At 68.6% G+C, this 459,648-nt stretch carries 437 protein-coding genes, 3 tRNA genes and 7 pseudogenes (2 of these 447 only partly in view); 236 read left to right on the top strand and 211 right to left on the bottom strand.

All coding sequences use genetic code 11. The annotated features are described in order from the left end of the window. From O6P37_RS03030 to O6P37_RS03005, 6 genes are all read right to left on the bottom strand, one after another. Nucleotides 1–836: the 5' portion of an NAD(P)H-dependent amine dehydrogenase family protein gene (locus O6P37_RS03030; protein WP_269892663.1), read on the bottom strand. The gene continues 235 nt to the left of window position 1, outside the view; 836 of the gene's 1,071 nt are visible here — the first part of the coding sequence; it begins with the start codon at nt 834–836; its stop codon lies off the left edge, out of view. A gap of 10 nt (nt 837–846) precedes the next feature. Continuing rightward, complete coding sequence (locus tag O6P37_RS03025; RefSeq protein ID WP_269892662.1) at nt 847–1,638, bottom strand: SDR family oxidoreductase; 792 nt, start codon at nt 1,636–1,638, stop codon at nt 847–849. Between the two features lie 187 nt (nt 1,639–1,825). Then, nucleotides 1,826–2,761: a non-homologous end joining protein Ku gene (ku, locus tag O6P37_RS03020; protein ID WP_269892661.1), complete on the bottom strand. Its 936-nt coding sequence runs from the start codon at nt 2,759–2,761 to the stop codon at nt 1,826–1,828. 87 nt (nt 2,762–2,848) lie between these two features. Continuing rightward, a complete protein-coding gene (locus O6P37_RS03015) occupies nt 2,849–3,784 on the bottom strand; it encodes a carbohydrate kinase family protein (protein ID WP_269892660.1) in 936 nt (311 codons plus the stop codon). Then, nucleotides 3,781–5,193, bottom strand: coding sequence for a mannitol dehydrogenase family protein (locus O6P37_RS03010; RefSeq protein ID WP_269892659.1), 1,413 nt, complete (start codon nt 5,191–5,193; stop codon nt 3,781–3,783). Before O6P37_RS03010 ends, O6P37_RS03015 begins: the two co-directional genes overlap by 4 nt. Then, complete coding sequence (locus O6P37_RS03005) at nt 5,190–6,191, bottom strand: NAD(P)-dependent alcohol dehydrogenase (RefSeq protein ID WP_264010819.1); 1,002 nt, start codon at nt 6,189–6,191, stop codon at nt 5,190–5,192. Before O6P37_RS03005 ends, O6P37_RS03010 begins: the two co-directional genes overlap by 4 nt. Nucleotides 6,192–6,306: 115 nt before the next feature. On the opposite strand from O6P37_RS03005, the gene O6P37_RS03000 reads away from it, so the two are divergent. Genes O6P37_RS03000 through O6P37_RS02975 form a run of 6 tightly spaced genes read left to right on the top strand, consistent with a single transcriptional unit; the run spans nt 6,307 to nt 12,952 of the window. Further along, the gene (locus tag O6P37_RS03000; protein WP_269892658.1) at nt 6,307–7,311 is read left to right on the top strand and encodes a sugar-binding transcriptional regulator; all 1,005 of its coding nucleotides are present in this window, start codon (nt 6,307–6,309) and stop codon (nt 7,309–7,311) included. A gap of 24 nt (nt 7,312–7,335) precedes the next feature. After that, the gene (locus O6P37_RS02995) at nt 7,336–8,706 is read left to right on the top strand and encodes an ABC transporter substrate-binding protein (RefSeq protein WP_269892657.1); all 1,371 of its coding nucleotides are present in this window, start codon (nt 7,336–7,338) and stop codon (nt 8,704–8,706) included. Beyond that, a complete protein-coding gene (locus O6P37_RS02990) occupies nt 8,706–9,689 on the top strand; it encodes a carbohydrate ABC transporter permease (RefSeq protein WP_269892656.1) in 984 nt (327 codons plus the stop codon). Before O6P37_RS02995 ends, O6P37_RS02990 begins: the two co-directional genes overlap by 1 nt. Before the next feature lie 2 nt (nt 9,690–9,691). Next, on the top strand, nt 9,692–10,564 hold the full coding sequence (locus tag O6P37_RS02985) for a carbohydrate ABC transporter permease (RefSeq protein WP_269892655.1): 873 nt from the start codon (nt 9,692–9,694) through the stop codon (nt 10,562–10,564). Nucleotides 10,565–10,593: 29 nt separating this feature from the next. Continuing rightward, nucleotides 10,594–11,676, top strand: coding sequence for an ABC transporter ATP-binding protein (locus O6P37_RS02980; RefSeq protein ID WP_269892654.1), 1,083 nt, complete (start codon nt 10,594–10,596; stop codon nt 11,674–11,676). Between the two features lie 4 nt (nt 11,677–11,680). Then, nucleotides 11,681–12,952, top strand: coding sequence for a DUF4032 domain-containing protein (locus O6P37_RS02975; protein ID WP_269892653.1), 1,272 nt, complete (start codon nt 11,681–11,683; stop codon nt 12,950–12,952). An 89-nt stretch (nt 12,953–13,041) separates the two neighbouring features. On the opposite strand, the gene O6P37_RS02970 is transcribed toward O6P37_RS02975, so the two are convergent. Then, nucleotides 13,042–13,266, bottom strand: coding sequence for a hypothetical protein (locus tag O6P37_RS02970; protein WP_269892652.1), 225 nt, complete (start codon nt 13,264–13,266; stop codon nt 13,042–13,044). A 32-nt stretch (nt 13,267–13,298) separates the two neighbouring features. Here O6P37_RS02970 and O6P37_RS02965 point away from each other — a divergent pair, with 32 nt between their 5' ends. Further along, a complete protein-coding gene (locus O6P37_RS02965) occupies nt 13,299–15,566 on the top strand; it encodes an ATP-dependent DNA ligase (RefSeq protein ID WP_269892651.1) in 2,268 nt (755 codons plus the stop codon). 6 nt (nt 15,567–15,572) lie between these two features. Here the strand turns inward: O6P37_RS02965 and O6P37_RS02960 are convergent, their stop codons facing one another. Both O6P37_RS02960 and O6P37_RS02955 read right to left on the bottom strand, forming a co-directional pair. Beyond that, nucleotides 15,573–16,406: a bestrophin-like domain gene (locus tag O6P37_RS02960; RefSeq protein ID WP_269892650.1), complete on the bottom strand. Its 834-nt coding sequence runs from the start codon at nt 16,404–16,406 to the stop codon at nt 15,573–15,575. Between the two features lie 126 nt (nt 16,407–16,532). Beyond that, a complete protein-coding gene (locus O6P37_RS02955; RefSeq protein ID WP_269892649.1) occupies nt 16,533–17,378 on the bottom strand; it encodes a helix-turn-helix transcriptional regulator in 846 nt (281 codons plus the stop codon). A gap of 101 nt (nt 17,379–17,479) precedes the next feature. Between O6P37_RS02955 and O6P37_RS02950 the strand changes: the two genes are divergently transcribed. After that, nucleotides 17,480–18,478: an aldo/keto reductase gene (locus O6P37_RS02950; RefSeq protein ID WP_269892648.1), complete on the top strand. Its 999-nt coding sequence runs from the start codon at nt 17,480–17,482 to the stop codon at nt 18,476–18,478. Here O6P37_RS02950 and rnhA read toward each other — a convergent pair. After that, a complete protein-coding gene (rnhA, locus tag O6P37_RS02945) occupies nt 18,471–18,935 on the bottom strand; it encodes a ribonuclease HI (RefSeq protein ID WP_269892647.1) in 465 nt (154 codons plus the stop codon). The genes O6P37_RS02950 and rnhA overlap by 8 nt on opposite strands. A 35-nt stretch (nt 18,936–18,970) precedes the next feature. Then, the gene (locus O6P37_RS02940; RefSeq protein ID WP_269892646.1) at nt 18,971–19,603 is read right to left on the bottom strand and encodes a glyoxalase; all 633 of its coding nucleotides are present in this window, start codon (nt 19,601–19,603) and stop codon (nt 18,971–18,973) included. Nucleotides 19,604–19,657: 54 nt separating this feature from the next. Here O6P37_RS02940 and O6P37_RS02935 point away from each other — a divergent pair, with 54 nt between their 5' ends. Next, nucleotides 19,658–20,278, top strand: coding sequence for a hypothetical protein (locus O6P37_RS02935; RefSeq protein ID WP_269892645.1), 621 nt, complete (start codon nt 19,658–19,660; stop codon nt 20,276–20,278). On the opposite strand, the gene O6P37_RS02930 is transcribed toward O6P37_RS02935, so the two are convergent. Beyond that, nucleotides 20,279–21,667 (bottom strand): NAD(P)-binding protein, encoded by a 1,389-nt coding sequence (locus O6P37_RS02930; protein WP_269892644.1) that lies wholly within the window; start codon nt 21,665–21,667, stop codon nt 20,279–20,281. A gap of 62 nt (nt 21,668–21,729) precedes the next feature. On the opposite strand from O6P37_RS02930, the gene O6P37_RS02925 reads away from it, so the two are divergent. After that, nucleotides 21,730–22,488: an acyl-[acyl-carrier-protein] thioesterase gene (locus tag O6P37_RS02925; protein WP_269892643.1), complete on the top strand. Its 759-nt coding sequence runs from the start codon at nt 21,730–21,732 to the stop codon at nt 22,486–22,488. A gap of 107 nt (nt 22,489–22,595) precedes the next feature. Then, the gene (locus tag O6P37_RS02920; protein WP_269892642.1) at nt 22,596–25,583 is read left to right on the top strand and encodes a Kelch repeat-containing protein; all 2,988 of its coding nucleotides are present in this window, start codon (nt 22,596–22,598) and stop codon (nt 25,581–25,583) included. Here O6P37_RS02920 and O6P37_RS02915 read toward each other — a convergent pair. The 3 genes from O6P37_RS02915 to O6P37_RS02905 form a co-directional block, all read right to left on the bottom strand. After that, nucleotides 25,576–26,184, bottom strand: coding sequence for an FHA domain-containing protein (locus O6P37_RS02915; protein ID WP_269892641.1), 609 nt, complete (start codon nt 26,182–26,184; stop codon nt 25,576–25,578). The genes O6P37_RS02920 and O6P37_RS02915 overlap by 8 nt on opposite strands. 127 nt (nt 26,185–26,311) lie before the next feature. Further along, nucleotides 26,312–27,286: a hypothetical protein gene (locus O6P37_RS02910; RefSeq protein ID WP_269892640.1), complete on the bottom strand. Its 975-nt coding sequence runs from the start codon at nt 27,284–27,286 to the stop codon at nt 26,312–26,314. A gap of 153 nt (nt 27,287–27,439) precedes the next feature. Then, nucleotides 27,440–27,835 carry a hypothetical protein gene (locus O6P37_RS02905; RefSeq protein WP_269892639.1) on the bottom strand — a complete coding sequence of 132 codons (396 nt, stop codon included), beginning with the start codon at nt 27,833–27,835 and terminating at the stop codon, nt 27,440–27,442. Between the two features lie 92 nt (nt 27,836–27,927). Here O6P37_RS02905 and O6P37_RS02900 point away from each other — a divergent pair, with 92 nt between their 5' ends. Together O6P37_RS02900 and O6P37_RS02895 are read left to right on the top strand one after the other, a co-directional pair. Continuing rightward, the gene (locus O6P37_RS02900; RefSeq protein ID WP_269892638.1) at nt 27,928–28,698 is read left to right on the top strand and encodes a response regulator transcription factor; all 771 of its coding nucleotides are present in this window, start codon (nt 27,928–27,930) and stop codon (nt 28,696–28,698) included. Then, nucleotides 28,695–30,203: a sensor histidine kinase gene (locus O6P37_RS02895; RefSeq protein ID WP_269892637.1), complete on the top strand. Its 1,509-nt coding sequence runs from the start codon at nt 28,695–28,697 to the stop codon at nt 30,201–30,203. The genes O6P37_RS02900 and O6P37_RS02895 overlap by 4 nt, the downstream gene beginning before the upstream one ends. A gap of 66 nt (nt 30,204–30,269) precedes the next feature. Here the strand turns inward: O6P37_RS02895 and O6P37_RS02890 are convergent, their stop codons facing one another. The 3 genes from O6P37_RS02890 to O6P37_RS02880 form a co-directional block, all read right to left on the bottom strand. Then, on the bottom strand, nt 30,270–30,563 hold the full coding sequence (locus O6P37_RS02890; RefSeq protein ID WP_269892636.1) for a hypothetical protein: 294 nt from the start codon (nt 30,561–30,563) through the stop codon (nt 30,270–30,272). A gap of 117 nt (nt 30,564–30,680) precedes the next feature. Continuing rightward, on the bottom strand, nt 30,681–31,442 hold the full coding sequence (locus O6P37_RS02885; RefSeq protein WP_269892635.1) for an SDR family NAD(P)-dependent oxidoreductase: 762 nt from the start codon (nt 31,440–31,442) through the stop codon (nt 30,681–30,683). A 5-nt stretch (nt 31,443–31,447) separates the two neighbouring features. Beyond that, nucleotides 31,448–32,653 carry an MFS transporter gene (locus tag O6P37_RS02880; RefSeq protein ID WP_269892634.1) on the bottom strand — a complete coding sequence of 402 codons (1,206 nt, stop codon included), beginning with the start codon at nt 32,651–32,653 and terminating at the stop codon, nt 31,448–31,450. An 85-nt stretch (nt 32,654–32,738) separates the two neighbouring features. On the opposite strand from O6P37_RS02880, the gene O6P37_RS02875 reads away from it, so the two are divergent. From O6P37_RS02875 to O6P37_RS02865, 3 genes are all read left to right on the top strand, one after another. After that, complete coding sequence (locus O6P37_RS02875; RefSeq protein ID WP_269892633.1) at nt 32,739–33,923, top strand: ROK family transcriptional regulator; 1,185 nt, start codon at nt 32,739–32,741, stop codon at nt 33,921–33,923. 139 nt (nt 33,924–34,062) lie between these two features. Then, nucleotides 34,063–35,058: a helix-turn-helix transcriptional regulator gene (locus O6P37_RS02870; RefSeq protein ID WP_269892632.1), complete on the top strand. Its 996-nt coding sequence runs from the start codon at nt 34,063–34,065 to the stop codon at nt 35,056–35,058. Between the two features lie 124 nt (nt 35,059–35,182). Beyond that, nucleotides 35,183–35,572 carry a hypothetical protein gene (locus O6P37_RS02865; RefSeq protein ID WP_269892631.1) on the top strand — a complete coding sequence of 130 codons (390 nt, stop codon included), beginning with the start codon at nt 35,183–35,185 and terminating at the stop codon, nt 35,570–35,572. Nucleotides 35,573–35,582: 10 nt separating this feature from the next. On the opposite strand, the gene O6P37_RS02860 is transcribed toward O6P37_RS02865, so the two are convergent. Genes O6P37_RS02860 through O6P37_RS02845 form a run of 4 tightly spaced genes read right to left on the bottom strand, consistent with a single transcriptional unit; the run spans nt 35,583 to nt 40,157 of the window. Next, nucleotides 35,583–37,460: a CheR family methyltransferase gene (locus O6P37_RS02860; protein ID WP_269892630.1), complete on the bottom strand. Its 1,878-nt coding sequence runs from the start codon at nt 37,458–37,460 to the stop codon at nt 35,583–35,585. A gap of 24 nt (nt 37,461–37,484) precedes the next feature. Next, nucleotides 37,485–38,240, bottom strand: a complete 756-nt coding sequence (locus O6P37_RS02855; protein WP_269892629.1) for an STAS domain-containing protein — start codon at nt 38,238–38,240, stop codon at nt 37,485–37,487. Further along, nucleotides 38,230–39,252: a chemotaxis protein CheB gene (locus O6P37_RS02850; protein WP_269892628.1), complete on the bottom strand. Its 1,023-nt coding sequence runs from the start codon at nt 39,250–39,252 to the stop codon at nt 38,230–38,232. Before O6P37_RS02850 ends, O6P37_RS02855 begins: the two co-directional genes overlap by 11 nt. 38 nt (nt 39,253–39,290) lie before the next feature. Next, nucleotides 39,291–40,157 (bottom strand): TIGR03619 family F420-dependent LLM class oxidoreductase, encoded by an 867-nt coding sequence (locus O6P37_RS02845; RefSeq protein WP_269892627.1) that lies wholly within the window; start codon nt 40,155–40,157, stop codon nt 39,291–39,293. A gap of 89 nt (nt 40,158–40,246) precedes the next feature. Between O6P37_RS02845 and O6P37_RS02840 the strand changes: the two genes are divergently transcribed. Then, nucleotides 40,247–40,516 carry a DUF4235 domain-containing protein gene (locus O6P37_RS02840; RefSeq protein ID WP_264010719.1) on the top strand — a complete coding sequence of 90 codons (270 nt, stop codon included), beginning with the start codon at nt 40,247–40,249 and terminating at the stop codon, nt 40,514–40,516. 32 nt (nt 40,517–40,548) lie between these two features. Beyond that, the gene (locus O6P37_RS02835) at nt 40,549–42,336 is read left to right on the top strand and encodes a thiamine pyrophosphate-requiring protein (RefSeq protein WP_269892626.1); all 1,788 of its coding nucleotides are present in this window, start codon (nt 40,549–40,551) and stop codon (nt 42,334–42,336) included. A 9-nt stretch (nt 42,337–42,345) separates the two neighbouring features. Here the strand turns inward: O6P37_RS02835 and O6P37_RS02830 are convergent, their stop codons facing one another. Next, complete coding sequence (locus O6P37_RS02830; RefSeq protein ID WP_269892625.1) at nt 42,346–43,110, bottom strand: DUF4873 domain-containing protein; 765 nt, start codon at nt 43,108–43,110, stop codon at nt 42,346–42,348. Beyond that, complete coding sequence (locus O6P37_RS02825) at nt 43,107–44,015, bottom strand: AurF N-oxygenase family protein (RefSeq protein WP_269892624.1); 909 nt, start codon at nt 44,013–44,015, stop codon at nt 43,107–43,109. The genes O6P37_RS02830 and O6P37_RS02825 overlap by 4 nt, the downstream gene beginning before the upstream one ends. 127 nt (nt 44,016–44,142) lie before the next feature. Between O6P37_RS02825 and O6P37_RS02820 the strand changes: the two genes are divergently transcribed. The 9 genes and pseudogenes from O6P37_RS02820 to O6P37_RS02780 all read left to right on the top strand — a co-directional run bounded on the left by O6P37_RS02820 (nt 44,143) and on the right by O6P37_RS02780 (nt 51,489). Further along, a complete protein-coding gene (locus O6P37_RS02820) occupies nt 44,143–45,195 on the top strand; it encodes a YihY/virulence factor BrkB family protein (RefSeq protein ID WP_269892623.1) in 1,053 nt (350 codons plus the stop codon). A 183-nt stretch (nt 45,196–45,378) separates the two neighbouring features. Continuing rightward, nucleotides 45,379–46,200 (top strand): SigB/SigF/SigG family RNA polymerase sigma factor, encoded by an 822-nt coding sequence (locus O6P37_RS02815; RefSeq protein ID WP_269892622.1) that lies wholly within the window; start codon nt 45,379–45,381, stop codon nt 46,198–46,200. A 203-nt stretch (nt 46,201–46,403) separates the two neighbouring features. Then, nucleotides 46,404–47,141: a precorrin-6A synthase (deacetylating) gene (gene cobF / locus O6P37_RS02810; RefSeq protein WP_269892621.1), complete on the top strand. Its 738-nt coding sequence runs from the start codon at nt 46,404–46,406 to the stop codon at nt 47,139–47,141. A 30-nt stretch (nt 47,142–47,171) separates the two neighbouring features. Next, entirely contained in the window at nt 47,172–47,564 is a 393-nt protein-coding gene (locus tag O6P37_RS02805; RefSeq protein ID WP_269892620.1) for a phage holin family protein, read from the top strand. A gap of 16 nt (nt 47,565–47,580) precedes the next feature. Continuing rightward, nucleotides 47,581–47,823, top strand: a pseudogene (locus O6P37_RS02800) (DNA-formamidopyrimidine glycosylase family protein); the annotation flags it as partial. A gap of 153 nt (nt 47,824–47,976) precedes the next feature. Further along, the gene (locus O6P37_RS02795; protein WP_269893153.1) at nt 47,977–48,444 is read left to right on the top strand and encodes a zinc finger domain-containing protein; all 468 of its coding nucleotides are present in this window, start codon (nt 47,977–47,979) and stop codon (nt 48,442–48,444) included. 55 nt (nt 48,445–48,499) lie between these two features. After that, nucleotides 48,500–50,068 (top strand): succinic semialdehyde dehydrogenase, encoded by a 1,569-nt coding sequence (locus O6P37_RS02790; protein ID WP_269892619.1) that lies wholly within the window; start codon nt 48,500–48,502, stop codon nt 50,066–50,068. A 29-nt stretch (nt 50,069–50,097) separates the two neighbouring features. Next, the gene (locus O6P37_RS02785; protein ID WP_269892618.1) at nt 50,098–50,847 is read left to right on the top strand and encodes an SDR family oxidoreductase; all 750 of its coding nucleotides are present in this window, start codon (nt 50,098–50,100) and stop codon (nt 50,845–50,847) included. Nucleotides 50,848–51,210: 363 nt separating this feature from the next. Further along, nucleotides 51,211–51,489 (top strand): hypothetical protein, encoded by a 279-nt coding sequence (locus tag O6P37_RS02780; RefSeq protein ID WP_269892617.1) that lies wholly within the window; start codon nt 51,211–51,213, stop codon nt 51,487–51,489. A 94-nt stretch (nt 51,490–51,583) separates the two neighbouring features. Here the strand turns inward: O6P37_RS02780 and pgi are convergent, their stop codons facing one another. After that, nucleotides 51,584–53,248: a glucose-6-phosphate isomerase gene (gene pgi / locus O6P37_RS02775; protein WP_269892616.1), complete on the bottom strand. Its 1,665-nt coding sequence runs from the start codon at nt 53,246–53,248 to the stop codon at nt 51,584–51,586. A 50-nt stretch (nt 53,249–53,298) separates the two neighbouring features. Here pgi and O6P37_RS02770 point away from each other — a divergent pair, with 50 nt between their 5' ends. Together O6P37_RS02770 and O6P37_RS02765 are read left to right on the top strand one after the other, a co-directional pair. Next, nucleotides 53,299–54,747, top strand: coding sequence for an NAD-dependent succinate-semialdehyde dehydrogenase (locus tag O6P37_RS02770; protein ID WP_269892615.1), 1,449 nt, complete (start codon nt 53,299–53,301; stop codon nt 54,745–54,747). Between the two features lie 137 nt (nt 54,748–54,884). After that, nucleotides 54,885–56,915 (top strand): acyltransferase family protein, encoded by a 2,031-nt coding sequence (locus tag O6P37_RS02765; RefSeq protein WP_269892614.1) that lies wholly within the window; start codon nt 54,885–54,887, stop codon nt 56,913–56,915. A 39-nt stretch (nt 56,916–56,954) separates the two neighbouring features. Here the strand turns inward: O6P37_RS02765 and O6P37_RS02760 are convergent, their stop codons facing one another. Next, the gene (locus O6P37_RS02760; RefSeq protein ID WP_264012671.1) at nt 56,955–57,254 is read right to left on the bottom strand and encodes a chorismate mutase; all 300 of its coding nucleotides are present in this window, start codon (nt 57,252–57,254) and stop codon (nt 56,955–56,957) included. A gap of 200 nt (nt 57,255–57,454) precedes the next feature. Here O6P37_RS02760 and pcrA point away from each other — a divergent pair, with 200 nt between their 5' ends. Further along, complete coding sequence (pcrA, locus tag O6P37_RS02755) at nt 57,455–59,785, top strand: DNA helicase PcrA (protein WP_269892613.1); 2,331 nt, start codon at nt 57,455–57,457, stop codon at nt 59,783–59,785. On the opposite strand, the gene O6P37_RS02750 is transcribed toward pcrA, so the two are convergent. From O6P37_RS02750 to O6P37_RS02740, 3 genes are all read right to left on the bottom strand, one after another. Further along, a complete protein-coding gene (locus tag O6P37_RS02750; protein WP_269892612.1) occupies nt 59,786–60,295 on the bottom strand; it encodes a hypothetical protein in 510 nt (169 codons plus the stop codon). Nucleotides 60,296–60,381: 86 nt separating this feature from the next. Then, nucleotides 60,382–61,041, bottom strand: coding sequence for a hypothetical protein (locus O6P37_RS02745; RefSeq protein WP_408633092.1), 660 nt, complete (start codon nt 61,039–61,041; stop codon nt 60,382–60,384). Continuing rightward, nucleotides 61,042–62,142, bottom strand: coding sequence for a M23 family metallopeptidase (locus O6P37_RS02740; protein ID WP_264012674.1), 1,101 nt, complete (start codon nt 62,140–62,142; stop codon nt 61,042–61,044). It abuts the gene before it with no gap. 250 nt (nt 62,143–62,392) lie between these two features. Here O6P37_RS02740 and sucC point away from each other — a divergent pair, with 250 nt between their 5' ends. From sucC to O6P37_RS02725, 3 genes are all read left to right on the top strand, one after another. Further along, nucleotides 62,393–63,556: an ADP-forming succinate--CoA ligase subunit beta gene (gene sucC / locus O6P37_RS02735; RefSeq protein WP_269892611.1), complete on the top strand. Its 1,164-nt coding sequence runs from the start codon at nt 62,393–62,395 to the stop codon at nt 63,554–63,556. A 12-nt stretch (nt 63,557–63,568) separates the two neighbouring features. Continuing rightward, entirely contained in the window at nt 63,569–64,471 is a 903-nt protein-coding gene (gene sucD, locus O6P37_RS02730; protein WP_269892610.1) for a succinate--CoA ligase subunit alpha, read from the top strand. Between the two features lie 142 nt (nt 64,472–64,613). After that, nucleotides 64,614–66,146 (top strand): acetyl-CoA acetyltransferase, encoded by a 1,533-nt coding sequence (locus O6P37_RS02725; RefSeq protein ID WP_269892609.1) that lies wholly within the window; start codon nt 64,614–64,616, stop codon nt 66,144–66,146. 79 nt (nt 66,147–66,225) lie between these two features. Here the strand turns inward: O6P37_RS02725 and O6P37_RS02720 are convergent, their stop codons facing one another. Continuing rightward, nucleotides 66,226–67,074, bottom strand: coding sequence for an LLM class F420-dependent oxidoreductase (locus O6P37_RS02720; protein ID WP_269892608.1), 849 nt, complete (start codon nt 67,072–67,074; stop codon nt 66,226–66,228). 231 nt (nt 67,075–67,305) lie between these two features. Between O6P37_RS02720 and sfnG the strand changes: the two genes are divergently transcribed. The 5 genes from sfnG (at nt 67,306) to purH (ending at nt 73,137) form a co-directional block, all read left to right on the top strand. Then, on the top strand, nt 67,306–68,436 hold the full coding sequence (gene sfnG, locus O6P37_RS02715) for a dimethylsulfone monooxygenase SfnG (RefSeq protein ID WP_269892607.1): 1,131 nt from the start codon (nt 67,306–67,308) through the stop codon (nt 68,434–68,436). 159 nt (nt 68,437–68,595) lie between these two features. Continuing rightward, on the top strand, nt 68,596–69,462 hold the full coding sequence (locus O6P37_RS02710) for a DUF5336 domain-containing protein (RefSeq protein ID WP_269892606.1): 867 nt from the start codon (nt 68,596–68,598) through the stop codon (nt 69,460–69,462). 60 nt (nt 69,463–69,522) lie between these two features. Then, entirely contained in the window at nt 69,523–70,935 is a 1,413-nt protein-coding gene (locus O6P37_RS02705; RefSeq protein ID WP_269892605.1) for a cell division protein PerM, read from the top strand. A gap of 10 nt (nt 70,936–70,945) precedes the next feature. Beyond that, nucleotides 70,946–71,575 (top strand): phosphoribosylglycinamide formyltransferase, encoded by a 630-nt coding sequence (gene purN, locus O6P37_RS02700; RefSeq protein WP_269892604.1) that lies wholly within the window; start codon nt 70,946–70,948, stop codon nt 71,573–71,575. Then, entirely contained in the window at nt 71,572–73,137 is a 1,566-nt protein-coding gene (gene purH / locus O6P37_RS02695) for a bifunctional phosphoribosylaminoimidazolecarboxamide formyltransferase/IMP cyclohydrolase (protein WP_269892603.1), read from the top strand. The genes purN and purH overlap by 4 nt, the downstream gene beginning before the upstream one ends. A gap of 11 nt (nt 73,138–73,148) precedes the next feature. On the opposite strand, the gene O6P37_RS02690 is transcribed toward purH, so the two are convergent. Beyond that, complete coding sequence (locus O6P37_RS02690) at nt 73,149–75,038, bottom strand: LpqN/LpqT family lipoprotein (protein WP_269892602.1); 1,890 nt, start codon at nt 75,036–75,038, stop codon at nt 73,149–73,151. A 152-nt stretch (nt 75,039–75,190) separates the two neighbouring features. Here O6P37_RS02690 and O6P37_RS02685 point away from each other — a divergent pair, with 152 nt between their 5' ends. From O6P37_RS02685 to O6P37_RS02670, 4 genes are all read left to right on the top strand, one after another. After that, nucleotides 75,191–76,576, top strand: a complete 1,386-nt coding sequence (locus O6P37_RS02685) for an ATP-binding protein (protein WP_269892601.1) — start codon at nt 75,191–75,193, stop codon at nt 76,574–76,576. Then, nucleotides 76,569–78,548 (top strand): vWA domain-containing protein, encoded by a 1,980-nt coding sequence (locus tag O6P37_RS02680; RefSeq protein WP_269892600.1) that lies wholly within the window; start codon nt 76,569–76,571, stop codon nt 78,546–78,548. The genes O6P37_RS02685 and O6P37_RS02680 overlap by 8 nt, the downstream gene beginning before the upstream one ends. Before the next feature lie 94 nt (nt 78,549–78,642). Continuing rightward, nucleotides 78,643–80,010, top strand: a complete 1,368-nt coding sequence (locus tag O6P37_RS02675) for an HNH endonuclease signature motif containing protein (RefSeq protein ID WP_269892599.1) — start codon at nt 78,643–78,645, stop codon at nt 80,008–80,010. 42 nt (nt 80,011–80,052) lie between these two features. After that, nucleotides 80,053–80,376 (top strand): hypothetical protein, encoded by a 324-nt coding sequence (locus O6P37_RS02670; RefSeq protein WP_269892598.1) that lies wholly within the window; start codon nt 80,053–80,055, stop codon nt 80,374–80,376. 15 nt (nt 80,377–80,391) lie between these two features. On the opposite strand, the gene O6P37_RS02665 is transcribed toward O6P37_RS02670, so the two are convergent. The 8 genes from O6P37_RS02665 to O6P37_RS02630 form a co-directional block, all read right to left on the bottom strand. Then, nucleotides 80,392–80,850, bottom strand: coding sequence for a thiol-disulfide oxidoreductase DCC family protein (locus tag O6P37_RS02665; protein WP_269892597.1), 459 nt, complete (start codon nt 80,848–80,850; stop codon nt 80,392–80,394). Nucleotides 80,851–80,959: 109 nt separating this feature from the next. Continuing rightward, entirely contained in the window at nt 80,960–81,541 is a 582-nt protein-coding gene (locus tag O6P37_RS02660; protein ID WP_264013241.1) for a DUF1707 SHOCT-like domain-containing protein, read from the bottom strand. A gap of 246 nt (nt 81,542–81,787) precedes the next feature. Continuing rightward, the gene (locus O6P37_RS02655) at nt 81,788–82,558 is read right to left on the bottom strand and encodes an enoyl-CoA hydratase family protein (RefSeq protein WP_269892596.1); all 771 of its coding nucleotides are present in this window, start codon (nt 82,556–82,558) and stop codon (nt 81,788–81,790) included. Further along, the gene (locus tag O6P37_RS02650; protein WP_264013239.1) at nt 82,558–83,718 is read right to left on the bottom strand and encodes an acyl-CoA dehydrogenase family protein; all 1,161 of its coding nucleotides are present in this window, start codon (nt 83,716–83,718) and stop codon (nt 82,558–82,560) included. Before O6P37_RS02650 ends, O6P37_RS02655 begins: the two co-directional genes overlap by 1 nt. Further along, complete coding sequence (locus O6P37_RS02645) at nt 83,715–85,694, bottom strand: ATP-binding protein (protein WP_269892595.1); 1,980 nt, start codon at nt 85,692–85,694, stop codon at nt 83,715–83,717. Before O6P37_RS02645 ends, O6P37_RS02650 begins: the two co-directional genes overlap by 4 nt. Before the next feature lie 96 nt (nt 85,695–85,790). Then, nucleotides 85,791–87,386, bottom strand: a complete 1,596-nt coding sequence (locus O6P37_RS02640) for an acyl-CoA carboxylase subunit beta (RefSeq protein ID WP_269892594.1) — start codon at nt 87,384–87,386, stop codon at nt 85,791–85,793. Beyond that, complete coding sequence (locus tag O6P37_RS02635; protein WP_269892593.1) at nt 87,383–88,531, bottom strand: acyl-CoA dehydrogenase family protein; 1,149 nt, start codon at nt 88,529–88,531, stop codon at nt 87,383–87,385. Before O6P37_RS02635 ends, O6P37_RS02640 begins: the two co-directional genes overlap by 4 nt. Beyond that, the gene (locus O6P37_RS02630; RefSeq protein ID WP_269893151.1) at nt 88,528–90,207 is read right to left on the bottom strand and encodes an acyclic terpene utilization AtuA family protein; all 1,680 of its coding nucleotides are present in this window, start codon (nt 90,205–90,207) and stop codon (nt 88,528–88,530) included. Before O6P37_RS02630 ends, O6P37_RS02635 begins: the two co-directional genes overlap by 4 nt. A gap of 162 nt (nt 90,208–90,369) precedes the next feature. Between O6P37_RS02630 and O6P37_RS02625 the strand changes: the two genes are divergently transcribed. The 8 genes from O6P37_RS02625 (at nt 90,370) to O6P37_RS02590 (ending at nt 98,092) form a co-directional block, all read left to right on the top strand. Continuing rightward, nucleotides 90,370–90,780, top strand: a complete 411-nt coding sequence (locus tag O6P37_RS02625; protein WP_269892592.1) for a hypothetical protein — start codon at nt 90,370–90,372, stop codon at nt 90,778–90,780. A 105-nt stretch (nt 90,781–90,885) separates the two neighbouring features. After that, a complete protein-coding gene (gene rpmF / locus O6P37_RS02620; RefSeq protein WP_264013234.1) occupies nt 90,886–91,059 on the top strand; it encodes a 50S ribosomal protein L32 in 174 nt (57 codons plus the stop codon). Nucleotides 91,060–91,128: 69 nt separating this feature from the next. Beyond that, nucleotides 91,129–91,815, top strand: coding sequence for a response regulator transcription factor (locus O6P37_RS02615; RefSeq protein ID WP_264013233.1), 687 nt, complete (start codon nt 91,129–91,131; stop codon nt 91,813–91,815). Then, nucleotides 91,815–93,314, top strand: a complete 1,500-nt coding sequence (locus O6P37_RS02610) for a HAMP domain-containing sensor histidine kinase (protein ID WP_269892591.1) — start codon at nt 91,815–91,817, stop codon at nt 93,312–93,314. The genes O6P37_RS02615 and O6P37_RS02610 overlap by 1 nt, the downstream gene beginning before the upstream one ends. A 142-nt stretch (nt 93,315–93,456) precedes the next feature. Further along, the gene (locus O6P37_RS02605) at nt 93,457–94,830 is read left to right on the top strand and encodes a S1C family serine protease (protein ID WP_269892590.1); all 1,374 of its coding nucleotides are present in this window, start codon (nt 93,457–93,459) and stop codon (nt 94,828–94,830) included. Nucleotides 94,831–94,853: 23 nt separating this feature from the next. Further along, nucleotides 94,854–95,396: a MogA/MoaB family molybdenum cofactor biosynthesis protein gene (locus O6P37_RS02600; RefSeq protein WP_264013248.1), complete on the top strand. Its 543-nt coding sequence runs from the start codon at nt 94,854–94,856 to the stop codon at nt 95,394–95,396. Nucleotides 95,397–95,950: 554 nt separating this feature from the next. Next, complete coding sequence (locus tag O6P37_RS02595; protein ID WP_269893150.1) at nt 95,951–96,604, top strand: MspA family porin; 654 nt, start codon at nt 95,951–95,953, stop codon at nt 96,602–96,604. Between the two features lie 855 nt (nt 96,605–97,459). Then, nucleotides 97,460–98,092 carry an MspA family porin gene (locus tag O6P37_RS02590; protein ID WP_269892589.1) on the top strand — a complete coding sequence of 211 codons (633 nt, stop codon included), beginning with the start codon at nt 97,460–97,462 and terminating at the stop codon, nt 98,090–98,092. A 66-nt stretch (nt 98,093–98,158) separates the two neighbouring features. On the opposite strand, the gene mscL is transcribed toward O6P37_RS02590, so the two are convergent. Further along, nucleotides 98,159–98,599 carry a large-conductance mechanosensitive channel protein MscL gene (gene mscL, locus O6P37_RS02585; protein WP_269893149.1) on the bottom strand — a complete coding sequence of 147 codons (441 nt, stop codon included), beginning with the start codon at nt 98,597–98,599 and terminating at the stop codon, nt 98,159–98,161. Between the two features lie 262 nt (nt 98,600–98,861). Between mscL and O6P37_RS02580 the strand changes: the two genes are divergently transcribed. Together O6P37_RS02580 and O6P37_RS02575 are read left to right on the top strand one after the other, a co-directional pair. After that, nucleotides 98,862–99,269 carry a hypothetical protein gene (locus O6P37_RS02580; RefSeq protein ID WP_269892588.1) on the top strand — a complete coding sequence of 136 codons (408 nt, stop codon included), beginning with the start codon at nt 98,862–98,864 and terminating at the stop codon, nt 99,267–99,269. 428 nt (nt 99,270–99,697) lie between these two features. Further along, on the top strand, nt 99,698–100,105 hold the full coding sequence (locus tag O6P37_RS02575) for a hypothetical protein (protein ID WP_269892587.1): 408 nt from the start codon (nt 99,698–99,700) through the stop codon (nt 100,103–100,105). A 117-nt stretch (nt 100,106–100,222) separates the two neighbouring features. On the opposite strand, the gene O6P37_RS02570 is transcribed toward O6P37_RS02575, so the two are convergent. The 4 genes from O6P37_RS02570 to O6P37_RS02555 all read right to left on the bottom strand — a co-directional run bounded on the left by O6P37_RS02570 (nt 100,223) and on the right by O6P37_RS02555 (nt 103,448). Then, the gene (locus O6P37_RS02570; RefSeq protein WP_269892586.1) at nt 100,223–100,837 is read right to left on the bottom strand and encodes an SAF domain-containing protein; all 615 of its coding nucleotides are present in this window, start codon (nt 100,835–100,837) and stop codon (nt 100,223–100,225) included. A 64-nt stretch (nt 100,838–100,901) separates the two neighbouring features. Next, nucleotides 100,902–101,261, bottom strand: a complete 360-nt coding sequence (locus O6P37_RS02565; protein WP_264012529.1) for an FmdB family zinc ribbon protein — start codon at nt 101,259–101,261, stop codon at nt 100,902–100,904. An 86-nt stretch (nt 101,262–101,347) separates the two neighbouring features. Beyond that, nucleotides 101,348–102,142, bottom strand: coding sequence for an SDR family NAD(P)-dependent oxidoreductase (locus tag O6P37_RS02560; RefSeq protein WP_269892585.1), 795 nt, complete (start codon nt 102,140–102,142; stop codon nt 101,348–101,350). A gap of 61 nt (nt 102,143–102,203) precedes the next feature. Continuing rightward, nucleotides 102,204–103,448 (bottom strand): MFS transporter, encoded by a 1,245-nt coding sequence (locus tag O6P37_RS02555; protein ID WP_269892584.1) that lies wholly within the window; start codon nt 103,446–103,448, stop codon nt 102,204–102,206. A gap of 79 nt (nt 103,449–103,527) precedes the next feature. Here O6P37_RS02555 and O6P37_RS02550 point away from each other — a divergent pair, with 79 nt between their 5' ends. After that, nucleotides 103,528–103,902: an ArsR/SmtB family transcription factor gene (locus tag O6P37_RS02550; RefSeq protein ID WP_269892583.1), complete on the top strand. Its 375-nt coding sequence runs from the start codon at nt 103,528–103,530 to the stop codon at nt 103,900–103,902. Here the strand turns inward: O6P37_RS02550 and O6P37_RS02545 are convergent. Beyond that, nucleotides 103,899–104,483 carry a 5-formyltetrahydrofolate cyclo-ligase gene (locus O6P37_RS02545; protein ID WP_269892582.1) on the bottom strand — a complete coding sequence of 195 codons (585 nt, stop codon included), beginning with the start codon at nt 104,481–104,483 and terminating at the stop codon, nt 103,899–103,901. The two genes, O6P37_RS02550 and O6P37_RS02545, sit on opposite strands and share 4 nt — an antisense overlap. A 68-nt stretch (nt 104,484–104,551) precedes the next feature. Between O6P37_RS02545 and O6P37_RS02540 the strand changes: the two genes are divergently transcribed. The 6 genes from O6P37_RS02540 (at nt 104,552) to O6P37_RS02515 (ending at nt 109,311) form a co-directional block, all read left to right on the top strand. Continuing rightward, entirely contained in the window at nt 104,552–105,463 is a 912-nt protein-coding gene (locus O6P37_RS02540) for a UTP--glucose-1-phosphate uridylyltransferase (RefSeq protein WP_269892581.1), read from the top strand. A 48-nt stretch (nt 105,464–105,511) separates the two neighbouring features. Further along, the gene (gene glp, locus O6P37_RS02535; protein ID WP_269892580.1) at nt 105,512–106,783 is read left to right on the top strand and encodes a molybdotransferase-like divisome protein Glp; all 1,272 of its coding nucleotides are present in this window, start codon (nt 105,512–105,514) and stop codon (nt 106,781–106,783) included. A 10-nt stretch (nt 106,784–106,793) separates the two neighbouring features. Then, nucleotides 106,794–107,447 carry a GNAT family N-acetyltransferase gene (locus tag O6P37_RS02530; protein WP_269892579.1) on the top strand — a complete coding sequence of 218 codons (654 nt, stop codon included), beginning with the start codon at nt 106,794–106,796 and terminating at the stop codon, nt 107,445–107,447. A 211-nt stretch (nt 107,448–107,658) separates the two neighbouring features. Further along, entirely contained in the window at nt 107,659–108,768 is a 1,110-nt protein-coding gene (gene sepX / locus O6P37_RS02525) for a divisome protein SepX/GlpR (protein WP_269892578.1), read from the top strand. 47 nt (nt 108,769–108,815) lie between these two features. After that, nucleotides 108,816–108,888: transfer RNA gene (locus O6P37_RS02520), tRNA-Ala, on the top strand. A 99-nt stretch (nt 108,889–108,987) separates the two neighbouring features. Further along, nucleotides 108,988–109,311 (top strand): bestrophin-like domain, encoded by a 324-nt coding sequence (locus O6P37_RS02515; RefSeq protein ID WP_269892577.1) that lies wholly within the window; start codon nt 108,988–108,990, stop codon nt 109,309–109,311. Nucleotides 109,312–109,331: 20 nt separating this feature from the next. Here O6P37_RS02515 and O6P37_RS02510 read toward each other — a convergent pair whose 3' ends face one another. Beyond that, a complete protein-coding gene (locus O6P37_RS02510; protein ID WP_269892576.1) occupies nt 109,332–110,000 on the bottom strand; it encodes a TetR/AcrR family transcriptional regulator in 669 nt (222 codons plus the stop codon). A gap of 118 nt (nt 110,001–110,118) precedes the next feature. On the opposite strand from O6P37_RS02510, the gene O6P37_RS02505 reads away from it, so the two are divergent. The 9 genes from O6P37_RS02505 (at nt 110,119) to O6P37_RS02465 (ending at nt 121,897) form a co-directional block, all read left to right on the top strand. After that, on the top strand, nt 110,119–110,811 hold the full coding sequence (locus O6P37_RS02505; protein WP_269892575.1) for a hypothetical protein: 693 nt from the start codon (nt 110,119–110,121) through the stop codon (nt 110,809–110,811). Then, the gene (locus tag O6P37_RS02500; protein WP_269892574.1) at nt 110,808–111,617 is read left to right on the top strand and encodes an SDR family oxidoreductase; all 810 of its coding nucleotides are present in this window, start codon (nt 110,808–110,810) and stop codon (nt 111,615–111,617) included. The genes O6P37_RS02505 and O6P37_RS02500 overlap by 4 nt, the downstream gene beginning before the upstream one ends. Continuing rightward, nucleotides 111,614–113,038: a cytochrome P450 gene (locus O6P37_RS02495; RefSeq protein WP_269892573.1), complete on the top strand. Its 1,425-nt coding sequence runs from the start codon at nt 111,614–111,616 to the stop codon at nt 113,036–113,038. The genes O6P37_RS02500 and O6P37_RS02495 overlap by 4 nt, the downstream gene beginning before the upstream one ends. 468 nt (nt 113,039–113,506) lie before the next feature. Further along, nucleotides 113,507–114,874: a cytochrome P450 gene (locus O6P37_RS02490; RefSeq protein WP_269892572.1), complete on the top strand. Its 1,368-nt coding sequence runs from the start codon at nt 113,507–113,509 to the stop codon at nt 114,872–114,874. Nucleotides 114,875–115,358: 484 nt separating this feature from the next. Then, nucleotides 115,359–117,191, top strand: coding sequence for a putative bifunctional diguanylate cyclase/phosphodiesterase (locus O6P37_RS02485; protein ID WP_269892571.1), 1,833 nt, complete (start codon nt 115,359–115,361; stop codon nt 117,189–117,191). A 304-nt stretch (nt 117,192–117,495) separates the two neighbouring features. After that, a complete protein-coding gene (locus O6P37_RS02480) occupies nt 117,496–117,714 on the top strand; it encodes a hypothetical protein (RefSeq protein WP_269892570.1) in 219 nt (72 codons plus the stop codon). Then, complete coding sequence (locus O6P37_RS02475) at nt 117,711–119,846, top strand: Rv1355c family protein (RefSeq protein ID WP_408633091.1); 2,136 nt, start codon at nt 117,711–117,713, stop codon at nt 119,844–119,846. The genes O6P37_RS02480 and O6P37_RS02475 overlap by 4 nt, the downstream gene beginning before the upstream one ends. Before the next feature lie 210 nt (nt 119,847–120,056). Further along, the gene (locus O6P37_RS02470; protein ID WP_269892569.1) at nt 120,057–121,055 is read left to right on the top strand and encodes a GNAT family N-acetyltransferase; all 999 of its coding nucleotides are present in this window, start codon (nt 120,057–120,059) and stop codon (nt 121,053–121,055) included. After that, nucleotides 121,052–121,897, top strand: a complete 846-nt coding sequence (locus O6P37_RS02465; protein WP_269892568.1) for a shikimate 5-dehydrogenase — start codon at nt 121,052–121,054, stop codon at nt 121,895–121,897. Before O6P37_RS02470 ends, O6P37_RS02465 begins: the two co-directional genes overlap by 4 nt. 3 nt (nt 121,898–121,900) lie before the next feature. On the opposite strand, the gene O6P37_RS02460 is transcribed toward O6P37_RS02465, so the two are convergent. Next, nucleotides 121,901–122,605: an LpqN/LpqT family lipoprotein gene (locus tag O6P37_RS02460; protein WP_269892567.1), complete on the bottom strand. Its 705-nt coding sequence runs from the start codon at nt 122,603–122,605 to the stop codon at nt 121,901–121,903. A gap of 382 nt (nt 122,606–122,987) precedes the next feature. On the opposite strand from O6P37_RS02460, the gene O6P37_RS02455 reads away from it, so the two are divergent. Continuing rightward, entirely contained in the window at nt 122,988–124,616 is a 1,629-nt protein-coding gene (locus O6P37_RS02455) for a PE-PPE domain-containing protein (protein ID WP_269892566.1), read from the top strand. Nucleotide 124,617: 1 nt separating this feature from the next. Here O6P37_RS02455 and O6P37_RS02450 read toward each other — a convergent pair whose 3' ends face one another. Next, nucleotides 124,618–124,899 (bottom strand): hypothetical protein, encoded by a 282-nt coding sequence (locus O6P37_RS02450; protein WP_269892565.1) that lies wholly within the window; start codon nt 124,897–124,899, stop codon nt 124,618–124,620. A 123-nt stretch (nt 124,900–125,022) separates the two neighbouring features. On the opposite strand from O6P37_RS02450, the gene O6P37_RS02445 reads away from it, so the two are divergent. Continuing rightward, nucleotides 125,023–125,682, top strand: a complete 660-nt coding sequence (locus O6P37_RS02445; protein ID WP_269892564.1) for a DUF5642 family protein — start codon at nt 125,023–125,025, stop codon at nt 125,680–125,682. A gap of 28 nt (nt 125,683–125,710) precedes the next feature. Next, complete coding sequence (locus tag O6P37_RS02440) at nt 125,711–126,361, top strand: DUF5642 family protein (protein ID WP_269892563.1); 651 nt, start codon at nt 125,711–125,713, stop codon at nt 126,359–126,361. 4 nt (nt 126,362–126,365) lie between these two features. Here the strand turns inward: O6P37_RS02440 and O6P37_RS02435 are convergent, their stop codons facing one another. Both O6P37_RS02435 and soxR read right to left on the bottom strand, forming a co-directional pair. Further along, complete coding sequence (locus tag O6P37_RS02435) at nt 126,366–126,962, bottom strand: alpha-ketoglutarate-dependent dioxygenase AlkB (RefSeq protein ID WP_269892562.1); 597 nt, start codon at nt 126,960–126,962, stop codon at nt 126,366–126,368. A 33-nt stretch (nt 126,963–126,995) separates the two neighbouring features. Next, nucleotides 126,996–127,427 (bottom strand): redox-sensitive transcriptional activator SoxR, encoded by a 432-nt coding sequence (soxR, locus tag O6P37_RS02430; protein WP_269892561.1) that lies wholly within the window; start codon nt 127,425–127,427, stop codon nt 126,996–126,998. A gap of 45 nt (nt 127,428–127,472) precedes the next feature. Between soxR and arcA the strand changes: the two genes are divergently transcribed. Further along, the gene (arcA, locus tag O6P37_RS02425; protein ID WP_308214600.1) at nt 127,473–128,681 is read left to right on the top strand and encodes an arginine deiminase; all 1,209 of its coding nucleotides are present in this window, start codon (nt 127,473–127,475) and stop codon (nt 128,679–128,681) included. A gap of 40 nt (nt 128,682–128,721) precedes the next feature. Here arcA and O6P37_RS02420 read toward each other — a convergent pair whose 3' ends face one another. Both O6P37_RS02420 and O6P37_RS02415 read right to left on the bottom strand, forming a co-directional pair. Continuing rightward, the gene (locus tag O6P37_RS02420) at nt 128,722–129,591 is read right to left on the bottom strand and encodes a hypothetical protein (protein ID WP_269892560.1); all 870 of its coding nucleotides are present in this window, start codon (nt 129,589–129,591) and stop codon (nt 128,722–128,724) included. A 110-nt stretch (nt 129,592–129,701) separates the two neighbouring features. Continuing rightward, nucleotides 129,702–131,243, bottom strand: coding sequence for a dolichyl-phosphate-mannose--protein mannosyltransferase (locus tag O6P37_RS02415; protein WP_269892559.1), 1,542 nt, complete (start codon nt 131,241–131,243; stop codon nt 129,702–129,704). Nucleotides 131,244–131,267: 24 nt separating this feature from the next. On the opposite strand from O6P37_RS02415, the gene rsmI reads away from it, so the two are divergent. Further along, the gene (gene rsmI, locus O6P37_RS02410; RefSeq protein ID WP_269892558.1) at nt 131,268–132,107 is read left to right on the top strand and encodes a 16S rRNA (cytidine(1402)-2'-O)-methyltransferase; all 840 of its coding nucleotides are present in this window, start codon (nt 131,268–131,270) and stop codon (nt 132,105–132,107) included. On the opposite strand, the gene O6P37_RS02405 is transcribed toward rsmI, so the two are convergent. The 5 genes from O6P37_RS02405 to metG all read right to left on the bottom strand — a co-directional run bounded on the left by O6P37_RS02405 (nt 132,077) and on the right by metG (nt 138,413). Beyond that, nucleotides 132,077–133,315, bottom strand: a complete 1,239-nt coding sequence (locus O6P37_RS02405; protein ID WP_269892557.1) for an aminodeoxychorismate synthase component I — start codon at nt 133,313–133,315, stop codon at nt 132,077–132,079. The two genes, rsmI and O6P37_RS02405, sit on opposite strands and share 31 nt — an antisense overlap. A gap of 19 nt (nt 133,316–133,334) precedes the next feature. Beyond that, complete coding sequence (locus tag O6P37_RS02400) at nt 133,335–134,237, bottom strand: RNA polymerase sigma-70 factor (RefSeq protein ID WP_269892556.1); 903 nt, start codon at nt 134,235–134,237, stop codon at nt 133,335–133,337. Next, the gene (locus tag O6P37_RS02395) at nt 134,234–135,406 is read right to left on the bottom strand and encodes an NAD(P)/FAD-dependent oxidoreductase (protein WP_269892555.1); all 1,173 of its coding nucleotides are present in this window, start codon (nt 135,404–135,406) and stop codon (nt 134,234–134,236) included. Before O6P37_RS02395 ends, O6P37_RS02400 begins: the two co-directional genes overlap by 4 nt. Nucleotides 135,407–135,513: 107 nt before the next feature. After that, entirely contained in the window at nt 135,514–136,875 is a 1,362-nt protein-coding gene (gdhA, locus tag O6P37_RS02390) for an NADP-specific glutamate dehydrogenase (protein ID WP_269892554.1), read from the bottom strand. After that, on the bottom strand, nt 136,872–138,413 hold the full coding sequence (gene metG / locus O6P37_RS02385; protein ID WP_269892553.1) for a methionine--tRNA ligase: 1,542 nt from the start codon (nt 138,411–138,413) through the stop codon (nt 136,872–136,874). Before metG ends, gdhA begins: the two co-directional genes overlap by 4 nt. Here metG and O6P37_RS02380 point away from each other — a divergent pair. From O6P37_RS02380 to rsmA, 3 genes are all read left to right on the top strand, one after another. Beyond that, nucleotides 138,406–139,281 (top strand): TatD family hydrolase, encoded by an 876-nt coding sequence (locus O6P37_RS02380; protein WP_408633090.1) that lies wholly within the window; start codon nt 138,406–138,408, stop codon nt 139,279–139,281. The two genes, metG and O6P37_RS02380, sit on opposite strands and share 8 nt — an antisense overlap. An 89-nt stretch (nt 139,282–139,370) precedes the next feature. Next, nucleotides 139,371–140,498: a transglycosylase family protein gene (locus O6P37_RS02375; protein WP_269892551.1), complete on the top strand. Its 1,128-nt coding sequence runs from the start codon at nt 139,371–139,373 to the stop codon at nt 140,496–140,498. Beyond that, entirely contained in the window at nt 140,495–141,379 is an 885-nt protein-coding gene (gene rsmA, locus O6P37_RS02370; protein ID WP_408633109.1) for a 16S rRNA (adenine(1518)-N(6)/adenine(1519)-N(6))-dimethyltransferase RsmA, read from the top strand. The genes O6P37_RS02375 and rsmA overlap by 4 nt, the downstream gene beginning before the upstream one ends. A gap of 8 nt (nt 141,380–141,387) precedes the next feature. On the opposite strand, the gene O6P37_RS02365 is transcribed toward rsmA, so the two are convergent. Both O6P37_RS02365 and O6P37_RS02360 read right to left on the bottom strand, forming a co-directional pair. Continuing rightward, nucleotides 141,388–142,890 (bottom strand): amino acid permease, encoded by a 1,503-nt coding sequence (locus tag O6P37_RS02365; protein WP_264012390.1) that lies wholly within the window; start codon nt 142,888–142,890, stop codon nt 141,388–141,390. A gap of 80 nt (nt 142,891–142,970) precedes the next feature. After that, entirely contained in the window at nt 142,971–143,762 is a 792-nt protein-coding gene (locus O6P37_RS02360) for a serine/threonine-protein kinase (RefSeq protein ID WP_269892550.1), read from the bottom strand. A 50-nt stretch (nt 143,763–143,812) separates the two neighbouring features. Between O6P37_RS02360 and O6P37_RS02355 the strand changes: the two genes are divergently transcribed. From O6P37_RS02355 to O6P37_RS02335, 5 genes are all read left to right on the top strand, one after another. Then, a complete protein-coding gene (locus tag O6P37_RS02355; protein WP_269892549.1) occupies nt 143,813–144,781 on the top strand; it encodes a 4-(cytidine 5'-diphospho)-2-C-methyl-D-erythritol kinase in 969 nt (322 codons plus the stop codon). Between the two features lie 359 nt (nt 144,782–145,140). Then, a complete protein-coding gene (locus O6P37_RS02350) occupies nt 145,141–146,775 on the top strand; it encodes a fatty acyl-AMP ligase (protein WP_269892548.1) in 1,635 nt (544 codons plus the stop codon). Nucleotides 146,776–146,839: 64 nt separating this feature from the next. Beyond that, entirely contained in the window at nt 146,840–147,802 is a 963-nt protein-coding gene (locus O6P37_RS02345) for an ATP-binding cassette domain-containing protein (RefSeq protein ID WP_269892547.1), read from the top strand. A gap of 76 nt (nt 147,803–147,878) precedes the next feature. Next, complete coding sequence (locus O6P37_RS02340; RefSeq protein ID WP_269892546.1) at nt 147,879–148,727, top strand: ABC transporter permease; 849 nt, start codon at nt 147,879–147,881, stop codon at nt 148,725–148,727. Nucleotides 148,728–148,770: 43 nt separating this feature from the next. After that, nucleotides 148,771–149,799 (top strand): epoxyqueuosine reductase, encoded by a 1,029-nt coding sequence (locus tag O6P37_RS02335; protein WP_269892545.1) that lies wholly within the window; start codon nt 148,771–148,773, stop codon nt 149,797–149,799. Nucleotides 149,800–149,809: 10 nt separating this feature from the next. Here O6P37_RS02335 and pth read toward each other — a convergent pair whose 3' ends face one another. The 8 genes from pth to O6P37_RS02295 form a co-directional block, all read right to left on the bottom strand. Further along, nucleotides 149,810–150,385, bottom strand: a complete 576-nt coding sequence (pth, locus tag O6P37_RS02330) for an aminoacyl-tRNA hydrolase (protein ID WP_269892544.1) — start codon at nt 150,383–150,385, stop codon at nt 149,810–149,812. A gap of 18 nt (nt 150,386–150,403) precedes the next feature. Next, on the bottom strand, nt 150,404–151,093 hold the full coding sequence (locus tag O6P37_RS02325; protein ID WP_269892543.1) for a 50S ribosomal protein L25/general stress protein Ctc: 690 nt from the start codon (nt 151,091–151,093) through the stop codon (nt 150,404–150,406). A 154-nt stretch (nt 151,094–151,247) separates the two neighbouring features. Beyond that, nucleotides 151,248–152,114 (bottom strand): oxidoreductase, encoded by an 867-nt coding sequence (locus O6P37_RS02320; RefSeq protein ID WP_269892542.1) that lies wholly within the window; start codon nt 152,112–152,114, stop codon nt 151,248–151,250. Nucleotides 152,115–152,151: 37 nt separating this feature from the next. Further along, nucleotides 152,152–152,823 carry an LpqN/LpqT family lipoprotein gene (locus O6P37_RS02315; RefSeq protein ID WP_269892541.1) on the bottom strand — a complete coding sequence of 224 codons (672 nt, stop codon included), beginning with the start codon at nt 152,821–152,823 and terminating at the stop codon, nt 152,152–152,154. After that, the gene (gene arsC / locus O6P37_RS02310) at nt 152,820–153,167 is read right to left on the bottom strand and encodes an arsenate reductase (glutaredoxin) (RefSeq protein WP_269892540.1); all 348 of its coding nucleotides are present in this window, start codon (nt 153,165–153,167) and stop codon (nt 152,820–152,822) included. The genes O6P37_RS02315 and arsC overlap by 4 nt, the downstream gene beginning before the upstream one ends. After that, the gene (locus tag O6P37_RS02305) at nt 153,168–154,148 is read right to left on the bottom strand and encodes a ribose-phosphate diphosphokinase (RefSeq protein WP_264012379.1); all 981 of its coding nucleotides are present in this window, start codon (nt 154,146–154,148) and stop codon (nt 153,168–153,170) included. Between the two features lie 102 nt (nt 154,149–154,250). Further along, the gene (gene glmU / locus O6P37_RS02300; RefSeq protein WP_269892539.1) at nt 154,251–155,729 is read right to left on the bottom strand and encodes a bifunctional UDP-N-acetylglucosamine diphosphorylase/glucosamine-1-phosphate N-acetyltransferase GlmU; all 1,479 of its coding nucleotides are present in this window, start codon (nt 155,727–155,729) and stop codon (nt 154,251–154,253) included. Between the two features lie 89 nt (nt 155,730–155,818). Further along, a tRNA-Gln gene (locus tag O6P37_RS02295) sits at nt 155,819–155,890 on the bottom strand. 94 nt (nt 155,891–155,984) lie between these two features. Here O6P37_RS02295 and O6P37_RS02290 point away from each other — a divergent pair. The 3 genes and pseudogenes from O6P37_RS02290 to O6P37_RS02280 all read left to right on the top strand — a co-directional run. Then, nucleotides 155,985–156,584: a TetR/AcrR family transcriptional regulator gene (locus tag O6P37_RS02290; protein WP_264012410.1), complete on the top strand. Its 600-nt coding sequence runs from the start codon at nt 155,985–155,987 to the stop codon at nt 156,582–156,584. Between the two features lie 84 nt (nt 156,585–156,668). Continuing rightward, the gene (mfd, locus tag O6P37_RS02285) at nt 156,669–160,325 is read left to right on the top strand and encodes a transcription-repair coupling factor (protein WP_269892538.1); all 3,657 of its coding nucleotides are present in this window, start codon (nt 156,669–156,671) and stop codon (nt 160,323–160,325) included. Further along, nucleotides 160,322–161,257 (top strand): annotated as a pseudogene (locus tag O6P37_RS02280) (nucleoside triphosphate pyrophosphohydrolase); the annotation flags it as partial. The gene mfd and the pseudogene O6P37_RS02280, both read left to right, overlap by 4 nt. 398 nt (nt 161,258–161,655) lie before the next feature. On the opposite strand, the gene efeB reads toward O6P37_RS02280, so the two are convergent. From efeB to efeU, 3 genes are read right to left on the bottom strand one after another with little or no spacing between them, the layout of a single operon-like run. Next, the gene (gene efeB / locus O6P37_RS02275) at nt 161,656–162,978 is read right to left on the bottom strand and encodes an iron uptake transporter deferrochelatase/peroxidase subunit (RefSeq protein WP_269892536.1); all 1,323 of its coding nucleotides are present in this window, start codon (nt 162,976–162,978) and stop codon (nt 161,656–161,658) included. After that, nucleotides 162,959–164,095 carry an iron uptake system protein EfeO gene (gene efeO, locus O6P37_RS02270; protein WP_269893147.1) on the bottom strand — a complete coding sequence of 379 codons (1,137 nt, stop codon included), beginning with the start codon at nt 164,093–164,095 and terminating at the stop codon, nt 162,959–162,961. Before efeO ends, efeB begins: the two co-directional genes overlap by 20 nt. Nucleotides 164,096–164,121: 26 nt before the next feature. Next, nucleotides 164,122–165,057, bottom strand: coding sequence for an iron uptake transporter permease EfeU (gene efeU, locus O6P37_RS02265; RefSeq protein WP_269892535.1), 936 nt, complete (start codon nt 165,055–165,057; stop codon nt 164,122–164,124). A 187-nt stretch (nt 165,058–165,244) separates the two neighbouring features. Here efeU and O6P37_RS02260 point away from each other — a divergent pair, with 187 nt between their 5' ends. From O6P37_RS02260 to O6P37_RS02240, 5 genes are all read left to right on the top strand, one after another. Further along, a complete protein-coding gene (locus tag O6P37_RS02260; RefSeq protein ID WP_264012374.1) occupies nt 165,245–165,976 on the top strand; it encodes a lytic transglycosylase domain-containing protein in 732 nt (243 codons plus the stop codon). A gap of 84 nt (nt 165,977–166,060) precedes the next feature. Next, the gene (gene eno, locus O6P37_RS02255) at nt 166,061–167,356 is read left to right on the top strand and encodes a phosphopyruvate hydratase (protein ID WP_269892534.1); all 1,296 of its coding nucleotides are present in this window, start codon (nt 166,061–166,063) and stop codon (nt 167,354–167,356) included. A gap of 7 nt (nt 167,357–167,363) precedes the next feature. Next, a complete protein-coding gene (locus O6P37_RS02250) occupies nt 167,364–168,050 on the top strand; it encodes an FtsB family cell division protein (RefSeq protein ID WP_269892533.1) in 687 nt (228 codons plus the stop codon). Next, nucleotides 168,043–168,534: a DUF501 domain-containing protein gene (locus O6P37_RS02245; RefSeq protein WP_269892532.1), complete on the top strand. Its 492-nt coding sequence runs from the start codon at nt 168,043–168,045 to the stop codon at nt 168,532–168,534. Before O6P37_RS02250 ends, O6P37_RS02245 begins: the two co-directional genes overlap by 8 nt. Beyond that, nucleotides 168,531–169,469 (top strand): Ppx/GppA phosphatase family protein, encoded by a 939-nt coding sequence (locus tag O6P37_RS02240; RefSeq protein WP_269892531.1) that lies wholly within the window; start codon nt 168,531–168,533, stop codon nt 169,467–169,469. The genes O6P37_RS02245 and O6P37_RS02240 overlap by 4 nt, the downstream gene beginning before the upstream one ends. Before the next feature lie 58 nt (nt 169,470–169,527). Here O6P37_RS02240 and O6P37_RS02235 read toward each other — a convergent pair whose 3' ends face one another. The 8 genes from O6P37_RS02235 to O6P37_RS02200 form a co-directional block, all read right to left on the bottom strand. Next, on the bottom strand, nt 169,528–170,637 hold the full coding sequence (locus O6P37_RS02235; RefSeq protein ID WP_269893146.1) for a diguanylate cyclase domain-containing protein: 1,110 nt from the start codon (nt 170,635–170,637) through the stop codon (nt 169,528–169,530). Between the two features lie 468 nt (nt 170,638–171,105). After that, nucleotides 171,106–172,650 (bottom strand): radical SAM protein, encoded by a 1,545-nt coding sequence (locus tag O6P37_RS02230; protein ID WP_269893145.1) that lies wholly within the window; start codon nt 172,648–172,650, stop codon nt 171,106–171,108. 8 nt (nt 172,651–172,658) lie between these two features. Next, nucleotides 172,659–173,123, bottom strand: coding sequence for a hypothetical protein (locus O6P37_RS02225; protein ID WP_269892530.1), 465 nt, complete (start codon nt 173,121–173,123; stop codon nt 172,659–172,661). After that, complete coding sequence (locus tag O6P37_RS02220; RefSeq protein ID WP_269892529.1) at nt 173,120–173,905, bottom strand: prolipoprotein diacylglyceryl transferase; 786 nt, start codon at nt 173,903–173,905, stop codon at nt 173,120–173,122. The genes O6P37_RS02225 and O6P37_RS02220 overlap by 4 nt, the downstream gene beginning before the upstream one ends. Nucleotides 173,906–173,953: 48 nt before the next feature. Next, a complete protein-coding gene (locus tag O6P37_RS02215) occupies nt 173,954–174,658 on the bottom strand; it encodes a ZIP family metal transporter (protein ID WP_269892528.1) in 705 nt (234 codons plus the stop codon). Between the two features lie 10 nt (nt 174,659–174,668). Continuing rightward, nucleotides 174,669–175,133, bottom strand: coding sequence for a DUF4383 domain-containing protein (locus O6P37_RS02210; RefSeq protein ID WP_269892527.1), 465 nt, complete (start codon nt 175,131–175,133; stop codon nt 174,669–174,671). 75 nt (nt 175,134–175,208) lie between these two features. Further along, entirely contained in the window at nt 175,209–175,685 is a 477-nt protein-coding gene (locus tag O6P37_RS02205; protein ID WP_269892526.1) for a DUF4383 domain-containing protein, read from the bottom strand. Between the two features lie 70 nt (nt 175,686–175,755). Continuing rightward, the gene (locus O6P37_RS02200; protein WP_269892525.1) at nt 175,756–177,627 is read right to left on the bottom strand and encodes a propionyl-CoA synthetase; all 1,872 of its coding nucleotides are present in this window, start codon (nt 177,625–177,627) and stop codon (nt 175,756–175,758) included. A gap of 73 nt (nt 177,628–177,700) precedes the next feature. Here O6P37_RS02200 and O6P37_RS02195 point away from each other — a divergent pair, with 73 nt between their 5' ends. Then, on the top strand, nt 177,701–178,501 hold the full coding sequence (locus O6P37_RS02195) for an SDR family NAD(P)-dependent oxidoreductase (RefSeq protein ID WP_269892524.1): 801 nt from the start codon (nt 177,701–177,703) through the stop codon (nt 178,499–178,501). Further along, on the top strand, nt 178,498–180,087 hold the full coding sequence (locus O6P37_RS02190) for a phytoene desaturase family protein (RefSeq protein WP_269892523.1): 1,590 nt from the start codon (nt 178,498–178,500) through the stop codon (nt 180,085–180,087). Before O6P37_RS02195 ends, O6P37_RS02190 begins: the two co-directional genes overlap by 4 nt. A gap of 2 nt (nt 180,088–180,089) precedes the next feature. Here the strand turns inward: O6P37_RS02190 and O6P37_RS02185 are convergent, their stop codons facing one another. Further along, the gene (locus O6P37_RS02185; protein ID WP_269892522.1) at nt 180,090–180,797 is read right to left on the bottom strand and encodes a TetR/AcrR family transcriptional regulator C-terminal domain-containing protein; all 708 of its coding nucleotides are present in this window, start codon (nt 180,795–180,797) and stop codon (nt 180,090–180,092) included. Nucleotides 180,798–180,948: 151 nt separating this feature from the next. On the opposite strand from O6P37_RS02185, the gene O6P37_RS02180 reads away from it, so the two are divergent. Beyond that, on the top strand, nt 180,949–181,212 hold the full coding sequence (locus O6P37_RS02180) for a hypothetical protein (RefSeq protein WP_269892521.1): 264 nt from the start codon (nt 180,949–180,951) through the stop codon (nt 181,210–181,212). 99 nt (nt 181,213–181,311) lie between these two features. On the opposite strand, the gene O6P37_RS02175 is transcribed toward O6P37_RS02180, so the two are convergent. The 6 genes from O6P37_RS02175 to kdpF are packed head-to-tail and all read right to left on the bottom strand — an operon-like array spanning nt 181,312 to nt 189,282. Continuing rightward, nucleotides 181,312–181,995, bottom strand: coding sequence for a response regulator (locus tag O6P37_RS02175; RefSeq protein WP_269892520.1), 684 nt, complete (start codon nt 181,993–181,995; stop codon nt 181,312–181,314). After that, nucleotides 181,992–184,517: a DUF4118 domain-containing protein gene (locus tag O6P37_RS02170; RefSeq protein ID WP_408633089.1), complete on the bottom strand. Its 2,526-nt coding sequence runs from the start codon at nt 184,515–184,517 to the stop codon at nt 181,992–181,994. The genes O6P37_RS02175 and O6P37_RS02170 overlap by 4 nt, the downstream gene beginning before the upstream one ends. After that, nucleotides 184,510–185,376, bottom strand: coding sequence for a potassium-transporting ATPase subunit C (locus O6P37_RS02165; protein ID WP_269892519.1), 867 nt, complete (start codon nt 185,374–185,376; stop codon nt 184,510–184,512). Before O6P37_RS02165 ends, O6P37_RS02170 begins: the two co-directional genes overlap by 8 nt. A gap of 2 nt (nt 185,377–185,378) precedes the next feature. Further along, nucleotides 185,379–187,508 (bottom strand): potassium-transporting ATPase subunit KdpB, encoded by a 2,130-nt coding sequence (gene kdpB, locus O6P37_RS02160; protein WP_269892518.1) that lies wholly within the window; start codon nt 187,506–187,508, stop codon nt 185,379–185,381. Nucleotides 187,509–187,510: 2 nt separating this feature from the next. Then, nucleotides 187,511–189,181: a potassium-transporting ATPase subunit KdpA gene (gene kdpA, locus O6P37_RS02155; protein WP_269892517.1), complete on the bottom strand. Its 1,671-nt coding sequence runs from the start codon at nt 189,179–189,181 to the stop codon at nt 187,511–187,513. Continuing rightward, complete coding sequence (kdpF, locus tag O6P37_RS02150) at nt 189,181–189,282, bottom strand: K(+)-transporting ATPase subunit F (RefSeq protein WP_264012861.1); 102 nt, start codon at nt 189,280–189,282, stop codon at nt 189,181–189,183. The genes kdpA and kdpF overlap by 1 nt, the downstream gene beginning before the upstream one ends. A gap of 321 nt (nt 189,283–189,603) precedes the next feature. On the opposite strand from kdpF, the gene O6P37_RS02145 reads away from it, so the two are divergent. The 3 genes from O6P37_RS02145 (at nt 189,604) to O6P37_RS02135 (ending at nt 192,046) form a co-directional block, all read left to right on the top strand. Beyond that, nucleotides 189,604–190,287, top strand: coding sequence for a type III PLP-dependent enzyme domain-containing protein (locus O6P37_RS02145; protein WP_269892516.1), 684 nt, complete (start codon nt 189,604–189,606; stop codon nt 190,285–190,287). A gap of 54 nt (nt 190,288–190,341) precedes the next feature. Beyond that, on the top strand, nt 190,342–190,995 hold the full coding sequence (locus tag O6P37_RS02140; RefSeq protein WP_269892515.1) for a DUF4396 domain-containing protein: 654 nt from the start codon (nt 190,342–190,344) through the stop codon (nt 190,993–190,995). Between the two features lie 103 nt (nt 190,996–191,098). Further along, complete coding sequence (locus O6P37_RS02135) at nt 191,099–192,046, top strand: GlxA family transcriptional regulator (protein WP_269892514.1); 948 nt, start codon at nt 191,099–191,101, stop codon at nt 192,044–192,046. Nucleotides 192,047–192,049: 3 nt separating this feature from the next. On the opposite strand, the gene O6P37_RS02130 is transcribed toward O6P37_RS02135, so the two are convergent. Then, complete coding sequence (locus O6P37_RS02130; RefSeq protein ID WP_269892513.1) at nt 192,050–193,057, bottom strand: zinc-dependent alcohol dehydrogenase family protein; 1,008 nt, start codon at nt 193,055–193,057, stop codon at nt 192,050–192,052. A gap of 203 nt (nt 193,058–193,260) precedes the next feature. Between O6P37_RS02130 and O6P37_RS02125 the strand changes: the two genes are divergently transcribed. From O6P37_RS02125 to O6P37_RS02110, 4 genes are all read left to right on the top strand, one after another. Next, nucleotides 193,261–193,334: transfer RNA gene (locus O6P37_RS02125), tRNA-Leu, on the top strand. 272 nt (nt 193,335–193,606) lie between these two features. Continuing rightward, nucleotides 193,607–194,695, top strand: coding sequence for a tyrosine-type recombinase/integrase (locus O6P37_RS02120; RefSeq protein ID WP_269892512.1), 1,089 nt, complete (start codon nt 193,607–193,609; stop codon nt 194,693–194,695). Between the two features lie 181 nt (nt 194,696–194,876). Next, nucleotides 194,877–195,077: a helix-turn-helix transcriptional regulator gene (locus O6P37_RS02115; protein ID WP_269892511.1), complete on the top strand. Its 201-nt coding sequence runs from the start codon at nt 194,877–194,879 to the stop codon at nt 195,075–195,077. Nucleotides 195,078–195,468: 391 nt separating this feature from the next. Continuing rightward, entirely contained in the window at nt 195,469–196,947 is a 1,479-nt protein-coding gene (locus O6P37_RS02110) for an AAA family ATPase (RefSeq protein WP_269892510.1), read from the top strand. 285 nt (nt 196,948–197,232) lie between these two features. On the opposite strand, the gene O6P37_RS02105 is transcribed toward O6P37_RS02110, so the two are convergent. Further along, the gene (locus tag O6P37_RS02105) at nt 197,233–197,511 is read right to left on the bottom strand and encodes a hypothetical protein (protein ID WP_269892509.1); all 279 of its coding nucleotides are present in this window, start codon (nt 197,509–197,511) and stop codon (nt 197,233–197,235) included. 703 nt (nt 197,512–198,214) lie between these two features. Between O6P37_RS02105 and O6P37_RS02100 the strand changes: the two genes are divergently transcribed. The 4 genes from O6P37_RS02100 to O6P37_RS02085 all read left to right on the top strand — a co-directional run bounded on the left by O6P37_RS02100 (nt 198,215) and on the right by O6P37_RS02085 (nt 206,813). Further along, a complete protein-coding gene (locus O6P37_RS02100) occupies nt 198,215–198,364 on the top strand; it encodes a helix-turn-helix domain-containing protein (protein WP_269892508.1) in 150 nt (49 codons plus the stop codon). A gap of 102 nt (nt 198,365–198,466) precedes the next feature. Next, entirely contained in the window at nt 198,467–201,292 is a 2,826-nt protein-coding gene (locus O6P37_RS02095; RefSeq protein WP_269892507.1) for an MrcB family domain-containing protein, read from the top strand. Nucleotides 201,293–201,336: 44 nt separating this feature from the next. Next, nucleotides 201,337–202,506: an McrC family protein gene (locus tag O6P37_RS02090; RefSeq protein ID WP_269892506.1), complete on the top strand. Its 1,170-nt coding sequence runs from the start codon at nt 201,337–201,339 to the stop codon at nt 202,504–202,506. 227 nt (nt 202,507–202,733) lie between these two features. Further along, nucleotides 202,734–206,813 (top strand): helix-turn-helix domain-containing protein, encoded by a 4,080-nt coding sequence (locus O6P37_RS02085; protein WP_332909773.1) that lies wholly within the window; start codon nt 202,734–202,736, stop codon nt 206,811–206,813. 495 nt (nt 206,814–207,308) lie between these two features. On the opposite strand, the gene O6P37_RS02080 is transcribed toward O6P37_RS02085, so the two are convergent. Next, entirely contained in the window at nt 207,309–210,413 is a 3,105-nt protein-coding gene (locus tag O6P37_RS02080; RefSeq protein WP_269892505.1) for an NACHT domain-containing protein, read from the bottom strand. A 491-nt stretch (nt 210,414–210,904) separates the two neighbouring features. Here O6P37_RS02080 and O6P37_RS02075 point away from each other — a divergent pair, with 491 nt between their 5' ends. Together O6P37_RS02075 and O6P37_RS02070 are read left to right on the top strand one after the other, a co-directional pair. Further along, nucleotides 210,905–211,489, top strand: coding sequence for a type IV toxin-antitoxin system AbiEi family antitoxin domain-containing protein (locus O6P37_RS02075; RefSeq protein ID WP_269892504.1), 585 nt, complete (start codon nt 210,905–210,907; stop codon nt 211,487–211,489). Beyond that, a complete protein-coding gene (locus O6P37_RS02070; protein WP_269892503.1) occupies nt 211,486–212,367 on the top strand; it encodes a nucleotidyl transferase AbiEii/AbiGii toxin family protein in 882 nt (293 codons plus the stop codon). The genes O6P37_RS02075 and O6P37_RS02070 overlap by 4 nt, the downstream gene beginning before the upstream one ends. 749 nt (nt 212,368–213,116) lie before the next feature. On the opposite strand, the gene O6P37_RS02065 is transcribed toward O6P37_RS02070, so the two are convergent. After that, a complete protein-coding gene (locus tag O6P37_RS02065; RefSeq protein WP_269892502.1) occupies nt 213,117–214,004 on the bottom strand; it encodes an oxygenase MpaB family protein in 888 nt (295 codons plus the stop codon). Nucleotides 214,005–214,020: 16 nt separating this feature from the next. Then, entirely contained in the window at nt 214,021–214,800 is a 780-nt protein-coding gene (locus O6P37_RS02060; RefSeq protein ID WP_269892501.1) for a YwaF family protein, read from the bottom strand. 189 nt (nt 214,801–214,989) lie between these two features. Here O6P37_RS02060 and O6P37_RS02055 point away from each other — a divergent pair, with 189 nt between their 5' ends. Beyond that, nucleotides 214,990–215,676, top strand: coding sequence for a hypothetical protein (locus O6P37_RS02055; protein ID WP_269892500.1), 687 nt, complete (start codon nt 214,990–214,992; stop codon nt 215,674–215,676). After that, complete coding sequence (locus O6P37_RS02050; RefSeq protein ID WP_269892499.1) at nt 215,673–216,047, top strand: hypothetical protein; 375 nt, start codon at nt 215,673–215,675, stop codon at nt 216,045–216,047. Before O6P37_RS02055 ends, O6P37_RS02050 begins: the two co-directional genes overlap by 4 nt. Nucleotides 216,048–216,077: 30 nt before the next feature. Here the strand turns inward: O6P37_RS02050 and O6P37_RS02045 are convergent, their stop codons facing one another. Continuing rightward, nucleotides 216,078–217,433 (bottom strand): acetamidase/formamidase family protein, encoded by a 1,356-nt coding sequence (locus O6P37_RS02045; RefSeq protein WP_269892498.1) that lies wholly within the window; start codon nt 217,431–217,433, stop codon nt 216,078–216,080. 140 nt (nt 217,434–217,573) lie between these two features. After that, a complete protein-coding gene (locus O6P37_RS02040; protein ID WP_269892497.1) occupies nt 217,574–217,837 on the bottom strand; it encodes a hypothetical protein in 264 nt (87 codons plus the stop codon). A gap of 99 nt (nt 217,838–217,936) precedes the next feature. Here O6P37_RS02040 and O6P37_RS02035 point away from each other — a divergent pair. Beyond that, a pseudogene (locus O6P37_RS02035) lies at nt 217,937–218,971 on the top strand (YbfB/YjiJ family MFS transporter); the annotation flags it as partial. 104 nt (nt 218,972–219,075) lie between these two features. Here O6P37_RS02035 and O6P37_RS02030 read toward each other — a convergent pair. Continuing rightward, on the bottom strand, nt 219,076–220,128 hold the full coding sequence (locus tag O6P37_RS02030) for a class I SAM-dependent methyltransferase (RefSeq protein ID WP_269892496.1): 1,053 nt from the start codon (nt 220,126–220,128) through the stop codon (nt 219,076–219,078). A gap of 303 nt (nt 220,129–220,431) precedes the next feature. Here O6P37_RS02030 and O6P37_RS02025 point away from each other — a divergent pair, with 303 nt between their 5' ends. Both O6P37_RS02025 and O6P37_RS02020 read left to right on the top strand, forming a co-directional pair. After that, complete coding sequence (locus tag O6P37_RS02025; RefSeq protein ID WP_269892495.1) at nt 220,432–222,066, top strand: long-chain fatty acid--CoA ligase; 1,635 nt, start codon at nt 220,432–220,434, stop codon at nt 222,064–222,066. Between the two features lie 52 nt (nt 222,067–222,118). Beyond that, on the top strand, nt 222,119–222,667 hold the full coding sequence (locus O6P37_RS02020; protein WP_269892494.1) for a DUF1697 domain-containing protein: 549 nt from the start codon (nt 222,119–222,121) through the stop codon (nt 222,665–222,667). A gap of 20 nt (nt 222,668–222,687) precedes the next feature. Here O6P37_RS02020 and O6P37_RS02015 read toward each other — a convergent pair whose 3' ends face one another. Beyond that, nucleotides 222,688–222,984, bottom strand: coding sequence for a hypothetical protein (locus tag O6P37_RS02015; RefSeq protein WP_269892493.1), 297 nt, complete (start codon nt 222,982–222,984; stop codon nt 222,688–222,690). A gap of 105 nt (nt 222,985–223,089) precedes the next feature. Between O6P37_RS02015 and O6P37_RS02010 the strand changes: the two are divergent. The 5 genes and pseudogenes from O6P37_RS02010 to O6P37_RS01990 all read left to right on the top strand — a co-directional run. Continuing rightward, nucleotides 223,090–223,332 (top strand): annotated as a pseudogene (locus tag O6P37_RS02010) (BatC protein); the annotation flags it as partial. A gap of 150 nt (nt 223,333–223,482) precedes the next feature. After that, nucleotides 223,483–224,694: a cupin domain-containing protein gene (locus tag O6P37_RS02005; RefSeq protein WP_269892492.1), complete on the top strand. Its 1,212-nt coding sequence runs from the start codon at nt 223,483–223,485 to the stop codon at nt 224,692–224,694. Then, nucleotides 224,691–225,578, top strand: coding sequence for a sucrase ferredoxin (locus tag O6P37_RS02000; RefSeq protein ID WP_269892491.1), 888 nt, complete (start codon nt 224,691–224,693; stop codon nt 225,576–225,578). Before O6P37_RS02005 ends, O6P37_RS02000 begins: the two co-directional genes overlap by 4 nt. 102 nt (nt 225,579–225,680) lie before the next feature. Next, nucleotides 225,681–226,409, top strand: coding sequence for a DUF899 family protein (locus O6P37_RS01995; protein ID WP_269892490.1), 729 nt, complete (start codon nt 225,681–225,683; stop codon nt 226,407–226,409). A 54-nt stretch (nt 226,410–226,463) separates the two neighbouring features. Further along, the gene (locus O6P37_RS01990) at nt 226,464–226,949 is read left to right on the top strand and encodes a MarR family winged helix-turn-helix transcriptional regulator (RefSeq protein ID WP_269892489.1); all 486 of its coding nucleotides are present in this window, start codon (nt 226,464–226,466) and stop codon (nt 226,947–226,949) included. On the opposite strand, the gene O6P37_RS01985 is transcribed toward O6P37_RS01990, so the two are convergent. The 3 genes from O6P37_RS01985 to fucP all read right to left on the bottom strand — a co-directional run bounded on the left by O6P37_RS01985 (nt 226,946) and on the right by fucP (nt 230,380). After that, complete coding sequence (locus tag O6P37_RS01985; RefSeq protein ID WP_269892488.1) at nt 226,946–227,692, bottom strand: SDR family oxidoreductase; 747 nt, start codon at nt 227,690–227,692, stop codon at nt 226,946–226,948. The genes O6P37_RS01990 and O6P37_RS01985 overlap by 4 nt on opposite strands. Before the next feature lie 91 nt (nt 227,693–227,783). After that, nucleotides 227,784–229,052 (bottom strand): ABC transporter substrate-binding protein, encoded by a 1,269-nt coding sequence (locus O6P37_RS01980; protein WP_269892487.1) that lies wholly within the window; start codon nt 229,050–229,052, stop codon nt 227,784–227,786. After that, nucleotides 229,049–230,380: an L-fucose:H+ symporter permease gene (fucP, locus tag O6P37_RS01975; RefSeq protein ID WP_269892486.1), complete on the bottom strand. Its 1,332-nt coding sequence runs from the start codon at nt 230,378–230,380 to the stop codon at nt 229,049–229,051. Before fucP ends, O6P37_RS01980 begins: the two co-directional genes overlap by 4 nt. Nucleotides 230,381–230,532: 152 nt before the next feature. Here fucP and O6P37_RS01970 point away from each other — a divergent pair, with 152 nt between their 5' ends. Further along, nucleotides 230,533–230,808, top strand: a complete 276-nt coding sequence (locus O6P37_RS01970; RefSeq protein ID WP_269892485.1) for a hypothetical protein — start codon at nt 230,533–230,535, stop codon at nt 230,806–230,808. A 9-nt stretch (nt 230,809–230,817) separates the two neighbouring features. Here the strand turns inward: O6P37_RS01970 and O6P37_RS01965 are convergent, their stop codons facing one another. Beyond that, a complete protein-coding gene (locus O6P37_RS01965; protein WP_269892484.1) occupies nt 230,818–231,618 on the bottom strand; it encodes a M15 family metallopeptidase in 801 nt (266 codons plus the stop codon). A 210-nt stretch (nt 231,619–231,828) separates the two neighbouring features. Between O6P37_RS01965 and O6P37_RS01960 the strand changes: the two genes are divergently transcribed. From O6P37_RS01960 to O6P37_RS01940, 5 genes are all read left to right on the top strand, one after another. Further along, nucleotides 231,829–232,659: a formate/nitrite transporter family protein gene (locus O6P37_RS01960; RefSeq protein ID WP_269892483.1), complete on the top strand. Its 831-nt coding sequence runs from the start codon at nt 231,829–231,831 to the stop codon at nt 232,657–232,659. 8 nt (nt 232,660–232,667) lie between these two features. Continuing rightward, the gene (gene cynS, locus O6P37_RS01955; RefSeq protein WP_269893143.1) at nt 232,668–233,105 is read left to right on the top strand and encodes a cyanase; all 438 of its coding nucleotides are present in this window, start codon (nt 232,668–232,670) and stop codon (nt 233,103–233,105) included. A 202-nt stretch (nt 233,106–233,307) separates the two neighbouring features. Continuing rightward, entirely contained in the window at nt 233,308–234,633 is a 1,326-nt protein-coding gene (locus O6P37_RS01950; RefSeq protein ID WP_269893142.1) for an MFS transporter, read from the top strand. A 141-nt stretch (nt 234,634–234,774) separates the two neighbouring features. Further along, nucleotides 234,775–235,413 (top strand): cutinase family protein, encoded by a 639-nt coding sequence (locus O6P37_RS01945; RefSeq protein ID WP_269892482.1) that lies wholly within the window; start codon nt 234,775–234,777, stop codon nt 235,411–235,413. Between the two features lie 121 nt (nt 235,414–235,534). Further along, the gene (locus tag O6P37_RS01940) at nt 235,535–235,990 is read left to right on the top strand and encodes a cupin domain-containing protein (RefSeq protein WP_269892481.1); all 456 of its coding nucleotides are present in this window, start codon (nt 235,535–235,537) and stop codon (nt 235,988–235,990) included. Here O6P37_RS01940 and O6P37_RS01935 read toward each other — a convergent pair. Then, on the bottom strand, nt 235,967–236,650 hold the full coding sequence (locus O6P37_RS01935) for a DedA family protein (protein WP_269892480.1): 684 nt from the start codon (nt 236,648–236,650) through the stop codon (nt 235,967–235,969). The two genes, O6P37_RS01940 and O6P37_RS01935, sit on opposite strands and share 24 nt — an antisense overlap. 157 nt (nt 236,651–236,807) lie before the next feature. Here O6P37_RS01935 and O6P37_RS01930 point away from each other — a divergent pair, with 157 nt between their 5' ends. The 3 genes from O6P37_RS01930 (at nt 236,808) to O6P37_RS01920 (ending at nt 239,555) form a co-directional block, all read left to right on the top strand. Beyond that, complete coding sequence (locus O6P37_RS01930; protein ID WP_269892479.1) at nt 236,808–237,107, top strand: hypothetical protein; 300 nt, start codon at nt 236,808–236,810, stop codon at nt 237,105–237,107. A gap of 63 nt (nt 237,108–237,170) precedes the next feature. After that, on the top strand, nt 237,171–238,055 hold the full coding sequence (locus tag O6P37_RS01925; RefSeq protein ID WP_269892478.1) for a peptidoglycan recognition protein family protein: 885 nt from the start codon (nt 237,171–237,173) through the stop codon (nt 238,053–238,055). Between the two features lie 447 nt (nt 238,056–238,502). Next, on the top strand, nt 238,503–239,555 hold the full coding sequence (locus tag O6P37_RS01920; protein ID WP_269892477.1) for a YncE family protein: 1,053 nt from the start codon (nt 238,503–238,505) through the stop codon (nt 239,553–239,555). A 6-nt stretch (nt 239,556–239,561) separates the two neighbouring features. Here the strand turns inward: O6P37_RS01920 and O6P37_RS01915 are convergent, their stop codons facing one another. Genes O6P37_RS01915 through O6P37_RS01905 form a run of 3 tightly spaced genes read right to left on the bottom strand, consistent with a single transcriptional unit; the run spans nt 239,562 to nt 242,721 of the window. Beyond that, entirely contained in the window at nt 239,562–240,251 is a 690-nt protein-coding gene (locus tag O6P37_RS01915) for a response regulator (protein ID WP_269892476.1), read from the bottom strand. Then, nucleotides 240,248–241,759 carry a sensor histidine kinase gene (locus O6P37_RS01910; protein ID WP_269893141.1) on the bottom strand — a complete coding sequence of 504 codons (1,512 nt, stop codon included), beginning with the start codon at nt 241,757–241,759 and terminating at the stop codon, nt 240,248–240,250. Before O6P37_RS01910 ends, O6P37_RS01915 begins: the two co-directional genes overlap by 4 nt. A 59-nt stretch (nt 241,760–241,818) precedes the next feature. Then, nucleotides 241,819–242,721, bottom strand: a complete 903-nt coding sequence (locus tag O6P37_RS01905) for an alpha/beta fold hydrolase (protein ID WP_332909772.1) — start codon at nt 242,719–242,721, stop codon at nt 241,819–241,821. Between the two features lie 104 nt (nt 242,722–242,825). Here O6P37_RS01905 and O6P37_RS01900 point away from each other — a divergent pair, with 104 nt between their 5' ends. Both O6P37_RS01900 and O6P37_RS01895 read left to right on the top strand, forming a co-directional pair. Next, the gene (locus tag O6P37_RS01900) at nt 242,826–244,202 is read left to right on the top strand and encodes a cation:dicarboxylate symporter family transporter (protein WP_269892475.1); all 1,377 of its coding nucleotides are present in this window, start codon (nt 242,826–242,828) and stop codon (nt 244,200–244,202) included. Between the two features lie 118 nt (nt 244,203–244,320). After that, on the top strand, nt 244,321–244,626 hold the full coding sequence (locus O6P37_RS01895; protein WP_269892474.1) for a hypothetical protein: 306 nt from the start codon (nt 244,321–244,323) through the stop codon (nt 244,624–244,626). A gap of 12 nt (nt 244,627–244,638) precedes the next feature. Here the strand turns inward: O6P37_RS01895 and O6P37_RS01890 are convergent, their stop codons facing one another. Next, nucleotides 244,639–244,962: a hypothetical protein gene (locus O6P37_RS01890; protein WP_269892473.1), complete on the bottom strand. Its 324-nt coding sequence runs from the start codon at nt 244,960–244,962 to the stop codon at nt 244,639–244,641. Between the two features lie 153 nt (nt 244,963–245,115). On the opposite strand from O6P37_RS01890, the gene O6P37_RS01885 reads away from it, so the two are divergent. Further along, nucleotides 245,116–246,747 carry a long-chain fatty acid--CoA ligase gene (locus O6P37_RS01885; RefSeq protein ID WP_269892472.1) on the top strand — a complete coding sequence of 544 codons (1,632 nt, stop codon included), beginning with the start codon at nt 245,116–245,118 and terminating at the stop codon, nt 246,745–246,747. An 83-nt stretch (nt 246,748–246,830) separates the two neighbouring features. On the opposite strand, the gene O6P37_RS01880 is transcribed toward O6P37_RS01885, so the two are convergent. Next, the gene (locus O6P37_RS01880) at nt 246,831–248,021 is read right to left on the bottom strand and encodes a lipid-transfer protein (RefSeq protein WP_269892471.1); all 1,191 of its coding nucleotides are present in this window, start codon (nt 248,019–248,021) and stop codon (nt 246,831–246,833) included. Nucleotides 248,022–248,101: 80 nt separating this feature from the next. On the opposite strand from O6P37_RS01880, the gene O6P37_RS01875 reads away from it, so the two are divergent. Next, on the top strand, nt 248,102–249,157 hold the full coding sequence (locus O6P37_RS01875) for an NAD(P)H-dependent amine dehydrogenase family protein (protein WP_269892470.1): 1,056 nt from the start codon (nt 248,102–248,104) through the stop codon (nt 249,155–249,157). Nucleotides 249,158–249,166: 9 nt separating this feature from the next. Here the strand turns inward: O6P37_RS01875 and O6P37_RS01870 are convergent, their stop codons facing one another. Further along, complete coding sequence (locus tag O6P37_RS01870; protein WP_269892469.1) at nt 249,167–250,207, bottom strand: zinc-binding dehydrogenase; 1,041 nt, start codon at nt 250,205–250,207, stop codon at nt 249,167–249,169. Between the two features lie 39 nt (nt 250,208–250,246). On the opposite strand from O6P37_RS01870, the gene O6P37_RS01865 reads away from it, so the two are divergent. Further along, entirely contained in the window at nt 250,247–251,101 is an 855-nt protein-coding gene (locus O6P37_RS01865; protein ID WP_269892468.1) for a patatin-like phospholipase family protein, read from the top strand. Here the strand turns inward: O6P37_RS01865 and O6P37_RS01860 are convergent. The 3 genes from O6P37_RS01860 to O6P37_RS01850 are packed head-to-tail and all read right to left on the bottom strand — an operon-like array spanning nt 251,098 to nt 252,905. Further along, on the bottom strand, nt 251,098–252,129 hold the full coding sequence (locus O6P37_RS01860) for a patatin-like phospholipase family protein (protein WP_269892467.1): 1,032 nt from the start codon (nt 252,127–252,129) through the stop codon (nt 251,098–251,100). The genes O6P37_RS01865 and O6P37_RS01860 overlap by 4 nt on opposite strands. A gap of 33 nt (nt 252,130–252,162) precedes the next feature. Beyond that, nucleotides 252,163–252,594, bottom strand: a complete 432-nt coding sequence (gene lpqV, locus O6P37_RS01855; RefSeq protein WP_269892466.1) for a lipoprotein LpqV — start codon at nt 252,592–252,594, stop codon at nt 252,163–252,165. A 47-nt stretch (nt 252,595–252,641) separates the two neighbouring features. Beyond that, entirely contained in the window at nt 252,642–252,905 is a 264-nt protein-coding gene (locus tag O6P37_RS01850; RefSeq protein WP_269892465.1) for a hypothetical protein, read from the bottom strand. A gap of 288 nt (nt 252,906–253,193) precedes the next feature. On the opposite strand from O6P37_RS01850, the gene O6P37_RS01845 reads away from it, so the two are divergent. Together O6P37_RS01845 and O6P37_RS01840 are read left to right on the top strand one after the other, a co-directional pair. After that, nucleotides 253,194–253,748, top strand: coding sequence for a cysteine dioxygenase (locus O6P37_RS01845; protein WP_269892464.1), 555 nt, complete (start codon nt 253,194–253,196; stop codon nt 253,746–253,748). Between the two features lie 2 nt (nt 253,749–253,750). Then, nucleotides 253,751–254,125, top strand: a complete 375-nt coding sequence (locus O6P37_RS01840; RefSeq protein ID WP_269892463.1) for a rhodanese-like domain-containing protein — start codon at nt 253,751–253,753, stop codon at nt 254,123–254,125. Here O6P37_RS01840 and O6P37_RS01835 read toward each other — a convergent pair. The 3 genes from O6P37_RS01835 to O6P37_RS01825 are packed head-to-tail and all read right to left on the bottom strand — an operon-like array spanning nt 254,122 to nt 257,654. Continuing rightward, nucleotides 254,122–255,822: an alpha/beta hydrolase gene (locus tag O6P37_RS01835; protein ID WP_269892462.1), complete on the bottom strand. Its 1,701-nt coding sequence runs from the start codon at nt 255,820–255,822 to the stop codon at nt 254,122–254,124. The two genes, O6P37_RS01840 and O6P37_RS01835, sit on opposite strands and share 4 nt — an antisense overlap. Nucleotides 255,823–255,831: 9 nt before the next feature. Continuing rightward, nucleotides 255,832–256,608 (bottom strand): enoyl-CoA hydratase, encoded by a 777-nt coding sequence (locus tag O6P37_RS01830; protein WP_269892461.1) that lies wholly within the window; start codon nt 256,606–256,608, stop codon nt 255,832–255,834. Next, on the bottom strand, nt 256,605–257,654 hold the full coding sequence (locus O6P37_RS01825; RefSeq protein ID WP_269892460.1) for an enoyl-CoA hydratase/isomerase family protein: 1,050 nt from the start codon (nt 257,652–257,654) through the stop codon (nt 256,605–256,607). Before O6P37_RS01825 ends, O6P37_RS01830 begins: the two co-directional genes overlap by 4 nt. Nucleotides 257,655–257,826: 172 nt before the next feature. On the opposite strand from O6P37_RS01825, the gene O6P37_RS01820 reads away from it, so the two are divergent. Together O6P37_RS01820 and O6P37_RS01815 are read left to right on the top strand one after the other, a co-directional pair. After that, nucleotides 257,827–258,666 carry a Bax inhibitor-1/YccA family protein gene (locus O6P37_RS01820; RefSeq protein WP_264012804.1) on the top strand — a complete coding sequence of 280 codons (840 nt, stop codon included), beginning with the start codon at nt 257,827–257,829 and terminating at the stop codon, nt 258,664–258,666. Between the two features lie 163 nt (nt 258,667–258,829). Further along, nucleotides 258,830–259,675 carry a DUF559 domain-containing protein gene (locus tag O6P37_RS01815; RefSeq protein WP_269892459.1) on the top strand — a complete coding sequence of 282 codons (846 nt, stop codon included), beginning with the start codon at nt 258,830–258,832 and terminating at the stop codon, nt 259,673–259,675. Between the two features lie 66 nt (nt 259,676–259,741). Here the strand turns inward: O6P37_RS01815 and O6P37_RS01810 are convergent, their stop codons facing one another. Both O6P37_RS01810 and O6P37_RS01805 read right to left on the bottom strand, forming a co-directional pair. After that, nucleotides 259,742–260,959 (bottom strand): acetyl-CoA C-acetyltransferase, encoded by a 1,218-nt coding sequence (locus O6P37_RS01810; protein ID WP_269892458.1) that lies wholly within the window; start codon nt 260,957–260,959, stop codon nt 259,742–259,744. A gap of 33 nt (nt 260,960–260,992) precedes the next feature. Then, the gene (locus O6P37_RS01805) at nt 260,993–261,955 is read right to left on the bottom strand and encodes an SGNH/GDSL hydrolase family protein (RefSeq protein WP_269892457.1); all 963 of its coding nucleotides are present in this window, start codon (nt 261,953–261,955) and stop codon (nt 260,993–260,995) included. 193 nt (nt 261,956–262,148) lie between these two features. On the opposite strand from O6P37_RS01805, the gene O6P37_RS01800 reads away from it, so the two are divergent. From O6P37_RS01800 to O6P37_RS01785, 4 genes are all read left to right on the top strand, one after another. After that, nucleotides 262,149–263,201, top strand: coding sequence for an alpha/beta hydrolase (locus O6P37_RS01800; RefSeq protein WP_264012801.1), 1,053 nt, complete (start codon nt 262,149–262,151; stop codon nt 263,199–263,201). 29 nt (nt 263,202–263,230) lie between these two features. Continuing rightward, the gene (locus O6P37_RS01795) at nt 263,231–264,625 is read left to right on the top strand and encodes a cystathionine beta-synthase (RefSeq protein ID WP_264012800.1); all 1,395 of its coding nucleotides are present in this window, start codon (nt 263,231–263,233) and stop codon (nt 264,623–264,625) included. 157 nt (nt 264,626–264,782) lie between these two features. Beyond that, nucleotides 264,783–265,424, top strand: coding sequence for an RDD family protein (locus O6P37_RS01790; RefSeq protein WP_269892456.1), 642 nt, complete (start codon nt 264,783–264,785; stop codon nt 265,422–265,424). Between the two features lie 13 nt (nt 265,425–265,437). Then, nucleotides 265,438–266,247 (top strand): RDD family protein, encoded by an 810-nt coding sequence (locus O6P37_RS01785; protein WP_269892455.1) that lies wholly within the window; start codon nt 265,438–265,440, stop codon nt 266,245–266,247. A 10-nt stretch (nt 266,248–266,257) separates the two neighbouring features. Here the strand turns inward: O6P37_RS01785 and O6P37_RS01780 are convergent, their stop codons facing one another. Then, a complete protein-coding gene (locus tag O6P37_RS01780; protein WP_269892454.1) occupies nt 266,258–267,424 on the bottom strand; it encodes an acyl-CoA dehydrogenase family protein in 1,167 nt (388 codons plus the stop codon). 56 nt (nt 267,425–267,480) lie between these two features. On the opposite strand from O6P37_RS01780, the gene O6P37_RS01775 reads away from it, so the two are divergent. After that, nucleotides 267,481–268,632 (top strand): cystathionine gamma-synthase, encoded by a 1,152-nt coding sequence (locus tag O6P37_RS01775; protein ID WP_269892453.1) that lies wholly within the window; start codon nt 267,481–267,483, stop codon nt 268,630–268,632. Here O6P37_RS01775 and O6P37_RS01770 read toward each other — a convergent pair. From O6P37_RS01770 to O6P37_RS01760, 3 genes are all read right to left on the bottom strand, one after another. Continuing rightward, a complete protein-coding gene (locus tag O6P37_RS01770) occupies nt 268,624–269,286 on the bottom strand; it encodes a GOLPH3/VPS74 family protein (protein WP_269892452.1) in 663 nt (220 codons plus the stop codon). The genes O6P37_RS01775 and O6P37_RS01770 overlap by 9 nt on opposite strands. Nucleotides 269,287–269,346: 60 nt before the next feature. After that, nucleotides 269,347–269,841: a transcription elongation factor GreA gene (gene greA / locus O6P37_RS01765; RefSeq protein WP_264012794.1), complete on the bottom strand. Its 495-nt coding sequence runs from the start codon at nt 269,839–269,841 to the stop codon at nt 269,347–269,349. A gap of 235 nt (nt 269,842–270,076) precedes the next feature. Next, nucleotides 270,077–270,499, bottom strand: coding sequence for a DUF4307 domain-containing protein (locus O6P37_RS01760; RefSeq protein WP_269892451.1), 423 nt, complete (start codon nt 270,497–270,499; stop codon nt 270,077–270,079). Between the two features lie 114 nt (nt 270,500–270,613). Here O6P37_RS01760 and mca point away from each other — a divergent pair, with 114 nt between their 5' ends. Both mca and O6P37_RS01750 read left to right on the top strand, forming a co-directional pair. Further along, the gene (gene mca / locus O6P37_RS01755) at nt 270,614–271,486 is read left to right on the top strand and encodes a mycothiol conjugate amidase Mca (protein ID WP_264012792.1); all 873 of its coding nucleotides are present in this window, start codon (nt 270,614–270,616) and stop codon (nt 271,484–271,486) included. Beyond that, a complete protein-coding gene (locus O6P37_RS01750) occupies nt 271,483–271,767 on the top strand; it encodes a hypothetical protein (protein ID WP_269892450.1) in 285 nt (94 codons plus the stop codon). Before mca ends, O6P37_RS01750 begins: the two co-directional genes overlap by 4 nt. On the opposite strand, the gene O6P37_RS01745 is transcribed toward O6P37_RS01750, so the two are convergent. Further along, on the bottom strand, nt 271,764–272,273 hold the full coding sequence (locus tag O6P37_RS01745; protein WP_269892449.1) for a hypothetical protein: 510 nt from the start codon (nt 272,271–272,273) through the stop codon (nt 271,764–271,766). The genes O6P37_RS01750 and O6P37_RS01745 overlap by 4 nt on opposite strands. Before the next feature lie 53 nt (nt 272,274–272,326). On the opposite strand from O6P37_RS01745, the gene O6P37_RS01740 reads away from it, so the two are divergent. The 6 genes from O6P37_RS01740 (at nt 272,327) to O6P37_RS01715 (ending at nt 280,623) form a co-directional block, all read left to right on the top strand. Next, nucleotides 272,327–274,309 (top strand): thioredoxin domain-containing protein, encoded by a 1,983-nt coding sequence (locus O6P37_RS01740; protein WP_269892448.1) that lies wholly within the window; start codon nt 272,327–272,329, stop codon nt 274,307–274,309. A 10-nt stretch (nt 274,310–274,319) separates the two neighbouring features. Further along, a complete protein-coding gene (locus O6P37_RS01735; RefSeq protein ID WP_269892447.1) occupies nt 274,320–274,691 on the top strand; it encodes a nuclear transport factor 2 family protein in 372 nt (123 codons plus the stop codon). A 224-nt stretch (nt 274,692–274,915) separates the two neighbouring features. After that, nucleotides 274,916–275,713 (top strand): WXG100 family type VII secretion target, encoded by a 798-nt coding sequence (locus O6P37_RS01730; RefSeq protein ID WP_269892446.1) that lies wholly within the window; start codon nt 274,916–274,918, stop codon nt 275,711–275,713. A gap of 280 nt (nt 275,714–275,993) precedes the next feature. Continuing rightward, a complete protein-coding gene (locus O6P37_RS01725) occupies nt 275,994–276,938 on the top strand; it encodes a hypothetical protein (protein ID WP_269892445.1) in 945 nt (314 codons plus the stop codon). Nucleotides 276,939–278,368: 1,430 nt separating this feature from the next. Beyond that, a complete protein-coding gene (locus O6P37_RS01720) occupies nt 278,369–279,217 on the top strand; it encodes a secretion protein EccK (protein WP_269892444.1) in 849 nt (282 codons plus the stop codon). 455 nt (nt 279,218–279,672) lie between these two features. After that, complete coding sequence (locus tag O6P37_RS01715) at nt 279,673–280,623, top strand: hypothetical protein (RefSeq protein WP_269892443.1); 951 nt, start codon at nt 279,673–279,675, stop codon at nt 280,621–280,623. Nucleotides 280,624–281,016: 393 nt separating this feature from the next. On the opposite strand, the gene trhA is transcribed toward O6P37_RS01715, so the two are convergent. Continuing rightward, entirely contained in the window at nt 281,017–281,754 is a 738-nt protein-coding gene (trhA, locus tag O6P37_RS01710; protein ID WP_269892442.1) for a PAQR family membrane homeostasis protein TrhA, read from the bottom strand. A gap of 55 nt (nt 281,755–281,809) precedes the next feature. Between trhA and O6P37_RS01705 the strand changes: the two genes are divergently transcribed. The 4 genes from O6P37_RS01705 (at nt 281,810) to O6P37_RS01690 (ending at nt 285,022) form a co-directional block, all read left to right on the top strand. Beyond that, nucleotides 281,810–282,601: a (2Z,6E)-farnesyl diphosphate synthase gene (locus O6P37_RS01705; RefSeq protein ID WP_269892441.1), complete on the top strand. Its 792-nt coding sequence runs from the start codon at nt 281,810–281,812 to the stop codon at nt 282,599–282,601. Nucleotides 282,602–282,653: 52 nt separating this feature from the next. Continuing rightward, nucleotides 282,654–284,009, top strand: a complete 1,356-nt coding sequence (locus O6P37_RS01700) for a hypothetical protein (RefSeq protein ID WP_269892440.1) — start codon at nt 282,654–282,656, stop codon at nt 284,007–284,009. Nucleotides 284,010–284,123: 114 nt separating this feature from the next. Beyond that, nucleotides 284,124–284,531, top strand: coding sequence for a hypothetical protein (locus tag O6P37_RS01695; RefSeq protein WP_269892439.1), 408 nt, complete (start codon nt 284,124–284,126; stop codon nt 284,529–284,531). Between the two features lie 92 nt (nt 284,532–284,623). Next, nucleotides 284,624–285,022 carry a hypothetical protein gene (locus O6P37_RS01690; protein WP_269892438.1) on the top strand — a complete coding sequence of 133 codons (399 nt, stop codon included), beginning with the start codon at nt 284,624–284,626 and terminating at the stop codon, nt 285,020–285,022. Between the two features lie 64 nt (nt 285,023–285,086). Here the strand turns inward: O6P37_RS01690 and coaA are convergent, their stop codons facing one another. Beyond that, complete coding sequence (gene coaA / locus O6P37_RS01685) at nt 285,087–286,025, bottom strand: type I pantothenate kinase (RefSeq protein ID WP_264012781.1); 939 nt, start codon at nt 286,023–286,025, stop codon at nt 285,087–285,089. 57 nt (nt 286,026–286,082) lie between these two features. On the opposite strand from coaA, the gene O6P37_RS01680 reads away from it, so the two are divergent. Together O6P37_RS01680 and O6P37_RS01675 are read left to right on the top strand one after the other, a co-directional pair. Continuing rightward, complete coding sequence (locus tag O6P37_RS01680; RefSeq protein WP_269892437.1) at nt 286,083–287,285, top strand: DUF885 domain-containing protein; 1,203 nt, start codon at nt 286,083–286,085, stop codon at nt 287,283–287,285. Nucleotides 287,286–287,414: 129 nt separating this feature from the next. Next, on the top strand, nt 287,415–288,887 hold the full coding sequence (locus O6P37_RS01675; RefSeq protein ID WP_269892436.1) for a glycine hydroxymethyltransferase: 1,473 nt from the start codon (nt 287,415–287,417) through the stop codon (nt 288,885–288,887). Here O6P37_RS01675 and O6P37_RS01670 read toward each other — a convergent pair. After that, nucleotides 288,884–289,753, bottom strand: coding sequence for a hypothetical protein (locus tag O6P37_RS01670; protein ID WP_269892435.1), 870 nt, complete (start codon nt 289,751–289,753; stop codon nt 288,884–288,886). The genes O6P37_RS01675 and O6P37_RS01670 overlap by 4 nt on opposite strands. A gap of 140 nt (nt 289,754–289,893) precedes the next feature. Between O6P37_RS01670 and O6P37_RS01665 the strand changes: the two genes are divergently transcribed. The 5 genes from O6P37_RS01665 (at nt 289,894) to O6P37_RS01645 (ending at nt 294,976) form a co-directional block, all read left to right on the top strand. Then, nucleotides 289,894–290,721, top strand: a complete 828-nt coding sequence (locus tag O6P37_RS01665; RefSeq protein WP_269892434.1) for an acyl-ACP desaturase — start codon at nt 289,894–289,896, stop codon at nt 290,719–290,721. Between the two features lie 189 nt (nt 290,722–290,910). After that, nucleotides 290,911–292,224 carry a PhoH family protein gene (locus O6P37_RS01660; protein ID WP_269892433.1) on the top strand — a complete coding sequence of 438 codons (1,314 nt, stop codon included), beginning with the start codon at nt 290,911–290,913 and terminating at the stop codon, nt 292,222–292,224. Nucleotides 292,225–292,299: 75 nt separating this feature from the next. Continuing rightward, a complete protein-coding gene (locus tag O6P37_RS01655) occupies nt 292,300–293,262 on the top strand; it encodes an oxygenase MpaB family protein (protein ID WP_269892432.1) in 963 nt (320 codons plus the stop codon). A gap of 13 nt (nt 293,263–293,275) precedes the next feature. Continuing rightward, nucleotides 293,276–293,863: a TetR/AcrR family transcriptional regulator gene (locus tag O6P37_RS01650; protein ID WP_269892431.1), complete on the top strand. Its 588-nt coding sequence runs from the start codon at nt 293,276–293,278 to the stop codon at nt 293,861–293,863. 36 nt (nt 293,864–293,899) lie between these two features. Next, nucleotides 293,900–294,976 (top strand): NAD-dependent epimerase/dehydratase family protein, encoded by a 1,077-nt coding sequence (locus tag O6P37_RS01645; RefSeq protein WP_269892430.1) that lies wholly within the window; start codon nt 293,900–293,902, stop codon nt 294,974–294,976. A gap of 63 nt (nt 294,977–295,039) precedes the next feature. Here the strand turns inward: O6P37_RS01645 and O6P37_RS01640 are convergent, their stop codons facing one another. Both O6P37_RS01640 and glpX read right to left on the bottom strand, forming a co-directional pair. Then, nucleotides 295,040–296,446 (bottom strand): class II fumarate hydratase, encoded by a 1,407-nt coding sequence (locus tag O6P37_RS01640; RefSeq protein WP_269892429.1) that lies wholly within the window; start codon nt 296,444–296,446, stop codon nt 295,040–295,042. 32 nt (nt 296,447–296,478) lie between these two features. Next, complete coding sequence (gene glpX / locus O6P37_RS01635) at nt 296,479–297,507, bottom strand: class II fructose-bisphosphatase (protein ID WP_269892428.1); 1,029 nt, start codon at nt 297,505–297,507, stop codon at nt 296,479–296,481. A 54-nt stretch (nt 297,508–297,561) separates the two neighbouring features. On the opposite strand from glpX, the gene O6P37_RS01630 reads away from it, so the two are divergent. Together O6P37_RS01630 and O6P37_RS01625 are read left to right on the top strand one after the other, a co-directional pair. After that, nucleotides 297,562–298,194, top strand: coding sequence for a DUF4245 domain-containing protein (locus tag O6P37_RS01630; RefSeq protein WP_269892427.1), 633 nt, complete (start codon nt 297,562–297,564; stop codon nt 298,192–298,194). A gap of 14 nt (nt 298,195–298,208) precedes the next feature. Further along, nucleotides 298,209–299,042: a dienelactone hydrolase family protein gene (locus tag O6P37_RS01625; protein ID WP_269892426.1), complete on the top strand. Its 834-nt coding sequence runs from the start codon at nt 298,209–298,211 to the stop codon at nt 299,040–299,042. Here the strand turns inward: O6P37_RS01625 and O6P37_RS01620 are convergent. The 3 genes from O6P37_RS01620 to O6P37_RS01610 are packed head-to-tail and all read right to left on the bottom strand — an operon-like array spanning nt 299,039 to nt 301,553. After that, nucleotides 299,039–299,533: a TspO/MBR family protein gene (locus tag O6P37_RS01620; RefSeq protein WP_269892425.1), complete on the bottom strand. Its 495-nt coding sequence runs from the start codon at nt 299,531–299,533 to the stop codon at nt 299,039–299,041. The two genes, O6P37_RS01625 and O6P37_RS01620, sit on opposite strands and share 4 nt — an antisense overlap. 11 nt (nt 299,534–299,544) lie before the next feature. Then, a complete protein-coding gene (locus O6P37_RS01615; protein ID WP_269892424.1) occupies nt 299,545–300,786 on the bottom strand; it encodes an AI-2E family transporter in 1,242 nt (413 codons plus the stop codon). Then, entirely contained in the window at nt 300,786–301,553 is a 768-nt protein-coding gene (locus O6P37_RS01610) for an SDR family NAD(P)-dependent oxidoreductase (RefSeq protein ID WP_269892423.1), read from the bottom strand. The genes O6P37_RS01615 and O6P37_RS01610 overlap by 1 nt, the downstream gene beginning before the upstream one ends. A 388-nt stretch (nt 301,554–301,941) precedes the next feature. Here O6P37_RS01610 and O6P37_RS01605 point away from each other — a divergent pair, with 388 nt between their 5' ends. Then, on the top strand, nt 301,942–302,211 hold the full coding sequence (locus O6P37_RS01605; RefSeq protein ID WP_269892422.1) for a hypothetical protein: 270 nt from the start codon (nt 301,942–301,944) through the stop codon (nt 302,209–302,211). Here O6P37_RS01605 and O6P37_RS01600 read toward each other — a convergent pair whose 3' ends face one another. From O6P37_RS01600 to O6P37_RS01570, 7 genes are all read right to left on the bottom strand, one after another. Continuing rightward, the gene (locus O6P37_RS01600) at nt 302,212–303,090 is read right to left on the bottom strand and encodes a formylglycine-generating enzyme family protein (RefSeq protein ID WP_269892421.1); all 879 of its coding nucleotides are present in this window, start codon (nt 303,088–303,090) and stop codon (nt 302,212–302,214) included. Next, entirely contained in the window at nt 303,083–304,027 is a 945-nt protein-coding gene (locus tag O6P37_RS01595) for an HAD family hydrolase (protein WP_269892420.1), read from the bottom strand. The genes O6P37_RS01600 and O6P37_RS01595 overlap by 8 nt, the downstream gene beginning before the upstream one ends. After that, complete coding sequence (locus tag O6P37_RS01590) at nt 304,027–305,580, bottom strand: arylsulfatase (protein ID WP_269892419.1); 1,554 nt, start codon at nt 305,578–305,580, stop codon at nt 304,027–304,029. The genes O6P37_RS01595 and O6P37_RS01590 overlap by 1 nt, the downstream gene beginning before the upstream one ends. 207 nt (nt 305,581–305,787) lie before the next feature. Then, a complete protein-coding gene (locus O6P37_RS01585) occupies nt 305,788–306,873 on the bottom strand; it encodes a 3-beta-hydroxysteroid dehydrogenase (protein ID WP_269892418.1) in 1,086 nt (361 codons plus the stop codon). A 61-nt stretch (nt 306,874–306,934) separates the two neighbouring features. Continuing rightward, on the bottom strand, nt 306,935–307,147 hold the full coding sequence (locus O6P37_RS01580) for an exodeoxyribonuclease VII small subunit (RefSeq protein ID WP_264012761.1): 213 nt from the start codon (nt 307,145–307,147) through the stop codon (nt 306,935–306,937). A 2-nt stretch (nt 307,148–307,149) separates the two neighbouring features. After that, a complete protein-coding gene (gene xseA / locus O6P37_RS01575) occupies nt 307,150–308,370 on the bottom strand; it encodes an exodeoxyribonuclease VII large subunit (RefSeq protein WP_269892417.1) in 1,221 nt (406 codons plus the stop codon). Beyond that, nucleotides 308,367–308,924, bottom strand: a complete 558-nt coding sequence (locus O6P37_RS01570; protein ID WP_269892416.1) for a lipid droplet-associated protein — start codon at nt 308,922–308,924, stop codon at nt 308,367–308,369. Before O6P37_RS01570 ends, xseA begins: the two co-directional genes overlap by 4 nt. A gap of 65 nt (nt 308,925–308,989) precedes the next feature. Between O6P37_RS01570 and O6P37_RS01565 the strand changes: the two genes are divergently transcribed. Continuing rightward, the gene (locus O6P37_RS01565) at nt 308,990–309,991 is read left to right on the top strand and encodes a 4-hydroxy-3-methylbut-2-enyl diphosphate reductase (RefSeq protein ID WP_269892415.1); all 1,002 of its coding nucleotides are present in this window, start codon (nt 308,990–308,992) and stop codon (nt 309,989–309,991) included. 2 nt (nt 309,992–309,993) lie between these two features. On the opposite strand, the gene O6P37_RS01560 is transcribed toward O6P37_RS01565, so the two are convergent. After that, nucleotides 309,994–311,112, bottom strand: a complete 1,119-nt coding sequence (locus O6P37_RS01560) for a DUF6542 domain-containing protein (RefSeq protein WP_269892414.1) — start codon at nt 311,110–311,112, stop codon at nt 309,994–309,996. Between the two features lie 84 nt (nt 311,113–311,196). Here O6P37_RS01560 and ychF point away from each other — a divergent pair, with 84 nt between their 5' ends. Then, the gene (gene ychF / locus O6P37_RS01555; RefSeq protein WP_269892413.1) at nt 311,197–312,270 is read left to right on the top strand and encodes a redox-regulated ATPase YchF; all 1,074 of its coding nucleotides are present in this window, start codon (nt 311,197–311,199) and stop codon (nt 312,268–312,270) included. Nucleotides 312,271–312,309: 39 nt separating this feature from the next. Here the strand turns inward: ychF and O6P37_RS01550 are convergent, their stop codons facing one another. After that, nucleotides 312,310–312,912 carry a class I SAM-dependent DNA methyltransferase gene (locus O6P37_RS01550; protein WP_269892412.1) on the bottom strand — a complete coding sequence of 201 codons (603 nt, stop codon included), beginning with the start codon at nt 312,910–312,912 and terminating at the stop codon, nt 312,310–312,312. A 33-nt stretch (nt 312,913–312,945) separates the two neighbouring features. Between O6P37_RS01550 and O6P37_RS01545 the strand changes: the two genes are divergently transcribed. Continuing rightward, complete coding sequence (locus O6P37_RS01545) at nt 312,946–313,311, top strand: hypothetical protein (protein WP_269892411.1); 366 nt, start codon at nt 312,946–312,948, stop codon at nt 313,309–313,311. Between the two features lie 76 nt (nt 313,312–313,387). Here O6P37_RS01545 and O6P37_RS01540 read toward each other — a convergent pair whose 3' ends face one another. From O6P37_RS01540 to O6P37_RS01530, 3 genes are read right to left on the bottom strand one after another with little or no spacing between them, the layout of a single operon-like run. After that, nucleotides 313,388–313,705: an SH3-like domain-containing protein gene (locus tag O6P37_RS01540; RefSeq protein ID WP_269892410.1), complete on the bottom strand. Its 318-nt coding sequence runs from the start codon at nt 313,703–313,705 to the stop codon at nt 313,388–313,390. Further along, a complete protein-coding gene (gene nthA / locus O6P37_RS01535; RefSeq protein WP_269892409.1) occupies nt 313,692–314,288 on the bottom strand; it encodes a nitrile hydratase subunit alpha in 597 nt (198 codons plus the stop codon). The genes O6P37_RS01540 and nthA overlap by 14 nt, the downstream gene beginning before the upstream one ends. Further along, on the bottom strand, nt 314,285–314,956 hold the full coding sequence (locus O6P37_RS01530) for an SH3-like domain-containing protein (protein WP_269892408.1): 672 nt from the start codon (nt 314,954–314,956) through the stop codon (nt 314,285–314,287). The genes nthA and O6P37_RS01530 overlap by 4 nt, the downstream gene beginning before the upstream one ends. 301 nt (nt 314,957–315,257) lie before the next feature. Between O6P37_RS01530 and O6P37_RS01525 the strand changes: the two genes are divergently transcribed. Further along, on the top strand, nt 315,258–316,019 hold the full coding sequence (locus tag O6P37_RS01525; RefSeq protein ID WP_269892407.1) for a bestrophin-like domain: 762 nt from the start codon (nt 315,258–315,260) through the stop codon (nt 316,017–316,019). 28 nt (nt 316,020–316,047) lie between these two features. Beyond that, on the top strand, nt 316,048–316,449 hold the full coding sequence (locus O6P37_RS01520; protein ID WP_269892406.1) for an ester cyclase: 402 nt from the start codon (nt 316,048–316,050) through the stop codon (nt 316,447–316,449). Between the two features lie 36 nt (nt 316,450–316,485). Here O6P37_RS01520 and O6P37_RS01515 read toward each other — a convergent pair whose 3' ends face one another. Beyond that, nucleotides 316,486–317,343, bottom strand: a complete 858-nt coding sequence (locus tag O6P37_RS01515; protein WP_269892405.1) for a hypothetical protein — start codon at nt 317,341–317,343, stop codon at nt 316,486–316,488. A gap of 183 nt (nt 317,344–317,526) precedes the next feature. Continuing rightward, the gene (locus O6P37_RS01510) at nt 317,527–317,901 is read right to left on the bottom strand and encodes an HNH endonuclease (protein ID WP_269892404.1); all 375 of its coding nucleotides are present in this window, start codon (nt 317,899–317,901) and stop codon (nt 317,527–317,529) included. 156 nt (nt 317,902–318,057) lie between these two features. Here O6P37_RS01510 and O6P37_RS01505 point away from each other — a divergent pair, with 156 nt between their 5' ends. Beyond that, nucleotides 318,058–319,335, top strand: a complete 1,278-nt coding sequence (locus O6P37_RS01505) for a serine hydrolase domain-containing protein (protein ID WP_269892403.1) — start codon at nt 318,058–318,060, stop codon at nt 319,333–319,335. 58 nt (nt 319,336–319,393) lie between these two features. Beyond that, on the top strand, nt 319,394–320,467 hold the full coding sequence (locus O6P37_RS01500; protein ID WP_269892402.1) for an LmeA family phospholipid-binding protein: 1,074 nt from the start codon (nt 319,394–319,396) through the stop codon (nt 320,465–320,467). A gap of 7 nt (nt 320,468–320,474) precedes the next feature. On the opposite strand, the gene O6P37_RS01495 is transcribed toward O6P37_RS01500, so the two are convergent. Continuing rightward, nucleotides 320,475–321,152 carry a cutinase family protein gene (locus tag O6P37_RS01495; RefSeq protein ID WP_264011338.1) on the bottom strand — a complete coding sequence of 226 codons (678 nt, stop codon included), beginning with the start codon at nt 321,150–321,152 and terminating at the stop codon, nt 320,475–320,477. 248 nt (nt 321,153–321,400) lie between these two features. On the opposite strand from O6P37_RS01495, the gene O6P37_RS01490 reads away from it, so the two are divergent. After that, a complete protein-coding gene (locus O6P37_RS01490) occupies nt 321,401–321,574 on the top strand; it encodes a CsbD family protein (protein ID WP_264011331.1) in 174 nt (57 codons plus the stop codon). A 98-nt stretch (nt 321,575–321,672) separates the two neighbouring features. On the opposite strand, the gene O6P37_RS01485 is transcribed toward O6P37_RS01490, so the two are convergent. After that, complete coding sequence (locus tag O6P37_RS01485; RefSeq protein WP_269893139.1) at nt 321,673–322,356, bottom strand: guanylate cyclase; 684 nt, start codon at nt 322,354–322,356, stop codon at nt 321,673–321,675. Nucleotides 322,357–322,398: 42 nt separating this feature from the next. Here O6P37_RS01485 and O6P37_RS01480 point away from each other — a divergent pair, with 42 nt between their 5' ends. After that, nucleotides 322,399–322,557: a hypothetical protein gene (locus O6P37_RS01480; RefSeq protein ID WP_269892401.1), complete on the top strand. Its 159-nt coding sequence runs from the start codon at nt 322,399–322,401 to the stop codon at nt 322,555–322,557. Here O6P37_RS01480 and O6P37_RS01475 read toward each other — a convergent pair. From O6P37_RS01475 to O6P37_RS01465, 3 genes are read right to left on the bottom strand one after another with little or no spacing between them, the layout of a single operon-like run. Then, entirely contained in the window at nt 322,554–323,345 is a 792-nt protein-coding gene (locus O6P37_RS01475) for an adenylate/guanylate cyclase domain-containing protein (RefSeq protein WP_269892400.1), read from the bottom strand. The genes O6P37_RS01480 and O6P37_RS01475 overlap by 4 nt on opposite strands. A gap of 10 nt (nt 323,346–323,355) precedes the next feature. Continuing rightward, nucleotides 323,356–323,730 (bottom strand): limonene-1,2-epoxide hydrolase family protein, encoded by a 375-nt coding sequence (locus tag O6P37_RS01470; RefSeq protein WP_269892399.1) that lies wholly within the window; start codon nt 323,728–323,730, stop codon nt 323,356–323,358. A gap of 39 nt (nt 323,731–323,769) precedes the next feature. Then, the gene (locus tag O6P37_RS01465; protein ID WP_269892398.1) at nt 323,770–324,201 is read right to left on the bottom strand and encodes a hypothetical protein; all 432 of its coding nucleotides are present in this window, start codon (nt 324,199–324,201) and stop codon (nt 323,770–323,772) included. A gap of 127 nt (nt 324,202–324,328) precedes the next feature. On the opposite strand from O6P37_RS01465, the gene O6P37_RS01460 reads away from it, so the two are divergent. After that, nucleotides 324,329–325,975 (top strand): HNH endonuclease signature motif containing protein, encoded by a 1,647-nt coding sequence (locus O6P37_RS01460; protein ID WP_269892397.1) that lies wholly within the window; start codon nt 324,329–324,331, stop codon nt 325,973–325,975. 9 nt (nt 325,976–325,984) lie between these two features. Here the strand turns inward: O6P37_RS01460 and O6P37_RS01455 are convergent, their stop codons facing one another. Both O6P37_RS01455 and O6P37_RS01450 read right to left on the bottom strand, forming a co-directional pair. Continuing rightward, nucleotides 325,985–328,927, bottom strand: coding sequence for an aminotransferase (locus O6P37_RS01455; RefSeq protein ID WP_269892396.1), 2,943 nt, complete (start codon nt 328,925–328,927; stop codon nt 325,985–325,987). Beyond that, on the bottom strand, nt 328,924–329,796 hold the full coding sequence (locus O6P37_RS01450) for an alpha/beta fold hydrolase (RefSeq protein ID WP_269892395.1): 873 nt from the start codon (nt 329,794–329,796) through the stop codon (nt 328,924–328,926). Before O6P37_RS01450 ends, O6P37_RS01455 begins: the two co-directional genes overlap by 4 nt. Before the next feature lie 85 nt (nt 329,797–329,881). On the opposite strand from O6P37_RS01450, the gene O6P37_RS01445 reads away from it, so the two are divergent. From O6P37_RS01445 to O6P37_RS01425, 5 genes are all read left to right on the top strand, one after another. Then, on the top strand, nt 329,882–330,355 hold the full coding sequence (locus O6P37_RS01445) for a VOC family protein (RefSeq protein ID WP_269892394.1): 474 nt from the start codon (nt 329,882–329,884) through the stop codon (nt 330,353–330,355). An 82-nt stretch (nt 330,356–330,437) separates the two neighbouring features. Beyond that, on the top strand, nt 330,438–331,064 hold the full coding sequence (locus O6P37_RS01440) for an Mce protein (protein WP_269892393.1): 627 nt from the start codon (nt 330,438–330,440) through the stop codon (nt 331,062–331,064). After that, nucleotides 331,061–331,732 carry a hypothetical protein gene (locus O6P37_RS01435; RefSeq protein WP_269892392.1) on the top strand — a complete coding sequence of 224 codons (672 nt, stop codon included), beginning with the start codon at nt 331,061–331,063 and terminating at the stop codon, nt 331,730–331,732. The genes O6P37_RS01440 and O6P37_RS01435 overlap by 4 nt, the downstream gene beginning before the upstream one ends. 4 nt (nt 331,733–331,736) lie before the next feature. Then, nucleotides 331,737–332,642 carry an alpha/beta fold hydrolase gene (locus tag O6P37_RS01430; protein ID WP_269892391.1) on the top strand — a complete coding sequence of 302 codons (906 nt, stop codon included), beginning with the start codon at nt 331,737–331,739 and terminating at the stop codon, nt 332,640–332,642. Between the two features lie 2 nt (nt 332,643–332,644). Further along, entirely contained in the window at nt 332,645–333,898 is a 1,254-nt protein-coding gene (locus tag O6P37_RS01425; RefSeq protein ID WP_269892390.1) for a WS/DGAT/MGAT family O-acyltransferase, read from the top strand. Here the strand turns inward: O6P37_RS01425 and O6P37_RS01420 are convergent. After that, nucleotides 333,865–334,494 (bottom strand): TetR/AcrR family transcriptional regulator, encoded by a 630-nt coding sequence (locus tag O6P37_RS01420; RefSeq protein ID WP_269893138.1) that lies wholly within the window; start codon nt 334,492–334,494, stop codon nt 333,865–333,867. The two genes, O6P37_RS01425 and O6P37_RS01420, sit on opposite strands and share 34 nt — an antisense overlap. A 24-nt stretch (nt 334,495–334,518) precedes the next feature. Between O6P37_RS01420 and O6P37_RS01415 the strand changes: the two genes are divergently transcribed. The 3 genes from O6P37_RS01415 (at nt 334,519) to O6P37_RS01405 (ending at nt 337,654) form a co-directional block, all read left to right on the top strand. Next, entirely contained in the window at nt 334,519–335,283 is a 765-nt protein-coding gene (locus tag O6P37_RS01415) for an SDR family NAD(P)-dependent oxidoreductase (protein WP_269892389.1), read from the top strand. Between the two features lie 22 nt (nt 335,284–335,305). After that, a complete protein-coding gene (locus O6P37_RS01410; RefSeq protein WP_269892388.1) occupies nt 335,306–335,827 on the top strand; it encodes a DoxX family protein in 522 nt (173 codons plus the stop codon). Between the two features lie 84 nt (nt 335,828–335,911). After that, nucleotides 335,912–337,654 (top strand): DUF3556 domain-containing protein, encoded by a 1,743-nt coding sequence (locus tag O6P37_RS01405; protein ID WP_269892387.1) that lies wholly within the window; start codon nt 335,912–335,914, stop codon nt 337,652–337,654. A 38-nt stretch (nt 337,655–337,692) separates the two neighbouring features. Here O6P37_RS01405 and O6P37_RS01400 read toward each other — a convergent pair whose 3' ends face one another. Beyond that, nucleotides 337,693–338,484 carry a FadR/GntR family transcriptional regulator gene (locus O6P37_RS01400; RefSeq protein ID WP_264011314.1) on the bottom strand — a complete coding sequence of 264 codons (792 nt, stop codon included), beginning with the start codon at nt 338,482–338,484 and terminating at the stop codon, nt 337,693–337,695. Between the two features lie 201 nt (nt 338,485–338,685). Here O6P37_RS01400 and O6P37_RS01395 point away from each other — a divergent pair, with 201 nt between their 5' ends. The 3 genes from O6P37_RS01395 to O6P37_RS01385 are packed head-to-tail and all read left to right on the top strand — an operon-like array spanning nt 338,686 to nt 341,787. Beyond that, nucleotides 338,686–339,831: a thiolase family protein gene (locus tag O6P37_RS01395; RefSeq protein WP_269892386.1), complete on the top strand. Its 1,146-nt coding sequence runs from the start codon at nt 338,686–338,688 to the stop codon at nt 339,829–339,831. Then, nucleotides 339,828–340,634, top strand: coding sequence for a crotonase/enoyl-CoA hydratase family protein (locus O6P37_RS01390; protein ID WP_269892385.1), 807 nt, complete (start codon nt 339,828–339,830; stop codon nt 340,632–340,634). The genes O6P37_RS01395 and O6P37_RS01390 overlap by 4 nt, the downstream gene beginning before the upstream one ends. A gap of 10 nt (nt 340,635–340,644) precedes the next feature. Then, nucleotides 340,645–341,787 (top strand): acyl-CoA dehydrogenase family protein, encoded by a 1,143-nt coding sequence (locus O6P37_RS01385; RefSeq protein ID WP_269892384.1) that lies wholly within the window; start codon nt 340,645–340,647, stop codon nt 341,785–341,787. A 63-nt stretch (nt 341,788–341,850) separates the two neighbouring features. On the opposite strand, the gene O6P37_RS01380 is transcribed toward O6P37_RS01385, so the two are convergent. Continuing rightward, nucleotides 341,851–342,573: a fasciclin domain-containing protein gene (locus tag O6P37_RS01380; protein ID WP_264011310.1), complete on the bottom strand. Its 723-nt coding sequence runs from the start codon at nt 342,571–342,573 to the stop codon at nt 341,851–341,853. 175 nt (nt 342,574–342,748) lie between these two features. Then, nucleotides 342,749–344,017, bottom strand: a complete 1,269-nt coding sequence (locus O6P37_RS01375) for an MFS transporter (RefSeq protein WP_269892383.1) — start codon at nt 344,015–344,017, stop codon at nt 342,749–342,751. A gap of 81 nt (nt 344,018–344,098) precedes the next feature. On the opposite strand from O6P37_RS01375, the pseudogene O6P37_RS01370 reads away from it, so the two are divergent. The 4 genes and pseudogenes from O6P37_RS01370 to O6P37_RS01355 all read left to right on the top strand — a co-directional run. Next, nucleotides 344,099–345,055 (top strand): annotated as a pseudogene (locus O6P37_RS01370) (GlxA family transcriptional regulator); the annotation flags it as partial. A gap of 34 nt (nt 345,056–345,089) precedes the next feature. Then, entirely contained in the window at nt 345,090–345,641 is a 552-nt protein-coding gene (locus O6P37_RS01365) for a gamma carbonic anhydrase family protein (protein WP_269892382.1), read from the top strand. A 117-nt stretch (nt 345,642–345,758) separates the two neighbouring features. Beyond that, complete coding sequence (locus O6P37_RS01360; protein ID WP_269892381.1) at nt 345,759–346,904, top strand: SDR family NAD(P)-dependent oxidoreductase; 1,146 nt, start codon at nt 345,759–345,761, stop codon at nt 346,902–346,904. After that, the gene (locus tag O6P37_RS01355) at nt 346,904–347,650 is read left to right on the top strand and encodes a CPBP family intramembrane glutamic endopeptidase (RefSeq protein ID WP_264011305.1); all 747 of its coding nucleotides are present in this window, start codon (nt 346,904–346,906) and stop codon (nt 347,648–347,650) included. Before O6P37_RS01360 ends, O6P37_RS01355 begins: the two co-directional genes overlap by 1 nt. On the opposite strand, the gene tet(V) is transcribed toward O6P37_RS01355, so the two are convergent. After that, complete coding sequence (gene tet(V), locus O6P37_RS01350; RefSeq protein ID WP_269892380.1) at nt 347,647–348,927, bottom strand: tetracycline efflux MFS transporter Tet(V); 1,281 nt, start codon at nt 348,925–348,927, stop codon at nt 347,647–347,649. The genes O6P37_RS01355 and tet(V) overlap by 4 nt on opposite strands. A gap of 60 nt (nt 348,928–348,987) precedes the next feature. Next, complete coding sequence (locus O6P37_RS01345; protein WP_269892379.1) at nt 348,988–349,791, bottom strand: enoyl-CoA hydratase; 804 nt, start codon at nt 349,789–349,791, stop codon at nt 348,988–348,990. A gap of 111 nt (nt 349,792–349,902) precedes the next feature. On the opposite strand from O6P37_RS01345, the gene O6P37_RS01340 reads away from it, so the two are divergent. From O6P37_RS01340 to O6P37_RS01330, 3 genes are read left to right on the top strand one after another with little or no spacing between them, the layout of a single operon-like run. Beyond that, nucleotides 349,903–350,994: a CaiB/BaiF CoA transferase family protein gene (locus O6P37_RS01340; protein ID WP_269892378.1), complete on the top strand. Its 1,092-nt coding sequence runs from the start codon at nt 349,903–349,905 to the stop codon at nt 350,992–350,994. Between the two features lie 55 nt (nt 350,995–351,049). Continuing rightward, a complete protein-coding gene (locus O6P37_RS01335) occupies nt 351,050–351,814 on the top strand; it encodes a 3-hydroxyacyl-CoA dehydrogenase (RefSeq protein ID WP_269892377.1) in 765 nt (254 codons plus the stop codon). A gap of 4 nt (nt 351,815–351,818) precedes the next feature. Beyond that, complete coding sequence (locus O6P37_RS01330) at nt 351,819–352,820, top strand: NAD(P)H-dependent flavin oxidoreductase (protein ID WP_269892376.1); 1,002 nt, start codon at nt 351,819–351,821, stop codon at nt 352,818–352,820. A gap of 90 nt (nt 352,821–352,910) precedes the next feature. On the opposite strand, the gene O6P37_RS01325 is transcribed toward O6P37_RS01330, so the two are convergent. From O6P37_RS01325 to O6P37_RS01310, 4 genes are all read right to left on the bottom strand, one after another. Beyond that, on the bottom strand, nt 352,911–353,033 hold the full coding sequence (locus O6P37_RS01325; protein ID WP_264011340.1) for a hypothetical protein: 123 nt from the start codon (nt 353,031–353,033) through the stop codon (nt 352,911–352,913). Between the two features lie 83 nt (nt 353,034–353,116). Continuing rightward, nucleotides 353,117–353,671 (bottom strand): DoxX family protein, encoded by a 555-nt coding sequence (locus O6P37_RS01320; protein ID WP_269892375.1) that lies wholly within the window; start codon nt 353,669–353,671, stop codon nt 353,117–353,119. A 44-nt stretch (nt 353,672–353,715) separates the two neighbouring features. Next, nucleotides 353,716–354,009: a hypothetical protein gene (locus tag O6P37_RS01315; RefSeq protein WP_269892374.1), complete on the bottom strand. Its 294-nt coding sequence runs from the start codon at nt 354,007–354,009 to the stop codon at nt 353,716–353,718. Nucleotides 354,010–354,056: 47 nt separating this feature from the next. Next, the gene (locus O6P37_RS01310; protein ID WP_269892373.1) at nt 354,057–356,855 is read right to left on the bottom strand and encodes a helix-turn-helix transcriptional regulator; all 2,799 of its coding nucleotides are present in this window, start codon (nt 356,853–356,855) and stop codon (nt 354,057–354,059) included. Between the two features lie 193 nt (nt 356,856–357,048). Between O6P37_RS01310 and O6P37_RS01305 the strand changes: the two genes are divergently transcribed. The 4 genes from O6P37_RS01305 to O6P37_RS01290 are packed head-to-tail and all read left to right on the top strand — an operon-like array spanning nt 357,049 to nt 361,099. Next, a complete protein-coding gene (locus O6P37_RS01305) occupies nt 357,049–359,325 on the top strand; it encodes an MMPL family transporter (protein ID WP_269892372.1) in 2,277 nt (758 codons plus the stop codon). Then, a complete protein-coding gene (locus tag O6P37_RS01300; RefSeq protein ID WP_408633088.1) occupies nt 359,288–360,022 on the top strand; it encodes a TetR/AcrR family transcriptional regulator in 735 nt (244 codons plus the stop codon). Before O6P37_RS01305 ends, O6P37_RS01300 begins: the two co-directional genes overlap by 38 nt. Continuing rightward, nucleotides 360,006–360,635, top strand: coding sequence for a class I SAM-dependent methyltransferase (locus O6P37_RS01295; protein ID WP_269892370.1), 630 nt, complete (start codon nt 360,006–360,008; stop codon nt 360,633–360,635). The genes O6P37_RS01300 and O6P37_RS01295 overlap by 17 nt, the downstream gene beginning before the upstream one ends. A gap of 47 nt (nt 360,636–360,682) precedes the next feature. Then, nucleotides 360,683–361,099 (top strand): SRPBCC family protein, encoded by a 417-nt coding sequence (locus O6P37_RS01290; protein ID WP_269892369.1) that lies wholly within the window; start codon nt 360,683–360,685, stop codon nt 361,097–361,099. On the opposite strand, the gene O6P37_RS01285 is transcribed toward O6P37_RS01290, so the two are convergent. Beyond that, on the bottom strand, nt 361,096–361,809 hold the full coding sequence (locus O6P37_RS01285) for an NAD-dependent deacylase (protein WP_269892368.1): 714 nt from the start codon (nt 361,807–361,809) through the stop codon (nt 361,096–361,098). The two genes, O6P37_RS01290 and O6P37_RS01285, sit on opposite strands and share 4 nt — an antisense overlap. A 36-nt stretch (nt 361,810–361,845) precedes the next feature. On the opposite strand from O6P37_RS01285, the gene O6P37_RS01280 reads away from it, so the two are divergent. Then, on the top strand, nt 361,846–362,211 hold the full coding sequence (locus O6P37_RS01280) for a GntR family transcriptional regulator (protein WP_269892367.1): 366 nt from the start codon (nt 361,846–361,848) through the stop codon (nt 362,209–362,211). 2 nt (nt 362,212–362,213) lie between these two features. Here O6P37_RS01280 and O6P37_RS01275 read toward each other — a convergent pair whose 3' ends face one another. Both O6P37_RS01275 and O6P37_RS01270 read right to left on the bottom strand, forming a co-directional pair. Then, on the bottom strand, nt 362,214–363,053 hold the full coding sequence (locus O6P37_RS01275) for a class I SAM-dependent methyltransferase (protein WP_269892366.1): 840 nt from the start codon (nt 363,051–363,053) through the stop codon (nt 362,214–362,216). A 49-nt stretch (nt 363,054–363,102) separates the two neighbouring features. Then, nucleotides 363,103–363,927, bottom strand: coding sequence for a class I SAM-dependent methyltransferase (locus O6P37_RS01270; RefSeq protein ID WP_269892365.1), 825 nt, complete (start codon nt 363,925–363,927; stop codon nt 363,103–363,105). Nucleotides 363,928–363,958: 31 nt separating this feature from the next. On the opposite strand from O6P37_RS01270, the gene O6P37_RS01265 reads away from it, so the two are divergent. Genes O6P37_RS01265 through O6P37_RS01255 form a run of 3 tightly spaced genes read left to right on the top strand, consistent with a single transcriptional unit; the run spans nt 363,959 to nt 365,266 of the window. Beyond that, complete coding sequence (locus tag O6P37_RS01265; RefSeq protein WP_264011289.1) at nt 363,959–364,402, top strand: PPOX class F420-dependent oxidoreductase; 444 nt, start codon at nt 363,959–363,961, stop codon at nt 364,400–364,402. 40 nt (nt 364,403–364,442) lie between these two features. Next, nucleotides 364,443–364,652 carry a DUF5302 domain-containing protein gene (locus tag O6P37_RS01260; RefSeq protein ID WP_264011288.1) on the top strand — a complete coding sequence of 70 codons (210 nt, stop codon included), beginning with the start codon at nt 364,443–364,445 and terminating at the stop codon, nt 364,650–364,652. Nucleotides 364,653–364,657: 5 nt separating this feature from the next. Continuing rightward, the gene (locus tag O6P37_RS01255; RefSeq protein WP_269892364.1) at nt 364,658–365,266 is read left to right on the top strand and encodes a LysE family translocator; all 609 of its coding nucleotides are present in this window, start codon (nt 364,658–364,660) and stop codon (nt 365,264–365,266) included. A gap of 40 nt (nt 365,267–365,306) precedes the next feature. Here O6P37_RS01255 and O6P37_RS01250 read toward each other — a convergent pair whose 3' ends face one another. The 3 genes from O6P37_RS01250 to O6P37_RS01240 are packed head-to-tail and all read right to left on the bottom strand — an operon-like array spanning nt 365,307 to nt 368,397. Further along, a complete protein-coding gene (locus O6P37_RS01250) occupies nt 365,307–366,677 on the bottom strand; it encodes an acyltransferase family protein (protein ID WP_269892363.1) in 1,371 nt (456 codons plus the stop codon). 38 nt (nt 366,678–366,715) lie between these two features. Continuing rightward, a complete protein-coding gene (locus O6P37_RS01245) occupies nt 366,716–367,825 on the bottom strand; it encodes a DUF1214 domain-containing protein (RefSeq protein ID WP_269892362.1) in 1,110 nt (369 codons plus the stop codon). Continuing rightward, nucleotides 367,822–368,397, bottom strand: a complete 576-nt coding sequence (locus O6P37_RS01240) for a TetR/AcrR family transcriptional regulator (protein WP_269892361.1) — start codon at nt 368,395–368,397, stop codon at nt 367,822–367,824. Before O6P37_RS01240 ends, O6P37_RS01245 begins: the two co-directional genes overlap by 4 nt. A 112-nt stretch (nt 368,398–368,509) precedes the next feature. On the opposite strand from O6P37_RS01240, the gene O6P37_RS01235 reads away from it, so the two are divergent. After that, entirely contained in the window at nt 368,510–369,673 is a 1,164-nt protein-coding gene (locus O6P37_RS01235; protein WP_408633108.1) for a sulfotransferase family protein, read from the top strand. A gap of 3 nt (nt 369,674–369,676) precedes the next feature. On the opposite strand, the gene O6P37_RS01230 is transcribed toward O6P37_RS01235, so the two are convergent. Beyond that, nucleotides 369,677–370,183 (bottom strand): TetR/AcrR family transcriptional regulator, encoded by a 507-nt coding sequence (locus O6P37_RS01230; RefSeq protein WP_269892359.1) that lies wholly within the window; start codon nt 370,181–370,183, stop codon nt 369,677–369,679. A 241-nt stretch (nt 370,184–370,424) separates the two neighbouring features. Between O6P37_RS01230 and O6P37_RS01225 the strand changes: the two genes are divergently transcribed. Next, nucleotides 370,425–371,981: an LVIVD repeat-containing protein gene (locus O6P37_RS01225; protein WP_269892358.1), complete on the top strand. Its 1,557-nt coding sequence runs from the start codon at nt 370,425–370,427 to the stop codon at nt 371,979–371,981. Beyond that, complete coding sequence (locus tag O6P37_RS01220; RefSeq protein ID WP_269892357.1) at nt 371,978–372,598, top strand: DUF305 domain-containing protein; 621 nt, start codon at nt 371,978–371,980, stop codon at nt 372,596–372,598. The genes O6P37_RS01225 and O6P37_RS01220 overlap by 4 nt, the downstream gene beginning before the upstream one ends. A 7-nt stretch (nt 372,599–372,605) precedes the next feature. Here O6P37_RS01220 and O6P37_RS01215 read toward each other — a convergent pair whose 3' ends face one another. The 7 genes from O6P37_RS01215 to O6P37_RS01185 form a co-directional block, all read right to left on the bottom strand. After that, nucleotides 372,606–373,841, bottom strand: coding sequence for an MFS transporter (locus tag O6P37_RS01215; protein WP_269892356.1), 1,236 nt, complete (start codon nt 373,839–373,841; stop codon nt 372,606–372,608). A 57-nt stretch (nt 373,842–373,898) separates the two neighbouring features. Next, nucleotides 373,899–375,524, bottom strand: coding sequence for a solute symporter family protein (locus O6P37_RS01210; protein WP_269892355.1), 1,626 nt, complete (start codon nt 375,522–375,524; stop codon nt 373,899–373,901). Next, nucleotides 375,521–375,859 (bottom strand): DUF485 domain-containing protein, encoded by a 339-nt coding sequence (locus O6P37_RS01205; RefSeq protein WP_269893137.1) that lies wholly within the window; start codon nt 375,857–375,859, stop codon nt 375,521–375,523. The genes O6P37_RS01210 and O6P37_RS01205 overlap by 4 nt, the downstream gene beginning before the upstream one ends. 157 nt (nt 375,860–376,016) lie before the next feature. Continuing rightward, on the bottom strand, nt 376,017–377,753 hold the full coding sequence (locus O6P37_RS01200; protein ID WP_269892354.1) for a sodium/solute symporter: 1,737 nt from the start codon (nt 377,751–377,753) through the stop codon (nt 376,017–376,019). Further along, nucleotides 377,750–378,133: a hypothetical protein gene (locus O6P37_RS01195; protein WP_269893136.1), complete on the bottom strand. Its 384-nt coding sequence runs from the start codon at nt 378,131–378,133 to the stop codon at nt 377,750–377,752. Before O6P37_RS01195 ends, O6P37_RS01200 begins: the two co-directional genes overlap by 4 nt. Beyond that, a complete protein-coding gene (locus O6P37_RS01190; RefSeq protein WP_269892353.1) occupies nt 378,126–378,911 on the bottom strand; it encodes a LytR/AlgR family response regulator transcription factor in 786 nt (261 codons plus the stop codon). Before O6P37_RS01190 ends, O6P37_RS01195 begins: the two co-directional genes overlap by 8 nt. Nucleotides 378,912–378,918: 7 nt before the next feature. After that, nucleotides 378,919–380,121 (bottom strand): sensor histidine kinase, encoded by a 1,203-nt coding sequence (locus O6P37_RS01185; RefSeq protein ID WP_269892352.1) that lies wholly within the window; start codon nt 380,119–380,121, stop codon nt 378,919–378,921. 38 nt (nt 380,122–380,159) lie between these two features. On the opposite strand from O6P37_RS01185, the gene O6P37_RS01180 reads away from it, so the two are divergent. Together O6P37_RS01180 and O6P37_RS01175 are read left to right on the top strand one after the other, a co-directional pair. Beyond that, nucleotides 380,160–380,738, top strand: coding sequence for an HhH-GPD-type base excision DNA repair protein (locus O6P37_RS01180; RefSeq protein ID WP_269892351.1), 579 nt, complete (start codon nt 380,160–380,162; stop codon nt 380,736–380,738). Nucleotides 380,739–380,852: 114 nt separating this feature from the next. Further along, nucleotides 380,853–380,999 (top strand): DUF1059 domain-containing protein, encoded by a 147-nt coding sequence (locus tag O6P37_RS01175; RefSeq protein WP_264011275.1) that lies wholly within the window; start codon nt 380,853–380,855, stop codon nt 380,997–380,999. 70 nt (nt 381,000–381,069) lie between these two features. On the opposite strand, the gene O6P37_RS01170 is transcribed toward O6P37_RS01175, so the two are convergent. Together O6P37_RS01170 and O6P37_RS01165 are read right to left on the bottom strand one after the other, a co-directional pair. Continuing rightward, nucleotides 381,070–382,086, bottom strand: coding sequence for an Rv1157c family protein (locus O6P37_RS01170; RefSeq protein WP_269892350.1), 1,017 nt, complete (start codon nt 382,084–382,086; stop codon nt 381,070–381,072). A gap of 30 nt (nt 382,087–382,116) precedes the next feature. Continuing rightward, nucleotides 382,117–382,779 (bottom strand): hypothetical protein, encoded by a 663-nt coding sequence (locus O6P37_RS01165; RefSeq protein WP_269892349.1) that lies wholly within the window; start codon nt 382,777–382,779, stop codon nt 382,117–382,119. A 140-nt stretch (nt 382,780–382,919) separates the two neighbouring features. Here O6P37_RS01165 and O6P37_RS01160 point away from each other — a divergent pair, with 140 nt between their 5' ends. After that, on the top strand, nt 382,920–384,185 hold the full coding sequence (locus O6P37_RS01160; protein ID WP_269892348.1) for a mannosyltransferase: 1,266 nt from the start codon (nt 382,920–382,922) through the stop codon (nt 384,183–384,185). Here O6P37_RS01160 and O6P37_RS01155 read toward each other — a convergent pair. Further along, complete coding sequence (locus O6P37_RS01155; protein ID WP_264014645.1) at nt 384,127–384,414, bottom strand: 4a-hydroxytetrahydrobiopterin dehydratase; 288 nt, start codon at nt 384,412–384,414, stop codon at nt 384,127–384,129. The two genes, O6P37_RS01160 and O6P37_RS01155, sit on opposite strands and share 59 nt — an antisense overlap. Before the next feature lie 27 nt (nt 384,415–384,441). Here O6P37_RS01155 and O6P37_RS01150 point away from each other — a divergent pair, with 27 nt between their 5' ends. Beyond that, the gene (locus tag O6P37_RS01150) at nt 384,442–384,834 is read left to right on the top strand and encodes a (deoxy)nucleoside triphosphate pyrophosphohydrolase (protein WP_269892347.1); all 393 of its coding nucleotides are present in this window, start codon (nt 384,442–384,444) and stop codon (nt 384,832–384,834) included. A 185-nt stretch (nt 384,835–385,019) separates the two neighbouring features. On the opposite strand, the gene O6P37_RS01145 is transcribed toward O6P37_RS01150, so the two are convergent. Both O6P37_RS01145 and O6P37_RS01140 read right to left on the bottom strand, forming a co-directional pair. Further along, on the bottom strand, nt 385,020–385,292 hold the full coding sequence (locus O6P37_RS01145; protein ID WP_264014648.1) for a hypothetical protein: 273 nt from the start codon (nt 385,290–385,292) through the stop codon (nt 385,020–385,022). A 61-nt stretch (nt 385,293–385,353) separates the two neighbouring features. After that, nucleotides 385,354–385,521, bottom strand: a complete 168-nt coding sequence (locus O6P37_RS01140; RefSeq protein ID WP_264014649.1) for a hypothetical protein — start codon at nt 385,519–385,521, stop codon at nt 385,354–385,356. Between the two features lie 131 nt (nt 385,522–385,652). Between O6P37_RS01140 and typA the strand changes: the two genes are divergently transcribed. Together typA and O6P37_RS01130 are read left to right on the top strand one after the other, a co-directional pair. Beyond that, nucleotides 385,653–387,542 (top strand): translational GTPase TypA, encoded by a 1,890-nt coding sequence (gene typA / locus O6P37_RS01135; RefSeq protein ID WP_269892346.1) that lies wholly within the window; start codon nt 385,653–385,655, stop codon nt 387,540–387,542. 75 nt (nt 387,543–387,617) lie between these two features. Continuing rightward, nucleotides 387,618–389,558, top strand: coding sequence for an ABC transporter family substrate-binding protein (locus tag O6P37_RS01130; RefSeq protein ID WP_269892345.1), 1,941 nt, complete (start codon nt 387,618–387,620; stop codon nt 389,556–389,558). On the opposite strand, the gene O6P37_RS01125 is transcribed toward O6P37_RS01130, so the two are convergent. Further along, entirely contained in the window at nt 389,491–390,789 is a 1,299-nt protein-coding gene (locus O6P37_RS01125; protein ID WP_269892344.1) for a chloride channel protein, read from the bottom strand. The genes O6P37_RS01130 and O6P37_RS01125 overlap by 68 nt on opposite strands. A 91-nt stretch (nt 390,790–390,880) precedes the next feature. Between O6P37_RS01125 and mshB the strand changes: the two are divergent. Together mshB and O6P37_RS01115 are read left to right on the top strand one after the other, a co-directional pair. Further along, nucleotides 390,881–391,723, top strand: a pseudogene (gene mshB / locus O6P37_RS01120) (N-acetyl-1-D-myo-inositol-2-amino-2-deoxy-alpha-D-glucopyranoside deacetylase); the annotation flags it as partial. Nucleotides 391,724–391,843: 120 nt separating this feature from the next. Continuing rightward, nucleotides 391,844–392,305, top strand: coding sequence for a hypothetical protein (locus O6P37_RS01115; protein ID WP_408633087.1), 462 nt, complete (start codon nt 391,844–391,846; stop codon nt 392,303–392,305). A gap of 7 nt (nt 392,306–392,312) precedes the next feature. Here O6P37_RS01115 and O6P37_RS01110 read toward each other — a convergent pair whose 3' ends face one another. Then, nucleotides 392,313–393,464, bottom strand: a complete 1,152-nt coding sequence (locus tag O6P37_RS01110; RefSeq protein WP_269892343.1) for a hypothetical protein — start codon at nt 393,462–393,464, stop codon at nt 392,313–392,315. Between the two features lie 180 nt (nt 393,465–393,644). Here O6P37_RS01110 and O6P37_RS01105 point away from each other — a divergent pair, with 180 nt between their 5' ends. The 6 genes from O6P37_RS01105 to O6P37_RS01080 all read left to right on the top strand — a co-directional run bounded on the left by O6P37_RS01105 (nt 393,645) and on the right by O6P37_RS01080 (nt 400,838). Continuing rightward, nucleotides 393,645–396,224 (top strand): bifunctional FO biosynthesis protein CofGH, encoded by a 2,580-nt coding sequence (locus tag O6P37_RS01105; RefSeq protein WP_269892342.1) that lies wholly within the window; start codon nt 393,645–393,647, stop codon nt 396,222–396,224. Between the two features lie 206 nt (nt 396,225–396,430). Beyond that, the gene (locus O6P37_RS01100; protein ID WP_269892341.1) at nt 396,431–396,976 is read left to right on the top strand and encodes a YceI family protein; all 546 of its coding nucleotides are present in this window, start codon (nt 396,431–396,433) and stop codon (nt 396,974–396,976) included. Nucleotides 396,977–397,104: 128 nt separating this feature from the next. Continuing rightward, nucleotides 397,105–397,773, top strand: coding sequence for a TetR family transcriptional regulator (locus O6P37_RS01095; protein ID WP_269892340.1), 669 nt, complete (start codon nt 397,105–397,107; stop codon nt 397,771–397,773). Next, nucleotides 397,770–398,996, top strand: a complete 1,227-nt coding sequence (locus tag O6P37_RS01090) for a cytochrome P450 (protein WP_269892339.1) — start codon at nt 397,770–397,772, stop codon at nt 398,994–398,996. The genes O6P37_RS01095 and O6P37_RS01090 overlap by 4 nt, the downstream gene beginning before the upstream one ends. Next, nucleotides 398,990–399,937 (top strand): SDR family oxidoreductase, encoded by a 948-nt coding sequence (locus tag O6P37_RS01085; RefSeq protein ID WP_269893134.1) that lies wholly within the window; start codon nt 398,990–398,992, stop codon nt 399,935–399,937. Before O6P37_RS01090 ends, O6P37_RS01085 begins: the two co-directional genes overlap by 7 nt. Further along, nucleotides 399,927–400,838 carry a DUF7065 domain-containing protein gene (locus O6P37_RS01080; RefSeq protein WP_269892338.1) on the top strand — a complete coding sequence of 304 codons (912 nt, stop codon included), beginning with the start codon at nt 399,927–399,929 and terminating at the stop codon, nt 400,836–400,838. The genes O6P37_RS01085 and O6P37_RS01080 overlap by 11 nt, the downstream gene beginning before the upstream one ends. Nucleotides 400,839–400,846: 8 nt before the next feature. On the opposite strand, the gene O6P37_RS01075 is transcribed toward O6P37_RS01080, so the two are convergent. The 8 genes from O6P37_RS01075 to O6P37_RS01040 all read right to left on the bottom strand — a co-directional run bounded on the left by O6P37_RS01075 (nt 400,847) and on the right by O6P37_RS01040 (nt 410,987). Next, nucleotides 400,847–402,121, bottom strand: a complete 1,275-nt coding sequence (locus O6P37_RS01075; RefSeq protein WP_269892337.1) for a hypothetical protein — start codon at nt 402,119–402,121, stop codon at nt 400,847–400,849. Beyond that, on the bottom strand, nt 402,118–402,882 hold the full coding sequence (locus tag O6P37_RS01070) for an SDR family NAD(P)-dependent oxidoreductase (RefSeq protein WP_269892336.1): 765 nt from the start codon (nt 402,880–402,882) through the stop codon (nt 402,118–402,120). Before O6P37_RS01070 ends, O6P37_RS01075 begins: the two co-directional genes overlap by 4 nt. After that, a complete protein-coding gene (locus tag O6P37_RS01065; protein WP_269893133.1) occupies nt 402,879–405,203 on the bottom strand; it encodes a CaiB/BaiF CoA transferase family protein in 2,325 nt (774 codons plus the stop codon). The genes O6P37_RS01070 and O6P37_RS01065 overlap by 4 nt, the downstream gene beginning before the upstream one ends. Nucleotides 405,204–405,208: 5 nt before the next feature. Next, nucleotides 405,209–406,180 (bottom strand): enoyl-CoA hydratase/isomerase family protein, encoded by a 972-nt coding sequence (locus O6P37_RS01060; protein WP_264013222.1) that lies wholly within the window; start codon nt 406,178–406,180, stop codon nt 405,209–405,211. 32 nt (nt 406,181–406,212) lie between these two features. Next, on the bottom strand, nt 406,213–407,049 hold the full coding sequence (locus O6P37_RS01055; protein ID WP_269893132.1) for a mycofactocin-coupled SDR family oxidoreductase: 837 nt from the start codon (nt 407,047–407,049) through the stop codon (nt 406,213–406,215). Further along, entirely contained in the window at nt 407,046–408,275 is a 1,230-nt protein-coding gene (locus O6P37_RS01050) for a cytochrome P450 (RefSeq protein ID WP_269892335.1), read from the bottom strand. The genes O6P37_RS01055 and O6P37_RS01050 overlap by 4 nt, the downstream gene beginning before the upstream one ends. A gap of 130 nt (nt 408,276–408,405) precedes the next feature. Further along, entirely contained in the window at nt 408,406–410,421 is a 2,016-nt protein-coding gene (locus tag O6P37_RS01045; protein WP_269892334.1) for an oxidoreductase, read from the bottom strand. Beyond that, nucleotides 410,418–410,987, bottom strand: a complete 570-nt coding sequence (locus tag O6P37_RS01040; RefSeq protein WP_269892333.1) for a PadR family transcriptional regulator — start codon at nt 410,985–410,987, stop codon at nt 410,418–410,420. The genes O6P37_RS01045 and O6P37_RS01040 overlap by 4 nt, the downstream gene beginning before the upstream one ends. 271 nt (nt 410,988–411,258) lie before the next feature. On the opposite strand from O6P37_RS01040, the gene O6P37_RS01035 reads away from it, so the two are divergent. The 3 genes from O6P37_RS01035 (at nt 411,259) to dapC (ending at nt 414,330) form a co-directional block, all read left to right on the top strand. After that, nucleotides 411,259–412,617 carry a nucleotide sugar dehydrogenase gene (locus O6P37_RS01035; protein ID WP_269892332.1) on the top strand — a complete coding sequence of 453 codons (1,359 nt, stop codon included), beginning with the start codon at nt 411,259–411,261 and terminating at the stop codon, nt 412,615–412,617. A 262-nt stretch (nt 412,618–412,879) separates the two neighbouring features. Next, the gene (fdxA, locus tag O6P37_RS01030; protein ID WP_264013218.1) at nt 412,880–413,203 is read left to right on the top strand and encodes a ferredoxin; all 324 of its coding nucleotides are present in this window, start codon (nt 412,880–412,882) and stop codon (nt 413,201–413,203) included. Between the two features lie 41 nt (nt 413,204–413,244). After that, entirely contained in the window at nt 413,245–414,330 is a 1,086-nt protein-coding gene (dapC, locus tag O6P37_RS01025; protein ID WP_269892331.1) for a succinyldiaminopimelate transaminase, read from the top strand. Between the two features lie 4 nt (nt 414,331–414,334). Here dapC and O6P37_RS01020 read toward each other — a convergent pair whose 3' ends face one another. Continuing rightward, nucleotides 414,335–414,787 carry a MarR family winged helix-turn-helix transcriptional regulator gene (locus O6P37_RS01020; protein ID WP_269892330.1) on the bottom strand — a complete coding sequence of 151 codons (453 nt, stop codon included), beginning with the start codon at nt 414,785–414,787 and terminating at the stop codon, nt 414,335–414,337. Nucleotides 414,788–414,844: 57 nt separating this feature from the next. On the opposite strand from O6P37_RS01020, the gene O6P37_RS01015 reads away from it, so the two are divergent. Together O6P37_RS01015 and O6P37_RS01010 are read left to right on the top strand one after the other, a co-directional pair. Then, complete coding sequence (locus O6P37_RS01015) at nt 414,845–416,071, top strand: multidrug effflux MFS transporter (protein ID WP_269892329.1); 1,227 nt, start codon at nt 414,845–414,847, stop codon at nt 416,069–416,071. 40 nt (nt 416,072–416,111) lie between these two features. Further along, nucleotides 416,112–417,884 carry an acyl-CoA dehydrogenase family protein gene (locus O6P37_RS01010; RefSeq protein WP_269892328.1) on the top strand — a complete coding sequence of 591 codons (1,773 nt, stop codon included), beginning with the start codon at nt 416,112–416,114 and terminating at the stop codon, nt 417,882–417,884. 83 nt (nt 417,885–417,967) lie between these two features. On the opposite strand, the gene O6P37_RS01005 is transcribed toward O6P37_RS01010, so the two are convergent. Further along, a complete protein-coding gene (locus O6P37_RS01005) occupies nt 417,968–419,545 on the bottom strand; it encodes a PucR family transcriptional regulator (protein WP_269892327.1) in 1,578 nt (525 codons plus the stop codon). 83 nt (nt 419,546–419,628) lie between these two features. Here O6P37_RS01005 and pruA point away from each other — a divergent pair, with 83 nt between their 5' ends. After that, nucleotides 419,629–421,257 (top strand): L-glutamate gamma-semialdehyde dehydrogenase, encoded by a 1,629-nt coding sequence (gene pruA, locus O6P37_RS01000; protein ID WP_269892326.1) that lies wholly within the window; start codon nt 419,629–419,631, stop codon nt 421,255–421,257. Nucleotide 421,258: 1 nt separating this feature from the next. After that, entirely contained in the window at nt 421,259–422,218 is a 960-nt protein-coding gene (locus tag O6P37_RS00995; RefSeq protein WP_269892325.1) for a proline dehydrogenase family protein, read from the top strand. A gap of 87 nt (nt 422,219–422,305) precedes the next feature. Here O6P37_RS00995 and O6P37_RS00990 read toward each other — a convergent pair whose 3' ends face one another. The 4 genes from O6P37_RS00990 to O6P37_RS00975 all read right to left on the bottom strand — a co-directional run bounded on the left by O6P37_RS00990 (nt 422,306) and on the right by O6P37_RS00975 (nt 425,575). Further along, entirely contained in the window at nt 422,306–422,806 is a 501-nt protein-coding gene (locus tag O6P37_RS00990; RefSeq protein ID WP_269892324.1) for an Rv2253 family sensor-like surface protein, read from the bottom strand. A gap of 50 nt (nt 422,807–422,856) precedes the next feature. Continuing rightward, nucleotides 422,857–424,512 carry a nucleobase:cation symporter-2 family protein gene (locus tag O6P37_RS00985; protein ID WP_269892323.1) on the bottom strand — a complete coding sequence of 552 codons (1,656 nt, stop codon included), beginning with the start codon at nt 424,510–424,512 and terminating at the stop codon, nt 422,857–422,859. A gap of 68 nt (nt 424,513–424,580) precedes the next feature. After that, nucleotides 424,581–424,979 carry a YybH family protein gene (locus tag O6P37_RS00980; RefSeq protein ID WP_269892322.1) on the bottom strand — a complete coding sequence of 133 codons (399 nt, stop codon included), beginning with the start codon at nt 424,977–424,979 and terminating at the stop codon, nt 424,581–424,583. A 56-nt stretch (nt 424,980–425,035) separates the two neighbouring features. Beyond that, nucleotides 425,036–425,575: an NUDIX domain-containing protein gene (locus tag O6P37_RS00975; RefSeq protein WP_269892321.1), complete on the bottom strand. Its 540-nt coding sequence runs from the start codon at nt 425,573–425,575 to the stop codon at nt 425,036–425,038. A 41-nt stretch (nt 425,576–425,616) separates the two neighbouring features. Here O6P37_RS00975 and O6P37_RS00970 point away from each other — a divergent pair, with 41 nt between their 5' ends. After that, nucleotides 425,617–427,023: an acyl-CoA synthetase gene (locus O6P37_RS00970; protein ID WP_269892320.1), complete on the top strand. Its 1,407-nt coding sequence runs from the start codon at nt 425,617–425,619 to the stop codon at nt 427,021–427,023. Next, nucleotides 427,014–427,361 carry a VOC family protein gene (locus O6P37_RS00965; RefSeq protein ID WP_269892319.1) on the top strand — a complete coding sequence of 116 codons (348 nt, stop codon included), beginning with the start codon at nt 427,014–427,016 and terminating at the stop codon, nt 427,359–427,361. Before O6P37_RS00970 ends, O6P37_RS00965 begins: the two co-directional genes overlap by 10 nt. Before the next feature lie 12 nt (nt 427,362–427,373). Here O6P37_RS00965 and dapD read toward each other — a convergent pair whose 3' ends face one another. Further along, nucleotides 427,374–428,339: a 2,3,4,5-tetrahydropyridine-2,6-dicarboxylate N-succinyltransferase gene (gene dapD, locus O6P37_RS00960; protein WP_269893131.1), complete on the bottom strand. Its 966-nt coding sequence runs from the start codon at nt 428,337–428,339 to the stop codon at nt 427,374–427,376. A 13-nt stretch (nt 428,340–428,352) separates the two neighbouring features. Between dapD and dapE the strand changes: the two genes are divergently transcribed. Both dapE and O6P37_RS00950 read left to right on the top strand, forming a co-directional pair. Further along, the gene (gene dapE / locus O6P37_RS00955) at nt 428,353–429,420 is read left to right on the top strand and encodes a succinyl-diaminopimelate desuccinylase (RefSeq protein WP_269892318.1); all 1,068 of its coding nucleotides are present in this window, start codon (nt 428,353–428,355) and stop codon (nt 429,418–429,420) included. Between the two features lie 159 nt (nt 429,421–429,579). Further along, complete coding sequence (locus tag O6P37_RS00950) at nt 429,580–431,193, top strand: ABC-F family ATP-binding cassette domain-containing protein (protein ID WP_269892317.1); 1,614 nt, start codon at nt 429,580–429,582, stop codon at nt 431,191–431,193. Here the strand turns inward: O6P37_RS00950 and O6P37_RS00945 are convergent. The 3 genes from O6P37_RS00945 to O6P37_RS00935 all read right to left on the bottom strand — a co-directional run bounded on the left by O6P37_RS00945 (nt 431,186) and on the right by O6P37_RS00935 (nt 434,554). After that, nucleotides 431,186–431,917, bottom strand: coding sequence for a type VII secretion target (locus O6P37_RS00945; RefSeq protein ID WP_269892316.1), 732 nt, complete (start codon nt 431,915–431,917; stop codon nt 431,186–431,188). The two genes, O6P37_RS00950 and O6P37_RS00945, sit on opposite strands and share 8 nt — an antisense overlap. Before the next feature lie 79 nt (nt 431,918–431,996). Next, the gene (locus O6P37_RS00940; protein ID WP_269892315.1) at nt 431,997–432,398 is read right to left on the bottom strand and encodes an ESX-1 secretion-associated protein; all 402 of its coding nucleotides are present in this window, start codon (nt 432,396–432,398) and stop codon (nt 431,997–431,999) included. 86 nt (nt 432,399–432,484) lie between these two features. Beyond that, nucleotides 432,485–434,554, bottom strand: a complete 2,070-nt coding sequence (locus O6P37_RS00935) for an AAA family ATPase (RefSeq protein WP_269892314.1) — start codon at nt 434,552–434,554, stop codon at nt 432,485–432,487. A gap of 129 nt (nt 434,555–434,683) precedes the next feature. Between O6P37_RS00935 and O6P37_RS00930 the strand changes: the two genes are divergently transcribed. The 7 genes from O6P37_RS00930 (at nt 434,684) to O6P37_RS00900 (ending at nt 440,425) form a co-directional block, all read left to right on the top strand. Further along, nucleotides 434,684–435,256 (top strand): LOG family protein, encoded by a 573-nt coding sequence (locus O6P37_RS00930; RefSeq protein ID WP_269892313.1) that lies wholly within the window; start codon nt 434,684–434,686, stop codon nt 435,254–435,256. Between the two features lie 61 nt (nt 435,257–435,317). Next, complete coding sequence (fadD6, locus tag O6P37_RS00925) at nt 435,318–437,126, top strand: long-chain-acyl-CoA synthetase FadD6 (RefSeq protein WP_269892312.1); 1,809 nt, start codon at nt 435,318–435,320, stop codon at nt 437,124–437,126. A 130-nt stretch (nt 437,127–437,256) separates the two neighbouring features. Beyond that, nucleotides 437,257–438,081: a dihydropteroate synthase gene (gene folP, locus O6P37_RS00920; protein WP_269893130.1), complete on the top strand. Its 825-nt coding sequence runs from the start codon at nt 437,257–437,259 to the stop codon at nt 438,079–438,081. Continuing rightward, a complete protein-coding gene (locus O6P37_RS00915; protein WP_269892311.1) occupies nt 438,078–439,040 on the top strand; it encodes a glucosyl-3-phosphoglycerate synthase in 963 nt (320 codons plus the stop codon). The genes folP and O6P37_RS00915 overlap by 4 nt, the downstream gene beginning before the upstream one ends. Before the next feature lie 42 nt (nt 439,041–439,082). Further along, a complete protein-coding gene (locus O6P37_RS00910) occupies nt 439,083–439,457 on the top strand; it encodes a DivIVA domain-containing protein (RefSeq protein WP_264014289.1) in 375 nt (124 codons plus the stop codon). Further along, nucleotides 439,454–440,080, top strand: coding sequence for a DNA-3-methyladenine glycosylase I (locus O6P37_RS00905; RefSeq protein WP_408633086.1), 627 nt, complete (start codon nt 439,454–439,456; stop codon nt 440,078–440,080). The genes O6P37_RS00910 and O6P37_RS00905 overlap by 4 nt, the downstream gene beginning before the upstream one ends. A 177-nt stretch (nt 440,081–440,257) precedes the next feature. Further along, nucleotides 440,258–440,425, top strand: coding sequence for a DUF3117 domain-containing protein (locus O6P37_RS00900; protein WP_003406247.1), 168 nt, complete (start codon nt 440,258–440,260; stop codon nt 440,423–440,425). Nucleotides 440,426–440,447: 22 nt separating this feature from the next. Here the strand turns inward: O6P37_RS00900 and glgA are convergent, their stop codons facing one another. Beyond that, nucleotides 440,448–441,611 carry a glycogen synthase gene (gene glgA, locus O6P37_RS00895; RefSeq protein ID WP_269892310.1) on the bottom strand — a complete coding sequence of 388 codons (1,164 nt, stop codon included), beginning with the start codon at nt 441,609–441,611 and terminating at the stop codon, nt 440,448–440,450. A gap of 161 nt (nt 441,612–441,772) precedes the next feature. On the opposite strand from glgA, the gene glgC reads away from it, so the two are divergent. Continuing rightward, nucleotides 441,773–442,987, top strand: a complete 1,215-nt coding sequence (gene glgC / locus O6P37_RS00890; protein WP_264014291.1) for a glucose-1-phosphate adenylyltransferase — start codon at nt 441,773–441,775, stop codon at nt 442,985–442,987. Nucleotides 442,988–443,014: 27 nt separating this feature from the next. Here the strand turns inward: glgC and O6P37_RS00885 are convergent, their stop codons facing one another. The 11 genes from O6P37_RS00885 to O6P37_RS00835 form a co-directional block, all read right to left on the bottom strand. Next, on the bottom strand, nt 443,015–443,794 hold the full coding sequence (locus O6P37_RS00885) for an MHYT domain-containing protein (RefSeq protein WP_269892309.1): 780 nt from the start codon (nt 443,792–443,794) through the stop codon (nt 443,015–443,017). Between the two features lie 36 nt (nt 443,795–443,830). Next, nucleotides 443,831–444,415 (bottom strand): GTP-binding protein, encoded by a 585-nt coding sequence (locus O6P37_RS00880; protein ID WP_269892308.1) that lies wholly within the window; start codon nt 444,413–444,415, stop codon nt 443,831–443,833. Next, on the bottom strand, nt 444,396–444,761 hold the full coding sequence (locus O6P37_RS00875) for a DUF742 domain-containing protein (RefSeq protein WP_269892307.1): 366 nt from the start codon (nt 444,759–444,761) through the stop codon (nt 444,396–444,398). Before O6P37_RS00875 ends, O6P37_RS00880 begins: the two co-directional genes overlap by 20 nt. A gap of 8 nt (nt 444,762–444,769) precedes the next feature. Beyond that, nucleotides 444,770–445,204: a roadblock/LC7 domain-containing protein gene (locus tag O6P37_RS00870; protein WP_269893128.1), complete on the bottom strand. Its 435-nt coding sequence runs from the start codon at nt 445,202–445,204 to the stop codon at nt 444,770–444,772. An 8-nt stretch (nt 445,205–445,212) separates the two neighbouring features. Then, nucleotides 445,213–447,702 carry a sensor histidine kinase gene (locus O6P37_RS00865; protein ID WP_269892306.1) on the bottom strand — a complete coding sequence of 830 codons (2,490 nt, stop codon included), beginning with the start codon at nt 447,700–447,702 and terminating at the stop codon, nt 445,213–445,215. 157 nt (nt 447,703–447,859) lie between these two features. Next, nucleotides 447,860–448,474: a DUF4126 domain-containing protein gene (locus tag O6P37_RS00860; protein ID WP_269892305.1), complete on the bottom strand. Its 615-nt coding sequence runs from the start codon at nt 448,472–448,474 to the stop codon at nt 447,860–447,862. Nucleotides 448,475–448,492: 18 nt separating this feature from the next. Continuing rightward, nucleotides 448,493–449,167 carry a methyltransferase family protein gene (locus tag O6P37_RS00855; RefSeq protein WP_269892304.1) on the bottom strand — a complete coding sequence of 225 codons (675 nt, stop codon included), beginning with the start codon at nt 449,165–449,167 and terminating at the stop codon, nt 448,493–448,495. Nucleotides 449,168–449,175: 8 nt separating this feature from the next. Continuing rightward, entirely contained in the window at nt 449,176–450,825 is a 1,650-nt protein-coding gene (locus O6P37_RS00850) for an ABC transporter permease (protein ID WP_269892303.1), read from the bottom strand. After that, the gene (locus O6P37_RS00845) at nt 450,822–451,766 is read right to left on the bottom strand and encodes an ABC transporter ATP-binding protein (protein WP_269892302.1); all 945 of its coding nucleotides are present in this window, start codon (nt 451,764–451,766) and stop codon (nt 450,822–450,824) included. Before O6P37_RS00845 ends, O6P37_RS00850 begins: the two co-directional genes overlap by 4 nt. Continuing rightward, the gene (locus O6P37_RS00840; RefSeq protein WP_269892301.1) at nt 451,766–452,422 is read right to left on the bottom strand and encodes a TetR/AcrR family transcriptional regulator; all 657 of its coding nucleotides are present in this window, start codon (nt 452,420–452,422) and stop codon (nt 451,766–451,768) included. Before O6P37_RS00840 ends, O6P37_RS00845 begins: the two co-directional genes overlap by 1 nt. A gap of 119 nt (nt 452,423–452,541) precedes the next feature. Continuing rightward, entirely contained in the window at nt 452,542–453,204 is a 663-nt protein-coding gene (locus O6P37_RS00835) for an O-methyltransferase (protein ID WP_264014301.1), read from the bottom strand. Nucleotides 453,205–453,480: 276 nt separating this feature from the next. Here O6P37_RS00835 and sigE point away from each other — a divergent pair. The 4 genes and pseudogenes from sigE to tatB all read left to right on the top strand — a co-directional run. Continuing rightward, nucleotides 453,481–454,205 (top strand): annotated as a pseudogene (sigE, locus tag O6P37_RS00830) (RNA polymerase sigma factor SigE); the annotation flags it as partial. A gap of 18 nt (nt 454,206–454,223) precedes the next feature. Continuing rightward, nucleotides 454,224–454,622 carry an anti-sigma E factor RseA gene (gene rseA, locus O6P37_RS00825; protein WP_269892299.1) on the top strand — a complete coding sequence of 133 codons (399 nt, stop codon included), beginning with the start codon at nt 454,224–454,226 and terminating at the stop codon, nt 454,620–454,622. 68 nt (nt 454,623–454,690) lie between these two features. Beyond that, nucleotides 454,691–456,184, top strand: a complete 1,494-nt coding sequence (htrA, locus tag O6P37_RS00820; RefSeq protein WP_264014304.1) for a serine protease HtrA — start codon at nt 454,691–454,693, stop codon at nt 456,182–456,184. Between the two features lie 2 nt (nt 456,185–456,186). Further along, on the top strand, nt 456,187–456,609 hold the full coding sequence (gene tatB / locus O6P37_RS00815) for a Sec-independent protein translocase protein TatB (RefSeq protein WP_269892298.1): 423 nt from the start codon (nt 456,187–456,189) through the stop codon (nt 456,607–456,609). Nucleotides 456,610–456,635: 26 nt separating this feature from the next. Here tatB and O6P37_RS00810 read toward each other — a convergent pair whose 3' ends face one another. The 3 genes from O6P37_RS00810 to O6P37_RS00800 form a co-directional block, all read right to left on the bottom strand. After that, nucleotides 456,636–457,277, bottom strand: coding sequence for a glycoside hydrolase (locus tag O6P37_RS00810; RefSeq protein ID WP_264014306.1), 642 nt, complete (start codon nt 457,275–457,277; stop codon nt 456,636–456,638). 71 nt (nt 457,278–457,348) lie between these two features. Then, the gene (locus O6P37_RS00805) at nt 457,349–458,491 is read right to left on the bottom strand and encodes an Mrp/NBP35 family ATP-binding protein (RefSeq protein WP_269892297.1); all 1,143 of its coding nucleotides are present in this window, start codon (nt 458,489–458,491) and stop codon (nt 457,349–457,351) included. A gap of 48 nt (nt 458,492–458,539) precedes the next feature. After that, nucleotides 458,540–459,648 carry the 3' portion of a lytic transglycosylase domain-containing protein gene (locus tag O6P37_RS00800; RefSeq protein WP_269892296.1) on the bottom strand. It continues 277 nt past the right edge of the window, so the window shows 1,109 of its 1,386 coding nt (coding positions 278–1,386); its start codon lies off the right edge, out of view; its stop codon occupies nt 458,540–458,542.

Below are 459,648 nucleotides of genomic sequence, written 5' to 3'. Positions count from 1 at the left end.
GGGCAGAGGTCGTCGCGCAGCCGGGTGACGTGCTCGAGCACGACGGCCACCTCACCGTTCTTGATGCCCCGCACCTCGAACCGCAACGCCGCGGCGGTGCCCTTCGCGATGTGGCCGGAGGCGATGTCGAAATCATCCGGCGCGGGCACCCGCTCATAGGTCTCGTTGACCTCGTCGAGTTCGATGCCGAGACCCGCAGCGAGCTGCCGGACGACCGACCCCCATGCCAGGCTGAGCACCCCGGGCTGCAGCAGCATCGGGAGATCGTCGAGCGCCTTCCCGAAGCCCATCACGTCGAACATCACCGTGGCGCTGTCGTAGGTGTCGTAGTTGATGATCTCCATGCAGCGCACCTGCTCGACGTGCTGGCACGTGCCGGCCAGCGCGAGGGGGAGCAGGTCGTTGGCGAATCCGGGGTCGATGCCGTTGACGAACAGACTCGAGCCGCCCTCGCGGGTGGCCGTCTCGATCGGGTCGACGAGTTCGGGCGGCAGCACCTGCCACGGGTATTGGAGGAACACCGGGCCGCTGCCGACGACGTTCACGCCGGCGGACAGGATGCGCCGGTAGTCCTCGAGCGCCTCGGGAAGCCGGTTGTCGGCCATCGCCGTGTAGACCGCGCAATCCGGCTTGGCGGCGAGGATCTCGTCGAGGTCGTTCGTGCTGAGCACCCCGGTGGCGTCGGCCAGCCCGACCAGTTCGGCGGCGTCCTTGCCCGCCTTGGCCTCCGACGACACCCACACGCCGACCAGCTCGAACCGCGGGTCGGTGATCAGCTGGGTGAGCGCATGGCCGCCGACGTTGCCGGTGCCGATCTGCGCGACTCTGATGGTCATGGATGTGTCCTCACAGATCGGGGATGGGCAGGTCGAGATTCGGGAAGGTGAGGCCGCCGTCGACCTCGAGCGTCGTGCCGGTCAGGTAGCTGCCCGCCGGCGATGCGAGATACACCGCGGCCGCGGCGATGTCCTGCGGGTCGCCGAGTCTGCGCATCGGGGTGGCCTTCTCCATCGGCTGACGCAGGTCGTCGTTCGAGGCGACGATGTCGAGCGCGGAGGTGAGGATGGAACCGGGCGCGATCGCGTTGACGCGTATGCGCGGGCACAGGTCCAGCGCGCTCAGGCGGGTGTAGTGCGCGAGTGCAGCTTTGGCGGTGCCGTACGCGGCGAAGCCACGGCCGGCCAGCCGGCTCATCGTCGAGGTGATGTTGATGATGCTGCCGCCGCCGGAGTGTTCGAGCATCAGCGGGGCGGCGGCCGTGGTGAGCGCGTGGGCGGTGGCGACGTTGAACGTGAACGCGTCACGCAGGTCCTTGGTGGAGGTGCTCAGCAGCGCGTTCGGCATGGTGCCGCCGACGTTGTTGACGACGATGTCTAGTTTGCCGAAGGCCTCGACAGCCGCCTGTGCGAGTTCGGCCGTGGACTCGGGGCGGGCGAGGTCGGCGACGACGACGTGGGCGCGCCGGCCGGTCGCGGCGATCTGCTCCGCCACCTCCTCGAGTTGAGACTGCGTGCGGGCCGCGATCACCACGTCCGCACCGGCTTCCGCGAATGCCACCGCCATCGCGGCGCCCAGCCCGCGACCGGCTCCGGTCACCACCGCCACCTGGTCGTCGAGCCGGAATCTGTCAAGGATCACGTCGTCTCCACTTCTGTCGCCGGGCGACACCGTAACAAGGCCGCGGACGCTTGGTGGGCGATTTCTGGAACACGTTCTAGTACGACGGCGCGGTTACAGCCTTCGTCGTGGGTGACCCTCGCGAGTGTGAAACGTGGGCGGAGAATCGGCCCGAATTCCGCCCACGTTTCACACTCGCGGGCGGGGACTACTTCTTGGCCGCGGCCTTCTTCGCCGGAGCCTTCTTCGCGGCCTTCTTGGCGGGTGCCTTCTTCGCCGCCGCTTTCTTCGCGGGGGCCTTCTTGGCCGGCTTGTCGCCGTCGCCGTCGTCGTCGGCTTTCCCGCCGGAACCGCCGCGACGCGCCTTCACGCTCGCCTCCAGCCTGGCCAACAGGTCGGACACGTCCTCGGTCTCGTCGAGCTCGGTCGGCTGCTCCTCGACCGCGAACGCCTCGCCGCCCTCGAGCTTGGCCTGCACCAGTTCGCGCAGCTGCTCCTGGTAGTCGTCGTGGTAGCGGTCGGGATTGAAGTCGTCGGTCATCGACTCGACCACCTGGCCGGCCATCTTCAACTCGGCCGGCTTGATGTCGACCTCCTTGTCGAGCACCGGGAAGTCGGGGTCACGGATCTCGTCGGGCCACAGCAGCGTGTGGATCACCATCACGTCGCGCTTGCTGAAGTCCTTGACGCGCAGGGCGGCAAGGCGCGTCTTGTTGCGCAATGCGAAGTGCACGATGGCGACGCGATCGGTCTCGGCGAGTGTCTTCGCCAGCAGCACATAGGATTTCGACGACTTGCCCTCGGGCTCCAGGAAGTAGCTGCGGTCGTACATCAGCGGATCGAGGTCGGCGGCAGGCACGAATTCGAGCACCTCGATCTCGCGGCTGCGCTCCTCGGGCATGGTCGCGATGTCCTCGTCGGTGATGATGACCATCTGGCCGTCGTCGGATTCGAAGGCCTTGGCGATGTCGCGGAACTCCACCACCTCACCGCAGACCTCGCAGACCCGCTTGTAGCGGATGCGGCCGTTGTCTTTCTCGTGGACCTGGTGGAACTTGATGTCGTGGTCTTCGGTCGCGCTGTAGACCTTGACCGGCACGTTCACCAGGCCGAAGGCGATCGATCCCTTCCAGATGGAACGCATGTTGCCAGTATGGCGGCAAACAGCACGGAAAGGCGATGAGCCTGGCTCAAGGTGCGTTCGTGGCGGCTCAGATCCGCGCCGGGGAGTTCACTGCCAGGGCGAGTCGAGGGCCGCGTCGCGGGTTGCGCGGTCCGGTAGGTCGGCGCCGGCCTTGGCGACGGTCAACGCCGAGGACAGCGCCGCCGTCTGCAACATGGTGTGCAGCGCGTCGAGGCTGATGCGGCGCAAGTCGTGACGCCGGTCCGCGCCGAGCAGGTCCTGCGTCCAGAGCGCGTCGATCATGCCGGCCATGAATGCATCGCCGGCGCCCACGGTGTCGATCACCTGCACCGGCCGCGCGGCCACGCGCGCCGTACCCGCCTCGCACATCGCGAAGGCCCCTCGGCCACCCATCGTCACCGCCACCACCGACGGGCCGAGGCCCAGCCAGGTCCGGGCGATCTGTTTGGGCGTGCGACCCGGGTCGAGCCACTGCAGGTCCTCGTCGCTGACCTTGACGACGTCGCAGCGCTCCACCAGTCGCTCGATGCGAGTCCGGGCGGTGGCGTCGTCGTCGATCAACGAGGGCCGCACGTTCGGGTCGAAGGTGAGCGTCGCCGAGAGGTGGTAGGCGTCCAGCAGCGCCACGGCTGCGCGACACCCCGGTTCCAGCACCGTGGCGATCGACCCGGTGTGCGCGACGAGCGGCGGCGCCACCTCCGGTGTGCCCGACAGCTGCCAGTCGATGTCGAACTCGTACTTCGCCTGGCCGTCGGCGTCCAGGGTGGCCAGCGCGGTGGGGGTGTGCGACGCGGTCATGCTCCCCGCGACCATGGACACTCCCGAGCGTTCGACGTGCTCGACGATGCGGCGGCCGCGGTCGTCATCGGCGATGTGGGTGAGGAAGTCGACGTCGCGGCCCAGCAGCGCCAGGCCGACGGCCACGTTGAGGGGACTGCCGCCGACGTGTTCGCCCTCGACGGCGCCGTCGCGTTCGACGATGTCGATCAGCGCCTCACCGATCACAAGCGCGCGTTCGGTCATGACGAGCTCACCAGCCTCTCCAGCGTGACCCGCGCCCCGTCGCGGTGCAGCGACTCGAGCGCCCACGTGTAGGCCTCGGCGAAGCGTGACTGCTCGGCGAGGTCACCGAACAGGTCGGTGTATTCGAGGAACGCCAGCGGGTTGTCGTACTGCGCCTTGGCCAGCGGTATCAACGTCTCGGCGCGCTGATCCTGGACGTCGATCGGTTCGCCCTGTTCGTCGACGCCCTCGGCGTAGCGGGCCCAACTCGCCACCACCGCCGCGGAGAGTCGCACCGGCGCACCGCTTTTCAGGTTCTCCCGGATCACCGGCAGCAACCACTGCGGGATACGGTCCGACGACCCGAAGCACAGCCGGGCGACGGTGTCGCGAACGCCGGGGTTGGCGAAGCGTTCGATCAGGGTCCGTTTGTAGTCGGGCAGGTCGATCCCCGGCACCGGCTTCAGCGTCGGGGTTCCCTCGGAATCCATGTACTGACGCAGGAACTCGGCGATCAGCGGATCGCCCGCGGCGTCGTGCACCAGCCGGTAGCCGGACAGGTAGGCGAAGTAGCACAGCGCCTGGTGGCCGGCGTTGAGCAGCCGCAGCTTCATCAGTTCGTAGGGCGTCACGTCGTCGACCAGCAGCACGCCGGCGTCCTCGAACGGCGGCCTGCCGTCGGAGAACGAGTCCTCCAGCACCCAGGACGTGAACGGCTCGGCGACCACCGGCCATTCGTCGTCGACGCCGAATTCGTCTGCAACGGTGGCGATCACCTCCGGTGTGGTGACGGGGGTGATGCGGTCGACCATCGAGTTGGGGAAGCGGGTGTGTTCGGTGATCCACTCGGACAGCCCGGGATGCACGCGGTCGGCGTACCCGGTGAACGCCGCGCGGGCGACGTCGCCGTTGCCCTCGATGTTGTCGCACGACACGATGGTGGGCGACGCCACGCCCCGGTCGCGTCGCCGCGCCAGCGCCTCGGCGACGAGGCCGAACACGTTGACCTCAGGCAGCGAGTCGAGGTGGTAGCCGCCCTCGGTGATGGTCAGCGAGATGATGCGCGTGGTAGGTGCGGCGAGCAGTTCGACGACGCCCTCCGGGTCGTCGGGCGCGAAGCGGTAGTCGACGATCGAGCCGATCACTCGGGCCTCGCGGGTGCCGTCGGGCTTCTCGAGCAGCAGCGTGTAGAGGCCGTCCTGGGCGGCCATCACGTCGGCCATCTTGCGATCCCCGGGCAGGATGCCGACTCCGCAGATCGCCCACTCGGAGGCGGCGCCCTCGCCGAGCAGGCGGTCGACGTACATCGCCTGGTGCGCCCGGTGGAATCCGCCGACGCCGAAGTGCACGATGCCGACAGTCGTTGCCGCGCGGTCGTACTCGGGCTTGGGGATCTCGAGCTGCGCCAGTGTCGACGCATTGAGCTTCATGACACGGTCACCACTGCCTTGACGCTACCCGGCGTGCGGTCGGCATCCAGTGCCTCGGCGGCCCGTTCCAGCGGGAACCGGGCGGTCACCATCGCATCGAGGTCGACGCGCTTGGACTCGATCAGCGCGATCGCGGTCGGCCAAGTGTTGGCGTAGCGGAACACCCCGGTCAGCATCAGCTCGCGGTTCTGGATCACCTGGGTGGGCAGCTCCATCGTCTCGGCGCCTGATCCGACGAGCACGACGGTGCCTGCCGGCCGCACCGCACGGATACCGGCCGTCACCGCCGACGGCGCGCCGGAGGCGTCGATGAACGCGTCGACACCGAGGTCGCCGATCGGCCCGGCCGTCGGGTCGAGCGCCGCGGTCGCGCCGAAGCCCAGCACCTGCCGCCGCCGTGCCTCGTCGGGATCGCTCACCACGATCTCGGTGGCGCCATAGGCGCTGCAGATCTGGGAGATGACGACGCCGATCGGGCCTGCGCCGGCGATGAGCACCCGGGAACCACCGGTCACCTCGGCCTTGCGAACCGCGGCGATGCCGACCGACAGCGGCTCGCACAACGCCGCGGCGTCGTCGGACACGGTGTCGGGCACCGCGTGCGCGAAGGCGGCGCCGATGGTGACGTAGTCGCAGAACGCGCCGTCGATGGGCGGCGTCGCATAGAACTGCATGTGCGGGCACAGGTTGTAGTGGCCGCTGCGGGTCTCCACGGTGTCGGGGTCGGGGCGTTGCGGCTCGATCGACACGCGCTGACCGATTCGCGCCGGGTCCACCCCGTCGCCGACGCCTACGATCGTGCCCGACGCCTCGTGGCCCAGCACCAGCGGCGATTCGACGACGAACGAACCGACCCGTCCGTGCCGGTAGTAGTGCGTGTCCGAACCGCAGACCCCGACTGATGCGACCCTGACCAGCACGTCACCGGCCTGCGGTGTGGGCACCGGCCGCTCCTGCATCGCGATCGTCCCGGGTTCGACCAGCACGGCGGCCCGCATCCGCTGGTCCGGAGAAAGTGTTGTCTGCGTCACACCCATCATGTTAACGTGATGAGCATCTACACGCACCCCTGAGCAAATGCTCACGGTGAAGACGCGAAAGCGGGGTGGAGGAATGACGGTGTCGACGCCGGATCGTGCCGCGACGGCGCATCGCGTCCAGCCCGAGGACCTTCGGCTGGCTCTTCGCGCCGCGACGCTCTACTACCTCGACGGCCTCACCCAGGCCGAGATCGCCGCACGCCTCGGCGTCTCGCGCCCGACGGCCGGCCGGCTGGTGGCCCGCGCGAAGGCCCGCGGCCTGGTCCGCATCGAGGTGGTGGTGCCTGCCGACCTCAGCGACGACCTGCACGCCGAGGAGGAGCGCGAACTCGAGCAGCGGTTCGGCCTCACCGAGGTGGTGGTCGCCGGGCACGGTGTGGACATCGGTGCACCCGGCCGCCCGCCCGCCTACGCCAGTGTCGGCCGCGCCGCCGCGGCGCTGCTGATGCGCCGCCTCACCCCCAACGACGTGCTCGGCTTCACCTGGGGGCCCGAGCAGGTGGCGGTGGCGACGGCGTTGACCGCCGGTGTGGCCACCTGCCGTGCCGTGGTCCAGCTCGACGGCTCGATGTCGAGCGCCGCCTACCAGACCGGTGTCGAGCTCATCCTCAGCCGCTGTGCGGACACGTTGCGCGCCAACACCATCCGGCTACCCGCCCCGCTGTACGCCGACCCGTCGACGGTGGCGTCCATGCGCAGTGACTCGATGATCTCGCGCACGCTGGAAGCCGGCAGGCGCGCCGACGTGATGCTGTTCGGCGTGGGTGCCGTCTCCACCTCGACCACGCTGTTCGAGGGCAGCTTCCTGGACACCCGGATGCTCGACGAGCTGATATCGATGGGCGCCGTCGGCGAGATCGGCGGACGGTTCTTCGACGCCGACGGCCGGCCCGTCGACAGCGAACTGCAGGCCCGTGCGGTGTCCGTTCCGCTGGAGGACGTGCGGGCGTGCAAGAAGACCCTGCTGATCTCCAGTGGCGCAGGCAAGCACCAGGCCACGCTGGCAGCCCTTCGTGGCGGTCTCGCGAAATTACTCGTGTGTGACATCGATTGTGCCCGTTGGCTACTCGCCCGGTAACCGGGCAGTGAAAGGTAGGTCAGTGTGAAGACTCGACGGAGAGTTCTACACCGGTTCTCGGCGTGCGCCGCCGCGGTCGGGCTGACGTTCACCGCCGGTTGCGCGGGCGCGGGCAGTCTCGGCGCATCGGACAACGAGGTGACGATCGCCCTGGTGTCCAACTCGCAGATGGCCGACGCCCAGGAGCTGTCGACCGAGTTCGAGAAGGAGAATCCCGGCGTCAAGCTGAAATTCATCTCGCTCTCGGAGAACCAGGCCCGGGCGAAGATCACCATGTCGACGGCCATGGGTGGGAGTCAGTTCGACGTCGCGATGATCAGCAACTTCGAAACCCCGCAGTGGGCCAGGGACGGCTGGTTGCTCAACCTCTCGGACTACGCGAAGAACACGCCAGGGTACGACGAGGAGGACTTCATCCCGTCGCTGCGGGAGTCGCTGTCCTACGAGGGCAACATGTACTCGGTTCCCTTCTACGGCGAATCGTCGTTCCTGATGTACCGCAAAGACCTCTTCGAGCAGGCCGGCATCAAGGTCGACCAGAATCCGAACTACCAGCCCACCTGGCAGGAAGTCGCAGGCTGGGCGAAAACCCTCAAGACCGGCGACCGGGCCGGGATCTGCCTGCGCGGCAAGCCGGGTTGGGGTGAGGTGCTCGCACCTCTGGACACGGTGATCAACACCTTCGGCGGCCGCTGGTTCGACGAACAGTGGAACGCCCAGCTCAACAGCCCCGAGGTGAAAGAGGCCGTCAACTTCTACGTCAACACCATCAAGGAATCCGGCGAATTGGGTGCCTCCTCAACCGGATTCCAGGAATGCGCCAACCTCTTCGGCCAGGGCCAGACGGCGATGTGGTACGACGCGACGTCGGCGGTGTCGGTGCTCGAGGATCCGCAGACCTATCCGGACCTCGTCGGCAAGATCGGCTACCTGCCTGCGCCGATCGTCGAGAAGCCCAACTCCGGTTGGCTGTACACCTGGGCGCTCGGCATCCCGAAGGCGGCCAAGAATCCCGACGGTGCGTGGAAGTTCATCTCGTGGATGACCAGCAAGGACTACATGAAGCTGGTCGGCGAGAAGCTGGGCTGGGCGCGGGTGCCACCGGGTAGCCGCACCTCCACCTACACCGAACTGCCGGAGTACGAGGCGATCTCGAAGTCCTACGGCCCGTTGACACTGAAGTCGATCGAGAGCGCCACCCCGAACCAGCCGACCGTGCAGCCGGTGCCGTACACCGGCATCCAGTTCGTCGGCATCCCCGAGTTCCAGGACCTGGGGACGCGGGTGAGCCAGCAGATCAGTGCGGCGATCGCCGGGCAGAAGTCCGTCGACGACGCGCTCGAGCAAGCACAGTTGTATGCCGAGGTCGTCGGCAAGAGCTACCAGGAGAAGTGATGACTACAACTTCGGTAACCTCCGAGTCCACGGCCGCGGCCGACGAGAAAGCCGTCGCCGAACGGGTTCGAAAGATCAAGGAGGCCCAGGACGTCGGCGTGAGTCGGGCCGAGGGATGGCGACGGCGAGGTCCGCTGCTTCCCGCTCTGATCTTCATGATCGCGGTGACGCAGGTGCCGTTCCTGTTCACGCTCTACTACTCCACGCTGTCGTGGAACCTGGTGCGGCCCGGCTCGCGGCAGTTCGTGGGGTTCAGCAACTACCTCGCGGTCGTCCAGGACAGCCAGTTCTGGTCGGTGGCGGGCAACACCGTGATCCTGATCGTCGGGGTGGTGCTGATCTCGGCGGCGCTCGGACTGGGAATCGCGCTGCTGCTAGATCGCGCGTTCCTCGGCCGCGGTGTGGTCCGCACGCTGTTGATCACCCCGTTCCTCATCACACCCGTCGCGGGTGCGCTGGTCTGGAAGACGACGATCCTCGACCCCAACAACGGCATCCTCAACTGGGCGCTGTCGCTGGTGGGAATCGGCCCGGTCGACTGGATCGGTCAGTTCCCGTTGGCCATGGTGATGGTCGAATTGATCTGGCAGTGGACGCCGTTCATGATGCTGCTGATCCTGGCCGGCCTGACGTCCATGCCTCGCGACCAGCTCGAGGCAGGCCGGGTCGACGGGGCGACGGCGATCCAGCTCTTCCGGGAGTTGACGCTGCCGCACCTTCGGCGCTTCATCGAACTCGGCGTCGTGCTCGGCGCGGTGTACCTGGTCAACACCTTCGACGCGATCTTCATGATGACGCAGGGCGGGCCGGGTGTCGCCAGTGCCAACCTGCCGTTCTACATCTATCAGCGCGCGTTCCTGGGCTTCGACATGGGGCAGGCGGCGGCCATGGGCGTGGTGGTCGTCATCTTCACGATGATCATCGCCAGCTTCGCCCTGCGGTTGATCTTCAAATCATTCTCCGGCAAGGAAGAGGCGGCCTAGCTATGACTACTACCACTGCCGAAAAGGCCACGGCGACCAGAGATGGCGCTCCGGTCCGCAAGAAGAAGTCCAAGAAGTTCAGCCCGTGGGGCATCGTGGCGTGGCTGGTCGGACTCGGCTTCTTCTTCCCGGTGTTCTGGATGGTGCTCACCTCGTTCAAGGCCGAGAGTGACGCAGCGACCAATCCGCCGAAGCTGTTCTTCGTCCCGACGCTGGATCAGTATTCGGCCGTCTTCAATCAGGGCATCGGGCCCGCGATGCTGAACTCGGTGTTCGCCACCGCCATGTCGACGATCCTGGTGCTGCTGCTCGGCGTGCCCGCGGCGTTCGCCCTGTCGCTGCGGCCGGTCCGCAAGACCTCCGATGCGCTGTTCTTCTTCATGAGCACGAAGATGCTGCCCGTCGTCGCGGCGATCCTGCCGCTGTATGTGATCGTGTCCAACATCGGCCTGCTGGACAACATCTGGGCCTTGGTGATCCTGTACACGTCGATGAATCTTCCGATCGCCGTATGGATGATGCGGTCGTTCTTCCTCGAAGTGCCGGGCGAACTCCTCGAGGCCGCCAGCCTGGACGGCGCGAGCCTGTGGCGATCGGTGCGAGAGGTGATCCTTCCGTTGGTCTCGCCCGGCATCGCGGCGACGGCGCTCATCTGCGTGATCTTCGCCTGGAACGAATTCTTCCTCGCGGTGAACCTGACCGCGGTGAACGCACAGACGATGCCGGTGTACCTCGTCGGCTTCATCGCCGGTGAGGGACAGTACTGGGCCGTGTTGTCGGCGGCCGCGACCATGGCGGCACTCCCCGTGATCCTCTGCGGGTGGTTCGCCCAGAACAAGCTGGTGCGCGGACTCTCGTTCGGCGCGATCAAGTAAACGTCAGAAAACGAACCGGGAGAAGAACAATGGCATCGATCACCTACAGGAACGCCTCCTGCATCTACGAAGGCTCCGACAAACTCGCGGTCGACAACCTCAACCTCGACATCCAGGACGGCGAGTTCGTCGTCCTGGTCGGACCGTCCGGTTCGGGCAAGAGCACCGCGCTGCGCATGCTCGCCGGACTCGAGGACATCGACGAAGGCGCCATCGAGATCGGCGGCAAGGACATGACGGGCGTGCCGTCGAAGGATCGCGACATCGCGATGGTGTTCCAGAACTACGCGCTGTACCCCAACAAGACCGTGGCCGAGAACATGGGCTTCGCACTCAAGCTACGGGGTGTCTCCGCTGACGAGCGGCGCAAGAAGGTCGAGGACGCCGCCAAGATCCTTGACCTCACCGAGCACCTGGATCGCAAGCCCGCCAAGCTGTCCGGCGGCCAGCGGCAACGCGTCGCGATGGGCCGCGCCATCGTGCGCGAGCCGCAGGTGTTCTGCATGGACGAGCCGCTGTCCAACCTGGACGCGAAGCTGCGCGTGCAGACCCGCACCCAGATCGCCGCGCTGCAGCGGCGTCTGGGCACCACCACCGTCTACGTGACCCACGATCAGGTGGAGGCGATGACGATGGGCGACCGGGTGGCCGTGCTGCGCTTCGGCAAGCTGCAGCAGTTCGCCTCGCCCAACGAGCTGTACGACCGGCCGGCCAACGCGTTCGTCGCCGGCTTCATCGGTTCGCCCGCGATGAACCTGCTGACGGCACCCGTCGTCGCCGACGGTGTACGGATCAGCGAGGACTCCACGCTGCCGCTCGAGCGCGAGCATCTGACCAAGCTGCACGAGGCCGGGGTCGAGAAGGTCACGCTCGGCATCCGGCCCGAGGACCTCGAGGTGTCACCGGGCGGCGGCATCGACGTCGTCATCGACCTCGTCGAGGACCTCGGCAGCGAGACCTACCTGTACACCCACGCACATCCCGACGTGCAGTTGGTGGCCCGGTCGCTGTCCCGCAAGCCGGTCAAGCTGGCCGACACCATCGAGTTGCGGATGAAGCCGGAAGGCAGTGTGCACCTGTTCCATCCGGAGACCGGCGAACGTCTGAACTGACATCATGCGCCCGCCGGAACTGCGGCTGCGGGCCCCCACGGCGGGTCTGCTCGCCTTGCCGTGGGACCTGCCGTTGGTGCACTGGAAGGCCCCCGACGTCGCGCTGCGCGACATCGCGGTCGGCCCGAGCCGGCACCTGGTGAAGTTCGTCGAGGCCGACGGCGCGCTGTGGGCGGTCAAGGACATGCCCGCGCGGATCGCGGTCAAGGAGTACGACGTGCTGCGCCGGCTCGAGGAGATGGCGCTGCCTGCGGTGCGTCCGGCCGGGGTGGTGGTCCAGCCGCAGTTCGACACGGCGATCCTGGTGACCCGCTACCTCGAGGGGTCGTGGCAGTACCGGCGGCTGTTCATGCGGTTGCCGCCGGACGAGCCCAAGCACCGGGCGCGGCTGCTGGACGCGATGGCCGGCCTGCTGGTGGAACTGCACCGCCACGGCGTCTTCTGGGGTGACTGCTCGCTGGCGAACACCCTGTTCTCGCGGGACGGTCAACTCCTGGCCGCGCACCTCGTCGACGCCGAGACCTCCGAGGTGCACCCGTCGCTGAGCCGCGGGCAACGCCGACAGGATCTGGACATCATGGTGCAGAACGTGGCGGGCGGCATGCTCGACGTAGCCGAGCGAATCGGCGCGTCGGAAGCGTTGCAGGACAAGCTGATCGAAGAGGCCAAGCAGGTCGAGAGGCGTTACCGGGATCTGTGGGACGTGCTGCACGCCGAGCCGGTGTTCGGCTTCACCGACCGCTACCGCGTCGAGGGCACCATCCGCCGGCTCAACGACCTCGGCTTCGCCGTCGACGAGCTGTCACTGCAACCCGACAGCGCCGACCCCAGCCGGCTGCGCGTGCACGTGGTGGTCGGCGACCGCCGATACCACGCCCAGCGTCTGCGAGACCTCACCGGTATCGACGCCGGAGAGGGGCAGGCCGCGATCCTGCTCGGCGATCTGTACGCCTACCAGGCGCAGCTGTGCCGCGAGGCCGGCCACGACGTCGACGAGTCGACGGCCGCGCGGCTGTGGGTGATGGAGGTGCTGACGCCCTACGGCCACCTCGCACATCAGGCCGTCCACGGCGCCGGAACGCAGATCCAGGCGTACTGCGACATGCTCGAGGTGCGGTGGCTGCTCAGCGAGCAGGCGGGCCGCGACGTCGGCACCAACAAGGCCCTGGCGGCGCTGGCGGGTGACGTCATCCCGGTCGACTCGGCGGCGAAGCTGGCCGTCGCCGAGGTCCCGACGGCGCCGTTCGCGGTGTTGAGCGCCGACGACGACGAGTAGCGGCCGGTCGCTTCTGCGCTGACTTTGCACACAGATCGTGAATTCAGTGGGATTTGCGATCTGTGTGCAAAGTCAACGCAGAAGAAGCGTCAGACGGCGGGTTCGTTGCCGGGATCGAGACCGACGGGCACCTGCGGGTTGGCGCCCGGCGCGTCGTGGGTGAAGTGCTGGTGGGCCATGGCCCGGCAGTTGTCGTCCATGGGCGTCTGATCGCCCGAGCAGTAGGGCACCCAGTCGCGGGGATCGGCGGCGGCCTGCGGCGCGGCGATCACGGCGCCGACGGCGAGGATGCACGCCGCGCACAGGATCTTCACTGGTACGACGCTACAACGGGTAATACCGTCGTGTGGTGGATCAACTCGGGCGGGTGCGGCTGACCAACCCGGACAAGGTGCTGTACCCGGCAACCGGGACGACCAAGGGTGAGGTCTTCGACTACTACGTGGCGATCGCCGACGCCATGGTCCCGCACATCGCCGGCCGCGCGGTCACCCGCAAGCGGTGGCCGAACGGCGTCGGCGAGCTCGAGTTCTTCGAGAAGCAGCTCGCGTCGTCGGCCCCGGAGTGGCTGCACCGCGAGAGCGTCACGCACAAATCCGGGACGACGACCTATCCGGTGATCGACACCCGCGAGGGGCTGGCGTGGCTCGCCCAGCAGGCATCGCTCGAGGTGCACGTGCCGCAGTGGCGGTTCGTCGACGGCAAGGTCGGCCCGGCCACCCGCATCGTGTTCGACCTCGACCCCGGCGAGGGGGTGACGTTCCGGCAGCTGTGCCAGGTCGCCCACGAGGTGCGCGACCTGATCACCGACATCGGCCTGACCACCTATCCGCTCACCAGCGGCAGCAAGGGCCTGCACCTCTACGTGCCGCTCGAGGAGCCGATCAGCTCGCGGGGAGCGTCGGTGCTGGCGCGCCGCGTCGCCCAGCAGCTCGAGAAGACTATGCCCAAGCAGGTCACCGCGACGATGACGAAGAGCCTGCGCACCGGCAGGGTGTTCGTCGACTGGAGCCAGAACAGCGCGGCGAAAACGACGATCGCGCCGTACTCGCTGCGCGGCCGCGAGGAGCCCACGGTGGCGGCGCCGCGCACCTGGGACGAGATCGGCGATCCCGACCTGCGGCACCTGCGGTTCGACGAGGTGCTCGAGCGGGTGGAACGAGACGGCGACCTGCTCGCCGAACTCGACGAGAAGGTGCCGCTGGCCGACCGGCTGACCACCTACCGCAGCATGCGCGACCCCGGCAGGACACCGGAACCGGTGCCCGCCAAGGCACCCGCGGTCGGCAACAACGACAAGTTCGTCATCCAAGAGCACCACGCCCGCCGGCTGCACTACGACTTCCGCCTGGAACGCGACGGCGTCCTCGTCAGCTGGGCGGTGCCGAAGAACCTCCCGGAGACCCCGAGCGTCAACCACCTCGCCGTGCACACCGAGGACCATCCGATGGAGTACCTCACCTTCGCCGGCGAGATTCCGAAGGGGGAGTACGGCGGCGGCGACGTCTATGTCTGGGACACCGGCACCTACGAGACCGAGAAGTTCAACGACCACGCCCCGGACGGGCCCGCCAAGGGCGGCGAAGTGATCGTCACCCTCAAGGGCGAGAAGGTCAGTGGCCGTTACGCGCTCATCCAAACCGACGGCAAGAACTGGCTCGCCCACCGGATGAAGGAGCAGAAGCAGCCCACCCCGGGCGATCTCGCGCCGATGCTCGCCACCGAAGGGTCGGTGGACAGGCTCAAGGCGAATCAGTGGGCGTTCGAAGGGAAGTGGGACGGCTATCGCCTTCTGGTGGACGCCGACCACGGCACGCTGACCCTGCGGTCACGCCGGGGCCGCGACGTCACCCGCGAGTATCCGCAGCTGGCCGCGCTCGGCGCCGACCTCGCCGACCACCACGTCATCCTCGACGGGGAGGCGGTCGCCCTCGACGAGTCCGGGGTGCCCAGCTTCGGCGAGATGCAGAACCGGGCGCGTTCCACCCGCGTGGAGTTCTGGGCGTTCGACATCCTGGCACTCGACGGGCGATCGCTGTTGCGCGCCAAGTACTCCGATCGGCGCAAGATCCTCGAGGCGGTGGCCGAGGGCGCCGGCCTGATCGTGCCCGACCGGTTGCCCGGTGACGGCCCGGAGGCGCTGGAGTACGCGCGCAAGCGGCGGTGGGAGGGCGTGGTCGCCAAGAAGCTGGACTCGACGTACCAGGCGGGCAGGCGGTCGTCGTCGTGGATCAAGGACAAGATCTGGTGCACCCAGGAAGTGGTGCTCGGTGGGTGGCGCGAAGGCACCGGGGGGCGCACCAGCGGGATCGGCGCGCTGATGCTGGGCATCCCCGACGCCGACGGCGCCCTGCAGTTCGTCGGGCGGGTGGGCACCGGCTTCACCGAGAAGGAACTGGCGAAGCTCAAGAAGATGCTGGCGCCGCTGGAAACCGACCAATCACCGTTTGCGGCCAGGCTTCCGACGCAGGACGCCAAGGGCGTGACCTTCGTCGAGCCGAAGTTGGTGGGGGAGGTGCGCTACAGCGAGCGGACATCCGACGGCCGGCTGCGGCAACCGTCGTGGCGCGGATTACGGCCGGACAAGACGCCCGACGAGGTCAGGTGGGAGTAGCGCGCGCTACGCAGGATCGCCGTTCGGATTGCAGGGCACGACGTGACCGTCGTCGATGAGACTCAGGGTCACCCGCATCTCGTCGGGTTGAATGCTGCCCGCCCAATCGGCGTAGGGGTGATCGAGGAAAGCCACCACGAGCAACGCCGACGTGACGAGGGCCGACACGAACGCGATGGGCACCGCCTGGACGACGGCGCTCTCCCGGCGGTCGGCCTGGACGCACATGTAGATGAAGATCGCCGACGCGCCGATCCCCAGCACGATCCACAGCGGCGGCGGCACCGACGGATCGATCTCAGCGGCGCGGGCACGGCGACCGTCCCTGCGCTGTGCCTGCTGGTCGAACCACTGAGAGTAGGCCGCTTCCTGCTTGGGGTTGCCGGGATCGGTGACGGCGAAGTCTCCGACCATCTGGTCGACCCAGTGCTGCACGGTGTCCGATCGTTCGCCGCGTCCCATCGCGGGCCATTCGTCGTTGACGACCGCGCGCGAGTAGCAGATGAGGTCGCCGTGCAGGCGTTCGCCGTGGTGGCCTTCGAGCACGTCGGCGACGTTGTGCAGCTCGGTGACCGCGATGGCCTCCATGGTGCCGCCGTCGCGGGCCCGCTGGTAGTTCTGCAGCGCATAGAAAATGGTGAAGGCCATCAGCACCGCGAACATGGTGCCGATCACCGTGAGCGCTCCTGCGGCGCGTGTGCTGTCGATGAACCAGCCGGGGTCGGGCGCGCGCCTACGCGCGAGCAGTTTCACGACGACGACGGATGTCACCACGACGACGAGCACCAGAGCCGCCAGCCACGTCAGCATGAGCTGTTTCGCACTCGTCCGGTACGCCATGCCTGGTCCATGCTGATCCCATCACCGTCCTCGACGATGATGGCGATCATCGCCTGACGAGTGTGGGGCATGTCGGTTCGTCGCACAACGGGACACTCCGGGCGATCGGACGGCTCGCGGCACAGCTCACGTCGCCTCGCCGACCACCTGGTTGCCGACCACGTTGAGCAGCCGCAGATTGGCCAGCGCGTCGGAGCCCGCGGGTGGGGTGAGCAGCACCAGCCGCTGACCGTCCGTCGTCGCCAGTACCTCGCAGTCCAGCGTGATGGGACCGACCCTCGTCAGGAACGTCTTGCGATCCATCCGCCGGGTGGCCACTTCGTGTCGCGCCCACAGGCCGGCGAACTCGGGGCTGTGTTCGAGCAGCGCCTCGACGAGCTCGCGCATGTCGGCGTCGTCGGGCCGGCGGGCCCACGCGGCGCGCAGGTCCGCCACGGTGGTCCGGCTCAGCCGGTCGTGGTCCGCCTCGGGTGCACCCGCACGCGACCGCGGATCGGTGAACCAGTGCCACGTCATGCTGGCCTGGACACCGGACCCGCCGGCTGCGGGTAGCTCACTCATCAGCACCTTGGCGAGCCCGTTCTGCGCGAGGATGACGTCGGTGTCGGAGCAGACGAAAGCCACTGCGTCGCTGAGCTGGTCGAGAACGAACAGCAGCGCGGGCCGCACGTTGACCGAGTGCGTACTGCGGTCGGGGACCGCGTGGCCCGCGAGCCGGTACAGGTGGTCGGTCTCGTCGTCGGTCAGACGCAGGGCGCGGGCGAGCGCCCGCAGCATCTGCGGTGACGGCTGCGGCCCGCGCGACTGCTCCAGCCTCCCGTAGTAGTCCACGGACATCCCGGTCAGCTGCGCCACTTCCTCTCGGCGCAGCCCCGCGGTGCGGCGACGCACGCCCACCGGCAGTCCCACGTCCACTGGGCTCAGCGCCTCCCGGCGGCGCCGCAGGAACTGGGCCAGCGCTTCGCGATCCATCGGTTGATTGTCCGCCAGAGGTGCAGGCTCAGGCAGGGACTCCCGATCCCTGCTTCGACGCGTCCTGGTAGCCCCGCTGATTCGGGCCCACGCTGGAATTCATGCGAACCAACACACTCGGAACCTTGAACACATCGGCGGTCGGCCTCGGATGCATGGGCATGTCGGGGGCGTACGGCGAATCCGACCGCGGCGAGAGCATCGCCACCGTGCGCGCCGCGCTCGACGCGGGGATCACGTTGCTGGACACCGGCGACTTCTACGGCATGGGTCACAACGAACTGCTGATCGCCGAGGCGTTGCGCTCCACCCCGCGCGACGCCTACCAACTCAGCGTGAAGTTCGGCGGTCGACTCGACCCCGCGGGCGCCTGGGTCGGCTACGACGCGAGCCCGGCTGCGGTGAAGTCCGCCGCCGCGTACTCGTTGCAGCGCCTCGGCACCGACCGCATCGACATCTACCGGCCGGCTCGCCTGGATCCCGCCGTGCCCATCGAGGACACCGTCGGCGCGATCGGCGAGCTCGTCGACGCCGGATACGTCCGGCACATCGGGCTGTCGGAGGTCGGATCGGACACCATCCGTCGCGCGGCCGCCGTCCGGCCGATCAGCGACCTGCAGATCGAATACTCGCTGATGTCGCGCGGCGTCGAGGGCGACATCCTCGACACCTGCCGCGAGCTCGGGATCGGCGTGACCGCGTACGGAGTGCTCTCCCGAGGGCTGATCGGCGGGCACTGGACGAGAACCAGCGGCGGGCCAGGCGATTTCCGCACCATGAGCCCGCGATTCGCCGAGGCCAACCTCGACCGCAACCTGGCGTTGGTCGAGGCGTTGCGCGGTGTCGCCGACGAACTCGGGGTGTCGGTCGCTCAGGCGGCCATCGCGTGGGTGGCCGCCCGCGGAGACGACGTCGTGCCGCTGATCGGCGCGCGCAACCGTAACCGGTTGACCGAGGCGCTCGGGGCCGTCGACGTGACGCTGACGGAAGGCCAACTGGCACAACTGGAGTCGGCGGTGCCTGCGGCCGAGGTGGCGGGCGACCGATACCCGGCCGAGCACATGGCGGCGCTCGACTCCGAACGCTCACCGGTCAGCTGAGAAGAGCCGCCCCGGCGATCGCTTCCTGCATGCCCCGGGTGGCCAGCACGTCGGCCAGTTCGTTGTCGACGACGCCGGAATGCCCCTTCACCCAGAACCACTCGACCCGATGCCGCGCACAGGCCGCCTGCAGCCGCTGCCAGAGGTCGACGTTCTTCACCGGCTGCTTGGCGGCGGTCAGCCAGCCGTTGCGTTCCCAGCCGAGGACCCACTTGGTGATGCCGTTGCGGACGTAGGTGCTGTCGGTGTGGAGATGCACCACCACCGGTCGGGTGAGCGCCTCCAGCGCCATGATCGGCGCCATCAGCTCCATCCGGTTGTTGCTCGTCTCGCCCGGCTCGCCGCCGCACATCTCGCGGACATGGTGGCGCTGGCGCAGCACCGCACCCCAACCACCGGGCCCGGGGTTCGGCCTGCACCCGCCGTCGGTGTGGATGACGACGACGTCCTCGGTCATGCGCCGAGAATAGGCAACGGGCCGGGCGGTCGAGCTCACCGACGCGCCGACATCATCGCCGTGCGGACCGACATCCCGAGGTCGCGATGCCGCAGCGTCGTGATCCGGCGTCCTGGCTGCACCGCGTCCTTGACCGGTCCGGTGCGCTCACCGAAGAACGCGGCCGTCGCGTCGATGTCCGCGACGACGTACGTGATGCCCCACAGGGTGGAAGGACCCTCGTCCGTCATGTCCGGTGAACCGACGACCTCGACGATCACCTCGCCGAACCTGAAGAAGATCTGGCGGATCGGGCGTCCGCCGAGTTCGGCGTCCCGTTCGCGGCGTGGCTCCACGCCGACGGCGGCAAGGGCGGCGACCGTCCGGCGCAGGTCCGGCGACAGCAGCACGACGTGGTCGATCGCGACGACGCCGTTCGGGTGCTCGGCCGGCGCTGCAGCGGCCACGTCGTCCGTCCAGGTGGTCGGAACGCCGTCGAGGTCATGGTCCGAGGCGCGGGGCGGCAGGCCGCGCAACGACCACCCGGCGATGCCGGTGCCGGCGTTGCGGCCGACCAGCCTGATGCCGACGCCGCCGACCCGGCAGACACCGGACTCCACAGTGAACCCGGCCCGCGTCCAGGCGTCCGCCGGATCGGCGACCTCGAACGACTCGACGGTGACGGTCATGGGTCTACGGTCGCATGCCTCCGGCTTGTCGGTGCCCTCGCCTACGGTCATGCCATGCGAACCGCGGACCTCGTCCCCACGCCGGAACTCGTCGACCAGATGGTGCGGGACAAGCCGCCGGGCTGGGCCTGGGCGGCCTTCGCGTCCGTGGTCTTCCAGCGCTGGGCGGCGCTCGAGGAGCGCAAGATCGCACAGGTGGTCGGGCGGGCCGCGCATCCGGCCGGCAGGCTGCGCACGGGCCACGACGTCGCGCAGTTCCTCACCCGGCACCTGCGCGCCGCCGACGACGTCGTCGCGGAGGCAGCGGCGTACCTGCGCGCGCCGGAGTTCACCGCGGCGTTCGGCGACGGCGACGACACCGCCGACCCCGCCGGCGTCGTTCGTGCCGCACACCACCTGGCCGACCTCTACGAGAGGGCGCTGGAGATCGCGGAGAACTGCCGGAGGCGTTCCGTCGCACGGCAACACGTGGAGCTTCTCGACGGCTGTACGCGGTTCCTCAATCAACAGCTGCAGGACTTCGGGGGCCTGATCAACGACGTGCTCGAGCGTCATGACGAGAGGCAGCGGCAACTGCCGGCGGGCGGGAGCCGCCTCGAACCCATTCGGTTGCACACCACCACCGACGAGCAGTTGCTCGGGTCGATCCTCGACCAGCTGCACGAACTCGGGTAGTCAGCCCTCGCGCAGCAGCCACTCGAGCTTGTCGTTGGCGTCCTGCAGTGCTTTGGCGACCATGCCGAGCAAGCGCTCGCGACTCCGCGGCCGCGCCAGCATCGGGGCGAACATCTCGCGCAGCAGGTTCAGCCGTGACGTCGCCAGCCAGTCCAGCAGTTCGCGCTCTGCGAGCCAGCGCAATTCGTTGCGGTGCTCGGCCAGCGTCATCGCCAGCCAGTCGACGTCGGTGTTCGGGTGCGGAACCGGCCGGCACAGCGCATTGTTGGCGGCGTCGTCGGCGCCGCTGAGTTCCACATGGGCGATCAGGCCGGCGCTGAACACCTGCTGGCAGCCGCGCACACTCTGCAGCACCAGCCGGTCTCCGTCGAAGACGTCCACCGCCGGGCGCTTCTCGAGACCGTCGGCGGTGCAGTCCACGTAGAGGGTTGAGGCGGCCGACGCCACTGTGCCGCCGGTGAGCACGATCTCGGAGGGCTCGATCCGCTCGACGCGGCCGAGCCGGATCACGTCCTCGATGCGGCGCAGCTGGTCGAGTTCGGCGCGCGACACCGTGGCGCAGCGGTACATCGTGGGCCGCACCGCCGGGTCGAGCCGGAGCAGGTTGCCGTTCGCCTCCAGCTGCGCGAACAGGTCGTCGACGGAACCGGCGTTGGTGATGGACCTCAGCCGTGCCCCGAAGCTCGTCTTGAACCGGTCGAGGAAGTCGGGCCCCGGCTGGATGTTCTCGCGGTCGAGCAGCCACGCGTCGCGCGGCATGATCCACCGCAGCCGCTCGGGCGCGGCGCCGCCGGCGAGCAGCCACAGGCACGCATCGACACCCGTCTTGCCCGCACCGACCACGGCGAAACGCTCGAAATCCGCGGCCAGCGACGGCAATTCATTGGGGGGCACGCACACGACGCCGTCGGCCACTCCGTACGCCGGCGGGCGCATCGACGGCACCACCGTCTGCAGATAGGTCGCGTCGACCGTCCGGCGCCGCACGTCGACGGCCACCTCGTCACCGCCGGGCCCGACGATCCGGCCGTCACCGAGGTACTCGCTCAACGGCAGGTACGACACCCGTCCCGTCGGCAGCAGGACCTTCTGCATCACCTCGTCGAAGTATCCGCACACCTCGTCACCCGCGGCCAGCTCGTGCAGGCCGGCGTTCCACCCGGCTTCATCGACTTCGCCGGACCCCAGCGGCTGGGAGTTCACGCCGTAGTAGGCCGAGGGCTGGTGCAGGCGGACGAACGGGTAGGCGCGCGTCCAGTGCCCGCCGGGCGAACTGCCCCTGTCGACGACGACGACCTGCGCATCGCTCTCGGCGACGAGGGTGTCGGTGAAGGCCATCCCCATGGCGCCGGCGCCGACGACCAGGTAATCGGTCTCGATCGTCCGCATGCCGTCCCCCTCGCTCCGCGCGACCCTATCGGAGATCGGGGCATGCGTTACCGTCTCCTACCGTGTCGACAGCCCAGCCGGACGCGGCGAGACCGCTGCACGCGTTGCCGGACACCGGCTACGTGTTCCGGACGGGCTGGCGGCTCACCACCAGCGACATCGACGAGCACCGGCGAATCCGGTTGGACGGCGTCGCCCGGTACATCCAGGAGGCCGGGGCCGAGCACCTGGTCGACTCTGGGTTCGCCGACGTGAATCCGCACTGGATCGTGCAGCGCACCGTGATCGACGTCGTCGAACCGATCGAATGGCCGAGCGACATCACCCTGCGGCGGTGGTGCTCGGGCATCTCCAACCGCTGGTGTTCGATGCGGGTCCGGCTCGACGGCTCAGAGGGTGGCCTGGTCGAGACCGAGGGCTTCTGGATCAACATGAACAAGGACACCCAGACGCCGTCACTGATCGACGGCGATCTGTTCACCCGGTTCGCGAGCACCACCGACGAGACCCGGCTGAAATGGCGGCCGTGGCTCCCCGGCCCCGCCGAGCCGGAGGCGTCGATCCCCTTCGCCCTGCGCCACACCGACATCGACCACTTCCGGCATGTCAACAACACCGTCTACTGGCATGGTGTGCACGAGGTGATGGCGCGATACCCGGACATCGCGACGGCCCCGTACCGTGCAGTCGTCGAGTACCGCAAGCCGATTCAGCGCACGGATGACGTCGTCATCCACTTCGCGTCGCGCGACGGCGGGCTCCGGGTGTGGTTCGTCGTGGGCGACACCGTGCACGCCGCCGCACTGGTCCGCAGCCTCTAGCGCGACCGGCGGCGTTGGTGAGTGATGCGTCAATTTCATCTTTTCCGAATGTTTGCTCGGTACCGTCAGGCGAAGGAAATCGGCATGTCACCGGAGGGCGGGACACCATGGCGGGCGGGATAGCGGCCGAGTTGGCGGCCGCCGGCTTCGGGGATGCGAGCGAAGTGGGCCGGGGCGGCGGCGGGGTGGTCTACCGCTGCCACCAGAAGTCCCTCGGCCGCAGCGTTGCCATCAAGGTGCTCGCCTCCGATCTCGACGACGACGACCGGGAACGGTTCCTGCGCGAGGGCTACGCGATGGGAGCGCTGTCCGGGCACCCGAACATCGTGAACATCCTGCAGGTCGGCGTGACCGAGAGCAGCCGGCCGTTCATCGTGATGCCTTACCACGCAAGGGGTTCGCTCGCGGAGCGGATACGCCGGGAGGGCCGCATCGCGTGGCCGGAAGCACTGCGCATCGGGGTGAAACTGTCCGGGGCGCTGGAGACCGCACACCGGACCGGGACACTGCACCGGGACATCAAGCCCGCCAACGTGCTCGCCAACGACTACGGCGAACCGCAGCTCAGTGACTTCGGCACCGCCCGCATCACCGGCGGGTACAAGACCGAGACCGGCTACTTCACCGGCACCCTGTCCTACACCGCGCCTGAGGTGCTCGCCGGCAATCCGCCCACCGTCGCGGCCGACGTGTACTCCCTCGGAGCGACGCTCTACGCGCTGATCGCCGGGACGCCGCCGCACGAGCGCAAGGCCGACGAGGATCTGATCGCGCACTACCTGCGCATCACCTCGACGCCGGTGCCGGACCTGCGTCCGCAGGGCATCCCGGCCGACGTCTGCGCGGCCATCGAGAAGGCGATGTCGCGTGAGCCGGGGGACCGCCAGGCCTCGGCGGCGGAGTTCGGCCGCGAACTGCAACTGGCACAGGGGCACAACGGGCTGACCGCCGATCCGATGGCGCTCAGCGATGCCGGTGCGGCAGCGGAGCAGGAGGACGGCACGCAGGCGCTGCCGCTGCCGGAGGACACCGGTGATCCGTCCGGCGCCGGTGCGCCACCGGACGGCGGCCTTCCGCCTCCGGTCCCCGGCATGTTCGCCCACACCACGTCGATCAGCGGGTCGAGCCTGCCGTGGCAGGCCGCGCAGATCCCGCCGAAGGTCCCCGAACCCCCGCGGGTGATGGAATCGGATTCCGGCCCGCCCAAGCGCGACCGCAAGAGGCTGCTGATCGCCGGGGCGGCCGTCGTGGCGGTGCTGCTCCTGGTGGTCAGCGGCATCGTCATGGTCACCTCGTCGCGGGACGCCGCCGAACCGACGGCGGCCGCACCGAGCCGGCCGACCGCCGAATCGCCGCCCGTATGGGAACCGGTCGCCGATGCCCGGGTCGCGCGCGACGCGGTCGCGGCCACCCAGGCAGACGGCACCATCTGGATCTTCGGCGGCGTCGGCGCGGACAACCGCGTCAGCGGCGGCCACGAGGGCTACGACCCGGCCATCGACAGCTGGAAGGGCGGCGAGGACCTGCCCGTCCCGGTCCAGCACGCGGCGGCGGTGACCTGGCAGCACACGCCGGTGGTGCTCGGCGGCTGGCGCAGCGAGGGCGCCGACGAGAAGATCGCCACCGATCGGGTGTGGCGGGTGGTCAACAGCCGCTGGGTGGAGCTTCCGCCGCTGCTGCAACCGCGGGCCGCAGCGGCGGCCGCGGTGGTCGGTGACCGCATCGTCGTCACCGGCGGGGTGGACGCCGGCGGCAGGCTGCTGAACACCACCGAGGTCTACGACGGCGGCTCATGGCGACCGGCCGCTCCCATGCCGACGCCCCGGCAGCTGCTCGGTGCGGCGTCGGACGGAAAGCTGATGTACGCGGTGGGCGGCACCACCGGCACTGCCGACCTGGCGGCCGTCGAGGCCTACGACCCGCTTGCGGACAGGTGGTCGGCCATGCCCGACCTTCCCCGGCCGCGCAGCGACTTGGGCGTCGCCGTCACCGACGCCCGGTTGGTGGCGGTCGGCGGTATGTCGCGCGGGCAGGTTCTCAGAAGCGTTGCCGCCCTTGACCTCACCACCTCGACCTGGAGTGACCTTCCGGATCTCGGCACCGCGAGGCACGGTTCGGGGGTCGCGGCGGTGGGCCGGACCGTGTACGCGATCAGCGGGTCCACCGGTGCCGGCGACGATCAGGTCGTCTCGTCGGCCGAGGCGTTGCAGCTGGCGCCGCGCAGGCCCCAGCCCGCTGCGCAGTGGCGTGCGCTGCCCGACGCGCAGACCCCGCGGTTGATGATGGCGTCGACCGTGCTCGACGACGAGATATGGATCGCCGGCGGCATGCTGGGGCATTCGCAATCCCTCGACACCGTCGAGAGCTACGACCCGAAGACCGGCGCGTGGCAGAAGCATCCGCCGCTGCCGATACCCCTGCACCACGCGACGGCGGCGAACTTCCGCGGCGAGATGATCGTGATCGGCGGCGCCACCGACACCGTCGCCGAGGCGTCGAACAAGGTCTTCGCGCTGCGCGACGGCGCGTGGGTGGAACTGCCGAGCCTCGGGTTCGCCCGTGCGGCGCCGTCGGCGGCCGTCGTCGACGACAAGCTCGTCGTCGTCGGCGGGCAGAACAACAAGAAGCTCGTCGCGGCGACCGAGGTCTTCGACGGGGAGTCCTGGACCACGGCCGCCGACCTGCCCACCCCGCGTGAACATCTCGCGGCGGTGTCGGACGGCACCTACGTCTACACGGTGGGCGGACGGGCGCTGACCGCCGACGAGAACTCCTCGGCCGTCGAACGATTCGACCCGGAGTCCGGGACGTGGGAGGGGTTGGCGGACATGCCTACTGCGCGCGGCAGCTACGGCGCCGCGCTGGTCGACGGCCGGATCGTGGCCGTCGGTGGCGAGGAACCGACGCGCGTGCTGGCCACCGTCGAGATCTACGACATCGACACCGGCAAGTGGTCCACCGTCGCGCCGATCAACACCCCGGTGCACGGTCAGGTGGTGGCCGCCGTCGGCTCCACCCTGTACTGCATCGGCGGCGCCGACCGGCCGACGCACGAAGGCCCGGTGGCGACGATCGAGGCGCTCGACTTCACGTAGCGCGCAACTGAGCGAGCGTGACGGCGCCGCGCCGCAGCGCCTCGTTGGCCAGCCGCACCCGCCGGTCACCCTCGGCGGGGACGGCGAACTTGTCGTAGAGATTCTGCAGGTGCTGTTTGACGGCCGCCTCGGAGACGAACAGTTCGCCGGCCATCTTCCGCACGGACGCCGGTTCCGGGAACGGGTCGTCGGAGACCAGCGGGCGGCACAACACGACGAGCACGTCGACCTCACGCGGGGTCAGCCGCGGCGGGACCTCGGCGGGCTGGGCCGTGACGGTCTCCTCGTCGAGGGCGCCGCCGGAATCCCTGACCTCCCAGAAGATCAACTTCGACTTCCCGATCCGCACCTCATCGCCGGACCGCAGAACGCGTTCGGCGGTGATCTTCTCCCCGTTCAGGAGGGTCCCGTTGCGGCTGCCCAGGTCGCGGATCGACCACGCGAATCCGAGGTTCTCCAGGACGGCGTGCAGGCGCGACACGGTCTCGTCGTGTTCGAGCGCCACCACATTGGTCGACGACTTGCCAAGGGTCACCCGCTGGCCGGTCAGCGGGACGAGCTCCCGCCCAGTGGGCCGGAGGACTTCCAGGTGCGACGACATGACGATGGGGACCTCCTCTCCGAGCAATCTTCGCCCACGGAGCCGGTCCTTGGTCGCAAACACGGCGGACGCGCCACCGCGGGCCGTCGGAGTTGCCCCCGACGACCCGCGGCTCGCCCACCTCAGATCATGCGCGCGGCGCGCGGTGGGTGGCTCTCCATGCCTGCGGGATCATCCGCCTGACCTTCGCCGACTCCAGGATCGGCGGCCACGGCCATTCGCTGTGGACAGCTCCGCGCGGCGCCTTCAGGAAGGCCAGTCCCAGCACCAGACCGAAGATCAGGTGCCCGACCAGGGTGATGGTGAACGTGGCGGGGTTCAGGTCGAACATCATCTCCTCGCCGCGCGGGGCCAGCACAACGGTGCCGATCAGTCCGCTCCACAGCGGGAACACCGACATCGCCACGAAGGCCAGCACCGCGTAGACGCTCTTCCACCGGTCGATCCCCAGCGCGAACGCCGCGATGAAGAACGCGACACCCATGCCGCCGCCGTCGCCGATGTAGCGCCACACGTAGCCGACCGCGGCACTGCCGTTGGTCTCCGGCTCTCCGGTGACGAACGAACCCATCACGGGGATGAAGTCACCCATCAAGTTCAGGACGTGCACCGCGAACAACCGCGCGGCGTCGTAGACGATGCAGGCGACCATGCCGGCGATCAGGCCGCGCCCGACCACCATGTCGATCCGGTGGGGTGCGAACGCGATGATCGCGCCGAGCACTGCGAGCAGCGCGATGATGACGATCGACGTCGTGCTCTGGTGGACCAGCCCGAACACCTCCACCGGGATCGCCAGGATCGGCATGGATGCCAGCAACAGCACGAAGAACACCCGGGCGATGGCCCACTTGGTGGGCGGGCTCGGCTTGGTGGCCAGGTTGATGTAGCGCTGGCGGACGGTGTCGGAGACGGTGCCGATGATCTCGACCGGCCGCAGGCGCACGGTCTTGCCGTCGAAGCCGCTGACGGCCTTCGGCAGCGCCTTCATCGGCAGGTCGGGGGACGGAACGTGGGTCGCGAGCGGCTTCACCGGAAGCTCGGCCGTGCGCATCCGCACGGTTTCGTCGTGGAAGGGGCCGGTGGGTGTTGTCGCGAACATCATGCTTCCTTGTTCTCGTGCGGTGTACAGCAGGACGACATCCATCGTCGCGATGTCGTCCTGACCGCGTAATCGCCGCCGAGCCAGAATCCGGCGCCACCGGGGAAGGGTTTACTGTCCGCCGGGTAAGGGTCGCCGGGCCGTCGCAGACTGTCAGGCCAGGTGTTCGCGCAGCGCGGCGGCGAGCGCGTCGCAGTCCGCCACGGTGACGGTGAGGCTGGGATGCCTGAGGCGTCCGGTGGGTTCGATGCCCGGGACTGGCGTCCGGAACTCCAGGCACACACCACGGTCGCCGTTGGTGGCGAAGGTGAGGCCCCGGTCGGCGATCGAGAGGTGTGCGGCGCCCGCCGTCTTGATGAACTGGTAGGGCCCGGTGATGGTGACGTCGGCGACGTTCTCGAGAGCCGTCTCCAGCCGCCACGGCCCGAACCTGGCGGTGAGGCGGTCGGACCCGACGTCGACGCCGCATCGCGAAGGCCAGATGCCGAACGGCAGCGCCGCGATCCGGTAGCGCGGGTCGAAACGGAAGGCGAAGGACTGGTGTGCCACGGCGACCGCATACCCGCGCCGGCGGATGTGCGCACATGTGAAATCTCTATGAGACGCGTGACCGGCCACGCGGCGCTCGCGAGAATGGTCGGATGACGTCTGTGCCGACCGACAGTGGTACCGGTCCACGCCGGCCCGTCCTCGGCCAGCTGCCGAAGATGTGCCGGCCCGACGGGTCACCCATCCGCGTCCTGCTGGTCGACGACGAACGTGCGCTGACGAATCTGGTGCGGATGGCGCTGCAGTACGAGGGCTGGGCCATCGAGGTCGCCCACGACGCCGGCGAGGCGGTGGCCAAGTACCGAGAGCACAGTCCGGACATCCTGGTTCTCGACATCATGCTGCCGGACACGGACGGCTTCGGCGTGCTGCAGCAGATCCGGTCGTCGGGCACCTACACGCCGATCCTCTTCCTCACCGCACGGGACTCGGTGCGCGACAGGGTGACCGGGCTGACGGCCGGCGGCGACGACTACATGACCAAGCCGTTCAGCCTCGAGGAGCTGGTCGCCCGGCTGCGGGGGCTGTTGCGGCGCAACGCCTACCTCACCCCGGATTCGGAAGAGCACCTGACCGTCGGCGATCTCGAGCTCGTCGGCACCAGCCGGGAGGTGTACCGGGCCGGCGTTCCCATCCCGCTGACGTCGACCGAGTTCGAGCTGCTGCGCTACCTGATGCAGCATCCCCGGAAGGCACTGACCCGCAACGAGATCCTCCGCCGGGTGTGGGACTACGACTTCGGCGGCAAGTCGAGCGTCGTCGACCTCTACGTGTCGTACCTGCGCAAGAAGATCGACTCCGGACGGGACCCGATGATCCACACCGTGCGTGGGGTCGGCTATCTGCTGCGGCCCGCAGAATGACACGTATCTGGCGGAGCTGGACCCTGCTGCGGCAACTCGTCGTCGGCGTCTCGCTGGTGGTGATGATCGCGGTGGCGACGATCGGGACGATGTCGGTGCTGACGCTGCGGGCCTCGGTGCTCGGGATCATCGACGGCCAGTTGTCCGGCGCCGCCGACAATTTCAGCAACGGCGTGACCAAGTACCGCAGCACGCCGCTGCCGACGACGGGTGAGCTGCCGCCGCCGGGCACCACGAAGCCGCTGGCGAACTTCGTCGGCCAGGCTCCCGGGAACGTCATCGCGCTGATCCGCGGCGGCGAGGTCGTCGACTCGGCGTACTTCGTCGACGGCGAGGCGCGTCCGGTTCCCGCCGACGCCGTGGAGGCGGTCGCCGACACGGCGCCCGACGGCGCCGAGCCGCGCAGCGTCGAACTGCCGGGCCTTGGCTGGTACCGGATGGCCAGCCGCCCCGGTGACGGCGGCGAGATCCTCGTGACCGGCGTGTCACGCACTCCGGCGTGGGAGGCGATGATCCGCGAGACGGCGATCGTCACCGTCCTCACCGTGCTCGCCCTGCTGGTCACGGCGGGTAGCACGGTCGCCATCGTCCGCTTCGCCCTGCGCCCGCTGCGCCGTGTCGCGGCGACCGCCGCCGAGGTGGCCCTGCTTCCCCTCGACCGGGACAACTACGCGATCACCCCGCGGGTGCCTGCCGGTGACACCGACCCGCGCACGGAGGTCGGCCTCGTCGGCGACACCTTGAACCGGCTGCTCGACCACGTCGAGCGGGCGCTCGGCGACGTGGCCGCCTCGGACCGGCGGATGCGGCAGTTCATCACCGACGCCAGCCACGAACTGCGCACCCCACTGGCGGCGATCCAGGGCTATGCCGAGCTCACCCGGCAGGACAGTGCGGTGCTGCCCGAGACGACGGAGTACTCGCTGGCCCGCATCGAGGCCGAGGCGCTTCGGATGAACGCACTCGTGGCCGACCTGCTGCTGCTGGCCCGCCTCGACGAGGGGCACGACCTCGACCGCACCGACGTCGACCTCGCCGACGTGGTGGTCGACGCCGTCAACGACGCCGCGGTGTCCGCGCCGACGCACCGCTGGGTGACCGACGTCGAGGGTCCCGTCGTCGTGCGCGGAGACCGCGCGCGACTGCACCAGTCGGTGGCCAACCTGCTGGCCAATGCGCGGGTGCACACCCCTGCCGGCACCACGGTCACCGCCGGCCTCGCGGTCGGCCGGGACGGTGACGGGTCCGGGCACGTCGAGCTCACCGTCTCCGACGACGGGCCGGGCATCCCGGCCGACCTGCTGCCGCACCTGTTCGAGCGGTTCGTCCGGGCGGACAAGTCGCGCTCCCGGGAGGCCGGCAGCTTCGGCCTCGGCCTGTCCATCACCGCGTCGATCATCGAAGCGCACGACGGCTCGATCACGGCGGAGTCCGGCGGCGGCACGACCACATTCCGCATTCGATTGCCGGTGCTGGTACCGGCGCAGGAATTGAAGCCCGTATAGAAAAAGAAATGCGAATTCATGGCACGGGAGTCCGTGCCATGAATTCGCATCGGTGCGCCGGCGAATTCAGCAGCTCGCGTTCACCACCACCGTCACCGCCATGTTCCGGTCATCCGAGGGCGATCCGACGTTGGGGCCGATGGGAGTCGGTCCCCTGCGCACGGAGTCGACGGTGCACTGGGACAGCGGAGCGGTGCCACTGCGGTTGACCTGGACGCGATACCCACTGCTGCGCAGCGTGTCCACGGTCTGCTCGGCGTCCGACCACCCGGTCGGAGCGGCGGTGGCGGTCGCGGTGAGCGCCAGCGTCATCGAGGCCATGGCGCCCGCGGTGATCGTGGCGACGGCGAATTTGTTCATTTCTCTGTTCCTCCGACTGATTGGTTGGAAAAGCTCCTGAAACCAATCTATGGAGGCGCGAGAGAATAACCCAGCAGCTCATAGGAAACGCATAAAAAATGGCTACCGGGGTGAAAATCAGGTGATGGTGACGCCGCCGTCGACGACGATCGTCTGCCCGGTCACGTACCCGCCTGCGGGCGAGGCGAGCCACACCAGCGTCGCGGCGAGTTCCGCCGGGTCCCCGACGCGCCCGAGGGCGGCCCGCTCGATGACGCTCTCGAGGTAGCCCGGCTTGTACTGGTCGGTCATCTCGGACTTGAAGAAGCCGGGCGCGATCGCGTTGACGCGGATGCCCTTGCGAACGCCCCACTGCTGAGCCAGGTCGCGGGTGAGCCCGGAGATCGCGGCCTTGCTCGCGCTGTAGGCCGCCTGCGGGAGTCCCGCGGTGGTGATGCCCAGGATGCTCGAGATGTTGATCACCGAACTGCCCGGCTGCATCACCCGTCCGCACGCCTGCGCCGCCCAGTAGGAGCCGTTGAGGTTGATGTCCACCACCGCGCGGAACTCGTCGGGGGTCTCGCGGGTGGCGGGCACCGCGGTGCCGACACCGGCGTTGTTCACCAGCACGTCGACGCGCCCGAACTCGGTCATCGCGGCGTCGACCATCGCCTGGCACTGTTCGGGGTCGACCACGTCGGTGGCGACGGTGAGTGCACGGCGGCCGGTGCCGCGCACCAGTTCGGCGGTGTCGGCCAGCTTCTCGACCCGGCGGGCGGCGAGCACCACGTCGGCGCCTGCCTCGGCGCACGCCCGGGCGAACGACACCCCGAGGCCGGACGAGGCACCGGTGACGATGACGACCTTGTCGTCCAGGCGGAATGCGTCGAGTACGGACATGGGGGTCATTTGATCAAATGTCGCCCCAGCGCCACCGAGAGGGTCAGCACGACGAGGCCGGCGACGGCCATCGCGGCGCCTGCGGCGGCGGGCGCGGTGTAGCCGTAGCCGCCGGCGATCACCAGGCCGCCGACCCAGGCGCCGGTGGCGTTGGCGATGTTCAGCGCGGAGTGGTTCAGCGCGGCGGCAAGGCTCTGCGCGCCGTGGGCGACGTCCATCAGCCGGGTCTGCAGTGCCGGGGCGACCGCGGACCCCGCGGCGCCGACCGCGAACAACCCGATCAGCGCGGTGACGGGGTGGTGGGCGGCCGCGACGAACAGCGCCAGCACCACGGCGAGCGTCCCGATCGAGGCATAGAGCGCGCGGATCACCGACCGGTCGGCGGCCCAGCCGCCGACGAAGTTGCCGACCACCATGCCGAGTCCGAACATCATCAGCGCCAGCGGGACGAGTCCGCGGGACAGGCCGGCGACGTCGGTCATGGTGGTGGCGACGTAGGTGTAGACGGCGAACATGCCGCCGAAGCCGACCATGCCGATGAGCAGGGCGAGCCAGACCTGAACCCGGCGCAGCGCGCCGAGTTCGGTCATCGGACTGGTGGCGTGCATCGACCGCAGTGTGGGCAGCCAGAACCACAGCGCCGTCACGGTCAGCGCGCCGATGCCGACGACGAGGGCGAAGGCGGCCCGCCAGCCGAGCCACTGGCCCAGCCAGGACGCCATCGGCACACCAAGCACGGTGGCCAGGGTCAGGCCGGTCATCACGTGCGCGACCGCCTTGGCACGGTTCTTCGGTCCCATCAGGTGGGCGGCGACCAGCGCGGCAATGCCGAAGAACGCCCCGTGCGGCAGGCCCGCGACGAAGCGGGCCGCCATCAGCGTTCCGTAGGTGGGGGCGACGACGGTGATGAGATTGCCGACCGTGAACACCGTCATCAGGCCGAGCAGCAGCGTCCTGCGGTTCATCCGCGCGGTGAGCGCGGTGATCAGTGGTGCGCCGACCACGACGCCCAGTGCGTAGGCGGAGATGACGTGACCGGCGGTGGGTTCAGTGATGCCCAGGCTCGACGCCATGTCGGGCAGCAGGCCCATCGCGACGAACTCGGTGGTGCCGATGCCGAACCCGCCGAGCGCCAGGGCGAACACCGCGAGCCACCGCACGGCCGGCGCGGGCGCGACGACCGACAAAGGTCGATCCAGGGAAACCGTCATGTGGCCACGGTAACGAGACTTCTGCCCACTGGCCAATCGAATTAGGCACTTGAAAGACAAAAGTGGCCGAGGTTACGCTGCAACTGTGCCTGCACTGCGACTCTCACCGGCATCCACCGGCGAGCTGTACGACCTGATCCGGACGCGGCGCGACGTCACGCGCGGCGAACTCGGTCAGCTGACCGGGCTCTCCCGGACGGCGGTGTCGGCCAGGGTGGCCGCCCTCGCTGCGCACGGCCTGGTCGACGAGCGCGAGCAGGCGCCCTCGACCGGTGGCCGCCCCGCCTCGTTCGTCTCGTTCAACGCCGACGCGGGCGTGGTGCTGTCGGCCGCGGTCGGGCGCAGCCGGGTCCGCCTTGCGGTGTGCGACCTGGCGGGCGACATGCTGGCCGTCGGCGACATCGACCAGGAGCCCGGCTGCCGGCCTGACGACCTGATGCCACTGGTCACCGCGCGCCTCGACGCGCTGTTGCGCGAGGCCGGGCGGCGCCACGACGCGGTCTTCGGCGTCGGGTTGAGCCTGCCCGGCAGCATCGACGGCACCCGCGGCGCCAGCCTGGACTCGCCGATCATGACCGGGTGGGACGGCATTCCGCTTGCCCCCTACTTCCGTGACCTCACGGCCGCGCCCGTGGTGATCGACAACGACGCCAACGCCATCGCGCTCGCCGAACGCCGCGGCGAGGGCCCGCCGATCGACGACCTGCTGGTGGTCAAGGCGTCGACCGGGCTGGGCGCTGGCATCATCGCCGGCGGTGCGCTGTTGCGGGGCGCGGCGCACGCGGCGGGAGAGTTCGGGCACAACAAGACAGCCGCAGCCGCGGGTGCGCCGTGCCGCTGCGGCGACACCGGGTGCCTCGAGGCGATTGCCGGCGGCTGGGCTCTGGTCGCAGCCATGCGGGCGCAGGGCCGCGACGTCGGGCACCTGCGTGACGTGGTGGACCTGGCGAACGCGGGCGACGCCGAGGCACGCAGGCTGATCCGCGACAGCGGCCGCCACGTCGGAGAGGTGCTGGCCGGCGCGGTGAATCTGCTCAACCCGGCGGTGCTGGTGGTGGCCGGCGACATGGTCGGCGCGTACGACATCTTCGTCGCCGGGATGCGGGCGACCCTGTACGGCAACGCGACAGCGCTGGCGACCCGGACGCTGCAGGTGGTGCCCTCGACCCACGGTGACCGGGCCGGCGTGATCGGCAGCGCCGCCATGGTGCTCGACCGGGTGCTCAGCCCGTCGGCGATCGATGCCCTGGTATCTCGACCGGCAGGTTAGACCACCTCAACGGCGGCTTGGAGAAGTCTGACAAACCTGTGACATGCGGGCCGGGATCGCCGGTACCGGCTAAGGTGGAGCGCAGTCCCGGGGGTTCAGCACACAAGCTCCGAACTGCGTCACCCCCGCCGAGGTGATCATGATTGACAAGCACACGAACATGCACAGCCGGCCGACGCGATCCAGTGTCGAGCTGAGCGATCCCCACGAGGTCGGGCCCTATCTCGACGCGGCCTATCAGGCGCGGATGCGCCTGCATCGCACGACAGAACACTTGGTCGAGGCGCCGCTGCTCCGTCACGGGCGAACCGACGCCGGATCGTTCGTCATCGACGAGATGCGGATGCCGGGCACGGTGGAGGCCACGCCCGACGCCCTGAATCGGGTGATGGCGGTATGGCCCAGCGCCGGGCGGGTGTCCGGCCACTGCGGCGGGATCGACGGCGCAGCCGCTGCCGGTGACGTCGCACTCATGTCTCAGCCCGCTCTGCCGTACGAGGCGCTGTCGGAGGACCTGACCGCGACGGTGCTGCTGCTGGATCCCGCCCTCGTCGTCGGCGCGGCACACGGCAAGCTCGACGCCGTCCGGTCCGGGTCGCTGCGCTTCGAGCGGTTCACGCCGGTCAGCGCGGCCGCCGCCAGGATGTGGCGCGACACGGTCACCTATGTGCGGGACTGCGTGCTGGCCGACGACACGAAGGCGACGCCCCTGGTGTTGGGGCATGCCGGCCGACTGCTCGGCGCGGTGACGCTGTCGGCCTTCCCGGGCGTCGTGCCGGACGACTCGGCGGCGCACGACCGGACCGATGCCACGCCAGTCTTGCTGCGTCGTGCCATCGCCTACATCGAGGAGAACGCCACCAACGACATCGCGCTCAACGACATCGCGTTGGCCGTGCACGTCTCGCCGCGGGCGGTGCAGTACATGTTCCGCCGCCACCTGGAGACGACGCCGCTGCAGTACCTGCGGAGGACCCGCCTGGCTCGGGCTCATCGGGACCTGATCGCAGCCGACCGCAAATGCGACACCGTGACCGCGATCGCCGCGAAGTGGGGCTTCGCCCACACCGGCCGATTCGCCGTGATGTACCGCGAGGCATACGGCCGCAGCCCGCACGCCACCCTGCGCGACTGACACATCCGCCGATGGGGGCACCCGTTCGGCGTACCGTTGGGCGAACCATCAACGGAACGGATCGCCGTGTCGGCGAAACCCAGGGATCAGTCGTGCAGCACGTCGAGAACATGAGCCCGGGCGCATGACGCCCGAGCCCGACGCCGAGTCGCCGATCGCCCGCGGACAGGCCGCTGCTGCCCGTGCAGACGAATTACGCAGGCGCAGTGACCAACTCGCGCACGGCGCCACGTCCACCGAGAAGACCGTCGAGCAGGCCCGGCAGCGCGCCCAACAGGCCCTCGAGCGGGCCGTCGCAGCGCACAAGGCGTCCGCGGGCAGACACGCGGAGGCGGGGCAGTCACATCGCCGTGCGGCGGCAGCGCACGAGCAGGCGGCAGTGTCCGCCGGTGACGCTGATGCCGGCGGCCATCAGGACGCGGCGGCGCGCCACCGGGACTCCGCTGAGTACCACGACGCGGCGGCCGCCGAACAGACGAAACTCGAGGCCGAGGACTCCGACAGGCTGCGTTAGTCGTCCGGGCCTAGCCCTGCGCCTCCATCAGCAGCAGCGCGCCGCTGATCGCACCGTTTTCTACGAAAGAACGGCAGGTCACTCGCAGCGAGACCGTGCGACCGCGTCGGTTCATCGCTTCGACGACGGTCTCCTCGCTGGCGTCGGCGTCCACGAACGCCTTACCGATCAGGGGTTTCACCTCGGTCATCGGCAAGCCGGAGTCCAGGCCGCCGAGCGGGGCTCCGATGGCCTCATCCGACCGGATGCCCCAGAGGTCCTCGCAGCCGCGATTCCACACGACGACCCGCATCTCCCGGTCCACCACGAGGACGCCGAGGTGGATCGAGGTGAGCAGGGACCCGAGGAAGGTCCGCGCCTCGTCGAGTTCGATACCGCGTTCCCGCAGCGCGTCGTTGATGGTGTGGAGTTCGTCGTTGGTGGACTGCAACTCCTCGTTCATCGTCTCGAGCTCTTCGTTGGTGGACTGCAGCTCCTCGTTGGTGGTCTCGAGTTCCTCGATGGTGGATTGCAGTTCCTCGTTGGTGGTCTCGAGTTCCTCGTTGGTGGACTGCAGCTCTTCGTAGGCGGACTCGAGTTGCCGGCTGCCCTCGGTGACCTTGTCCAGCAGCCCGCGTGTGGTGGTGACGTCGAAGAAGGCGATGGACACCCCGACGGCTTTGTTGTCGGTATCGATCAGCGGATTGACGTGCACCTCGTACCAGGTGGTGGCGGATCCGGCGCGCTGCCACTGGACGTCCTGGATGATGGCCGACCGGCGTTCCGCCTTGGCCTGCTCCAGGTAGTTCCGCAGCTCGATCGGCCGGTAGGACACCTCGAGGTCGCGCAGCAGTCGGCCGACGTCGCGCAGCGATAGACCGAAGATCCGCTCGGCCTGCTCGTTGATCATCGCGACGGTGTCATCCCCGGTCACCACGATCTGCGGAATGGGACCAGTGCGAAAAGCCATATCGCGCAACGGGTCGAGACCGGACAGGTCGCCGTGGCGGGCCTGTGGCCTGTCCAGGTTGTGCCTCTCCATATTGGTGTGGGAGCCGGGCGCCTTGCGGAAGACCCGGCTGTCCATGTCCATCGCGGTGAATCGGTCGGTGTGGCTCAACAGCATCTCGGCGTGCCCGAGGAAGATCACACCCTGGGGCGCCAGGGCGAAGTGCAGCCGGTCGAGCACGGACCTCTGCGTCTCGGCGTTGAGGTACATCAGCGTATTCCGGCAGCTGAGCAGGTCGACACGGGAGATCGGCGCGTCCCTGACCAGATCGTTGCGTCCGAAGATGACCCCGCGACGGAGATCCTTGCGGAAGCCGAACCGGCCGTTGCCGGCCTCGAAATACTTGTCGCGCAACTCCTTCGGCACCGCCTCGAGGCTCTTCTCGGAGTAGTGTCCGGCACGCGCCGCAGCGAGGGCGTTCTCGTCGACGTCGGTCGCATAGATCTTCACCCGCCGCCGGAATGCCTCAGGTCCGACGGCTTCGGCCAGCAGGATGGCCATGCTGTAGGCCTCTTCACCCGACGCGCACCCCGCGCTCCAAACACGGATGGGATCGTTGGGTCCCCGGTCGGCGAGCAGTGTGGGAATCACGTGATCGCGGACGAAATCCCAGGCCGGGGGGTCGCGGAAGAAGGCGGTGACGTTGATCAGGATGGTGTTGAACAGCGCCGAGAACTCGTCGGCGCTGGCCTGCAGCACGTCGAGGTACTCCTCGAACGTCTGGTAGCCGGCCTGGTCCATCCGGTGCCGCACCCGCCGCACCAGCGACGTCCGTTTGTAGCCGGTGAAATCGAAGCCCCGCGAATCGCGCAGGAATCTCAGCAGGGCCTCGAATGCCTCGTCTGGTTCGCCGTTAAAGGTTCTGTCCCCGCTGTCCGATTCGTGCCGTGCGCCGACCATACGCCGCGCACCGACCGCTACGCGCTACAACCGGTTCTCCGAGCCCACCACCGCCCACACCGTCTTGCCCGTCGGCGTCGGTGCCGTTCCCCACATCCGGGACAGGGCGGCAACCACCTGGAGGCCGGACGGGCCGGGGTCGGCCGCGGGATCCTCACGGAGGCCGGGCGGCGTGTGGCTGGCGTCGGCCACCGCCACGGTCACCGCGGTACCGTCGGTCTCCACCCGCAGGTCCGCCGGGCTGCAGGTATGGGCGAGCACGTTCTCGATGAGGACCGTGACCACCACTTTGGCGACCGGCACCAGATCCTGGTGCGACCAGGCGGTCAGCCACAGGCCCACCAGATCACGTGCCCGGCGAAGGCTCAGCGGCTCGGCAGGGAGTTCGGTCCGGGCGCGACGCCGGTACGGTCTGGTGGGCGCGGACAGGGCGGCAAGGGCAGCGCCGATGGTCGGGTGCACCGGGACGTAACGAGTCACGCCATTGTGCGCGAGCATGTCCCGGCAGGCGGCGTCCGCACAGACCAGTACGACCGGCACCTCCGGCCAGCGTTGCACGTGCCACTGGGCGCTGGTGAACACCGCGAGCGCGGACTGGGCCGGCACCTCCAGATGCGCGATGTCCACGATCACCGCGCGCGGTTCGTCCAGAGCGGCCTTGATGATGCTGTCCCGCAGTGGGAGATACGTTCTGGTGTCCAGCACGCCGTCGGGGGTGAGCACCGTCGCCTCGGCCACCGAAGCGGTGGCCACGGCGATCCGCCCTGGGTCAGCGGTCATCCTGCCCACCCGCCGACGGGGTCACAGCCGCGAGTCGTTGCCCCAGCACCGTCGCCGCGTGCTCGGCCTCGTCGGCCACCTGGGTGTAGCGCTGACCCAGTAGGCCGGGACCGACGTTGTCGGCCAGCTTTCGCGCCATTCGCGCCTTCTCCTGCAGGCTGCGAAGGGCGATCCACAGTGCGTTGTCGATCTCGTCGTCGCGCGCCGCGAGCAGCGTCTCGGCCGACCACGCGTGGCCGACGCGGCAGCGGAAGCCGGTCTCGCTCACTGTCATCAGTGACCCGTTGCAGTCCGGGCAGGTGTAGCCCGACGGCGGGCCGAGGGCCTCGGAGTCGATGGACATGTCGAACCTGCTGCCCATCGCGATGCGGTTCTCGAGTTCCATGCCGATGTCTGGTTCCATCTCGCGTTCCTCGGTCTCTCGGTCGACCAGCGTGGTCAGCAGTGCGCCGATGTCGGCGGCCGACGCCTGGTGATGCACGACCCCGGCGTTCAGGGCGTTGCGCGGCATCGCCGGGAACGCCGCGTCGTCGGGATCTTGGACGACGGTGGTCCCACCCCGGGAACGGATCGCGCCCAGCCCCAGCACGCCGTCGTCGAGCACACCCGACATCTGCACCCCGAAGGCCTGCGGCCCGAACGCCAGGGCGACCGAGCGGAACAGGGCGTTGATCGCCGGGCGATGGCCGTTCTCGGTCGGGCCCTCCGAGAGCCGCACGTGGTGGCCGACGACGAGGAGGTGGCGGCCGGGGACGGCGACGGTGATCTGGCCGGGCTGCAGGTGTGCGCCGTCGGTTGCCGCGACGGCGGGAAGCGGTCCGGCGCGGTCGATGATCCGGGGCAGCACGCTGGGTGAGGTCGGAGGAAGGTGCAGCGCCATCACAACCGCGTACGGCAGGTCGGCGCGGAGTCCGGCGGCCAGCGTGCTCAGCGCCTCCACTCCGCCTGCGGACGCGCCGACGGCCACCACGCCCCGAAGGGCGCCGTTGTGCTGCTCGTCCGTACCGGCCATCTATGAGCGGTTACCCAGACGGCGGCATCGCAACCGGATCAGAGCTTGGCGATCACGTTCTCGGCGAACCACTCCAGATTGCGGATCTTGGCGTCGAGCGGCTCGGTGTCGGGTCCCTTGATGTAGGGGATGCGGAATCCGACGATGACGTCGGTGACGCCCTTGTCCTCGAGGCGCTTGACGCCGTCGGCGCTGAACCCGTCGATGGAGATGACGTGGATCTGGAACGGGCCGTCCCGGCCCTCCTCTTCGCGCAGCTGCTGGATGCGCTTGATCAGCGTGTCGAGTTCCTCGGGGTCGCCGCCACCGTGCATCCAGCCGTCGTTGCGGGCCGCGCGCTTGAGCGCCGCCTCGGCGTGCCCGCCGATCAGGATCGGGATCGGCTCACTCGGCGCGGGCGTCATCTTGGTCTTGGGGATGTCGTAGAACTCGCCGTGGTACTCGAAGTACTCGCCGGTGGTGAGGCCGCGGATGACGTCGATGCACTCGTCCATCCGCTTGCCGCGGCGGGCGAACGGAACCCCCATGATCTCGTAGTCCTCCTTCCACGGGCTGGTGCCGACGCCAAGGCCGAGCCGGTTGCCGAACAGCGCGGCCAGCGAGCCGGCCTGCTTGGCCACCAGGGCGGGCGGGCGGATCGGCAGCTTCAGCACGAAGATGTTGAAGTGCAACCGCGTGGTCACCGCGGACAGCGCACCGATCAGCGCGAAGGACTCGATGAAGGCCTTGCCGTCGAGGAACGTGCGGTCGCCGTCGGGGGTGTAGGGATACGTCGAGTCCGACTCGTACGGGTAGGCGATGCTGTCCGGGATGGTCATGGCGTGGTAGCCGGCCTCGTCGGCCGCCTTCGCCAACGGGATGTAGAACGTCGGGTCGGTCATGGCCTCGGCGTAGGTGAACCGCACGTCGTCTCCTCGTTGTCGGGTGTCCCCCGAATACTAGAACGTGTTCTAGTTCGAGGTTTGGCTTTGGCCCACCCGGGAACATCGTCAGCGTGAGCGCCGCCAAAACCATGTACAAGCCGTTAGCCCTCGCCAGCAGCATCGTCGGAGGCCTGCTGGCCGGGAAGATCTTCACCGAGATCTGGCAGCGGGCCAACCCGTCCGGCCAGGAGCCGCCGGAGCCGATGGATCTGCAGAGCTCCGCGAAGGAGATCTTCATCGCCGCAGCCGTGCAGGGCATGATCGTCGGTCTGGTCCGCGCGTCGCTGGCCCGCGCCCAGGCCAAGGGCTTTCACGCGCTGACGAACGAGAATCCCAGCTGACCCGCGTGCACACTCCGGGGTAAGCGCACGGCATGGCATCGGAGCAGACAGTCGCTGACGCGCTCGTGGCGCGACTGCGGGACTGGGACATCACCCGCGTGTTCGGTTACGCCGGTGACGGCATCAACACCCTGCTCGGCGCGCTGCAGCGCTCGGGTGCGCCGGAGTTCATCGCCACCCGGCACGAGGAGTTGGCGGCGTTCATGGCGTGCGGACACGCCAAGTACACCGGTCACGTCGGCGTCTGCACGGCCACCCAGGGACCGGGCGCCATCCATCTGCTGGCCGGCCTCTACGACGCCAAGCTCGACCGCAGGCCGGTGGTGGCGATCGTCGGGCAGGTGGTCAGCACCGCGCTCGGCAGCGGCTACCTGCAGGAGGTGGATCTGCACGCGCTGTTCAAGGACGTCTGCGCGCAGTACGTGCAGACGGTGTTCGCACCCGAGCAAGCGTTGATGGCCCTGGACAACGCGATGCGCACCGCGCTGGCGACCTCGACGCCGACATGCCTCATCATCCCGCACGACGTGCAGCAGGCGAAGATGCCCGAGCAGCTCGAACACAGCCACGGTGTGGTGCCGTCGGCCGCCGTCGCGGCCAGGCCGCAGGTGCGCGCACCCGAAGAACAGCTGCGCGCCGCCGCGGACGTGCTCAACGCGGGGGAGCGGGTCGCCCTGCTGGTGGGCCGGGGCGGCGCGGGCGCGGTCGACGAGATCGCCGCGGTCACCGACATTCTCGGCGCGGGCGTCACCGTCTCGCTGCTCGGCAAGCCGGTGCTCGACGAGTCGGCGCCCTGGCACACCGGCGTGATGGGCCACCTGGGCACCACCGCCAGCGCGCATTTGATGGCCGAGTGCGACACCCTGCTGATCGTCGGCTGCAACGACCCGTGGACGGAATTCTACCCCGCACCCGGGCAGGCCCGCGCGGTGCAGATCGACGTCGAGGCGCGCGTCGTCGGCGCCAAGTACCCGGTCGAAGCGCCGGTGATCGGCGATGCGGCACATGCCCTTTCGGCACTGCTACCCATGCTCACCCGCAACGACGCCCGCGAATGGCAGCGCCGCGTGAACGACTGGGTGCGGCACTGGGACCAGCTGGCGTCCGACCGCCGCGATGTGGTGGGAACCGGCGCCAACCCCGAGGCCGTCGTCGGGGCGCTGACGGAGTTGCTGCCCGACAACGCGCGGGTGGCCGTCGACGTCGGATCGTCGACGTACTGGTACGCCAGGCATCTGCGGCTGCCCCGCGGTGTGCCCGCCCATGTGTCGAGTTACCTGGCGTCGATGGGATGCGCACTGCCCTACGGCATCGCCGCGAAACTCGATGCGCCCGACCGGCCCGTCGTCGCCCTGGTCGGTGACGGTGCGATGCAGATGAACGGACTGCTCGAACTCATCACGCTCGCCGACCGGTGGCGGCAGTGGCCCGACCCGCGATTCGTCGTGCTGGTGCTGCACAACCGCGACCTGACCGAGGTGTCATGGGAGCAGCGCGAGATGGAGGGCAACCCCAGATTCCCAGCATCTCAGAAGGTTCCGGAATTCCCCTACGCTGCGTACGCCGAGCTACTCGGACTGGGGAGCGCCCGCATCACCGAATCCGGCCAGGCCGCAGAGGCCTGGGAGCGGGCGCTGAGCGCCGACCGACCGTTCGTCATCGAGGCGATGGTCGACGCCGCGACGCCGCTGCTGCCACCGCTGATGCCCGACGAGAAAGCGGAGAAGGTGGTCGATGCGCTGAGCCGCGAGGACGGGGACAGCCCCGCCGAGGACCGGGTCGGCGCACAGGTGAGCGCCGAGCGCAGCGGGCCGTCATAGCCCGCCGCATCAGGCTTGCGGCAGCGTGACCTCGACGTCGTCGAGCGGGAACGGCGGCGCGCCGACCCCCGTCACCGAGTAGCCCGACGGCGTGCGCTCGGTGATGCGGCCGTCGGCGCGGCGATCGTCGATGCCAACGGTCACTGTTCTCGACACCACATCCTCCGGCAACTCGCCGAAAAGCGTTCCCTGCCAGTGGTACCTGCCGTCGATGGGATCGAGGTGGCCGGAAAGTCGGGCCCGTCCTTCGAACTCGTCGTCTCCGATGTGCACCACGACCGGCCCGTCGAACACCTCGTCGTCCAGCGTGGGAGAGGAGCTCATGTGAAATGCCGACGGAATCTTCCTGGCGAGCCGCCGCCATGGGATGACCTCGCGGCCGCTGCCGGACTTGTCGTTGTAGACCTGCTGGGTGCTGTGGCGCACCTCGATCCGGGTGCTGCCACGGCTTTCCATAGTCCGGAGGCACTCGACGATGTAGCGCGATTTGCCGCCGTGGTCGGGTCCGCTGAGCAGGAAGTGATTCGGCATCCCGTGCACGGCGATGCCGAGGTACGGCACCGGGGTGTGCTCGGCCGGCCGTTCGTCGACGACGATCTGCGCGCGATGCTCGGTACCGTCGCCGGTGCGCAGGGTCCAGGTGTGGGCGGTGCGGTCGAAGGACCGGTCGGTCACCCCGTTGACGACGACGACGTCGGTGACCCCGCTGTGCTGCAGCACATCCCGTGTTCGCGAACCTGATCCGTTGCTGACGATGGCGACGCGGTGGGTCATTGCGGAAGGAAGCCGGTGCGCCGCCACAGCCGCCGCGCGACCGGCCCGAGCAGACCGACCTCGTCGAGGAAGGCGGCCAGCGGGGCGAAGCCGGTGATCTGCACCTCGCGGCGGTGCGGGCTGGCGCGGACCAGGCGGCGCGCCTCGCGTGCATCGAGCCCGGCCCGTGCATAGGGCACCGGGTTGCTGAACAGATGGCGGAAGAACAGTCCGCCTGCGCCGTTGATGTTGGCCGCCCACCACCTGCTGACGCGCCGCATGTGCGGTGCGCGCTTGCGCAGTCCGTCGCGGGCGAACTGGATGTGCCGGGCCTCCTCGGTCACGTGGATCCGCATGAGTCGCTGCACCATCGGCTGCAATTCGGGGTCGTCCATCATCTGGCGCTGCAGTGAATCGAAGATCTCCTCACCGATCAGGGCGGCGACCCACAGCAGCGAGCCCTGGAACGCCATCGGCAGCATGTTGATGATGACCCGCTGGTAGAGCTTCGGGCGGACCGGCTTGGCGCCCACTCGCTCGATGGCCCTGCCGAACATGATCATGTGGCGCGTCTCGTCGCCCAGTTCGGTCAACTCGTAGTGGGTGGAGCGGGCGGTCGGGTCCTGGTGCATCATCTTGCGCAGCAGCGCCTGGTTGAGGATGTTCTCGAACCAGATGCCCGCCGACAGGGTGTTCACCAGCTCCTGTCGCGACAGCTCGATCCGCTGCTCGCGGGACATGCTGTCCCACAACGGCGTTCCGTACAGCGACACGACCCTGGGCGGCAGATAGAACTTGTCGGGGTCGAGCGGCGCGTCCCAGTCGATGTCGACGACCGGGGCGTAGGACTTCTTCACCGAGCCCTTGAGCAGCCGCTCCGAGAACTCCGCGCGGGTAGGGCCAGTGGGCTTCACCGATGCGGTCATCGTCGACTTCCCTTCCGGACGGTATGTAAGTGAAGTTAGTGACGGAACCGACCTCGGTCAATACTCGCGGTACCGGATACCCACGGTAGGCGTTTGACCTCCGGAGCCGGGGGTAAACGCGCCGGATATGACCGTCACCACTGACGATCGGGACCGCGCTCCGGACCCCGACGACCCGCGCAAACCCGACTCGCCGACCGACCTCACCAAACGGTCCTGGTTCTATGTGCTGCGCAAGACCGCACGCGAATTCCAGCAGGACCAGTGCACCGACCTCGCAGCCGCCCTGACCTATTACGCGGTGCTCTCGCTCTTCCCGGCGCTGGTGGCGATGGTGTCGCTGCTCGGCGTCTTCGGTCAGGGTCAGCGCACCACCGATGCGGTGCTGCAGACCGTCGACGACGTCGCCCCGTCGTCGGCCCTCGACACGCTGCGCGGGCCGATCCAACAGCTCGTCGAGTCGCCGCAGGCCGGCCTCGGGTTGATCCTCGGCCTGGCGGGCGCGTTGTGGTCGGCATCGGGTTACGTCGGCGCCTTCGGCCGGGCGATGAATCGCATGTACGAGGTGGAGGAAGGCCGCCCGGTGTGGAAGCTGCGGCCGCTGCAGCTGGTGCTGACGCTGGCCGGTGTCGTGTCGGTGGCCGCGGTGGCGTTCATGCTGGCGGTGAGCGGACCCGTCGCCCGTGCGGTGGGCGACGCGATCGGTGCGGGCAGCGCCGCGGTGACGCTGTGGAGCGTGGTGAAGTGGCCGGCGATCCTGCTGTTCGTCGTGCTGGCCGTCGCGGTGCTCTACTACGCCACCCCCAACGTGAAGCAGCCGAAGTTCAAGTGGATCAGCATCGGCGCCGGCGTGGCGATACTGACCTGGATGGTCGCGTCGCTCGGCTTCGGCCTGTACGTCGCCAACTTCGCGAGCTACAACAAGACCTACGGCGCACTCGCCGGCGTGATCGTCTTCCTGCTCTGGCTGTGGATCACCAACCTGGCGCTGCTGTTCGGCGCCGAACTCGACGCCGAACTCGAGCGGGGCAGGCAACTGCAGGCCGGCCTGCCGGCCGAACGCGAGCTGCAGCTGCCCCCGCGGGACACCCGCGTCGTCGAGAAGAACGAGGCCGCCGAGGAGAAGGACATCGAGCGCGCCGCCGCGCTGCGGCGCAGCAGGGGCGGCGACGAGTCCTGAATCCAGGTGCGATTAGCGAAACGCGGTGGTTCCCGGTAGCCAATTCACGCAGCGTTCTCGGCTGGCAGCTAACGCCATCAACTGCCATAACGCCTGCATGAGATGACTTATGGTGATGTCCCCGCTACGCTAATTGACGCGCATCAGCAAAATGCGACCGCGCGCTATGGGTACTCCTGAACCATGACAACGATCGAGCGGACGCGTGAGGAACGGAGCGGGCGCCGTCGGCCTCAGTCCAGACCGTCCGACTACGAGGACGTTCTCGTGCTGTTCGCCGGCCTCGCATTGCTGCCGGAGGGCTCGGCCGAACACCAGCGCCAGCGTGACCGCATCATCGCCCGGTGCCTCCCACTGGCCGAACACTGCGCGCAGCGGTACGTCAATCGCGGCGAACCACGCGACGACCTCGTGCAGATCGCCCGGCTCGGACTGGTCAACGCGGTCAACCGGTTCGACGTGGACAAGGGCGTCGACTTCCTGTCCTTCGCGGTGCCGACGATTATGGGCGAAATCAAGCGGTACTTCCGCGACAGCGGCTGGTCGGTGAACGTGCCGCGACGGTTGAAGGAGCGTCATCAGCTGCTCGGCGCGACAGTGGCCGAGTTGTCGCAGCGGCTCAACCGCGCGCCGACCGCGAGCGAGATTGCCGCCGAACTCCGACTCGACCGCGCCGAGGTGGTGGAGGGTCTGATCGCCGGCAGTTGCTATCGGACGCTGTCCACCGACGCGGCCACCGGCGGCGGAGGTGATGACGACAGCGGACCAGTGCTCGCCGACACGCTCGGTGGCAACGACCCCGACATGGCCAACATCGAGAACCGGGAGGCGCTGCGCCCGCTGCTGGCCGCCCTGCCCGAACGCGAGCGCACCATCATCCGGCTTCGGTTCTTCGAGTCGCTCACGCAGACCCAGATCGCGGAGCGCCTCGGCATCTCACAGATGCACGTGTCGCGGTTGTTGGCGAGGTCCCTTGCCAAACTTCGAGACGGCATGCTGGCCTGAGCTACGAAATCCGTGGTTTATACCGATCTCCGCTACGGAATTCGTGGACTGTCACCGCTTTGCGGCGTAGCGTCCGAAGTGGCGGTGGGTGAATAGGTTGCGTTCCATCCCCTCGCAAGGTGACAGCCGGATGCAACCGCAGTGTTGAGACCACAGCCTGTTCCCACGTCGCCGCCCAACACCGGTGCCGCATACTTCGCAGCGTGACCCGACGCATCCACGTCATCGGCATCGGCGCGGGCGACCCCGGCTATCTCACCGCCCAGGCCGTCGACGCACTCAACGACACCCAGGTCTTCTTCGCCGCCGACAAGGGCGACGCCAAGAGCGATCTGGTGGCGCTGCGCCGGGACGTCTGCGAGCGGTTCATCGCCACGCCCGGCTACCGGTTCGTGGAACTGCCCGACCCCAAGCGCGCCGCCGACGGCGACTACCGGCGCAACGTCGCGGACTGGCACGCCGAGCGCGCCCGGATCTGGGCCGAGGCGATCGCGACCGAGCTCGACCCGGACGGCGTCGGCGCTTTCCTCGCCTGGGGCGACCCGTCGCTCTACGACAGCACGCTGCGCATCCTCGACCTGGTCGGCGCACACGTCGACATCGACTACGACGTGGTGCCCGGCATCACCGCCATCCAGGCCCTCACCGCACGGCACCGCATCCCGCTCAACGATGTCGGCGAGCCTGTGCTGATCACCACCGGCCGCCGGTTGCGTGAGCACGGACTGGACGGCGCCGCCGTGGTGATGCTCGACGCGGACTGCGCATTCCGGCTCTGCCCCCCTGCGACGCGGATCTGGTGGGGCGCCTACCTCGGCACACCCGACGAGATCCTCGTGGCGGGCACCGTTGGCGAGGTGGGAGAGACGATCGCCGAGATCCGCGCCGAGGCCCGCTCGCGGCACGGCTGGATCATGGACACCTACCTGCTGCGCCCCTGACGCGAGTCCTGTTCGTGGCAGGATCACCGCATGGGGTTCCTGCTCCGCACCGTGGTCACGGGATTCGCACTGTGGCTCGTCACCTGGTTCGTGCCGGGAATGAGCTTCGTCGGCGCCGACAACCGGCTGCAGGAGATCGGCATCATCGGTGTGGTCGCGCTGATCTTCGGCGTGGTCAACGCGATCATCAAGCCGATCGTGCAGCTGCTGTCGATACCGCTCTACATCCTCACGCTCGGGCTGTTCCACGTCGTCATCAACGCGTTGATGCTGTGGATCACCGCCTCGATCACCGAGCACACCACGCACTGGGGTCTCTACATCGACCACTTCTGGTGGACGGCCATCTGGGCGGCGATCGTGTTGTCCCTCGTGAGCTGGGTGCTGTCGCTGGTCACGGGCCGGTTGCTGGCCGACCGCTGAGGGGCACACTGGTTCCATGCCTGAACTCCCCGAAGTCGAGGCGCTGGCCGACCACCTCCGCCGCCATGCCGTCGGCCTGACGGTCGGCCGCGTCGACGTCTCGGCCTTCTCGGTGCTCAAGACATTCGACCCGCCCATCACCGCGCTGCACGGCCGCGAGGTCACCGGCGCCAACCGGTGGGGCAAGTACCTCGGCCTCCAATTCGGCGACCTGCACCTGATCACCCACCTGTCCCGGGCCGGCTGGCTGCGCTGGTCGGACAAGCTCGCCGCCGCTCCGCTGAAGCCGGGCAAGGGGCCGATCGCGCTGCGCGTCCACCTCGGCACGCCCGGCGAGGCGCCCGGCTTCGACCTGACCGAGGCCGGCACCCAGAAGCGGCTGGCGGTCTGGCTGGTCACCGACCCGGACACGGTGCCGGGCATCGCCGGACTCGGACCGGACGCACTCGAACTCACCGTCGAGGACCTCGGACTGCTGCTGGCGGGCAACAGCGGCCGGCTCAAGACCGTCATCACCGACCAGAAGGTGATCTCCGGGATCGGCAACGCCTACAGCGACGAGATCCTGCACGTGGCGCGCCTTTCGCCGTTCGCCACCGCCAACAAGCTCACCGCCGCGCAGCTGGGCTCGCTGCACGACGCGATGATCTCGGTGCTCACCGATGCGGTGTCGCGGTCGGTGGGTCAGCAGGCCGCAACCCTCAAGGGCGAGAAGCGTTCCGGGCTGCGGGTGCACGCGCGCACCGGGCTGCCGTGTCCGGTCTGCGGGGATACCGTGCGCGAGGTGTCGTTCGCGGACAAGTCGTTCCAGTACTGCGCGACGTGCCAGACCGCCGGGAAGGTGCTCGCCGACCGGCGGATGTCGCGACTGCTCAAGTAGCGCGCTTGCCGGTCTCCCGTGCGGGTATCCCTGTCGTCTGACCGGAAGGACTGCCATGACGACCCTCAGCACCGCCCATCCCCGCGTGGCCGCGCTCCTCGCCGACCTGCCCGGCCGGGTCCAGGCGGCCGACTCCAGCCGCAAGCGCGACATCACCGACGCGATGACGGGCCGTCCGCTCGGGCAGGTGCCGCACTGCACCGCCGAGGACGTCGCCGCTGCGGCGGAACGCGCCCGCGCCGTGCAGCAGGACTGGGCGGCCCGTCCTGTCGCCGAACGGGCACAGGTGCTGGTCCGGCTGCACGACCTGGTCCTCGAACATCAGGACGAGGTGCTCGACCTCATCCAGCTGGAGAACGGCAAGGCCCGCCGTCATGCGTTCGAGGAGGTCATCGACGTCGCGCTGACCGCACGCTACTACGCCAACACCGCCGAGAAGTACCTCCGGCCGAAGCGCCGCCAGGGTGTGCAGCTGATGCTCACCGAGGTGTGGGAGCACCACCATCCGAAGGGACTGGTGGGCGTCATCTCCCCGTGGAACTACCCGCTGACCCTCGGCATCAGTGACGCGCTGCCAGCGCTGGTCGCGGGCAACGCGGTGCTGGCCAAGCCCGACGACCGCACGCCGTTCTCCCACCTGTGGGCGGTGCAGCTGCTCGAACGGGCCGGAATGCCCCCGGGACTGGTGCAGACCGTCACCGGGCCGGGATCGGAACTGGGCACGCCGATCATCGAGCAGTCCGACTTCCTGATGTTCACCGGTTCGACGAGCACCGGGCGGACCGTCGCCAAGCAGGCCGCGGAGCGGCTGATCGACTACTCGATGGAACTGGGTGGCAAGAACGCACTGCTGGTGCTCGACGACGCCGATGCCGCGAAGGCGGCCCGCGGCGCGGTCAAGGCGGCCTTCTCCAACGCCGGGCAGCTGTGCATCTCCATCGAGCGGATCTACGTCCCCGATGCGCTGTGGGACGCGTTCATCGGGCGGTTCGTCGAGTACACGCAGGCGTTGAAGCTCACGCCCGACCTCGACTACTCCGCCGACATGGGCTCACTGATCAACGAGAACCAGCTGAAGACGGTCCGCCAACACGTCGACGACGCGCAGTCCAAGGGGGCGACCGTGCTCACCGGCGGGCAGCCGCGGCCGGACATCGGACCGTACTTCTACGAGCCGACGATCCTGACCGGAGTGCGCCAGGGCATGGACGTCTACGAGGACGAGACCTTCGGACCCGTGGTCTCGGTCTACCGGGTGAACTCCGAGGACGAGGCGATCGCCAAGGCCAACGACAGCCGGTTCGGCCTGAATTTCAGTGTGTGGACCAAGGATCCGGAACGCGGCAGGCGGGTGGCGGCGAAGCTTCAGGCGGGCACGGTCAACGTCAACGAGGCGTACGCCGCCGCGTGGGCGTCGGTGGACGCTCCGATGGGCGGCATGAAGGACTCCGGTGTCGGCCGCCGCCACGGTGAACACGGCATCCTCAAATACACCGAGTCCCAGACCATCGCCACCGAGCGTGGGCTGCCCGTCGGTGCGCCGCCATGGATCCGCGCGGACCGCTACGCCACGGTGATGACTGCGGGACTCAAGGCGCTGCGACGCATCCCGGGCGTCAAGTAGCGCCGGCGGCCGGTCGCTACGCTGCTCCGATGACCAGGCAGAGGATCCTCATCACCGGCGCCAGTTCCGGCCTGGGCGCCGGAATGGCCAGGGTGTTCGCCGCCAAGGGCCGTGACCTCGCACTGTGTGCGCGCCGGATCGACCGCCTCGAGGAGCTCAAGGCCGAACTGCAGGACCGCCATCCGGCGATCCGGGTGGCCGTCGCCGCACTCGACGTCAACGACCACGACCGGGTGCCGCAGGTGTTCGCCGCGCTGTCCGAGGAACTGGGCGGCATCGACCGCATCGTCGTCAACGCCGGTGTCGGCAAGGGCGCCCGGCTGGGGACGGGCAAGCTGTGGGCGAACAAGGCCACGATCGAGACCAACCTGGTCGCCGCACTGGTGCAGATCGAGACGGCACTCGAGATGTTCACCGCCGCGGGTGGCGGGCACCTGGTGCTCGTGTCCTCGGTGCTCGGCAACAAGGGCGTGCCCGGCGTGCGCGCGGCCTACGCCGCGAGCAAGGCCGGCGTCTCGTCACTCGGCGAGTCGCTGCGGGCCGAGTACGCCGGCAGCCCGATCACGGTGTCGGTGCTCGAACCCGGCTACATCGAATCGGAGATGACCGCCAAGGCCGAGACCACCCGGCTGATGGTCGACACCCAGACCGGGACGGCGGCGATGGTCGACGCCATCGAGCGCGAACGTGGCCGCGCCGCGGTGCCGTCGTGGCCGTGGGCGCCCCTGGTGCTGCTGCTCAAGGTGCTGCCACCGAGGGTCGCCGCCAAGTTCGCGTGATGTGAAACGGCTGACAAGACGAATTGTCGGTAGCCGGTTTAAGCACCGGAGCGGTGTGGAAACCCTTTGATCATGATGGCGAAACTTTCGAAGCTCACACCAGTCCTGTTCTCCGGTGTCGCTGCCGCAGGAATCGCAGCCGCACCGATTGCTCTTGCTCAGCCGCCGGCCCCGCCGCCGTGTGCGCCGGGCGTCGCGTGTGGCCCCGTGGGTAACGCGGGTCCGAACGGCGCCCACGCCGCGGTCCCCGGCGGCCCGGCCGCTGTAGCGGGTCCTGGCGGTGCACAGGCCGCCGTTCCCGGTGGCACGGGCGCTGCGGCAGGCCCGAACGGCGCTGAAGCTGCGGTTCCGGGTGGCCCGGCCGTGGCGGCGGGTCCGGACGGCGCCAATGCTGCCGCGGTTCCCGGTGGTCCGGCCGCTGCGGCAGGCCCCGGCGGCGCCGAAGCCGTCGTTCCGGGTGGTCCGGCCGCTGAGGCGGGCCCGGGCGGCGCCGAAGCCGTGGTTCCCGGTGGCCCGGCCGTCGAGGCGGGCCCCGATGGCGCCAGCGGCGCGATCCCGAATGGACCGTCCGGCTCGGCCGGCCCCGGCGGCGTCAGCGGCTGCATCGTCCCCGGCGCCTGCGGCACCATCCCCGTCGGCTGACCCTGATCCAGCGATCTCGGCGCGGAGACCTACGCACACCGTAGGTTTCCGCGCCGAACTCGTCTCTAGGCCGAACGGCCCCGTTCCGTCCTGCTCAGGCTGATCGACCTCGCTCCGCTCGGTAGTGCCGCACGAGGGCGTCGGTGGAACCGTCGGACAGCGCCTCGGGGGACGCGTCGGCGGTGATCACCGGCAGCAGCGCCTTGGCCTGGGTCTTGCCCAGTTCCACGCCCCACTGGTCGAACGAGTCGATGCCCCACACCACGCCCTCGGTGAACACCTGGTGCTCGTAGAGCGCGATGAGCTGCCCCACCACCGACGGGGTCAGCTTGGTCGCCAGGATCGACGTCGTCGGCCGGTTGCCGGGCATCACCTTGTGCGGAACCACGTCAGCGGGGGTGCCTTCCGCGGCGATCTCGTCGGCGGTCTTGCCGAACGCCAGCACCTGCGTCTGGGCGAAGAAGTTGCTCATCAACAAGTCGTGCATGCTGCCGTCGCCGTCAGCGGTGGGCAGATCGTCGGTGGGCTGGCTGAAGCCGATGAAATCGGCGGGCACCAGGCGCGTGCCCTGATGCAGCAGTTGATAGAAAGCGTGCTGGCCGTTGGTCCCCGGCTCGCCCCAGAAGATCTCTCCGGTGTCGGTGGTGACGGGTGTTCCGTCCGCCCGCACCGACTTGCCGTTCGACTCCATGGTCAGCTGCTGCAGGTACGCCGCGAACCGGGACAGGTCGTTGGCGTAGGGCAGCACGGCCCGCGACTGCGCGCCGAAGAAGTCGGAGTACCAGAGCCCGATCAGGCCGAGCAGCACCGGCGCGTTGGACTCCAGCGGCGTGTACTTGAAGTGCTCGTCGATCAGGTGGAAGCCGGCGAGGAAGTCGGCGAAGCGTTCCCTGCCGATCGCCGCCATCACGCTCAGGCCGATCGCGCTGTCGACGGAGTACCGGCCTCCGACCCAGTCCCAGAAGCCGAACATGTTGTCGGTGTTGATGCCGAAGTCGTCGACCAGCTTCTTGTTGGTCGACACCGCGACGAAGTGCTTGGACACCGCCGCGTCGCCGAGGGTTTCGGTGAGCCAGCGCCGCGCGGCGGTCGCGTTGGTCAGCGTCTCCAGCGTCGAGAACGTCTTCGACGCGACGATGAAAAGCGTTGTGGCGGGGTTGAGTCCGTCGAGCTTGGCGACGAGGTCGGCGGGGTCCACGTTGGACACGAAGCGTGCGGAGATCCCGGCGTCGGCGTAGTGCCGCAGCGCGTCGTACACCATCACCGGGCCGAGGTCGGACCCGCCGATGCCGATGTTGACCACCGTCGTGATGCGCTCACCGGTGGCACCCGTCCACTCGCCGCTGCGCAGCCGGTCGGTGAAATCGCCCATCCGGTCGAGCACGTCGTGGACGTCCTTGACGATGTTCTGCCCGTCGACCTCCAACTCCACACCGCGGGGCAGCCGCAGCGCGGTGTGCAGCACGGCCCGGTCCTCGGAGGTGTTGATGTGCAGCCCCGAGTACATCGCGTCGCGGCGCTGTTCCAGGCGGGCGGCGCGGGCCAGGTCGAGCAGCAGCTCGAGTGTCTCGCGGGTGACGCGGTGCTTGCTGTAGTCGATGTAGAGATCGCCGACCTTCAACGTCAGTTCGGTGCCGCGGGCCGGGTCGTCGGCGAACAGCTCACGCAGGTGCACACCACCGATCTCGTCGTGGTGGCGCTGCAGCGCCTGCCACGCGGGAGTCGCGGAGATGTCGGGAATGGTGGTGTCGGCACTCATGTTTCCGACCCTAGTGCGGGCGCGGGATCAAAGGTGTAAATGATGGATGTATGGACACCACCGCGCTGCTGAAGTCAGTACCCACCGGGCTGTGGATCGGCGGTGAGGAGCGCACGACGTCGTCGACGTTCAACGTGCTGCATCCCAGCGACGACAAGGTGATCGCCACGGTGTCCGACGCGGGAGCCGAGGACGCCGTCGCCGCCCTGGACGCCGCGTGCGCGGTTCAGGCCGAGTGGGCCGCAACCGCGCCGCGCAAACGCGGCGAGATCCTGCGGTCGGTGTTCGAGGCGATCACCGAGCAGGCCGACGACATCGCCGCGCTGATGACGCTCGAGATGGGCAAGGTGTTCGCCGAGAGCAAGGGCGAGGTGACCTACGGCGGCGAGTTCTTCCGGTGGTTCGCCGAGGAGGCGGTGCGGATCGCCGGCCGCTACACCCCGAGCCCGGCAGGCACCGGTCGCATCATCGTCACCAAGCAGGCCGTCGGGCCGTGTTACGCGATCACCCCGTGGAACTTCCCGCTGGCGATGGGCACCCGCAAGATGGGCCCGGCGTTCGCCGCCGGCTGCACGATGATCGTCAAGCCGGCGCAGGAGACGCCGCTGACGATGCTCTACCTGGCCAAGCTGATGGACGAGGCCGGACTGCCCAAGGGCGTGCTGTCGGTGCTGCCGACGAGCAGCCCCGGCCCGGTCACCGAAGCACTGATCGACGACGGCCGGCTGCGCAAGCTGACGTTCACCGGGTCGACGGGCGTCGGCAAGTCGCTGGTGAAGCAGTCGGCCGACAAGCTGCTGCGCACGTCGATGGAACTCGGCGGCAACGCACCGTTCGTGGTGTTCGACGACGCCGACATCGACGCCGCGGTCGACGGCGCGATCCTGGCCAAGATGCGCAACGGCGGCGAGGCGTGCACGGCCGCCAACCGCTTCCACGTCGCCAACTCGGTGCGCGAGGAGTTCACCGAGAAGCTGGTCAAGCGGATGAGCGAGTTCACCCTCGGCAAGGGCCTCGACGAGTCGGCGACGCTCGGCCCGCTGATCAACTCCAAGCAGCTGTCGAAGGTCACCGAACTGGTCTCCGACGCGGTGTCGCGCGGCGCGACGGTCGCCGTCGGCGGCGTCGCCCCCGGCGGCCCCGGTAATTTCTATCCGGCTACGGTGCTGGCCGACGTGCCCGCCGACGCGCGGATCCTCAAGGAGGAGGTGTTCGGCCCGGTCGCCCCCATCACCGGCTTCGACACCGAGGAGGAGGGCATCGCCGCCGCCAACGACACCGAATACGGACTGGCCGCCTACATCTACACCCGCTCGCTGGACCGGGCGCTGCGCGTCGCCGAGGGCATCGAATCGGGCATGGTCGGCGTCAACCGCGGAGTGATCTCCGACGCCGCGGCCCCGTTCGGCGGCATCAAGGAATCCGGCTTCGGCCGCGAGGGCGGCACCGAGGGCATCGAGGAGTACCTCGACACGAAGTACATTGCGCTAACGCGTTAGCGCGGGCGGACATCGCGCTGTGACGAAGTAAATCGTTGTAGCCAAGTCGGTCGCGAACGCGCCGCCGCGCCTTCACGATCGGAGCCGCGGCGGCCCATAGACTTCCATGCTCGGGGCTCGACATGGGAGGGCATGGCATGACTGCGGCGCCGGTCCGCGTCGGCGGTCGACGCCGATGGGTCGCCCCCGCAGCCGAACCTCCGCGTCGCAGCCCGGCCAAGGGTCGTGACATCCCCGCCCTCGACGGTCTGCGCGCGGTCGCGGTGGCGCTGGTGCTGGCCCAGCACGGAGGACTGCCGGGGGTGCCCGGCGGCTTTCTCGGTGTCGACGTGTTCTTCGTCCTCAGCGGATTCCTGATCACCTCGCTGCTGCTCGACGAGCTCGGCCGCACCGGCCGCATCGGGCTGCGCGACTTCTGGATCCGCCGGGCCCGCCGCCTGCTGCCCGCGCTGCTGGTGGTGGTGGCCGCCGTGCTCCTGGTGCGCGACCTGTTCCCACCCGACGCGGTGACCGCCCTGCGCGACGACGCCGTCGCGACGTTCTTCTGGGCCGCCAACTGGGCGTTCGTCGCCCAGCGCACCGATTACTTCGCGCAGGGCAGTCCGCCGTCGCCGCTCCAGCACATGTGGTCCCTCGGGGTCGAGGAGCAGTTCTACCTCGTCTGGCCGGTGCTGCTTCTCCTCGTCATCGGGGTGCTCGGCGTGCGGCGGCGGGTGCCGAGCCTGCGGACGGTGCGCTGGACGGTGTTCGGGCTCGCGACCGCAGGCGCCGCGGCATCGGCCGCCGCGGCGGTCTTGCTGACGTCGGACGCCACGGCCAACCGGGTGTACTTCGGCACCGACACCCGGGTGCAGGCGCTGCTGCTCGGAGCGGCTGCCGCGGCCCTGCTGGTGCGCGACTGGTCGACCGTCACGATGGGCACGCCGATCCGCTCACGGTGGGGACGTCTGCTGGCGCGGGTGCTCTCAATGGTGGGACTGGCGGGTGTCGCGGTGCTCGCCCACTACGCCACCGGCAGCCCCGCCGAGTACCGGGCCGGGCTGTTCACCGCCGTAGCGGCCGCCGCGCTGCTGGTGGTCGCGACCGTCGCGCTCGACCAGCGCGGACCTGTGGCGCGCATGCTGGCCTTGCCGCCGCTGGTGTGGCTGGGCGCGCTCTCCTACGGCGTCTACCTCTGGCACTGGCCGGTGTTCATGGTGCTCAACGGCGAACGCACCGGGTGGTCGGGGTGGCCGCTGTTCGCGGCCCGGTGCGCGGCGACGCTGCTGGTGGCCGCGCTGTCATGGTGGCTGATCGAGCAGCCGGTCCGGCGCTGGCGGCCGTCGTCGGTGCCGATGCTGCCGCTCGCGGTGGCGACAGTGGCGACGGCTGCGGTGGTGACCGTCTCCGTCGTCCCCGTCGGCATCCACCCCGCCGACGACACGGGACCTCCGCTCGAGGTGGCGTCGGCGGCGGCGGTGCTGCCGGAGATCCCGGTCGCCGTCGGCACGAACGACACGCAGCACCCGCCGGGAACGCGCACCGTCGCGGTGTTCGGGGACTCGGTCGCCTGGACGTTGATGCGCTACCTGCCGTCGACGCCGGGACTGCGCTTCATCAACTACACGACCATCGGCTGCGGCATCGCCCGCGGCGGCCCGTACCGGATGACCGGCGAGACGCTCAACCAGAAGCCCGAGTGCGACACCTGGCCGGCCCGGTGGGCGCAGCGGATCAACCACGACCGCCCCGACGTGGTGCTGCTGATGGTCGGTCGGTGGGAGGTCGTCGACCGGGTCAACGAGGGGGACTGGACCCACGTCGGCGAGTCGGGTTACGACGCCTACCTACGCGGCGAGCTGCAGCGGGCGCTCGACATCCTCGGCTCGACCGGGGCGGAGGTGCTGGTGACGACGGCGCCCTACAACCGGCGCGCCGAGCAGGCCGACGGCAGCCTCTATCCGGAGGACGACCCCGACCGCGCCGACGAGTGGAACGACCTGCTGCGCGAGGTGGTGGGCGACCGCCCGAAGGTGTCGGTGTTGGACTTCAACAAGAAGCTGTCCCCGCGCGGCTACTACACGACCCGCGTCGACGGCATCCGGTTGCGCAGCGACGGCGTGCATCCCACGCCAGAAGCGGTCGAGTGGTTGACGCCGTGGCTCACCGACGCCCTGCGCGGCCCGTGACCCTTAGCTGAGCGCCACCGTTCCGGCGGAACGTCGCAATCAGTGGCCGAGGCGGCCGCGGCCCATCCGTAACAGCAGCATGGCGAGGTCCTTGCCCTCCGGGCCCAGCCGGCTGTAGCGCTCGAGCACTTTCATCTCGCGACTGTGAACCAGGCGGGTGCCACCGGAGGCCATCCGGGCCTTGCCGATGAGCTTGGACACCTCGGTGCGGCGCGCGACGGCCTGCAGGATCGTGGCGTCGAGCTCGTCGATCTCCAGACGCAGCGCGTCGATGTCGTGCGTGGTTTCGGATTCGACTGACATCGGTGACTCCTCGTTGTGTGTGTTTGATGGTGTCATCCGGAACCAGGTCTCACACAGCAAACGAGCCCCGGATCCGGAAGCGGACCGCGGGGCTCTGTGTAGAAGCAGCTAGACCACGGGCACCGCTGGCCGGTACCCGTAGAAAAATCGCCGCTTGCTGAGCACGCGAATCAGTGTGCCACCAACTGCCACATCGGCGCAAAGGTGTCACCGTGCGGCGGTAGGTTTGGAGCAGTATGACTGTTGCCCCTCACCACACCTCCCACACCTCGGAAACCGACCAGTTGCTCGACGGGCTCAATCCGCAGCAGCGCCAGGCGGTGCTGCACGAAGGTTCGCCGCTGCTGATCGTCGCCGGCGCCGGGTCGGGGAAGACGGCGGTGCTCACCCGCCGGATCGCCTATCTGCTGGCCGCCCGCGAGGTCGGTGTGGGTCAGGTGCTGGCGATCACGTTCACGAACAAGGCCGCCGCCGAGATGCGCGAACGCGTGGTCGCGCTGGTGGGCCCGCGGGCCCGCGCGATGTGGGTGTCGACGTTCCACTCCACCTGTGTGCGGATCCTGCGCAACCAGGCGTCGCTGCTGCCCGGGCTGAACTCCAACTTCTCGATCTACGACTCCGACGACTCGCGGCGGCTGCTGCTGATGATCGGCAAGGACATGGGGCTGGACACCAAGCGGTACTCGCCGCGGTTGCTGGCCAACGGCATCTCCAATCTGAAGAACGAGCTCATCGACCCGGAGCAGGCGGCCTACGACGCCTCCAACGCCGACGAGGACCTGCCGCGCATCATCTCCGAGGTCTACGCCGAGTACCAGCGCCGGCTGCGCGGCGCCAACGCCCTGGACTTCGACGACCTGATCGGCGAGACGGTCGCTGTGCTGCAACGCTTCCCGCAGATCGCCCAGTACTACCGGCGACGGTTCCGGCACATCCTCGTCGACGAGTACCAGGACACAAACCACGCCCAGTACGTCCTGGTGCGCGAGCTGGTCGGCCGGGCCGGCCCGGACGACGAAACTACAGGCGTGCCGCCGGCCGAGCTGTGCGTGGTGGGCGACGCCGACCAGTCGATCTACGCCTTCCGCGGCGCCACCATCCGCAACATCGAGGACTTCGAGCGCGACTACCCGAACGCGACGACCATTCTGCTGGAACAGAATTACCGCTCGACGCAGAACATCCTCAACGCCGCGAACTCCGTAATCGCCCGGAACACCGGCCGGCGGGAGAAACGGCTCTGGACCGACGAGGGCGCCGGCGAACTGATCGTCGGCTACGTCGCCGACAACGAGCACGACGAGGCCCGCTTCGTCGCGCAGGAGATCGACGCCCTTGCCGACCGCGGCGACATCACCTACAACGATGTCGCGGTGTTCTACCGCACCAACAACTCCTCCCGCGCGCTCGAAGAGGTGTTCATCCGCGCCGGCATTCCCTACAAGGTGGTCGGCGGCGTCCGGTTCTACGAGCGCAGGGAGATCCGCGACATCGTCGCCTACCTGCGGGTGCTCGACAATCCCGGGGACTCGGTGAGCATGCGGCGCATCCTGAACACCCCGCGCCGGGGCATCGGCGACCGGGCCGAGGCGTGCGTCGCCGTCTACGCCGAGAACACCGGCTCGAGCTTCAACGACGCCCTGCAGGCCGCCGCGGAGGGCCGGGTGCCGATGCTCAACACCAGGGCGGAGAAGTGCATCTCCGGCTTCGTCACGATGCTCGACGAACTGCGCGGACGCCTCGACGACGAGCTCGGCGACGTGGTCGAAGCGGTGCTCGACCGCACTGGCTACCGTGCCGAACTGGAGGCTTCCAGCGATCCGCAGGACCTCGCCCGCCTCGACAACCTCAACGAACTCGTTAGCGTCGCACACGAATTCAGCATCGACCTGGCGAACGCGGAGGCGCTGGCCGACGACGAGCCGGTCGACGAGGATATCCCCGACACCGGTGTCCTCGCGAAGTTCCTGGAGCGGGTGTCACTGGTGGCCGACGCCGACGAACTGCCCGAGCACGGCGCAGGCGTGGTGACCATGATGACGCTGCACACCGCGAAGGGTCTCGAGTTCCCGGTCGTGTTCGTCACCGGCTGGGAGGACGGCATGTTCCCGCACATGCGGGCGCTCGGCGATCCGACGGAGCTGTCCGAGGAACGGCGGCTGGCCTACGTCGGCATCACCCGCGCACGCCAACGGCTGTACGTCAGCCGGGCCAAGGTGCGGTCGTCCTGGGGTCAGCCGATGCTCAACCCGGAGTCGCGGTTCCTGCGCGAGATCCCGCAGGAGCTCATCGACTGGCGGCGTACCGACCCGACGCCGTCGTACTCGGCTCCCGTCAGCGGTGCCGGCCGGTTCGGCACCCCGCGTCCGGCGCCTGCGCGCTCGTCGGCGGCCAAGCGCCCTCCGCTCGTTCTGGAGCCCGGCGACCGGGTCACCCACGACAAGTACGGGCTGGGCCGCGTCGAGGAGGTCTCGGGCGTCGGGGAGTCGGCGATGTCGCTGATCGACTTCGGCAGCGCCGGCCGGGTGAAGCTGATGCACAACCACGCGCCGGTGAGCAAGCTCTAGTCAGCGCCGTCTGCGCGCGGCACACCAGCGCCCGGTCGACGGCAGCAGCGCCAGCACGGCCGTCACGACGTGCAGCACCGACCACGTGGCGTCGGACGTGTCGATCCGCGGCGCCGACGGTCCGGTCACCAGCTCGACGATGCGGTACGCCACCATCGCCGCGCACACCGACGCGACCACGTACCGCGCCGCCGCCACCCGCATCAGCAGCACCGCCGACGCGATCATCAGCGCCACCGAGCCGACCAGCGGGATGAACACACCGAGCGCCAGCAGGCTCATGAAGGCCACCGCCTCGCCCTTGGCCTCCGACCCCCCGAGCAGTATCGCGAGGATGCCGACACCGGCGACCGTCAGCAGTATGCCGATGAGCGGCAGGGCACCGCTGACGAAGCCGAGGATGCCGGCGGTGATGGCGGTCGCGCCGCTCGGCCGCGGGTCAACCGGGTGAGCGAACGGCGGGTATCCCGGCGGGGCAACGTAAGGCTGCTGGTGTTGCCACGGGTTCACCCGCCAACCGTAACAGCGCGAAAGTGCCGGTCAGCGCGGCAATTTAGGCGTCGACTCTGCGTGCACGGCGCGTGCCTCTCGCAGGTCTACGCCGTGGGCGCAGAGTGGTCGGCAGGAGAGGACCGGCTCCACCTGGCCGTCGACGGCAGCATCGTCAGCGCGATGCCGGCCAGCGGCAGCACCGGGATGGCGTAGACGACGGGCGGCAGCTTGGCACCCGCGACGAACAGGCTGGCGAAGATGAGCAGGCTGATCACCGAGCCGACCACGATCAGCAGCCGCCCCATCCGGCGGCGCAGCAGCAACAGGACAAGCCCGCCGATGATCGCCGCGGCGGTGATCGCGGAGAGGAACCCGACGGCCACGCAGAACAGCCGGTCGGTGCGCCACCACCCGGTGATCAGATCGGTCGCGATGACGGCGGTGGCCCAGCCGCTGACGATGCTGACCACCGCGGCGGCCACGGCGGTTCGCGGGTCGGCGTCGCCCGCCTGCTTCGGGATGGCCGTCGGCCTGGGACGCGGGATGTAACCGGTCTCCTGCAGCGATGCCGGTTCGATGTAACTGGTCTGCGGTTCGCCTTCGGGCATCGCGGGCAGTTCGCCGGTGGGGTGGCGGCGGATGATGCCGGTCTGCGACTCGTCCTGCACGGGAACAGGTGTCGACGGGGTCGCGCTGTCGGGCTGACGCCGGATGATGCGCGTCTGATCTGAGGAAGGGCCGCTCGGGAAGACTCCGTCGCTCACTCAGCCAACATAGCTGCCGGTGCTGACTCCCCGCTTCGCCAGCCAGCCGACCGGATCGATGCGGTTCGAGCCGTTGAGGAGCACCTCGAAGTGAAGGTGGGGACCCGTCGAATTACCGCGGTTCCCCATGGTGGCGATCTGGTCGCCGGCCATCACGCGCTCGCCCATCGAGACGCTCCACGTGTTGAGGTGGCCGTAGAGGGTGACGGTGCCGTCCGAGTGGCGCAGCTTGACCCAGGCGCCGTATCCGGCGGTCGGGCCGACGTCGACCACGACGCCGTCGGAGGCGGCCAGAATCGGCGTGCCGATCGGCCCTGCGATGTCGATGCCGCCGTGCAGGACGCCCCACCGGTAGCCGAAGCCCGACGTCCACACGCCGCGGGTGGGCATCACGAACAGCGGGCGCATCTGACGCGCCTCGCGCTCGGCGCGCTCCTGGGCGAAGGCGGCGGCTTTGGTGATCTCCTCGGCGTGCACCGACGCCTCGGCGTTCGAGGCGACCGTGACGATCTGCATGCCGTCGACCGAACCGGTGACCGAGGCGCCGTTGACGGCCGTCTCGCCGGCGGCCAGCACGGTGTCGCCGGGGACCGGCTCGGTGGCGTTGCTCATCGAGTAGGCGCCCGCCGCGGTCGCACCGGCGGCCATGGCGGCGATCATCAGCCGGCTCTTGACAGCGCCTGCCGATTCTTTGCGGTGAAGGCCACGCCTGCCCGCCATGTCGATGATGTCGGTGGCGGCCGATCCGTCGCTGACGTCGGTGTGGCTGTCGCGGTAGGCGTGGGTGGACTGCCGGGCGCGCCGCGAGTGGGCGGTGCGGGAATCGGTTGCCACGTCGGCACGGAACTCCGAAGGAACGGCCAGCCGGAGCGGCGTCTCGTTGCAATCGTGCAGATCGTCGAGCTCAGGAGCGTGGATGACCTGCGATTCCCGGTCGAACGCGGTGTGGTCGCGGAACTCGAGGTCGCCGAGACCGCCGAACTCGTTGAACGGGATGATGTCGGTGATCTCGGTCTGATGCTCGAAGTACGGATTGGACCGCCATTGCCGAGCGTTCGTCGAGGCTCCTTGCGGAGTGGGGGACGAACGGTGCTGCGCCAACCTGACTAAGTCCTTCTATCCGTGACCTGAACGTTATCGAAGACCAGAGGCACGTTAACCAAATTCCAATGTTGGTGGCAACCTGTGGGACTATTCCGGCAGGTTTTGTGACCTGTATCACTGAGGGTCGCCGGTGAGATCTGCCACATGAGAGGTAGGCGGTGCCGACGCGTCACTGCAGTGTCGATAAGGTTCCCCCGAGCCGGTCAGGCGCAACCCTCGACGTCAACCCAAGACAGACAGTGAGCCCATGGATCTCTTCGAATACCAGGCGAAAGAGCTATTCGCCAAGCACAACGTGCCCACCACGCCCGGACGGGTGACGGATACCGCCGAGGACGCCAAGACCATCGCCGAGGAAATCGGCAAGCCCGTCATGGTCAAGGCACAGGTCAAGGTCGGCGGCCGCGGCAAGGCCGGTGGCGTGAAGTACGCAGCCACCGCCGACGAGGCCTTCACCCACGCGCAGAACATCCTGGGTCTGGACATCAAGGGCCACGTGGTGAAGAAGCTGCTCGTCGCCGAGGCCAGCGATATCGCCGAGGAGTACTACATCTCGTTCCTGCTCGACCGCTCCAACCGCACCTACCTGGCGATGTGCTCGGTCGAGGGCGGCATGGAGATCGAAGAGGTCGCCGCCACCAAGCCCGACCGGCTGGCTCGCGTTCCCGTCGACGCGACCAAGGGTGTCGACGAGGCCTTCGCCCGCTCGATCGCCGAGCAGGGCCACCTGCCCGCCGAGGTGCTCGACGCCGCCGCGGTGACCATCGCCAAGCTGTGGGAGGTGTTCGTCAAGGAGGACGCCACCCTGGTCGAGGTGAACCCGCTGGTGCGCACGCCCGACGACCAGATCCTGGCCCTCGACGGCAAGGTCACCCTCGACGCCAACGCCGACTTCCGGCACGAGGACCACGAAGAGTTCGAGGACAAGGACGCCACCGATCCCCTCGAGCTCAAGGCCAAGGAGAACGACCTCAACTACGTCAAGCTCGACGGTGCCGTCGGCATCATCGGCAACGGCGCGGGCCTGGTGATGTCCACGCTGGACGTCGTCGCCTACGCCGGTGAGAAGCACGGCGGCGTGAAGCCCGCCAACTTCCTCGACATCGGCGGCGGCGCCTCGGCCGAGGTGATGGCCAACGGCCTCGACGTCATCCTGAACGACAGCCAGGTCAAGAGCGTCTTCGTCAACGTGTTCGGCGGCATCACCGCCTGTGACGCGGTGGCCAACGGCATCGTCAACGCGCTGAAGATCCTCGGCGACGAGGCCAACAAGCCGCTGGTCGTCCGGCTGGACGGCAACAACGTCGAAGAGGGCCGGCGCATCCTGGCCGACGCGAATCACCCGCTGGTGATCCAGGCCGACACCATGGACGAGGGCGCCGACAAGGCCGCCGAGCTGGCGAACAAGTAAGGAAAGCAACGGATGTCTATCTTCCTGAATAAGGACAGCAAGGTCATCGTCCAGGGCATCACCGGCGGTGAAGGCACCAAGCACACCAAGCTGATGCTCAAGGCCGGCACGCAGATCGTCGGCGGGGTGAACGCTCGCAAGGCGGGCACCACTGTCAAGCACGAAGACAAAGAAGGCAACGAGGTCGAGCTGCCGGTGTTCGGCAGTGTCGCCGAGGCGATGAAGGAGACCGGCGCCGACGTGTCGATCGCCTTCGTGCCGCCCTCGTTCTCGAAGGACGCGATCATCGAGGCCATCGACGCCGAGATCCCGCTGCTCGTCGTGATCACCGAGGGAATCCCGGTGCAGGACAGCGCCTATGCGTGGGCCTACAACGTCGAGAAGGGCGAGAAGACCCGCATCATCGGGCCGAACTGTCCCGGCATCATCACCCCCGGCGAGTCGCTGGTCGGCATCACGCCGAACAACATCACCGGCAAGGGCCCGATCGGCCTGGTGTCGAAGTCCGGCACGCTGACCTACCAGATGATGTACGAGCTGCGCGATCTCGGCTTCTCGACCGCGATCGGCATCGGCGGCGACCCCGTCATCGGCACCACCCACATCGACGCCATCGAGGCGTTCGAGAAGGACCCCGAGACGAAGGTCATCGTGATGATCGGCGAGATCGGCGGCGACGCCGAGGAGCGGGCCGCCGACTACATCAAGGAGAACGTCTCGAAGCCGGTCGTCGGCTACGTCGCGGGTTTCACCGCGCCGGAGGGCAAGACCATGGGCCACGCCGGCGCCATCGTGTCGGGCTCGTCGGGCACCGCCGCCGCCAAGCAGGAGGCGCTGGAGGCCGCGGGCGTGAAGGTCGGCAAGACGCCGTCGGAGACGGCCACGCTGGCTCGCGAGCTGCTCGAAAGCCTCTAGACAGCACGCCGAGACTGCGGTCAGATCGCGAATCCTCCGGGTTTCGCGCTCTGGCCGCAGTCTCGCGTTGGGAGGCGGCGGATTGGAACACGTTCCAGTTTTCGGTTAGCCTGACGAAGTAACGCTTCTCAGGAGGTCCGTAATGCCGGTTGATCCCCGCACGCCCGTCATCGTCGGCGTCGGCCAGTTCACCGAACGGATCGACGACCCGGACTACCGCGGACTGTCGGCGGTCGACCTCGCCACCGCCGCGGTGCGGGCGGCGCTGGCCGACACCGGCGCCTCAGCCGATGACGTGGCCGAGGCCATCGAGGTGTTCGTCGGGCTGCGCCAATTCGAGATCTGCACGCCGTTCGCCGACCCGCCGCTGGGCGCCTCGGACAACTATCTGCGCTCGGTCGCCCAACGCATCGGCGCCGACCCCGCGCGTGCGGTGCTCGAGCCGATCGGCGGCAACGGGCCGCAGAAGGTGATGACGGAGTTCGCCGGGGCGATCGCCGCGGGTGACATCGAGGTGGCGTTGATCGTCGGCTCCGAGCCTGGGTCGACGGCGAAGTACTACTTTGGGCGGGACGACAAGCCGGACTTCACCGAATACGTCGGCGGACAACTCGAAGACCGTGGCTACGGCTTCGAGCAGTACATGAGCGAATACACCGCGGGGCACGGACTGACGGGCGCACCCGTGCAGTACGGGCTGCTCGACAACGCGCGTCGCGCCCGGCTGGGGCTCGGCGTCGCCGAGTACCGCCGCGAGATGGCCGAATTGTTCTCGCCGTTCTCGAAAGTCGCTGCCAAGAACCCGTTCTCATCGTCCCCGGTGGAACGGTCGGTCGACGAGATCGTCACCGTCACCGACGAGAACCGGATGATCTGCGACCCGTATCCCCGGCTGCTGGTCGCTCGCGACACCGTGAACCAGGGGGCGGCGGCGCTGGTGATGTCGGTGGCCGCGGCACGCCGGCTCGGAGTGCCGCAGGAGAAGTGGGTGTACCTGCGTGGGCACGCCGACCAGACCGAGCAGGACCTACTGGACCGCCCCGACGTCAGCGTGAGCGTCTCCGCGGAACAGGCTGTCGCGGAAGCGCTCCGGGTTGCAGGCATCGGCATCGACGACGTGGCGACGTTCGACCTCTACAGCTGTTTCCCGTTCCCGGTGTTCGCCGTCTGTGACGCGTTCGGGCTCGCGCCGGACGATCCGCGGGGGTTGACGCTCACCGGCGGTCTGCCCTACTTCGGCGGGCCCGGCAACAGTTACTCGCTGCACGGCATCGCCGAGACTGTCGCCGAGATGCGGGGCAAGCCGGGCAGTTTCGGACTGGTCGGCGCGAACGGCGGTGTGATGAGCAAGTACTCGGTCGGTGTGTACTCCACCGAGCCCGCCGACTGGGCGCCGGATCGCAGCAGGGAGTTGCAGGCCGACATCGCCGCGCTACCCAAGCTGGCGGTCACCCGCAACGCCGACGGCCGCGGCACCATCGAGACGTACTCCGTGCGCTACGACTGGCCGGACACCACGGGCGTCATCATCGGCAGGCTGGACGCCGACGGCAGCCGGTTCATGGCGCTCACCACCGACGCGGACCTGGTGGCACTGATGACAGAAGGCGACCCGCTGGGGGCGGCGATCGTCCTGACGAACGACGGCACGACGAACGTCGCGACGCTGGCCTAGGCCCCCGTCGCTCGCGAACGTGAGCTTGTGTGCGAGATTCGACGGAATCTTCGAACACAAGCTCACGTTCGGCTGCGAGCTACACCAGTGCCGCGAGCTTCCCGGCCAGCCGCTCGACGTATCCCGCGACCTCGGCGTCGGACTTGTCCGGCAGCCCGAACAGCACCTCGGTGACGCCGATCTCGCGCCAGTGCGCCAGCTTGTCGGGGTCCGGCTTGAAGTCCAGCGCGACGATCTGCGGCGCGCCGTCGCGACCCGCCGCCGCCCAGGTGTCCTGCAACAGCTTGACCGGCTCGTCGATGTCGAAGTCGCGCGGCGTGGTGATCCAGCCGTCGGCGCTGCGGGCGATCCACTTGAAGTTCTTCTCGGTGCCTGCGGCGCCCACCAGAATCGGGATGTGCGACTGCACCGGCTTCGGCCACGCCCACGACGGCCCGAACTTGACGAATTCGCCGTCGTAGGCGGCTTCCTCCTCGGTCCACAACGCCCGCATCGCCTCGAGATACTCGCGCAGCATCGTGCGCCGGCGGCCGGGCGGAACGTTGTGATCGGCGAGTTCGTCGGTGTTCCAGCCGAATCCGACGCCGAGCGAGACCCGTCCGCCGGACAGGTGATCGAGCGTCGCGATCGACTTGGCGAGGGTGATCGGGTCGTGTTCCACCGGCAGCGCCACCGCTGTCGACAACCGCACCCGCGACGTCACCGCGCACGCCGTGCCCAGCGACACCCACGGGTCGAGCGTCCGCATGTAGCGGTCGTCGGGCAGCGACTCGTCGCCCGTCGTCGGATGCGCGGCCTCCCGCTTGATCGGGATGTGCGTGTGCTCGGGCACGTAGAACGTGCGGAATCCGTGGTCATCGGCGAGCTTGGCGGCCGTCGCGGGCGCGATGCCCCGGTCGCTGGTGAAGAGAACGAGCCCGTAGTCCATGCCGTGAATTAGAACGTGTTCTAGTCCCAAGGGCAAGGCCGTCGCGTGCGCAGAGGCGTAGCGCACTACGCATGACGCCGGCCGCCGCCCGCTACCGGGCGCTGACCGCACGGCACGGCACGCCGCTGTTGCTGCTCGACGGCGATCGTCGAGCACACGAGGCCGGCCACATAACTTCAGCCAGAGCGATACCCGCGACGGCCGTCGCTCCCGCTGCTGGGATGGCTGACCATGACGACAGAACGGATCGCCGACCACGTCAAGTTCGCCTACTGGGTGCCCAACGTCAGCGGCGGCCTGGTGACGAGCACCATCGAGCAGCGCACCGACTGGAACTACGAGTACAACAAGAAGCTCGCGCAGACCGCGGAGAACAACGGCTTCGAGTACGCGCTGAGCCAGGTCCGCTACGAGGCCAGCTACGGCGCCGAGTACCAGCACGAGTCCACCAGCTTCAGCCTCGCGCTGCTGCTGGCCACCGAGCGGCTGAAGGTGATCGCCGCCGTGCACCCGGGGCTGTGGCAGCCCGCGGTGCTCGCCAAACTCGGCGCCACCGTCGACCACCTGAGCAACGGCCGGTTCGCGGTCAACGTGGTGTCGGGCTGGTTCAAGGACGAGTTCACCCACCTCGGCGAACCGTGGCTCGAACACGACGAGCGCTACCGGCGCAGCGCGGAGTTCCTGCAGGTCCTGCGCAAGATCTGGACCGAGAACGACGTGGACTTCCGCGGCGACTTCTACCGGATTCACGACTTCACCCTCAAGCCGAAACCGCTCAACACCGCCGAGCGGCCCAATCCGGAGATCTTCCAGGGCGGCAACTCCACGGCCGCCCGCCGCAACGGCGGCCGCCACTCGGACTGGTACTTCTCCAACGGCAAGGACTTCGACGGCGTCACCGAGCAGCTCGTCGAGATGCGCGATCACGCCCGTGAGGCGAACCGCGAGGTGCGCTTCGGGCTGAACGGATTCATCATCGCCCGGGACTCGGAAAAAGAGGCGAAGGAAGTCCTGAGAGAGATCTTCGACAAGGCCAACCGCCCCGCGGTCGAGGGCTTCCGCGGCGCCGTGCAACAGGCCGGGAACTCGACCGGCGACAAGAAGGGCATGTGGGCCGACTCGAGCCTCGAGGACCTCGTGCAGTACAACGACGGTTTCCGCACCGGGCTGATCGGCACGCCCGAGCAGATCGCGGAACGCATTGCGGCATACCGCAAACGCGGGGTCGATCTGATCCTCGGCGGGTTCCTGCACTTCCAGGAGGAGATCGAGTACTTCGGCGCCCGGGTGCTGCCGCTGGTCCGGGAAATCGAGGACAGCGAAAGGGATTCGGCGGACGCGCCGGTGCTGGTGTCGGCCTGAGCGCACAACGGCCGCGGCTTCCGACCCGTCGTTGGCCGCACTCGCAGGTCGGTGCGCTAGCGTGGGGAACGAATCGCTCACGGTTGTCCGTGCCGGCCGGAGACCACCGCGTCTCCGTCGTGCACATCTTCCCGACGCCCGACCAGCACAGGAGAGGCCATGTCGTACCCACCCGGTAGCCCCGGATACCCGCCGTCCCAGCAGCCGACCAACCAGTTCAGCGCGCCGACGCAGCAGTTCGGCAAGGTGCCCGACGCCGCAGGTGACACCGCGGCAGGGCCGAACAAGCTGCCGTCCTACCTGCTCCTCGCCGCGGCGGTGCTCGGACTGCTGAGCTTCCTGCTCAATGCGTTCGCGCCCGTCTTCGAGGCCAACGTGCCCACCGAGTACGAGAACATCCCCGGCATCGGCGGGGAGTCCGGCACCACCGAGGGCATGACGCTGGCGGTGGCCGCGCTGCTGCTGGCCGGCCTCTTCGCCGCCGTCGCCACGCTGCCCAAGCAGCGCAACTACACCGCCCTGGTCGCGGTCGTCTCGGTGCTCGGATTCCTGCTGATCCTCACCAACATGTTCCAGAAGCCGGACAACGTGGACTACGGCTGGGCGTTGTGGCTGATCCTGATCTTCGCGCTGCTGCAGACCGGCGCCGCGATCGCAGCACTGCTGTTCGACTCGGGCATCGTCACCCCGCCGGCCCCGAAGCCGAAGTACGACCAGCAGCAGCAGCAGTTCGGCCAGTACGGCGCGCCGGGCGGCTACTACGGCGGCCCCCAGCAGCACCCCGGTCAGCAGCAACTGCCCCAGCAGCGGCCGGGCGGGTACCCCACGCAGTACGGCGGTGGCTACCCCGGTCAGCCCACCACCGGCGGCTTCCAGGCCGGCGGCCCCCAGGGCGGTTCGCAGAGCGGCCCGCCGACCCCGCCCACCGGGTTCCCCACCTACGGCCAGCCGCAGCAGCCGACCTCGCAGAATCCGGGTCAGCAGCAATCGCCGTCATCGCAGCAGTCCGGCCCCGCGCCGTCGTAAGCTGAGCCGCGCGTGCGTGAAGTACGCGCACGTCAGCCTGCGCGAGGAGCTGCCCCGCTAGTGGACAACCGGCCAGTCGCGACCCGCCAGGCGCGGGACCTGCTTCGGGTCGCGTTCGGGCCGTCCGTGGTGGCGCTCGTCGTCATCGCGGCGGTGACGCTGATCCAGCTGGTCATCGCCAACAGCGACATGACCGGCACGTTCGGCGCCATCGCCAGCATGTGGCTGGGGGTGCACGGCGTCCCGGTGTCGATCGGCGGCAGCGAACTGGGTGTGATGCCGCTGCTGCCGGTGCTGCTGATGACCTACGGCGCGATGCGCACCACCGCCGCCGCGATGACGCAGCGCGCGTCCTGGTTCGTCATCCGGTGGGTGGTCGCCTCGGCGCTGGGTGGGCCGCTGCTGATCGCCGCGATCGCCCTGGCGGTCGTGCACGACGCCTCCTCGGTGCTCACCGACCTGCAGACCCCGCACGCACTGCCGGCGTTCGGCGCGGTGCTGGCGGTGCATGCGATCGGGGCGGCGCTCGGGGTGGCGTCGCAGGTGGGTCGCCGCACGGTTAACGGCTCACCGCTGCCCAACTGGTTGCCCGACGCGTTCCGCGCCGCGACGGCCGGGGTGCTGACGCTGGTCGGCCTGTCGGGTGTGGTGACCGCCGGATCCCTGGTGGTGCACTGGGCGACGATGCACGACCTCTACGCCATCACCGACTCCGCGTTCGGCCAGTTCAGCCTCACGGTGCTGTCGGTGCTCTACGCACCGAACGTCTTCGTCGGCGCATCGGCGGTGGCCGTCGGGTCCAGCGCCCACATCGGGCTGGCGACCTTCAGTTCGTTCACGGTGCTCGGGGGTGACGTGCCCGCGCTGCCCGTGCTCGCCGCGGTGCCGACGCCGCCGCTGGGACCGGTGTGGGTGGCGTTGCTCATCGTCGCGGCTGCGGCGGCGGTCGCCGTCGGCCAGCAGTGCGCGCGCAGGCCGGTGCCGCTGGCCTCCGCGGCGGCGAAGCTGGTGGTCGCCTCGTTCGCGGCGGCGGTGACCATGGCGCTGCTCGGCCACGCCGGCGGGGGACGGCTCGGCAACTTCGGCGACGTCGGCGTCGACCAGGCCACCTTCGGCCCGGCGGTGTTCCTGTGGTTCGTCGGTATCGGCGGACTGACGGTGTCGATGGCCGGCGGAATCGCGCGCCGCCCGAGGCCGGCGAAGGTTCCGAAGCCCGTGCCTGCGGACGACGCGGCCGCAGTGGACGAGCCCGCGCCCGAGACGGAAGCGGACGCCGAGCCGGAGCCCGGCCCGGAACCCGACACCGAGGCCGAACCCGAGCCGCCGCCCGAGCCTGGTGAGCCCGTGGACGGTGAGCCCGCCGCCGCGGAACCCGGAGAACCCGTCGACCCGGAGGACCACTTCATCACCGACGACGACCTGACCGGCGACGAGGGTGCGTCCCGCGATCCGTCGCGCAGACCCGCCGACTAGGCTGCTGCGGGTGCAGCAACCGCTACGTGTGCCCCCGAGTGCACCTGCGCGGCTGGTCGTACTCGCCTCCGGCACCGGGTCGCTGCTCGCCTCGCTCCTCGACGCCGCGTCGGGCGACTATCCCGCCCGCGTGGTCGCCGTCGGCACGGACCGCGCGTGCGCAGCGCTCGACATCGCGGCCGAGGCCGGGGTGCCGTCGTACACCGTGCGTCTCGGCGACCACCCCGACCGGGACGCCTGGGATGGCGCGATCACCGAGGCCACCGCCGCGCACCAGCCCGACCTGGTGGTGTCGGCCGGGTTCATGAAGATCCTGGGCGCGCAGTTCCTCGGCCGGTTCCCCGGCCGCGTGGTCAACACGCACCCGGCGCTGCTGCCCGCGTTCCCGGGCGCGCACGCCGTACCCGAGTCGCTGGCCTACGGTGTCCGGGTCACCGGCTGCACGGTGCACCTCGTCGACGCCGGAATGGACACCGGGCCGATCCTCGCCCAGGAGCCCGTCGCGGTGCTCGACGGCGACGACGAGGCCACGCTGCATGAACGGATCAAGACAGTCGAGCGACGGCTGCTGGTGGATGTGTTGGCCGCGTTGGCGACTCGCGGCGTGACCTGGAGCGGACGAAAGGCGACCATAGGATGACCGAGGGACGCAGGCCGATTCGGCGCGCGCTGATCAGTGTCTACGACAAGAGCGGGCTCGGCGAGCTCGCGCGGGGCCTGCACGAGGCCGGCGTGGCCATCGTCTCCACCGGGTCGACCGCCAGAACCATTGCCGACAACGGGGTTCCGGTGACTCCGGTGGAGGACGTCACCGGATTCCCGGAGGTGCTCGACGGCAGGGTCAAGACCCTGCATCCGCACGTGCACGCCGGACTGCTGGCCGACACCCGCAAACCCGAACACGTCTCGGCCCTGGAGAAGCTCGGCATCGAGGCGTTCGACCTGGTGGTGGTGAACCTCTACCCGTTCAGCGAGACCGTCGACTCTGGCGCGTCGATGGACGAGTGCGTCGAGCAGATCGACATCGGCGGCCCGTCGATGGTGCGCGCCGCCGCGAAGAACCATCCCAGCGTGGCGGTCGCGGTCGACCCGCTCGGCTATGACGGTGTGCTGGCCGCGGTGCGTGCCGGCGGATTCACGCTCGCCGAGCGGAAGATCTTGGCCTCGTTGGCTTTCCGGCACACAGCGGAGTACGACGTCGCGGTGGCGTCGTGGATGGGATCGACACTGGCGCCCGAGGAGCCCGCACAGCGGCTGCCGGCCTGGGTGGGCGGCACGTGGCAGCGCACCGCGGTGCTGCGCTACGGCGAGAACCCGCATCAGCAGGCGGCGCTGTACCGCGACGCGACGGCGTGGCCGGGGCTCGCGCAGGCCGAGCAACTGCACGGCAAGGAGATGTCCTACAACAACTACACCGACGCCGACGCGGCGTGGCGTGCGGCGTTCGACCACGAGCAGATCTGCGTGGCGATCATCAAGCACGCCAACCCCTGCGGCATCGCGATCTCGTCGACGTCGGTCGCCGACGCCCACCGCAAGGCCCACGAGTGTGACCCGCTGTCGGCGTTCGGCGGCGTGATCGCGACGAACACCACGGTGAGCGTCGAGATGGCCGAGACCGTCGCCGACATCTTCACCGAGGTGATCATCGCGCCGGCCTACGAGCCCGGTGCGGTCGAGATCCTGCAGCGCAAGAAGAATATCCGCATCCTCGTCGCGTCCGAGCCGCAGCCCGGTGGCAACGAGTTCCGCCAGATCAGCGGCGGACTGCTGGTGCAGCAGCGGGACGCGCTCGACGCTGCAGGCGACGATCCGGCGAACTGGACGCTGGCCACCGGTGAACCCGCGGGGCCGGACACGCTGACCGACCTGGTGTTCGCCTGGCGCGCCTGCCGCGCGGTCAAGTCCAACGCGATCGTGGTCGCATCCCACGGCGCCACCGTCGGTGTCGGCATGGGGCAGGTCAACCGGGTCGATGCGGCGAAGCTCGCCGTGCAGCGCGGCGGCGATCGGGTGCGCGGCGCGGTGGCCGCCTCCGATGCGTTCTTCCCGTTCCCCGACGGGCTGGAGACGCTGGCCGAGGGCGGGGTGACGGCCGTGGTGCATCCGGGCGGGTCGGTGCGCGACGACGTCGTCACCGAGGCCGCCGCCAAGGCGGGCGTCACGCTGTATCTGACCGGGTCCCGGCACTTCGCGCACTGAGTGCGGCGTGGTTAGCGGCTGATCTTGGTCTGGGTGTCGATGGCGCCCATCACCTCGTCGAGCACCTGCCGCTGCGGTTCGGCGACGTCGGCGTTGATCTGCAGCACGAAGAGGCCGTTCGGCGACGGCACCAGGGCCGTGGTCTGCGCGATGTCGCGCCGCAACCCGTCGCGCAGGAACGTGCCGCGCACATGGACCGAGTCCAGTCCGTCGAGCTGTCCCTTGCGGCCGCCGCCGGACTCGTAGCCCGGCAGGTTCTTCAGCTCGTTGGGCGCGTACTCGAGCAGTCGCTGCGCGTCGACGTCGCCCTCCAGCTTGGACACCAGCAGCGTGACCGTCGGCGGCTCCGGATTGCCTGGCGTTTCACGGATGATCGCCGAGTACGCCCATGCCGGCCTGCGGGGACCCGCGTCGGACCAGCCGGGCGGTATCGGCATGGTGATCACCGGGGCCCCCGGCGTGGTGCGCTGGATGTTCGTCTCGTCGATCCGGTTCTCCCGGATGTAATCGGCGATGGTGAAGGCCCGGGCGTTCGACGGCGCCGACGGCTCTGCGGTGGACGTGCGGGTGGTGCTGGTCGTCGAGGTGTCGTCGGACGCGGTCGGCGGCGACGAGGGCGCCGGGTCCGAGCCGCCGAGACGGGTCAAGCCAAAGATGCCCGCGCCGATGAGGATCAGCACGGCGACGATGCCGCCGGCGATCAGTAGCGGGCGTCGCTTCCCTGGCGCCTTCGGACGCGCTGGCGGCGCGCCGAATCCGGCCGCGCGCGACGGTTCGTCTCGCGGCGGCGTCCACGGTGAGACGTACACCGGCGGTGCTGGGTGCTGGCCCTGGGACCGCGGCAGTGGCGGCCGGGCGTGCGGACCGGCCTGCGGCGGCACCGGCGGGCCGGGCGGGGCGCTGATCACCGGCGGCCCGGACGGTGTCGGCGTGACCTGCGGACGCGACTGCTGCGGGGGCGGCACGTAGGGCGGTGCCGCCTGCTTCTGCATCGCCGGGATCGGCTGCGCCGGCGGAGCGGGCGGCGGGACCGGCAGCACGGGCCTCGCCTCGGCCACCTTCTGATTGCCGGCCTCGGCCAGTGCGACCGCGAAGTCGTGACAGGTGTCGTATCTGGCCTCGGGGTCCTTCGCGAGCGCCTTGGCCATCACGGCGTCGAAGGCGGCCAGTTCGGGCTTCTTCTCGCCCAACTTGGGCGGCGGAGTGTTGAGGTGGTGGCTGATGACCACGGCCGGATTGGTGTGCGGGAACAGCAATGTGCCGGTGAACAGCCGGAATGCCGTTGCCGCCAGCGCGTACTGGTCGGCACGGCCGTCCATCGGCTTGCCCATCAACTGTTCGGGCGCCGTGTAGGACATCGAGCCGACGGTGATGTTGGTCGACGTCAGGCCGTTGACGTCGTCGGTGCGCCGGGCAATGCCGAAGTCGGTGAGCAGGATTCGGCGCTTGGCCCGCTCCGCGCTGGTGAGCAGGATGTTCGCCGGCTTGATGTCACGGTGCAAGAGCAGCCGCTGGTGGGCGTAGTCCAGCGCATCGGCGACCGCGGTGACGATCTCGACGACGTCGGTCGGCGGCATCCCGCTCGGGTGCCGGTCGACCAGGAGACGGGCCGCGTCGTAGCCGTCGACGAAGTCCATCGAGATCCACAGCCTGCCGTCGAACTCGCCGCGGTCGTGCAGGCCGACGATGTGCGGATGCCACAGCGTGGCGGCCAGGTCGGCCTCGCGCTGGAAGCGCTGGCGGAACTCGCCGTCGGCGCTGAATGATGCGGGCAGCACTTTGAGCGCGTCCTGACGGGGCAGTCGCGGATGCTGGGCCAGGTACACCTCGCCCATACCGCCGGAGCCCACCAATCGGACGATGGTGTAGCCCGCGAAGACTTGACCGCTTTCCAACGGCATGGCCGCAGACTACCGGCCGCGACCTTGATCGTCGGACCGAGTCGGCGGTCGGAGCGCACCGAACGGTTCCCCCGTACCTCTTACGGACGCGTGACGTTGCGTTCGCTGTGGGGGGAAGGAGTGCCGCCCGTCGCCGGCAGTCGTAGCGTGGAGTGGTGACCCAACCTTCTGATCTGCCCCGGACCGTCGGCGAGCTGCGTGCCTCCGGTCATCGCGAGCGGGGAGTCAAACAGGAAATCCGAGACAACCTGCTGGCCGCGCTGTCCGAGGGACGCGACTCGTGGCCCGGCATCCTGGGCTTCGAGGACACCGTGATCCCCCAGCTGGAACGCGCGTTGATCGCCGGCCACGACATCGTGCTGCTCGGCGAGCGCGGCCAGGGCAAGACCCGTCTGCTGCGCGCTCTCACCGGCCTGCTCGACGAGTGGACACCGGTCATCGCGGGCTCGGAGCTCAACGAGCATCCCTACACGCCGATCACGCCGGAGTCGATCCGACGGGCCGCCGATTCGGGCGATGACCTGCCGGTGGCCTGGCGGCACCGCAGCGAGCGGTACACCGAGAAGCTGGCCACCCCGGACACCAGCGTGGCCGACCTCGTCGGTGACATCGACCCGATCAAGGTGGCCGAGGGCCGCAGCCTGGGTGACCCGGAGACCATCGCCTACGGGCTGATCCCGCGGGCGCACCGCGGCATCGTCGCGGTCAACGAGCTGCCCGACCTCGCCGAGCGCATCCAGGTGTCGATGCTCAACGTGATGGAGGAGCGCGACATCCAGGTCCGCGGCTACACACTGCGGTTGCCGCTCGACGTGCTCGTGGTGGCCAGCGCCAACCCGGAGGACTACACGAACCGCGGGCGCATCATCACCCCGCTCAAGGACCGCTTCGGCGCCGAGATCCGCACGCACTACCCGCTGCAGCTCGACGCCGAGGTCGGTGTCATCAGCCAGGAGGCCGAGCTGGCCGCCGACGTGCCGGTGTACCTGCTGCAGGTGCTGGCCCGATTCGCGCGCAACCTGCGGGAGTCGAGTTCGATCGACCAGCGCTCCGGTGTGTCGGCGCGTTTCGCGATCGCTGCGGCGGAGACGGTCGCGGCCGCTGCGCGGCACCGCTCCGCGGTTCTGGGCGAGCAGGAGCCGGTGGCCCGGGTCTGCGACGTCGGCACGGTCATCGACGTGCTGCGCGGGAAGCTGGAATTCGAGTCCGGCGAGGAGGGCCGCGAGCAGGCGGTGCTCGAGCACCTGCTGCGCCGCGCCACCGCGGACACCGCGCAGCGGATGCTGGGTGGCATCGACGTGGGCCCGCTGGTGGCCGCGGTCGAGGAGGGTTCGCCGGTGACGACGGGTGAGCGGGTGTCGGCCAAGGACGTGCTGGCGGCGCTGCCGGATCTGCCGGTGATCGACGTGATCGCCGAGCGGCTGAACGCGCAGACCGACGGCGAACGCGCCGCCGCGATCGAGCTGGCGCTCGAGGCGCTGTACCTGGCCAAGCGGATCGACAAGGTGTCGGGAGAAGGCGAAACCGTCTATGGCTAGACGCGTCTCCCGTTACTCCTCGTACACGGGCGGGCCGGATCCGCTGGCCCCGCCCGTCGATCTGCGCGAGGCGCTCGCGCAGATCGGCGAGGACGTGATGGAGGGCAGCTCACCGCGGCGGGCGCTGTCGGAGCTGCTGCGGCGCGGTACCAAGGAGATGCGCGGCGCCGACCGGCTCGCGGCGGAGGCCAACCGGCGGCGGCGGGAACTGTTGCAGCGCAACAATCTCGACGGCACTCTCCAGGAGATCAAGAAGCTGCTCGACGAGGCGGTGCTGGCCGAGCGCAAGGAGCTGGCCCGGGCGCTCGATGACGACGCCCGGTTCGGCGAACTGCAGATGGAGGCGTTGTCGCCGTCGCCGGCCAAGGCCGTGCAGGAACTGGCCGAGTACGACTGGCGCTCCCCGGAGGCCCGGCAGAAGTACGAGCAGATCAAGGACCTGATGGGTCGGGAGATGCTCGACCAGCGTTTCGCGGGGATGAAGGAGGCGTTGGAGAACGCCACCGACGAGGACCGTCAGCGCGTCAACGACATGCTCGACGACCTGAACGACCTGCTGGACAAGCACACTCAGGGGAAGGACTCTCCCCAAGATTTTCAAGACTTCATGAACAAGCACGGCGAGTTCTTCCCGGAGAACCCGCGTGACATCGACGAACTGCTCGATTCGCTCGCCCAGCGTGCGGCCGCCGCGCAGCGGTTCCGCAACAGTCTGTCGCCCGACCAGCGGGCCGAACTGGATGCGCTGGCGCAGCAGGCCTTCGGGTCGCCGTCGCTGATGAATGCGCTCAACCGGCTCGACTCCCACCTGCAGGCCGCGCGACCGGGTGAGGACTGGTCGGGTTCTTCGGAGTTCTCCGGCGACAACCCCCTCGGGATGGGGGAGGGTGCGCAGGCACTGGCCGACATCGGCGAGCTCGAGCAGCTGGCCGAGCAGCTGTCGCAGAGCTATGCCGGCGCGTCGATGGACGACGTCGACCTCGACGCGCTGGCCCGCCATCTCGGTGACGACGCCGCCGTCGACGCCCGCACGCTCGCCGAACTGGAGCGCGCGCTGCTCAACCAGGGTTTCCTGGATCGCGGGTCCGACGGCCAATGGCGGCTGTCGCCCAAGGCGATGCGTCAGCTCGGACAGACTGCGCTACGCGATGTGGCGCAACAGCTTTCGGGACGGCACGGCGAGCGTGACACCCGGCGTGCGGGCGCGGCCGGTGAGCTGACGGGAGCCACGCGACCGTGGCAGTTCGGCGACACCGAGCCGTGGAACGTGACTCGGACGCTGACCAACGCCGTGCTGCGCAGCGCGGGCACTGGTGTGGTGGAACCGCCGCTGCGCATCACGGTGGAAGACGTCGAGATCTCCGAGACCGAGACCCGCACGCAGTCCGCGGTGGCGCTGCTGGTGGACACGTCCTTCTCGATGGTGATGGAGAACCGCTGGCTGCCGATGAAGCGCACGGCGTTGGCACTGAATCATCTGGTGAGCACGAGGTTCCGGTCCGATGCGCTGCAGATCATCGCGTTCGGCCGGTACGCCAGGACCGTCACCGCGGCCGAACTGACCGGCCTGGAAGGCGTTTACGAGCAGGGCACCAACCTGCACCACGCGCTTGCGCTGGCGTCGCGGCATCTGCGCCGGCATCCGAACGCGCAGCCGGTGGTGCTGGTGGTCACCGACGGTGAGCCGACGGCACACCTGGAGGATTTCCGCGACGGCCAGGGCGGCGGCGCCCAGGTGTTCTTCGACTATCCGCCGCATCCGCGCACGATCGCGCACACCGTGCGGGCGTTCGACGAGGTCGCACGCCTCGGCGCGCAGGTGACGATCTTCCGGCTGGGCAGCGATCCGGGCCTGGCACGGTTCATCGACCAGGTGGCGCGGCGGGTCGGCGGCCGGGTCGTGGTGCCCGATCTCGACGGTCTCGGCGCCGCGGTGGTCGGCGACTACCTGTCGTCCCGCCGCCGCAGGTAGCCCCTCCCACCCCCTCGGAACAACTTGCGCCACACGCGTTTCTGCTGTCACAAAGTCGGCTGATCTGTCGGGGGGTCGAACTAGTGTTCGATGTATGGACAGGGTGGATGTGGTCGCGGCGCTGCAGGCGTGGGACGATGCCCGCGCCTGGCTGGCCGCCCTGCCCCTGGACACGTTGACCGGCGCGGAGTTGGTGGCGATCTACGAGCACCGCCAGCACGGGCTGCGCCAGGAAGCCGCGCTCGATCACACCGTGCTGGCCACCCTGACGCAGCGGTTCACCGCCGCGGACTTCGGTGGCACCGGGCTGAAAGACGTGTTGGCGCAGCGGTTGCACCTCGACACCGCCGATGCGAAGAGACGCCTCGACGCTGCCGGCATGCTCGGACCCCGATGGACATTCACCGGTGAAGAACTACCCGCGCAGTGGGAGCACACGTCGGCCGCCTTGGCGAAAGGGCTGATCGATCCTGCGCACGTCGAGGTGATTCGCAAGTTCTTCACCAAGCTTCCGCCATGGGTCGACCAGGCGGCCCGCGCCGACGCCGAGCGTGACCTCGCGCGGTGGGCGCAGGGCATGTGCCCGGAGGATCTGCAACAACTCGCCGATCACCTGGTCGAGGTCATCGATCCCGACGGCGCCGAACCCGACCACGACACCCAACAAGCCAAACGCAGTCTGAAGATGGGTCGCCAGCGCCGCGACGGGATGACCCCGGTCCGTGGTGAGCTCGACCCCGAGACCGCTGCCATGCTCGACGTCGTGTTCGCCAAGCTGGCCGCCCCCGGGCAGAACCAGCCCGCCGACCCCGGCACCGCCGAGGCCAACAGCGCCGCGGCGTTCGGCGGTGACCCCCGCACCCGCGAGCAGCGCCAGCACGACGCGGTGAAGACCGCGCTACGCGATGTCGTCGGCTCCGGAACCTTGGGTCAGGTCAACGGCCTACCGGCCACCATCGTGGCCACCACCACCGTCGGCGACCTCGAAGCCGGCACCGGTTACGCCGACACCGCCGGCGGTACCCGGCTGCCGATCCGCGACCTCATCCGCATGGCCGGCCAGTCCCGGCACTACCTGGCCGTGTTCGACGACCACACCGAAGAAATCCTGTACTTCGGCCGCGCCCGGCGCTGCGCCACCACCGCTCAACGGCTGGCGCTGTTCGCCCGCGACAAAGGCTGCACCCGACCCGGCTGCACCGCCCCGGCCTACCAAACGCATGTCCACCACGCCCAACGAGACTGGTCCGAGGGCGGACGCACCGACATCGACGAACTCGCCCTGGCGTGCCAACCCGACAACAACCTCATCGAACAGACCGAATGGACCACCCGCCGACGCAACGGCCGCACCGAATGGATCCCCCCACCCACCCTCGACACCGGCCAACACCGCACCAACAACTACCACCACCCCCGCCGCCACCTCACCGACCGAGACGACGACGCAGAACCGGCATGACCGCCAGGATTCGGTCGACATGACCGGGCGTACGCTGCAGCCATGAGCAGAGCGGTTGTCCGGGGCGCTGCCGCGTCGGTGGCCATGACGGCGGCGGGTGTCGTTGCGGGCTACGGCTTCTGGATTGCGACGATGTTCGCGTTGATCCCGTTCCTGCTGTTCCTTATCTTCGGTGTCGCGCCGTTCGTCGCGTTGCTCTGCGCCGCCGCCATCGCGTGGTGCACGTCGCGGCGCCCATGTGCAGCGCCGAAATGGGCGCAGCGACACCGGCATGCGTTCTGGGTGGGCGCGATCGGCGTTCTCGTCGCTGTCTGCGTCGTCACGGTGACCGAGATGCCGGGCTATGTGCCGTTCTGGCCGGGATAGCGCCGCGGCAGATACTCAGTCGATGAAGCGCGCCCGTACCTCGGGGGCGGGAATCGGACAGGTGTCGTGCCTGCCGAAGACCCGGTAGCGGATCGAGGCGAACCAGTCGTAGAAGCGGTCGCGCGCGCCGGCGGGTACGGCCCGGCCGGCCAGGAACAGTTTCCACGGCCCGCCGAGGTAGTCGGCGACCCGTAGCATCCCGGCGGTTCGGACGGTGACGCGTTCGTCGGCGGTGCCCGGGTTCTCGACGAAGACCATTGAATCGACGTCGCGCAGTTCAGGATGCCGGGCTATCACGCCCTCGGCGAAGTCGCCCTGCAGCGGCGCGAACCGCATCGAGCCGTCCCTGTCGTGGCGCAGGATCGTCTGGATGCCGCGATTGCAGATTCCGCACACCCCGTCGTAGAGCAGCACGGGTGCGGGCCTCGCGGTCTCGGTGCTTTCGGCGGCCGCAGCGCGCAATCCGTCAGCCACTGTGAGCTCCTTCCGTCTCCTACAAGAAGGATGCCCCGCTGGGCAGGGTGGCAATCGGATCGGGCGTGTGATGTCGCCGACCGGCGCAGACTCATCGCCGGACCAGAGATCAGCCTTCTTTGCGCTTCCTGCGCTTGACGCCGACGCTGCCCCACAGCGAGAAGCCGCGCACCCGCACACACGGGGCGCCGGGCGATCCCTCACCCTGAACGGCGTGGTCGAAGGAGCCCATCACGCCGACTCCGTGCAGGTCGACGTTCACCTCCGGCGGCACCAGGATCGTCTGCCCGCCGCAGATCGAATACGAGCGGATCTCGACCTCGGGTGCGGTGAAGTCGGCATAGCGCAGGTCGACCACGCCGCCGCCGAACAGCGCGAAGGTCGTCAGCCGTCGCGGCACGTTCCAGCGGCCGCGCCGCTCGAACCCGCTCATGATCGCCATCAGCACCGTCGACGGCGCCGGCCGGCACGGCCCCGAGCCGCGCGGGCTGGTCATCGCGCCGGGGAGGTCGGCGCTCAGCAACGCCAACTCGTCGTAGGTCTTGGCGGCGTACGCCTTGGTGAGCCGACTCTCGTACTCGCTCATCGGCAGGCGACCCTGAGCAGCCGCGTCCGTCAGGAACTGCGCCACCTGAATGCGATCGGTGTCGGCAGCACGCGTGGAACCGTTTTGCGACGTTGGGCTGCTCATAACACCACGAGCCTACGACGAACACTGGTACATGCAAGGGTGTTGGCCGAAATGTAGTGTGACGGTTCCCGGCGAACCAGCTAGCACATCGAACTATTTGCGGTTTCCGGCCGGTCGAATCGGAAAGACGAATCGTTTCCGCTGCTGGTCAGCCTTCAATCCGCGGCCCCGCCGTAACCCAGGACTCGTCACGGAGCCGGTGCGAAATCGGCCACATCCGGCGATGAAGTGGTACGCCCGTGCCGGTCATCGCCGCGCCCACCTCGGCGGCCGCTTCTCCAGGAACGCCATCATGCCCTCGTGCGCCTCCTCGGAGACGAACAACTCCGCCGACTGCGCGGTCAGCGTCTCGGCGTCGCGGTCGAACGCCGCCAGGATCGCGGCCGTCGTCAAGCGCTTCGACGCCGCGAGGCCCTGTGGCGAACCGCGCCCGATCTCGGCGGCCAGCGCGCTCACCTCCGCCTCGACGTCCTCGGCGGCCACAGTGATCAGCCCGATCTCGGCGGCCCTCGCCGCACCGAACTTCTCACCAGTCACGAAGTAGCGCCCTGCCGCCCTCGGCGACATCTTGGGCAGCAGGGTCAGCGAGATGATCGACGGCGCCACCCCGATGCGCGCCTCGGTCAGCGCAAAGGTGCTCTGCGCGCCGGCCACCACGATGTCGCACGCCCCGATCAGGCCCATGCCGCCGGCGCGGACGTGCCCATCCACCGCGGCGATCACGGGGACCGGCAGTTCGAGGATCGCCCGCAGCAGATCGGTCATCTCCCTCGCCCGCCCGGCGGCGAGGTCGGCAGGGTCGCGGCCGGCCGCCTCGCTGAGGTCCGCGCCTGCGCAGAAGGTGCCGCCGGTGTGGCCCAGCACCACCACCCGCACGCCGGCGTCGGCCGCCGCCGCGCGCATCCCTTCGTGCAGACCGGCGACCAGAGCCGTGGACAGCGCGTTGCGGTTGTGCGGCGAGTCCAGCGTCAGCCGGGCGACGCCACCGTCGACTGCGTACCGGACGAGGTCACCCATCAGTACGACCGCGGCAGGCCCAGCGAGGTCTGCGCGACGAAGTTGAGGATCATTTCGCGGCTCACCGGTGCGATGCGGGCCAATCGCGACGCGGTCAGCACCGACGCGATGCCGTACTCCTTGGTCAGGCCGTTGCCGCCGAGGGACTGCACCGCTTGGTCGACCGCCCGCACCGACGCCTCGCCGGCGGCGTACTTGGCCATGTTGGCGGCCTCGGCGGCGCCGCCGTCGTCACCGGCGTCGTAGAGACTCGCCGCCTTCTGCATCATCAGCTTGGCCAGCTCGATCTCGATGTGGTTCTGCGCCAGCGGATGCGAGATGCCCTGGTGCGCGCCGATCGGCGTCTTCCACACCTGGCGGGTCTTGACGTAGGCGACGGCCTTGTCGATCGCGAAGCGACCCATGCCGACCGCGCTCGCCGCACCCATGATCCGCTCGGGATTCAGGCCGGCGAACAACTGGGCGATCGCCGCGTCCTCGGAGCCGACCAGCGCATCGGCCGGCAGCCGCACGTCGTCGAGGAACAACTGGAATTGGAACTCCGGGCTGACGATCTCCATCGGGATCTTCGTGTAGCTCAAGCCGGGACTGTCGGTGGGTACCACGAACAGCGCGGGCTTGAGGTTGCCGGTCTTGGCCTCCTCGGTGCGCCCGACCACGAGCACCGCCTGCGCCTGGTCGACGCCCGAGATGTAGACCTTCTGGCCGGACAGGATCCAGTCGCTGCCGTCGCGGCGCGCGGTCGTCGTGATCTTGTGCGAGTTGGAGCCGGCGTCGGGTTCGGTGATCGCGAAGGCCATGGTGATCGAGCCGTCCGCGATGCCGGGGATCCAGCGCTTCTTCTGGTCCTCGGTGCCGTACTTCGAGATGATCGTGCCGTTGATCGCGGGGGACACCACCATCATCAGCAGCGCCGACCCGCCGGCGGCCATCTCCTCCATCACCAGAGCCAACTCGTACATGCCCGCGCCGCCGCCGCCGTACTCCTCGGGCAGGTTCACCCCGATGAAGCCGAGTTGTCCGGCCTCGCGCCACAGCTCGTCGGTGTGCTGGCCCGCGCGCGCCTTCTCCAGGTAGTAGTCCTGGCCGTAGTTGGCGACCATCGCGGCGACGGCCTTGCGCAGCGCCTGCTGTTCCTCGGTCTCGACGAATCCGGTCATGCTTCTCCTCCTGCGGTCTCGTCCGGCGCGGACACCCGCGCCAGTACGGCGCCCACCTCGACCTGCTGGCCGGGTTGGACGTTCAGTTCGGCGAGCACACCGTCGCCGGGCGCGGCCAGCGTGTGCTCCATCTTCATGGCCTCCAGCCACACCAGCGGCTGACCGGCGGTCACGGTGTCGCCCACCGCGGCGCCGACCCGCACCACCGAACCGGGCATCGGCGCCACCAGCGAGCCGTGCGCGATCGCGGCGCCGGGATCGGGGAAGCGCGGCAACGCGACGAGTTCGGTTGCGCCTTGGGGAGAATCGACGAACACGGCATCGCCGTAGCGGGCGACCTCGAATGGCCGCTCGACGCCGTCGACCTCGAGCACCACCCGCCCCGGCGTCGCGGAAACCAGCGCCACGTCGTCCTGATCGGGCAGTTCGACGGCGCCGCGGCTGAAGCGGTATCGCACCTCGTGCTCGACGTCGGCCGTGTCGCGGTAGCGCCTCACCTGGTGGCTCGACGCCAGATTGCGCCAGCCGCTCGGTGCGGCGGCGAACGCCGTGGCGGCACTGCGGTTGCGGGCTGCGTCGGCCAGCGAGGCCGCGACCGTCGCCAGTGCGGTCGTCCGGTCGTCACCCGGTGGTGCGGCGAGCCCGGCCAGGCCGTGGGTGTCGAAGAACGCGGTGTCGGTCGCACCGTCGACGAATGCGGGGTGACGCAGCACGTTGACCAGCAGGTCGCGGTTGGTGCGGACGCCGTGCAACCTCGTGCGGGCCAGTGCGTCGGCCAGGATCGCCGCGGCGTGCCGACGGGTCGGCGCACAGGAGATGACCTTGGCCAGCATCGGGTCGTAGAAGATCGACACCACGGAGCCGTCGACGATCCCGGTGTCGACCCGCACCCCCGCCCGCGTCAACCGGTCGAACTGCACCGGGGCGCCGGGCACCTCGAACCGGTGCACCGTGCCTGCCTGAGGCTGCCAGTTCTTCGCGGGATCCTCGGCGTAGAGCCGGGCCTCGATCGAATGCCCCTGTGCCACGGGCGGTTCGGCGGGCAGCCTGCCGCCGTCGGCGACGAGGAGCTGGAGCTCGACGAGGTCGAGTCCGGTGGTGGCCTCGGTGACGGGGTGCTCGACCTGCAGGCGGGTGTTCATCTCGAGGAAGAAGAAGTCACCCTGCTCGTCCGCCATGAACTCGACGGTGCCCGCCCCGGTGTAGCCGATCGCCTCGGCGGCCAACCGGGCCGCCTCGAACAGCTTGTCCCGCATGCCCGGAGTGCGTTCCACGAGCGGCGACGGCGCCTCCTCGATGATCTTCTGGTGCCGCCGCTGGATCGAGCACTCGCGTTCGCCGACAGCCCACACCGTGCCGTGCGCGTCGGCCATCACCTGCACCTCGACGTGGTGGCCCGCGGCCAGGTAGCGCTCGCAGAACACCGTCGGATCGCCGAACGCCGACTGCGCCTCCCGCCGCGCCGCCTCGACCTCGCCCGGCAGGTCGGGCAGTTCGCGGACCACGCGCATGCCCCGGCCACCGCCACCGGCGGACGCCTTGATCAGCACCGGGAGCTGGGCGGCCGTCACGGTGTCCGGATCGAGCTCGTCGAGCACCGGTACCCCGGCGGCGGACATCATCTTCTTGGCTTCGATCTTGCTGCCCATCGCCTGCACCGCGGCCACCGGCGGGCCGATCCACGTCAGGCCGGCGTCCTGCACCGCGGCCGCGAAATCGGCGTTCTCCGAGAGGAAGCCGTATCCCGGGTGGACGGCGTCGGCGCCCGCGGCCTGCGCGGCCGCGACGAGCTGGCGGGCGTCGAGGTACCCACTCGTCCCCTCCAGCCGCACCCGGGCATCGGCCTCGGCGACATGCGGGGCGGCGGCGTCGGGATCGGTGTAAACCGCGACGGTGCCGATGCCAAGGCGCCGGCAGGTGGCGAACACCCGGCGGGCGATCTCACCGCGATTGGCGACCAGAACTCTGGTGATCATGCGGTCTCCTCACGCCGAACGTGAGCTCGTGTGCGGGAATCGCCTGAGATCTCGCGCAGAACTTCACGTTCGCGGATCGCTTCGTTGATCATGCGCTCACATCCTGAAGACGCCGAAGTTCGACGTCCCCTCGATCGGCCCGTTCGCGATGGCGGACAGGCACATTCCCAGCACGGTGCGGGTGTCGCGCGGGTCGATCACGCCGTCGTCGTAGAGCCTGCCGGACAACACCATCGGCAACGACTCCGCCTCGATCTGGCCTTCGATCGCCGCACGCAGGGCGGCGTCGGCCTCCTCGTCGACCTGCTGGCCACGGGCCTCGGCGGCGGCGCGGCTGACGATCGAGAGCACCCCGGCTAGCTGCGCACCGCCCATCACCGCCGACTTCGCCGACGGCCAGGCGAACAGGAACCGGGGGTCGTACGCGCGGCCGCACATGCCGTAATGGCCTGCGCCGTAGGACGCGCCGATGAGCAGCGAGATGTGCGGGACGGTCGAGTTCGAGACGGCGTTGATCATCATCGACCCGTGCTTGATCATCCCGCCCTCCTCGTACTGCCTGCCCACCATGTAGCCGGTGGTGTTGTGCAGGAACAGCAGTGGCGTGTCGGCGCGGTTGGCCAGCTGGATGAACTGGGTGGCCTTCTGCGACTCCTCGCTGAACAGCACGCCGCGGGCGTTGGCGAGGATGCCTACCGGGTACCCCCACAGCGTGGCCCACCCGGTCACCAGCGATGACCCGTACATGGCCTTGAACTCGTCGAACTCCGATCCGTCGACGATGCGCGCGATCACGTCGCGGGGATCGAACGGGATGCGCAGATCGGGCGGCACGATGCCGAGCAGTTCCTCGCTGTCGAACAGCGGTTCGCGCACGGCGGCCGGCGCCGGCCCCTCCTTGCGCCAGTTCAACCGCGCGACGATGCGGCGGCCGATGCGAATGGCGTCGAGCTCGTCGGCGGCGAAGTAGTCGGCCAGACCCGATGTGCGGGCGTGCATCTCGGCACCGCCCAGCGACTCGTCGTCGGACTCCTCACCGGTGGCCATCTTGACCAGGGGCGGGCCCGCCAGGAAGACCTTGGACCGCTCCTTGATCATCACGACGTGGTCGGACATGCCCGGGATGTAGGCGCCGCCGGCCGTGGAGTTGCCGAACACCAGCGCGATGGTCGGGATGCCTGCCGCCGAGAGCCGGGTCAGGTCGCGGAACATCTGCCCGCCGGGGATGAAGATCTCCTTCTGCGTTGGCAGATCGGCGCCGCCGGACTCCACCAGCGAGATCACCGGGAGCCGGTTCTGCAAGGCGATCTGGTTGGCGCGCAGGATCTTCTTCAACGTCCACGGATTGCTGGTGCCGCCCTTGACCGTCGGGTCGTTCGACACGATCAGGCATTCGGTGCCCTCGACCGCGCCGATGCCCGCCACCACGCTGGCGCCGACGGTGAAGTCGCTGCCCCATGCGGCGAGCGGGCTGAGCTCCAGGAACGGCGAATCGGCGTCGACCAGCATCTCGATGCGTTCGCGGGCGGTCAGCTTGCCGCGGTCGTGGTGACGCTTGACGTACTTCTCGCCGCCGCCGGCGAGCGCCTTGGCGTGCTCGGCGTCGAGTTCGGCGAGTTTCTCGGTCATCGCCGTGGCGGCCTCGGCGTAGGCCGGCGACGCGGCGTCGAGCGTCGAGCGAAGGGCCGTCATGACTGGTATCCCAGCGTCTTGGCGGCCAGCGAGGTGAGGATTTCGGTGGTTCCGCCGCCGATGCCGAGGATCCGCATGTCCCGGTACTGCCGTTCGACCTCCGACTCCGCCATGTAGCCCATCCCGCCGAACAGCTGAACGGCCTGGTTGGCGACCCACTCGCCGGCCTCGACGGCGGTGTTCTTGGCGAAGCACACCTCGGTGATGAGGTTCGGGTCGCCCGCGAGCTGGCGTTCCACCACGCTGTGCGTGTACACGCGGGCCACGTCGACGCGGCGGGCCATCTCGGCGAGCGTGTTCTGCACGGCCTGCCGGGAGATCAGCGGCCGGCCGAAGGTCTCCCGGTCGCGGCACCACTGCACCGTCAGGTCCAGGCAGCGCTGACCGCTGGCGTAGGCCTGCGCCGCCAGGCCGACGCGCTCGGAGACGAACGCCGCGGCGATCTGGAAGAAGCCGCTGTTCTCAGCGCCGATCAGGTTCTCCACCGGCACCCGCACGTCGGTGTAGGCGAGTTCGGCGGTGTCCGAGGAACGCCAACCCATCTTGTCGAGCTTGCGGGTCACCTCGAATCCCGGTGTGCCCTTGTCGACGACGATCAGCGACACGCCCGCGGCGCCCTGCCCGCCGGTGCGTGCGGCGGTCACCACGTAGTCGGCGCGCACGCCGGAGGTGATGTAGGTCTTGGCGCCGTTGATGACGTATTCGTCGCCCTCCCTGACGGCGCGGGTGGTCAGGTGCCCGACGTCCGACCCGCCACCCGGTTCGGTGATCGCGAGCGAGCCGATCTTCTCGCCGCTCAATGTCGGCCGCACGTAGGTGTCGATCAGCCGCTCGTCGCCCGAGGCGATCATGTGTGGCACCGCGATCCCGCAGGTGAACAGCGAGGCGAACACCCCGCCCGGCGCGCCGGACTGGTGCATCTCCTCGCAGATGATCACCGCGTCGGCGCCGTCGCCACCGCCGCCGCCGACCGCTTCCGGGAAACCGGCGCCAAGCAGGCCGGCCTCGGCGGCCTTGCGGTGCAGGTCGCGGGGCAGCTCGCCGGCCTTCTCCCACTCGTCGACGTGGGGCAGTACCTCGCGTTCGGCGAACGCGCGCACCGTCTTCCGCAGCGCCTCGCGCTCGGGCGTGGTCCAGATGCTCACAACAATTCCTCCGGGATGTCCATGTGTCGGCTGCGCAACCATTCGCCCAGCCCCTTGGCCTGCGGGTCGAAGCGGGCCTGGTGGGCCACGCCCTTGCCGAGGATGTCCTCGATGACGAAGTTGACGGCGCGCAGGTTGGGCAGCACGTGCCGGGTGACCGGCAGATCGGCCGCTTCGGGAAGCAGCTCGCGCAGCCGGTCGGTGGTGAGTTCGTCGGCGAGCCAACGGAACTGCTCGTCGGTGGTCACCCACAGCCCGACGTTGGCACTGCCGCCCTTGTCGCCGCTGCGGGCGCCCGCGATCGCGCCGAGCGGCAGGCGGCGGGTCGTCCCGCGCTCGCCAGGAGGCACCTGCGGGTCGGCCACCGGTTCGAGGACGAGGGTCTCGGCGGCCGGTGCTATGTCGGTGCGGGTGCCGTCGGCGTGCACGGCGACGTGGGGCACCGCGCCGGCGCCGACGAAGCCCGCGGTGAAGACGCCATACACCTGACCCTCAGCGGGAGGGGCGGTGGTCGTGAAACCCGGATAGCTGGCCAGCGCCAATTCGACTGCCGCCGAGGAGAACCTGCGTCCGACGTTTGCCGGATCCGGGTCGCGGACCACGCAGCGCAGCAGCGCGCTCGCCGCCTCCTCGGTGTCCGCATCGGCGTGATCGGTGCGCGCCAGCGTCCACTCCAGCTCCGCCGGCTTGACCGTCAGATTGGATTCCAGTTGACGGCGGACCAGCTCGGCCTTGGCGTCGATGTCGAGACCAGTCAACACGAACGTCATCGCGTTGCGGAACCCGCCGACGCTGTTGAGCGACACCTTGAGCGTCGGGGGAGGCGGTTCCCCTCTGACGCCGTCGATCCGGACGCGATCGGGGCCGTCGTCGGACAGCCGCAGCGAGTCGACGCGCAGGGTGACATCGGGATTGGCGTAGCGGGCGCCGCCGATCTCATAGAGCAATTGGGCGGTCACGGTGCCGACGGCCACGGCGCCGCCGGTGCCGGGATGCTTGGTGATCACCGAAGAACCGTCGGCGTGGATCTCGGCGACCGGAAACCCTGCCCGGAGAAGGTCGGGGACCTCGGTGAAGAAGGCGTAGTTGCCGCCGGTTGCCTGCGTCCCGCATTCGATCACGTGTCCCGCGGCGACGGCCCCGGCCAGTGCGTCGTAGTCGTCGCGTCCCCAGCCGAAGTGCGCCGCGGCCGGGCCGACGATCACCGAGGCGTCGGTCACCCGGCCGGTCACCACGACGTCGGCGCCGCGGTTCAGGCAGTCGACGATGCCCCAGGCGCCCAGGTAGGCGTTGGCCGCCAGCACCTCACCGAATCCAAGTTCGCCAGCGCGGCCGACCAGGTCGTCACCCTCGACGTGGGCGACGTCCACCTGCAAGCCGAGCCGGTCGGCGAGGGCGCGGACCGCGGACGCCAGGCCCGCAGGGTTGAGTCCCCCCGCGTTGGCGACGATCCGCACGCCCTTGTCGACGGCCGTTCCGAGGCAGTCCTCGAGTTGAGTCAGGAAGGTCTTGGCGTAGCCGCGGTCCGGGTTCTTCGCCCGGTCGCGTGCCAGGATCAGCATCGTGAGCTCGGCGAGGTAGTCGCCGGTCAGATAGTCCAGCTCGCCGCCGTCGAGCATCTCCCGCATGGCGGCCAGCCGGTCGCCGTAGAACCCCGAGCAGTTGCCGATGCGCACCGGATCAGGCACTGCACTCCCTTGCTGTCGACACGAGCCGACGTCCATCGCCGTCGATGACCAACCAACCGGTAGGTTAGCCGGTACTTCGGGTACCGCGTCAAGGGCGTGGACGCAGTATTCGTGTTCTGGACCCCGCGGCCCCGCCTCGATACTTGACGAGTGGAAATGCGTGTCGCCTGGGGTGTCGTCGGCCTGCTGTGGGTGATGTGCGGGGTGGCCGTGGCCTTCAGCCCGCCCGTCGAGCAGAGCGACGGCAGCGCGTGGTCGCCGCTGTGGGGCTGGCTGATCGTCGCCGCGGGCGTGTTCCTGCTGGCACTCGCCGCAGAAATACTCCCGCGGACGCACCACGGCCGGCATTCGAACGGGCTGACGGCCAGGTCCGAGCGCGGCATCGAGTTCCGCATGCTGTTCTCGGTCGTGGTCGGGGTGGTGTGCGGCGCGGGCTTCATCTGGATCGGCGTGGACAGCGGCGAGGTCGCCGTGACCAGCTACGGCGTCGTCATCCTCAGCCTGGTGGTGTTCGCGGTGCCACGCATCGTCGACTCGATCCACCACCTGCAGGACAGGTGATTTTGGAGGCTGACCAGCGCACCGGCTATCCTTGACGACGATTGCCTGCGCCCCGGCCGTCCCGGGACCTGCCTGGCACTACCCGCAAGAGGAGAAGTTTCGATCATGGCCGTCCCCAAGCGCAGAATGTCGCGTTCGAACACCCGCAGCCGTCGCGCGCAGTGGAAGGCGACGAGCACCGGTTTGGTCGGCGTGACCGTGGCCGGTCAACAGCACAAGGTGCCGCGCCGCCTGCTCAAGGCCGCCCGGCTCGGCCTGATCGACCTCGACCGCCGCTGACCGAGACCGCACCGAGTTCTCCGGCGCGCCTCTCAGTTCGCTCTCAGGCGTCGGGGTGAGACTGTGGCTGTGCGCATACTTGTCGTCGACGACGATCGCGCGGTGCGCGAATCGCTGCGCCGGTCCCTGTCTTTCAACGGTTACACCGTCGCCCTCGCCCAGGACGGCGTCGAAGCACTCGACGTGATCGCCAACGACCGGCCCGACGCCCTCGTGCTGGACGTGATGATGCCGCGGCTGGACGGGCTGGAGGTCTGCCGGCAGCTGCGCAGCACCGGTGACGACCTCCCGATCCTGGTGCTCACCGCGCGGGACTCGGTGTCAGAGCGGGTCGCCGGCCTCGATGCCGGCGCCGACGACTACCTTCCCAAACCGTTCGCGCTCGAGGAGTTGCTCGCGCGGATGCGGGCGTTGTTGCGACGCACCGGACCCGAAGACGGCGTCGACTCGCCCGCGATGACCTTCCTCGATCTCAGCCTGGACCCGGTCACCCGCGAGGTCACTCGGGGCCAGCGCCAGATCAGCCTGACCCGCACCGAGTTCTCGCTGCTGGAGATGCTGATCGCCAATCCGCGTCGGGTCCTCACCCGCAGCCGCATCCTCGAGGAGGTCTGGGGCTTCGACTTCCCGACTTCGGGCAATGCCCTCGAGGTGTACATCGGCTACCTGCGCCGCAAGACCGAGGCCGAAGGGGAACCGCGACTCATCCACACCGTGCGCGGCGTGGGCTACGTCCTGCGCGAAACCCCGCCCTGATGTCGTTCTTCACCCAGAACACGTCGTGGCGGCCACCGTCGCCGCCGAGCACCAGCTCACTGTCGCTGCGCTGGCGGGTGATGCTGCTCGCGATGTCGATGGTGGCGATGGTGGTCGTGCTGATGGCCGTCGCGGTGTACGCGGTGGTGTCCCGGGCGCTCTACGACGATCTCGACAACCAGCTGCACAGCAGGGCCAGGCTGCTGATCGAGAGCGGCTCGCTGGCGGCCGACCCGGCCAAGGCCATCGAGGGCACCGCCTACTCGGATGTGAACGCGATGCTCATCATCCCGGGACGGGTGAAGTACACCGCCAACCAGCAGGGCCAGACACTGCCGTACGGCTCCGCCGAGCAGGACGTCGTCTCCGGGGAACTACTGCTGTCGCTGCGCACGGCCAACCATCAGCGGGTGCTGGCGGTGCACCTGGCCAACGGCAGCTCGCTGCTGCTGTCCAAGAGCCTGGCGCCGACCGGTCAGGTGCTGCGGCGGCTGGGCACGGTGCTGCTCATCGTCGGTGGCATCGGGGTCCTGGTCGCGGCGATCGCGGGTGGGATGGTGGCCCGCGCCGGGCTGAGACCGGTGGGACGGCTGACCAGCGCGGCCGAACGGGTGGCCCGCACCGACGACCTCCGGCCCATCCCGGTGTACGGCAGCGACGAATTGGCCAGGCTGACAGAGGCTTTCAACCTGATGCTGCGGGCACTGACCGAGTCCCGAGACCGGCAGGCGCGGCTGGTGTCCGACGCAGGCCATGAACTGCGCACCCCGCTGACCTCGCTGCGGACCAACGTCGAGCTGCTGATGGCCTCCCAGGTACCCGGTGCCCCGCGGCTGCCCGAGGAGGAGATGGCCGGCCTGCGCGCCGACGTGATCGCCCAGATCGAGGAGTTGTCCACCCTCGTCGGCGATCTGGTCGACCTGACCCGCGACGAGGCGGGCGGCGTGATGCACGAGCCCGTCGAGCTGGCCGAGGTCGTTGACCGCAGCCTCGAGCGGGTGCGGCGACGGCGAAGCGACGTCACCTTCGACGTGCTCGCGCAGCCCTGGCAGGTGTACGGCGACGCCGCCGGGCTGGGCCGGGCCGTGCTGAATCTCCTCGACAACGCCGCCAAGTGGAGCCCGCCGGACGGCCGGGTCACCGTTCGGCTCACCCAGGTCGACCCGGTGCACGCGGAGCTGGTGGTCGCCGATCAGGGGCCGGGGATCCCGCCCCACGAGAAGCCTCTCGTTTTCGAGCGGTTCTACCGGTCGACGGCGGCCCGCGCCATGCCGGGTTCGGGGCTGGGCCTGGCGATCGTCAAGCAGGTGGTGCTGAAGCACGGTGGAGCGGTCCGGGTGGACGACGCGGCGCCGGGGGCCGACCCGCCCGGGACGGCGTTCCGGGTGGTGCTGCCGGGCAGGCCGGTCGCAGATGCGACGATCCAGTCATTACCGATCCCGGCGACACGCCCCGCCGGCCGCGCGGGAAAACGCGCGACTGGAGCCGAGAATGTGTGATCGACGCGACACGGCGCACGCCAAGTCTCGGCCGGCACCGAATCATCTCTAAGTGGATTCTCAGCCCGCATGGGCACTGTGAGCCTACGAAGCGCGTTGGAGAAGTTGTCGGATCCCTTCACGAGGAAGAGCTCACCAGCGAATGACGAACCACCCGAGGTACTCGCCACCGCAGCCGGGCCGTGCGCCTGGTGGCAATGAGCCCGCGGCGCCCGGATACCCGGGAGCGCACCGGCCGGATCCGTACCACCAGCAGACCCATCAGCAGTCCTACGACTGGCGCTACGCCACCCAGCAGGCCGGGCAGCAGCAGTTCCGCTCGCCGTACGACCCGTACCGCTCCGCGCCCGCGGTCGTGCCGGCCACCCGGAAGCGTTCCCGCGCAGGGATGTTGACTGCCGGCGCACTGGCGATCGCCGTCGTGTCGGCGGGCGTCGGCGGCGGCGTCGCGGTGCTGGCCCAGCCCGACAGGCCGAGCCTTGGTTCGACCTTCGGCGGCGCCGCACCCACCGTGCCCGCCGCGGCGCTGCCCGCCGGCTCGGTGGAGCAGGTGGCGGCCAAGGTGGTGCCCAGCGTCGTCAAGCTCGAGACCGACCTCGGCCGGGCATCGGAAGAGGGGTCGGGCATCATCCTGACCTCCGACGGCCTCATTCTGACGAACAACCACGTGGTAGCGGCGGCGACGGGTGAACCCGGCGGCCGCGGCGCTCCGGGCTTCCCCGGGCTGCCGGGCAACGCCGGGTCGCAGCCTCCGGCGCAGACCAAGGTGACGTTCTTCGACGGCCGCACGGCGTCGTTCACCGTCGTGGGCACGGACCCCAGCAGCGACATCGCGGTGGTGCGTGCCGAGGGGGTGTCCGACCTGACGCCGATCACACTCGGCTCGTCGGGCAACCTGCGGGTGGGGCAGGACGTGGTGGCGATCGGGTCGCCGCTCGGCCTCGAGGGCACCGTCACCACCGGCATCATCAGCGCGTTGAACCGCCCGGTGGCCGCAGGCGGCGACACCCGCAATCAGAACACCGTGCTCGACGCCATCCAGACCGACGCCGCGATCAACCCGGGTAACTCCGGTGGCGCGCTGGTCAATATGAACGGCGAACTGGTGGGCGTCAATTCGGCCATCGCGACCATGGGCGGCGACTCTCCGGAAGCGCGAAGCGGCTCGATCGGCCTCGGCTTCGCGATCCCCGTCGACCAGGCCAAGCGCATCGCCGACGAATTGATCCAAGACGGCAGCGCGTCGCGCGCGTCGCTCGGCGTCCAGGTCAGCGACGACACCGCGACAGACGGCGCAAAGATCGTCGAGGTCACCGGCGGCGGTGCGGCGGCGGCGGCGGGCCTGCCCAGCGGCGTGGTGGTGACCAAGGTCGACGATCGCGTCATCAACAGCGCCGACGCCCTCGTCGCCGCGGTGCGGTCGAAAGCGCCCGGTGAGAAGGTCACGCTGACCTACCTCGACCCGTCCGGCAAGCCGCAGACCGCGCAGGTCACCCTCGGCAAGGCAGAGCAGTGATGTCGGGCGACGGTTTGGAGACCGTGCTGGTGGCTGCGCCGCTGTCCGGCCCCGGATATACGGTTGCACTCATGGAACAGCCAGGGGAGTTGGTGGGCCGCGCACTGGTCGTCGTCGTCGACGACCGCACCGCGCACGGCGAAGAAGATCACAGCGGGCCGTTGGTCACCGAACTGCTCGGCGAGGCCGGGTTCGTGGTCGACGGTGTCGTGGTGGTCTCCGCCGATGAGGTCGAGATCCGCAACGCGCTCAACACCGCGGTCATCGGCGGCGTCGACCTGGTGGTCTCCGTGGGAGGCACCGGGGTCACCCCGCGCGATGTCACCCCCGAGGCCACGCTCGACATCCTCGACCGCGAGCTGCTGGGGATCTCAGAGGCGCTGCGTTCCTCGGGTCTGTCGGCGGGAATCGTCGACGCGGGACTCTCCCGCGGACTGGCCGGTGTCTCGGGCAGCACGCTGGTGGTCAACATCGCGGGTTCGCGTGCCGCGGTGCGCGACGGGATGGCGACACTGAATCCGCTGGCCGTCCAGATCATCGGTCAGCTGTCCAGCCTGGAAATCTGACCGCCGCAAATGTGATGTTGATCACAGGACGGTTCTGGAGTGAGTGATCCCGCACGGCGGCCGGCGTCGCCAGTTAACGAGGTCTTCGGTGACGTGCTGCCGGACACCACTGCCGATGAACGGGACCAGGGGTCGTCGGACGCCAGCGCGCAGCACGACGATTGGCTTCGCGAGAACCGTCCTCCCCACCACGACTGACCGGCTGCGCTTGAGCAAGGCCAGGATTCCGCGGCGCCTGCGCCGTCGCGGTGACCTGACCCCACCCCGTCGGCACGCGTCCAGGCTTCGGGCGTCGCGGGCCGCGCGATCGATCCCGGGGCAGCCGGCGCCCCGATCACTGCAAGCAGCAAATTGACGCCTTCTCGGTGAAATTCCGGCGCGCGACCATCGGTGGGCGTTGCCCGGGTGTGGCCGCACCGTTATGTTCCTCCTGTCAACGCTGAGTAATTCGTAAGAGCTGGTTGTGGAGTTTCTAATTCGCTCCACATCAAGATCTTGCGAGGTGTGTGGTTAACGGGTACGGCCAGGCACCGGCAGCACGAACTAGGGGGAACATGAAGGCAATCAGTCGGGTGCTGATCGCGTTGGTTGCGGCCATCGCGGGTCTCTTCGCGAGCACGGGCACCTCAAATGCAGGTCTGGACAACGAGCTGAGCCTGCTCGACGGCCAGGGCCGGACACTGACCATCCAGCAGCACGACACCTACCTCAACGGTGTGTTCCCGCTCGACCGCAACCGGCTGTCGCGTGAGTGGTTCCACTCCGGCAAGGCGACCTACATCGTCGCCGGCGAGGGCGCCGATGAGTTCGAGGGCTCCTTGGAGCTGGGCTATCAGGTGGGCTTCCCCTGGTCGCTGGGTGTGGGCATCAACTTCAGCTACACGACGCCGAACATCGCCTTCGACGGCCTTGACTCCACATTTGTGCCGGACGGCGAAAATGCGAACCCGCTGCTCGAGGGCATCCAGACCCCGCCGCTGTTCCCGGGCGTGTCGATCTCGGCTGACCTGGGCAACGGCCCCGGCATCCAGGAAGTCGCGACGTTCTCGGTGGACGTGGAAGGCGCCGACGGCTCGGTCGCGGTCTCGAACGCTCATGGCACCGTCACCGGTGCGGCCGGCGGTGTGCTGCTGCGTCCGTTCGCCCGGCTGATCGCCTCGACCGGTGACAGCGTCACCACCTACGGCGAAGCATGGAACATGAACTGACCCAGCCCTGACGGAAACGGCCCCCGGTGTCATCCACCGGGGGCCGTTCTCGTATCCGGGTGTCCTAACTCCCCCGCCTGACGCTCTCACCGCGGCGTGCCACGGCGTAGCCGAATGGGGGCCTCTCGGCCGACCAGTTCGTCGGCGAGCAATCCACTTCGTGCATCGAACGATGCACATTCGGAATGGCCACTGGTCGACCACCCCCTATTCCTGACCTTGAAGCTGGCGTTCGCGTGTCCGTAGGTTACGGGCCGGTGAACAGCGCATACGCACATAATGTGATTCTCGTCACACCATGGGTGTGATGTGACATCCCCGGGGCGATGGTGCGCGGGTTCAGTTAACAACGCGACGGGCGGCGCGTCACCCTACGCGCGTGTCAATTGACAGTCGCACGGGTCGCCGGACGGCGGCCCGCAGTACGCCGGATGTTGTGCCGCGATTGTTTCGATCACCGCCTCTGAGCTGGCCTTATGATTGCGACGAGGCGCGTGCGGAGTGTTCGGTTCGGCGCTGTGACCCGGCGGATGCGGCCCCCGCGCGCGGAAAGGGCCTCGCGGACACGGGTCGCTCATCTTCGCAAAGCGCATCGCGAGTCGCTGCGCCCAAGCGCTCAGCAAATTGCCAGACACCCCGCACGGGTTCGGCGCGCGACGATCGCTTGCGTTGCCGGGGTGATGTCGCCCCGTTATGTTTCCCGTGTCAACGATGAGCAAGCCGTAAGAACCGAATGTGAAGTTTCTAATTCGCCTCACATGAAGATCTTGCGAGGTGTGTGGTGTACGGACGGCCAGGCACCGAAAAACAGACTGGTGGGTTCTTGGACTCGCCCTCGAACAAGCTAGGGAGAACATGAAGGCAATCAGTCGGGTGCTGATCGCGTTGGTCGCGGCCATCGCGGGTCTCTTCGCGAGCACGGGCACCTCAAACGCAGGTCTGGACAACGAGCTGAGCCTGCTCGACGGCCAGGGCCGGACACTGACCATCCAGCAGCACGACACCTACCTCAACGGTGTGTTCCCGCTCGACCGCAACCGGCTGACCCGTGAGTGGTTCCACTCCGGCAAGGCGACCTACATCGTGGCCGGCGAGGGCGCCGACGAGTTCGAGGGCTCCTTGGAGCTGGGCTACCAGGTGGGCTTCCCCTGGTCGCTGGGTGTGGGCATCAACTTCAGCTACACCACGCCGAACATCGCCTTCGACGGTCTCGACTCGGACACCGGCACCCTGCTCGAGGGCATCCAGACCCCGCCGCTGTTCCCGGGCGTGTCGATCTCGGCTGACCTGGGCAACGGCCCCGGCATCCAGGAAGTCGCGACGTTCTCGGTGGACGTGGAAGGCGCCGACGGCTCGGTCGCGGTCTCGAACGCTCATGGCACCGTCACCGGTGCGGCCGGCGGTGTGCTGCTGCGTCCGTTCGCCCGGCTGATCGCCTCGACCGGTGACAGCGTCACCACCTACGGCGAACCGTGGAACATGAACTGACCCAGCTCTGACGGAAACGGCCCCCGGTGTCATCCACCGGGGGCCGTTCTCGTATCCGGGTGTCGGTCACTCCTCGGAATGGTCCTCCCGCTGACTGTGCGCGCCGGGTGCGGCGCCCGCGCCCGCGCCCGCGGCATCAGCGCGAAGCAGATCGCGGATCTCGGTCAGCAGCGTCAACTCGGTTTCGCTCGTCTCGACCTTCGCGTCCCGCTCCTTGAGCTTCTTGAACGGCAGCACGATCACGAAGTAGATCACCGCGGCGACGATGAGGAAGTTGATCGCGGCCGACAGCACGGCGTTGAGGTCGACGAATTGGTCGCCTCCGAGCGGGATGCGCAAGACGCCGTACTTTGCGTCGGGTCCCGCGCCGATGCGGTCGATCAACGGTTGGATGACGTTCTGGGTGAACGCGGTGACGAGGCCGGTGAACGCCGCGCCGATGACCACCGCGACCGCCAGATCGATGACGTTGCCCCGAGCGATGAATTCCTTGAACCCCTTGAGCATGTGCATGACCCTTCCGTCGTTTCCTGTGGCTCGCTTCAGGGGAACGGTAGCGGTCGATGACCCTGTTCGGACGGTAAAGCCGACCCGCCGGCCCTGCCCCTCTCCGGCGTCGGAGAAATGGCGGCGACGTGAACGGTAGGTGTCTCCCAGATGGCAAGGGCGGCAACAAGTTTGGGCAAGCGGGAACGCCTCGGCACTGCTAGTCTTTGGAGGTCGCGAACCTACCGGGCTCCGTCCCGTCTACCAAAAAAGGGGAATGCTGATGGCAGCACACGCCAAGGCGCTCACTCGTCGTGTGAAGAAGCTGGGCCTCGTGGGAGCCGGGTCGTTCGCCGTCGCCGCGGCCGCCATGACGCTCGGCCTCGGCACCGCCGGCGCCGAAGTGGAAGAGGTCGCACCGGCGCCTGAGGTGACGAGCCGCGCGGCCGTCGCGATCAACGAAGACGGTGTTCGCTTGGTCGACATCGGAGCCGCTCGTGGCCAGGGCGGAGAGGCACGTACCGCCGACCCGGGCATCGTTCATGCGCAGTCGAACGGTGACAATGCCGGGGTCCGGGACTCTGTGAAGGCCGTCTCCGGCTCAGCCACCGGACCGCTGTTCGAGGGCGAGTTCTCGCCTGCCGGCGAAGGACCGCTGGAGAGCGGCGGGCCAGAGATCGGCGAATGGTGATCTGACAGTTTGACGATCCGCCCCCGGCCCCAGCGGCCGGGGGCTGATTTTTGTCCCGGCGATCAACGTGTGCCCGCATACGAAGCGCGTCGCAGGATGGGCGGAAGCACGCAGGCGCCTGGCTCGTCGTGCACCCCGACGACGTCACCGGACTGAACGCTGGCGACGGCGTTGACGCCGTACTCCGAACCAGCTCGGCACCGGCGCGCTCCACCGAGAGCTCGACGATATGGCGCCCGTCCATCCAGGCTGCCGCGCCGCCGGACCTGCCATATTCGCGATGGCTGTCGGTGTTGAAAGGGCGCTTTTATCCTGTTGTTCGCAAAGACTCGTGTACGGCGCGACCTGCTCGACGATCCCTGTTAACCTGTGCAAACCACGCACACTCCGGGCTCCGCCCCGTCAACCAAACAAAAGGGGAAATTCTGATGGCAGCACACGCCAAGGCGCTCACTCGTCGTGCGAAGAAGCTGGGCATCGTAGGAGCCGGGTCGTTTGCCGTCGCAGCTGCCGCCATGACGCTCGGCCTCGGCACCGCCGGCGCCGAAGTCGAAGAGGTCGCACCGTCGCCAGAGGTGACGAGCCGCGCGGCTGTTGCGGTGAACGAGGACGGCATCCGCCTGACCGACATCGGTGCCGCCCGTGGACAGGGCGGAGAGGGCCGTACCGCCGACACGACCATCGTTCACGCGCAGACCAACGGTGAGAACGCCGGCGTCCGGGATTCCGTTAAAGCGGTCTCCGGCTCGGCCACCGGCCCGCTGTTCGAGGGTGAGTTCACGCCGGCCGGCGAAGGCCCGCTGACGGGCGGCGGACCCGCGCTCGGCGACTGGTGATCTGACAGTCTGACGATCCGCCCCCGGCCCTGCGGCCGGGGGCGGATTTGTTTTCGGCGCAGTGCCGAATCAGTGGAAGGTCAAGGTGATCGCGTGTGTCAGCGAGGCGCCCGCCACCTAGTTGGCGTCGTGAGCCGGTAGCGCCACCAGCACCACGCGGTCGCCGGCGCCCGGGCCCTGCTGCTTCCCGGACACGAGCACCACGATCGCCTCACCGGCCACCAGCCGCGGGTGGGCGTCGTCGCCGGGCCCTGGACCCGAATCGGGGGCGGCCAGCACGTCGACCACATCACCCGGCCGGACGAGGTCGAGCAGCGCGGTGTCGGTCAGATGCAGCGGCACGATGCGCGCGTTCGGACCCGCCGCCGACTCGGCCAGACGCGGTCCGAGAAGGCGCACGTCGGTGAGCACCTCGCCACGTCGGGCCGGTCCGGCCAGGGTCTTGCCGACGACAGCCGCGGAATCCGCCGATGCCCCGTCGGGAACTGTTGTCGCCGAACGGCTTTCAACACGCAGATCGGCGTCCGCCAGCGGCTGGCCGGGAGGTAGGTCATGCGCGGCGACGAGGACGTCGACGTGGTCGCCACGCGGATCCGAGCGCACCGCGATCAACGCGGCCAACAGAACGAGCACACCCGCGACGATCCGGCGTGCCGCCACGGTGCGCGACCAGTCCGGCCGTAGTGCCGCGGTGAGCCGATCGACCGGCGTCGGATCGAGCGATTCCCCCATCCCGCCACGCTAGGCAGGGCAGGGACCGATCCGCGCGGTCAATCCGGCGGGCTGTGGATAACTGTCAGCTCGACGCGGCGGCAGCCGGAGCGGAACTCGACGAGCTGGAACCGGACGTCGAGCTCGAACTCTTGCCGGAGTCGCTCGACGAGCCCGACGAGCTGGAGCTCGAGGAGTCGCTCGACGAGGAGGTGGAGCCCGCCGCGTCGGAGCTCTTCGCCGAACCGTTGCTCGTGCTCTTGGCGGCCTCGCGGCTGTCGGTGCGGTAGAAGCCACTGCCCTTGAACACCACGCCCACTTTGCCGAAGAGCTTGCGCAGCCGCCCTTCGCACTTCGGGCACTGCGAGAGTGCGTCGTCGCTGAAGGCCTGCACCACGTCGAACTTGTTGTCACACGCGGTGCACGCATACGAGTAGGTAGGCAAGGAAACCTCCGAGACGGTCACAAAGTTCTTTAGCACTCTATCGTGTCAAGTGCTAGAACCGCTACGCGGCCGACGTCATTCCACGGTCAGCGCGGCTGGTGCGCCACACCGGTGAGGACCAACTCCGTGAGCCGCCGTGGGGCTTCGACCAGACCCGGGAAGAGCGCCGCCCGCCTCGGTAACCGCACGTGGCGACGGCCCTTGCGTACCGCCTCGACGATCGCGGCGGCCACCTTCTCCCGAGGCATGTCGGCGAGCAGGTGCAGCCGGTAGAGCCGGTCGAAGCTGTCGCGGGTCGGCGCGTAGTTGTCGGCCTTGGCCAGCAGGTCGGTCGGCACCGGACCGAGTTCCACCAGGGTCGTCCCGATCGGCAGGCCCCGCAGGTCGACGCGCAACCCCGAGGTGAAGTGGGACAGCGCCGCCTTGGATGCGCCGTAGCTGACGAGCCCGGGAAACACCGCGGCGCCCGCCATCGAGGAGATGTTGACGATATGGCCGCCGCCTCGGCTGAGCATCCGCGGTGTCGCACGACGGCAGAGTTCGGCCGGAGAAAGGTAGTTGACCTGCGTCACCCGCTGCAGTTCGCCGTCCGGTGCGTCGGTGAATCCTGCGCTGCTCTCGATCCCTGCGTTGTTCACCAATACGTCGACAGGGCCCGCCTCGTCCTCGACCCGGCCGATCAACGCGTCCACCTGGGCGGGGTCGGCCAGATCGGCGGCGTGCGCGGTGCCGCCGAGGCCGTCGGCGAGCGCTCGCAACGCGTCCGCGCTGCGTGCGACGAGCGCGACGGTCGCGCCGGCTTCGGCGAACGACCGGGCCATCGCCTCGCCGATCCCACGCGACGCGCCGGTGATCAGTACTCGTTTGCCCCCGAGATCCATGGCCGAAGCGTACGGCGCGCCCGTCGTGACCGTGGCCGGGACGGCGAATCGCTGTCCGGCTTCAGACCGCCCCGACGGCCGGAACTCGATTCTCGATGCCGACCGCGGCCGGCCAGGTCCGCCTCGCGAGAACCGCTGCAGCGCAGGCGAGGCCGGCCAGCGCGGCGGCGGCGACCGGTTGACCGGCGAGGCTGCCGAGCCACCCGGCGAGCGGATAGGTGACGAGGAAGCAGGCGTGTGACAGTGCGAATTGGGCGGTGAACACCGTTGTCCGAGTGTCGGCCTCGCTCTGGAACCGCAGAAGCCTGGCGGCCGGGGTGTTCACGAGTGACGTGCCGGCGCCCAGCGCCACCCACAGGGTCGCCAGCAGTGGCCACGCGACGGGTGCGGGCGGGTGGGTCGCGAGCACCACCGCCGCGGCGGCCAGGCCGGTGGCCACGGCCGCCGCGCCGGTGACCATGACCCGACGATCGGTGATCGCCGACAACAGGCGGGGGAGTGCGAGCGCGACGACCATCGAACCGCCGCCGTAGCAGGCGAGCAGAACCGCCATCGCGGAACCGTCGGCTTCGAGGAGGTAGTGCACGTACACCACCGAGTTGACCACCACCAGCGCCGTGGCCGCGGCGACCGCCATGTTGAGCATCAACAACGCCCGCAGCACCGGCCGCTGCCACATCAGGCGCGCGCCGAGCGTCGTGGCCTGCAGGAGGGAGCCCGCGGTGCGAGCCACTGATCCGACGGGCAGCGGCGTCCGCAGCACCAGCAGGCCGGAGAGGACGAACCCCAGCACGGTGCCGAGGAATAAATGGTCGTAGGTGGTGATGGTCAGCAGCGCCGCGGCCACCACCGGGCTCAGCAGCGACTCCAGGTCGTAGGCCAGGCGGGACATGGACAGGCCGCGGGTGTAGTCGTCCTCGTCGACGAGCACCGCGGGCAGCACCGACTGGAACACCGGCGTGAATGTCGCGGACGCGGCCTGCAGGACGAAGATCAACAGGTAGATCTGCCACGCGTGCTCCACGAAGGGCAGCGACAGGGCGATGACGGCCCGGACCGTGTCGGCCGCGACGAGTAGGCGCCGGCGAGACAGTCGGTGAGTCAACGCGATGATGACCGGCGCGACGAACACGAAGGCGGCCATCTTGATCGCAAGCGCAGTCCCGAGCACCGCTCCGGCGCCGTCTCCAGCGAGGTCGTAGGCCAGGAGGCCGAGCGCCACGGTCAGCAGGCCGGTGCCGAGCAGTGCCACCACCTGGGCCGCGAACAGCGCAGCGAAGGTCCTGTTGCGCAGGACGCGAAGCATCGACTAGTCCCGCCGTGTGCCCGTATCTGCGTGCATAAGCAGATAATAGATCATTGACCCACTGGCCTAGAATTCTCCGATGACCGCAGGCACCGATGGGCCTCGCGAGCCGCTCCACGAGGAGCAGGCCGCACTGATCGTCGAGGTGTTCCGCATGCTCGCCAATGTGACCCGCGTCCAGGTGTTGTGGGCGTTGGTCGGCGACGAATTGTCGGTCAACGAGCTGGCGGAGCGGGTGGGCAAACCGGCGCCGTCGGTGTCGCAGCACCTGGCGAAGCTGCGGATGGCGCGGCTGGTGCGGACCCGCCGCGCGGGTACGACGATCTTCTACAGCCTGGAGAACGACCACGTCCGCCAGCTGGTCAAGGACGCCGTGCACAACGCCGAGCACGCCGGGCCCGGCGTGCCTGCGCATCACCGCGGCGAGGGCGGAATGCGGGCCGTCCGCAGCTAGCCGAGCGCGGTCAGCCCGCCACGCGGAGTCAGCGCATGGGTCATCGGCACGTCGTGGGATTCGGCCGGCAGCCGGTCGACGAGTTCGTCGTCGCGGACCACCGCCGTCAGCCGGGCCGCCGGATCGGCCAGGCGCAGCGTCCGGTCGTAGAAGCCGGCGCCGCGGCCCAGCCGGGTCCCTGTGCGATCGACCGCCAGGGCCGGTACCAGCACCAGGGCCGCGGTGGCGACGGTGTCGGCGGGCAGCCATGGCGGTGGCGGTTCGAGCAGGCCGTACCGCGCCTCGACCAGGACGCCCACCCGGTATTCGCCCCAGCTCAGCGGCAGCGGGACGGCCGCGGAATCCTCGCGGGCCACCGGTAGCAGCACCCGCACCCCGAGCGCCGACAGGGCGTCGAGCATCACGACCGACCCGGGCTCCGAGCCGACCGGCACGTACGCGCACACCGTCTGCCCCGCATCCACCAGAGTCGGAAGGTGAGCGGCCAGTGTCTGCGCATCGGCGTCGTGCTCCGCGGCCGTCGTGGCGCGGCGAGCCGACAGGATCCGCGCGCGCAGCTCGGCCTTGGACGCAGTGGGCACGCGTCCACCATGACATCCGGCGACATCCGGCAGGGTTTCAACGGCACCGGCGCGGCTAGTGTGTCAGCGTGACTCGTCCCGAGGTGCCCATTCCGTCCACCGCGGTCGTGCCCGCCGCCGGGCTGGGAACACGATTCCTGCCGGCCACCAAGACCGTGCCCAAGGAGCTGCTGCCGGTGGTCGACACGCCGGGCATCGAGCTGGTGGCCGCCGAGGCTGCCGAGGGAGGCGCCGACCGGCTGGTCATCGTCACCTCCGAGGGCAAGGACGGCGTCGTCGCGCACTTCGTCGAGGATCTGGTGCTCGAGAGCACGCTCGAGGAACGCGGCAAGGACAAGATGCTCGAAAAGGTGCGCCGCGCACCCGATCTGATCAAGGTCGAGTCGGTGGTGCAGGACGAGCCACTCGGCCTCGGTCACGCGATCGGCTGCGTCGAGAAGATCCTCGGGCCCGATGAGGACGCCATCGCGGTGCTGCTGCCCGACGACCTCGTGCTGCCCACCGGAGTGCTGGAGACGATGTCGAAGGTGCGTGCCGAGCGGGGCGGATCCGTGCTGTGCGCCATCGAGGTCGAACCCGACAAGATCAGCGCGTACGGCGTCTTCGACGTCGAAACCGTGCCTGACGCGGCCAATCCCGACGTGCTGCGGGTCAAGGGCATGGTCGAGAAGCCCAAGGCGGAGGACGCGCCGTCGCTGTACGCCGCCGCCGGCCGCTACGTGCTCGACCGGGCGATCTTCGACGCGCTGCGCCGGGTGGAACCCGGGGCGGGCGGCGAGATCCAGATCGCCGACGCGATCGCGCTGCTGATCGAGGAGGGCCATCCCGTGCACGTGGTCGTGCATCGCGGTTCTCGACACGACCTGGGAAATCCCGGCGGCTACCTCAAGGCTGCGGTTGACTTTGCGTTGGAACGCGACGACTACGGTCCCGAACTGCGGGAGTGGTTGATCGAACGACTAGGGCTGACCCGACCGTAGGCGAGCACTGCTCCACGGCACGGCCCGCGGATGGCAGAAAGGCGTGTTGTGCGTTCGGTTGAGGAGCAGCAGGCCCGGGTGGCCGCCGCCGCGGTGGCGCCGCGACCGGTGCGGGTGGCCATCGCCGAGTCACAGGGCCTGATGTGCGCCGAGGAGGTCGTGACCGAACGGCCGATGCCGGGGTTCGACCAGGCCGCGATCGACGGGTATGCGGTGCGCAGCGTCGACGTTCTCGGCCTCGGCCTCGGTGATCGGCCCGGCGCCGACGACGAGGACGGCGAGCGCGAGGTCAGCCTGCCGGTGATGGCGGAGATCGAGGCGGGAGCGCGCACGCCCAGCCGGCTGCAGCCCCGCCAGGCCGCGCGGGTGCAGACCGGCGCTCCAATGCCGACGCTCGCCGATGCGGTGCTCCCGCTGCGATGGACCGACGGCGGTAAGAACCGGGTGCGGGTGTTGCGCGGCGTCCGCTCGGGGGCCTACGTGCGCCGCACCGGTGACGACGTACAACCCGGCGACGTCGCGGTGCGCGCGGGCACGATCATCGGCGCCGCGCAGGTCGGACTGCTCGCCGCGGTGGGCCGCGAGCGCGTGCTCGTCCATCCGCGGCCGCGGCTGACGATCATGTGCGTGGGCGGCGAACTAGTCGACATCTCCCGCACACCGGGCAACGGCCAGGTCTACGACGTCAACTCCTATGCGCTCGCCGCCGCCGCCCGCGACGCGGGCGCCGAGGTGAACCGGGTCGGCATCGTCGACACCACCGATCCGGCGGAGTTGCGGGAGATCGTCGAGGGCCAGCTCAACCGGGCCGAGGTGGTGGTGATCGCCGGCGCGGTGGGCGGCGTCGCGGCCGAGCAGGTGCGGGCCGTGCTCTCCGAGCTCGGCGAGATGGAGGTGACCCGCATCGCCATGCACCCCGGGTCGGTACAGGGCTTCGGTCAGTTGGGCCGCGACGGTGTTCCGGTCTTCCTGCTGCCCGCCAATCCGGTAAGCGCGCTGGTGGTGTTCGAAGTGATGGTGCGGCCGCTGATCCGGCTCTCGCTGGGGAAGCGCGCGCCGATGCGCCGCGTGGTGCCTGCTCGCACCCTGTCGCCGATCACGTCGGTGGCCGGCCGCAAGGGATTCCTGCGCGGGCAGCTGATGCGCGACCAGGACACCGGCGAATACCTGGTGCAGGCCCTCGGCGGCGCCCCTGGATCGTCGTCCCATCTGCTCGCGACGCTGGCCGAGGCGAACTGCCTGGTGACAGTGCCGGCCGAGACCGAGGAGGTCCGCACCGGCGAGGTCGTCGACGTGGCATTCCTGGCGCAGCGCGGCTGACCGGCAGGCGATGAGTTTCCTGCGTGCGAGTCCGATGCATCCGGGCTGGCCGACGCCGGCCGGGCCGTTGCGGGTGCCCGCCGGAGTGGTGCGGCTGCGTCCGATCCGGCTGCGCGATGCCGCGCAGTGGAGCCGGCTGCGGTTGGCCGACCGGACGCAACTCGAACCGTGGGAGCCGACGGCGGCAGTGGATTGGCAGGTGCGACACGCGCTTTCGTCGTGGCCGACGGTCTGCTCGAGTCTGCGGGCCGAAGCGCGCAGGGGCCGGATGCTGCCGTACGTCATCGAAGTCGACGGCCAGTTCGCCGGACAGCTGACGATCGGCAACGTCACCCACGGCGCGCTGCGGTCGGCGTGGATTGGGTACTGGGTGACGAGCCAGCGCACAGGCGGGGGAGTGGCGACCGCGGCGCTCGCGCTCGGTCTCGACCACTGCTTCGGTCAGGTGATGCTGCACCGTGTGGAGGCGACGGTGCGTCCGGAGAACGCCGCCAGCCGCGCGGTGCTGGGCAAGGTCGGATTTCGTCAGGAAGGTCTGCTCAAACGCTATCTCGAGGTCGACGGCGCCTGGCGGGACCACCTGCTGGTGGCGATCACGATCGAGGAGATGAACGGTACGGCTGCGGCCGCGCTGGTGCGCAGCGGTCGCGCGCACTGGGCCTGACCGATCGGCCGCCGACTTCTGCACGAGGGCTGTGTTGTCGCAGCGATCGCGACCCGGATGTGGAATTCGCGAGCAATTCCGTGACGCGTGTGACACGTGTTACTCGTGGTGCTTGTATCCTGCGAATTACAGGTGTGTAATTGTCCTCGGCGCGTCATCCCCGGACGCGCTGGTCACAGACCTAGCCTGAACGGGGAAAGGAGCCGGCGTCATGCCAAGCATCCCCCAATCTCTTCTCTGGATTTCTCTCGTCGTGCTCTGGCTCTTCGTGTTGGTTCCGATGTTGATCAGCAAGCGCGACGCGGTTCGCCGCACCAGCGACGTGGCCTTGGCCACGCGGGTGCTCGACACCGGACGCAGGTCGAAGCTGCGGCGCAGCGGTCCGGCCGCCGGGCACAACAGCGACCCGCACTGGCAGCCCGACGAGGACGACCACCTCCACGAACTCGACGACCGCGACGAACTCGACGAGGAGGAGGTCCGGCCGCAGCGTGCGATGGTGCTCGCGGCCGCCGCCGGCACCGACGCTGAACCCGACTATCTCGACGTCGACGTCGTCGACGAAGCCTCCGGCGCCCTACCGGTGGGCAGGTCAGTGATCGACGAACCCGAGTTGCCGCTCGAGTTCCACGCCCCCGAGCCGGTGGTCGCCGAGGCAGCCGCGGACGTGGCGGAGGCCATCGAAGACGAGGCCATCGAAGACGAGGCCACCGAAGTCGAGGCCCTCGAGGACGAGGCCATCGAAGACGAGGCCACCGAAGACCAGACCGTCGAAGCGGAGGCCGACGACGAATTCGACGGCACCGACGACGAATACGAGTACGTCGCCGACTCCTCCGGCCTGGAGGCGCCGTCGGAGTCCGACCTGCACGTCGCCGACTCGATGAGCGCCGCACGCCGTCGCAGGAACGAGTCGAAGACAGCGGCCGCGGTCAGCGCCCGCAAGTACCGGTTCCGCATGCGGACGCTGGTGTCGATGGCCGTGGCAATCATGGCGTCGGCCGCCGTCGCATACCTCGTCGCGCCGTGGGCGTGGTGGCTCTGTGCGACCACCGGCGCCATCACGCTGATGTACCTGATGTACCTGCGCCGCCAGACCCGCATCGAGGAGCGGCTGCGGCGCCGGCGGGCGCAGCGGATGATGCGATCGCGGCTCGGCGTGGAGAACGCCGAGGATCAGAAGCTCGACGTGGTGCCGGCCCGACTGCGTCGCCCGGGTGCGGCGGTGCTGGAGATCGACGACGAGGATCCGGCGTTCGAACACCTCGACTACACGTCATTCGCCCGGCACTACGATCTGCCGCGCGCTGCCGGCCAGTAGTCGATTTTCGGCACTCGCGGCGCGACTGGTAGCCTTTGTCTCCGCAAGGGGCTATAGCGCAGTTGGTAGCGCGTCTCGTTCGCATCGAGAAGGTCAGGGGTTCGATTCCCCTTAGCTCCACAGAGTATGTGCAGTTCAGACCGGTGACTGCGAGGAAGCAACGTCCGATCGCGGACGACGGTCTGCGTCATTCGGTTCGCGTTCGGAGTGGTCGGTTTCGTGTTCGACCAGCCGGACAGCGACCGGGGCAACTCCTATCCCGAGGCTGACGAGGCGTTGACGCGACTCTATTCGGCCTACGAGGAAACCCAGGCCCGCACCGACACGCAGAAGACCGTGCTCTCAACCTCTTTCAGCAATCTGGACAGCCTCAGCCAGGCCTGGACGCAGCGGGTGCTGCAATCGCGCACGGACGTCGGCCCGCCGTGGTCGCTGTGGGCGGTCATCGGGCTGACCAGTGCCCTGCTGCTGATGTGCGCGATCATCTACGACGTCGAGAAGCCCTCCACGCACTACTCGATGTTGGCGATCCTGGGCGTGTAGGGACGGCCTGTCCGTGCCGGTCAGTCCGCCGCGCCGGAGTCCAGCCGCCGGCGGGCGTGCTCGGCGGCGCCGTCGCCGGTGATGAGCCAGAGCGTGGTCAGGTCGTCGATGAGTTGTTCGAGGGTGGTGTCGACGTTGCCGTTGAGCCAGCCAAGGATCGCCTCCGCCGTGCCGCCCACCAGGAATGCCGGCGCGACCCGGGCGAGGGTGTCCTGTTCGAGTTTCACGTCATGGATCTCGCGGGCGTGGGCGACGAGGACGAGCGCGAGCCCCTGCACGACGACCACGCGGTGGGCGAGCACAGCCGGGGACGCCGAGACGGCGTCGAACAGCACGCGGGCCCGCCGGGGATCGTCGACGAGTGCGCGCACCGCGGCGTCGATGCTGTGAAACGCCCTGTCGCGCAGCGGTTGATCCGCCGAGGAGCTGAACGCGAGGACCGCGGCCTCGGCGACTCGACCCGCGGTGTCCTCCACGGCGGCGGCCGCCAGGGAATCGAGGTCGGTGAAGCTCTCGTAGAAGTACCGCTTGTTCAGCCCGGCGGCCTGGCAGACCTTGGCCACGGTCGCGGCCCGCCACTCGTCGGCAGCCATGATCTCCAGGGCGGCGTCGATGAGTTGGCCTCTGCGCACTCGGATTCGCTCGGCGGCGTCGACGCCGCCGTAGCTGCGTGCGGGCTGAGCACTCATGTCCACCATCGTGGCATTCGCCGCCGTTCGTCACCGACTCCGTCGAGGTGTTGACAGCAGTCTCGGCTATTTGGCACAGTTCGGTACCAGAATAGCCCTGACCGAGAGGACACTCGTCATGTCAACCACACCGACCACCGCGAGCGCCGGCGCGCCGGCGCATGGGTCCCGGCCGGCTGGCCATCCGGTACTGGACGAGTTGCGCGACCTCGCGGACGGCGCGCCGCGTCGGGCACGCATCGAGGGGTGGCGTTATCTCCGGGAACTCGGCGATGCCGATCGACGCAGCGAGATCGGCGCCCTGTTCGCCGCGGGTACGCAGCCCGAGCGGCTCGACGGTGCCTACGAAGGCCTGATCGTGGGCAAGCTGTTCAACGTCCCCGAAGCCGCGCTGGCGAATCCGCTGCTCGCGATCAACCCGACGTGGCGCGGCAAGACGTTCGACGCCCGAACGGGAACGGGGTTCAACCGTCTGATCCCGCTGGCGCGGTACGCCATGCGGGTGATCGCACCGCTCTACCGGGGGTTGCGCCGGGTCGGCCCGGAGATGGTCGGGTTCGCGTTCAGCTACGGCGCCGATGTCGGTCTGGTCGCGCCGAGGATCCCGCTGATCGCGCTCGACTACGGCGTGGAGGAGTACCGCAACCCGAGCGTGCGGACGTTCCCGATCAAGCGCACCCGTGACGAGATCGTCGAGCTGCTGCCAGGGCTGTACCTCGGCAGGGCACTGCTGACGATGCACAGCGGCGAGATCCGCACCATCGCTCACTTCGCATTGCGCCCTCTCGAAGACCGGAACACCGCCTCGTGATCGAACTCGACGGGGCCGTCGTGTGTGTGACCGGCGGCGCCCGCGGCATCGGTCGTGCCACCGCTGCCGAACTGTCCAGGCGTGGCGCACGGGTGTGGATCGGTGATCTCGACGAGCACGAAGCGTCCCGCACCGGTGCTGAGATCGGCGTGCAGGCAACGCATCTCGATGTCACCAAAGAGGAAAGCGTGAGGCGGTTCCTGGCGGCCGCCAGTGCCGACGGCCCGGTCCGGATGCTCGTCAACAATGCCGGGATCATGCGGCTGGGACCGTTCGTGGAGCAGGGCCTCGACGGGCATCACCAGGAGGTGGCGGTGAACCTCGGTGGCGTCATCAACGGCATGCACGTCTTCCTGCCCGACATGCTGGCCCGCAACTGCGGCCACATCGTCAACGTCGCCTCGATGGCCGCCAAGGTGACGACCCCGGGCATCGCGGTCTACTGCGCCACCAAGTTCGCGGTGGCCGCTCTGTCGCGGGCCGTGCGCGCCGAGATAGCGCACACCGCCGTCACTGTGACCACCGTCCTGCCCGCGGCGGTGAACACCGAACTCACCTCCGGTGTCGCGCTCGATCTGCAGCCGACACTGCAACCCGAACAGGTGGGTCGCGCGATCGCCGACACCGCACACCGGCCCGCACACGAGATCACCGTCCCGCGATGGCTCGCACCGATCGGCACCCTCGAGGAAGCCGCCCCGGAACGCCTGCTTCAGGCCGCCAAACGCTTCGTCACCAGGAGCCGGCCGCCCGGGGACTACGACGACGCCGCCCGCCGCGCATATCTCGACCGGCTTCCCCGATGACGGCCGGGGTCACGCACCGCCTCCAATCACTCGGTGCCGCCGTCACATCCCGCTATCCCAGCGGTGAACGGCCACTCGCGACGCCGCCGGCCGGATCACCTCTCGCACCGGTGATGGGGAACTACGGGTTCCCCTTCCTCGGTCACATCCTGTCCTCGACGACTGACCCGCTGGACTTCGCGCGCCGTCGCTACGCGGAGTACGGCCCGGTCTCGTGGGCCGGCGGCGTCGGCTTCCGCATCGTGACACTGCTCGGCCCGCAAGCACTGGAAACCGCGTGGATCAACAAGGACAAGGCGCTCTCCAGCACCCGCGGATGGCAGCCCGTCATCGGACCCTTCTTCCACCGCGGCATCATGCTGCTCGACTTCGAAGAACACCGCGACCACCGCCGGATCATGCAGCAGGCGTTCACTCGCAGCGCCCTCGACGGCTACCTCTCCCTCACCTGGAGCGGGATCGCCGAGGCGCTCGACGCATGGCGGCCGGGACAACGGTTCCCGATGTATCCATCGGTCAAGCATCTGCTGCTCCAACAGGCGGCCGAGGTGTTCATCGGCACCGAGTTGGGCCCGGAGGCCGACCAACTCATTCGCGACTTCCACGACACCGTGCACGGCGGCCAGGCCGTCATCCGGGCCGACGTTCCCGGTGGCACCTGGGCACGCGGCCTCCGCGCCCGGAGGCGCCTCGAGAAGTACTTCCACGACCAGATCCACGACCGCCGCCGCGGCGACGGCGCCGACCTGTTCTCCATGCTGTGCCGCAGTGAGAGCGATGACGGCGAACGGTTCAGCGACCAGGACATCGTGAACCACATGATCTTCCTGCTGATGGCCGCCCACGACACCACGGCCATCGCGCTGTCGATGCTGGTCTACGAGCTCGGCCGCAATGACGCCTGGCAATCCCGATTGAGGGGCGAAGCCGCGCAGCGGCCGATCGACTCACCGACGTCGGCGCACCTCGAGCATTACCCCCTGCTCGACGCCGCGTTCAAGGAGATCCTCCGGATGTATGCGCCGGCCGGGACGCTGTTCCGTCAGGCGATCACCGACACGGAGATCTGCGGCCACTACATTCCGCGCCACAGCCAGATCGCGATCAACGTGTACGCCTCCATGCGACTACCCGACTGGTGGCCCGATCCGGACACCTTCGACCCCGACCGCTTCACCACCGCTGCCCAGCACGAGTCGATCAGCCGCTACGCCTTCGCCCCGTTCGGCGGCGGGGCTCACAAGTGCATCGGCCAGCACTTCGCCGACATGACCGTCAAGACCGTGATGCACCAGATGCTGCGGCGATTCGAGTGGCGCACGCCCGCGGAGTACCGGGTCCCGCTGACCTGGGGGACCGGGCCCACCCCGGCGGACACCCTGCCCGTGCACCTCGAACGCATCGGATCGCACGCCGGGTGATGCCGGGCCACGATGCGGACCGTCCCGCGGAAGAGGGCGACGACGCGGTGATCGCGCTGCCCGTGGTGCCGCGCACCGCAGACGGGGAAGGCCCGAATATCCCGCTGTGTTGGTAGTGCGTGCGCGACCATATTGACGCGCATTGCGAATCCTTGAAACAAGAAGAATTAGCCCTGCTAAGCTCAACGTCGGGTCGTCTCTCGTCGCTCCAGCTCGAAGTCTCGGGATTCGCTGTGCCGCATACGTTTCAGTGTGCGACGGAAGGGGTCGAGGGTGGGTGATCAGTCCCGTCGCCGGGGCGTATGCAACGTGGTGTCCGGATTGGGCGGCGGCAACGGCCAGCGCGGTCGCAGCCCTGTCAACGGGCACATGGATGTCGAGCTTCCGGACGCCACGTATGCAGTCGTCGTGATCCCTTAGGTTTGATCGCGGGGCGTCGCCCGCAGGGTTGTATCAAGGAGGGACGCGATGCTCGACCAGAGCACAGGCGATCAAACGTCGTTGCCGCTGGCGCCGAAAAATCCGCTGCCCTACCGGCAGCGCGTCGGGGCCCTCAGGACATTTCACACCGGACCGGAACGGTTGCGCGACGCGGGCGGACCGGTGTCGCGCTTCAAGCTGGGTCCGCGCTGGTTGATGCCGCCGATCGTGATGGTGACGTCCCCTCGCGGCATCCGCGACGTACTGAGTATCAAGGACGATTCCGTCGACAAGACGACCCCCATCTTCGATGAAATGCGCGCGATCCTCGGGGCGAATCTCGCCAATCTTCCGCACGCCCGGTGGGTGTCACGGAGACGCACGCTGCAGCCGGTGTTCACCAAGCAGGCAGTCGGTGAGTTCGGGGGTCACATGGCCGAGGCCGCGGAAGCGGTGGCCGAGACGTGGTGCGAAGGTGCCATCGTCGACTTGGATGCTGACGCCCGCATGCTGACGTTGCGGGCGCTGGGGCGTTCTGTGCTCGGCATCGACCTTGAGCAACACGACGGCGCCGTCGCGGAACCGTTGCGTGTCGCGTTGACCTACGCGATCACTCGGGCTACCCGGCCCGTGCGGGTTCCTCGCTGGCTTCCCACCCCCGCCCGTCGACGTGCCCGCGCAGCCAGCGCGATGGTGCACGACGTGGCGCGCGAGATCCTGCGTGGTTGCCGAGCGGATCCGACGCTGGTTGCGCCGCTGGCCCGTGCGCTTCTGGCGGCGCGTGATCCGGCGACCGGTGCGGCGCTGTCCGACGACGAGATCTGCGACGAGCTGATCGTGTTCCTATTCGCTGGTCACGACACCACTGCGACCACTTTGAGCTATGCCGCGTGGGCGTTGGGGCATCACGCCGACCTGCAAGAGCGGGTCGCGGCCGAAGTGGCGGCCCTGCCGGATCGGGCCTTGACACCAGATGACCTCTCTCGCCTGACGTTCACCACCCAGGTCGTGCGGGAGTCGCTGCGGCTCTGTCCCCCTGCTCCGACGGGAACCCGCATGGTGTACCGCGACATCGACGTCGGTGGATACCGCGTCGAGGCGGGAACGATGCTGCTGGTCGGCAGAATGGCCGTGCAACGGGACCCCACGTTGTGGGACGATCCGCTGCGCTTCGATCCCGACCGGTTCTCCCCCGAGCGGGCCAAAGCCATCGATCGCTGGCAGTACATCCCATTCGGTGGAGGCCCCCGCTCGTGCATCGGCGATCACTTCGCCATGCTGGAGGTCACGCTGGCACTCGCGACGCTGATTCGCCGAGTTCAGATCGACTCGCTGGACACGGAATTCCCGCTTGCACTCCACTTCACGATGATCGCGGGAGGGCCGATCCGTGTGAGGATTCGGCGCCGTCGGTAGCGCGGTGGGTGCGGGCCGGCTCGAGGGACCATCAGCCGCAACACCATGCGACGGGCCACCTCAACGTCCTCATGGCGCAGCGCCAGCCCGCGCGAAGGCCTGATGCTCAGCGCTCGAATTTCGCAACTACCGCTGTGGCCGGTCGAGTTCGGCCGCGAAGAAAGCCGAAACTGCCTCCAGAATTCCGTGCGCTTGAGTTCTGCGTTCTCCCGCTCAAACGCTTCAACTCCGTGCCTTCCCAACAAAGGGAGTGTCCGGACATGCCGGGACGGTTCACAACCACGTTTGCTGCAGTACTGCGTCTCCGACAATCGAAGTTCCGCGAGGTGGCCGGAACGCGACCGGGCGAAGCGCAGGCTTCGGTACTCAGGCTCACCCATGCGGCGCACCCTCACAGAATTGTCGGCGCCGTCAACCGCATGGAGACCCCAACATGCCCTAACGTTGAGGTCGGCGGGAATTCGTCAGCAGGAGGATAGGGATTATGGCGCCAAGCCTCGACCTCGTGGTCACCGCCGTTGCGACCCAATTGATGGCCGCCGACACGAACACCGCGGCCGCACTTAGTCAATGCATCCTGCACGATCTCGTCGCCGTGTTCGACGTCGACGCCAGCTTCCTTCGCCACAACGACCACGACGCACGCGTCACCAAACTCGTTGCTGAGTGGCCGCCCAGACACGACATTCCCGACCCCGACCCGCTCGGCGACGTCGCGTTCGAGAACGCCGACCCCGTCTTCGCGATACTCGAACACCTCACCGAACCCATCGTTATTCGACCGGACCCCATCACCGAGGAATACGGTGATCGCGTCGAACGCGCCAACGGCATCCCAGTCATCTCGATCACGACCGCACCGCTGTTGGCTCACGGAGTCACCACGGGCGCTCTGGGCTTCATCAAGTTCGACGACCGCGATTGGACTACCGAGGAGCTGAACGCGGTACAAGCGATCGCGTCGATGTTCGCGCAACTGCAAGGCCGCTTGATCGCCGAGGACCGGCTCCGGTTCCTCGCCGACCACGACGATCTGACGAACCTGTACAACCGCCGGGCGTTGATCGGGCACCTCGACGGACGGCTAGGGGCCGGACAACCAGGGCCGGTGTCGGTTCTCCTCCTCGACTTGGACAGGCTCAAGACACTCAACGACTACCTCGGACACGGGTCCGGCGACAAGTTCATCCAGGTGGCCGCCGAACGGCTGCGTGACTCGCTTGGAGACAGCTGTGTTGTCGGCAGACTCGGTGGCGACGAATTCGTGGTCATACCCGTGAAACCCATGGACACCGACGACGCCGAGACGCTGGCGGATCGGCTGCGGCACGAAGTGAACGGCGGCGTCGCGGTCGGCGGTGAAGTCATCAAACGTACCGTCAGCATCGGCGTCGCCACCGGCGCTCCCGGCATCGACTCTGCGTCGGAGGTCATCCAACGCGCCGATGAGGCGCTCCTGGACGCCAAGAAGGCGGGCGGAGACCGGATAACGGTCTATTCGCAGGAGATGTTCGCGCGCCAGAGCCTTCGCACGGACGTCGAACTTCATCTGCAACAAGGCATCGAAGACGACGCCTTGACCCTGCATTACCTCCCCGAAGTTGATCTTCGGACCGGGCAGATCCTCGCCGTCGAGGCGTTGGTCCGGTGGCTTCATCCCACCCGGGGCCTCCTGTCGCCCGACGCCTTCATCGGTGTCGCCGAGTCCATCAACCTGGCAGGTGAACTCGGCCGCTGGGTGCTACGGACGGCATGCGCTCAGTGGGCGGAATGGCGTGCGGAGGGCGTGCACCCATCACTGACGCTTCGCGTCAACGTCTCGCCGGCGCAGCTGGTGACGGCGAACTTCGCGGACGAGGTGTCACACATTCTCGACGAGTTCCTCATGCCGGCTCCCGCGCTCTGCCTCGAGATCACCGAAAGCGTCTTTCAAGACGTCGAGGTGACCAGGAAGGGCCTGCTGGCCGTACAGGACCTCGGTGTGAAACTCGCCATCGACGACTTCGGAACCGGCTACAGCTCGCTTGCGTATTTGAAGTCGCTTCCCGTCGATACCATCAAGATCGACAAGGGGTTCGTCCTTCGCCTCGCGGAGGATGAGGGCGACCGCGCCATCGTGCGGTCGACCATCGGGCTGGCCGAGGCCTTTCAGCTCGAAGTCGTTGCCGAAGGCGTAGAGACGACGACCGCAGCCGACCTCCTGCTCCAGTACGGCTGCCACCGTGCCCAGGGCTTCTTGTTGTCGCGGCCCATTGACAGAGTGGCAGCGAAAGCGCTGTTGAAGCATGGTCGAATCGATGACTGGCCGCCCAAGTGACGCTCCTGTTTCCTACGTTCCGACAGAGCTCGCTGATCGTTCTGGAATCACCGACTCCATCCCATGGCCGAACTGGTGCGCGATCCGCGACACCGTGCCCTTGATCGGTACCGAGTTCGGCGCGCAACGGGGGACATCGCGAACGGGGGACATATTGACGCGTGTCTCGAATCGTTGAAACTAGAAGAATTAGTCCTGCTAAGCTCAGTGTCGGGTCATCTCTCGTCGCTCCGGCCCCGGAGTCTCGGATCCGTCCTCCCGCATATGATCGTTATGCGTTCCGGTGTCGAAGGAGAGGGCCGGGGTGGGTTATCAGTCCGCGGCGCGGCTGGCGTCGCTGCCGCCTGTGCCCGGCGACCACTTCGCCATGCTGAAAGCGGCTCTCGGGCCGGCGATCTACATCCGGCGCGTCGAGGTCACGTCGCTGGACGGTGACTTCCGGGTGGCCGTGCCGCTCACCATGGTCGCCGACGGCCACATCAGGGCCAGGGTCCGGCGCCGTGAGCCCGGGGCGTACCGGTGAGCGTCGACGACGACGGCCTCAACATCTACGCCGCCCATCTCCTCGACCCCGACGACTCCGCCGAACGGGCGATGCTCGACCGGCTGCGCGCGGACCCCCGCATCGAGTTCCTCGACCGGCGCCGAGAGCAGCTCGACGACCTGCACCGGCTGCGGCGTGCGCCCGATGCGGCACTGCTCGACGAGCCCGGCCGGTGGGCGTACTTCCCGTGGCGGCGCAGCGTCGTCGCCGTGCTGGGACCGAAGGCCTTCCGCGCTGTCCGGCTCGACCGCAACCGCAACATGATCACCGCCGCGGAGCAGCAGCGGCTCGGCGCACTGCGCATCGGTGTGGCAGGACTCAGCGTCGGCCACGTCATCGCCCACACGCTCGCCGCACAGGGGCTCTGCGGGCAGCTGAGACTTGCCGACTTCGACGGGCTCGAGCTTTCCAACCTCAACCGGGTGCCCGCCACGGTGCTCGACCTCGGGGTGAACAAGGCCCACGTCGCGGCCCGCCGGATCGCCGAGGTCGACCCGTACCTTCCGGTCCGCGTCTTCGAGGCGGGGCTCACCTCCGAGACCGTCGACGAGTTCCTCGACGGGCTGGACATCGTTGTCGAGGAGTGCGATTCGCTGGACATGAAGGCGGTGCTCCGGCTCGGCGCACGGGCGCGCGGAATTCCGGTGGTGATGGCCACCAGCGACCGCGGACTTATCGACATCGAGCGGTTCGACCTCGAACCGGACCGCCCGATCCTGCACGGACTGCTCGGCGAACTCGACGTGTCGCTGCTGCCGGGCATGAGCAGCCGCGACAAGGTCCCGCACATGCTGCGCCACCTCGAGGCGTCGCGGTTGTCGTCGCGCACTGCGGCGTCGCTGGTCGAGGTGGACCGGTCGATCTCCACCTGGCCGCAGCTCGCCGGCGACGTGGCGCTGGGCGCGACGGCGCTGGCCGAGGCGGTACGCCGGATCGGGCTCGGCGAGGAACTGCGGTCCGGACGAGTGCGCATCGACGTGAGCGGCGCGCTCGACCGGCTCGCCGAACCCGAGATGGCCCGCCGGGCCCCCGAGCCGCCGCCCGAGCAGGGCGACGCCGACCTGCCCGGCCTGACCGGTGTGCTCGCCGCCGCCGCGATCCGCGCGCCGTCCGGCGGGAACGTGCAGCCGTGGCGCATCGATGCCACACCCGAGGCGCTCACGATACGTGTTGCGCCAGATCGCACTTCGGCAATGGACGTCGGATACCGGGGCAGTGCCGTCGCGCTGGGAGCCGCGCTCTTCAACGCCAGGGTCGCGGCCGCAGCGCACGACGTACTCGGCCCCGTCACCATGACCGAGAACACCGACGGGGTACCGCTGCAGGCGACGCTACGGCTGGGCCGCCACAGCGACGCCGTCCTCGCGGCGCTGTACCGGCCCATGCTCGCCCGCGAAAGCAACCGGCACCACGGGACCCCCGAACCCCTCCACCCCGCCACCGCTGAGGCGCTCCACGCGACCGCCACACGCCATGGCGCGGGCCTGCGCCTGCTCACCAGCGACACCGAACTCGCCGGTGCGGCAGACATTCTCGAGGCTGCGGACCGGACCCGTTATCTGACGCCGCGGCTGCACGCCGAGATGATCTCCGAGCTCCGCTGGCCGGGCGACCCGGACTTCGACGACGGCATCGACGTGCGGAGCCTCGAGATGGACGCCGGCGACCTCGCCATCCTCGACATCCTCCGGCGGCCCGAGGTGATGGCGCATCTCGCGGACTGGGAGGCGGGCAGCGCACTCGGCGAGGACACCCATGACCGGGTGCGGGCGAGCTGCGCGCTGGCGGTGGTGACCGTGGCGGGCGATGCCCTGCGCGACTACGCCGCAGGAGGGGAGGCGGTCGAAGCGGTGTGGATCGCCGCGCAGGCGCACGGGCTCGGCGTGCAGCCGGTCTCGCCGGTGTTCCTCTACGCCCGCTCCGATGAGGAACTGCGCGACCTCTCACCACGGTTCGCCGAGGAGCTCGCCGGCCTCGCGTCCGACTTCGCGCGGCTCGCAGGCACCGGCCCGGATGACGTCATCGCCCTGATCCTGCGACTGGCCGCCACAGGTCCGGCATCGGTACGCAGCAGGCGCAGCCTCGACCGCGTTCGGGCCCTGTCCCGGTGAAAACGCTGTCGTAAGCGAACGTGTGTACGAGACCTGTTGGGGCAGCTCGATCCCCGGTGACTCGATGGCGGCCCTGTTGGCCGCGGGTGCGGTGCCAGTCCACCACACGGATACCGTGGACAACGGTCGGCTCTCCGAGGGCTGACCGCGACCGTCGCGGCGATCGCCACGGTGGTTGCCGGTCGGAGGGGCAGGCCGTAGCCTCGGGGCGTGGCCGGTGCGACAGCCGTCCGCGTAGACGAACTCGCGGCACTGGAATTCTTTGCCGGCTGCCCCATTGACGCTCTGGCGCCGCTGGCGGCCCAGTTGCGGCCGCTGACCGCCACGCCAGGTCAGATCCTCATGCGCCAGGGTGAGCAGGCGGTGTCCTTCCTGCTGATCGGCTCCGGCCGCGCTCAGGTCACCCATGCGGCCGCCGACACACACCCTCTCGTCGTCGACGTCGCGCCCGGCATGATCGTCGGCGAGATCGCGCTGCTGCGGAACACCCCGCGCACGGCGACGGTGGTGGCGATCGATCAACTCACCGGCTGGGTGGGTGGCCACGAGGCGTTCACCACGATGCTGGACCTGCCGCCGATGATGGCCAAGCTGGTGCGTATCGCACGGCAGCGGCTGGCGGCCTTCACCGACCCGATCCCGGTGCGGGTGCGCGACGGCACCGAACTCTTCCTACGGCCGGTGCTGCCCGGCGACAACGAGCGCACCATCAACGGCCCGGTCGAGTTCTCCAGCGAGACGCTCTACCGGCGGTTCCAGTCGGTGCGGAAACCCACGGTGGCGCTGATGGCGTACCTGTTCGAGGTGGACTATCTCGACCATTTCGTGTGGGTGATGACCGACGGCGCCGACGGGCCGGTGGTCGCCGACGCCCGATTCGTTCGTGACGAGCTCGATCCCACCACCGCCGAGGTCGCGTTCACCGTCGGAGACGCCTATCAGGGACGCGGGATCGGCACATTCCTGATGGAGGCGCTCGCCGTGTCCGCGGCGTACGACGGTGTGCAACGGTTCTCCGCGCGCGTGCTGTCGGACAATTTCCCCATGCGCAAGATCCTCGACCGCTTCGGCGCGTTCTGGCACCGTGAGGACCTCGGCGTCGTCACCACCGTCGTCGCCGTCCCCGACGCGTCCCGGCTCTCGCTGAAACCGCGGCTGGTCGAACAGATCCGCGACGTCACCCGCCAGGTGATCCGGGCCGTCGGATGACCGGCGCCGCACGAAGACCACCGCTGAGCAAGGACACCCGGCTGTGCATCTCGCTGGCCGGCAGGCCCAGCAACATCGGCACCCGGTTCCACAACCATCTCTACGACGTGCTCGGACTCGATTTCCTCTACAAGGCGTTCACCACCACCGACATCGCTGCCGCCATCGGTGGCGTGCGCGCCCTCGGCATCCGCGGTTGCTCGGTGTCGATGCCGTTCAAACAAGACGTGCTGGCGCTCGTCGACGAGGTGGAACCCTCGGCCCGGGCGATCAACGCGGTGAACACCATCGTCAACGACGTCACGGTGTCCGGCGGACGCCTCACCGCGTCGAACACCGACTACCTGGCGGTGCAGCGGCTGATCGCCGAGCATGGGCTCGACCCGGCGGCCCCGGTGCTGATCCGCGGCAGCGGCGGCATGGCCGCGGCCGTCGGAACCGCCTTCCGCGACGCGGGTTTCCGCACCGGCACCATCGTGGCGCGCAACCGCACCACCGGCGCCGAACTGGCGGACCGGCTCGGCTACGACTACGCCGGCGACGTCGGGTCACGCACCGCCGCGGTGATCGTCAACGTGACACCCGTCGGCATGGCAGGCGGCCCGCAGGAACGCGACAGTGCCTTCGACACCGCGACGATCGCGCGGGCCGAGACGGTGTTCGACGTGGTGGCGATGCCGTCGGAGACACCGCTCATCATTGCCGCCCGCGACGCCGGGGTGCCGGTCATCACCGGCGCCGAGGTGATCGCGCTGCAGGCTGCCGAGCAGTTCGAGCGCTACACCGGCGTCCGGCCGACGCCCGGGCAGATCGCCGATGCGTCGGCGATCTCCCGCGCGTGACCGTCAGGGGGTGATGGTGGTCTGCTCGTCGATGAGGTTCATCGCGTCCATCATCGGGCCCTGCTGGCCTTCCGGGCCGTCGGCGTTGAGTTGCAGGACGTACATGCCGTCCTGCCCGGGGATCACGACGGTCTTCTGACCGATCAGCCGCGTGGCGCCGTCCTTGACGTAGGTGCCGCTCAGCTGCCACGCCTCGAAGCCACTCATCGTGCTGGCCTGCCCGTCGGAGCCGTCCCAGCCGTCGAGGTTCTTCAGCTCGTTCGGCGCGAATTCGATGACCTTGGCCGGGTCCACGTTGCCGGTCAGCTTCGACATCAGCGCGATGACGCTCGGCGGGTCGCCTGCCGCAACGGGATCGGCGAACACGATTGCGCCCCAAGCCCATTCCGGCGCGTTCGGGCCGGCGTCCTCCCACCCGGGAGGGATGGGCAGGTCGAGAGCCGGCGAGCCGGGATCGCCGCGGTGGATCGGCGTCTCGACGATCTGGTTCTCCTTGATGTAGTCGACGATCGTGTAATTGGCGCCGTCGGCCGGCGCGGGCGAGGTCTCCGGAGCGGCCTTGGTCGTCTCGGATTTCGAAGGCGCCTTCGACGAGGTCTCCTTGGACGCACTCGGCTCGGTGGCGGTGTCGGACCCGCACCCGACCAGTGCCAGACCGAGGGTCACCGCCGCGATGGCTACGCCACTCGCGCGCCGTGAATTCTTCATGAGTTCTCCCGTCAATCTTGATGTCGGCAAGAGCCTACGGCTGGCAAATGCCCGACGAATGCTGAATCGCCGGCAGGTTAGCCGACGGCGATGGGAACTCGATTGGAGACTTCCGGCGCGTCCGCCGCCGGGCCCGCCCCGTCTGAACCGATTCCGAAAATCGGCAACTGTTCGCTTGCTGTGGCTGGTGGCGGGCGGTGCGGTATTTCCGACGGAAAGTACTTACTGCCGGTTGCCCGAAAACTTCGACGATGTCCGTTGGCAACCTGAGAATCCGATGAGAAACTAGGTTTGCCCAGCACGAAACGGCTGTCGATTGACTCCGGTGTCATTACTGGGCTCCGGGGAAATCATTGCTGGTACTTCATGGGGGCACTCGCGTATGCGCACAACACTTCGTTCGCTGGGACTGGCCGGGGGAGCCGTCGCGGCGGCGGTCACATTCGGTTTGGCTTCACCTCTGCCGTCGATGGTCCAACTGCTGGCCACCACCGCACTCATCATGGGCGGCACCGAACACCCGCTGGTGCAGTCCAACCACGACGGCGTCAGCAATGATCCGTTGACCGCTGACGAGCAGTGGGTGAGGGACTACCTCGACGCGATGCAGGACAACTACCTCGAACCGACCGAAGGCGACCGAGACGCCGAATCGAACGAACCGTACCGCCTGGTGGCCGTCTACACGCCCGAGGAATTCTTCCCGGTCGTCGGCTCGAAGACCTTCGACGACTCGGTGGCCGAGGGTGCGGACAACCTCGACGGCTGCATGACCACCGGCTGCGACTCGCATGTGGTGACCGAGCCCGACCCAGGCGTCAACGACGAGTGGGTGATCGTCGGCTACTCGCAGAGTGCCCGCATCGCGTCGATGGAGAAGCAACGGCTGATCGACGAGTACCGCGACGAGTGGATCGCCGGTGATGAGACTGAGGACATCTCGTTCCTGCTCCTGTCGAACCCCAACCGTCCCAACGGCGGTGTGCTCATGCGGTTCCACGGGCTGTCGATCCCGTTCCTCGGCGTCACCATGGACGGCGCAACGCCGACCGACAGCTGTGTCGGCGACACCTGCCATCTGCCGACCGTCGACGTGGCGCAGCAGTACGACGCCCTCGGCGGCGACTTCCCGCTCTACCCGCTCAACCTGCTGGCGACGCTGAACTCACTCGCCGCCTATCTGATGCTGCACGGCGACATGCCGTATGCCGGCATGGACGAAGTCGATGAGGACCAGGGGCAGTTCGGAGACACCCACTACTACATGGTCGGCGCCGACATCCTGCCGCTGCTGATGCCGCTCGAGCAGCTCGGTGTGCCGCGCGCGCTGTTACGGGTCATCGACGCGCCGCTGCGCGTGCTCATCGAGACGGCCTACCGTCGCGACATCAGCCCGGGAGAGCCGGTGCCGGCACAGCTGGTGCCCGTGATCAATCCGGTCTCGCTGTTGGTCAACCTGCTCGCCTCGATCCCCGTCGGCATCGACGACGGTATCGAGGAGGCCACCGGCGAGCGGCCGCTCGGCACGCAACCGGCCGGGATCTACGGCGTCGGTGGCGAGGACGAGGATCTCGAGGGTGCGCCGGTAGGGTTCATCCCGCTGGGCAAGCCCGATCCCACGACGTCCACGGAGGTCGAGCCGGCCGAAACCGGTTCGCTGACAGCGGGTACCGAGATCGCCGGCGACGAGCCGCCGACCGCGCAGTCAGCCCTTCCCGCGGCCGCGAGCACGCCGGAGACTCCGAAGCCGGAAGTGCCGAAGGCCGAGGAGGAGCCGCGGTCGAACGGCAATCTGCACACGTTCTTCCGGGAGCGCGACAACACCGGCGACGAGCAGGAGAATCCCAAGCCGCGCTCGGAGCGCCGCCCGGGAAGTCATCTGCGGAACTTCGTGAAACGGCTGACAGGTCAGCGTCCGGAACGCTCGAATACCGGCACCGCACCTGAGTCCGGCGACGCAAAGACCGACGATCCGTCGAAGTCTGCGGACAACAAGGACGCCGCGGCCTGAGTCAGCACTTCGCGGTGAGCAGCAACGTGGCCGACTCGCCGTGGCCCCCGGTGCTCATCGGCTGTGTCGGGCCCCCGCCGGGTTGCACGGCGGCCACCGAGCACTGGTCCAGCGGTAGATCGCCGACCTTGTCCACCACCACTCGGTAGCCACTGCGCTCGAGCACCGCGGCCGTCTCCTCGGCCGACCCGACACCGGCCGGTGCGGCCGACGCGGTGGGCGCCCCGAGTGCCAGCGCGGCCATCGTCCCGCCCACGATCGCGGCGAGGTACAACTTTTTCATTTTGTCATGCCTTTCGAGTTCTGATCTTGTAAACGTGGATTCAATCGAATTGATTCCGAACGAATTTGAGGGCGCAGGCGTGCTCGGCCGTTTCAAGCGGGTGCGCTGTGGTATCAACGGCGCGTGCGCCTCTACGCGGCCGTCGCACCGACGGTGCTGTGTCTGGCGGCCTGTGCCGCGCCGGCCGAGGCGCCACCTGCGGCCATCGCCTCGTCCACCCCGACGGTCGGCGTGGTCAACCCGGCACGGGTCGACCGGGTCCGGGCCGAACTGCCCGCCGGCTACGAGGTGGCCGATCTCACCGACCGCCCGGCTCCGGTGGCGCTGTGGGGTTTCGGCCCCGGGTGGATCGCCGATCCGCCGCAGTGCGGTGCGTTGGCCGATCCTGCGCTCGACGCCGCCTCGCTGAGGGGATGGTCGGCATCGGGTGGCGGCGGCATCATCTACACCTTCGCGGCGGACGGCGCGGTGGCGCCGGATCCGGCGCTCGTCGACGGATGCACACGGTGGACGCTGACGGCGGGACCCACCTCGGGCACGGTCAGCCGCGTCAACGCGCCGGCTGTCGACGGCGCCGCCACCCTCGCCATGGCCGCCGACGTGGTCACCACCGTCGAGGGCGGCACCGCAACGCGCTCACACGCCGATACGAGTTACGCGTTCGTCGACGGTCACGTGGTGGTGGTCGCCGTGGTGACCGATCCGGGTTCGATCCAGACTCCGCTCGACGCGGGCTTCGCGGCGGCCCTCCTGACGAAAACCGTGGCGGCGTTGCGGGGTTGACCGCCCGGCGGCGGGTAGATTGACGCCGATGCTGCTTCTGAGGGCGACGACCGTCGCCGGCCTCGCCGTGCTGCTCGCCGCATGCGGATCCGACGAGCCGACCGCGGACATCAACCGGATCGACCAGGTCGGGTCGAGTTTCGGACCGGAGTTCAAGGTGACGAACGTGCCGTCGAGCGGCATCGACCCGAAGCTGCTCGCGCCCCAGAAGCTGCCCGCGGGCATCGCCTTCACACCGCCGGACTGCGCCGAGTTCGCCGAGGGTCAGCTGCTGCCCGAGGGGCTCAAGGGCAACATGGCCGCCACCTTCGCCGAGGGTGAGGGCAACCGCTTCATCGCGATGGCCGTTGAGACCTCCGAGCCGGTGCCGTCGGCGGACCCCGGGGAGAACTGCAAGAAGGTCGAGTTCGCGGGTGGGCAGTTCCGCGGGCTGGCCGAGGCCGTCGACGTCCCGCAGATCGAGGGCGTGACGACACGGGGCACCCACCGCGTGCTGCAGACGATCGTCGACAGGCAGCCGCGCACGGGGGAGCTGTACAACTACGTCGCCAGCTTCGACGACTACCTGGTGATCGTCACCGCGAACCCGTTGGTGGTGCCCGGCAAACCGGTTGCGCCGGTGAACACGCAGCGGGCCCGCGACCTGCTGACCGCGGCGGTCGCCGCCGTCCGCGGGTGAGTGCTCACCGCACGTCTTGCGGGCGGAACTGGATGCTGATACGCGGTCCCGTCGGCCTCGTGGTCTTCGGCACCGCGTGCTCCCAGGTCCGCTGACACGACCCGCCCATCACCAGCAGGTCGCCGTGATGGTGATGCAGCCGCAGTGACCGTCCGCCGCCGCGGGGACGCAGCGCGAACACCCGGGTGGCGCCGAGGCCGACGATGGCGACCATCGTGTCCTGGCTGCTGCTGCGGCCGATGGTGTCGCCGTGCCAGGCGACGCTGTCGTTGCCGTCGCGGTACAGGCACAGCCCCGCCGTGGTGAACTGTTCGCCGAGCTCGCCGCCGTAGGTGTCGTTGAGGCGCCGGCGCAGCTGCTTGAGCCGCGGGTGCGGCACCGGCCCGTCGATCAGGTTGTGGAAGCTGACCAGCCGGGGGACGTCGAGCACCCGGTCGTACATCTGGCGGCGCTCCGCACGCCACGGCACGGTGTCGAGGAGTTCGTCGAAGAGGCTGTCGGCGTCGGTCAACCAGCCGGATCGCACGTCGAGCCAGGCGCCGTTTCCGAGCTGGCGGCGTTCGGCGTGCTCGAACAGCGAGTCCTGAAGAGCCACCTCCATGTTCGCGAGTGTATCGCACACCCGTTCGAAATCTTAGAGTCGAACGGCGCCGGGTCCCTGTTCGGCCAGCACATCGCCGGGATTGGACAGGATGCAGGTCTTGAGGCTGAGGCAGCCGCAGCCGATGCACCCGGCCAGGTTGTCGCGCAGTCGCTCCAGGTGCAGGATGCGGTCGTCGATGTCCTGGCGCCAGCCCGCCGAGAGTCTGGCCCAGTCCTTGCTGGTGGGGACGCGGTCGGTGGGCAGCGTCCGCAGCGCGTCCCGGATGCGGGCGAGTGGGATGCCCAGGCGCTGCGACATCCGGATGAACGCGACGCGCCGCAGCGTCTCACGCGCGTAGCGCCGCTGGTTGCCTGACGTTCGCCGGCTCTGGATCAGGCCTTCACGCTCGTAGAAGTGCAAAGCCGACACCGCAACGCCGCTGCGCTCGGCCATCTCGCCCGGTGTCAACTCGTGCGTGTCCACACCTGAACAATAGTTGAGGTGACGTTTGGCGCTACGGTGCTAGATGTGACCGGCACCGTGTTGGGCTCCGATTCCGAGGTCGGTCCGCTGCGTGTCGTCATCCTGCACCGCCCCGGCGCGGAACTGCAGCGGCTCACACCGCGCAACAACGACGCACTCCTGTTCGACGGGCTGCCGTGGGTGGCCAAGGCGCAGCAGGAGCACGATGCGTTCGCCGACCTGCTGCGGTCGCGCGGCGTGGAGGTGCTGCTGCTGGCCGAACTCCTGTCCGAGGCGCTGGTCAGCGGAGCGGCCCGGATGCACGGCATCGCGGCGGCGGTCGACCCGCGACGGCTGGGCATCCCGCTGGCGCACGAACTGTCGGCGTATCTGCGCACACTCGAACCGGCGGCGCTGGCGCATGTGCTGATGGCGGGGATGACGTTCAACGAGTTGCCGCTGGCCGGCGGTGAGTTCTCGCTCGTGCGCCGCATGCATCACGGCGGTGACTTCGTCATCGACCCGCTGCCCAATCTGCTGTTCACCCGCGACTCGTCGTTCTGGATAGGCCCGCGGGTGGCGATCACGTCGCTGGCGCTGCCGGCGCGGGTGCGCGAGACGTCGCTCACCGACCTCATCTACGCGCATCATCCGCGGTTCCTCGGGGTGCGACGGGCCTACGAGTCGCGCTCGGCGCCGGTCGAGGGCGGCGACGTGCTGCTGCTGGCGAAGGGCGTGGTCGCCGTCGGCGTGGGGGAGCGGACCACACCGGCCGGCGCGGAAGCCTTGGCGCGCAGCCTGTTCGACGACGACCTCGCGCACACCGTGCTGGCGGTGCCGATCGCGCAGGAGCGCGCGCAGATGCATCTCGACACGGTGTGCACGATGGTCGACGTCGACGCCGTCGTGATGTATCCCAACATCAAGGACACGCTGTCGGCGTTCACGATCCACCGCAACGGCAGCGGCGGGGTGCGGATCGACGACGCCGCGCCGTTCGTCACCGCCGCCGCCGCGGCCATGGGCATCGAGCGGTTGCGGGTGATCGACACCGGCCTCGACCCGGTGACGGCCGAGCGTGAGCAGTGGGACGACGGCAACAACACCCTCGCCGTCGCCCCCGGCGTGCTCGTCGCCTACGAACGCAACGTCGAAACCAATGCGCGCCTTGGCGACTCGGGCATCGAGGTGCTGTCGATCGCGGCGTCCGAGCTGGGCACCGGCCGCGGCGGCCCGCGCTGCATGTCGTGTCCGGCGGCGCGCGACCCGCTTTAGCGCAGGCGCGCGTCTTGTCGCGAGATAGCACTCCTGGTCGCTATGCGGGCGCTTTCACTGCCATGGATTCTCGTTCGCGAAGCGTCCACGCGTATCGCACTCGCGCGAGAACATCCGCCGGCCGGTCCTCGGCGATGACCTTGACGTGCAGCCACCCCAGGCGGAGCAGTCGCCTGAGGCGCCGTTCGTCCCATACGTAGCGGCCGCGATCCTTGCGATGCTGATCGCCGTCATACTCCACCGCGATCATCACGTCCTGCCAACCCATGTCGAGATAAGCGAACGGCTCGCTGTAGTCGTCGAACACGGGGATCTGCGTCGTTGGTCGCGGATAGCCGGCGTCGATGAGCAACAGCCGCAGCCAGGTCTCCTTCGGTGACTGTGCACCGGCATCCATGAGGTCTGCCGCTGTGCGCAACGCTCGAGTACCGCGGGCGCCGGCGTAACGATTCGCGAGCGACAACACCTCAGCCGGTCCGATTCCGGTCGCGGATGCCAGCGCGTCAAGGTGGGCGACGGCCTTGCCCCGATGCAGGTGACGGCCCAGGTCGAATGCCGTCCTCGCCGGGGTCGCGACCCGAATGCCGTCGACGATCATGACTTCGTCCGGTGAATACCGCTCCCGTCTGGTGACGATGCCGAACGGACGGTGGTTGTTGCTACACAGCAGTTCGACGGGTTCGACGTCGTCAACCCATTTCGCACCGTGCAGCGCCGCCGCGGCTCTGCCCGTGACCACGGCTCGACGCCGGGCCCACAGGTAGGCGGCATGCGCCTTGACGGCCATCGTGATCTCGGCATCGCGCGGAACATAGACATCGGGGTAGATGATGCGGTGGTTCCATCGCAGTCGGCCTCTCGATATGACTCCCGCTGCCACTGCCTCTGAGCCGAGGATCGCTTCCCCCACACTGTCGAATCATGGTCGACGTGACGGTCCGTTCGCGAGTGAGAACACACGGCTGTGGATAACGTCGTCGAATCGCGACCATGGGTGCTATTTCGGCGCCAACGAAACCGCTAGCGCCAGCTGGGCAGCCAGATCTGCATGTTCCACGTCGACTGCGAGATCGGAATCCCGGTCAGGATCGGATACATCCACGCGAAGTTCGTGATGACGAGCGCCACGTAGATGCTCACCACCAGCAGCCCCAGCGTTCGCCGCTCGGCGTTCTGGCGGGGCTTGTGCAGGATGTCGCCGAGGATCATCGCGATGGCCAGCACGAGGAACGGCGCCATCACCGCGGCGTAGAAGAAGTACATCTGCCGGTCGATGTCGGCGAACCACGGCAGGAAGCCCGCCGAGTAGCCCACCAGGATCACCGCGTAGCGCCAGTCCCGTTTGACGAACGCCCGCCACACCGACCAGCCGAGCACCGGTACCGCGATGAACCACATCGCGGGCGTGCCGACCAGCATCACGGCCTTGACGCACGATTGCGCGCCGCAGCCCGCCACGTCCTGGTTGTCGATCGCATAGAGCACGGGCCGCAACGACATCGGCCACGCCCACGGCTTGGACTCCCACGGATGGTGGTTGCCGTCGGCGTTGGTGAGTCCGGAGTGGAACCGGTACGCGGCATGCGTGTAGTACCAGAGCGACCGCAGCGCATCCGGTATCGGCAGCACGCTGTCCTCGCCGATGGCCTGCCCCACCTGATGCCGGTTCACCCCGGTCTCCGAGGCGAACCACGGTGTGTACGAAGCCAGATAGACGCCGAACGGAATCAGCACCATCGCGTACACCGACGGTCCGAGGTCGCGGCGCAGCGCGCCCCGCCACGGCCGCCGCACCCGGTACTGCCTGCGCGCCGCGATGTCGAACGCCAGCGTCATCACGCCGAAGAACATCACGAAGTACAGGCCCGACCACTTGGTCGCGCAGGCCAACCCGAGCAGTACCCCGGCGCCGAACCGCCACCACCGCACGCCGAGCCGTGGGCCCCACGCCGTCTCACCGATCCGGCCCTCGAGCATCGCGATGTGCATCCGCTCACGCACCTGGTCGCGGTCGACGATCAGGCAGCCGAACGCCGCCACCACGAACACCACCAGGAACCCGTCGAGCAGCGCCGTCCGGGACGCCACGAAGCTCACCCCGTCGGCGATCAGCAACAGCCCGGCGATACCGCCGACGATCGTCGACCGGCTGATGCGCCGCCCGATCCGGGCCACCAGCAGCACCACGATCACACCGCACACCGCGCCGGAGAACCGCCAGCCCAGGCCGTTGTAGCCGAACAGCGCCTCACCGATCGCGATCAGTTGTTTGCCGACCGGCGGGTGCACCACCAGTCCGTAGCCGGGGTTGTCCTCGATGCCGTGGTTGTGCAGCATCTGCCACGCCTGCGGCGCATAGTGCTTCTCGTCGAAGATCGGGGTGCCCGCGTCGGTGGGTGAGCCGAGGTTGAGGAACCTCGTCACCGCGGCCAGCGCCGTGACCACGGCGGTCATCGCCCACCCTGACAGCCGGTCCAGCGGACCGAAGTCCGCGGGCGGTGCCAATGGCGCCGGACTGATGACGGGGACCGCGCGCGGCGCTTCGGTGGCGGGGGCGGTCACGACAGCGATCGTAGGCTGTCGGCTGTGACGAATCCTGGTCGACTACTGCTCGGCGCCACGCCCCTGGGTTTGCCCACGGATGCGTCCGCCCGCCTGATCACCGCATTGAGCAGCGTCGACATCGTCGCGGCCGAGGACACCCGGCGGGTGCGCGCTCTCGCCCAGGCGCTCGAGGTCCGGATCGCCGGCAAGGTGGTCAGCCTGTTCGACCAGAACGAGGCGACGCGCATCCCCGGTCTGCTCGACGCCATCCGCTCCGGGGCGACGGTGCTGGTGGTCAGCGACGCGGGTATGCCGCTGATCAACGATCCCGGATACCGGCTGGTCTCGGCCTGTGTCGACGCCGGTCTGCCGGTGAGCTGCCTGCCCGGGCCGTCGGCGGTGACGACGGCGCTCGCGGTGTCCGGGTTGCCCTCCGACCGGTTCTGCTTCGAGGGATTCGCCCCGCGCAAGCACGCCGCGCGGGTGTCCTGGTTCGCCGCCCTGGCCGCCGAACCGCGCACCTGCGTGTTCTTCGAGTCGCCGCGGCGCCTGGCCGTCACCCTGCGCGATGCGGCCGAGGCGCTCGGCGGGCAGCGCCGCGCCGTGGTGTGCCGGGAGCTGACCAAGACCCACGAGGAGATCGTCCGCGGGTCGCTGAGTGAGCTCACCGACTGGGCGGAGGACGGTGTGCTCGGCGAGATCACCGTGGTGCTGGCTGGGGCGGTGCCGCAGGCCGACGAGGCGACGCTCGTGGCGGAGGTGACCGCACTCGTCGACGAGGGGATGCGGGTGAAGGACGCTTGTGCAAAGGTGGTCGCGGCGCACCCGGGGTCGCCGTCGCGCCGCGAGCTCTACGACGCGGTGCTGCGCTCGCGGGAGTGATCGGGGTCGACGATCGATGCTGCCTTGTGCAGGCATTCGTCCCACTCGCGGTCCGGGTCGGAGTCGGCGGTGATGCCGCCGCCGACCCCGAGCACCGCGTGTCCCGCGGCGTCGATCTCCACGGTCCGGATCGCCACGTTGAGTTCGCACCCGCCCACCGGTGATGCCAGACCGATTGTGCCGCAGTAGATGCCGCGCCGATGCGGCTCCCACGACCGCAGCAGCCCGCGCGCCCGCTCCTTCGGTGTGCCGGTCACCGACGCCGGCGGGAACGTGGCGTTCAGCAGCGCCGCCATCGGCACGTCGGGACCGACCTGCGCCGAGACCGTGGACACCAGATGCCACACCCCGGGCGCCGGTCGGACGGACAGCAGATCCGGCACGGTGACGGTGCCGATGTCGGCGACCCGTCCGAGGTCGTTGCGGACCAGGTCGACGATCATGATGTTCTCGGCGACATCCTTCACCGACGACAGCAGCGCGGCGGGGTCGGCGGTGCGCGGGAGTGTGCCCTTGATCGGGCTCGACGTCACCGTCGTCCCGTGCCGGCGCAGGAACAACTCGGGCGAGAAGGACGCCACGGCGCCCCACTCGCCCGCCAGGTACGCCGCCCGCGCGGGCTGAGTGCGCGTCACGGTGTCGACGAAGAAATCCATTGGACCGCCGCGCAACCGGCCGGCGAACCGGGTGCACACGCACGCCTGGTACACCTCGCCCGCGGCGATCGCCTCGAGGCAGGCGAGCACACCGGTGCGGTGGGTCTCGCGGTCGGGCGACTGCCACCCGATGTCGGCGCCTGCTGCCGCGGCGGGGCGGTGCAATCCGTCGATGATCCACTCGGGAAGCGCTGTCCCGGAGAGACTCTCGTACCACCACGCGCCGTCGATGTCCTGGCGGAGCACACAGTCGGACCAGCCGCCGGCCGCCTCGGGGATCCGCGCACCGAGCCCGTCCGCGCCCGGGTCGGGATAGGACAGGTAGCCGAACCAGCCGCCGCCGACCGTCGAATCGTCACCCGCCGCGACGTCGAACACCGAATCGGCCGCCACCGGCTGCACGTCGACGCTCGGCGCGATCACCGCGCGCGAGCCGAACCAGTCGCCGATCAGTGCGGCCGGAGGTGGCAGGCCGCGGCGGGTGGCGGCGCCGGCGACGGCGGCCAGCACCGTGGGCGCGTCGCCGAGGTCGCCGAGCCGCTCGATCCGCACCCGTGAAGCCTGACAGAAGCTAGCGGCTGATCTCCCGGCGGATGTCGACACCGGCCAGCTTGTCCGGGTTGCGCATCGCGTAGAAGTTCGTGATCCGGCCGTCGACGATCTCGACGGTGATCACGCCTTCGAAGCTGTCGCCGAGGTAGAGCCGCAGCGCGGGGGCGTTGTTGTACATGGCCGGTTCGATGCGGCCGCCCTCGCCGGCCTGCCGGACCAGCCCCATGACGAGCTTCGCGACACGCTCGGCGCCCGCAACGGGTCGTCTTGCCGCGGAACGCTTCCCGTCGCTGTCGGCGGTCCAGACGACGTCGGGGGCCAGCATCGCCATCAGGTCGTCGAGGTCGCCGCTGGCGGCTGCCGCGAAGAACCGGGTGGTGAGCGCTTCCGACGTCCTCGAGTCGACGGGCTCGAACCGTTTGCGCCGCGACTGCACGTGCTCCCGGGCGCGGTGCGCCATCTGGCGCACCGCCACCGTGGACTTGCCAACGGCCGAGGCGATCTCGTCGTGGTCGAAGCCGAACACCTCCCGCAGCACGAACACCGCGCGTTCGTCGGGGCTCAATGTCTCGAGCACCACCAGCATCGCCATCGAGACCGACTCGGCGAGGACGACGTCGGCGGCCGGGTCCCGGGTGTCCAGCAGCAGGGGTTCGGGCAGCCACGGCCCGACGTAGTCCTCGCGTCGGCGTGACTGCGATCGCAGGGCGTTGAGGGCCTGCCGGGTGACGAGCTGGGCGAGGTAGGCCTTGGTGTCGCGCACCGTGTCCAGGTCCACCTCGGCCCAGCGCAGGTAGCTCTCCTGCAGCACGTCATCGGATTCCGTTGCGCTGCCCAGCATCTCGTAGGCGATGGTGAACAGCAGCGGTCGCAGCAACGTGAATCGTTCGGCGTGCTCCGAAGCACCCGGCGAGGCCGTCACGGGAGCGCTACCGCCTCGGCGAGCCGTCGCTGCCGCTTGCCGCCCTTGAGCCAGAAGTAGCTACCCGGCTTGCGCGCTTCCCGGGCCAGGAAGGCGACCGTGCCCTTGCACACCGCTTCCTTGATCGACGCCGCCACGCGCCCGCCGACGTACAACGGCATCACCCTGTCGTCGAGGTGGGCGAGCTGGATGAGCCCCGCATTGCGGCCCATGCTGATGCACTGTCCGGTGAACGCCTGGTTGAGCACCGCGGGTTCGGTGCCGGCGATCCGGCTCAACACCGTGTTGGCGGCCTGTGCGCCGAGCGGGATCGCCGCCTGGCAGCTCATCCGCAGCGGGACGTCGGACGGTGCCGACGCGTCACCGGCGGCGACGATGTGGGCGTCGTCGACGCTGGTCAACGTCTCGTCGGTGAGCAGCCGCCCGATCGGGTCGGTGGTCAGGCCGCTGCGTGCGGCGAGATCGGGCACCGCGAAACCGGCGGTCCAGATGGTGACGGCGCTCTGCAGTTCCCGACCGTCGGCCAGTGTGACCGCAGCAGGACCGACCGCCGTCACCACCGCACCGGGTCCGTCCAGCACGCGGACGCCGAGCTTGGCGAACCGCTTGGCCGCGGCCCGCCGGCCCGCCGTGCTCAGGTAGGGACCGAGCACGCTGCCGCACACCAGGGTGACGCGGCGGCCCTCCTCGGCGAGTTCGGCGGCGACCTCGATACCCGTCGGTCCCGCGCCCACGACGACGATCGGCGCGTCGGCGGCGGCGCCTGCGACAGCGGCGCGCAGGGGTTCGGCGTGCTCGAACTCCGAGATCGGGAACGCGTGCTCGGCGGCGCCTGGCACCGTCGCGGCGGCGCCGGTGCTGCCGACCGCGTAGATCAGGTAGTCGTAGTCGAGCGTGTCGCCGGAACCAAGTTCGACCCGCCGGTTCGCGGCGTCGATCCGGGTTGCCGAATCCACGACGAGCCTGATGCCCGCGCCGAGAATGCTCTGGTAGTCCACGACGGAGTCGTCGGAACCGGTGACGACCTGGTGCAGCCGGATCCGCTCCACGAAGTTCGGCCGGGGGTTGATCAGGGTCACATCGACGGTTTCGTCGAGTCGCAGGTGGTTGGCGGCCATCACGCCGGCGTAACCGCCGCCGACCACGACCACCCTGTGCTGTTCGGTCATCTCACACTCCTCGGTTCATCCGGCGTTGCGATCGAGCCGGGTTGCCTTGGAGACACCGCACACGCCGGGAGTGTGACAGGCGCTGGTAGAGTTGTGGCGCAGATCACTCAGATGACGCCGAGCGCCAGCATCGCGTCGGCCACCTGGATGAACCCGGCGATGTTGGCGCCGTCGACGTAATTCCCCGGCCTGCCGTAATCGTCGGCGGTGTGCAGACAGCGGTCGTGGATGCGCCGCATGATCTGCGCGAGGCGCTCTTCGGTGTCCTCGAACAACCAGGCCTCGCGGGAGGCGTTCTGCTGCATCTCCAGCGCGCTGGTGGCCACGCCGCCCGCGTTGACGGCCTTGCCCGGCGCGAAGGTGACACCGGCCTCGGCGAAGGCCTCAACGGCCTTCGGTGTGCACGGCATGTTCGCGCCCTCGGCGATGATCTGGCAGCCGTTCCCGATCAGCGCGGCGGCGCCGTCGGCGTCGAGTTCGTTCTGCGTGGCGCACGGCAGCGCGATGTCGCACGGCACCTCCCAGATCGGCGAGTCGCTGACATATCGAGCGGTGTCCGAACGCTTCTCGGCGTACTCGGAGATGCGGCCACGGCGCACCTCCTTGATCTCCTTGAGCAGCTCCAGATCGATGCCGCCGGGCTCGACCACATACCCGCCGGAGTCCGAGCAGGCGACGACGGTCCCACCGAGCTGATGCACCTTCTCGATCGCGTAGATGGCCACATTGCCCGATCCCGACACCACGACCTTCTTGCCGTCGAACGACTCGCCTCTGGCGGCGAGCACCTCGGTGACGAAGAAGGCCGCGCCGTAGCCGGTGGCCTCCGTGCGGACCTGTGAACCGCCCCAGGTCAGCCCCTTGCCGGTGAGCACGCCGGATTCGTAGCGGTTGGTGATCCGCTTGTATTGGCCGAACAGGAAGCCGATCTCGCGGGTGCCGACGCCGATGTCGCCGGCCGGGACGTCGGTGTGCTCGCCGAGGTGGCGGTAGAGCTCGGTCATGAACGATTGGCAGAAGCGCATGACCTCGTTGACCGAACGGCCTTTGGGGTCGAAGTCCGAGCCGCCTTTGGCGCCGCCGATCGGCATGCCCGTCAGCGAGTTCTTGAAGATCTGCTCGAAGCCGAGGAACTTGACGATGCCCAGGTACACCGACGGGTGGAAGCGCAGGCCGCCCTTGTACGGACCGAGGGCCGAGTTGAACTCCACCCGGAAGCCCCGGTTGAGGCGGACGGCGCCCTCGTCGTCGACCCACGGCACCCGGAAGATGACCTGACGCTCCGGCTCGCAGAGCCGGCGGATCACCGCGGCGTCGGCGTACTCGGGATGCTTGGCGACCACCGGCCGCAGGCTCTCGAGCACCTCGTACACGGCCTGGTGGAACTCCGTCTCACCGGGGTTGCGTCCGGTGACCTCGTCGTAGATCTTCTGCAGGGACTCCTCGAGCCCTTCGTGAGGTCTGCTCACCTGTCCTCCACCTGGTAGCGCGGGAACACCCCCTGGGGTGCAGGCAGCTGGGTACCCGAAACGAGGCGATTCTCGATCGCGGTGAAGTCGCGCCGGTCCGCGGGCTGGCCGAGCAGGTCGAGCAGCGCGCCGGACGCCGTCGGCATCACCGGCTGGCTGAGCAGCGCCGCGATCCGTACCACCTCGAGCGTCGTGTAGAGCACGGTCTTGAAGCGCTGCTCGTCACTCTTGCGCAGCACCCACGGCTCCTGGGCGGAGAAGTACCTGTTGGCCGCGGCGAGCACCGACCAGATCGCCTCCAGCCCCAGGTGCAGGGCCTGCCCGTCGTAGTGCTCCCGCACCCGGTCCAGCAGTGCGCCCGCCGCGTCGAGCAGTGCGGTGTCCTCCGGGGTGAATGCGCCGGGTTCGGGCACGGCGCCGTCGAGGTTCTTGGCCACCATCGACAGCGAGCGCTGCGCCAGGTTGCCCAGCTCGTTGGCGAGGTCGGCGTTGATCCGGGCGATGATCCCTTCCTCGGTGTAGTTGCCGTCCTGCCCGAACGGCACCTCCCGCAGCAGGAAGTAGCGCACCTGGTCGACGCCGAACGTGTTGACGAGTGCGACCGGGTCCACGACGTTGCCGACCGACTTGCTCATCTTCTCGCCGCCGCTGAGCAGGTGGCCGTGGGCGAACACCCGGCGCGGCAGTTCGATCCCGGCCGACATCAGGAACGCCGGCCAGTAGACGGTGTGGAACCGGATGATGTCCTTGCCGATCATGTGCAGGTCGGCCGGCCAGTACTTCTCGAACGCCTCGGAGCCGGTGTCGGGAAAGCCGACGCCGGTCAGATAGTTGGTGAGCGCGTCGACCCACACGTACATGACGTGGTCGGGGTGGCCGGGCACCGGAACTCCCCAGTCGAAGGTGGTGCGCGAGATGGACAGGTCTCGCAGGCCGCCGGAGACGAAGCTGACCACCTCGTTGCGCCGTACGTCGGGCCCGATGAACTCGGGGTGGGCCTCGTAATGGGCCAGCAACCGGTCGGCGTAGGCCGACAGCCGGAAGAAGTAGGTCTCCTCCTCGGTCCAGGTCAGCGGTGCGCCGGTCTCGGTGGCGATCCGGGTGCCGTCGTCGCGGACCGTGGTCTCGCCCTCGGTGAAGAACCGTTCGTCGCGCACCGAGTACCAGCCGGAGTACGCGTCGAGGTAGATGTCACCCGCCGCGTCCATCCGGTTCCAGATGTCGACCGAGGCCTCGATGTGGTCGGGATCGGTGGTGCGGATGAACCGGTCGAAGGAGATGTCGAGCTTCTCGTAGAGGCGCTGGAACACGTCGGAGTTGCGCCGGGCGAAGTCGGGCGTGGGGAGACCCTCGCGGGTGGCGGTCTCGGCCATCTTCAGGCCGTGTTCGTCGGTGCCGGTGAGGAAGCGGACGTCGAAGCCGTCGAGCCGTTTGAAGCGGGCGATGGCGTCGGTGGCGATCTTCTCGTACGCGTGTCCGATGTGCGGTGCGCCGTTCGGGTAGTCGATCGCCGTGGTGATGTAGAACGGGATGCTCATTTGGACACAACCTTATGGTGTTGCGGTGAGTAGTAAGCGCTCAGCCGGGCGGGAGGCGCCGCCGCCGCCGGAACCCCTGACCCCGCTGATCGACGCGCACACCCATCTCGACGCCTGCGGTGCCCAGGACGCCGACGACGTGCGCGCGATCGTGGACCGGGCCGAGGCCGTCGGCGTGCAGACCGTTGTCACCATCGCCGATGATCTGGCCTCGGCGCGCTGGGCGACCCGGGCCGCCGAGTGGGATCCGCGGGTGTACGCCGCCGTCGCCCTGCACCCGACGCGCGCGAACGCACTCACCGATGACGCCAGGGCGGAGCTCGAACGCCTCGCGGCGCATCCGCGGGTGGTGTCCGTCGGCGAGACCGGCATGGATCTGTACTGGCCGGGCCGGCTCGAGGGCTGCGCCACGCCCGCCGAGCAACGCGAGGCCTTCGCCTGGCACATCGACCTCGCCAAGCGCATCGGCAAGCCGCTGATGATCCACAATCGCGACGCCGACGCCGAGGTGCTCGACGTGCTGCGCGCCGAGGGCGCCCCGGACACCGTGATCTTCCACTGCTTCTCGTCCGACGCTGCGATGGCGCGGGCCTGCGTCGATGCGGGCTGGCTGATCAGCCTGTCGGGGACCGTCAGCTTCCGCAATGCGCACGCGCTTCGCGAGGCCGTTCCGTTGATCCCGGCCGAACAGCTGCTCATCGAGACGGACGCCCCGTTCCTCACCCCTCACCCGTTCCGGGGTGCGCCGAACGAGCCATACTGTCTGCCGTACACCGTGCGTGCGCTCGCCGAAGTCGTCGGGCGCCCGGCCGAACAACTCGCCGGCGAAACCACGGCGAACGCGAGAAGGGCCTACCGCGTGGCCTAAGTTGCCGCCAGGACACCTTTTCGTTACCGTCTTGTGATCCAGTACGGCTGAGCCCACCGCCGTCCGAAAAGTCGGGGACTGACTCCACCTTGAATGCTCTGACCAAGCTCCATGAATCGCGCTCGCCTGTCCTGCGACTCCTCGTGGGGGCGTTACTGCTCGCGCTGACGTTCGCCGGGGGCTACGCCGTCACCGCGCACAAGACCGTGACGCTCAAGGTCGACGGCACCTCCACGACCGTCACCACGATGAAGTCCCGGGTGATCGACGTGGTGGAGGAGAACGGCTTCGACGTCGAGGATCGCGACGACCTGCGCCCCGCCGCAGACCAGACGATCGGCCCGTCCGACACCATCGAGCTGCGCCGCAGCCGGCCGCTGCAAATCTCGCTCGACGGCCAGCACAGCACCCAGGTGTGGACCACGGCGTCCACCGTCGACGAGGCGCTGAGCCAGCTGCAGATGACCGACAAGGCGCCGGCCGCGGCCTCGCGTGGCAGCCGCGTCCCGCTGGCCGGGATGTCATTGCCCGTGGTCAGCCCCAAAACCGTGCACATCGACGAGGGTGGCGCCGTGCGCACCGTGCGTCTCGCGGCGCCCAACGTGGCCGGCCTTCTCGAGGCGGCGGGTGCGCCGCTGCAGCAGAGCGACAAGGTGGTGCCCCCCGCGGCGGCGCCGGTTGTCGACGGCATGGCGATCCGGGTGACCCGGATCCGGATCGAGCGGGTCACCGAGCGGTTGCCGCTCGCGCCGGCCAACCAGCGCATCGAGGACGTCACCCTGAACATGAGCCGTTCGGTGGTCGAGGACCCGGGCGCGCCGGGCGCGCAGGACGTCACATTCGCCATCGCGAAGGTGAACGGTGTCGAAACGGGCAGGTTGCCAGTAGCCAATGTCGTCGTGACACCGGCCCGCCCCGGGGTACTGCGGGTGGGCGCCAAACCGGGCACCGAAGTGCCTCCGGTCAGCAACGGAGGGCAGTGGGACGCGCTTGCGCAGTGCGAAGCCGGAGGTAACTGGATGATCAACACGGGCAACGGATATTTCGGCGGTGTCCAATTTGATCAAAACACCTGGGAGCGCAACGGTGGTCTGAGGTATGCTGGGCGCGCAGATCTGGCAACACGTGAAGAGCAAATCGCGATTGCTGAGGTCACACGGGCGCGGCAAGGTTGGGGCGCCTGGCCGACGTGTAGTGCGAGAGTGGGGGCGTCCTGACAATTCGGCTTCTCGGGCGGACCGAGATACGACGCTTGGCCAAAGACATCGACTTTCGGCCACGCAAGTCCTTTGGGCAGAACTTCGTCCATGATGCGAACACCGTGCGCCGGATCGTCTCGGCATCGGGGATCCACCGGCACGACCACGTCCTGGAGGTGGGTCCCGGGCTGGGTTCGCTCACCTTGGCACTGCTGGACAAGGGTGCACACGTCACCGCGGTGGAGATCGACCCGCTGCTGGCGCGCCAGTTGCCCAAGACGATCGCCGACCACTCGCACAGCGAGATCAACCGGCTCACGGTGCTCAACAGCGACATCTTGACGCTGCAGCCGTCAGACCTGGAGAACGAGCCCACCGCGCTCGTCGCCAATCTGCCGTACAACGTCGCGGTTCCCGCGCTGCTGCACCTGCTCGCCGAGTTCCCGACGATCAAGTCGGTGATGGTCATGGTGCAGGCCGAGGTCGCCGAGCGACTGGCCGCCGAACCGGGCGGCAAAGACTACGGCGTGCCCAGTGCCAAGGTCAGGTTCTACGGCAAGGTGCGCCGGTACGGCATGGTTTCGCCGACGGTGTTCTGGCCGATCCCGCGGGTGTACTCCGGGCTGGTGCGGCTGGACCGTTACGAGACCTCGCCGTGGCCGACCGAGCCCGGGTTCCGTAAGCAGGTCTTCGACCTCATCGACATCGCGTTCGCGCAACGGCGCAAGACGTCGCGCAACGCGTTCGCCGAGTGGGCGGGTTCGGGCAACGAGTCGGCACGCCGGCTGCTCGCCGCCAGCATCGACCCATCGCGTCGCGGTGAGACCCTCGGGGTCGCCGACTTCGTGCGGTTGCTGCAGCGCTCCGACGACTCCGAAGCGCCCGTCCGCCTCGCGTAACAGCGCGGCTACTCCTTGTCGCCGTCACGCCGGTTGTCCTTACCGAGCAACTCGTCGAGCAGCGGCGTCTCCGCCACCACGGGGTAGTTGCCGGTGAAACCGATGCGCTCACGCGCCATCTCGAGCACCCGGCCGCGGACGGCGTACCAGCCGCCGACCAGTGTCGGGATGATGATGAGCAGGGCGATCAGGTTCCAGTAGTTCTCGTAGCACATCAGCGCCACCACGCCGACGAGGAACACCAGCGTGGCGTAGCTCGTGTAAGGCGTGCCGAACAGCCGGAAGCTGGGCCGCTCCAGGATCCCCTTCTGCGACCAGCGGTACAGCTGGATCTGGCAGATGACGATCGTGCCCCACGACGCGATGATGCCCAGCGCCGACAGGTCCAGCGCGATGTTGAAGGCCTCCGCGGGCACGACCAGGTTGAGGACGACGCCGACCACGGTGAAGACCGCCGTCAGCGCGATGCCGGCCCACGGCACACCCCTGCTCGACATCTTGGCGGTGAACTTGGGCGCGCTGCCGTTCATCGACATCGACCGCAGGATGCGCCCCGTCGAGTACAACCCGGCGTTGAGGCTGGACAGCGCGGCGGTGAGCACCACGAAGTTCATGATGTCGCCCGCCGCCGGGACGCCGATCTTGGAGAAGAACGTCACGAACGGACTGGTGCCTTCCTCGTACGCGGTGTACGGCAGCAGCAGTGCCAACAGGATCAGTGAGCCGACGTAGAACACCGCTATCCGGAAGATCACCGAGTTGATCGCCTTGGGCATCACCTTCGGCGGATCCTCGGTCTCACCGGCGGCGGTGCCGACCAATTCGACTGCGGCATAGGCGAAGATGACACCCGAGGTGATGATCACCAGCTGCAGTATGCCGGTGGGCAGGATGCCGCCGTTGTCGGCGATCACCGAGGGACCGGTGGTCTGGCCCTCGATCGCGAAGCGGCCGGCCAGGAAGACGATGCCGACGATGAGGAAGGTGACCAGTGCGACGACCTTGATCAGCGCCGCCCAGAACTCCATCTCGCCGAACCACTTGACCGAGATCATGTTCACGCTCAGCACGATCACCAGCGCGATCAACGCGATCGACCACTGCGGTATCGCCTCGAAGGCGCCCCAGTAGTGCATGTAGAGCGCGATGGCGGTGACGTCGACGATCGACGTGCACGCCCAGTTGAAGAAGTACATCCAGCCCGCGACGTACGCCGCCTTCTCGCCGAGGAACTCACGCGCGTACGAGACGAACGATCCCGACGAAGGGCGGTGCAGCACAAGCTCGCCCAGTGCGCGCAGGATGAAGAAGACGAACAGTCCGCAGATCGCGTACACGATGAACAGGCCCGGTCCCGCGCTGTTGAGCCGGCCGCCTGCTCCCATGAACAGGCCGGTGCCGATCGCGCCGCCGATGGCGATCATCTGCAGCTGCCGCGGTTTGAGGCCCTTCTCGTACCCCTCCTCTTCGTGCGCGAGTGCGGAGTTGTCGTACGGCGCGGTCGCGGTCATAGGGCCGAAGTTAGCCCCGGCTGTGTAAAGCGGAATCGGACGCCAGTTAAAGCTGCGTTAAGTCGGCGGCCGGACGCGGTTCACCGCAGGGTGCGGGTGATCAGCCTCACCATCTCCGAACACGAGTCGTAGCGCAGGTCGGGATCCTTCGCCAGGGCCTTCGCGATGATCGAGTCGAAAGCGTGCGGTATCCACGCTATTCGCCGCGCCAGCCGCGGTGGCGGCGCATTCAGGTGCTCGTCGACCAGGCCGTGCGAGGTGTTCGCGGTGAAGGGTGTTGCACCGGTGATCATCTCGACGGCGGTGCAGGCGAGCGCGTACTCGTCGACCGCCGGAGTCGGCGTGCGGCCTCGCAGCAGCTCCGGTGCGGAGTAGGGCAGCGACGCTTCGACGCGGGTCGGATGGCGGAGGGCGTCATCGGTCATCGAGTGCGCGACGCCGAAGTCGACGAGCACCACGCTGGTCGACGAGAAAGGCTCGCGCACAAGGATGTTGGCGGGTTTGACGTCGCAGTGCACGATGCCCGAGCGGTGGATGTGGTCGAGTGCGCCGGCGACCTGAGCCAGTGCCGTCAGCCGGTCGTCCATCCTGGGCAGGGTCATCGCCGTTCCGCCGCCGACGATCTCCATGGTGAGCCAGTGCGGACCGCACTCGTACACCTTCACTACATGCGGGTGTTCGGCCGCGCGGGCGAACGCGAACTCGCGCTGAAGCCGGCCGAGGTCGGCGGGCCTGCGATGACGCTCGTCGAGGATCTTGAGCGCCACGTCGGCGCCTGCGTCGGTGCGCGCCCGGTAGACCTCGGCGTACCCGCCGCGGCCCAGCGGTTCGTCGACGACGTAGGCCGACACCCTGTCGCCGCGCGCGAGCATATCGGGAAGCCTAGGTTCTCCGGGCAGGCCCGCGGCGCTAGTGTCGTGCGGTGGCCGACGGCAACACCGCATCTCAGTGGGTTCCCACTGGTTCGGTGACCGTGCGCGCACCGGGGAAGGTCAACCTCTACCTCGGGGTCGGCGACCTGCGCGACGACGGTTACCACGACCTCACCACCGTCTTCCACGCCGTGTCGCTGGTCGACGAAATCACCGTCCGCAACGCCGACGTGCAGTCGCTCGAGATCGCGGGTGAGGGCGCCGAGGGACTGCCCCTCGACGAGCGGAACCTCGCGTGGCAGGCCGCCGAACTACTCGCCGAACACGTCGGCCGCGCCCCCGACGTCGCGATCTCGATCGAGAAGGCGATACCGGTGGCGGGCGGGATGGCGGGCGGCAGTGCCGACGCCGCGGCTGTGCTCGTCGCGATGAACGCCCTGTGGGAGCTCGGCGTGCCCCGCCGCGACCTGCACGCGCTGGCCGCCACTCTCGGCAGTGACGTCCCGTTCGCCCTGCACGGCGGTACGGCGCTGGGCACCGGCCGCGGGGAGGAGCTCGCGACGGTGCTCGCCCGCAGCACCTTCCACTGGGTGCTGGCGTTCGCCCACAAGGGCCTGTCCACCCCGAAGGTGTTCGGGGAGATCGACCGGTTGCGCGCGGCGGCCGACGGCCAGCGCGACGGGCCGCCGCGGCTGGATGATCCCGAGCCGCTGCTCGCGGCGCTGGCCTCGGGGGACCCCACCGAGCTGGCTCCGCTGCTGGGCAATGACCTGCAGGCCGCGGCGCTGAGCCTGTACCCGGGACTGCGGCGCACGCTGCGGGCGGGGCGCGAGGCCGGTGCGCTGGCCGGCCTGGTGTCGGGCTCGGGCCCGACGTGTGCGTTCCTGTGCGAGTCCGCGACGGCGGCGGTCGACATCGGTGTCCGGCTGGCCGGCGCGGGCGTCTGCCGGACCGTGCGGGTGGCCAGCGGGCCGGTGCACGGCGCCCGGTTGGTGCCCGCGCCGACCCCGTCGGGCTGAAGCGGGGAGGCGCCAGGGACACGGCGCGCCGCCGATGTGACCCACGCCTCAATCCGCGCTACAGTTTGGCGGACACTTAAGAGCCTCTTAAGATGGTGCCCGGTGAAAATTAGCGGTCAAGCAATGGGCGCGAGCCCGTCACCCGCCGGACTGCTCGGCGGGTCCGCTCGCAGCTCTACGGCAGGCTGGCCGAAGGGCACCGTCGCTTCCGGATCCGCAACCGCGCCCGGGTTTTCCCATGCATCACCGTTTCGATATGAAACCGCTCCTGAATCGTTCGTGCGCGCCTTCTCGGCAGCGCCCGGCAATCAGCGGAGCATGAGAAACCGGGCATTGTCGCCGGTCCCGAGGAGGTCGTCGTGAGCAGGTTCACCGAGAAGATGTACCGCAACGCCCGCACCGTCACCACCGGCATGGTGACCGGGGAGCCGCACGAGCCCGTGCGACACACCTGGGGTGAGGTGCACGAGCGTGCGCGTCGCATCGCCGGTGGCCTGGCCGCGGCCGGTGTCGGACTGGGTGACGCGGTGGGCGTGCTGGCGGGCTTCCCCGTCGAGATCGCGCCGACCGCGCAGGGCCTGTGGATGCGCGGCGCGAGCCTGACCATGCTGCACCAGCCGACCCCGCGCACCGACCTCGCGCTGTGGGCCGAGGACACCATGATGGTGATCGGGATGATCGAGGCCAAGGCCGTGATCGTCTCCGAGCCGTTCAACGTGGCGATCCCGGTGCTCGAGGAGAAGGGCATCACGGTTCTGACGGTCGACGACCTGCTGGCCTCGGAGCCGATCGATCCCGTCGAGGTCGGCGAGGACGACCTGGCGCTGATGCAGCTGACGTCCGGCTCGACCGGTTCGCCCAAGGCCGTGCAGATCACCCACCGCAACATCCACTCGAACGCCGAGGCGATGTTCATCGGCGCCGAGTACGACGTCGAGAAGGACGTCATGGTGAGCTGGCTGCCCTGCTTCCACGACATGGGCATGGTCGGCTTCCTCACCATCCCGATGTACTTCGGCGCCGAGCTGGTCAAGGTCACGCCGATGGACTTCTTGCGCGACACCTTGCTGTGGGCCCGGCTGATCGACAAGTACAAGGGCACGATGACCGCCGCGCCGAACTTCGCCTACGCGCTGCTGGCGAAGCGGCTGCGCAGGCAGGCCACGCCCGGCGAGTTCGACCTGTCGACGCTGCGCTTCGCGCTGTCGGGCGCCGAGCCGGTGGAACCGGCCGACGTCGAGGACCTGATCGACGCGGGCAGGCCGTTCGGGTTGCGCGCCGAGGCGATCCTGCCCGCCTACGGAATGGCCGAGACGACGCTGGCGGTGTCGTTCTCCGAGTGCGGCGCCGGCCTGGTGGTCGACGAGGTGGACGCCGACCTGCTGGCCGCTCTGCGCCGAGCCGTCACCGCCACCAAGGGCAACACCAAGCGGCTGGCCACGCTCGGCCCGCTGCTGGAGGGGCTCGAGGCGCGCATCATCGACGAGCAGGGCAACGTGATGCCCGCCCGCGGTGTCGGCGTCATCGAACTGCGCGGCGAGCCGTTGACCCCCGGCTACATCACCATGGGCGGATTCGTGCCCGCCCAGGACGAGCACGGCTGGTATGACACCGGCGACCTCGGTTACCTCACCGAAGAGGGCCACGTCGTGGTCTGCGGCCGCGTCAAGGACGTCATCATCATGGCCGGGCGCAACATCTACCCGACCGACATCGAGCGGGCCGCCGGGCGCGTGGAAGGCGTGCGGCCCGGCTGCGCCGTCGCCGTCCGTCTGGACGCCGGGCATTCGCGCGAAACGTTCGCCGTCGCGGTGGAGTCCAACGCCTGGCAGGACCCGGTCGAGGTGCGCCGTATCGAGCACCAGGTCGCCCACGAGGTGGTGACCGAGGTGGACGTGCGTCCCCGCAACGTCGTGGTCCTCGGGCCCGGCACCATCCCGAAGACGCCGTCGGGCAAGCTGCGCCGCGCCAACTCGGTCTCGCTCGTCACCTAGCAGCCCTGCGCCCTCGCCCCCCGGGGGTAACGGGGTGTCGGTGATCACCGATACCGTCGGTGACATGACACCGGCCATCGAAGCGATCGACCTGGTGAAGCAGTTCGGCGATCCCGCGGCCGTGCCACCCGCGGTCGACCACGTCAGCTTCGCCGTCCCGCCGGGCACCGTCCTCGGCCTGCTCGGGCCCAACGGTGCGGGCAAGACCACGACCGTGCGGATGATGACGACGCTCACCGAGCCGACCAGCGGGACGGCGCGGGTGGCCGGCTATGACGTGCTGCGGCAACCCGACGAGGTGCGGCGCAACATGGGCCTCACCGGGCAGGTCGCCACCGTCGACGAACTGCTCACCGGTCGCGAGAACATCCGGATGATCGGCGGCCTGTACGGCATCCGGCGCCGGGAGCTGGCCCGCATGGGCGACGAACTGCTGGAGCGGTTCTCCATCGCCGACGCCGCCGACAAGGTGGTCAAGTCCTACTCCGGCGGGATGCGGCGCCGCCTCGACCTCGCGGTCAGCCTGCTCGCGTCGCCGCCGGTGCTCTTCCTCGACGAACCGACCACCGGCCTGGATCCACGCAGCCGCAGCGACCTGTGGGACGTGCTGCGCGGCCTCGTCGATCAGGGCACCACACTGCTGCTCACCACGCAGTACCTCGAGGAGGCGGACCAGCTCGCGGACAACATCGTCGTCGTCGACCGGGGCCGGATCATCGCCGAGGGATCGCCGCTGGAGCTCAAGCGCCAGGCCGGCAATGCGAGCCTGGTGGTCACCGTGACCGACGCCGACGACCTGTCGGCGGCCCAGGAGCTGCTGGCCCGCACCGGCGCCGAGGTGTTCGTCGAGGCGGGTGCGCGACAGGTCACCGCCTCCGCCGACGGGCTCGACGACGTCATCCGCGTCGCGGGCTGGCTCCGCGACAGCGGCATCGCCGTCGACGACATCGGGCTGTCCCGGCCGAGTCTCGACGACGTCTTCCTGTCGCTCACCGGACACCGCACCGAGGAGGAGGCCAGCGCATGACCGACCCCCGAAGGCGACGACGAGTGAGGATCGCAGCGAGGGACGAGCGAGGACCGGAGCGAGGAGGAGTCGAGACATGACCGCCATTGCATCGCGCACGCAGGTCGAGGCGCAGCGACCCCACACGCACCCGACCAACATCGCCCAGCAGTCCTGGATCATGGTCAAGCGCAACATGATCCACACCAAACGCATGCCGGAGATGCTCAGCGACGTCACCGCGCAGCCGATCATGTTCGTGCTGCTCTTCGCGTTCGTGTTCGGCGCGTCGATCACCGACACCGGGGGCGCGTCGTACCGCGAGTTCCTGCTGCCCGGCATCCTGGCGCAGACCATCGTGTTCTCCGCGTTCGTCGTCGCCGCGGGTATCACCGCCGACGTCGAGAAGGGCATCATCGACAGGTTCCGGTCGCTGCCGATCCACCGGTCGTCGGTGCTCATCGGGCGCAGCGTCGCGAGCCTGGTGCACTCGTCCATCGGGATCGTGGTGATGGCGGTCACCGGCCTGGCGATCGGCTGGCGGATCCGCGGCGGAGTCGGCGAGGCGGTGCTCGCATTCGCGCTGCTGCTGGTGTTCGGGTTCGGCATCATCTGGTTCGGCATCCTGGTGGGCTCACTGATGCGATCGGTCGAGGCCGTCAACGGGGTGATGTTCACCGTGCTGTTCCCGATCACGTTCCTGGCGAACACCTTCGTGCCGACCGGGCCGATGCCGCACTGGTTGCGGGTGATCGCCGAATGGAACCCGGTGTCGTCGCTGGCGCAGGCGATGCGCGAACTGTGGGGCAACGGTCCGCCCGCGGCGCCCGAAGCTCAGCTGCCGCTGCACCATCCGGTGCTCGCGACGGTGCTGTGGTCGGTGGTGCTGACCGCGGTCATCGCGCCCGTCGCGCTGCGCGCCTACGCCCGCCGCACAGGCGGCTGACGGCTCACATGGCGGGCTGAGTATTTATCGCTATACTCAGCTCATGCTGAAGCCTCCCGCGCGGATCGCCGGCCACCCGACCGTGCGGGCGGTGCTGTCGCGCCAGCGGGAGAAACCCGGCGCCGTCGACGCGGAATGGCTGCGCGAGGTCTGTCTGGCCGCCGGCGCCGACGACGTCGCCTTCGCCAGCGTCGCCAACCCCGACCTGGCCTCGGAGGTCGAGCACGTCGAGGCGGCGCTGCCCGGCGTCAGGAGCTACATCTCGCTCGTGGTGCGGATGAACCGCGACAACGTCCGGTCGACGGCGCGCAGCGTCGCCAACCAGGAGTTCCACCGCAGCGGTGAGATCATCAACGAAGCGGCGCACCGCATCACCCGCGCACTCGAGGATGCCGGCCACCGGGCGCTCAACCCGTCGGCGACCTTCCCGATGGAGATGGACAAGTTCCCCGGCCGGATCTGGGTGGTGGCGCACAAGCCGGTCGCGGTCGCGGCGGGGCTGGGCGTGATGGGCATCCACCGCAACGTCATCCACCCGAGGTTCGGCAACTTCATCCTGCTGGCGACGATCCTCGTCGACGCCGAGATCACCGAATACGGTTCGCCGCTGGACTATTCACCATGCCTGGAGTGCAAGCTCTGTGTCGCGGCCTGCCCGGTCGGCGCCATCGGCAAGGACGGCGAATTCGACTTCGTCGCGTGTTCGGTGCACAACTACCGCGAGTTCATGGGCGGCTTCACCGACTGGGCGCAGACCATCGCCGACAGCGCCGACGCCGACGACTTCCGTTCGCGGGTCAGCGATTCGGAGAACGCGTCGATGTGGCAGAGCCTGTCGTTCAAGGCCAACTACAAGGCGGCCTACTGCCTGGCGGTGTGCCCGGCGGGCGAGGACGTCATCGAGCCGTACCTCGAGGACCGGAAGGGCTTCATGGACCTGGTGCTCAAGCCGCTGCAGGAGAAGCGCGAAACGCTCTACGTGCTGCCGAATTCGGCGGCCAAGGCGCACGCCGAACGGCGGTTCCCGCACAAGCCGGTGAAGGTGGTCGACAGCGGCATTCGCGGGCGCTGAAGCCCCGGCCCTACCAGGCGTGGACGGTGTTCTGCGCGGGTTCGATGCCCTGCTCGAGCAACAATTCGGTGGCGTCGGCTGCCTGCTCGCAGATCGTCGGCACCTCGGCGCGCTCGGCGGCCGTGAACGCCTCGAGCACATACGCCGCCGCGTCCTTCCGGCCCGGCGGGCGGCCGATCCCGACCCGGACACGCTGGAACCCGTTGCCGCCCAGCGCGGCCGACACCGACCTCAGGCCGTTGTGGCCGGCCACGCCGCCGCCGAACTTGAGCCGGATGCGGCCGAAGTCGATGTCGAGCTCGTCGTGGATCACCACCACGTCGGCGGGCGCCACCGAGTAGAACTTGGCCAGCGGGCCCACCTGGCGGCCCGACTCGTTCATGTAGCAGCGGGGCTTCGCGAGCACCACCGACCGGCCGCTGAGCCGGCCGGTGACGACCTCGGCACCGGACTTCTTGTGCACCTTGAAGCCCGACCCCATCCGGCCCGCGAGCAGGTCGGCGACCATGAAGCCCACGTTGTGCCGGGTCTTGGCGTAGGTGGGCCCGGGATTACCCAGGCCCACCACCAGCAACGGCTCGGCCATGAGAGGTGAGTCGACCGCCTACTCGGCGGATTCGGCCGGGGCCTCGTCGCCCTCGCCGGCCTCGCCTTCGGCCTCCTCGACGGCCTCGGCGAACTCGGCGGCCTGCTCGTCGATCGACGCGCCGCCACCCTCGGCCTCGAGGTCCTCGGCGGTGGGCGCGGCCACGACGTTGACCACCAGCGCCTCGGGATCGGTGATCAGGGCGACACCCTTGGGCAGCTCGATCTGGCCCGCGGTGAACTGGGTGCCTGCCTCGGCGCCCTCCACCGAGACGACGATCTGCTCGGGGATGGCCTGCACGTCCGACTCGATCTCGAGCGTGTTGGCCTCCTGCGTCACCAGCGTGCCTGGGATCGCATCGCCTTCGATGACGACGTTGACCTCAACGGACACCTTCTCGCCACGGCGGACGACCAGCAGATCGGCGTGCTGGATGTTGCGGCGGATCGGGTGGATCTCCAGCGACTTCGTCAGCGCGAGCTGCTCGGTGCCCTCGATGTCGAGGCTCAGCACCGCGTTGGTGCCCGAGTGACGCAGCACCGCGGCGAAGTCGCGGGCGTCGATCTCGAGGTGCTGCGGGTCGGTGCCGTGGCCGTACAGGACGGCCGGGACCTTGCCCTCACGGCGGGCGCGACGCGATGCGCCCTTGCCGGTGACGGTGCGGACCGATGCGGTCAGATTGTTCGTAGAGGCCGACTTCTTGGCCATGTGCGGTGCTCCTGTGCTGGTCGAGGGAACTCATCGCACAGCAGGGGCCGCATCCGTGAAGACGCGTGTTCCCGTCGATAACGGTGGCCGACATGCCGGCCGCCCTCGCCGTGACGCCCGCCCAGGGTAGCGCAACGCCCTGGTCAGAGAGAAATCAGCGGGGGAACGCGGTGCCGGTGAGCTGTTCGGACAGTTCCCACAGTGCCGCTGCGGTGTCGCTGCTGCGGGCCAGCGGGCTGCGGCCCACCGACCGGGTGGGGCCCATCATCGAGAACCGCGGCCCGATGAAACTGTCGCCGGGGACGTCCTGCGACACGGCGTAGAGCGTCTGGCGGGCACCGAAGTCGGCGTCAGTCGCCAGCCGGCTGCCGATCGACATCAGCGCGTCGCCCAGCTTGCGGCCGCTCTTGCCCTGCAGGTTCGTCGCGCTGTACCCGGGGTGCGCGACCACGGCCCGCACCGGGGACCCCGACCGCTCCAGCCGGCGCTGCAGCTCGCTGGTGAACAGCAGGTTGGCCAGCTTGGACTGACCGTAGGCCGGCCAGGCGGAGTACGGCCGGGCCTTCCAGTTCAGGTCCTTGAGGTTGATGCGGCCCATCCAGTGCATCATCGAGGACACCGTGACCACGCGGTCGGTGATCTTGGACAGCAGCAGGTTGGTCAGCGCGAAGTGGCCGAGGTGGTTGGTGCCGATCTGGCTCTCGAAGCCGTCCTTGGTCTGCGCGTACGGCACCGCCATGATGCCGGCGTTGTTCACCAGGATGTCCACCGCGTCGACGCCGGCGGCGAACTCCCGCACCGACGCCAGATCCTGCAGGTCGAGCTTGCGGACGGTGACGTCGCCGGTCATGCCGGCAGCCGCCTCGTCGCCCTTGGCGGTGTTGCGGACCGCGAGCACCACCGACGCGCCTGCGCGCGCGAGTTCGCGGGCGGTGATCAGTCCCAGACCGCTGTTGGCGCCGGTCACGATGACCGTGCGGCCGGTGTAGGAGGGCAAATCGGCGGCGGTCCAACCAGTCATGGCACCACCCTATAGACGTCGCCTCGCCGCGGCGTCCTCACTTGGGCGGTGACTTGGGGGCGACGGTGAACCCGGCGATGATGGTCTCGATGTCCTTGCCGTTGGCCTGGGCTTCGTCGGCGAAGCTGGTGACGGTGAGCTGAACCAGGTAGCGCTGATTGGCCGGCGGTGATCCGGTGGCGATCACGACGCGGTTGTAGCTCTGCATCCGCTGGCCGTTGAGGTCGTAGCTGCCCTCGATCATCGACGACGGGAATCCGCGCCAATCCTTGTCGGAAGCGTTGAGCCGCTTGAAGTTCTCCGACAGCTCCGCATCACCCGTGCCGTGCTTGACCGCCTCGGCGGCGTCGAATTCACCCTCGAGTTCGAACACCAGCAGCATCGCGATCGGATAGGTGTCGCCCTTGACGATGGTGCGGGTGCCGGGCGCGAAGTTGGGATTGGTGTACGGCTTCCAGCCCGGCGGCGTCGGCACGGTGACCGTGAGATCCGGCAGCCGGTCGGGGGCCACCGGTTTGCCGTCGACGCCGACGCTCTCCAGGTACTGCGACAGCGGCACCGGCGCCTCGGTGCTCGTCGGGGCCGCCGATGTGGTGCTGCTCGTCGTCGACCAGACCGCTTCGTAGTCAGGCGTTTCCGCACCGCATCCGACGGCGGCGGCAACGGTGATCAGCGCGAGCGTTGCCGCGACGCAGCGGCGGACGGTCACAGAATCTCGCGCACCGTGTCGATCGGCCGGGCCAGCCGGGTGCCCTTCGCGGTGACGACGAAGGGCCGCTCGATGAGGATCGGGTGCTCGGCGAGGGCGTCCAGCAGTTCGTCGTCACTCGCGTCGGCCAGATTCAGCTCGCCGTAGAGGGATTCGCGCTTACGCACCGCAGCGCGCACGTCGATACCCGCGTCGCGGATCATTGCGGACAGCTCGTCACGCGACGGCGGCGTCTTCAGGTACTGCACGACGGTCGGCTCGATGCCGTTGTCCCGCAACAGTTCCAGCGTCTTGCGCGATGTGCTGCACCGGGGGTTGTGGTAGACGGTGGCGGTCTGCGCCATCTACGCCGACCCGTCGAACAGGCTGGTCACCGAACCGTTGTCGAACACGGCGCGGATGGTGTTGGCCAGCAGCGGTGCGATCGACAGCACGGTGAGCTGCGGGAACTGCTTCTCCTCGCCGATCGGCAGGGTGTTGGTGACAATGACCTCGCGGGCGCCGGAGTCGGCCAGCCGCTCGCGCGCCGGGTCGGACAGCACGCCGTGCGTCGCCGCGATGATCACGTCGCCCGCACCGTCCTGCTTGAGCAGTTTGACCGCACCCGCGATGGTGCCGCCGGTGTCGATCATGTCGTCGGTCAGCACGCAGGTCTTGCCGCGCACGTCGCCGACGACGCGGTTGGACACCACCTGGTTGGGCACCAGCGGATCCCGGGTCTTGTGGATGAAGGCGAGGGGAACTCCACCTAGTGCGTCGGCCCACTTCTCCGCGACGCGGACACGGCCGGAGTCGGGGGAGACCACGACCATGTCGTGGTCGGCGTAGTTGTCGGCGATGTACCCGGTCAGCAGTTTCTGTGCGCGCATGTGGTCGACCGGCCCGTCGAAGAAGCCCTGGATCTGGTCGGTGTGCAGGTCGACGGTCAGGATGCGGTTCGCCCCGGCGGTCTTCAGCAGATCGGCCACCAACCGGGCCGAGATCGGTTCGCGTCCTCGGTGCTTCTTGTCCTGCCGGGCGTACGGGTAGAACGGCAGGATCGCGGTGATCCGCTTGGCGCTGCCGCGCTTGAGCGCATCGATCATCAGCAGCTGTTCCATCAGCCACGTGTTGAGCGGCGCCGGGTGGGACTGCAGGACGAACGCGTCGCAACCGCGAACGGACTCGTCGAAGCGGACGAAGATCTCACCGTTGGCGAAGTCCCGGGCGGTCTGCGCGGTGACCGGGGTGTCGAGTTCTTTGGCCACCTGCTCGGCGAGTTCGGGGTGCGCGCGGCCCGAGAAAAGCATCAGGTTCTTGCGGTTGTCGGTCCACTCGGTGCCCACTGTGCGCCTCTGCCGGTCGGGGGTCGATGTCGGCCCAATCGTACGTAGCGGTCCTGCAGGTGCGCTGCCGGGTTGCCGGATCGCCAACAGATTGGGTCCAGATCACGACCGTTGGTCGTCGTCCCGGTGCTCGTGAGCCTCCGCGGCCGCTGCCGCCGCTGCGGCCTCGGCGGCGGCCGAGCCCGGCCGTTTGCGGATCACCCAGCCCTCGATGTTGCGCTGCGGCCCCGCCGACACCGCGAGCGCACCGGGCGGCACGTCCTCGCGGATCACGGTGCCCGCCCCGGTGTAGGCGCCGTCGCCGATGGTGACGGGCGCGACGAACATGGTGTCCGAGCCGGTCCGCACGTGCGAGCCGATGGTGGTCCGGCTCTTGTTCTCGCCGTCGTAGTTGACGAAAACGCTGGACGCGCCGATGTTGGTGTTCTCGCCGATGTCGGCGTCGCCGACGTAGGTCAGGTGCGGCACCTTGGTGCCCGCGCCGAGGGTGGCGTTCTTGGTCTCGACGAACGCGCCGAGCTTGCCCGCGGCGCCGAGCACGGTGCCCGGCCGCAGATAGCTGAAGGGGCCGACGGTCGCGCCCGACCCGATGGCCGACTGCGAGCCGTGGGTGCGCACCACCGACGCCGCGTCGCCGACGGTGACGTCGGCCAGTGTGGTGTCCGGGCCGATCTGGCAGCGGCCGCCCACGCTGGTGATGCCGAGCAACTGGGTGCCCGGTTGGATGACGGTGTCCCGGCCGATGGTCACGTCGACGTCGATCCACGTGGTCGCGGGGTCGACGACGGTCACGCCGGCCCGCTGGTGGCCGGCCACGATGCGGCGGTTCAGCTCGGCGCCGAGCGCTGCGAGTTGCACGCGGTCGTTGATGCCTGCGACCAGTGCGCTGTCGTCGACGTGGCGGGCCCGCACCACCAGGCCGTCCTGCCGCAGGATCGAGACGACGTCGGTGAGGTAGAGCTCGTGCTGGGCGTTGTCGGAACCCAGCCGGCGCAGCGCCGAGCGCAGGGCTCCGATGTCGAATGCGTACACACCGGCGTTGACCTCGCGGATCGCCAGCTGGGACGGGCTGGCGTCGGCCTGCTCGACGATGCGGGTGACCTCGTGGTCCTGGGTGCGCAGCACCCGGCCGTAGCCGGTGGGGTCGGGCAGCGTGGTGGTCAGCACAGTGGCCGCCGCCGCCTCAGATGTATGGGCGGCCAACAGGTCGGCGAGCGTCTCGGCGTCCAGCAGCGGCACGTCTCCCGAGGTGATGACGACGACGCCGGCGAACTCGTCGGGCAGTGCCGACAGTCCGCACTCGGCGGCGTGGCCGGTGCCGAGCTGCTGGTCCTGCACCGCGATGTCGACGGGACGGCCGACGTCCTCGGCGAGTGCGGTGACCGCCGGCGCGATGCGGTCGCGGTCATGGCCGAGCACGACGACGAGGTGCTGCGGCGCGACCTTGGCGATGGTGTGCAGGACGTGGGAGAGCATGCTGCGTCCGCCGAGCGTGTGCAGCACCTTGGGGGTGTCGGACCGCATCCGGGTGCCTGCGCCCGCTGCCAGCACCAGCACCGCGGCTTCACCGTGCACCGTCATCGCCGTCCCCTCTTCTCGCGAAAGCGGACGTCTGTCCGTCCACACGCCGCTCAACGCGCCGTTCTGCGCACGTCCGCCGCTGAGAATTGCTCCGTCGCCAGGATTCGAACCTGAACTATCTGAACCAAAATCAGAGGTGCTGCCGATTACACCACGACGGAAAGATCACCTGGAGACTCTAGTCGAAGCAGGCCAGGAGCTACCCTGAGCATCGTGGCAGCACCCGACAAGGAAGTGCGTGCACCCCGCGCCCGGATGACCGGCAGTGAGCGGCGCCAGCAACTCATCGAGATCGCGAAGTCGCTGTTCGCTGCGCGTGGCTACGAGGGCACCTCGATCGAGGAGATCGCGCAGCGGGCGAACGTCTCCAAGCCGGTGGTCTACGAGCACTTCGGCGGTAAGGAAGGCCTGTACGCGGTCGTCGTCGACCGCGAGATGTCGGCGCTGCTGGACGGCATCACCTCCTCGCTGACCAACAACCGCTCGCGGGTCCGCGTCGAACGGGTGGCGCTGGCGCTGCTGACCTACGTCGAGGAACGCACCGACGGGTTCCGCATCCTGATCCGGGATTCGCCGGCGGCCATCACGTCGGGCACCTACTCGACGCTGCTCAACGACGCGGTCAACCAGGTGAGCTCGATCCTGGCCGGTGACTTCTCCCGCCGCGGTCTCGACCCGGAGCTGGCGCCGCTCTACGCACAGGCACTCGTCGGCTCGGTGTCGATGACCGCCCAGTGGTGGCTCGATACGCGGGAACCGAAGAAGGAAGTGGTGGCCGCGCACCTGGTGAACCTGATGTGGAACGGCCTGACCCACCTCGAGGCCGACCCCAGGCTGCAGGACGACGAGGGCTAGCGCCTTCGGCGAGTTGACACGCGTCAACAGGCGACGGGCGCAGGAGGAACGCGCCCGAGAGGCGTTGCCTAGGATGGACGCATCATGACCTCATCGGGGCCCACCCATGTCGAAACCCCGATCGCGGGGCTCATCTCGTTGGCGTTGCGCGATCCGGCGCTCGCCGACCTCACCCGTCGTGCCGCCGAGCGGCCCGAGCGGCTCGCCGTGGTCGGACCGGCCAGTGCCCGGGTGCTGGTGGCGGCCGCGCTGGCGCAGGCAGGACCGCTGCTGGTGGTCTCGGCGACGGGGCGCGAGGCCGACGACCTGACCGCCGAACTGCGCGGCTACCTCGGTGACGCCGTGGCACTGTTTCCGTCGTGGGAGACCCTGCCCCACGAACGGCTGTCGCCGGGGGTGGACACCGTCGGCGCGCGGCTGATGCTTCTGCGCAGGCTGACCCACCCGGACGACGCCCGGCTCGGCCCGCCGCTGCGCATCGTGGTGACGACGACGCGTTCCCTGGTGCAGCCGATGGCGCCGGGCCTCGCCGAGGTGGAGCCGGTGACATTGACCGTCGGCGCCGAGATCGACTTCGACGGCGTGGTCGCCCGGCTCGTCGACCTCGCCTACAGCCGGGTGGACATGGTCGCCCGCCGGGGCGAGTTCGCCGTGCGCGGCGGCATCCTCGACGTCTTCCCGCCCACCGCCGAACATCCGGTGCGTGTCGAGTTCTGGGGCGACGAGGTCTCGGAGATGCGGATGTTCGCGGTCGCCGATCAGCGGTCCATCCCCGACATCGACGTCGACGCGGTGATCGCCGTGCCGTGCCGCGAACTGCTGATGACCGCGGACGTCCGCGATCGGGCGGCCAAGCTGGCCGCGGACCACCCCCGGCTGGAGAACGCGGTTCCCGGCGGCGTGCCGGACATGCTGGCCAAACTGGCCGAGGGCATCCCGGTCGACGGCATGGAGGCACTGCTGCCGGTGCTGCGCCCTGGCGAACTGTCGACGCTGGCCGACCACCTGCCCGCGGGCACGCCGGTCCTGGTGTGCGATCCGGAGAAGGTGCGCACCCGCGCCGCGGACCTGATCAAGACCGGCCGGGAGTTCCTGGAGGCGTCGTGGTCCACGGCGGCCGTGGGCGGCGACGCGCCGATCGACCTGGAGGAACTCGGTGCGTCGGGGTTCCTGAACCTCGAGGACGTCGCCGCAGGCGCCCAGGCGGGCGGTCACCCGTGGTGGACGCTGAGCCAGCTGTCCGACGAGTCGGCGGTCGCGCTGGACATCCGGTCGGCGCCTTCGGCACGCCAGCACTCGTCGGTCGCAGAGATCTTCGCGATGCTGCGCGCCCACGTCACCACCGGTGGTCACGCGGCGATCGTCACGCCCGGCACCGGCACCGCGCACCGGGTCTGTGAGCAGCTCGCTGACGCCGAGACACCCGCGGCGATGCTCGAGCCCGGCGCCGAGCCGAAGGCCGGCGTGGTCGGGGTGCTGCGGGGTCCACTGCACGACGGCGTGATCCTGCCGGGATCGCAGCTCGTCATCATCACCGAGAGCGACCTGACGGGTAACCGCGTCACCGCGCCCGAGGGCAAGCGGCTCGCCGCCAAGCGCCGCAACGTCGTCGACCCGCTGGCGCTCACCGCAGGCGACCTGGTGGTGCACGACCAGCACGGCATCGGCCGGTTCGTCGAGATGACCGAACGGGTGGTGGGCGGCGCACGTCGCGAGTACCTGGTGCTCGAATACGCGTCGAGCAAGCGGGGCGGCGGCTCGGACCGGCTCTACGTGCCGATGGACTCGCTCGACCAGCTGTCGCGTTATGTCGGCGGCGAGGCGCCGTCGCTGTCCAAGCTGGGCGGCAGCGACTGGGCTAACACCAAGACCAAGGCCCGTCGCGCGGTGCGCGAGATCGCCGGCGAACTGGTGTCGCTCTACGCCAAGCGGCAGGCCGCTCCCGGCTACGCGTTCGGCCCGGACACCCCGTGGCAGGCCGAGATGGAGGACGCGTTCGGCTTCACCGAGACGATCGACCAGTTGACCGCGATCACCGAGGTCAAGTCCGACATGCAGAAGCCGGTCCCGATGGACCGGGTGATCTGCGGCGACGTCGGCTACGGCAAGACCGAGATCGCGGTGCGCGCCGCGTTCAAGGCCGTGCAGGACGGCAAGCAGGTCGCCGTGCTGGTGCCGACGACGCTGCTCGCCGACCAGCACATGCAGACCTTCGCCGCACGGATGGCCGGGTTCCCGGTCACGGTGAAAGGACTGTCCCGGTTCACCTCGCCATCGGAATCCAAAGCGGTGCTCGAGGGGATGAAGGACGGCTCGGTCGACATCGTGATCGGCACCCACCGGTTGCTGCAGACCGGCGTGACGTGGAAGGACCTCGGCCTGGTCATCGTCGACGAGGAGCAGCGCTTCGGCGTCGAGCACAAGGAGCACATCAAGTCGATGCGCACCCACGTCGACGTGCTGACGATGAGCGCCACCCCGATCCCGCGCACGCTGGAGATGAGCCTGGCGGGGATCCGTGAGATGTCGACGATCCTGACCCCGCCCGAGGAGCGCTACCCGGTGCTGACCTACGTCGGCCCGCACGACGACAAGCAGGTGGCCGCGGCGCTGCGGCGCGAACTGCTGCGCGACGGTCAGGTGTTCTACATCCACAACCGGGTGCGGTCGATCGACCAGGCCGCCGCGCGGGTGCAGGCGCTGGTGCCCGAGGCGCGGGTGGTGGTCGCGCACGGTCAGATGCCCGAGGAGCTGCTCGAGCGCACGGTCGAGGGCTTCTGGAACCGCGAGTACGACATCCTGGTGTGCACCACGATCGTGGAGACCGGGCTGGACATCTCCAACGCCAACACCCTGATCGTCGAGCGGGCCGACACGTTCGGCCTGTCGCAGTTGCATCAGCTGCGGGGCCGGGTGGGTCGTAGCCGGGAACGCGGCTACGCCTACTTCCTGTATCCGCCCGAGATGCCGCTGACCGAGACGGCATACGACCGGCTGGCCACCATCGCCCAGAACAACGAACTCGGCGCGGGCATGGCGGTGGCGATGAAGGACCTCGAGATCCGCGGCGCGGGCAACGTGCTCGGCGCCGAGCAGTCCGGGCACGTGGCGGGGGTCGGTTTCGACCTCTACGTCCGGCTCGTCGGCGAGGCGGTGGAGGCGTACCGAGCGGCCGCCGACGGCAAAACCGTTGCCACAGCGGAGGAACCGAAGGACGTGCGGATCGACCTGGCGGTCGACGCGCACCTGCCGCCGGATTACATCGCCAGTGACCGGCTGCGGCTGGAGGGCTACCGGAGGCTCGCGGCGGCGCACGACGACGCCGGGGTGGATGCGGTGATCGACGAGCTGGTCGACCGGTACGGACCGCTGCCGGAACCGGCGCTGCGGCTGGTCGCGATGGCGCGGCTGCGATTGCTCTGTCGGGAGTACGGCGTCACCGAGGTCAGCGGCGTGTCCGGGGCGACGGTGAAGGTGTCGCCGCTGGAACTGCCCGATTCGGCGCAGCTGCGGCTCAAGCGCTTGTATCCGTCGGCGTCCTACCGCGCGACCACCGCGACGGTGCAGGTCCCGATACCGCGGGCCGGTAGCGGGGTCGGCTCGCCGCGGATCCGTGACCTCGAACTGGTGGCGATGGTCGCGGGCTTGATATTGACGCTTAGCGGGAATGCTGTGACGGATGTTGATATAACCAAATTCGGAGGTGGCCCGGCCATGACGGACAGACGGCAGACGCCATGACAGTCGTGCTCGTCGATCCGCGCCGCCCCTCCCTGGTCCCGGTCGCAGCCATCGAGATGTTGGCCGGTGACGTGCAGTACACCGAGGAGATGCCGATCGCGGTGCCGTGGTCGCTGCCCGCGGCCCGGCCGGCCTACGACGGCGAGGACGCCCCGGTGCTGCTGTCCTCGGATCCCGAGCATCCGGCGGTCAGGGCGCGCCTGGCCGCGGGTGACCGGTTGATCGCCGCGCCGGAACCACAGGGAGGCGAACGACTGGTCGACGCCGTCGCCATGATGGACAAGCTGCGCACCGCGGGGCCGTGGGAGAGCGAACAGACCCACGACTCGCTGCGGCGCTACCTGCTCGAGGAGACCTACGAGCTGTTCGACGCGGTGCACAGCGGCAACGCCGACGAGCTTCGCGAGGAACTCGGAGATGTATTGCTGCAGGTACTGTTTCACGCCCGGATCGCCGAAGATGCCCCTGAGCACCCGTTCACGATCGACGACGTCGCCGACTCGCTGGTGCGCAAGCTCGGCAACCGGGTGCCCGCGGTGCTGGCCGGCGAATCGATCTCGCTGGACGAGCAGCTCGCGCAGTGGGAGGAACGCAAGGCCCAGGAGCAGTCGGTCAGGTCGCGCAGGTCGTCGATGGACGACGTGCCGACCGGTCAGCCCGCGCTGGCGTTGACGCAGAAGGTGATCGCCCGGGTCACGCAGGCCGGACTGCCGGCAGATCTGATCCCCGCCTCACTGACCGCCGTCACGATCTCGGCCGACGTCGACGCCGAGAACCACTTGCGCACAGCGACTCTGGAGTTCATGGAGACCGTGCGGCGGGTGGAGAGGGACATCGCGGCCGGCCGCCGCGGCGAGGACGTGCCTGAGGAACTCGACATCGCGGCGCTCGGCGCGGTGAGCGAGGAGGAGTGGCGGGAGTACTGGCCGTCGGACACCGCGCTGGACGTGGACGCCACCATCGATGACGACGACGTCCTCGACGACGTTGCGGAAGAGTTTGCGGCCGAGGATATTACGGAAGACGTTGCGGACGAGGACGTTGACGAGGACGTTGCGGATGACGACGTAGAGCTGGAGGTCGAGATGGACACCGAACCCGCGCCGGACCGGATCCCTGAGCCGTCACCGGTCGAGGTGCCCGAACCCGGTCCCGTCGAGGTGCCCGAGCCGTCGCCGGTCGACGTGCCCGAACCCGCGCCGGCCGATCCGCCTGCCGCCGGGGGAGTGAGCGCCGCCGAGCGCTGACGCCTCCCACTCGCCGAATGTGCAGTGGTGGCGAGAATCCGCGCCGATTTTCGCCGTGGTTGCACACTCGGCGCGCTCGCGGCTCAGGCGAACAGGGTCGAGCCCCAGTAGGCCGACTCGTCACCTTCGCGCAGCCCGGGCGGGCAGGCGAAGATCGCCGTCCCGGTGTGGGTGATGTACTCGTTCATCGCATCCTTGCGCGACATCTCGGCCTGCATCGGGATGAACTGGGTGATGGGATCGCGGACGAACGCGATGAAGAACAGCCCGGCGTCGAGGTGGCCGAAGCCGTCGGTGCCGTCGGTGAAGTTGTAACCGCGGCGCATGATCTCGATGCCGCCCAGGTTCTCCGGTGACACCAGGCGCACGTGTGCGTCGACGTCGATCAGCGGGGCGTCCTTGTCGTCGCGCAGGTCGAGATTGAGTTCCTCGAACTCGTCGGTGAGGCCGTTGGGGGCGCCGGTGCCCTTCTGCCTGCCGATCACCCGCTCCTGCTCGAGCAGCGTGGTGCGGTCCCAGTTCTCGATGCGCATCCGGATCCGGCGGGTCACCAGATACGACCCGCCGGTGAGCCAGTCCGGGCCGTCGCCGTCGGCGACCCACACGAACTGGTCGATCTTGTCGGTCTCCTCGGCCTTGAGGTTGGCCGTCCCGTCCTTGAAGCCGAACAGGTTTCGCGGCGTCGCCTGTTCCTGGGTGGTCGAGCTGGTGCGTCCGAAACCGAGCTGCGCGTAGCGCACCGCCACCGTGCCGAAGCCGACGCGGGCGAGGTTGCGGACGGCGTGGAAGGCGACCTGCGGATCGTTGGCGCACGCCTGGATGCAGATGTCCCCGTAGCTCTTGTTCGGGTCCATCGTCTCGTTCGGGAACTTCGGCAGCTTCGCGAGTTCTTTCGGCAGCTTGTCGGCGATGCCGAACCGGTCCTTGCCGTCCTTGCGGAAGAACGAGGGGCCGAAGCCGATGGTGAGCGTCAGCTGCGATGCGGGCAGGCCGAGCGCCTCGCCGGTGTCCGGCGGCGGCGCATAGGGATTGTGGTCGACCGCACCGCCGGCGACTGTCTCCTCGCCGCGGGCCATCCGCTCGGCCATTTCGGTCCACTGCTTGAGCAGCCCAATTACGTCCTCGCGGCGGTCGGTGGTGACGTCGAAGACGACGAAGTTCATCCGGTCCTGCTGGGCGGTGACGATGCCCGCCTGATGTTCGCCCCGGAACTCGACGGGACTCTGCAGCCCCGCGGTCGACGTGCTGGCCGCTGAGGCGCGGCCGGCCAGCGCACCCGCGCTGGCCGCACCCACGACAGCAGCCGTCACCCCCGCCGCGCCGAACAACTTGCGCCGGGAGAGCCCGGCGTTCTGCTGCTCGGCCTGCGGCGCGGGCGGTTCGGGATTACTTCTGGGCGACGACACCTTGGACCTGGCTGACTTCCTTGCTCAGCGCGTCGATCGCGCGCGACAACTCCTGACGCTGCGGCTCGGTGACCTTGTCGTAGGAGACGAAGCCGTCGCCCGCACGGTACTTCTCCAGCAGCGCCTCGACGTCCTCGAAGCGCTGGTCGACGCGTTTGCCCAGTTCGGCGTCTTTCTCGTCGAGGATCGGCCGCACCGAGGACACCGCCGTCTGCGAACCCTGCAGGTTGGCGTTGAAGTCCCACAGGTCGGTGTGGCTGAAGATGTCCTCTTCACCGCTGATCTTGCTGATCGCGATCTCGTCGAGCAGGCCCTGCGCGCCACCGGCGATCTGGGTCGAATCGATCGAGTAGTCGGGCGCCTTGACGCCGTCGTTGAGTTCCTTGACGTCGGCGATCAGCTGATCACCGAGCTTGTCGGTCTCGGGGGTGAGGCCGGTGACCCACAGCGCCTTCTCGATGGCGTGGAAGCCGGTCCACTTCTGGCCCTCTTCGAGATCGGCCTCGCGCAGGTCGATGCGCGGGTCGAGGTCGTTGGGGAACGACTCGGCGACGGGCTCGATGCGTTCGAAGTAGACACGCGAGGTGGGGAACTGCGCCTTGGCCGACGGGACGTCGCGGGCCTTGACCGCGGCGACGAACGCCTCGACCGCGGGCACCAGTGCCTCGGTCTGGCTGTTGACGTACCGCTTGTAGCTGTCGGCGGCCTCTTTGAACTTGCCCTCGGTGTCGATCTGGACCGCGTCGCCGGTGACCGTGAAGTCGTTGCGGATGCCGTCACCGACCATCCCGGGGCGGCACGACGTCTGGTAGGTGCCCGGCTCGGTCAGCTGGACGATCAGCTTGCGCTGCAGTCCGGGGGAGATGTTCTCCACCTCGCCCATCACCCGGTCGCCCTCGCCGTAGACGTAGAACTCGGTGACCTTGTTGCCGCCGTTGGTGACGACGAAGGTGCTGGGCCCGGTCGACGCCTCGGTGCCCGACAGCTTGCACTCGCTGTCGGAAGCCTCGACGGTGATGTCGCCGGCGGCTCCGCCCCCGGCGTTGTCGGTGCCCTCGTCCTTGGCCTGGCAGCTGGTCAGCGAGACGCCGGCCAGCAGGGCGGCGACGGCGGCCATGCCGGCCTTCGCTCCGGGGAGATTGTTCACGTGGTGGACCTTTCGGACGAGGTGTCGGACGGTAGAGAACTCTGGGGTTCGGCGGGGGTGGCGGCGGGCTTGGTGGTGCTGGTGACCGGCCACAGGAACGCGGTCAGCACAACCACCAGGTAGGCCAGCCACAGCAGCAGCTGCAGCCAGGTGGGTGACGGCGTGATGTTGAAGACGCCCTGGATCACCTCGCCGTACCAGGCCGACCAGTTGAACGATGCGCTGACGTCGAACGCGCGCGAGCCGAGGCCCGGCAGCCAGCCGACGGTCTGCAGCGCGCCGATGCCGTAGGCCAGGATTCCGGCCGCGACGACGATCAGGAACACGCCCGTGTACTTGAAGAACTTGGCGAGGTTGATCCGGACCGCACCGGCGTACATGCCGTAGGCGATGGCCGCCGCGATCAGAACCCCGATGATCAACCCGAGCAGTGGCCAGGCGGTTTCGGCCTCGGCGAAGCCGACCATGAACAACGCGGTCTCGACGCCCTCACGCCCGACGGCCAGGAACGCCAGCGCCGTCACCGCGAATGCGCCGGCCTCCAGCGCCCGCGTCATCTCGGTGCGCAGCTCGCCGGACAGCCCGGCGGCGGCCTTCTTCATCCACAGCACCATGGTGGTGACGATCGCGACCGCCACCAACGACGCGACACCGGCGATCGCCTCGGCCCCGAGGCCGGTGATGGTGTACGCGGAGAATTGGATGGCGAGAAACACGACGACCGTCATCGCGATTGCTGCGCCCACGCCCAGCCACACCCATTTCAGGGCGTCGCGGCGGTCGGACTTGACGAGGAACGCGACCAGAATGGAGACCACGATTGCCGCTTCGAGACCTTCGCGGAGACCGATCAGACCACTGCCGAACAGCTGCGATGTCACGTCGGGGGCGGCGGCGTGGATACTGGCCGGGAATCCCGCAGACGCAGTCATCGACGCAACCTCGCTCCAGGAAATTCGGTGAGCCAGCTATGCCTATCCATAGCAAGGCGTGGCTCACCTTAGCAGGGCATTCTGGCTACGTTGACGGGTCTGCGAGACGTGACGTTGCAGACCGGCGTTGCGAACCACGGCGCTGCGCATGCAACTATGGGGACAGCAGAGCAGGTTGAGGAGTCCGGTGTCGCCAGTTCGTTGGCTGCGGGCTGTCGCGGTGATCGGCGCGACGGCCCTGCTGATGGCTTCCAGTTGTTCATGGCAGCTGGGCGCGCCGATCCCCGAGGGAATCCCGCCACCGGCGGGGGACCCGGTGCCTGCCATCGACACCTACGCCTCGGGCCGTCCCGCCGACCAGTTGCACGACTGGGCCGCCGAGCGGGCCGATGCGCTCGAGATCCCGGTGACGGCGCTGGAGGCCTACGCCTACGCCGCCCGGGTCGCCGAGGTGGAGAACCCCGACTGCCACCTGTCCTGGACGACGCTGGCCGGTATCGGGATGGTGGAGAGCCACCACGGCGGCTACCGGGGCTCGATGGTGTCCACGGACGGGGCGGTGACACCGCCGATCCGGGGAATGCAGCTCGACGGTTCCAGCGGCAACATGAAGATCGACGACACCGACGGCGGCGAACTGGACGGCGACACCGAGCTGGACCGGGCCATGGGCCCGATGCAGTTCATCCCGGAGACGTGGCGGCTCTACGGCGTGGACGCCAACAACGACGGCCAGGTCAGCCCCGACAACATCGACGATGCCGTGCTCTCGGCGGCCGGCTACCTGTGTTACCGCGGCAAGGACCTGTCCACCCCCCGCGGCTGGATGAACGCGCTGCGCGCCTACAACTTCTCCGACCAGTACGCGCGGACGGTGCGGGACTGGGCCACCGCCTACGCCCAGGGTCGCTCACTGTAGGCACGTCCTCGTTCCGCCGTCGCGATCTCCAGCCTCTAGGCTGAGTGCGCAACGAGCCAGTCGCCGCAGACCAAGGAGACGCCAGTGCCCATCATCGAGCAGGTCGGAGCCCGCGAGATCCTCGACTCCCGCGGCAACCCGACGGTCGAGGTCGAGATCGTGCTGGACGACGGCAGCTTCGCCAGGGCCGCGGTGCCCTCGGGTGCGTCGACCGGCGAACACGAGGCCGTCGAGTTGCGCGACGGGGGTTCCCGCTACGGCGGCAAGGGCGTCCAGAAGGCGGTCGAGGCCGTCCTCGACGAGATCGGCCCGACCGTCATCACCATGAGCGCCGACGACCAGCGGCTGATCGACCAGGCGCTGCTGGACCTCGACGGAACGCCGGACAAGTCCCGGCTGGGCGCCAACGCCATCCTCGGCGTCTCGCTGGCGGTGGCGAAGGCCGCCTCGACGGCCGCGGAGCTGCCGCTGTTCCGCTACATCGGCGGTCCGAACGCCCACATCCTTCCGGTGCCGATGATGAACATCGTCAACGGCGGCGCGCACGCCGACACGGGTGTCGACGTGCAGGAGTTCATGGTGGCCCCGATCGGGGCGGCGTCGTTCAAGGAGTCGCTGCGGTGGGGCGCCGAGGTGTACCACTCGCTGAAGTCGGTGCTCAAGAAGCAGGGCCTGTCCACCGGCCTCGGTGACGAGGGCGGTTTCGCGCCCGACGTCCCCGGCACCAAGGCGGCACTCGACCTGATCTCGTCGGCGATCGAGGGGGCCGGCTTCAAGCTCGGCTCCGAGATCGCGCTGGCGCTCGACGTGGCGGCCACCGAGTTCTACACCGCCGGGACGGGTTACGCGTTCGAGAAGGAGACCCGCACCGCCGAGCAGATGGCGCAGTTCTACGGCGAGCTGCTCGACTCCTACCCGCTGGTGTCGATCGAGGACCCGCTGTCGGAGGACGACTGGGACGGCTGGGTGGCGCTGACCACCGAGATCGGCGACCGCGTGCAGATCGTCGGCGACGACCTGTTCGTCACCAATCCCGAGCGGCTCGAAGAGGGCATCGACCGCGGCGCGGCGAACGCACTACTGGTCAAGGTCAACCAGATCGGCACCCTCACCGAGACCCTCGACGCGGTCGCGCTGGCCCACAACAGCGGTTACCGCACGATGATGAGTCACCGCAGCGGTGAGACCGAGGACACCACCATCGCCGACCTCGCGGTCGCCGTGGGCAGCGGGCAGATCAAGACCGGTGCGCCGGCCCGCAGCGAGCGCGTCGCCAAGTACAACCAGCTGCTGCGCATCGAGGAGATCCTCGGCGACGCAGCGCGCTACGCAGGCGATCTGGCGTTCCCGCGGTTCGGCGTCGGCGAGGGTCAGGCCTGACACAGACGTGCCCGACGCGAAACGGCCCGACCCGAAGCGGCGGTCACCGGCTTCCCGGCCAGGGAAGCCGGCCAAGCCCGGCGAGTCGAAGCGGGACCGTCCGCGTGGTGCGTCGCCGGTGCGCCGCGAGCCCCGGGCGATCGAGGCGAAGCCGTCCGCCCCCGAGACCACACCCGAGGTCGCCGACGCCATCCGCGAGTCGATCGCGGCATCGGCCGAGCAGCAGTCGGAGCAGCGGTTCGGGTCGGCGGCGCGGCGGGCTGCGATCCTGGCCGCGGTGGTGTGTGTATTGACGTTGACGATCGCCGGCCCGGTGCGGACCTACTTCGGGCAGCGCACCGAGATGCAGCAGCTGCGGGCGAGCGAAGCGGTGCTGCGTGAGCAGATCGCCGAACTCGAGCAGCAGAAGGTCAAACTGGCCGACCCGGTGTTCGTCGCCGCCCAGGCCCGGGAGCGCCTCGGCTTCGTGATGCCGGGGGAGATTCCGTACCAGGTGCAGCTGCCGCCGTCCGCGGTGGTTCCGGGTGCACCGGACGCCCGTGTGGACACCGTACCGCCGGGCACGCCGTGGTACTCGGCGCTGTGGAGCACCATCGCCGATGCGCCGCACGGCCTTCCGCCGAGCGCGACGCCACTTCCGCCGCCCCCGCCGGGTCCGCCGCCCGGCCCGCCCGCGCCCCCGCCCGGTGGTTGAGCGCGCCGACCTCGAGGCCATCGCGCGGCAACTGGGCCGCGAGGCCCGCGGGGTTCTCGAGATCGCCTACCGGTGTCCCGACGGCACCCCGGCGGTCGTCAAGACCGCTCCGCGACTGCCCGACGGCACCCCGTTCCCGACGCTGTACTACCTGACCCACCCCACGCTGACGGCGGCCGCCAGCCGGCTGGAGTCGGCGGGTCTGATGCGCGAGATGACCGAGCGGCTGCAGCAGGACCCGGAACTGGCCGCGGCGTACCGGCGGGCGCACGAGTCGTACCTCGCCGAGCGCGATGCGATCGAATCGCTGGGCACCACGTTCTCCGGCGGGGGCATGCCCGACCGCGTCAAGTGCCTGCATGTGGTGATCGCGCATTCGCTGGCCAAGGGGCCGGGGGTGAACCCGTTCGGTGACGAGGCGTTGGCCGTGCTGGCCGCAGAACCTGGGATGGAGGGCATCTTGAACCCGGAGGTGTGGACGTGAGCCGAGTCGCGGCCGTGGACTGCGGCACCAATTCGATCCGGTTGCTCATCGCCGATCCCGTCGACGGCCGGTTGCGCGACGTGCACCGGGAGATGCGCATCGTCCGATTGGGTCAGGGCGTCGACGCCACCGGCGAGTTCGCTCCGGAAGCGTTGGCGCGCACCAGGACCGCGCTCGTCGACTATGCCGCCCTGATGCGCGATCACCGCGTCGAGCGGGTGCGGATGGTCGCGACGTCGGCGGCGCGCGACGTGGCCAACCGGGAGGCGTTCTTCGCGATGACGGCCGAGGTGCTCGGCGACGTGGTGCCGGGTGCGGTCGCCGAGGTGATCACCGGCACCGAGGAAGCCGAACTGTCCTATCGCGGCGCGGTCGGCGAACTGGATCCCGACGCGGGGCCGTTCGTGGTGGTCGATCTCGGTGGCGGCTCCACCGAGGTGGTGGTGGGACGACGGGAGGTGGAGGCGAGTTACTCGGCCGACATCGGCTGCGTGCGGCTCACCGAGCGGTGCCTGCACTCCGATCCGCCCACCGCCGAGGAGATCTCGGCCGCACGAGAAGTGGTGCGCGACGGGCTGGCCGCGGCGTTCCGTGAGGTGCCCGTCGAGGGCGCCCGGACCTGGGTGGGGGTGGCCGGGACGATGACGACCCTGGCGGCGCTGGGCGCGAAGATGACGACCTATGACTCCGAGGCCATCCACCTGTCGCGGGTGGGGTTCACCCGGCTGCGCGAGGTCTGCGACGAACTGCTCACCATGACGCGTGCGCAGCGTGCGGTGCTCGGGCCGATGCACGAGGGCAGGGTCGACGTCATCGGCGGCGGCGCGCTCATCGTCGAGGAGCTCGCCGACGCCCTTGGCGCCCGGGCCGGTCTGGACGAATTGGTGGTCAGCGAACACGACATCCTCGACGGCATCGCGCTGTCGGTCACCTAGGGATTTCGGCGCGGAAACGCTCGCTCAGCGATCGTGAGCGCGCCGAAATCACAGAAGATCAGCGCCATTCGTCGTCGAGCCGGTCGAGCACCCGCAACCGCGGTGACAGCCGCAGCGCGGTCCGGCTGCCACCGTCTCTGCGGGCGGCGGCCATGGCGGCGGTGGCGACGCCGAGCAGTTCGTCCACCACGTCGCGCACCGGCTGATCGCTCAGCGGCATCAGCGATGTGCTGACGGCGCCGATACTGGCCGTCAGCCGGAACGGCGCATTCCTGACGGTGGCGTGGATGCGTTCTGTCAGCGCTTCGGGATCCGCCCTGGTGAACAGGTCGGCGATCAGGTAATCGGTGTCCGCGACGTGGGCCAGAACGGTGTCGCGCCGGACGTTCTCGCGCAGGCGCTGCGCGATCGCGACACGGGCGCGATCGCCGGTCGCGGGGCCGTGCAGGCCGGTGAGCAACGAGAAGCTGTCCAGGCTGACCAGCAGGACCACGAGGTACCGGTCATCGCCACGGCTGCGCGCACCCAGCAGCGTGGCCATCCGCTCGTCGAAGGTCTCCCGGGTGAGCAGACCGGTGAGCGGCTCGATCCCGGTGTGACACGGCTCGATGCCGATGAACTGGATCGCCGTCCGGCAGGCAACGGTGAACATGACAGTGACCAGCAGCACCAGACCGACCGCGGTGACAGCGCGGGCGATGTCGTCGACGGCGATGCGTGCCGCCAGCACCGCCAGTACGGCCCCGCCCACCGTCCACGGCACGGCAAGCAGCCGGCCGGAGTGGAAGAGCATGGTGAACGCCGACAGGGTCGCCAGGCCCGTCGCGCCGAGCATGCCGACGACGGGCTCGTGCTGGATCAGGCAGGCGAGCGCGATGCACCCCGAGCCGACGACGACGGTGGTCTGCGACTGTCGCCGGGTCGGCCAACGGGGCCTGCGCCACACCCATCCCATCACCAGGCAGCACACCGCGATGCCGACCGCGACGCCACGGTTCAGCGGACCCTGGGGCCCGGCCGGACTGGCGAGCAGGACAGCCGGGACGAGTCCGAGACCGACGATGGTGGCGGCGATGGCCCGGCACATCACGACCTGGAGGTCGCGACTCGCGAAATACGCGGTCAGCCAGTAATAACGGTCTTCCTCGCGCGGTTGGCGTGGTCGCATCAACGGCACGCCCGCTACCTTCCGCCGCATCGGGGTGCCGCGACGACCCCTCGTACATTCGCGGCGCGGCGACAAAGATCTCGGCGGTGCGGCCATTGCTTCAGTTCAGCGAAGGTTTGTCGGCGGTGCGTCGGGCTGCGCTGGCTTCTCAACGTCAGGGTTGCTCCCGGCGACCACCTCGTGGGGATATGGACGCCACCTGTCCTTCGTCCCACACGTGGATCGGGGTGTTCGGACGTCTCGAGAAACGTGTCGCAAGGGTCGGCACTCGGTCGCGCACGAAATCGTGGCAGCGCCGACGATCTCGATTCGTCGTGAGGATCCTGAGGCATCGTGAACTCGTCGTCCGCACGCTGTGGCGTCAACGAGGGGCGGAGAAGGAAGGCGCCGAGCGCCTTCGAGCCGGTCGACCTGAAACAAGTCGCCTTCGACAATACTCACGGTCGAATTGGTTTGTCGAGATCGCGGCTAGGTGGCCTCGATCAGCGGTAGCTCGCGACCGGCGGCGATCGAGAGCCGCTGCCGACCGAGCGCGGACCAGGCCTGTACCGCGCAGAACGGGGCGCACTGGTCCTGGGTGGACCTGGTGCCGACATGCACGCAGCACTGCACCAGGCGCTCCTCGATCATCGTCGACATGTCCATGAACGGTTTGACGGTGAGCCGGACGACCCGTTCTCCGAGCAGTCGGCGGATCTTGTTGCGACGGCCGGGTAGCGCCGACGATGCCAGCGTCAACATCGTCGACATACCGAGATCACAACTCTCGCAGATGATCCGCCAGATGTCGCCGATTTTCGGATGCGACAGCGACGACTGCTCGGAGAGCAGGCCGAGCAGTGACTCCTGCACGGCGACCCGCAGCTGCTGCGGGATCTCGGAGTCGGCGATGCGGTTGGCCACCAGGCCGAGCCGGTCCTTGAGGACGTCGTGCCCGATCAGGGACACCAGCGAACGCCACCGGTCGCTGTCGTCGCGGATGAGGTAGCCGACCGAGCAGCAGTGTGGATGTGAGCACGGCAGGGCGGTGAGGTCCCGCCACGTCACCAGCCCGTCCGTCTGCGGACCCAGCCGGCTGAGCACCCCGGTGTGGGTGAGCCGGTCGAGCGGGTCGATCAGCCCTGACCTGCCGGACCCGAACTGCGGCTGAATCGTCAGCCCACCAACGTAGGGGGTGTCGAGCGCGAGCCGCACCATCTGCCCGATCTCGTCGTCATTGACTCCGAGCGTCACGGTCATCACCAGTGTCGTGAAGATCTCTCGCTCGGAGAGCCGCTGCAGTGCAGTGGCTTTCATCCGGCTCAGGTCGCCACCACGGTGGAAGCGGTGCGTCGCGGCGGCCTGGCCGTCGTACTGCAGGTACACCTCGACACGCTGCCGGTGCTCGGTGAGCAGGTCGAGCAGTGCGTCGTCGGTGGCGATCCGGATGCCGTTGCTGTTGACCAGAATCCGGGTAATCGGCCGCGCGGTCAGTTCGGTGAGCAGCCGCGCCAAGTCGGGGTGCAGCGTCGGTTCGCCGCCGCTGAGCATCAGTACGTCGATGCGGCCGTTCTCCCTGCCCAGCCGCTGGTCGACGTTGGCCAGCACATCGGCTACCGGCACGACGTTGCGCAGGTCGGGGGAGGAGTCGGTGAAACAGGTGGGGCAGCGCAGGTTGCAGGTCTCGGCGATGTCCTCCAGCAGGATGCAGGTGTGCTGGGTCTGCATCTCGGGCAGTCCGCGCAGATACGCCGACGGCACCGGATCGAAGTTCCCGGCCACGTCCGGGACATGGGCCTTGGTCGGCGCGGTCCACTCCTCGAGGTAGCTCAGGATCTCGGGGTCCTCGTCGTAGAGGGTGCGGACCAGGCCGTGTTCGCGGCAGCCGCGTTCGAGCCACACCCGGCCGTCGCGTTCGACCAGCCAGGCGTTGAGCCGGACGACGTCGGCGAGTGGTCGCTCCGGTGCCTCGTCGTGGCAGCGGGGGCAGTAGGCGGTGACGTAACGGTGAATGCGGTCGCCGCGCAGCGACATTCCGGGCGTCACGTCGTGTACAGCTCGGGGTTGATTCCGGTGCAGAAGCCGACGGTGACCAGTGAGGTGACCGCCCAGCCGATCATCAGGCCGAGCCCGACGCCCCTGGCACCGGGGTTCGCCGACCGCAACAACGCCGCCCCGCCGCCGAATGCGATGAGCAGCAGCATCACCGCCGCTCCGCCGAACACCGCGTCCGAATCCCGGTACTGCGCTCCGACGATGAACGCGGCGAACGCGAGAACGGAGTTGACCATGATGTACAGCAGGGTGCCGAGCACCGCCATGCCCGCGCTGATGCGCGACTTCTGCTGAGGCGGCGGGTAGTACGGGTAACCCTGCGGATAGCCCGGCGGCGGGTAGCCCTGCGGGTACCCCGGCGGCGGGCCCTGCGGATACCCGGGCGGTGGACCCATCGGCCGGCCGTCCTCCGGGTAGTCCTCCGGCGGTGGTTCCGAGGGCGGGAACGTCATACAGGTACTTCCTGGTTGCGGGCCGGTGAGCGATAGTACCCACGCCGGTGTCCGTACCACAGCCGAACGGCGATCACGATCAGCGACGGCAGCAGGAACCATTGCGGCCGAGTGAGTTCCAGCCACACCGTCTCGTTGGCGCGGGTGAACTCGACCAGGAACCGGAACGCCGCGTAACCGGCGATGTAGATGACGAACAACTCCCCGGGCCTGCCGATCCGCGGTCGCAGCCAGAGCAGCACGACGAACGCGGTGAGCTGGAAGGCGATCTCGTAGAGGAACGACGGGTGCATGGCCAGGCCGGCGAGACAGCCAGGGCATTCCGGGGTCTCGGCGGAGGCGTGCACGCCCCACGGCAGGCCGGTGGGGCGGCCGGGAGCCTCGGTCAGATGGCATCCGATGCGGCCGATCGCCATGCCGAGCGCCACGGCGGGCGCGAACAGGTCGCCGGTCTTGCCGCGGTATCCGCCGACCCTCTTGGCGACCAGCACCCCGATGTATGCGCCCAGCAGGCCGCCGAGGATGCTGCGCGAGCCGAACTGCCACGCCTCGGCCAGGCTCGGGTTGGCCGAGAAGTCGAGGTGGCGGGCCCAGCCGGACAGCCGCATGCCGATCGCTCCGCCGATCACGGCGCCCGCGACGGCAACGAGCGATTGTTCGTTCACCGCTGCGCGCCTTCGGGCCTCGTGCACGAAGACCGCCATCGCGGCGATCACACCGAGCGCCACGAACACGCCGTGCACCGGTACCGCGAGCGGTCCGAGGTGCCAGGCGGGAACCATGGGCGCAACCTATCGCGTCTGACGGGGGCCGGGCACCCGATCACGCACTCAGGACGACAGGGACAGTCCGGCCGCGAGGGCGAAGCCGAGTACGGCGGCCAATCCCGCGGACTCCCGGGCTTTCTCGGTGGCTTCCGGGATCATCGAGCCGACCAGCATGACGAGCAGCGCGCCTGCGGCGAACCCGTCGATGCCGCCGCGCATCTGGTCACCGGCGAACTCCTGCAGCTGGTAGCCCGCGGCCGTCGCCGCGACGCAGACGAGCGCGACGGCGCCCCAGCCCGCCACGATGCGCTTGGCGGGGCGCCCCGCGGCCCGCATGTCGGTGGCCGACCCGATGGACTCCGGCAGGTTCGACACGAAGATGGCGAGCACCAGCGCCGGACTGACGGCGCCGCCACCGGCGATGCCGATGCCCAGCACGGCCTGCTCCGGGATGCCGTCGAGGAGGGCGCCGAGCAGCAGCGGCCAGCCGCTGGCCGCCGATCCGCCGCCACCGAGACGGTCGACGGCCCGGTCGGCGACGAAGAAGGTGACGGCGCCGAGAGCCAGACCGACCGAGACCGCGACCGCGCCGCCGACGCGAAAACCCTCCTCCGCCAGTTCGAACGAGATGCTCGACACCAGGGCGCCTGCACCGAATCCGAGCACCCAGCCGACCAGTCGTCCGTTCCAGTTGCGCGCCACCCCGGCGAGCGCGCCGATCACCAATGAGGACGCTGCGACAGCACCCCACATCAGCGCGCTCAGCACACGGGCAAGCCTAGGCCGGGGCCCGCCTGCGCACGCGTTGCTTCGTCGGGTCGCGCCGTCCGCTCAGCGTCAGACCGAGCAGCAGCATGCCCGCGCCCAGGCCGAGGTGCAGCCAGTTGTCGGCGTTGTTCAACGGCACGAAGTTGGCTGGGCTGCCGTGGTCGATCAGCATGCCGTACACCCAGAGTCCGAGGTAGGCCATGCCGCCGCCCAGCAGGTAGAGCCGGGAGCCGACGTAGCTGCGCGCCGACAGCAGGCCGACGACGCCGAACGCGAGATGCACCGCGTTGTGCAGTCCGGAGACGGCGAACGTGCCGAACAGCATCGCCCCCGAGTGGTGACCCGCCCACTCCAGCTGGTCGTAGTGACTCGTCAGGCCCGGTATGAAACCGGCGGCACCGACGATCAGGAACGCGCCGGCGACGATGATCGCCGCACCCTGGACAGCCATGTACTTCGGAGTCGTCGTCGTCATCGCCATGCCTCCCTTCGCTCATATTGACGGAGCAGTAGAAGGGAATTACCCCTGCGCAGGCCTTACTAACCGGCGTCAGCGGCCTGCGGCGGGCCGTCCGGCCGTGCGCGCCGTCGCGTCGCGCCGCGACAGCAGGACGCCGAGTCCGATCATGCCGATGCCCAGCGCCAGGTGCAGCCAGTTGTCGGCGTTGTTCACCGGGACGAAGTTGGCGGCGCTGTGGCGGTCGATGAGCATTCCGTAGACGAACAGCACCAGGTAGACCGCGCCGCCGCCGATCAGGTAGCCGCGGGCGCCGCTGAACGTCCTGGCCAGCAGGAGTCCGGCGACACCGAACGCCAGATGGACGATGTTGTGCAGGATCGAGACGTTGAACACGCCGAGCAGCAGTGCCCCGGAGTGGTGGCTGGCGAAGGTCATGGTGTCGTAATTCGTGGTGAGGCCCGGGATGAAGCCCATGATCCCGACGAGCAGGAAGACCGCGCCGACGGCGAGCGCCGCCTTCTGCAGGGCAGTGGGGTACCGCGACACCGCCGGTCGATTGGTTGTCATCGTCAGTCCTTTCCTCGGTTGCAGGAGGTGACGACGTACCCGGGCGAGGCGACGGCAAACGCTGTGGCGGTCAGTCTCTCAGCACCGGTGTGAGCGCGTCGATCACCGACGGGTCCTCGATGGTCGACGGCAACGGCTCGTCGCGGCCCTCGGCGATGCCGCGCATCGTCTTGCGCAGGATCTTTCCCGAGCGCGTCTTGGGCAGCGCCGACACCACGTCGACGGTCTTGAAAGACGCCACGGCGCCGATGTTCTGGCGTACGGCCTCGACGAGTTCCTCGGCGAGTCCGTCGGCCGAGGCTCCGGACTTCAGGACGACGAACCCGCGCGGCACCTGTCCCTTGATGTCGTCGGCCACCCCGATGACGGCGCACTCGGCGACCGCAGGATGGTCTGCCAACACCGCCTCGATCGACCCCGTCGACATCCGGTGCCCGGCCACGTTGATGACGTCATCGGTGCGGCCCATGACGAACAGGTAGCCGTCCGCGTCGAGGTAGCCGCCGTCGCCGGTCAGGTAGTGGCCGGGGAACGCCGACAGGTACGACGACACGTAACGGTCGTCGTCGCCCCACAGTGTCGGCAGGGTGCCCGGCGGCAGCGGCAGCCGGACGCAGATCGCGCCTTCTTCGTCGGGGTCGCAAGGCGATCCGTCCGGCCGCAGGATGCGCACGTCGTATCCCGGCATTGGCACGGTCGCCGAGCCCGGCTTGACCGGCATCTGCTCGACGCCCATCGGGTCGGCGGCGATCGCCCAACCGGTCTCGGTCTGCCACCAGTGGTCGATCACCGGCACGCCCAGTTTCTCCGAGGCCCAGTGGTAGGTGCCGGGGTCGAGCCGCTCGCCGGCCTGAAACAGATACGTCAACGCGGACAGGTCGTGGTCGCCGACGTGCCTGCCGTCGGGGTCCTCCTTCTTGATGGCCCGGATGGCCGTCGGCGCAGTGAACAGCGCCTTGACCCGGTGCTGGGCGGCGACCCGCCAGAATGCGCCCGCATCGGGTGTGCCCACCGGCTTGCCCTCGTACAGCACGGTCGTCGCCCCGGCGAGCAGCGGCGCATAGACGATGTAGGAGTGGCCGACGACCCAGCCGACGTCGGACGCCGCCCAGTACACGTCGCCGGGCGCGGTGTCGTAGACGTGGCGCATGCTCCACAGCAGCGCGACGGCGTGGCCGCCGTTGTCGCGGACGATGCCCTTGGGCCTGCCGGTGGTGCCGGATGTGTACAGCACGTAGAGCGGGTCGGTGGCGGCGACCGGAACCGGGTCGACGGGTTCGGCGCCGGCGACGAGTTCGGCCCAGTCGCGGTCGCGGCCGGGAGTGAGCGTGCACGGCGATTGCTCGCGCTGCAGGATCACGCAGGCCGACGGTTGGTGCTCGGCACGCTCGAGTGCGGCGTCGAGCATCGGCTTGTAGTCGACGATGCGGGTCGGTTCGATTCCGCACGACGCCGTCACCACGACGGTGGGGCGGGCGTCGTCGATACGGGCGGCGAGTTCGTGCGCCGCGAAGCCGCCGAACACCACCGAGTGCACCGCGCCCAACCGCGCGCACGCGAGCATCGCGATCACGGCCTCGGGCACCATCGGCAGGTAGATGACGACCCGGTCGCCTTTCTCGACTCCCAGTCCGCGCAGTGCGCCGGCGCAGCGCGACGTCAGGTCGAGCAGTTCGCGGTAGCTATAGGAGCGGGTGGTGCCGGTGACCGGCGAGTCGTAGATCAGCGCGGCCTGCTCGGCGCGGCCACCGGTGACATGGCGATCCAACGCATTCGCGCAGGTGTTCAGCTCGCCGTCGGGGAACCACCGGTAGAACGGCGGATTGTCGTCGTCCAGAATGCGTTTCGGCTCCGTCGTCCAGGTGACCGCCGTCGCCGCGTCGGCCCAGAAGGCCGTCGGGTCGGTGATGCTGGCGTCGAACAGTTCCCGGTAGGCACCCATCTTCGTACGGTAACCCCGAGGGTGGTCCGCATCGGCGTCGTTTGACGCGAGGGGCGGCGGGTAGTCGGTGGCCATGGCAGCTCAGCGTCCGCGTGCACTCGTCACCGGCGGGTCGAGTGGGATCGGTCTGGAGTTGGTGAAGCTGTTCGCCGCGGACGGCTATGACGTCGTGGTCGCCGCTGACGGTGAGGGCGTCCACGGTGTCGCCGAGGCGGTGGCCGATTCCGGTGTGGACATCTCACCCGTCCAGGTCGACCTGCGAGACCCCGACGGCGTCGAGCGCCTCTACCGGGTGGCCACCTCCGATGGCCGCACACTCGATGCGGCCGCGCTCAACGCGGGCACGGCCCGGGCCGGGCCGTTCGTGACCGGACCGCTCGACGACGACCTCGGCGTCGTCGACCTCAACGTGCGCTCCACGGTGCACCTGGCGAAGCTCGTGTTGACCGACATGGCGGCGCGGGGCGCGGGCCGGGTCCTCATCACGTCGTCGATCGTCGCCGCCATGCCGGGTCCGAAGAACAGCATGTACAACGCGTCGAAGTCATTTCTGCAGTCGTTCGCCACCGCCGTGCACGACGAACTGCGGGGCACCGGGGTGACGGTGACGGCACTCGCCCCCGGCCCCGTCGACACCGACTTCTTCGCCCGGACCGGCATGCTGGACACCGTGCTCGGGCGGCTGCCCGGCAAGGACGATCCGCGCCAGGTCGCCGAGCAGGGCTACCGGGCGATGATGCGCGGCGAGGCGAGGGTGGTCGCCGCGTCGCCGCTCTCCAAGGCGACGGCAATGGCGAATTCGGTGCTGCCCGACTCGGTGAAGGCCACGGCCAACCGGCTGATCATGACTCCTCTGGACAAGCGGGCACGGTGAGCGAGTCGGCGGACGCGGTCGTCATCGGCGCCGGCCACAACGGCCTGGTCGCCGCGGCGCTGCTGGCCGATGCCGGCTGGGACGTCCTGGTGCTCGAGGCGCAGGCCGAACCGGGTGGCGCGGTCAAGAGTGCGGAACTGTTCCCGGGGTACGTGTCCGACCTCTACAGCGCGTTCTATCCGCTGTCGGTGGAGTCGCCGGCGCTGCGGGCGCTGCATCTCGAGGAGCACGGCCTGCGGTGGGTGCACGCGCCGGCAGTGGTGGGCCATGCACGGTCGGCCGACGACGACGATGCGCCGGTGATCTATCGCGACATCGACCGCACGGCAGCCGATCTGGAGCGGCGCGCGCCCGGTGACGGTGACCGGTGGCGTGAGCTGTTCGACCAGTGGCAGCACATCAAGGACCCCGTGCTGTCGGCCCTGTTCGCGCCTTTCCCGCCGGTCCGCGGTGCGGCGGGGATGCTGCGCCGCCTCGGCAGTGCCGAGGCGCTGCGGTTCCTGCACCGGCTGCTGTTGCCGGCCGGTGTGCTCGCCGAGCAGCTGTTCGACGGTGACGCCGCGCGGCTTCTGTTGTTGGGCAACGCCATGCACGCGGACGTGCCGATCGACGCGCCGGGCAGCGGGCTGATGGGCTATCTGCTGGTGATGATGGCCCAGGACGGCGGTTTCCCGGTGCCCGAGGGTGGAGCGGGTCAGCTCACCGCGGCCCTGGCGCGCCGGGCGGAGTCGGCGGGTGCGCGCATCGAGTGCTCGCGGGAGGTCACGCGGATCGACGTCAGCGGCGGGCGTGCGGTCGCCGTCCGGACCGCCGACGGATCGACCGTGAGGGTTCGGCGGGCAGTGGTCGCCGACACCTCCGCGCCGCGCCTGTTCGGCAGCCTGCTGCCCGAGGCGGCGGTGCCCGCGGCGGTGCACCGTGCGATGGCCCAGTTCGTCTGGGACACACCGGTCCTGAAGATCAACTATGCCCTCGACGGACCGATTCCGTGGCGATCGCCGAACCTGAACGAGGCGGGCACGGTGCATCTGGGCGCCGACCGCGACGGGCTGATCCGCTGGATGGCCGACCTCAACACGGCCACGGTGCCGCAGCACCCGTTCATGCTGTTCGGTCAGATGACCACCGCGGATGCCGGCCGCTCACCGGCGGGCACCGAGAGTGCCTGGGCCTACACCCACCTGCCGCGGGGGATGGCCGACGACGAGTCCGCCGACCGGTTGTCGGTGGCCGTTGACCGGGTGCTCGAGGAGCATGCGCCCGGCTTCTCCGACCGGATCGTGGGCAAGGCGATTCAGCGGCCGTCGGACCTGGAGGCCAGCGATGCCAACCTGCACACCGGCGCGGTCAACGGCGGGACGTCACAGATCTTCCAGCAGTTGATATTCCGGCCGGCGCCGGGCTTCGGACGGGCCGAGACCCCCGTGCAGAACGTCTTCCTCGGCAGCGCCGCCGCGTCGCCGGGAGGCGGGGTGCACGGGATCTGCGGTCGCAATGCCGCGCGCGCGGCGCTGGCGTCCGCAGGGGTGCGGGGCTGGCCGCGGCGCAGGCTCACCGCGGCGGTGAACTCCCTGCTCCTGCGCTGACGTCAGGTCAGTTGCCGTGGCGAGGCTTCGAGACCCCGCAGAATGAGTTCGAGCGTCGCCTCGAAAGACGACTTCAGCATGCGTGAGCGCAGGTGTGGCGCGGCGGCTTCGGCGTGGGGTGCCTCGGCGCCGGGCAGGCGGGCGCCGAGTTCCTGCCATGCGGCATCGTCGCTCTCCTGCACCCGGTCGGGCAGCGACACGAAGGCGTTCTCGAGTATCGCCTGGCCGAGCAGGAAGTCCGACAGCGACCGGAACCAGTGCGCGGCGCTCTCGATGTCGAAGCCGCCCTCGCGCAGCAGCCCGACGGTCAGGTCCACCGCCCGGATCTCGTTGGGCAGTCCCGTCGTTCGGGCCGCCACGGCCAATCCGGTCTGCGGGAATTCGTGTACGTAGACCTGGTAGAGCGCCCGCGCCAGGTTGGCGAGCGAGTCGATCCAGTGATCACTGCGAGACCAGCGGTCGAGGGCCATCCCGATCATCCGGTCGGCGACGGCGCGCATGACGTCGTCGATGCCGGTGAAGTAGCGGTACAGGGCGGACGCGTCGGCGCCGACGGCGGCGGCCAGGGTGCGGGCACTCATGATCGTCGCGCCACGGTTCTCGATCAGGTTCACCGCCGCGTCGATGTAGACATCCCGGGAGAGCGTCGTCCCGGATTGCGTTCGACGCCGGCGACGCCCTGCGGCGGGCTGTCGTCGTGGCTCCGGCATACAGCTCACTCCTTATGTCAACGCCGTTGATTCTATCTTTGCGTTGTTGAAAGCTAGGCCCCCTATGGAGGCGACGACGGAGAAGGGCCGCATGACGGTGAAGGGGGCGTCCGTCCGGCGGATCATCCGGACGGCTGGTGCAGGTGGTCATGTGACCTACGTGGTCGACATCCATACTCCGGCCGGCGCAGCGCGCAAGTGCACGTTCAGCGGCAACCTGTTCGGCGGACCGGTGCTGCTGTCCAGCGAGTGTGCCGACGGGCGCACCCGGATCGCGGAGATCGAGCAGCCGCGCGATTTCGGTGAGTTCGCGACCGAGCACTGGGTGCACGGGTTCTTCCGCAACTGGCAGCTGGCGGCCGTGCGTCATCCGATCCTGGTCGACGACGGTGATGCGCGCGAGGGCAGAGGCTGAACGGCAGCCCGCCTCAGCGTGGCGAGTCCTCCCGCGAGCAGACACAAATTCGCACGCGTTGCGGTGTGTCGATGCGACTTTGCGACTGCTCGCCGGATCTCACTGTTGGAAGCGGTAGCCCATTCCGGCCTCGGTGAGCAGGTGCACGGGGTGCGACGGGTCGTCCTCCAACTTCCGCCGCAGCTGCGCCAGATACACGCGCAGATAATGGGTTTCCTTTGCATAGGCCGGACCCCAGACCTCCCGGAGCAACTCCTCGCGGCCGACGAGCTTCCCGCGGTGGCGCACCAGCATCTCGAGCATGCCCCACTCGGTGGGGGTCAGGTGCACCTCGGTACCGCTCTTGGTCACCCTTTTGGCCGCCAGATCGACGGTGAACGAAGCCGTCTCGACCACCGGTTCGTCGGTGTCGGAGACGGTGCCGCGACGGACCGCGGCGCGCAGCCGGGCCAGGAACTCGTCCATGCCGAACGGTTTGGTCACGTAGTCGTCGGCGCCGGCGTCGAGCGCCTCGACCTTGTCGGCCGAGTCGGTGCGCGCAGACAGCACGATCACCGGCGCGCTGAGCCAGCCCCGCAGACCGGCCAGCACCTCGATGCCCGACATATCCGGAAGGCCGAGGTCGAGCACGATCACGTCCGGCCGGTGGTCGGCCGCCGAACGCAGAGCTTCCGCGCCGGTGGCCGCGGTGGTGACTTCGTAGCCCCGCACCGACAGGTTGATCCGTAGCGCCCGCAGGATCTGTGGTTCGTCGTCGATGACGAGCACCCGGGTCGCCGTCATGGCGTGTCCCGCGTCGGCGTCGCGAGTTCGATCTCCATCGTGAGCCCGCCGCCAGGGGTGTCGGTGGCGGTGAGAGTGCCGCCCATCGCCTCGGTGAACCCGCGCGCCACCGAAAGCCCGAGACCGACGCCGCTGCTGGTGTCGCTGTCACCGAGGCGCTGGAACGCGCCGAACACCTGTTCCTCGGTTCCGCGGGGGATGCCGGGCCCCTCGTCGGCCACGGCGATCAGCACGCGGTCCCTGACCCGGCCCGCGGTGACGCGCACCTGTCCGGCCGGCGCGTACCGCAGTGCGTTGTCGATCAGATTGGCCAGCACCCGTTCGAGCAGGCCGGCGTCGGCGAGCGCCACCGAATCCTGCACGTCGACCTTGACGCGGTCCACCCCGTGGCCGAGGCCCGTTGTGCCCCTGCTGATCCCGAGTAGTGCGCGTTGCACCGTCTCCTCGAGGTACACGCGCCGCAGCTCGGGGCGCACCACGCCGGCGGCCAGCCGCGACGAGTCGAGGAGGTTCCCCACCAGCGCGGTCAGCTGGTCCACGGACTCCTCGACGGTGGCGAGCAGTTCCGCGGTGTCGTCCTCGGAGAAGTGCACGTCGTCACTGCGCAGACTGGACACCGCCGCCTTGGCCCCGGCCAGCGGCGTGCGCAGGTCGTGGCTGACCGCCGACAGCAGCGAGCGCCGCAGTTCGTCGGCGCGGGTGATCGCCTCGGCGCGCCCCGCCTCCTCGGTGAGTTCACGCTGCCGGACCAGGCCGGCGGCCTGGCGTGCCACCGCGGACAGCACCCGCCGGTCACGCGCCGCCAGGCTGCGACCGGCCAGCAGCAGCCAGAACTCGTCGCCGTCGGTGTCGACTTCGATTGCGGTGTCCGCGGTGTCGACCTCGACGCAGGGATCGGTGCCGACGCAGGCGACGATGCCCGCACCGACCCGCAACAGGCTGACCGCCCGCTGGCCGTAGGTCTCCCGCACCCGCTCCAACAGCGCCGTCGGGTCCGCGCCGCGCAGTACCGAACCGGCGAACAACGCGAGCAGTTCGGCCTCCCGCGACGCCCGGCGGGCATCGCGGGCGCGGCTCGCGGCGCTGTCCACCAGGGCCGCGACGGCGACCGCGACCGCCAGAAGCACGACGATCGTCACCGCGCTGTCCGGATCGGCGATGGTGAAGGTGTGCCGGGGGGTGATCAGGAAGTAGTTGAGCAGCAGGCCCGACAGCACGGCCGAGAGCGCCGCGGGTGCGACACCGCCGAGCAACGCCGCCACCAGCACGCCGACGAAGAACAGCGCACTCTCGCCTGCGACCCCGAGCAGTGGGTCGAGCAGCACCGCGACCAGGCAGACCAGCGACGGCACGATCACCGCGGCGAGCCATGACGTCAGGTGCCGGTGCCGCGGAGTCCTCCTGGTCGTGCCGCGGCGGGCCTCGTCATGAGTCACCATGTGCACGTCGATCTTCCCGGATTCCTGGACGACGGCCGCACCGATGCCCTCCTCGAAGATGCGCGCCCACCGCGATCGCCGCGACGTGCCGAGCACCAACTGGGTGGCGTTGCGCTCCCTGGCGAAGTCCAGCAGTGCGGCGGGAACGTCATCGCCGACGACCGTGTGCAGCGTCGCGCCGAGGTCGGCGGCCAGTTCCCGGACCTTGCCCATTCCGGGTGCCGAGACCCCCGCGAGGCCGTCGCCACGGACGACGTGCACGACCATCAACTCGGCACTGGACTTCGACGCGATGCGAAAGGCTCTGCGCACCAGCGTCTCCGACTCGGCGCCGCCGGTGACGGCGACGACCACCCGCTCGCGCGCCTCCCAGGTGTCGGTGATCCTGTTGTCGGCGCGGTACTTGGCCAGCGCCGCGTCGACCTGGTCGGCGAGCCACAGCAGCGCCAGTTCGCGCAGCGCGGTGAGATTGCCGCGTCGGAAGTAGTTCGACAATGCGGCGTCGACCCGCTCGGGTGCGTAGACGTTGCCGTGGGAGAGCCTGCGCCGCAACGCCTCAGGCGTGATGTCGACGAGCTCGATCTGGTCCGCCGCGCGCACCACCTCGTCGGGCACCTTCTCCTGCTGCTCGACGCCGGTGATCTGGGCGACGACGTCGTTGAGGCTCTCCAGGTGCTGGACGTTCACCGTGGATATCACCGTGATGCCGGCGTCGAGCAGTTCCTCGATGTCCTGCCAGCGCTTCGGGTTGCGGCTGCCCGGGGTGTTGGTGTGGGCGAGTTCGTCGACGAGCACCACCTCGGGCCGACGCGCGAGCACGCCGTCGACGTCGAGTTCCGGGAAGCGGCCGCCGCGGTACTCGACGTGGCGGGGCGCGACGACCTCGATGCCGTCGAGCAGTTCGGCGGTCCTCCTGCGGCCGTGGGTCTCGACGAGCCCGGCGACCAAGTCGGTGCCGCGTTCCAGCCGCCGGTGCGCCTCGCCGAGCATCGCGAACGTCTTGCCGACGCCGGGAGCTGCGCCCAGGTAGATGCGCAGCTCACCCCGCTTGGCGTTCGACGTGCTCACCCGACCATCATCCACCCGGGTACTTCTCGTCGAGTGCGACGTTGAGTGCCAGCACGTCGACCCGTGGTTCGCCGAGGAAGCCCAGCGTGCGGCCGTCGGTGTGGTCGGCGACCAGCCGGCGGATCTCGTCGGCGCCGACGCCGCGAGCCGCTGCCACCCGCGCCACCTGCAGGTCGGCGTAGGCAGGCGAGATGTGCGGGTCCAGGCCGCTGCCGCTGGCCGTGACGGCGTCGGCGGGCACCCGCGCTTCGGCCGCACCGTGGATCGGCACGATGTGACCGAGGTGGTAGTCCTCCCCGGGCACAGCGCATTCGACCCGCACGCCTTCATACGTGTCGAGGAACGGGCGCGCCGTCGTGTCGCATGGCTCGTTGACGCTGACCACCCTGGTGGGGGCGACCACATCGCCGCGCGCGTCGCGCGGCCCGATCACCGACAGCACCGCGCCGACGCCGCCGCCGGTGCAGAACGGCCGCCCGCCCTCGACACCTTCGAGCTCACCGACCGCCTTGCTCCGGCTGCACACCAGGGTGAGCAGGCTCGTCCGGTCGGGGGTGTCGACGACGTCCTCGGGACCCAGGTTGCTGGCGCCCGACGCCATCGGGTCGTACCCGTCACCGGCCGCGGACGGTCGGCCGTGGAAGTAGCGGGGCAGCGGATTGCCGTCTGCGTCGGTGTACAGCTGGCCGATCAGGCTGCTGCCGACCGGCCTTCCCGCGGCCTCGACGATGGAGCCGTCGGCCTTGTCCGAAAGCCCCGGCAGCTGGGCGGCCAGCCAGATGAGGGCGGGGTAGGCGATGCCGAGGATGGCGGTGAGGACCAGCAGCGCGCGAAGCGCCGCCCAGTGCTGGCGGAGGACGGCGGTGAGTTTCATGGTCACATTCCCGGGAGAAACTGAATGAGCAGGTCGATGATTTTGACTCCGATGAACGGCGCGACGATGCCGCCCACCCCGTAGAGAGTGAGGTTGCGGCTCAACAGCTTCGATGCGCTGCTCGGGGTGTAGCGCACACCGCGCAGGGCCAGCGGGATGAGCGCGATGATCACCAGTGCGTTGAAGATGACCGCGGACAGGATGGCCGACTGCGGACTGTGCAGCCGCATGACGTTGAGCACGTCCAGTCCTGGGAACAGGCCGACGAACAGCGCCGGGATGATCGCGAAGTACTTCGCGATGTCGTTGGCGATGGAGAAGGTGGTCAGCGCGCCGCGGGTGATGAGCAACTGCTTGCCGATCTCGACGATCTCGATCAGCTTGGTCGGGTTGGAGTCCAGGTCGACCATGTTGCCGGCCTCCTTGGCCGCCGACGTGCCGCTGTTCATCGCGACGCCGACGTCGGCCTGGGCGAGCGCGGGGGCGTCGTTGGTGCCGTCGCCGGTCATCGCCACGAGCTTGCCGCCGGCCTGCTCCGTCTTGATCAGCGCCATCTTGTCCTCGGGCGTCGCCTCGGCGAGGAAGTCGTCGACGCCGGCTTCCTCGGCGATCGCCCTGGCGGTCAACGGGTTGTCGCCGGTGATCATGACGGTGCGAATGCCCATGCGGCGCATCTCGTCGAAGCGTTCCCGCATGCCCTGTTTGACCACGTCCTTGAGTTGGATGACGCCGAGCAGATGCGCCTGCCCGTCGCGCACCTCACCGACGGCCAGGGGAGTCCCGCCCGCGGCGGAGACGGCGTCGACGATCTCACCGAGTCGATCGGGCACGGTGCCGCCTTCGGTGCGGATCCATTCGGCGACCGACGCCGCTGCGCCCTTGCGCAGCTGCCGGCCGTCGAGGTCGACTCCCGACATCCGGGTGACAGCGGTGAACTCGACCCAGCGTGCGTTGGCCAGTTCGCCTGGGGTGCGGGCACGCATCGCGTAGTGCTCCTTGGCGAACACCACGACGGAGCGGCCCTCGGGAGTCTCGTCGGCCAGGCTGGACAGCTGCGCGGCGTCGGCGAGTTGTTCTTCGGTGACGCCGTCGAGTGGGACGAAGGCGGCGGCCTGCCGGTTGCCCAGGGTGATGGTGCCGGTCTTGTCGAGCAGCAGGGTGTTGACGTCGCCGGCCGCTTCGACCGCGCGACCGGACATGGCGAGCACGTTGCGCTGGACGAGGCGGTCCATGCCTGCGATGCCGATCGCGCTGAGCAGCGCCCCGATCGTGGTGGGGATGAGGCACACCAGCAGCGACACCATCACGATCCCGGTGATGCCGTCTCCGTTGAGCGCGAGGGTGTCGGGTACACCGGGGTTGCCGGCCTTGGAGTAGATGGCCAGGGGCTGCAGGGTGACGACGGCGAAGACGAAGATGATCGTCAACGAGGCCAGCAGGATGTTGAGCGCGACCTCGTTGGGCGTCTTCTGCCGGTTGGCGCCCTCGACGAGCGCGATCATCCGGTCGATGAAGCTCTCACCCTGCTTCTGGGTGATCTTCACGACGATGCGGTCGCTGAGCACGGTGGTGCCGCCCGTCACGGCTGAGCGGTCGCCACCGGATTCGCGTACCACCGGGGCGGATTCGCCGGTGATGGCGGATTCGTCGACCGAGGCGATGCCCTCCAGCACGTCGCCGTCGCCGGGGATCACCTGTCCGGCCTCGACGACCACCACGTCGCCCCTCTGCAGCAGTGCCGCCGCGACCTCCTCCTCGCGGCCCGACGCGGTGAGCCTGCGGGCCACGGTCGAGGTCTTCGTCCGGCGCAGGGTCGCGGCCTGGGCCTTGCCCCGGCCCTCGGCGACCGCCTCGGCGAGGTTGGCGAACAGCACCGTCAGCCACAGCCAGCCGACGGTCAGCCAGGCGAACCAGCTCGAATCCGTGACGGCCAGAACGGTGCTCCAGACCGCGCCGATCTCGACGATGAGCATCACCGGGTTGCGCCACAGGGTGCGCGGATCGAGCTTGCGCAGCGCGTCCGGCAGGGAGCGCCACAGCATCGACGGGTCGAGCAGTCCGCTCCGGACCTGGTTGCGCGCTTCGAGTTTCCGTGCTTCGGCGGTGGGCGCCTCGGGGGTGGTGAGTGTCATGGTCAGTGGATTCCTTCGGCGAGGGGGCCGAGCGCGAGCACGGGCAGGTAGGTCAGGGCGACGAGGATCAGCGTCACGCCGGCGACCATGCCGACGAACTGCGGCCGGTGGGTGGGCAGCGTGCCCACCGACTCCGGTGTCTTGCTTTGGCGGGCCAGCGATCCGGCGAGGGCGAGCACGATGATGATCGGCAGGAAGCGCCCGAACACCATGGCCAGACCGAGTGCGGTGTTGTACCACTCGGTGTTCACCGAGATGCCGGCGAAGGCCGAGCCGTTGTTGTTGGCCGCCGAGGTGAACGCGTAGAGCACCTCAGAGAGGCCGTGCGGACCGGTGTTGAGCATGCTGTCGCGCTGGCCGGGCATGGCCATCGCGGCGGCGGTGCCGGTGAGCACGATGAGCGGGGTGATCAGGAAATAGGTTGCGGCGAGCTTGATCTCGCGCGGAGTGATCTTCTTGCCCAGGTATTCGGGTGTGCGGCCGACCATCAGTCCCGCGACGAAGACCGTGATGATCGCCAGGATCAGCATGCCGTAGAGGCCGGAGCCGACGCCGCCGGGCGCGACCTCGCCGAGTTGCATGTTGAACATGGTGATCAGCCCGCCGAGGCTGGTGTAGGAGTCGTGGAACGAGTTCACCGCACCGGTTGAGGTCAGCGTGCTGGAGGCGGCGAACACCGCGGAATCGGCCACACCGAAGCGTTGTTCGACGCCTTCAGTGGCGGCGCCGACGGCGGTGGGGACGGTGCCGTGGGCCTGCAGCTGGAAGAACATCAGCAGCGAGACGCTGGCGGTGGCGATGATGCCCATGACCGCGGCGATGGCCACGCCCTGCCTGCGGCTGCCGACCATGCGCCCGAAGGTGCGGGGCAGCGAGAACGCGATGCAGGACAGTAGGAAGATCTCCACCCAGTTGGTCCAGGTGGTGGGGTTCTCGAACGGGTGCGCGGAGTTGGCGTTGAAGAAGCCGCCGCCGTTGGTGCCGAGTTCCTTGATGGCCTCCTGGCTGGCGACGGGTCCACCGGGGATGACCTGCTGGGCGCCGGTCAGCGTGGTGACCACCTGGTCGTGCAGCGCGAAGTTCTGGACCACGCCACCCGTCAACAAGATGATCGCGCCGATGATGCTCAGCGGCAGCAGGATTCGCAGTGATCCGCGAACCAGATCGACCCAGAAGTTGCCGAGGTCCCCGGTGTTTCGGCGGGCCAGTCCGCGGACGAAGGCCATGGCGACGGCTAAGGCGACGGCGGCGGAGACGAAGTTCTGCACCGCGAGGCCGGCCATCTGGACGAGATGGCCCTGGGTGGATTCGCCGGAGTAGGCCTGCCAGTTGGTGTTGGTGACGAAGCTGACCGCGGTGTTCCACGCCAGCGCGGGTGTCATTGCGGTGCCGGGGTCCTCCAGGTGCAGCGGGAGCCTGCCCTGGATCAGCTGCAGCCCGAACAGGAACAGGATGCTCACCGCGGAGAACGCGAGCACGCTGCGGGCATAGGAGCCCCACGTCTGCGGGGCACGCGGGTCGGCGCCGACCGCCCGGTAGACGGCGCGCTCGGCGCGCAGGTCCTTTTCCGAGGCGTAGACGCGGAACATGTAGTCACCGAGGGGGACGTGCACGGCCACCAGGGCGACGACGAGGGAAGCGAGTAACAGGATCCCCGCGGTGGTGGTGCTCACTAGAACCTCTCGGGGAACAGCAGGGCCGCGAAGAGGAACACGGCGATGGCCACCGCCAGCGCCAGACCCACGAGGTTTTGGATCACAGCTGCTCGACCCACTTCTGCACGAGGCCGAGCAGGGCGAAGATCGCCACCGTCACCGCGATGTAGGCGACTACGGACATGCCACTCCAGACGTTGACGCGGCGCCGGATTTCGGCGCCCGCACCAGCATCTGTCCGGTTCAGAAGCGTCGGCCCGATCTTGACGCTTTCTTGACGGCGGTGGGGCGGTCCTTTACGGCTTTCGCTCGGGGGTCGACCCGAACGTGAAGCTGTGCACGTGTTCTCCGTGTTTTCACGCGCACAACTTCACGCTCGCGAGGCGGATTGACAGGCCGCGCTCAGTGCGATGCCAGACGTCGCAGTCACGATCGGTGGCATGAACCGTTTGCGCCGTCCTCAAGCATCAACCCGGTATGCGGTGTGCCGTCGCGCCTTGCGCGGCACGCCGCTGCAGGTGCCCGCCGAGCTGCTGACGACCGCGTCGGTCGCGGAGTGGGTGCGCCGGCGCGGGTTGGGTGTCGACGTGTCGAGCGCCGAGGAGCTGCGGCTGACGCTGGTGGCCGGTGTGCCGGCGGAGCGGGTGGCGGCGCAGTGCGCGGATGATGCGGCCATCGAGGCGGCGGTGGCGGCGAGGGTCGGGCGATTCATCGTCGGGACCTGGTCGGAGGTGATGCTGCTGGCGCGGTGCCGGCCGTCCGCGCCGCGGGTGCTGCTCGACGTGACGAACAGCCCCGGCGATCGGATGGCAGCCTCGCTGATGGCGGCGGCCAGGGTGGACGTCGTGGGTCTACGCCACCGGATCAGTGGCGACGACGACAACGCGGGGGAGGCGGCACACGCGATGCTCGAGCAGATGGCGCGGTTGCGGCGCTCGCACGACGTGATTCTCACGCGGCTGTGCCTGTCGGGCTTCGGGCATGGAGGCGGCGACGCGCAGGCGTTGCGGCAGGGAGTGCACCGGCTGCAGTTGACGGTCGAGGAGGCGTGCGCCGAACTGCGGTATCCGCGGCCGGCGCTCGGGCTGTCGCTGCACGCGGCCGCACTGGTGGGTGCGGGTTAGGCCGACGAAGAAGCCCGTACACCCCGCATACCCCATGGGGGTATAGTGGTGGGCATGACCGAACACCACGACCACACCGGCCACGACATGGGCGGCAACGTGAACACGATGGCGCTCAGCGCCACGCTGCACTGCCTGACGGGGTGCGCGATCGGTGAGATCCTGGGCCTGATGATCGGCACCGCCCTGGGGTTGAGCAACGTCGCCACCATTGCGATCGCCGTCGCGCTCGCCTTCCTGTTCGGCTACTCTCTGTCGACGTTGCCGCTGCTGAAGGCCGGTCTTGCGGTCGGCACCGCGCTGAGCGTCGTGCTCGCGGCCGACACTCTGTCGATCCTGACGATGGAGATCGTCGACAACCTCGTCATGGCGCTGATCCCGGGCGCGATGAACGCCGGCCTGGTGAACGCCGTGTTCTGGCTCGGCATGTCGATTGCGCTCGCGGCGGCGTTCGCGGCCGCCTATCCGGTGAACCGCTATCTGCTGCAGCGCGGGAAGGGGCATGCGCTGACGCACGAGTATCACCACGGCGGCGGCCAGGCGACCGGATGGCGCCGGTACATCCCGTCGCTGAGCACCGGGGCGCTCGTCGCGGCGATCGCCGCGTTCATGCTCGGTGGTCTGGTGGTGTCGATCGCCGATGGACTGGACTCCGGAAGCGGCGGGAGTGTCCATGCCGCTGCCGCAGCGACTTCGCTCCCCCTATAGCGCTGTTCCGCAGCGCGAGGCGGATGCGCACGGATGGCGGTAATGCGCATAGGTGCGAGGATGATGACGCGGTCGGCACCGGCCGACCGGATCGGAGCCGGTGATGCAGCGACCGCATCAGGTGGTGGTCCTCGTCCTCGACGGGGCGCTCCCGCTGGACGTCGGGATCCCGGCGGAGGTCTTCCATCCGGAGACGGGGTTCCCCTACGAGGTGTCGGCCTGCGGGGTCACCGCCGGAACGGTGCCGTCCAACGGGGGCTTCGGCTATGCGGTCCCGCGGGGCCTGGACGCACTGGCCGACGGGGACACGATCGTCGTCCCGGGGTACGCACCAGCGGGCCGGCCGATACCGGGGGAGGTGGGCGAGGCGCTTCGTAGCGCCGCATCCCGCGGGGCACGGATCGCGTCGATCTGCTACGGCGCCTTCGCCCTTGCGGACGCCGGCCTGCTCGACGGCCTGCGGGCGACGACGCACTGGGATGCGGCGGAGAAGCTCGCGGAGCGGTACCCGCGGATCGCGGTCGAGCCGAACGTGCTCTTCGTCGACGAGGGCTCGATCCTCACCTCGGCGGGGGCCGCCGCCGGTCTCGATCTGTGCCTGCACATCGTTCGGCGCGACCTCGGCGTGAGCGCGGCGAACGAGATCGCACGAGGACTCGTCACCGCGCCCTACCGGACCGGCGGTCAGGCCCAGTATTTGCCGAAGACCAGCTCGGCAGCCCACGGCGAAACCCTCAGTGCGACGCGCGAATGGGCTCTGACGCAGCTCGATCAGCCGCTCACCATCGCCGGACTCGCCGCACACGCGCGGATGTCGCCCCGCACGTTCATGCGCCGCTTCACCGAGGAAACCGGCAGTACCCCGCTGCAGTGGATCCTGCGGGCGCGGGTCGACACCGCGCGCGAACTCCTGGAGAGCACGAGGCTGTCGATCGATCGCATAGCGGAACAGGTCGGCCTGGGAAGCGGATCGAACCTGCGACTGCATTTTCGGCGACTCCTGGATGTGTCGCCGTCGGAGTACCGCGCCACCTTCTCCGGGCGGAGTTGACCGCTACGAGATACGAGGGGGAAGCGCGACGGTGTCGCCGGCCACGTCGATCGCGACCTTGCCGCGGAGTCCATAGGACCGCCTGTTCTCCAGGAGCTCGTGAGCCTCACCCATCCGAGCGAGCGGAAGAGTCGCGCCGATGACGGGCTTCACGAGACCGCGCTCGACCAGCGTGGTGAGCGCGTTCAGCTTTCCCTGGTTCTGTCGCGTGAAGACGAAGTGATAGGCGGCGTTCCTGCCCCACGCCTCGATGAGGTTCTGCGGCTGCGCGATGTCGACGATGCTGACGACGCGTCCGAAGTCGGCGAGCGTCAACGGGCTTCGTGTGAGCGCGTCGCCACCGATCGTGTCGAAGACGACATCGACCCCTTTGCCTGCGGTCATCTCGGCGACGCCATCGACGTAGTCCGTCGACGTGAAGTCGATCGCCGCATCCGCCCCGAGGGAGCGCACGAAGTCATGGTCGGCGGCTTTCGCGGTGGTGATCACTCGTGCGCCGATCGCTTTCGCGATCTGGATCGCGATCGTGCCGACACCGCCCGCGCCACCATGGATGAGGATCGTCTCCCCGACGGTGAGCTGAGCTCGCGTCACCAGGGACTCCCAGACCGTTCCGCCGACGAGAGTCAGGCTCGCCGCCTCCAGGTGACTGACGTTCTCCGGCTTTCGCGCTACGAGCTCGACGTCGGCGACGTGCTGCTCGGCGTAGGAGCCGGGGCCGCCGAAGATCCGGGGCGTGTAGTACACCGCATCGCCGGCGCGGAACTCGGTCACGTGGGATCCGACCTCCTCGATCACGCCGGAGATGTCGTGCCCGATGATCGCCGGGAGCGGCACATGAGCGGCGTAGTCTCCGCGACGGATCTGATAGTCGAGCGGGTTGAGGGCGGTCGCGTGGACGCGCACCCGTACCTGGCGGGGTCCGACGTGCGGGACTGAGACGTCACGCAGCTCGAAGGCATCGGCCCCTCCGAAACGGGCGAGCACGACGGCCTTCATCGAATCAGACATATCGGTCTTTCTCATCGTGGTTCTGGGTGCGTGACGCGCCGGGGCGGGCGGCTCACTCAGTGTCGCGGGCACGATCCACACACTCCAGTGGCGACAATGCCAATCTCCGCGAGGATCATGACACGAGGTGGGGTCGCACCGGGCCCGACGTCGGGACGTCACAATGAGGCTGAAATGGCCCGAAGTACGCTCTGAACTGCGTCGCCCCCATAGCCCAATTGGCAGAGGCAGCGGACTTAAAATCCGCACAGTGTCGGTTCGAGTCCGACTGGGGGCACTGGAAAAGGACAGTTCAACGCGCTGATTTGTGGGCCTCTAATGTTCGGCGGTAAGGACAGTCCGCAGTCAGTCCGCAGTAGTATCGTCGATGGCATGAAGCGTGGTTCACGCGGTGGCGTGGAAGATCGTTGGCATCGTCCACCACGACGCGGGGAGCGAGTGCCTTGGCCGGCTGATAAGCCGGGCGCGGGTTCATGGTGCACAGAACCAAGACACGGTGACGTTGGCACTCAGGTCGTAACTGTGCGCCACGGGCAGGGTAAGCGATGGATGGCGCGATGGGTCGGCGCGGACGGCGAAGAACGCTCGAAGTCGTTCGACCGCAAGGCGCACGCTCAGGCGCACCTCAATCAGGTGTCCGCTGACATCAACACGGGCACGTATGCCGATCCAAGGCGAACCGCGATCACCTTCGGAGTAGTGGCGGAGGAGTGGTTCCGGAACAGATCGGGTGCGAACAAGCTCAAGCCGAAGACAATTGCTGGCTACCGAAGCCTGCTGGACGTCGTTGTTCTGCCGAAGTGGGCAGAGACCAAATTGAGAGATCTACAGCACGCAGACATCCAATCGTGGGTGACGTGGCTCGCCACGGATCCGGCCGCGCGTCATCGTCCCGTGGGTAGTGCCGGACAGGGCGGTCTGTCGCCCGGGCGAGTCATTCAGGCGTTCCAGGTCGTCGACCAGGTGCTCGGCTATGCCGTGCGTGCTCGATACATTGCGATTAACCCCGCCAATGGTATTGAGTTACCAAGGAAGCGGACGCGAGAAGACATTGCACTGAGCCACGAAGAGGTCACTGGGCTCGCAGAGGCACTTCCGGAGATCCGTTCGATGATTCTGCTACTTGCGTATGGCGGCATGCGGTTTGGTGAGATGGCTGCTCTGCGCGTCCGTGATGTTGATCTGGCACGCAGGCGTATTCGCGTGGCGCGCTCGGTTACGCGGGTGGCCGGGTTGGGTCATGTGGAGGGTGACACGAAGACGCATCAGGTGCGAACTGTGCCGATTCTGACCCAAGCTCTGGCCGACGCCCTTGCGGAAGTGGTCCGTGACCGCGACCCGTCCGAATACCTGTTTCCTGGCCGCGATGGCGGACCTATTTCGCTCGGATGGTTTCGGTGGCGGTTCGACCAGGCTGCGGCATCAGCCGGACTGGAAGGGATAACTCCGAAGACCTTGCGACACACTGCGGGGTCGTTGGCTTTGGCGTTGGGTACCACCGTGGTGACCGTGTCCAAGCTCCTGGGGCACAGGAACGTGACAACGACGATGAACGTCTACGCGCATCAGCTACCTGACGATTTCGACAACTTGGCCGCTGCGATGGACACAGCAGCACGTGCCGCAGCGGCGAAGTAGAGCACACATCACCGCAGGTCAGAGCTAAATCAGGGCTAGAACTGAACGGGGTTAGAATAAGTGCGTTGAACATCCACGGGACCCGCTGACGTCCCCCGACACACCGTTATGAGCTCCGGAAACATCCGGTTGTCAGCGTATTTCGTCGGCTAACAGGCGAAAGATTTTGGGGCATAGTCACATGACTCAGCCCGAACTACTTGGGATTCCCGAAGCATCCGATCTGCTCGGCCTTCCTGAAGCCACACTTCGGTGGTACCGGGCGTCTGGCACTGGCCCGAAGAGTTTCAAAGTGGGTCGCCGCGTACGATATTGGCGCAGCGACTGCCTGGACTGGCTTGCGTCGCAAGAGTCCAAAACGGCCGTCGGCGGTGTGATGTGAATCGGGACTCTTGGATTCCAGAAGACTCGCTTGCGCACATTGTTGCGCCGCCTGGAGCTACAGAAGTCGACCCGTGGTACCAGGACGCAGACGGAAACTGGCGTCGGTCCTTTCTCGCAAAGGTGTGGATCCTCGCCACAGAGTTGTACAAGCAATGCCCTTGGAAAAATTGCTCTTACTGTCGCAAAATCTGCGTCAGCATTGTGGGCTTGCAGGACTCGTCCGGCCAGACTATTCGTGCGCGAGTTTCCCTCGAGGGCGACGGCGAAATGAACTGCGTGGAGGCAAGGAAACTCGCCGCCATGTTGATGGAGGCAGCAGACGAACTGGACGGTATGGGTGGTGGCAAGTGACTCAACGCACAATCAGCCTCACCCCAGCGAGCACTCTCATGGACGACGTGCCGGTGTGGGCGTGGGAGCACGACGGCAAGGGTCGCATCCAGCTCGGTACCCTGAGTCTATTCGCGGGGAGGCCGGGAGCAGGAAAGTCGACGGCCGCAAGATGGTTCGCTGCAGAGTGCTCGCGTGGCACACTTCCCGGGTGCTGGCAGGGCAAGCCGCAGAATGTCGCATACATCGCGGCTGAAGAATCTGACCGATTCATCGTCAAGCCCGGCTTACGTGCAGCGCATGCCGACTTAGATCGAATCTTACTGCCGCGCGTGGAAGTTGACGGCCGCAGCGCCTGTCCCGTATCGAAGGTTGACACCGAAGAGCTAACTAAGGCGTTCATCGCCGCTGAGGTCACAGTCGTCATCATTGACCCGCTCCTCAGCACCATCCCCGGCAATGTGGACCTACACCGCAACAACGAGGTCCGGACATATCTCGAGCCTTGGGCGAAGATGGCTGACGCAATCGGCGGTGTAGTGGTCGCTGTGGTGCATCTAACGAAGTCGCCGCACGGGGATATTGTCGCTGCAATCAATGGATCGTCGGCTTTTGGCGAAGTTCCCCGTAGCGTATTCGGGTTCGCCAAAGAAGTCGATTCAGAAGGCGATCGTGTGATGTCGCAAGCAAAGAATAGCGCCGGCGGAGAGGACCTAGCACTGAGCTATGTGATCGAAGCCGCCAAGGTCACAACCGATTCCGGAAAGACAGGTGAGGTTGGACGGTTTGTAATCACCGGAAACTCCGACCGTACCGCTGGCGATATTCTCGAAGATGAGACAACGGGACCGTGCGCTGAGGCGAAGATGTGGCTGGTTGACTACCTCAAGGATCGGCGTGTCCGGTCCAGTGATGTCAAACGAGACGGCCGTGCCGCAGGTTTCAGCCAGAGCAGCATTGAGCGTGCTGCAAAGAAGCTTCACGTACGCAGCGAGGCTGAGGGCTTCCCCCGTGTCACCTTCTGGTCGCTGCCGGACCAGTCACATCGGCAGTTAGCCCACGGTGAAGCAGCTGGGGCGGCTGAGGTGACTGACGCAAATGGCGAAACCGAGAACCTAGCGACATCAGTCATGTCAGTTACATCAGGTACATCTCTCAGAGGGTACAGCGACGCACCCGTAGGTGGTGTACGTCAGAGCGAGGGTTCTCGTAGCGACATCCGTTCAGAAGCGGTAGTTACTGCGGGTGCCGTACCCGACCTGCGACCGGATCCCTCTTCTTCCCCTCAGAGCAGCGCCGAAGGCGCAACACAACCCGACAAGCTCGAAACAGAAACTAAGGCTGCCTGGGAGGACCTCCTCGGTGCGCTTGGCATCAACGGAGACAACGTCAACCTTGCCGCATCCACCGTCGCGGATGCACGCGACAATGAGTTGAGCGGTCTCGAAGACTGCTGGGGATGCCGGAAGTTCGGTGTTGACGGGTGTGGAATCCACAGTCCGCACATGAAAAGGCTCAAGACAATGACGTCCAGGTAGCTGGATGCTCACCTGAGGCCGGTACATCCGCACGCCGCCGCATACCGGCCCAACTAAACGCTGAGTGTCGCTGAATGCGACCAAACCTTCTCGAAGGGAACCTAACTCGTGAATCACAGTACTAACTCAGAAGCATTCAGCCAGCTGCTGGATGATCTCCTCTGGCTCAACGGCCGGGGACGCTTTAAGGACGGTTTACAGGAAGCCGTCGACGCGATAGTGGCCGACTACACCGACAAACCCAACCGCTACTCCGATGGGTCGCCGGTGCACTGCGACAAGTATTTAGGGCACTACTTTATCGCCGAAGATCAGCTCGAGCTTCCGCCGCACCGTCGAGGCCACTACCATCTCCTCAGCGTCTGGGATCCGGGCTGCGCTCATCAGCGTGCCGAATGCGCTGAGGGGAAATGTGATCTGACCCTTGCTCTGCAGTACATAGACGAAGTGGCCCTTGACGTCGATCCAGAATGCGACGCAATCTGGATCATCGGGTGCGGCCCGGGACGGTGTCGACGTAGCGAGATTTGCGATCTGCCGATTGAGGAGTGGGGTGAGCCCCACTGGACGCGTCCTTGTGAAAAGACGACGCCCGATGAGCAGGGCTGGGAACCGAAGCCAACGTGGGCTCCGATATGGCGCCATACTGTTGGTAGCTACGACGGTGGCGCCTGCCCCGGCGATGATCCAGCCCAACGAACCGACCTACGCGACTAGTTAGCCGAAGCCGCTTGCATCTCGCAACTGCTTAGTTCGTTCCGCCGCCGTGTCATGCAGTTGCGCTGTCTTCCGCCGGCAAGCCGTTACCGCTGCGCATCTGTTACGCACCGACGCAGTAGCACGCCTGGGAGGGTACCCCTTCACCTGCTTCGCCGGACACTCAAGCAACAGCGCTGCATCCCCCTAGTTCCAAAATCGAGCGCGCAACATTTGTCTTGCTCTATGAGCTGCGAAGATGTCGGCAATGCGAGTCTATGCAACTTGCACCGCTCTGATTGCCTCTTGTCGAGCGCCGATGCACGTCTTAAGAGCGTGTTGACGATGTCGGGTCGAGCTCGGCAGGTGACATGCGGGGCCTACGCGATCGGCATATGGGCTCCGCCCGCCACCATAAGTCCTGTTTCCGCAGGTCAAATGCGTGACATGGTAATCCGACCGGATGAGACGGCGGATAGCTTGAGTACAGTCCAAGATCGGCAAGCATGACCAAGATCGACTGCGCACACTGCGATAAGGCTCATACGACAACTCAGTACATCTCTATGGCGTGGGGGCGGCGTATCTCTCGGTAAGCCCCAGGACATTACGACGCTTCATCGCTCACCAACAACTTGCCGCATATCGCGTGGGGCGCCAGTGGCGAGTCCGGATCATTGACCTTGATCAGGTTGCGAAGGGCACCGACAGGTATTGGTGAACCACATGGGTCGACTAGAAGGCTTCCAGCTTCCGAACGGTCCAGTCGGCAGCCACGATGAAACGCGAGGCGATCTAGCTGCGCCCAATTAGGCTCGAGCCTATGAACGACGCAAGATCTGCGGACGACGTATGGGCCGAGATCCAGGCAAAATGCCGCGAGAGGCAAGCTCTGGGTGAACCCGTACCTACGTTGGTGGACGAGACGAACAACTACATCGTCGATGTAGGAGAGAAGTGGATCGAGCGTCGCTCCGATAAACCGAACTCTGACAGCGGGACGAGCAAGATCGAGAAGCCACTCATCGACCGCATCTGGCGTGAGCTTCTAGAAACGGGTGAAGCCGGCTACATCGCCAGTGAGTATCGGTTCGCATGGGCTTTAGTCGGACGATTGATCGACGGCATAGGTTTCGAGCGTGACCCGTTCCGCCTGATCATCACCGACCGAGACCTCGCGATGAGGGCATACCTGCCGTCGACTAACCGGAGGGCCACCTCCAACCATGGTGGCCTCGGCAACGTGTTGAAGGCGGTGATGGCGGAGCTTCAGCAACGTGTGGGAGGCACACATGACCCCCACGAGCTAGAACATCTAGTCGCTATCGCCGGCCCGGCTTCAGTAAAAACAGTCTATCCTGACGCGGGCACCGTGATTGGTCGCACTGGTATCGGTACTGCCGCAGATGTGCCATGGATCGGTGTGTTCCCTCCCGGTGCTTCCGGGAGTGCTCAGTCCGGATGTTATTTGGTCTATTTGTTCGCCAAGGACGGCAGCAGCGTCTACCTGAGCCTGAACCAGGGCACAGAGACAATGCGCGGGGGCAAGACGCCACTGCAGAAGCGGTCGCTTGATATGCGAACGATCCTCGGTGACCTCGCAACAGGTAGCCGATTACAGGTTGAGATTGACTTACGTTCGAAGGCGCAACGTCCGCAGCGCTACGAAGCAGGTTCTGCGATTGCGTTGCAATACAAGTCATCTGAGATGCCTTCGGATGATCAGCTCTCCAAAGACCTGCAGTATATGTATGAGCGCTTATCGCTCGTCGTTGAAGCGAACCCACCTTTCGACCCTGAGGTCGAACCGACGCACCTTCTGTTCAAATGGAACGCAGATCGTCGGCCAAGCACCATCGAAGATCACAGACAGATTGCTGTGGAGCACGACTCTGTATGGTGGGGACGGTTCGCAGGGCCAGAAACTAGCAGGGTTGCAACCAAGCGGATCCAGCTCCTCAAAGATCAGATGCAGATCGGCTTTCCGACGTACGCGTTCCTTCATCGACGCGGCGAGACGTGGCGGACTTCCATTCTCGAAGTCACTGATGTCGCAGGAGACGTCTCGAATGATATGCGATTTCCTGATTACTACACCCCTGCGGAATGCAACTTCTTTGTGAGAATCACCGATTTCGAGCAGCTGCCTTCTGACTGGCCTCTCGACCATCTGGTGCTGGCGAATTACCCTGACCCACAACATGTGCCAGGCGCTCTCTCCAATCAGACCAGCCCGATGTCAGTTTTCGAGAGATTCGACCCAGCCGACCCAGATCGCAATCGTCGCAGGCTTGTCGACACTTCAAGCGGTGCGACGACCGTCCAACCGGACATGGCAAGCGAACACCGTGTCTGGATATTCCAAGCGAACCCTCGAATGTACGACCTGGTCGGCTTCCTAGAAAAGCCTTCAACCCAACCTGGTTCAGTGGATGAATGGGCATTGCGCCAACATTCGAAGGAAGTTAGCGATGGAGACACCGTCCTGTTGTGGTCTGCCGGCGAAAAGGCTGGAATCTATGCTAGTGGAACAATTTTGGGTTCTCCCTTTGAACGACCGAAACAGTCCTGGGAGGGGGAGAGCGCACCGGAAACCGGTCTAGCGATCAACTTTCGGTTGGAGCATATGCTTCTGGACAGGCCTGTCTTACGGCAGGAGCTCATCAATCATCCTGTGCTCAGAAATCTACTGATCATTCGCCAGCCAGCAGGGACCAACTTCCCAGTTACAGAAGAGCAATGGGAGGCATTGCGACCGATGCTCGAGCCAGTTGAGGGTGCCCCCGTGATACCTGTCTCGCCCGCCGACCCTGCGATCGACCTCGACTGGTTACTCCGTGAAACTCTGTGGCAGGAGGACGATCTATTGGAGGTGATTGACACACTGCGTGCTCGACGACCCCAGGTCATATTTGCCGGCCCACCGGGCACCGGCAAGACTTGGGTAGCCGAACGAATCGGGCGGTACTTGGCCGGAGGCCGAGCAGATGCTGTGCATATTGTTCAGTTTCACCCCACGTATGCGTACGAAGACTTCGTAGAAGGGTTGAGACCGGTTCTGCGCGAAGGCCAGGTGGTGTTCGACGTGATCCCCGGCCGACTGATGAGCGTTGCCAAGCAAGCTGAGCAGGTTGATCATCCAGTGGTCTTGGTGATCGACGAGTTAAATCGAGCGAATATACCCAGCGTATTCGGTGAGCTGCTCTACCTCCTTGAGTACCGCGATAAGGAAATTTCCCTCCTCCACCGCCCTCGGTTCTCCCTCCCTCCGAACCTTTATGTCATCGCTACTATGAACACCGCGGACCGGAGCATCCGCAGCATAGATACCGCCCTGCGCCGGCGGTTTGACATTTTCGACTGCCCGCCACGGCCGGACATCCTGGACGCCTACTACAGCGTTGGTAACACATGTGCGATCGGCCAATTGAGTGCTGGCCTAAGCGTGTTGAACGAACGACTCACTGATCAGCTTGATCGCCATCACACTATCGGGCATAGCTTCTTGATGAAGCCGAAAATGGGCATCACAGATCTCCGACGTACCTGGGAAAGGCAAATCAAGCCGTTGATCGACGAGTACTTCTTCGACCAACCAGACATCGCGGACACGTTCGTGCTCGAGGAACTCTGGGCCGTGAGTGAATGATGCGGACGGTTTCGCTCACTGAATCATCTGCTCAGACATTGGACTTGAGCGCAGCTGAGGCGCAACTACTAATCGCTGTTGGCCGGACGCTCGCATCGGACGCGACATGGTGGGGTGAAAGCAACGATGACGAAAGTCCTAACCGGAGCGTGGTTCGTTGCGAACGTATTGCACCGACGAAGTACAAGGTTGTAGTCGGTGATGCTGTAGGTGTCATCGGCCTGGGTAGCGTCCAGATTGTAGTGAAGCCGAAGATTCCACTGAGTCATTTCGTGTACTTGCTAGAGGAGTCCGGCCAGGTACCGCGAGGCTGTGTTGAGCGAACTGCCCTCGAGACCGACGACGCCTTTTTTCTTCTCGTCATACGGTGGTTCATTGACGCGACGGAACGCCTACTTCGTCAAGGGCTGGATCGAGACTACGAACGCGACGTTGACAGCCTGGCGTTCGCGAAGGGGCGAATACACGCGCTTGCGACGGCGCGGTCTGTTCTGGCCGGTAGGCCGATAATCCGATGTGACTACGACAGATTCGATGAAGACACCAGCCTGAATCGCGTGTTGAAGGCTGCGGCGCTTTATGCGCTGGGAGCTCCGCAGGTGCCGCTAGACCTGCGACGTCGTTGTCGATCGATATGTCAACGTTTGGATGGTGCAGGCTCCATGCGTGCTGGGGATCGCAGAGCCCTGCCCGACGCTCGCACTAAGCACTATCGGGATGCACACCGACTTGCTTTGATGGTCCTGTCTACGAGCGGCATCCGCCCGAGCATCGGCCGACAATCATTGTGGACCTTTCTGTTCCGAACTCCCGAGGCTGTCGAGGACGGAATCAGAGCGGGACTAAAACGCCAGCTTCAACCGAAGTGGGAGGTAGTCAAGAAGGGCAGGCGGCTAATTGGTACTCGCAAGCGCACACTTCAGCCGGATCTTGTGTTTGGAGACGGAATCGCGGTTGGTGACGTCAAGTATCGGATCACGTCTACCGGCGACATTCCGCGATCTCACCTCAATCAAGTCACGACCTTTGCGACCGGCTACGACGTGCGAAGAGCCGTGGTGGTGGCCTTCGGGTGCGTCCCGATTGGTGAGCAAGTCCAAGTTGGCAACGTACAAGTCGATGGAGTGAATTGGGACTTCACAGAGGCAGATCCGCAGCTCGCAGCGGACGGACTCGCGAAACGAATCGGCTGTTGGCTTACTGACACCAAGTAGGGCAAGACCGAACCATCTGGGTAGTCGGGCCTGCTGCGGCTTTGGTGCGGAGCGACCGTTATCAGTTCGAGGCTGTCCGCGACAGCTGACTGCACCGGCGTCAATTGTCGCGTGAACGTTGCGGGAGGTGGTCGGACTCAATTTGCGCCCGGTCCAAAGTCACTTTTCTCGCCTGGCCACGGCGATGTAGGCGGACCTCATACGCATTAAGTGCGTACCATTGCAGCATGTACGAGTTGGGAACCATGCTGGCTCAGGGTCGGGATCGTCTCGGCCTAGATCAGGCCGAACTCGGCCGCCGTGTCGGAGTTGGACAACAGGCGGTTAGCCGATGGGAACGAGGCCGTAGTCGGCCGCGGCGCGCAATGGCCGTTGCTGTAGCTGAGACGCTGGACCTGTTAGCCGAAGACGTTCTGGCCGCCGCTGGCTACATCGGGGCAGTGGCTGACTCTTCGACAGAAATCTCACCGCCTGTGCGCCCGCTAGCACGCACCCTTCCCTTCCACGAGCTGAGCCCCGAACGGTTCGAAGACGTCTGCGTTGAGGTCCTCGAACACCGGCACCCTGGAGGGCATGCCTCTCGCTACGGCGGCTCGGGAGAACGTCAGGACGGAATCGACGTGCTGATTGATGGTGGTTTGGGCGCTACGTGCCAGGCTAAACGTCACAAGCAATTCGGGCCGGCCGCAGTGAAGGCCGCGGTAGAAGCAGTCACCATTCCGGCCCCTGTGAATTACCTTTTCCTTTCTCGCCAGACTGCGAGCGCCGCTGCCCGAGCGGAGATGAAGGGGCACGAGACGTGGGAACTGTGGGACGGTGAAGACCTCTCGCGTTACGTCCGCACGCAGATGTCCCGCGAAGAGGCTCTTCGATTCGTTGACGCCCATTTTCCGAATCACCGGGAACAATTCCTCGGCATTTCTCAGCCAGGCCCCTGGTTCTCGGTAGAGGAGTTCTATGCAGCTACGTCAGGCGTCCAGTTATTTACACACGACTGGGTGCTGGTTGGCCGAGACGCTGAACTAAATCAACTTCAGGCAGCCCTTGATCCCGGAGACGACATCGTCGCCTTAATCTTCGGCCGCGGAGGAATTGGAAAATCACGGCTACTGCGAACGGTCGCCGACGCATTCGATGCTGACGGATGGTGGGTTCGAATGTTGCCCGCAGATTCTCAGCCAGATCCGGCGGCTTTTGAACTAGTACCGTCGCAAGGCTCAGTCTTGATAATAATCGACGATGCCCATGAGCGAACCGACCTCGGACAAATAGTCGCTCGGGTTCGAGCTCGGAACGACGCCGCACGTCTCCTGATTGCATGTCGCCCATACGGCAGGCCGGACATCGAGCGCCAGCTACGCCGTGCGGGCCTCGACCTCACAAGGCTGCCAACCGTCTCGCTTGGAGACTTAACTCAGACGGCGGCAACCCATCTCGCTTGTGAAGCACTGGGCCCGGCTTACGAAGAGTACGCCGATCGGCTTGCAACTCTGACCCGCGACTGTCCGCTAGCCACGACTGTCGGTGGCTACCTCATCCGGACCGGAGAGCTGCACACTCGCGAGCTTGAACAAAGTGATCGCATCCGAGAACAAATACTTCTCGGATTCAGAGACGCTCTACTCGCTGAATCAGCGCATGGCGATCGAGATCAGCGATCTGCCGTAATTGATGCGATATCTGCGCTGCAACCCCTTAGAACCGGCGCATCCGATTTTCAAACCGCGATCGCCACGCTTGTCGGTGTCCCCTACAGCCGCATCAGCCGTCACTTACGCAGCCTCGAAGACTCAGGCGTCCTCATCCGCCGCGGAGATTCGGTGCGTATCGTGCCGGACCTCCTTGGAGACGTAGTCCTCGCCGACGCGTGCTTCGACAAACGGACCGGTGTTGACACGGGTTACCTTTCTGAAGTGCTCCGCGCGGCGACAGGTGACGCACTCGCAAATGCGTTCATAAATATTTCAAGAGTGGATTGGCAAGTAGGCCATCTTCTAACCGACGCTGCAAGTCCATTGTGGGATGAGATCTACCGGGAGCTCGAACATAGAGAGCTATCGGTCTACCTTCGCATTATCGCCCTTCTGAGCCGCGTAGCCCCGTTTCAACCGACACGGGTCATCAGTGCCATCGGCTGGATCCTGGACAATCCAATCGATGAAGAAGTGCCAGAGACGGAAGCAGCATGGACATTCCGCCAGACATGGCGACATGTACTCGATGAGATAACGCCAGTCTTGCGCGGAGCGTCCTACACAATAGAAACTTTCGCGGCGGCCTGCGGCATGCTGTGGAGCCTCGCACAATCAGACCGTCGCGCAGAGCATCAGTACCCGAACCACCCTCTTCGAGTATTGCGAGACTTGGCCTCGTACGCGCCGGAAAAGCCCATCGCCTACAACCAAGTGGCTCTCGAGCTAGCCGAATCATGGTCTGAAGAGGAGTCGCAACTTTCACCACTTGCGCCGATCGAAGGACTCGTTGCAACAGAAGGAAGTACGCAGACGTACCGTGACCGGACGCTTTCCTTCCACCCGTACGCTATCCGCAAGGACGTAGTGCTTCCTATCCGACGACGCGCGATTGATCTGGCGCTCAGGGAGATCCGATCTGGTCACAATCGCCGCGCGGTGGCAGGAGCGCAGTTTGCCGAGAGGGCTCTTCGCTATCCCACAGGCGAATTTGGGCGCACAGTAAGTAATGACGAGCGGTCATCGTGGAACTCGGACTTCCTACAGACAATCAAGGGACTACGGGATGCCCTTCACGAAAACCTCGATCCTGTGGTCAGCGTTGCGATCCTCGAAGCACTGCATTGGCACACCGACTACGGCGAGGGTCCCCCACGCTGTGCCGCGCAAAGTGCCGTCCAAGACCTTCCTGACACAGTCGAGTTTGATATTGCGCTGCTGCTTCATGACGGCTGGGCTGCCCTCATACGGGAACTTGGAACGGATTTCGAGACTCACCGACGTGCTGTAGCGTCCCGCCTCGAACGCGTGTCACTCCGAGCAATTGATCAGTTGGCGGACAACGCACTAGTCCTCCTCCTCGAGGAGCGGCTCGAGAAAGAAATGGCGGCTTTCGATACCGATCTCGCGGGTGGTAATCAGCTTTTGGGAGCCCTGGCCGAACGAAGGCCGGCACTGGCCCTGGCAATCGTCGACCGCCTCATGGAAAATCCTCAATCGGCCCTAAATGCATTGGCCGCCAATCTGATTAGACAAATCGGGCGATGGCAGCCCGATGCACTGATGAACAGCGTTAGCCGCCTCTTGGAGCACCCATCGTCGGCGGTCCGCATTGAAGCGGCAATTGGTTTAGCTTCGCGAGATCGCACCTCATGCCCTCTATTCCAAGGTGAATTGGAGCTTCTCGAAACTTTCGCCTCTGGCTCAGAGGCTCGGTTGCGAGTAGCGGTCGTCGATGCGGCGCGGGCCCTTGCCGACACAGACTTGCCGACGGCCGCGAACTTGTTGGCTCGCATAGTGATATCTGATTCGCGAGGCGTCGCCGATTACCTATTCATGTGTCTCAGCTGGGAGGACTCGCCGTTGACGTGGGAGGTTCTCAGCACGGAGCAGCGGACCGTGCTACTTGAGGCTCTGGCGGAGCTGCCGAACATCGAAGACCATTCGGTCATGGCGTTCCTTCGTCACCTTTCTGCACGAGAACCGAAAACCGTACTGGGATTGTTACGTCGGCGGGTTGAGGCAGGAGAAGGCATGGAGTCATTGAACGATTTCCGCCCCGTTCCGTTCCAGTTTCGCGAGCCCCTTTATGTGCGTCAACATCCAGACTTCCTCGCTCTACTCAGTGACCTGCTGAACTGGATCGCACAGGGCGATCCCCGGAAACGAGAGCCCATGGGGCGAGCGCTTTTTGCTGCGGCAGCTGGCGCCTTCGACGACCCCGTCTTATCGCTCTTATTGGAAACAGTTCGAGCCGGCAGCGAAACGGACGCCCGAACAGTCGCGCGAGTGGTAGAGGAAGCGCCCACCGATCTGATCTTCAACCACGTCGATTTTGTCGCCGAGCTACTGGCTTCTGCAGTACGACTCGGGTCAAGCGCACTCGCTCAAGTGCGGAGATCTCTTCACACATGCGCGATTTCAGGCACGCGTTGGGGCCAGCTAGGCGAGCCCTATGCCGAGGATGTTCGTCTTCGTGACCAATGCGCGGCAATCGCGAATGATCTGCCTAAGGGGACCGTTGTCGAGGAATTCTATCGCGGGTTGAGCGAGTATGGTGCTCAGGCTGTCGCACAACAACTAGAAGAGGACGACTCCGATGGTCGGGCATGGTAGCCGTTGATGAAGTCTGGCTGGCGGCTTCCTGCTTGACGCTCAGCCATTCCATGGGAGCCGCAGAAGGACGACGCCCGCAACGTTTCCGGCATCCTCGAGTTTAGGTAGTCGGCGTCGAGGTTGCCTGATTCGATCCCGAGCACGTAGTCGGGGGGCATGCCGCAGAGGATTGAGAAAGAGCTGCCTCAAGAGGTGACAAGACGGTATTAGAACAAGTCGCGGTCCCACTGGGACGTCCCGTAGAGGGGGCCCATTTGCGTCTTCTACAGGCAGCGTCTCGTGTGGTGGCCGTCCCGAGAACGGGCCCGTGGTCCCCGCAGACGTCTGACGTGCAGCTGACTAGGGACACCACCGGGACTCCTGAAACCCCAGATGAACAGCGTGATGGTTCTGCCTGCCACCGCTTCCATCCTGCCCGATCGTGCACGTCGCGGTGTCAGAAGACGGCGAGATACCGCCCGCATCTTTGCCAGCTAACAGCTGGACGGCTTAGCTCTAGACTAGTTCGGGCGAGAAACCGTCGCCCAGCCCGATGTTCTTCAGATCTTCCCAGAGCCACCCAGCAGCCACGCTGGAAGCTGGTCGTGAATTCGACATGTCGTCAGCGCCTGTCGTCACAAATGTTAGATCGGCAATAGGCTCGCGCTGCCGGTTCACAGCCCAGGAATGGATGCGGTCGAGAGTTGCCAAGTGACGCTGAATGTTCGGTTCAGGTCCCTCTCCGGCGTGGGTGATCACCGCCCGCCCGCCCACCGACCAGGTGGCACCAGACCCGACGGTTGCGACATCGTCCATCAATGCCATGGGCACTCGCATCGCCGTTATTGTCGGGATTCTTCCGATCTGGTCATCGCCCCCGTCCCGTAGTTCGAGCACGACCCCGAACGGTGCGAACGTTGCGCCCGGCATCGACCAATCCAGGCGCGTGAACGAATGCGTTAAGGCCTCGTCGTAGGCCTCACAGGCACGCCCATACACCTCGGATTCGAACTCCATCAGCCGCTGTGGCGAGTAGAAGTCCCAGATCCAATGGCCTACTGGTTGAAGTACATCCTCTCTGGGAAGGTGCCAGAGCAGGCGTTCGGGAGCCGTTGAGTCTATCCACGAAATGAGGTCTATAAGCTCAGCAACAGAGTATTCCGTCGTCCCGTCAATCGTGAACCTGGCATTTCGGTCGGTGGCGAGGAGCTTTACTAACTCTTCCGCCCGCATTCTGATTTCAGGGGCAGGAAGATCATTGTGAAGTAGAGACGACCGGCCAAGCAGCCGCCGTGCGAGGTCATACCGCCGCTCCTGAACCCAAACCCCTTCCGTGCTTCCTAGAAATGGGTCGATGGACAGCTTTCTCCTGGTTGCTTTGGCGATTCTTTCTCGCACCATTACCCAGGGCCACGATTCGCCTCGCGGTGGAGCCCCACTGAACCATGGCTGCCAATCGGACCCCGCGTTTCGGATCAACGGGTGAGCCCCGTGCGGCACTTCAGTCACCTGGTCGACGGGTGGCATAGAAGTAGACACCGATACATGAATTCGATGGCCGGAGACCAAAACGCCGAGCGTGGCTGGGCCCCTAACGAACGCGGATGGCAGCACACCGTCGGCCAGGGGTCCTAGAGCATCCGTCCAGGTTCGGAGGGATCGCAGGAGCCGTGGGCCGCTTGTTTTGGGATCGAGAGTTTCCCACTCTTCGCTACGCCAACCGCTTTGGCCGCTGAAGGCTTCCTTGACAATCCAGGACGCGGCGCCCGGGTTCCCGGTAACCCATCTGTCCAGGAGGTCGTCCGTCACTTCTACACTCGGCGCGCTCAGCACAGCCACGGCCGCGGCCCAACGCCACCTATTGAAATTATGAGCGTCGGACACGACCTCTGCTGCGATTAATCCGTCCTGGAGTATGGCTTGCGCGGCAAACCAATGCTGAAATATTGGTAGGGAGAATATGATTGAGTGCTCAGGGCCGTCTGTAACCAGCCGACTCGCCGCCGCAATCAAACGGTCGCTAAAGGACAGCCCATCTCTATTGTTCCTCGTGATGTTGACTGCGGCATTTTGAAGGACCGTCCGCGTCTCGGATGAAGTGACCGCAGACCGTTCGATTCCCTTTGCGAGGGCATTTTCGACCAAGTCTCGAATTAGATCTGCCTGGCCACTGGGGGCATGGCTTCGGGCGAGCATAGTTCCAGCCGCGAGCGCGAAGAACGGCCTGGTCATCGTGGCTCGCATGTCCGCCGTCCAGTGCCACGTTTGTTGCGGCTTGCCGCCGGCTAATTCCACCAGGCTCAGTGCTTCGTCTTGAGCTAAGAGTGGCGCCGTTATCTCTTCTGCAGGTGTAGGGGTCACGATGCCCGGACGAGCTGTCAACAAGACTCGCACGTTCGTGCGAGCTCTCGCAAAGATGCGGGCCGCATCTAGCAGGCTCTGGGCAGAGGATGGGTCGGTCTCATCTACGCCGTCAATTGCAATGGACACGCCCAATCCTCGATGCCAGAACTTTCCTATCTGCCGTTCGACCGCACGCTCAAGCGATTGATCGACGAGTTCTCGAGCGCTGAACCACACGGGGAAGGGCGCGTCGTCGGACTGACAACGATCATCGATCGCCTGTCTGTGCCAGGTTTCTGCGATCTCAGACTTGCCGGATCCGAAGTCACCTAACAACACCGCGACTCCGCCATCCGGAACATGTACAACTTCTATTCGGTCGAAGAAGCGCGCTAACAGAGACTCGTCAAGTTCGAATACTTGGAGTCGAACGTCTCGACGTGTTTCAGACAGCTGCCGAAGAAACGTTAAACGATCATCGATTCGGTCTCCGTCGGAGAGCTGCGAGGAAGGTAGACCCACAATTTTGCGTAGATCTTCCCTGGACCTCCAGGAGCGGGTTCTAGCGCACCGCAGACCCTCGCTGCTGAGGCGATCGAAAGCGTCGTGCTCCGTTGCTTCGTGCAACATCGCGTCAGCTCTTCGCCGGTCGGCCCCGAATTCAGCAAAGTCATAGCGCTCGACTTCAACCACCCTGAGGAGCGACCGAACTTCCTCGTCGGTGGGATTGGTCCCCGCAGCTGTTTTCCAGCTGGACCGGATTATCTTCATGAAGATTTTTAGAGCAGACAGTTCCGCATCACTGCCTGCAGCAGACTCAAGCGAAAGGTCAGAGGGATGTGCCCTTAGTCTGGCGCAGATCCTGCCGAGTGTGGTGAAAGAACGACTCGAGGTGTGATCCGTGGCGATTACGAGTCGATCTTTAGAAGCATCAATCGGCCTTCGATTGACCGTCGGAATTCCGTGTCTATAAACCAAGACAACCTGGTCGACCGCTTGTCGCACATCAGACGCGTTGGTTGCTAGGCGGCGCATTCCGCTCTTGGCTTGCACTAGAATGAACCCTCCGGTGCTGAGGAAAACGGCGACATCGTCTAGCCCGAGCGCCGTTTCACTGCCGACAGAGGTGACGGTTGCACTCGCTTCTATGCCGAGGTCGATTCTGCTTGCTGCGACAGCATGCGTGGCCCACCACGCGAACACTTCGGCTTGAAAGCCGATGCCGCTAGCGGCACGCGAACCACCGGCGGAAGAGCGACTGTTTGTAGCTCGGGTCATGCAGTCTCCAATCACCGTTGACGGTGATTCCTCGTATCCCGCCCGCCCAGGCCCAACTTAATTCACACGTGTTGAACGTTGCGGCCACCAAAGGCCGCCCGATCAAGGACAGACGAGACGGTTCTTCGCGGATCGTCTGCGCTACGGCGGTTGGATTCGCGTTAGCAGATTGATGAATGATTCTGCGTTCTGAGGTGAGCACGCCGCCATCGTAGGATTCCATACCACCTGGGAAAATGCTCCACGCAGCTCCTGGGACCGGGCGGTGGAAGATTCAGCGTCTCGCCTGAGTGCCCCTGAACTGCGGCGATGGCCTTGTGCGGCTCGACTATGGCTCATGTGTCGGAGTGCGGAGACCGCGCATCGTGCGTGTCGAGGGCATCCTATGGATGCGGCCGATGCCCTGTGCTCTATCGAGTGGTGTTGCTCTGGGGCTGCCGGTCAAGCAAAGCTTGTGTGCTTAAACGTATCTATTTGATACGATTGCGCACATGGCCATCTGGGATCGGCTTGTTGAGCTAGCCGCCGAGCAGCACGGCTACGTCACGACTCGCGACGCGCGGGATATCGGCGTGGACCCCGTGCAGCTGCGTCTCCTGATGGCACGGGGCCGTCTTGAGCGTGCCGGTCGCGGAGTGTATCGGGTGCCCGTTCTGCCGCGCGGTGAGCACGATGACCTCGCAGCTGCCGTCGCGTGGACTCTGGGGCGTGGGGCTATATCGCATGAGTCAGCCTTGGCGCTTCACGCCCTGGCTGACGTGAATCCTTCGCGAATTCACCTCACGGTCCCGCGCGACAATCATCCGCGCGCAGCGGGAGGTGAGCTGTACCGGCTTCACCGCCGCAACCTGCGGACAACCGACATCACGTCGGTCGACGGCATACCTGTGACGACGGTTGCGCGCACCATCAGAGACTGCCTGGACATTGGTACAGATCCCTATCAGCTTCGGAAGGCGATCGAGCGAGCCGAAACCGAGGGCAGGCTTCGTCGTGCGCCAGCAGCCGAGCTCCACGCTGCACTAGATGAACCTGCCGCTCGCTCACGCCCACGCCCGAAAGGAGTGTCGGCGTGACCAGGCCTTATTCGTCGCCGCCGCCGAACTTGCGCTCATTGCGAGATCGGCTCACCCAGGCAGCGCAGCGGCAAGGTGTCGTCTTCGGCCGGATGCAGCGACACATCGCGATGATTGTCGTCGCTCAGTTTGCGGCCATGCTGACCGACGACAGCGGCGCTCCGCTGCTGTTAGTCAAAGGCGGATCGTCGCTGGAGCTGCGTCGGGGAATCCCGGATTCGCGGACCTCGAAGGACTTCGACACCGTCGCACGTCTCGATATCGAAGAAGTGCGTGAGCAACTGGCCGAGGCGGGAGAGGCGGGTTGGGAGGGGTTCACCGCTACTTTCACCATGCCCGAGGAGATCGATGTTCCAGGCATGCCCGTGAAGCCGCGACGATTCACCGCCAAACTGAGTTACCGCGGCAAGCCTTTCGCATCTGTCCCGATTGAGGTGTCCACCGTCGAAGCCGGCAACGCTGATCAGTTCGACAGTCTCACCTCGGATGCCCTGGGCCTTGTCGGGGTAGCGGCGGCGGTCTCCGTGCCATGCATGACCATTCCGTGGCAGATTGCGCAGAAGCTCCACGCAGTGACCGCCGCGCTCGGAGAGCCAAGAGTCAACGACCGCGCTCACGACTTGGTGGACTTGCAGCTCCTCGAAGGGCTGCTGCTCGGTACTGATCTCGCGCCAACGCGCAGCGCGTGCATCGCCGTTTTCGAAGCGCGCGCTCAACATTCATGGCCGCCGCGTGTCGCCGCGCTGCCACACTGGCCGCCGATCTACTCAGGTGCGCTAGAGGGGCTGAATCACCTTGAGCTTGCCGCGACGGTAGAAGAGGCGGCCGAGGTCGTGCAACGATTTGTTGAGCGGATTGACGCGGCGCAGGTGGGATGACAAGACGGCAGGTTGCCCGGCTGCGCGGGTGCGGAGCAGCGTTTTCGGCAGACGCATCAGTCATCGCTCGTACGGGCTGGTGGTGTAGCCCGGTTCGGTTCTCGCTTTATTCACCGCCAATGCCTGAGAAGTGACCGGAATCAGCCTCGCCGCACGCGCCATGGGGGTGGTCGAAACGCTGATCATGGCTACCGCACGTTGGGGTGTCGCGTGGCCGTCGGGTGGCGCCGCCGGTCAGCCTGTTGTCGCCACATCAAGTTTTAGACCAACCAGCGCGGTGACATTGACCGCTTTCGGTGGGGTCCTGAGGCAGGCTCGAACCCGCGACCAACGGACGCCGATCGCCGAATCGGGGGGATGGCCCGCTGCTCGTCTTTTTGTGAGGCGGAGTAGTTCGCCGCCTGACTTGTCCGGTGTGCTAATCGCTGCGGCGCAGGTCGCCAACAACGGGTGGGTGACCACTCCGTGTGACGCAAACATTGGGCATGTATCTCTGTTGACGTGCCGCGGGCGGCTTGGTCGCCCGAATCTATTGCAACTTCTGCCGTGGGTCAGGAGATGCACAGTCCGCAGGCAGTCCGCAGAGGACTCGATAGCAGCCATCAACCGCCATCTCTATCCATCGCTATTTACGCAGCGTACGCACTATTTTCACTCTCAACCATTGACAAACGTTAACTGCCAATAACCAGCTAGAGCAGACTTAAAATCCGCCAAGTGTCGGTTCGAGTCCGACTGGGGGCACCGAGTCAGGCTGGCGTCGCCTGCGGTATCTCTTCTTGACTGGCCGTCAGCACCCAGCGGATTCCACTGACGAGCACCCGCCCGGACAGCCGGACAGCCGTCGCCTCGATGGGCGGAAGATGCGGTAGCCGCAACGGCTTGCGTGCCCACCCCGGCAGCATGGCCACCGAGGTCGCGGCCAACACGCCGTAGGGAGCGCGGGCAGGCAACGGCAGCGGCGGTGTCAGCAAAAGGAACCGGGCCGCCTCGCGCGCCGACGCCGTGCTGCGGAGCTCCGGTCGGTACGCCTCGATCCGCTCGCGCAGCTCCTCCTCGGTGCGCGGCGGGTCCAGCACTCCGAGAGCGGTTGCGACGCGCGCGGTGTCGGCAACGTACTGGTCCCGGCCGGCCTGGTCCAGAGGTTGTGCGCCGTACAGCTGGTGTGCCAGGAGGAAACTGTCGATCTCGGCGATGTGGACCCATTCGAGAAGGTGCGGATCCGTGGCCTCGTAGGGTGTGCCGTCCGGCGCCACCCCGCGTACTCGGCGGTGAATCCCGCGGACCTTGTCGACGGCCCGTTGCGCGTCCGCCGCAGGCCCGAAGGTCGTCACGGCGAGGAACGTGCTGGTGCGCTGCAGGCGCCCCCAGGGATCGCCGCGGTAGTCGGAGTGGTCGGCGACGCCGGCCATCGCCAGCGGATGCAGCGACTGCAGCAGCAGTGCGCGCAGACCTCCGACGAACATCGACGCGTCGCCGTGGACGCGGCGGATCGGCCGATCCTCGGCGAACCAGCGCGGGCCCGGTGTTCCGTGGATCCGGGCGCGGTTGTCCGGCCCGTCCGGACCGGCGACCAATCCGAACAGTGCGCGCCCCAGCCCGCTTCTGACCGCACCCAGTTCCCGTGCCAACACCATGACACGACGTTACGTGTCAGCCCGAGACGTCGCTGGACCTGACCTTCCGCCCGACGACCTGATCCCGGGCGGCTCGCTCCGGACGGACGCTGACCTGTCGCCGGGCCGTCTCCCACGGCCACGTCATCAGTGCCCACGCACCCATCACGATCAGGATCTCGATCACGAGGTACAGCGGCCACGGGCCCAGCACGTCGAGGACCGAAGCCGTCGGCGGTTTCCCGTTGAGGTATCCGTAATTGGTTCCCGCGATCGTGTTGAACGCGAACGTGAACCCGAGCCACCCCAGCGTCGCGACGACCGCGAACCGGTAGTCGCGCCACTGCGGACGCATCCCACGGCCCCACGTCAGATAGACGGCCGACCACACGACGAGCACATGCAGCACGAAGAACGTGAGGAACAGGTGGCTCGGGAAATCGGGCGCCCCCTCCTCGGGAGTGCCGATGTCCGGGGTGAGCAGCGCCTGCGAGCTGAGGAGCAGACCCCAGAAATAGGTGAGGATGAACGCACGATGCCGCTGCGTCCACAGCGCGTACGCCGCCGTCAGTTCCGCGATGTCGCAGAGTTGCAGCGGTATCGACGTGGCGAGGTCCGGCCGGATCAGCTTGTAGATCAGCGCCGTGCCGAACGCCGCCATCAGCAGCACCGCCAGGATTCGACTCACCAGGCGCGCCTGCGCCGCGCTCTCGCGGCGACCGTGCCACACCAGAACGGCTGCGCCGACCGCGAACACCCCGAGCACCACCACATGAGATGGGCCGTATGCAACGAAATCGTGCTGCGATGGAACCAACTCGATCACCTCCTGCGGCCCCTCGAGCAACGCTGCGGGCCGTGACGATCATCCGCCCAGCGCGACGCCGAGTCACGATCCTGCGGAGGCGTGTCGGTAGACCCGGCAGTGCGGGCCGTGGTGCTCGACGGTAGGGCGCCTCCGGCGCGTCAGAACCTCGAATGGGCGGTGCGCAGGCATGATGCAAATGTGACTGCTGATGCCACTGTGATCATCGGGGCCGCCGCCGACGCGCCGCAGACCGAACCCGACACAGGTCCTTTTCCGCCGACGCAGCAGCGGACCTGGACGATGCCGAAGACGTTCGTCACCCGACAGCACGTCGACCAACTCGGACGCTTCACCGTCAAGGCAGGTGCCGGCATCGCCTTCGTCGCGGCCGATGTCGCCAGATCGGGCGGCCGCGCGGTCAAGCAGGCGTGGTTGGCAATGGGCGCCGTGCCGCCCACCCTGCGGCTGCTCGCCGTTCTCGGCCTGCTCACGCTGCTGGGAATTGTCGGGTCGATTGCGCTGAGCGATACGCCAAAGCTGTTCTGCGCCATCGTGATCGTTCCGGTCTGCTCCGTCGCATTCGGTGCGCTCGCCCGCGGCTGGGTCGGTAGGAACGGTGACGTCGGGGCGCCACGAACCGACGCACGCGACGTCGACGCCGCAGCGGCCGAGATCGCACGATCGATCGCTTACGTCGACAAGAAGCTCACGGTCGCGCTCGGCGCAATCGGCACCGACCGCCACCAGCAGGCGGTGATCGCCCTGGTGCAGGCAAAGACGGCCACCGACCTGGCTCTGGGCGAAGACACCGCCGCGCCCTTGACGGTCGACGATTTTCGCCGTCGGCCCCGCATCCAAGCGGGCCCGTCCCTGGTGGCGTCGTGACCGACCAGTCCGCCGGACGCGTCGCCCTCGTCGAGGACGACTACACCCTCGTGATCAACCGCGGCGCCGAGGCGGGCGTCGCAGCGGGCATGGTCTTCGCCGTATACGGCCGCACCGGGCGGGTGGTCACCGATCCGGACACCGGCAGGGAGCTGGGCACGATCAAGCGGGAGAAGCTGCGGGTGAGGGTCTTCGACGTCCAGCCCCTGTTCGCCCGGGCGCATACGTTCGTCGAGACCGACGACTTCTACGGTCTGCTTCGATTCCCGTTCATGGCCGAGCCATCCGAAGACGTCGTCAGCATCGACGTCGGCGACACGGTCGAACTCGTCAGCACGGATACGGTCGCCGTGCGCCGTGACACTGGTTAGCGCGCCTGCCGCTGCGCGGGTCAGCGCGATTCACGCGAAGTGTGACTTGAAGATCTCGCCGTGCACGCCGACCGTCTTGTCGACGACCTGCGAGACGTGAAAGTTCGAGGCCGCCGACAGATAGGCGTACGCGGTGGCGCGGTCCATGCCGCGGTCCGTCTCGAGATAGTCGAGTGCGTTGACCACGGCGCGACGCATCGCGACATCGAGGTCGCTGCCCTGGCCGTCGCGGGCGCCGTCGGGATCGGACAGGCCGATCGGCACCCACACGTCTTCGGTCTCGGCGAAGGGGTAACGGAAGGCCACCGACGGTGCATCGCCCGATCCCTTCTTGCACACCGTGAGGCGGAAGGTGCTCCGCAACGAGCCCTCCATCGCCGTCAGCGCGACCTCGCCGTTGCCCATCGCCATGTGGGGGTCGCCGACGTAGAACAGTGCGCCCTCGGCGACGACCGGCAGATAGAACGTGGACCCCTTGCCCAGCAGACGGATGTCGATGTTGCCGCCGCCGAGGGTCGGTGGCACCGAATTGTTCGTCGGCGCAGTCAGTTCGGGGTCGTGCGAGTACGCGACGCCCATCATTCCCATGAACGTCTGCAGCGGGAAGCGGACCTTGGCGTCCCCGTAGGTCATCACGCCCTGACCGTCATCGATGGCCGTGAACGTCGAGATGTTGCCGTAGGACGTCGGGTTCTTGTTGGCTCGGCCGTCCGTGGCGATCGGCGGCATCACCTCGGCCAGTGAAATGCCCGCCGGAGCGCCACCGTCGGCGGTTCGCGCCAGCGAGCCCTTGCCGTGCCGGCTCGACACCACGCCGTACGGCACCCGCGGTACGGCTTCGAGGGTCTCGATCTTCAGCACGTCACCCGGTCGAGCGCCCTCGACGAACACCGGGCCGGTCACCACGTGCGGGCCGTCCTTGTCGAAGTTCCTCGGCGTGCGCCGGTAGTCGCTGGCGATCGCGATGGCGTCCTCGAGCACGTCACCCCGCGCGACGCCGTGGCCGCCGAAGTACGTGACCGGGTCGCGGCCCTGGTCTTCGAGGATGCCTTCGTGCGAGACGGCGTCGATCGTGACGGTCTCGCCCGACCGCATCTGCATCGCCGCGGTGGCGTGCACATTCGGCACGTACCCCCAGAGCACCTGATCGGGGGTGGACGGCAGGTAGTGGTCACCCGGGGTATCGCCCTGGCCGGGTTGCAGCACCGTGACGGCGCCGGTGACGGCTGCGTTGCTCGGTGGGGATGTGCCGTCGTGTGAGCAGGCCGCCGCGACGCCGGCGACTCCGGTGCCCGCACCCAGCAGCGCCGCGGCGCGGACGAAGTCGCGGCGCCCGATACCGGCGACGAGGGTCTGCGCGGCTGTACGCGCGAGCGATTCGGTCAATGGAGGTCTCCTCGCTCGGCGATCGGTCAGCCCATCGGTCCGCGCCATTGCGTCATATGTCTTCTACCCGGTGCGTTCGTTCGCCGAAACGGTGCGCACGTTTCCATCGCGTTTCGTTTTTCGAGTGCAGATGCCCGCCGCTAGGGCATCGGGCGCGGTGCGCCCTTGCGCCATCCGGGAGGGTCGCCGATCACGCGGGGGAGTGCCCACTTGAGCGGGTCCTCCTTGCACCAGTACTCGTCGTCCGGGATGCGATCCGGCTCAGCGAAGTGCGAGACGTTGAACCGGTCTTCGATAGCGTTGTACCACAACACCTTCGATCCGAACACCACAGCCCAAAATCCGCCGCCCTCATCGCCGTACGGGAACTGACTCCACTTCTGCGGCGCGATCGCCGACTGCACGAAGGCTGTGTGGGACCCGCTCCGAGTGAGAGCCGGCACCTTGCAGCTGAGAGCAAACCGGTCGTGGCGTCGCCGCCTCGCCGTGCTGACGATGGCAGGATGAGCCGTCCCCGCCCACACATCCACATCGCCCGCGGCGCAGCCGCCTTGGCCGCGGCCATGGGTATCGGCCGCTTCGTGTACACGCCCATCCTGCCTCTGATGACAGCCGAGACCGGACTCAGCGCGGCGGCCGCCGGCGGCCTCGCCACCGCCAACTACGTCGGTTACCTGGCGGGTGCGTTGGCGGGTGTGCTCGTTCCGCGCCTGGTGCGCACAACCGTCACGTTGCGTGTCGCGCTGGTTGTGGTGGTGTGCAGTCTGGCCGCGATGCCGCTGACGCACGATGTCGTTGTGTGGGTGGCGATCCGTACGCTCGCGGGATTCGCGAGTGCCGTGCTGTTCGTCATCGCGGTCGACTGGATGCTCGATCATGCCGGGCGGCGGTCCACCCTGACCGGCTGGGGATTCGGGGGCGTCGGCGTCGGTATCGCCCTGTCGGGTGCGCTGGTGCTGTTACTGCCCGCCTCAGGGTGGCGGGTGGCCTGGTGGGCGGCCGCGGCGATGGCCGCGATCATCGCCGCAGTGGCCTGGCACCTGCGGGGCACCGTCCCTGCTCTGGGGAGCCCGAAAGAGACACATGCACAACCTGAGTCGCGGCTGTGGTTCGCGGTCCTCCTCGCGTGCTACACCCTCGAGGGGATCGGTTACATCATCGCGGGCACCTTCCTGGTGGCTGCCATCGGACAGAGCTCACCGGGGTGGCTGGGCAACAGTGCCTGGATCGTCGTCGGACTGGCCGCCGCGCCGTCGGCAGCGCTGTGGGCCGCGGCGAGCAGACGCTGGTCGCACGCCACGCTGCTGGCGGTGGCACTCGCGTTACAGGCGGTGGGGATCGCGTTGTCCGCCTTCGCCGGTGGCGCCGCCGCGGCGCTCATCGGCGCTGTGCTGTTCGGCGGCACCTTCATCGGGGTGAGCACCGTCGCGTTGGCGGCCGGCCGTCTGCTCGCCTTCCCGCGTGCAGTCGCGGTCCTCACCGCTGGGTACTCGGTCGGTCAGATCCTAGGCCCGCTGATCGTCGCACCCCTCCTGCACGGGGGCTTTCGGCACGCGCTCATGGCGTCGGCCGCCGTGGTGTCTGTTGCGGCTCTCACCGCCGTTTGGTTGCGTGTCGGCGGTCCGGCACTGGGCAGCGGGCGTCACGGCCTCGCTTCGAAGATCATGTTGAACGGGGTCTCGGTGGCCCGTCGGAACCGCGTGAAACCGCCTTCGTCGACCATGACGCTCCTCAACCGCTGCTCGCCGGCCTGCGCACCGAGCGCAGGTCCCTGCTGGGACAGCGAAACCGGCACGCAGATCAGGGATGACGCACCATAGAACAGGCGGCCGACGGGATTCAGGTTGTCGGACAGGTGGTCGCCGGCCATCGGCTCCACGAGCATGCAGTGCCCGTCCGGTTTGAGCGCTTCCCTCGCTCGGCGCGCGGCACCCGCCGGATCGGCCATGTCGTGCAGGCAGTCGAAGAAGGCGATCACGTCATAGTCGCCACCTTCGTAGGACGTCGCATCCGCCGCCTCGAAGCGGGCGTTGCTCACGCCTGCCTCCGCGGCCCGGTCACGTGCGGTCTGGATGGACGCCTCGTGATAGTCGATCCCGACGAACTCCGACTGCGGGAACGCCTGTGCCATCAGGATCGTGCTCGCGCCATGGCCACAGCCGACGTCGGCCACGCGCGCCCCGGCGTTGAGCTTGTCGACCACCCCGTCGAGCGCAGGAAGCCAGGAGGCCAACAGGTTCGCGTTGTAGCCGGCACGGAAGAACCGCTCGGTGCCCTCGAACAGGCAGGGATGGTGCTCGCCCCACTCCATCCCCTTGCCGGTGCGGAAATTCTCGACCGCGCGTTCGCGCACCTGGAACAGGTCGTTGACGATCTGGTAGGCACCGGGCAGATCCACCGGCCCGTTCGGATCCGCCAGGCACAACACCTGCTCCTCGGTCATGTGGTACTCATCGGTCTCGGCGTCGTATTCGACATATCCGCCCGCGGCTTGATTGGCCAGCCACTCCCGCAGATAACGCTCGCTCGTCCCGGTCTTGTCAGCCAGCGCTGCTGCCGACAAGCGATGACCGGCGAGTGCCGAATACAGTCCGAGCTCGTCGCCGATCAACATCAGGACCGCGCTCACCGACGCCGAGAGGTCGCCGACCGCCCGTCCCAGAAATGCGTTGAGTTTCTCCTCGGATACGGCCATTGCTCTCTCCTTCGCCCTGTCCCAAAACGGTTGCACATCCGGCATGGCGACGTGACGGTTCGCGCAAACCCGGCAGAACCGGTCATATGTTAGCTGCACTAGGCGATGTGGGGTGCGGGTCGGCTTGCCACGTCTCGGCAGCGACAGCGGATACTCGCTCGTCAGGACGTTATTTTGTCGTTCACGTCAATGTTGAGAGGCATAGGCGCAACGTCACGGGCGCGATTGGTCGATTCGCTGAATCTGATCTTCGGCGGTCGTAACATCGCGCCTACTGTCCGGTTGCCTGAAGGGCGGATCGTCATGAAGAGCACCATGCAGACAGTCCCGCTGAGCATCACCACGATCATGCGACACGCTTGCGAGGTGCACGGCGATCGCAGGGTCACCACGTCGATGGGTGGCGGCGAGTATCGCTCCGTCACTTATCGCGAACTCGGCGAGCAGGCCGGTCGAATGGCGAATGCGCTGCGGCGCTTGGGAATAGTTGGGGACGAACGCGTCGGCACCTTCATGTGGAACGACGCCGAGCATCTGACGACGTATCTCGCGGTGCCTGCGATGGGCGCGGTGCTGCACACGTTGAACATCCGGCTGTCCCCGCAACAGATCGCGTTCATCGCCAACGATGCGGAGGACAGGGTCATCTTCGCCGATCTGTCTCTCGTCGCGCAGCTCGCTCCGGTGCTGCCGTTGCTCGAGACCGTCCACACCGTGATCGCCGTCGGGGAAGGAGATGCGGACGCGATGTCGTCGCCCGGTAAGACCGTGCTGCGCTACGACGACATCCTGTCCGCGGAGTCGCCGATCTTCGACTGGCCGGACATCGACGAGGACTCCGCGGCGGCGATGTGTTACACCAGCGGGACCACGGGCAACCCGAAAGGCGTCGTCTACAGCCATCGTTCGGACTACCTGCACTCGATGGCGGTGTGCTCGGGGAACGGGCTCGGTCTGAATTGCGCAGATTCCCTGGTGCCGATCGCGCCGATGTTCCACGCCAACGCCTGGGGGATGCCCTACGCGGCCCTGATGGCCGGCGCAGACCTGGTGATGACGCACCGGTTCCTCGACGCCAGGTCGCTGGTCGACCTGATCGAGACCCAACGCCCCACGGTGGCCTGCGCGGTGCCGACGATCTGGAACGACGTCATGCGTTACCTGGACAAGAACCCCGGCCACGACCTCTCGTCGCTCCGGCTGGTGCCCTGCGGTGGCTCGGCCGTGCCCACCTCGATGATGAAGACGTTCCAGGAGAAGCACGGCGTGGAGATCGTCCAGGTGTGGGGGATGACCGAGACGTCGCCGCTGGCCACCATGGCGCGTCCGGCGCCGGGCACCCCGCAGGACCAGCTCTGGTCGGTGCGGACCAGCCAGGGCAGACCGGTCTGCGGGGTCGAGACCCGGCTCGTCGACGACGCGGGCAACCCGCTGCCGCACGACGGAAAGGCGGTCGGGGAGATCGAGGTGCGCGGCCCGTGGATCACCGGCTCCTATCACCGGGGACGTGACGAATCCAAGTTCGACAGCGGCTGGCTGCGCACCGGTGACGTCGGGCGCATCGACCCGCAGGCGTTCGTCACGTTGACCGACCGCGCCAAGGACGTCATCAAGTCCGGCGGCGAGTGGATCTCGTCGGTGGAGCTGGAGAACCACCTCATCGCGCATCCGGCGGTACTGGAAGCGGCCGTGGTGGCCGTGCCGGACGAGCGTTGGCAGGAACGACCGCTGGCCGCCGTGGTGCTCGAGGACGGCGCCGATGCCACTGCCGCCGAGCTGCGGAAGTTTCTTGAGGACAAGGTGGTTCGATGGTGGCTGCCCGAGCGGTGGACCTTCGTCGATGAGGTGCCGAAGACCGGCGTCGGCAAGTACGACAAGAAACTTATCCGGTCGCGATACGCCGAGAACGCCTACGACGTCCAGGAAGTCAGGGACTAGCACCTCGGCCACTCCGCGCCGCGATCCACATCGACTCGGTACCGTCCAGTTCATGGGGACGACGCGCTACGTCGCACTGCTGCGAGGCATCAACGTCGGCGGGCGCAACAAGGTCCCGATGGCCGACCTGCGAGCGGCATTCGAGTCCCTCGGGTTCGAGGCGGTCACCACCTACATCCAGTCGGGGAACGTGCTCTTCGCCTCGGACGCGCCACGTGTGTCCCTCGAGTCCTCGATCGAAGGCATGCTCGAAGCCCGGCTGGGGTTCCCCCTCGTGGTCGTGGTGCGTTCGCACCGCCAGCTGCGGGCAGTGGTGCACCGTGCGCCTCCCGGCTTCGGTGCGCAGCCGGACACCTATCACTCCGACGTCGTGTTCCTGAAGCCCCCGCTGACCGCCGCGCGGGCGATGGACATCGTCAGCATTCGCGACGGCGTCGACCAGGCGTGGCCCGGAACGGGCGCGATGTACTTCGCCCGCCTGAGCGCAAGGCGGACGGAGAGCCGGATGAGCCGGATCGTGGGTAAGCCCGAGTATCAACTGATGACGATCCGGAGCTGGTCGACGACCACCAAACTGCTCGCGCTGCTCGAGCGGGACTGATCAGCCCTGCGCGCCGTCGTTCACGACGCGACGACGAGCAGTACCAGCGCGAGCGACGCGGCGACCCCGAGGAAGCCGCCGGCCAGGAGGGCACGCACCCACAGCCGACGAACAAGCACCGCGCCGGCCAGCAACGCGGCCGCGGCCAGTCCGCTCAGGGCCAGCAGCACGCCTTCCCGCAGTGGCAGCGCAAGCACCCCGGTGACGAGGAGCCATCCGGCGACAACGCCCACCGCGGCGACCGCGAGAGCCGCCACCGACCGGCCGATCCGCCGCGACGGGGAGTGTGGCACCGGCTGCGGCGCGGGCGAGGTCATCACGACATGATGGCAGCGTTTCGGTCAGGCCTCTGGCGGCAACACCCCGACGGTGTAGATACTGCGAACACAGGTGGTACGCACGCAGCCCCGAGAGGATTCACCATGGCACTCGACGACGACGACATCACGACATCCGGAGGCGGGGAGGGAACCGCTGACGGCGGTTCGAACCCCGAGGGCCACGACGGCGGCGCGGACGGCACCGCGGGCGGGGAGGGAACCGCTGACGGCGGTTCGAACCCCGAGGGCCACGACGGCGGCGCGGACGGCACCGCGGGCGGGGAGGGAACCGCTGACGGCGGTTCGAACCCCGAGGGCCACGACGGCGGCGCGGACGGCACCGCGGGCGGGGAGGGAACCGCTGACGGCGGTTCGAACCCCGAGGGCCACGACGGCGGCGCGGACGGCACCGCGGGCGGGGAGGGAACCGCTGACGGCGGTTCGAACCCGGACGGCCACGACGGCGGCGCGGACGGAACCGCGTAGCCCTTTCTCATGCTGAGCCGCTGCGTCACCGTCGACCCTGCGGAGTTCGCGGCGCAGTACTGGGGCCGTAGGCCTCTGCTCAGTCGGTCCGGCGCACTGCCCCGCGATTTCGCCGATCTGCTGTCGCCCTCGATGGTCGACGAGCTGATCGCCGAGCGCGGGGTACGTGCGCCGTTCATCCGCATGGCCAAGGCCGGTGACGTACTGGCGCGCAACTGCTATCTCGACTCGGCCGGCTTCGGTGCAGAGATGCCCGACCAGGTGGACTCGGCGAAGGTACTGACCGAGTTCGCCGCCGGCGCCACCATCGTGCTCCAGGGTCTGCACCGGTTGTGGCCGCCCATGATCGACTTCGTGCGCGGCATGGTCGACGACCTCGGGAACCCCGTTCAGGCGAACGCCTACGTCACGCCGCCGAACCAGACGGGATTCGAGACGCACTACGACGTACACGACGTGTTCGTGTTGCAGACCTCCGGGCAGAAGCGGTGGATCGTGCACGAACCGGTGCACGAACACCCGCTGCCGTCGCAGCCGTGGACCGACCACCGTGAGGCGATCGCCCGGCGAGCGCAGGAAGACCCGGTCATCGACACGGTGCTCTCCGCGGGCGACGCACTGTATCTGCCACGGGGCTGGGTGCATTCGGCACACGCGCTCGACACCACGTCGATTCACCTGACCGTCGGCGTCTCCGCGGTGACCCGCCTCGACGTCCTGCAGGCCGTCGTCGACACCCTGACGACGGTCGAGGAGTTCCGGACGTCGCTGCCGCTGGGACTCGATGCCACCGACACGGACGAGATGGTGGCCACCGCTTCGAAGATCATGGCCGAGGCGATCGAGAGTCTGCGCGACCGCGCCGCCGAACTCAGTGAGGGTGCGGCGCAGCGACTGTCGCGACGCCACGCCGATCGCACCCGCCCGGTGGCGGTCCGCCCACTGGCGACGCTGGTGGCCACCGAGAACGCAGGCGCCGTCACGGTGCGGTGGCGCCACGGCCTCGTCGGAAGTGTCGAGAACCGCGACGGCTCAGTCGTTCTGCGTCTGCCGGACCGGACCATCACCTTCCCCGAGTCATGTGCGCCCGCGGTCGAGGCACTGCACCAGGGGGCGGCCGCCGGCGCGGATTCCCTGCCCGGCCTCGACCGAGCGGACGGCACGGTGCTCGTCCGCAGGCTGCTGCGGGAGGCCGTCGTGGTGCCGGTGAGCGGAGGATGACCTCGGCGAAGCGCGAACCGTGCAGTGATCAGTCCCTCGCCCGCAACGACACCATGTACGGCACGGCCTCGGCGGGGCACGCCTGGTTGATGCTGGAATTGGCCGGGCCGTGGGGGCATTCGGCATTCCTGGACTCCGCCATGGTCATCGACCGCGAGCTCGGTCGTGCGATCGCGCGACGGGCCGAAGCCGAGGGCATGCGCATCGCCGCGATCCGCCGCCCGGGTCGTCGCTCCGCCACTCCGCGCTGGCGCTGGTTCGTCGCACACTGCGACGAGGGCAGCGAGGTGCTCCACCACGGTGAGGTCGACGACGCCCGAGGGTACCGGGACCTCGCCCTCGACGGCTCCGACGGCCACGTGTGCACCGATCCACTCGTCGCCATCTGTGCCCACGGCAAGCACGATCAGTGTTGCGCGGTACGGGGGCGCTCGGCCACCGCGGCCATCGCCGCGGAGTTTCCCGAATTCACCTGGGAGTGCTCCCATCTGGGCGGTGACCGGTTCGCCGCGACGATGCTCGTGCTGCCCGAGGGGCTGTGCTACGGCCGGGTGGACTCCACCGACTCGGCGGAACTGGTACGCAAGTACCTCGACGGCAGGCTCGACAACCGATTCCTCCGGGGCCGGACATCGCTACCGCACCCCGTTCAGGCCGCACAGTATTTCGTCCGGGCGGCCACGGGAGAGGACCGCATCGCGGCGCTGTCGCCCATCCACGTCGAACGCGAGGACCACACCGTCCGCGTCGTGCTCAGTGGCGACGCGGGACCCGTGGAGGTCGTGCTCGCCGAGGAGCTGTCCGAGCCGCTTCTCTCGATGTGCTCGGCGAAGGCGTCGGGCCGGGTGCGCACCTTCGTGCTGGTGTCGATGACCCCGAGCTGACGTCGGCCGGAGGGCTGACGCCGCTGCTGCGATGAGTCTCGGTGCCCGCGCCGGTCTACCTCTGTGGACCGTGTACAGGCGATCGACAACAGGAGACGAACCATGGACACGACCGATATCGCCCGCCCGCTGCCCCCGGTCGTCGACCGGCAGACGTGGCAGACCGAAATCGACCGGCTGTTGGTGCGGGAGAAAGCTCACACCAGGGAGGGAGACGCGATCGCGGCAGCACGACGTCGGCTGCCGATGGTGGAGGTCGACGCGTCGACACCCCTCGTGGGCGCCGACGGTGAGATCCCTCTGATCGACGTCTTCGAGGGCCGCAGCCAGCTTCTCGCGTACCTGCACATGTGGTACGACGGGAACCCGGCTCCTGAGCAGTGCGAAGGCTGCACCTTCTTCACCGGTCACGCGCAGGAGCTTTCCTATCTGCACGATCGCGACGTCACCTATGCGACGTTCTGCCAGGGGCCCTACCCCGAGAGCTCCCGCTACCGCGAATTCATGGGCTGGCCCATGCCCTGGTACTCGCTGCGTGACGGGGCCGAGAAGCTACTCGCAGGACGGTCTTTCGGCGCGTACGTCAGCTACCTTTGCGACGGCACAAGGGTTTTCGAGACCTATTGGAACACCGGTCGCGGGACCGAGGCGGGCGCGACGAGCTATCACCTGCTGGACCTCACCGTCTACGGGCGCCAGGAGACGTGGGAGGACTCGCCCGAGGGCTGGCCGCAGCCCTTCGGTACCGACGGGCAGCAGTTCCGCCATGACGGCCGGCCGACGGCGCAATGGTCGCGGCTGCACGCGGGACGGTCCGACGCTCTCGCCTGACGGTCGATAGGATGCGTGACAGGTCACCCATCTGTTGATCGGAGACGTGTCGCGGTGCCGAAGCGTGAACCCTATCCGCTCAACGAGTCTCAGCAGCGCACCTGGCTGAACTACATGCGGGTGTACCACCGCCTCGAGTACGAGATGAACCGTCAGCTGCTCGCGGATTCCAACGTCTCGCTGGGGGATTACACCGTCATGAACGCGCTGTCGCAGGCGCCAGGACGACGGGCTCAGCTCACCAACCTGGCCACCACCATCGGGTGGGAACGCAGCCGGTTGTCACACCATCTCCAGCGGATGACGGGCCGGGGCCTGGTCGAGCGGGTCAAGTCCGACACCGACGGCCGCGCCACCGACGCGGTGCTGACCGCCGCCGGCTGGCGCGAGCTGCGCGCCGCCGCGCCGGCGCACGCCGCGTGGGTGGCGCAGGCCTTCTTCGCCGATCTCGACCCGGCGCAGGAGACCGCCCTGGCCGACGCGCTGGCCGTCGTCCACGAGAGCCTCCTGCGGCACGGCACTCTGCCGAGGCCGGACTAGAGCTGGCGCGAGCCGCCGTCGACGAACAGCTCGGTCCCCGTCATGAAGCTGCTCTGATCCGACGCCAGAAACACCACGGCCGAGGCGATCTCGTCGGGCCGTCCCAGGCGGCCCAGTGGCACCCTGGCGGCCTCCCCGTCGAGCAGCGCCTGCTGCTGATCGTCGGGCGCCAGCCCTCTCAGTCCGGGCGTCTCCACCGGGCCGGGCACCACGGTGTTGACCCGGATCTTGCGGTCCACCAGCTCGGCCGCCCAGGTACGTCCCAGCGAGCGGATCGCCGCCTTGGACGCCGCGTACGCGCCGAAAGCAGGCACTCCGGCGGACGCCGCCGTCGAACCGGCCAGCACGATCGATGCGCCCTCGTTGAGCAGCGGCAGCACCTTCTGGACGGTGAACACCGTTCCGCCGACATTGCGGGTGAGCGTGTCCAGAAGATGCTCACGCGTCTCGTCGGCCAAGGTGGCGAACTCGCCGCCACCGGCGTTGGCGAAGACGACGTCGAGCCCCTGGCCGTGGTCTCGGATGGCGCCGGCGAGCCGTTCGAGGTCGTCGGCGTCGGTGATGTCACCCTGCACCCCGGTGGCGTTGGCACCGATGGAGGCGACGGCTTCGTCGACACCGCTCTGCCGCCGACCGGTGAGGAAGACGTGTGCTCCCTCGGCCGCGAGCCTCTGCGCCGTCGCCAGGCCGATGCCCGATGTTCCGCCGGTGACAAGAGCTGTCTTTCCAGTGAGCTGATTCACGGGTACTCCTCGACTGTTCGGGCGGACCGTTCCGCCGTACCCGTGACAACTGCGTGACATGTCACGTTATTCCGTGCCACGCCGTCTGGCGTCACCGTCCCGCGACGGGCACCTCGATCGAGTTCTGCAGCGTGTCGATGAAAGCGTCCTGGTTCTTGCTGCCGACGAACGCGGCGACGGCGTCGTACACCGCCTGCTGGAAGTCGGTGGACATCAGTTCGCCGTGGGTGATCGACAGGACGACCTTGTCCTTCCACAGCGATTGCGAGGCCTGCCGCTGGTAGGCGGGCAACGAGGACACGTCGACGTCGTCGCGAATCGGCACCGAACCCTTCGCCCGGTTGAACTCCAACGACGTCTTCGGGTCCGCGACGGTCGCCATGAAGTCCATGGCATTGACGCCGTCCTCGGCCTCGGCGGACACCACGAAGGTGTCGACGATCGCCAGGTACGCCCCGGCCGTGCCGGGGTAGGGCACGTACCCGAAGTCCCTGCCCTCGACGGACTTGTTCGCCACGAGTTCGCCGTAGACGGAATCGTTCATCGACAGGAAGGCGCACTGTCCGGTGGCCAGCTTCTTCGCCGCCTGGTCCCACGTCAGCCCGCCCGCATTCGGGTCGGCGTACGAGACGATCTGCGCGAACGCCGAGAGCGCCTGTCGCAGTTGGCTTCCCCGCCAGTCGAAGGAGTCGTCGGAAACCCTCGACCAGCCGTCCGTGCCGATGGCCCCGAGCAGCGTGTTCTCGAACAGTTCGGTGGCGGTGAACCTGTCCTTGGCGCCGAGGCACAATGGGGTCCGCCCGCTTGCCGACACCTTCGCGAGGTCTGCCTCGAACGCGGCCGTCGAGTATCCGGGGCCAGGCGCCTTCACTCCGGCATCTCGCAGCATCTGCTGGTTGAACCACAACACGTTTCCGCGATGCGAGCCGGTCGGCACACCCCAGGCCTTGACGCGATAGGTCGCCGCGTCGAGCAGCGCCTGCGGCATGGTGCGATCCAGGCCGGAGCGCTCGTACACGGCGGACACGTCGGCGATGCGGCCGGCGTCGACCCAGGCCCGCAGCGAGCTGCCGAGGAACGTCTGCCAGACGTCGGGCGGATCACCGGCCCGCAGGCGTGCGGCGAGCGCGACCTGCGCATTGCTGCCACCGCCGCCGGCGATGGCGCCGTCCACGATCTCGACGTCGGGATGGGCCGATGTGAACGCCTCGAGCAGTACGTCCAGTGCGGGCCGTTCCGAGGACGAAGCCCACCAGGAGACGACCTCCAGCCGGTCGGTCGCTTCGGAGAAGTTGGCTTGCTGCCCGCCGCTGCAGGCGGCGAGCACGAATGCCAGCGTGATGAACCAATATCGCCTCATGCCGATCGTTCTCCAACCTGGTTCGGCGTCGCCTTCAGATCGAAGACGGCGAAACTGGTGACGACGACGAAGCACAAGGCGGGCACGATGAACGAGAACGCCGGGCTCGTCTCGTCGAGCAGCCAGCCCTGGATGAGAGGCATGACGGCGCCGCCGACGATGGCCATCACCAGGCCGGCCGCGCCGAATTTCATCGCCGGCCCGAGGCCTTGCAGGGCCACGCCGTAGATCGTCGGGAACATCAGCGACAGGCAGAACGACAGCGCGACGACAGCCGCAACACCCGCCACGTTCGGCGAGAACATGGCGAAGACGCACAGCAGCACCGCGAGTGCGCCGAGCACCATCAGGACTTTCGTGGCGCGGATCCGGCCGATGACCCACGTCATGACGAACCGGGATATCAGGAACACGATCAGGCTGACCTGCAGGAGGTAGCCGCCGAGTTCCAGTGAGCCGTTGAGCGCCTGCTGCGAGTACTGGATCAGGTACGTCCATGTGCAGACCTGCGCGGCGACGTTGAAGAACTGCGCGATCACGCCGTAGACGTAGCGCTTGTTCGACAACAGGATCTTCAGGGGCCGCCTGCCGTCCAGGTCGCCCGACTCGAACTCCTCGACGATGGGCGGTGACTTCTTGATCGCGATCACCAACCCGATCGCGATGAGAACGAAGCCGAGGCCCAGGTACGGCCCCATCACGGCGCCGAGCTGGCCGGCCCGGACGGTGTGTTCCTGAGAAGGCGTCAGATTGGCCATGTTCACCGGCTCGTCCAGCTTCGGCAGGATGAGGGTGGCGGCCAGAAGCACACCGATGTTCGTGCCGACGGGGTTGAACGCCTGCGCGAAATTCAGCCGTCGGGTCGCGGTCTCCTCGGGACCCAGTGACAGCACGTAGGGATTGGCGGACGTCTCCAGGATCGAGCAGCCAGCCGCGATGGCGAACAGCGCGATCAGGAACGCCTCGTAGGTCATGATCTTGCTGGCCGGATAGAACGCCATCGCCCCCGCAGCGGCGAGCAGTACGCCCGAGAGCAGGCCGGCCTTGTATCCGAATCGCTCGTTGATGAACGCCGCCGGGATTGCCAGCAGGAAATACGCCCCGAAGTACGCCAGCTGCACCAGGGACGCCTGGAAGGTGTTCATGTCGAAGATCTGCTTGAACCCCGCCACCATCGGCGTGGTGAGGTCGGCAGCGACGCCCCAGGCGGTGAAACAGCAGATCAGGACCACGAACAGCAGGCCCATCCCCGGGTACACCAGGCCGCCCTTGGCCGTCTTGGGTGCGGCGGCGTCGGCGGGCTGGTCGGCGCGATCGGTCGTCGTCATGATCAGTACCTCTCTCGTGCTGAGGGATCAGCCGAGGCTTCGCCTGTGATGTAGATCACGCTACTCGGGACCGCAGCGACCACTCAGCAATCCAGAGGATTTCCACAAGCAACCCTTCGAGCTCCCTCAGTACTCGCGCGCACTCTGGTGTCATGACCGCTTCGATCGCACCCCGCCGGAGGTCCGCCGACGCAGCGTCCGGCAACGGACGTCGCGGATGGTGGCGAAGCACCCTGGCCGCCAGAACCGCCCTCGCCGCCGCCTTCATGGTGATGCTGCTCGCCCTCATGTACGCCACGGGCCAGTGGGCGCACGTGGTCGCCTCGCTGGCCGGCTTCGCCACCGCGATCACCTTGATCGCCGTCGGCATGATCGGGTGGGAACGCGTCGTCGGGTCGGCCCGGTCGGCGGGCCTCATCGAGCAGTGACGCGAGGCCTCAGCCTCGCGGGGTTCCGGCCAGCGAGGACGGGTCGACGACGAAGTCGAAGTACGTGTCCGGATGAGCCTCCGGCTTGAAGGTGAAGTGCCACCACTCGTTCGGGTAGTTCTCCAGGCCCTGCGCCGCCAGGCCGTCCTTCAGGCGGAGCCGGTTCGTCAGCTGGTCGCCCTGGACCCTCGGATCCAATGTGTGTGCGAGCGTGTCGAAGCAGTCGTAGCCCGTGCCCATGTCGATGCCGTTGTCCGGGAACCGTTCGGGCTGGGGGGCGGTGCAGTCGACCAGCGGCCGGCCGGGGGCTGGCGGCGGTGTCGACTGCGCGGGCAGTGCCACGAGCGTGAGATCCACTGTGCTACCTCGGCTGTGGCCGGACTTGTCGGCGATGTACCCGTCGGCGAACAGCTGTGACTTGTCCACCCGTGGGTAGTACTCGGCCTTCATCCGCTGGTCGAGGGGATCGCCGGCCCATGCGACGAAGTCGTTGACGGCGCGCTGCGGCCGGTAGCAGTCGTAGACCTTCAGCGAGTAACCGTCCTCGAGGAACAGCTGCTGTGCCCGGCGCAGCGCCTCGGCCGCCGGGCGGGTGAGAATGCACATGGGCGCGCGGTATCCGTCGACCGGATCGCCGGTGAAGTTGTGCGGCGTCGCGTAGCGGATGTCCATCAGGATCGTGGGGTCGACGTCGCTGAGCGAGACGAAGTCGGGCGGAGCGGCGGGATCGACGGCCGACGCGACCGGAGCGGTGGTGACTGTCGCCGCGACGATGGCGACGCAGGCGAGGCCCGTCATGGAGATCTTCATGTCGCCATTGCAGCACCGCCGCGGCGCGCCGTCGCGGTATTTGGGCCCTCAGCTCACAGCGCGCGGGTCGGCGTTGTGCGGAGCCCGCAACATCGGCGCAGCAGTCACGTTCCCTTCCGGAAATAGCCCTGCGCGACGCTGCTCGAAACCGTTTTCTTCTCGGAAGGGTCAGTCATGTCCTAGGTCAGTCCGCCCGACTTCGTCGGCAAGATGATCGAAGCCGGAGAAACCAAGGCGCTGATGGCCACCCGGGACACGCTCATCCGCGCCTTCATGGCGGGCGCGGTGCTCGCGCTGTCCGCCGCATTCGCCGTCTCCATCACCGTCCAGACCGGCAATCCGCTCCTCGGTGCGGTGCTGTTCCCGGTCGGCTTCTGCCTGCTCTACCTGATGGGATTCGACCTCGTCACCGGCGTGTTCACACTGGTGCCGCTCGCGCTGCTGGACAAGCGCCGCGGAGTGACCGTCCGGGCGATGTTCCGCAACTGGGGACTGGTGTTCCTGGGCAATCTCGGAGGGGCACTGCTGGTCGCGCTGCTGATGGCCATCGTCTTCACCTATGGCTTCAGCGTTGATCCCAACGCCGTGGGGCAGCAACTCGGCGAGATCGGCCACAGCCGCACCGTCGGTTATGCCGAACACGGCGCCGCGGGGATGCTCACCCTGTTCATCCGCGGTGTGCTGTGCAACTGGATGGTGTCCACCGGGGTGGTCGCCGCGATGATGTCGACCAGCGTCTCGGGCAAGGTCATCGCGATGTGGATGCCGATCATGCTGTTCTTCTACATGGGCTTCGAACACTCCGTGGTCAACATGTTCCTGTTCCCCTCGGGCCTGATGCTCGGCGGTGACTTCTCGATCGGCGATTACCTGATCTGGAACGAGATCCCGACGATCGTGGGCAACATCGTGGGTGGCGTGACATTCGTCGGGCTCACGCTGTTCGCGACCCACGCGCGCACTGCGGCGCCCCGCACCGTCGTGCCCGACGTGCCTGCGGCGGTCGCGGTCGCGCTCGAGACGAACGGGGCGCGTTCGTGACACCGATCATGCCGAAGTCCGAGGCGGCCGAACTCGTGGTGGCGGCCCGTATCCGCAAGAAGCTCAGCTGGGCGGACGTCGCCGCCGAGATCGACGCGCCGCTGGTCTGGACGGTGGCCGCGCTGCTCGGTCAGCATCCGATGACGGCCGCGCAGGCCGACAAGGTGTGTGCGTTGCTCGAGCTCGACGGGCCGGTCTCGGAGAGCCTGCAGCGTCAACCCAGCCGGGGCATCGACCCGGCGGCACTCGCCGACCCGACGATCTACCGGTTCCAGGAGGCGCTCGCCGTGTACGGTCCGGCGCTCAAGGAGTTGATCCACGAGGAGTTCGGCGACGGCATCATGAGCGCCATCAACTTCAACATCGAGTTCGGGCGGCGGCCGCACCCCGACGGCGATCGGGTGGTGGTCACCTTCGACGGGAAGTTCCTCGACTACCGCTGGTGAGGACCATGCGGCGCCGCACATTCGTTCATCGAGAACCTAATGCGGCGGCGACGGTGATCGCGTCACGCGCGTCCACCTGATCGCGGAGAACGGCACCGCGCCGACTCTGACGGAGCTGCAGCCTGACGGGGACGGCTCGCTGCGGCGCTGCGCACCCACTATGTTGACCGCGATGTCCACGCCGTCCACCTTCCCGCGCGGAATGGCGCTGCTCGTGGCCGGCGCCTTCTTCATGGAGATCCTCGACGCCACGGTCATCGCGCCCGCCATCCCGCTGATCGCCGACTCGTTCGGCGTCGCCGCCGTCGACGTCAACGTCGCCATCTCGGCCTACATGGTGACCGTCGCCGTACTCATCCCCGCCACCGGTTGGATGGCCGACCGGTTCGGCGTACGGCGGGTGTTCATCACCGCCATCGCGCTGTTCACCGTGGCCTCCGTCGGGTGCGCGGTCAGCACCACACTGCCGATGCTGGTCGGCATGCGGGTGCTGCAGGGGGTCGGCGGCGCGATGATGGTGCCGGTGGGGCGGCTGGCGGTGCTGCGCCGGTCCGGCAAGTCCGACAGGGTCCGGGCGATCGCCCTGCTCACCTGGCCCGCGCTGACGGCGCCCGTGCTGGCGCCGGCGCTGGGCGGCGCCATCGCGACCTACGGATCATGGCGATGGATCTTCCTGATCAACATCCCGATCGGAATCATCGGATTCCTGTTGGCACTGCGCCTTGTTCGCGGTGGTCCGGCGTCGTCGACGAGGTCGCTGGACTGGCTCGGCATGCTGATCATCGGTGCGGGAATCGCCACTGCGCTGATCTCACTCGAACACATCCGCGTGAGCGGAACCGACTGGTGGTTCGTCGGGATCGGCGCCGCGGCGGCCGTGGTGCTGCTGGGCACTGCGCTCCGTCATCTCCTGCGTGTGCCGGAGCCATTGGTACGACTCGCAGTGTTGCGCGTGCAGACGCTGCGGGTCACCGTGACAGCCGGGTCGCTGTACCGCATGGTGATCACCGCGGTGCCATTCCTGCTGCCGCTTCAGTTCCAGCTCGTCTTCGGGTGGTCGCCGGTCGCGGCCGGCCTCATGGTCGCCGCATTGTTCGCCGGCAATCTCAGCATCAAGCCCGCCACCACTCCACTGATGCGCAGATTCGGCATCCGACAGGTATTGCTGGTCAACGGAATAGCCTCGGTCGGCTGGTTCGGGCTGTTGGCGACGATGCGGCCCGGACTGCCCGTCGCGGTGATCGCGGTGATCCTGTTCGTCAGTGGCGCGCTGCGCTCGATCGGATTCACCGCCTATGCCACGCTGGCCTTCTCCGACGTGGAAGGCGACGACCTCACCCACGGGAACACGCTGAACGCATCGGTGCAGGAGCTGGCGGCCGGAATCGGAATCGCAGTCGCCGCACTGCTACTCAGCGTTCTCGCGTCGTATCAGACGGCGTACCTGGTGCTCGGTGCCGTGCTGGCCGTAACCCTGGTGGAGACGCTTCGACTACCACGCGACGCCGGAGCGCACGTCAGCCGCTGAAGGCGCCGGCTCAGCTGCCGCCCCCGCCGCAGCCGCCGATCCTTCCCGACATGTGGGAAGCGTATGCCCGCCAGAAGCCCTCGCCTATTGTGGATTTGGCAAGAACTGTCACATTTCGTGCGCGCCGCGCGACATATCAGCATGACATTGAAGAAGCTCCGGGTTCTCGGATACGTGTTGGCGCCGGCCGCCCTGTTTGCGCTGATCACCGCGGTCGCGCCCGAAGCGGTCGCCGTACCGTGCCCGGACGTGGAGGTGGTCTTCGCCAGGGGGACCACGGAACCGGTGGGCGTGGGCGGCACCGGCGGGGCATTCGTCGACGCGCTTCGTTCACAACTCGGTTCGCGTTCGCTCGGCGTGTACGCGGTGAATTATCCCGCGAGCAACGACTTCGACTTCAGCACACCGGCGGGTGCCCGCGACGCCGCCGGCCACATCCGGGCGACGGCGGCGGACTGCCCGAATACCAGGATGGTGCTCGGCGGGTACTCCCAGGGCGCTGCGGTCATCGACATGGCCACCGGTCAACTGCCGCCCGAGGTGGCCGACCACGTCGCCGCGGTGGCCGACTTCGGCGGTCCCAGAAGCACATTCGCCGACAGCCTGTCGCCCGGCCCGTCGCCGGTCATCGCGCCGGCCTACGCCGGCAAGCTGATCGACCTGTGCGTGCCCAACGACCCGATCTGCTTCCAGGGCGGCTGGGACATGGGAGCACACGGGGCGTATGTGGCTGACGGCTTGGTGAACCAGGCCGCGGCGTTCGCCGCCGGCCGGGTCTAGCCCGTCCTCTCAGGCGCCGGCCTTGGTGTCCTTTGCGCCGGGTCATGCGTGTCGACAACTCTCAACGCCGATCATGCGACTGATCTACGATTCTTCGCACGATCCGGGGGAGAGGAAAAGCATGAAGATCCAACGACTTTGCGCAGTGGTGATCGGTGCGATCGGTTGCGGCGCCGCATTCAGTGCGTCGGCCGCGGCCACTCCTCCGGAGGGGGACGTACTCCGCACCGATCTGGCCAAGGGCGTCACCGACGCGCCCGTGTCCATCGTCACAGAGGCCGGCCGGCCGACGACGTTGATCGTGCAGAACCTCGTGCTCAAGCCGGGGGCGGACAGCGGCTGGCACACCCATGACGGGACGGAGTTCTCCGTCATCACCGCAGGCAGTGTCGCCCTGCAGCAGGCGCCCGGCTGCGCCGTCGTGCGGTACGGCCAGGGCCAGGCGGTGTTCATCCCGGCCGGCGTCCCGCACCGCGTCGAGAACGACGGCCCCGTCGACGCCACGGTGGTCGTCAACTACACCCTGCCCGCCGGCGCGCCACCGCGCGGCGATTCACCCGACGTCTGCGGGAAGTGACCCGGCTTCGGGATCGGCGGCGCGGCGACGTCGCGTCAGCATCACTTTGGTGACAGAGACGATCACCGGTAGCGACGACAGGCACGCGATCCCCAGCACCAGCAGTTCGAGATGGCGTGAGACAAAGGGGACGTTGCCGAGGCGGTATCCGACCGCGGGCAATCCGAAACCCCAGATGACGCAGCCGATCGCGTTGAAAGCTGTGAAGACCGTGTGGCGCATGCCCGCGATCCCGGCCACCACCGGCGTGAAGGTGCGGACAACGCCGATGAACGGCGTGATGGTGAGGATCTTCGGACCGTACCTGGCGAAGAAGTCGTGTGACTCGGTCAGATAGCGCCGCTTGTAGATCCGGGAGTCGGGGCGTTCGTACAACCTCGGCCCGATCCGTCGCCCGACGAGATAGCTGCACTGACTGCCCGCGATGGCGGCGACGGTGGCGCACGGCATCAACGTCCAGATGCTGACGTCGGCCGCAGCCTGGGCGGCGATCACGCCGGCGGTGAACAGCAGCGTGTCGCCGGGCAGAAAGGGAAAGAACAGGCCGCATTCGATGAACACGATGACCATGACGCCGACGACGATCGCCGACGCGAAGAGTCCGCCCTCGCCGAGCCAGTACATCGGATCGAGGAACTCCGGGCCCGCCGCGAGGATCACACTCGGCGAAGCTACCGCCGCGAGGTTTCGGGCCGGCGAACGGCGGCCGAAGTGTCGCCGCGCACGGGTTCCGGCGACATGTGGCCGGTGGGTGAACACGGAGTAGCGACAGGGTTATCGACGTGTGGGTTCACCCCGGGGCAGGGATCATGGGCCCGTGGAGGCTTTCGCATCGGTTTACGTCGACATGGCGGCCAGTCCAGCCGCGGTGCGGGCGGCGGTGACCGACCTGCCGCTGCCCGATGGTGTGCTCGAGGCGGTCGTCGACGACCGCTCCGTCACCGACACCTTCGGCTGCCGCATCGCCGTCGACCTCACCGGGACCTTCGACGAGCAGGGTGACGGTCTGACGATCGCCCGCGAGTACGCCAGGCGACTCTCCGCGCTGCTCGGGGTTCCCGCGTTCGCATTCCCCGACCTGCTACGGCTCGACTCGCCGCACCGCTTCCTGCAGTGAGCCCGCGCGTCGGCGGGCAATTCGGCTGCAGCGCAGTTCAATCGCCCCGGTAGGGTGCTACCGGTGCCTCAGACTTCCTGGACCGGGGACCCGGTGTGGCTGGCTGACCTGCTGCGTACAGAGGGCGTGCATCCGGTCGAACATCCCGGTTGGCGAACGCGCGGGCATGGTGACTTCCGGGACATCCGTGGCGTGATGGTCCACCACACCGGTTCGGACAGGGCCGACGCCGCAACCATCGCGAACGGACGGCCCGATCTGCCCGGCCCGCTGTCGCAGCTGCACATCGCGCGCGACGGCACCGTCACCGTCGTCGCCGCGGGTGTGGCCTGGCATGCGGGCATCGGGATGTACCCCTGGCTGCCGACGAACATGGGCAATTGGCACACGATCGGCATCGAATGCGCCAACAGCGGCACCGGTCCGTCCGCGCCGCACCGGATGAACTGGCCCGACGCGCAGTATCTCGCCCTCGTCCGTTGCTGTGCCGCGATCAACCGGCGGCTGGCGCACACGGCGGAACGGACCATCGGTCACAAGGAGTACGCAGGTCGGGCCCAGGGCAAGTGGGATCCCGGAGCCATCGACATGCACCTGCTCCGCCGCGACGTACAGGCGCGCATCGGTGTGGTGCCTGCGTCCGCACCGCCGCCTGCCCCGGGGCTGCCGATCGGTCAGTACGCCGACACACTGCTGTTTCGCGGTTCGACGGGCGCTCAGGTCGCCGAACTGCAGCGCCGACTGAAGTACGGCTATGCCGCCTACGGCGGGCACCTGGTGATCGACGGCGTGTACGGCCGGGAGACCGAGGCGGCGGTCCGGGAGTTCCAGCGACGCACCCCTGACCTGGTCGTCGACGGGGTGGTCGGGCCGGCGACGGCTGCCGCCCTTCGGCTGCGGATCGTCCCGGAGGTCAGCGCACGATCGGTGGCCGACGCGGGGGTCTGACGCCTCTGTCGACGGCCCAGCGAACACACCCGGGGGCGGTATCCGTCCGCTCAGGCCACCTCCACCGCAAGGGCCCGCGCAGTGGCGGTCGCTGTCAGATGTTTGCTGCGGCCCGCACCTGTGATTTACCCCTCACTTCCACGTTGAATACTAAGAAAGCCTTAGTCGCGCACACGACGAAAATGATCAAGCGATAATTGCTGACGAGGTATTAAACCAGTTGAGAGCGTTGCTAGACTTCGCCACCGAAGGGTAACAACTGCATAACGATCCGTTTCTTAAGCATGGCCTGAGAGCAAAGAACGTTACTGCCGTGGTCCTGCGAACTCGGTGTCTTATCCGCCCAATTCGCGTCGCTACACTCGATCGGGACCGCGCCCTGGGGGCGCAGAGACAGCTGCAATCGAGAGCCGGTGCACAGCCATACCGGCGGAGGTGCCGAACACCATGGCAAATATCTTCACCCGCGCGAGCGGGCCCACCCACGACGAGTCGTCAGACGTCGTCACCACCGATCAGGACCTCACCGTCATCGGATCGGTCACGATCGGCCGGCCCATCGGCGACCTGACCGTCGACCCCGACAGCGGAGCGGTCGTCGCGACGCACCTCGGGGTGCGCGCGGTCTCGGTCCTCGACGCCGACGCGGCGGCGGTCACCGCCCTCGTCCGGGCGCCGGGAGAGCCGTTCGCCGTCGCGGCGACCGGTGACCGCGCGTACGTGACGACGACATCGTCGACCACCGACGGCGTCGCGGTGATCGACACGGTCGGCGCATCGGTGCTCGCCGAATACCCGTTGGCCTTCGGCGTCACCGCACTGGCGGTCAGCCCCGACGGCAAGAAGGTCTTCGCCGGCCGCAGCAGCTACGACCACGTCGACGTCGCGGTGATCGATACCACGGCCGAGCGGGCCGGCACCATCGACGTGGCCACCGGCCCCGGGATCAACGTCGACGCGCTGCGCATCGACGCGGCAGGCAAGCGCCTCTACGTCGCGGCTTCCGACACCGAGGGCAGTCGCCTGCTGGTGGTCGACGTCGAGACCACCCAGGTCGTGGCGACGGTCAGGATCGGCGCCCCGATCCGCGATCTCGCCCTCGTCGACGACGCCACCGCCTACGTGCTCACGTCACACCGCACCCTCGGCGGCGCCGTCGAGACCGTCGACCTCTCGACGAACAAGGTGACCGGCATCGTCGAGATCGGCCGCGCGCCGGTGCAGTTGGCGCTCAGCGCCGACGGCAGCCGGGCCTACATCGTCGACTACAACCATGTCGCGGTGCTGTGCACGCGGACCAACGAAGTGCTCAACACCGTCCAGGTGGAGGCGCGCCCGTCGTGCATCGCGCTCAGCGCCGACGGCAGCCGGCTCTACGTCGCCGACTACGCGGGCACCGTGACCGCGTTCTCGGTCGCGTCGATGCAGCCGCTGGTGTACTCGCAGACCGCGGCCACCGACCGCATCCCGGCGCAGGCTCGCGAGCTCGTCGCCGTCTGACCGGTTTCAGCGCCACTCGTAACGGGTCTTGGGGCGGCCGGCCTTTCCATAGTCCGTGGTGCGGGTGACGGTGCCGTCGTCGGCGAGCCGCTCGAGGTAGCGCCACGCCGTCACCCGCGACACCCCGATCTGCCTGGCCACCTCGTCGGCCGTCAGACCCTCGGCGGCGTCGCGGACGATGCGGGCGATCTCGTCGGTGGTGCCCGCGGCCGCACCCTTGGGCGTCACCGACCTGTCGGTGGCGACCCGCAGTTCGGCCAGTGCCCGGTCGACCTCGACCTGACTGGCCGCGTCGGTGCCCGCGGGCAACGCGTCGCGGTAGCGGCGGTAGCGCTCGAGGCGGTCGCGGAACGCCGCGAAGGTGAACGGCTTGAGCAGGTACGCCAGCGCGCCGTGGGACACCGCGGCGCGCACCATCTCCAGATCCCGCTCCGACGTGATCGCGATGATGTCGGGTGCGGGCCGCAACCCAGAAAGCGCCGACGCCAGCGAGATCCCGCTCGCGTCGGGCAGTCCGATGTCGAGCAGCACGAGGTCGATCGGAGCGTCCGACGCCGCTGCCTCCGCCGCCAACCGCATGCCGTCGCGCGCGGTGTGCGCGACGGCCGCCGTCGTGAACCCCGGCAGCCTGCCGAGATACACCTGATGCGCCTCGGCGATCAACGGGTCGTCCTCGACGATCAGCACCGAGATCACGACGCCTCCCGCGGCACGGTCACCGTCACCACCGAACCGTAGGTGACGTCGGCGGTCAGCGTGCCCCGATGGCGGTCGACCACCTGCGCCACCAACGCGAGTCCGAGGCCGTGCTGGTCGGCGTCCATGCCGGACTTCGTCGAGTACCCGCGCTGCATCGCCCGCCGGAACGCCTGGGCGTCCATCCCGGACCCGCTGTCGGCCACCCGCATCAGCAGCACGTCGTCGTCCAGGGTCACGGTCACCTCCACCCACGGGTCGTCGCGGTCGCACGCGTCCATCGCGTTGTCGACGAGATTGCCCAGCACCGTGACCATCTCCTGACCGGTCAGCGGCACGTCGTCGGCATCCGACGGCAGGTGGGTGTCCTCGGTGACGGTCAGCGCGATGCCCCGCTCATCGGCCTGCGCGGTCTTGCCGAGCAGGAGCGCCACCAGCGCCGGCTCGCCGACGGCCTCGGAGAGCCGGTCGACCAGGCGCTGCGACAGCTCCAGCTCGCGGGTCGCGAAGGTCACCGCGTCCTCCGGCCTGCCCATCTCCACCATGGTGACGACGGTGTGCAGCTTGTTGGCGGCTTCGTGCGCCTGCGCGCGCAGCGAGTCGGCGAGCACCTGCAGGGAGCTGAGTTCGCCCAACGCGCCCTGTAGTTCGGTGCGATCGCGGACCGTCACCACCTCGGAGTCCGATCCGGCGACCCGCGAGCGGTTCACCACCAGCACCCTTTCGTCGGTGACGTGCACCTCGTCGCGCACACCGGGGTCGTGGGCGCGCAGGAAGTCGGGCAGTGCCGAGGCGTCCACCGGGCCGGGCGGCAGCCCGAGCAGGCGGCGGGCCTCGTCGTTGACCAGTGCGACGCCGTTGCGGTCGAGCACGATCAGACCCTCCGACACCGAATGCAGGATCGCGTCGTGGTGTTCGTACATCACCCGCAGTTCGTCGGGCCGCAGACCGTGGGTCTGCCGGAGCAGGCGTCGCCGGATGAGCCACAGCCCGAGCGACGACACCACCAGCGCCGCAACGCTCACCGCGGCGATCGTCGGGACCTGGCCACGCCATCGCTGCGCGAGGGTCTGCTGGGTGATCCCCGCCGAGACCAGTCCGACGATCTCACCGGACCCGTTGCGCACAGGCGCAACCGCCCGGATCGACGGACCCAGCGTGCCGGTGTACACCTCGCTGAACGTCTCACCGCGCAGGGCGGGCTCCGTCGTGCCGAGGTAGCGGCCGCCTATCTGGCGGGGATCGGTGTGGGTGTAACGGATGCCGTCGGGCGCCATGATCGTGATGAACGCGATGTCGGTGTGCATCCGGACCGCCTCGGTGACCGGTTGCAGAGCCGCTGTGGCAGTGCCGGATTCGATCGCCGAGGCCGTCGACGGTGCGTCGGCCAGCGCGGTGGCGATGGCGATCACCTGCTGACGCGCGGCCTCGTCGCCGTCGCGGCGCGCGTCCAGTAGCGCCAGCACGCTGCCGGCCAGCACGATCACGGCGATCACCACGATCTGCATCGCGATCGCCTGGCCGGCCAGCGACCGCGGCCAGGCTGTCCACCGCACCGGGCGCCCGCCTAGTCCGCGCCGAGATCCGCTGCGGCGATGGCGAAGATGTCGTCGGCACATCCGACGGCGACGAAATGCCCTGCCCCCGGTACCGGATGCCACTGCGCGCCGGGCATCCGTTCGGCCACGGTCTCGTTGATCGACGCCGGGACCAGCCGGTCGTCGAGTCCCTGCCACAGATGCACCGGACGTTCGATGGCCGTCACGTCGAAAGCCCACTGCCGGTACAGCAGATCGGCGTCGCGCACCAATCCCTCGCTGCCCTGCGCGAAGCACTCGGCGCCGGCGTCGGCGAAGGCGGCCGCGTTGTGGGCCTGCTGCAGGATCTCCCGGTCGTAGTCGTTGACGGCCTTGCGCACTTCTTTCAGGTAACTCCGCGGGAAGCGGGTGGCGGTGAACCCGACCGCCGCGTACATCAGATGGAAGCCGGGCCGGAAGCGCAGCGCCAGGGTGCCGCCGAACGCGTCGGCTCTCGACAGCCGGCCCGCCGCCCAGTTGTCACCGAAGGCGCCGTAGCTGCCCGGGGCCAGGCTGCTGACGTGGCGCAGCCGTGCCGGGTCGAGGTAGGCCGCAGCGGCCAGCGCCCATGGGCCGCCCTCCGACCAGCCCGTCACACCGAATTCGTGGCGGCCCAGTGTGTCGGCGACCGTGACGAGGTCCTCGGCCCACCCGCGGTAGGTGCGGTTGCGCTGCCGGGTGGAGCGCCCGAAGCCGGGGCGGTCGACGCAGACGAACCGCAACCCGCGCGCCGTCGCCGCGTCGGCGAACAGGCGCGCCTCGAGTCGGCTGCTGGGACCGCCGTGGTTGTGCAGCACCAGCGGCCCGCCCGGATCTCCCACTTCGAGATAGCTCAGGGTGCGCCCGTCCGGCGTCATCACCTGTCCGTCGGCGCCGTCCGTGCCGTCGACCACCCGACCGCCTCCCGCTGCACTTAATGAACTAAAGCGTGACCTGGCTCACGTCCTCGCCGAACCTACTTGCAGATCACATTCGCTGTCGACCTTGGAGAAGAGCCATGAGCGTGACCCTGGACCCGCCCCCGCCGTCGCAACCGGATCCGCCGGCACCGCCCAAGCGCCGCGACCGCACGCACTGGCTCTACATCGGCGTCATCGTCGCCGTGGTGGCCGGCGTGATCGTGGGTCTGCTCGCCCCCGAGGTGGGCAAGAGCGTCGGCATTCTCGGCACGATGTTCGTCGACCTGATCAAGATGATGATCGCCCCCGTCATCTTCTGCACGATCGTGTTGGGCATCGGTTCGGTACGCAAGGCCGCCACCGTCGGCAAGGTCGGTGGACTGGCCTTCGTCTACTTCCTCGCGATGTCCACCTTCGCCCTCGCCATCGGCCTGGTGGTCGGCAACATCCTGCACCCCGGCAGCGGGCTGAACCTGTCCGAGAGCACCGCGGGCAAGGGTGCGGAGCTGGCCGAGAAGGCCCACGAGTCGGGCGGCATGCTCGACTTCGTCCAGGGCATCATCCCCGAGACGCTGTTCTCCGCGCTCACCGCCGGCAGCGTGCTTCAGGCGCTGTTCGTCGCGCTGCTCGTCGGTTTCGCGCTGCAGGGCATGGGCACCGCCGGTGAGCCGGCGCTGCGGGCCATCGCCTCGCTGCAGAAGCTGGTGTTCAAGGTCCTGGTGATGATCCTGTGGCTGGCCCCGATCGGCGCGTTCGGCGCCATCGCCAACGTCGTCGGCCAGACCGGCTGGTCCGCGGTGACGCAGCTGCTCGGCCTGATGCTCGGCTTCTACATCACCTGCGTCCTCTTCGTGTTCGGCGTGCTCGGCGTCATCCTGCGGGTGGTGTCCGGCGTGTCCATCTTCAAGCTGGTGCGCTACCTGGCCCGCGAGTACCTGCTGATCGTGTCGACCTCGTCGTCGGAGTCCGCGCTGCCCCGCCTGATCGCCAAGATGGAGCACCTGGGCGTCGACCGCACCACCGTCGGCGTGGTGGTTCCGACCGGCTACTCGTTCAACCTGGACGGCACCGCGATCTACCTGACGATGGCGTCACTGTTCATCGCCGGAGCACTCGGCGACCCGCTGTCCCTCGGTGAGCAGATCGGGCTGCTGGTGTTCATGATCGTCGCGTCGAAGGGTGCGGCCGGGGTCACCGGCGCCGGCCTGGCCACGCTGGCAGGCGGCCTGCAGGCGCACCGCCCGGACCTGCTCGACGGGGTGGGCCTGATCGTCGGTATCGACCGGTTCATGTCCGAGGCCCGCGCGCTGACCAACTTCTCCGGCAACGCCGTGGCCACCATCCTCGTCGGCTCGTGGACCCACACGATCGACAAGGGCAGGGTCGACTCCGTCCTGCGTGGTGACGATCCGTTCGACGAACTCACCATGGTGGACGACGATCACGAGCAGACGCGGCAGCCCGTCACCGCCTGAGCGACAAGCGAACAGCCCGGCCGACACGTTCGGCCGGGCTTTTCGCTGCGGTGAACCTTTTCGGTGCCTCTGCCGTCGAGCCTTCTGAAGCAGTCAACGACGAATGAAGGGCACGACGATGAGGACCTACCTGTTGATCTCCACCGGTATCGCGGCCGCGGCTTGCGCAGCGATCCTCGCACCGGCGGCAGTGGCCGAGGCGGCTGCCGAATCGGCGAGCCAGACCATCGCCGTTCTCGAGGCGCAGGGTTTCGACGTGAAAGTCAACCGGTTGGGCAGCGCGCCGCTCGACGAATGCGTCGTCACGGATATCAAGAACCCGCGCAGGCAGGCCGGTTTCGTCCTGCGTGACGAGGACGGCGACAACCCGTTCGCGGGAGTCGACCGGCGCCGAATCACGGTCTCGGTCAATTGCTCCCGTTGAGCGGTCGGGCTGTCAGCGGGAGCAGTTCAGCGACACCGAGATCGACCGGCTGATGACCTCGACGTACCCCCTGTGGTCCTCGTCGTCCTCCCACCACCGGTATTGACCGTTGTCGCGCACCAGTCGCCTGACTTCCTGTGGATTGCGGATGCCGGTGACGGTGCACTGCTCGAGGGGCGCGGAACCGATCCGGTCGATGTTCACCGTGTAGCCCGCATCCTGGTAACGGTTGATGGTGTCCAGTGCCGTCTCGTCGGCCGTTGCGAGGCCGGCGGGTACGGCGAGCACCCCACAGGCCGCCAGGGCCGCAGCGCCCAGTGCTGTCTTCGCATTCATGACCGAACCTCCTGGTTCACCTCAACCATCCTCTTGATACATCGCCGGGGGAAGCCCAAACGTTCCCGCGCCCGGACACCCGACGGCACGGAAACGCGGACTCCACCGGCGCCCCCGCATTAGCATCGCGCCCAACCGAAGGGGAGGCGTTCGATGCGCAGCACCATGCAGGACTGTCCGTTGACGATCGCGGCGATCATGCGGCACGCCGCGACCGTCAACGGCGACCGCGCCGTCACCACCGCCACCGGCGAGGGCGGCTACCGCACGATGAGTTACCGCGAACTCGGCGACCAGGCGGCCCGGCTGGCCAACGCGCTGCGGCGGCTCGGCGTCACCGGCGACGAACGCGTCGGCACGTTCATGTGGAACAACGCCGAACACCTGGCCGCCTACCTGGCGGTGCCGTCGATGGGTGCGGTGCTGCACACGCTGAACATCAGGCTGTCGCCCGAGCAGATCGCGTTCATCGCCAACGAGGCCGAGGACAGGGTGATCATCGCCGACGTCTCGCTGGTCGCTCAGCTGGCGCCCGTGCTGCCGTTGCTGGACACGGTGCACACCGTGATCGCTGTCGGCGACGGTGACCTCGACCCGCTCGATTCGCCGCACATGAGGGTGTTGCGCTACGCCGACGTCATCGCCGGCGAACGCCCGGTCTTCGACTGGCCGGCGATGGAGGAGAATTCGGCGGCCGCGATGTGCTACACCAGCGGCACTACCGGAAATCCGAAAGGCGTTGTCTACAGCCACCGTTCGAGCTACCTGCACTCCATGAACGCCTGTACGGCCAATGCTTCGGGCATCGGCTACAGCGACTCGGTGCTGCCGATCGTGCCGATGTTCCACGCCAACGCCTGGGGTCTGCCGTACGCGGCGCTGATGGCCGGCGCCGACCTGGTGCTGCCCGACCGGTTCATGGACGCGGCATCGCTGATCGACGTCATCGAGTCGCAACGGCCCACGGTGGCAGGCGCGGTGCCCACCATCTGGAACGACATCCTGCACCGGATCGAATCGTCTTCGGGGCACGACATCTCGTCGCTGCGGCTGATCACCAGCGGCGGGTCGGCGGTGCCCGTCTCGCTGATGCGGGCCTACGAGCGGCTCGGCGTTCAGATCGTGCAGGCGTGGGGGATGACCGAGACGTCACCGCTGGCGACCGTGGCGCACCCGACGCCCGGCGTGAGCGACGACGAGCGGTGGATGCAGCGAGCGTCGCAGGGCCGCCCGGCGTGCGGGGTCGAGGTGCGGATCGTCGACGACGAGGGCAACCCGCTGCCGCACGACGGCAAGGCGGTCGGCGAGATCGAGGTCCGCGGGCCGTGGATCACCGGCGGCTACTACCGCGGCCGCGACGGCGAGAAGTTCGACGACGGGTGGCTGCGCACCGGCGACGTCGGCCGCGTCGACCCGCAGGGCTTCGTCACACTCACCGACCGGGCCAAGGACGTCATCAAGTCCGGCGGCGAGTGGATCTCATCGGTCGAACTCGAGAACCACCTCATCGCGCACGAGGCGGTGCTCGAGGCGGCCGTCGTCGGCGTGCCCGACGACCGCTGGCAGGAGCGCCCGCTGGCGGCGGTGGTGCTCAACGAAGGCGCGGCCGCCGGTCCCGCCGAGCTGCGGGAGTTCCTCGCCGACAGGGTCGTCCGCTGGTGGCTGCCGGAACGCTGGACGTTCGTCGACGAGGTGCCGCGCACCAGCGTCGGCAAGTACGACAAGAAGACGATCCGCGCCCGCCACGCCGACGGCGCCTACGACGTCATCGAGCTGCGGGACTGACGTTTCCCCGGCGAGCAGACGCAAATTGTTGCGACACGCCGTCCAGAACGGGCAATTTGCGTCTGCTCGCGCTCCGAAGGTGACTACCGCTCGGCGCGCTGGTAGGCCGTGACGACGGCCGCGCCGCCGAGGCCGATGTTGTGCTGCAGCGCCGCGGTCACGTTGTCGACCTGACGCTTGTCGGCGGTGCCGCGCAGCTGCCACGTCAACTCCGCGCACTGGGCCAGCCCGGTGGCGCCAAGCGGGTGGCCCTTGGAGATCAGCCCGCCCGACGGGTTGACCACCCAGCGGCCGCCGTAGGTGGTGTCGTTGTTGTCGATCAGCTTGGGGGCCTCACCCTCGCCGCACAGGCCGAGGGCCTCGTAGAGCAGCAGTTCGTTGGCCGAGAAGCAGTCGTGCAGCTCGATGACCTGGAAGTCGCTCGGGCCGAGACCGGACTGGTCGTACACCTGGCGCGCCGCCTGCACGTTCATGTCGTAGCCGATGACGTTCTTGGCGCTGCCATCGAACGTCGACTCGAAGTCGGTGGTCATCGCCTGGCCGACGATTTCGACGGCCTGGCCCGCCAGTCCGTGCTTGTCGACGAACGCCTCGCTGGCCAGGATCGCCGCCCCGGAGCCGTCCGAGGTGGGCGAGCACTGCAGCTTGGTCACCGGATCGGAGATCATCCGTGCGCCGAGGATGTCGTCGAGGCTGTACTCCTCCTGGAACTGCGCGTACGGGTTGTTCACCGAGTGCTTGTGGTTCTTGTACCCGATCTTGGCGAAATGCTCTGCGGTGGAACCATGCTGACGCATGTGCTCGCGGCCGGCGGCGGCGAACATCCACGGCGCGACGGGGAAGGCGAACTCCTCGATCTCGGCCAGCGCCTTGATGTGGCGGCCCAGGGGCGACTCGCGGTCCTCGGCGCCGCCGGCCAGCGCGCCGGGCTGCATCTTCTCGAAGCCGAGGGCGATGGTGCAGTCGGCCAGCCCGCCGCGAATGGTCTGGGCGGCCAGGAACAGCGCCGTCGATCCGGTCGAGCAGTTGTTGTTGACGTTGACCACCGGGATGCCGGTCATGCCCAGCTCGTAGAGCGCGCGGTTGCCCGACGTCGAGTCGCCGCTGCAGTAGCCGACGTAGCCCTGCTGCACCTCGGAGTAGTCGATACCGGCGTCCTCGAGCGCCTTGGTGCCCGACTCCTTGGCCATCTGTGGGTAGTCCCACCCCTCGCGGCGACCGGGCTTCTCGAACTTCGTCATCCCGACGCCGACGACGAACACTTTTTCAGGCATGGCTGTGGCCCTTCGCTTATCACCGCAAGTGGTGTAGACCACAATAGAACGTGTTCTAATTCGCCGACAAGGAGGGTGACGTGGGCCTACGGGTCGTGCAGTGGGCGACGGGCGGAGTCGGGATCGCCGCGATCAAGGGCGTGCTCGAGCACCCCGACCTGGAACTCGCCGGATGCTGGGTGCACTCACCCGACAAGGCCGGACGCGACGTCGGTGACCTGGTGGGTGTCGACCCGATCGGCGTCGCCGCGACCAACAGTGTCGAGGACATCCTCGCCCTCGACGCCGATGCGGTGATCTACGCGCCGCTGCTGCCCAATTCCGAGGAGGTCGCGGCGCTGCTGCGTTCGGGGAAGAACGTCGTGACCCCGGTCGGCTGGTTCTACCCGGGGGAGAAGGAGAGCGCACCGCTGCGCACCGCCGCCGTCGAAGGCGGTGTCACGTTGCACGGCACCGGGATTGCGCCGGGCGGCATCAGCGACAAGTTCCCGCTGATGATGTCGATCATGTCGACCGGTGTGACGTTCGTTCGCGCCGAGGAGTTCTCAGATCTGCGCACCTATGACGCGCCGGACGTGCTGCGCTACGTGATGGGCTTCGGCGACACCCCCGAGAAGGCGCTCACCGGACCGATGCAGAAGCTGCTCGACGGCGGATTCATCCAGTCGGTGAAGATGATCGTCGACACGATGGGCTTCAACGCCGACCCGCAGATCCGCGCCACCCAGGAGATCGCCGTCGCGACCGCGCCGATCGACTCCCCGATGGGCGCCATCGAACCCGGGCAGGTCGCAGGCCGCAAGTTCCACTGGGAGGCGCTCGTCGGCGACGAGGTCGTCGTCCGGGTCACCGTCAACTGGCTGATGGGACAGGAGAACCTCGATCCGCCTTGGGATTTCGGTCCGGCGGGTGAGCGCTACGAGATGGAGGCGAAGGGCAACCCGGACTTCGCGGTGACCATCAAGGGATTCCAGCCCGAGAGCGTGGCGGAGGGCCTCGAGTGCAACAACGGCATCGTGGCGACAGCGGCGCACTGCGTGAACTCGGTGCCCGCGGTGTGTGCCGCCGCGCCGGGCATCGCCACCTATCTCGACCTGCCGTTGATCAGCGCCAAGGCGGCGCCCCGGCTGCGCTGACCGGAAGACTCACGGCTGCACCAAGATCCGGATCGGATCGCCGTCGGCCTTCTCGAGCTTCTCGATGCCGAGTGCCACGTCCTCCAGCGGGACGACGGCACTGATCGAGCGCGACAGGTCCAGCCGGCCCAGCGAAACCAGCTGGGCCAGTGTGCCGATGTCGGAGTTCTGATACCCGAGGTGTCCGAGCACCTGTCGCTTGAACAGGTTGAAGATCGAGGTCGGCCCGATGGTGGGAGCGTCGGCGCTCATCCCGACACCGACGAGCCTGCCGCCGACGGTCAGGCTGTTCAGGGCCTGCTCGAATGTCGACCCGAGGCCGACCGCGTCGAACACGACGTCGAGGTTGCGTCCGCCGGTGACCTCGGCGATCTTGCCCGCGAGGTCGGGGTCGCGCGCGTCGAACGCGTGGTCGGCGCCGACGGCCAGCGCCCTGTCGAGGATGGCGGGTTTGATGTCGACCGCGATGATCGGGGCGGCGCCGACCAGCCGGGCGAGTTGGATGATGTGCGTGCCCAATCCGCCGACACCCCAGACGCCGACGGATTCGCCGATACCGACACCGGCCGTCCGGACCACCGCGCCATAGGGTGTGGAGACGGCGTCGGCCAGGATGGCGGCCTGCTCCATCGGCACGTTGTCGGGAATCCTCGTCAGGCCGAACGCCTGAGCCACCGTGTACTCGGCCCAGCCGCCGTCGTAGGCGAACGCCATCAACCGGATGCGCAGGCAGTTCGACATGTCGCCGCGGCGGCAGTTCACGCATTCCAGGCACGGCTTGCCGGCCGCCACCACCACGCGGTCGCCCTCCGCCCAGCCGGTGACGCCGGGCCCGATGGCCGCGACGGTGCCCGACGTCTCGTGCCCCTGGGTGACCACCGGCAGCTGCGAGGGGAACGTGCCGTTGATCAGACTCAAGTCGGAGTGGCAGATGCCGCAGAACGCGACCTTGACCAGCACCTCACCCGGGCCCGGTGCGGGAATCGGGACGTCCTCCACGGTGATGGTCCTGGTGTCGGCGTAGAAGCGCTGCGCGCGCATGGTGGCCATCCGCCTCACGGTAGGCGACGGCTGGCACACTCGGGACCCGTGACAACGAAAAGGGCACTGGTCCTCGCCGGCGGCGGGATCGCGGGTATCGCCTGGGAGACCGGCATTCTGCAGGGCATCGCCGACGAGTCGCCGTCGACGGCGCAGGCGCTTCTCGACGCCGACGTCCTGCTGGGCACCTCGGCCGGATCGACGGTCGCCGCGCAGATCAGCAGCGGCACGGGCCTCGACGCGCTGTTCGAGCGCCAATTGGCCACGGTGTCCGCCGAACTCAGTCCGGCCGTCGGCATCGACGGCATCGTCGAACTGTTCGTCGGCGCGATGGCGCAGCCCGGCCTGACCACCACGCAGAAGCTGCAGCGGATCGGCGAGATCGCGGTGTCCACCCCGACGGTCGACGAGGCGGTGCGGCGCGACGTCATCGCTGCCCGGCTGCCGTCGCACGAGTGGCCCGACCGGGTGCTGCGGATCCCCGCGATCGACACCGCGACCGGTGAACTCGTCGCGTTCGACCGCTCCGCCGGTGTCGGCCTCGTCGACGCCGTGGCCGCCAGTTGTGCGGTGCCCGGCGCGTGGCCGCCGGTGACGATCGACGGCCGCCGCTACATGGACGGCGGTGTCGGCAGCACCATCAATCTGCGATTCGTCGACGACTGCGACGCCGTCGTGGTGCTGGTGCCGTCCGGCCGGAACTCGCCGTCGCCGTTCGGCGGCGGCGCTGCCGAAGAGATCGCCTCACACGGCGACCGGGTGCTCGGGGTGTTCGCCGACGACGACGCGCTCGCCGCATTCGGCGCCAACCCGCTCGACCCGGCATGCCGCGTCCCGTCCGCACAGGCCGGGCGGACACAGGGCCGCCGGGTTGCCGCCGAGATCGCGGCGTTCCTCGCCTAGGGGGTCAGCAGGGGGCTGAGGCCCGGCGCCTCCAACTCGTCGAGCGCGCGCGTCGCCAGCTCGCGGCCGACCTGGATGACCTCCGCGGCGCGGTGGAAGTCGAGGCTGCGGCAGACGGTGCGAGGCACCTCGATCAGCAGATCCGGCGGGTAGCCGGCGAGCGTGTGGCGGGCCAGCGCTGCCTGCGCGATGTCGATGGTGCGGTTCATCACCTCGAAGCTGCTCAGCCGGGGCACCACGACGTCATCCACCTCGTCGAGGTCCTCGGAGCCGTCCCCGTCGGCAGCGTCGTCGACGGTGCCGTCCTCCGGGTCTTCGGTGGTGCCGAACCGGCTGAGCATCGACCGCACCGCGGGCGTGTCGAGCACTGCGCGGGCCGATTTGGTGTCGAGCAGCGCAGATGTGCTGCGCAGCAGGCGGTTCAGCCATTCGGTATTGACGCCCGACTGGTCGCCGTCGGGTTCGGCGCGCCCGCCGGACTCGCTGCCGCTCAGGCTCACCGCGATCGTCAGGTCGGCGTTGACGGCCGAGATCGGTGCCATCGGCAGCGGGTCGAGGATGCCGCCGTCGGCGAGCAACCGGCCGTCCAGCACGTAGGGCATGATCACGCCGGGAATGGCGATGGAGGCGCGGATCGCCTCGTCGAGCGGCCCGCGCTGCAGCCAGACCGACTTGCCCGCGATCAGATCCGTCGTCACCGCGGTGTACGGGATCGGCAGGTCCTCGATCGCCACCTCGCCGAGGATCTCGCGGACGGCGTCGATGATCTTCTCGGCCCGCAGCACCCCGGCGGCGGTGATCGCCGGATCCAGCAGCCGGAGCACCGCACGCTGCGTCAGCCCCTTCGCCCAGTCGGCGTACTCGTCGAGCTTTCCCGCCGCGTGCAGGCCGCCGACCAGGGCGCCCATCGACGATCCCGACACCCCGACGACCTCGTAGCCGCGGCTGCGCAACTCGTCGATCACCCCGATGTGCGCGTAGCCGCGAGCCCCGCCGCTGCCCAGCACCAGAGCGACCCGCTTGCTCATGGCGCTATTGTGCGCCCTTGCGGTTCGAAACGGTCAGCCGCACAACTCGCCGGCGGCCGCCTCGACCGCGACGATCACCGCCGCCTGCCGCGGCGGTGTCAGCTGCGACCACGGCGTGCCGAACGTCCCGGGCCCCGCCGAGTCCGAACGCTGCAGCTCGCCCAGGTACGGCTCGATCTGCGACGCGAGGTCGCCGCCTTTCTCGGTCATCCACGTCCTGGCGGCGTTGCACGCCTGGAAGTACTCCTCCTCGGTGGACTCCGCAGGCGAGCCGACGGCGGTGGTCACCCCGCCCGGCGTCACCTCCTGCGCGCCCGGCGCCGCCGTGCGCGTCTCCGACGTGGCCGTCGTCGACGGGCCGGGCTGCGGCGAAGTGCCGGGGACGGCGTCCTCGGAGCCCGACGAACAGCCGGCGAGGGCGATGACACCGGCGGCCGCGAACACCACTGCGGGGTAGCTGCGCATACCGCTCAATCTAGGCAACCGTGTGACGCGGCCCGCCGCCGCCTGCGTCAGATGCCGGTGCAGAGCGAGACGAACGGGATCGGCGCACACACGCCGATCGAGAATCCGGGCGTCGGGTCGCCGTTCCACGGCGGGGGAGGTGGCGGGGGTGGCGGCGGCGGGGGAGCACCCACACACGAGTTGGACGGCGCGTCGTACACCGTGCCCGGGCCGCACTCGGCGGCACTGCCCACACCGGGCGTCGCGACCGTCACGAACAACAACGGCGCGAACGAGGCAGCCGCGGCGACTGCCAGATGTCTGATCTTCATTGCAGGCCTCCTGCAGCTTCTCCCCACGGCCCGACCACGACTTTACCCCCGGGCGGCCGCGCCGAACCAACGCTTCGACGCCTGTCCGCACCGCTTCGTCCGCCGGCGGCACTCGAGGCCGACCAGCGTCTTTCCAGATTCATCCTGAGGTTAAAGCCTGCGGCTACCGGGCCGTCCCTGGCTGTGGAACACTTGGCGCTGTGACGAAGACGACTGACCGTCTGGAGTGTTGTCGGGCCTGACGCCCGCCCCCGATCCGTCCCGTCACACCCCCTTTGGAGCTCCTCCATGGTTTCCGCGGTTTCCACGCGTCCCCTCACGCTGCCGCCCGTTGCGGTCGCCCCGGCCGTCTCGGCGCCCACCCGGCTCCGGTTGCCCGATCTGCTGCACGCCACCGACGCCGGCGCCGACGAGGTGCTCAGCGGGCGCTACGACCACCTGCTGCCGAAGCGCGGCGTTCCGAGCGACGACCGCTGGTTCACCCGCATGTACGGCGACGATGAACTCGACATCTGGCTCATCAGCTGGGTGCCCGACCGGTCGACCGAACTGCACGACCACGGCGGCTCGCTCGGCGCGCTCACCGTCGTGTCGGGATCGCTGTCCGAAACCCGCTGGGACGGCGAGGCGTTGCGGCGCCGGCGGTTGTCGGCGGGCGATCAGGCCGGCTTCCCGCTGGGTTGGGTGCACGATGTGGTGTGGGCGCCGGACCCCGTCCCGACGCCTACGCTCAGCGTGCACGCCTACTCGCCGCCGCTGACGGCGATGTCGTACTACGAGGTCACCGATCGGCAGACGTTGCGGCGCAACCGCACCGAACTCACCGAACACCCGGAGGGATGAGCATGGCCAGCCGCATCGACCGCATTCTCGAGATTGCGCGGTCGCGTCTCGAGCGGATGCCGGCCCGCGACGTACCCGCAGCGCTGGAGCGCGGCGCCCTGCTGGTGGACATCCGTCCGCAGGCGCAGCGGGCGCGCGAGGGCGAGGTGCCGGCCGCGCTGGTGATCGAACGCAACGTGCTGGAGTGGCGCTGCGACCCGACCAGCGACGCGAAGATCACCCAGGCCGTCGACGACGACGTCGAATGGGTGGTGCTGTGCTCCGAGGGTTACACCTCGAGCCTGGCCGCCGCAGCGCTGCTCGATCTCGGGCTGCACCGGTCCACCGACGTGATCGGCGGCTACCACGCGTTGAAGGCCGAAGGCGTCCTCGTCTAGCTGCTCTCGCCGGAACGCAGCATCGGCCGCAGCCGCTCGGTCTTCTCCGGCGTCCATCCCGGCGGCTGCAAGATCGCCGCCCACGCGTTGGCGACGTCCCTGACGTAGACGTGGCCGTGCCCGTCGGGCACGTCGATCGCCACTGCCATGTCGGCCGACACCTGTAGGAACGTCACCACCGGAATCCACTTCATCCGGGCGGTGCGGTCGTAGCCGGGCGGCTCCTCGAGCCAGTCGGGCCGGGCGAACAGCAGATCCGGATTCCACCACGAGATCGGGTCGGAGGCGTGCTGCAGGTACACCGCCCGCGGCACGCCCCACGGATCGGCGGGCCGCTCCAGGTTCTCCGGCCGGGCGGCGAACCGGACGTTCTCGCCCTTGTCGTAGATCGGCAGCCACTCCGGCGATCCGGCGTCGCGGTTGAGGGTGAGATCGGTCCAGATCGTGTTGTTGAACGTCGGCCCGCTGAACAGTGCGCCGTCGGTGCGGGCGACGAGATTGTTCAGTGCCAGGAACGGCGCCTCGCCGCCGAAGGAGCCGAGGCTCTCGCCGAAGACCACCAGTCGCGGCCGTTGCGCTTCGGGCATCGCCCGGATGAGGCCGTCGACGGCTTCGAACAGCGCCTGCCCGGCTTGGCGGGCGTTCTCCTTATCGACGAGGAACGACAGCCAACTCGGCAGGAACGAGTACTGCATCGAGACGATCGCGGTGTTGCCGTTGAACATGTACTCCAGCGCGGCGGCCTCGGCGCCGTTGATCCAGCCGGTGCCCGTCGAGGTGGCCACCGCGACCACCTCGCGGCCCAGGCCGCCGGTGCGCAGCAGTTCCTGCGCCGCGAGTGCCGCCGTGGCCTTGATGCCGTCCGCGGAGTTGAGTCCCGCATAGGCGCGGATCGGCTCGACGGCCGGAGTGCCGTTGAACCGTGTGAGCTTCTCCGCAGGCGTCGCCCCCGCGACGAACACCCTGCCCTGGTGGCCCAAGGACTCCCAGCTGACCAGCGACTGCGGGCCGCCGGACTGCAGTGTCGACGTGGGCGCCGCGAAATCCGGGTCGGTCTCGTCGTTGACCGCCTCGAAGGTGTTGTTGATCGTGCTCATCGCGAAGCGCACGACCACGCCGTTGAGGATCGCGATCGTCAGCACCAGAAGCAGGGCCACCACCACGACGGCCGAAACCCGCGGCGGGGCAACCCGTTCGAGCTGGCGCATCAGGAACAGGATCAGCTTGCGGATGAGCTGACCGACTTCCACGAGGGCGAACAACACCACGACGGACAGCACCGCCGTCAGCGGATGGTCCCAGAATCCCAGCCGCGGCACCCCCATCAGGTCGCGGACCTGGTCCTGCCACACATGGAAGTACACGATCATCAGCACCTGGCCGATGACGCCCACGACGAGCAGCGCCAGCCACGCCCACGCCGGGGCACGCGGACTGGAGTTCCGCGAGAGCATGAAGCGGACCAGCCACACCCCGAACACACCGAGCGCGTAGCCGAATGCGCCGGCGCCGCCACTGACGAGGCCCTGGAACAGCGGCCCGCGCGGCAGCAGCGACGGGGTCATCGAGAACCACAGGAACACCAGACCGAGGGCGGTGCCGAAGAAGGTGTACCGGCGTAGCCACCAAGGTCGTTTGGCGGGGGGCTGCTCGTCCTGCGGAGGCGCCTGCGGTTCGGCCTCCGCGGTCTCGGTCACCAGAGCACTTTAGCGATGGGTGAAGTTCGGCGGGCGCTTCTCACTGAAGGCCGCCATCCCCTCCTTCTGATCTGAGGTGGCGAAGGCGGAGTGGAAGAGCCTGCGCTCGTAGAGCAGGCCTTCGGCCAGTGAGGATTCGAACGCGCGGTTGACGGCCTCCTTGGCCATCCTGGCGGCGTTCAGTGACATGCCCGCAATGGTCTTCGCGACGGCGTTGGCCTCGTCGAGCAGCGTGTCGGCGGGGACGAGTCGCGACACCAGGCCGCTGCGCTCGGCCTCCTCGGCGCCGATCGTGCGGCCCGTCAGGATGAGATCCATCGCCTTGGCCTTGCCGATCGCGCGGGTGAGCCGTTGCGAGCCACCCATTCCGGGCAGCACGCCGAGCTTGATCTCGGGCTGGCCGAACTTCGCGGTGTCGGCGGCGATCAGCACGTCGCACATCATCGCCAGCTCGCAGCCACCGCCGAGCGCGTAGCCTGCGACGGCCGCGATGGTTGGGGTGCGGGTGGCCGCGAATGTGCCCCAGGGAGCGAAGAAGTCGGCCGCGAAGACGTCGGCGAACTCGAGGGTCGCCATCTCCTTGATGTCGGCGCCCGCGGCGAAGGCTTTCTCGTTGCCGGTGACGATGATGGCGCCGATGCCCGGGTCCTGGTCGAGTTCGGTTGCGGCAGCGCCGACTTCGGCCATCACCTGGCTGTTGAGCGCGTTCAGCGCCTTCGGCCGGTTCAGGGTGATGGTGCCGACGCGGTCGTCGCGGGTGACGAGGATGGTCTCGTAGGACGTCACGGTTGTTCCTCCGGGAAGGTCAGGTCGGGGTCGGCGGGGGCGAAGTAGGCGTCGACGTCTTCTTCGGTGACGTCGGCGATCGAAGGTGGCGACCACTTCGGGTTGCGGTCCTTGTCCACCAGCTGCGCACGGATGCCTTCGACGAGGTCGTGGGACCGCAGCGAGCCGCACGACGTCCGGTACTCCTGGCGCAGCACGTCCTCCAGGGTGGCGAGTTCGCCGGCGCGGCGCACGGCTTTGAGCGTGACGGCCAGTGAGACGGGGGAGCGGCCGCCGATGAGGTCGGCCGCTTTGTCGGCCGGTTCGGCACCGTAACCGCGCAGGGCCGCGACGATGTCGGCGATCGTGTCCCCGGCGTAGCACTCGTCGATCCACTCCCGCTGCTCGAGCAGGGGGCTCGCCGGCGGCTCGACGGTGTGGGCCTTCAATGCGGCCTCGACCCCGTCGGCGACGAGTGTTTCTGTGAACGCTCTCAGTGAATCGTGCGGGATGTAGTGGTCGGCGAACCCCATTGCGATGGCGTCGGCGCCGGAGAACGGCGCGCCCGTCAATGCGGCGTGGAGGCCGAGCGAGCCCGGTGCGCGGGACAGCAGATAGGTGCCGCCGACGTCGGGGATGAAGCCGATGCCGACCTCCGGCATCGCCATCTTGGTGGTGTCGGTGACGACACGGACGTCGCCGTGCGCGCTGACGCCGACCCCGCCGCCCATCACAATGCCGTCCATCACCGCCACGTAGGTCTTCGGATAGCGGCCGATCACCGCGTTGAGCTGGTATTCCTCGTACCAGAACTGGCGGGCCTCGGAGCCGTCGGCCTTCGCGCTGTGGTAGATCGCGACGACGTCGCCACCGGCGCACAGGCCGCGTTCGCCGGCGCCGGTCAGCAGCACGGTGTGTACGGCGTCGTCGTGTCTCCAGGCGTCGAGCGCCTCGGCCAATGCCATGACCATGCCGTGGTTGAGCGAGTTGATCGCCTTCGGCCGGTTCAGGGTGAGCAGGCCGACGCCGTTCTCGACGGTTACTAGGACATCCTCGTTTTCTGCCACGGGTAGCAATCTAGATCGTCGCCCGCCTCTCACCTCCGACGGGTAATGTTTTGCCACGAACCGGCCACAGGAAGTTCCCAGGATCCCTTGTCATCTCGGGAACTAACTCGGCGCCGGTGATCGTTGAGAGTGTGTTCGTCACTCGAACCACAGCACAGGAGAGGATCCGACGGTGCGCGAGAGCAGCAACCCGGTATTCCGCTCGTTGCCCAAGGGGCAGCAGGGCGGATACGCGTCATTCGGTACCGGAGCCGCCGGCTACGGTGCCCAGCAGGTACACGCTGAGCCCTATACCGCTCAGTACCCCGAGCAGACGGGCGTCGCCCGGCCGCTGACCATCGACGACGTCGTCACCCGCACCGGCATGACGCTGGCCGTGCTGACGGTTTCGGCCGTGGTCTCCTTCTTCCTGGTCACCCAGAACATCGGGCTGGCCATGCCGCTCACCCTGATCGGTGGCCTCGGCGGCCTGGCGCTCGTGATGATCGCCATGTTCGGCCGCAAGCAGGACAACCCGGCCATCGTGCTGAGCTACGCGGTGCTCGAGGGCCTGTTCCTCGGTGCGGTGTCGTTCCTGCTGACCTTCAACATCCAGGGCGCCAGCGCCGGCGGGCTGATCTCGCAGGCGGTGCTCGGCACCTTCGGCGTGTTCTTCGGCATGCTGGTCGTCTACAAGACCGGCGCCATCCGCGTGACGCCGAAGTTCACCCGCATGCTCGTCGCCGCCATGATCGGCGTGGTCGTTCTCGCCCTCGGCAACTTCGTCTTCGCGATGTTCACCGATGGCGCCGGCCCACTGCGTGACGGCGGCCCGATGGCCATCATCTTCTCGCTGGTGTGCATCGGCATCGCGGCGTTCAGCTTCCTGCTGGACTTCGACTCCGCTGACCAGATGATCCGCGCCGGCGCGCCGGAGAAGGCCGCATGGGGCATCGCCCTCGGCCTGACCGTCACGCTGGTCTGGCTCTACCTCGAAATCCTGCGGCTGCTGACTTACTTCCAGAACGACTAGCAGCCTTCGCGAGGGAAGCCCGGCACCGGACGAGGTGTCGGGCTTTCTGCGTTCTCGGGGCTTTGGCGTTGAGTTTGTTCACAGATCGCGATCCGTCCACAAATCGCGATCTGAGCGCAAAATCAACGGGCCCACCGTCAGAGGTCGCCATGAGGCTGCGGGCATGGACGGCACTGCATTCCTCGGATCCGAGGCGGTCGCGACGGGCGTTGTTCCCAAGCACCGCCTGCGCTCGCATCACCGCGCCGTGTTTCCCGGCGTCTACGTGCCGCGGGACGCCACGCTCGACCTTCGAGAACGCGCCTACGCGGCGTGGTTGTGGTCGGGGCGCCGTGGTGTTCTGTCTGGCCTGACCGCGTCCGCCCTCCATGGCGCCAAGTGGGTCGACGCCACCGAGCCCATCGAACTGATCTACAGCTGTGCCCGTCCTCCCGCGGGACTGCGGACCCACGCGATGGCGCTGCGACTCGACGAGTGCGGCGTTGTCGCGGGCCTACCGGTCACCACACCGGAACGCACCGCCTTCGATCTGGGCAGGCGCGGCACGGGCGACGCGGCCGTCGCACGACTTGACGCCCTCGCACGGGCGACCCGTCTGGATCTGACACGCGTGAAGGACGTCGCCGGGCACCACCCGCACACGCGTGGTCTGCGTCGACTCGCGACAGTGCTCGACTTGGTGGATGCAGGCGCCGAGTCGCCACGGGAGACCTGGCTTCGCCTCCTGCTGCAGCGTGCCGGATATCCGCGACCGCGCACACAGATTCCCGTGCTCAGCCCGGATGGACGGCAGAAGTACTACCTCGACATGGGGTGGGAAGATCTCAAGCTCGCCGTCGAGTACGACGGTGATCACCATCGAACGTCAAAAGAGCTCTACGCCTACGAGATTCAGCGCGCCGAGGACATCCGCGAGCGCGGGTGGCTGGTGCTCAGAGTGGCCGCGCGAACCCGTGAGGTCGACGTGCTGGACCGCGTTCAGCGGGCGTGGCGCATGCGACCGCATTGACTTTGCACAGAGATCGCCGAATCGCGTGATTCGACGATCTGTGTGCAAACTCAACGGGCCGATGAATCAGGAAAGCCGCTCCACGATCATCGCCATGCCCTGGCCGCCACCGACGCACATGGTCTCGAGACCGAACTGCTTGTCCTGGGTCTGCAGGTTGTTCAGCAGCGTGGCGGTGATGCGGGCGCCCGTCATGCCGAACGGGTGGCCCAACGCGATCGCGCCGCCGGACACGTTGAGACGCTCCTCGTCCATGCCGAGCGCACGCGCCGAGCCGAGCACCTGGACGGCGAACGCCTCATTGATCTCGTAGAGGTCGATGTCGCCGATGCTCATACCGGCGTTGGCGAGCGCCTTCTTCGACGCCTCGATCGGGCCGAGGCCCATGATCTCCGGCGAGAGCCCCGACACCCCGGTCGCGACGATGCGCGCCAACGGCGTCAGGCCCAGTTCGCGAGCCTTCTCGTCGGACAGGATGACCACCGCGGCGGCGCCGTCGTTGAGCGGACAGGCATTTCCGGCGGTCACCGTGCCGTTCGGCCGGAACACCGGCTTGAGCTGGCTGATCTTCTCGTAGGAGGTGCCGGCGCGCGGGCCGTCGTCCTTGCTCACGACGGTGCCGTCCGGCAGCGTGACCGGCGAGATCTCCCGCTCGAAGAAGCCGCTGTTGATGGCCTCCTCCGCCCGGTTCTGCGACCGCACCCCCCAGTGGTCCTGATCTTCGCGGCTGATGCCGGTGTGCAGCGCGACGTTCTCGGCGGTCTGGCCCATCGCGATGTACACGTCGGGCAGCGACCCGTCCTCGCGCGGATCGTGCCACTCGTCGCCGCCGGCAGCGGCCTGGTTCGACCGTTCCTGCGCCTCGGCGAACAGCGGGTTCTTGGTGTCGGGCCAGCCGTCGGCGTTGCCCTTGGCGAACCGCGACACCGTCTCGACGCCCGCCGAGATGAAGGCGTGGCCCTCGCCGGCCTTGATCGCGTGGAAGGCCATCCGCGACGTCTGCAGCGACGATGAGCAGTAGCGGTTGACGGTGGTGCCGGGCAGGAAGTCATAGCCGAGTGCGACGGCCACGGCGCGGCCGATGTTGAATCCGGACTCGCCGCCGGGCTGGCCGCAGCCCATCATCAGGTCGTCGATGTCGTGCGGGTCCAGCGACGGGACCTTGTCCAGCGCGGCGCGGACCATCTGGGCGGCCAGGTCGTCGGGTCGCATGTCGACCAGCGACCCCTTGTTGGCGCGGCCGATCGGCGAGCGGGCGGTGGCGACGATGACGGCTTCAGGCATGACGGCTCCTCAACTTGCTGGTCACCGAAGAACCTAGCTGGCGGGCCCGACGATCGGCGCGGGCACCCCGGTGGTGGGCCTGCGCCACAGCCGTGAGACGCCGCCGATCCGCTCGAGCAGCGAACTCCCCTCGGGGGCGCGCGGCTCCAGGGCCGTGTCGGTGTCCGCGGTGGAGACGCCCAGCGCGGCGCACAACGCGGGCAGCAGCTGGTTGCCCGCCAGCGCATAGCCGTCGGCGGACGGGTGGAACATGTCGTCGGAGATCATCAGATCCGGTGCGTTGAGGAACTCGGGTGACAGCAGGTCGGCGAACGGCACCGGCATGCCGCCTGCCGCCCGCACCGCACTGGCCTGTGCGCGCGCCAACCGCAGCCCGAGAGTGCGGGTCACCGTGCGCAGCGGCTGCGGGATCGCCGTGAGCACGCCGAAGTCCGGGCAGGTGCCGACGACGACGACCGCGCCGGCGGCCCGCAACCGTCGCACCCCGTCGCCGAGGCGGCGCGCCGAGGCCCTGATGCCGTTGGGCCGCGTGATGTCGTTGGCGCCGATCATGATGACCGCGGCATCCGGCGGTGGCCCGGCGACGAACATCGCGTCGATCTGACCCTGTAGACCCTTCGACGTGGCGCCGACGATGGCCTTCGTGCTCAGCCGGATCCGCTTCCCCGACGCTTCGGCCAGCCCGCGTGCGAGGAGAACGCCCGGCACTTCGTCGGCCACCCGGCAGCCATAACCGACGGCAGTGGAGTCGCCGAAGATCATCAGATGGATGTCGAACGGCATCCCACGGGTCCACTTCTCGACGGGTCCGCCGCCGGGGGAGTAGACACCGTCGGCGCGCGGCGGGATGTCGAAGGCCTTCGGGATGGTCTGACGTGCCTGATCGGCCTGCCCGATCAGCAGATTGCGGGCTCCGACATAGGCGGAGCCCGTCGATGCGAGCGTGGCCGCAGCGGCGAGAGCGACGGTCGTTTTTCGCGGTGCACGTATGCCCACGCGGCCAGTTTAGGTGCCGAATCGGTCATTGACCGCGTGGCGGCGCCTACTGGCAGTCACGGTGCGGTATCAACTCCGGTACCAAATTGGTTTAACAAGCTAGGAAACCGGATACAGGTGTCAAGCTAAGTCACCGGGATTGGCTGACACAACATGCCCCCGGGGCACTACAACGGCGTAGGAAGTGGTGGCGATGACCGCACCTAGTAAGGTTCCCAGCACTCCTCGTGCTGCCATTCATGCAGCTAGAGCCAATAAACCGCGTCGATATCCGGTCAGTGACGGGGCGCCGGTCGAGGTGCTCGAGGACGGTCCCAGCCTCGCAGGACGGCTGGTCGGCCTGGTCGCGATGGCCACGATCAAGCCAACTCTGGCCATTGGTAGCTACGCCCCGAAGATGCCGTGGCCCTGGGGCATGGTCGATTTCGCCTGCCGGATCCTGCGGCCGCCGCCTGGCACGGTCCGGGCGACGATCGGCCTGACGAACTGCAATGCACAGCTGGTGCGGGCGCCGGGCGTACTGCCCGCCGACGGCAAGCGCAGCGTCATCCTGTACCTGCACGGCGGCGCATTCATCACCTGCGGGGTGAACAGCCACCACCGCATCGTCAACTCGTTGAGCGGCTACGCCGACAGCCCCGTGCTGGTGGTGAACTACCGGATGATCCCCAGGCACTCGGTGGGCCAGGCCCTCGACGACTGCTATGACGCCTACCAGTGGCTGCGGCTCAAGGGCTACGAGCCGGACCAGATCGTGCTGGCCGGCGACTCGGCGGGTGGCTACCTGTCGCTGGCGCTCGCCCAGCGTCTGCTCGCCGAGGGCGAGGAGCCGGCCGCGATGGTCACGATGTCGCCGCTGTTCGAGATCGACAACGAGCGCCGTGCCGAGCACCCCAACGTCCGCAGCGACGCGATGTTCCCGGCGCATGCGTTCGGGGCCCTGGTGGACCTCATCGAGCACGCCAACCGGCGCAATCCCGTCGACGGCGCGGCGCCGGAGATCTACGAGCCGCTCGACCACATCGAACCCGGCCTGCCGCGCACGCTGATCCACGTGTCCGGCTCGGAGGTTCTGATCAGCGACGCGCGAAAGGCGGCCCGGCTGCTCGCCGAGTCGGGTGTTCCCGTCGAGATCCGCATCTGGCCTGGTCAGATGCACGTTTTCCAGATCGCGGCTCCGATGGTGAAGGAGGCGACGCGGTCGCTTCGTCAGATCGGCGAGTACATCCGTGAGGCCACGTGGTGAGCTGACCGCGGGCCTGACACGATGGACTCATGCGCATCGCCCGGCACGTCAGTGAGCTCATCGGCAATACCCCTCTGGTACAGCTGAACTCCGTTGTCCCTCACGGCGCTGGCACGGTCGCCGCGAAGATCGAGTACCTCAATCCCGGCGGCAGCTCCAAGGACCGCATAGCGATCAAGATGATCGACGCCGCCGAGGCAAGCGGCGAGCTCAAGCCCGGCGGCACCATCGTCGAACCCACCTCGGGCAACACCGGCGTCGGCCTGGCGCTGGTCGCCCAGCAGCGCGGCTACAAGTGCATCTTCGTCTGTCCCGACAAGGTCAGCGAGGACAAGCGGAACGTGTTGCGCGCCTACGGTGCCGACGTCGTCGTCTGCCCGACGGCAGTGGCGCCCGACGACCCCGACAGCTACTACAGCGTCTCGAACCGGCTCGTCACGGAGATCGACGGCGCCTGGAAGCCCGATCAGTACTCCAATCCGATGGGACCGGAGTCGCACTACGAGACGACGGGTCCGGAGATCTGGGCCGACACCGACGGCAAGGTGACCCATTTCGTCGCGGGCGTGGGCACCGGCGGCACCATCACCGGCGCCGGCCGCTACCTCAAGGAGGTCTCCGGCGGAAAGGTGAAGATCATCGGCGCCGACCCCGAGGGCTCGGTCTACTCCGGCGGCACCGGCAGGCCGTACCTGGTCGAGGGTGTCGGCGAGGATTTCTGGCCCTCGGCGTACGACCCCGCGGTGCCCGACGAGATCATCGCCGTCTCGGACGCCGACTCGTTCGAGATGACCCGGCGGCTGGCCCGCGAAGAGGCGCTACTGGTCGGCGGATCCTGTGGCATGGCGGCGGTCGCCGCGATCCGGGTCGCCGAGCGGGAGGGCCCCGATGCTCTCGTGGTGGTGCTGCTGCCCGACGGCGGCCGCGGATACCTGTCGAAGATCTTCAACGACGCCTGGATGTCGTCCTACGGATTCCTGCGCAGCAGGCTCGACGGGTCGATCGAACAGTCGACCATCGGAGATGTGTTGCGCCGCAAGTCCGGTGCTCTTCCCGATCTGGTGCACACCCATCCGTCGGAGACCGTGCGCGACGCGATCGGCATCCTGCGGGAGTACGGCGTCTCGCAGATGCCGGTGGTCGGCGCCGAACCGCCGGTGATGGCGGGCGAGGTCGCAGGCAGCGTCTCCGAGCGCGAGCTGCTCTCGGCGGTGTTCGAGGGCCGTGCCAAGCTCGCCGACGCCGTCGCCGACCACATGGGTCCGCCGCTGCCACTGATCGGCGCAGGCGAACTCGTCAGCACGGCGGCCAAGACGTTGCGCGAATGCGACGCGGTGATGATCGTCGAGGACGGCAAGCCGATCGGCGTGCTGACGCGTCATGACCTGCTCGGTTTCCTGTCCGAGGGCAGCGGCCGCAGGTAGGCGTCGCCGCCCAAATTTCGGGCCCGGCAAACCGATACCCGGTGGTCGTGGCCCGCTGTACCAGCACCTTCAAGATCTTGCGAGAAACGCTGCTCAAAGCGGTATCTCAGGTACTGTTAGCTCGCTTGTCGTCGGCTACCTCAGCTGGAAGGTGTTCATGAGCGAACAACCGCCGCCGCACTCTGGAAACCTCCCACCTCCGCCACCGCCGGGTGGAAACTACCCACCGCCCCCGCCGCCGCAGGGCGGGTCCGGCTACCCGTCGCCGCAGGGTTCGGTACTGCCGCCGGAGGCCTACACGTCCTGGGGAACCCGCGTGCTGGCATGGCTGATCGACTACGTGCCGGTCATCATCCTGACCGGAATCGGGTACGGGCTGCTGATGGGCACTCAGGAGACCGAGTGCATCACCGACAGTTCCGAGTACCAGATGGGCGAGTTCTGCGCCGAAGGCGCGTCGACTCTCGGCCAGGTGTCGTTCGGCCTGTTCGGCGTCCTGCTGCCACTGGCCTACGGCGTCTGGAACTACGGCTACCGCCAGGGAACCACCGGCTCGAGCATCGGCAAGTCGGTGATGAAGTTCAAGGTGGTCAGCGAGAAGACCTGGCAGCCCATCGGTTTCGGACTGTCGCTGGTTCGCGAGATCATCTACTGGGTGGCGTCGGCGGCGTGCGGCGTCGTCTGGCTCGTCGCCGTTCTTTTTCCGCTGTGGGACCCCAAACGGCAATCTCTTGCTGACAAGATCATGACCACCGTGTGCGTACCGCTCGACCAGACACCCGGCCAAACCACCTACTGATCCCGGAGGACACATGACCGAACAACCACCTGGCGACTACCCGCCGCCGCCTCAGGGTGGCGGGGGATACCCGCCCCCGCCCCCGCCGCCACCCGGCGGTTACCCGCCGCCTCCGCAGCAGGGTGGCTATCCGCCGCCTCCGCAGGGCGGTGGCTACCCGCCGCCCCCGCCGCAGGGCGGCTACCCGCCGCCCCCGCAGGGCGGTGGCTACCAGGGCCCGCAGGGCGGATTCGGTGGGCCGCAGGGGTATCCGTCACAACACGGCCTCGGAGTCGGTGCCATGCCGGCGGAGGCCTACACCTCCTGGGGCACCCGCGTGCTCGCCTACCTGATCGATTACATTCCGGTGCTCATCCTGTTGGGCATCGGCTACGGCATCGCCTTCGCCACCGCCGACAACAACTGCTACGGCGACACCTACGGCTACGGCGGCGGCTGCACATCCGAATTCTCCGGCGTCGGCTTCGCCCTGCTGGCCCTCACGTGGATCGCCGGTATCGCCTACTGGGTCTGGAACCTCGGCTACAAGCAGGGGACGACGGGCTCCAGCATCGGCAAGGGCCGGATGAAGTTCAAGATCGTGAGCGAAAGCACCGGTCAGCCCGTCGGATTCGGCATGTCGTTCCTGCGCGAGGTGCTGTACTGGGTGGCCTCCGCGGTCTGCGGCATCGTCTGGATCGTCGCCGTGCTGTTCCCGCTGTGGGATCAGAAGCGGCAGACGCTCGTCGACAAGATCCTGAATCACGTCGCGCTTCCGGTGTCGGGTCAGGAGCAGGGTTTCCAGAGTCAGCCGGGGCAGCAGTACGGCGGACCTCAGCAGTAACCAGGACGGTTCATCGGAAGGCGCTGACGCCCGTCAGCGCCTCTCCGATGACCATCTGATGCACCTCCGAGGTGCCCTCGTACGTCAGCACGGATTCCAGGTTGTTGGCGTGCCGCAGCACTGGATACTCCAGCGTGATGCCGTTGGCGCCCAACAGGGTTCGGCACTGCCGGGCGATCTCGAGGGCCTCGCGCACGTTGTTGAGCTTGCCGAAACTCACTTGCTCGGGCCGGATGCGGCCGGCGTCCTTGAGCCGTCCCAGGTGCAGCGCCAGCAATTGCGCCTTGCCCAGTTCGACGGCCATGTCGGCGATCTTGACCTGGGTGATCTGGTAGCCGGCCAACGGCTTGTCGAACACCTCGCGGGTGCCGACGTAGTCGATCGCGGTCTGCAGGCAGTCGCGGGCGGCGCCGACGCTGCCGAACACGATGCCGAAGCGGGCCTCCGAGAGGCAGGCCAGCGGACCCGACAGTCCGCGCGCCCCGGGGAGCCGGGCGTCGTCGGGCAGGCGCACGTCGTCGAAGCTCAGTTCGGAGGTGTTCGAGGCCCGCAGCGACAGCTTGTGCGTCATTTTGCGCGCCGTGAATCCCTCGGTTCCGCCCGGCATGATGAACCCCAGGATGCCCTCCTCGGCGCGGGCCCAGACGATCGCGACGTCGGCTTCCGAGCCGTTGGTGATCCACATCTTCGAGCCGTTGATGATCCAGTCGGAGCCGTCCCGGCGAGCCGTGGTGCGCATCCCGGACGGGTTGGACCCGAAGTCCGGTTCGGTCAGGCCGAAGCAGCCGATGGTGTCGCCGGTGGCCATCCCCGGCAGCCACTGCTGGCGCTGCTCCTCGCTGCCGTGCCGATGGATCGCGAACATCGCCAGCGAGCCCTGCACCGAGACCATGCTGCGCAGCCCGCTGTCGACGGCCTCGAGTTCCTGGCACACGACGCCGTAGGCGGTGGCGCTGGACTCGCCGCAGCCGTAGCCCGTGAGGTGCATGCCGAGCAGGCCGAGCTTGCCGAACTCGGTCGCCAGCTCGCGCACCGGCACCTCGCCGGCCTCGAACCATTCCGCGATGTGCGGACGCAGCCGCTGTTCACCAAACTCACGCACGGTCTGCCGGATCGCCAGTTCCTCGGGTTCCAGCATCTGGTCGATGTCGAGCAGGTCGTCGATACGCGTCGTCATGATCCATGTCTACACCCGCTCACCGCGGGCGCGGACGGGGATAGGCTCGACGCGTTATGAGTGCACACAGCAAGTGGCAGGGCCTGGCCACGACGGCCATTCACGCCGTACGGCCCGATCCCCGAACCGGCGCCGTCAACGTCCCCATCTACGCCAGCTCGACATTCGCCCAGGACGGCGTCGGCGGGCTGCGGGAGGGCTTCGAGTACGCCCGAACCGGCAACCCGACCCGCGCGGCGCTGGAGTCGGCGCTGGCCGCGGTCGAGGGCGCGGCATGTGGGCGGGCGTTCAGTTCGGGGATGGCCGCCACCGACTGCGCGCTGCGGGCGCTGCTGCAGCCGGGTGATCACCTCGTCATCCCCGACGACGCCTACGGCGGCACCTTCCGGCTGATCGACAAGGTGTTCAGCAAGTGGGGGATCAGCTACACCGCGGTGGCGCTGTCCGACCTGGACGGGGTGCGGGAGGCGGTGACCCCGCAGACCCGGCTGATCTGGGTGGAGACGCCGACCAACCCGCTGCTGTCGATCGCCGACATCGCGGGCATCGCCGAGCTGGCGTCGGCGTCGGGTCTGAAGGTGCTGGTGGACAACACGTTCGCTTCACCCGCACTGCAGCAGCCGCTGTCGCTTGGCGCCGACATCGTGCTGCACTCGACCACCAAGTACCTCGGCGGACACTCCGACGTCGTCGGCGGTGCGCTGCTGACCAACGACCAGGCGCTCGACGCGGCGTTCGCGTTCCTGCAGAACGGTGCAGGCGGCGTGCCGGGACCGTTCGACGCCTACCTGACGATCCGCGGCCTGCGGACACTGGTGCTGCGGATGCAACGGCACAGTGAGAACGCCGCGCTGGTGGCGGAGTTCCTGGACGGCCACGCGGCGGTCGAGACCGTGCTCTACCCGGGGTTGCCCGGCCATCCCGGCCACGAGGTCGCCGCCCGGCAGATGAGCGGCTTCGGCGGGATGGTGTCGCTGCGGATGCGCGGCGGGGCGCAGGCGGCACGCGATCTGTGTTCCCGCACAGAGCTTTTCATCCTCGCCGAGTCGCTCGGTGGGGTGGAGTCGCTGATCGAGCACCCCGGCGCGATGACGCACGCGTCCACGGCGGGTTCGCAGCTGGAGGTGCCCGACGATCTGGTGCGGCTGTCGGTCGGGATCGAGCATCCCGCCGACCTGCTGGCCGATCTGGAGCAGGCGCTAGCGTAACGCCGGCCGCAGTGCCGACGCCGTGACGGCCAGGTTCATCTCGGGCAGCGCGGACGAGGACTCCTCGACCCAGCTGCCCAGCGCGATCTCGCCGGCGCGGCCGTGCACCCAGCGCCAGCCGCGGTCGTTGAGGCTCAGCAGGGCGCCGAGACCGTCGACGGCGTGCAGCAGGAAGATGATCGCGGCGGTGGACGGCGCCGGTGCGGTGCGGTCGAACAATGCCGACAACACGGCCGCCCTGGCGTGGCCCACCCGGTCGCGATTGAGCAGCGGCCACGCGTAGGCGTGCCCGAAACCCTTGACGGGCAACTCGACCCGGCCTATCTGCCCGGTGCGGTGCAGGTACTCGGCGAGGTTGTCCTCGGTGTGCTTCCGCAGCTTGCCGACCACGGCGGCCGGACGCATCGGCTGCTGCTGAAGCAGACGGAAGGCGGGCTCGCTGACCGGATCGAGCGGCGCGTTGGCCGTCAGTACGATCAGTCGGCCCTCTTCGACCGGTTCGCCGGGCATGGTGGGCCGGATATGGCAGGCGTACGCCAGATCGAGCAGTACGGCGGCCGTCAACACCCGCTCACGGCGCGCACGGTCGAGCCCAGGCTGGCCGGACGCGTTGTCCAGCAGCAGGAGAAAGAGGTCCTCGGCGATCTGCGCCACGGTCGGAGGGTAACCCGGCGCGTGCGCGGCCCGCGCACCCGAGCGGCTGCGCCGGCGTCGTCAGGAGTGGTAGGGCTCGGCCTTGACGAGGGTGACCTTGACGGTCTTGCCGCTCGGCACCGTGTATGAGCGCGTCTCGCCCTCTTTGGCGTCGAGCAGGGCGCCGCCCAGCGGCGACACCGGCGAGTAGACCTCGAGCTTGCCGTCGTTGACGCCCTCCTGCCGGGTGGCGATCAGGAACGTCTCCTCGTCGGACTTGTTGCCGTCGTAGTAGACGGTGACGACCGAACCTGGCAGTGCGACGCCGGACTGCTTGGGGGCCTCGCCGACCTTGGCGTTGTTGAGGAGCTCCTGCAGCTGACGGATGCGGGCTTCTTCCTGGCCCTGCTGGTCGCGTGCGGCGTGGTAGCCGCCGTTTTCGCGCAGGTCGCCCTCTTCGCGGCGGTCGTTGATCTCGGCCGCGATCACCGGCCGGTTGGCGATGAGCTGGTCAAGCTCGACCTTGAGCCGGTCATAGGACTCCTGGGTCAACCACGTGACCTGGGTGTCAGTCATGTCCTCGCGCTCCTGTCGTCGTTGTCTCGCGCTGTTCGCATACGAAGTTGTGAGGTTCGCCGGGATTCACACGCGTATCGCAGCGCTTCGCGAGCCCTCGAGATATCCCCCCGCAAATGCAGCAATACACGGTCCCAGCGGGAACCGTGTACCGACCGATCATACCACCGGCACGCCGTGTGGTTTTCATGAATTCGCTGGTTGGCGTTTGTTGCGGGGCGCGATCGGCGGTGTTCTAGGACGCCTTCAGGTAGGGCGGGACGTCGGTGCCGCAGCCGTAGACGTCGCCGACCGCCGGCGTGCGCGTCGACTTGACGATCGTCGTGACCTGCACGGTGGCCTGCGACGATGGCGGGATCAGCACCTCGCGCCGGCCCGTCTCGCCACCGTCCTTGGCGCGGGCCCGCACGATGCACACCGCGGGCAGCGACGGATCGGGGCGGGTGACGCCGATGGTCACCTCGACGGTCTCGTCGTCGATCAGGCGGTAGGCGCTGAGTTCGCCCTCCACCTCGTTGGATCCGAACCGCGCAAACGCCACCACGGCGACGATCACGCCGACCACGAGCGCCCCGGCCAACGCCGCGACGCCGAGCCAGCGGCGGTTGCCGCGCGGCGACCGCTGCCGCCCGTAGCGGTCGGCGGGACGTTCGATCATCTCGTTTTGGCAGCCCGTCGGTCGGAGAGAACAATCAGAACTGGAACTATAGGGCGACAGAAGTGATCGACACCGCGGCATAGGTTCGCCGGCGCCGTAGTTAGATGAGATGAGATGAGTGAACTGCGGTTGATGGCGGTGCATGCGCACCCCGACGACGAATCCAGCAAGGGCGCCGCGACGATGGCGCGCTATGCGGACGAGGGCGCGCGCGTGCTGGTGGTCACGCTGACCGGCGGCGAGCGCGGCGACATCCTCAATCCCGCGATGGACCTGCCCGAGGTGCACGGCCGGATGGCCGAGATCCGGCGCGACGAGATGGCCCGCGCCGCGGAGATCCTCGGCGTCGAGCACCACTGGCTGGGCTTCATCGACTCCGGTCTGCCGGAGGGGGACCCGCTGCCGCCGCTGCCCGAGGGCTGCTTCGCGGCGATCCCGCTGGACGGGCCCACCGAGGCGCTGACGAAGGTGATTCGCGAGTTCAAGCCGCATGTGATGACCACCTACGATGAGACCGGTGGCTACCCGCATCCGGACCACATCCGCTGCCATGAGGTGTCGGTCGCGGCGTACGAGGCGGCGGCGGACTACCGGTTGTTCCCCGACGCCGGCGAGCCGTGGGCCGTGTCGAAGCTGTACTACAACCACGGCTTCCTGCGGCAGCGGATGCAGCTGCTGCAGGACGAGTTCGCCAGGCGCGGGCTCGAAGGGCCGTTCGCCAAGTGGCTGGAGCACTGGGACGCCGACAAGGACATCTTCGCCGACCGGGTGACGACGCGCGTCGAGTGCGCGAAGTACTTCTCGCTGCGCGACGACGCGCTTCGCGCCCACCAGACGCAGATCGACCCCACGAGTTTCTTCTTCGCCACCCCGATGGATTGGCAGCAGGAGCTGTGGCCGACCGAGGAGTACGAGTTGGCCCGCTCGCGCGTCCCGGTCGAGTTGCCGGAGACGGATCTGTTCGCCGGGATCGAGACGGACGGATGACCGACACCCTGCTGCTCGCCATGACGCTGCTGGCCCAGGAGCAGCCGCGGGAGACCGGGCCGGATTTCGGCAAGGCCAGCCCGTTCGGCCTGATCGTCGTGGTGCTGCTGCTGATCGGCACGTTCGCGCTGGTGTGGTCGATGAACAAGCACCTCAAGCGGCTACCGGAGTCCTTCGACCCCGAGCACCCCGAGCCCGACCAGGCCGTCGACGAGGGCACCGTCGACCTGGGCCCGGAAGGCCAGCCGCGCACACCTGACGGCGGCGGGCCGGCGACCTAGCGCCGACGTCGCATCATCCGGTTGATCCAGCCGTCGATGTCGGGCGGAAGAGCGAGCACCTGGTCAGCCATCGCGACGGCATCACGCCCCAGGGCGTCGACTCGGCAGTGGCTTTCCGGGTAGAGCCCGAACGCGAGCTCCCACTCTCCGGCGGACCGTCCGTAGGAGTACCGGAAGACGCGCCGCCCCCGCGCCTGAGGATGACGGCCCTGGCCGCGGTAGTACTCGTCGAAATGCACGATGAAATTCCGCAGCTCGGGAAGGTGCGGATGGGTGGCGGCGAAGTCGTCGACCAGTCGGGTCAGATCGCCCTTGGAGTCGTCCACGGCATAGGCCCGGCATGCGAGCTGGAGCTGGTGGGCGGCGACGATGAGCAGGTTCGCGTCGCTGGCATGGCCCTCGTCGAGGCGTTGCAACTGCCGGTCGACGGTGTCCCGCCACTCGCGGATGAAGATGGGCAGGTCCGAGGCGTCGTCATGGTCGAACGGCAACGGTTGAGGGGACACGGGCCGACAGTAGATCCGGGTTCCGACATTCCCGGGCGGCCTAGGGTGATGGCGTGGTGAATCGTCTCGCCGACGCGACCAGCCCGTATCTGCGCCAGCACGCCGACAACCCGGTGCACTGGCGGGAATGGACGGAGGACGCGCTGGCGGAGGCGGCCGAGCGTGACGTGCCGATCCTGCTGTCGATCGGCTACGCGGCTTGCCACTGGTGCCATGTGATGGCGCACGAGTCGTTCGAGGACGACGAGGTGGCCGCCGCGATGAACGACGGCTTCGTGTGCATCAAGGTCGACCGGGAGGAACGGCCCGACCTCGATGCCGTCTACATGAACGCCACCGTCGCGCTGACCGGTCAGGGCGGGTGGCCGATGACGTGCTTCCTGACCCCGGACGGCAGGCCGTTCTTCTGCGGCACGTACTACCCGAAGGCCGGCTTCCTCGAGCTGTTGGCGGCGGTCGGCCAGACGTGGCGGTCGCGGCGCGCGGAGGTCGAGGAGGCATCCGACCACATCGCGGGTGAGCTGCGGGCGAGGGCGGCGGGACTGCCGGGCGGTGGCCCCGCGGTGGAGGCCGGCTTGTGCGACGCGGCAATTTCAGCGGTGCTGGGGGACTTCGATGCGTTGCGCGGTGGCTTCGGCGGCGCCCCGAAGTTCCCGCCGTCGGCGTTGTCGGAGGCGCTGCTGCGGCATCACGAACGCACGGGGTCCGCCGAGGCGCTGGCCGCGGTGGAGCGGACGTGTGACGCGATGGCTCGCGGTGGCATCTACGACCAGTTGGACGGCGGCTTCGCGCGATACAGCGTCGACGCCGCGTGGGTGGTGCCGCACTTCGAGAAGATGCTCTACGACAACGCGTTGCTGCTGCGGCTGTATGCGCACTTGGCCCGGCGGACCGGCTCGCCTCTGGCCGTCCGCGTCACCGCGGAGACGGCCGGCTTCCTCATCGACGCGCTGGGTGACGGCAGGATGTTCACGTCGTCTCTGGATGCGGACACCGACGGCGTCGAGGGACTGACGTACGTGTGGACGCCGGCGCAGTTGACTGAGGTACTCGGGCCCGAGGACGGGGCGTGGGCGGCGGATGTTCTGGGCGTGACGGCGGCGGGGACGTTCGAGCACGGCGCGTCGGTGCTGCAGCTGCTCCGTGATCCGGACGACGTCGAGCGGTTCGCACGGGTGCGGGCGGCCCTGGCGGCTGCGCGCTCGAACCGGCCGCAGCCAGGCCGCGACGACAAGGTCGTCACCGCGTGGAACGGGCTGGCGATCACGGCGCTGGCGGAGGCGTCGGTGGCGCTGGGGCGTTCGGACCTCCTGGATGCGGCGCTGGCCTGCGCCTCGCGTCTGGTCGACCTGCATGTGGTGGACGGCCGGTTGCGGCGGGCCAGCCTTGGCGGCCGGGTGGGTGAGAGCGCGGCGATCCTCGAGGACCACGCGATGCTGGCGACGGGCCTGCTGACGCTGTACACGGTGACGGGCGAGCCGTCGTGGCTGCGGGCGGCCGCGCGGCTGTTGAACGTCGCGTTGGAGCATTTCGCGGATCCTGAGGTGCCGGGCCGGTGGTTCGACACGGCCGACGACGCGGAGAAGCTGATGGTGCGGCCCTCGGACCCGATGGACGGGGCAACGCCGTCGGGAGCGTCGTCGATGGCGGAGGCCCTGCAGTTGGCGGCGCATCTGACGGGGTCGCCGACGTATCTGGAGGTGGCTTCGGAAACGTTGGCTTCAGCGACGCCGATCCTGGCGAAGGTGCCACGTGCCGGTGGGCACTGGCTGACGGTCGCGGAGGCGGCGGTGCGCGGGCCGATCCAGATCGCGGTGGCGTGCGACCCGGTGTCGTCCGAGCTGTTGCGCGCCGCGCGCACACTGGCGCCCGGCGGTGCGGTGGTGGTCGGCGGGCCTGCGGATTCATCGGAGTTGCTGGCGGGCCGGGACAGGGTGCGCGGTGCCGACGCGGCGTATGTGTGCCGGGGCCAGGTGTGCGACCTGCCGGTGACGACCACTGCGGAATTGGCTGTTGCGCTGGGTGTTCCCGTGTAGCTTCGAGCCCATGTCGAGTGCTGAGCACATCACCGAAACCGTCAACCGCTACCTCGAATTGGTAGCCAAGGGCAACGCCGACGCCGTGGCGGAGCTCTACGCCGACGACGCGACGGTGGAGGACCCGGTGGGCGGCGAAGTGCACATCGGCCGGCAGGCGATCCGCGGGTTCTACGGCGCAGTCGAGGGTGTCAAGGCCGAGTCCGAGCTGCTGACGCTGCGGGTGGCCGGCCACGAGGCGGCATTCCATTTCCGGCTCACGCTGGACTTCGGCGAGACGCAGATGCAGGTCGATCCGATCGACGTGATGGTGTTCAACGGCGAGGGCAAGATCCAGGCCATGAAGGCGTACTGGACGCAGGAGCACATGAAGCAGCTCTGAGCGTTTCGGTGGGGGTCTGCAGCGTCGGATTTGGTGCTCCTGAGGTGTGATCAGCTCCGGTAGCATTTGCTATCGAATTGGTGAAGGGCTGGTCATACGCGATTTCGCGTCGGCTGTGGCCTATTCGCGCGACGGCGATGGGAGGCGTCTGACCGTGTCAGCGGAGCGTTCGGTGTTGACGGGCGTGGCGTCGGTCAGTCGCGATCTGAAGGCGGGGGCTAGCGGTGTCCGGTGAGCTCAGGGTCAACCCGGGGGAGCTGAGGAACGGGGCCACCGGACTGGAAAGCGCGGCGGATGGGATCCCGGACCCGCTGCCGCAGTTCTCAGGCGGTGGGAGCGATGCACTGTCGACTGCCGCGACTAGTTACGTGCAGGGCTTCGAGGCGCCAATTGCGGAGAATCTGCCGCGCACGAAGGACGAGGCGCGCGCGGCCGCGCAGAACATCCTCAGAGCCGCGGGCCTCTACGAGCAGGCAGACCAGCTGGGCGCCGAAGGTGTTCAACAGGCGTCGTCGCAGTCAGCCTCGAGCGGTTCGTCGCCGGCGGGCGGTGACCCTTCGAGTCAGCTCAGCCAGATGATGAGCATGCCGATGCAGATGGCGCAGATGGCCGGCCAGATGGGTGCGCAGATGGCGCAGATGGCCGCGTCGATCCCGCAGGGAATTGCGCAGGGCGTCTCGCAGGGGATGCAGCAGATCAGTCAGCTGGCGGGTGCGGGCGGTAAAGGCGGCGACCTCGGCGAGGCGGGCAAACTGCCCGGCGCGGAGGATGCGGCACCGGGGGACGAGCGGTCCAAGGATGAGCGCCGAGGCGAGCGCGACGAGGACAAAGAAAAAGACGAAAAGGATTCGCCTCAGGCGGGTGCGCCTGGGGAGCCTGGTGCGGAGAAAGCGCCGGTGGGAGAGCCGCAGCCGAGTCCTGGACAAAGCGCCCCGCAGTCGGGTCCGGTGCCTGAGGCGGCTCCGCCGCCCAAACCGGCGCCGACCCGCCCGGCGGGCTCGGATGCTCCAATAATCGTGTGACCGTGATGCCGATCGACGTGAAGGTGTGCCGATGACTTTGCCTCCCCCGCCGGATCCGTACGGTTCGCAGCCGCCTCATGGCGGAGGTCAACCGGGCGGTGGGGTGTCGCCGCAGTGGGGGAGTCAGCAGGGTGGGGTGCCGCCGCAGGGGTTCGGTGGCGGTTATGGTCCGCCGCCGCAGGGGCCGTGGGGTCCACAGCAGCAGTGGGCGGGCGGCCCGGGTGGTCAGTCGCCGAAGAGTGGCCGGGGGAAGTGGATCCTCGGAGGTGTCGCTGTTGTGTTGGCGATCGCCCTGGCGGTCGTCATCACGGTGCTCGTCGTGCGACCCGCCGACGGTGGCGGCGGGAGTGGTGATCCGACGCAGCAGAACGGTGACTCGGAGTTCGCCAGCGCGGATGACACCGGGCCGGTGAACATCATCACGGAAGACCCGACGTGCGCGCCTTGGGGACGGGTTTCTAGAGAGTACTCGGCGTCAATTGAAAGTGCCGACTGGAAAAATCGCGCCAAAGACTTGCCGGCCACTGCGTGGACTCCTGAGCAACGTCTCGTGTTCGACTCAGCCTCGAAGAGCATGGAGAAGGCGGCAGGGGAAAGCCTACGCTTTGCGCGGGATACGCCGAGCAGATTGATGCGTCAACTGTATCAACAGTTTAACGCGTATTCCTCGAATTACATCACGAAACTATCTAACTATCAGCCTGCCGATGAGGCAGTGGTAGCGGTCGCTAACACTCTGGTGTCCGTCTTGTCTAGCGTTTGTTCTGCCATACAGTACGAGGCTGCATCGGCTATCGCGTCGTTAGTCGAGGGCATCTCGCCGACTATCGATAACACCGTCCCGACGGATGTTCCACCAGTTATGTCGTTGAAAGCCGGCGACGGTGAGTGTAGCGAGCTTGGCAATATTGTCGACGCGTACAACCAGGGGACGGCGGACTGGCAGCGAGTCGACCCCTCGGTACCAGTCAGGGAGTGGAGTACGGAAAACCGGCTTATATATGAAAGTGCTGAGCCGATAATGGTAGAGGCTGCAACTCGGTTTCAAGCGGTCGGAATGCAATCCGACTCGGCTGTTGTCCAGGATCTCGCTTTTATGACCGCTCAATACATACGGGCATATGTAGCTTCACTGCCGTCCTATTCGAGTGCTGACAATTACTTGATCAGGGTCGGCAACTTCCTAGGAGGCACGCTCGAAGCGGCTTGCGCGGTCGAATCATGAGCGGCGTCAGCGGTGCTGCAACGCTTGGTAGCTTAGGTGCTATTGCAACTTCGCTCGCTAGTGAAATGCAGGGACTCACGAATGTATCCGAAGAAAGGCCGACCGGAGATTTTGCGACCGAAATGACGGGCACGGGTGCTTGGCCAGAGTCCGATGCATCCGAGTTTCAGCTACAGAAGTCCGCTCAGGAATTGAAGTTGTCGGAGCTTGATTCAGCTTTGAATGCCTGGGAAGGCAAGCATGCACACGTATTTAATGGGAATCTGGTGTGGTCGGGTGTTAGCGCCGAGAAGGCTAACGAGACTGTCTCGTCTATTACCGCAGCGCTAAAGGAGCAGAAGCTCTCGCTCAAAATGGCTATCCTTTCTCTCGACATAGCCGCTATGAAGACTGCTATTACAAAGGGCGTCATTCGTCAAGAGGTCATTAAAGCGCAGAATGATATTCGAACGGCGAAGGCGAATGCCAAAGAGTCAGGGTCAGACCCGACAGCTGATATCGAAAGTATCGTGAACGCGGCCTGGTCAAAAAATTACGATAGTGTTGATGCTGCAGCAAGATTTCTAGGTGGCCCTGCAGCTCCACCCGGGGTCCCGCCGTATCCCGAGAGGCCACCAAATCAGGATTCTGCGCAGGGTGTAGCGACGCCGGTCAATTACACGCCCGGGATGGGTGCGAGTGGCGACACACCAGCCGCTGACACCGGAGGTCAGGCGGCGTTGCAAGATCCGGGTACCCCTCCTGCGACGCCGACGGCGAACGCGCCTGTCCCTGTCCCGAAGGACGGCCCGCCGTCCACTGAGTTGGGTTCAGAAATGGGCAGCACGCCTTCTGACCCGCAAACTTCGGCTCCACCACATGCAAGTCCGGCTCCGGTCCCGAGTATGCCCGCAGCGCCTAGCTCGACGGCGCCGCCTGGCAGGGGTGCGCCGCAGCTGCAGAACCTTTCGTCGAATGGTTCAGGAGTGACAGGCGGAAGTGGGTCTTCGCCTACGGGAACGCCAGGGGCAACTAGCACTACGAGCCCAGTGAGTTCGCCATACGAAGCGCCAGATAATGCGTCGTCCGACATGACCGCTACCAACGCCAGCCAGGCGGGCCACACGCCGTCGAATCCAGTCGAAGCTTTTATGCAGGGATACGCGGAGGCTGAGCCTTCGATGAATCCGGCGTCGGCGGGCAGTTCGCCGACTGCGCCGGTCGCTCAGACGGCACCCGTTGCGCCAGATCCGACGAACACCTCAACGCAGGCGGCTGGACACAATCCGTCGGCCAATCAACCGAGCAATGCTGCACCGGTTGGCCAATCGACACCTGCCGCTCCGCTGAACACTGGCTCGCCGGTAACCGGTGGCGGTATGGGCGGTATGCCGCTAGCGCCACCGCCTACAGTGTCGCCCGCTGCGCCGTCGCCGATGGCTCCGCCACCCATGGCGCCGGCCTCGGCGCCACCGGCCGGCGCCGCGGCTGCAGCGCCCATCCCGGTATCGACAGCTCGGCGCGAACGTGACGCCATCGCAGCGGTCAGCCGCCGCGGCAACGATCCGTCCCAAGTGGCGACCCGAATCGCTGCTGCGCTCAACGCGATTCCGACGCAGGACTTCGGCTTCTACTGGGTGACGGCACTGACGGTCGACGGCACAATTGTGGTCGCGAACAGCTACGGCATTGGCTACATCCCCGATGGCGTCAAACTGCCTGAGCAGGTGAAGATGGCCAGCGCCGACGAGTCGATCCCGGCGGTCGACCGCGGCAAGTGGGCGACTTATCCGATGTTGACTCTCAAGGGTTGGGCAGAGCAGCACAGTACGGCTCTGCGGATGGTCATCGCGACAGAGTCACAGTTCCAGGGCTTCGACCCCGGTGCGGCGAAGATGATTCTGCAACCTGACGACATCCCCGAGAACGGGCAGATGCAGGGCCGCTCGCGCCTCGAAGTGATTGCGCCTCAAGCGGCGGCGCAGTTGGCGGCGGTCAGCGACGCGGACCTTCCTGAGTTGTTGCCCGTCGCGCCGGCCGACGGGACCCCTCCGGCTGACGAGACTTTCCAGAAGTGGTTCAACGTGATGAAGCCGATGATGAGCCAATCCGACGAGCGCGGGCAGTTCCACCTGAAGGCTTTCATCGAGTACGCGAACTACTCACAGGAAAAGTCCTTATACGCGGCGCACACAGCCGCTGACGCCACAACATTGCGCGCAGCCATCGCCGACTGGATCTACTGGCAGCACCTCGGAGTGCTCACGTCGGATGCCCTGTCGGAGCTTCAGCCCTCGTGACGCTTTCTTCATGTGCGACGCGGTCGGCATACTAATCGGCGTCTTTTTTGTGGGCTGCGACGACGAGATGCCAAGGACGAGGGGTCTTGTGCTGCGCCGTCCGAGGCCGGGCGCGCGGAAGTCGGTTCGATGCTTAAGAGAAGCTCCAGAGAAGGACGACCCAGCCCCGTCTGAGGTCGGGATGGCTCCAATAATCGTGTGACTGTGATGCCGATCGACGTGAAGGTGTGCCGATGACTTTGCCTCCCCCGCCGGATCCGTACGGTTCGCAGCCGCCTCATGGCGAAGGTCAACCGGGCGGTGGGGTGCCACCGCAGTGGGGGAATCAGCAGGGTGGGATGCCACCGCAGGGGTTCAGCGGAGGTTATGGTTTGCAGCACCAGTGGCCGGGTGGCCCGGGTGGTCAGCCGCCGAAGGGCGGCCGGGGCAAGTGGATCCTCGGAGGTATCGCTGTCGTGCTGGCGATCGCTCTAGCGGTGGTCATCACTGTCCTCGTCATGCAGCCTGCCAGCGAGGAAGGTGGGGATGGTGGCGCTGACCCCACGGCGCGAAACAGTGACTCGGAGTTCGCGAGTGCGAACGATACTGGGCCGGCTGACATCATCACCGATGACCTGACATGCGCTGCATGGAGTCGCATCGGCAATGAATACGCAGATAGATTGGAAACCATAAGCTGGTCAGATCGTGACCGCGAAGTCTCGGCTGACATTTGGTCTCCTGCGCAGAAGTCGCAGTACGAAGCGGCGGGTGAAGCAATGTCGGCAGCCGCCGAAGCCGCAACTAAACTTGCCAAGCAGACGCCGCACAGGGTTATGCGTGAGCTATATGAACAATTTATCGCTTACTCTGGTTCTTTTGTCGACAATATTCCTTCTTATCGACCGGAACACAATCGGGCGATAGTCGTTTCGGACGCATTCGGCCTAGCATTAAATAACGTCTGCGCGTCGATTCAGTATGCAGCCGCACCGCAGGTGGCACCACTCGTGGATTCGCCTCAGGCGCCATCGACGGCTACATCGTCTATGGACGGTGAGGATTTCATGTTTCTTAAGCAGCGGATTCCCGTCTGTACCGATTGGGCAGCGGCTATAAACAGCATCAGCGATGACACTGCGGCGTGGCAGCGCATCGACGCTGAAATCTCCGCAAGCGACTGGACGGCCGAACAGCGAGCGGTCATCGATGCGGTCGGCCCGGTAATGTCCGAAAACGCCGACTCGCTCGAAGCGATGGGCCGATCCAGTGACAATCCGCTTTTCGAGGATTTCGCTATAACTGCAGCACAGTATCGGCGCGGTTATGTCAAAGCCCTACCCACATACTCGCCAAGGGATAGTTTCCTCGCGCAGACCGCTACCTACTTAGTTAAGGCTGTCAATTCCGCGTGTGACGCGGCCTAATGCCGAGAGGTGGCGGCAGCGTCGGTACCGGCAAGAACCCATGACCAGTGCTTGGCAGCGTGACCGGACCTGGCGCCTAGCCTGAACACACTTGTCGGAATTGTAAAGCGTCGTTCAGGCCTCGAAATGATCGCACCTCAATCGGCGGCGCAAGTCGGCGGTTATCGACGCGAGCGTGGCCGACTGATTGCGTCGAGTCGAAGAGCAGTTTGACCCTTCCAGGCTAGGGCTCTTCATAAGGCACCGCCGATGATAAACGACACTGGGGCCCGCCGCGCTACTCGATCTATTGGCAAACCCCGGAGTGCTCACCTCGATGCAGCGTCAGGGCTTCGAATCAACAGAGCTGGCGGATTGACGTAGCGCGGCAGCGCGATCGCCGAGCGCCGCCCCCTAAAACACCGCGAACCACATCGCGATGTAGTGGCAGATCGCCGCGACGGCCGTGCACGCATGAAAGAACTCGTGATGTCCGAACGTCGTCGGCCACGGGTTCGGCCACTTCACCGCGTAGAGAACCCCACCGATCGAGTACAGCGCGCCGCCGACGATCAGCAGCACCACCGCCGCCACACCCGCGCCGTCCATGATTGGCCCGATGAACCACGCCGCCACCCAGCCCAACAGGATGTACAGCGGAACCCCGACCCACGCCGGCGCCGACGGCCAGAACATCTTGAGTAGCACCCCGGCCAGCGCCCCGCCCCACACAATCGCCAGCAGCACCACGCCACTGCGCTCGGGCAGGGCCAGCATCGCGAACGGCGTGTAACTGCCCGCGATGAAGATGAAGATCATTGAATGGTCGGCCCGCTTCATCCATTTGCGAGCCGACGGCGACGTCCAGTTCACCCGGTGATACGTCCCACTCACCGCGAACATCGCCACGATCGTGAACGTGTAGATCAGCGTCGCGATCCCGGCCCGCAGCGAATCGAGCGACCACGACACCGAGACCAGCGCCGCGCCGGCGATGAGCGCCACGATCGCCGAGTACACGTGGATCCACCCGCGCGCCCTCGGCTTCCCGAAGAACTGCGCGACCTGATCGACGACAGCCTCGGGGAAGTCCTCCGCGTACACCCGCGGCGGCTGTTGCTGGGCTTCGTCAGCGGTATCGATCTGAGCCATCTCACCTCCACCAATGCCATTGGAGTACCCGAACGTCACAGTAGTCTTGATCGTCGTGGACATCATTCCCCCGCGTCTCAAGGAGCCGGCCTACCGGGTCTACGAGATGCGGTTGCGCCAGGAGCTGGCGCGGTCCAAATCCCAACTGCCCCGCCACATCGCCGTTCTCTGCGACGGCAATCGCCGCTGGGCCCGTGACGAAGGTCACGACGACGTCAGCTACGGCTACCGCATGGGCGCCGCCAAGATCGCCGAGATGCTGCGCTGGTGCCAGGCCGCCGGCATCGAGATGACGACCGTCTACCTGCTCTCCACCGAGAACCTCCAGCGCGATCCCGACGAACTCGGCGAGCTCATCGAGATCATCACCAACGTCGTCGAAGAGATCTGCGCCCCGGCCAACAAGTGGAGCGTCCGCACCGTCGGCGACCTCGAACTGCTCGGCGACGACGCCGCCCGCCGCCTCCGCGACGCCGTCGAATCCACCAACGGCAACGGCAGCGGCTTCCACGTCAACGTCGCCGTCGCCTACGGCGGCCGCCAGGAGATCGTCGACGCCGTCCGCGCCCTGCTCGGCAAGGCGCTCGCCGACGGCGCCCACGGCGAGCAGCTCATCGAAGCCGTCACCGCCGAGGCCATCTCCGAGAACCTCTACACCTCCGGTCAGCCCGACCCCGACCTCGTCATCCGCACCTCCGGCGAACAGCGGCTCTCCGGCTTTCTGCTCTGGCAGAGCGCCTACTCCGAGATGTGGTTCACCGAGGCCTACTGGCCGGCCTTCCGCCGCGTCGACTTCCTGCGCGCCCTGCGCGACTACACCCAGCGGCACCGCCGCTACGGCAAGTAACCCGGCGATCTACTCTTCGCGCAGGCGCTCATCCCCGTGACACACTGATCACATGGCTGCGCTGTCGGCGGTGGTCTTCTCGTTGAGCTGGTGGCTGGGTCTGTACCTGCTCGCCCGCGACCCCCGCAAGCCGGTGCTCGTGCTCGCCGCTCTTGGCCTCACCAGCTTCGCCGTCGTCGTCGCGCTCGACGCCGTCCGCGTCCTCACCGGATCCGAACTTCTCGGCCGCATCGAGATTTACCTCGTCGCCCTTCCCGGCATCGCCTGGTTCGCTGTCGTCGTCGAACTGTCCCGCCCGATCGAGACCTGGCGCGGCCGCGCCGGTGAGCTCGCCGCCGTCACTGTCATCGCCGCGCTCGCCCTCGTCGGCGCCGACCTGGCCGACTCCGTCGACGGCCCGCTGAACTCCGGCCACTGGATGATGTTCGCCGTCGTCAGCGTGTCCTCCCTCGGGGCGATGATCCGCGCCGTCCTGCAGGGTGTCCGGCCCGTCCCGGTCGTCGGCTTCCTCGTCATCGCCACACTCTTCTTCGCGCTGGGCAACGCGATCCTGATCATCCCGCTCGGCCTGGTGCCCAGCTGGCTCGCCCTCGCGTCCACCGGCTTCGACGTCGCCCTGCTGGGCATCGCCGTCGCCATTTGGGACGCCTTCGACGAGGGCCAGGCGCTGCGCGCGGACATGCTGCGCTCCTTCACGGCCACCGCCGTGGTCGCATTCCTGTTCGGCGGCCAGGCGCTCGTCGGCCTCGCCGCCACCGACGGCGCCGCGACCGCGCTGACCGTCCTGCTGTTCACCAGCCTCGCCATCGCCATCTCCATCAACGTGCTGGCCGACCCGCTCGCCGGCGTGCTCGACCGCCTCGCCTTCTCTCGCTCACCCGCCCTGCGCGCCGACCGTGCCGCGCTGCGCCGCACCGAGGCCGCGCTGCCCCTGAGGTCGGCCAACCCGCTCGACGACGTCGACGACGACACCTTCGCCCGCCTCACCCGCCGCGCGCTCGGCCACTACGGCGACCTGTCCAAGCTCGTCGCCAGCCCGCTGACCGCGCTGCCCGTCATCGACGAGCGCCTCGCTGCCCGCGGCGCACCCGACCAGCCGATCGAACGCGCCAACGAACTGCGCGCCCTGCTGGCCGACCGCATCGCCGCCCTGAAACCGCGCGACGGCGGCGACTTCGGCACCACCGAACACTGGCGGCACTACAACTCGCTGTACTTCCCCTACGTCGTCGGCGTGCGCGCCTACGCCCAGAACGCCACCGCCTCAGGGCTCGACCCGGTCGCCCGCAAGGCCTGGCAGTGGTTCGTCACCGAGGTCCCCCAACGCTCCCTGCACAACTGGCAGAACGCGGCAGCCCGCGTCATCGCCGCCGATCTGCGCGGCACCCTCGTCACCGCCGACGACTGACAACCCCCTGACCTGCGGTTGGCAGCGCCTGGCAGTAGCAGGCGTCGATCTGGCAGTGCCTCGGAAGCAACATCAGTGGTGTTCCACCCCGACCTCAATGCCGAGGAGCCCGCAATGGCCACCATCACCCGACCACTGTCCGATTCCACCGACTCGCTACTGCGCTTCGCACTCCGCGCCGACGCCACCCTCACCGGCGTCGCCGGACTGCTCATCGCCGCCACCGCCGGCCCGACGGCCTCGCTCACCGGACTCACCGGCGCGCAGACCTACGGCCTGGGCGCCGCCCTGGTGTTCTACGGCCTGATCGTCTACGCGCTGGCCGCCGTGGAATCGCTGCGCGGCGTGGGCATCGGCGTCGCGATCGCCAACGTGGCGTGCACCGTCGCCGCCATCGCCGTGGTGGCCGCGGGCACCCTGTCGCTCACCCAGGCCGGCGTCGCCGTCACCTTCGCGATGGCCCTCTACACCGCCTTCTTCGGCGGATTGCAGTACCTCGGAGTGCGCCGCCTCTCGGCGTGACTCCCTCCCCGCCGGTGCGGGGCGCCGCCGCAAGAGGTTACGGCGCGCCGCCCCGCACCGGTCTTCACCCGATCACTCTGAAAGGAACTGTCATGACCGCAGTCTCGACCACCACGTCCGACTCCCTGCTCCGCTTCGCCCTGCGCGCCGACGCCATCCCGGTCGGCGTCGTCGGCATCGTCTTCGCCGCCGCCGCACAGCCGCTCTCCCCGCTGCTGGGCCTTCCCGTCGCCGCCGCGTACGGGTTGGCCGCGTTCTTCATCGCCTGGGGCGTCATCGTCACCTGGCTGGCCTCGCGGCCCGCCGTCCGCACCGCCGGCATCGGCGCCGCGATCGCCAACGTCATCTGCACCGTCGCGGCGGTCGCCGTGGTGTTGACCGACGTGTGGCCGCTCACGACGCTCGGCGTGGTGATGATGCTCGCCAGTGGCGTCTACACCGCGGTGTTCGCCGAACTGCAGTACGTCGGCGTCAAGCGCATCGCGGCCTGATCCGCCCGACTTCGGCGCGCTCCCGTTCACTCACCGAACGCGAGCGCGCCGAAATCGCTGGCGGTCAGAGCTTGCGCAGGCGCAGCCGGTTGATCTTGTGGTCGGCGTCCTTGCGCAGCACCAGCGTCGCCCGCGGCCTCGTCGGCAGGATGTTCTCGATCAGGTTGGGCCGGTTGATCGAATGCCAGATGTCGCGGGCGGCGAACACCGCCTGCTCGTCGGTCAGCGTCGAGTAGTGGTGGAAGTGCGACTTCGGATCGGCGAACGCGCCGGCCCGCATGTTCAGGAACCGCGAGATGTACCAGCCCTCGATGTCCTCGATGCGGGCGTCGACGTAGACGGAGAAGTCGAACAGGTCCGACACCATCAGCGCCGGGCCGGTCTGCAACACGTTGAGGCCCTCGAGGATCAGGATGTCGGGGTGGCGGATCAACTGCTTCTCGCCCGGCACGATGTCGTAGATCAGGTGCGAGTACACCGGCGCGCACGCCTCGTCGGCGCCGGCCTTCACCGCTGTCACGAACCGCATCAGGCCCCTGCGGTCGTAGCTCTCCGGAAAACCCTTGCGATGCATCAGATTCCGCCGGTGTAGTTCGGCGTTGGGATACAGGAACCCGTCGGTGGTGACCAGGTCGACGCGGGCGTGGTTGCCCCAGCGGGCCAGTAGCGCCTGCAGCACACGCGCGGTGGTCGACTTGCCGACCGCCACACTGCCCGCGACGCCGATCACGAACGGCACCGGCCGGTCCGGATTCTGCTGCGGCTCGCCGAGGAACTCCGCGGTGGTCGCGAACAGTCGCTGCCGGGCGGCGACCTGCAAATGGATCAGCCGGGCCAGCGGCAGGTAGACCTCTTCGACCTCGAGCAGGTCGAGCTTCTCGCCGAGGCCGCGCAACTGCGCGACTTCCTGCTCCGTCAGCTTCAACGGCGTCGACATGCGCAAGTCGCGCCATTGACCCCGGTCGAATTCCACATACGGACTCGGCTCGCTCAGCCGCGGCATGGGGCCAGTCTTGCAGCACGCGCGCGACCCGTCAGAGCCTGGGTAGCGTTGACCGCCATGGAGGCCGACACGCTCATCCGTGAGTACCTGCTGCTGGGGCTGCGCTTCGACCGCATCGAGGACGGCTACGTCGACTCGTTCACCGGCGATCCGGCGCTGCGCCGCGCCGTTGCCGACGAGCCCCCGCCCGATCCCGCCGACCTGGCCCGCCAGGCCCGACGCCTGCTCGCCGAGATCCCGCAGAGCGGGGGACTGGAACAGGCGCGCGCCGACTACCTGGCCGCCCATCTGCGCGCGCTGGACTGCGCGGGCCGCAAGTTTGCCGGCGAACAGGTCGGCTTCGTCGACGAGGTCGAGGCCTACTTCGACGTGCGCATCGGCAAGGGCGACCCGGCCCGCTACGAGGCCGCCCACGCCAAGCTCGAGGAGGCGCTCCCCGGCGACGGTCCGCTGGCCGACCGCGTGCAGGCCCACCGCACCGCCGACGAGATCCCGCCGGAGCGGCTCGAGGAGTGCATCCACGCCTTCTCCAGCGCCCTGCGCGACCGTGTGCGCGCCGACTTCCCACTGCCCGACGCCGAGACCATCAACTACGAGGTGGTGACCGACAAGCCGTGGTCGGGCTTCAACTACTACCTCGGCAACTACACCTCGACGGTCGCGGTGAACGCCGACCTCAAGCAGCAGATGGCCAACCTGCCGCGACTCGTCGCGCACGAGTCCTACCCCGGCCACCACACCGAGCACTGCCGCAAAGAATTCGGATTGGTGGCCGGCCAAAATCAGGTCGAGCAGACGATCTTCCTGGTGAACACCCCGCAGTGCCTGATGGCCGAGGGCCTGGCCGACTTGGCGCTGCACGCGGCCATCGGGCAGGACTGGGGTGCGTGGGCGTCGGAGATCTACGCCGATCTGGGGCTCCGGTTCGACGGCCATCGGGCTCAGGCGGTGTCCGAGGCGACGGCCGCGCTGGCCGACGTCCGGCAGGACGCCGCGTTGATGCTGCACGACGAGCACCGTGACGTCGACGACGTCGTCGACTTCCTGCGGCACTGGCTGCTGGTCGACGACAAACGCGCCCGGCAGATGCTGCGCTTCCTGTCGTCGCCGCTGTGGCGGGCCTACACGTCGACGTACGTGGAGGGCTACCGGTTGCTGCGGGGCTGGCTGGACGCCCGTCCCGCCGACGTCAGCCTCACCCAGCGGTTCGGCCGGCTGCTCGACGAGCCGCTGATCCCGTCGTCGCTGCGGGCCGCCTGACTGCTCGCCGCCCGTACGCCGAACGTGCGCCCAGTGCGAGAAAGCGCCCGAATCTCGCAGTGACCGCACGTTCGCGACGCGTGGGTGGCCGGTACCGGACTGACAGCCCGCCCGACTACCCTCGACACCATGACTGCAGATCCTCTGACCTCGTCGGCAGCTCCCGGAGCCGAGTACGCCGGAACCGCCAGCGCGGCCTACCGGTCGGCGCTCGAGGTCATCGAATCGGTCGAGCCCCGGATCGCGGCGGCCACCCGGCAGGAGCTCGCCGACCAGCGCGACTCGCTGAAGCTGATCGCCAGTGAGAACTACGCGTCGCCGGCCGTGCTGCTGACGATGGGCACCTGGCTGTCGGACAAGTACGCCGAGGGCACGATCGGCCACCGCTTCTACGCGGCCTGCCAGAACGTCGACACCGTCGAGTCCATCGCCGCCGAACACGCCCGCGAACTGTTCGGCGCCCCTTACGCCTACGTCCAGCCGCACTCCGGCATCGACGCCAACCTGGTGGCGTTCTGGGCCATCCTCGCCACCCGGATCGAGGCCCCGGGGCTGGCTGAACTCGGCGCCAAACACGTCAACGACCTGTCGGAGCAGGACTGGGAGAGCCTGCGCAACAAGCTCGGCAACCAGCGGCTGCTGGGCATGTCGCTGGACACCGGCGGCCACCTCACCCACGGGTTCCGGCCGAACATCTCCGGCAAGATGTTCCACCAACGCAGCTACGGCACCGACCCGCAGACCGGCCTGATCGACTACTCCGCTGTCGCCGCCGCGGCGCGGGAGTTCAAGCCGCTGATCCTGGTCGCCGGCTACTCGGCCTACCCGCGGCGGGTGAACTTCGCGAAGATGCGCGAGATCGCCGACGAGGTCGGCGCCACGCTGCTGGTCGACATGGCGCACTTCGCCGGCCTGGTCGCCGGCAAGGTGTTCACCGGCGACGAGGACCCGGTGCCGCACGCCCACGTCACCACCACCACGACGCACAAGTCGCTGCGCGGACCGCGCGGCGGCATGGTGATGGCCACCGAGGAGTACGCGCCTGCCGTCGACAAGGGCTGCCCGATGGTGCTCGGCGGGCCGCTGAGCCACGTGATGGCGGCCAAGGCCGTCGCGCTGGCCGAGGCACGTCGCCCGGAGTTCCAGACCTACGCCCAGAACGTCGCCGACAACGCCAAGGCACTCGCCGAGGGCTTCCTCAAGCGCGGCGCGAACCTGGTCACCGGCGGCACCGACAACCACATCGTGCTGCTGGACGTGCAGTCGTTCGGGCTCACCGGCCGGCAGGCGGAATCGGCGCTGCTCGACGCGGGCATCGTCACCAACCGCAACTCCATCCCGAACGACCCCAATGGCGCCTGGTACTCCAGCGGCATCCGGTTCGGCACGCCGGCCCTGACGACGCGCGGCTTCGGTGCCGACGAGTTCGACCGGGTCGCCGAGCTGGTGGTCGAGGTGCTCAACAACACCAGCCCGACGCAGGCGTCGTCCGGTCCGTCGAAGGCCAAGTACACGATCGCCGACGGCACGGCCGCGCGGGTGCACGCCGCATCGGCCGACATGCTGGCGGCCAACCCGCTGTACCCGGGCCTGACGCTCTAGCCGAGTCCGTAGACGCCGGGCGACAGGTCCGCCTCTTCGACGAACACCTGCATGGCGACAAGCATCTGCCAATGCAATCGCGCCAGGCGGCCGGCGAGTTCGGGGCCGGGGTCGAAGATCCCGTCTGCGGGGGCCGGCGGGAGCACCCCGAGGATGCGCGCCATGTCCACCTCGATGACGGTGAAGTCGCCGTATGGCCGCTTTGGATCGGCCGTCGCCGCCGGGTACCGGCCGCTGTCGAGGCGGTCCTCGCAGTCGGAGCGCGACGGCCACCGGACCTCGATGGCACGCAAGAGACGTAGCTGGTCATGGTCGATGGTGACCATCCCATCGGCATCGAGGCCGAGGTCGGCGTCCGACGCTCCGTAACCGCGCATGGCCTCACGCACATCCCTGGCGTCGATGTTGTGCAGCGCGTAGCGCCCCGGCGGAAGCGATGCGTGCCGCAGCGCCCGAGTGAGCACGAAGAGCATCTCGACGTGCGCGCGAGCCACATCGTCGTCGTGTTCTACGCCGAACGCTCCCTGCAACTGCGTCAGGAGGTCCCTACCGCCGTAGGGCCGTTGTGGGTCCAGCATGGGCGCACCGCGCTCAGCGGTGTTCCAGACAAAGCGCATCTGCCGCAGCAGGTCGATGTGGCGCGGCGCGACGTCGAAGGATCCGTCGCCGAACCAATCGCCGTCGGCCAGGCCGCACGCCGGCTCAGGATCCAGCCAGACCTCGGCGACGCGGTGGGGCACGGTGTTCCTGTCGTCAGCTCGGCCCGTTCTGCGGCTCAACGTTTCCTGCGTCGCTGCGTCGAGGGCCGCGGCGTGCGCCGCGCCGTTGCCGCGCGCTTGCCGGTAGGCGCCGGCGAATTGAGTCATGAACTTCATACGTTCGAACATCGTCTTCCCCCGGTCGTGGGTGGCACGGACAGGGCGACGGTAGTGGCAGCGGATGACGCCCGGGTGACGCGCCGCACCCGATTTCGGGGAAGGTGTGAACTCGGGTTACAGTTACTTTCATGGCACAGATACCTGTCCCTAACGCGTTCCTGCTCGAGCTGGAGCCCGTGGTCAGCCAGGAGTTCCGTCGGCACATCGACACCGAGGACGTCTGGTACGGCCACGATTACGTGCCGTTCGACCAGGGCGAGAACTTCGCCTTCCTCGGCGGCCGCGACTGGGACCCGTCACAGGTCACGCTGCCCAAGCAGGTGACCGACGCGGTCGAGATCCTGCTCATCACCAAGGACAACCTCGCCGGATATCACCGCGAGATGGTGTTCAACTTCATTCTGCAGGACAAGTGGGGACGCTGGATCGGCCGCTGGACCGCCGAAGAGCACCTGCACGCCGTCGCGCTGCGCAACTACCTTGTGGTGACCCGCGAGGTGGACCCCACCGCGAACGAGGACGTGCGCGTCGAGCACGTGATGAAGGGCTACCGCGCCGAGGGCCACTCGCAGATCGAGACGCTGGTGTTCATGTCGCTCTTCGAGCGGGCGCACGCGGTGTTCACCCGCAACCTCGAGGCGCAGATCGACGAGCCGGTGCTCAAGGGCCTGATCGGCCGCATCGCCGCCGACGAGGAACGCCACGAGGAGTTCTTCTCGAACCTGGTCGCCTACTGCCTGGGGTCCATGCGCGACGAGACCATCCCCGCGATCGCGCGCATCGCCGGCGAGATGGACGTCGTCGGCGGTGACATCGACGCCTACCAGGACAAGGTGGCGCAGGTGGCCGAGGCGGGCATCTTCGACAAGGCGACCCTGCGCAAGGTCATCGCCGACCGCATCTCGGCGTGGGGTGTGGCCGACGAGCCGAGCCTCGCGCAGTTCACCCAGGCGTAACCCGGCGGGCACCCGACACGCGGCGCGCCGAAAGGCACGGATGCCGTTGCGGGAGTAGCGTCGCAGTCGATGGCTAGCGACATGCTCTGCTATCCGGGCGGTACCCGATGAGAGGGCCGGCCCCGGTCCTGGGACCGCAGTGTCCGCCGAGAGGTTCGTGCGGGGCCGCGCGGACTCGAGGAGCGCCACGTGACTGATTCCTCCACCCGGACCTACGTGCTCGACACGTCCGTTCTGCTGTCCGATCCGTGGGCGGCGACGCGATTCGCCGAGCATGAAGTGGTCGTCCCGCTGATCGTGATCAGCGAACTGGAGGCCAAACGCCATCACCACGAGCTGGGCTGGTTCGCCCGCCAGGCGCTGCGGATGTTCGACGACCTCCGGCTGGAACACGGACGCCTCGATCAGCCGATTCCGGTTGGGACACAGGGCGGCACGCTGCACATCGAGCTCAACCACAGTGATCCTGCGGTACTGCCCGCGGGCTTCCGCACCGACAGCAACGACTCGCGGATCCTGACCTGTGCGGCCAATCTCGCCGCCGAGGGCAAGCGGGTCACGTTGGTGACCAAGGACATTCCGCTGCGCGTGAAGGCGGGCGCGGTGGGCCTGGCGGCCGACGAGTATCACGCCCAGGACGTCGTCACCTCCGGCTGGACCGGGATGACCGAGCTCGACGTCACCGCCGAGGAGATCGACACGCTCTTCTCCGACGGCGAGATCGACGTGACCGCGGCACGAGATCTGCCGTGCCACACCGGTATCCGGCTGATCGGCGGCACTTCGAGCGCGCTCGGGCGAGTCAACGCGGCGAAGCGGGTCCAGCTGGTGCGCGGTGACCGCGAGGTGTTCGGGTTGCGTGGCCGCTCCGCCGAGCAGCGCGTAGCCCTCGACCTGCTGCTCGACGAGTCGGTGGGAATCGTCTCACTGGGCGGTAAGGCGGGCACCGGCAAGTCGGCGCTGGCACTGTGCGCGGGCCTGGAAGCGGTGCTGGAGAGGCGGACTCAGCGCAAGGTCGTGGTGTTCCGCCCGCTCTACGCCGTCGGCGGGCAGGATCTCGGCTACCTGCCGGGCAGTGAGAGCGAGAAGATGGGCCCGTGGGCGCAGGCCGTATTCGACACGCTCGAAGGCCTGGCCAGCCCCGCGGTGCTCGAGGAGGTGCTCTCGCGCGGCATGCTCGAGGTTCTGCCGCTGACCCACATCCGCGGGCGTTCGCTGCACGACTCGTTCGTGATCGTCGACGAGGCGCAGTCGCTGGAGCGCAACGTGCTGCTGACCGTGCTGTCCCGCCTCGGCGCCGGGTCGCGGGTGGTGCTCACCCACGACGTCGCCCAGCGCGACAACCTGCGCGTCGGCCGGCACGACGGCGTCGCCGCGGTGATCGAGAAGCTGAAGGGTCACCCGCTGTTCGCCCACATCACGCTGCTGCGCAGCGAGCGTTCGCCGATCGCGGCGCTGGTCACCGAGATGCTGGAGGAGTTCAGCCCCGGTGCCCTGCCGTGATGCGGTGAGCTCAAGGCCCTTGACACGTTGACACAGAAGTCTAGTCTTTGTGTCAACGGGTCGAGGGGAGTCGTCATGACCGAAGCAGTGGCAGCGCGCGTACACCACGCGGCGGAGGATGCGACGGTTCGGCCGTGGGTGATGCGGCAGTTCCGCAAGCACAGCGGCAGCGTGCTCACCGGCGTCTTCGGCGCGGCGGCCTTCGACGAAGTCGCGCTGGTGCCGGTCGCCGCAGCCGTCGACCGGACCGGCCGCTTCGAGAGCAACTTCGCCGATCGCGGTGTGCGCAGCGGTTTCTCGGCGCTTCTGGCGATCTGGGGCGATCCCGCCGACCGGGAAGCCGAGGGCGAGCGCCTCAAGACGATGCACCGCGAGGTGCGCGGCCGCGGCAAGGGCGAGTTCGCCGACACCCGCTACAGCGCACTCAACCCCGACCTGTGGAACTGGATCGCGGTCAGCGGCATCTTCATCACCCTGAACTCGTTCACCCCGGCCACCGGCATCGCGCTGAACCCGGCCGAATGCGAAGCCGCCTACCAGCAGCTCCTCGAGGCTTTCAGGTCGATCGAACTGCCCGGAAAGGCCGGCCGACTGCCAGCCACGCACGCCGACGCGGTGAGCTACTACGACCGGATGGTGGCGACCGAGCTCGCGGCCAACCCGTTCCTCGATCGCGTCGTTGACAACCTCACCCGGTTGCCGCTGCCGACGCTTCTCCTGCCGCCGCCACTTCGGGCCGGGCTGACGCCGCTGTGGGCTGCCGTCCGGCCGGTCGCCGGGCGCGTGATCAAAGTGTGCTCGTTCGGCATCATGCATCCCGGCGTCCGCGAGCTCACCGGCTTCGACTGGCAGTCCCGCCACGACGCCGAGTTCGCCGTGTACACCCGGGTGCTGCAACTGATCTGGCGCACGCTGCCGGACCGGCTGCTGCTGATCCCGCTGGCCTACAACCGGCTGCAGTACGAGAAGTTGGTCCGGCTGCACCGCTCGGTGTCCCTCGACTCGTTCGGGCCGCCGAGCGGATGCCCCGTCGGGTGACACACTGGTAGCGATGGCCCGTTCGCGCAGCACCGCCACGCCCTCCGAGCAGGAGGAGGCGATCCTCAAGGCCGCCGCGGAAGAGGTCGCGCTCGTCGGCATCGGCCGCGCCAGCATGGACGTCGTCGCCCGGCAGGCCGGTGTCAGCCGCAGCACGCTGTACCGGCGCTTCCCGAGCCGCGACTTGCTGATCACCGAACTCGGCAGGCGCACATTCGAGGCCGCGATGGTCCGGCTGCGCACGGTCGGCATCGACTCCGGGCCCAAAGACGTTGCGGTCGCAGCCTTCTGCGAGGGGTTGCGGCTGATGAGCACCGAACCCGTGATCCAGCGTTTTCTGCAACCCGACGCGGAGATGACGTCGGTGGCCGGCGTCTACGCCGAGGCCGTCACCTTCCTCACCAGCGCGTCCACCGCGATGGCCAAGGCGCTGCGCGCGTCGGGTGCCACGATGCCCGACGCCGACCTGCAGGCCGTCGCCGAACTGCACATCCGGCTGGCCTGCTCGCTGGCCCAGGTGCCGACGCCCGCCCTCGACATCCGCGACGACGACGCCGTGCGCTCCTACGCCCAGCGGTTCCTGGTACCCCTGGTCTGGTGAGGGGTTGAGCCGCGGCGCGACGGGTATGGCAGGACCATGGCTACACGTGTCGTGATCACCGGTGCCAGCGGCAACGTCGGCACTGCTCTGTTGACCGCCCTCGCCGAGGCCGGCGGCTACGACGTCACCGGCGTCGCTCGCAGGCGACCGCCCGATTCGGGCATCTACCGTTCGGCGAAGTGGCACCAGGTCGACCTCGCCGAGCGGGACGCCACGCTACGGCTGCAACCGATCGTCAAGGACGCCGACTGCGTGGTGCATCTGGCGTGGGGCTTCCAACCCACCCGCAACATCGAATACCTGGAGGCCCAGGGCGTCGGCGGCACCCGTGCGGTGCTGACCGCGGCGGACGCCGCCGGTGTCGGTCACCTGCTGCACATGTCGTCGGTCGGCACCTACGCGCCCGGCCGCTACGGCCAGTACGTCGACGAGTCGTGGTCAACCGCGGGCGTCCCGTCGTCGGCCTACAGCCGGCACAAGTCCGCCGCCGAGGCCCTGCTCGACGGGTACGAGAAGCACAATCCGGACGGCGTGACCATCACCCGGATGCGGCCCGGCTTCATCGTGCAGCGCGACGCCGCCGGCGGACTGCGCCGCTATTCCCTGCCGGCATTCATCGAGCCGAGCTGGCTGAGGTTCCTGCCCGTGCTACCGCTCGACCGTTCGCTGGTGGTGCCGATCGTGCACGCCTCGGATGTCGCCGCGGCGTATGTCGCTGCCATCGACCGCCGCGCCGCGGGCGCGTTCAACCTGGCGGCCGAGCCGCCGGTGCGCCGCGACGACGTCGCCGAGGCGCTGGGCGCCAAGCCGGTGCACGTCCCGTCGGGTCTGCTGCGCACCGCCGTCGCGCTGAGCTGGCGGGCGCGCCTGCAGCCGATCGACGAGGGCTGGCTAGACCTGTCGTTCACCGTGCCGCTGCTCGACACCACCCGCGCGCGAACCGAACTCGACTGGACGCCGCGCTACTCGTCGGCCGAGGCGATGGCCGACATGGGCGACGGCTTCCTCCACGGTGGGCAGACGGAGAGTCCGGTGCTTGAGTACCGGTCGATGCTGGCCAACCTGCGGCGCGACCTGACCCGCGGCCCGATCACCGACCGCCGCGTCCCCTAGTGATTTCGGCGCGGAAACGTTCGCTCAGTGAACGTGAGCGCGCCGAAATCGCGCTGGGTGGGCTCAGTCGCCGTCCTTGACCTTCGCCATCGCCAGCACGTCGAGGCGCCTGTCGAGCTCCTCGAGTGACAGCTTGTCGCCGATCAGGCCGCGGTCGATGACCGTCTGGCGGATCGTCTTCTTCTCCTTGAGCGCTTCCTTGGCGACCTTGGCCGCCTCCTCGTAGCCGATGGCGGAGTTCAGCGGCGTCACGATCGACGGCGACGACTCGGCCTGCTCGCGGATGTGGTCCTCGTTGGCAACCAGGCCGTCAACGCACCGCTCGGCAAACAGCCGCGACACGTTGGTCAGCAGCTTGAACGACTCCAGCAGGTTGCGGGCCATCATCGGGATGTAGACGTTGAGCTCGAACGCGCCGGACAACCCGCCGACGGCGATGGCCGCGTCGTTGCCGATGACCTGCGCGGCGACCTGCGTGACCGCCTCGGGCAGAACGGGATTGACCTTTCCGGGCATGATCGAGCTGCCCGGCTGCAGGTCGGGCAGCTGGATCTCGCCGAGCCCCGTCAGCGGACCGGAGCCCATCCAGCGGATGTCGTTGGCGATCTTGGTCAGCGACACCGCGATGGTCTTCAACGCGCCGGACGCCTCGACCAGCCCATCGCGGGCGGCCTGCGCCTCGAAAGAGTCCTTGGCCGTGGTCAATTCGGCCACGCCGGTCTGGTCCACCAGCACCTCGACGACCTTGGGGCCGAAGCCGTCGGGGGCATTGAGGCCGGTGCCGACGGCGGTGCCGCCGATCGCCAGTTCGCCGAGACGGGGCAGCGTCGCCTTCACCCGTTCGATGCCGGCCTCGATCTGGCGGGCGTAGCCGCCGAACTCCTGGCCGAGCGTCACCGGCACCGCGTCCATCAGGTGCGTGCGGCCGGACTTGACCGCCGTGCGCCACTGCCGCGCCTTGCCGGCCAGCGACTCGTGCAGCACCTCGAGTGCCGGGATCAGATGCCGCACAGCGGCTTCGGTCGCCGCGATGTGCGTGGCAGTCGGAAAGGTGTCGTTCGACGACTGCGACATGTTGACGTGGTCGTTCGGGTGCACCGTGACGCCGTTCTGCGCGGCGATGCTCGCGATCACCTCGTTGGTGTTCATGTTGGAGCTGGTGCCCGACCCGGTCTGGAAAACATCGATCGGGAACTGGTCGTCATGGCGGCCGTCGGCGATCTCAGCGGCGGCGGCGATGATCGCGTCGGCCTTCTCCGGGTCGAGCAGCCCGAGATCCTTGTTCACCTGCGCGCAGGCGCCCTTGAGCAGTCCCAACGCCCGGATCTGGGTGCGCTCCAGGCCGCGGCCCGAGATCGGGAAGTTCTCCACGGCGCGCTGGGTCTGCGCACGCCAGAGCGCGTCGATCGGCACCCGGACTTCGCCCATGGTGTCGTGCTCGATGCGGTACTCGACGTCTTTGTCGGCCATTGTGTGATGTGTCCCTTGGGTTGTCGGAGTTCTTACGGCAGGGGATAGGCGGCGTTGCTGTCACCGGTGAAGTCGACAGCGGAGTACTCGTTGAGCTTGGACAGCCGGTGATAGGCCTCGATCATGCGGACGGTGCCGGACTTGCTGCGCATCACGATCGACTGAGTGGTGCAGCCGCCGCCGGAATACCGCACACCCTGCAGCAGGTCCCCATCGGTGACGCCGGTGGCGCAGAAGAACACGTTCTCCCCGGACACCAGGTCCTCGGTCTTCAGGACGCGGTCGACGTCGTGACCGGCGTCGATGGCCTTCTGCCGTTCCGCGTCGTCCGTCGGCGCCAGCTGGGCGTGGATGGCGCCGCCCATACAGCGGATCGCCGCCGCGGTGATGATGCCCTCGGGCGTACCGCCGATGCCTGCGAGCATGTCGGTGCCGGAGCCGGGCCGGCACGCCGAGATCGCGCCCGCGACGTCGCCGTCGGAGATCAGCCGGATGCGTGCCCCGGCGGCCCGGACGTCGGCGATCAGCTGTTCGTGCCGCGGCCGGTCCAGGATGCACACCGTGACGTCGCGCACCGACAGTCCCTTGACCTTGGCGACCGAGCGCACGTTCTCGCCGATCGGCGCGGTGATGTCGATGGCGTCGACGGCGTCGGGCCCGACGGCGATCTTGTTCATGTAGAAGACGGCCGACGGGTCGAACATCGCGCCGCGCTCGGCCACCGCGAGCACCGAGATCGCGTTCGGCATGCCCTTGCTCATCAGCGTGGTGCCGTCGACGGGGTCGACGGCGAAGTCACAGTCCGGGCCGTCGCCGTTGCCGACCTCCTCGCCGTTGTAGAGCATCGGCGCGTTGTCCTTCTCGCCCTCGCCGATGACGACGACGCCACGCATGGACACCGAGTTGACCAGCTCGCGCATCGCGTCGACGGCCGCGCCGTCGCCGCCTTCCTTGTCGCCGCGGCCCACCCAGCGGCCCGCCGCCATGGCGCCGGCCTCGGTGACGCGGACGAGTTCGAGGGCGAGGTTGCGGTCGGGGGCCTCTCGGCGGCGATCAGGCATGCGGTGATTGTCCCAGAAGGGGATGCACCGGTGGGAGCTGGGATACTGGCAGCTATGACGCAGCCGCAGCCCGCTCCCAAGGAGCCGAAGTCACGGCTGCTCCACGACGGCCGGGACATGTTCTGGTCGATAGGTCCGCTGGTGCTGGCGTGCGTCGTGCTGGCCGGTGTGCTGGGCATGTGCTCGTTCGCGCCCGCCGGGCCGGGAGAGGGCCGGGTACCGAATTTCGACGCGCCCGCCGCGCTGCGCGCCGATGCCGACGCGCTGCGCATCCCGGTGCGCGTGCCGGTGTTGCCTGAGGGCTGGCGGGCCAATTCCGGTGGCCGCGAGGGCATCGACGGCGGCCGCACCGATCCCGCGACCGGGCAGGCCGTGCGCGCCGTGGCGACGAGGGTCGGCTATCTGGCGCCCACCGGCATGTACCTGAGCCTGACGCAGAGCAACGCCGACGAGGACGCGCTGGTCGGCTCGATCAATCCGGATGCCTACCCGAGGGGCACCCAGGACGTGGCAGGCCGGTCGTGGGTGGTCTACGAAGGCGGCGAGGACGCGGAGCCGGTGTGGACCACCAGGCTTGACGGCCCGGGCGGCCCGGCTCAGATCGCGATCACCGGCGCCGGTGGTACAGACGAGTACCGTACGCTGGCGCAGGCGACGCAGAGTCAGCGGCCGCTGACCGTCCCCTAGCCCCAGGAGCAGCGATGACCGCGCCGGAATCGAATATCCCCGCCGGAGCGGCTCCGGAAGCAGACCTGACCGGATGGAGCTGCGAGCCGTTCACCGCGGCGGGCTACACCCACGACGTGTACCGCAGGGGCGAGGGCCCCGGTGTGGTGCTCATCCCCGAGATGCCCGGCCTGCACCCGGGCGTGCTCGCGCTCGGCAACCACCTCGTCGACAGCGGCTTCACCGTCGCCGCGCCGTCGCTGTTCGGCACGCCGGGGAAGCCGGCACTCGGTCCCGGCGCGGTGCCCGTACTGCTGAAGGGCTGTGTGTCCAAGGAGTTCGCGGCGTTCGCGACCAACGCCGACCGGCCGGTGGCGCACTACCTGCGCGCGCTGGCTCGTGACCTCAACGGCCGCACCCCCGGACCCGGTGTCGGCGTGATCGGGCAGTGCTTCACCGGCGGCTTCGCACTCGCCGCCGCCGTCGACGACAGCGTGCTGGCCCCGGTGCTCAGCCAGCCCTCGGTGCCGCTGGCGCTCACCGGCAGGCACAAGCGCGACCCGGGGCTCTCGGAGCGCGAACTGCGGATCGTCAAACAGCGCGCCGACGAGGACGGGCTGTGCGCGCTGGCGCTGCGGTTCAGCAAGGACCCGCTGGCGCCCGGTGAGCGGTTCCGCACACTCAAGGACCGGCTCGGCGACGCGTTCGAGGTGATCGAGATCGACGCGGGGAAGGGCAACGAGCACGGCTTCGGCGTGATGTCGCATTCGGTTTTGACCCGCGAGGTCCGCGAGGTCGACGGGCATCCGGCCTACGAGGCGCGCAAGCGGGTGGTGGAGTTCCTCACCCGGCGTCTGAAGTCGGGCTAGTTGTTCAGCTGCCAGACGGCGAAATTCAGAGCAAGCGCGAACGTCGACCACAGCAGGTAGGGCACCAGCAGCGCGCCTGCGATCACCGAGCGCCGCCAGAACAGCGCGACGGTCGCGACGAGGACGACCAGCAGCACGGTGAGTTCGGCGAACGCGACCCCGCGCCAGCCCAACCCGAAGAACAGCGGCGTCCACGCCGCGTTCAGCACGAGCTGGACGGCGTACAGCGTCAGCGCGCGGCGGGTCTGCTCGGACGGCCCGGTGCGCCAGACCAGCCAGGCGGCCAGCGCCATCAGGCCGTAGAGCACCGTCCACACCGGACCGAACACCCACGACGGCGGCGCCCACGAGGGCTGCTCCAACCGTGCATAGTCCTGCGCCGAGGTGGCTGAGGCCAGCCCGCCGATCACCGACGCGGCGACCACGGCCAGCACCGAGATCGCCAAGGCGAGTGCCGCTCTGCTCCGGGGTGCGGCGGTGTTGGTGACCATGTGCAGGCAGACTACGCGCGCGGTTCGGCGGGCCGGACCGGCTCGGGTGCGGGACCGTCGGCGCCGTCGTCCGAGTCGTGTTCCGGCTCGGCGGCGGGCGCCTGCCTGCGCGCGCGGGTGAGGAGCTTGCGCAGCCTGCCCGGCTTCTTCTCCTCGCCCTCCTCGTCGAACTGGTCCAGCGGCACGCCCTTGTACACCGCGAGGTAGACGGTGACGGTGGTGACGACGACGATCATCACCACCGGGCCGATCACGATGCCCCAGAAGCCCCACATGGCGATGCCGGCGAACACGGCCAGCAGCATCAGTGCGGAGTCCAGCCGGGCCTGCCGCGGGACGAGGATCGGCCGCAGCACGTTGTCGATGTTCGTCACCACCAGCAGGTGGAACGCGATGACGAAGATGCCGCCGAACACGTTGCCGAACAACATCATTCCGATGCCGACCGGGATGCTGAGGATGCCGCCGCCCAGCGGGATCACCGACAGCGCGGTCAGCAGGATGGCGAAGATGAAGAACCCCTGGTGGAAACCGGCGATGTAGATCGACACGGCGCCGGCGAAGCCCTGGGCCAGCGCGATCACGAACTGGCCGAAGACGGTGCCGCGCACCATCGCGCCCATCTTTTCCAGGTAGAGGTCGGTGATCTCCTCGCCGAGCGGGTTCAACTTGCGGATCAGCATCGCGACCTTGTCGCGGTTGGTCAGCAGCGAGATGAACACGTAGAGGAAGAGCACGGCCGCGGTGACGCCGCCGACCAGGCCGCCGACGGCGCCCTGCAGGATGCCGAGCAGGTACTCGCCGGCGTGCTGGGCGACCGTGGCGGTGCGTTCCTGCAGCAGGTCGGGCGTCACCCGGAAGTCGTCGAGGAACGGAACCTTCGCCAGCGTCTCGTTGACCACGGCGATCGCCCTGGTGCCTAGGGCGCCGAGGTCGGTTCTGGCCATCCACGCCGACACGCTGGTCACCATGCTGGTGATCTGGACGACCGCGAAGAACACCAGCCCGCTCACCGGGACGATGATCGCGCCGATCACCGCCAGCAGCGTCAGGGTCGCCGACAGGCCCGTGCCGAACCGCCGCCTGCACCGCTCGTAGAGCGGGTTGAACAGGTACGCGACGACGGCCGCGACCACGACGAGGATGAAGAAGGTGCGCAGGAAGTAGGCGGCGAACGCCAGCGCGAGCACCGTTGCGACCGCCAGCGCCCGCTTCTGCGAGTCGGTGAACTCGGGACTGCCGGTGGTCGCCATCAGTGCGCCTCGGCGAGTCTCATGACATGGCCGAACACGTCGGGGTAGCGCTTGAGGTGCGCTCCGCCGTTGAGGTCGAGGACCTCCCCGGTCAGCCAGGACGCCTGCGGCGAGCACAGGAAGACCACGGCCGCCGCGATGTCCTCGGGCGTGCCTGCCCGTCCCAGCGCGGTGTTCTCGATGTACTCCTCGACGACACCGGGGATCGACGCGGCGGGCTGCGTCAGCGGGGTGTGCACGAATCCCGGTGCGACGGCGTTGACGCGGATGCCCCGCGGGCCCAGCTCCAGCGCGGCGACCTGGGTGAGCATCGACAGCCCGGCCTTGGCCGCGCAGTACGCGCTCATCGCGGCGGCCGGCTGCCTGCCGTTGAGCGACGAGATCGACACGAGCGCGCCGCCTTCGGTCAGCCGCCGGCCTGCGTGCTTGGCGACGATGAAGGCGCCGGTGAGGCAGACGTCGATCACCGACCGCCACTGCTCCACCGGCATGTCGACGATCAGCCCGACGTTGCTGAACCCGGCGCAGTTCACCACGACGTCGACCGCGCCGAGATCGTCGAACAGCCGCTGCACCGACCCCTCGTCGGTGACGTCGACGGTCGCCGCGGTGTGCGGCTCGCCCAGCTCACCGGCCCGCCCGCGCGCGCCGTCGGCGTTCAGGTCAGCGACCACCACCCGGCAGCCGTCGGCGGCCAGCGCCCGTGAGGTCGCCCATCCGATGCCGGAGGCGCCGCCGATGACGACTGCGGTGCGGTGCTCACTCACGAGGTGCTCCTGTCCGGGCCTGCACGGCCCCACTGACCAGCGCTGCAGCCGAGATCAGCCTGCCCGCAGAACTGGAACGTGTTGCAACACTAGCGAACGCGGCGACGGTCGGGGAGTGCTGCGATGGATGGCCGATCGCCGCTGGCCGGTGTTAGCCACTGCGCGGACGGCAGCCGCCGCGTACGGACATCTGTGGTGGCAGGGGCCATGGCGGCGGCGTAGGCGGAGTTTGCTCGAATTGTGCGAACGTAATTGTCCTGTTATTGGTCGGCCCGCGCGAAAAGGGAAATCACCGCTTTGGTATTTGCGTGGAATCATTACCGCCTGCGTCTCACGTCAATTTCTGTGATGTACTTCGAGGTGGTCGGGGCACTATTGGGAGGTTGTGATGACTGCGAACATCGACGAGGCGGCCAGCGGTAACGGCTCTTCCGACATTGCCGTCGATGCCCGTGTCGTGGTGCATCCCGGAACTGATCATGAAATGCACGGCGTGGTCGTCGAGGATTTTGCTGATCTCGCGGGAATGGCGGTCGACGTCGCGGAGAACAGGATCGTGGAGGCGGCGCGCAGGTGGGCGGTCAGCCTCGATGACGGCGGCCTGGTGTTCGTCGACAGCGACAGTCTTGTCGCTGAGACCGCAGAGACCCAGGAATAGTCAGCGCCTGACGCAGCGGAAGCCGATGTGGCTCATGCCGGTGTCCACCGGTTGTGGCCGCCGCGCGGCAGGCCGGTATCTGCTGCAGTAGCTGTCCGCACACAGGAACGAACCGCCCTTGACCACCTTGCGGGGCACGGCGAACTGTGGTTGTGCGGGGTCGTAGGAGTCCTCGGCGCAGCAGGGCGTCGTGGTCCGGTCGCTGACGTACCAGTCGGCGGTCCACTCCCACACGTTGCCCGCCATGTCGAACAGGCCGTAACCGTTCGGCGGGAAGCTGCCCACCGGCTTGGTTGTCCCATAACCGGTTTCGGGTAGATACGGGAACTCGCCGTGCCAGTAGTTGGCCAGCCGCCGGTCGCGGCCCTCGGGTTCGTCGCCCCAGGTGTAGGCGGCGCCGGCCAGTCCGCCGCGTGCCGCGGTCTCCCACTCGGGTTCTGTCGGCAGCGCCATGTCCGCCCACTGCGCGTAGGCCGCGGCGTCCTCGAAGGCCATGTGCACCACCGGATGCTGCTCACGGCCCTTCAGCGACGACCTCGGCCCGCGGGGATGCTTCCAGCAGGCGCCTGGGGTCCACGTCCACCACTGGTTGAGGTGCCGCAGGTCCACCGGGCCTGCCGTCCTGGTGAACACCATCGACCCCGGCTGCAGGTTCTGCGGCGGCGCACCCGGGAAGTCGGCGGGGTCGAGAGGCCGCTCGGCGACGGTGAGATACCCGGTGGCATCCACGAATTCGGCGAACCGGGCGTTGGTGACCTGGTGCGCCTCGATCCAGAAGCCGTCGACGTCGGCTTCGCGCGCGGGCGCCTCGTCGGGGTAGTGGTCGTCCGAGCCGAGCACCACCCGCTGCGCCGGGATCCGGATCAGGTCGTCAGTCACAGGCCTCGGTGACGACGCCGCTTCCCGCGCCGGTGCCGAACACGCCGGCCCAGTCGTCGCGCATGCTGATCACCGTCCAGCCGTAGGCCGCCGCGTGCTCCAGGGCACGCTCAGCGCCTGCGGTGTAGGCGAATTCGCGTTCGGCGTCGTCGTGGTTGACCAGCAGCCGCAGCCCACGGGTGTACTGCAGCATCTCGTCGTCGCCGTTGGAGTTGCCTGCGGCTAGGATCGGCCGCCGTCCGATCCGGCTCCAGATCCGGACGGGCTTCTCCGGCCCGTCGTCGAAGATGTCGAGCACCGGCTCGATCAGCAGGTCGCCCTCGCCGTCGGCGCCCACGAAGCGCAGGCCCTGCGCACTGCCCACCACCCTGTCGGGCGGGATGCCGTAGATCGCCGACGTGACCGGCCGCATGAAGTCGCGGCCGCCACCGGAGACGATGTAACAGGTGAACCCGTTCGATTCGAGGTAGCGCAGCAGCTCGACCATCGGCGCGTAGGTGCACTCGAGATACGGCCTGTCGAGGGTGGGATGGCGGGCGTCGGCGAAGAAGGCCGAGACCAGGGCGGCATGGTCCTGCACCGACATCGTGGCGTGCAGCGCCATCACCGCGCCGGCAAGGGTTTTCAGGTCGGTGTCGTCACCCTGGTAGTGCTTGGTGATCGCGCCGCCGAACCACGCCAGGTCACCCGACACGGCCGCCTGATACGGCTGCTGTGTCGCCAGCGAGTCGTCGGCCGCCGCCTTCTCCGTGAGCCTGCGCACGATGAAGTCGAGCTGGATGTACATCGGCTTCTCGCACCACAGGGTGCCGTCGTTGTCGAAGACGGCGATCCGCTCCTCCGGCTCGGTGTAGTCCGGCGTGCCCTTGGTCGCGACGGCGTCGACGAACGCGATGATCGCCGATTTGGTCGGCCCGTCGTTCCAGTGGTTGAGCATCAGCCGCCCCGGCTGGCCAAGAACTTCTCCAGTTCCTCGACCGCATTGGTGATGGTGAAGGACGCCGGATCCTGACGCGGCGGGAACTCCTTGAACGTCTCCAGGAATTGGTTGACGATCGCCGAGGCGTAGAACATCAGGTAGACACGGTCGATCATCCAGTCCCAGTAGGTGTTGGACGTGACGTCCGCATGTTCGAACGGGTCCGTGCGGAGATTGAACAGCTTGGGCGCACGCAGCCTGGTGAACGGTTCGAACCAGACCTGAAGTGTGCCGGGGCACCTCTGCTCCTGGAACACGATCTTCCAGTTGTCGGCCCGGATGCCGAGCACGTCGCAGTCGTCGGAGAAGTAGATCATTCCACGCCGCGGGCTCTTGTCGACTTCACCGGTCAGGTACGGCAGCAGGTTGAACCCGTCGATGTGCACTTTGTATTCGGTCTTGCCGTCGGCCCCCGCCTTGTGGCCGGCCTTCAACTTGTCGACGATATCGGGGTCGCCCGCTGCTGCCAGGAAGGTGGGCAGCCAGTCGTGATGCTGGACGATCTCATTGGACACGCTGCGCGGCTTGATCTTTCCGGTCCACCGGATCATCTCCGGGATGCGGAAGGCGCCCTCCCAGTTGGTGGCCTTCTCGCTGCGGAACGGCGTGGTGGCGCCGTCGGGCCAGCTGTTGGCGTGCGGGCCGTTGTCGGTGGAGTAGATGACGATGGTGTCCTCGGCGATGCCGAGTTCGTCGACCAGATCCAGCAGCGTTCCGACATGGCGGTCGTGGTCGATCATCGTGTCGTGGTACGGCGATTGCCAGCGCCCGGCCTGACCGCGGCTCTCCGGCTTGGTGTGCGTCCGGAAGTGCATGTGAGTCATGTTCATCCACACGAAGAACGGTGTCTCGGCTTCATGCTGGCGTTTGATGAAATCAACACAGGCCGAGGTGGTTTCGTCATCGACGGTCTCCATCCGCAGCTTCGTCAGTGGCCCGGTGTCCTCGATACGCTGCTTGCCTACCGGGCCGTACCGCTCGTCGACTTCATCGGATTCCTCGTCGGTGGCCCAGGAGTGGATGACTCCCCGGGGCAGCAGTGCCCTGCGCAGCAAGGGCGCTTCCTCGGCGGTGGGGTAGTCCTCGTGCTCGGGTTCTTCTTCGGCATTCAGGTGGTACAGATTGCCGAAGAATTCGTCGAAGCCGTGCACTGTTGGCAGGTACTTGTTCAGGTCGCCCAGGTGATTCTTCCCGAACTGCCCCGTCGCGTAGCCCAGCGGCTTCAGCAGTTCGGCGATCGTCGGGTCCTCCTTCTGCAGGCCGATGTCCATGCCCGGCATACCGACCTTGCTCATCCCGGTGCGGTAGACGCTCTGCCCGGTGATGAACGACGACCGTCCAGCGGTGCAGCTCTGCTCGCCGTAGGAGTCGGTGAAAAGCATTCCCTCGTCGGCGATCCGGTCGATGTTGGGCGTGAAGTAGCCCATCATGCCGCGGCTGTAGCAGCTCAGGTTCGAGATGCCGATGTCGTCGCCCCAGATGACAAGGATGTTGGGCTTGCTGTTCGGCACGGCGGCTCCCTCGTTATTGACGGTCGCCTCGACTCTAGGGCGCTTCGCACGCGAAAGGGTCGACTTGCGGATGGACGAATGTGAATTCTCGTCGGAGCGCATTGGCGGCGCTCCACGGGTCACCGTCAGCTGCCACGCCGCCGTTTGGGCGGCAACAATTGTTGCAGGGAGAACGTGTTTGAAGGATGTGCGCCGCGAGGCAGGTGATCAGGCCCTTGCGGGCACCGATTGTGCCGACTTGAGCTCGTTGTAGAGGTCGACGTAGTACGGCAGGCACTCCTGGAGCGCCTCCTCGGTGGTGAACAGCGGCCGGTATCCGAGGTCGCGCTCGGCCTTGGCGATGGAGAAATAGTTGTCGAGGTAGAGCCGCTCCACGCCGAGCGGTTCCAGCGGCGGCTTGGCGATGCCGAGGCGGAAGTGCAGCCGCTGCCAGATCGTCATCGCCAGCCACACCAGCCGGCCGGGCACCCGTACCTTGGGCCACTTCTCGCCGCAGGCCTGCACCACCGGGCGGGCGAACTCGAACATGTTGATCGGCTCGCCGTCGTTGATGAAGTAGGCCTGCCCGGGCGCGGTGCCACCGGGCACCAGGTGCTGGCCGGCCAGGATGAAGCCGTGAACCAAGTTGTGCACATAGGAGTTGTCGAGCTTGACCTGCTTGCTGCCGATGAGCACCTTGACGTGGCCGGCGAGCACCCCCTCGAAGACCTTGCGGAACATCGTCTTGTCGCCGCGGCCCCAGATGCCGCTGGGCCGGATCGAGCAGGTGAGCATCCCGTCGACCCCGTTCTGGGACAACACGAACCGCTCGGCGGCCACCTTGGTCTCGGTGTACAGGTCGTTGAACCGCGCGGTGTAGGGCAGCGTCTCCTCGCCGTTGGCGATCGGCCGGCCGCTCATCACCACGCTGTTGGACGCCGTGTACACGAACCGCTCGACGCCGGCCGCGCGCGCGGCACGCACCAGGTTCTCGGTGCCGCCGACGTTGACGGCGAAACTGCGCTGCCGGTACTCCTCGGTGACCGACGCCCCGCCCATCAGGTCGATGATCGCGGCGGTGTGGATGACGGTGTCGATCCCGGCGACGGCGGCCGCGACGGTGTCCTCGTCGCAGATGTCGCCCTCGACCGTCTCCAGGCCGGGACGGCCGGCCAGCGGCGACGGCACCCGGTCGAAGGAGCGGACCTGATGGCCCCGGTCGAGCAGTTCGGTCACCAGATTGCAGCCCACGAACCCGGAGCCGCCGGTCACCAGCACCCGGCCCAGTTCAGTCGTCAACGATGCATCGCCCATGCGGCGACTATAACTGAAACGTGTTCTAGTTTGAAGCGCGTCGGCGAGAAATCCGTGCGGATCAGGCGTCCTCGGCATCCCGGGCGGCCAGCGCGTCGGCCACCCGCTTGCGTGCGCCGGCCAGGTGCTCTTCGCAGCATTTAGCCAGCTCCTCGCCCCTTTCCCACAGCTTGAGCGATGCGTCGAGGTCCAGTCCGCCCTGCTCGAGGCGTTGCACCACGTCGATCAGTTCGTCGCGGGCCTCTTCGTACCCCATCTGACTAATGGGCTTCATATTCAGGCTCCTTCGGGTCCTTCGCTGACCGCCGTCACCGCGCCGTCGGCCACCCGCACCCGAATCCGTGTGCCAGCCGGCGCGTCGGCGACCGAGTGCAGCACCCGGCCGCCGGTCTGCACCACCGCGTAGCCGCGGGCCAGGGTGGCCGCCGGCCCGAGCGTCTTGAGCCGGGCGGACAGGTGGCCGGTGCGGTCGGTCTCGGCCGTGATCAGCCGTCCGATGTCGCGGCGCGCGGCGGTCAGCGCCCGGTGGATCTCCTCGGAGCGGGCGTCGAGCGCCTGCAGCGGCTGGGCCAGCACGGGCCGACTGCGCAGCTGCGCGAGCAGGTGGTGCTCCCGGTTCACCCAGTTGCGCAGTGCACCGGCACTGCGCTGCCGCAGTTCGGCGACCAGGGCCTGTTCGGCGGCGGCGTCGGGCACGATGCGCTTGGCCGCATCGGTCGGCGTCGCCGCCCGCAGGTCGGCGACCAGGTCGCACAACGGGTTGTCCGGTTCGTGGCCGATGGCGCTGACGACCGGCGTCGTGCACGCCGCGATCTCCCGGCACAGCGTTTCGTCGTAGAACGGCAGCAGGTCCTCCACGCTGCCGCCGCCACGGGCGATGACGATCACGTCGACGGCGGGATCGGCGTCCAGTTCGCGCAGCGCCTCGACCACCTGCGGCACGGTGTTCGGTCCCTGTACGGCGGTGTTGCGGATCGCGAATCGCACCGCGGGCCAGCGCTCGGTGGCGACGGCGATCACGTCGCGCTCGGCATGGCTGGCCCGGCCGGTGATGAGGCCGACGGTGCCGGGCAGGAACGGGATCGGCCGCTTCAGCCGCGCATCGAACAGGCCTTCGGCCGCGAGCAGTTCGCGCAGCCGGGCGATGCGGGCGAGCAGTTCGCCGAGCCCGACGGCGCGGATCTCGCTGATGCGCAGGCTGAACGAGCCGTTGCGGGTGTAGAACTGCGGCTTGCCGAGCACGATCACCTGCGTGCCCTCCGACAGCGGCACCGGGGCGTTGGCCACCAGGTCGCGCGGACAGCTCACCGACAGCGACATGTCTGCCGCCGGGTCACGCAGGACCATCCAGGCCGTCGATTGGCGCAGCTTCAGCTCGGTGAGCTGACCCTCGATCCAGACCATGCCGAGCCGGTCGATGTACTTGGCCACCCGGGTGGCGACGGCGCGGACCGGCCAGGGGTTCTCCGCCGACTGACCCGGCTCGGACGTGGTCACTTCGCGCTGGCGCGGGTGATCCTGTTGGCCAGCAGCGTCTGGAACGGGGCGCGCGCCTTCGTGTCGCCCTCGTAGTCGAGCAGCGCCTCGAGGTCGGCGATCCGCAGCGAGGGCAGCCGTGCGCGCAGCTGGGCGAGCGTCAGCGACTCGTAATCCAGCTCGGTGACGATGTCGGGCGTGTCCGTCTTGGTCTTCTGGGCGGCGGGCTTCTCGGGGGCAGGCGACTCCGGCTCACCGGTGCTGTAGAGGGCGAAGCGGCCCTCGGTGCGGCGCTCGCCGTCGTCACCGGAATCGCCGGGCCCGTCGTCGGCGTCCTCGTCGAACGTCGCCCATTCCGGCTGCTCATCCTTGGGCGGGAAGATCGATTCGAGTGTCTCGTCGCCCTTGATCACCAGAGCCGCGACGTCCTGCTGCGCCTTCATCACGAGATGCGCGACCTGGCTGACGATCGTCATCGGATACATCAGGATGGTCTGCGGCAGCTTTCGGGTTTCCTCGATGGCGGTCACGGCTGCGCCGACCAGCAGACGGACCCCATAGGGTGCGGTAGCCATGGGCACCAGCGTACGGCGGCCTCGCCAACTGGTCCGATACCCCTGCGGGTAAGTACCCTGGAGCCATGCCGTCGACAATCAACATGGGGATTCCGGGTGCTTCCAGCTCGGTCACTGGCGGCGTCGCCGGCAAGCGGGTCCTGCTCGCCGAGCCCCGGGGCTACTGCGCCGGGGTGGACCGGGCCGTCGAGACCGTCGAGCGTGCGCTCGAGAAGCACGGCGCGCCTGTCTACGTGCGGCACGAGATCGTGCACAACCGCTACGTGGTGGACACGCTGGCCAAGGCCGGCGCCGTCTTCGTCGAGCAGACCGACGAGGTGCCCGAGGGTTCCATCGTCGTGTTCTCCGCCCATGGTGTCGCGCCAACCGTGCACGTGGAGGCCGCGGCCAGGAACCTCAAGACGATCGACGCCACCTGCCCGCTGGTCACCAAGGTGCACAACGAGGCCAAGCGCTTCGCCCGCGACGACTACGACATCCTGCTCGTCGGCCACGAGGGCCACGAGGAGGTCGTCGGCACCGCCGGTGAGGCGCCCGACCACGTGCAGGTCGTCGACAATCCCGACGCGGTCGACAAGGTCACCGTTCGCGACCCGAACAAGGTCATCTGGCTGTCCCAGACCACGCTGAGCGTGGACGAGACGATGGAGACGGTGCGGCGGCTGCGGGAGAAGTTCCCGACGCTGCAGGACCCGCCCAGCGACGACATCTGCTACGCCACCCAGAACCGGCAGGTCGCGGTCAAGGCGATGGCGCCCGAATGCGATCTCGTGATCGTCGTCGGCTCCACGAACTCGTCGAACTCGGTGCGGCTGGTCGAGGTCGCGCTGCTCGCAGGCGCGGCGGCGTCACACCTCGTCGACTTCGCCGACGACATCGACCCGGCCTGGCTGGAGGGTGTCACCACCGTCGGCGTGACGTCGGGGGCGTCGGTGCCCGAGATCCTGGTGCGCGGCGTGCTGGACAGGCTGGCCGAGCACGGGTTCGACACCGTGCAGCCGGTCACCACCGCCAACGAGACGCTCGTGTTCGCGCTGCCGCGCGAGATCCGCCCGTCGCGCAGCTGAGCTCAGCGCTCCGAGTCGTAGTCGTCCCAGCTGTGCCGCCGTCGCGGACGGGTGCGGTATTCGGTGAAGCGGTCGCTGTCGTCGGCGCCGCGGTAGCGCACCCGTGACACCGGGTGGTGCGTCGAACTGCCGTTGGAGCCGTTGGTCCGGTGCGGTTCGAGGGGCTCGTAGTCGTCGTAATCGCTGTAGCGGCGGCGGCGCTCGGGTCGCTCGTAGCCGTCGTACGCCGACCGTCGCTCGGCGGGTGGCTCCCTGCGCGGCTCGCGGGCCGACTGGCTGCGCGGCCTGCGGCGCGGTTCGGCGGCCGGCGGCTCGGCCGACCTCGCGCTCCTGGAACGGCGCGGACGCTCGGTGACCGGTTCGGCGATCTCGGTCTCCGGCGGACGCGTGTGCCGCGACCGCGACGGTGTGGCCTTTCTCACCGGCTTGCGCGCGCCGCGAGCCTCGCGAGCCTCCAGCGCGGCCTCACCGGCGGCCGTGCGGGCGGACCGCCGGGGCCGCTCGGAGGCGCGTTTGCGTGGCGGTTCCTCGTCCTCGGCGTCGTCCTCGGTGGCGTCGGCACCGGTGAGGGCGGACACCTTGGCGGTGACGGTCGACAGCAGCCCGCCGGCGGCGCTGCGCTTAGGCGCGTTCGTGTCCTTGGCGGCCTTCGTGTCCTTGGCCTCTGCGGCCGGAGCACCTCGCCGTGCCGACATGCCGAGATACCACCGGCCCATGCCGATGAGCAGCACGGTGGCGGCGGTGAAGAACATCAGCGGGAACCGCTCGATCAGCGGATAACCGCAGTTGATGGCCAGATCCTTGAGCCCGCTGAGCTGCCCGCCGTGGAACAGGAAGTAGGCGCCGGGAACGCTCGCGAACAGGATCAGCGGCGGCTGGATGACCGCGGTGAAGATCGAGTTCTGCCGGACCGCGAGCACCGCGAGCAGGCACCCGAGGACGTAGCAGGCGGAGAACACGGCGCTGAGCTGACGGTCGCCGGATCCGGCGTCGAACGCGAAGCCCACGGCGGTGAACGTGCCCGCCAATAGCACGGCACCCCACCACGGCACACCCGGGAAATTGGGATGCACAGAGCGGTGGTCGGCCGACACCGCCGGCCGGGCGCGCTGTCCTGACACAGGTAGACCGTACCGGCTCCGCAGCGTGCTGCGCTGCCAGCGCGCGCGGGTGCGCGCGCCGTCCTCTGGCAGACTGTGATCCCTGTGGGACTCAACCTCGGAATCGTCGGACTCCCGAACGTCGGAAAGTCGACCCTGTTCAATGCGCTGACGCGCAACAACGTGCTGGCGGCGAACTACCCGTTCGCGACCATCGAACCCAACGAGGGTGTGGTCGCGCTCCCGGATCCTCGGCTCGACGAGCTGGCGAAAATGTTCCACTCCGACAAGATTGTGCACGCGCCGGTGACGTTCGTCGACATCGCCGGCATCGTGAAGGGCGCGTCGGAGGGCGCGGGTCTCGGCAACAAGTTCCTGGCCAACATCCGCGAATGCGATGCGATCTGCCAGGTGGTGCGGGTGTTCACCGACGACGACGTCACGCACGTCGACGGCCGGATCGATCCGCGGTCCGACATCGAGGTGATCGAGACCGAACTCATGCTCGCCGACATGCAGACCCTCGAGCGGGCGCTGCCGCGGCTGGAGAAGGAGGCCCGCACCCACAAGGACCGCAGGCCCGTGCACGAGGCCGCGCTCGCCGCGCAGGAGGTGCTCAACGACGGCCGGACGCTCTTCGGCGCGAGCTTCGACGCGACGCTGCTGCGCGAGCTGAACCTGTTGACCACCAAGCCGTTCCTGTATGTCTTCAACGCCGACGAGGGAGTGCTGACCGACGACGCGCGGGTGGCCGAGCTGCGCGAGCTGGTCGCGCCCGCCGACGCGGTGTTCCTCGACGCCAAGATCGAAGCCGAATTGCAGGAACTCGACGAGGAGTCGGCGGCCGAGCTGTTGGAGTCGATCGGGCAGACCGAACGCGGCCTCGACGCGCTGGCCCGTGTCGGGTTCCACACGCTGAAGCTGCAGACCTTCCTGACGGCCGGGCCCAAGGAGTCGCGGGCATGGACGATCCACCAGGGCGACACCGCGCCGAAGGCCGCAGGCGTCATCCACACCGACTTCGAGAAGGGCTTCATCAAGGCCGAGATCGTGTCCTACGACGACCTGGTGGAGGCCGGCTCCATGGCGGCGGCCAAGTCGGCGGGCAAGGTGCGCATGGAAGGCAAGGACTACGTGATGGCCGACGGCGACGTGGTGGAGTTCCGCTTCAACGTGTAGGGATTCCGTTCGATGTGACCGAAGGGCTCGCTGATCACGCTATTTCGCGTACACGGCAAGGGCGGCATGTGGCCGCGCACGATCTGTGCCCGCTCGCCGCATGCGTTCTGTCTCGACGAATCCGGCTGCGGAGAGCAGCCGTGACAACTGGTCGACGGGCCAGCGGTGGGCCGTGGTCACCTTGTGGTCGAACGGTTCAAGTTCGTCGCCATCGAAGAACCCCACCACCAGAATCCCGCCCTGCTTCATCGCCCTACGGAACTCGGCGAGTACCGCGGCGAGTGCGGTGGGCTCACAGTGAATCAGCGAGTACCAGGCCAGAATTCCGCCAAGCGAGCCGTCCGGGACGTCGAGGGCTCGCATCGAGCCGACTGCGAATTCCACGCCCGGCCACTGCGAGCGGGCACTGTCGATGAAGGCAGGCACCAGGTCGACGCCCCTCGTCGTCAGGCCGAGCTCGGTCAGGTAAGCGGTGAGGTGGCCGGGCCCGCAGCCGACGTCGAGAATTGTGCCGTCGCTTCGACCGAGGTGCCGGCGGAGGAACTGCAGGTCCTCGGGATCGACGTGCTCGACGGCGCCGAACATGTCGATGTAGGTGTCAGCGATTTCGGTGTAGCTGCGTCTGATGTCGGCGTCGACCACAGGGCAGACTCTAGGGCCACGGACGCGTCGCGCGTGGCGCCGAGGACGTTCATCGGCATTGCGAGGCGGGTCAACCCGGATGAAATGAGCCTTTCGGCTGGACGCCTGTCCAGATATCGTCGCTACGCTGATCACCAGCGCCCGGAACGGACGCTGGCCGAGATGAGCAAGGTCCCCAGCCGGAAGGCTCGCTTGGCGCACGCGGCCAAGCATGCGGAGTTGTGGAACGCGGGGAAGAACCACTTCGGCACCGAGCCCAACGTGCAGATGGCACACAGTATCGAGACGTTTGCCTGGGATGACTATGGAAACCTGCTCATCAAGACCTACTACCCGATGCCGGAATCCGTTGACGGCGATGCTGATCCATATGCCCACCTGTTGGAGGGGCAGAAGTAGCGCTTCGCACCGCACTGGCATCGCGGTTCGGCGCAATGCCTCAGTCAGCCGACGGGAGTGTCGCCAGATCGAACGGTCAGTGATCGTGGCCGTGCGGGCGCGCCAAGAACTCCTGATGTCGCGCTTCGATGACACCGGGATCGAGCGAGCAGGTGTCCGCGAGAGCATCCTCGAGCGCCGCCGCCCAACTGCGCCAGTAGGGCCGGGTCGGCGCCTCGCCCACCCGGACCATGAGCCGTTCCCGGAAGTCCGCATAACTGAACACGCGTTGGCTGAGCGCCATCGTCACGCCGAACAGGCGACGCTCCCACGGTGCGTCGAACGCCAATTCCCCGTTGGCTCGCGGAGGTGCTGCCGGGCCTTCGGCGTCGAGAAGCACCTCAGCGTCCGGCATCGGCTGCCTCGGAAGCCAGCGCGACACCGATCATCGAGTCACGTGTGACCAGTGGAACCAGTTGTTCCGCCGTCCACCCGTCTGTGTCCGACGGTCGCTTGGGCAGCACGAGGTAGCGCGCTTCGGCCGAACTGTCCCAGACGCGGATACGGACGTCGCCGGAGACCACCAGCCCCATTTCGGCAAGGACCTTGCGCGGCTCGACCACCATGCGCGACCGATACTCCGGCGACTTGTACCAGCGCGGTGGCAGGCCGAGGACAGGCCACGGGTAGCAGGAGCAGAGGGTGCAGACCACCACGTTGTGCACATCGCTGGTGTTCTCGACAATGCGCATGTCCGCGCCTTCTACACCGCCGAACCCGAGTTCGGCGATGGCCTTGGTGCCGTGGTCCATGAGCCGTTTCCGGAAGGCGTCATCGGTCCAGGCTCGCGCAATCACCTTGGCGCCGTTGAGTGGCCCGACATCCTTCTCATAGTGCTCGATGACCGCGTCGACGGCGGCCGGGTCGATCAGCCCGCGCTCCAGGAGCAACGACTCCAACGCTTCAACGCGGACGGCGATGGGGTCAGGCTCACTCATGCCGGCTCCAGATAAGGCTCGAACAACTCGATGCGCACCTCGGTGTTGGGCTCGGCCTCGTCGCCCCACAGTTCGGCTCCGTCGAACATGACGGTATACAGGTGCTCTGGGGCAGTTGAGCCGGTGGCGAAACGACGGTCGGGGAGGATCGCGGCGCCGCGGTGGTCGGTCACTCGCCCGAGCCGGCCGCTGACGTAATCAGGCTGCTGACTGTGCCCCTCCGCGGGCGCCGGGCGGACCCGCACCGCATCACCGATCTCAAAGCGTGCGGGCCGCTTCGTCTTCTTGTGCGTCCCAATGATCTTCGGTGCCACCCGAGCATTCATGAGGCGGGGCAGGGTTGGACGCAACGCCACCCGCTGCAGGAACAGGGCCGTGCCCACCACCTTGATCTTCGGAACCGAGCGTTCACCCGAGAGGTACTTGGAAAACATCTGCTCGATGACAGGGACCCACCGCCGGTAGTAGGGGCCGAAGTACTCCTCCGGTGGCAGGAGTGCCAGGTACCCACGAAAGGTGTCGAAATCAGGGCCGAGCAACGTATGCAGGAAGTAGTTGATGCCGAAGATCCGGCGCTCCCAGACCGCGTGGAACACGGGCTCTCTGGGCGTGTGGGCGATCGAGCCGAAGTGCTCGGTCTTGCCGCCCAGATCGTGGCTGTTGGGCACGTAGCGAGCGTAGACCCGATCACCCCGTGGGCGCTGCCGATCTCGAGGCTCGATTTCCGCTTCAACCTTCGTCCTGACCTGCGCTTCTGCTCTTTACGAGGAATTCTTCTTCGAGCGGCGACGTGGGTGCAATGGAAGCGACACCGACGCGCATTCACGTCCGAGGGCCGACAGTCTCGCCGAGGCGATCAGAGCGGAAGTTCGACGATCATCGGTATAAGCCGAACGCCAGGCAGTACGTTGAACACAGCCAACCGCAGGCGCTCTTCAACGCGTTCTCGCGGTGGAGAGCGAGGACTGAGTGAAAGACGTTCTGATCGGCGTCGTTGTCTTCGCGATCATCTTCGGCGGCTCAATGCTGGGGATGTTTCTCGGAAAGGTCCTTCCCGATCCGCATTTGAGCACCGAGTCGCGCGACGCCATCAGGACCATAATGGCCATGCTCGGGACGCTGTCGGCGGTGGTGCTCGGCCTTCTCACCGGCTCCTCCATCAGCTCGCTCGCCGAGAAGGAGAGTGAACTGCGAAGCGCGGGAGTTCAATTCATCATGCTTGATCAGACCTTGGCCGAGTACGGGCCGGAGACCGCGCCGATCCGAGCGTTGGCCAAGGATCTGCTTGCACAGCGAATACATCAGATCTGGCCGGAGGAAGGCGGAGCGGTGTCGCTCACGGCGCTCAGCAGTGGGGCCGGCATCACTCTGGTTCAGCGGGACGTCTTCGAACTGTCGCCGCGGACGGAACGACAGCAGTGGCTGCGGTCCAACGCGCTGGAGAGCACCAACACGATTGCCCAGTCGCGGTGGACGACCGTCGAACAAATCGGAAGCCGATTCCCATGGGCGTTCTTCGTCGTTGTCGTGGCTTGGCTAGCGGTGATCTTCGCCAGTTTCGGACTGTTCGCACCGCGGAACGCAAGCGTGATCGCGGCATTGGTGGTCGCTGCGATTGCACTCGCAGGCCCGATCTTCATGATGCTCGAAATGGATCAGCCTTACGGCGGGCTGGTCAAGATCCCCAGCACTTCTCTGCGCGTCGCCTTGGACCAGATGGGTCGTTCGTAAACCTCCGAGCGGACGAAAGGTCGGCCGGATGAGCCAAAACGATCTGCTCGATGTTTACCGTGCCTACCTGCAGTGCCTCAACGAGCGACAGTGGCCGCGGCTGGGCGAGTTCGTCGCCGATCAGCTTTCCTACAACGGGCGACGTATGACCCTGCAGGACTACAAGGCGATGTTGGAAGGCGACGTCGACGCGATCCCGGATCTGCAGTTCCGGCCCGAGGTCCTCATCGCCGACGGCGACGTCGTGGCGTGCAGGCTGTTCTTCGAATGCACTCCGCGGCACACCTTTTTGGGCTTCGAACCGACAGGCGGGCAGGTGTCGTTCCCGGAGCACGTCTTCTACAGGTTCGACGAGGATCGTCGGATCGCCGAAGTGTGGTCGGTCATCGACAAGCAGGCCGTTCGTGAGCAGGTATCGCGCGGTCGGTAGCGGCGACGGTCAGCGTCGGTTCGACCGGCCCTCGAGTCAGCGTGGCGGTGCAGGTGCGGGTGGCAGCGGGATCGAGTACGGGGCACAGGGTCCGAACAGGTCGGGGCGGAAGAGCTTCGTCACGACGCATTCACCGTTCACGCCAGGGTATTTCGCGGTGACCGTGCGGACGACCAGGCTCCGCACCTGCTTGTAGAGGTCCGTGGACGCCGTGGTGGCCAGACTCTTCGCCAAGGAATACATGTTCATACCGGTTCGGGGAACGGGTTGCTTACCGCGTGCCGTGTCGGGGCCGTCCTTGTTCAGCGCCGAGTGGCACTCCTGGAAGCCGGGCGGCGGACCACCGGGGGGACAGCCGTCGAACGGGAACTGGTTGAAGAACAACAGATTGAAATAGCCGGTGTGGAGACTGGCCGGAAAAGCGCCCGCATTGCAGGACGGGAAAAGCGGGGGAGCCAGCCGGTTCGGCTGCCCCGCCGCGATGTTCTCCTCGACCCAGTTCGAGTGTGCGTAGAAGTCCTGCTGGGCGTGCAGTAAGCCGCCGAACGCGGCGCGCGCGGCTGGCCCGTTCACCAACACCGTCGCACCTGGGCCGGCCGGCAGTGACCCGCCGAGGATGACCGGTGAGAAGACGTCCCACGCCCGCTGCGCCTTGGCGCAGACCTCGGCGGGGCTTTTCGAGTTGTCGATGTGTCGCCAGTCATCGAGCGCGAAGGCGTCACTGCCGACGGCGCCCCCGCCGGGCGGCGGCCCGTTGAGGATCTGCGCGATGCCGAGCTGATTGACCTGATCGGCTGGGAGCGCGGCACGCGTGATGCTGTCATGGTTCTGGATCGCGAATGCCTGCGCGGTCGGCATGGCCAAGCAGCACAATGCGCCGATCAGGCCGGCCACGACGGCTACCGACGCTGCGGCCCGCCCCCGTCGTAGAAATGCGGTCATTCGATCTCCTCCTGGCAACGAAATCGCAACGGAATAGCACGACTCGAAACGTCGCTGCGCTGGCAGGTCAGTACCCGGCGGGCAACAACGGCAAACTCGACGACGATCGGCAGATCACCGGTACGCGTACGACCGCTACTCAGAGCACGGCGCGACGACGGCCTCATCGGCGACGAGCTCGCGCGCGATCTCGGCCTGCCGGACCAGGAACGCCCCTTCGTCGAGCTTCTTGCGGCGCATCCAGCTGGTGACCTCGGAATTGCACTTGCTGGCGTTGCACGAGCCGCAGCTGGGCACCACGTTCGCCAGCGCGTACCGGCCGCCGCGCGAGATCGGCAGCATGCAGTCCTTCTGCAGCGGTGTGCCATTGGCGCCGCAGTAGGCGCACCCGCCCCAGGCTGACTTCAGAGCGGTCCACTGCGCTGCGGTCAGGTCGTGTTCCTGCTCGGCCATCCGCCGGCTGCGTCGGCGCGCGTATCTCGCCGAGCGGGTCCGGCTTCGGGACGGCATGGGCTGAGGCTAGTGCCGGCCGGAGTCTTCGGGCGTGCGATGCGGGTCGCGTGTCGCGTTCGGCTGATCGCCGGCCTCGACTCGGTGACGGGCGTAGGGTCCGGCTACCAGCGATGCCGACGGGCGGTGGGTCCCATGTCCGGATCTCGTCTCCGAATGACGCGCCTGTGCTGCCTCGTCGTCGCGGCAGTGCTGCTGTTGGCCGGTTGTACGTCGTCCGCCGACGGGCCGACGACACCAACGCCGCCGACGACCGCCACCACCGGCGTGGCGTCGACGGCGCTGAGAACGGTTGACGCGGAATCACTCCGGGACGTCGTCGAGGCTGCGGCGAAGGAACTCGAGGTTCCCGGCGCGCTGGTCCTGCTGCAGACCCCGCAGGGGAGGTTCGTCGCGCCCTTCGGGACGACTGAGATCGGGGCCATGACGCCGCCCACCCCCGAAACCCACTTTCGGATCGCGTCGAACACCAAGACGATGACCGCCGCGTTGATCGTGCTGCTTGCCCAGGACGGCAAGCTCGCCTTCGACGATCCCGTGTCGAGATTCGTGGCCGACGTGCCGGACGGTGACAACATCACCGTCGCGCAACTGCTCAAGATGCGTACCGGTCTGTACGGCTACACCGCCGATCCGGACCTGTCGGCGATGATGGACGCCGACCTGGGCCGGGCGTGGACGCCAGGGGAGGTGCTGGCCATCGCCTTCCGTCACCCGCCGAATTTCGCGCCTGACGCCGAATATGAGTACAGCAACACCAATTACGCGCTGCTCGGCCTGGTCGCCGAGAAGGCGGGCGGCCGCCCGCTGGCCCAGCAGTTGCAGGAGAGGCTCTTCGCTCCGGCCGGCATGGCGCAGACCTCGCTGCCCGCCGCTGACGACACCGCCATCCCGGCTCCGTTCTCGCACGGCTACATGTACGGCGGCAGCTTCTACGCCCTCGGCGACGATCCCTACCCGCCCGACATGCAGGCCGCCGCGCGGGACGGGTCACTGAAGCCGGTCGACTACACCCACCAGAATTCGTCCTACGCCACCGCCGCGGGGGGCGCCATCTCGACGGCCGACGACCTGGCCACGTGGATGCGCGCACTCGTCTCGGGCCGGATCTTCGATGCCGACCACCACCGCCGATGGCAGGACGCGCTGCAGGCGGAGAATCCTGACGCGCCCGACGGCCAGGAATACGGGTACGGCATCTCGCATCAGCGGTTCGGACCGCAGGCCGCGATGTTCTACCACGGCGGCGAGCTGCCGGGATTCAACTCGTTCATGGGCTTCGACCCGGAGAACGACGTCACGCTGGTCATTTGGACGAATCTGACGCTGTCGCCGGACGGCAGGACCACCGCGCAGGCGATGTTGCCGATCCTGCTCGACGAGATCTACGTTGGCCTGTCGCTGACATCGCCGCCGCCGACGACCACGAGGTAGCCGGCGGGACCGGCCGCGTCCACGACCTATGCCGGGCCGATGAGGCAGAATCGCGACGATGACGACGCCCCCGCCGCCACGCCCAGGGCAGCCCGGATGGCGTGGTCGCGGCCAGCCGCCCCAAGATCCGGCGACGCACCGCATCCCACGCGGCCGGCCGGAACCGCCGACCGAGAGATTCCGCCCGCCGCCGCCACGTCCCGACGCGCCTCGCCCACCCGACGCGGGTCGCACCGAGCGGCTGCGGCGGCCGCCGTCACCGGCGGACATGTCGCCTACTCAGGAGATCCGCCGAACGCCGCCGGCCCCGCCAGTACCGCCACCGGCCCCGCCAGTACCGCCACCGGCTCCGCCGTTGCCGCCGGCAGCGCCGCCGCAAGCTGACGCGCCCAAGCCATCCAAGCGGGGGTCGCTGCTGGGCAACAAGCAGTCGGTCATCCTCATCGCGGTCATCGCCGTCGCTGCGATCGTCGGTGGCCTCGCGGGCGCCGAACTATATGCCCGCAGCCGGGCCGACAGCATCCTGGTCGACGTCGCCGAATGCGTGGTCGACGACGGCGCCACCATCTCCTTCGGCGTGAACCCGCCGTTCCTGTGGCAGCACATCACCGGCCATTACACGAACATCTCCGTCGTCACCGCCGGTGACCGCGTGCAGAGCGCCGACGGGATGACCGCGGACGTCACGCTCGAGGACATCCGGCTGCAGGAGACCGCGGACTCCAAGGGCACGATCGGCTCGCTGAACGCGACGCTGACGTGGAAGTCGGCCGGTATCAAGGACACCGTCGCGGACAACCTGCCCGGCGTCGGCAGCCTGGTCACCGGCGTGCGAACGGACCCGGCGGCGGGCACGATCATCCTCGACGCGGGGGACTACAGCGTGACGGCCAAACCCATCGTCGCCGACGGCAACCTCGACCTGCAGGTCCTCGACGTCAACGGGCCGCTGCCGAAGGACACGGTGCAGTCGGCGCTGAACGACCTCACCAAGAAGCTGAACGACAACTACCCGCTCGGCATCCACGCCGACAGCGTCGAGGTCACAGACACCGGCGTCGTGGGCACCTTCTCCAGTCAGAACGCGTCGATCCCCAAGGAGGACGCCGACCCCTGCTTCGCCCGGCTCTGAGCGCCGTCTACATCGGCGGTGGCGGCAGGGGTGGCGGCGGTGGGGTCAACCGGCCTGCGGCGAAGGCAGCGCCCTGATGGGTCAGGCCGTTGGCGACGTACAGGCCGTGCAGATGCCCGTCGGCGCCGGGACTGCAGATCGGGTCGCCCGGCACACACAGGTTCAGCGACTTCGCCGCCAGCGGCTCGCTGAGCGGGACGGCGGTGGCGCCGTACTTGCGCAGCACCTGATCCGTCGGCTTGCCGAAATAGACCACGGCAGCGATGTGCTCACCGACCTCCGGGGGCAGCGGCGCGGGAACCGCCTCGGGCGGGAGGCCCTGCGGCGCGGTTCCGGAGGCGACGAAGTCCGCCACGACCGCGCCCTGGGAGTATCCGCCGAGCACGATCCTGGTGGCCGGGCAGGCCGCCGCGGTGTTCTGGATGTGCACGGCCGCGTCCCGGGCGCCGTCCACGACGGTCCGCTGGAAATCCGGGCTGGCGAAATCGCCGGAGGCCGCGTAGTTCACCGGATACACCGCCAGGCTCCGCATGCCGAGATGCCACCGGAGCGCGTCGACGAAGGACTGTCCCGGTGCGCCGACACCGAACGGCTCGTTGGTGCCGCGAGCGAACACCACCTCGACGTCGGTACACGGCGGCGGCTGCGCGGACGCCGGTGCCGGCCCCGCGAGCAGCGCGAACATCGAGGTCACAGCCGCGCCCACCACGGTTGCGCCGCGCCGGAAGCCGTCTGCCCACGGGCGCACCCGTGCCTGTGAAGTCAAAAAAGCCACCGAAAAGTCCCCACCCCGTCGCAGAATCCCGGACCCGACGTGAATGTTAGCTGCGTCGCGCCGGATGCGTGTGCGGGTTTCGACGCGATGCTCGGAGGGGTACCTCAAGGCATCGGCCCGGGCTTCCGGGCCGGATCGCCAACGAAGGAGTGGGCACCGTGAGCGGCACCGATAAAGCGAAAAACAAGATCGAAGACCTCGGCGGCAAGGCCAAGGAAACCCTTGGACGGGCGACGGGTGACCGGACGACCGAGAACGAGGGCCGCGGCGATCAGTCGAAGGCGAGCCTCAAGGACGCCGGCGAGAAGGTCAAGGACGCGTTCAAGAAGTAGTCGCATCACCCCCGGTCGTTGACCGGGTTCTGGAAGCGCGCCCATGACGGATTTAGTCCGTTGTGGGCGCGCTTCGTGCGTTGGTGACGCAGCCCGGGTCAACCGCCCAGCGTCACCGGTATCTCGTCGCTCAACCGGAAGCCGTCGGCGAGCGGCAGGTCATCACCGCTCCAGAACTTGCCCGGGTCGAACCAGCTGTAGTGCTTCTCCGTGGTGAGCAACCCCATCTGCTCGTAAGTGATGGCGACCGTCTCGGCGCAGTAGGCGGTCTGCAGGCCGACATTGAGCTTCTCGGCCTTCCTGCGCTGCGCGGCGGTGCGAACCTTGCGGTCCACGAACGGGATTCCCCGCACCCAGTCACTCGCCGTGGGAACGCGGCCACGGAACCATCGGCCGGTCAGTCGGGCAGTCGACGGGAACGGCGTGCCGTCCATGCGGGCGATCACCTTGAGTGCCAGGTCCTCCTGCTCGCGCGTCGCGTACGGGCTGAGCTGACGCAGCCAGCACCGCTGCCCGTAGTTCTGCATCCACCGCTCGGCGGCCTCCCGGGCATCGTTGAGCTGGACGCCGCGGTGATGGTCGCCGGTCCACAGGTCGAGGAGCTTGTCGCCGAGTTCGGCATGCCAGATCAGCGGCGGCATGTCGTCGACGGCCACCGTCATGCCGACATGGTTGACCGGCGCGTTCGTCATCGTCTGGATCGCCCGGTCCGGCCCGGAAGCGCCGCGGAACAGCCAGATGTCACCCGTGCGGGTCTCGTTCAGCGCCTGCGTCAGCGACACCGTGTTCGCACTCACCAGCGCAGCTTAGGCACACTGTCGATCATGCGGAGCATCTGGAAGTGGGTTGGGCTGGCCGGTGTGGCGGGCGTGGTGGCCGGCGGTGCGCTGGTGGCGCGGGACCAGCGCAGGCGCAATGCCTACACCGCCGACGACATCCGCGCCCGCCTGCACAAGCGGCTGGAGGAGGCTGACCGCGCCTAATCGGAGACCGCGTAGAGCCGGTAGGACCCCTTGAATCCTTTGAGCTCCGCGTCGCGGCCCTCGTCGAACGTGACACCGTCGCAGTCGGCGTTCTCACAGGCATCGCGCACCGAATCGCTGACCAGGATCTCGCCGCCCTCTGCCTGTGCGGCCACCCGGGCGGCAAGTGCCACGTTGCGGCCGAACAGGTCCTCACCGCGACGCACCGACTTGCCCGAGTGGATACCGATGCGCACGCGAATGCCGTTCGGCCGCTTGCTCAGTGCGCGTTGCAGGTCGACGGCGCAGCGCACCGCCTGATCCGGCTGGGCGAACGCCACCATGAAGCCGTCGCCCTGACTCTTGACGACGTGGCCGCCGTGGTTCTTGACGTGCCGTTGCACCAGGCGGGCGTGCCCGCTGATCAGCCGCGTCCAGGCCCGGTCGCCGATCCGGTTGTTGAGCGTGGTGGAGTCCTCGATGTCCGAGAACATGATCGCCACCTTGCCGTCGGGGGCGAGCCGGGCCAGGTCGGGTCGCTCCACCTCGAACCAGTCGGCGAGGTCCTCGATCGATGTCCGGATGGCGCCGCCGAAGCCCTTCTCGCGGACCAGGGTGGCGGTCTGCCACATCGTCTTCACCGCTTCACGGCCGCCGCTCAGGAGCATGTTGCGGGTGTCGTATCGACGGTGCAGCTCCTCGGCCTCCTGGCGACTGCGCGTCAGGAGTACCCACAGCACCGCGATGGCCACCGCCTCTGCCGCCGCGACTGCGCCGAGCGCGTAGGCCGCGATCTGCAATCCGCTCACCGCTGTCCGGCTAGCTGAACGCGTTGAGGATCGTGGCCATGTCGAAGTAATCGCGCCATGCCGCGATTCTGCCGTCTGCGATCTCGAACACCCCCATCACGGGCAGTTCGATGTCGGCGCCGCCGGGTCGGCGCATGACGTCGGTGCGTTCGTTCATCACCAGGTCGCCCATGCTCACCTGCCGATGTACCCGGAACTCGAGGTGCTCGAAGTTACCGAGGAAGTCGCGAATGTACTCCTCGATGGCTGCCCGGCCCTGCACCGCGGGCAACGGGATGTTGTGAAAGACAGCATCTTCGGTGAAGAAGCCGGCCAACTCACGGGGATCGGGGGAGGTCCACCGGCCGCAGAAGTCGGTGACGAGTTCGTCCGCGGATCGCGTCATGCGTCGACTAAACGCGAGCGTCCGCCCGGAAAGCAAGCCTCAGACTCCGGTCGACGATCCCGGTCGCACGATCATCAGAATGGTCACCGCCACCCACAGCAGGTTGAAGATGCCGGTGGTCATGGCGAGTCGCGGCACCGTCGCTCCGTCGAGCACCGCACGCTGATCGGGCAGGATGCTCGCGACGAGGACGGCGGCGGCGATCGCGGTGAGCGCGATCGACACCAGCACCCAGGCCTGCGTCAGCACGCCCATCGACAGTGCGGTGCCGATGCCGAGGAGGGGCACCGCCACTCCAACGATCGCGTATGTGCGGCAGATCCTGTGGAGGGCGATCGTCACCGGCCCGGCCGCGGCGTCCGGCCCGGCGGCGGCGCGCGCGTAGCGCGGGAAGATGCTCGCCGCGACGGCGATCGGGCCGATGGCGAGAATCGCCAGCACCACATGCAGGCTGAGGAAGACGGCGGACATCGGCGTCGACGTTAAGCGACGGCAGGTCTGTCGAACGCCGCCTGGACGGACACGATGCGCTGGAATCCGGACATGCCGTGTCGCCGATCCGCCAGTTCTGTCAGACCCCTCTGCGATAATCGAATGTATGTTCGATCCGGCGCAGGCGAGTTTCGACGAGGTGCTGGCCGTCACGCGTCCGGAGTCGGTCCACGCGCGCGAACTGATCTCCGCGGTGTTGGCGGCCGCGCGCCGGGAGAACCAGCAGGCCGCGGCGCGGTTGACCGCGATCGGCGACCTGTACGCACTGCGGATGTCCGAGCGCGATGAGCTCAGCGACCAGTGGGCTGTGGACACCGAATCGGCTGTGGCCGTCGAGATCGGCGCCGCACTCAACGTCGCTTACGAACGAGCCAAGAATCAGGTCAGCCTCGCCCGCGGCCTGCGCGAACGCCTACCGCTGGTCGCGGCCATGTTCCGCGCCGGCGAACTGACCATCGACATCGTCGACACCCTGCTGCACCGCACCACCCTGATCACCGACCCCGCCATCTTGACCCACGTCGACGCCACCCTGGCCGGTGCGGCGCCCCGGCTGATGCGGCTGAGCTACGGACAGCTTTGCGGGTATGTCGACCGGGTCATCGCCATACACGACCGGGATGCGGTGCGGCGGCGCAAGAAAGCCGCCGACGAGCGTGAGATCTGGGTCATCGACGGCCTCGACGGCATGAGTCATTTCGGCGGCACCATGCCCACCGCCGGGGCCCGAGTGTTCGACAACCGCCTCGACGCGCTCGCCGAGACCGTCTGCCCGGCCGATCCCCGCACCAAGAAACAGCGCCGCGTCGACGCCATCGAGGCCATCTCCCGCGGCACCGACCACCTGCCATGCCAGTGCGGCAGTCCCGACTGCCCCAACAAGAACGCGGTCGCCGCCCCCTTCGTCATCCACACCATCACCGGCCCCAACACCGATAGTGGGTCTACTGCCGACACTGAGGCTGCCGCCGAAGAGGCGGACACCGTGGGCACCCCCGACACCGACGCCGACTGCGACGCCGCCGCCACCGAAACGGATACCGGCGCCGACGCCTACACCCCGGCCAACGCCGCGGCCGACGACACCGTTGATGAGTCGGTGGCGAGCCTGGTGCACAACGACGGCATCCTGCCGCCCGAGCAGATCGCCGGCCTCGCCGAGGCCGCCACGATCCGGCCACTCATCCACCCGGGTGACGCCGCACCCGAACCCCGCTACACCCCCTCACGCAATTTGGCGGAATTCGTGCGGTGCCGCGACATGGGCTGCCGGTTCCCGGGCTGCGACGTGCCGGCGTTCAGCACCGACATCGACCACACCATCCCCTACAGTCAGGGTGGGCCGACCCAGACGTCGAACCTCAAATGCCTATGCCGCCTGCACCATCTGATCAAGACCTTCTGGGGTTGGCGCGACCGACAACAGTGCGACGGCACCGTGATCTGGACCAGCCCGGCGGGCCAGACGTATGTCACCAAGCCGGGCAGCGCCGTGCTGTTCCCCAGCCTCTGCGTTCCGACGGCCGCCGCAGTTGTCACACCGCGACCCGACGACCCAAGCGGTGAACGCACCGCGATGATGCCCAAACGGCAACGCACTAGAGCCCAATCCCGAGCCGCCCGCATCGCCGCGGAACGCCAACAGAACCGCGAACACCGCGAAGCCCGCCGCCGCGCCCGTCGACAAGCACTCGACGCACTGTTCGCCCCCAAACCACCACCGCAACCCGTCGACGAACCACCACCCTTCTAGCGGGAGCGGTTACCACCCCTCGGTGAGCACGCGATCAAGCGTGTCCACGTAGAAGTCGGCGGATTCGACGTCGATGCACAACGGCGGCTTCGTCTTCAGGATGTTCGAATGGTCGCCGGTCGGCTGGATGATCACCCCGAGTTCGAGCATTCGCTCGCAGATCGCGGCCGTCTCATCCTTGGCCGGTGCCAACGATTCCGGATCGCGGATCATCTCGACGCCGAGGTACAGCCCGATCCCGTGCACCGTGCCGATGATCGGGTGCCGGCTCTGCAGTTCCTGCAACCGTGCCTTGAGGTGCGCGCCGACATCCGCCGCATTCTGCTGCAGCCCCTCGTCGCGCAGCACATCCAGCACGGTGATTCCGATCGCGCACGACACCGGACTGCCGCCGGTCGAGGAGAAGAAGTAGCCCTGCGACCTGAAGGCCTCGGCGACGGCCCTGCTGGTCACCACCGCCCCGAGCGGTGACCCGTTGCCGGTCGACTTCGCCATCGACACGATGTCCGGCACCACGCCCTGCTGCTGAAAACCCCAGAACCAGTGGCCGAGTCGGCCGTAGCCGACCTGCACCTCGTCGGCGATCGCCAAGCCGCCCGCCCCGCGCAACGCCGCGTACACCTGCTCGAGGTACCCGTCCGGCAGCGCCATCCCGCCGGCGTTCCCGTACACCGCCTCACAGATGAACGCCGCGGGTGGCCTGCCCTCGACGACGAGCTGCTCGATCCTGGCCACGGCATCGGCCGCGTAACGGCTCACATCTTCGCCGCGGTACGTCCCCCGGAAGCTGTTCGGCGAGTCGACGGTGTGCACCCAGTCCGGCCGCGTGGCAACGGCATTGGGATTGTCCGCCGTCGACGTCGACACCGCGTCCGTCGCACACGTCCACCCGTGATAGGCCTCCCGCACCGCCACCACGTCGCGCCGGCCCGTCGCCGCCAGCGCCAACCGCATCGCCAGATCACTGGCCTCCGACCCCGAGTTCACCAGGAACACGGTGTCCAGCGGCTCCGGCAGCGCCGCGGCGAGCCGCTCGCTGAACTCGACCACCGCCTCGTAGTTGAACCGCGAGTTGGTGTTCAGCTTGCGCAGCTGCCGCGCCGCGGCATCGGCCACCCGCGGATGCGCATGCCCCAGCACCGTCACGTTGTTGACCATGTCCAGGTAGCAGCGCCCCGACGTCGACATCAAGAAGTGCCGCCAGCCGCGCTCGATCCGCGGCGGCCGGCGGTAGTAGTGCTCCTGGACCGGCGCGAAAGTCCTGTCGCGCCGCGCCATCAGATCACCGTCGACCGCATCCGACTCGAGCGCGGCGAGCCCGAGCAGTGGCCGCGGATCCCGCGCCATCGCCAGCCACCCCCGGGCAAGCTCCGGCCGCACCAGCGCGGGCGCCCTCGGTGCTCCGACCGGCTGCACGGCCACCTCACACCAGCGGCCCGCGACCGCCTCGCCCAGCGGCGCACCCGCGGCGACGCGTCCGGCCGGCGCACCGGCCACCCCGGTCAGCCTCAGCTCGAACTCCGCACCCCGAAGCACCGCGGCACCGTCGACGTGCTCGACCTCACCGTCCCACGGCGCCACCAGGCCGACGTCCTCCGCCGGCCACACCCCGATCCCCGTGGGGACGACGTCGGCGCTGCGGTGGCTCAACCTCGGAGCGCTGCTCAGACGCGGCTCGCCGAACCGAGTGACCGCCAACGCGGCCCCGCTGCCCACAGCGGCGCGTGCGGCCGCGTCCTCGACGTCGTCCCTCAGCCACCCGCCCGGGGCGAACGCGCCGTCGTACACCTCGGACGTCACTGAAAGGTCCAGCGTGACAATGGCATCCGGATCGATCCCCGCCACCAATGTCCCGGCCGGCAGCGCGGGCGGCGCCGCCATCCCGAGTTCTGCCCGCAGCAACGCCGTCATCACGTCCTGCGGCACCGACACCGCCTGTTCGAACATCCGCCATTCGCCGTCCGCGTGTTCGGTGACGTAGTCGTTGTCCGGGTCGATCGCCGCCTGCTGCGCGCCGCTGACGATCAACACCGCGGTCCGCAACACCAGCATCGGCCACAGCGCGTCGACCTCCGCCGGACTCAGCGGTCGCACCTCGTGGAACGCGCGCACCGCAGGCAGGATCGACGTCGGATCGGCCCCGGGATGGCCGAGCACCGACGACGCCGTGATCGCCAACTCCGAGACCGCCCAACTCGTGGTGAGGTCGCCGAAGTCGATCACCCCGTCCGGCCGCACCGATCCGTCGGCCGTACGCGACACCACCACGTTGGCATCGGTGAGATCCAAATGCACCGGCTGGCAAGGCAACTCGTCGGCCACCTGCTCGATCCGCGTCCAGGCCTCCCGCGCGGCCTGCTCGGCCAGCGCACGACGGGACGGGTCATCGACGTGGTGGCCGAGCGCCGCCACCACATCCGCGCCGTAGCGCAGATCCCACTGCAGGATCCGGTCCAGGCCGGGGTGCTCGAACCCGGCCAGCGCGCGGCTGACCCGCCCGGCGATGTCACCCAGCCCGCCGACGGCCGCCGGCGACAGATAGCCGGCATCCAACAGCGTCCCGCCGGGCAGGAAGCGCAGCCACCGCACATACGCGGTCCGGTCCAGCAGCCCGTCGACCGCCGTGCACGTGTCACCGTTCCGGTTCGCCAGGGGAACCGCGATTCGCAACCCCGGTTCGGCTTCTTCGATGAGCGCGGTCGCCTCGTCCTGTGCCGCCAGTTCGGTTCCGGTGAACGCCGGATTGGCGATCTTCAACACTCCGAGGACGTCACCGTCGTCGGCGCGGACGATGAAGTTCTTGTCCTGCTGGCTGCCAAGCGACTCGGCGCGCCCGGTCACGCCGTAGTGCGTGCTCAGCAGTTGTTCGGCCTGCGCCTCGGTCACCTGCGGCGCAGGCAGTTCCGGCTCGGCGAGGAAGTTGAAGCCGACGGTGCGGTGGTCGTTGCTCACCGGCTGACGAAGGACACCACGACTTCGGTGAAGGCGTCGTTGTCGTCGCCCGCCGCCGTGTGGCCGGCGTCGGCCAGTTCGACGAACTCCGCCGCAGGCACCTTGGCGAGGAAGTCCCTGACCCCTTCGGTGCTCACCACGTCGGAGAGCTTGCCACGGATGAGGAGGATCGGGATGGTCAACTCGATGGCCGATTGTTCGAGCTGATCCTCCCGGACGAACGGGTCGTCGTTCGGGGCGGTGAGGAACGCCGGATCCCAGTGCCAGTACCAGCGGCCGTCGCGCTGCCGCAGGTTCTTCTTCAGACCCTCGGGGCTGCGGGGCTTGGCGCGGTGCGGCAGATACTCGGCGACGGCGTCGGCGGCCTCCTCGAGCGAGTCGAAGCCGTGCACATGGCTGAACATGAAGTCGCGGATGCGCGCGCTGCCGTCCTTCTCATAGCGCGGCACCACGTCGACGAGCACCAGTTGGGTGACCTTCTCCGGCCCCGCCCGGTGCGCGACCGTGATGCCGGTCAACCCGCCCATGCTGGCCCCGATCAACGCGACCGGCCTGCCGATCTGATCGATCACGGCGAGGGTGTCGGTGCACAGCGCCTCGACCGTGTAGTTGGCCTCGGGGGAGCGGTCGCTGTCGCCGTGGCCCCGGCTGTCCAGTGCGACCACATGAAGCCCCTGATCGGCCAGGATCTGGCCGGTCTTCTTCCACGAGAAGCGGTTCTGACCCCCGCCGTGCAGCATCAACACAGTCGGCCGGCCGGCCGCAAGTTCCGCACCGCGATTCCACTCGTCGGCGACCAGCGACAGCCCCTCCGCGCCGCGGAACGTGACGGTCTGTGGCTGGATCTGATCGGACTTCGCGGTGCTCACAGCCTCACGCTATCGCGGCGGCGATGAGGTTCCCGGCTGGGTCGAGTCTCACTACATACGAGGTCTCCAGCAGAAAGGATTCGCCATGCCCGCCATCACGCCGTCGCTCTGGTTCGACGACAACGTGGAGGAAGCCGCCGCCTTCTACACATCGGTGTTCCCCAACTCCCACGTCGAGCAGATGTACCGCTACACCGAAGCCGGGCCCGGCACGCCCGGGGAGGTGGCATACGGCACGTTCGTCCTGGACGGCACCCGCTTCCTCGGCATCAACGGCGGCCCCGCGTTCCAGTTCTCTGAAGCGGTGTCCTTCGAGGTGCTCTGCGCCGACCAGGACGAGGTCGATCACTACTGGAACAGCCTGGTCGACGGCGGCGAGGAGTCGCAGTGCGGCTGGCTCAAGGACCGCTTCGGGCTGAGCTGGCAGATCGTGCCGAAGCGGCTCTACGAGTTGCTGAACGATCCCGACCCGGCCCGCGCGGCGGCCGCCACGAAGGCGATGCTGGGCATGCAGAAGATCCTCGTCGCCGAACTGGAGGACGCCGTCGCCGCAGTCTGAGCCGCCCATCCTCCGGGGAGTCGCCGAGGTCGCGGATCGCCGTCCCGTACTTTGAAGGCGGAGTGCCGCGAAGGAGCGACCAATGGCAAAGCACGCCGCCCCGGCGGACTGGGGCGTCGACGGCGACGTCGGTGAGTCGGATGCCGCCGACGAGTCCGTATCCGAGGATGCAGACAGCGACGACACGGCAGACGCCCGGAAGAAGCGACGCGGAGCGCCCTGGTCACTGATCCGGCTGGCCACCGTGGCCGGCCTCGTCGTGGTGCTGGCGCTCGCCGGGCTGACCGGCTGGCTCGGCTACCAGGGCTGGCAGGCACACCAGGCCGAGCAGCAGCGCGAACGCTTCCTCGAAACCGGCCGCCAGGGCGTGCTCAACCTGACCTCGGTCGACTGGCAGCAGGCCGAGGGCGACGTGCAGCGCATCCTCGACTCGTCGACCGGCGGGTTCTACGACCAGTTCCAGCAGCGGGCCGCGCCGTACACCGAGGTGGTCAAGCAGGCGCAATCGAAGTCCGTCGGCACCATCCAGCAGGCCGCCCTGGAGTCGGTGTCCGACACCGGTGACTCGGCGAAGGTGCTCGTGGCCGTGTCGATCGCGGCGTCGAACGCCGGCGCGCCCGACCAACCGCTCCGGTTCTGGCGGATGCGGGTGACCGTGGACGAGGTCGACGGCCAGATGAAGGTGTCGGACGTGGAGTTCGTGCAGTGAGCAGCGAGAAGGATCCCATCGAGCCCGACGCGTCCGAGGCCACCGAGTCCCACACTCCCGAGGTCGCCGAGCCCGACGACACCCCCGAGGTCACTGAGCCCGAGGACACCCCCGAGGTGACTGAGCCCGACGTCGTGCAGCCCGAGGACACCCCAGAGGTCGCGGAGCCCGAGCCCCGGGCCGGCATCCCTTGGGCCCGGGTGCTGGCCTTCGGTGTCCTGCCCGCGCTCGCGCTGATCCTCGCGATCTCCGCGGGCGTGCTCAAGTGGCAGGTCAACGAGGCGCGTCAGGCCGATGCGGCCCGCACCGAGAGCCTGCAGGCCGCGCGCAGCACCGTGGCGCTCATGCTGACCTACGACCCCGCGAAGATCGACCAGCAACTCGCCGAAGCCCGTGATCTGCTCACCGGCCCGTTCCGCGACACCTACATCACGATGACCAACGACATCGTGATCCCCGGCGCCAAGCAGCAGGGCATCACGGCCGTCGCCTCCGTTCCCGGCGCCGCGATCGAATCGGTCGACAAGAACCGTGCGGTCACGATGCTCTACGTGAACCAGAAGGTCAGCGTCGGCGGGCAGATGCCGACCGACAACCTGTCGACGGTGAAGGTGACGCTCGACAAGGTCGGAGACCGGTGGCTCGTCTCGCAGTTCGAGCCGGTGTGAGCGCATGAGTGAACCCGGCTGGCTCGACGTGAGCGTCCCCGCGGGACGGCTGCGGGCGCTGACATGGGGTCCCGAGGACGGCCCGATCGCGCTGTGCCTGCACGGTTTCCCGGACACGGCATACGGCTGGCGGAAACTGGCGCCCGCGCTCGTCGCCGCCGGATGGCGGGTGGTGGCGCCGTTCATGCGCGGCTACGTGCCGTCGTCCCTGCCGTCCGACGGTAGCTATCACGTCGGAGCCCTGATGGACGATGCCCTTCGGGTGCTGCAGGCCGCGGGCCCGACCGGACGTGACGTCGTCATCGGCCACGACTGGGGCGCGATCGCGACCGCCGGGCTGGCGGCGATGCCCGACAGTCCGTTCGCGAAGACCGTGATCATGTCGGTGCCCCCGCCGGCCAGCTTCCAGCCGATCGGCCGGCTGCCGGACCGCGGCAAGCTGGCCGCCCAGCTGCCCCGCCAACTCCTGCGCAGCTGGTACATCACCTACTTCCAGCTGCCGTTCCTGCCCGACCGGTCCGCCTCCTGGGTGGTGCCCCGGCTGTGGCGGCAGTGGTCGCCGGGCTACTCCGCCGGTGAGGACGTCCGCCACGTCGACGCGGCGATCGGTGCGCCCGAGCGCTGGCGGGCCGCCTTGGGCTACTACCGCGCGACCGTGCGCAACACCAAGCCACCGGAGCAGTACGCCGAACTGCACCGGCACTGGCTGTCCGCGCCCAAGTTGCCGACGCTGTACCTGCACGGCGCCGACGACGGTTGCGCCGCACCGGATTACGCCCAATGGGTGCAGCCGGTCCTGCCCGCGGGCAGCGACATGGCGATCGTGGCGCGGGCCGGCCACTTCCTGCAGCTCGAGCAGCCCGACGAGGTGGGCCGCCACATCGTCGGATTCGTCGGCGCCGCGCGATAGCGATGCGCCGGCTCGCCGCGGCCGACGCCCAGACCCACTGGCTGTCGGCCAAGATGCCCAGCGACCAATTCCTGGTGTACGGATTCGCGGGCGGCCCCGCCAACCCGCGCGAGGCGCTCGAGCCGGTGCGTCAACGTGCCCGCGGCTGCGGCGAGTTGCGGCTGCGAGTCCGCGAACGCGGCCCCCTGACCTACCCCGAGTGGGCGCGCGCCGACATCGACGACCGGCAGTTCTGCGTGCACCATCTAGACGACCGCAGCTGGACCAACTGTCTGGCCGCGATCCGCCGGCTCGCCGACGGCCAGCTCGACGCCCACGAGATGACCTGGCGGCTACACCTTTTCGGCGCTGTCGAGGCCATCCCCGGCGCCGACCGCCCGGGCACCGTCGCGGTGCTGCAGACCACCCACGCTCTCGCCGACGGGGTGCGGAGCTCGGCGCTGGCCGCCCTGCTGTTCGGCAGGCCAGGTGGCGTCGAGCCGGTGCCGACGGCGCGCTGGCCAGCCTCCCGGCTGCCCGGCCGGGCAACCACCGCCGCACGGACCCATCGCCGATTGCTGCGCGATGTCGCCGCCGGACACACACCGCCGCAGGCGGAGACCCGTCCACCGCTGCGCACCAACGCCAGGCCGTCCGGTGAGCGGCACGTCCGGACGATCGTCCGGCGCCGACAGGCGCTGCCCGGGCCCACCGTCACGACGGGTGTGCTGGCGGCCGTGTCGGGAGCGCTGGCCGCGCAGCTGCGCGAACTCGGCGACGACCCCGCCACCCTCGGGGCCGAGGTGCCGATGGCAACGGTCGGGAAAAGGCTGGCGCACAATCATTTCGGGAACGTCGGTGTCGATCTGCACCCTGAGCTCGACTTCGCCGGCCGGGCCCACCGGATCGCGCAGGACCTCGCCGACCGCAGACGCCGCGCCGCGCATCCGGGCATGCGCGCCGCCGCCCTGGCGTTCGCGGCCACGCCGGCCCCGCTGCTGCGCTGGGGCGTCGCTCAGTTCGATCCTGACGTGCGGGCGCCGCTCGTCATCGGCAACACCGTCGTCTCGAGCGTCGACAGGGGGGCCGCCGACCTGAGCTTCGGAGGCGCGCCAGTAGTGGTCACCACCGGATTCCCCGAACTCTCGCGGATGGTGGGACTGGCCCACGGTGTGCACGGCATCGGGGACACCATCGCCATCAGCGTGCATGCCGCCGAGTCGGCGATCGGGGACGTCGACGCCTACACGGCGCGGCTGGCCGCGGCGCTGGGCTGAGAGGCGCGCAACGATGCGATCCCCACGTCGAGCGCGGCCTCCAGGTAGCTCAGGTCGCCGGTGCTGAGCAGCACCGACACCCCGCCCTGGATACCGGCCAGCAGGGCCGCAGCGGCACGCTGCGGATCCACCGACGCGGCGATCTTGTTCTGCGCCTGCATCGCCCGTACGCCGGCCTCGATCTCCATCCGCCAGCGGTCGATCAGTGTCGTCGTCACCGCGTGCGCGCCGGGCGTGCGGCCGATCTCGGACATCACCGTGGACAGCGGACACATCCGGCCCTGCCTGCGGTACCGCTCGACCACCACGTCGCGCCAACGCTGCCAGGCCGCCCACGACGTCAGCCTGCTCAGATGCGGCTGCTGGTCGGACAGCACCCGGTCGGCCTCCTGCGCGGCGACGGCGAGCAGCAGTTCTTCCTTGCCGCCCGGGAAATAGTGGAACAGCTGACTCTTCGAGGTCGCGGTGCGCGCCAGCACGTCGTCGAGTGTGGTGGCGACCGCACCGCTGAGGCGGATCTCGGCTGCGGCGCCGTCGATGATCCGCTGCCGGGTGGCGCGTCCCTTCGCGGTGAATTTCTGGACTTGCGGGTCCATTTTCATCGGGGCACTGTCGGACTCATGAGCACAAACGATACGCGGCTTGCGGGCCGCACCGCGCTGGTCACCGGCTCCACCGGAGGCCTCGGAACAGCCATCGCACGGGCGCTCGCCGACGCCGGAGCCTTCGTCGTCGTGTCCGGCCGCAACAAGCAACGCGGTGACGCGGTCGTCGCCGAAGTCCGTACCGCAGGAGGCGAAGCAGCCTTCGTCACGGCCGATCTGGGCGGGGGAGCAGAGGCCGCCCAAGCACTGGCCGAGCACGCCGTCGCTGCCGCGGGCGGCCGGCTCGACATCCTCGTCAACAACGCCGCGACCCTGTTGATGCCGAAGCCGACGTCCGACATCACCGAGCGGGAACTGCAGGAGGTGTTCGGCGTCAACGTGTTCGCACCGCTTCTGCTGACCGGGTTGCTCGCGCCCGCGATGGCCGAGCGCGGTGAGGGCGCCGTCGTCAACATCGGATCCAACACGGGCCTGCGCGGCAGCGCCGGTTCGGCCGTGTACTCCGGCAGCAAGGCGATCCTCCACTCCTTCACCAAGTCGTGGGCCGACGAGTACGGGCCGTCGGGGGTGCGGGTCAACGCCGTGGCGCCCGGACCGATAGCCACCGAACGCGCGGTGGAGTTCGCCGAGCACGTCGGGCCGATGTTGGCGCGCATCCCGTCGCGGCGGATGAGCACCCCCGAAGAGGTCGCCGCCGCGGTGGTGTTCCTCGCCGCCGACGATGCGGCGAACATCCACGGCGCTGTGCTGTCCATCGACGGGGGGTGGGCAGCCGTGTGACAGATGCCCTAGATTCTGTTACGTGGATGCCTACGATTTCGTCCTTCTGGTGCTGCGCGTCGTGCTCGGCCTGACCATGGCCGCGCACGGCTACAACAAGTTCTTCGGCGGCGGGCGCATCCCCGGCACCGCGGGCTGGTTCGAGAGCATCGGCATGAAGCCGGGCACCTTCCACGCCCGCGTTGCCGCCAGCACGGAGATGGCCGCGGGCATCGGCCTGGCCGTCGGGCTGCTCACCCCGGTGCCTGCCGCAGGCTTCGTGGCGCTGATGCTGGTGGCCGCCTGGACCGTGCACCGCCACAACGGCTTCTTCATCGTCAAGGAGGGCTGGGAGTACAACCTGGTCCTGGCCGTGACGGCCGTCGCGATCGCCGGAATCGGCGCGGGCAAGCTGAGCCTGGACTACGCGCTGTTCCACGGCACCGCCGTCTGGGATTACGTGCAGGGCTGGGGCGGCCTGGCCGTCGCCGTGGTCCTCGGCCTGGCCGGCGGCATCGGGCAGCTGGCGATCTTCTTCCGGCCGCCCGCCAAGACCGCGGGCTGATCCCGGCCCGGCGCGAGCCGGCGATGCGACGGTCATCGGACCAAGTGGGACCACGGGACTAGAACACGTTCTAATCTGTCCGGCATGGGTTTTCTCAAACAGGACGCGCCCGTCGTCGACTATGCCGAATGGAGCAAGGGCACCCGCGCCGAGAGGATCGTGCCGATGGCCCGGCACTGGGCCGAGGTCGGCTTCGGCACGCCGGGCGTGCTGCACCTGTTCTACGTCGTCAAGATCCTGCTGTATGTGCTGGTCGCCTGGCTGATCGTGCTGAGCACCGACGGCATCGACGGGTTCACCGCCGTGGCCACCTGGTACGCCGAGCCGATCGTCTTCCAGAAGGTCGTGCTGTACACGATGCTGTTCGAGGTGGTCGGCCTCGGCTGCGGCTTCGGACCGCTCAACAACCGGTTCTTCCCGCCGATGGGCTCCATTCTGTACTGGCTGCGGCCGAAGACCATTCGTCTGCCGCCGTGGCCCGATCGCATCCCGCTGACCAAGGGCGACAGCCGCACCCCGTTCGACGTCGCGGTCTACGGCGCGCTGCTGGTGATGCTGGTGGTCGCGCTGTTCTCCGACGGCACCGGTCCCATCCCGGAACTCGGCACCGAGGTCGGCGTGCTGCCGATCTGGCAGACCGCGGCCGTGCTGGGCCTGCTCGCCGTCATCGGCCTGCGCGACAAGGTGATCTTCCTGGCCGCCCGCGGCGAGGTGTACGCCTCGCTCGCGGTGTGCTTCCTGTTCAGCGGCGCCGACATCATCATCGCCGCCAAGCTGGTGTGCCTGGTCATCTGGCTGGGGGCGGCGACGTCGAAACTCAACAAGCACTTCCCGTTCGTCATCTCGACGATGATGAGCAACAACCCGGTGTTCCGCCCGCGCTGGATCAAGCGCAAGTTCTTCGAGCACTTCCCCGACGACCTGCGGCCGGGCCGGGCCTCGCGCTGGCTCGCCCACTTCAGCACCGCCGTCGAGGGACTCGTGCCGCTGGTGCTGTTCTTCAGCCACGGCGGCTGGGCCGGTGCGATCGCGGCGTTCATCATGCTGGTGTTCCACTTCGGCATCCTGTCGTCGATCCCGATGGGGGTGCCGCTGGAGTGGAACGTCTTCATGATGTTCAGCGTGCTGGCGTTGTTCGTCGGCCACGCCGGCATCGGTCTGAGCGACCTGCAGAGTCCGTGGCCGGTCGTGCTGTTCGCCGTCGTCGCCGGCACCGTGGTACTGGGGAACCTGTTCCCGCGCAAGGTGTCCTTCCTGCCCGGCATGCGGTACTACGCCGGCAACTGGGACACCACGCTGTGGTGTGTGAAGCCGTCGGCGTCGGAGAAGATCACCGCAGGCCTCGTCGCGATCGCCGCCATGCCCGCCGCGCAGATGGAGAAGTACTACGGCAGCAAGGAGACCGCGGAGATGTACCTCTACATGGGGTACGCGTTCCGGTCGTTCAACAGCCACGGCCGGGCGATGTTCGCCCTGGCGCACCGCGCCATGGCCGGGCACAACGAGGACGATTACGTGCTGACCGATGGCGAGCGCATCTGCAGCACCGCCATCGGATGGAACTTCGGCGACGGCCACATGCACAACGAGCAGTTGATCGCCGCCATGCAGAAGCGGTGCCACTTCGAGCCGGGGGAGGTCAGGGTCGTTCTCATCGACGGCCAGCCCATCCACCGGCAGCGCCAGGAGTACCGCCTGGTCGACGCGGCCACCGGCGAGTTCGAACGCGGCTACGTCAAGGTGGCCGACCTGGTGACGCGGCAACCGTGGGACGACACCGCGCCGGTGCACGTGACGTGGCAGAAGGACGGCGCCGACGCTACGTGAGCCTCAGCCCAGCATGTCGGGGGTGATCCGCGAGCTCCTCAGCCCATCACGTCGCGGACCTTGACCGTCTCCAGTCCCTGCAGCAACAGGCCCCGGGCCGTGTCGAGGTGCTTGCGCCAGTGCGCCTCGGCGGCCGCGCCGTCACCCGAGCGCATCAGCTGCAACAGCCGGCGGTAGGACCGCATGAGCTTTTCGTAGTCGGCCTTCGACGGCGGGTTGCTCTCGCTCATCGCGAAGGCGGTGTGGCGCACCGTGATCTCGTGCAGCATGCCCGCCATGATGTTCAGCGTCGCGTTGCCCGACAGCTCGACCATCCGGCGGTGGAACTCGCCGGTGGTCTCGGCCAGCCGGCCGGTGTCCCAGCCGATCGGCACGTCCTCGGCCAGCGTCCGTTCCAGCTCGTCGTAGGCGGCGGTGTCGCCGGCCTCGGTGAGCAGCCGCACGGCCATCGGCTCGATGCCCGACCGGGCCGTCATCACGTCGGCGATCGTCGCGCCGCTCAGTTCGAGCAGCAGCCCCGCGGGCCGGGCGACGATCTCCGCCCCGGGGACGCGCACCCGGGCCCCGGTGCGCGAACCGCGGCGCACCTCGACCAGGCGCTCGGACTCGAGCACGCGCACGGCCTCGCGCAGCGTCGGGCGGCTGACGCCGAAGTGACTCATCAGCTCGGCCTCGTTCGGCAGGAAATCACCGTCCTTGAGCTGACCGTCGACCACCATCCGGCGCAGCGTGCCCGCCACCAGTTCGGCGGTCTTGGGGGAGCGCACGGTGTTCCCCGACATCACGGCACTCGCCCCCATCATCGGAGCCAGTGGTGTGGTTCGAGGCACGCGTTCTCTTCCGGTTCGGTGTTTGACCTGGTAAGCAGGCCAGCTGTACAACTCAGTAAACCATGTGCGGCCGGGCGACGGGCGCGAGTCCGACTCTACCAACCAGTAGGTTGACCTAGTAAACCTACTCGTCTACCTTCGGTGGCAATGCTCATCAGGGCCCTGTCCGGGCTCCAAGGTCGCGTTCAAAGGAGAACTTCCATGGCTGAAGCCGTCATCGTCGAGGCCGTGCGGTCGCCTGTCGGCAAGCGCAACGGCGGTCTGTCGGGGGTGCACCCCGCCGAACTCTCCGCGCAGGTGCTCAACGGCCTCGTCGAGCGCGCCGGCGTGGACCCGGCACTGGTCGACGACGTCATCTGGGGCTGCGTCATGCAGGCCGGCGAGCAGGCGCTCGACATCGCCCGCACCGCGCTGCTGACGGCCGGCTGGCCGGAGTCGGTGCCCGGGGTGACCGTGGACCGCCAGTGCGGGTCGAGCCAGCAGTCGGTGCACTTCGCCGCCGCAGGCGTGGTCGCCGGCCACTACGACGTCGTCGTCGCCGGTGGTGTCGAGGCCATGTCGCGCACACCGATGGGCGCGTCGCTGGCCAGTGGTGGCAACCCGTACCCGCAGGGCTTCAAGGACCGCTACCAGCAGACCCCGAACCAGGGGATCGGCGCCGAGATGATCGCCGAGCAGTGGGGCCTCGACCGCGCGACGCTCGACCAGTTCTCCCTCGACTCGCACGAGAAGGCCGCCGCAGCGCAGGATTCCGGCGCGTTCGACGACCAGATCGTGGCGATCAAGGACCAGGACGGCAACCCGGTGCTCAAGGACGAGGGCATCCGTCGCGGCACCACCCTGGAGAAGATGGGTCAGCTCAAGCCGGCCTTCAAGGAGGACGGCGTGATCCACGCCGGCAACTCCTCGCAGATCTCCGACGGATCGGCGGCGCTGCTGTTCATGTCCGCCGAGAAGGCCAAGGAGCTCGGCCTCAAGCCGCTGGCCAAGGTGCACACCGCGGTGCTGGCGGGCGCCGACCCGGTGATCATGCTGACCGCCCCGATCCCGGCCACCCAGAAGGCGCTCAAGCGATCGGGCCTGACCATCGACCAGATCGGCGCGTTCGAGGTCAACGAGGCCTTCGCGCCCGTGCCGCTGGCCTGGCTCAAGGACATCGGCGCCGACGAGAAGAACCTCAACCCCAACGGCGGCGCAATCGCGCTCGGCCACCCGCTCGGCGGTTCGGGTGCGCGGATCATGACCACGCTGCTGTACCACATGCGGGACAAGGGAATTCAGTACGGCCTGCAGACCATGTGCGAGGGCGGCGGCCAGGCCAACGCCACCATCCTCGAGCTGCTGTGACAGGAGCCGACACCACGACGGCCCCCGGCGCCCTGGTCGAGCGCCGGGGCAACGTCATGGTCATCACCATCAACCGGCCGGAGGCGCGCAACGCCATCAACTCCGCCGTGTCGATCGCCCTGGGCGACGCACTCGAGCAGGCGCAGCAGGATCCGGATGTCCGGGTGGTCGTGGTCACGGGGGCGGGCGACAAATCCTTCTGTGCGGGAGCCGATCTCAAGGCGCTGTCGCGGGGCGAGAACATCGGTCACCCCGACCGGCCCGCATGGGGCTTCGCCGGATACGTCCGCCACTTCATCGACAAGCCGACGATCGCGGCGGTCAACGGCACTGCGCTCGGCGGTGGCACCGAACTCGCACTGGCGAGCGATCTGGTCGTCGCCGGTGAGAGTGCCAAATTCGGTCTGCCGGAGGTCAAGCGGGGACTGATAGCGGCCGCGGGCGGGGTGTTCCGTCTCGTCGAGCAGATCCCGCGCAAGGTCGCGCTGCAGATGATGTTCACCGGAGAACCGATCACCTCGGCCGAGGCGCTGAAGTGGGGCCTGATCAACGAGGTGGTGCCTGACGGCACCGAACTCGACGCCGCGCTGGCGCTGGCCGAACGGATCACCGTCAACGCTCCGCTGGCCGTGCAGGCCAGCAAGAGGGTCGCCGTCGGCGCCGACGACCGCGTCGTGGCCGACGACGAGCCCGGCTGGACACGCACGAGGCGCGAAGTCGCCGTCGTCTTCAGCTCCGAGGACGCCAAAGAAGGACCGCTGGCCTTCGCGCAGAAGCGCGAGCCAGTATGGAAAGCCAAGTGAGGAAACGACAATGAAGAGAACGATTTACGACGCCGAGCACGAGGCCTTCCGCGACACCGTGCGGGGCTACATCGACAGTGAGCTCGTCCCCAACGCCGAGAAGTGGGAGGCCGACCGCCTCGTCGACCGGTCCGCCTACGTGGCTGCGGGCAAGCATGGGCTGATCGGGTTCAACATGCCCGAGGAGTTCGGCGGCGGCGGCACCGACGACTTCCGGTTCAACGCGATCATCGACGAGGAGATCGCCAAGTCGGGCGTGCCCGCACCCGCACTGAGCCTGCACAACGACGTCGTCGGCCCGTACTTCAAGGACCTGACCAACGACGAGCAGAAGCAGCGCTGGCTGCCGGGCATCACCAGCGGCGAAACCATCATCGCGGTCGCGATGACCGAACCGGGCGCGGGCAGCGACCTGGCCGGCATCCGCACCTCGGCGGTCCGCGACGGCGACGACTGGATCGTCAACGGGTCCAAGACCTTCATCTCGTCGGGCATCAACTGCGACCTGTGCGTCGTCGTCGCCCGCACCGACCCCGAGGCCGGGCACAAGGGCTTCACGCTGCTGGTGGTCGAGCGCGACATGCCCGGCTTCACCCGCGGCCGCAAGCTCGACAAGATGGGCCTGCACGCCCAGGACACCTCCGAGCTGCACTTCGAGAACGTGCGGGTGCCGAACGCCAACGTACTCGGCAAGGAGGGCCGCGGCTTCTACCACCTGATGACGAACCTGCCGTCCGAGCGGCTCTCGATCGCCATCTCCGCGATCGCGGGCGCACGCGAAACCTGGCGGCAGACACTGCAGTACGCCAAGGACCGCAAGGCGTTCGGCCAGTCGATCGGCAGCTTCCAGCACAACCGGTTCCTGCTGGCCGAGATGGACACCGAGCTCGACGTCACCGAGCAGTACATCGACCGCTGCCTGCAGGGCGTCGTCGACGGCGAGCTGACCGCGGTCGAGGCCGCCAAGGCGAAGTGGTGGGCCACCGAGGTGGCCAAGAAGGTCGTCGACCGGTGCGTGCAGCTGCACGGCGGCTACGGCTACATGCTGGAGTACCGCGTCGCGCGCGACTACGTCGACGGACGCATCCAGACGATCTTCGGTGGCACCACCGAGATCATGAAGGAGATCATCGGCCGCGACCTCGGCCTGTAGACAACGAATTCGGCGCGCTCACGTTCGTTCACCGAACGTGAGCGCGCCGAAATCTATGAACAGCTAGCCGATCGGTGCGTCCGCGGCGGGCATCTCCGCCGGCAGGGGCGTCGTCGGGGTCGTCGTGGTCGTGGTGCTGGTCGGCGACTTCGGCGTCGGGGTGAGCGCCTCCGGCGGGGCGGCCGGGTCGAGCACCGTGTCGATCAGGTAGATCCGCGCGTTCTGGGCGGGGATGCCGCCGCAGATCACCTTCGCGGTGTCGTTGACCTTGATGTCGCCGTTGGTGCCCTCGACCTTGATCTCGGCGCCCTGCTGGGTGGGCCGCTGACCCTTCACGTCGGCGGGGCCGAGCAGACCGAGGAAGACGTGGTAGTAGTCCAGGTCCGTCAGCGCGTTCGCATTCGTCTTGAGGTTCTCGAGCTGCTCGGGCGGCAGCTTCGCGAACGCCTCGTCGGTCGGCGCGAAGACGACGTACGGGCCGTTGTCGAGCACCCCGGTGATGTTGACGGCGGGGTTCAGCTGACCCGAGACCGCGGAGTTGAAGGTCTTGATCTCCGGGATCTGCGCCAGCACCTGGCTGACGGGCTGGGCGGCGTAGTTCTTCCAGTTGGTGTTCGTGGCCCGGAACGGGTCGCAGTCGCCCTCCAGGTTGGGCAGCGGGTTCTCCACCGGCTTGGACGGCGTCGGTTCGGGTTGCGCGTAGGCATTGACCGCCAACGGCAGCGACAGGGCGATGGCCGCGGTTCCCACGGCCGCGCCCAGTGCTCTACTGGTGCGAGTCTTCACGTCAGGCTCCTCAGCTCGTCAGAACGCCCTCCCCGATGGGCGGAGATGTCCGGCCACCGGTGCGGCGCCGTCTCGTAGGGTAAAGCCACGAATTGGTAACGGCCAAGTCGAGGTCGAGGGTCGGCAGCCTGCGGAGAGCGCCGAAACCCGCTCTGAGCACGGGTTCGAGCGATCGTTACGTCGGATGTGTCACAGTCCGCCGGATACCGAGGCACAGCAGCGCCGCCACCCCGCACAGCCCGGCCGCCAGGAAGAACGCGGTGTCGTAGTCGCCGTTCAGGTCGCGCAGCCAGCCCGCACCCGCCGCCGCGACGGCCGCGCCCAGCTGGTGGGAGGCGAACACCCAGCCGAAAACCACCGGTGTGCGGGCGCCGAAGTACTCGCGGCACAGCACGATCGTCGGTGGCACGGTGGCCACCCAGTCCAGGCCGTAGAAGATGACGAACACCCAGGTGCCCGGCTCGGTGTGCGGTGCGAGCAGCGACGGCAGCAGCAGGAGCGACACCCCTCGCCCGGTGTAGTAGACGACCAGCAGCAAGCGCGGGTCCACCCGGTCGGTCAGCCAGCCGGAGAACACCGTGCCCGCGACGTCGAGCACGCCGATCGTGGCCAGCAGCCCGGCGGCCACGGTGGTGGGCATGCCGTGGTCGTTGGCCGCCGGGATGAAGTGGGTGCCGATCAGGCCGTTGGTGGTCATGCCGCAGATCGCGAAGCTCGATGCCAGCAGCCAGAACGCCGGCACCCGCGCACCGATCGCCAGGCCCTCGAACGCCGCGCGGAATCCGCTCGCCGGGACCGGCGCCGGCGGGGCAGGAGCCGTCGCGCCGTACGGCAGCAGACCCTTGTCCTGCGGTGCGTTGCGCATGAACGCGACGACCAGCGGGACCACCGCGAGGGCGGCCCCGGCGACGATCAGCGACGCCCACCGCCAGCCGTGCGCCATGGTCACGGCCGCGACGAGCGGCAGGAAGACCAGTTGGCCCGTTGCGCTCGCGGCGGTCAGCACGCCCGTGACGAGGCCGCGGCGGGCGTCGAACCAGCGGGTGGCCACGGTGGCGACGAAGCCCATCGAGATCGCACCGGTGCCGACGCCGACCAGCACGCCCCACAGCAGCACCAGCTGCCAGCTCGCCGTCATCGTCACGGAAAGCGCCGATCCGGTCGCGATGAGCAGCAGCGCGCCGGTCAGCACGGGTCGCACGCCGAGGCGGTCCATCAGTGCGGCCGCGAACGGCGCCGTCAGTCCGAACAGCGTCATGTTCACCGACATGGCGAGGCCGACGGTGCCGTGCGTCCAGCCGAACTCCTGGTGCAGCGGATTCATCATCACGCCCGGCACGGAGCGGAAGCCTGCGGCGCCCAGCAGGGCGACAAAGCTGACCGCCGCGACCACCCACGCCCAGTGGACGCGGCTGCCCGTGCCGGGTCGAGCTGTGACAGTCACCGAATCACTCTCACCCCGCAGGACGGAGCCGACCAGTGGCAAGAAGGACACCATTCGTCAAGAACATGCCAACATGAACGGGTGCACCGGATCGCCGTCCTGCTGCTGCCGCCCGTGATCGGTTTCGACGCCGCCATCGCGCCGACGCTGTTCGGCGCCGCCACCGGTCCCGGCGACGCGCCGCTCTACGAGGTGACCACCTGCGGCCTCACCGCCGACCCCGTGCCGTCGACCACAGGGTTCGCCGTCCTCCCGACGGCGGGTCCGGAGGCGCTCGCCACCGCGGACACGGTGGTCATCCCCGGCACGCGCTACCCGCCTGCCAGGGTCGACGGAGTGCTGCCGCCCGCGGCGAGGCAGGCGCTGGCGGCCATCCCGCCCGGGACCCGCCTGGTGTCGATCTGCACCGGTGCGTTCGTGCTCGCGGCGGCGGGCCTGCTCGACGGCCGTCCGGCGACCACCCACTGGCAGCACGCCGACGAGCTGCGGCGGCTGTATCCGGCCGTGCGCGTCGACGAGAACGTGCTCTACGTCGACGACGGCGACGTGCTCACCTCCGCCGGACTGGCCGCAGGCATCGACCTGTGCCTGCACCTCATCCGCACCGACCACGGCGCCGCGGTCGCCAACGCGGTGGCCCGGCACTGCGTGGTCCCGCCGTGGCGGGAAGGCGGGCAGGCGCAGTTCATCGAACGGCGCCACGACGACACCGCGGCCGTCGGGGGAGTCTCGACGGCGGCCACCCGCGAGTGGGCGCTGCGCCGGCTCGACGAGCCGCTGACCCTGCAGCGCCTCGCCCAGCACGCGCACATGAGCCCGCGCACGTTCATCCGCCGCTTCCGCGAGGAGACCGGGCAGGCTCCCGGCGCATGGGTGCGCGGCCGGCGCGTCGACCGTGCCCGTGAACTGCTCGAGTCCGAGGATCTGCCCGTCGACGAGGTGGCCCGGCTGTCGGGGCTCGGAACGGGTGGAAACCTGCGGCACCATCTGCGCCGCGGCGTCGGGATGTCACCGACCGGCTACCGCAAGGTCTTTCGGGTTCCTGACCACGTCACCGCGATCGGCTCCTACGATGTCGCCCATGTCGCAGCCGCTGATCCTGGCCCTACGCGGGCACGCCCCGAAGCTGCACGCCGAGTCGTGGGTCGCCCCGAACGCCGCTGTGATCGGCCAGGTGACGCTCGCGGCCAGGGCCAGCGTCTGGTACGGCGCCACGCTGCGCGCCGAGGTCGAGCCGATCGAGATCGGGTTCGGATCCAACATCCAGGACGGCGTCACCGTGCACTGCGACCCCGAGTTCCCGGTGTGCATCGGCGCGGCGGTGAGCGTCGGCCACAACGCGGTGCTGCACGGTTGCACCATCGACGAGGGCTGCCTGATCGGCATGGGCGCCGTGATCCTCAACGGCGCACACATCGGCGCCGGCTCCCTGGTGGCCGCCAGTGCGCTGATCCCGCAGGGTGCGGTCATCCCGCCCCGGTCACTGGTGACGGGAGTGCCGGGCAAGGTGCGGCGCGAGCTCAGCGACGCCGAGGTCGCCGCCAACCGCTACAACGCCGAGGTCTACCAGCGGCTGATCGACCACCACCGCGGGGCCACCGTGGTCGGCCCGGCGCCCGAGTAGCCGCCGATACCCGGCCGGCGCAACGGTTCTCGCGGCCACGGCGCGTGTGTGTGCCGCGTCACAGTGAGCCGCCGCACCTCAGGGTTCCCGACGCTGCGCTCCGGGTACAGGCCTACGGTGAGCAACATGCGGATCCTGGTCACCGGCGCCACCGGCTACGTCGGATCGCGGCTGGTGAGCGCCCTCGTCGAACAGGGCAACAAGGTCGTCGCCGCCACCCGCAATCCCGACCGGCTGGCGAAGTTCGGCTGGCACGCCGACGTGGCCGGCGTCTCCCTCGACGCCGGGGACCCGGCATCGGTCAAGCAGGCACTCGCCGACGCCGGGCCGATCGACGTCATCTACTACCTCGTGCACGGCATCGGCCAGCCCGACTTCCGTGACGCCGACAACCGCGCCGCCGCCAACGTCGCGGCCGCCGCCCGGGACGCAGGCGTCAAGCGGATCGTCTACCTCGGCGGTTTCGTGCCGACCGACGACACGCTGTCCGAGCACCTGGCCAGCCGCGCCGAGGTCGCCGAGGCGCTGAGCATCGAGGGCGGCGCCGACGTCGTGTGGCTCGGCGCGGCGATCATCATCGGCGCCGGATCGACCTCCTTCGAGATGCTCCGCTACGTCGGTGACCGGTTCCTCGTCATCCCGCTGCCCAAGTGGGCGGCCAACCCGATCGACCCCATCTCGATCCGCGACGCGCTGCACTACCTGGTGGCCGCCGCCGACACCGACCGGGTCCCCCCCGGCGCCTACGACATCTCCGGTCCGGATACCACGACCTACGGCGAACTGCTGACGAAGTACGCGCACATCGCCGGCAAGTGGCGGGCGCCGCTGCCGGTCCGCGGCATCGACACCTCGATCGTCTCCAAGGTCACCGGCCTGGTGCTGCCCGTGCCGGGCGGACTGGCCGCCGATCTCGTTGAGTCCCTTGACCATCCGATGACGGCGTCCGGCGACGGGCTGCGCGACCTGGTGCCCGACCCGCCGGGCGGACTCACCTCGGTCGACGAGGCGATCACGCTCTCGCTGGCCAGGCAACGACCACGCCCGGTCAACGCCCTCTCCGACGTCCACCACCTGGCCGACACCGATCCGGACTGGGCCGGTGGTGACGTCCAGCGGATCACCCAACTGATCCGCCCGTTCACCCTGCCGATCGCGCGGCCGGCGCTCGGACTGCTCGGCGCCGTACCCGGACCGGTGGCCGCGGCGGTGCGCACCGGCCTGGACACCGTCATCGGCCTTGCCCCGAAGGTGGGCCACTGATGACCGAGGTGTCGACGAAGTCGTGCGATGAACGCAGCGGCTTCTTCTCCGAGGCACGCCGCATCCTCACCGGCACGGCCGAACCGCACAACGAGGGGCCGGCCACCATCCGCCGCAGGCGGATCTTCGTGGCCATCTTCGTCGTCGGCGGATTCGTGCTGCTGGGGTATTCGCTGCGGCTGCCCCCCGGCGACCCGGCGTTCTACTGGTTCACGATGGGCCTGGCGGCGTGGTGGACCGTGGGCGCCTTCGTCTCCGGCCCGGTTCACCTGGGCCGCATCTGTTTCCGCGGACGCAACCAACGGCCCGTGATCACCGGAACCGCGATCGGCCTGGTGCTCGGCGGCGCATTCGTGGTCGGCGGCCTGGTCGCGCGTGAGATCCCCGCCGTGCGTGACTACATCGTGCAGGTGCTCGAATTCGCCAATCAGGGTTCACTGCCGGTGATCGTCGCGATCACGGTCATCAACGGCCTGGCCGAGGAGATCTTCTTCCGCGGCTCGATGTACTCGTCGCTGGGCAAGCGGAACAACGGCTGGTTCGCGTTCATCGTCACGACGCTCGTCTACGTCATCGTCACCGGCGTCAGCACCCAGAACCCGATGCTGGCGTTCGCGGCCATCATCCTCGGCACCATCTGCGCGTTCGAGCGCCGCGCGACCGGCGGTGTGCTCGCCCCGATGCTGACCCACTTCTTCTGGGGCCTGGTGATGGTGCTCGCGCTTCCACCGATCTTCGGCGTCTAACGCAGCGGGTTCGCCACCTCGTCGCGCGGCATCCGGGCCGCGAGCACGGCGACCACGGCCAGCAGCACCGGCACCACACCGGAGACCCAGAAGATGGTCTGCATCGACACCACTTTCGACAGCGGACCGACGACCGCGAACGACAGCGGCATGAATGCCAGCGACACGAAGAAGTCCAGGCTCGAGACCCGGCCCAGCATGTGCCGGGGCACCCGCCGCTGCAGCACCGTGCCCCAGATGACCAGTCCCGCACCGTCGGTCACGCCGATGACGAAGATCGCCGCCGCCATCACGGGAAATGACGAGGTGGTGCCGATGACGACGAGCGGGATCGATCCCACGCTCCACATCGCCATCATCACGGTGAGGTAGCGCCGCGGCAGCCGCCGCGAGGACACCGCGAGCGCGCCGATCGCGCTGCCCACTCCGAAGAACGCCAGCACGAAGCCGTACATGCGGGCGCCGTCGGAGAATCGGTCCGCGATGACGAAGGGCAGCAGCACCTCGATCGGACCGAGCACCACGAGCACGAACAGGCTCGCGAACAACAAGGTCCACAGCAACCACGGCGTGGCGACCATGAAGACGAAGCCGTCGCGCAGGTCGCGCAGCATCCGCGGCTTCTCGCCGATGGATTCCTCGACTGCCCGGGTCGCCGGGCGCGTCGCGATCAGCAGCAGCAGGCCGAGCCCGAACAGTCCCGCGACCACGACGGCGCCGACCGACGGGAACGTCGCGCCGACCACCAGACCCGCGACCGCCGGGCCGACCGAGCGCTGGAACACCGGCCGCACCACACCCTCGACGCCGTTGGCCGCGAGCAGCTGCTCGGCGGGCAGGATCCGCGGCAGGATGGCGCTGTAGGCGGGGAAGAAGAACGCGGCCGCGATGCCCAGTACGGCGGCGGCCACCGCGAGGTGCCAGATCCGCAGGGTGCCGAGCAGTCCCAGCGCCGCGACCGTCGCGACGGCTGCGAAGTTGACGGCCGCGACGGCGATGATGATGGCGCGCTGACTGATTCGGTCGGCCGCGATCCCACCGACCAACACGAACGCCACCAGTCCGCCTGCCAGGCAGGTCGCGACCAGCGACAGCGACGCGGGATCGTTGTCGATCGCGATGACCTGCAGCGCCATCACGACCGTCCACATGCCCTCGGCGAAGATGGACAGCGAGACCGCCGCGATCAGCAGGCGGTACTCGCGGGAGCGGAAGGGTGCGAGCACGCGCCAGCCGCCGGTGGGCGCCGGCTGCTCGAGATCGAAGTGTGTGCTCACACGCTCGATGGTCGCCGACCGGATGGCCCTCGGTCCAACGATTTTCGGGCGGAGGTGACCTCAGCTGTCGGTGAACTCCGCGGACCGGCGCTGCTGGAACGCCCTTGTGCCCTCGCGGAAGTCGTGTGAACCGAGCAGCTGGAGCTGGCCCTCGCTCTCCCGGTCGAAGGCGCCATCGAGCTCGGTGAGCGTGGCGGCGTTGATCGCCTGCTTGGTCTTGCGCAGGGCGACGGCGGGACCCGCCACCAGGATCGCGAGCACCCGGTCGACCTCGGCATCGAAGTCGTCGGCGGGGTAGACCCCGCTGACGAGTCCGAACTCGTGGGCCTCGGTGGCGGAGAGCCGCTCGGCCAGCAACGCCATCCGCATCGCGCGGATCCGGCCGATCGCGGCGGCCACCAGCGCCGAGGCGCCGCCATCGGGCATCAGCCCGATCTTGGTGAAGGCGAGCAGGAAGAACGCCTTCTCCGACGCGAGGACGATGTCGCAGGCCAGCGCCAGCGACACGCCGACGCCCGCCGCGGGTCCGTGCACGGCGGCGACCACCGGTTTGGGCAGCGCCACGATCGCGGCCACCGCGCGGTTGGCGGCGTCGAGCACCGCTTTGGCGTCGTGGCCGTCGGCGGTCTGGTCGTTCTCGCTGATGCCGGCGCCGGAACTGAAGCCGCGGCCGGCGCCGCCGAGCCGCACCACCCGAACGGCAGGATCGGCGGCCGCCTGGGTCAGGACGTCGGCAATGCCGTCGAGCATCTCCGCGGTCAGCGAATTGAGGCTGTCCGGCCTGTTCAGCGTGACCGTCAGGACGCCGTCGCGCAGGACGACCGTGAGGTCGTCGAGGCTCAGATACGTTTCGGTTGAGGTCATATCGGCACCAGTCCCGGTAGGCGTTTCGACGAGTCGACGACCCGCGATCACTGCAGAAGGTTATACAAGTAAGCTATGTCGGCGGTCAACCACAGGTGAAGGGCGGTAAGCATGGCGGGTCCACTGCAGGGATTGCGTGTCGTCGAGTTGGCCGGTATCGGCCCGGGGCCACATGCCGCAATGATCCTCGGCGATCTGGGCGCCGACGTCGTGCGCGTCGAACGGCCGGGCAAGGGCCCGGGCATCCCGACCAAGGGCCGCGACCATCTGCTCCGCAACCGGCGGTCGGTGTCCGCCGACCTCAAGAGCGACGAGGGCCGCGATCTGGTGCTGCGGCTGATCGCGAAGGCCGACGTGCTGATTGAGGGCTTCCGGCCCGGCGTCACCGAACGTCTCGGACTCGGGCCCGACGACTGCGCCAAGGTCAACGACCGGCTCATCTACGGGCGCATGACCGGCTGGGGGCAGACCGGCCCGCGCAGTCAGCGGTCCGGCCACGACATCAACTACATCTCCCTCAACGGCGTGCTGCACGCCGTCGGCCGCGCCGGTGAGCGGCCGGTACCGCCGCTGAACCTGGTCGGCGACTTCGGCGGCGGGTCGATGTTCCTGCTCGCCGGCATCCTCTCGGCGCTCTGGGAGCGGGAACGCTCTGGCAAGGGCCAGGTCGTGGACGCGGCGATGGTCGACGGCTCCAGCGTGCTGGCACAGATGATGTGGGCGTTCCGGTCGATGGGGATGTGGAGCGACGAGCGCGGCGTGAACATGCTCGACACCGGCGCGCCGTACTACGACACCTACGAGACCGCGGACGGCAAGTACGTGGCGGTGGGCGCGATCGAACCGCAGTTCTACGCCGAATTGCTGGCGAAACTCGGCCTCGACAGCGCCGAGCTGCCCGACCAGAACGACATGGGGCGCTGGGCCGAACTGCGCGAGGTGTTCACCAAGGCTTTCGCCGCCCACGACCGCGATCACTGGGCCAACGTGTTCGCCGACAGCGACGCGTGCGTCACGCCGGTGCTGAGCTTCGCCGAGGTCGAGGACGAACCGCACAACACCGAACGCGACACGTTCTACCGCGAGGACGGCTCGCTGTACCCGGCGCCCGCCCCGCGGTTCTCGCGCACCGCACCGGATCTGCCTAAGGCGCCGGGAGCGCCGGGAGCAGACACCGAATCCGTCTTGAACGACTGGGTATAGTCCCCAACCAACCAGTAGGTCGGCGGCGCTGGCCGGCCGGAGAGGAAGTACATCAGTGGAGATCAAGGACGCCGTAGCCGTCGTCACCGGCGGGGCATCGGGCCTGGGCCTGGCGACCACCAAGCGACTGCTCGACGCGGGCGCACAGGTGGTGGTGCTGGACCTGCGAGGCGAGGAGGCCGTCGCCGACCTCGGTGACCGCGCCACCTTCGTCGAGACCAACGTGACCGACGAGGCCGCCGTCAACAAGGCGCTCGACGTCGCCGAGTCGCTGGGCCCGGTGCGCATCAACGTGAACTGCGCGGGCATCGGCAGCGCGATCAAGACCCTCGGCAAGGAGGGGCCCTTCCCGCTCGACGTGTTCAAGAAGACCATCGAGGTCAACCTGATCGGCACGTTCAACGTGCTGCGGCTGAGCGCGGAGCGGATCGCCAAGACCGAGCCGCTCGCCGGCAAGAACGGCGACGAGCGCGGCGTGATCGTCAACACTGCGTCGGTCGCCGCCTTCGAGGGTCAGATCGGCCAGGCCGCGTACTCGGCGTCCAAGGGCGGCGTGGTCGGTATGACGCTGCCGATTGCGCGCGACCTGTCGCGCAGCCTCATCCGGGTGTGCACCATCGCCCCGGGCCTGTTCAAGACGCCGCTGCTGGGTTCGCTGCCCGAGGAGGCGCAGAAGTCGCTCGGACAGCAGGTGCCGCACCCCGCCCGCCTCGGCGACCCCGACGAGTACGGCGCGCTGGCCGTGCACATCGTGGAGAACCCGATGCTCAACGGCGAGGTCATCCGCCTCGACGGCGCCATCCGCATGGCCCCGAGGTGACCCGATGACCCTCAACACGAAGTTCACCGAGACCTTCGGGATCGAACACCCCATCGTGCAGGGCGGGATGCAGTGGGTGGGTCGCGCCGAGCTGGTGGCGGCCGTCGCCAATGCCGGGGCGCTGGGCTTCCTGACCGCGCTGACCCAGCCGACGCCCGCGGACCTCGCCAAGGAGATCGACAAGACCCGCGAGCTCACCGACAAGCCGTTCGGCGTCAACTTGACGATCCTGCCGACGATCAACCCGCCGCCCTATGACGAGTACCGCCAGGTGATCGTCGACGCCGGCATCAAGATCGTCGAGACCGCGGGATCCAACCCGGCGCCGCACCTGCCGATGTTCCACGACAACGGCATCAAGGTGCTGCACAAGTGCACCTCGGTGCGGCACGCGGTCAAGGCGCAGAGCCTCGGCGTCGACGGCATCAGCATCGACGGCTTCGAGTGCGCCGGCCATCCCGGCGAGGACGACATCCCCGGCCTGATCCTGATCCCGGCGGCGGCGGCGAAGATCGACATCCCGATGATCGCCTCGGGCGGGTTCGCCGACTCCCGCGGCCTGGTGGCGGCACTGGCGCTGGGCGCCGACGGCATCAACATGGGGTCGCGGTTCATGTGCACCGTCGAGTCGTCGATTCACCAGAACGTCAAGGAAGCCATCGTCGCGGGCACCGAACTCGACACGGAGCTGATCTTCCGGCCGCTGCGCAACACCGCGCGGGTGGCCAGCAACGCGGTGTCACGCGAGGTGGTCGAGATCCTCAACAACGGTGGCCAGTTCCCCGACGTCAAGGATCTGGTGGCCGGCGTGCGCGGCAACAAGGTCTACGAGCTCGGTGACCTCGACGCAGGCATCTGGTCGGTGGGCACATCGATGGGGCTGATCGACGACATTCCGACCTGCGGCGAACTGGTGTCGCGGATGGTCGCGGAGGCCGAGGAGCTGATCACCGCCCGGTTGGCGGGGATGGTGACCGCGGGCCAGGAAGAAAAAGTGCCCGCCTGAGGCGCCGTGGGTCATCGTGAGATGACCGGAGGCGCCCCGGCGGGCAGCAAAGGCTGACGGGTGACACGCGCGCCGATCAGGCGCGCGTGGTCACACGGCTTGGGCCAGGTCGTCCAGCTGCTCCGAGGTGTCGCCCTCTACGAGGAAGTCCCCGTGGTAGAGCGCTTCGAAGTCGACCTTGATGACATCGGCACTGGTGTCGTCGATCCACATGACACTGACTGTATGGGTCACCATTAAGAGTTCATTGAGTCACGGTTCGGAAAATGGTGGCAATCCTACTTCTCGGTAGGTTTCTAGCCAGTAGGTGTCGTGAGGTGGATCGGGTTGGTGCCGTTGAGTGCGATCCAGGTAACGATGGCGACGATGAAGGCGGCAACCAGTAGGCCGACGGCGAACCGCACTGGCCAGACGGTGCGTCCGGGAAGCCTGGCGTCCAGCGAGTAGGCGCCGGCACCGGCGAACAGCAGCGCGACGGCGCCGAGACCGATCATGAACGGCGCGTTGAACGGGTCCGACCAGAACGCGGCGCCGGAGACGTTGACGGCCCACGCGTCGATCATCGCCGCGACCACCGCGAATGCGGCCAGCTGCGTCAGCACGCCGAGGATCAGCGCGATGCCGCCGAGCGTCTCCGACGCCGTCACCATGAATGCCGCCAGCTCGGGCAGCCGCCAGCCGCCGACTTCCATGTAGCCCGCGGTCGTGGGGAAGTCCAGTGCCTTGCGCAGGCCGGCCTGCAGCATCGCCGCGCCGACACCGAAACGCAGGATCAGCAGCGCGGTGTTGACGGAGGCGTCGGTGGTCGCGGGTGTCGCGGTGGGTGCGGTGCTCTCAGTGGCGGTGTTCATGATCAGTCAGACTGCCCCAGCCCGCGATAGTCATCGCCGCGGGGTCACCAGGAGCTCAGGCGGGCGTCGACATCGGTGCTGAGCCGCGCGACCGGGATGCCGGCCCGGGCGCACACCTCGCTGACGACCTCCGGGGCGTCGGCGGTGAACACGCCGTAGAGCACCTCGTCGGTCGGTACGGCCAAGGTCAGCAGCAGTTGCACCGACTTGCCCTCAGCCGCCATCGAGGCGGCCGCCGCGTCCAGCTCGCCCAGGAGGTCCTCGACGGCAGGGCGGGTCATCTCGGGCCGGTACCACTCGGCGAGGAAACAGCAGAGGTGCGGTGCGGCGGCGGCCATAGCGCTCAAGTTATCGCCGGGCCGCGGCGACCGAATCGGGCGTTTCCCTAATCCTGTCGATGGTGCTTTCGATCGAAAGAACCCTGGTCGGAGGCCTCCGAGCCACCCATGAGCCTGCCCAGTTCGGCGCGCGACCGGATTCCCAGCTTGCGGTAGACGCGCCCCAGATTGTGCTCGACGGTCTTCGGGCTGATGAACAGCGCGGCAGCGACATCCCTGTTGGTCATCCCCGAGGCGGCCAGTTCGGCGACGCGCCGTTCGGACGGCGTCAGCGCGGCCTGGCCGCCCGGCCCGACGTTGGTCCGGGCCAGCTCGGCGCGGGCCCGGGCGGCCCACAGCGGGGCGCCGAGCGATTCGAAAGTCAGCAGGGCGGATCGCAGAGTGCCCGCCGCGAGATCCTTCTGACGCAGTCGGCGCTGCAGCTGCCCCAGCAGCAGCTCGGTGCGGGCCCGCTCGAACGGCATCGGCAGCCGGTCGTGCTCGGTCAGCGCACGACACGCCGTCTGCTCGGCGGCCTCCACGTCACCCATCGCGGCCTGCACCATGGCGCGGCAGCGGGCGCCGACGGCGAGCATCCACGGCCGGTCGTGGGCCCGGCCATTGCTCTCCATCTGCCTGACCATCGGTTCGGCCTCGTCGAGGCGGCACAGCGCGGCCATCGCCTCGACGGCATCGGGCACATGCATCGACGACATCATCTCGGTGCCCGGAATCCGGTCGAACATCGCGATCAACGGGGCCATGACCGTCAGCGCCTCGGCGTAGTTGCCCTGCGACACCTCGATGAAGCCGAGCGTCATCAGCGGCCACTCGGTCATCCGTTCCGCCTCGCATTCCACGGCGCACTCGTAGGCCGCCTTGGCGTCGGAGTGGGCCTCCTCGAAACGACCCAGATAGGAGTAGGCGGCCGCCCGCACGGTTCGCGGGATCACCAGCACCGAGTCGCCGCCGAGCTGTTCGGCCCGCTCGACGGCCTCCTCGGCGTATCCCGCGGCCTCGTCGAAGCGCCCGCGCCAGATGCTGATCAGCGTGCTCCAGCCGGCGATGGCCATCAGATCGCTCGCCGCGCCGCGCTCGTCGCACCGGCGGCGGGCTTCGGCGATGAGAACGGCGGCTTCCTCGAGCCGGCCGACGTGGGCCATCGACAATGCGTTGACGACGTGGGCGCGGAACAGGATCGGGCCGTTGTAGTCGGGGTCCTCCAACTCGACGGCGCGACGGAGGGCGGCCTCGTCGAACGGATGCCCGAACTGCAGGCCGGCGTGCACCTGCAGGGCCAGCGCCTGACTCAGCAGCGCCGGTCGGCCGATCTCCTCGGCGATGCGCACGGCGTCATCGGCGGCACGGGTGGAGGCGTCGAAGTCGCCCGCCATGCCGCGGGCCATGCAGAGCAGCAGCAGGGTGCGCAGCCGCAGCTTCGGGATGTCGCCGGCTGCGGCGAGCGCGCGCTCGAGGAGCTGGGCGGCGAGCGCGAAGCGGTTGTCGTAGATGCGCAGGCCGGCTCGCAGGATCAGCGCCATGGCGAGGATCGGTCCACCGGGCAGCAGCTCGATCGTGGGGTCGAGGTGTTCGGCGGCGCGGTCGGTGCTGCCCGCCTCGAAGTGGTGTTCGGCCGCGCGCAGCCGGCGGACCGGGTCGTCGCCGCCGAGCCGGAACGCCATCTCGAGCAGTTCCGCTGCGGCCGCGGGCGCTCCCCGGCGCCGCGCCACCTCGGCCGCGGCGTCGAGCGCCTCCAGGGTTGCCGGGTCCTCGCTGACCGCGGCCAGCGCCAAATGCCGCGCCTTGAGCTCGGGCTCGGTGACGATCTGGGCCAGCGTGCGGTGCATCCGGCGACGGTCCGGACGGCTGGCGTCGGTGTAGACGCTGTGCGCCAGCAGCGGATGGGCGAACCGCACCCGGGAGCCCTCGATGCCGATGATGCCGTTGGTCTCGACGTGCTCGAGCACCTCGAGCACCCGATCGACGGTGTTGCCGGTCGCCTCGGCGAGTAGCTGCACCGTGGGCTGGGCTGTGCACGCCGCGGCGAGCAACACCCGGCCTGCGTCGCGGTCCAGCCTGCCGATCCGGTTACGCATCAGCTCCGCGAGGCCGGCGGGCAGCTCGGCGTCGGCCCGCGGTGGCCCGTCGAACGCCCGCGCCAATTCGAGGGCATAGAACGGGTTGCCGCGGGAGATCTCCGCGATGCGAACCAGGGTCGGGCGGGGAAACGTCCGGTCGAGCCGCTCGAAGAGCAGATTGTGCAGACCGCCCAGGCTCAGCGGGCCGACCCGATGCCGCCGCATGGCGTCGGGCCGACTCAGCCGCAGCCACGACAGGGCGTCGGGATCGTCGGATTCGGTGCGTGCCGTGACGAGGATTCCGACCGGCCCGGCGACGCGGCGCGCGGCGTAGGAGACGACCGCGCGGGTCGATGCGTCGAGCCACGGCACGTCGTCGATCGCCACCAGCACCGGCGCGTCGGCCGTCATCGTCTCGACCACGGAGACGAATGCGGCGGCCACCGCACGCTGGTCGGTGGCGGGCCCGGTGTCCGTGCCGCGCAGCATGACCCGGTCGATCGCGATGCGCTGCGGCTCGGGCAGCCGGTCGATGACCGAGGCCGGTACGCCGCGCAGGAGATCGGCCAGCGCCGCATAGGCCAGCGAGGACTCGGCATGCACGGCGCGCGCGGACAACACCTGGAAACCGAGGCCGCGTGCCCGGTCCTCCGCGCCCAGCCACAGCGTCGTCTTGCCGATGCCCGCCTCACCCTCGATGCCGAGGCCGGATGGTTGCTCAGACGCCGCGGCGAGGAAGTCGGCGACCACGCGAGAGTCACCCGCGCGGCCGACGACTGAGGTGGTCACGGGCGAATCATCGCAGGCAGGGATGAAGTAGGCACGCCGAACGGTCCGGGTTTGCCCGATCGGGCCAATCGCGTGCCGTTACGTGCGGTTCGACGGGGCATCGGCGGCAATTCTGCGGGAGGCGTTGACGCCTCGGGTTACCGTTGTTAAGTTAGCGCCGGTAAGTCCAGGATTCGGTCGGGAGGACGCGTCGATGCTGCAACGGATGGCCGAATTCGCGATCGCCGCGCCACGCCGGATCCTGGTCATCGCCGCACTCGTGATGGTCGCGGCCGGGATCTTCGGCATCCCGGTGGCCAAGAACTTGTCCGCCGGCGGATTCCAGGATCCGACCTCCGAGTCGGCCAGGGCCACCGCGGTGCTGGTGGACAAATTCGACCGCGGTGACATGGATCTGGTCATCAGTGTCACCTCCGAGGCAGGCGCGCGAGATTCCGCCGCCCGTGCTGTCGGCGACGACATCGTGCGCGAGCTCGAAGCCTCGCCGAACGTCGGTCAGGTCAGCTCGGCGTGGACCGCGCCGCCCGCCGCGGCATCGGCGCTGGTGAGCGAGGACGGCCGCACCGGCCTGATCGTGGCCGGCATCACCGGCGGCGAGAGCGGCGCCCAGAAACACGCCAAGGCGCTGGTCGAGCAGGTGGTTCACGACCGCGACGGCGTCACCGTGCGGGCCGGTGGCGAGGCCATGACCTACGTGCAGGTCAACGGGCAGAGCGAAGAAGACCTGCTGCTGATGGAGTCGATTGCGATTCCGCTGAGCTTCCTGGTGCTGCTGTGGGTGTTCGGCGGCATGGCCGCCGCCACGCTGCCCCTCATCGTCGGCGCCTTCGCGATCCTGGGCACGATGGCGGCGCTGCGGGCCGTCACCCTGTTCACCGACGTGTCGATCTTCGCGCTGAACCTCTCGATCGCCATGGGGCTGGCCATCGCCATCGACTCCACCCTGCTCATCATCAGCCGGTACCGCGACGAACTCGCCGACGGCGCCGACCGGGACCGCGCGCTGGTGCGCACCATGGTGACGGCAGGCCGCACCGTGCTCTTCTCGGCGATGACGGTCGCGCTGTCGATGCTCGCGATGGTGCTGTTCCCGATGTACTTCCTGAAGTCGTTCGCCTACGCCGGGATCGCGGTGGTGGTGTTCGCCGCGACGGCCGCACTGGTGGTGGCGCCCGCGGCGATCGCGCTGCTTGGCGATCGCATCGACGCCCTCGACGTCCGGCGCGGGATGCGGCGGATCCTGGGCCGGCCCGATCCCGTCCCGCGTCCGGTCGAGCAAACCTTCTGGTACCGCTCGACGAAGTTCGTGATGCGCCGCTCGATCGTCATCGGTCTGGCCGTCGTCACGCTGCTGCTTCTGCTCGGAGCGCCGTTCCTCGGCATCAAGTGGGGGTTCCCCGACGACCGCGTGCTGCCCGAGTCCGCGTCGGCGCGCCAGGTCGGTGATGAGCTGCGCAACGGCTTCACCGTCGACTCGGCGGCCAACGTCACGGTGGTGCTGCCCGACGCCACCGGCATCACATCCGAGGAGTTCGACCGCTATGCCGCCGCCCTGTCACGGGTGCCCCAGGTCGCCTCGGTGTCCGCGCCGGGTGGCGCGTTCGTCGACGGTGCAGCGGTAGGGCCGCCTGCGGCATCGACCGGAATGCGGGACGGCGCAGCCTATCTCACCGTGACGAGCGAGGCGCCGCTGTTCACCGCGGCATCCGATGCGCAACTCGACGACCTGCACGCGGTGGCCCCACCCGGCGACCGGCCGGTGCAGTTGACCGGTGTCGCGGCGATCAACCGCGACAGCTCGGAGTCGATCACATCGCGGTTGCCGCTGGTGCTCGGCGTGATCGCCGCGGTGACGTTCGTACTGCTGTTCCTGCTCAGCGGCAGCGTGGTGATACCGCTGAAAGCATTGCTGCTCAACATCATTTCGCTGTCCGCGGCATTCGGCGCGCTGGTCTGGATCTTCCAGGACGGTCACCTCGGCGCGTTCGGCACCACGCCGACGGGAACCCTGGTGGCCAACATGCCGGTGTTGATGTTCTGCATCGCATTCGGCCTGTCGATGGACTACGAGGTCTTCCTCGTCTCCAGGATCAGGGAGTACTGGCTGAGATCACCCGGTAGGACAACCGAGGACAACGACGAAGCCGTGGCGCTCGGGTTGGCCCGCACCGGACGCGTCGTCACCGCCGCGGCGCTGATCATGTCGATCAGCTTCGCCGCGCTGATCGCCGCGCAGGTGTCGTTCATGCGGATGTTCGGGGTGGGTCTCACCCTGGCGGTGCTGGCCGACGCGACGCTGGTCCGGATGCTGCTGGTGCCGGCATTCATGCACGTGCTGGGCCGGTGGAACTGGTGGGCGCCCGCGCCGCTGGCCCGGCTGCACGAGCGCATCGGGATCAGCGAGTCGGCCCCGGAGCGCCCCGCGGGGGTCGATGACCGATCGCGGCTCGCCGTGTCGGACACTGGATGACGTGAGCGGGCCGGCCGAAGTGAAGCGTCGCCGGGCCCCTCGCGGGTCCGGCGAGCACCTGCGTGAGGAGATCCTCGACGCCGCCACCGATCTGCTGCTGGAGACCGGCCACGCCAAGGCGGTGTCGATCCGATCGGTGGCGCAGCGCGTCGGCGTCACCCCGCCGTCGATCTATCTTCATTTCGCCGACAAGGACGCGTTGCTGGACGCGGTGTGTGCCCGCTACTTCGAGAAGCTCGACGAGGAGATGCAGCGGGTGGCGGCTGGTCAGCCGTCCGCGATCGACGTGCTGCGCGCGCAGGGTCTGGCCTACGTCCGGTTCGCCACCGAGACTCCCGAGTTGTACCGGATCGCGACGATGGGGGAGGGCAGACCGGGCAGCGACGTCGACGTGACGCTGAACAGTTCGGCCTTCGTCCACATGCGCGGCTCGATCGAGGCGCTGATCGCCGAGGGCATCTATCCGCCCGGCGACCCCACCATGCTGGCGCTGGAACTGTGGACGGCCGCCCACGGGGTGGCGGCGATGCTGATCTCGCGGCCCTACCTGCCCTGGGGCGACGTCGAGGCGTTCGCCGACCGCGTGCTGCGGGCGGTCTGTTGCGGGCACATCATGTCGACGATCATCGATGTCGAGACGCCTCCGCAGCAGGCGATCGCGCTGATGAAGGAGATGGCCGATGAGCGACCTCGTTGACAATCCGTTCTTCGCGCGGGTGTGGACCGCGATGTCCGGACACGAACCGGAGACCGTCCGCCGCCTGCGCACCGAGAACCTGGCCGGGTTGACCGGACGGGTGCTCGAGGTGGGCGCCGGGACCGGCACAAATTTCGCGCACTACCCGCCGGGTGTGGCCGAGGTCGTCGCGCTCGAACCCGAGCACCGGCTCGCCGAAACGGCCCGCGAGGCGGCCGCGCACGCACCCGTTCCGGTCACCGTCAGCGGCGACGCCGTCGAGGAGTTCGCCGCCCGCGAACCGTTCGACGCGGTGGTGTGCTCGCTGGTGCTGTGCTCGGTCGATGATCCGGACGCGGTCGTGCGACAGCTCTATTCGTTGCTGCGACCGGGCGGCGAGCTGCGCTATCTGGAGCACGTCGCGGGTACCGGGATGCGGGCACGGCTGCAGCGGTTCGCCGACGCGACGGTGTGGCCGCGGCTGCTCGGGAACTGCCACACCCACCGCGACACGGAGTCGTCGATCACGCGGGCGGGCTTCCGCGTCGACGACGCGCGGCGCGAGTGGGTACTGCCGTCCTGGGCGCCGCTGCCGGTCGCTGAGGTGGCACTGGGCCGGGCGGTCAGGGACTGACCGTGAGCTGGTGGCGCGCGAGCTCAGAGTGGACGCTGACCGAGTTCGTGCCCACCGATCCCGCGACGATCCGGGCCTTCTACACGGACCTGCAGAACCTGAAGGCGGTCCATCCGCTGATTCTGACGGTGCGCGAGGTCACTCCAGGGCGTTGGCGCGTGCAGGAACGAAACGCCATCGGACCATTGGCAATTCGCATGTGGTACTCGGTGCAAATGGACGTCGGTGTCGACGGCGATGTGGTCGGCGACTCGCAGGCGCACCTCGGTGTGCGACTCCGCGACGTCGTGAGCTTCGAGGCCGTCGACGGCGGCACCGAAGTCGTCGAACGGTTGCGGCTCGTCGCGCCGCGCCCGTTGATCGGCTATGCGCATCGCGAAGCGGTGAAGGCCCATGAGGAGATGCTCGCGGGCATGCGACGCCACTTCGAGCTGCGGCCGGCCCAGCCGCCCACGACGACCTAACCCAGCAGCTGTGGCAGCCGCTGCAACAGGTTGGGCAGCGCGCCGGCCGCCGACTCGCGCAGGCTGACGGTCGCGGCGTCGGACAGCGGCGTGCGCTCCGGGTTGACCTCCACCACCGCCGTGCCGTTGGCCAGCGCCAGCTCGGGAAGCCCGGCGGCCGGGTAGACGATCGACGACGTGCCCACCACGATCACCACGTCCGCGGCTGTCACCGCCGCCACCGACCGCTGCCATGCGTCCTCGGGCAGCGCCTCGCCGAACCACACCACATTCGGGCGGATCAGCCCGCCGCACGGGCACTGCGGCGGGTCCACCGACTCCACCGGTTCGGGCATCGCGGGCACCTCGCCCTCGAACTGCCCGCCGCACGCCGCACAACGGAACTCGAACAGACTGCCGTGCAGGTGGTAGACGTTGCGGCTGCCCGCCCGCTCGTGCAGGTTGTCCACGTTCTGGGTGACGACGTGCACGTCGGCGTAGTCCTGCCACGCCGCGACCGCGCGGTGGCCGTTGTTCGGTTCCACCGCGTCCATCATGTGGTGGCGCCACAGGTACCACGCCCACACCTTCTCGGGCTGATTCGCCCAGCCGTGAGCGCTGGAGATCTCGTAGGGGTCCACCTTCGCCCACAGCCCCGTCTCGACGTCGCGGAACGTCGGCACGCCGCTCTCGGCCGAGATGCCTGCCCCACTGAGCACCGTCACCTGCACATGACCAAAGTAGCGGCTGTGAGCAATACTGGGCACGTGGCCGAATTGGGGGATTGGGTGCGGATCGACGCGCAAGCAGCACGGCCACTCTTCGACCAGCTCAGGCAGCAGATCATCGACGGTGTCCGTGAGGGCAGGCTGCCGCCGGGCACCCGGTTGCCCACCGTGCGGGAACTCGCTGGTCAGCTCAACCTCGCCGTCAACACCGTGGCCCGCGCCTACCGTGAACTGGAAACGGCGGGCATCCTCGAAACCCGGGGCAGGTTCGGCACATTCGTCGCCAGGGTGGATCCCGCCGACACCGCGATGGCGACCGCGGCGCACACCTTCGTGGCGGCGGCGCGGGCGCTCGGCGTCGACAAGACCGACGCGCTGCGCTACGTCGAATCGGCCTTCGACTAGCGCTAGCCGAACTCGAGCAGCGTGGTCACCGGGCGCACCGAGTCGAACGCCGGGAGTCGCTGCGCCGTCCAGGCCAGCGCATTGAACAGCCGCCCGCGGCCCTCCGGGATCGGCACGTCGTGCACCGCGCGCACGCCCGGCACGGTGTCGGCCAGTTCCGCGGCCTGCGACACCGTCAGGCTGAACGGCATCGGCGGCACCTTGTAGCGCCGCGACGTCCGCATACCCCGGCGGGTGATCGCGGCGAACCACGGCGGCGGCAGGTCGAACATCATCTGGCCGCCGGGGAACCGGGTGGCGCAGGCGTTGATCAGCCCCATCGCGTCCGACGGCGACAGGTACATCAACAGGCCCTCGGCCGTGATGAACACGCCGTCGGAGTCGTCCACGGCGTCCATCCAGGAATAGTCCAGCGCCGACTGGGCCAGCATCCGCACCCGGTCCGACGGCGGCAGCAGCTTCTCGCGCAGCGCGATCATCGGCGGCAGATCGACGGTGAGCCAACGGAAGTCGTGCCCCACACCCGCGGCGTCGAGGCGGTGGAAGCTGGTCTGGAACCCCTCGGCGAGGGCCACCACCGTCGCCTTCGGATGGTCGACGAGATAGCGGCGGGTGTAGGTGTCGAAGGTCTTCGCGCGCAGCGCCATGTCCTGGCGGCGGGTGAAGCCGAACTTGGCGAAGTCGAAGTCGATCGAGTCGACGAGTCGGACGGCCATCGGATCGTCGATCAGGGAGTCGGGTCGCCTGGCCTCGTGTGCCCGCACCTGCAGGGTCAGCAGGGCGGTCTCCGAGACGTCCTTCAGTGCGCTGGCGTCGACCTTGGCGGGAGGTGTACCTGTCACCTACGCGAATGTACCCACCGCAGCACTTCGTCCAGCGTGACGTAGCGGTTCACCCGCCGAACGCCAGCAAGGTGATGCTGGGCCGGTTGCGCCGGTGGAACACCAGCCGGTCCAGGGGCGGCCAGAACAGCACGTTGAACAGCCCGCGACCGCGCGGCATGGCGATGTCGCGGGCCGCGCGCACGCCGGGAATGCGTCCGGGCAGGGCGACGCCTTCGTCGGCGGTCAGCGCGAACGGCATCGGGGGTGTGACGTAGCGGTCCGACAGCCGCAGGCCCTTGAGCGTGCGCCTGCTGAGCCAGTGCGGGATCGAGTCGAACATCATCTGTCCGCCCGGGAAGCGCGCCGCGCAGTCGCGCAGGAGGTCGAGCACGTCGTCGGGTTCGAGGTACATCAGCAGGCCCTCGGCGGTGATGAACACTCCCCGCGACGCGTCGACCCGGTCCATCCAGCTGCGGTCGAGCGCCGACTGGGCCAGCTCGACGATCCGGTCGTCGCGCGGCAGCAGCTGTTCACGCAGCGCCATCACCGGGGGCAGATCCACCGAATACCAACTCACCTCGTCGGCGACGCCGAGGCGGTCCAGGCGCCAGAAGCTGGTCTGCAGCCCTTCGGCGAGCGCCACCACCGATGCGCCGGGGTGGGCGCGCAGATAGCCCGCGGTCGCGTCGTCGAACGCGCGGGCCCGCAGCCCGTGCGACTGGTTGGGCTTGCCGAATCTGCGGTAGTCGTAGTCGATGGCGTCCAACAGCGTCACCGCCCACGGATCGCGGATCACGCCGTCGGACCTCTTGGACTCCGAGCCGCGGTTGTGCAACGTCCACAGGGTGGTGGCCGAAACGCCTTCCAATGTGTTGCCGTCGATCGCCGTCATCACATCGATGGTAAAGACGTAGGCTCGCTCCATGGTCCGTCAGGTGTTCGACGACAAGCTGTTGGCGCTGATCGCGAACAACTCGCTGGGCGTGCTGGCCACCATCAAGCGCGACGGCCGGCCACAGCTGTCGAACGTGAGCTACCACTTCGACCCGCGCGCGCTCGTCGTGTCCGTCTCGATCACCGAACCGCGGGCCAAGACCCGCAATCTGCGCCGCGACGCCCGAGCCTCGCTGCACGTCAGCTCCGACGACGGGTGGTCGTATGCGGTGGCCGAGGGCACCGCGGCGCTGACCGCACCGGCGGCCGACCCCCGCGACGACACCGTCGAGGCACTGATTGCCTTGTACCGCAACATCGCCGGGGAACATCCCGACTGGGACGACTACCGGCGGGCGATGGTCGACGACCGGCGGGTGCTGCTGACACTGCCGATCTCGCATGTCTACGGCATGCCGCCGGGACGCCGGTAAACCTCGCGACGTCGGCGGGCGGGCACGCTACGCTGCGCTCATGGCTGACGAACCGGTAACCGAGAGCAACGGCGAAGCGACCGGAGCCGCCGCACCGGACGACGACACCAGGCAGAAATTCCGCGAAGCGCTCGAACGCAAGAAGGCGAACGCGGGCGGCGGGGCAGCGCACAAGGACGGCGGCCGCAAGCAGCCAAGGGCGCACGGCCCGCAGGAGAGCCGTCGGGAGTTCCGCCGCAAGAGCGGTTAGCAGCGGTGAGCCCGGAATTCCTGCTGACGACGCTGATCGTGGTGGCCACGCCCGGCGCGGGGGTGTTGTACACACTCGCCGCCGGGGTCACCCGGGGGCCGCGGGCCGGCCTGATCGCGGCGGCGGCCTGCACGCTGGGCATCGTCCCGCACGTGATCGCCGCGGTGACGGGACTGGCGGCGATCATGCACGCCAGCGCCGTCGCCTTCTCGGTCATCAAGTGGCTGGGAGTGCTCTACCTGCTGTATCTGGCATGGAAGACGTTCCGGGACACCTCGATGTTCGAGGTGGACGCCGCTGCCGGTCCCATGTCGGTGCGGCGGGTGGTCGTGACCGGTGTGCTGGTGAACACGCTGAACCCGAAGCTCACGATCTTCTTCCTCGCATTCCTGCCGCAGTTCGTCGGCCCCGGCGACGGGGCGGTGCGGTCGATGGTGTGGCTGTCCCTGGTCTTCATGGCCGTCACGCTGGTGGTGTTCAGCGCGTACGGGGTGTTCGCGGCCGCGGTGCGCCGCAAGGTGTTCAGGCGGCCGGCTTTCGTGGCGTGGCTGCGGCGCAGCTTCGCCGCCACCTATGTCGTGCTCGCCGGCCGCCTGGCCGTGCAGACCCGCTGACCTACTCGTCGAGCCTGCGGTCAGTGCGACGATCCGGCGGTCAGATCGCTGTGGCCGCACGTTCGGTGACACGCGGCGCGCTGATCGCCTCGTCACCGGCGAGCCCACGGGCGCCCACCAGCGCGACCAGCATCACCGCGACGCACCACAGGCCCTGATCCTTGAGCCCCCAGCCGACCGAGGCCAGGGTGGCGGCGCCGGCCACACAGAGCAGCGCGCCGACCGCGGCGCTGCGCGGCCCCGGCCGCGACACGAGGCCGCCGTCCCACAGCGGCAGCGGATCGTTCTCCAGCGGGCGCAGCGTCACGAAGGCCAGGCCGATCAGCCCCGCCATGATCGCCAGCTGGACCACCGACAGCAGGACGAAACCGTCTGCGGCCGGGTCGAACCGGGGCAGGCCGAGGTGATCGAACACCAGATGCATGGCCAGCAGCGCCGGCATGTGCCACAGGTAGAGCGTCATCGCCCCGGAGTTGCCGATCGCGGCCAGCCACCACACCCGGGGCCGCTGCGCCCACCGGTTGATGGCGGGTGCGGCGGCGATCGCGAACGCGCACATCATGATCGCGTGACCCGCCAGCAACAGCGAGGGCGGTGTCATGTTCTTCAGCTGCTGGGTCTCGATACCGACCAGGCTCAGCTCGTAGGGTCCCCACCACAGCAGCGCCAGGTTCACCCCGAGCATCGCCACGCCGACACCCAGTGCGGTGCGGCCGTCGAGCAGGCGTCGCCGATAGGCCACCCCGAGTATGCCGGGGATGAGCCAGGCCGCCATGTTCAGGTAGGACACCAGCTTCGGCATCTCCAGGTTGATGCGCAGCACGTCGATCGCCGCGACGAACGCGTAGGCGCCGATCACCGCCGCCGCCAGCCTGGCCGTGGTGGTGATGTGGGTGAGCAGCGGGACGGCGGCGAGCACGAGCACGTAGGCGCCGAGGAACCAGAGCAGTTGGATGCTGATCCCGGCGATCGGCTCGTAGACGTGTTCGGGCAGCACCACGCGCAGCGTCACCAGGGCGACGCCCCAGAACGCCAGGTAGTAGAACACCGGGCGGTACAGCCGGGTGCAGCGGCGCAGCAGCCAGTTTCCCCAGGACGTCCCGGCTTTCCAGGAGTCCACGCACGCCGCCACGCCCGCGAAGAAGAACAGCGGCATGATCTGGAACACCCACGTCAGCGCCTGGAACACCGGCGAGGTGGTGAGCAGGTTGTTCCAGATGAAGACGTCGTCGCGGATGGTGCTGGTGGCCATCACGGTGTGGCCGAGCACCACGCCGACGAGGGCGGTGATGCGGATGACGTCGATGGCCCGGTCGCGGGTGGCGGGGGTGCCGGCGGCGACCTCGGCCGGGGTGGGGAATCCGGCGGGCAGGAGCGACGCGACCCGGGACTCAGACATGCGTTCTGGCATGGGAAAACGGTATGCCGCGACCGGCTAGGTAGTGCTACTCAAATTTCGGTCGGGGCGTCCGCCGCCTTGACCAACCGCACCTGCGGCCGGGCGGGCACCTCGTCGGCCAGGAACCACCGGAATGCCAGGTTGCCGCGCGGATAGCCGAGCGTGGTGATGGAGTTCGGGTGCGCTGTGCTGCCGGGTGAGACGACGATCGTCACCGAGCCGTCGGCGCCCCGCACCGCGGTGTGACCGTTGATCGAGCTGCGGGCGTCGGCCACTCCGGGGGTGGCCATGAACTGGTTCCACACCACGAGGTTCCAGAACCGGCACGGCGGCGGGCGGTGGGTGATCACGAGGGCCTCGTCGTCCTCGAGCACGAAACTGCCGTATGCATAACAGGCGTCGCGTGCCGACCAGCCGAAGTTGGCGTCGGGAACCTGGTACGGGTCAGCGAATTCGTTTGCCACCGACGCGATCTCGTGACCGTGCGAGAGGGCGTCGTCGGTGCGCACCCCGACGGCCAGCGGCAGGATGGCGAACATCGTCCGCAACCAGGCCGCCGAGGCGCGCAGCGCCGATGCGGTCTCGGCGTCGCCGTGCCGGAACGGCGGTGGCTCGTCGAGCGCCTCGATCTCCCAGCGCACCGGTCGGCCGGTGCGCGGATCGGCCTGGTAGTCGCGGGTCATCAGTACCGCGGCGTCGGGCGCCGGGCCGAAGTCGAAGGTGAAGTCGCCGTCGGGGGTGAACTCGAGGTCGTCGTCGCGCACGATCGCCACGATGCGGTCCGACCATGCGCCCGGCGCGGGTTCGTTGTACGCGGTCACCGAGAAGTAGACGCTGTCGCCGCGGTTGCCGCTGATGCGGTAGCGGCGCTGCGGGTCGACGGGGCACATGAAGTAGTAGGCGTCGGTGTTGTCGCCGCCCCACCGGCGGTCGGGGCGCGACGGTGAGTTCACCTCGAGCCAGCGCGGCCGGGCGGGGTCGGCGAAGAGGTAGGTGTCGAAGGCCACCCCGAGGGTCGTCGCGAGCATCCGGTAGCCGTCGGCGATGTGGCGGTCGTCGGTGACCGCACGGTCGCCCTCGAGGAAGGTGCGGTCGAGGCTGCCGAGCGTGTCGATCAGTTCGCGCCATGCGGCGGTGGACTCGTGGGTGGCTCCGGTCATGCGCTGATGCCTTTCGTGATGAGGGTGGCGGTGCGTTCGACCCAGGCGGCGTCCAGCAGGGCGCCCCGGCTCAGCAAGGCCAGCAGGGTGATGCCGGCGATCGCTTCGGTGAGGTCGCCGGCGGTCACGTCGGGCCGGGCCTCGCCGCGGGCGGCGGCGTCGGCCAGCCGTTCGGACAGCCCCCGGCCTAGGATGTCGCCGAAGCGCTCGAGCAGCGCGGTGTGCAGGGTGGGGTCGGCGGCCATCTCGCCGATGAGGCCGGGCAGCGCCGCCTGTGCGGCCGGGGTGGTGAGCACCGCGGCCGTGCGGCGCACCATCTCCCGGACGTCGTCCGGCAGCGACCCGGTGGCGGGCAGTTCCACCGCGGCGTCGAGCGGGAAGGCCGCTTCGTGCACCAGGTGCGCCTTGCTCGGCCAACGTCGGTAGATGGCCGGCTTGCTGGTGCCCGCCCGGCGTGCGATCGCGTCGACCGACAGCGCCGCATAGCCGGTTCGGCCGAGCAGGTCGACGGTCGCCTCGAGAACGGCGGTGTCGATACGGGGATTCCGGGGGCGACCCAGGTCTGTCGTCATTACGTAACTCAGAGTAACATAACTCGCTGTGACCGACACCACAGGCGCAGTCGTCCAGCTCGACGACCTCGCCCACCCCCGGTTCAGCGCCGACGCGCAGCAGATCCGCGACATGATGGCCATGATGGCGGCGGCCTGCCCGCTGGACGCGGCCGCACTGCACGCGAAGGCCAGTGCCGAGACCGGGCTGCACGACTTCGGCGCCGACGACTACCGGGACCGTCTCGATGTCTATCTCGCTGCGCTGCAGGAGATCTCCGGGTTGCACGGTCCCGGTGTGGTCAACTTCCATGTCATGCTCGTGCAGCTGCTGAAGAACCGGCTGCTGCTCACCGACCTGCTGACCCGCCATCCCGAGATCCATGACATCGAACTGCTGCCGCCGGTGGTGATCGCCGGCCTACCGCGAACCGGCACCACCCATCTGCACAATCTGCTGGCAGCGCCGACCACGTTCCGCACGATGCCGTACTGGGAGAGTGTCGAGCCGTTCCCGATGCCGGGCGAGCAGGGCGTCGAACCTGATCCCCGCCGGCTGCGCATGGACGCCGCCGTGACCGTGATGGACGTCGTGATGCCGCACTTCCGGCTGATGCACGAGATGACCACCGACCACGTGCACGAGGAGATCCAGCTGCTGGCCAACGACTTCTCGACGATGCTGTTCGAGACGATGGCCGACGTGCCGCGCTGGCGCGACCACTATCAGCGTCACGATCAGGGGCCGCACTACCGTTATCTCGCAACGCAGTTGAAGGCGATGCAGTTCCTGCGCGGCGGCAGGCGCTGGCTGCTCAAATCACCGCAGCATCTCGAGCAGCTACCGGTGCTGGACCGGATCTTCCCCGGCGCGGTGGTGGTGTGCACGCACCGCGATCCGGTGCCGGTAGCGCTGTCGATGATCGCGATGATCACCTATTCGGCACGGATGCACCGCGACCCGGTCCCGGTGCATGACACGGCGGCGATGTGGGTCGAGCGGCTCGAACAGATGCTCGCCGCACTGATCCGGGACCGCGACCTGCTCGGACGGGACCGCTCGATCGACGTCCGGTTCGACGACTTCGTGGCCGACGAGATGCGCGTCGCCGATGCGGTGTACGCGCTGGCCGGAGAACCGCTGACCGACGAGGCGCGCGCGGCGATGGCCGGCTACCTCGACGGGCACCAGCGGGGGCGGCTCGGCAGGATCTCGACGTCGTGGCGGGACTTCGGCATCGACGAGGGAGAGTTGCGAGAGCGGTTCGCGCCGTACGTCAGTCGGTTCCTGTCCTGATCGTCACGCCAGGTCGCTGCTCCGCAGGATCTGGCGGATCAGCCGGTCGAGATGGGTGGCGTCGGAGACGACGGAATAGCCGTTGACGAAGCTGGTCATCACACCGCTGATGAACGTCAGGACGGTGACGGCCCGCTCCTCGATCACGCTGTCCGGCATGTCGGGATCGTCGTACCACTGCGCGATCACATCGCGAGCCAGGGCATAGAAGCGCACGCCGTAGTTGCGGGACGTCTCAGCGAGTTCGGGGTCCTGGCGGGCACTGAGGACGATCTCGAATCGTGCCCGCGTCCGCGTCAGATACGGCTCGGTGCCCGACAACATCACCAACTGGGCCAGCCCGAGGGTGCCCGAGTAGCCGCCGGCCTCGTCATGACCCAACTCCGCCATCAGCGACAGGTCGGCGACATCCAGCTCGGTGATGCGGTTGCCGATGGCGTGCAGTAGAGCCTTGCGGGTGCGGAAGTAGAACGACGTGGTGCCCGCCGGGACGCCGGCATGCCGGTCCACGCGCGGATGACTCAGACCGCGCGAGCCGTCGGTGCCCAGGAGGGCGATACCCGCGTCGGCGAGGTCCCGCCGGCGCTGCGGTGCGTCGTACTTCCTGCGTGCTGCGATGTTTCGAGTCTATTGCAGGGCGGTCCCAGCCTGACCTGCGAGTCACTGCGGCGGACAGCAATTGTCGCTCGCGACAGATATCCATTCTTCGCATTATGTTCTCTAATAAGTTAGAGAATGTTACGTTCCGGTCATGGGCAGATGTGTTCCGGCGGGGGAGGGCCGCCGGATCGGCGGGCGGGCGCGCGAGCGGGTCCTCGTGGTCATGACGGTGCTGCTGATGCTCATCGGGGCCGGCGGGACGAACGCCTGGGCGACGCTTCCTCCGGGCTTCGACGAGTCGAAGGACATCTGGCCGACGGCGGTGCCCGCGGCCACGTGCCGGCCCGGAGACCGCACCGAGAACGGCCTGCAGGGCGAGGTTCCGCTCGCCGATCGCGACTCCCGCCGCAGCACCGAGGGTTACCACTGCAACATCGATCTGCTCGGCCAGTTCCAGGGGCCGGGCGCCGGTTGGATCAGCGCGTCGTACAAGAACTGCGTCTACATCGGGTCGACGTTCCCCCGCACCCAGGGCGTGCAGGTGCTCGACGTCTCGGATCCGGCCAATCCGCGACCCACTGCGATGCTCAGCGAGCCGGCGATGGTGAACGGCACCTGGGAGTCTTTGAAGATCAACGAAGCTCGTGGCCTACTGGCCGGCACCGGGGTGCCGTTCGTGATGGGGCTGGGCTACATCTCGATCTACGACATCGCCACCGACTGCGCCCATCCGCGCCTGCTGAACCTCGGGCGCGGTTCGCTGCCCGGCGTGCGGATTCCGATGCTGACCCACGAAGGCGGATTCTCGCCCGACGGGAACACCTACTGGGCCTCGGGGCAGATGTGGGCCAGCGCGGTCGACATCGCCGATCCCGCGAACCCGGCCGTGGTCTGGAGTGCGCCCGCCGGATTCGCCAGCCACGGCATGGAATTCAGTCCCGACGGCGACACCATGTACATGTCCACCGCCCAGGGCCTCAACATCCTGGACACCTCGGCGGTCCAGGACCGGGTGGCGCCCGGCACGACCATGCACCAGCTGTTGCCGCTGCGCGGTTACAAGCACTGGCGTGACGGCTTGATCAGCCAGCACAGCATCTACGTGACCTATGCCGGGACACCGCACCTGTTCAACGTCGACGAGTTCGGCTCCGGCGGTGTCAAGGTCTTCGACGCCGCCAACCCCGCCGACCTCCGGCTGAAGAACACCGTCAAGCTCGAGATCAACCTGCCGCAGAACCTCGACACGTGGGCCGCGACCGCATCCAGCAGCGGCGCCTTCGGCTACGAGTCGCACTACTGCGCGGTGGACCGACGGGAGAATCCGCAGGCGCTGGCCTGCGGGTGGACGCAGTCCGGCATCCGGGTGTTCGACGTCCGCGATCCCGAGAACATCTCAGAGATCGCCTATTTCAACCCGCCGGCGCAGACCGGCAAGAACGACCGGCTGCCCAACTCGCAGCACGTCCGGTTCGGCGGCATCATCGTTCCGCCGGCCAGCAGTGCGATCGCCATCGCCCAGGCCATCCTCAACGGGCAGATCAACGGCAACGACATCATCCGGGACGGCCGCATCATCAGGCTCGACCTGTCGGCCGACTGGTGCATGTCGCCGCCGGAGTTCCGCGGCAACATGCTCCTCGTCACCTGCTCGGACAACGGCTTCATGGCGTTGCGGCTCGACCCCGCCGTATATCTGCCGCGATGACGCGGACGGTCGTGGTGCGGATCGTGGCGCTGCTCGCCGCGGCGGTGCTCGGCGGTGCGATCGTGCTCGCGTACCGCCAGCCACCGCCGCGCCCGGTGCTGATGACGGCCGTCGACATCGGTTTCGCCCAGGACATGTCGGCCCACCACCAACAGGCGGTCACCATGTCCGACATGCTCGTCGGTGACGCCGAGCCCGACGTGCGCGCACTCGCCGAGCAGATCCGCTTCACCCAGCTCACCGAGATCGGCCAGATGACCGGTTGGCTTCAGCTCGTCGACGCACCGCCTGCCGCGACTACCCCGATGGCGTGGATGGGCCACGACGGGCACCACCATCCCGGTGACGCTCCGATGGCCATGCCGGGGATGGCCTCACCCGCCGAGCTCACCCGGCTGCAGCGCAGCACCGGCCGCGACAACGAGGTGCTGTTCCTGCAACTGATGGTGCGCCACCATCAAGGCGGCATCGACATGGCGTCATACGTCGTGCGGCAGACCGGCACCGACCCGGTACGGCGGGCCGCCGCGGTGATGATCAACGAGCAGGCGCAAGACATCCAGGTGATGACGACCCTGCTCGCGCATCGGGACGGCGCGCCGCTGTCCTATCCGTGACGACTCGTCAGCCGGCGCCCGTGCTCGCCCTCATCCGTCGCTCCTGGGCGAGGATCGCGAGCAGGCAGACCGCGGCCAGCGCGGCCACCGCGATCGCGAAACTCATTCCCGCGGTGCGCAGGCCGAGGTGCTGGGCGGCCAGGCCCTCGCCCACGACCGGCACCGAGATCGCGACATAGGCGACCACGAAGTAGGTGGAGCTGACTTCGGCGCGCCGGTCGGGCGGGGTGCGTTCGGCGACGGCGGCGAGCCCGCGGCTGAAGCTGATGCCCTGACCGACGCCGGACACCACCGCGGCGGCGAGCAGACCCGCCAGCGACGAGAACGCCAGCGCCACAGCGAGGATGACCATGCCGGCGAACAGGATCACACAGCCGAGGGCCACGGCCCGCTGCGGTGCGGTCCGGCGGGCCACCACCTGGGCCACCGCCGACGCCGCGAAGATCGAGCACGCGATCGCACCCGCCACCGCGTGGTTGTCGATGCCCACCACGCCGGCCAGGAACGACGGCGCGACCGCGGTGAACAACCCGGTGACGGCGAACCCCGCGAAGGCCGCCAGCGCGGCCACGACGAACACCGCGCGGGTCTCCGAGGGCACGGACAGCCGCTGCACGCCGATCCGTCCGGCCCGGCTCGACGTCTCCGGTACCACGAACACTGCGATCCCGGCGAGTGCGGCCATCGCGATGTGCACGACGAAGGCCAGGTGCAACGGCTGCGGCGCGTACTGCACGAGCAGCCCGGCCAGCAGCGGGCCGAGGCCGAGGCCGCCGATGTTGGCGACGGTCGCCACGGCGGCCGCCCGGTCGCGCCAGCGGGGCGGCGCGGCCTCGATCACCGCCGCGGTCGCGGTGCCGGTGAAGATGCCCGCCGACAGTCCGGACAGCACCCGGCCGACCAGCAGCACCGGCACCGAGTCGGCGACCAGGAACACCGCTGCGCTGACCACGGCGAACACCACTCCCGCCAGCAGCATCGGGCGTCGGCCGATCGCGTCGGACCAGCGGCCGAACGCCAGCAGCGCGAAGAGCACGCCGCCGGCGTAGGTGGCATAGATGACGGTGGTGGTGAGCACCGCGAAGTGCATGCGCTCTGCGTAGAGCGCGTACATCGGCGTGGGCAGCGTGGTGCCGACCATGATCGCGGCGAAGGCGTAGGCCAGCAACGGGAGGGCGAAGCGGCCGGCCCTCGGCGTGGAGTCGGTGGGGGCAGACGGCACCGCCGGCGCGTTGTCAGACATATCTGATGACAGCGACGCCGGCGGCCCCGGTTATTCCGTTCGTGTGCGGCGCGGTGGTCAGTGCGCCACGGCCTTCTCCGCGCCGATGCCGGTGAGCGACCGCACCTCCATCTCGGCGGCGACCTCGCGGTCCTCGTCGTCGGGCGAGGTGAAGGTGCCGACGATGCCGAGTATGAACGCCAGCGGGATCGACACGATGCCGGGGTTGGCGAGCGGGAAGAACGCGAAGTCGACACCGGGGATCATGGCCGTCTTCGATCCGGACACCGCCGGGGAGAACACGATCAGCACGATCGTCGAGATCAGGCCGCCGTACATGCTCCACAGCGCGCCGCGGGTGTTGAAGCGGCGCCAGTACAGCGAGTACACGATGGTCGGCAGGTTGGCCGCCGCCGCGACGGCGAAGGCGAGAGCCACCAGGAACGCCACGTTCTGGCCGTTCGCGAGGATGCCGAGACCGATCGCCAGCACGCCCAGCACCACCGCCGTGATACGCGAGACCCTCACCTGCTCGGCCTCGGTCACCTTGTGCGACTTGAGAACCGACGCGTAGATGTCGTGGGCGAACGACGCCGACGCGGTGATCGTCAACCCGGCCACCACGGCGAGGATGGTCGCGAAGGCGACCGCCGAGATGACGCCGAGCAGGATCACCCCGCCGAGTTCGAAGGCCAGCAGGGGTGCCGCGGAGTTGACCCCGCCCGGGGCGTCGAGGATGCGGTCGGGTCCGACGATGGCCGCCGCGCCGTAGCCCAGCGCCAGGGTGAACAGGTAGAACGCGCCGATGAGCGCGATCGCCCAGACCACCGACCGGCGGGCCTCTTTGGCCGTCGGCACCGTGTAGAACCGCATCAGCACATGCGGCAGGCCCGCGGTGCCGAGCACCAGGGCGAGCGCGAGTGAGATGAAGTTGATCTGGCTCGTCAGCGACCCGCCGTACTGTGCGCCGGGGGCGAGCACGTCGCGGCTGGCGACGCCGTCGGTGGTGGCGCCGGAGATGGCGGCCTGCGCCGAGCCGAGGATCTCGGAGAAGTTCAGGCCGAACTCGACGAACACCATGATCGTCATCAGTCCGGCACCGGTGATCAGCAGCACCGCCTTGATGATCTGCACCCAGGTGGTGCCCTTCATGCCGCCGACGAGGACGTAGACGATCATCAGCAGGCCGACCACGGCGATCACGACGGCCTGCCCGCTCTTGCTCGTGACATTGAGCAGCAGCGCGACGAGCCCGCCCGCACCGGCCATCTGGGCCAGCAGGTAGAACAGCGACACCGTCAGCGTCGTCGTCGCGGCCGCCACCCGGACCGGGCGCTGCTTGAGCCGGAAGCTCAGCACGTCGGCCATCGTGAATTTGCCGGTGTTGCGCAACAGTTCGGCCACCAGCAGCAGCGCCACCAGCCAGGCCACCAGGAAGCCGATCGAGTAGAGGAAGCCGTCGTAGCCGTAGACGGCGATGGCGCCGGCGATGCCGAGGAAGCTGGCGGCCGACAGGTAGTCGCCGGCGATCGCGATGCCGTTTTGCGGCCCCGAGAATCCGCGGCCACCGGTGAAGAACTGGTCGGCGGTCTGGTTGTTGCGGCTGGCCCGGATTACCACGATCAGTGTGATCACCACGAACAGCGCGAAGATGCCGATGTTGGCAGCGGTGTTGCCCACCGTCTCGGCGGCGAGGACGCTCACTTGAGCTCACCTTCCAGTTCGGTGCGGATCTTCGTGGCGCGGGGGTCGAGTTCCCGGTTGGCGAAGCGGACGTAGAGCCCGGTGATCAGGAAGGTGGTGAGGAACTGCCCAAGGCCGACGATCAGCCCGACGTTGATGTTGCCCCACACCTGGATGGCCATGAAGTCGTGCGCGAAGGCGCCGAGCACGACGTAGATGCCGTACCAGATGAGGAAGAACGCGGTCATCGGGAAGACGAAGCGGCGCAGCCTGCTTCGCAACTCCTGGAATTCCGGACTGGCTTGGACCTCGAGATACCGCTGGCCGCTGATGGCGGCCGCGGGATCCGAGGGCATGGTCTCGGGCACGGTGACTCCTGACCTCGTGTGTGTGAACCGGCTCATCGGCGAAGCTAGCTGAGATGTGGGTCACATACCCGTCTTTCCCGCAGGTCACACGGCGAGGACGGCGTCGGCTGCGGTGAGCGGTCGATCGGCCACGACGAACGGCGGGTCAGCCGCGGGGCACCCGTTCGATGCCCATCCCGAGTCGTTCCGGGACGTGCATGCGGGCGAAGATCTGTGCCACGTCGCGCGGTGCGCCGCGGCGGTCGCAGAGGCTGACGGCGATCATCGTCGCGAAGGCCAGCGGCACACTCACGGCAGCGGGATAGCCGGTCACCACCGCGGGCCAGCCGCCCAGTGCCTGTTCGTCGACGGCGCCGGTGATCGCGAGGGTGACCGCCGTCCCGGACACCAGCCCGCCGACCACCAGCCCGCAGGCTGCCCCGAGAGCGGTCAGCCCGCGCCACCAGATGCCGAGCACCAGCAGAGGACACAGCGTGGAGGCGGCCACCGCGAACGCCAGCCCGACGCTGCGTGACAGTTCCAGGCCGGAGGTGATGAGCGACAACGGGATCGGGATCACCCCACCGACCAGTGCGGCGACGCGGAAGTCACGCACCCGGCCGCGCAGCACGTCGGTGGCCAGGGCGCCGGCGATGCTGACCAGCAGCCCCGACGAGGTCGCCAGGAACGCGGCGATCGCCCCGGCCGCGACGAGCGCGGCGAGGAGTTGTCCGCCCGGTCCGCCCACCGCCGCGCCGGGTGCGAGCAGCACAGCGGCGTCGGCGGTTCCGGTGATGAGCAGCTGCGGCACGTACAACCGGGAGAACACCCCGAGCAACGTCGGGAACAGATAGAACAGCGACAGCAGCGCGATCACCGCCAGCGCGGTCCGGCGCGCCGCCCGGCCGTCGGGATTGGTGTAGAAGCGCACCAGGACGTGCGGGAGGCCCATGGTGCCGAGGAACGTCGCGATGATGATCGACACCACCTGGTACAGCGGATGACTCCCGCCGAGACCACCGCCGGAGGCCAGCCACTCCGAGCCCGCGCCGGGGGTGCCCGCGACCACGGGGGTGGGCGTTCCGGCGGCGAGGGTCAGCGTGCTGCCCGCACCCAGGGTGTGCTCGCCGGACGTGCCGATGGCGGCGTCGGTCACCGGCGTCCCGTCGAGAATCCCGGTGACGGCGATCCCGGCCGGCGCGGCGACCTGCACCACCACGTCGGTCTCGATCGCCACGGTGGTGTCCTGCTGCACGGCCGGCGGCAGCGGACCACCGAGTTCGCCGCCGCCGGTGAAGAACAACCCGGTGAGCGCCAGTGCGGGGATGGCGACGGCGGTCAGCTTCAGCCAGTACTGGAACGCCTGAACGAAGGTGATCGACCGCATGCCGCCTGCGACCACGTTGGTCACGACGATCGCACCGACGACCAGCGGCCCGATCCAGACCGGAACGCCGAGAAGCGTTCTCAGCGCCAGCCCGGCGCCCTGGTACTGCGGCACCAGGTAGAACACGCAGATCACCACGACGGTGAGCATCGCTATCTTGCGCAGCCGGGCAGAGCCGAGGCGGAACTCCGCGAAGTCGGGCACCGTGTAGGCGCCCGAGCGGCGCAGCGGGGCCGCCACGAACAGCAGCAGCCCGAGGTAACCGGCGGTGAAGCCGACGGGGTACCACAGCGCGTCGGCGCCGTACTTGGCGATCAGGCCCGCGACACCGAGAAACGATGCCGCCGAAAGGTACTCACCGGAGATCGCCGCGGCGTTCCACTGCGAGCCGACGCTGCGCGACGCGACCAGGAAGTCGGAGGTGGTGCGTGAGAACCGGACTCCGTACGCACCGATCGCGATGGTGGCCAGCGCCGAGACGAGCAGTGCGGCCGCGGTCAGCGGGGAGCCGGTCACGGTTCGCTGTCGACGACGCGCACGAAGTCCCGCTCCGCCTGTTCGGCCAACCGCACGTAGAGGCGGCCGACGCCGTAGAACAGCGGGTAGGCCAGCACCGCGAGGATCAGCCAGTTGGCCCGGACACCGGCCACGTCGATGTCGGCGAGGCCGGGGAAGGCGCTGTTCGCGACCACGATCGCGGTGACGGCGGACATCACCACGGCGGCCAGCCGCAGCGCCAGGCCCAACTGCGCCCGCACCAGGCCGCGCACCAGTGCGTCGCCGACCTGGGTCTGCTCCTGCACCTCGACGCGGGTGCGAACCATGCGTGCGCCGCGGCGGTGGGCCAGCACGACGCGCTCGCGCTGGGGCCGGTCGGGGTGGCCGCCGCTAGTCATCGCCACCGGCCGGCTTGAGGTGCCGCATGGGATCACGCACCACACGGTCGCGCAGTTCCCGGGCCTGGCGCCGGCTCACCGGGAGTTCGACGGCGGGCGACGCGCCGTTGGCGCGCAACCGCACGAGCACCGCACCGTCGGCGGTGCGCAGACCCGTCACCAGTCGCAGCGCCACCAGGTAGGAGCGGTGGATGCGTTGGAAACCGTAGTTGCGCCACTGTGTTTCGAGAGTGCTCAGGGGGATCCGCACCAGGTGCGAGCCGGATGCCGAGTGCAGCCGCGCGTAGTCGCCGTCCGCCTCCACCCACCCGATGCTCTCGCGCGGCACCAGGTGGGTGACGCCACCCACCTCGGCGGGGATGACGTCGGACTCCGGCGCCGCCGCGGCTTCCGCGGACGCGGGTTCGGCGGATCGCGCAGCCACGACGCGGCGCACCGCCTCGTCGAGGCGTTCCTGACGGATCGGCTTGAGCAGGTAGTCGACGGCGCCGACGTCGAACGCCGCGACCGCCTTGTCCTCGTGCGCGGTGACGAACACCACCGCGGGCCGATGTGCGAAGTTGGCCAGCACGCCGGCGAGTTCGATGCCGGACAGCCCCGGCATGTTGATGTCGAGGAAGATCGCGTCGATGGTGCGCTGGTTGAGTTCCCGCAGTGCCGAAGTGGCGTCGGCGGCGCGGTGTACCTCGGCGATACCGGGATGGCGGCCGAGCAGGTAGGCCAGTTCGTCGCGAGCCGGCGCCTCGTCGTCGACGGCGAGCACCGTCAGGCCGGTCATCTGACCTTCACCCGAACGCTCCTCCGCCGGCCCGGACACCGGACCGGAACTTCGGCACCCGCATCATCACCTTGGTGCCCGCACCGATCGCGGTTTCGACCACCAGACCGTAATCGTTGCCGAACGCCGCCCGCAGGCGATGATCCACATTCGTCAGGCCGACGTGCGCCGACTCGGTGGTCGCCGCGTTCAGCGCGTCGCCCGAGCCCGCCCTCAGCGCTGCGGGATCCATTCCGGCGCCGTCGTCTTCGATGGTGATGACGCAGTCCGACCCCTCGTCGCGGGCGATGATCTCGACCGAGCCGCCGGCCTGCCCGGCCAGGCCGTGCCGCACCGCGTTCTCCACCAGCGGCTGCAGGGCCAGGAAAGGCACGACGACGTTGAGCACCTCCGGAGCCACCTGCAGGCGGACGTCCAGCGCGGTGCCGAACCGGGCGCGCTCGAGTGTCAGGTACCGGTCGATGTTGCGGAGCTCGTCGGCCAGCGTGGTGTACGGGCCCGCCGCGCGGAACGAGTAGCGGGTGAAGTCGGCGAACTCGAGGATCAGCTCGCGGGCCCGGTCGGGATCGGTGCGCACGAAAGAGGCGATCGTGTTGAGCGCGTTGTAGATGAAGTGCGGGCTGATCTGGGCGCGCAGCGCGAGCACCTCGGCGCGGTCGAGCCGGGCCCGCGACGCGTCGAGTTCGGCGAGCTCGAGCTGGCTGGCCGCATACCGGGCGACCTCGCCGACGGCGCCGAGCAGGCCTGGGCCCGGAGTGCGGGTGGTCACCACGACCAGGACGCCGAGCACGTCGCCGTCCTCGGCCAGCAGCGGCTGGGCCACCACCGCCGACGTCCGGCCGGCCTCGAGCACCCGGCGCTCGCCGGAGATGGACTGCGCCGCCGTGCGTTCGCAATCGTCGACGACGGCGGCCGTCCACACCGGGTCGTCGGCGGGGTCGCGGGCCAGCAGCTCACCGTCGCGGCCGAACAGTGCCACGCCGTCGGCGCCGGTCAGGCCGCGCAGGAACGGCGCTGACGTCTGGGCGGACTCGGTGTCGAGGCCCTGTCGCAGGGCGCGGGCCGCAAGCGACGCGGTGTGCAGCGCGGCGTGCACTGCGCGTTCGGTCGGGGTGGCAACGACGCGGCGGGTGCGCACCACCGCGACCGCAGCGGCGACCGCCGCCAGCAGCAGGACCGCCGCCAGCACCAACGCGAGCTCGCCAGACATGTCACCTCACCAGCCTCTGGTCACCTTAGACTGGCGCCGTGCCGAAACTGCAGCTTGTCCAGGATCCGGCGGCCGACGCTCTGCTGGAGGACAACCCGTTCGCCTTGCTGGTCGGGATGCTGCTCGATCAGCAGATCCCGATGGAGGTCGCCTTCGCCGGGCCGAAGAAGCTCGCCGACCGGCTCGGCGGTCTGGACGCCCACCAGGTCGCCGAGTACGACCAGGAGGCGTTCGCCGCACTGTGCGCCGAACGCCCTGCGGTGCATCGGTTCCCGGGGTCGATGGCCAAGCGGATCCAGGCGTTGGCGCAGGTGATCGTCGACCAGTACGAGGGGAACACCGCCGCGCTGTGGACCGACGGCGATCCCGACGGCGCCGAGGTGGCGCGCCGGCTCAAGGGGCTGCCCGGGTTCGGCGACCAGAAGGCGCGCATCTTCCTCGCGCTGCTGGGCAAGCAGTACGGCGTGACGCCGAAGGGCTGGCGCGAGGCGGCGGGTGACTACGGGAAGGCGGGCTCGCACATGTCGGTCGCGGACGTCACCGACGCCGGGTCGCTGGAGCGGGTGCGTTCGTACAAGAAGCAGGCGAAGGCGGCGGCCAAGGCCGCGAAGGCCTGACTTTCTCCGCGAGACTGCGCACAGGGTCGTCGAGCGCGGCTGACAGCCCTGGGCGCAGTTTCGGCGTCGGCATATCCCGACATGCCCGGTGATGCATGTGTGCAGAATGGACCCATGAAGACACATCTGAGTTGCCCGTGCGGGGAAGCCATCACCGGTAAGGACGAGGACGACCTGGTCGAGAAGGCTCAGGCCCACCTCAGCGAGGCGCATCCTGGTCGCGACTACGACCGCGACGCCATCCTCTTCATGGCCTACTAGACCACCCGAGAAACGGAATTCCCGGTCGTCGAGCACGCTCGACGGCCGGGAATTCCGTTTCGTATCAGGGTCAGGGCACGACCGTCGACCCGATGGTCGGCATGAACTGGCACTGCTTCTCGGTGGTGGTGATCTGACCGAAGATCGTCGACATGATGCTGCCCGACCCGGTGTCGGCGATCGCCGTCATCGTCGTCGGCCCCTGGGGGTTGATGTCGGCGTGCGGCTTGAGCGTCGCACTCCCGGACTTGCCGGTGGTCAGGTTGACCCAGGTGACGTTGAGCGGCAACGCCTGCTCGGCCGCGGGTCCGGGCGTGCCGACCGCGGTGAACACGTAGGCGGTCTGTCCCGGGCCCGGCCCCGGTGTCGGGATCTTCGCCGGCCCGGCCACCGAGATCGCCGTCGCCAGAACGTTTCCGCCGTCCTTCGTGCACCCGTTGCTGATCGACGGGTACATGAAGTCCTGTGTCGGCGGGCTGTCCGGGCTGAACGTCGGCGGGCCGCCCGGTGCGGGTGCCGGAGCCGGCGCGGCGCCTTCCGGTGCGGGCGCAGGAGCCGGTCCCGCCGGTGCCGGAGCCGGAGCGTTTGCAGCCGCCTCGGGAGCCGGAGCCGGAGCCGCCTCGGGGGCGGGAGCCGGAGCCGCCTCGGGTGCCGGAGCCGGAGCCGCCAGCGCAGCGGCGTCCGGAGCGGCCTCGGGTGCCGGGCCGACCGCATGCGCGGGATCGACGCCGGCAGGCAGATGCGCCTCGGTCCCCGGGACCGCCCCGGCCGCCGGGACATGGGCGACCGGTTCGGCCACGAACTGATTGACCGCGGTGGCCACGTTGCGCGAATCAGGTGGCGCCGCCGAGTTTCCGGCGAACGCCGCAGCGGCGGCCATCAGCATCGACACGGCGTTGTTCGGGTCTGCCGCCGCCTGCTGGATGGCCGGCCCGAGGCTCTCCATGGCCGGCAGACCGGGCGCCTGCAGCGCGTCGATCGGCAGCGGAGGAGCGGGCTGGGCGTGAGCTGTTGCGCTGCTCAGCAGCAGGGCGGCCGACGAGCCGACCGCGGCCGCTGCGGCGAGCAGTGTCCTGATCCGTGACATGGCACTCCTAGACGGTGTGGTGGGGCGTGATCAGGGCAGGGCGGAGACGGGGAACATCGCCGCCGCGGCCGCGGGTGCCGCCGGTAGGACCGGCACCGCGGGTGCGGCCGCTGCCACCGGTGCGGCTGCTGCCACCGGTGCGGTAATTGCCACTGGTGCGGCCGGAACCGCGGGCACGGCCGGCGTGGCCTTCGGCGCCAGGTTGGCCAGCGGTGAGCCGCCGGGCATCAGCGACGCCAGCCCGCCGAGGTCACCGGGCAGCGAGATCTTCTGCGGCAGCGGCACCGGCATACCCGGCACCTGCGGGATGTTGATGTCCGCCGACGGCAGCGCCCCGGTCGGTCCGCTCACGGGCTGCGCGGCCGTTGCGGGCCTGGTGGCGGGCATACCCGGAAGCACCGACGTCGCGGCGGGCGCCGTCGCGGCCGGCGCGGTGGGCGCCTGCGGCAGCGTCAGCTGGGCGCTGGCTGTAGGCGCCGGGGTGACCGGCGCGGCGGGGGTGCCGGTCAGGGCCGAGGCCATGCCCTGCAGCATCTGCGGCGCGTTGGCGAGTTGCTCGAGACCCGGCACCGCCGGAACGGGTGCCGGCGCGGCGGGCTGGGCAGTGGCGACGGCACTGAACGCCAGCGCGAGCGGAACGGCGCCCACAGCGGCAATAACGCTGGTGGCGAACGCTTTTCTGGTGAACTTCATGATTCTCCCAATCGGTTGTCAGCAGGCCTGCACCCGAAGCTACGGAGTTACTGGTGTTACTCAAGTGACACGTGTGGCATTTATGCAACCGTGACTGAGGTGTAGGTAATCGGTGACACTGGGCCGGTGTCTGAAGGCCGATGTCTAAAGTCGACGGGATAGACGCCTCACCCGCTGCCCGCCCGGGGCCGACGCACCGCTCGCTCGCGACGAAGCTGGCCGCGGTGGCGCCCGTGCTGCTGGTGCTGAGCATCGCCGCCCGATTCGCCTGGACCTATCTGGCGGCCAACGGCGCGAACTTCGTCGACCTGCACGTCTATGTCGGCGGCGCCGGTGCCCTCGATCAACCCGGCACCCTCTACGACTACGTCTACGCCGATCAGACGCCCGACTTCCCGCTGCCGTTCACCTATCCGCCGTTCGCCGCGATCGTCTTCTATCCGCTGCACCTGCTTCCTTTCGGGCTGGTGGCGTTCGCGTGGCAGGTCGGCATCGTCGCTGCGCTCTACGGCGTGGTGCGGGTCAGTCAGCGCCTGCTCTCCGGCGGCGCCCCAGGTGACCGGCGGGTCGCGATGCTCTGGACCGCGGTGGGCATCTGGCTCGAACCGCTGCGCAGCACCTTCGACTACGGACAGGTCAACGTGCTGCTGGTGCTTGCGGTGCTCTGTGCGGTGCTCACCACCCGGTGGTGGCTCTCGGGCCTGCTCGTCGGCCTGGCCGCCGGCGTGAAGCTGACCCCCGCCGTGGCAGGGCTGTACCTCGTCGGCGCCCGCCGGTGGGGCGCCGCGGTGTTCTCGGCGGTCGTGTTCGCCGGCACCATCGGGATCGCCGCGCTCGTCATCGGAGACCAGACCCGGCGCTACTTCACCGAACTGCTCGGCGACGCCGGCCGGGTGGGACCGATCGGGACGTCGTTCAACCAGTCCTGGCGCGGCGGGATCTCACGGATCCTCGGACACGACGCCGGCTACGGACCGGTCGTGATGGCCGGCATCGTGGTGACCGCGGTGCTGGCCGTGCTGGCGTGGCGGGCGATCGGCGGCAGTGCCGACCGCCTCGGCGCCATCGTGGTGGTGCAACTCTTCGGGCTGCTGCTGTCACCGATCTCCTGGACGCACCACTGGGTCTGGGTGCTGCCGCTGATGATCTGGCTGCTGCACGGCCCGCGCCGCGACCTTCCGGGCGCGCGGATCCTTGGGTGGGGCTGGCTCGCGCTCACCCTGGTCGGCGTGCCGTGGCTGCTCAGCTTCACCCAGCCCACCATCTGGGAGATCAGCAGACCCTGGTATCTGGCCTGGGCGGGACTGATCTACATCGTCGCGACGCTGGCGACCCTGGCCTGGATCGCTACGGCCGGCCGACGATCCCGTCGATATCGCGAGCCATCTCCACGTCCTTCTCCGTGATCCCGCCCTCGGAGTGGGTGACAAGCGCGAAAGTCACTGTCCGCCAACGAATATCGATATCAGGATGGTGATCCTTCGCCTCGGCGTGCTCGCCGACCCGTCGCACCGCGTCGATGCCGTCGAGGAATGCGGGGAACTCGACCGACCGCCGCAGCGCTCCGTCGGCGCGCTCCCAGCCGTTGAGGTCCGGCAGTGCGGCGTCCACCTGTTCGTCCGTTAACACAGCCATGTCGTCGACGGTATACCGTCGGCGACGATGAACGGGCAGATCGTCGTTGCGGGTGCACTGATTTCGGGCACCTCGCTGCTGGTGGCGCAGCGCGCCCGGCCGGCCGAACTGGCCGGGCTGTGGGAGCTGCCGGGCGGCAAGGTCGCGGCGGGGGAGAGCGACGCCGCGGCGCTGATCCGGGAACTGCGTGAGGAACTCGGCATCGAGGTGACGGTCGGCGCGCGACTCGGCGCCGACGTCGCGCTGACCGACACGATGGTGCTGCGCGCGTACCTGGTCACACAGACCGACGGTGTGCCGGCGCCCAACGACCACCGGGCCCTGCGCTGGGTCGGCGCCCACGAGCTCGACGGCCTGCCGTGGGTCCCGGCCGACCGCGCGTGGCTGCCGGACCTGGCCGCCGCCCTCGCTTCGGGCTGACGTCACCCGCGCCCCAGCGATGTCCGCACCATCGGGGACGGCCGCACATTGGTCTCGCGGTCCATGCGCGTGCTGCGGTTCATCTGGCGAGGGGTGCTCGCCTTCAACCGGGTTCGACGAGGCCGACTTCCCCGCCCCGCCTGCCGAGGGCCGGGTGCTGGCGCTGCTCTCCTACCCGTGACGGGTCAGTAGCGCAGGCGGTCGCCCACCACCCGCAGCTGGTGCACGCTGCGCGGGTGGTGCACCGCGTGCACCGGATGCAGCAGCACCGGGTGGCGACAGTGCGGGCAGGATTGTTGCGGCTCGTTCGCCGACGAGACCGTCAGGTGGTGACACGCGGCGCACCGCACGACGTAGGCCGCACGGAACCAGTTCATCATCCCGATGTAGATGGCGATGACGGTGGCGCTTGCCAGCACGACGATCAGGGTGACGGTGAGCACCTCGTAGACCGACATGGTGTACCTCCGGCCGCCGGAATGACGCCTTTCGACGGCTATCGTCGACGATACTCGCAGGTCAGTGCTTTCGGGCGCGCTTGAACACCTTCTCCAGTTCCTTGCCGCGAATGCCGTTGAGTTCGGCCTTGTGGACACGATGCAGGACCAGCGGGCAGCGCTTGCAGCGCGGCTTGCTGCGACAGCATTTCTTCTTCGGCCTGAGGTCGGCGTACTTCGACGTCGTCACGTATTGGGGATCCCTGCCGGTCGCGATCGTGGTGGTAATGCGGTTACCCACTGTGCCATGGCCCGCGTGGGCGGTGTGACCTGCCTTGCTGCATTTCGCGATCGCTGTCCGGCGCTGCCACACTGAGCGACGTGGATTTTCGGAACGTCGCCATCGTCGCCCACGTCGACCACGGCAAGACGACCCTCGTGGACGCGATGCTGCGGCAGTCCGGTGCGCTGACGCACCGCGGGGACGACGCGATCGAACGGCTGATGGACTCCGGTGACCTGGAGAAGGAAAAGGGCATCACCATTTTGGCCAAGAACACCGCGGTGCACCGGCACCATGCCGACGGCGGCATGACGGTCATCAACGTGATCGACACGCCCGGCCACGCCGACTTCGGCGGCGAGGTCGAACGCGGCCTGTCCATGGTCGACGGTGTGCTGCTGCTCGTCGACGCCTCGGAGGGGCCGCTGCCGCAGACCCGCTTCGTGCTGCGCAAGGCGCTCGGCGCGCACCTTCCGGTGATCGTGGTGGTCAACAAGACCGACCGCCCGGACGCGCGCATCGCCGAGGTCGTCTCCGAAAGTCACGACCTGCTGCTCGACGTCGCGTCGGACCTCGACGAGGAGGCGCAGAAGGCGGCGGAGTTCGCGCTCGGGCTGCCGACGCTGTACGCGTCCGGCCGGGCGGGCATCGCGAGCACCATCGAGCCGGCCAACGGCGAGAATCCCCAGGGCGAGAATCTCGACCCACTGTTCGACGTTCTGCTGCAACACATCCCGCCGCCGCAGGGCGATCCCGAGGCGCCGCTGCAGGCGCTGGTGACCAACCTCGACGCGTCGGCCTTCCTCGGCCGGCTCGCGCTGATCCGCATCTACAAGGGCAAGCTGCGCAAGGGCCAGCAGGTGGCGTGGATGCGCGAGGTCGACGGCGTGCCGGTGGTCACCAACGCCAAGATCACCGAGCTGCTGGCCACCGTCGGCGTCGAACGCAATCCCACCGACGAGGCGATCGCCGGTGACATCGTCGCGGTCGCCGGCCTGCCCGAGATCATGATCGGCGACACGCTGGCCGACCCCGAACACGCGCACGCGCTGCCGCGCATCACGGTCGACGAACCGGCGATCTCGGTGACGATCGGCACCAACACCTCGCCGCTGGCGGGGAAGGTGTCCGGGCACAAGCTCACCGCCCGCATGGTGCGTGACCGGCTGGACCGCGAACTCATCGGCAACGTCTCCATCAAGGTCGTCGACATCGGCCGCCCCGACGCCTGGGAGGTGCAGGGCCGAGGCGAGCTCGCGCTGGCCGTGCTCGTCGAGCAGATGCGCCGCGAGGGCTTCGAGCTGACCGTCGGCAAGCCGCAGGTGGTCACCCGCACGATCGACGGCAAGCTGCACGAGCCGTTCGAGGCCATGACGATCGACTGCCCCGAGGAGTTCGTCGGCGCCATCACCCAGTTGATGGCCGCCCGCAAGGGCCGCATGGAGGAGATGGCCAACCACGCGGCGGGCTGGGTCCGGATGGACTTCATCGTGCCCAGCCGCGGGCTGATCGGCTTCCGTACCGACTTCCTGACGCTCACCCGCGGCACCGGCATCGCCAACGCGGTGTTCGACGGCTACCGGCCGTGGGCCGGGGAGATCCGCGCCCGCCACACCGGGTCGCTCGTGTCGGACCGCACGGGGTCGGTGACGCCGTTCGCGATGATCCAGCTGTCCGACCGGGGCCAGTTCTTCGTCGAACCGGGCGATGACACCTACGAGGGTCAGGTCGTCGGCATCAATCCGCGCGCCGAGGACCTCGACATCAATGTCACCCGGGAGAAGAAGCTGACCAACATGCGGTCCTCCACGGCCGACGTCATGGAGACGCTGGCCCGGCCGCTCGAACTCGGCCTCGAACAGGCCATGGAGTTCTGCGCCGAGGACGAGTGCGTCGAGGTCACACCGGAGATCGTCCGGGTGCGCAAGGTGGAGCTGACCGCGAGTCTGCGGGCGCGCGCGAAGGCCAGGGCCAAGGCCCAGAACTAGCCGACGGGAAACCGGCCACGGCGGGTGCGGTGGCCGGTTCTACGGATCGCCTCAGCAAACGAGCTCGTGGGAGCCATGATCACCGTGGGCAAGCCACTGATTTGCTCGCCTGCGGCGGCGCGGAGGACGGCCGATACCCTGAGGGGCGTGCCGAATCGAACTCGCCAGTCCTGCGCGAGGCTCGGCGCACTGGTGTCGGTGCCGGCGTTACTGCTCGGCGGATGCACGGTGAGCCCACCGCCCGCGCCGCAGAGCACCGAGACCACGGAGTCCGTGACGCCACCGCCGCCCAAGGCGACGCAGATCATCATGGCCATCGACTCGATCGGCCCCGGGTTCAACCCACATCTGCTCTCCGACCAGTCCCCGGTCAACGCGGCGATCGCCGCGCTGGTGCTGCCGAGCTCGTTCCGGCCCGTGCCGGACCCGGCGTCGCCGACCGGTTCGCGATGGGAACTCGACACCGCGCTGCTCGAGTCGGCCGAAGTGACCAACCGGAACCCATTCACCGTCACCTACACGATCAAGCCGGAGGCGCAGTGGACCGACAACGCGCCGGTGGCCGCTGACGACTACTGGTACCTGTGGCAGCAGATGGTCAGCCAGCCGGGCGTCGTGGATCCGGCCGGCTATGACCTGATCACCGGTGTCCAGTCGGTCGAGGGTGGCAAACAGGCCGTCGTCACGTTCTCTCAGCCTTACCCGGCGTGGCGGGAACTGTTCAACAACATCCTCCCGGCGCACATCGTCAAGGACGTACCGGGTGGATTCGGGGCCGGTCTGGCGCGTGCGATGCCCGTCACCGCGGGCAAGTTCCGCGTCGACGACATCGATCCGCAGCGCGACGAGATCCTGCTCGCCCGCAATGACCGGTTCTGGAGTGGTCCGGCCAGACCCGACCAGGTGCTGTTCCGCCGCGGCGGGTCACCTGCCGCGCTCGCCGACTCGATCCGCAACGGTGATACGCAGGTCGCCCAGATACACGGAGGCGCAGCCACTTTCGCTCAGCTCAGCGCGATACCCGACGTCAGGACGGCCCGCATCGTGACACCGCGCGTGATGCAGGTGACGCTGCGGGCGGGGCAGCCGAAGCTGGCCGAAGCGCAGGTGCGCAAGGCCATCCTGGGTCTGTTCGACGTCGATCTGCTGGCGTCGGTGGGCGCCGGTGACGACAACACCGTGACGTTGGCCCAGGCTCAGGTCCGGACGCCGTCGGATCCGGGCTACGTGCCGACCGCACCGCCCGCGCTGGGCACCGAGGCGGCACTCGGCCTGCTCGCCGACGCGGGCTACGAGGTGGCGCCGGTGGAGAACCCGCCGCCGCCGACGCCCGGAACGCCGGCGCCCGACAGCGACCGCGGCCGGATCACCAAGGACGGCGTCCCGCTGTCGCTGGTTCTCGGTGTGGCGGTAAACGATCCGACGTCTGTGGCGGTGGCCAACACGGCGGCCGATCAGTTGCGCAACGTCGGCATCGAGGCTTCGGTACTGGCGCTCGACCCGGTCACGCTCTACGGCGAGGCGCTGGCCAACAACCGGGTGGACGCGGTGGTCGGCTGGCATGCTGCCGGGGGAGACCTCGCCACGTCACTGGCGTCGCGCTACGGCTGCCGGGCACTCGAGGCGACGCCGGTCCCGACCGCAGCACCCACGTCGGCGCCGCCGCCCCGAACCGAAGCACCGCCCCCGCCACCACGCCCGAGCGCCACCGCGACGCCGTCGGCGCCGCCGCCGGATCCCGAGACAGGCGAACTGGTGCAGGCACCGAGCAACATCACCGGAATCTGTGACCGCAGTCTGCAACCGAAGATCGATGCGGCGCTGGACGGCACCGAGCCGATCGCCGAGGTGATCGAGGCCGTCGAACCACGGCTGTGGAATATGTCGACGGTGCTGCCCATCCTGCAGGACACCACGATCGTGGCCGCCGGCCCGAGCGTGCAGAACGTCAGCCTGAGCGGCGCGGTCCCGGTGGGGATCGTCGGCGACGCCGGAAACTGGACCAAGAACCGGTAGTACGCGGCGGGTCGGCACGGCGTTCGGTCAGGAGCCGCAGTCCGTGCGCGGCGAGGGCGGCCGCCAGGAAGACGACAAGCAGCCACCACGGCGGCCTGGCCAGTTCCCAGACGAAGAGCGCCGCCCACATCGGGGCCCGCTGCGTGATCGCCAGAACGCCCGCGGCGCAGGCGAGCGACACGGCGGGCACGCTGACCGCAAGCCCTGTCCAGGTGGAGATGGCCAGCGCGACAAGCGATCCCATCGCAGCGCCGGTGGCGAGCGCCGGTGTGAGCAGGCCGCCGACCGCCCCGGCGCGCAGGTACGACGCGGTCAGCAGCGGTTTGAGAAGCAGGATCGCCGCGGCGGCGCCCAGCGTCATGCCGCTGTCGAGGCTGACGGTCAAGATGCTCTTCCCGTTGCCGGGCAGTTCGGGCCAGTGCAGCGAACACACGCCGACGAGCAGACCCACCGCCGCGACCGCGGGCACCAGCATCCAGGACTTCACCGCTGCCGCCGGCCGTGCCGCGGCCATCAACCGGTTGAACACCATCCCGACGCCGAACGCGAGTGGTGCGACCACCACCGCGAAGGCGATGAGGAGGTAGGACAGTGACGGGTCGGGCCAGTCGAGCGGCGGGGACTCGTGAGTCACCGGCGAGGCCACCGCCACGGCCAGGCTCGACGTGATGAGGGCGGTGCCGAGCGCCCGCGGATGCCAGGTGCGCATCAAGATCTGCGTGGCGAACAACGCCCCGCCGAGGGGAACGCTGTAGACCGCGGCGAGTCCCGCACCCGCCGCGCAGTAGAGCAGGATCTCCCGGTCGTGCGGCGTCAGCGCCCAGCGCGAGGTGCCCGCATCGCCAAGCGCGGCCGCGAACTGGCGCGGCGCCCCCTCGCGGCCGAGCGACGCGCCCGACCCCACCACGAGGACCTGCAGTGCCGCGTCGATCGACATCGAGATGCGGGGGATCGGCCGATGATCGGCGATGGCGCCGGACAGGCTCGGCACCTCGGTGCGGCGGCGCAGCAGATACCAGCCGAATCCGGCGAGTGCGCCACCGACCATGGGGCCGAGCGCACGGCGCACCGGGCTGCTGCTATCCACACCGTCGAGCAGCGTCCCGAACGAGTAGTGATAGGTGAGGTGTTCGACGGCATGCAGGAGCAGCGTGGTCGCCATCCCCGCGACGCCGGCAAGGAGGCCGACGAGCACTACTGCGCAACCGAACTCGAGGCTCCGCCGGCTCACCTGGCGAACCTACGTCACCGCACCGCCCGAAGACGTCGAAGCGGCCGGTTGCCGGTCGACGCCGGCCGGCCGGGGACTAGGGTCAGCGTCGATGCCCGAGACGCCGCGCCTGCTCTTCGTACACGCCCATCCCGACGACGAGACGATCACCACCGGGGGCACGATCGCCCACTACGTCGGCCGTGGTGCGCAGGTGCACGTCGTCACCTGCACCCTCGGGGAAGAGGGCGAGGTCATCGGCGAGCAGTACCGCCAGCTGACCGTGGACGAGGCCGACCAACTCGGCGGCTACCGCATCGCCGAACTGACCGCCGCGCTGCGCGCACTCGGACTGGATTCACCCCACTACCTGTGCGGACCCGGACACTGGCGGGACTCCGGCATGGAGGGCACCCCGCCGCGGCGGCACCGTCGCTTCGTCGACGCCGACCACGACGAGGCGGTCAGCGCACTGGCCGCGATCATCGACGACCTTCGCCCGCACGTCGTCGTCACCTACGACCCGGACGGCGGCTACGGCCACCCCGACCACATCCAGGCCCATCGGATCACCACCGCCGCGGTCGAAGCGGCCGCGTGGCGGGTGCCCAAGTTCTACTGGACCGTCATCGCCACCAGCGCCGCCGAACAGGCTCTCGCGTCGATGAGCGACGTCCCGGCGGACTGGACCCGCATCGACCAGGCGCCGTTCGGCTACGCCGACGACAGGATCGACGCCTTCGTCGACGCCACCGACGTACTCCCCGCCAAGATCGCGGCCCTTCGTGCGCATTCCACCCAGGTCACCGTCGCGCCGAACGGTCAGTCCTTCGCGTTGTCCAACACACTCGCCATGCCGGTCCTCGCGCACGAGCACTACGTCCTCGTCTCGGGGGAGTCCGGCGACCGCGACGCCCGAGGTTGGGAGACCGACCTCCTGGCGGGCCTGACCCTGGCCCAGCCGAACTCCGACGGAGTAGGCTCCACGTCAACCAGCGACAGTCGAAGGGACATCCATGGACCCCGACCTTGACCCCAACCTGCAGCATTGGCAGGACCGCCTGGACAACTTCCAGTGGGTGGTCGGTTCGCTGACCGGATTGCTCGACAGCATCCCCACCTGACCGCGCAGCAGACCCGCGGGATTCCTGCCGCGGACACCACCTTGTCGGACCCCGTCGTGCGGGCCATCGTGCTGATCGTGCTCGCCGTCGACGGCATCGTCTGCGCCGCGCTCGGCGCTCTGTTCCTCCCGCTCCGTATCGGCGTCGTGCCGTTCCCGATCAGCGCAGTCGTGGCCGGCGTCGTCAATGCAGGCCTGGTGTGGGCGGCCACCTACTGGACCGACTCGACCAGATTGGCGGCCACACCGCTGTGGACGTGGCTACTGACCGTGGCGGCGCTGACGCTCGGCGGACCCGGCGGCGACATCGTGTTCGGCGGTCCCGGCGTGATGGCCTACGCCGTTCTGGTGTACCTCGCCCTCGGAACCGCCGCGCCGGTGTGGGTGCTCTGGCGCCACAACCAGCGTTCCTGAAACCGCGTTATCCGACGTCGCCGTTGTCGGTGTTGCCGGGATCCGCGTTGTCGGACCGTTCGCCCGCGGTCTCGGACGACCGCCGCTTCGGCTTGAGTGAGCTGCGGATACGGTCGGCGGCTTTCGTCGCCTCACTGACCGCTCCGCGGACGCCGGTGCGGACGTCGTCGGCGACCTTGCGCAGCCGCTCGTTCACGCGCTTGGCAACCCGGGGCGGCTTGGCGCCTGCGGTCTGCTCGGAATCCTCGACGATCTCCGGTGTGCTCGCAGGGTCGAGAGCCTCGTCCGCGGGATCGACGAGATCGGGCGCTGGCTCGACCATGACGCCGGCTTCCGGCTGTACGTCGACGCCGCCGGTCACGGGCTGCGGATCAACCTCGACCTGCAGTGGCTTTTCCTCGAGCGGCGGCGCCTCGTCCACGACGGCTTCGATGGGTGTGTCGGCGACCGGCGGCAGCTCCTCCGCGGCGACTCCCGTCAGGCCGTCCTCCAGTGCGACGCTGAACGGTGGCGCCGGCGGGATGGCCCAGCCGAAGAAGTAATTGAACTCCTGGATGCCGAAGTTGATCGCGTCGATGACGCTGTCGCCGATCGCGTTCGCGGCGCCGCCGATCCACACCCCGAGGTTGAGAGGATCGTTCAGCACCGGAGCCAGGAAGTCATAGACGACGTTGTCGGCGATCGGCCTGATCAGCTGGTTGTAGAACAGGTCGATCTGGGCGCCGGCCAGCGGCACGAACGGTACCCATCCGAAGACCTGGGTCGCATAGATGGCGACGTCGACGCCCCAGTCGACCCATTCCTGAATGAACTGGTAGGACGAGATCAGCAGATCACTGGCCGCGTTGAGCGGTACAGGGCCGGCACCCGGCAATGCCGGTGGCGTGGGCGGCGGGGGAACCGAGGTCAGCGCCCCGGGAATGACAACGCTGTGGGGCCCTAGAGCCGGCATGCCCGATCGCTGCGGATCCGGCAGGAACGGCTCCATCTGCCGCTGTGCCGACTCCAGCAGTTCGGTCAGCGCCGTCGGCGCCGTGGGGGCGTGCGTGGAGTCGACGGCGATGTCCGGAGGCGCCACATGCAGGGAGGGAACCGCGATCGTCACCGCGCCGACTGCAGCCACGCCCGTCATCAAATATGAGCGGACGGAGACGGACATGGCTTCTCCTCGCGGTCGAATCTCCTAAAATACGCGACTGCCAGCGTTGCTGCGGCAATTTGCTCCGGCGGGCCGTCACATCGCGGGGCCCGCGGACTACTGTGGCCGGTATGCCAGGAGCAGTGGTTTCACGATGTGAGACGCGCGGATGATTTCCGACACCGGCGGGGTTACACCGGAGTGGCTCTGAACCCCCAGCGTGGCGCCGATCTGCCCAGCCCGGTAGTCCCCCCGAAGTCCGGAGCGCCAACTCCCGCAGCATTGAGACGCGTGCTGAGGCGCGCCCGCGACGGCGTCGCCCTCAACGTCGACGAGGCCGCGATCGCGATGACCGCCCGTGGCGAGGACCTGCAAGACCTCTGTGCCAGCGCGGCCCGCGTCCGCGATGCGGGTCTCGAGGCCGCCGGGCGGCGCGGGCCCCACGGCCGGCTGCCCGTCACCTACTCACGCAAGGTCTTCATCCCGGTTACCCACCTCTGCCGGGACACCTGTCACTATTGCACCTTCGTCACGGTGCCCGGCAAGCTGCGCCAACAGGGCCACGGCATGTACATGGAGCCCGACGAGATCCTCGAAGTCGCCCGTCGTGGCGCCGAACTCGGCTGCAAAGAGGCGCTTTTCACGCTTGGCGACCGGCCGGAGGCGCGCTGGGACGACGCTCGGCAGTGGCTCGACGAACGTGGCTACGACTCCACCCTGGACTACGTGCGGGCGATGGCGATCCGGGTCCTCGAGGAGACCGGCCTGCTGCCGCACCTCAACCCCGGCGTGATGAGCTGGTCGGAGCTCTCGCGGCTCAAGCCCGTCGCTCCGTCCATGGGCATGATGCTCGAGACAACGTCGCGTCGACTGTTCGAGACCAAGGGGCTGGCCCACTACGGCAGTCCCGACAAGGATCCGACGGTCCGGCTGCGCACGCTGGACGACGCGGGCCGGTTGTCCATCCCGTTCACCACCGGTCTGTTGGTGGGCATCGGCGAGACGCTGACCGAACGGGCCGAGACGATGCACGCGATCCGGCGCTCGCACAAGGAGTTCGGTCACGTCCAGGAAGTGATCGTGCAGAACTTCCGGGCCAAGGACCACACCGCGATGGCCGCGACGCCCGACGCAGGCATCGACGACTTCCTCGCCACGATCGCGGTCACCAGACTGGTCCTCGGCCCGAAGATGCGCATCCAGGCGCCGCCGAACCTGGTGTCGCGCGAGGAGTGCCTCGCGCTCATCGGCGCGGGCGTCGACGACTGGGGCGGGGTGTCACCGCTGACCCCCGACCACGTCAACCCCGAGCGGCCGTGGCCCGCGCTCGACGACCTGGCCGACATCACCGCCGACGCCGGCTACGACCTGACGCAGCGCCTGACCGCGCAACCGCAGTACGTGCAGGGCGGCGCCGCGTGGATCGACCCGCGGGTACACGGACATGTCGACGCACTGGCCGACCCTGACACCGGTCTCGCGCTCGACGTCAACCCGGTGGGGCGGCCCTGGCAGGAACCCGACGAGGCGCTGCAGTCCCTCGGCCGGATCGACCTGAATGAGACCATCGACAGCGAGGGGCGACGCACCGAGACGCGCAGTGACCTCGGCAGCGCCTTCGGCGACTGGGAGTCGATCCGGGAGAAGGTGCACGATCTGGCATCCCGGGCACCCGAGCGCATCGACACCGATGTGCTGGTCGCGCTGCGCGCCGCCGAACGCGACCCGGGGGGTCTGTCCGACGACGCCTATCTCGCGCTGGCGACGGCGGACGGGCCGGCGTTGGACGCCGTTGCCGCGCTGGCCGATTCGCTGCGCCGGGATGCGGTGGGCGACGACGTCACCTTCGTCGTCAACCGCAACATCAACTTCACCAACATCTGCTACACCGGGTGCCGGTTCTGCGCCTTCGCCCAGCGCAAGGGTGACGCCGACGCGTTCTCGCTGTCCACCGACGAGGTCGCCGACCGGGCGTGGGAGGCTCACGTCTCCGGCGCCACCGAGGTGTGCATGCAGGGCGGCATCGACCCCGAACTGCCGGTGACGGGTTACGCCGACCTGGTCCGCGCGGTCAAGGCGCGGGTGCCGTCGATGCACGTGCACGCGTTCAGCCCGATGGAGATCGCCAACGGCGTCACCAAGAGCGGGCTGTCGATCCGGGAGTGGCTGATCGCGCTGCGGGAGGCGGGTCTCGGATCGATTCCCGGTACCGCCGCGGAGATCCTCGACGACGAGGTGCGCTGGATCCTCACCAAGGGCAAGCTGCCGACGTCGATGTGGATCGAGGTCGTCTCCACCGCCCACGAGGTGGGTCTGCAGTCGAGTTCGACGATGATGTACGGCCACGTCGACCAGCCGCGGCACTGGGTGGGGCATCTGCGGGTGCTACGTGAGATCCAGGACCGCACCGGTGGTTTCACCGAGTTCGTGCCGTTGCCGTTCGTGCACCAGAGTTCGCCGCTGTACCTGGCGGGCGGCGCCCGGCCGGGGCCGACGCACCGCGACAACCGCGCCGTGCACGCACTGGCGCGAATCATGCTGCACGGCCGCATCAACCACATCCAGACGAGCTGGGTCAAGCTGGGTGTCGAACGCACCCAGGTGATGCTGCAGGGCGGCGCCAACGACCTCGGCGGCACGCTGATGGAGGAGACCATCTCGCGGATGGCCGGCTCGGAGAACGGGTCGGCGAAGTCGGTCGAGGAACTCGTCGCGATCGCCAAGGGCATCGGCCGTCCGGCTCGCCAGCGCACCACCACCTACACCCCGCTGGCCGCCTGAGCGCGTTCGTCTCCGCGAGGTAGCTCCGCGAGCGTGCGTGTCTGCACGCCGACACGCCGTATCGGGCGTACAAACGTGCACGCTCGCGTCAGTGCGAATGGATCGAACCCAGTAGGCGGCGCCATTCGGGAATGAATCGGACCGCAGTCCGCTTGATACGGGATGAAGGACGTCGGAAGGGCCGACGCTCGGATCAGGAGAATCCCATGACCACTGCAACCACCGCACTCGCCGCCGGCACCTGGGCCATCGACCCGGTGCACTCGACCATCGCCTTCTCGGTACGCCACCTCATGGTGAGCAAGGTGCGCGGCACCTTCGACACGTTCAGCGGCGCGATCACCGTGGCCGAGGACGGCACCCCGTCGGTCACCGCCGAGATCGCCGTCGACTCGATCAACACCCGCAACGAGCAGCGCGACGCACATCTGAAGTCGGCCGACTACTTCGACGCCGCCACCTATCCGACCGCGACCTTCGCCTCGACCGGCGTGCGCGCCGACGGCGACCGCTACGTCCTCGACGGTGACTTCACCCTCAAAGGCGTCACCAAGCCGGTGAGCCTCGACCTCGAGTTCAACGGCGTCAGCCCGGGCATGGGCCATGGCGAGGTCGCCGGCTTCGAGGCGTCGGTCGTGTTGAACCGCAAGGACTTCGGCATCGACCTCGACATGCCGCTCGAGACCGGCGGCGCCGTCGTCGGCGACAAGATCACCATCACCCTGGAGATCGAGGCCCTCAAGCAGGCCTGACCCCGAGTTCTCTTCGTCCCGCGAGCGTGCGTGTCTGTTGGTCGACACGCACGCTCGCGGCGTGGTGGACAGAGGTGGGTTAAATAAACTGCTTGATTTAAGTCGGATGACGTAGTTCACTCGGAACCGTGACCGCCGCGCGAGTGCTCAGCAGCGACCGCTCGTCGGGCACCCGCCAGCTGATCCTCACCGCCGCCGAGCGCCTCTTCGCCGAGCGCGGCATGTACGCCGTCTCGAACCGGCAGATCAGCGAGGCCGCCGGCCAGGGCAACAACGCCGCGGTCTGCTACCACTTCGGCACCCGCACCGATCTGTTGCGCGCCATCGAGGCCAAGCACCGCGGTCCGATCGAGTCGCTGCGCGCCCGCAAGCTCGCCGAGATCGCCGGCTCGACCGACCTGAGCGACTGGGTCAGCGCACTGGTCACCCCGCTGACCGATCACCTCGACACGCTGGGCAGCCCGAGTTGGTACGCCCGCTTCGCCGCCCAGGCGATGGCCGACCCGCAGTGCCGCCAGTTGGTGACCAGGGATGCGCTCGGCTCGCCGCTGCTGGTGCAGGCGATGGACGGCATCACCCGCTGTCTTCCGGACCTGCCCCGACGGGTCCGCTTCGAACGCATCGTCATGGCCCGCAACCTGTTGATGCACACCTGCGCCGAACACGAGAGTGCGCTGGCCGAACACGGCCCAAGGGCGCGATCACCGTGGCCGGTCGCGGCGGAGGGCCTCGTCGACGCCATCGCCGGGCTGTGGCAGGCACCCGTCCGGATCATCCAACCGAAGGATCGCCCATGACCGACGTGATGCCCGACGCCGACACCATCCCGGACTTCCCGATGACCCGCGCGCCGGGCTGCCCGTTCGCGCCACCGCCGGAGGCATTGCAGGCCAACGCCACTCGTCAGCTCAGCCGCGTCCGCATCTGGGACGGCAGCACGCCCTGGCTGATCACCGGCTACGAGGCGATCCGCTCGCTGTTCGCCGACGCGCGCGCCAGTGTCGACGACCGCAAGCCGGGCTACCCGCACTGGAACGAGGGCATGCTCGCCACGGTCGACCGGCGGCCCCGCTCGGTGTTCACCTCCGATGCCGAGGAACACACCCGCTACCGCCGGATGCTGTCGCGGCCGTTCACCTTCAAGCGCGTCGAGGCGTTGCGGCCCGCGGTGCAGAAGATCACCGACGACCATATCGACGCCATCCTCAAAGGCCCCCAACCGGCCGACATCGTCGACATGCTCACGCTGCCGGTCCCGTCGCTGGTGATCAGCGAGATGCTCGGGGTGCCATACAAAGACGCCGAGTTCTTCCAGGAGCAGGCCAACAGGGGCATGAGCCGCTACGCCAGCGCCGAGGACTCCGCGAAAGGCGCAGGCGCGCTGTTCAAATACCTCATGAATCTCATCACCACGAAGATGGCCGACCCCGCCGAGGACCTCGTGTCCGACCTCGCCGAGCGGGTCAAGGCCGAGGAGATCAGCGTCAAGGAGGCGGCGCAGCTCGCCACCGGGGTGCTCATCGCCGGCCACGAGACCACCGCCGGTCAACTCAGCGTCAGCGTCGTCGCACTGCTCGAGAACCCCGAACAGCAGGCGCTGCTGCGCGACACCGACGACCCCAAGGTGATCGCCGCCGCCGTCGAAGAACTCATGCGGTACTGCAGCATCATCCAGACCGGCCAGCGCCGCATCGCCGTCGAGGACATCGAAGTCGACGGCGAAACGATCAGGGCCGGCGAGGGCATCATCCTGGACGTCGCCCCCGCCAACTGGGACACCCGCCAATTCCCCGATCCCGACCGGCTGGACCTGCTGCGCCAGAACGGACCGCACGTCGGGTTCGGTTACGGCCGTCACCAGTGCGTCGGTCAGCAGCTGGCCCGCATGGAACTGCAGATCGTCCTGCCGTCGCTGCTGCGCCGGATCCCGACGATCCGGCTGGCCGTGCCGCTCGACGAGCTCCCGTTCAAGCACGACGCCCTCGCCTACGGCCTCTACGAGCTGCCGGTCAACTGGTGAAAGACAGTCTCACCCTCGACGTTCCCGATCTCACCGGCAGACTAGCCGTCGTCACCGGCGCCAACAGCGGGCTGGGCCTCGGCCTCACGCGAGCGCTGGCGGCGGCCGGCGCCGACGTGGTGCTCGCGGTCCGCAACCGCGCCAAGGGCGAGGCGGCCGTCCACGACATCCGCACCGCCGTGCCCGCCGCCAAACTCTCCATCAGGCCGCTGGACCTCGCCTCGCTGGAAAGCGTTGCCGCGCTGGGAAACGACCTCGGCGCGGAGGGCCGCCCGATCGACGTGCTGATCAACAACGCCGGGGTGATGACGCCACCGCACCGCCAGCAGACCGGCGACGGATTCGAGTTGCAGTTCGGGGCGAACCACCTCGGGCACTTCGCGCTGACCGCACACCTCATGCCGCTGCTGCGCGCCGCGCCGTCCGCGCGGGTGGTCACGGTCAGCAGCATCGCCGCCACGCAGCGCCACCTCGACTTCACCGACGCCAACGCCGAGCGCGGCTACAAGCCGATGCACAGCTACGGCCTCGCCAAGCTGGCGCAGTTGATGTTCGCGATGGAGCTCGACCGGCGCAGCCGACGCAACGGCTGGACCGTCACCTCTACTGCCGCACACCCGGGCCTGGCCAAGACCAATCTGCTCAGCGGCGCCTCGTACGGTCGCGACACCCCGACCCTGCAGGCCCGGCTCACCCAGCTGACGTGGCGGCTGCTGCCGTTCATGTGGCTCGAGGTCGACGAGGCGATCAAGCCGGCGCTCTACGCCGCGGTGTCGCCGGCCGCCGACGGCGGCGCCTACTACGGGCCGCGCGGTCTCTACGAGACTGCTGGCGGCGGAATCACATTCGCCAAGGTGCCGCGGCAGGCGCACAGCGAGACCGACTGCCGCGAGCTGTGGGCGCTGTCCGAGCGGCTCACCGGGGTGACCTGTGGCGAATGACTTCTCCGGCGACGAGACGTTCCACCCCGCGGGCGACGACCCGTACTGGAACGAGAGCGGCTGGTTCGGCTTCGCCGTCCCCGAACGCGACATCAACGGGTTCGTCTACTACTTCCACGACGTGCGCACCGGGATCGCCGGCGGGGGACCGGCCCTGTGGGACCCGACGGGTGAAGAGGTCTACGACTGCCTCTTCTACGACTGGCGGTGGCAGCAACCGCCCACCGGCGCGCTGGACTTCGCCGACTTCACCCTGCCGAACTCCCTGCGCCACACGGTTGTCGAGCCCGCGCACCGCTACCGGCTGTCGTACGACGCACCCGGGCTGGAACTCGACCTGGAGTGGTCGTCGCTGATGGCGCCGCACACGCTGGGCGACGGCGCCGGCGGCGCGCCGCACCACTTCGACCAGCCGGGCCGGATGACGGGATCTCTGGTGCTCGACGGCGAACGGGTCGACGTGGACTGCTACTCGATGCGCGACCGCACGTGGGGTCCGCACCATCCCGGCGCCCGGCGGCCGGGTGACTACCTGTGGGCGATCGCCTCACCCGAACAGCACTGGCACACCATCACCGTCGCGGGCCGGGAAGCGGGCGTGGACGTGGTGATCGGTGGCTACCTCATGCGCGACGGCGAACTCGGCGAGCTCGTCAAGGGCACCCGGCGCGTGCTGAGTCGACGTGCGGGCGCGCCAGCGCAGGTCGTGCTCGACGCCGAGGACCACCTTGGTCGCAGTCTGCACGCCGAAGGCGACGTCCGCACCGCCCTGCGCTGGCTCGGCTGGCCGGGCCGCATGACGTTCTGGACGCTGACCGACTGGCGGTGGGAAGGCCAGCAGGGCTGGGGCGAGGACCAGGAGTTCTTCCCCCGCGAGCAGATCCGGTCGCTGATCCGCTGAAACACGCGCTAGCCGAGTTCGGCCAGGGCCGCGGCCATATCGCGCGTGCGCCAGAGGTTGAGGACGTTGCTCAGCATCTGCAGCGGCGCCCGCACGCTCTCGTCATCGCGGATGCGCGGGTCGAAACGGGTGGTGTCCGGGCCTGCGTCGGGCACCCGGGCCGCCACCAGCGCGGGCACCCCGAGCAGCCAGGTGATGCCCATCAGTGCGGTGTAGCGCAGCACGTGCCTGCGCAGCCCCGCCGGATCGAGGTGCGGTCCGCCGGAGGCGGCGACCTCGGCGCAGAAAACCTCGGTGAGCTCATTGAAACTGTCGTCCCAGAGGGCGGTTTCGGCGCCGCTGAGCGATCCCCAGATCGCCATCGCGACGTTCATCCGGCTCACACAGCCCCAGTCCAGCAGTCCGCAGCGCATGGTGCCGTCGGCGTCCCGCCAGAACCACGCGTTGTCGACGTTGGCGTTCCAGTGGCACAGCCCGATGTGATCCTGTGCGCAGGCCAGGCTGCGCCAGATGTCGGGTTCGCGGCGCATCACCTCGTGGGCCTGTTCACCGAGCCGGCCGAGGAACTCCGGTGAACCCACGCCGGCCGGCAGCAGCGCGGGGTGGGCGCGCGCGAACTCGCCGAGTGCGGCCAACCGGCGGTCGAGGCGACCGGCGGTCAGCGGCACCGGTTCGCCGACGGCGGCGGCCTTCAGGTCGACGGGGAACGACTCGGTGAGTTGGGCGGGCAGCACCCCGGACCTGTGCGCGCCGACGAGCCGGGCCAGCGCCGTCAGCAGCGCGCGGTAGTGCTCCTGCGGCGACGGCAGCTCGTCGTCGCGGCACTTGTGGTGTTGCGGCTCGATGCCGTTGCGCCCGAACGGGATCCGCTCGGTGATCAGCACACCGGTGCCGGTGCCGCCGTGGTAGTCGGCGAACATGGTGCGCGGCACCGCGATCGGGAAGCCGGGTGCCTGGGCGAGTGTGGCGAAGGTGACCTCGGCGGCCATCTGCGTCCTGCCGTGGTCGCGCACCGGGTCGTCGAAGTCGCGGGAGAACTTCACGAACAGTGCCGTGGGTGGTCCGGCTCGGAGGTACTCCACGTCCAGCGACGCCTTGCGTCCGGTGCTGCCGCCGGGCACCTCGTCGCAGCCGTCGACGCGGACGACCCGGTTGTCGGGGTCAAGCGCGCCCGCCGCCCGGAACGCCTCGGTGAGGAACGCGGCGCCGCCGTCACGCAGGGCGGCGATGTGGGCGGGGAACACGATCCCCAGGTGGTCGCCGGTGGGCCAGGCGCCGGTCACCACGTCTGCTCGGCGGCGCGCACCAACATGTGGTTGACGGCCACCCGGCGGTCACGGGTCACCATGTAGGTCACCGCGTCGGCGACGTCCTCGGGCCGCAGTTTCACCATCCCGGCGGTGCGCTGATCGATCGCCGCGCGGGACTCGGCGGGCAGGTGGTCGTTGATCTCGGTGTCGACGGTGCCGGGCCCGACGACGCCGACGCGGACCCGGCTGCCGATGAGTTCCTGCCGCAATCCCTCGTTGAATGCGTTGACGCCGAACTTCGTCAACGAGTACACCGCGGTGCCGGGCCGGGCCACCCAGCCCGCGGTGGAACTGACCGTGACCACGTCGGCCACACCGCGCGGCGAGTCGGCGGCGGCGTCGATGAGGTGCTGCAGCGCGGCACGCGTTGCGTACAACACGCCCTGCACGTTGACGGTGACCAGGTCGTCCCAGTCGTCGAGGGAGGCCGCGGCCGCCTCGCCCGTGCGGATCAGGCCGGCGTTGTTCACCAGGATGTCCAGCCTGCCCCACCGGGATACCGCGGCGGCCACGGCGGCGGTGACCTGCTCCTTATCGGACACATCGGCGGGCACGGGCATCGCGCTGCCGCCGTCGGCCTCGATGGCCGCAGCCACCTCCGCGAGCCGGTCGGCGCGGCGGGCCAGCAGGGCGACGGCGGCACCGCGGGCGGCCAGCATCCGCGCCGTCGCCGCGCCGATGCCGCTGCTGGCTCCGGTCACCAGGGCCACGGTGCCCGCCAGTGCTGCTGTCATCGCATCTCCTGCGCGCCGAGGATGTCACCGAACACGAAGTCATTGTGCTCGCCGAGGTCGGGTGCGCCGCGTTCGATGCGGGCCGGGTCGCGGGCCATCCGCCACGACGGCCCCAGCACCGGCCGCGCGCCTTCGCGGTGGTCGGTCACGATGCGGTACAGGCCGCGCTCCCAGAGGCGTTCGTCACCGATCACGTCGAGCGCCGTCGCGCTCTTGGCGGCCGGAACCCCCGCGTCGTGCAGGCGTCGCACCAGCGGCGCGGCGTCCAGGCCGCCGGTGAGGTGGGCCAGTTCGGCATCCAGTGCGGCGGACTGGCGCAGGCGGTCCCTGGTGGTGCGGTACCGCTCGTCGGCGGCGAGGTCGGAGGCGCCCAGCGCGGCGCACAGTGCCGACCACTCGGCGTCACCGGCGACGGCGATGCTGACCCAGTCGCCGCCGGTGCACGGGTAGCAGCCGTGCGGCGCCATGTCGGGGTGCCGGTTGCCCTCCGGTGTGGGCACCCGTCCGGTCAGGTCGTGGGCGAGCAGGGTGTCGCCGATCATCGACGACAGCACCTCGACCGCGGACACGTCGACGAACTGTCCCTCGCCGGTGCGGTCACGGTGCAGCAGTGCCGCCACGGCGGCGAAGGCGGCGGCGGCGCCGACCGTGGAATCGCCGTAGCGCATGCTGGCGCCCAGTGGCGGGCCGCCCTCGTAGCCCACCAGGGAGGCGAGGCCCGCCAGTGCGGCGAAGCACGGCGCGTAGCCGGTCTGGTAGCCGAGCGGACCGTCGTTGCCCCACATCTTGATCGACACCGAGATGATGTCCGGCCTGACGTCAGTGAGGTCCTCATAGCCGAGACCCTGGCGTTCCATCGCGCCCGGCCGCAGATTGTTGAGCACGATGTCGCTGCGGGCGATGAGGTCACGCAGCCGCGCCATCCCGTCGGGAGTCTTGATGTCGAGGTCGACGCTGAGGATCTCGGGGTTGATGCTCAGGAAGTAGGGGGCGTGGTTGACGTCGGTGCCGCCGTAGGCCCGCATCTCCTCCGGCCGGGCGGCGCTCTCGATCTTGATCACCTCGGCGCCGAGAAGCGCCAGCAGCTTCCCGGCATACGGGCCGGCCCACACCTTCGTCAGCTCGACGACGCGCACCCCCGCCAGTGGACCACCGCGCTCCGTCGCCGGCGGCGCCTGCACGGGTGCCGGCCGGACGGGTCGCCGCTCGCCCAGCACCTCGGTGGTGTGCCGGCCGAGAGCCGGTGCGGCGCAGATGATGTCTGCCGGTGACGCGCTCATCAGGTAGGGGACCGTGGGGTGCTGGCCGACGCCGAGGACCGGATGTGCCACGTCGCGGAAGAAGCCGCGGTGACGGTACTGCGGCGAGCGGTGCAGATCGTCGGCGTTGTTGACGGGCACCAGCGGCACACCGGCGCGCTGCGCCTGCTCGGCGACCGTCTCCCCGCGGCGATCGCGGATCCAGTCGGCGAAGCCGCGGTGGAAGGTGGCGACCTTCTCGGCGGTCACGGAGAACTCCAGCCAGTCGTCCTCGAAGTCGTCCAGCCACGCCGGGTGGTCCATCAGCACCTTGAGGTTCGCCCAGTGGGTGCCGCTGGTCATGTACAGGTAGACATGTCCGTCGGCGCAGGCGAAGAACGACGCCGGGCCCTGCTGGTCGAAGTCGTCGCGGGTGTTCTCCGGTGCGATCTCGCCGCTGAGGAACCTGCCGAGGATGCAGTCGGCGCGCGACACCAGCACGGCCTGCTGCGAAACGTCGACGAACTCACCTGCGCCGCAGTGCGAACGGGAGTACAGGCATGCGGCGACGCACATCGCCGCGTCCAGCCCGGCCTCGTAGTCGGTGAGCAGCCGGCCCGGCGCCTGAAGCGGTGGTCTGGCCGGGTCGGCGTGGCTGGGTGTGTGGAAGCCCCAGCCGCTGCTGTGGAACACGGTGCTGCTGCGATTCTGCGCAGCGGGTGACGCGCCGCGGCCGTATGCCGTCACCGAACAGAACACCACCGTCGGGTGGCGCCGGTACGCCTCGGCGGCCCACTCGGGATCGTGGTCGTCGATGACGGCGTCGGCCGAGGCGACGAGGGCGTCCACGGCCTCGGCGTCGGTGATGCGATCGAGGACGACGGATCGCTTGTTGGTGTTCAGGTACGCGAACACCACACTCTCGCCGTCGATCAGGGGTGCCATGGCCCGGGTGGGGCTGCCCCGCCCGGGCCGTTCGACCTTCACCACGTCGGCGCCGAAGTCGGCGAGCAGCTTGCCGCAGTACTCGCCGGCCACCGACTCGGCGAGTTCGACGATCCGCAGGCCCTTCAGCGCCGACATGGCGGTCAGGGCTTGGCGCGGCCCGAGCGGCTCAGCCGCCACTCCGGCGGGAAGTTCATGTCGTTGTCCTTGACGACGTTGTTGAGTCCCTTCTCGAAGGTGCCGCCGGTGAGGTCGACCTCGTTGTCGCGGTCGTTGGTGATCATCGGCAGCATGCCCTCGACCATTCCGGTCAGCAGGCTGCCCATGTACTCGCCCTTGTGCTGCTTGTAGATCTCGAGGAACGTCTTCTGCACCGCGACGGTGTCGGTGGGCCGGGACTTCGAGCACGCCATCGCGTACTTGAGGGTCTCCGCCTCGAGGTCCTCGCGCGGCACCACGCTGTTGATGAAGCCGCAGTCGTACATCTCCTTGGCGCTGAACGGCCTACCGGTGAACAGCATCTCGGAGAACTTGCGTAGTCCCATGGTCTCGGCCCACCACCACAGCCGGGGTCCCCAGCCGACGTAGCGGAACGCCGGATGGCCGAACAGCGCGTCGTCGGACGAGATCACCAGGTCGGCGTCACCGGCCTGGTAGAAGTGCCAGCCGTAGCAATAGCCCTTGGCCTCGATGATGCTGACCTTGCGGAGCTCCTGCAGCGGACGGTTCCCCGCCGGAGCCTTGGCGTAGAAGTCGGTGACCGTCGACAGGTAGCGGTAGGAGCCGCCGGGCGGGTACTTGACGCTGTCGTCGTTGATGGCCAGCTCGTGCGGCAGCGGCATACCGGGATTCTCGATCATCCCGCGCTGTTCGGGCAGGTCGCCACCGCTGCCGAAATCGTCGCCCTCGCCGCGGATCACGACCACCTTGACGTCGTCGTCGACATTGCACTTGTGGATGATGTCGGCGTAGTTCTGGCGCATGCCCAGCGTCGTGGAGTTGAGCTCCTCGGGCCGGTTGAAGGTGATGTAGGCGATGCGGTTCTTGATGTCCTTCTCGAACTTGATGTACTGCTCGGCTTCCTTCTTCAGCTCTTCGTAGTCGAATTCAGGCATGGGTGTCTCCGCTCACTATTGGGTTCAATCGGTTACTTGAGTAAGCAGCCCGCATCGACGGGCAGCTGAACACCTGTGACGTAACGGGATTCGTCAGAGGCGAGGAACAACACGGCGTTGCTGACGTCCTCGGGTTCCACCCACGGGATCGGCAGCGTGTGCATCATCTGGGAGATCGGCGCGAAGTCCTCCGGCCCCGGGTTCTCCTTGTGCGGTGCGAACAACCGGAAGGTGGCGTCGTTGATCGCCATGGGCGTGTTGACCTGTGTCGGATGTATCGAGTTGACCCGGATCGAATGCCGGCCCAGCTCGACGGCGAAGGTCCGCATCAGGCCGACGACGCCGTGCTTGGCGGCGATGTAGTGGCCGGTGTGCGGGTGAGCCTTCATGCCGCCCACGGAGCTGGTCAGGATGATCGATCCGCCCCTTGCGCCGGAGAGCACGTGCGGCACCGCGGCTTTGACGGTGTGCCAGACGCCGGTGAGGTTGATGTCGATCATGTCCTGCCAGATGTGTTCCCGCAGCTTGTGCAGTTTGTTGCCCGCGTTGCCGATGCCCGCGTTGGCCACCACGATGTCGAGGCGGCCGAGCTGGTCGACACCGTCGGCGAGGGCGGCCGCCAGCGCGTCGTAGTCGCGGACGTCGACCTCCGCGGCGACGATGCGCCGGCCCCGGGCCTCGACGAGGGCCACCGTCTCGGCGAGATCGGCGGGCGTGGATGCGGGATAGACGACGTCGTCGATGGCCCTGCAGATGTCGACCGCGATGATGTCGGCGCCCTCCTGCGCGAGGCGCAGGGCGTGGCTGCGGCCCTGCCCTCGCGCCGCGCCGGTGATGAACGCGACCTTGCCCTCGACCCGGCCCGTCATGGCAGCAGCGCCGGCATCGATTCCCACCCGCGCACCGTCGACGTCGGGCTGAGTTCGGCGTCGGTGAGGTCGATCTCCCATTCCGGGAAGCGGTCGAGGATCTCGTCGAGCGCGATCCGGCCCTCGAGCCGGGCGAGCGCGTTGCCGAGGCAGAAGTGTGTGCCGACGCCGAATCCGAGGTGCTGGTGGGGTTCGCGATGGATGTTGAACGACTCGCTGTCGGGCCCGAACCGGCGTGGGTCGCGGTTGGCGGCGCCGAGCAGCATCATCATCGCGCTGCCTGCCGGAACGGTGTGCCCGTGATACTCGACGTCGCGGGTGACGTATCGGCTGATGTGCGGGGCGGGCGGTTCGAAGCGCACCAGCTCCTCGATGGCGGCGGGCAGCAGCGTTCGGTTGGCGACCAGGGTGCGGCGCTGGTCGGGGTGTTCGGCGAGCACCTTGCCGGCCCAGCCGAGCAGCCGGGTGGTGGTCTCGGCGCCCGCGGTGGCGATCACCTGGAGGTACAGCAGGAGTTCGTCGCGCCGCAGCCGCCGGGTGGCCCCCGTCTCGTCGGCGAACTCGGCGGTGAGCAGTTCGGTCATGATGTCGTCGGACGGGTGCTCGGCGCGCCAGTCGATGTAGGAGGCGAACACCTCGCCGGTGGCGATGGCGCCGTCGGGGTTCTCGGTCATTTTGCCGCCGCGTTCGGTGCGCAGCGTGGAGTCGCCATGGTCGACGACGTGCTGCTGGTCGGCCTCCGGGATGCCCAGCAGCATGCCGATCACCCGCATCGGCATCTGCGCGCCCAGGTCCTTGACGAAGTCGAAGCGGCCTGTCCCGACCAGCGGGTCGAGGCAGCCTGCGGTGAACTCACGGATCTTCGGCTCCAGCGCGCTGACCTTGCGGGGGGTGAAGATCCGGGACAGCAGCTTGCGGTGGATGTTGTGGATCGGCGGGTCCTCGAAGATCAGCGTGCCGGGCGGGATCTCCATCCCGGACTGGATGATCTCGAGCACCGCGCCGCGGGCCGAGCTGAAGGTCTCGTGGTCGATCAGGGCGGCGTCGACGTCGTCGAACCTGCTGAGTGCGTAGAAGTCGTGCCGGTCGTTGCGGTAGAGCGGCATCTCCTCGCGGATCCGGGCGAACATCGGGTACGGGTCGAGGTTGAGCGCCACGTCGTAGGGGTCGTAGTGGATGTCCGGTCGGGCCCCGTCCAGGACTCCGTCCTCGGTGCTGACTGACACGAGATCCCGCCTTTCCCTGCGGGTTCCACACGCCGATGAGCGGTGCCGACGTGGAACCTCCGCCAGTTTGGCAGGCGGGGCGCGGCTTTCGGGCGATTTACACTTTTCGCTTAAGTCGCCCGCTCGCGGGCTAGAGGCGGGCGGCCAGTTCGGTGCCCTGGCGGATCGCCCGCTTGGCGTCCAGCTCGGCGGCGAGCGCGGCGCCGCCGATCACGTGCGGGTCGACGCCGCGGCTGCGCAGGCCGTCCTCGAGATCGCGCACCGACTCCTGGCCGGCGCAGATCACCACGGTCTCGACGGCGAGCAGCCGGGCGTCGAGCCGCTTGGGACCGAAGCTGATGTGCAGTCCCTCGTCGTCGATCCGCTCGTAGTTGACACCCGACAGCTGCTGCACGCCTTTGGCTTTGAGCGATGCGCGATGCACCCAGCCGCTGGTCTTGCCGAGCCCGCGGCCCTGCGCGCCCTCGGTGCGTTGCAGCAGGTACACCTCGCGGACCGCCGGCGCGGGGATCGGGGTCACCACGGCGCCGCGGGCCTCCTGCGGGTCCGCCGCACCCCACTCGGCCTTCCACTCCTTGAGGTTCAGCGTCGCCGACTCGTCGGTCACGAGGAACTCGCTGACGTCGAACCCGATGCCGCCGGCGCCGATCACCGCGACCGATCTGCCGACCGGCCTGGCGCCGGTGATCGCCTCGGCGTAGGACAGCACCTTGGGGTGGTCGATGCCCGGGATCTCGGGATTGCGCGGCGTCACCCCGGTGGCCAGCACCACCTCGTCGAACGACGCGAGGTCGTCGACACCTGCCCGGGTGCGCAACCGGACGTCGACGCCGTGCTTGGCGAGCATCGTGGCGTAGTAGCGCAGTGTCTCGGTGAACTCCTCCTTGCCCGGTATCCGCCGGGCCAGGTCGAACTGGCCGCCGACCGCGTCGCCCGCCTCGAACAGTGAGACCCGGTGCCCGCGTAGAGCGGCCGCGACGGCGGTGGCCATGCCTGCCGGTCCGGCGCCGACGACGGCCACCCGCTTGGCCCGTCGCGTCGGGCTCAGCACCAGTTCGGTCTCCCGGCCGGCCACGGGGTTGAGCAGGCAGGACACCTTCTTGTGCACGAACGCGTGGTCCAGGCAGGCCTGGTTGCAGGCGATGCAGGTGTTGATCTCGGCGGCGGCGTCCCCGGCGGCCTTGTTCACCCAGTCGGGGTCCGACAGCAGCGGCCGCGCCATGGACACCAGCTGGACGTGGGTGTCGGTGAGGATCTGCTCGGCGGCCGCCGGCATGTTGATCCGGTTCGATGCGACCACCGGGACGCTGACGTGTTCGGCCAGTGCGCTGCTGATGTCGACGAACGCTCCGCTGGGCACCGACGTGACGATGGTGGGCACCCGCGCCTCGTGCCAGCCGAAGCCGGAGTTGATGATCGTCGCCCCGGCGGCCTCCACCTCGGTGGCGAGCGCGACGACCTCGTCCCAGCTCTGGCCGTCTTCGACGTAGTCGGCCATCGACATCCGGTAGCAGATGATGAAGTCCTCGCCGACCGCGCGGCGGGTGCGCCGGACGATCTCCACCGGGAACCGGCGGCGCTTCTCGGGGCTGCCGCCCCAGGCGTCGGAGCGCCTGTTGGTGCGCGGCGCCAGGAACTGGTTGAGCAGGTACCCCTCGCTGCCCATGATCTCGACACCGTCGTAGCCGGCCTCCCTGGCGCGCAGCGCACAGCGGACGAAGTCGTCGATGGTGCCGTCGACATCGCGCAGCGCCCGCGGCCGGAACGGGTTGATCGGCGCCTTGACGGCCGACGCGCTCACCGAGAACGGGTGGTACGCATAGCGGCCCGCATGCAGGATCTGCAGCAGGATCTTGCCGTCGTGCTCGTGCACCGCCGCGGTGACGTCACGGTGCCTGCGCGCTTCGGACGACGACGTCAGCTGGGACGCGAACGGCAGCAGCCAGCCGGTGCGGTTGGGTGCGTAGCCGCCGGTGATGATGAGTCCGACGCCGCCACGGGCACGTTCGGCGAAGTAGGCGGCGAGCTTGCCGGTGTCGCGGGCCCGGTCTTCGAGGCCGGTGTGCATCGATCCCATCACCACGCGGTTGCGCAGGGTGGTGAAGCCGAGGTCCAGTGGCGACAGCAGCGTCGGGTACGGCGTCATCGGGTCTCCTCGGTTTCGCGCGTCAGGGCGGTGCCCACCTCGTCGAGCCAGTCGATGGCGCTCTCCTCGGCGCGGATGCCGCCGCGCAGCACCAGGTGTTGGTGCAGCGCACTGCCGGTGAGCCGGGTCGGGTCAGGGAACTGGCGTTTCTCGAACATGCGGTAGGTGTCGAGCAACGCCGCACGTTCGGTGCGCAGCGCGGCGACCTGGTCCCGCAGCGCCGCCACGTCGCCGTGGCTCGCGGCGCGAACCTTCACGGCGAGGTCGCGGGTGCGGTTGTCGGCGACCGAGCCGCCGCGTCCGGTCAGCGGTGCGGCGATCCAGCGGGCGACTTCGGCGCGGCCCTGCTCGGACACGGTGTAGACCTTCTTGTCCGGCCTGCCCTGCTGCACCACGGGGGTGACGTGCACCCAGCCGTTCTCCTCGAGCGTGCGCAGTGTCCGGTAGATCTGCTGGTGAGTCGCGGACCAGAAGTAGCCGATGGAGCGGTCGAAGCGGCGGGCCAGCTCGTAACCCGAACCGCTCTGCTCGCACAGCGACACCAGGATCGCGTGGGGAAGTGCCACCTGCGCACCGTAGAACGCCGGCCGTCCATATGCAACTGAGTGCACAGCACCTGAGTGCATAGACAGTGAATGGCCGTTTACATCGCGGCAACCGCGCCGAGTTTGCTGACTTCGCCAGATCTGCATCCAGATGTGCAGTTCGTCACAGCACAATCGGGCTCAACTGCCCGTATAGGTAGGCATTGGCAGATGATTCGAAGTCCTCTACTATTTGCCCATGCCGACGACCTCCGCGCAAAGCGCACTAAAAGGCACTTTGGTCCGAGATATCGTGACGTCGCTCTACGAGCGATCAGACGGTGGCACGGCGGCGCCGGTCAGCGTCTTCGGGCTGGGGTATGCCGGCTGGGTGAGTGCCGTCTGCCTCGCCAGCCGTGGCCACCGCGTCGTCGGCGTGGACGTCGACGCGGAGAAGGTGGCGGACCTCGCCAGCGGTATGGCGCATTTCGGCGAGCCGCTCCTACCCGAGATGGCCGCCAGCGTGGTCGACAGCGGCAGGCTCACCGCCACCACCGACGCCCGATCGGCCGTGGCTTTCACGGAGATCTCGCTGATCTGTGTGGGCACACGGTCGGGCACCGACGGCGAACCACTGATCGCAGACCTGAAGGCCGTCACCGACGAGGTGGGCTGGGGCCTGGCCGCCAAGGACGGCTGGCATGTCGTCGTGTACCGCAGCACGATGACGCCCGGTACCTGCGAGAAGCGGCTTGTCCCACGATTGGAGGCGGCGTCGGGTAAGCGCGCCGGCATCGACTTCGGTGTCTGTGTCAACCCGGATTTCCTCCGCGACGGGACCGGGGTGCGCGATTTCATGGAGCCGTCGAAGACCGTTGTCGGGCAGAGCGATACACGCAGCGGCGATAGCGTCATGGAGCTCTATCGCGGCCTTCCCGGGCCGCACCTGCGGGTGCCCGTCGCGGTTGCGGAGATGGCCAAGTACGTCGACAACGCCTACCACGCGTTGAAGGTGGGGTTCGCAAACGAGATCGGAGCCATCTGCGCCGCTGTGGACCTCGACTCGCATGCCGTGATGGACGTGTTCCTTGCCGACACCACGCTGAATGTGAGTGCCGCGTATCTGCGGCCGGGCTTCGCCTTCGGCGGCTCATGCCTGCCGAAGGACGTCCGCGCGCTCACCCACACCGCTCGCCACAACGACGTCGACACCCCTCTGCTGGCGAACCTGCTCGAATCGAACGAGACGCACCTGCGCCGCGCCGTGGACATGGTGATCGCCCGCGGGCGGCCCAATGTCGGCATCTTCGGACTGTTCGCGAAGCCGGGCGCAGGCGACCTGTGCGACAACCCCATGGTCGAACTGGCTGACCGTCTCATCGGCAAGGGCTTCGACGTGAAGATCTACGAGCCGAGCGCCAGCGTGTCCCGCGCGCTCGACGCAGACATGGCGTATCTGAGAAGGAGAATGCCGCACATCTCGGACGTGCTCACCGACGACATCGACGCCGTGCTCGTGCACGGCGAGGTCCTCATCGCAGGCTCGAGGTCCGGCGAGGTGGTCAAGGCCGTCGACCGGGCGAAGGCCGATCAGCTGATCATCGACCTGATCCGCCTTCCCGACGCCGACCGGCGCCGCGGCACCGCCGGTTACGCCGGCATCGGTTGGTGACGACGCCCTGCGGCATGCACGCATGGCGTTGCTGAGCGATCGTCCAGCAGTTGGGTATGAGGGTGGTGTCGCGACTAGGCACTTGTATGTGCGACGTCTAGTATCAGTAACCACGCGCCACCCGTAAGGGCGGCGCGTGAAGTTAGGGCACACTGAGACGAACGTCCAGGTATCGCTCCTTCATACTTGCGGCGAACTCTCAGGGCCCGACACATACCGCAGCCCAACTGGACATTCAGACAGGAAGACTGAGGAGACCCCGGTGACGTACACGATTGCCGAACCCTGCGTCGACATCAAAGACAAGGCGTGCATCGAGGAATGCCCTGTCGACTGCATCTACGAGGGCGCACGCATGCTGTACATCCACCCGGACGAGTGCGTCGACTGTGGCGCATGCGAGCCGGTCTGCCCCGTGGAGGCGATCTACTACGAGGACGACGTCCCCGACCAGTGGAGCCAGTACACCCAGATCAACTCCGACTTCTTCACCGAACTCGGTTCGCCGGGCGGCGCCTCCAAGGTCGGCCAGACCGACAACGACCCCGCGGCGGTCAAGGAGATGCCACCGCAGGGTGAGGGCTGATCACGTCGACTGACGCGGCTCGCGAGCGGGCCCGGCATCGGGTGTCGGCGACGCTGCCGACCTTTCCGTGGGACACCCTGTCCGCGGCGACCGCGCAGGCGCGGGCGCACGCCGGCGGCCTGGTGGACCTCTCCGTCGGCACGCCCGTCGATCCGGTGGCGCCCGTCATCCGCGACGCACTGGTCGCCGGCAGCGCGGCGCCGGGATACCCGACCACCGCCGGGCGTCCGGAGCTGCGGGCCTCGGCGGAGCACGCGCTGCGTCGGCGTTACGGCGTCACCGGCCTGGCGCCCGACGCCGTGCTGCCGGCGATCGGCACGAAAGAGCTGATCGCGTGGCTGCCGACGCTGCTCGGGCTCGGCCCCGACGACGTGGTGGTGGTGCCGGAGCTGGCCTACCCGACCTACGACGTGGGTGCGCGGCTGGCCGGTGCACAGGTGCTCCGCGCGGACTCCCTGACGCAGCTCGGCCCGCAGACGCCCGCCCTGATCTACCTCAACTCGCCCAGCAACCCGACCGGCAAGGTGCTCGGCGTCGATCACCTCCGCAAGGTCGTCGGATGGGCGCGTGAGCGCGGGGTGCTCGTCGCCTCCGACGAGTGCTACCTCGGCCTCGGCTGGGACGAGCGGCCGGTGTCGGTGCTGCATCCGAGCGTCTGCGACGGCGACCACACCGGACTGCTCGCCATCCACTCACTGTCCAAGACGTCGTCGCTGGCCGGCTACCGCGCCGGTTTCGTCGCCGGCGACCCGGCGGTCGTCGCCGAACTCCTGGCCGTCCGCAAGCACGCAGGCATGATGATGCCGACGCCGGTGCAGGTCGCGATGGTCGCCGCACTCGACGACGACGAGCACGAGCGCGAACAGCGGGAGCGCTACGCCCGCCGCCGGGACGCGCTGCTGCCCGCCGTGCGCGCGGCCGGACTGCGCGTCGACGACTCCGAGGCCGGGCTCTACATCTGGGCCACGCGCGGCGAACCGTGCCGCGACACCGTCGACTGGTTCGCCCGGCTCGGCATCCTGGTCGCGCCCGGCGAGTTCTACGGCCCGCGCGGCGCCGAGCACGTCCGCATCGCGCTGACCGCCACCGACGACGCCATCGCGGCGGCGGTCGACCGGCTGAGCTGACCGGTCAGCCCATCGCCGCCAGCCGCTGGAACACCGGTGCGGCCTTGATGAGCAGGTCGGCCTCCGCGTCGGTCATCTCCGCCAGCTGATCCCGGACGGCGTCCGACCAGACCGCGTCGATCATCCGCTTGTGCCCGGCCGCCTTGGCGGTCAGCCGTAGCCGGACCGACCGGCGGTCCCGGGAATCGACCGAACGCTCGACCAGTCCGCGGTCGACCAGTCGCCGCACGGTGGTGCTGACGTTGCTCGGCTGGACGGCCACCATGCGCGCCACATCGGACACGGTGATGTCCGGGTGGTCCGAGACGGTGCGCAACACCTCGAACTCGGAGTGCGGCAGCGGTTCCAGGCCGGCCTGGCGCTCGCCGAACCGGCGCAGCGACCACACCACGGTCCGGACGGCCACAGCGATGTCGCGAACATCACGCGCACTGACGTCTTCTCCGCGGGGAGCCATGTCCGCTATATTAGCTCTGGAAATAGCTATAAATCTATAGATAGTGATGTGACTGCGATGAACTCCCGGACCACCCTGCGCGGCACCGAGCCCGCGACGAACACCACCACCCGGCCGCTGCCGCTGAGCTGGCTCGGCGTGCTCGCGCTGCTGACCGCCGTGGCGCCGCTGGCCACCGACATGTACCTGCCGGCCTTCCCGGCGATGGCCGAGGAGTTCGGCACCTCGGCATCGGCGATCCAGCTGACGCTGACCACGTTCATGATCGGGCTGGCGATCGGTCAACTCGTCATCGGCCCGCTCTCGGACCGGTTCGGCCGGCGTCCCCTGATGCTGGCCGGAACGCTGGTGTGCGTGCTGGCCGGCGCGGCGTGCGCACTGGCGCCCACCATCGAACTGCTCACCGTCTTCCGGTTCCTGCAGGGGTTCAGCGGAGCGGCCGGCGTGGTGCTCAGCCGCGCCGTGGTGTCCGACCGGGCGCACGGCGCCGCCGCCGCCCGGGTGTTCAGCCTGATGATGATCATCAACGGCGTCGCCCCGGTGGTGGCGCCGCTGCTCGGCGGATCGCTGATGGGTCTCATCGGTTGGCGCGGCGTCTTCTGGATCATCACCGGCCTCGCGGCGGCGATGTTCGTCGGCGTCGTCGCGGTGCTCGGCGAGACCCATCCCGAGGAACGCCGGATGACCGGCGGCGTGGCCGCCATGCTGCGCGACGCCCGGTCGGTGCTGACGAACCGGCACTACATCGGCTACACCGCGGCCTTCGCGTTCAGCTTCGCGGTGATGTTCGCCTACATCGCGGCCTCGCCGTTCGTGCTGCAGAACGTCCTCGGGCTCTCCGAGATCACCTACGCGATGGCCTTCGCCGCCAACGCCGTCGGGCTCGTGCTGATGAACGCGCTCAACGCGCGGATCGTCGGCCGCTTCGGCCAGCGCCGGCTGCTCGCCCTCGGCACCTCGCTGCTGGTCGTGTTCGCCGCGCTGCTGCTCGTCGACGCCGTCCTCGGACCGGTGCTGTGGGCGACGCTGGTGCTGCTGTGGGGCACGGTCACCTCGCTGGGTCTGGTGATGGCCAATGCGACGTCGCTGGCCCTCGACGAGGTGCGCGCCACGGCGGGCACCGGGTCGGCGATGCTCGGCGCGCTGCAGTTCGGGCTCGCCGCGGTGGTCTCACCCCTGGTCGGGATCGGCGGTGATCACACGGCGGTGCCGATGGCGGTCACGATGGTGGTCAGTGCCGTGATCGGGGCGGGCGCCCTGAAGCTCACCCGGCGATCGGCCTGACCTGCCCCGGTGACGGCCCGCGCCGTAATACGGTCGTGGCATGCGCGACTACGACGTCGAGGCCGTCGACCGGCTTCCGTTCACCACCGACGAGAAGGCGGGCCGGTACCGCACCGAGGACTTCGCCGGCGCGGTCGGGCTGAACTGGTACGACACCGATCCCACGCTGCAGGCCACCATGGCCTACTACCTGCAGCCCGACGAACTCGCCTTCGCCGAGCCGCATCTGACGCGGATGGGCGAGCTGATGGGCGGGCCGGTGGCGCGCTGGGCCGAGGAGACCGACCGGAACCCGCCGCGGCTCGAACGCTACGACCGGTGGGGACATGACGTCGGCCGTGTCGTCATGCCGGCATCGTTCACCGCGGCCAAGCGCGCGGTGCTCGACGCGCAGCAGTCGTTGCGCGCGGATGCGCGTGCGGCCGGGCACAGTTCGGGCCTGATGCTGTTCGCGTCGAACTACCTGCTCGACCAGGCCGACATCGGGATGGGCTGCGCGCTGGGCACCGGCGGAGGCATGGTGCAGTCACTCGTCGCGGCCTACGCACCCGCGGATGTCCGTGATCACGTGCTGGCCAAGTTCGGCTCCGGTGAATGGGCGGGCGAGACCGCCCAGTTGCTCACCGAGCGGACGGGCGGATCGGACCTCGGCGCACTGGAGACGACGGCCACCCGTCGCGGCGACGCCTGGATGCTCAACGGCTTCAAGTGGTTCGCCTCGAACTGCAACGGCGAGGCGTTCGTCGTGCTCGCCAAACCCGAAGGGGCGCCGGACTCGTCGCGCGGTGTGGCCACCTTCCTGGTGCTGCGCACCCGTCGCGACGGTTCCCGCAACGGCGTGCGCATCCGTCGGCTCAAGGACAAGCTCGGCACGAAATCGGTGGCGTCGGGCGAGATCGAGTTCGTCGACGCGGAGGGCTTCCTGCTCTCCGGTGAGCCCGACGCCGAGGCCGGCCCGTCCGATGGCAAGGGACTCGGCCGGATGATGGAGCTGACCAACTCGGCGCGGCTGGGCATCGCGCTGTTCGCACTCGGCAACGCCCGCCGGGGTCTGGTCGAGTCGCTGTGCTACGCCCGTCGCCGGCAGGCGTTCGGCGGCGCGCTGATCGACAAGCCGTTGATGCGGCGCAAACTCGCCGAGATGATCGTCGACGTCGAGGCCGCCCAGGCCATGGTGTTCGACGGCACCGGCGCCGCCAATCACCGCCAGCCCCGCCGTATCCGGCAGCGCATTGCGGTGCCCGTCACCAAGCTCAAGGTCTGCCGGCTCGGCATCACCATCGCCTCCGATGCCATCGAGATCCACGGCGGCAACGGCTACATCGAGGGCTGGCCGGTGGCCCGGCTGCTGCGCGACGCCCAGGTCAATACGATCTGGGAGGGCCCCGACAACATCCTGTGCCTCGACGTGCGCCGCGGGATCGAGCGGGCGCAGGCCCACGAACCGCTGCTGTCCCGGATGCACGACGCGGTCTCGGTGTCCGACGGCGACGAGGTCACGGGGCTGGTGGCGGAGCGCATCGGCGATCTCGAGGCCGCCATCACGGCGTGGACCAAACTCGACGGCGCGGTCGCCGAGGCGAGATTGTTCCCGCTGACCCGTTTCATGGGAGACGTCTACGCCGGCGCCCTGCTGACCGAGCAGGCGGCGTGGGAGCGCGCCGACGGCCGCGGTGAACGAAAAGCGTTGGTGGCACGGCTGTATGCGCAGCGCTATCTCGCCGACCACGGCCCGCTTCGGGGGATCGACGCCGACGGCGACGAGGCGATCGAACGGTTCGACGAGCTGGCCGCAGGCGCGCTGCGGGTCTAGTTCTTCCCGCGAGCAGACACAAATTCGCACTGTCTGCGGTCGCTGAGTGCGAATTTGTGTCTGCTCGCCGAAGTGGTTCGCGCTCAATCGGGTTCGGTTGCGCGAAGACCGAGGGCCAGCACCAGCCGGTCGTCAGGGTCGGTGAGAGATGTCGACAGCAGCGTCTCGATGCGCCTGATGCGGTAGCGCACGGTGTTGGGGTGCACGTGCAACCGGTGGGCCACGGCCGCGATGTCACCGAACCCGTCGAGATACGCGCACAGGGTGTGCGCCAGCATCGGGTCGCGCTCGCGCAACGCGCGCACCCGCGGATCCACCAGCCGGGGCTGGGCGGCCACCTGCGACACGATCTCGTCGAGCAGCACGGTGGTGCGGGCCTCGTCGACGGTGGTGACCTCCGCGATGGCGCCGGGATGGCGTGCGGCACTGTCCAACACCCGATCCACCTCGGCGCGTGCGGCGGCGGCACCGGCCAGGCCCTCCGGCGAGTGGGCGACCACCGCGCGCAGGCTCAGGTCCAGTTCCCGGCGCAGTGCGGCCACCACGCCGCGGGCCCACGAACCGATGGTCGCCGGGGTGCCCGCGCGGGGGATCAGCACGTACACCCGGTCGCCCGACGAGGCCACCTGCGCATCGCGGCGGAACGCACCTGCGCTCAGCGCGACCACCTCCGGGGGCACCGCGGCCCCGACGCCGTGGAACCCGATCAGCGCGGCCCGGCCTGCGGCGTCGATGCCGAGCTCGCGCGCGGTCGTCACCACGTCTCCGGGGTCGTCGCCGGACAGCCCGAGCAGCAGCTGCACCAGGCGGCTGTGCGACGACGGCGCCGCGGCCAGCCGTGACAGCACCCGCGCCGCCAGCACCGCCCCGCCGCGCAACACGTCCTCGGCGTCGTCGGCCAACGGCTCGAACCCCTGCTGCAGCCAGATGGTGCCCGCGAATCCCGGCGGGCGCCGATCGCCGGCCGACGGCAGGTGGACGCCGACGGCGAGCCGCGGCCGCAGGCCCAGTTCCGGGCGTTCGGCGACGCGGACCACGTCGCCACCGGCGCGCAGGGAGTCGAAGATGCCCCACTGGCCGATCCACTCGAGGTGCTCCGGCGGCCCGGCGCGGCCGAGGATCGACAGCCGCCGCAACTCGTCGGCTTCGGCATTGGAGGAGGAGTACGCCAGCACGTGAGAGGCGGCATCCTCGATGCTGACCAGGCCGCGGGTGCGGTCGGCGATGGCCTGGGCCAACGCGAAAAGATCTGTGCCGCCGGGCAACTGCGTGTCGGACAGGTCGTTGCGGTGGTCGAATATGTGGTTCACCAGCCGGTAGAGCCGCTCCCACCTCGCCTGCGGGTCCACCGCCACCACGGCCACTCCCGCCGCGCTGGCATGCTCGATCAGCCGGGGCGTCGGCGCCTTGACGAAGATCGCGACCGGTGGCCGGGCATGGCCGACCAGCCAACGCGCGGCCGCATCGTCGGGCACGCCGAGCAGGAAGAACAGATCGGCACTGCCCGCACCGAGGGCCAGCCCCAGGCGGACGTCGTCGGCGTCGATCAAGGCGACCGACCCGACCGGGACATCGAGGCCGCGCGGCGCGTGCTCGAGTCCGACCATCGTGCGGTCCAGCGCCAACAGCAGCTCTCCGAGCGGGACACGGGCCGACGGCATACTGTCCGATTCTATAGCCAAAGCCGCAATGTCTTGGCCGATCGGCCAGTCTGCCGGGCGTCCGCTTCGGGGATCCTCATTCCATGGACGCCATCACCGATGTGCCGTTGCCGGCGAACGAGCCGGTGCACGACTACGCCCCCGGCTCGGGTGAACGCACCCGCCTCACCGACGCACTCTCGGCGCTGGCCGCCGACCCCCTCGACCTGCCGCACGTCATCGGCGGCGAACACCGGATGGGCGGCGGGACGCGCATCGACGTCGTGCAGCCCCACCGCCACGGTGCGCGGCTCGGCACGCTGACCAACGCCGAGCACACCGACGCAAGCGCGGCCGTCGACGCGGCGATCGCCGCCAAGGCCGGCTGGGAGGCCACCCCGTTCGACGAACGCGCCGCGGTGTTCCTGCGCGCGGCCGACCTGCTTGCCGGCCCGTGGCGGGAGAAGCTCTGCGCCGCCACCATGCTCGGCCAGTCCAAGTCCGCCTACCAGGCCGAGATCGACGCGGCGTGCGAGCTGATCGACTTCTGGCGATTCAACGTGGCGTTCGCCCGTCAGATCCTCGAACAGCAGCCGCTGAGCACCCGCGGCGTGTGGAACCGCACCGACTACCGGCCGCTCGAGGGGTTCGTCTACGCGATCACCCCGTTCAACTTCACCGCGATCGCGGGCAACCTGCCGACCGCCCCCGCCCTGCTCGGCAACACCGTGGTGTGGAAGCCCTCGCCGACACAGACGTTCGCGGCCTACCTGACCATGCAGCTGCTCGAGGCGGCGGGCCTGCCGCCGGGGGTGATCAACCTGCTCACCGGAGACGGTCAGGCGGTGTCCGAGGTGGTGCTGAGCGACCCGCGGCTGGCGGGCATCCACTTCACCGGATCGACGGCGACGTTCCAGCACCTGTGGCGCGAGGTCGGCGCGAACATCGACCGTTACCGCACCTATCCGCGGCTGGTGGGGGAGACCGGCGGGAAGGACTTCGTGCTCGCGCACACCAGCGCCGACCCCGACGTGCTGCGGGCCGCGCTCATCCGCGGCGCGTTCGACTACCAGGGGCAGAAGTGTTCGGCGGCCTCGCGGGCGTTCGTGCCGCGGTCGGTGTGGCAGCGGATGGGTGACGACTTCCTCGGCGCCACCGAAACCCTGCGCTACGGCGACGTCGCCGACCTGACGAACTTCGGCGGCGCGCTGATCGACGAGCGCGCATTCACCAAGAACGTCGCCGCGATCGAGCGGGCGAAGAGCGCGCCGAACGTGACGATCGCCGTGGGAGGCGAATACGACGACAGCGAAGGATATTTCGTGCGGCCGACGGTGCTGCTGTCCGACGACCCCGGCGACGAGTCCTTCAGCACCGAGTACTTCGGGCCGATCCTGAGCGTGCACGTCTACCCCGACGGCGAGTACGAGCAGATCCTCGAGACCGTCGACGCCGGCGCCGCATACGCGCTCACCGGCGCGGTGATCGCGACCGACCGTACGGCGGTGCTGGCCGCCCAGACCCGGCTGCGCCACGCGGCGGGCAACTTCTACGTCAACGACAAACCGACCGGCGCCGTCGTCGGCCAGCAGCCGTTCGGCGGTTCCCGCGGTTCGGGCACCAACGACAAGGCCGGGTCGATGCAGAACCTGCTGCGCTGGACGTCGGCCCGGTCGATCAAGGAGACGTTCGTCCCGGCCACTGATCACCGCTACCCGCACATGGGCGCGTGACATGGGCGTCTTCCAGCGGGTGGCCCGTCCGGCGATCCTCGCGGCCGGCCGGTCGAAGCGGTTGCGCCGCACCGCCGAGCGAATCCCGTTGACGCGCAGCGTGGTGCACCGGTTCGTGCCGGGGGAGACGGTCGATGATGCGCTGAGCTCCGTTGCGGCGCTGCGTGATTCCGGCCGGATGGTCAGCATCGACTACCTCGGCGAGGACGTCGCCGACGTCGAGGCCGCCACCGCCAACGTCGACGCCTACCTCGGGCTGCTCGACGCGCTGGGCCGCCGCCGTGACACCGGTTCGGCGGTGCGGCCACTCGAGGTGTCGCTGAAGCTGTCGGCCTTGGGGCAGGCGCTGCCCCGCGACGGCGAGAAGATCGCGCTGGAGAACGCCCACACGATCTGCGGGCGGGCCCAGCAGATCGGAGCGTGGGTGACCGTCGACGCCGAAGACCACACCACCACCGACTCGACGCTGTCGATCGTGCGGGAACTGCGCGCCGACTTCGACTGGCTCGGCACGGTGCTGCAGGCCTATCTGCGCCGCACCGAGGCCGACTGCGAGGACTTCGCCGCTGCCGGGGCGCGGATCCGGTTGTGCAAGGGCGCCTATGACGAGCCGGCGACGGTGGCGTACCGCGACGCCGACGAGGTCACCGACTCCTACCTGCGTTGCCTGCGGGTGCTGATGGGCGGCTCGGGTTACCCGATGGTGGCGTCCCACGATCCGGCGATCATCGGCGCGGTTCCTGCCCTGGTGCGCGAACACGGCCGCGGTGGCGACGATTTCGAGTACCAGATGCTCTACGGCGTGCGGGATCCCGAGCAGGTCCGGCTGGCCGAGGGCGGTGACCCGGTGCGGGTGTACGTGCCGTTCGGCACCCAGTGGTACGGCTACTTCGTCCGCAGGCTGGCCGAACGTCCGGCTAACTTGACGTTCTTCCTACGAGCGCTCGCCGAACGCCGCTGACTCTGCGCCCAGGGCGCATTGACATTGCTCACAGATCGCCGCGACAGGCGAAATCGTGATCTGAGTGCAAAGTCAACGCAGAGATTCTCAGAAGACGGGGGAGGCGTCGACGGCCATCTCGACCGAGCCGTTGCACGGGCCACCCTGGATGTCGGTGCGCCAGTTACCCCGCAGGACGCCGTCGGAGTGCGGCGCGTACCACGCCACCGACCGGGCCGGCGCCCACACCTTCTCCACACCCGGGCCCTGATAGCAGTCCCACTGCCAGTCGTAGACGTGCACCCACTTCTCGCCGTCCCAGGTGTAGCGGGGCGGCTGCGGCAGGGTCGGGTTCTGCGGCTTCGGCCCGCCGACGACCGTGGCGACGCACCGCCCCGTCGAGCAGTCGGTGCTGAACAGGTACACGTCGCTGAAGGTGGGCTCCCACTGCTGGGCGGCCAGACTCGTCCCGGTCTTCTCGGCGGCGTAGCGCACCAGCGAATAGCGGCCGGACCAGACCTGTCCCACCGCATGAGCGGTCGAGGGGATCACGAACGCGGCCACGGACACCGCGGTCAGCAGGACCGCGCCGAGGCGGCGAATGTGCATCGTCCCACCGTATGACGGTGAACGCCGGGCAGCCGGTTACGCCACGCCCGCTACTCGCGACTGCGCCGCGAGAACCGGCCCTCGGTGACCTCGTCCCACTTCTGGCACACCGCCTCGACCCGCGGGTCGCCCTGCTGCTTGATCCACTCGCAGGTCGCGACATCGGTGGAGGGATTCGTGACGATGATTGTTTGCAATTCGGGCCGCTCCTCGGCGAGCTCGCGCAACTGCTGCGGCGGGGTCGACGGGTCGGCCGCCCGCAGCGCGTCGAGCGGATCGGGCAGCGCGCCCCGCGGCGCGTCGTACGCCGCTGGGGTGTCGTCCTCCGGGGCGGCCCGGTGGCGGTTGAGCAGGAGGTTGAGCGCGATCGCGGTCACCGCTCCGGCCGAGATACCGGAATGGAAGATCGTCTGGAACCAGTCGGGGAACTGGTGATACAGGTCGAGCGAGACGTTGACCGGGCTGTCGGCCAGCGCCCGGTCGGTGTAGTACAGCTTGGCCTCGGTGAGCATCGCGACGCCCACCGAGATCGCCACCACCAGGACGTTCGTGTTGTCGAACCGCACCTTCGCCAGTGTGCGCACCCCGCTCGCGGCGACCATCCCGAACAGCGCCACCCCGGCGCCGCCGAGCACCGGCAGCGGGATGCCCTCCACCACGGCGGCCATCTTCGGTAGCAGACCAAGCAGCACCAGGATCACCCCCGCCGCGGTCGCGACATGGCGGCTGCGCACCCCGGTGATCGCGACAAGGCCGACGTTCTGCGCGAACGCCGTGTACGGGAACGTGTTGAAGACGCCGCCGAGCACCGTGCCCAGACCGTCGGCGCGCAACCCGTCGGCGAGCCGTCGGGGCGTGATCTTCTCGTCGACGATCTCACCCACCGCCACGATGTCGCCGGTGGTCTCGGTCATGATCACGATCGCCACGATGAGCAGCGCGATGATCGAGCTGATCTCGAAGGTCGGCAGCCCGAACTGGAACGGTGTCACCACGCCCACCCAGCCGTACTCGCCCATGTGGCTCCAGTCGGTCATCCCCAGCGGGATCGCCACGACCGTGCCCACGATCAGGCCGAGCAGGATCGACACCCGCCGCACACTTTCGGGTGCGAAGCGTTCGAGCGCGATGATGAGGGCGAGGGTGAAGAAGCCCATGCCGACGGCCTTCGGGTCGCCGAAGTCCGGACCCGTTCCGCCGCCGAACCAGCCGGCGGCCACCCGCATCAGCGACACCCCGATGATGAGGATGATGGTGCCCGTCACCAGCGGCGGGAAGAAGCGGATCAGCTTCCCGAACACCGGTGCGAGCGCCATCATGAACAACCCGCAGGCGATGACGGAGCCGTAGATCGTCGTGATGCCGTGGTTGGCGCCGATGGTGATCATCGGCCCGACGGCGGCGAACGTGACGCCCTGCATCAGCGGCAGCCGGACCCCGAACCGCCAGAAGCCGACCGCCTGCACGATGGTCGCGATCCCTGCCACGAACAGGTCGGCCATGATCAGGTGCACGATGTCGGACTGCTCGAGCCGCCCGGCCGCGACCATCGCGCCACCGACGATCAGGGGCACCGCGACGGCGCCGGCGTACATCGCGAGGACGTGCTGCAGGGCCAGCGGCACGAGCCGGCGCAGCGGCGGGATGTCGTCGACGGGGCGGCCGTTCGCCCTGCCCTCGATGAGCGTTCTGGTCAACGTGGCCATGGTGCACCCATCTTGAGGTGGCGCTGTTTCGCGGCTTTTCCGCGCCGATGACCGTTGTATTACTCCGGTCAGTCGAGCATCGGGAAGGAATGGTGTTCGTGGGTGACCCGCCAGCGGCCGTCGACCCGGCGCAACCCCACCGTGATGCGCAGCCGGTTGTCGGGATTGGTCTCGAATTCCTCAGGCTTGCCGCACCGCAGCAGGCCCCACGCGAAGGCGACGTCCTCGCCAGCGGTGACGTCGAGTTCCTCGATCTCGAATTGCGCGCCCTGGCGGATGTACTCGAAGAACGGCGGCCACGACGCCCGGTACTCGTCGATGCCGCGCACGCCGCGGTAGGGCGGCGGGACGTCGAACATGACGATGTCGGGGTCGTGGCCGACCAGCACCCCGTCCTGGTCGCAGTCGCGGATCGCGGCGGCCCAGCCGCTGATGACCTCTCGGATCTCGTTGTCGTCGGTACTCATGGGATTTCCTTCCGTCCTGAGTGCTGACCTCCCCCGACCGCCCGGGTCATCGGTCGCTAGGCGTGCTCGCTGAGCAACAGCAGGGCCCACGCGGCGATCGACTGGGCATCGGTGATGTCGCCGTCACGCATCATCTTCTCGACCTCGGCGCGGGAGAACCAGGCGCTGTGCATGTCCTGCTCCTCGTGCTCGCGGTCATGGTCGCCCTGCGTGACGCCGGTGGCCAGGAAAACCCACCCCCGCTGACTGCTCATCCCCGGCGCGACGTCGAGCCGGCCCAGCAGCGTCAGCGTCGCCGCACGCAGTCCGGTCTCCTCCCGCAGTTCGCGGGCCGCCAGCGGCTCGGCGTCCATCGCCGCCATCCCGGGCGCGGTGCCCTGCGGGAACTCCCAGCGCCGCAGGCCGAGTGGATACCGGTACTGCTCGACCAGGGTGAACCGGTCGCCGTCGCGCGGGATCACCAGCGCGTAGGTCGGCTTGTCGACCACCGCGTAGATGCCGGGGCTGCCGTCGGGGCGGCGGATGTCGTCCTCGCGCACCGTCAGCCACGCGTTGCGGTACACCTCTCGAGACCCGACGCGCTCGATGGAAGTCACCGGCACAGTATCGCCGAACCGCGGCGAGTAGCCTCGCTGGCGTGTTGCTGGCCTCGCTGAATCCCGCCGCGGTAGCCGGGGGAGCCGACATCGCCGACGCGGTCCGGATCGACGGGGCGGTGCTCAGTCGCAGCGATCTGGTCGGCGCCGCGACCTCGGTGGCCGAGCGTGTCGCCGGCGCGCACCGGGTGGCGGTGCTGGCCACGCCGAGCGCGGCGACGGTGCTGGCCATCACCGGCTGCCTGATCGCCGGGGTGCCCGTGGTGCCGGTGCCCGCGGACGTCGGCGCCGCCGAACGCCGCCACATCCTCACCGACTCGGGCGCCCAGGCTTGGCTCGGCACACCGCCCGCCGACGACGGCGGGCTGCCGGTGGTCCCGGTGCGGATGCACGCGCGGTCGTGGCACCGCTACGCCGAACCGCCGCCCGAGGCGCCGGCACTCATCATGTACACCTCCGGCACCACCGGCCCGCCGAAGGGCGTGGTGCTGAGCCGGCGGGCGGTGGCCGCCGACATCGACGCGCTGGCCACGGCATGGCAGTGGACCGCCGAGGACACGCTCGTGCACGGCCTGCCGCTGTTCCATGTGCACGGCCTGGTTCTTGGCCTGCTGGGCTCACTGCGGATCGGCAACCGGTTCGTGCACACGGGGCGGCCCAGCCCCGCCGGCTACGCCGAGGCGCGCGGATCGCTGTACTTCGGGGTGCCGACGGTGTGGTCGCGGATCGCGGCCGACGCCGACGCCGCACGGGCGCTGTCGTCGGCGCGGCTGCTCGTCTCCGGGAGCGCGCCGCTGCCGGTGCCGGTGTTCGAGCGGCTCGCCGAGCTCACCGGCCAGGCGCCGGTGGAGCGGTACGGCAGCACCGAGACGCTGATCACCGTGAGCACCACGGTCGACGGGGAACGCCGGGCCGGCTGGGTCGGGCTTCCGGTGTCCGGCGTCCGGACGCGGCTGGTCGACGAGGCCGGTGACGAGACCGCGCACGACGGCGAGACCATCGGCAGGCTGCTGGTGTCGAGCCCCACGATGTTCGACGGCTATCTGAACCTGCCCGACGCGACGGCCGCGGCGTTCGACGGCGACGGCTGGTTCCGCACCGGTGACGTCGCGGTGGTCGACGGGGGCGGCATGCACCGCATCGTCGGCCGGGAGTCGGTGGACCTGATCAAGTCCGGCGGCTACCGGGTGGGCGCCGGCGAGGTGGAGGCCGCACTGCTCGGGCATCCCGGCGTCGAGGAGGCCGCCGTCGTCGGCGTGCCCGACACCGACCTCGGGCAGCGGATCGTCGCCTACGTCGTCGGCTCGGCGGATCCGGACACCCTGATCGCCTACGTCGCCGACCAGTTGTCGGTGCACAAGCGGCCGCGGGAGGTCCGGCTGGTCGCCGAACTGCCGCGCAACGCGATGGGCAAGGTGCTCAAGAAGGAACTCGCGCAGTGGGATTGAGGTTCACCGAGGTGTGCGTCGACGCGGCCGACCCCCGCGCACTCGGCGCCTGGTGGGCGGGGGTGCTCGGCTGGCCGCACGAGATGGACGACGACGGCGACGTGCGATTGCGCGCGCCGGACGGCGCGGGACCCGACTGGTTGTTCCTCGCGGTGCCCGACGACAAGATCGTGAAGAACCGGATCCACTTCGACTTCACCCCGGCCGACCAGCAGGCAGAGGTCGACCGGCTGGTCGGCCTCGGTGCGCGGCACGTCGACATCGGACAGGGCGACCGGAGCTGGGTGGTGCTGGCCGACCCCGAGGGCAACGAGTTCTGCGTCCTGGCCGCCCCGTAGACGGGGCGTCGATCAGTTGGCGTGCAGCGCCTCGTTGAGCGTGATGCCGGTGCCGTCGCGCTTGACCACCTCGACCGCTCCGGACAGCGAATTGCGGCGGAACAGCAGGTTGTTCGCGCCCGACAGATCGCGCGCCTTGACGGTCTGCCCGTCGCCGGTCTGCACCTTGGTGCCTGCGGTGACGTAGAGGCCGGCCTCCACGACGCAGTCGTCGCCCAGCGAGATGCCCAGCCCGGCGTTGGCGCCGAGCAGGCACCGCTTGCCGACCGAGATGACGTTCTTCCCACCACCGGACAGGGTGCCCATGATCGACGCGCCACCGCCGACGTCCGACCCGTCGTCGACCACGACACCGGCCGAGATGCGGCCCTCGACCATCGAACTGCCGAGCGTTCCGGCGTTGAAGTTGACGAAGCCCTCGTGCATCACCGTGGTGCCCGTGGCCAGATGGGCGCCGAGGCGCACCCGGTCGGCATCGGCGATCCGCACGCCCGTCGGGACGACGTAGTCGACCATCCGCGGGAACTTGTCGATGCCGTAGACCGTCACCGGCCCGCGCCGGCGCAACCGGGCCCGCACAGTCTCGAAGCCGGGGACGGCGCACGGACCGAAGTTCGTCCACACGACGTTGGCCAGCACGCCGAACACGCCGTCCATGTTCGCTTCGTGCGGCTTGATCAGCCGGTGCGACAGCAGGTGTAGCCGCAGGTAGGCGTCGTAGCCGTCGGCCGGCTTGTCGGCCAGCGAGTCGATCACCGTGCGCACCACGACGGTCTCGACGTCGCGCTCGTCGTCGCGGCCGGCCAGCACCGCCAGTTCCTCGGGCACCTCGGCCACCGACAGCCGCACCGTGCCCGGATCGCCGCCGATGTTCAGGTCCGGCGCCGGGAACCAGGTGTCGAGCACCGTCCCGTCGGCCGCCAGCGTCGCAAGGCCGATTCCCACAGCAGAAGTCACGGTGCCACAGGCTACTGGAATAGGGTCTACTGCTGTGGCCCTGGACCTGCACGACGACCCGGTCGCGCTGACCGCCGCGCTGGTCGACATCCCCAGCGAATCGCGGCACGAGCAGCGCATCGCCGACGAGATCGAGGCCGCCCTGCGCGCACAGACCCACGGGTTCGAGATCGTCCGCAACGGTGACGCGGTGCTGGCGCGGACCAACCTCGGCCGGCCGTCGCGGGTTCTGCTGGCGGGGCACATCGACACCGTGCCCGCGGTCGACAACGTGCCGAGCCGGATGGACGGCGACGAACTGCACGGCTGCGGCACGTCGGACATGAAGTCCGGAGACGCGGTGTTCCTGCACCTGGCCGCCACCATCGCCGAGCCCAGCCACGACCTGACCGTGGTCATGTACGACTGCGAGGAGATCGAGGCGAGCGCCAACGGCCTCGGCCGCATCGAGCGTGAGCTGCCGGACTGGCTGCAGGCCGACGTCGCGATACTCGGCGAGCCGTCCGGCGGCTACATCGAAGCAGGCTGCCAGGGCACGCTGCGGGTGGTGGTCAGCGCGACGGGCACCAGGGCGCATTCGGCGCGATCGTGGCTCGGCGACAACGCGATTCACAAGCTCGGTGCGGTTCTCGACCGGTTGTCGGGATACGAGGCGCGCAGTGTCGACATCGACGGCTGCGTCTACCGCGAGGGGCTCTCGGCGGTGCGCATCGACGGCGGCGTCGCAGGCAACGTGATCCCGGACGCCGCGTCGGTGACGGTGAACTTCCGGTTCGCGCCGGATCGCAGCGTCGAACAGGCCCTCGCGCACGTGCACGAGATCCTCGACGGCCTCGACGTCCGGATCGACCAGACCGACGCCGCCCCCGGTGCGCTGCCCGGGCTGGGTCAACCCGCGGCGGCCAAGCTGGTCGAGGCCGCAGGCGGGCAGGTGCGGGCCAAGTATGGGTGGACCGACGTGGCACGGTTCGCGGCGCTGGGCATCCCCGCGGTCAACTACGGACCCGGCGATCCCAACCTCGCCCATCGCGCCGACGAACACGTGCAGATCGGCCGCATCACCGCGGCCACCGACATGCTGCGGGCATATTTAACCGCTTGACGGCGCTCCTAATGTGGTCAGCGGACGAATGTTCCCGATCGAGGTGGGCTGAAGACATGTGGGGAGACGACGACATCTCCGGATGATCCGGAGAGATCGCAGTCATCCATCGTCCTCACCGCGGCACCGGTGTGTCCGCGGCCCCACGAAAGCCTCCTCATGTCTTCGATCATCGCCACCAATCTGTCCTTCGCCTGGCCCGACGGCTCGGTCCAGTTCGCTGATCTGTCCTTCGCTCTCGGCGACGGCCGCACCGGCCTCGTCGCGCCGAACGGGGCGGGTAAGACCACCCTGCTCACGTTGATCGCCGGCGAACAGGTGCCGACCTCCGGCGCGGTCACGGTCGACGGAGTGCTGGCCTACCTGCCGCAGGCGCTGCCGTTCGACGCCGAACGGGGAGTCGCCGATGTGCTCGGAATCGCCGGTGTCATCGACGCTTTGGCCGCCCTCGCTGCCGGCGACGCCGGCGAGGACGTCTTCACCGCGATCGGTGACGACTGGGACGTCGAGGAGCGCGCCCGCGCTCAACTCGACCGCCTCGGCCTCGAACACGTCACGCTCGACCGCACACTGGGCTCGCTGTCCGGTGGTGAGGTGGTCACCCTGGGTCTGGCCGCTCAACTGCTGAAGCGGCCCGACGTGCTGCTGCTCGACGAGCCGACGAACAATCTGGACGCCGACGCCCGGCACGCGCTGTACGCCGCGCTCGACGACTTCACCGGGTGTCTGGTGGTGGTGAGTCACGACCGGGTGCTGCTCGACCGGATGGATCAGATCGCCGAGCTGTACCGCGGCGAGATGCGGTTCTACGGCGGCGGTTTCACTGCATACGAGGAGACCGTCGCGGCGGACCAGCGGCTCGCCGAGAGCAACCTGCGCAACGCAGGGCAGCAGCTCAAGCGGGAGAAGCGGCAGATGCAGCAGGCCCGCGAACGCGCGGCCCGCCGGTCGGGCACCGCCGCGCGCAACGTCAAGGACGCCGGGCTGCCGAAGATCATCGCCGGTGCGATGAAGCGCAGGGCGCAGGAGTCGGCGGGCCGGGCCGACGACGTGCACGCCAAGCGCGTCGATGACGCGCGCACCCGGCTCGACGACGCCGAGCGGGCGCTGCGCGACGACGATGCCATCGTGCTCGACCTGCCCGCCACGGCCGTGCCCGCCGGACGCACCGTGCTGACGGCGGAGGCGCTACAGGTGGTTCGTGACGGCCGGAAACTGTTCGTCGACAACGGCATCGAGTTGGCCATCCAGGGGCCGGAACGGATCGCGCTGACCGGTCCGAACGGGGCGGGGAAGTCGACACTGCTGCGTCTGATCTCCGGCGACCTGCAGCCCGACGCCGGCAGCGTGCGGCGCGCCGACGGCCGGGTGGCCTACCTCTCGCAGCGACTGGACCTGCTCGATCCGCAGCGCTCGGTCGCCGAGAGCCTGGCCGAGTCCGCGCCGAGCCTCCCGCACACCCGCCGGATGCATCTGTTGGCGCAGTTCCTCTTCCGCGGCGACCGCATCCATCTGCCGGTCGGCGCGCTGTCGGGCGGCGAGCGACTGCGCGCCACCCTCGCGTGTGTGCTGTTCGCAGAACCGGCGCCCCAGCTGCTCCTGCTCGACGAACCGACCAACAACCTCGACCTGGTGAGCATCGGGCAGCTGGAGGCGGCGCTCAACGCCTACCAGGGCGCGTTCGTGGTGGTGAGTCACGATGACCGCTTCCTCGACGAGATCGCGGTGCAGCGCCGGCTGCGGCTCGAGGGTGGTGCGCTGGCGGCTAGATGAGTGTCGTGTCGCCGACCGGGGGACGCGTGGGCGCAGGCGCGGGCCGCTCGTCCTCGGGCTTCTGCTCGGGCTCGGACTGCTCGCCCGGCGGCCGGTCGTCCGCGTCGGCCTTCTCGTCGCCCGCCGGCCGGTCGTTCTCCCCGGCCGGTGCGCCGCCACCGGCATCGGCGGGCGCGGCCTCACCGCCGGCCGGCCCGGTCGCCGCGGCGGCGGTCTCCGCTCCGGCGCCGGTCGCCGTCTCGACGATGCCCTGCACGCCCTGCAGCACCTGCGCCGGGATCTGGCCGAGCCCGGCGACGGCTTGACCGGCCGTCTGCGCGAGCTGACTCACCTGCTGGCCGGCCTGCTGACTGAGCTGACTGAGCATCTGACCCGCACCCGACGATGCGCTGTTCGCGGACGACGGCGATCCCGCCGAACCCGCCGCGGCGTTGATCGCCTCCGCGCCCTGCTGGTCGCCCTGCTCGTAGAGGCCCGCCGATTTGAGCAGACCCTCCGCCAGCTGCTGGGCCTTGGACGTCGTCGAGGTCAGTGCGCCGCCGCGGGCGCCGAGCAGATCGCCGAGGGCAGTCGTCACACCCGAGGCGATGTTGCCGTAGGTCGTCGAGACCGCGGAGATGTCGGGGGTGTTCGCAGAGACCTGTGAGACGGCATCGGCGACGTCTCCATGCTGCTGGGAGTACGTGCGCAGGCTCCCGAGCTGGACGGACAGCTGCCCTGACATGTGTCACTCTTTCGGTTCGACGGCGACGTGCAGCAATCCTAAAGCCGCACGGTCACTGCTCGTCGCACCAATGCGCCGGTCAGCCGGGGCGACCGCCAGGAACCGGCAGGGGAGCGGGCGCCTCAGGTACCGGGACCGTGGTGACATCCGGGAACGGGAAGTCCAGACCGCCGCCCCACGCGGCTCGGATCCTCTGTGCCCCGTCGTCGTCGATCCCGTCGTACGTGCGCGCCGCCGTGCGCAACATCTCCGCGATCGCGTCGCCGCTGCCTGCGGTCGTCTGCAGACTTCCCAGACGCGCGCCGAGCAGTTCCTTCAACGCGGCCTGCATGCCGAACCCGATGGTGCCGTGCGTCGACGCCACCCCGGCCGCGTCGGGGGCGCGCTCAGCCAGCCGGGCGATGTCGGTGGCGACGTCGGTGTGGGCACGTGAGAAGGCGCGCAGATCGCCGGTTTCGACGGACAACGGCTCACTGCTCACGACGCACCTCCTGGCTCGGCTGGTGTGTCGAGCCTAAGCGCGAGCTGTTGGCGCGCTCTGCACCAATTTCGATGGGCGCCGCGAACCTACGACGGACGGGATGCCGTCGCCTGCCGACGCGCATCGCGCGCGGCGCCGCGCATCCCGACCGCATCGAACTCCGCGGCGACCGCGTCCAGTGCCGAATGGTCCCCTGCGGTCAGGGCTTTCGCGTACTCGAGGGTGAGCCTGCCGAACACGCAGCTCACGTCCAGCCGCGCGAGCGTGTCGGCGGCCCGCGTGTCGCCCAACCGCACCGCGTCGAGCAGCGCCCGCAGCGCCATCGCCGTCTGCCCGCCCCGCTCCGCCGTCTTGGCCGCATCCCTCGCGGCCGCCACCGCCGCGTGCACGTCCCGGCGCGCGTGGTGCGTCCACGCCCTGGCCAGCATCAGTTCCGGAGCGAACAGCATCGACTTGAGGCCGTGCCGGGACTCCGCGCGCGCCAGCGTCTTTCCCACCTCGACCGTCGCGCCCTGCTGACCGAGGGCCTGGGTCAACAACATCCACGCCAGTGACGCCCACGAATATCCGGTCGGTGTCAGCTCCGCCGTGGCGCGGCGCAGCAGTTCGGTGGCCGTGTCCAGGTCACCCTGGGCGATCAGCACGTCGGCGAGGACCACCTCGCCGATCGCCCGGCCCGGCTGCTGCAGCTGCGCGTCATCGGCCAGCTCCCGCGCCAGCTCCTCGGCCCGTTGCAGCTCGCCGGCCATCAGCAGCGCGGTGGTCTGGCCGAAGCCACTGGTGAAGCGCAACAGGCCCGGATGGTCGGCGGCCTGCGCCCGCTCGGCCATCGCGTCCACCTCTGCGAACCGGCCGAGCCTGGCGCAGGCGAGCGCGGCGGCCGAGGCGGCCCAGCCCACCGCCGTGCCGTCGGCCTCGGGCGTCGCCAACACCTCGGTGGCGATCTCCACCGCCCGGGCCGGCGTCCCGGCGTTCATCGCGAAGGTCGCCGACAGCGCATCGACCGTCGCGCGGGCGCCCGGTGCGGACACCCGGCCGCGCACCGTGCGCAGGAACGCCGTCGCGCGTTCCGGCTCCGACAGCATCCAGAACTGGTTCGCCGCCCGCGGCAGCGCCCACTCCATCAGGTCGCCCTCGCTGAGTCCGGCGGGGTCGATCGCGGCCAGCACGGCGTCGGCGTCACGGCCGCGGCCCTGCCAGGCCAGGGCGTAGGCCAGGGGGAGCCGGGTGGCCAGCCCGCTGGCGGGGGTGACCGCCGCGCGGCCCAGCTGCTCGCTGAGGTCGAGGTCGCCCAGCCGCAGCGCCTCGGCCGCCGCATCGGCCATGACGTCGCCCGGCAGCTCGAAATCGCTCTCGGCCGCCAGGACGGCCAGCCACAGCCGGTCGACCACCCCGCCCGGCCCGGCCGCGGCCAGCCGCTCCACGAGTTCGGTGCGCATCCGGCGCAGATCCGGTCCGCCGAGTTCGTCGCGGGCCGCGTCGACGAACAGCGGATGCCCGGCCCGCACCAGCTCGCCGTCGACGTCGATCAGGCCGTGGCGCCGCGCGTCGGCGACCGCGTCGTCGCCCACCAGCGCCAGCAGCACCGGCAGGGGCACCGGATCGGTGACCACCAGGTAGTGCACCGCTCTGCGGGTGGCCGCGGGCAGGTCGGCCAGGAACTCCGCCACCTGGGTCTCCAGCCGGGCATCGTCGTGAGCCGCCGGGTCCACGTCCACCCGGGCCAGCAGGTCGTCGTTCCACAGCGCGGCCACCTCGTCGGTCGCCGGGCCGCCGACGGTGACGACCAGCCGCGTCTTGCCGCCCACCGCGAGCCGGTGCAGCAGTGTCGCCGACAGCCGGTCCAGCAGGTGCGCGTCGTCGACCACGATCAGCCGCCCGGCCAGCGCCGCCTCGGCGGACCGCAGCACGGCCGCCGTCTTGCCCCGCGCCGGGATGTCGACGACGTCGCGGAAGGCGCCGAAGGGCACCGCGCCTGCCGGCGCCGTCGCGATCACCCAGTCGGCGGGCCCGAGGCGCTCGACCGTCCGCCGCGCCAGCGTGGTCTTGCCGACCCCGGCCGGACCGATCAGCACCACGCCGCCGCGGTCCCGCAGGCCCGCCTCGAGCGCCCGCAGCGCCGGTTCGTGGTCAGTGGTCACCCAGTCGACAGGCACCGCCGGATCCTATGGCCCGCAGCTCAACAGCAACCGCGGAATCCCGATGCCGGCCGGTCCGACGGGTCGGCGCCGCTCGTGCGGGTCGGCCGCTCGTCGGGCCCGGCGTCCCTCGTCTAGGTTGTCGGGGTGCCATCCCCAGCCGATCCCGTCGCCGACCGCCAGTGGGCGGTGTGCGTGTACTGCGCGTCGGGTCCGACGCACCCCGAACTGATGGACCTCGCCACCCGGGTGGGGGTGGCGATCGCCGACCGCGGCTGGACGCTGGTGTCCGGCGGGGGCAACGTCTCGGCGATGGGCGCTGTCGCCGACGGCGCGCGCTCGCGCGGCGGCCGGACCATCGGCGTGATCCCCAAGGCGCTGGTGCACCGCGAGCTGGCCGACGTCGAGGCCGACGAACTCGTCGTCACCGACACCATGCGGGAGCGCAAGCAGGTGATGGAGGACCGCGCCGACGCCTTCATTGCGCTGCCCGGTGGCATCGGCACGCTCGAGGAATTCTTCGAAGCCTGGACCGCCGGATATTTGGGTATGCATACCAAACCCCTGGTCATGCTCGACCCGTTCGGGCACTACGCCGGCCTGATGGCGTGGTTGCACGGCCTGGTCGACAGCGGCTATGTCGCCCCCGGGGCGCTGGACCGGCTGGTTGTCGTCGACGACGTCGACGCCGCCATGGCGGTATGCGCACCGGCCGGGTGATGGCAGTCACATGCGGGGATAGGGTGTTGCGCACATACGACCACCGGAGGGGACGCACCGCATGACCGACGAGAAATCCGGCAAGCGCAGCAGCGTGGGGCTGCTCGACATCGCCAGCCGCGTGCCGGGCCTACTGATGGATGCGCCGACCATCGTGCGGGGTGTGGTGACCGGCTTCGGCGCCCGCCCGTCGGCCAAGACCTCGATCGGCAAGGTCTTCCAGGACCGGGCGGCCCGCTACGGCGACAAGCTGTTCCTGAAGTTCGAGGACCAGGAGCTCACCTACCGCGCGGCGAACGAGACCGTCAACCGCTACGCGGCGGTGCTCGCGGCCCGCGGCGTCGGCCACGGCGACGTCGTCGGCATCATGCTGAAGAACTCCCCGGAACCGGTGCTGATCATGCTTGCGGCGGTCAAGTGCGGCGCCATCTCCGGGATGCTCAACTACAACCAGCGCGGCGACGTGCTCGAGCACAGCCTCGGCCTGCTCTCGGCGACCGTCGTCGTCGCCGACCCGGACTTCGTCGATCCGATCAAGGAGAGCGGCGCGGACACCGATGCGCTGCTCACCCTCGACGAACTCAAGCGGCTCGCGGCGGAGGCACCGACCGAGAACCCCTCCACCGCGTCGGCCGTGCTGGCCAAGGACAAGGCGTTCTACATCTTCACCTCCGGCACCACCGGAATGCCCAAGGCCAGCGTGATGACGCACTACCGCTGGCTGCGCGCACTCGCCGGGTTCGGCGGCCTCGGCATGCGACTCAACAGTGACGACACCCTGTACTGCTGCCTGCCGCTCTATCACAACAATGCGCTGACGGTGGCGCTGTCGGCGGTGCTCAACTCTGGCGCGACGCTGGCGCTCGGCAAGTCGTTCTCCGCGTCGAAATTCTGGGACGACGTGATCCGGTACGACGCGACCGCGTTCGTCTACATCGGCGAGATCTGCACCTACCTGCTCAACCAGCCGGAGAAGGACACCGACCGCAAGCACCGGGTGCGGGTGATCGGCGGCAACGGCCTGCGGCCCGCGATCTGGGACGACTTCACCGAGCGGTTCGGTATCGACCGGGTGTGTGAGTTCTACGCCGCCAGCGAGGGCAACACCGCCTTCGTCAACTTCTTCAATGTCGACAAGACCACCGGCATCTGCCCGACGCCCGTCGCCTTCGTCGAGTACGACGAGGAATCCGGTGACCCGGTGCGCGACGACAAGGGCCGGGTCAAGAAGGTCAAGAACGGTGAGCCGGGCCTGCTGCTGTCCAAGGTGAGCAGCTTTCAGCCGTTCGACGGCTACACCGACGAGAAGGAGTCGGAGAAGAAGCTCGTCCGCGACGCGTTCAAGAAGGGTGACGTCTGGTTCAACACCGGAGACCTGATGCGGTCGCAGGGCTTCGGGCACGCCGCGTTCACCGACCGCTTGGGCGACACGTTCCGCTGGAAGGGTGAGAACGTCGCCACCACCGAGGTCGAGGCCGCGGTCTCCAGCGACCCGCAGGTCGAGGAGTGCACGGTGTTCGGCGTCGAGGTGCCCGACACCGGCGGCAAGGCGGGCATGGTGGCCGTCCAGCTCAAGGATGGCAAGGAGTTCGACGGCAAGGCGCTGGCGAAGGCCGCCTTCGAGAAGCTGCCCCCTTATGCGGTGCCGCTGTTCGTGCGGGTGGTCGAGGAACTCGCGCACACCTCGACGTTCAAGAGCCAGAAGGTCGACCTGCGCAAGGAGGGCTACGGCGGCAACTCCGGCGAGGGCGACGAAGAGGCGAACGACATCGAGGATCCGATCTACGTGTTGTCCGGCAAGGACGAGGGCTACGTCGAGTACTACGACGAGTACCTGGCCGAGGTGAAGGACGGCAAGAAGCCGAAGTAGCCGGGTGATTCGGGCGCGGTGTCGTTCGCTGAGCGAACGTGACCGCGCCGAAATCGCGGGCGTCGTTAGCCTGGATGGCGTGGCGGCGACTTTTCTCGGCCGCCCGGTCGCCGGTGACCGGGCTCTGATCATGGCGATCGTGAATCGCACGCCGGACTCGTTCTACGACCGCGGCGCCACGTTCAGCGACGACGCCGCCAAGCATGCCGCGCACCGCGTGATCGCCGACGGCGCCGACGTCGTCGACATCGGCGGGGTGAAGGCCGGGCCCGGAGTGGTGGTCGACGCGGCCGAGGAGATCGCGCGCGTCGTGCCGTTCATCGAGTGGCTGCGAGGCGCGTACCCGGACGTGGTGATCAGTGTCGACACCTGGCGCGCGGAGGTGGCCAAGGCCGCATGCGCGGCGGGCGCCGACCTGATCAACGACACCTGGGGCGGGCACGACCGGGACCTGCCCGAGGTGGCCGCGGAGTTCGGCGCGGGGCTGGTGTGCTCGCACACCGGCGGCGCCGTCCCGCGGACCAGGCCCTTCCGTGTGCACTACGGCATCTCCGAGCGCGGAGTGGTCGACGACGTCATTGCCGAGGTGACGCAGTCGGCCGAACGGGCCGTCGCCGCCGGAGTCCCGAAAGACCGCGTGCTGATCGATCCGACGCACGATTTCGGCAAGAACACTTACCACGGTCTTACTTTGTTGCGTCACGTGGAAGACCTTGTAAAAACTGGATGGCCGGTCCTGATGGCCCTGAGCAACAAGGACTTCGTCGGGGAGACTCTCGGTGTGGGTCTGACCGAACGCCTGGAGGGCACTCTCGCCGCCACCGCACTCGCGGCAGCGGCAGGAGCGGCCATGTTCCGTGTGCACGAGGTCGGACCCACTCGACGCGTACTGGAGATGGTCGCGTCGATACAGGGCGTGCGTCCACCGACGCGCACGGTGAGGGGACTGGCATGACTGCGATATCCGATCTTGCGGCCGATCTGACTGATGCCGAGGCGATCGCACGGCACCGCTGGCTCGCCGACCACAGCTGGAACCGACCGTCGTGGACCGTCGCCGAACTCGAGGCCGCCAAGGCGGGCCGCACCGTTTCGGTGGTGCTGCCCGCGCTCAACGAAGAGGCGACGGTGGCCAGCGTGGTCGAGACCATCACGCCACTGCTCGGCGGCCTCGTCGACGAACTGATCGTGCTCGACTCCGGCTCCACTGACGACACCGCCATCCGCGCCATGGCCGCCGGTGCGCGGGTGATCAGCCGTGAGTCGGCGCTGCCCGAGGTGGCGCCGCAACCGGGCAAGGGCGAGGTGCTGTGGCGGTCGCTGGCGGCCACCACTGGCGACGTGATCGCGTTCGTCGACTCCGACCTGATCGACCCCGATCCGATGTTCGTGCCGAAACTGCTGGGGCCGCTGCTCACCTGCGACGGCGTGCACCTGGTCAAGGGCTTCTACCGCCGTCCGCTCAAGGTCAGTGGCAGTGAGGACGCCAACGGCGGCGGCCGGGTCACCGAACTGGTGGCGCGTCCGCTGCTGGCCTCGCTGCGCCCAGAACTGACCTGCGTGCTCCAGCCGTTGGGCGGCGAGTACGCGGGCACCCGCGAGCTGCTGACGGCGGTGCCGTTCGCCCCGGGCTACGGCGTGGAGATCGGCCTGCTGGTCGACGCCTACGACCGGCTCGGCCTCGACGCGCTGGCCCAGGTGAACCTCGGCGTGCGGGTGCACCGCAACCGTCCCCTGACCGAACTGGCGTCGATGAGCCGGCAGGTGATCGCCACCCTGCTCACGCGGTGCGGCATCACCGACTCCGGGGTGGGGCTCACCCAGTTCTTCGCCGACGGTGACGGCTACACCCCGCGCTCGTCCGGGGTGTCGCTGGAGGACCGGCCACCGATGGTGACGCTGCGCCCCCGCTGACCTTCTCGCGGGCTGTCACACCGGTCAGGCAGTATCGGGGGCGTGACCCTGATCCTGCTGTACCTGGTCGTGCTGGTGCTGGTGGCCATCGTGCTCTTCGCGGTGGGCAGCGTCCTTTTCGGCCGGGGAGAGTCGTTGCCGCCCCTGCCCCGCGACACCACGGCCACCGTGCTGCCGGCCTCGGGCGTCACCGGCGTGGACGTCGAGGCGCTCAAGTTCACCCAGACCCTGCGCGGCTACAAGGCCAGTGAGGTCGACTGGGTGCTCGACCGGCTCGGCCAGGAGCTCGACCAGCTGCGCGGTGAACTCGCCGCGGTGCGCGGTGCGCACGGACTCGATGCGGACACCGGGGCCCGGCGGGACCCCGCCGAGGCCGGGGCGCACGCCGCGCCGTCGGGCGAGCCGGACCAGCCGTGAGCACGCCCATCGAGGACGACGGCAGGACGCGGTGCGGCTGGATCGACCAGAGCCGGCTGGCGCCCCCGGATTTCGCCCTCTACCGCGACTACCACGACACCGAGTGGGGCGTGCCGCTGCACGACGCGGGCGCGCTGTTCGAGCGCATCAGCCTCGAGGCCTTCCAGAGCGGGCTGTCCTGGCTGATCATCCTGCGCAAGAGGGACAACTTCCGGCGTGCCTTCGCCGGCTTCGACGCCGAGAAGGTCGCCCGGTTCACCGACCGCGACGTCGACCGCCTGCTGGCCGACACCGGGATCGTGCGCAACCGCGCGAAGATCGACGCCACCATCGCCAACGCGCGCGCGGTCGCCGACCTCACCGACGCCGGAGAGGACCTCGGCGAGCTGCTGTGGTCCTTCGCGCCTGCGGCCCGGCCGCGGCCCGCCGACCTCTCGCAGGTTCCCGCCGTCACACCGGAATCCACCGCGATGGCCAAGGAGCTCAAGCGGCGCGGGTTCCGGTTCGTCGGTCCGACGACGGCGTATGCGTTGATGCAGGCCACCGGGATGGTCGACGACCACGTCGCGGACTGCTGGGTTCCAGCCGCCGCTGGGCAGCGCACCGGGGCCGTCGCGGACTGATCTTGGCGGCGTCGCGGGCGCGTCATCGACGGGTCTTGCACATCCACCCCGGTGGATAGGGAACAATAGAGGTCGTAGCAGTTCAGCGCCGGGTGCTGCCGACGAGTGGGCAGCCCGGCCGACCAGGTGTGGCGCAGCCACACTTGGCGGGATGGTTCATGGTGGAGGGAGCACTCGATGGCGGCGATGAAGCCCCGGACCGGCGACGGTCCTCTGGAAGCAACCAAGGAGGGGCGCGGCATCGTGATGCGGGTACCACTTGAAGGCGGTGGTCGACTCGTCGTCGAACTCACACCCGACGAGGCGGCCGCCTTGGGCGACGAACTCAAGGGCGTCACCAGCTAGTCGGCCGGCCGGCTCCGGCCCGCTACGGGCAGACGTCTTGGTAGATCTGCAGGGTCTGCTCGGCGATGTGTGCCCAGGAGAACTCCTCGATGCAGCGCTGCCTGCCGGCCTGCCCGTACTCGCGGGCCTTGACCGGCTCGGCCACCAGGGAGTTGACCGCGTCGGCCAGTCTGGTCTCGAAGAACGCCGTGTCCTTGGCGTCGTAGTGCACCAGCAGCCCGGTCTGGTGGTCGGCGACCACCTCGGGGATACCGCCCACGTCGGAGGCCACCACCGGCGTCGAGCACGCCATCGCCTCGAGGTTGACGATGCCGAGCGGCTCGTAGACCGACGGGCACACGAAAACCGTTGCGGCTGACAGAATCTCGCGGATCTTGCCGATCGGCAGCATCTCGCGGACCCAGAACACCCCGGTCCGTGCCCGCGCCAGTTCCTGCACCGCCGCCGTCACCTCGGCGGCGATCTCCGGCGTGTCGGGTGCGCCCGCGCACAGCACCAGTTGGACCTCCGGGGCGAAGCCGTGAGCGGCGGCGACCAGATGGGCGACGCCCTTCTGCCGGGTGATCCGGCCGACGAAGGCGACGATCGGCCGGTTCGGGTCGACGCCGAGTTCGGCCAGCACCGATTCGCCGGGCTGCGGCTCCGCCGGGTACCACACGTCGGTGTCGATGCCGTTGCGCACGACGTGCACACGAGCAGGGTTGAGCGCCGGGTAGGTCCGCAGCACGTCGGCGCGCATGCCCGCGCTGACCGCGATCACGGCGTCGGCGGCCTCCACGGCGGTGCGCTCCACCCACGACGAGATGCGGTAGCCGCCGCCGAGCTGTTCGGCCTTCCACGGCCGCATCGGCTCCAGCGAGTGCGCCGTCAGCACGTGCGGAACGCCGTACAGCAGCGCCGCGAGGTGGCCCGCCAGACCGGCGTACCAGGTGTGCGAGTGCACCACGTCGGCCTGGCCGGCGCCGTTGACCATGGTGAGATCCGCCGACAGCGTCGACAGCGCCGGATTGGCGCCCTTGAGTGCGGGATCGGGGTGCGCGACGAATGCGCCCGGGCGTTCCGCGCCCATGCAGTGCACGTCGACATCGCACAGTGTGCGGAGTTGGGCGACGAGTTCGGTCACGTGCACGCCGGCCCCGCCGTACACCTCGGGTGGGTACTCCCGCGTCATCATCGCCACCCGCATGGTTACGACGGTAGTTGTCGCGACGCGCCGCCGCAGGCTTGTTTTGAAGCTGCCGCAGGGCGGGTACGCGAAGAGGGTTCCGGTGCCAAACGCCTTGACAGACCGGCCTTCAAAACGGTCAATGGCTGGCCCTGTTGGGTACCGGCGGATAGGTTTGGATCATGAGGGAATTGCCACACGTGCTGGGCATCGTCCTGGCCGGCGGGGAAGGCAAGCGGCTCTATCCGCTGACGGCCGACCGGGCAAAGCCCGCGGTTCCCTTCGGCGGCGCCTACCGGCTCATCGACTTCGTGCTGTCCAACTTGGTCAACGCCCGCTACCTGCGGATCTGCGTTCTCACGCAATACAAGTCGCATTCGCTGGACCGCCACATCTCGCAGAACTGGCGCCTCAGCGGCCTGGCCGGCGAATACATCACCCCGGTGCCCGCCCAGCAGCGGCTCGGCCCGCGGTGGTACACCGGCTCGGCCGACGCGATCTATCAGTCGATGAACCTGATCTACGACGAGGATCCCGACTACATCGTGGTGTTCGGCGCCGACCACGTGTACCGCATGGACCCCGAGCAGATGGTCCAGTTCCACATCGAGAGCGGCGCCGGGGCGACGGTGGCAGGCATCCGCGTGCCGCGCGCCGAAGCGACCGCGTTCGGGGTGATCGACGCCGACGAGTCCGGGCGCATCCGCAGCTTCGTCGAGAAGCCCGCCGACCCGCCGGGCACGCCGGACAATCCCGACGAGGCCTTCGTGTCGATGGGCAACTACATCTTCACCACCAAGGTGCTCATCGACGCCATCCGCGCCGACGCCGACGAGGACCACTCCGACCACGACATGGGCGGGGACATCATCCCGCGCCTGGTGTCCGACGGCATGGCCGCCGTCTACGACTTCTCCAACAACGAGGTGCCCGGCGCCACCGAGCGCGACCACGGCTACTGGCGCGACGTCGGTACCCTCGACGCGTTCTACGACGCCCACATGGATCTGGTGTCGGTGCACCCGGTGTTCAACCTCTACAACAAGCGCTGGCCGATCCGCGGAGAGTCCGGCAACCTGGCGCCCGCGAAGTTCGTCAACGGCGGGTCCGCGCAGGAGTCCGTGGTCGGCGCGGGCAGCATCATCTCCGCGGCGTCGGTGCGCAACTCGGTGCTGTCGAGCAACGTCGTCATCGACGACGGCGCGATCGTCGAGGGCAGCGTCATCATGCCGGGCGCCCGCGTCGGCCGGGGAGCGGTGGTGCGCCACGCGATCCTGGACAAGAACGTCGTCGTCGGGCCGGGGGAGATGGTGGGCGTCGACCTGGAGAAGGACCGCGAACGCTTCGCGATCAGCGCCGGCGGGGTGGTCGCCGTCGGTAAGGGCGTCTGGATCTAGCCCGCCGCGGAACTGCGTTCCCGGCGCTCAGGCGCGCGGCTCGAGCACCCTGGCGTCCGTCTCGGCGCCATCCGAGGTTCCCGCACGGTCGCTCGCCATCATCACGGCGGTGATCGGGACGGCCAGCGCCAGCAAGCCGATCACGAACACCGGGAACAGGAACGAAAAGACCTCGGGACCGGCGGGCACGGGAGCGGCGTGGTCGACGGTCACCCGGACCGCGGCCATCCCCGTGTAGTGCATCCCGACGACGGCCACACCCATCACCAGTCCCGCGACGAAACGCAACGCCGGCGATTCGAGGACGAGCGTGAACCAGAGGGCGGCGGTGGCCGCGACCACCGCGATCACGATCGACAGGGCGACGAGGGTCCTGTCGTAGGCCATCGCGCCCTGCATCTGCAGCGCCCACATGCCGGTGTAGTGCATTCCGGCGACGGCCAGGCCGGTGATCACGCCGCCGGCGACGAGCCGGGGCAGATGGACGGTGCGGCCGATGGTGAGCAGTCCGATGAACACCGCGGAGATCGACAGCACCGCCGAGGCGATCGTCCAGCCGAGGTGGTAGCGGACCACGCTGCTCGGGATGGCGAAACCGAGCATCGCGATGAAGTGCATCAGCCAGATCCCCACCCCGCCGATCGCGATCGACGCCATGGCGAGCCAGCGCAGACGGCTGCGGTTGTCCGGGGCCGCGGCGCTGCACCGGGTGCACGCGAGCCCGACGACCGAGCCGCTCACCGAGACGATGTAGGCCAGGAAGAGCAGCCAGATGCCCATGCCGAAGTGGTGTACGTGATCGCTCATGGTTGTTCCCTCGTCGATTCGAATGTGGTCACAGGCTCAGGGCACCGTCGTCGGCAGCAGGTCGAGTGCGTAGGTGGTGATCGCGATCAGCGCGGTCTTCGCCGAACCGCGGTCACGGGCGTCGACGCTGATGACCGGGACGGTGGGCGGTACGGCGAGTGCCTCGCGAAGTTCTTCTGCGATGCAGGCCGGGGCGTCGTCGAACTCGTTGACGGCGACCAGGAACGGTATCTTGCGTGCCTCGAAGAAGTCGACGGCGGCGAAGCTCTGTTCGAGTCTGCGGGTATCGACGAGGACGACGGCGCCGATCGCACCACGCACCAGGTCGTCCCACATGAACCAGAACCGGCGTTGTCCCGGAGTTCCGAACAGGTAGAGCACATGGTCGTCGGCGATGGTGATGCGGCCGAAATCCATTGCGACCGTCGTGCTTTCCTTGTCCGGCGTGTCATCGAGGTCGTCATGCCCATACGAGACGCCCGTCACCAGGGCTTCGGTGCGCAACGGCACGATCTCCGACACCGCGCCGACGAACGTGGTCTTGCCGACACCGAAGCCGCCGGCGATCACGATCTTCGTCGACGACACCGTGACACCACCGTCAGATCGCGCGTAGTCCACCGAGGGTCCTCTCGATCAGCCGGCGCCGTTCGGACACCGTCGAGTGGTCGGTCAGCGACGCGTGGACACGCAGGTGGCCGCTTTCCACCAGGTCCGCCACGAGGACCCGGATCACGCCGATGGGAAAGCCGGCGTGCGAGGCGATCTCGGCGATCGACGGCCTGCGGGTGCACAACCGGATGATGGCGTTGCGGACGTCGCCCGGCGCCCACTCGCCGTCGCCGCCCGGCACCAGGGCCTCTACCGTGACCTCGATCGGCAGCTCGATGCGGGGGGTGGTTCGCCCGGCCGTGAGGGTGTACGGCCGGGCCGGATTGGCGGCTCGTCGCTGCTCTGGCCTGTTCATGTCAAACGTCAACGGGCCGCCCGCGTCGCCCGGGGGGTCGCCTGCACGGTCTTGCCGACCCGGTCGACGAGCAACGCCATCTCGTATCCGACCTGTCCGATGTCACACGAGATCGTCGCCAGCACAGCAAGATACGAGCCGTCGCCGACGCCCATCACCAGCAGGAACCCGCCGTCCATCTCGATGATCGACTGGCGTACGTCGCCCGCATCGAACAGCCGCGCTGCGCCGCTCGACAGGCTGGCCAAACCGGAGGTCACGGCTGCCAGCTGCTCGGCGCGGTCCCCGGGCAGGTGGGAGCTCGACGCCATCAGCAGTCCGTCGGCGGACACGAGGATCGCATGTGACACGCCGGGGACGTCCCTGACGAAGTTGGCGACGAACCAGTCCAGGGTGCGGTTGGCCGTGGGAGCGGAGGCTGCGGGCCAACCGTGGGATTGCATGTCGGCGTTCATCGGTCCTCTTCTGTCGGTCGTTCGGCGGCATCGCTTTCGGCGCGTCCCCTGCGGACACCGGCGAGCTGACGGCTCAGGACGTCCCTGATGGCCGCGGGATCGCTCCTGCCGTCCGCGGCGGCGTCCCTTCCGCCCGCGGAGGGCTCGGGTATCAGGTGTGCACCGCGCTCGCGGATCGGCAGACCCGATTCGGTGTACCGCACGGGCGCCCGGTCACCGGCGTCGACCTCGGTGGGCGGCGGGGCCTGCGGCGTTGCGGGCGTTGCCCGGTGCATCGACCATTCTGAGGTCATCCGCTCGAATATCGGCGCCCCGTCCGACTCGAGGCTCGGCCACGGCGGTTCAGCAGGCGGCGGCGGCTTCGGCGGCTCTTCGGCGGGCGGCGGCGGCGGTCCGGCCGGGTGGCTCGCGACGTCGTTGACGCCGCTGGCGCCGGGCGACCGCCTGGGCAGCGTGCCGCCGGTGCGGACCGCACCGTTCGCCGGCGCCGGGTCTTCGGCGGCGACCCCGGTTCGGCTCACCGCCGCGTGGTCCGGCACCGGCACACGTTCGACGGACCACAGCCGCGGCGCGTCCTGTGCCGACACGGGAACGCGCGGCTCGTCGGGGCCGACGGCGACATCGGTCGGCGGCGCCAGCAGCGCGCCGGGTAGGTGCACACTGGCCGTCACACCGGGCCGGTCGGTCGACGGGGCGGTGGTGCGCAGCCGGACGGTCGCCCCGTGCCGTCGCGCGAGGCGCCCGACGACGAAGAGGCCCATCCGCTTTGCGGTCTCGGATGTCACCTCGCCGCCGAGCGCCAGCCGTTCGTTCGCGGCGTGCACATCGTCGGCGGGCATGCCCAGTCCCCGATCGGCCACCTCGACGAGGATGCCGGCGTCGACCGCGCGCGAGACCGTCACCGCCACCGGAGATTCCGGCGGGGAATAGCGCAGGGCGTTGTCGAGCAGTTCGGCGATCAGGTGGCCTACATCGCCCGACGCCGCGCCCACGATCGCGCCCTCGACGACCGTGCCGACCCTGACCCGGCGGTAGTCCTCGACCTCGGACATGGCGGCGCGCAGCATCTCGGACAGCGGCACGGGCTCGAGCCGGCGGTGGCGTTCCACCGTGTCGGCGAGCACGAGCAGGTTGTCGCCGTTGCGGCGCATCCGCGTGGCGAGGTGATCGAGCCGGAACAGATGGTCGAGTCGTTGCGGGTCGTCCTCGTCGAGCTCGAGGGTCTCGATCAGCGCCAGCTGCTCTTCGACGAGGGACCGGCTCCGGCGGGAGAGGGTCTCGAACATGTCGCCGATCTGCAGGCGGATGCCGTGCTCACCGGCCAGCCGGACCGCCTGGAAGTGGATGTCGTCGATCGCGCGCGCCAGTTGGCCGATCTCTTCGTTGGTGCGGACCGGCAACGCCTCGATCTCGGGCACTGCGGCGCCCCTGCTGAGCCGGTCGATCTCTTCGGGCAGCTGGACCTGCGCCACGTGCGCCGCGCCGCGCCGCAGCCGTCCGATCGAGCGGATGAGGGAACGGCCGACCGCGAGCGCGAACACCAGCGCCGCCAGCACCGCACCCAGGATGATGGCGGTGTCGCGCAGCGCTGCGGACCGCAACGCGTTGGCCCGGGCGTACACCGTGCCCTCGAGATCCGCCGCGAGCTGCCGCGCCATGGCGTGATAGCCGCCGGCACTGTCGCGCATCGCCGCGGCGAACCGGAGCGCGTCCACCGGTGCTTCCGGCGGGCGGGTGTAGGTCTCGCGCCTCGCGTCCGACGGGGCACGCAGCGCGGCGACCTGGTCGGCGGGCATCACCTGCGCGAGGCGATCGATCGCGGCCGCCTCGGCGCCCGCAGCCTCGGCCGCTTCCGCCCGCAACGCGACCGACGTGCCGAAGTCCGGCGCGGCCACCAGCACCTGCTGCGCCGTCAACGCGCGTTGTGCCGCGAGGACAGTGACCAGGCGGTCCGCCAGCGGGCGCACGGCGTCATCGTCGACGGTGGCCGTGATCGTCGCCACCGCCGAGGCCACCTCGGCCGCCGCTTCTCCGGCTCGTTCGGCGATGCTCGGCTGGGGCACCGGGCCCGCGGCGATGTCGTCGCGCAACGCCTTGGCCGTCGAGGACGCGGTCGCCAGTTCCGCGGCCACGGCGGAGTCGAGTTCGGCGGAGGCGACGAGTGCGGTCAGTGCCGTTGCGCTCGCATCGAACCGTGTGAGCGGTTCTGCGGTCGGCGCACCCGAGGCGGCGGCGTCGGCCAGGGCGTCGAGCCGGTCGACGAACTCCACCGCAGGCACCACGATCGCCACATTGCCGGTCGCGACGCTCAGCCTCGACGCCGCCGAGAGGTCGTTCTGGATCCGCAGCGCCCCGAACGCGGCCGCGAGCAGCACTGGGACGACCAGCGTCGCGGCGACCTTCCACCGCAGCGGCCATCCTTCGAGCGACATCCACGCCGCGGACCGACGCGTGGGCTCGACGCCCCTCGGATCATCGGCGTCCATCCGCACCACCCTCCGCCGGGCCTATTGACGGTCAAGTAGAAACCCGGGTCAAGCCGGAATGGTAGATGAGACGGGGCCACGCCGCATCGACGGGCCGACGTCATCGGCGGCGCTGCTGCTCGCGGGCCTGCCGGCCACGAAACGGCGCCGAAGGCGGTCAGGCGGGCGGCTCGAGCGCCGAGGTGGCCGCCTCGGCCCGGCGGCGCCGTCGCCGGCGGCGCAGCAGCGTGACCGCCGCCCACGCCATCAGTGCCAGCGCGACCAGCACCAGCACGGGCAGCAGCAGGGCGACGAACACCAGGCCGATGCTGGTGACGTCTTCCACGGTCGACAGCACCGGGGCGGCGACACCGGCGGTGGCGACGTTGGCCGCGGGCCGGACGGCCGACTTGGTGAGTGACACCGCCAGCGCCGTGACCACGCCGATCGCGACGGGCACCCACTGACCGGACTGCGCGAACGCGCCGGGGTCGGTGACCGCGCCGGTCTGTGCCGCAGTGCCGGAGCCGAAGACGATGCCGCCTGCGGTGGGCCGCACGAACGTCTGGATCATGTCGTTGACGCTGTCGAGCGCCGGGATCTTGTCCGCCACCACCTCGACGCACAGCAGCACTGCGACGATCGCCATCACCCAGCCGTTCTCGAGCCACGCCCACGTGTGCGGCAGCGACACCAGGTCGGTGAACCGGGCGAGCAGTCCGAGAGCGAGCAGCGGGATGTAGGCGTTCAGTCCCGCGGCGGTCGCCAGCCCGAGGCCGGTCAGCAGCTCCACGTCACAAGTATGAGCGCGTCACCACACGAAGGGCAGCAACCTGAAGCGCACCTGCCCCGTGTATTCGCGGTAACCGGCGAGCTGATCGACCAGCAGCTTCTCCTCGTCGAGGATCCGCAGCGCGAGCAGCGCCAGTCCCGGCACGATCGCGACCAGACCCCAGAAGGAGTCCAGGGCCGGCGGGGTGCCGAGCAGCATGATCAGCGCGCCGGTGTACATCGGGTGCCGCACGATGCCGTAGAGCCCGGTGGACGCCAGCGGCTGATCGGCCTCGACGGTCACTGTGGCCGCGGCGTAGCGGTTCTGGATCACCACCAGCTGGGCCAGCAGCAGGCCGGCGGCGACCAGTACGTAGCCGACCACCACGACGGGCGCCGGCACCGACGACCAGCCGAACCGGTGGTCGAGGGCGCTGACGACGAGCATCGCGACGACCAGCAGCACGACGCCGGCGACGACGAAGCGCTGCACCGGACGCGCCTCGGCGGTCGGCCCGGCGTTCATCCGGCGCTGCATGGCGGCGGGGTCGCGGATCGCCAGGTACAGGCTCGGCCCGATCGTCGACACCACGAACACGGCGATGAACACCCACGCCTGCCAGTAGTCGACGGTGCCCGCGGGTATGAACAGGGCCAGTCCGAAGAAGAGGAGGGAGAACAGTGCCGATCCGAAGGTCTGCAGTGCGATCTTCACGGTGCTCCTCAGCGCACGTCGCGGCGGCGGAAGGCGAGGACGCCCAGTGCGATCAATGCGGCGTCGATCGTCAGCAACCACAGTAGCGGTGTCGCGGTGAACTCACCGGTGCCGACATGCGGGATGTGCACGAACGGTTCGAGATCGATCAGCCACTGAGGTGAATTGCCCAGCGACCCCAGCAGGAACACGGCGACGAACACCACCAGGACACCCCACGCCACCGGCGTGAACCGTGGCGCGAGCCCGAATATCGCCACCGTCACCGACGCGAGCAGCCACACCGCGGGCAGCTGCACCGCCGCCGTGCCCAGTACCGCGGGCAGCGTGCCGCTCACGTCTCCTGCGCTCGCGCCGTAGACCAGGCCGGTGACCGCGCCCGACAGCAGCAGCGCGACAGCGGATCCCGCGATGGGGAACACCAGATGGCCTGCCAGCCAGCGGGTTCTGGCGACCGCTCCGGCCAGCAGTGTCTCCGCCCGCGCGCTGCTCTCCTCCTGATGGATTCGCAGGGTCAGCGAGATTGCGAAGGCCGCCGTCACCATCCCGAGCATGTTGAACGCCACAGCGACGAACGCCTGCTCCATGACGTCGCTGCCGCCGAGACGGCTCACGATGTCGCGGGACACCTCGCTGTTGCCGATCTCCTCGCCGATGCCGTTGACGATGCTGCCGATCAGCAGCCCGTACAGGCACAGGCCGACCGTCCAGACCAGCATCGACCCGCGGTTGAGTCGCCATGCCAGAGATGTCGCGCCACGCAGGCCGCCACCTGCCCGCGGTGCGCCGGGCCGCTCGGCGATCAGTCCCGCGCCGACGTCGCGGCCGGCCAGCAGCCGATAGGCGACGATCGTCAGGATCGCGGTGAGCGCGACGTGCAGCGCCAGCACCGCGAACCGGTCGCCCGCGAACGGGCGCACCTGCAGCGACCAGCCAAGCGGGGACAGCCACGTCAGAAACTCCGCGCGAGGTCCGGCGTCGCCGACGGCACGCAGGGTGAAGGCCGCGCCCAGCACGCCGAAGGCGGCGCCGCGGGCGAAGCGGGCACTCGGTGAGAGCTGGGCGGCGACGGCCGCGACGGCCGTGAAGACGAGACCCGAACAGGCCAGCGCCAGTGCGAAGGCGAGCGACCCGGCGACGGGGATGTCGAGGGTGGCCAGGCCGGCGAAGCCGATGATGCCCGTGAGCACCGACGCGCCCGCCGACAGCAGCAGTGCCGCGGTGAGGCCGGCGTAGCGTCCGACGGCGGTCGAGTCCAGGAGTTCGGTGCGGCCGGTCTCCTCGTCGGCGCGGGTGTGCCGGATGACCGTGAGTATCACCGCGACCGCGATGAGCACGTGGAACATGCCGGCCTTCCAGATACCGACCGCGCCAAGGCTGTCGTTGTAGACCTGCCCGTAGAGCGCCCGCTGGGCGGGGCTGGCCATGATGGTCGCGGCCAGCGACGCGCGGTCGGCCTGCGTGGGGTACACGGCCTCGGTGCTGCCGACGTACACGGTGGCCAGCGGGACTGACAGCAGCAGCACCCACAGCGGCGCCACGATGCGGTCGCGGCGCAGGTAGAGCCGGAGCAGCCCGACGGTCCCCGAGAAATGCGATCCCCTCGGTGGGGCCTGGTGGGCGGGCTGGTGGTGGGGCCGGTCCAGGGTGGTGCTCACGCCGTCACCTTCTCGGACTCGTCGTCGGAGGTGTCGCTGGTGTCGTAGTGGCGCAGGAACAGATCCTCCAGCGTCGGCGGCTGGCTGACCAGGCTGCGCACCCCCGCGTCGCCGAGCGCCTTGATGACCTCACCGAGGCGTTCGGCGTCGACCTGCGCGCGCAGCGTGTGCCCGTCGACCGAGACGTCGGCGACGCCGTCCATGCTCAGGATGCGACCCAGTTGTGCCGCCTCGCCGACCATCTCAGCCTTGATCGCCGTCCGGGAGAGGTGCCGCATCGATTCCAGCGTGCCGCTCTCGACGGTCCGGCCGGCGCGGATGATGGTGACCCGCTCACACAGCGCCTCGGTCTCGGCGAGGATGTGGCTCGACAGCAGTACGGTGGCGCCCCGGTCGCGGGCCTCGGCGACGCACTGCTGAAACACGTTCTCCATCAGCGGATCCAGTCCTGTGCTCGGTTCGTCGAGCAGCAGCAGATGGGCCCGCGACGAGAACGCCGAGATGAGGGAGACCTTCTGCCGGTTGCCCTTCGAGTACGTTCTGGCCTTCTTCGACGGGTCGAGGTCGAAGCGCTCGATGAGTTCCCGGCGACGCGACTCGTCGAGACCGCCGCGCATCCGGGCCAGCAGGTCGATCGTCTCGCCGCCGGTCAGCGACGGCCACAGCGTCACATCGCCGGGCACGTAGGCGATCTGCCGGTGCAGGTCGACAGCGTGTGTCCACGGGTCGCCGCCGAGCAGTCGGACGGTGCCGCCGTCGGCGCGGACCAGGCCGAGCAGGATGCGGATCGTCGTCGACTTGCCTGCGCCGTTCGGCCCGAGGAAGCCGTGCACCTCGCCGTCGGCGACGGACAGTTCGAGCCCGTCGAGTGCGTGCACCGCGCCGAATTTCTTGACCAGCCCGTGGATCTCGATGGGTTGAGTGCCGTGTTTCGTGGCCATCACTTCTCCTTCGACGTGGGGATGGGCTCACCCGTCGCCTGCTGGGCGACGAAAGCGTCGTACATGGTGGAGTCGGCCATCAGCCCGTGGGAGTACACCTCGAGTGCGGGCACCACCATGTCCTGGGCGTAGTCGCGCAGCACGGCGCGCAGATCGGTCGGGTCGTCGTGCATCTGCAGGTACAGCAGGAAACTGCCACCGTTGGTCATCGCGAGGTACTTGGCACGCGCCTTCGCGTCCCGGCTCGGCTTGATGGTGCCGGCGCGCACGCCTTCCTCCATGTACTGCTCGACGTTGTCGATCATGCTGCGCCAGAACGATTTCGCCAACTCGCCGCCGGACTGCATGCTGCGCACCAGGTAGGCCATCATCGGTGCGTAGGACTCGATCTCGGCCATCTGGGCGAACCACGTCGAGGGGTCGGTGCTCTGGATCGACGCCGACTTGGATCTGCGGATCTCTTCGGTGATGTAGTCGTCGCACACCTTGCGCAACCCGTCCTTCGAGCCGAAGTGGTGGATCACCAGCGCGGCGCTCACCCCTGCGGCGTCGGCGATGGTGCGCAGTCCCACCGCGAAGCCCTTCTGGCCGAACTGGTCGATCGCCGCGTCGCGGATGCGCGCGATGGCCGTCCTGTCCTCCGGAGCTGAACGCATGTTCAGTACACTAAACGCGCGTTCAGCCCTCGGTCAAGGCCTATCCGCGAGCAGGCGCAAAATCGCACCGAAAGCGGCCAGAGAGTGCGATTTTGTGACTGCTCGCGCAGAAAGGAGGGTCAGTCGCGGGCGGCGGCCAACAGGCCGTCACCCAGCGGCACCAGCACCGGGGTGAACCGCTCGTCCTCGGCGATCAGCCGGGCCGCTTCCCGCACGGCGCTGACTTCGGCATCGTGCGCCGACGCGTCGCCGGCCCGGCCGCCGAGTGCAGCCCGGTGCACCACGATCGCGCCGCCGGCGCGCAGCAGCCGGACGCCTTCGACCACGAACTGCGGCTGGTCGATCGGGTCGGCGTCGATGAAGACCAGGTCGTAGGACTCGTCGGCGAGGCGGGTCAGCACGTCCTGGGCGCGGCCGCTGATCAGCCGGGTGCGGCCGGGCCCGATACCCGCTTCGCCGAACGCCTGCTTGGCGATCCGCTGGTGCTCCGGTTCGACGTCGATGGTGGTGAGCACACCGTCCTCACGCATCCCCGACAGCAGCCACAGCCCACTCACCCCGGCGCCGGTGCCCACCTCGACGACCGCCCGCGCGCCGGTGAGCCGGGCGAGCACGCTGAGCAGCGCCCCGACCGCGGGCGTGACCGCGCCGGCGCCGATGTCGACCGCACGTTCGCGTGCGGCCGCGACGATGGAATCCTCGGAGATCGACTGCTCGGCATGGGTGACGATCGACGCGGCCCGGCTGTTCGGCTGGGTGGTCGGGTCGTCGGTGCTGGCCATGCCCGCAGCGTAATTCGCGCGCCGCGCGGCCCAACCGTCGACACGCCCGCGCGGCAACGTGTGATTTACGTCGTAAGTGATGGGTTTTCCCAGGTTGGACTAGGGGTAGCCACGTTTCTCAGGGAAACTTCAGTGTGCTCATATCCGCTGCACACTGCGATGAGGAACGGTATCGGCATGGAAGACGGCGGACGCTGGCGCTTCGGGAATAACGACCTGAGCGGTCGCGTTGCCGCGAACATCGAGCAGTCGTCTTCTGGCGACCGCCCTGACCTGGAGGATCCGACGACCACCACCGCTGCACAACCGTCACCCGTCACGATGGCGCATCTCGAGCAGTACGCCGACTCCGACTGGGTGGAACCGACCGACGAGCTGACCGGCACCGCGGTCTTCGACGCTACCGGCGACAAGGCGTCGATGCCGTCGTGGGACGAACTGGTCCGTCAGCACGCGGACCGGGTGTACCGGTTGGCCTACCGCCTGTCGGGCAACCAGCACGACGCGGAGGACCTCACGCAGGAGACCTTCATCCGCGTGTTCCGGTCGGTGCAGAACTACCAGCCCGGCACCTTCGAGGGCTGGTTGCACCGCATCACCACCAACCTGTTCCTGGACATGGTCCGGCGACGCGGGCGCATCCGCATGGAGGCGCTGCCCGAGGACTACGACCGCGTCCCGGCCGACGACCCCAACCCCGAGCAGATCTATCACGACTCCCGGCTGGGGCCCGACCTGCAGGCCGCACTGGACTCACTGCCGCCGGAGTTCCGCGCCGCCGTCGTGCTGTGCGACATCGAGGGTCTGTCGTACGAGGAGATCGGCGCCACGCTCGGGGTGAAGCTCGGCACCGTCCGCAGCCGCATCCACCGCGGCAGGCAGGCGCTGCGTGACCATCTGGCCCGCCACTCGTCGGACACGGCCAGATCTGCCTGACCGTCACAGGTGTCCGGCGGGACGTCTCGCGCTACATTCGAAGTGAGCACCGCGGACCGAGATGAGTGGAGAGGAGCTGGGTGATGGTCGACCCGGGACATGTGTTCCGTCGCGCTTTCTCCTGGCTGCCCACCCCGTTCGCCTCGCAGAACGGCGCGCCGGTCGGAGCGCCGCGGCAGTTCGGCTCCACCGAGCACCTCTCGATCGAGGCGGTCGCGGCGTTCGTCGACGGCGAACTCGGCATGAATGCGCATCTGCGGGCCGCGTCGCACCTCTCGCTGTGCCCACAGTGCGCAGCCGAGGTGGAGGCCCAGGGTCAGGCCAGGTCGGCGTTGCGGGATTCGCGCCCGATCGCCGTGCCGACCTCTCTGCTCGGCATGTTGTCGCAGATCCCGCACTGCACGCAACCGCAGCCAGCCGATGAGCCGGTGCAGCCGCAGTTTGCTGATGACCCGTCCCGGGCCCGTCGCAAACGCCGGTAGGCTAGATGCGAGTCGAGCTCGACCTGCGCCGGCGACGGCGGGCGCTCCCAGCAGAAGGTGAATGACGCGTGACCAATCAGGACCCGTCCGGCGACAGCCAGCGTCTTGACCCGCGCCCTGTCGACCGCCCCGCAGTCGATCCCGCCGCCCAGCGCGCGTTCGGCCGCCCCGAGGGGTTCCGCGGCTCGTTCGTCGCCGAGGCCGAATTCCGCGACCGCGGCGAGTACACGCCGAGGGACAAGTCCTCTGATCCCGTGCTGGCCGAGGCGTTCGGCCGCCCCCGGGCGGGCGGCGAGTCCCTGCAGCGCCACCCCGCGGACGCCGGCGCACTGGACGCCGAGCGCGACGCCGGACTCCCCGACGAGACCGACGACCCCTGGCGCAACCCGTCATCGGCCGCCTCCCTGGGCACCCCCGCCATGCCGCACTCGACGGCGACGCATGCGGCCGCGCCCGTTGGCCGGCTCGGGGTCCGGGACGTGGTCTTCGGGCGGCGGGTGTCGTTCGTCGCGCTCGCGATCGTCGGCGTGATCGCTCTCGTGGTCGGTGTCCTGGGCGGCTGGATCGGATACCTGACTGCCGACCCGGTGTCGGCGTTCACCACGTCGGAGGCGACGCTGGACACCGGCGACGCCGAGGATCCGCCCGAGGGCCGATTCATGAAGGTGGCCGCCGAGGTCGCCGATTCGGTGGTCACCATCGAGGCGACCATCGGCAAGGAAGGCTCCCAGGGGTCCGGCGTGGTCGTCGACCCCCGCGGTTACGTCGTCACCAACAACCACGTGATCTCCGAGGCGGCCACCAAACCGGCCGAGTCCAAGATCAAGGTGGTGTTCAACGACGGCAAGGAGGTTCCGGCCAACCTGGTGGGCCGCGACCCCAAGACCGACCTCGCCGTGCTGAAGGTCGACAACGTCGAAGACCTGAGCGTCGCGAAGCTCGGCAACTCCGACGACCTGCGGGTCGGCGAAGAAGTGATCGCCGCGGGCGCGCCACTCGGCCTGCGCAGCACGGTCACCCAGGGCATCATCAGCGCGCTGCACCGGCCCGTTCCGCTGTCGGGCGACGGGTCCGACACCGACACCGTGATCGACGGTGTGCAGACCGACGCGTCGATCAACCACGGCAACTCCGGCGGACCGCTGATCGACATGAACGCCAATGTGATCGGCATCAACACCGCGGGCAAGTCGCTGTCCGACAGCGCCAGCGGCCTCGGCTTCGCGATCCCGGTCAACGAGGTCAAGATGGTGATGGACGCGTTGATCAAGGACGGCCGGATCTCCCATCCCACACTGGGTCTGACCGCTCGCTCGGTCAGCAACGACGTCGCGTCCGGCGCGCAGGTGGCCAACGTGAAGGCGGGCAGTGCCGCAGAACAGGCAGGCATCCTGGAGAACGACGTCGTCGTCAAGGTGGGGTCTCGCGAGGTGGCCGACGCCGACGAGTTCGTCGTCGCGGTGCGGCAGCTGAAGATCGGTGAGCCCGCGCCGATCGAGGTGATGCGCGAAGGCCGGCCGGTGACACTGACCGTGACCCCGACGCCCGACAACACCGTCTGACCGTGTTCGCCAACATCGGCTGGGGCGAGATGCTGCTCCTGGTGATCGCGGGTCTGGTGATCCTCGGCCCGGAGCGGCTGCCCGGCGCCATCCGGTGGACGTCTGGCGCGCTGCGCCAGGCGCGCGACTACGTCAGCGGCGCCACCACTCAGTTGCGCCAGGATCTCGGGCCCGAGTTCGACGATCTGCGTGAGCCGCTCAGCGAACTGCAGAAGCTACGAGGGATGACGCCGCGGGCCGCGCTGACCAAACACCTGCTCGACGGCGACGACTCGATCTTCACCGCGTTCGACAAGCCGACCGAGAAGCCGGTGAGCGCGCCGACCCCGCCGGTTCCGCCGACGGCGGGGGCGGGGGCGGAGCCGGCCGAGCAGCCGGGGTCCGCGACGCCGGCGAGCACGCGGTTCGACACCGACGCCACCTGATCGGCGCAGCCGCGTCAGACAGGGGATCAGACGAAGTACTTCTCGTCGCCACTCGGGTAGCCGCCGCCGTTGGTGGCGATGTGAATGTGGTCGAAGTGGTTGAGGGTCTCCGAGCCGTAGTCGGCGGTCCAGCTCGGGGCGCCGACGCCCGGGTAGAAGCCCTGCCGCCAGATGACGTGGATGACGCCCCACCGCTTGGCGTTCGCGAGCGCGTAGCCGGCGATCTGGTTGCCGAGCGCGATGCCTTCCTCACTGCCGTGATTCGGGATCATCACGTCGATTGCCAGTCCGTTCGGGTGCCACTTCAACGCGTCCTGCCGGTACCCGCCGATGGTCTTGATCTCCGGAAACAACGCACTGATGGCGCGCGCCGCGCGGATGGTGTTCACCTGAAGTCCTGATTCGGGGGTGACGCCGCGCGGCAGCTCGAACAGGGTGGGCGTGGTGGCGACTGGCGCCTGCGCGGCCAGCAACTCGGCCACCGGCGGGGGACTGCCGGCGGGCGGCGGTCCGGGTGGCACGAAGGCCTGCTGGTCGGCCGTCTGCGGGGGTGCCTCGGGCGACGGCGGCTTGGCGGCCTGGCCGTAGAGGAGCGCAGCCGAGACGACGACGGAACCCACCAGCGCCAGCAACCGGCCGCGGCCGTTGGCGGAAGGTGCGCTAGTCACGAGTCAGCACTCTAGTGTCGTCGGCCGCATGGTGTGGGGCTGTTGGTGTTGATGGTAAGAAAGTCGATCGGTCAGCGGCCGGCCGGATCCAATCCCAGCGACATGCCTGCCAGCCCGCGCTTGCGCGCCGACAGCGCGTCGGCGACGCCGCGGAGTTCCTTGCCCGCGGGCGAATCCGGGGCGCTGAGCACCAGCGGAACGCCCGAGTCGCCCGCGTCGACGAGCGCCTTGTCGATCGGCACCTGACCGAGCAGTGGCACGTCGGCGCCCACCGAGCGGGACAGCCTCTCGGCGACCTGGCGGCCCCCGCCCTCGCCGAAGAGCTGGAGGGTCGACCCGTCCGGCAGCAGCAGTCCGGACATGTTCTCGACCACGCCGACGATTCGCTGACGGGTCTGCAGTGCGATCGCGCCGGCCCGCTCGGCTACCTCGGCGGCGGCCGCCTGCGGCGTCGTCACCACCAGGATCTCCGCGCCGGGGATCAGCTGTGCCACCGAGATCGCGATGTCGCCGGTGCCGGGCGGCAGGTCGAGCAGCAGCACGTCGAGATCGCCCCAGTACACGTCGGCGAGGAACTGCTGCAACGCGCGGTGCAGCATCGGCCCGCGCCACACCACCGGGGTGTTGCCCTGGGTGAACATCGAGATCGAGATGACCTTCACCTCGTGGGCGATCGGCGGCAGGATCATCGAGTCGACCTGGGTGGGCCGGTCCGTCGTCCCCATCATCCGGGGCACCGAATGGCCGTAGATGTCGGCATCGAGCACACCGACGGCGAGTCCGCGCGCGGCCATCGCGGCGGCCAGGTTCACCGTGACGCTGGACTTGCCGACGCCGCCCTTGCCGGAGGCGACCGCGTAGACGCGGGTCAGCGAATTCGGCTGGGCGAACGGGATCACCGGTTCGCGGGAGTCGCCCCTCAGCAGGACGCGCAGTTCGGCGCGCTGCTCGTCGTTCATCACGTCCAGACTCACCTTGACGGCGCCGGTGCCGGGCACGTCGGCGACCGCCTGCTGGACACGTTCGGAGATCTCGGTCTTCTTCGGACATGCGGCGGTGGTCAGGTAGATCTCGACGTGGACGCTCGAGTCGGCTTCGATCGTCACGTTCTTGACCATGCCGACCTCGGTGATCGGCCGACGCAACTCGGGGTCGACGACCTTGGTCAGCGCGGCGCGCACCGCGCTCTCGAGCTCAGAGGAAGAAGAAGACATCACCCGCGAGTGTAGGCCGCCGCGGCGGTCCGTCGTGACGGCGGCCGGTCAGGCCGGAGGGCCGGGCGCGGGACCGGGTGCCGGGCCGGGCGCCGGCGCGCCGGCCGGTGCCGCGGCGGGTCCGGGTGGCGTTCCTGCCGGCGCGGGAGCCGATGCGCCGGGTGCCGAGGCGGGGGCGGGGCCGGGCGCAGGAGCAGATGCCGGAACGCCGGGGCCGGGCGCGGGACCCGATGCCGGAGCGCCGGGGCCGGGCGCGGGCGCCGAAGCAGGCGACGCGTTGCCGTCGAGGCAGAACACCACGCAACGCGGCGGTGGCGGCGGCTGCATCCACGGCGGTGTCCACGACGGCGGAACGGATGCGGGCGGCGCCGCGGCGGAAGGCGCCGGTGCCGGACCCGGCAACGGTCCCAGCGACTGGCCCGGCGCGAAGCCGGGGACGTCTCCCGGAGGTGCGCCCGTACGGCCCATCAAAGGCATCATCGCGAGCGGGTCGTCGGCGGGCAGGCCGGAGGCGTCGCGCGGCATCCCGGGACCGAGCCCCTGGTAGGCGGCCAGGTGACCGGCTTCGAGCGGTCCGCGTTCCGGTGCGCTTCCGGTGATCGGCGGGAGGTTCACCGGCATCACGCCGGTCGCGTAGCCGGCGGCCCAGCTGAGCACGTTGCGGGCGTAGGCGACGGAGTTGTTGTACCGCAGGATCGCCGTCATCACCTGGGACTGGTCGCGCAGGTTCAGCCCGCCGCTGCAGAGGTAGCGCGCGGCGCCCAGCGAGGCGTCGAAGAGGTTCTGCACCTCGGCCTTGCCGTCGCCGTCGCCGTCGGACTTGTAGCGGGCCCAGGTGCCGGGCAGGAACTGCATGGGGCCCATCGCGCGGGCGTAGACCACCCGGTCGGACGTCCGGCTCTGCACGATGACCTCGTTGCCCGCCAGGGTGCCGTCGAGGGCCGGACCGTAGATCGGCTGCCGTGCGGTGCCGCGGGCGTCGGTGGCGCCGCCGTTGGCGTGCATCGACTCGATCCGTCCGATTCCCGCCAGCAGGTTCCAGCTCACGCCGCAGCCGGGGAAGGACTTCGCCATCATGCGTTCGGCATTGCGGTAGGCGCTCAACGCCATGACCGGGATGCCGAGGCTGCCCGGCGCGTTGACGACGGCGGCGGGCG

This window comes from Mycobacterium hippophais, from assembly GCF_027529605.1.
GTDB lineage: Bacteria > Actinomycetota > Actinomycetes > Mycobacteriales > Mycobacteriaceae > Mycobacterium > Mycobacterium arseniciresistens.
This window is presented reverse-complemented; position numbering and strand designations above follow the sequence as displayed.

Coding starts and splice junctions, on each gene's coding strand:
- ku (WP_269892661.1), bottom strand. CDS start 2,761: ATGCGTTCCATCTGGAAGGGATCGATCGCCTTCGGCCTGGTGAACGTG.
- O6P37_RS03015 (WP_269892660.1), bottom strand. CDS start 3,784: ATGACCGAACGCGCGCTTGTGATCGGTGAGGCGCTGATCGACATCGTC.
- O6P37_RS03010 (WP_269892659.1), bottom strand. CDS start 5,193: ATGAAGCTCAATGCGTCGACACTGGCGCAGCTCGAGATCCCCAAGCCC.
- O6P37_RS03005 (WP_264010819.1), bottom strand. CDS start 6,191: ATGCGGGCCGCCGTGCTGGTCGAACCCGGGACGATCGCGATGCAGGAG.
- O6P37_RS03000 (WP_269892658.1), top strand. CDS start 6,307: ATGACGGTGTCGACGCCGGATCGTGCCGCGACGGCGCATCGCGTCCAG.
- O6P37_RS02990 (WP_269892656.1), top strand. CDS start 8,706: ATGACTACAACTTCGGTAACCTCCGAGTCCACGGCCGCGGCCGACGAG.
- O6P37_RS02985 (WP_269892655.1), top strand. CDS start 9,692: ATGACTACTACCACTGCCGAAAAGGCCACGGCGACCAGAGATGGCGCT.
- O6P37_RS02980 (WP_269892654.1), top strand. CDS start 10,594: ATGGCATCGATCACCTACAGGAACGCCTCCTGCATCTACGAAGGCTCC.
- O6P37_RS02975 (WP_269892653.1), top strand. CDS start 11,681: ATGCGCCCGCCGGAACTGCGGCTGCGGGCCCCCACGGCGGGTCTGCTC.
- O6P37_RS02960 (WP_269892650.1), bottom strand. CDS start 16,406: ATGGCGTACCGGACGAGTGCGAAACAGCTCATGCTGACGTGGCTGGCG.
- O6P37_RS02955 (WP_269892649.1), bottom strand. CDS start 17,378: ATGGATCGCGAAGCGCTGGCCCAGTTCCTGCGGCGCCGCCGGGAGGCG.
- O6P37_RS02950 (WP_269892648.1), top strand. CDS start 17,480: ATGCGAACCAACACACTCGGAACCTTGAACACATCGGCGGTCGGCCTC.
- rnhA (WP_269892647.1), bottom strand. CDS start 18,935: ATGACCGAGGACGTCGTCGTCATCCACACCGACGGCGGGTGCAGGCCG.
- O6P37_RS02940 (WP_269892646.1), bottom strand. CDS start 19,603: ATGACCGTCACCGTCGAGTCGTTCGAGGTCGCCGATCCGGCGGACGCC.
- O6P37_RS02935 (WP_269892645.1), top strand. CDS start 19,658: ATGCGAACCGCGGACCTCGTCCCCACGCCGGAACTCGTCGACCAGATG.
- O6P37_RS02930 (WP_269892644.1), bottom strand. CDS start 21,667: ATGCGGACGATCGAGACCGATTACCTGGTCGTCGGCGCCGGCGCCATG.
- O6P37_RS02920 (WP_269892642.1), top strand. CDS start 22,596: ATGGCGGGCGGGATAGCGGCCGAGTTGGCGGCCGCCGGCTTCGGGGAT.
- O6P37_RS02915 (WP_269892641.1), bottom strand. CDS start 26,184: ATGTCGTCGCACCTGGAAGTCCTCCGGCCCACTGGGCGGGAGCTCGTC.
- O6P37_RS02910 (WP_269892640.1), bottom strand. CDS start 27,286: ATGTTCGCGACAACACCCACCGGCCCCTTCCACGACGAAACCGTGCGG.
- O6P37_RS02900 (WP_269892638.1), top strand. CDS start 27,928: ATGACGTCTGTGCCGACCGACAGTGGTACCGGTCCACGCCGGCCCGTC.
- O6P37_RS02895 (WP_269892637.1), top strand. CDS start 28,695: ATGACACGTATCTGGCGGAGCTGGACCCTGCTGCGGCAACTCGTCGTC.
- O6P37_RS02890 (WP_269892636.1), bottom strand. CDS start 30,563: ATGAACAAATTCGCCGTCGCCACGATCACCGCGGGCGCCATGGCCTCG.
- O6P37_RS02885 (WP_269892635.1), bottom strand. CDS start 31,442: ATGTCCGTACTCGACGCATTCCGCCTGGACGACAAGGTCGTCATCGTC.
- O6P37_RS02880 (WP_269892634.1), bottom strand. CDS start 32,653: ATGACGGTTTCCCTGGATCGACCTTTGTCGGTCGTCGCGCCCGCGCCG.
- O6P37_RS02870 (WP_269892632.1), top strand. CDS start 34,063: ATGATTGACAAGCACACGAACATGCACAGCCGGCCGACGCGATCCAGT.
- O6P37_RS02865 (WP_269892631.1), top strand. CDS start 35,183: ATGACGCCCGAGCCCGACGCCGAGTCGCCGATCGCCCGCGGACAGGCC.
- O6P37_RS02860 (WP_269892630.1), bottom strand. CDS start 37,460: ATGGTCGGCGCACGGCACGAATCGGACAGCGGGGACAGAACCTTTAAC.
- O6P37_RS02855 (WP_269892629.1), bottom strand. CDS start 38,240: ATGACCGCTGACCCAGGGCGGATCGCCGTGGCCACCGCTTCGGTGGCC.
- O6P37_RS02850 (WP_269892628.1), bottom strand. CDS start 39,252: ATGGCCGGTACGGACGAGCAGCACAACGGCGCCCTTCGGGGCGTGGTG.
- O6P37_RS02835 (WP_269892626.1), top strand. CDS start 40,549: ATGGCATCGGAGCAGACAGTCGCTGACGCGCTCGTGGCGCGACTGCGG.
- O6P37_RS02830 (WP_269892625.1), bottom strand. CDS start 43,110: ATGACCCACCGCGTCGCCATCGTCAGCAACGGATCAGGTTCGCGAACA.
- O6P37_RS02825 (WP_269892624.1), bottom strand. CDS start 44,015: ATGACCGCATCGGTGAAGCCCACTGGCCCTACCCGCGCGGAGTTCTCG.
- O6P37_RS02820 (WP_269892623.1), top strand. CDS start 44,143: ATGACCGTCACCACTGACGATCGGGACCGCGCTCCGGACCCCGACGAC.
- O6P37_RS02815 (WP_269892622.1), top strand. CDS start 45,379: ATGACAACGATCGAGCGGACGCGTGAGGAACGGAGCGGGCGCCGTCGG.
- O6P37_RS02805 (WP_269892620.1), top strand. CDS start 47,172: ATGGGGTTCCTGCTCCGCACCGTGGTCACGGGATTCGCACTGTGGCTC.
- O6P37_RS02790 (WP_269892619.1), top strand. CDS start 48,500: ATGACGACCCTCAGCACCGCCCATCCCCGCGTGGCCGCGCTCCTCGCC.
- O6P37_RS02785 (WP_269892618.1), top strand. CDS start 50,098: ATGACCAGGCAGAGGATCCTCATCACCGGCGCCAGTTCCGGCCTGGGC.
- pgi (WP_269892616.1), bottom strand. CDS start 53,248: ATGAGTGCCGACACCACCATTCCCGACATCTCCGCGACTCCCGCGTGG.
- O6P37_RS02770 (WP_269892615.1), top strand. CDS start 53,299: ATGGACACCACCGCGCTGCTGAAGTCAGTACCCACCGGGCTGTGGATC.
- O6P37_RS02765 (WP_269892614.1), top strand. CDS start 54,885: ATGACTGCGGCGCCGGTCCGCGTCGGCGGTCGACGCCGATGGGTCGCC.
- O6P37_RS02760 (WP_264012671.1), bottom strand. CDS start 57,254: ATGACACCATCAAACACACACAACGAGGAGTCACCGATGTCAGTCGAA.
- pcrA (WP_269892613.1), top strand. CDS start 57,455: ATGACTGTTGCCCCTCACCACACCTCCCACACCTCGGAAACCGACCAG.
- sucC (WP_269892611.1), top strand. CDS start 62,393: ATGGATCTCTTCGAATACCAGGCGAAAGAGCTATTCGCCAAGCACAAC.
- sucD (WP_269892610.1), top strand. CDS start 63,569: ATGTCTATCTTCCTGAATAAGGACAGCAAGGTCATCGTCCAGGGCATC.
- O6P37_RS02725 (WP_269892609.1), top strand. CDS start 64,614: ATGCCGGTTGATCCCCGCACGCCCGTCATCGTCGGCGTCGGCCAGTTC.
- O6P37_RS02720 (WP_269892608.1), bottom strand. CDS start 67,074: ATGGACTACGGGCTCGTTCTCTTCACCAGCGACCGGGGCATCGCGCCC.
- sfnG (WP_269892607.1), top strand. CDS start 67,306: ATGACGACAGAACGGATCGCCGACCACGTCAAGTTCGCCTACTGGGTG.
- O6P37_RS02710 (WP_269892606.1), top strand. CDS start 68,596: ATGTCGTACCCACCCGGTAGCCCCGGATACCCGCCGTCCCAGCAGCCG.
- purH (WP_269892603.1), top strand. CDS start 71,572: ATGACCGAGGGACGCAGGCCGATTCGGCGCGCGCTGATCAGTGTCTAC.
- O6P37_RS02690 (WP_269892602.1), bottom strand. CDS start 75,038: ATGCCGTTGGAAAGCGGTCAAGTCTTCGCGGGCTACACCATCGTCCGA.
- O6P37_RS02680 (WP_269892600.1), top strand. CDS start 76,569: ATGGCTAGACGCGTCTCCCGTTACTCCTCGTACACGGGCGGGCCGGAT.
- O6P37_RS02675 (WP_269892599.1), top strand. CDS start 78,643: ATGGACAGGGTGGATGTGGTCGCGGCGCTGCAGGCGTGGGACGATGCC.
- O6P37_RS02670 (WP_269892598.1), top strand. CDS start 80,053: ATGAGCAGAGCGGTTGTCCGGGGCGCTGCCGCGTCGGTGGCCATGACG.
- O6P37_RS02660 (WP_264013241.1), bottom strand. CDS start 81,541: ATGAGCAGCCCAACGTCGCAAAACGGTTCCACGCGTGCTGCCGACACC.
- O6P37_RS02655 (WP_269892596.1), bottom strand. CDS start 82,558: ATGGGTGACCTCGTCCGGTACGCAGTCGACGGTGGCGTCGCCCGGCTG.
- O6P37_RS02650 (WP_264013239.1), bottom strand. CDS start 83,718: ATGACCGGATTCGTCGAGACCGAGGAACAGCAGGCGCTGCGCAAGGCC.
- O6P37_RS02645 (WP_269892595.1), bottom strand. CDS start 85,694: ATGATCACCAGAGTTCTGGTCGCCAATCGCGGTGAGATCGCCCGCCGG.
- O6P37_RS02640 (WP_269892594.1), bottom strand. CDS start 87,386: ATGACGGCCCTTCGCTCGACGCTCGACGCCGCGTCGCCGGCCTACGCC.
- rpmF (WP_264013234.1), top strand. CDS start 90,886: ATGGCCGTCCCCAAGCGCAGAATGTCGCGTTCGAACACCCGCAGCCGT.
- O6P37_RS02610 (WP_269892591.1), top strand. CDS start 91,815: ATGTCGTTCTTCACCCAGAACACGTCGTGGCGGCCACCGTCGCCGCCG.
- O6P37_RS02605 (WP_269892590.1), top strand. CDS start 93,457: ATGACGAACCACCCGAGGTACTCGCCACCGCAGCCGGGCCGTGCGCCT.
- O6P37_RS02595 (WP_269893150.1), top strand. CDS start 95,951: ATGAAGGCAATCAGTCGGGTGCTGATCGCGTTGGTTGCGGCCATCGCG.
- O6P37_RS02590 (WP_269892589.1), top strand. CDS start 97,460: ATGAAGGCAATCAGTCGGGTGCTGATCGCGTTGGTCGCGGCCATCGCG.
- mscL (WP_269893149.1), bottom strand. CDS start 98,599: ATGCTCAAGGGGTTCAAGGAATTCATCGCTCGGGGCAACGTCATCGAT.
- O6P37_RS02580 (WP_269892588.1), top strand. CDS start 98,862: ATGGCAGCACACGCCAAGGCGCTCACTCGTCGTGTGAAGAAGCTGGGC.
- O6P37_RS02575 (WP_269892587.1), top strand. CDS start 99,698: ATGGCAGCACACGCCAAGGCGCTCACTCGTCGTGCGAAGAAGCTGGGC.
- O6P37_RS02570 (WP_269892586.1), bottom strand. CDS start 100,837: ATGGGGGAATCGCTCGATCCGACGCCGGTCGATCGGCTCACCGCGGCA.
- O6P37_RS02560 (WP_269892585.1), bottom strand. CDS start 102,142: ATGGATCTCGGGGGCAAACGAGTACTGATCACCGGCGCGTCGCGTGGG.
- O6P37_RS02555 (WP_269892584.1), bottom strand. CDS start 103,448: ATGCTTCGCGTCCTGCGCAACAGGACCTTCGCTGCGCTGTTCGCGGCC.
- O6P37_RS02550 (WP_269892583.1), top strand. CDS start 103,528: ATGACCGCAGGCACCGATGGGCCTCGCGAGCCGCTCCACGAGGAGCAG.
- O6P37_RS02530 (WP_269892579.1), top strand. CDS start 106,794: ATGAGTTTCCTGCGTGCGAGTCCGATGCATCCGGGCTGGCCGACGCCG.
- sepX (WP_269892578.1), top strand. CDS start 107,659: ATGCCAAGCATCCCCCAATCTCTTCTCTGGATTTCTCTCGTCGTGCTC.
- O6P37_RS02510 (WP_269892576.1), bottom strand. CDS start 110,000: ATGAGTGCTCAGCCCGCACGCAGCTACGGCGGCGTCGACGCCGCCGAG.
- O6P37_RS02505 (WP_269892575.1), top strand. CDS start 110,119: ATGTCAACCACACCGACCACCGCGAGCGCCGGCGCGCCGGCGCATGGG.
- O6P37_RS02495 (WP_269892573.1), top strand. CDS start 111,614: ATGACGGCCGGGGTCACGCACCGCCTCCAATCACTCGGTGCCGCCGTC.
- O6P37_RS02490 (WP_269892572.1), top strand. CDS start 113,507: ATGCTCGACCAGAGCACAGGCGATCAAACGTCGTTGCCGCTGGCGCCG.
- O6P37_RS02485 (WP_269892571.1), top strand. CDS start 115,359: ATGGCGCCAAGCCTCGACCTCGTGGTCACCGCCGTTGCGACCCAATTG.
- O6P37_RS02465 (WP_269892568.1), top strand. CDS start 121,052: ATGACCGGCGCCGCACGAAGACCACCGCTGAGCAAGGACACCCGGCTG.
- O6P37_RS02460 (WP_269892567.1), bottom strand. CDS start 122,605: ATGAAGAATTCACGGCGCGCGAGTGGCGTAGCCATCGCGGCGGTGACC.
- O6P37_RS02455 (WP_269892566.1), top strand. CDS start 122,988: ATGCGCACAACACTTCGTTCGCTGGGACTGGCCGGGGGAGCCGTCGCG.
- O6P37_RS02450 (WP_269892565.1), bottom strand. CDS start 124,899: ATGAAAAAGTTGTACCTCGCCGCGATCGTGGGCGGGACGATGGCCGCG.
- O6P37_RS02440 (WP_269892563.1), top strand. CDS start 125,711: ATGCTGCTTCTGAGGGCGACGACCGTCGCCGGCCTCGCCGTGCTGCTC.
- O6P37_RS02435 (WP_269892562.1), bottom strand. CDS start 126,962: ATGGAGGTGGCTCTTCAGGACTCGCTGTTCGAGCACGCCGAACGCCGC.
- O6P37_RS02395 (WP_269892555.1), bottom strand. CDS start 135,406: ATGACCGAACAGCACAGGGTGGTCGTGGTCGGCGGCGGTTACGCCGGC.
- O6P37_RS02380 (WP_408633090.1), top strand. CDS start 138,406: ATGCTCATTTGGACACAACCTTATGGTGTTGCGGTGAGTAGTAAGCGC.
- metG (WP_269892553.1), bottom strand. CDS start 138,413: ATGAGCATCCCGTTCTACATCACCACGGCGATCGACTACCCGAACGGC.
- O6P37_RS02365 (WP_264012390.1), bottom strand. CDS start 142,890: ATGACCGCGACCGCGCCGTACGACAACTCCGCACTCGCGCACGAAGAG.
- O6P37_RS02360 (WP_269892550.1), bottom strand. CDS start 143,762: ATGCTCGCGCGCGGCGACAGGGTGTCGGCCTACGTCGTCGACGAACCG.
- O6P37_RS02345 (WP_269892547.1), top strand. CDS start 146,840: ATGACACCGGCCATCGAAGCGATCGACCTGGTGAAGCAGTTCGGCGAT.
- O6P37_RS02340 (WP_269892546.1), top strand. CDS start 147,879: ATGACCGCCATTGCATCGCGCACGCAGGTCGAGGCGCAGCGACCCCAC.
- O6P37_RS02335 (WP_269892545.1), top strand. CDS start 148,771: ATGCTGAAGCCTCCCGCGCGGATCGCCGGCCACCCGACCGTGCGGGCG.
- pth (WP_269892544.1), bottom strand. CDS start 150,385: ATGGCCGAGCCGTTGCTGGTGGTGGGCCTGGGTAATCCCGGGCCCACC.
- O6P37_RS02325 (WP_269892543.1), bottom strand. CDS start 151,093: ATGGCCAAGAAGTCGGCCTCTACGAACAATCTGACCGCATCGGTCCGC.
- O6P37_RS02320 (WP_269892542.1), bottom strand. CDS start 152,114: ATGACTGGTTGGACCGCCGCCGATTTGCCCTCCTACACCGGCCGCACG.
- arsC (WP_269892540.1), bottom strand. CDS start 153,167: ATGGCGCAGACCGCCACCGTCTACCACAACCCCCGGTGCAGCACATCG.
- glmU (WP_269892539.1), bottom strand. CDS start 155,729: ATGACGGTGCACGGTGAAGCCGCGGTGCTGGTGCTGGCAGCGGGCGCA.
- O6P37_RS02290 (WP_264012410.1), top strand. CDS start 155,985: ATGACCGGCAGTGAGCGGCGCCAGCAACTCATCGAGATCGCGAAGTCG.
- mfd (WP_269892538.1), top strand. CDS start 156,669: ATGACCTCATCGGGGCCCACCCATGTCGAAACCCCGATCGCGGGGCTC.
- efeO (WP_269893147.1), bottom strand. CDS start 164,095: ATGGCCGCCGTCGCCGCCCTGCTGGCCGGCGTCTCGCTGACCAGCTGC.
- efeU (WP_269892535.1), bottom strand. CDS start 165,057: ATGACTGCGTCTGCGGGATTCCCGGCCAGTATCCACGCCGCCGCCCCC.
- O6P37_RS02235 (WP_269893146.1), bottom strand. CDS start 170,637: ATGCGACCACGCCAACCGCGCGAGGAAGACCGTTATTACTGGCTGACC.
- O6P37_RS02230 (WP_269893145.1), bottom strand. CDS start 172,650: ATGTCGCTGCGCGGCGACCGCATTCACCGTTACGTCACCGCCTACTGC.
- O6P37_RS02225 (WP_269892530.1), bottom strand. CDS start 173,123: ATGACGTTCCCGCCCTCGGAACCACCGCCGGAGGACTACCCGGAGGAC.
- O6P37_RS02220 (WP_269892529.1), bottom strand. CDS start 173,905: ATGGTTCCCGCCTGGCACCTCGGACCGCTCGCGGTACCGGTGCACGGC.
- O6P37_RS02210 (WP_269892527.1), bottom strand. CDS start 175,133: ATGACGACGACGACTCCGAAGTACATGGCTGTCCAGGGTGCGGCGATC.
- O6P37_RS02205 (WP_269892526.1), bottom strand. CDS start 175,685: ATGACAACCAATCGACCGGCGGTGTCGCGGTACCCCACTGCCCTGCAG.
- O6P37_RS02200 (WP_269892525.1), bottom strand. CDS start 177,627: ATGGGTGCCTACCGGGAACTGTTCGACGCCAGCATCACCGACCCGACG.
- O6P37_RS02195 (WP_269892524.1), top strand. CDS start 177,701: ATGGCAGCTCAGCGTCCGCGTGCACTCGTCACCGGCGGGTCGAGTGGG.
- O6P37_RS02185 (WP_269892522.1), bottom strand. CDS start 180,797: ATGCCGGAGCCACGACGACAGCCCGCCGCAGGGCGTCGCCGGCGTCGA.
- O6P37_RS02175 (WP_269892520.1), bottom strand. CDS start 181,995: ATGACGGCGACCCGGGTGCTCGTCATCGACGACGAACCACAGATCCTG.
- O6P37_RS02165 (WP_269892519.1), bottom strand. CDS start 185,376: ATGAAACTCACCGCCGTCCTCCGCCAGCACTGGGCGGCGCTTCGCGCG.
- kdpB (WP_269892518.1), bottom strand. CDS start 187,508: ATGACACTCACCACCCCCGAGGCGCCCACCGCCGAAGCACGGAAACTC.
- O6P37_RS02145 (WP_269892516.1), top strand. CDS start 189,604: ATGAACCGTTTGCGCCGTCCTCAAGCATCAACCCGGTATGCGGTGTGC.
- O6P37_RS02140 (WP_269892515.1), top strand. CDS start 190,342: ATGACCGAACACCACGACCACACCGGCCACGACATGGGCGGCAACGTG.
- O6P37_RS02135 (WP_269892514.1), top strand. CDS start 191,099: ATGCAGCGACCGCATCAGGTGGTGGTCCTCGTCCTCGACGGGGCGCTC.
- O6P37_RS02130 (WP_269892513.1), bottom strand. CDS start 193,057: ATGTCTGATTCGATGAAGGCCGTCGTGCTCGCCCGTTTCGGAGGGGCC.
- O6P37_RS02120 (WP_269892512.1), top strand. CDS start 193,607: ATGGCGCGATGGGTCGGCGCGGACGGCGAAGAACGCTCGAAGTCGTTC.
- O6P37_RS02115 (WP_269892511.1), top strand. CDS start 194,877: ATGACTCAGCCCGAACTACTTGGGATTCCCGAAGCATCCGATCTGCTC.
- O6P37_RS02110 (WP_269892510.1), top strand. CDS start 195,469: ATGGACGACGTGCCGGTGTGGGCGTGGGAGCACGACGGCAAGGGTCGC.
- O6P37_RS02095 (WP_269892507.1), top strand. CDS start 198,467: ATGAACGACGCAAGATCTGCGGACGACGTATGGGCCGAGATCCAGGCA.
- O6P37_RS02085 (WP_332909773.1), top strand. CDS start 202,734: ATGTACGAGTTGGGAACCATGCTGGCTCAGGGTCGGGATCGTCTCGGC.
- O6P37_RS02080 (WP_269892505.1), bottom strand. CDS start 210,413: ATGACCCGAGCTACAAACAGTCGCTCTTCCGCCGGTGGTTCGCGTGCC.
- O6P37_RS02075 (WP_269892504.1), top strand. CDS start 210,905: ATGGCCATCTGGGATCGGCTTGTTGAGCTAGCCGCCGAGCAGCACGGC.
- O6P37_RS02065 (WP_269892502.1), bottom strand. CDS start 214,004: ATGGTGTTGGCACGGGAACTGGGTGCGGTCAGAAGCGGGCTGGGGCGC.
- O6P37_RS02030 (WP_269892496.1), bottom strand. CDS start 220,128: ATGGCCGTATCCGAGGAGAAACTCAACGCATTTCTGGGACGGGCGGTC.
- O6P37_RS02025 (WP_269892495.1), top strand. CDS start 220,432: ATGAAGAGCACCATGCAGACAGTCCCGCTGAGCATCACCACGATCATG.
- O6P37_RS02020 (WP_269892494.1), top strand. CDS start 222,119: ATGGGGACGACGCGCTACGTCGCACTGCTGCGAGGCATCAACGTCGGC.
- O6P37_RS02015 (WP_269892493.1), bottom strand. CDS start 222,984: ATGACCTCGCCCGCGCCGCAGCCGGTGCCACACTCCCCGTCGCGGCGG.
- O6P37_RS02005 (WP_269892492.1), top strand. CDS start 223,483: ATGCTGAGCCGCTGCGTCACCGTCGACCCTGCGGAGTTCGCGGCGCAG.
- O6P37_RS02000 (WP_269892491.1), top strand. CDS start 224,691: ATGACCTCGGCGAAGCGCGAACCGTGCAGTGATCAGTCCCTCGCCCGC.
- O6P37_RS01995 (WP_269892490.1), top strand. CDS start 225,681: ATGGACACGACCGATATCGCCCGCCCGCTGCCCCCGGTCGTCGACCGG.
- O6P37_RS01980 (WP_269892487.1), bottom strand. CDS start 229,052: ATGAGGCGATATTGGTTCATCACGCTGGCATTCGTGCTCGCCGCCTGC.
- fucP (WP_269892486.1), bottom strand. CDS start 230,380: ATGACGACGACCGATCGCGCCGACCAGCCCGCCGACGCCGCCGCACCC.
- O6P37_RS01970 (WP_269892485.1), top strand. CDS start 230,533: ATGACCGCTTCGATCGCACCCCGCCGGAGGTCCGCCGACGCAGCGTCC.
- O6P37_RS01965 (WP_269892484.1), bottom strand. CDS start 231,618: ATGAAGATCTCCATGACGGGCCTCGCCTGCGTCGCCATCGTCGCGGCG.
- O6P37_RS01960 (WP_269892483.1), top strand. CDS start 231,829: ATGATCGAAGCCGGAGAAACCAAGGCGCTGATGGCCACCCGGGACACG.
- cynS (WP_269893143.1), top strand. CDS start 232,668: ATGCCGAAGTCCGAGGCGGCCGAACTCGTGGTGGCGGCCCGTATCCGC.
- O6P37_RS01950 (WP_269893142.1), top strand. CDS start 233,308: ATGGCGCTGCTCGTGGCCGGCGCCTTCTTCATGGAGATCCTCGACGCC.
- O6P37_RS01945 (WP_269892482.1), top strand. CDS start 234,775: ATGACATTGAAGAAGCTCCGGGTTCTCGGATACGTGTTGGCGCCGGCC.
- O6P37_RS01940 (WP_269892481.1), top strand. CDS start 235,535: ATGAAGATCCAACGACTTTGCGCAGTGGTGATCGGTGCGATCGGTTGC.
- O6P37_RS01920 (WP_269892477.1), top strand. CDS start 238,503: ATGGCAAATATCTTCACCCGCGCGAGCGGGCCCACCCACGACGAGTCG.
- O6P37_RS01910 (WP_269893141.1), bottom strand. CDS start 241,759: ATGCAGATCGTGGTGATCGCCGTGATCGTGCTGGCCGGCAGCGTGCTG.
- O6P37_RS01900 (WP_269892475.1), top strand. CDS start 242,826: ATGAGCGTGACCCTGGACCCGCCCCCGCCGTCGCAACCGGATCCGCCG.
- O6P37_RS01895 (WP_269892474.1), top strand. CDS start 244,321: ATGAGGACCTACCTGTTGATCTCCACCGGTATCGCGGCCGCGGCTTGC.
- O6P37_RS01890 (WP_269892473.1), bottom strand. CDS start 244,962: ATGAATGCGAAGACAGCACTGGGCGCTGCGGCCCTGGCGGCCTGTGGG.
- O6P37_RS01885 (WP_269892472.1), top strand. CDS start 245,116: ATGCGCAGCACCATGCAGGACTGTCCGTTGACGATCGCGGCGATCATG.
- O6P37_RS01880 (WP_269892471.1), bottom strand. CDS start 248,021: ATGCCTGAAAAAGTGTTCGTCGTCGGCGTCGGGATGACGAAGTTCGAG.
- O6P37_RS01870 (WP_269892469.1), bottom strand. CDS start 250,207: ATGGCCACCATGCGCGCGCAGCGCTTCTACGCCGACACCAGGACCATC.
- O6P37_RS01860 (WP_269892467.1), bottom strand. CDS start 252,129: ATGAGCAAGCGGGTCGCTCTGGTGCTGGGCAGCGGCGGGGCTCGCGGC.
- lpqV (WP_269892466.1), bottom strand. CDS start 252,594: ATGCGCAGCTACCCCGCAGTGGTGTTCGCGGCCGCCGGTGTCATCGCC.
- O6P37_RS01850 (WP_269892465.1), bottom strand. CDS start 252,905: ATGAAGATCAGACATCTGGCAGTCGCCGCGGCTGCCTCGTTCGCGCCG.
- O6P37_RS01845 (WP_269892464.1), top strand. CDS start 253,194: ATGGTTTCCGCGGTTTCCACGCGTCCCCTCACGCTGCCGCCCGTTGCG.
- O6P37_RS01840 (WP_269892463.1), top strand. CDS start 253,751: ATGGCCAGCCGCATCGACCGCATTCTCGAGATTGCGCGGTCGCGTCTC.
- O6P37_RS01815 (WP_269892459.1), top strand. CDS start 258,830: ATGGACGGCACTGCATTCCTCGGATCCGAGGCGGTCGCGACGGGCGTT.
- O6P37_RS01810 (WP_269892458.1), bottom strand. CDS start 260,959: ATGCCTGAAGCCGTCATCGTCGCCACCGCCCGCTCGCCGATCGGCCGC.
- O6P37_RS01800 (WP_264012801.1), top strand. CDS start 262,149: ATGACCGCACCTAGTAAGGTTCCCAGCACTCCTCGTGCTGCCATTCAT.
- O6P37_RS01795 (WP_264012800.1), top strand. CDS start 263,231: ATGCGCATCGCCCGGCACGTCAGTGAGCTCATCGGCAATACCCCTCTG.
- O6P37_RS01790 (WP_269892456.1), top strand. CDS start 264,783: ATGAGCGAACAACCGCCGCCGCACTCTGGAAACCTCCCACCTCCGCCA.
- O6P37_RS01785 (WP_269892455.1), top strand. CDS start 265,438: ATGACCGAACAACCACCTGGCGACTACCCGCCGCCGCCTCAGGGTGGC.
- O6P37_RS01780 (WP_269892454.1), bottom strand. CDS start 267,424: ATGACGACGCGTATCGACGACCTGCTCGACATCGACCAGATGCTGGAA.
- O6P37_RS01775 (WP_269892453.1), top strand. CDS start 267,481: ATGAGTGCACACAGCAAGTGGCAGGGCCTGGCCACGACGGCCATTCAC.
- greA (WP_264012794.1), bottom strand. CDS start 269,841: ATGACTGACACCCAGGTCACGTGGTTGACCCAGGAGTCCTATGACCGG.
- O6P37_RS01760 (WP_269892451.1), bottom strand. CDS start 270,499: ATGATCGAACGTCCCGCCGACCGCTACGGGCGGCAGCGGTCGCCGCGC.
- mca (WP_264012792.1), top strand. CDS start 270,614: ATGAGTGAACTGCGGTTGATGGCGGTGCATGCGCACCCCGACGACGAA.
- O6P37_RS01750 (WP_269892450.1), top strand. CDS start 271,483: ATGACCGACACCCTGCTGCTCGCCATGACGCTGCTGGCCCAGGAGCAG.
- O6P37_RS01735 (WP_269892447.1), top strand. CDS start 274,320: ATGTCGAGTGCTGAGCACATCACCGAAACCGTCAACCGCTACCTCGAA.
- O6P37_RS01720 (WP_269892444.1), top strand. CDS start 278,369: ATGGCGCCGGCCTCGGCGCCACCGGCCGGCGCCGCGGCTGCAGCGCCC.
- trhA (WP_269892442.1), bottom strand. CDS start 281,754: ATGGCTCAGATCGATACCGCTGACGAAGCCCAGCAACAGCCGCCGCGG.
- O6P37_RS01700 (WP_269892440.1), top strand. CDS start 282,654: ATGGCTGCGCTGTCGGCGGTGGTCTTCTCGTTGAGCTGGTGGCTGGGT.
- O6P37_RS01695 (WP_269892439.1), top strand. CDS start 284,124: ATGGCCACCATCACCCGACCACTGTCCGATTCCACCGACTCGCTACTG.
- O6P37_RS01690 (WP_269892438.1), top strand. CDS start 284,624: ATGACCGCAGTCTCGACCACCACGTCCGACTCCCTGCTCCGCTTCGCC.
- coaA (WP_264012781.1), bottom strand. CDS start 286,025: ATGCCGCGGCTGAGCGAGCCGAGTCCGTATGTGGAATTCGACCGGGGT.
- O6P37_RS01680 (WP_269892437.1), top strand. CDS start 286,083: ATGGAGGCCGACACGCTCATCCGTGAGTACCTGCTGCTGGGGCTGCGC.
- O6P37_RS01675 (WP_269892436.1), top strand. CDS start 287,415: ATGACTGCAGATCCTCTGACCTCGTCGGCAGCTCCCGGAGCCGAGTAC.
- O6P37_RS01670 (WP_269892435.1), bottom strand. CDS start 289,753: ATGACTCAATTCGCCGGCGCCTACCGGCAAGCGCGCGGCAACGGCGCG.
- O6P37_RS01665 (WP_269892434.1), top strand. CDS start 289,894: ATGGCACAGATACCTGTCCCTAACGCGTTCCTGCTCGAGCTGGAGCCC.
- O6P37_RS01655 (WP_269892432.1), top strand. CDS start 292,300: ATGACCGAAGCAGTGGCAGCGCGCGTACACCACGCGGCGGAGGATGCG.
- O6P37_RS01650 (WP_269892431.1), top strand. CDS start 293,276: ATGGCCCGTTCGCGCAGCACCGCCACGCCCTCCGAGCAGGAGGAGGCG.
- O6P37_RS01645 (WP_269892430.1), top strand. CDS start 293,900: ATGGCTACACGTGTCGTGATCACCGGTGCCAGCGGCAACGTCGGCACT.
- O6P37_RS01640 (WP_269892429.1), bottom strand. CDS start 296,446: ATGGCCGACAAAGACGTCGAGTACCGCATCGAGCACGACACCATGGGC.
- glpX (WP_269892428.1), bottom strand. CDS start 297,507: ATGCCTGATCGCCGCCGAGAGGCCCCCGACCGCAACCTCGCCCTCGAA.
- O6P37_RS01630 (WP_269892427.1), top strand. CDS start 297,562: ATGACGCAGCCGCAGCCCGCTCCCAAGGAGCCGAAGTCACGGCTGCTC.
- O6P37_RS01625 (WP_269892426.1), top strand. CDS start 298,209: ATGACCGCGCCGGAATCGAATATCCCCGCCGGAGCGGCTCCGGAAGCA.
- O6P37_RS01620 (WP_269892425.1), bottom strand. CDS start 299,533: ATGGTCACCAACACCGCCGCACCCCGGAGCAGAGCGGCACTCGCCTTG.
- O6P37_RS01615 (WP_269892424.1), bottom strand. CDS start 300,786: ATGGCGACCACCGGCAGTCCCGAGTTCACCGACTCGCAGAAGCGGGCG.
- O6P37_RS01605 (WP_269892422.1), top strand. CDS start 301,942: ATGACTGCGAACATCGACGAGGCGGCCAGCGGTAACGGCTCTTCCGAC.
- O6P37_RS01595 (WP_269892420.1), bottom strand. CDS start 304,027: ATGCTCAACCACTGGAACGACGGGCCGACCAAATCGGCGATCATCGCG.
- O6P37_RS01585 (WP_269892418.1), bottom strand. CDS start 306,873: ATGGGCGATGCATCGTTGACGACTGAACTGGGCCGGGTGCTGGTGACC.
- O6P37_RS01580 (WP_264012761.1), bottom strand. CDS start 307,147: ATGAAGCCCATTAGTCAGATGGGGTACGAAGAGGCCCGCGACGAACTG.
- O6P37_RS01570 (WP_269892416.1), bottom strand. CDS start 308,924: ATGGCTACCGCACCCTATGGGGTCCGTCTGCTGGTCGGCGCAGCCGTG.
- O6P37_RS01565 (WP_269892415.1), top strand. CDS start 308,990: ATGCCGTCGACAATCAACATGGGGATTCCGGGTGCTTCCAGCTCGGTC.
- O6P37_RS01540 (WP_269892410.1), bottom strand. CDS start 313,705: ATGCCGGACGCTGAGGTGCTTCTCGACGCCGAAGGCCCGGCAGCACCT.
- nthA (WP_269892409.1), bottom strand. CDS start 314,288: ATGAGTGAGCCTGACCCCATCGCCGTCCGCGTTGAAGCGTTGGAGTCG.
- O6P37_RS01520 (WP_269892406.1), top strand. CDS start 316,048: ATGAGCCAAAACGATCTGCTCGATGTTTACCGTGCCTACCTGCAGTGC.
- O6P37_RS01510 (WP_269892404.1), bottom strand. CDS start 317,901: ATGCCGTCCCGAAGCCGGACCCGCTCGGCGAGATACGCGCGCCGACGC.
- O6P37_RS01505 (WP_269892403.1), top strand. CDS start 318,058: ATGACGCGCCTGTGCTGCCTCGTCGTCGCGGCAGTGCTGCTGTTGGCC.
- O6P37_RS01500 (WP_269892402.1), top strand. CDS start 319,394: ATGACGACGCCCCCGCCGCCACGCCCAGGGCAGCCCGGATGGCGTGGT.
- O6P37_RS01495 (WP_264011338.1), bottom strand. CDS start 321,152: ATGTTCGCGCTGCTCGCGGGGCCGGCACCGGCGTCCGCGCAGCCGCCG.
- O6P37_RS01480 (WP_269892401.1), top strand. CDS start 322,399: ATGCGGAGCATCTGGAAGTGGGTTGGGCTGGCCGGTGTGGCGGGCGTG.
- O6P37_RS01470 (WP_269892399.1), bottom strand. CDS start 323,730: ATGACGCGATCCGCGGACGAACTCGTCACCGACTTCTGCGGCCGGTGG.
- O6P37_RS01465 (WP_269892398.1), bottom strand. CDS start 324,201: ATGTCCGCCGTCTTCCTCAGCCTGCATGTGGTGCTGGCGATTCTCGCC.
- O6P37_RS01460 (WP_269892397.1), top strand. CDS start 324,329: ATGTTCGATCCGGCGCAGGCGAGTTTCGACGAGGTGCTGGCCGTCACG.
- O6P37_RS01445 (WP_269892394.1), top strand. CDS start 329,882: ATGCCCGCCATCACGCCGTCGCTCTGGTTCGACGACAACGTGGAGGAA.
- O6P37_RS01440 (WP_269892393.1), top strand. CDS start 330,438: ATGGCAAAGCACGCCGCCCCGGCGGACTGGGGCGTCGACGGCGACGTC.
- O6P37_RS01430 (WP_269892391.1), top strand. CDS start 331,737: ATGAGTGAACCCGGCTGGCTCGACGTGAGCGTCCCCGCGGGACGGCTG.
- O6P37_RS01425 (WP_269892390.1), top strand. CDS start 332,645: ATGCGCCGGCTCGCCGCGGCCGACGCCCAGACCCACTGGCTGTCGGCC.
- O6P37_RS01420 (WP_269893138.1), bottom strand. CDS start 334,494: ATGGACCCGCAAGTCCAGAAATTCACCGCGAAGGGACGCGCCACCCGG.
- O6P37_RS01415 (WP_269892389.1), top strand. CDS start 334,519: ATGAGCACAAACGATACGCGGCTTGCGGGCCGCACCGCGCTGGTCACC.
- O6P37_RS01405 (WP_269892387.1), top strand. CDS start 335,912: ATGGGTTTTCTCAAACAGGACGCGCCCGTCGTCGACTATGCCGAATGG.
- O6P37_RS01395 (WP_269892386.1), top strand. CDS start 338,686: ATGGCTGAAGCCGTCATCGTCGAGGCCGTGCGGTCGCCTGTCGGCAAG.
- O6P37_RS01385 (WP_269892384.1), top strand. CDS start 340,645: ATGAAGAGAACGATTTACGACGCCGAGCACGAGGCCTTCCGCGACACC.
- O6P37_RS01365 (WP_269892382.1), top strand. CDS start 345,090: ATGTCGCCCATGTCGCAGCCGCTGATCCTGGCCCTACGCGGGCACGCC.
- O6P37_RS01355 (WP_264011305.1), top strand. CDS start 346,904: ATGACCGAGGTGTCGACGAAGTCGTGCGATGAACGCAGCGGCTTCTTC.
- O6P37_RS01345 (WP_269892379.1), bottom strand. CDS start 349,791: ATGACCTCAACCGAAACGTATCTGAGCCTCGACGACCTCACGGTCGTC.
- O6P37_RS01340 (WP_269892378.1), top strand. CDS start 349,903: ATGGCGGGTCCACTGCAGGGATTGCGTGTCGTCGAGTTGGCCGGTATC.
- O6P37_RS01330 (WP_269892376.1), top strand. CDS start 351,819: ATGACCCTCAACACGAAGTTCACCGAGACCTTCGGGATCGAACACCCC.
- O6P37_RS01325 (WP_264011340.1), bottom strand. CDS start 353,033: ATGTGGATCGACGACACCAGTGCCGATGTCATCAAGGTCGACTTCGAA.
- O6P37_RS01320 (WP_269892375.1), bottom strand. CDS start 353,671: ATGAACACCGCCACTGAGAGCACCGCACCCACCGCGACACCCGCGACC.
- O6P37_RS01315 (WP_269892374.1), bottom strand. CDS start 354,009: ATGGCCGCCGCCGCACCGCACCTCTGCTGTTTCCTCGCCGAGTGGTAC.
- O6P37_RS01305 (WP_269892372.1), top strand. CDS start 357,049: ATGCTGCAACGGATGGCCGAATTCGCGATCGCCGCGCCACGCCGGATC.
- O6P37_RS01300 (WP_408633088.1), top strand. CDS start 359,288: ATGACCGATCGCGGCTCGCCGTGTCGGACACTGGATGACGTGAGCGGG.
- O6P37_RS01295 (WP_269892370.1), top strand. CDS start 360,006: ATGAGCGACCTCGTTGACAATCCGTTCTTCGCGCGGGTGTGGACCGCG.
- O6P37_RS01270 (WP_269892365.1), bottom strand. CDS start 363,927: ATGACGGCGATCGACGGCAACACATTGGAAGGCGTTTCGGCCACCACC.
- O6P37_RS01265 (WP_264011289.1), top strand. CDS start 363,959: ATGGTCCGTCAGGTGTTCGACGACAAGCTGTTGGCGCTGATCGCGAAC.
- O6P37_RS01260 (WP_264011288.1), top strand. CDS start 364,443: ATGGCTGACGAACCGGTAACCGAGAGCAACGGCGAAGCGACCGGAGCC.
- O6P37_RS01250 (WP_269892363.1), bottom strand. CDS start 366,677: ATGCCAGAACGCATGTCTGAGTCCCGGGTCGCGTCGCTCCTGCCCGCC.
- O6P37_RS01245 (WP_269892362.1), bottom strand. CDS start 367,825: ATGACCGGAGCCACCCACGAGTCCACCGCCGCATGGCGCGAACTGATC.
- O6P37_RS01240 (WP_269892361.1), bottom strand. CDS start 368,397: ATGACGACAGACCTGGGTCGCCCCCGGAATCCCCGTATCGACACCGCC.
- O6P37_RS01235 (WP_408633108.1), top strand. CDS start 368,510: ATGATGGCCATGATGGCGGCGGCCTGCCCGCTGGACGCGGCCGCACTG.
- O6P37_RS01225 (WP_269892358.1), top strand. CDS start 370,425: ATGGGCAGATGTGTTCCGGCGGGGGAGGGCCGCCGGATCGGCGGGCGG.
- O6P37_RS01220 (WP_269892357.1), top strand. CDS start 371,978: ATGACGCGGACGGTCGTGGTGCGGATCGTGGCGCTGCTCGCCGCGGCG.
- O6P37_RS01215 (WP_269892356.1), bottom strand. CDS start 373,841: ATGTCTGACAACGCGCCGGCGGTGCCGTCTGCCCCCACCGACTCCACG.
- O6P37_RS01205 (WP_269893137.1), bottom strand. CDS start 375,859: ATGCCCTCGGATCCCGCGGCCGCCATCAGCGGCCAGCGGTATCTCGAG.
- O6P37_RS01195 (WP_269893136.1), bottom strand. CDS start 378,133: ATGACTAGCGGCGGCCACCCCGACCGGCCCCAGCGCGAGCGCGTCGTG.
- O6P37_RS01190 (WP_269892353.1), bottom strand. CDS start 378,911: ATGACCGGCCTGACGGTGCTCGCCGTCGACGACGAGGCGCCGGCTCGC.
- O6P37_RS01185 (WP_269892352.1), bottom strand. CDS start 380,121: ATGTCTGGCGAGCTCGCGTTGGTGCTGGCGGCGGTCCTGCTGCTGGCG.
- O6P37_RS01175 (WP_264011275.1), top strand. CDS start 380,853: ATGAAGACACATCTGAGTTGCCCGTGCGGGGAAGCCATCACCGGTAAG.
- O6P37_RS01170 (WP_269892350.1), bottom strand. CDS start 382,086: ATGTCACGGATCAGGACACTGCTCGCCGCAGCGGCCGCGGTCGGCTCG.
- O6P37_RS01165 (WP_269892349.1), bottom strand. CDS start 382,779: ATGAAGTTCACCAGAAAAGCGTTCGCCACCAGCGTTATTGCCGCTGTG.
- O6P37_RS01160 (WP_269892348.1), top strand. CDS start 382,920: ATGTCTAAAGTCGACGGGATAGACGCCTCACCCGCTGCCCGCCCGGGG.
- O6P37_RS01155 (WP_264014645.1), bottom strand. CDS start 384,414: ATGGCTGTGTTAACGGACGAACAGGTGGACGCCGCACTGCCGGACCTC.
- O6P37_RS01150 (WP_269892347.1), top strand. CDS start 384,442: ATGAACGGGCAGATCGTCGTTGCGGGTGCACTGATTTCGGGCACCTCG.
- O6P37_RS01145 (WP_264014648.1), bottom strand. CDS start 385,292: ATGTCGGTCTACGAGGTGCTCACCGTCACCCTGATCGTCGTGCTGGCA.
- O6P37_RS01130 (WP_269892345.1), top strand. CDS start 387,618: ATGATCACCGTGGGCAAGCCACTGATTTGCTCGCCTGCGGCGGCGCGG.
- O6P37_RS01110 (WP_269892343.1), bottom strand. CDS start 393,464: ATGTCCGTCTCCGTCCGCTCATATTTGATGACGGGCGTGGCTGCAGTC.
- O6P37_RS01100 (WP_269892341.1), top strand. CDS start 396,431: ATGACCACTGCAACCACCGCACTCGCCGCCGGCACCTGGGCCATCGAC.
- O6P37_RS01090 (WP_269892339.1), top strand. CDS start 397,770: ATGACCGACGTGATGCCCGACGCCGACACCATCCCGGACTTCCCGATG.
- O6P37_RS01070 (WP_269892336.1), bottom strand. CDS start 402,882: ATGACAGCAGCACTGGCGGGCACCGTGGCCCTGGTGACCGGAGCCAGC.
- O6P37_RS01065 (WP_269893133.1), bottom strand. CDS start 405,203: ATGTCGGCGCTGAAGGGCCTGCGGATCGTCGAACTCGCCGAGTCGGTG.
- O6P37_RS01060 (WP_264013222.1), bottom strand. CDS start 406,180: ATGCCTGAATTCGACTACGAAGAGCTGAAGAAGGAAGCCGAGCAGTAC.
- O6P37_RS01055 (WP_269893132.1), bottom strand. CDS start 407,049: ATGACGGGCCGGGTCGAGGGCAAGGTCGCGTTCATCACCGGCGCGGCG.
- O6P37_RS01045 (WP_269892334.1), bottom strand. CDS start 410,421: ATGACGCCGTACCCGACGCTGCTGTCGCCACTGGACCTCGGCTTCACC.
- O6P37_RS01020 (WP_269892330.1), bottom strand. CDS start 414,787: ATGGCTCCCCGCGGAGAAGACGTCAGTGCGCGTGATGTTCGCGACATC.
- O6P37_RS01015 (WP_269892329.1), top strand. CDS start 414,845: ATGAACTCCCGGACCACCCTGCGCGGCACCGAGCCCGCGACGAACACC.
- O6P37_RS01010 (WP_269892328.1), top strand. CDS start 416,112: ATGCGCGACTACGACGTCGAGGCCGTCGACCGGCTTCCGTTCACCACC.
- O6P37_RS01005 (WP_269892327.1), bottom strand. CDS start 419,545: ATGCCGTCGGCCCGTGTCCCGCTCGGAGAGCTGCTGTTGGCGCTGGAC.
- pruA (WP_269892326.1), top strand. CDS start 419,629: ATGGACGCCATCACCGATGTGCCGTTGCCGGCGAACGAGCCGGTGCAC.
- O6P37_RS00995 (WP_269892325.1), top strand. CDS start 421,259: ATGGGCGTCTTCCAGCGGGTGGCCCGTCCGGCGATCCTCGCGGCCGGC.
- O6P37_RS00990 (WP_269892324.1), bottom strand. CDS start 422,806: ATGCACATTCGCCGCCTCGGCGCGGTCCTGCTGACCGCGGTGTCCGTG.
- O6P37_RS00985 (WP_269892323.1), bottom strand. CDS start 424,512: ATGGCCACGTTGACCAGAACGCTCATCGAGGGCAGGGCGAACGGCCGC.
- O6P37_RS00980 (WP_269892322.1), bottom strand. CDS start 424,979: ATGAGTACCGACGACAACGAGATCCGAGAGGTCATCAGCGGCTGGGCC.
- O6P37_RS00950 (WP_269892317.1), top strand. CDS start 429,580: ATGTCTTCGATCATCGCCACCAATCTGTCCTTCGCCTGGCCCGACGGC.
- O6P37_RS00945 (WP_269892316.1), bottom strand. CDS start 431,917: ATGTCAGGGCAGCTGTCCGTCCAGCTCGGGAGCCTGCGCACGTACTCC.
- fadD6 (WP_269892312.1), top strand. CDS start 435,318: ATGACCGACGAGAAATCCGGCAAGCGCAGCAGCGTGGGGCTGCTCGAC.
- folP (WP_269893130.1), top strand. CDS start 437,257: ATGGCGATCGTGAATCGCACGCCGGACTCGTTCTACGACCGCGGCGCC.
- O6P37_RS00915 (WP_269892311.1), top strand. CDS start 438,078: ATGACTGCGATATCCGATCTTGCGGCCGATCTGACTGATGCCGAGGCG.
- O6P37_RS00900 (WP_003406247.1), top strand. CDS start 440,258: ATGGCGGCGATGAAGCCCCGGACCGGCGACGGTCCTCTGGAAGCAACC.
- glgA (WP_269892310.1), bottom strand. CDS start 441,611: ATGCGGGTGGCGATGATGACGCGGGAGTACCCACCCGAGGTGTACGGC.
- glgC (WP_264014291.1), top strand. CDS start 441,773: ATGAGGGAATTGCCACACGTGCTGGGCATCGTCCTGGCCGGCGGGGAA.
- O6P37_RS00885 (WP_269892309.1), bottom strand. CDS start 443,794: ATGAGCGATCACGTACACCACTTCGGCATGGGCATCTGGCTGCTCTTC.
- O6P37_RS00875 (WP_269892307.1), bottom strand. CDS start 444,761: ATGAACAGGCCAGAGCAGCGACGAGCCGCCAATCCGGCCCGGCCGTAC.
- O6P37_RS00870 (WP_269893128.1), bottom strand. CDS start 445,204: ATGCAATCCCACGGTTGGCCCGCAGCCTCCGCTCCCACGGCCAACCGC.
- O6P37_RS00865 (WP_269892306.1), bottom strand. CDS start 447,702: ATGGACGCCGATGATCCGAGGGGCGTCGAGCCCACGCGTCGGTCCGCG.
- O6P37_RS00845 (WP_269892302.1), bottom strand. CDS start 451,766: ATGGCCACGAAACACGGCACTCAACCCATCGAGATCCACGGGCTGGTC.
- O6P37_RS00840 (WP_269892301.1), bottom strand. CDS start 452,422: ATGCGTTCAGCTCCGGAGGACAGGACGGCCATCGCGCGCATCCGCGAC.
- O6P37_RS00835 (WP_264014301.1), bottom strand. CDS start 453,204: ATGGCCAGCACCGACGACCCGACCACCCAGCCGAACAGCCGGGCCGCG.
- rseA (WP_269892299.1), top strand. CDS start 454,224: ATGGTCGACCCGGGACATGTGTTCCGTCGCGCTTTCTCCTGGCTGCCC.
- O6P37_RS00805 (WP_269892297.1), bottom strand. CDS start 458,491: ATGTCTTCTTCTTCCTCTGAGCTCGAGAGCGCGGTGCGCGCCGCGCTG.